A 337,500-nucleotide genomic window follows, 5' to 3' on the forward strand; every position below is an offset into this window, starting at 1 on the left:
TGAGCAAAAGTAGCTGCTGGTGCTGGGTCAGTTAAATCGTCTGCAGGAACGTAAACAGCTTGAACTGATGTAATCGAACCTTTTTTGGTCGATGTAATACGCTCTTGCAGAGCTCCCATTTCAGTCGCAAGCGTTGGCTGATAACCCACCGCAGAAGGGATACGCCCCAAAAGAGCAGAAACTTCTGAACCAGCTTGAGTGAAGCGGAAGATATTATCCACGAAGAACAATACGTCTTGACCTTCTTCATCACGGAAATATTCCGCTAAGGACAAGCCTGTCAGAGCAACACGAGCACGCGCTCCTGGTGGTTCATTCATTTGCCCATAAACAAGAGCAACTTTTGAACCTTCGGTAGAGCCATCTTCCCCAATTTTGATAACGCCAGCATCCTGCATTTCAAAATAAAGGTCATTACCTTCACGGGTACGCTCACCCACACCGGCAAAGACTGATACACCACCGTGCGCTTTAGCAATGTTATTAATCAATTCCTGAATAATAACCGTCTTGCCAACACCTGCTCCACCGAAAAGGCCAATTTTTCCGCCTTTTAAGTATGGGCACAAAAGATCGATCACTTTAATCCCAGTGACCAATATCTCTGTGGCTTCCGCTTGTTCCTCAAATGAAGGAGCCTTACGGTGAATAGGAAAATATTTATCGCTTTTGATAGGCCCGCGCTCATCAATCGCTTCACCGATCACGTTCAAGATACGGCCTAATGTCGCAGGTCCAACAGGAACAGTAATTTGTTTTCCTGTATCACGAACCTCTGCACCACGAATCAAACCATCCGTTGTATCCATTGCAATACAACGAACCTGACGTTCACCAATTTCTTGGGCAACTTCCAAAACCAACGTTTGGCCGTCATTTTGAACGTGCAGAGCGTTCAAAATATGTGGAAGTTCGCCTTCAAACTGCACATCAACAACTGGTCCACGAACTTGCGTGACACGACCAACAAGATTGTTTTCAGCTGAGGCAGAAGGGGTAAGAGTCTCAGACATTTGTTTTATCTCCTGCATGATCTCAAAGGGCTTCTGCGCCAGAGATGATCTCGATCAGTTCATTAGTAATATTAGCTTGACGAGTACGGTTGTATTTCTGCGTCAGACCATCAATTGCCTTACTTGCATTACGACTTGCATTATCCATAGCCGTCATGCGCGCTCCTTGTTCCCCAGCAGCACTTTCTAATAAGGCAGAGAAAATCTGAACCTGCAAATTACGTGGCAACAACTGCGCTAACAGCGTCTCTTCATCAGGCTCAAACTCATATTGAGGAGCATCAGAAAGCACCTCACTTTTGTTGTCATTTTCCGCAATTGGCCAAGGCACTAGCGGGGCTTGCACCACCACTTGGGTCATTGCGTTTACAAAGCGGTTGTAAATTAATGTGCAGCAATCAATCTCTCCTGCTTCAAGCATAGAGATAATTTTTTGCCCCACATACTCCGCTTTATCAAAGCCGACATCTCGTCCGGCAGTCCCAGCAACCTTCTCAACAACAAGGTCTGGGTACTCCCTCGCCAGTATATCTGCGCCTTTTTTGCCAACAGGAAGAATCCGTACGACACGTCCTTCACTCAACAGTTCACGAACTTCTTTTCGTACACTCCGAATGACATTGGCATTAAACCCACCGGCTAACCCTCGATCTGAGGTTAACACAACCAAAAGATGGATCTTTTCTTTCCCTGTCCCAACCAAAAGCTTAGGCAGCGTAGAAGGGTCTGCTGTTCGGCTAGCTTCTGAAAGCTCACTCATCATGCACTTCAGAGCATCCGCATATGGGCGTGCTTCTTCCGCTTGAGCTTGCGCTCGTCGCAGCTTAGAAGCTGCGACCATTTTCATAGCGTTGGTTATTTTTCGTGTCGACTTAACACCCGTAATTCGACCACGCAGTTCCTTCAAAGAAGGCATCGAATATCCTTAGGCTGAAAAGCGTTTACCAAAAGCTTCCAACAGCTCTTTTAGCTTGCTTTCTGTTTCTGGTGTTATTTGACGGTCATTACGAATAGCAGCAAGGATCTCCGATCCTGGGCCACGCATTTCGTTCAGAAGGGCAGCTTCATAAGCAACCACTTTATCAACCGCAATCGGGTCAAGGTAACCGCGAGTTCCCGCAAACAAGACAACAACCTGTTCCTCCACAGGCAAAGGTGCTGTTTCTGGCTGCTTCAGAAGCTCTACCAAACGAGCACCACGTTCTAGCTGCTTACGTGTCGCTGGATCCAAATCAGAAGCAAACTGGGAGAAGGCTGCCATCTCACGATACTGAGCCAATTCCAACTTAATCTTACCTGCAACCTGCTTCATGGCTTTGATCTGTGCAGCGGATCCCACACGAGATACAGACCCACCCACATTCACAGCTGGACGAATTCCCTTATAGAACAAATCAGTCTCTAAGAAGATCTGCCCGTCAGTAATCGAAATAACGTTCGTTGGAATGTAAGCTGCTGTATCACCTGCTTGTGTTTCAATAACAGGCAGAGCTGTTAAAGAGCCACCGCCATTTGCATCGGATAGTTTTGCAGCACGCTCAAGCAAACGAGAATGTAGATAGAAAACATCCCCAGGGAAAGCTTCACGAGCAGGAGGACGACGCAACAGCAGAGACATCTGACGATAAGCAACGGCTTGCTTTGACAAATCATCATAGCACACAAGTGCATGCATTCCGTTATCACGGAAATACTCACCCATTGCAGAGGCCGTATACGGTGCCAAATACTGCATTGGTGCAGCATCTGAAGCTGTTGCGGCAACAACAATGGAATACTCCATTGCACCTTGCTCTGTCAGAGTACGCACCAAGTTTGCAACTGTAGAACGCTTCTGACCGATCGCAACATAAATACAGTAAAGTGATTTCTTAGGATCACCTTCTGCGTTAACAGGCTTCTGAGCAATAATCGTATCAACTAGAATGGATGTTTTTCCAGTCTGACGATCACCAATAATCAACTCACGCTGACCACGCCCAATCGGCACCAAAGCATCAATGGATTTAATGCCTGTTTGCATCGGCTCGCTAACCGATTGACGTGGCATAATACCAGGAGCTTTTACTTCTGCGCGACGATAATCAACATCTGTTAATGGACCACGCCCGTCGATTGGATTACCTAAGCCGTCAACAACACGCCCCAACAATCCCTTCCCAACAGGAACTTCAACAACAGATTTGGTCCGCAGAACGGTATCGCCCTCACGGATTTCATCACCATCCCCAAAAACCACAACACCAACATTGTCGCTCTCAAGGTTCAAGGCCATACCTTTAAGGCCGCTACCTTCAAACTCAACCATTTCGCCGGCCATCACATCGGTTAGGCCGTAAACACGAGCAATACCATCTCCGATTGACAGCACCGTGCCTGTTTCTGAAACAGTTTCAGGTTTGTCAAAAGACGCGATTTGTTGCTTGAGGATGTCCGAAATCTCAGCAGGGCGGATATCCATCACGCGGCTCCCTTCATGGCATTTTCTAAGCGGGCCAAACGCCCGGCAATCGAGGTATCAAACAACACAGAACCAACACGCACAACCAATCCACCAATCAGGCTCGGGTCAGTACGCTCGGTAATGGACACATGACGATAACCAGCTTCAGCCAAACGGCTTTTAAGCTGATCGCGTTGCGCATCATTAAGTGGCTGTACAGAACAGACTTCAGCAACTACTTCCCCACGCACCTGGGCGTCCATTTGTATGAACGCATAAAGAATGTCTGGAAGTATTGAAAGACGGTGATTTCGAGCGACAACGCCGACTAGGCGACGTAAAGAATCCCCAAAACCCAACTGCTTCATTAAAGCTTCTATAATTTTTAATGAGCGTTGTTTATCTAATCGAGAATCGGCCAAAAAAGTGCGCAGTTCATGACTTTGCAGAATTGCCTCATGCAATCCCTGAACCTGCGTCAAAACACTCGGGATATCCCCTTGTTCTGATGCATAATCATAAAGTGCTCGGGCATAACGTTGCGCTACACCTTCCATGGGTCCCATTCGCGGCACCTGTGTCACCGTCACACGCGTGTTCCGTCTTACCTTAAACGCCGCCTTAGCGGCCAGAACCGGCCCATCCGATTCCTTGCGTCTTGTAATATCTGTACAGATCAAGCTTAAACAATCTCAAAAAAGATTGACTAAGCTTCCTTATCTAGGCTGCACAGAGCCTCTAGCACGCACATACACAAAAACGCAACCAAGCGTTATCTATAATTCACTATTATTTATCTTCGTTATAACGCTGATCTTAAATTAAGCGTGCAGATTAAGAGCAAAAAATCATCGCACAAAGACACTTCCTCGAAAGAAGACTTTATATCCTGAATGATATTTAATTTATAAGGAATAGTTGAACCGAATATTTTATAAATAGTGGAGCGGGCGAAGGGAATCGAACCCTCCTCAGAAGCTTGGAAGGCTACTGCATTACCACTATGCTACGCCCGCTCATTCGGTGCCTAGTTCCCTACTACACCCAGCTTTGGCATGCAATAGAAAAAATGACGTTGCCTAATGATTTTATTATCTCTCTTCCCTATTGACTTTTTCTTCAGAACAATATCTTTATGCACCCGTTGTCATGGACACGATCTGATACGTTAGAGTGTGTTTATTGATGTAGGGGTGTAGCTCAATTGGCTAGAGTGCCGGTCTCCAAAACCGGAGGTTGTGGGTTCGAGACCCTCCACCCCTGCCACCCACCCCGCTTGATCGGATTCTCCAATCACCGGGATACAGATTTTCACTTGATTTGAGGACGATAGTGTCGGTCAGTACCCCGAAAGACGAGCCGCGCAAGACTGCGCCTCAGAAGAATGGATCCCCTTTTAATCTCGTTGCATACGTCAAAGATGTGCGCGCAGAAGCAAAACGGGTGACATGGCCTACGCGCCGGAACACTATCATAACCACGGCCGCTGTTCTTGCGATGGTCACTGTGGCCTGTATTTTCTTCTTTATTGTGGACCAAGTTATTGGCCTTGGTGTCCGCGAACTTTTTGGCGTTGGAGGCTAAGTTAGCACCATGGCTAAGCGCTGGTATGTTGTGCACGTTTATTCTGGATTTGAGAAAAAAATAGCTTCTCATATTCAAGAGCAGGCAGCTCAAAAAGGATTATCAGATCACTTTGAACAAGTCCTTGTCCCTTCTGAAGGGGTAACGGAAATGCGTCGTGGCCGAAAGGTCAATGCTGAACGCAAATTTTTCCCTGGCTACGTTCTTGTTAAAATGGAACTGACTGACGAAGCTTGGCATTTGGTTAAAGATACTCCAAAAGTTACAGGCTTTCTTGGTACTCGTAACCGTCCAACTCCTATCAGCTCGGCTGAAGCTGATAGGATCATGAAACAAGCTCAAGAAGGTGTTGAACGCCCACGCTCCACTCTTACATTCGAGGTTGGCGAGCAAATTCGTGTGGCGGACGGCCCATTCACTTCTTTCAACGGCATGATTGAAGAAGTTGATGATGAGCGCCAACGCTTGAAAGTCAGCGTTTCCATCTTTGGACGTTCCACACCAGTAGAACTAGACTATAATCAAGTTGAAAAATTATAATCTACTCCTATTCCCATAAAAAAAGCCTCCATAACGGAGGCTTTTTTTATGGGATAATTACCACTTAAAAGCGAGGTAAACTATTTAATTTTGCCACCGCATGATCTGCTAACACAGACACCCCATCACTGAGTGCTGCCACCAATTTGTCTGAGTTATCCCCAACATATTGTGATGATCTCCACACAAAAGGTTCTGTCGATACAACCGCATTGCTCCCTGAAGCCGCTGAGTGCGCTGAAAGGGCCGCAATAATGATAGGGTATCCAGATGAATCAGATTCAAAATTTCTGATCGTAACTTCTACATATGCAGTAGGCGTTGTCGTTACAGCATCATTCTGAGCGATCACCGTACTCATCGGCATACGTTGCCCAATATCTGCTGCTAGCGTATGCCCTAACATATCTGGAAGAGCTTCACTCCAACTATTACCGCTCGCTAGCTCCGTGCGATACCCTTTGCTTTCCTGAACAATAGTATCTCGATCCAAACGCGCTGGAACAACTGGAGTGCGAACCTCTACAACAGAAGATCCAGAACCTGCCACAGGTACCCCGGCCTTAGGAGCCAGGGTATATAATTGTGGACTACTACTACACGCAGAAAGACCCGCTGCCATCCCGCCTAAAACACAGGTTACAATCGCTAATTGAACACCTGAAAAAACACCTCGTTTTGTCATAAATTAGTTCCTACGACCCGTAATCAAAGCAGATGGATGATGATCGATATAATCCGTTAAGAAGCGCAAGGATCTCATCATTTGTGTCATTTGCAAAACCATACTCTGCAAATTACGATGGAAATCTGTATCTCCACCATAGCTACCCAAGACAGCCTGTGCATTTGTTAATGTAGCTTGCAGAGACTTCATAAGTGCAGGCATATTCTGCTGCGCTTGGTTACTTAAAGCATCCAAATGTCGCAGTGAGTTACGAAACGCAATTAAGGTGTCTGTAACTTGACGACTATTCACCCTCTGATCTGTGTGCGCTATCAAATCGTTAACGTGAACACCGATCTTATCAAGAGGCATTGCAGCTATCTTATCTGTAATCGTCGCAACAGATTGCATAATTCCGTCAACACCACCGGCTTGACTTGGAATGACCGCAAAATCACCCTCATACTGCAAAGGAGCAGACGAACCAGACTTAACAAATTGCAATGCTATAGCAGACTCACCCGTAATAAAACTGACGCTCTGTACAGATGCTGTCATGCCATTCTCAACATACGCTTTGAGATATTCTTGAATTTCTTTAAGCCGATTAATATCCTTTTCTGGAATAATGCGTTCAGGCTCTAACTCCATTTCCACTCGGACACGTGGCCGCTCATTTAAAGATAGCATCTGAAGCTTAACAGACGTGATGGATCCAACTTGCATGCCAAACAACATGACCTGACCACCAGCAGCCAGACCTTGAACCGAACTATCCAGATACGTAACAGCCTTTAAGCGCTTATGGTATTGTGCACTATCCGCATCCGCCTGACTTGCATACAACTTAAAGACAGAATTTTCTGCTGCAAGAGGGGCTTCAACACCTCTTCTACGAGCTGGCAGGCCAAAAGCTACACCACCTGAAAGAAGAGCTTGAAACGATTGCACTTGTACTTTTAGACCACCAGCGCCTAGCCCGACCTGTATGCCAGAAACGTTCCAAAAACGACTATCTGTTCTCAAGTAATGATCATACGGCGCTTTAACAAAGACCTGTACCACAATTGGGCCAGAACCACCTGGTGGCATCGTATACCCCAGAACCTCACCCACTGTGATATCCCGGAAGAAAACAGGTGCCCCTTGTCCCAAAGAACCCAAAGAAGGGGTGACAAGCCAGAACGTTGAACCAGGCTGGTCGGAACGCACACCTGGGGCGGTTTCAAGACCACGGAATTCTGTTTTGTAATGCCCACCGGGAGCCCCCGGATCAATCGCAATATAAGCACCAGACAACAGCGTATCGAGACCCGTTATACTCGCACCATTAATACGCGGCCTTACCACCCAAAAACGCGTATGATCTGTTAATATATGAGCACTACTTCCTGTCATTTGAACAACGACATTCACATGCTGCATATCGTCACTCAGCGTAACGTCTTGCACGGTTCCGAGCGTAACAGCTTTGTTTTTAACCTGCGTCTGACCAGGTGTCAGGCCATCAGCCGTATCAAACGTAATCGTAATTTCTGGCCCACGGGTGGCAAAGTGCTTCCATGCCAACCATCCTGAAATTAAAATAGCTATAATAGGGATCAGCAAAATCAAAGAAAAGCGGGTTCGCTTTACAGGCGCTTCTCTCGGAGAAATTGGTTGCTGTCCACGATCATAATCGTGTCGAGTATCGCTCACGCAGTTTCAGGCTCCATATTGTGATTGAGAGGGAACAGAAGATAAGGCCTTACCCTCTTCCAATGATTTAACATCTTCGTTTTTTATACTCTGGCTTTGCCAAGTATCATTCAACCCTACAACATCCCAAATTTCCCTAGGGTCAAACGCTTCTGCTGCAAAAATAGTTAAAATCACAACAAATGCAAAACAAACCATCCCAGGATCAGCCGTAATATTAGCAATAAATCCAAAATGCACAACAGCACACAGGATCGATATCATAAAAACGTCGATTAGGGACCAACGGCCGATCACTTCAACCATACGATATAACTTGCCTAAGAATGGCAAATTCCAACGGCTTTTTATTTTTATACTCAAAATCATCGTGGCTAAAGATAAGATTTTCAGCACAGGGACAGTAATACTGGCAAATAATACAAGCAAAGAAAGTGGTATCATATTGGCTTTCCACAGTTCTATTACACCACTGATAATAGTACTCGGCATGCCCGTACCAACTCTTGTATAAGTCATAACCGGGAGTATATTCGCTGGGATATAGAAAAAGAAACCTGCCAACAAAAAGCATGTCGCATTTCTGATACTATTCGGTTTGCGCCTACGTACGATCTGATTACAACGCGGGCAGTCACCTATATCCATTTCTTGGGGAACAGAATGATCAAACCCCATAACCAGATGGCATGACCCACAAGAAATCATATTTTTAACTGGAGGCAGTCTGTCCTCTGACGCACTCAAACATTCAACATCCAGAACATTACCTTGATGATCATTTGCTTCATGCTGCAAGGGGCGACGGCGCCAAATCATATCTTCGTCAAATGTTGAATCAACAGCAGCCATAGTTAACATTAATGCACCGAGCAAATAAATTCCCGGTTGCAGAATAACCAAGGCTAAGTCGACTAACTTGGTGTAGGCAACAAGCACACCAAGCACATAAACCTCAACCATTGACCATCCACGTAAGCGATGGTACCAGCTCAATAAACGTGGCGTCCAATCTGGCATTATGGGCCTAGAAGCCCCGTAAAGAATTGTTCCCATTAAGGCAATAACAATCCCAGGCATTATAATAGTCGTTAATGCAACAAGAAACTCTATTTCTCCATAACCCTGTACTCCAAGCTCCAAAGGGCCAGAGAACAACGAAACAGTATTTTCTCGTCCGTAAACGTTCAATACCATTAATGAATTCATCAAAAGAGAAACATAAATAGCAGCTGAGGCGACACAGAAAGCCGCTGGAGCCCCAATAACGGATGTCTTTCTTCTCCGAATTAAAGTGCTGCTACACCGCTCACATTTTACGACAAAACCCGGTTTAACCAAAGGTACTTTCTGGAAAAGACCACATGTTTTGCACTCTCGCATTCCACGAATAACACGCAAAGACGAATGTACATTCTGCGCTCCAGAAAAGCTCGTTGCTTGTTGCCAAAGACGCTTATGGAAACGATCAGACATGTTGCTCCTAACTCAACGCAACCAAGGCAACACGAGCCAGTGTCGCTTTTCCCTAACATAGGGATTAATACATTGTGTGATATCCCGATCAAACGGAATATTGCAAACAACATCCTTCAATATATTGAAAATCTTTTAAAGGAAAATATCTTTTTAACTCCTCAATGGTGCCGGTGAAGAGATTCGAACTCCCGACCCCATCATTACGAATGACGTGCTCTACCAACTGAGCTACACCGGCACTTGCACCATCGAGGTAGATTGCTACCTAGCGAACAACTCAAAAATTTGCAATCCTTATACTTTAAATATTTTTATCAGTTGATTTTTATTATCAAACATAAGGCTTTTTTGCTTATGCCATCCATAAATGGTGCTCTTATTTTACCAGATAAAATTATAAATGGGCAAATCGACTTCCAATCACATATTGAAAAAATCATCGAATTACCTCATACCCTCAATCAATATATCCTTCCCGGCTTTATTGATTGTCACGTACATGGCGGCAATGGATACGACACTATGGATGGTATTACGGCCATAAAACATATGTCTCATTTCCACATGTCTCATGGGACAACCACTCTGCTCCCTACAACGATTACAGCCCCATGGTCAGATATTATCCATGCACTTCACTCAATTAAAGAAGTGATGGAACATAAAACTCTTAACGGCCCGAGAATTCATGGCGCACATTTAGAAGGACCGTTTATCAATCCTCTTAAGCGCGGTGCGCAGCCTCCTTTTTGTATTCTTCCTACACCTAGAAAAATTCAAGAGGCCCTTCAAACCGAGTGTATTAAAATCATTACACTTGCTCCAGAGATCGAACACGCTCAGGAAGCTATGCAAACATTTTCTCAACATGGGATCCGTGTCAGCCTTGGGCATACTCTCGCCAGTTACGAAGAAACAAAGAACGCTATTTGCACTATTTGTTCATCAAGAGGCACTCCTGGAGCGACACACCTTTTTAACGCCATGCCATCCTTAAGCGCTCGAACCCCCGGCCCTATACCTGCTTTTCTATGTGACAGCGTAAGTTATGCAGAGTTAATCTTTGATAATCATCATGTCCACCACGCCAACATGCAACTGGCATTACAAACCATGCAAGACAGATTATTCTTTGTTACAGATTCAATGCGAGGAGCCGGCCAACCTGATGGCTTAAGCACTCTTGGCGGACAGGGCGTCTTTATTAAAGATGGTGTTGCCAGATTAGAAAACGGCACACTTGCAGGCAGTGTCCTAACGCTCGATCAAGCCCTACGTAATGCCATCAAGAAAGGCAAAAACTTATTGGAAGCAGCCAAACTTGTCAGCACAAATGCTGCACATTATCTTGGCTTAAAAGACCGAGGTGAAATAAAAGAAGGACTCTTAGCAGACTTCACTATTCTCAATGAAAAACTTGAAGTCTGCGAAGTTTGGATAAATGGTCAACGTAAAGTTTAAGTGGTTCTTTTAGATAAGAAGAACCACACCACCCTCTCACGTTCTTAGTCAGAAGAATCTGCACTACCAAATAACACACGATACGCGATCAATAGAATAATTGCCCCAACAATGGACGCAATAAAGCCCACGGGCTGGCCGGGCTGATACAAATGAAGGGCGCGTCCCAAATAACCCGCAACAACAGACCCTGCTACACCCAACAAAGCGGTGATAATAAACCCTCCAGGATCACGTCCTGGCATCAAAAGTTTAGCAATTGTGCCAACAACAAGGCCAATTATCGCTGTATAAATAAGATGAAGCATGCGGACTTCCTATTAGAAAGGGTTAGGTCTTTCTCTAAAACGCGACACTCTTATTGTCGTTCCAAAAAGGATAGGATCTTCCCCACCAAGAGAAGACCCTATTACTCCAGCTTAGAAATTTGATTTTTTCATATCAACGACAAAGCGATATTTCACATCACCTTTTTCCAAACGAACAAAAGCGTCGTTAATATCTTCCATTTTAATCATTTCACAGTCGGCTAAAATGTTCTTTCTGCCACAAAAATCAAGCAATTCTTGGGTTTGTTCAATTCCCCCAATCAAAGACCCTGTTAAATGACGGCGTCCAAAAACTAATGGAAGCGTATTAAATCCTGGAGCAGGACCAATCTGTCCCACCATTGCGATCGTTCCGCCAAGATCTAAAAGTGGAAAATATTCGGAAACATCATGCTCTACAGGAATTGTATCAATAATCACATCAAAGCTAGAGGCAGCTTCTTCCATCTGTTTTGCATCAGAAGAAACAAGATATTTGTCCGCTCCCAACTCAAATGCTGTGCTTTCTTTCGACTTTGAGCGACTAATCACTGTAACTTCTGCACCTAGAGCAGAGGCCAATTTGACAGCCATATGGCCAAGACCACCAAGACCGGCGACAGCAACACGACTGCCAGGACCGACACCATAATTCCGAAGCGGTGCATAGGTTGTAATACCCGCACACAAGATAGGAGCTACACGAGCTATATCCAAATTCTCTGGAACAGAAAGAACAAATTGCTCTCTTACAACAATATGCTGTGAATACCCGCCATAGGTTATTTCTTTCGTGATCCGGTCTGGACTATTATATGTGAAAGTAGCCCCTTCCAAACAAAACTGCTCTTCATTTGCACGGCAGTGCTTACATTGCTGACAGCTATCAACCATACATCCGACAGCAACTGTATCACCTTTTTTGAATTTTTTTACGTCAGAGCCAACGTCTACTACTCGGCCAACAATTTCATGCCCAGGAACAACAGGATAAATTGAATTTTTCCAATCATTATGAGCCTGATGCAGGTCACTATGACACACACCACAATACAAAACCTCTATCGCAACATCATTCGGACGAACATCACGTCGTTCAAACGTGAACGGCCGCATAGGAGATTCTGCACTCTCTGCAAAAAAGCCACGTGTTTGCATGGAATATTTCCTCATATAAGTTAATGTTTGAAGTATACTCTATTTTTTGTATCTTTTACAATCATAAAGACACTTTTTAATAGTATCGAATAGTTAATTAAAATATTTCAACATGACTTCTAAAGCCCAACATCCACGCATCCTTCAAATTTACCTGCCCATTAGGGTTATGATAATATTGAATATCTGGCTCAAACGTAATTGCGCCTGTAACAGAAAGCGTATAATTCAATTCTGCTACTTCCTGATGAGATTGAATACCTGTCGCACGATAGGGAAGAGACCTTTTTGCTTGATAGAGCATTCTTTCCGTTCGCTGCACACCCGGTGCTATATGAACATAAGATAAACCTAGGCCAATACTATCTGCAGGCCTCTGCTTCCAGAAGCCTTTCCAAACCAATCCAATATATAACTGTCGATCTCGTAAAGCTGTTTTCCGATCATTAAAAACAGCCCCTCCCAAAAGGAAGACACCACCATTGGGGTTATACGCAGAACCTTTTACGCACTGATCCCCCATAAGCCAGATAGACCACGCTCCACTATGCCGTGCAGCAGTATATCCACTATCTTCATACAGATTCCCCAAAGAGTTATAAAAATTCTCCTGTCGGGCCATTGTCTCTACAGCAACACCTAACTTGTAGTGTCCAGAATATTTATAGCGATGTGATTTCCTCCAAAAGGTTGGCTGCCACCCCACCTCTGTAGGAAAAATCTCTCCTACAATATTAGAGCCATTCAATTTAAATCCTGTTCGATGTTGGGCTGTTGAATAAATACCTTCTTCAGCAAAATATATTCCCGTTTGAATATATATATCCCGGCGCCACGGCCTACCACGAACTCTTAAGGCCCAGACGGAGGCAGGGTAAGAACTATAATATGAACTATCTCCTGCTCCTTTAGGTCTTCCACAAAAGCTATTATTTATAAAAGTACAAAACATTGTCCCTGACGCGAAATCAGATAATTGCGCCATACGCCCCGCCGCGATAGCCAATCTATTATTAAATAGATGCTGCTCCCCGTATGCCATCACCATATGCACAACAACATTTCCACCGCCACCATATGTTTCCTGACTGTGAGCCAGCCAATCCCCAAACATTCGGTTCGCAGTTGTTCCGTAACGCCCTATAAAAATTGCATGCGTCGTAAACCCTTTTAGTCCTACCAAAGAACTCCAATCCGTAAAGACATTGAATGCATACTGACCTGCATTCGATGCTCCTTGCCTATAACCATGCCCCTTCGTGGGAGATGTCACCGCCCCCATAAATTCATTAAGATTATCCAGCTGTGCAATGGTTCCATGGCGTCTCAACCACCCATCCGAAGCGTTCAAAAAAGGGAAAAGAGAGGGTGGTGCGGAAAGCCTCTTCTCCATATTTTCAAACACAGAAGCTTTCGGTAACTGCTCAGCCGCATCAATCAATAATGACGATGCCTCAGTTTCCGCATTCTGCTCGGATGCGGTTGTACCTTCTGAGGGTATTTTTATCTCTTGCGTATAGCCCTCACAAGGCAGGCCTAAAAAACCTCCTAATGCGATTGCAAATCTATAAGAATAAATTCCTGCTATTCTCATCGAATATTTACACAGCCTAGATTAATAAAAAATTCCTCTAACATTAAAGTCTATTTTACCCCTTCAGGTTTAACTAATTTTTGATCTTTTTTTTAGATATTCACATTTAATATCAATAGACGGTTTTAGGCTTCCCATGTTTCGCATTTCTCCAAAAACCGTAAAGTATTTTTCTTTGAGTATCCTATTATCATCAACAGCTGCATGCTCATCACTAGCACAACTCTCTGAAGTTGGCCGCCCTCCACGAATGACGGCTATATCTGACCCAACATTAGCCGCAAGCTACCGCCCCATTACAATGCCTATGCCTCCTCTACGTCCCCCCCCAGAAGAGGAAGCAAGTCTTTGGCAAAGCGGTAGCAAAGCCTTTTTTAAGGATCAAAGAGCATCGCAAGTGGGTGATCTTGTTACAATCATCGTTGATATTACTGATAATGCTGCGTTTAATAATGGAACAACCGCAAATAGAGCCGCAACTGAAAAGTTTGGTATTCCAAACTTCTTCGGAATCAAAGGCAAAATAGTCGATGCTCTTACGGGGGCAAACAGCTTACAAACCAGTAGCAGCAGCAACAACAACGCTACGGGCAAAATTGCGCGAAATGAAACTGTGACACTGCGCTTGGCGGGCACCATTACACAAGTGCTTCCAAACGGCAATTTTGTTGTTATGGGAAAACAGGAAGTCCGCGTAAATAGTGAACTACGCGAGCTTGGGGTGAGTGGTATTGTGCGTCCTCAAGATATTACAGCCGATAATACAGTCACACACGATCGCATGGCCGAAGCGCGCATTGCCTATGGCGGGCGCGGTACCCTATCTCAGCTTCAAACCCCTCGATACGGTCAACAGATTATAGGAAACATCTTACCATTCTAGTAAATAGGTCGAACTCTTTAAGTCCGACCTATCCAATTTTAATGTATTGAACGCTCTAGCAATAAACCCCACAATTCTGCGACATCCTTTGTAGCGCCTTGATCCGAAATCGCATTTAACGTTTTGATTGCTTCTGCTTTATGGCCACCATCCATTTGCGCCATACCGTATTGCAACTGGGCTAAAGCAGGGTAGCGTGGATTTTTTGCAAGCCCTCGACGCATCAAAGCAAGGCCTTGGTCAACTTTACCATTAAGAACCAAGTTATAACCCGCCGTTAGAGGAGCAGCTGCATTCGTTGATGTCCCCGCAGCTTCCACAAGCTGAGGCAATTGAGCACGTTCTGTTGCCGCATGTTGAGCAACAAATGAACGGAACTTTGCATCCGCTTGAGCAGTAGAACCACTACCAAGAACTTTATTCGCATATCCTTGATCAAGTAAGTTCAAGCCCAGCTGAGATAAACCCATTTGCACCGCCCGTTCTCCCATATCCTGATAATCGGATGGGTTTTTCAGAACACCTGTGGCCAACCTCAACCGCTCAACATAAAAAACAAGAGACGGAGAAAGATTAGGGTTCGCGACCAAGTCATGAACCAACACGCTCCAATAGTCCGGCTTGGAGTAGTATTTGGCAAGAAGAACATACACATGCGTTTTCGCATTTGTATCTTTTAAATTGGTGTAAGCTGTGGCCAACATCTGAAGCTGACTTTCTACAGGAATGCGATGAGCTTTCAATGTTGAATCAACAACTTCCTGCGCTACACGTGCTGTATTTTTCCAATCGCTCTGAAGATAATAACTTTGAATCAACATGGTTTGCATACGTGCATCAGACCCATGTTGATTCAAATATTTTTCAATTGCTTTAATGGCAACTGGATAATTCTTTGCATTATAAGCCAAAGAAGCCTCAGCCATCAGCATTTGAGCTTTAGCTTCCTTAGGTGTCCGTGAACTTGCGATTAAGACATCATAAGCTTTAATTGCTGCCTCAACATCACCAGACTGAGCAGCTACTGCTGCACGCATTTGCGCTGTCGTATAGGCTTCATAGTCTGTTTTGCCCTTAACCGCATCGGCCGCATTTACAGCTGACATCGCTTTCGTGTAGTTTTTAGCAGCCAAAGCCGCTTGAGCTTGCTGCAAATCTTTACCGACAACTTGCCCTAATACATCATCTGCGTGTGCAACAGCTCCCGACAAAACTCCCGCACTCACAATTCCTGTAAGCAGTAAAGAGCGAACACTGACATAACGGTTAAGGTACAAAAACACGATTTACTGTCCTTCCATAAATTGATCCGCACCCACAATTCCTAACTGCGTAATGCCTAACCGTTGAGCATCAGCAAGGACATGCGCAACCGTTTTATAATCTGACAAACGATTAGGATGAATGTGCATCTCTGGCTGTTTCGCCTCTGCTGCTGCGGCACGGAAATGCTCCTGCAAAGCAGCTTCTGATGTTATCGGCTCATCATTCCACGTAATACTATTATCATAGCCGATACTTACCGTAACCAAGTGAGGCTGCTCTGTAGAAGGTGGTGGATTACCTTGTGGCAAATCAATAGAAACAGAATGCGTCTGAAGAGGTATAGTGATGATTAACATAATCAATAACACCAACATCACATCAATAAGTGGTGTGGTATTGATATCCACAATACCTTCATCTTCGTGAGTACTATCAGTCCCGATATTCATACCCATAATTCTGGCCTCCCCAGAACAACCTAGTGTGGTTGTTCTGTGATAAAATCAACATGTGCAATACCAGCCTGCTGGCATGCAGTAACAATCTGTCCTACCGCCAAGTATTTCACAGAAGCATCTCCGCGAATTTGTACTTGTGGTTGAGGCCGTTGCTTGGCAGCCTCGGTTAAACGATCAACGAGTTCATGTTGAGACCGTACAGGAATTGTATTCCAATATGTCTGCCCATCAGACGTAACCGCCAAGACGATATTCCCTGGTTTGGTCTGTGTCGGCTGATTAGCATCAACCGGCAACTTGACCTTTACAGTATGAGTGGCCACAGGAATGGTGATCAAAAAAATGATCAACAAAACCAACATAACGTCAACGAGAGGTGTGGTGTTGATTGCCGACACCACCTCGTCGTCACCGCTGCCTCCTCCGACGTTCATTGCCATATTATTAGATCCGATTTGTTGTGGTTATCGTTGTGGGAGCAGCCATTGAGCCTTCTTCTGGAGAAACACCATGACGGAAGCCACCAATCAAAACGGACTGAAGATCAGACGCAAAATTACGAACCCGATCCATAGACGCTTTGTTACGACGGACTAAAAGGTTATACCCCAACACCGCAGGAACAGCCGTTGCAAGGCCAATCGCTGTCATAATGAGAGATTCACCAACAGGGCCTGCCACTTTATCAATTGATGCCTGCCCAGCAATACCGATTGCAGTCAACGCATGGTAAATACCCCATACTGTTCCAAACAATCCAATAAATGGAGAGGTTGATCCTACTGTACCCAAAAAGGCCAATCCACCTTGCAGACGAACATTAATGGTTTCGACCGCACGGGAAATGGACATCGCGGTCCAAGAATTCAAATCAATTGAATCCCGCATTGATCCTTCATGATGCTCTGCAGCAACAATCCCTGTTTCTGCAATATATCGGAAAGGCGAAGACACTTTGAGTGCTTCTGCCCCTTCGTGAACTGTTGGCTTAGACCAAAATACACGTGAAGCTTCTTTAGCAGAACTCAATAAACGGCTCTGCTCAAAAAACTTCAGAACCATGATAATCCATGTTCCCAAGGACATCAGAGCCATAATAATCAAAACGCTACGCGCAATAACATCCCCATTCGCCCAAAGAGCACCTAAACCATAAGGGTTTCCCTGAGGGGCCGCAGCTTCTGGCGTTGCTGTAGCACTCTCTCCTGGAGTGGCTGCCGCTGCTGGCGTCTGAGTAGCAGACGGTGCAACCGATGCCGCCGGAGCAGACGTGTCATTCGCAGCAGAAGAAGAAGCGCCTGCTGCTGAAGATGAGGACGCAGCTGCGGACGCACCCTGAGCAAAAGCTCCACCAGGAAAAGATACGCCTGCTGCCAATACAAGCATCAAAGCCATGGCCGTACGTTTAGAAAGGCGAGCATTCGTCGAAACGACGGTCTCAGAAGATTGGAAAAATCTAGTCATCAACTTCATATCCTTGTTAGCGGTAATCAACGTTAAGCGCTTTTTTCAGGTCAATCATCACCCAGAGTAAAATCAACATGCAAAATATGATGATGCTCTATAACTGGGACACCATTCTGAACAGCCGGCTGGTAGCGTGCACGATGAAGAAATTCGAGAGCACTATCTGAAAACTCCGGCCCACCACTCGATGACACAATGGAACAATTTGCCGTGCGACCGTTCGGCAAAATATCACATGAAGCTGTGACTTTACCTTCACGGCTTTCTTCCTGCGCTTCCTCTGGATAGTCAGGCTTAGCTCCGTTTATAGGATGCGCTCCAGCACTGTGATCGGGTACCGATGGTGCGGGAGGTGCCTTAGGCGCAGCTGCCTGCGTAGGCGCTACCGGAACAGGTGATGGGATAGGATTTTCACTTGGTGGAACCGGGTGTGGCGGTTTGACATGCGTAACACGCTTTATAGCCTTTGGTGGAGGCTGAACGTTAATCCTAGGGGGCGGAATATACGGTGGCGGTGGCGGCACCATCTGTGGTGGTGGTGGCGGTGGAGGGGGAGGTGGCGGCTTAGGCACCTCTGTTATGACCTCAGTTTTGATAGGAGGTCGCTCCTGAGTCATTTTAGTTACTTTTCCACTTATAAGTGCGTACCCCACCGCACCCATAGCCAGTACAGCCACGACGATCGCGACAATATAGTCCGTCGGCTTACGCTGTTGTGCGCCGTAGCTCTTCATGTCGTAACCTTCTTACCTTACTCACCGACAGATATTATATTCTGTTCGGCAACTCTTTTCTGATCAGTCTCAAAACACACCTCATTTATAGCATGCTCGAAACACATATCCGATATGTTATTTGGGCAACGTCAGAACGTTTATGTCAAGTTGATTATGATCAAAAGAATACTAAAAACAAAAATAATTCACTTGCAAACGTTATATAAATGTTTTTTTGCACAAAAAACTATTGTTTATAGTTTTATAAACCAAGCCTAGAGAGCACTTTATTCACACAAAGCCCTCCCTAGTTTTAATGATATCTGAAACTTATTGCGCCGTTGCACTCGCTTCTGATCGTGTAGCACCTACACGCTGTGCCAATGATGCCGACATAAAATCATCCAAAGCACCATCAAGCACCGCATCCGGATTCCCGGTTTCAACACCTGTCCGCAAATCTTTTACAAGCTGGTAAGGTGCCAGCACATACGACCGAATTTGATGCCCCCAACCGATATCCGTTTTAGAAGATTCGGTCTGCGCAGCGGCTGCCTCACGCTTTTGCAGCTCTGCTTCATACAAACGAGCCCTCAACATCTCCATCGCTTTTGCCCGGTTACGATGCTGTGAACGATCCGTCTGGCAAGCAACAACAATCCCTGTAGGAATATGCGTAATACGAATAGCCGAATCTGTTTTATTAACGTGCTGCCCACCTGCGCCAGAAGCGCGGAATGTATCCACCCTTAAGTCGGAATCATTGACCTCAACTTCAATCGAATCATCAACAACAGGATAAACCCATACAGAAGCAAACGACGTTTGACGCCGTGCAGCAGAATCAAATGGTGATATTCTTACCAGCCTATGCACCCCTGCCTCGGTCTTTAACCAGCCATAGGCATTCGCACCACTGATTTGAACGGTAACAGATTTAATACCCGCCTGCTCACCTTCAGTGCTTTCAATGAAAGAGACTTTATACCCTCGTTGCTCCGCCCAGCGCGTATACATCCGGAGTAACATTTCAGCCCAGTCCTGAGCTTCTGTTCCTCCTGCGCCTGAGTTCACCTCAAGATAGCAATCATTACCATCAGCTTCACCAGACAGCAGACTTTCAATTTCTCTTTTATGAACTTCTTCAGCCAACTTCCGGAGCGTTACGACAGCTTCCTGAACGAGATCCGTATCTTCTTCCATCTCTGCAAGCTCTACAAGCTCCAGAGTGCTTTGAACTTCACTCTCAATCTGCTCAACGCCTTCAACTTGGTTCGCTAAAGTCGTCCGTTCGCGCATAATCTTTTGCGCTGCCTCCGCATCATTCCACAGATCAGGATCTTCTACGCGATGATTTAATTCCTCAAGGCGTGTAATCGCGACATCCCAGTTAAAGATGCCTCCTTAGCAGCGCTACCGACTGCTTAATCTGTTCAGAAAGTGCTTCTGTTTCCGCTGACATAATGTTTCCTCCACTCGGCAGGACGATTTAGCGCAATCAGTACAGCCCACCTACACCGATGTCACCCTCTGATGCACTACTTTTCTGAGATTGTGTTCCATTAGCATCAGTAGAGTGTTCACTCTCTGATCCTGATGCAGCACTTCCCATCTCACTCTCAGAATCAGAAATTACAGCGTCTGCTCCCGTATCAGATGCTGTCAGAGCTTCTGTTCCAGCCCCAAACCCATGCAATGCAACAGATGCCCCAGGAACCTGATCCGTCTTAAACCCATCAACAGCCGATATACGCCCAGTATTATAAGACGCTAACGTAATACCGTCTGGAACTCGGAAATCGAGCTTAGGTCGGTTTTCAAAGGCCGCCTTCATGATACGGTTCCAAATAGGTGCAGCAATTCGCCCACCATCTGCATTGCGCCCTAAACTTTCTGGCGTATCAAATCCAACCCAAACGACAGTCACCAAATCTGGAGAAAAACCAGCGAACCATGCATCATGAAAATCCTGACTGGTTCCTGTCTTGCCAGCAATCGGCCGATCAATCCCAACACCCGCTGCACGTCCCGTTCCACGCGCAATTACATCTTTCATCATTTGAATAATCTGGAACGAACTTTCCTCACTCGCCAAAGTCGGACGGTTATCCAAAAGAGAAGGTACATTCACATTATCTGCCGGCACAGGAGCCACAGTCTGTGGTTGATCAGGAGAAGATGGCGCTACCCCTTTAGGCGCTGCTGTCTGATCTGCTGGCACAGCAACGCCCGCAGCAGGCTGCACGGCTGTGCCTAATGTTAAGTTAGAAGCCTGCCAAACCAAATTCCCTTGCCGATCCTGAATATCATCAATGAGAGAAGGTGTTACAATATGGCCGCCATTTGCAATGGTTGCGTATGCTGCTGCCTCTTTAATAATAGTCGTCTCAACCGCACCAAGAGCCGCCGGCAAAACATGCGGCATCTGATCCACTAATCCAGCCTTAATGGCGGTATCTGCAACCGCTTTCATTCCGAGGTGGGCCGCAACACGAATCGTAACAAGGTTACGACTTTCTCTTAACGCATCATGTAAGGTTGTGGGACCCCAGTTATCGTGTTCATAGTTTTGAGGATGCCAATCACCATAGGAAATAGGTGAGTCATCAAATTTCTCTGACGGTGAAATCCCCTTTTCCATCGCGGCTAGATAAACAAATGGTTTAAAAGAGGACCCAGGCTGCCTCATAGCTTGTGTCGTTCTGTTAAACTGGCTTTCATGGAAAGACCAACCACCGACCATCGCCAATACACGGCCTGTGCGCACATCCATAGTAATCGCCGCCCCCTCAACATGAGGGATTTGTCGCAACATCACAGAGCCTGTGCTTTGGGGTTCAATCATGATGATGTCCCCCGCCCGAAGCGCTGCTCTACGCCGCGCCCAAGCCACATCACTACTTGCTAATGTTCCTTTTTTTGAAACGCCATCTTCCAGCCACCCAACTTGTCTGCCTCCGGGAAGAACAATAGCAAGTCGCCATTCACGCAACATCCCCGCTGGAGAAGTCACAGCCTTAAGCGCCTGCTCCCAGCCTACTGAAGAAACATCATCAAGGTGTTTTACCGGGCCGCGCCAACCACTTCTACTTCGATCATAGTTCATCAAGCCTTCGCGCAAAATACGCGTTTCTTTTTTCTGTAAATCAGGTTCAAGGCTGGTATGAACCTCTAATCCACCTTGAAGGGCCTTAACTTCTCCATACTGCGAAATTAATTGACGCCGCACCTCTGCTCCAAACCACTCCGTTTCTGGCAACGGCCCAAAACGTAACTTCTTTTGAGGAACAAGAGGCTCACTCTTATCCTGCTGAGCCTGCTCTTGAGTAATGACACCATTTTCGGCCATCAGCTGCAGAACAAGGTTCCGGCGCATTAAAGCCATTTTCGGGTGTAAAAAAGGATTATAATTTGTAGGCGATTTAGGAAGTGCGGCTAGAGAAGCGGCTTCCGCATCATCTAATTGGTCTATAGGTTTATTAAAATACGTTTGAGCAGCCGCGGCTACTCCGAATGCTCCATTTCCTAAATAAATTCCATTAAGGTATATTTCTAATATTTTATCTTTTGATAAAACCTGCTCCATTTTTTCGGCTAAAAGAGCTTCTTTTATTTTTCGATCAAACGATAAAACATTACTATTAAGCAACATCACCTTGGCAACTTGCTGAGTAATGGTCGATGCGCCTAAGGGACGACGGCCGTGCCGTGCAAAAACATCAGTAACAGCAGCACGTGCGATGGCCAGAACATCAACACCGCCGTGCGTGTAAAAATTATGATCTTCCGTTGCGATAAAAGCTTTTTTGACTTTATCTGGAATCGCATCAATAGGAACAAAAATACGACGTTCATTCGCAAGCTGAGCCATCAACTGATCATCAGACGTATAAATACGACTTACGGTTGGTGGTTGGTATGCACGCAAGCTGTCAATACTTGGCAGATCAGACTGGAACTTGGCGTAGGTGGCCCATATAAGCACACCTCCCCCAGTTACCCCAAGCAAACCAATCCCTGCAAAAACAGCAATGATCTGCCGAAAACGACGAAAACGAGGCCCACGAGGAGAACTTGCTCTGGGAGCCATTGGATTACGAGAACTAGAATAACGTCGCGTCATAGGATCCGCATAGCATTGAAGTATTCCTTTCGTCGCCCCATAAAGACAACAATATTTTTATAGCAGCATCTCTCGGACAGCGATAACCCAAAAACACCATCAAAGTTCGGTTTAATTTCACACAGCGATCTTGCAAGACTAGCTAAACAAACGCCCCATCATCTTAGCCGTATAATCAACAACAGGAACGATGCGCCCATAATTTAAACGTGTTGGCCCGATAACACCTAAAGCCCCCACGATCTTCTGGGCTTCGTTGCGAGCAGGTGCAACAATCATGGACAAACCTGACATACCAAACAACCCACTTTCACGCCCAACATAAATGCGCACCCCTTCAGACTCTTCTGTAAGCTGTAAAAGCTGCAACATCATTTCTTGTGTTTCTAACTGCTCAAAAAGCATTTGTATGGCCGTCAAACGCTCAATTTCTGTAATATCGGATAAGAGATTCCCCTGCCCTCGAACAAATAACGTGCCCGCTTGCGCATCCCATGTGGCCAGACCTCGTTCGATCACATGGGCGGCCAACACATCAATTTCATGACGATTCTCTTCCAACTCACCACCGATCCGCTCCCTCAAAGAGGCTAGCGTCAAATCACCTAAACGCGCATTGAGATAATTCCCCGCCTCTATAAGAGCAGAAGGTGGAACGCCGATAGGCAGTTCAATAATACGATTTTCAACTTGCCCATTTGAGCTAACAAGAATAACCAAACCACGATTAGCCCCCAACAGAACAAACTCAATATGCTTAAGTGTTGCTTCAAACTTGGGGGCCAAAACCAGACCAGCTGCAGATGATAAGCTCGATAATACAGACGAAACCTCAGCAAAAGTCTCCTTATATGACCGTCCATGCACATCTAAGCGTGTATTAATATGTTCTTTGTCTTCTTCTTTTAATGAGCCAAATTGAAGCAACCCATCGACAAAAAGCTTTAATCCTTTTTCCGTCGGCAAACGACCAGCAGACACATGGGGACTAAACAACAGTCCAGCACGCGCCAAATCTGCCATAACGTTCCTTATCGTTGCGGAAGATAATGCTGGTTGCAAACGCTGTGATACGGTCTGACTTCCGACCGGCTCGCCTGTTTCAACATATTCTTCTACTATTTCTCTTAAAATCGCGGCCTCACGTTCCCTTAGCCCACTTAAGAACGATGATTTTTTACCAAAAAAATATGAATCAGATTTATTCATAATTGATCACATTCCTAGCAAAAAACAGCCGTCAAACGAGAGTAGAACATGTTCCACCACAAGATCACATAGCATGCTGCTACAAAATAAAAACCATCATACATTGTAAGATAAGCAGCCGTCATGTTTAATCCTATGAATACATTTCAATTTCTATCTTACTTAAGAGTCACTATGAAACGCTTGAAGCCTGGATCTAAAATCGTTCTTGCTAGCCACAATTCCGGAAAATTACGTGAATTTTCTATGCTATTTGCAGATAAAGATATTCAGGTTATTTCTGCTGCAGAACTCAAGCTTCCTGAACCTGAAGAAACAGAAAATACCTTTGTAGGAAATGCCACTATCAAAGCAAAAGCAGCTGCTGCAGCCTCTGGTTTACCGGCTTTAGCAGATGACTCCGGGTTTTGTGTCGAGGCTTTAAGTGGACAACCCGGTGTTTATTCCGCTCGGTGGGGTGGCCCGACAAAAGATATGAATGTTGCGATGCAACGTGTGCATACCGAGATGGGAAATACAGATAATTATTCGGCTTCTTTTATTGCCGCATTATGTCTTGCATGGCCGGATGGAGAAACCCAATCCGTCGTAGGGGAATGTCATGGCCAAACGGTATGGCCTCCACGTGGCGAGCATGGACATGGCTATGACCCAATTTTTGTTCCAGATGGAGAAACCCGCACTTTTGCAGAAATGCCTGAGCATGAAAAAAATAAAATGAGCCATAGAGCAAAAGCTTTAGAGCTTTTTATGAAAGAATGTGTCGAAAAATAAATAGAACAAATATTCATATAAGGCCTAATTAATAATGATAAATACAAAATATAAAAAGATATCTTCACTCGACTTTGGAGGCGTTCTTAAGAAATCAATCCATATAGTTCTTCTTATTATATTACTAGGTGTGGTAGGATTTTCTGTTAATACGGCTTTAGCAGATTCAACATCTTCCCTTGATACTCCGCTTACTAAACAGGAAGCCCAAAAGCTTCTTACCATTCTTAATGACCCCAAAGAACGAGAAGCTTTTTCTCATACTCTCTCTTTAATGGCGCGCGCTGCTCCCTCGAACAATCATACCGCATTAAAAAACAAAACAGATATCCATAATGGTCTAGAGAGCTTACATGCTCAGTCTTTAAGTTATTTCCATAATTTCTTGGGTCTATTTATCGATCTAAGATTTTTGATGTATGAAATACACGATCAATTCAGCAGTCAAAATGCCCGAAAAATTATTTATACTACAACACTACTCTCTATCATATTTGTTGCACTCGGATTAGGGATTGAACACCTCACCACTTTTATTTTGAAAAACCCGATCCAACGTATTTCTCTGCGGGTCGATGAAAAAGAAAAAACACACGATCGATATATTCAAAAAAAAGAAGAGCAAAACTCTCCACCACCTTCCCCTGAGGACATTTCTGATAAAACAACAGCTACACGCACAACAGATCAAAAAAGGCGCGTAGAGACTTTACGGTTCCTTGCGCGTGTTCCTTATGCATTCATCCTTTTTCTTCTCAAAATATTTCCTGTAGGCGTTTTTTTCTTACTTGTTACATTATCTACTCTTCTTTTTCCCTTTCTATCAGACTCAAAAGCCGGTTCCATTATTATGACACTAGCCAGTTGCTATGCTGGTGCACGGTGTTTATATTTTGCTATTGAAACGATCTTTTCGCCTCACAACCCTAATATTAGACTTATCCCTACGACAAACCTTATTGCAGCACGTTTTACGCGATGGCTGGGCTGCCTTATCCTCGCCCCTACCCTTATTATTTGTTTTATAAATTTAAATACTCAACTGAATATATCCTCCCGTGCTTTAGATGCACTTATTCGGGCGATCGTCCTTATTGAACATATTCTTATCGCTCTCTTCATTTGGCGCATGCGGCACGTTGTAAGTAACGCGTTAACGCCTACTGCTGCAGGTAAATCTAAAAAATTATGGTCCTTTTTTGCCACCATTGCCAAAGCATGGTGGATACCGGCCATGTTTATCGACATCTCTTTATGGATTGTCTGGGCAGCGCACTTATCTGGGGGATATCACTGGATTCTAACAACGACAGGCATTACGGTCGCTATTCTTATCGTTTCACGTATCGTAGCCGTGCTCGCATACGGTCTACAAGACCGCTTTTTCCGACTCAATCCAGCTCTAAACGAACGTTTCCCAGACCTTCAAAAAAGAGCTGACCATTATTACCCTCTTGCACATGCAACACTAACTGGAATTATTGTCTTTCTAACCATTATATCCATTGTTGAGGCATGGGGCTTCCCAATATTTGGCTTTTTCTTAAAGAACTCACTTGGTCAACATATTTCAAATACCGGGGTCATTACAATCGTATCCATTATTATAGCTATATTAATATGGGAAACTATCAACATTATTTTAATAAACCAAATTAATCACTTCCAGAATGCTGGTTTTAGTTCTCGTGCAACACGCCTCAAAACAATCCTCCCTATTATCCGGACTGTTTTTCTCATCATCATTATCGTGACTGTTATCGTAACCATCTTAGCTCAAATCGGCATCAATATTACTCCCCTCCTTACTGGTGCAGGAATTATGGGAGCCGCTATTGCTTTTGGTTCACAAAGCCTTGTTAAAGACTTTATCACAGGCTTTTTCATGCTTGTTGAAGATGCCATACAAGTGGGCGATTGGGTAACGACCGGAGGGGTATCAGGTATTGTTGAAAACCTTTCGATCCGTACTGTCAAAATAAGAGATACAGATGGTGACCTTCACATTATCCCATTTTCTTCAGTCACTTCCATTGCGAATACAGCCCGCGGCTATAATAAAATCATCATCAAACAACAGCTGGATCTTTCAGAAGACTTTAGCCGTGTCGTTTCTATTATGACAAAAGTTGTAAAAGATATGCGCGCCGACGATGTTTTCGGTCCTCTGATCTTGTCAGATTATAATGATCTTGGAGTTGATAAAACCGATAGCAGCGGCGCAACATTACGCGGTGAGATATGGACAACCCCCATGATGAAATGGAAGGTTCAAAGAGAGTTCTACAAAAGAATTGCTAATCTATTCGCTGCCGAGAAAATTAAATTTTACACCGGAACGTCTTATTTCACGACACCACCCGGAAGCCCGATGCAAGTCAAATCAATTCAAATCGCGAATGATGTAACACCAACTACACCACAAGATTCGTAATAACAAACCTTATTAACACTCCTTAATTTATTAGAGGGAGTGTTAATAATATTAAAACAAATTATATTTCTAAATAAACCATTCTTTATTTGAAAATAAACATTAGCATAATAATCCTTATTACATTATAGATTATTATATTATGAGTTCACTCTTCCGTCGCGAAGCTTTAGAAGCGCGCCAAATTAGTTGGTTAGGCAACGTCCAAATTAGCCAGCCATTACCTGTACGTATTGTTTCAGGCTTTTGTATTGTCTTAGTCATTGCCTCAGCCTTGCTCGTTATATTTTGCAACTATACACGACGGGTACACGCCACCGGACAAGTCATGCCTGAAAGTGGCCTTCTAACCATCAGCGCCACTCAACCCGGAACCATTACTGCAATCAAAGCCAAAGAAGGGCAGCATGTCCATCGAGGCGATATACTCTTTATTGAAGATCTCGACATTATTTCTTCTAATGGATCTACACAAAAACAAGTTCTGAACGATTTATTAAGGCAAAAAGAACTCCTACAAAACCAACGTGAGCTCCGGGAAAAATCTGCCCCCCTCGAGAAACAGGCACTTTTAAACCAAGTGCAGTTTCTCAACCAACAACACACGGAGATTAATGCTCAAATTATATCGGATAACAAAGTTCTACCATTAGTCGAGCAAGCCCTGAACAAAATGTATATGGCGCAAAGCAGCCACCTTATTACAGAAGAGCAATTCCAAAGTCAGTTATCAACCTACGCACAGCTTCTCTCAACACATTCTCAAACACTACAGTCCCAAACAACAACTGAAGGTAAACTCTCTGACATTGTTTCCAAAATAACACGCTTTAATTCTGACCTTACTCATGATCTTAATGATCTTGATAAACAAATTGCCTCAGTCGACCAGCAAATAGCCGAGAATGAAGGCCGCCAAAGTAACATTATTCTTGCGCCAGAAGATGGCACTCTCACCAGCCTGCGTGGATATTTAGGGCAGCAAGTGAGTGCTAATACACCCTTAATCACTTTATTACCCAATAATGATAAATTACAGGTAGAGCTTTATGTGAATAGTTCTTCCATTGGTTTTCTAAAAGTCAATCAACCTGTACTTCTTCGCTATGATGCCTTCCCTTACCAAAAATTTGGTTTACAACATGGCCATATTATTGAAATCACCCACGCTCCTGTAACATCAGATACTGTCGCAAATAGAGCAGCCGCGTCTGCGCCCCAAGGAAAGCAAGGGATACCCTCTACGTCTGGTCAGGATATTTACCGCATCCGCGTTCTTCCAGACCGCTCCTATATTCAGACCTATTCCGAAAAACACCCTCTAGAGGCCGGAATGACAGTCTCCGCAGATATTGCAACGGATAGACGCCCCCTCTGGCAATGGATCCTCGATCCAGTCATCAGCATCAAAAACACAATCTCCACAACAACAATTGGCCCATAAGAGCAAAGATAGAAATATGCTTCGCGACCTTCAATTCGGCTTTGGAAAACGCACTCCTGTTATTTTGCAATCAGAATCTTCTGAATGTGGAATGGCATGCCTTGCCATGTCTATGGGCTATTATGGTCATTTTATTGATATTTCTACGTTTCGCCGTCAATACGGTGCATCAACACAAGGCGCCACCCTTAAAGAACTCATCTCCGTTTCAAGTCGTGTGGGGCTCAACTCACGCGCTGTAAGGCTAGAGTTGGATGAACTTGATAAACTAACGCTACCCAGTATTCTCCATTGGGGCCTTAATCACTTTGTCGTTCTGGTTGAACGCCGCTCCAAGAGTGTGATCGTCCACGATCCTGCTATTGGCCGTCGCGAAATCGGTTTGAAAGAACTTTCCCGCGAATTTACAGGGATTGCACTCGAAATTACGCCAACAGAACGGTTTGAACGTAAAGACGAACGTAAAACCTTAACATTACGTGACATGTTTCGTCATGTCTCAGGCCTAAAGCCCGCTCTTGCTTATCTTTTCGCTCTTTCTTTAGGGCTTGAACTTATTGCATTAGCGATGCCCATGGTGAGCCAAGTTATTATTGATGAAGTGATTGTTATTGGTGACCATGATCTTTTAGTCACGATCGCCTGTAGTATGGCCATTCTATTACTATTCCAGCTTTTCATTTCCACTGTGAGAAGCTGGGCTGTCATTATGTTTAGTACCCGTGTCTCTTTAAAATGGAATGGTTCTCTCTTTGACCATCTAACACGCCTTCCTCTTGATTACTTTATTCGTCGTCATATTGGGGACGTTATTTCTCGTTTTGGGTCTCTTGGGAGCATCCAACGTACTATTACAACAGACCTCGTCCAAACTATTCTAGATGGTATTATGGCCATCGGAATGGGAGTAATGTTGTTTTTATACGGTGGATGGCTAGGAGCCATTGCCTGTATTGCAATCGCACTTGACGTCCTTTTACGTCTGGTCACATACGGTACCTACAAGCGAGCCTCTGAAGAAGGGGTTATTCAAGATGCGAAAAGTCAAACCTATTTCATAGAAACGCTACGCAATATTGCTACCGTAAAACTTCTTAATTTACGTGAACGCCGGCAAACTGTTTGGCTAAACAGTGTCATTGATTCAATGAATATTCATTTACGCCTCCAAAGATTTGACCTCATTTTCGGGCGCCTTGGGGATCTAATTTTTAGTTCAGACCGACTAATTATGCTCGTTCTTGGCGCAAAAATGGTCATGAACAACCATATGTCCGTTGGTATGCTCGTGGCTTTCCTCTCTTATAAAGATCAGTTTGCTAGCCGTGTTGGAAATTTAATTAATACAGGCTTCAAACTTAGGATGTTAAGCATTCAAACGGGCCGTTTATCAGATATTGTTATGACCGAACCCGAAGAGCCAGGCCTTCCTCTTCCTCCGCCATCCCCTCAAGAAATGGGACATACAGGCGCCATCACGGTAAGAGATCTTTCTGTGCGTTATAGCCCTGAAAGCCCTTGGATTTTTCGTAATCTTTCTTTCAATATTCCAGCCGGAAAAAATATTGCCATCGTTGGCCCTTCAGGCTGCGGCAAAACGACACTTCTCAAAACTCTTATGGGATTACTTGAACCCACAGAAGGCGATATTGCCTTAGATAATATTTCCATTAAGTCACTTACACTTGACGGCTACCGCTCCCGTATTGCTGGGGTATTACAAGATGATGGACTTTTTTCAGGGTCTTTATCTGATAATATCAGCGGGTTTGCCGAACATATCAACCAACCGCTTGTGGAGGCATGCGCACAATATGCTGCCATCCATGACGATATTCAGCGCCTCCCCATGCGTTATGAAACACTCGTTGGCGATATGGGCTCCAATCTTTCAGGAGGGCAAAAGCAACGCGTTATTCTTGCTCGTGCTCTTTATCGTTCACCGCAAATCCTATTTTTAGATGAAGCAACCAGCAATCTAGATGAAGCGACAGAAGCACGCGTTGCACAAGCCTTAAGAATGCTAAACATCACCCGTGTTATTGTTGCACACCGCCCTGCCACCATCGCTCACGCAGATGTTATATTACACATGACCCCTCAAGGGTTACAAATTGAAACACGCAATATGGAGAAATCCTAACACTTAATAGATAGACCCTTTGAGAAAAACCATTGTATTAAAACAAATTTTTATCTAACAACCACAGATTATAAAAAGTAAACAACGGTTTATTATAAATAAACTTGATTTATGTCAAGTTTATTTATAAGCTTATACAAATATAATACTTACATTATTTCAATACATATTATAGCATATATTTGAATCGATTCGACTTGATTTAAACTTGACTATAAAAGAGACGATGATGCGTGAACTAACCACTCTTGAGCTCAATGAAGTTTCAGGCGGAGCAACCACTCCACAAATTGGAACAGGTACAGCGTCTGATCTTGGAGACGCTCTTTTAGGTGCCCTCGCAGGCGCTGCTATGCTTGGTGCAACCGGAATGACCATCGGCGGAATTCACGGCGGTGACGGTGGCGGAATTCTAGGTTTTGGTTCAATCGGACAAGCTGTTGGCTTGGTTATTCCAACGATTGAAGGAGCTGCTACGGGCTTTGTACTCGGCGGTATATATGGCTTCCATAATTTCCAACCTTGGATCAACCAATTGCTATTAGGGGCCTCCAACGGCACTCTCGGACAAGGCGGCAATGCAGCGGGTATCCGGGTCTAATAGGCTGTAAAGGTCTAAGAAGACATTTCTCAGCATTTTTTATATTAGTGTTGAGAAGTGTCTTTTCCTTATCATTTATAATAATCAAATAACGATCCCGTATACTTGGTTATTATAAATGATCCAGCATCTTAATGTTGCATTATTTATAATACTCCCAAATAAATGGATCGAAAATGGCTATTACATGGAGCAAAGACACCACTTATAGCATAGAAAATGCTAATATTTCTGAAGCAGATGGCAGTGTCCGTATCCCTCCCGCTCTAAACAAGGGCTACCCACCAGGAACCAATCAAACCAATACTGTGTTTGGAACCTATCCTGGCTCTATTTTAGGAATAGCGTCTATCACCATCCCCAAAGGAACAACAATCTCAAGTGTAAACGATGTTGTCCCCGCAACTATCACTTTTAATAGTTTAAATCCTCTTTATGCTAATCAAACTTTCCAAGTTTTATTGAAATATTACGGCTATAATACCTATGCCAAACAAGAAAGCCCATCTGGTACGACCAGACTTGGATTGCCAGCAGGGGGAGCCAGCACCCCTGACTTTAACAACATTCAAGATGCTCTCAATTTTAGCTTCGTGAGGGTTGTCCCCAACTCCCTGACAGGGGGACGAAATTTAGACACAACAACACTCAACAAATTTGCACGAATGAGTGATGTTTCTTTATTACCAACTTATACAACAGGATCTGTTTCTACATATCCAGATGGAACTCTCTATAGAGATATTCCCTCATTGGATATTTGTTTCTTATCTGGAACGGAAATAAAAACATCCTCAGGTTTCAAAAAGGTTGAAGATATTCAAGTTGGAGATTTTATTCTTTCCCCAATAAACGGAATAGAAACTCCTAAAGCGGTAACGTCCATTCAAAGAAATCGGATCGCTTGTCTCTCCAAAAAAGATATGCCCGTCTGCTTTAAACAAAACTCAATTGCAGATGGCGTACCTTACAAAGACCTTTATGTTACAAACGAACATTGCCTTTTCTTCAATAATAAGCTGATCCCCGCAAGAATGCTCGTGAACGGTTTATCTATTATCGTTGATGAGTCATTTTCAGAGTATGATTCTTATCATATTGAATGCGAGGAACACTGCCTTCTCATTGCAAATGGTGCGTATACGGAAAGCTATTTAGATACTACCCATACGTTTGAACACCATCACAATATTATACAGTTTGGTCAAAAAACATGGGAAAAAGATGCGGTATTCCCACTTACAACGAATAGAGGAGAAGTAGAGCCTATATTCGCCTCTTTGCGTTCAAGAGCAACATCTCTTAACTACCCTAATGTTCTAAAAAATAAGCACCTTACCCATGACCCAGATGTAAAACTTTATACATCCAACAACACAGAAATCCTTCCTCTTCGAGTCAACGAAGGCAGGTATATCTTCCATATTCCAGCAAATCACAACTCAATACGTCTATCATCTCGAGCCAGCCAGCCCAGTGAAACAATTGGCCCTTTTGTAGATGATCGTCGTTTTCTGGGAGTCTTGGTTGGCGAGGTTCTCTGTTTCCAAGAAAAAGAAACGTATAAAATTAATGATCATCTTATAGAACCCACCCTATCCGGCTGGCACTCTATAGAGAATAGTCAACATCGGTGGACAAAAGGAGATGCCTTTATTCCATTAAATGAAGTAAAAAATCCCAATAAAGAAAAATTAATTTCAATTCAAATTTCTAATAACAATGCGTATATTTTATAAAAAAATATTCTTATATAGTATTTGAAACTAATCACCTCTTAAAACTTTAATATAATTGGTGATAGAGACTCACTCCCCTCTATCACCAATTAATATAAATCCACAAAAAATTTAGCGCTTAGCAATAACGCAGCTTCAACTTCGGCTAGATTCTGACAAGACTTGACGCATATTCTGCAACTTCTGCGTAAGAGCAGCAACATCTTGCGCGCTAAGGCCTGTGTGAGCAAGAAGCGTTTCATTAATGCACGGAACGACCGATTGAAGCATACGCCCCTTATCCGTAAGACGCACCAATACTTGTCGCTCATCACTACTTTCACGCGTACGCACAACCAAACCACTTTTTTCCAAACGTTTAATCAAAGGAGTAATTGTACTCGGTTCAAGCAAAAGACGGGTAGCAAGCTGACCTATGCGCTGCCCATCCATCTGCCAAAGCAACTGCAAGACAAGATATTGCGGATAGGTGAGGCTGAACGGATCAAGCGCAGCCTTATAGGCACGCGCCATTTCCATAGCAGTACTATAAAGCGCAAAACAAAGTTGCTCTTCGACTGGAGGAAGTTGAATCGGCGGATCGCTCATACCCTCACATATATACATTTTTTCTGATTTTAGCACGAGATTATAAATTGCTTTTGCGAAATTAATTATTGCGATAATATTTATCTCGATATATTTTAGAGCGTCTTATTTCTGGCCGTGCTCGCAAAAGCGTCTTTCCGCCTTTGCTGTCACAGCTGGATACAACCTGTTGAGAACAAAGGAGTGTCAGTCATGGCGCAATATGATGTCATTTGCATTGGTGGTGGACATGCTTCATGGCCCGTAGCGGCTACGCTACAAAAACAAGGTCTACAGACACTTCTAATCGCCAATGACCGTCTCGGAGGCACCTGCACCAGTTGGGGCTGCGACCCGAAGATTTTGCTGGATGCCCCTTTTGAGATCATGGCGGAGGCCGCGCGCTACCGTGATATTGGTCTTGAGGGAAACCTCAAACTAAATTGGGAGGCCTTACAAGCCTATAACAGGAAGGTTATCGCCCCCCTACCCGGTATGCTTCAAAATATGATCGAGCAAAGCGGTGCACAAATTGTGTTTGGGTCTGCTCGTCTGACCAGTCCTCACACGGTTCTGGTCAACGGTAAAGAACACCATGCAAAAAAAATCGTTATTGCCACAGGCCGGCGCGCTGCAACTCTTAATATTCCAGGCGCAGAATATATCCGCAATAGTTCAGATTTTCTTTATACCGAACATTTCCCTGAGCGAATTGTCTTTATTGGCGCCGGAATAATTTCTCTTGAATTCGCCTCAATGGCCGTCCGTATGGCACGTGAGGTCGTCATTATTACGAATGGCAATACCATTTTACCTCAGTATTACGATCGCTATAGCCGTAAACTTCTTGCTCAATTAGAAGCCGAAGGGGTAAAATTCCACTTTGATCAAACTCTATCCTCTGTCGTAAAAAGAGATGAAGAATATCTGGTAAAAACCCAGTCTGGACTTGAGATAAAAACTGATTATGTTTTGGGTGCCAGCGGACGAATCCCAAATGTCGAGGGACTAGGTTTAGAAGAAGCCGGGGTCATTTTCAGCCAACGAGGGATACCCACTGACGAGCAATTTCGTACCAATGTTCCGCATATATATGCCAGTGGAGATATCCGGGATACCTCCATTCCACGCTTAACACCCACGGCTTTTTTCGAGGCAGGCTGTATCGTGCAGCACATTCTAGGCGAGGCAATGCCTATGACTTATCCAGCAGTGCCGAATGTTGTGTTTACTATTCCACGTATTGCTCAAGTAGGGATAAGCCAAAAAGAAGCAAAAAACTCCGATGCTTATCGAAGTGTGGATATTGATTATGGTAAGCAAATGCTCTTCCAAACACGCAATGAAAAAGAAGCGGAAGTTGCTGTAGTTCTGAACAAGGAAGGGTATCTCGTAGGTGCCGATATATATGGAGATTTCAGCGGAGAACTAATCAACTTCCTAACCCTTGTCATCAATTTGAAATTAACAGCTCGTGATCTGCGAGGAATGATTTTTGCTTTTCCAACTCATTCCTTTGGTGCAGTTAAATTCGCTTTGGAAAACCTTTTGAGACAGGAATAGAGGCTCTTTAATCACCACTCTTCCATGTAAAGCTGATACCTTCACTAATCTCTACATAAAGAGAAAAACTTTGATAGTATCAGCTTTACACGCTGTATTTTTATGCAAATCGCTTCATAGCCACTTCCACTCCATTAGGATCAGAAAAGAGGAAACTACGCCCTTCAGAGGAACCCAAAACTGGCTTGTAATAATACCTACTGCCTTACAAATCGCCTCGTAGGTAACGTCACCGTTTTATTCCAAAGCTGGTTATCCCTCCAGAGATTGGAGTTCGAAAAGACGGCGGTAAATTCCGTTTTCTTTCGAGATTAAATCAGAATGTGTTCCGTCTTCTTTCAATTCACCATAACTAAACACCAAAATACGATCCAACTCCATAACGGTTGATAATCGATGAGCAATTACAATCACCGTTCTGTTTTGCATTAACCGCTTCATAGCATCTTGAACCAATGATTCAGATTCAGAATCAAGGCTGGAAGTCGCTTCATCAAAAATCAAAATTGGAGCATCTGCTAAAAAGGCGCGTGCGATTGCGACACGTTGCCGCTCCCCTCCCGAAAGTTTAACCCCTCTTTCCCCCACCATCGTATTATACCCTTGCGGCAAACGTTCTATAAAGGCAGATGCATTTGCCAAACGAGCAGCCTCTTCTATCTCACTTAATGATGCTTCTGGGCGAGCATATGCGATATTTTCTGCTAAACTTCTGTGAAACAAAATTGGCTCTTGAGGAACAATTGCAATATGAGCCCTCAAAGAGGATTGCGTTATTTGGGAAATATCTTGCCCATCAATGACAATATGCCCCTCATTCACATCATATAAACGCTGCAAAAGCTTCGTGAGAGTTGTTTTGCCAGATCCGCTCGGTCCCACTAAAGCCACACGTGATCCAGAGGCAATATGCAGGTTCAGATCCTGATAAAGCGCTTTTTCCTGACCGGGATACTGAAACTTTATGTGTTTAAAATGAATATCTCCATTCGTAAAATGGGCTTCCTGTGCATTCGGACTATCCTGAATGGCAGGCTCTCGACGAAAAACAGCAATCAACTCTTCCATTTCATTAACGGAACGTTGCACTTGACTAACTTGCTGCCCAAGATCACGCAAATATCCCTGAACAAGAAACATCATGGTTAATATATAAGCAACATCACCAGGACCTGCTTTACCCTGCCACCACAGAAAAACAGATAATGCAATCATGAGCATGCGCATAATAAGAGATGCTAATGCTTGCAGGTTTGCGCTGTTCGTCCCCCTCACCCATGTGAGAAGGGTGCGTTCTCGCCACCCTTGAATAACAAGATCTAACCGTTTTTCTTCTCGTACCTCTGCTCCAAAAGCCTTTACGACAGGATTACACGTAACAGAGTCTGCCATTGCTGCGCCCATTTTTGTGTCCCACTCATTCGACGCACGGGCACTCGGTGCTACATATTTGAGCGTCAAAGTAATGGACATCCACGCAAACAAGCAAACTGAAACAGCCAAGACGCTTCCCATAAGCGGAGAACGAAACATTAATACTATTGTCGTTCCACCAAGGACCAATATTTCAGGCGCAATCAGAAGTAATAACGTATCATCAAGCGTATCAAGCGCCCACATACCACGCGTTAAACGCCGGACTGTTGATCCAGCAAATGTATTCGCATGCCAATCTGTTGAAAAACGCTGTATTCGTGCAAAAGCCTGATTGGCAATGCGGTGCATAATCGCAAGTGTTAAATACGAAATACCAAGGAATGATGAACGGCGCCCAAAAAGACCAATCAAGCCGAGAGTAATCAACCCTCCTACCATGAAAAATGCATCATTCCTTAATGCAAGAAGAGTATTTACATCTGGAAAATTTGCTCCTCCTGCGTGTTTAGAAATATCCGAAACCAAGCGCCCCGCTAAAATCGGAGTTAACACATCTGCTAGCGTTGCCAGCACTACTCCAGCCAACGTCCAGGCAAGAAGACGTGGGTGTTGCATCCAGCGGCGAGCAACAAACGAAAGCACCTCTGTAAAAGAAACGTCTATTTTTCGATTTTCTTGTTCTTGACTGTTCATAGACAATGAAGTTTTTTTATCAGACACTAAAAGCTCCGCCTGCATGTTCGTATGAACATCTGCTTGATAACGTGAAATTTTCAAAGATATATTCCATCTTGCCGGATAACCCTATGCCAACGCAACTACCTCACCGGAGCTCTTCATGAAAAAACAAACAAAACGTATGAGCAAAGTTGCGGCAAAAGCATTTATTACGGCCTTAGCCGAAGCGAACCCCAATGCAGAAAGCGAGCTTATTTTTCACAATAATTTTGAGCTACTCGTCAGTGTTGTTCTCTCTGCACAAGCCACCGATAAATCCGTTAACAAAGCAACTGAGCCTCTTTTCAAGGTCGCTCCCGGGCCAAAAGAAATGGCTGAATTAGGAGAAGATGGAATTGCTCATTTCATTAAGACAATTGGCTTATGGCGCGCCAAAGCACGAAATGTAGCACTTCTCTCCAATCAACTCTTACAAAAGCACAATGGCGAAGTTCCTTCCGACCGCACATCCTTAGAAGCGCTGCCAGGAGTTGGACGAAAAACAGCGAATGTCGTCATGAATGTGGCCTTTGGGGCTGACACCATGGCTGTGGATACGCATATTTTTCGGATTGGAAACAGAACAGGATTGGCTCCCGGAAAAACCACTTTACAAGTTGAAGAGGGGCTAATCTCTCAAATCCCCAAAGCAATGCTTCGCCCAGCGCACCATTGGCTTATTCTTCATGGACGTTATGTATGTAAAGCGCGTTCACCAGAATGTTCAAAATGTAATGCAACTCAATGGTGCCTATACCCCGAAAAAAATCTGCCTGAAAAAGAGCTTCATACCAAAAGAAGCTTATCTTAACTCAAGATAAGCTTCTCAAACCTTAATCACCAAAGGCCATGTCTTTTACAATAAGATGAGCGGTAATACCCGGATCATTGACGGAAGATGCCGCGGTTAAGCGGTAAGTTCCAGCAACCACATGCCACTGATTATCTTGCTCTGAAAACTTGGCAATCATCTTAGGGTCGATGTGTATACTGACTTCCGTAGATTGATGCCCCATCAAATCCACTCGTTTCCATCCAACCAAACGTTTTATTAACCTATTCCCATCAGCATAAACCTGAACAACGTCACTTCCTGAACGTTCCCCATCATTTTTAACTCTTACATTAATATCCCAAGGCTCATCTGGCATGACATTTAAATGACTATACGCAAAATGCGTGTAAGAAAGGCCAAAACCAAATGGAAATAAAACAGGTTTGCCTGTTTTTATAAACCACTTGTAACCAACGTTTTCCTCTTCATTAAAAACAAGAGGGAATGTGTGCGGCCGACCATCAAGAGGTAATGGAGGCGCTTTTGGCAGTTCTGGTCGGGGCAATTCTTGTTCAGACAAAGGAAAGGTTAGAGGAAGATGCCCGGATGGATTCACATCCCCAAATAAAATCTGAGCAATTGCCTGGCCGCCAGCTATTCCCGGATACCATGCTTCAACTACAGCACTCACCCGATCTAACCATGGCATCAAAACAGCCCCTTCTGTTTCCAGAACAACGGTTACATGCGGGTTAACGTGTGCCACAGCTTCAATGAGTTGGTTTTGCTCCTCTGTGAGAGACAAATTAGCACGATCTCTCCCTTCCAAAGACCACTGCGGGACAAACACAACAACATCATCAGCCGTCTGTGCCGCCTGAACAGCTTTCTCCTGATCTTGCTCTGAAAAATATGAAATACTAGACGTGGGCGCTAAACGTCGCATTTCTTCTAATGGCGATGATGGGTCCCATATCTGAGTCGCCATAGCATTCTCGCCCGCTATAGGAACCGCATTCCCTCCAAATGGCAAAACAGACGGAGAGCCTCCTCCTGAGAGAACGCCAACATCAGCATGGCCTCCAATCACAACTATTCGTTTTGATTTCTTATCTAAAGGCAAAGTCCTTGAATTATTCTTCAATAAAACAATACCCTGCTGTGCGGCGTGAAGCGCTGTTTGATAGCCTGCCTTTTTATCAACCGGTTTTCTGAGCCTGATTTCATCCACCCCTGTTGAAAACCAACTTGTCAAAATCGGACGTGCCATTCCACGCAATTGATCGTCTGAAACCACACCTTGAAGCTGGGGTGGAGCAAAAAAAGCGTTCCTAAATAATATTCCGTTTGCTTTAGCCGAAGCAATTCTTGTTTGTGTACTAGGCGGCAGATCTACATTTTGTAACATGCCACTTCCGCCTAAGCTCATAGCATAATCAAGCTCTGCCCCTGATTCCTGATTCAACCCAGCTTGGATTGCTTTTCGTGTGCTATGAACAGCCCCCCAATCGGACATAACATATCCGTGGTAATGCCACTGATCACGTAAAATGTCTTGTAATAGAACTTTACTCTCACACGTATAATCTCCCCACACTTGACTATACGCACACATTACTGCACCCGGCTTTCCCAACTTTAAAGCGATATCAAAGGCCAGTAAGTCTGACTCCATCGCCCCTTTTCGAGATATCAATACATTATATTGTGTCCGAGCCGTCTCATAATCATTCAAAGCAAAGTGTTTGACCGTAGCAAGGATATGGTTTGTTTGCGCTCCATGAGTATACCATCCCGCTAAAGTTCCTACCAAAAGTGGATCTTCACCAAGATATTCAAAATTTCTTCCACCTCGCGGATCCCGCGTTAAATTTGTTCCCCCGGAAAGAAGAATATTGAACCCTCGATTGCTCGCATCCCGTCCAACAGAATATCCCAGTTCCTGTAAAAGGGTAGGGTTCCAAGAAGAGGCACTGGCAAGAGCCGCTGGATAAGCCGTACTGGCATAACGTTCATCCATGACACGCGCGCCAATCCCTATCGTCCCGTCCGTCTCTGTAATCTCTGGAATTTGTACATCCGATAATGCAGCAGACCACCCTGCCCCTTGAGCATATCTCCCCGCCACAGATGGATGCTGCATCATAGCTGGCAAATGAGTAACAATCACGGCTTCCAGCTGAGCGCGTGTCATATGTGATAATGTTTTATCTACACGCTCTGACACAGATAGCGATGGATCTGCCAAAACCACATTTGGAAAGAGAAAAAAACTTGTTGTAAGTAAAACTACCTTTAACCGAGAAGACACAGCCCCTCTCCTTTAATTTTCAGGTAATCACTTCTCTATATTTCAGAAGAACAGTCTAAACATTACTCCGTGATATCACACAAACTTTAATACTAACTCATCTTGTGCATTCTGATGTATTTTTGAGATTTTTTAGAAAAAACACTCCCTTGCTTCATAAAGCCGTGTTTCTCATAAAAGCCAATGGCTGTTAAACGCGCATCAAGGACAACCCGAAGAGACGAAATATCTTTTATTTGTTGAAGGATATGCATAAGAAGAAAGCTCCCCGCTCCACGACCTTGCATTTCAGGTAAAATGGCGAATTTACGTATCTGAAAAAAATCATTTTCTACTTTAAAGACCGAAGCACTGCCTACAATACGCTCCGATATATATACACCATAATGACTTCCGTCTTCATCATGTGCAACACGGCATTCATCTATTCCTAAAGATGGCCATAACACCTTTTGACGAATAGGAAGACAATCCTCAAGCGAGATCTCTCTAACACAATAATCCGTCATTTTATCTTATCTCTACTCTGATAAAGCCAAAGGCAAATTCGGCACACCTTTAAAACCAGGTTGCGGGATCCACGAGTGCGCCCCACGATACGTACGATCAGAAAGAATGCGGCTTTTATCTTTATTAACGTAAATGGCAAACGCTCCCTCACGCCACACAGAAAAACGATCGATTACACGCGCATTATGACATTTTCCTTCGATAGGAACAGCACTCACAATAATCTGTTCCTTCAAACACTCCTCTGCGGACGGCGAAAAATCGTCACGCCCCTTTTTGTATAAAACAATCAGCACTCTTTGTTGCGCCCGTGTGATATGACACACACCATCCGTACAGTTCTGAGATAACGTTGCAACAGGCTTGGCAAAAACCTGCACCCAATCTTTTAGCACCGGATTTTCCAGACTATTATGCTCACTCACTAAAAGCTGGCTCTTCTCATTTACCGCGATCAACCCACCATCTGATGAAATTAATATATCTGGAAGCGTAACAAATAAGAATGAAACACTACCGATCAATATTGGTAATATACCCCATAGTCTTTGCTGACCGCGCCATACGCACAACCAACACAAACCCAGAAAATAAATAAATAACCCCCACCCCGGCATTACCGATACAGGTTGGTGTGCCATCGGAAGGGACGAGACGATATAAGCTAAATATTGAACACCACTAATTCCCCACCCCATAATCATCAATGGGAAATATTCTAAGTGAAAGGGCATCAAAACTAATGCCAATATTCCGACTGGCATGATCCACAACGCAGCGATCGGAACAGCTACTAAATTAGCAATCACAAACCATGGCTGAAACGCTCCAAAATAATACATGGATATAGGAAGTGTCGCTAACCCCGCCAGTAAACTGGTTAACAATAATAAAACGCCATGCCTAAAGAGATACCGAAAAAAACTTTGTTCAGCATCCCGTATCTTCTTGAGTGGTTCCTTCAGAGCATCATAGCCCGCAATTAACGCCATCACCGCAGCAAATGACATTTGAAACGAAATACTCAAAACAGAAACAGGAGAAATGAGCAAAATCAACAACGCTACAAAAGCAAGGGACCGCATAGGCATAACATGCCGACGCATTAACAGCGCCATTGTAATAAAGGCTGCCATTCCTAAAGCTCGAACACTTGGGAGATGGCATCCTGTTAATACTACATAGCCCACTCCTACAACAAAACCAATCAAAACGGATATTTCTCGAGAAGGCCAATATAAAGTGATATACTCAGAACGGGCACACAAAAAACGTACCATCATAACAACGGTGGCCATGACAATACCCAAATGCAATCCAGCTACAGCAAGCAGATGCGCTAAGCCAGACGCTGCAAAATCCTGCCTAGTCTTTTGATTGATATTGTGTGTCTCACCAACCAACAATGTTGAAGCGATTGCTCCCTTTTGCCCCGACAAATCTCTTTCAATCTTTTGGGAAATAATGTCCCTTAATTGTTGCCAACCTTGCAGCTTCTGTGAGTGCTCAACATATTCAACGGGCCCAAGCGCATACCCACTCCCCGCAGTACCAGAAAACCAAGCATCTCTTTGAAAATCCTGTCCCAAAGGCCACGATGAGCTTGATGGCGCGTGCACCATCACACGTATGCGAATAATATCACCAGTCTTTACAGGTGTATTATCATCTGGACGCATCTTTATTTTCAATGTGCGTTGAAGGGGAAGCATCCCCATATCAACAGGCGTTTCAAAAACAGCGTTCGATAGAATAAAATGCTGATTAGAAATCTTTTCTTGCAAAGCTGCTTGCGAAAACTCTTCTACACGACCAGTCACAAACGCTGCATGAGATGGAAGCGCAGGCATTGGGTATTGTCGTAAAGTTTGCCATGCAGCGCTGCTAGCACCTGCAAAAAACGCACATATTGCAAGCAACAAAGAACGAAAAACGATTTTTCTCCACTCTATCGCAAGGAGAAGAAATGTAATTGCGCATAATTCCAAAAGAAAAGAAAAACGTAGTTCTATATGTGTTTCAAAATAAACAAGGGCACCCATCCCTATGAAAAAAGGAACCCAGCAAAACAAATATCGGCCTTGTTTCGCCAGAATTCCTTCAATCCACAATGTCCAGACTAGCCTTGTTAATATGTCTTTAAAAAAGAATTGCTCATCAAATTATTTACTCTGCTCCCTATAAGACCTCGAGCCTAAAGATGCAAAGCTTGCTTCAAACCTGCAGCACTTTCTTTTACCTCAAAGCCGTCGCTTCCGGGTTGAAATAAACGGGCCTTATCTAATCCACCAACCAGAACAGGCTCAAAACCCGCAACCGTCACCAGCTGTTCTACTTGATGAACAGCGTGTGCATCATCTCCTGCAACAGGAATCGCCAGTAACGGTGCAGAACGATGCGCTTCCTCTCTTAAGGTAGACATATCAATCGAATTGAATGCTCGCACGACATGAGCTGATGGAAAATAACGCTGTGTTACAACTCCAGCACCTAACTTCAACGCTTCTTGCGCTATTTCACCGTCCCGCCATGGATAAGGATTGCTTGGATCAATCACAATTTTATCCATCAATGTTCGGTTAAGAGCCTGCCCCAGTTCTGGAATCGCTTTGTACGGCACCGCCAGAACAATAATAGACGCTTTATTTGCCACCTCTACTGGGGTGCCAGCAGATGCCAAAGAGCCTAATATCTGCGCTTCTTTCTGTGCATCAGCCTCGTCTCTGGCCGATAAGATCACCTGATATCCAGCTTTAACCCAAAGCTCTGCAAGAGTTGAGCCAACATCACCAACACCAATAATTCCAATAGTGATGGACGGAGCGGCCTCCACTTCAGATAAGCCTGATGCGACATTTATTGCTGCCAAACCAGCCATAGCGGCTAAGAAAGGACGTCTCCTTAAAGGAAATGTAGTCATAAAGTATGCCATTCTCGTGTTAGAGGACCCGTCTTTCCTTGGACCGGATCAATATTGGGAAAAGATAATGTCTGAATGCGCGATAACTGCTCAGGCGTAGGAGAAGACCTTAAAATATCGAATGTTTGCTCTGGCGGATATGCGCCAATAACCGTAAAATCTTCATCTGATCCCAAATTACAATGGCCGGTGCCAGCTGGGAGCAATGCAATATCACCTCCACGCACGGTCACAACATGCCCGTTTTCGCCCCCCAACATCAAACGGGCTGAACCATTAGAAAACCCTAAAACTTCATGCCCCAAGCTATGATAATGATGAAAAGAATACACACCATTGCGCCAACGAGCAGGCCAATCATTCTGATTAAATAACGCCTCGTAAATATCTTCTTTTTCAGGCCCTGATTCTAAAAAATTACGATACACAATAACTGGCAATCGCTCATTATTGGGAACCCAGCCATTTTTTTTCAACATAAAGGTTTCAACACGCGTATCACTAGCCATAGCCTTCCGGATACGCCCATTCCCCAAAGATAGTCCTACCCCAGCGAGAAGAACGTTAAAATCACGCCTGTCCATGTGTCACCTGCTAGCAAACCAAGAACACGATAGAGGGGATCTGGCGCCAATCAAAATCACAGCCGCTTGAAACACAGGATTCGTAAAGGGATGTCACTCACTTGTGAGACAATTCTGGTCCCAATTAATTGACTATATCAATTTCACAACGGCAAAAATATAAAATGATCCAGATATAGCCCCTCTAGCATGAGCATGATATGCAGAACATTATGACCATCCGTACACGCTTTGCTCCATCCCCCACGGGTCTTCTACATATTGGTAATGCCCGGGCTGCCCTTTTTAACTTCCTCTTTGCACGCCATCATGGCGGTCAGTTCCTTCTTAGAATCGAAGACACTGATAAAGAGAGATCCACCCAAAAAGCTGTGGATGTCATCTTTGATGGTCTCGCTTGGATGGGACTAACGCCTGACGAAGAACCTGTCTTCCAGTCCTCACGGCAAGAACGCCATACGGAAATGGCACTCAAGCTTCTTGACCAAGGCATGGCCTATAAGTGCTTCTCCACGCCAGAAGAGCTTACAGCCATGCGTGAAAAAGCAATCGCTGAAAAACGTGCACCACGTTATGATGGAACATGGCGTGACCGTGATCCGTCTGAGGCCCCTGCCGGCGCCCCTTATGTTATTCGCCTCAAAGCCCCTCGTGAGGGAGAGACGGTCATTAAAGACCTCGTTCAAGGTGAAGTCCGCGTTGCGAATGCGGAAATGGACGACCTCATTATTCTACGTTCTGATGGCACACCAACGTATCTACACGCTGTCGTGTGCGATGATCATGACATGAACATCACACATGTCATTCGTGGGGATGATCATCTTACCAACACCTTCCGCCAAGCCATGATTTACCGTGCACTTGGCTGGGAACTACCACAGTTTGCTCATCTCCCTCTTATCCACGGTCCAGATGGTGCCAAACTCTCCAAACGCCACGGCGCACAGTCTGTTGTTGAATTTAGAGACGAAGGCTATCTCCCTGAAGCCCTCAATAACTATCTTCTGCGCTTAGGCTGGGGTCATGGCGATGCAGAAATCCTTTCCCGCGAAGAACAAATACAACTGTTCGATCTTGACGGTGTTGGCCAATCCCCATCTCGTATGGATTATGCGAAATTAACACACCTCAACGGTGTCTGGATGCGCCGTGCCGATGATGAGCGCCTCACCAATGATGTTATGGAGCGGTTGCAAAACCGTGAAGGCATCATCGCGAACGATAAAACACGCGCTCGCATCCTTACCATGATGCCCGGATTAAAAGAACGCGCCAAAACGCTTGTTGAACTTACCGATAGCGCCGCATTTGCTGGCTTTACACTCCCTCTCACATTCACACCAAAAGCAGAAAAGCTTCTGGATGAAAATGGACGTGCAATCCTTGCAGGAATTGGCAAAGACTTAGCCGAACTATCAAGCTTTACCCCTGAAGAAATTGATAAAACACTCCGCGCTTATGCTGAAAAACATGAACTAAAGCTTGGAGCTGTCGCTCAACCTCTTCGTGCGGCCATGACAGGGTCCACCACCTCTCCGGGAATTGACCTTACCCTTTATGCTTTAGGTCGTGACGAGGTTCTCGCACGTATCGCGAGTGTCCTCAGTGCTTGAGCGTTCTTTTCTTCCTCGGCACTTATTAGGCATTGAGGGCCTAACAGCAGATCAGATTGTCCCTTTCCTTGATCTGGCGGAGAGCTATGTCCTTCTAAGCCGCTCGCGTTCAGCCCCGCGCGATGCTTTGCGAGGACAAACGGTCATTAATCTTTTCTTTGAAGATAGTACCCGCACCCGTACAAGTTTCGAACTTGCAGGGAAACGTCTTGGTGCAGATGTTATCAACATGACCGTCGCCACCAGTTCGGTCAATAAAGGTGAAACCCTTCTTGATACGGCCTCCACACTTAACGCCATGCGCTGTGATCTTCTTGTCGTAAGGCATGCTCAGTCAGGAGCGCCAGCCCTTTTATCTCAAAAAGTAGAAGCCAGCGTAATCAACGCTGGCGATGGAACGCATGAACACCCCACCCAAGCTCTTCTCGATGCGCTTACCATCCGACGGCGCCTCGGACGTTTAAATGATCTGACAATTACAATTTGTGGAGATATTGGACACAGCCGTGTAGCACGCTCCAATATTCATCTTCTTTCCACAATGGGCAACTCAATCCGACTGGTCGGGCCACCCACTTTACTTCCCTCAACAATGGCCCAACTAGGGAATGTCTCTCTTTATTCAGATATGGATGAAGCCGTCCGAGGGGCGGATGTTGTCATGTCTCTCCGTCTGCAGAAAGAGCGTATGGGCGCAGGCCTCATTCCTAGCACACGTGAATATTTCCGCTTTTTTGGACTAGATAAACGCCGTCTAGGGCTAGCGGCACCCAATGCTTTGGTTATGCACCCTGGCCCAATGAACCGTGGAGTTGAGATTTCTTCTGACGTTGCTGATTCAGATCAGAGTGTCATTTCAGAACAGGTTGAAATGGGTGTCGCCATTCGTATGGCTGTACTTGATCGTCTTTCACGGGCCCGGATGTCTCCATGACCAATATTTTCTTTGAAAACGTCCGTATTATCGACCCTGCCTCCAAGCGCGATTCGCTAGGCACTCTTACGGTTGAAAACGGCCTTATTCGTGCTCTCGATAGTAAAGAGCCTCCCCCAAACGCCCAGCGCATTGACGGAAAAGGAGCTGTTTTATGCCCTGGCCTCGTGGATATGCGCGTCGCAATTGGTGAGCCTGGTTTTGAATATCGGGAAAGTATTAAATCTGGCGCTTTGGCGGCTGTTGCTGGCGGCATCACAACACTCGCCATATTACCCAACACTTCCCCAGCCATTGATGATCCAGCCCTCGTTCATTTCATTAAAGCGCGCGCTGAAGAAACTGGCATCATTTCTATCCACCCATATGGGGCACTTACCCGCGGATGCAATGGAACAGAAATGGCCGAACTTGGCCTCCTTCATGATGCGGGGGCTGTTGCATTCACAGATGGAACTCGCGCCATCTCTGATGCCAAACAGATGCGAAATTTGCTCGCCTATTCCAGTTTTCTTAACACATTAATTATTCAACACCCGGAAGAACCATCTCTTGCCAAAGGTGCATGTGCAACAGCTGGTGCACGCGCAGTCCGCATGGGCCTTCCTCAAGTTCCAGCCGCCGCTGAAGCTATTATGATAGCTCGTGATATTCGTCTTGCTGAAATGACAAACGCACGCTTGCATTTCGCTCATGTGTCAACAGCTGAAGGGCTGGACCTTATTCGCCAAGCAAAAGCCAAGGGACTGAAAATTACCTGTGATACGGCTCCCCCTTATTTTTCAATGACAGAAGAAGACATTGGGGATTTCAGAACCTACGCAAAGCTCTCTCCTCCTCTACGTAATGAAACAGACCGCTTGGCGGTATGTCAGGCGCTTGCCGATGGCACAATTGATGCCGTCGCGTCTGATCACGCCCCAGCAGATGCAGATGACAAGCGCTTACCCTTTGCTCAGGCGCGTGCTGGCGGCACCGGCTTGGTGACCCTACTCAGTGTGACGCTTGGCGCAGGCTTACCCCTTATTGATGCGCTGCGCCTTATAACCTCAGCCCCAGCGCAACTTCTCAATCTTGAGGCAGGCACTCTTGCCGTTGGGAAAGAAGCCGATCTCTGTTTGTTTGATCCCGAACAAACATGGGTTGTAAAATCAGGGGAACTCCTTGGGCGAGCACAAAATACACCCTTCGATCGTCAGGAACTAAAAGGACGCGTCCTAAAAACCTTCCGTCGTGGAAAAGAAGTTTTCACTGCTCAAGGCATTGCATAATCTATGATCCTCAACATTCCTATCATTAGCGTTATAGCGTATTTTCTCGGCAGCATTCCTTTTGGTCTCATTTTAACCGCCATCAGCGGTGGCGGGGACATCCGAAAAATTGGCTCTGGTAATATTGGTGCCACCAATGTGCTCCGTACCGGAAAAAAAGGGATTGCTGCGGCAACGTTACTACTTGATGCTCTGAAGGGAAGCGTGGCTGTCATCCTTGCAGACTATCTCTCCCATCCAACGCAAACAATTCCAGCTATGGCTTGCGCGGCCTTTATCGTTGTCATTGGTCATTGCTTTCCTATCTGGCTAGGTTTCAAAGGCGGAAAAGGTGTTGCGACCAGCCTTGGAGCCATTTGGATTCTCGCTTGGCCTGTTGGCCTCATTTGTTGCGCCGTATGGCTCTTAACTGCACGAATAACACGCATATCTTCCGCTGGAGCTTTAGTTGCATTTCTTATTGCTCCATTCATCATGCTTTTATTCGCCCCATACCATGCTTTTTTAGATTTTCCGCTGGCAACGCTGTGTATCACCCTCCTCGTCTTAGTCCGACACACGAGCAATATTAAACGCCTGATCCACGGCGAAGAGCCTCAAATTAAAAGCTAAAAAACTCCCGGATCAGTCCACTCATTCCATAAAGGGTTTTTTAAGGAAGTATCTCTAGGTTGGCGAGATGACCACATCGCCAACCCACCACTTTACTCTGTCTGATCAATCCCGACTTGACGCTCTTCGTCTTTCCCGGGTTGCCGGCGTTGGTCCTATCAATTTCTGTAAATTGCTCTGTCAATATGGCAGCCCAGCGAATGCCTTAAAAGCATTACCAGAGCGCATGAAGCGTGCAGGACGCTTAGAAAACCCTACTATCCCCCCACAATCCGATATTGAAAAAGAGATAGAGCAGCTCCATCATTTAGGAGGGCAAATGCTCATCCGAGGGGATGATGACTATCCTCACCTTCTATCTCTTATTCCAGATGCACCGCCAGTCCTCTTTGTTAAAGGCAATCTTTCTAAACTCTCTATGCGGTCAATCGGGATTGTCGGCGCACGGAATGCCTCTGCGGCTGGAATTCGCATTGCTGAAAGCATTTCAGCAGAACTCTCTCATGAAGGGATATGTGTTGTTTCAGGGCTAGCACGAGGAATCGATTCGGCAGCTCATGAAGCAGCGCTTTTTTCTAATCTCACCGTTGCTGCCATCGCGGGTGGGTTAGACACCACATACCCTTTCGAAAATGCCAAACTTCAAGAAAAAATCAGTGAAAATGGATGCCTTATTACCGAAGCGCCCATGGGAACGATCCCTCAAGCACGTCATTTTCCAAGACGGAATCGCTTAATCGCTGGCTTATCGCTCGGTTGCCTTGTAATCGAAGCGACTTTGCACTCTGGAACCCTAATCACAGCAGATCTCGCCGCAAGCTATAATCGTGAACTCTTTTCTGTTCCGGGCTCCCCTTTAGACCCACGATCACGCGGAAGTAATAATTTAATTCGCAACGGAGCAATTTTAACCGAAAGCATACAAGATATTCTGCCATATCTCCCCTCTCAGCTCCCACCTAAAATGGCTGCTCCATGGCAGAATTCTGTTGTTTTTAATAACTCTACCTCTGGTTTTTCGGAGCCTATAATGACTTGGAATTCCATTCAGACTTTTACTCCTGAAGACCCATCACTTATGCTCGAAAATGTGCAATCTTTGCTCTCAATCACACCAGTAACAGTTGACGAGGTGGTGCAGCGCTGTCAGTTCTCCGTTTCGGCAGTCTTATCGATCCTTGCAGAACTCGAGCTCGGCGGGGTTGTTGAATTTGTGCCCGGCGGACGCGTAGCGTTGCTGCCGAATCGAAATTAGTAATGCGAAACCGGAGTGGCAATGACAGACGTTGTGGTAGTCGAAAGCCCAGCTAAAGCTAAGACAATCAACAAATATCTGGGCAGCGGGTACACAGTACTGGCGTCATTTGGCCACGTACGTGACCTCCCCCCCAAAGATGGAAGTGTGCGCCCGGATGAGAATTTTGCCATGTCATGGCAAACAGATGAACGCGGCGCCAAGCAAATTGCAGCCATTGCCAAAGCTCTTAAAGGTGCAAAGAATCTATATCTCGCCACTGACCCGGATCGTGAAGGTGAAGCCATTTCATGGCATGTCCGCAGTGTTCTGGAAGATAAAAAGCTTCTTAAAAATATTAATGTTCATCGTGTTACATTTAATGAAATTACGAAATCCGCGGTCGAAACAGCAATGGCTGGACCACGAAACCTCGACCAGCCCTTAATCGATGCATATCTTGCCCGCCGCGCACTGGATTACCTTGTTGGTTTTACGCTTTCTCCCGTTCTATGGCGTAAACTTCCAGGAAGCCGCAGTGCAGGACGTGTTCAATCCGTTGCATTACGTCTTATATGTGAACGTGAAGCCGAAATTGAGGTCTTTAAAGCCCGTGAATATTGGACTGTCACAGGTAATTTCTCCACTCCGAAAAATGCAAACTTTCAAGCGCGCTTAACACACCTTAATGGACAAAAATTAAGCCAATTCGATTTAAACAATGAATCGCTTGCCTTTGCAGCCCGTGATAAAGTTCAGTCATCTCAATTCACCGTTCAATCGGTTGAAAAAAAACGCGTTAAACGTAATCCTCCTGCACCATTCACGACCTCTACCTTGCAACAAGAAGCTTCCCGTAAGCTCGGTATGAGTGCTCAAGTCACAATGCGTACAGCTCAACAACTTTATGAGGGCGTCGATTTATCGGGGGAAACAGTTGGTCTCATCACCTACATGCGAACTGACGGCGTTACCATGGCTCAAGAAGCAGTCAGTTCTATCCGGTCACATATCCAAAGCACCTTAGGGGCTGAATATGTTCCTCAGCATGCCCGTCTCTATGCAACTAAAGCAAAGAATGCCCAAGAAGCACACGAAGCCATTCGTCCAACATCTGTTCAGTACACTCCAAAAGATGTGGCTCATGCTCTAACCACCGATCAGAAAAAACTATACGACCTGATCTGGAAAAGATCTGTTGCATCACAAATGCAATCGGCTGAGCTTGATCAAGTTGCCATCACATTAGCAGATGCCCAAAAACAAACTCTTTTACGCGCTACGGGCTCTACCATTGCGTTTGAAGGTTTTCTTAAACTTTATATTGAAGGTCGTGACGATAATACCGAAGAAGAAGAAGGCAAGCTTCTTCCCTCTATGACAGAAGGCGATCGCCTTTCAACAGGCGCTGTCTCTGCAGAACAGCACTTTACACAGCCTCCACCTCGTTACTCTGAGGCTTCTCTTGTCAAAAAAATGGAAGAAATTGGGATTGGCCGTCCCTCTACTTATGCATCCATCCTCAGCGTTTTGCGCGATCGTAATTATGTAAAGTTAGAAGCACGTCGCTTTTTACCTGAAGATCGGGGGAGACTGGTCACAGCCTTCTTAACATCCTTCTTTGAACGGTATGTTGATACAGGCTTTACAGCCTCTCTTGAGGAGCAGCTGGATGATATTTCCGGAGGCCGCGCAGATTGGCATGATGTGATGGCAGCCTTCTGGCAAGATTTCTCAAATGCCGTTGAACAGACCAAAGATCTGAAAATTTCAGATGTTATTGATGCTTTAGATGAAGACCTTGGCGAGCATTTCTTTCCGACAAAATCCGATGGAGGTGATCCACGACTATGTACCGCATGTGGGACAGGCCGCTTAGGCCTCCGATTAGGAAAGTTTGGTGCCTTTATTGGGTGCTCTAATTACCCAACGTGCCAATTTACACGCCGGTTAGTTGTGGATGAGGCTGAAGCAGAAGAAGGACTGAACGACGGCCCTAAAATGTTGGGAGAAGATCCTGAAACAGGGGAAAATATTACAATCCGCCGTGGTCCCTATGGGCTATATATTCAAAAAGGCGAGCCCAACCCAGAAGACAAGAAAGCAAAGCCAAAAAGAACAACGATCCCCAAAGGGATAGATGGTAATCATATTACTCTTGAGCAAGCTCTCGGCCTTCTATCTTTACCACGCTTTGTGGGCCTCCACCCAGAAACGGGCGAAAAGATAGAAGCTGGACTAGGACGGTTTGGGCCTTTCGTAAAAATGGGAAGCATTTACGGCGCATTAGACAAAGATGATGATGTTCTCACCCTTGGTCTTAACAGAGCGGTAGACAGCCTTGCCAAAAAACTTGCCTCCATTCGTAATTTAGGAGCTCACCCTAAAGACAAAGAAACCGTTATGGTCCGCAAAGGGCGCTTTGGCCCTTACGTACAACACGGACAAACTATCGCTAACTTACCAAAAGATAGTGATATGGACGCCGTAACACTCGAAGAGGCGATTGATTTACTCGCTGAAAAAGGGAAACCCCTTAAAGGCAAAGTAAAAAAAACCACGTCCAAAACCAAAAAAAGCAAAGAAAAGGCCACTTCAACCAAAGCGACAGACGAGAAAAAAATGCCTACCCCTCGATCAACCAAGAAAAAAAATACACCAACCAAAAAGAAGGTATCTAAAAAAGAAGCGGAATAATTTTTTATGTGTTTTTAATACACTTTAAAAAATAATGTATCAGGGGTCTCTTTACTGATGGCTTCTTTTGTGGCGTGCTGCTCAAACAAAAGGTCAGAATGTTACCCTTATACAATTTGAAAGCTTCATTTTAGAATTATGTTATACGCCTTATGACTATATTTCAGGATAAAGTTCGTAAGGCCACGCATTGTTCTTGGCTTATTGTGACCTTTTTTTGTATCGGTTTATCAGGAATAAGTTCAACCGCTTACGCTCAACTCACGACAACACCTTCGCAGTCGACCTCTTTTTCTGAACCCATGGCACGAGATGTTCTTTTCTCTGCGTTAGGGTTCTTAAAACCACGCACCCTTGAGCCACACTCTATACGGGAGTTCTGCCTATGGGGATTAGACGGTCTAACAGCAATCGATCCATCCATTATTGTTTCAGAGAAGCCCGGCAACAACTCCCCCGATCATCCCCTACCTGAAACTCTCATTATTACCCAAAATCAAAATATTCTCTTCCAACACCCTATCCCTCATAGTGAAGACAAGAAGAGTTGGGCAGAGCTTATTGCCCACGCGATGAAATTAGCATGGGAACATTCCTCGACCATCCGTGACGCAGGAAATGATGCTCTCTTACAAGGATTTTTTGACGAATTATTTAATCATCTTGACCCTTACTCCCGCTACCTTGGCCCAGAAACGGCTTCAACAGACCGCATGAAGCGTACAGGGAACAAGGGGAATATTGGCATCACGCTGGAGAAAAAAAATCGCTCTGTTTTCATCTCTGCCATCAATACAAATGGCCCAGCATGGGAAGCGGGGCTGGATCTTAATCAAAAGGTAATTGCCATTAACGGGCAAGCTACCCGCAATAAACCCTTAGACGTCCTTCAGAATTTACTGGATGGAGACGATCAGACCGACGTCTCAATTACAGTCTCTGTAGCCCCTCACCGCGAACAGACTTTTAAATTAACCCGCTCACAAGTCCCTCCAGAAACTGTTTTCTTTTCTACATTAGGGCCATTTTCAATTTTAACGATCCATTCCTTCTCCACCCAAACTGCTGAAGAAATTAGCCAATATCTCGATCAAATTATTAATACCCCCTCCTCACACAAAAACTCCCCCGCTCCTGGCATTATTCTTGATTTAAGAGGCGATCGAGGCGGTGTTCTTCAACAAGCTGTAACAGCGGCGGCCCTTTTCCTTGACCACGGGATTGCAGTTACTACCCATGGTCGTGATCCTCAGGCTAATCATGTGTGGGCTGTGCAGGGCGGCGACATGACGAATGGGACACCAATTGTTATCCTTGTCGATGGCAGAACAGCCAGTGCTGCCGAAATCCTTGCGGCCGCACTAGCAGACCATCGTCGCGCCGTCATTGTCGGGAGTGAAACCTTTGGTAAAGGCTTGGTGCAGATTATCGGCCAAATGCCCAATGGAGGGGAACTATTTGTTACATGGAGTCGAAATCAAGCTCCTCTTGGATGGCCCATTCAAAGCCTTGGGGTCATGCCCCAAATTTGTACGTCTAATGGAACGGACAACCTCAAGAAACAACTTCACAGCCTTCTATCAGGTATAAACCTTCAACAAGATGCTATTCTTTTAGCACGAAACAGCCGTTATCCGGCCCCGGTCGACAAAATCCTTGCCATTCGCCGTCATTGCCCGGCCGCCCTTGGAAGTGACCTTGATATAGATGCTGCAAAATTTTTATTATCTTCCAAAATTGCTTATAATGCAGCTTTAAACACCATTCCTGATTAAAAGAAGAAATGTTTCAATCCCTTAAAAGTGGCTTATGGGTTCGTGCCCTTATTCGACAAATGGCCAGCTCCAACATCTTTGCTACGATCCTCCATAAGGGAGATGAAGATGCCGGAGCCATATTAATCGTATTGCGGGACCGTGATAGTAATTGTGTAATTCTGAGAGAAAATCAAAACAAGTGGGATCGATCCGACACCCAATCCTTTACAGACACGGATGATTATTTAAAACGCCAAACGAAATATGATCCAGATTTATGGATTTTAGAACTCGATGTTGATAATATTTCATCTGCTATTGAAAAAACGTTTAGTCCACGGCAACTTGGTGAAGATGTATTCGACTAAACTGTGGGAAAGAAGCCACACAGAATAAACTTGTGGTTTATTAACGCTAAAAAATCCGTCTCTAAGGAATAATGCTCGTTGCCATTATCGACACTTTCAGCAAAAAGAATGTTTAATTTGGGTTGGTTGGAGAGAATTGACATGAAGCAGCGATCCGTCTTCAGGACCTGCCTTGCCCGGGCTGGGCTCACTGCAAGCGTATCGATGCTTGCGATCGGCTTTGCGCATGCACAACCTGTTCAAGGGTTGTATATTGCTGGCGAAGGTGGTGCCAACTTCAAGCAAGACCAGACCGTTCGTCTTTCCCCTATTTTTCCAAGTGGTAAAGACCGTTACCACACAGGTGTTACTGGCTTAGGAAGCATCGGTTGGGGCTTCGGAAACGGTTTTCGTGTAGAAGTCGAAGGCAACTACCGTAACAGTCGTTACCAAGGTTTCCGCAGCAGTGGGAATTTATTCTCATCTAATGTGTGGGGACACCAACACAATTACGGTGCAATGGCCAACGCCCTGTTCGATATGGATATCGGTTATTCTTGGGTATATCCATATTTTGGTGGCGGTATTGGTTATGGCCGTCAAAAAACACACACAATGATTGAAGGCACCAACGCTGAGTTTGACCAAATTACGGGCGGCACACGAGGTGGCTTTGCTTATCAAGCCATGTTTGGTCTTGCGTTCCCTGTTCCATGGGTTGTTGGTCTTTCTGCAACAGCTGAATATCGATTCTACTCTCAAGTGGGCACGACTCACCACTCTTCATTTGCCGTTGGTGAGATCGGCGGATGGAACACACGCAGAAATACCACAGAATGGGCATCTGGAAGCCGTGACACACGGACAGACTTTAACCATTCTTTGATGCTTGGCTTGCGTTACGAGTTTAATCCTGCGCCACCTCCACCACCTGTTGTCACCACAACAGCTCCACCTGCTCCATCTGCAAGCAGACAATACCTTGTTTTCTTTGATTGGAGCTCTGCAACACTCAGTGCCCGTGCACGAGCTGTTGTTGCCGCAGCGGCAAAGAGTTCTTCTGCAACACAAGTAACTCACATTTTGGTTAATGGGTATACAGACAGCTCTGCTGCACACCCTGGAGTTCGTGGACAAAACTACAATCTACAACTCTCTGAGCGTCGCGCACAAAGTGTTAAAGCGGAGCTTATCCGTGATGGTGTCTCTGCAGGCCTTATAACAACCAAAGGCTTTGGTGAAAGTAACCCTCTTGTTTCCACAAAGCCTAACACACGTGAGCCTCAAAACAGACGCGTAGAAATTGATTTCCAATAATTTCTTCCATCTGTAGAGACTAATATCTCATAAAAAAGACCGGCATCAGTTTTGATAGCCGGTCTTTTTTTATTCTATTTTTTTAAGGGTTAAGCCACTAAAAAAGCGACTTAACCCGCTTTACACTGATAGAATTAGCGATGCTTAGCCCGTCTGTGTGTTACATGACGTACCGCTCTTTTGCTCCGCGTTGCCTTTGTCGCTGCTGGAGCAACTGCTGGTTTTGCAGCTACAACACCCGTTGCATCAACCGTTATATGGGCAACCAAATGGTCGCGCTTCTTACCTGGACCAGCAACCAATTCAGCCGTAAAGGTATCTGAGCCAGCATACGCTGTTTCTGCCGTGTATGTAAGATAAGTATGGTTATCATAATTATAGAAAAATGCTTTACCATGCTCTGGAGCAGGGTTCACACCAAACGAAGCGTAATTTCCACCACCCGTTTGCTGTAGGGAAAGCGCACAAAGACCATCATCGCTACGAATAGCAATATTTACACTCATCGTGCCATCAGGTGCTGTTGTTACTGGCGAAACGCGGCAAACAGCGGAAAGCTTTTGATATCCAAACGGATTCGGTGGGATAACACGCTGCACAACTGGTTTTTGGACACAACCAGAGAGAAGAAGAGAGGCCGCAAAAACCGACCCCAAAGAAATGGCGGAACCGAACAGACGCACAAGCATCTCCAACGCATTATGATAAAACACATCGCTTTCCCAGCGACGAATGAATTGTGAGATGTAGAACAGGAATACATTCTATGAAAGAAGATTACGAAAGAATATCAGCGTTTTAAGTATTTTTTTTTACTACCCCCATTATGCCCCTTTTCCGCCATCTATTTATGTTTGAACCCCACACCTGATAAATAATGTCTTCACAAGATACATGACCCCTTCTCCAGGGCATGATATCTGGACTATACAACGGCTCGTTCCCAACTTCTTTTCTGCGTTTCGGAGTTTTTAATGCCTTCTCTGTTCCGACGTTCTTCAGCTCGCTTGATTGCTCTTGGTCTTTCATGTGCAGCTTTTGTTTCAACGCAGAGCGTATCTGCAGCAGACTGTAACAATTCCCCCATACATGAAGCATTCGCAGTCGAAGGCTTAAAGTCTGAACTGATGGTTACAGCTTTGTCTTGCAAAACGCAGGATCAATATAATGCTTTTGTCGCAAAATTCCGCCCTCAATTGACAGAAGCAGAGCATAGCATTGATGGATATTTCCGTTCCACTTACGGACGTCGTGCTCAATCCGCTCATGATGATTACATCACCCAGTTGGCAGATATTCAATCTCTTGGTGGCTTAAAATCTGGCACAATCTTTTGCCAACAACGTGAAGCCATGTTTGACGAAATCAATTCTCTCGAAACAGGGGCTGACCTTGCCCATTATGCAGCAGCAAAAGACGTTGCTCAGCCTGCTTCGTTTGAAAGCTGCTCGTCATCATCTTCTGAGCGGCACTCTCGTCACGGCATTGCTCATCGCTCCAGCCGCAAGCGTAGCCATCGTTCATAAGTTTTATATATAAATTGATCAAACTTCATCTAGATCGCTTGACGTTCTCTCATAGGCCAGCGACAACGAATATATGAGCGATCTGTTTGAATCAGACAAAACAAAGAAGTCCAAACGTGCTGACAAACGCAAAAACGTTGTCAGCACCAATTATGATGCCCATGACATTGAAGTTCTGGAAGGCCTTGAACCAGTTCGTCGGCGTCCGGGCATGTATATTGGTGGAACAGACGATAATGCCTACCACCATCTAGCCTCTGAAATCCTCGATAATGCTATGGATGAAGCCGTCGCGGGCCATGCAAGTAGCATTGACGTTTTTCTTGAAAATTCACGAACATTGATGGTGCGGGATAATGGTCGAGGCGTACCAACAGACCCTCACCCCAAATTCCCAGACAAATCGGCTCTTGAAGTAATTTTCACCACTCTCCACGCCGGGGGAAAGTTCTCCAGTAAAGCATACGACACATCTGGCGGATTACATGGGGTTGGTAGTTCTGTCGTCAATGCGCTATCAGAACAACTCATCGTTGAGGTTGCCCGAGATCGCACCCTTTATCGTCAGGTTTTCTCACGCGGAACCCCCAGCGGACCGCTTGAAAATGTCGGTAATGCACCCAACCGACGAGGAACGACGGTACGCTTCACGCCGGATGCAGAAATTTTTGGGAATCACATTTTTTCTGCTGCTCGGCTTTATAAATTATGTGCCTCAAAGGCAGCTCTTTTCCGTGGGGTTACCATCCATTGGAAATGTGAGCCCAACCTGATTAAAACCGGGGATGACAGCACACCTTCAGATAAACTCATCCAGTTTCCCAATGGTCTAGAAGATGCCTTAACAGCAGAATTGGGTGATTCTCCTGCTCTGATTGCTCCTGTATGGGCTGGAGAGGCTGAACTTCCCCTTGCTGCAGACGGACGAACGGGCGGAAAAGTGGAATGGGCAGTTGCTTTCCTTGAGAACAGCATAAGCACCCTCACGTCCTACTGTAATACCATTCCAACCCCTCAAGGGGGTACACACGAAAATGGCTTCCGCTCTGCCCTTGTTAAAGGTTTTCGTGCGTGGGGTGATCAACGAAAAATCAAACGGGCATCTGCCATTACAGCCGAAGATATTTTAGGCACTGTAAGCGCTAAACTATCCGTTTTCATTCGAGACCCCCAGTTTCAGGGGCAGACAAAAGACAAACTCACAACACACGAAGCCGCTCGACTCGTTGAAGGGGCCTTACGTGATAGAATCGATCATTGGTTAGGGGGAAATCCTCAACAGGCAGATAATCTTCTCGCTGTTATGATTGAGCGAGCAGAAGATCGCCTCCGCCGCCGAGAAGTAAAAGAAACGGCTCGTAAAAGTGCGACTCGTAAACTAAGGCTTCCCGGAAAGCTTACGGATTGTACGCGTGAGAATGCTGCTGAGACAGAAATCTTTCTTGTTGAAGGGGAATCGGCCGGTGGGTCCGCACGACAAGCACGGGACCGTGAAACACAAGCGGTTCTTCCCCTCCGTGGTAAAATTCTAAATGTTGCATCCGCAACGGCTGACAAATTACGTGCCAACCAAGAGTTACGAGACCTAACAGAAGCATTAGGCTGCGGTGTAGGCTCTTCTTGTAATGTCAAAAATTTACGTTATGGGCGCGTCATTATCATGACTGATGCTGACGTCGATGGCGCTCATATTGCATCCCTTTTAATGACATTCTTTTATCGGGAAATGGGAGAGCTTGTTCGCAGTGGCCATCTCTACCTTGCTCAACCACCGCTATACCGCCTGACGCATGGCTCTAAGACGGTCTATGCCATGAACGATCAGGATCGTGATCGACGCATCAAATCAGACTTTAAGGCGAACGCTAAAGTGGAAGTATCTCGCTTTAAAGGACTTGGCGAAATGCCTGTAAAAGATCTGAAGCAGACAACAATGGATCCCGCTAAAAGGACTCTTTTACGCGTTGTGGCTCTCCCAGAAGACAGGCTTATGACAAGCGACCGAGTAGAAAGCCTAATGGGACGCAAGCCAGAACTACGTTTCCGTTTTATTCAGGAACATGCTCGTTCTGTTGAAGATTTGGATGTTTAATAACTCATAAAAGGTAAGGACTATGGAAAACCATACCTCATCCATTATTTATTCTTTCCTAATATTCATGTTATAATTGAATATAATGCGGTCTGAGACAACATTCCAAAGAATAATAAGCAACACTGGAATACTTGCTATCAGCAGAATTGTTAATGCTGCCCTAAGTTTTATCTATATTCCACTCAGTATTCAGGCTTTAGGGTTAACCGAATATGGTTACCTTCTAATTATTATCGAATTTGTTACGCTCGTCTCTGATATTACACAATTAAAGTCCTGGCAGACACTTCTTCATTATGGCACGGACTTTTGGAAACATAAAAATATAGCAGCATTCCAACATATTCTTGGTTTAAGTATACGATTTGACCTGATTAGTTCTTTTGCTGGAGCAGGGATCAGCTTCCTGTGTATTCACTATTTTAACCAATACATGCTTTGGCCCAGTTCTTATCAACATCTCGCTGAGCTAGCCACATTCACAATTCTTTTTATGAATACGGGGTGGTCAAATGGCATTTTGCAGCTGGACGAGAAATTTAAAGCAATCTCATTATTTCAGGCCATTAGTTCCTGTATCCAAACAACTGGATGTTTTATCGGATCTTTATTTCACCTCAAAATCGATTATTTTTTAATAATATGGATGGCAACACAAATATCTTTGTTCATTTTTACATCGGCTTATGCAGCTTTTTTAGTCAAAGATAAAATTACTTTTAGAAAGTTTTTATCTCTCCCCTTACAAAAAATCGAATACCCGTCTGGTATTGTCTCTTTCACCATTAAAACAAGTTTAAGCGATATTATTGATGAGGTTTTTCAAAAAGGAAGCTTCCTCTTTATTAGCAAGTTCTTAGGCCCACAAAATGCAGCGATATACAGAGTAACCCGCAAAGTCAGCACCGGAATATCTCACCTCTCTCAACTCATGGTTCCCACGATTTATCCTGTCTTTGTTCAGCTTAGAAACAAAAATGAATGGGCCCTCATAAACAAAAGCCTTTCTAAATTCTTAGCTCTTTTCTCCAAAATATCTTTTGTCTGCTTGGGGATCGCTATCTTTTTCGGAAACTTCATCATGTATAAAATGATGAATATTCAATACTCATTCGAAAAAAACTTTTTGATTCTTTTACTCATCAGCTCACTGATAGATATGTACTTTGTACCAGTAAGGGCAATACTCATTGTCTCGGGCAAAGTGTCTCTCGTTTTACTCATCCGTTCAATCGTTATTACGCTCTATTTTCCCGTAAGCTTCTTTGCCATGAAATACTTCCAGCTCATGGGAACGGCTTATTCAGCCGTTCTCTCATCAGCCATAATTTTTATATACTCATTTGCATATACCAAGGTCTTTTTATCTCAAAAAACAAATGAGCTTTTAAACTCTTAAGCCAATCTCTTCTTTACAAACAACATGCCCAGCACGCCAAAAGCAAGAGTACTTCCCAATGCCAACAACGCATCATATCGGGCAGCATGATTAGCCAACATAATTAGAAAAAACACAACGACCAAAGCACTTGATATAAGTGCGAGTAGATAATGTGGCGTTAAAGCTTCTTTTCTATGCACTTTGATAAAGGCAAAGCACACTAAAAAATACACAATCATTATAACCCCTCCAGACGCCTCCAAAAGAACGGAATAAATATGCGAAGGCGAATAAAGAGCTGATCCAACAATGAGTAACTCTGCCACGGATGTCAGTATGACAGCATAAACAGGCACACTTCCTTCGCTCGATTTTTGTAAGCGCGTTGGAGCACACCCTATTCCTGATAATTCATTAACAACTCTTGAAACAACATACTTAGCTGAGTTCAAGCATGAAATAACGGCTAATAACGTCACCCCCATCGCGATATACTCCGCAATAGGAATCCCTATCTTTTGCATGACATATAAGAATGGAGATTGCCCTGAGATAATACTCGTCCAGGAAACAACTGAAAGAATAACAAGCACAGAACCAAAATAAAAAAGCAAAATTAAAAACGGTAAGCGCTTTACGGCCCGTTTAATGTTCTCTAACGGGTTCATACTATCGGATGCAGCCACAACAGCAATTTCACATCCACTAAATGTCTGCACAATCATGGGGACAACCGTTAAAACACCCCATACTCCCATTGGAGAAAACCCACCTCCATCGTGGAATAAGTGTTGATCCACCAATTGCAGAGATCCAGATGTGGTAAAGAGCCACTCAAACCCAACGCATGCAAAAAGCGCCAAGGCTAATAACTTCAAAATAGAAAGAAAAGCTTCTGCTGACCCATAGGCTTTCACAGGCATAATATTTAAAACCAAGCCTAAAATAATAAAGCCAACAGCACCTATGCTAACGGGTAACCCCATAATAGCTTTAAGAAGTAAACCACCTGCTATTGCTTGTGCGCCAGCCGTGACAACCCACAAAAAGGCATAACTCCATCCCGTAACAAAAGCAGCTTGACGCCCCAAGCTCTCTTCAACCCACGTTATGAATGAACCTTTACGCCTAGATTGACTGGCTAATTTCCCCATTACAAGCATAACAGCCCAAACAAATAATCCTGCCAATATATAGGCAAGCAATACGGCTGGGCCAGCTGATGAAATTGTAGCAGAGGTCCCCACAAAGAGACCCGCTCCCATGATTCCTCCAACAGAAATCATGGTTACTTGCCAAGAGGCAAGACGATTATGCGATGAAATAAGCTCAGTCCTTTCTGTGAAAGGCTCTCAAAGAGCCTTAAGTAATACTCGGCCCTACAGGTTTATCTCCTAAAATAGTTACTCTATGCATGATACGCCGATGTGGGCGGTAGTCGTCAATTGCATAATGCTGCGTAACGCGATTATCCCAAAAGGCCACGTCCCCATCTTGCCAGCGCCAACGCAGGGAAAAATCTGGTTTACTGATATGCTGAAACAAATAATTGAGCAGTGCATCACTTTCATCACGCTCAATTCCACAAATTTCAGTTGTGAAACCTTGGTTCACATATAATGCACGCTCTCCAGTTTCAGGATGAACCCGAATAACCGGATGCTCCACAGGAGGATTTTTACGTCTTGTTTCCTCCCACAACTCACGTTCTTTTTCTGTCCGACCAAACCGAGATAACGGAAAAGAACGTGTAAAGTCATGAATAGCGGTCAAGTGCTCCAAGTGTCTTTTCATTTCTGAAGAAAGAGCACGATAAGCCGCTGTCCCACTCGCCCACAACGTATCTCCTCCACATTGAGGCAATTGACGCGCGGCCAAAACAGCACCCAGCGGAGGAGTTGGTGAAAAGCTTACATCGATATGCCAAAGCGCATTATCTTTAAGGTCGTTCTGCGCCGTATCCAGAATAATCGCTTCTGGCACATCTGGAAGCGACGGATAGACGGGATGAATATGCAATTCACCAAAAGCTCGCGCAAAATCTCGCTGTTTGCTCGGTGCTAAATTCTGATTTCGAAAAAACAACACCTGATATTGCAAGAACAATTCGTTAATCTGCGATAAAACCGTAGAGGTTAAGGGCTGCGACAAATCAAAATTATGGATTATCGCCCCAATAGCAGGAGAAATCGGCTCAACATTTAATGAATGTATATAGTTTGGCTTTTCGCCATGTAACGCCACGTTATTTTCCGACGTATTGAGAACCTTCGTCGTCATACTTTTTGTCCTTGTGGCTGAGATTATATTTATCTCTCATAATTCGGTATTTAAGATATAACCACCACATAGCACCGTAAGTCAAATTAAAAACAAAAAATATGTATGTTTTTTTATAATAACTATTTATTATAGTTTATCTTTTGTGAGGATCAAATGGAAAGGGCTTTGTTACTACGGTATGAAACGTAGTGACAAAGCCCTTATTTCACCATTCTTCGGGTTAGAAAGAAGAACCCTGACGGTTCATTCCCTCTAACGCGAGAGCATCAGAAATCCATTAGGCACTGATGGAAGCAACAGAAGAGACACTCGCATCTTCTTCAAGAACATACGGACCAGCCGCAAGAACCTGAACACTGAAAAGACTGAAGTCTTTGCCTGTCTTCACAGGGACATACGCATTCCCCTGCGTCCAACGGCAAGGGCTGGACTCCTGAACATCCCAACCCGACAGATCAGCCTGCTCAAGATGCGCACCAACCTCATGGCGGCTCTGAGCATTCAGAACAACCATCTCACCAATCAGAACACCCAAGTCACGACGATCATCCACAAACGGACCAACCGCAACCGATGGACGACCAACACGTGAGACCAGACGAATACCATCGGTCTGAGGTGGCAAGCTGAACACAACACGATCATGGCTGTGACGAACGGCCTTCAGAACCTGACCATCCTTCGTCACAAGGTGTAGGTTATGCTCATGCGTCACCTGACGGTCTGCCGTTTGAGCAGCAACACCAGCCTCAATCGCACGGGCCATCAGACGGTGATAGACAGGCTCAACAAACGCACGGCTGACTTCCAATGGAACAGCAGCATCCGAAGCCCAGCTCTTGGCAGAAGCACCAGCCGATAGATCAACAACCTGACCACTTTGTGCAAAGCTACGACGGTTCCCTGTATCCAGATAGCTTTCTGTCGGAGCATTATTCGCCCAGATCACAGAATGCTCTTCTGTTTCAACATGGTAGTAGTCATAGCTTACAAAGCTGCGATCGTAGAAGATGCTCCGGCCATTCACCAGCATACGCACAGGAACAAAGCGTCCCTCGACAAACAGGCTGTGCTCTGCCGTGATCAACAGATCCTGACTTGGAACATTCTCTCCCAACGCATCCTTAAGAACGCGAACAGGATAGCCTGCATCTTCGTCAGAAGCGGTCACATCAACATCAGCATGCTTGTGGCCAACCCAGGTCACTGTTTTGGAAACCATCGTTCCACTGACAGCATCCAGTGTCTGCACAACATCACCGATCTTCATCTCTTCAACTGCGGTTTCACCCGATGGCGTGCGGATCATGGAGCCCGCCAAGAAGCAGACCTCATAAACCAGTGTGCCATCCTGAACACCGGAACGGTTGTGTGAGGAAACCAGTGAGAAGCCCTGTTTCTTCGCATTATCAACATTCAGGTTGATGATGGAGCCATTCTTCAGAGCAATCTGAACATGGTTGTCATCAGGGTAGGTGACGCTCTTAACATCAGCCTGTTTAACACCCGCAAGGACGATACCATCCGAATCCCCTCCAGCAGCCTGGGACAGACCAGAGTTCGAACTTTCAGGTTTCGTGCCGTTAAACCCAGTAACGCGGGTTGTAAATGTACCACCATTTTCAAGACCCGTAATGACAAGACCTGTGTTCTTGTCACCGTTCATGTCAATGATGCCGCCGGCATTCTTATCAACCGTTGCTGAGCCGCCGCTAACCAGCTGAACCGTGCCGTCAATCGTACCGCCGCTCGAAACCGTCAGAACAGCGCCAGATCCAACCGTCGCACCACTGCTGCCGATCTTACCTCCAGAGTTAACGACCATATCGCCGCCAACCATGTAGATATCATCCGACGTACCGCCGCTGTTAACAACGTTATGCCCCTTCGCATTTATGTACGCATGGCGCCAGGTCGCACCAGAGTTCAGAGTAATCGTGTTGTCCTTGTTCAGGCCAACACCACTGCCCGTGCTGTCAACAGGGGGGATCGATGACATGGGCGTGCCATTGTTCCACACTGTATTCTGCAGAATAGCAGAACCACTTGAGCCAACCCACTGCAAGCCATTGGTCGTGCCATTATCATTGGGGCCATTACCAAAGACTTTGACCGTACCACCGGAAATATTGGTCTGATATAACAGACCACCCGATGAAACCGTCAGAAGCCCGCCACTATCAACCTGACCGCTGGAGAATTTTGCACCACTGAGGACCGTGACATTACCGCCACTGGCAATTTCACCTGCGCTATGGACACCGTTACTGGTAATCGTTTCAGAGCCTTTAACAAGACCACCTGAAATCAGACCATCATTTGAAATCACGCCAGACAAAACACCGGCTGAATTCGCAAGGATCTGACCGCCGCTTTGAACAACCGCACTATTAACAGTAGCACCGGATGAAACATTGACCGTTCCAGCAGAGTGAACAAGGTCATTCTCGGTATACGCACCGCTTTGAAGGTTACGCGTGCCGCCATTCGCAACAGAGCCGCTAATCGCAGAACCGCCCGAAAGAATGTTGTCAACACCGTTATTATCAATGCGGCCGTTGCTCACTACCGCACCAGATGAAACATTACGAACAGCACTGTTCGTAACCCACTGGTCAACGGTGCGACCTGTGGAACCCACATTTTCGACTGTACCGCTACCATTTACAACCGTACTTGAAATCGTACCGTTATTTACAATAACCCCACTTAATACGGAGTCTGGAGTACCACTAATTAAACCACCGGAACTTACACTGATTGGGTCAGAAGATGTTCCATTAACATCCGCTCCCGAATAAACATTTAATACAGCACCGGACCAAACGTTAACGCCATTTATTTGGCGCGCACCAGTATAGAGGTTTCGTGTTCCACCCGGACGGATACTCGCACCATCAACAAGACCACCAGATGAAATATAGTCAACGCCTGAGTTCAATACAGAACCAGCGTTAATTACACCTCCTGCTAAAACTGTACGCTTTCCTCCATTACGAACCCACTCATTAAGAGAAGAGCCACCTGGATAAACTGTTTCAGAACCTGTCATCCAGACATAACCAAGAAGGCCGTGGTTCTCAACTTTACCAGTAACAACAGCAGCAGAACTTGATGGTGCATCATTCGGCAGAGGCTTTCCGCTATCACCATCCAAGTGCCCTGCAGGCGCACTTCCTGAGGCTGCTTCTAGCGTGAGGTTTGTAATCGTAACGCCAGCATCTTCGTAAACATACCCGCCAGCCAAAATCGTCATATCAGACTGGTCTTCACCCGAGCTTAGCCGGTAGCTCGAATGCACCTTCTCATTTGGAGGCGTCCCCTTATATTGGCCTGAACTAACAATAAGACCTGAAGTCGTTGTCATAATTTCACTCCCCCTTGAGGTTCTTTTGCCTTAAACGTGCCATCTTTCAAAGATTTTCATTACAAAATGTAAAGAGGAATTTTTTTTATAAAATACAAAAAGGGCTTTGTTACTACGGTATGAAACGTAGTGACAAAGCCCTTATTTCACCATTCTTCGGGTTAGAAAGAAGAACCCTGACGGTTCATTCCCTCTAACGCGAGAGCATCAGAAATCCATTAGGCACTGATGGAAGCAACAGAAGAGACACTCGCATCTTCTTCAAGAACATACGGACCAGCCGCAAGAACCTGAACACTGAAAAGACTGAAGTCTTTGCCTGTCTTCACAGGGACATACGCATTCCCCTGCGTCCAACGGCAAGGGCTGGACTCCTGAACATCCCAACCCGACAGATCAGCCTGCTCAAGATGCGCACCAACCTCATGGCGGCTCTGAGCATTCAGAACAACCATCTCACCAATCAGAACACCCAAGTCACGACGATCATCCACAAACGGACCAACCGCAACCGATGGACGACCAACACGTGAGACCAGACGAATACCATCGGTCTGAGGTGGCAAGCTGAACACAACACGATCATGGCTGTGACGAACGGCCTTCAGAACCTGACCATCCTTCGTCACAAGGTGTAGGTTATGCTCATGCGTCACCTGACGGTCTGCCGTTTGAGCAGCAACACCAGCCTCAATCGCACGGGCCATCAGACGGTGATAGACAGGCTCAACAAACGCACGGCTGACTTCCAATGGAACAGCAGCATCCGAAGCCCAGCTCTTGGCAGAAGCACCAGCCGATAGATCAACAACCTGACCACTTTGTGCAAAGCTACGACGGTTCCCTGTATCCAGATAGCTCTCTGTCGGAGCATTATTCGCCCAGATCACAGAATGCTCTTCTGTTTCAACATGGTAGTAGTCATAGCTTACAAAGCTACGATCGTAGAAGATGCTCCGGCCATTCACCAGCATACGCACAGGAACAAAGCGTCCCTCGACAAACAGGCTGTGCTCTGCCGTGATCAACAGATCCTGACTTGGAACATTCTCTCCCAACGCATCCTTAAGAACGCGAACAGGATAGCCTGCATCTTCGTCAGAAGCGGTCACATCAACATCAGCATGCTTGTGGCCAACCCAGGTCACTGTTTTGGAAACCATCGTTCCACTGACAGCATCCAGTGTCTGCACAACATCACCGATCTTCATCTCTTCAACTGCGGTTTCACCCGATGGCGTGCGGATCATGGAGCCCGCCAAGAAGCAGACCTCATAAACCAGTGTGCCATCCTGAACACCGGAACGGTTGTGTGAGGAAACCAGTGAGAAGCCCTGTTTCTTCGCATTATCAACATTCAGGTTGATGATGGAGCCATTCTTCAGAGCAATCTGAACATGGTTGTCATCAGGGTAGGTGACGCTCTTAACATCAGCCTGTTTAACACCCGCAAGGACGATACCATCCGAATCCCCTCCAGCAGCCTGGGACAGACCAGAGTTCGAACTTTCAGGTTTCGTGCCGTTAAACCCAGTAACGCGGGTTGTAAATGTACCACCATTTTCAAGACCCGTAATGACAAGACCTGTGTTCTTGTCACCGTTCATGTCAATGATGCCGCCGGCATTCTTATCAACCGTTGCTGAGCCGCCGCTAACCAGCTGAACCGTGCCGTCAATCGTACCGCCGCTCGAAACCGTCAGAACGGCGCCAGATCCAACCGTCGCACCACTGCTCCCGATCTTACCTCCAGAGTTAACGACCATATCGCCGCCAACCATGTAGATATCATCCGACGTACCGCCGCTGTTAACAACGTTATGCGCCGTCGCATTCATGTACGCATGGCGCCAGGTCGCACCAGAGTTCAGAATAATCGTGTTGTTCTTGTTCAGGCCATTACCACTGCCCGTGCTGTCAACAGGGGGGATACGTGATGGCAAAGATCCATTATCCCAAAGCGTATTATGCAGAACAGCAGAACCATTCGAGCCAGTCCAGTGTAGGCCGTTGGTGACACCATTTGTTTCTGGGCCACTGCCGTAAATAACAGCCGTACCACCAGAGATATTTGTCGCAGAGATCAGACCTTGAGAAACTGTAACCAGTCCTCCGCTATCAATCTGACCAGAGACAAAGGTACCACCACTGGAAACGGTGACCTGACCACCACTAACGACTTCACCTGCGCTATGACGGCCGCCTGAAACAATCGTTTCAGAACCTTTAACAAGACCGCCTGAAATCAAACCACCATTTGAAATCAAGCCAGAGAAAACACCAGCTGAGTTCGCAAGGATCTGACCGCTCGGCTGGACTAGCCCGCTGTTAACAATCGCTCCAGAAGCAACATTAACTGTTCCGCCTGAACGAACCTGCGGATCAATATTAACAGCACCAGTCTCTAGGTTACGTACGCCTTGTTCAGCGATTGAACCACTGATGGCAACGGCGCCAGAGCGGATATTATCGATACCATTGCTGGAAATTCTGCCGTTGCTTACAACTGCACCAGAAGAAACGTTACGAACGGCACTCATAGCAACAGCTTGGTCAACCGTCGTTGCACCCGCAGACACACGCTCTACTGATCCTGATCCAAGCAGTGCTGTACCAGAGATTGTTCCCGCGTTTATAATCAGACCGCTAAGCGTTGCACCAGTCGTAGCATCTTCCAAGCTGGAAGGACGTGGGCCATTGATCAGACCATTCGATAGAACCGTGTAGCCCTGATCGTTCGATCCGCTAACAACACCGTGGTAATCAACGTTAACCACCGCGCCAGATGCGACCACACCATTCCGTGCAACACCACCTGAGCTGACCTGCATTTTGCCGCCGCTCATGTAGATGTTATCGGCTAAACCACCACCAGAAACAGCGATTTGGCCACCGCTCGTAACAATCCCGGAAGTATGAACTGCACCCGAGAAGATTGTCTCGGAGCCCTTCAGCAGACCACCAGAAACCTGACCACTATTAGCGATATAACCAGACAGAACCGCTGCTGTGTCAGCATTGATCTTACCTGTGCTATCCGTAATAGCAGCGTTGCTAACAACAGCACCTGAAGCAGCAACTAATGTACCAGAGGTACGAATAGCTTGGTCAGACGCAAAACCACCAGATTGGATATACCGTGTTCCAAGTTGTGAAACGGCACCTGCTACAGCGGATCCTCCTGCAAGAACAGTATCTACACCGTTGCTGATCACAACGCCGTTGCTTACCACTGCACCAGAAGAAACTACTCGCGTTGCACCAGCTACCCACTGATCAACAACACGGCCGCCTGATTGAACGCGCTCAACAGAATCGCCACCAACCAGAGCTGTTTTGGAAATTGTACCCGCATTTGAGAACAACCCGCTTAAGATTGAACCAGAAATGCCATTTCCATCTGCATTGGAGGTGTACTGACCTGAAATGAGTCCGCTTGATAAAACATTGAAGCTACTATCGGTCGAGCCACTCAGCATTCCGTCAGAAGCAACATTAATAACGGCTCCAGATGCAACCGTTCCGTTCAGAGCGACACCACCTGAGTTAACGGCCATATCACCGCCAACCATGTAGATATCTTCAGCGATACCACTGTTATTAACAATGCTATGCGCTGTAGCGTTCATATAAGCATGACGCCAGCTACCACCTGAATTCAGGATAATTGTGTTATCCTTGTTCAAGCCGTTACCCGTCCCGGTGCTGTCAACAGGAGGAATAGTAGATGGACGTGCTCCGTTATTCCAAACCGTGTTGTTTAGAACAGCAGAACCATGTGACCCCGTCCAGTGTAGGCCGTTCGTTACACCGTTATCATCAGGGTTTTTACCGTAGATGATGGCTGTGCCACCCGAAATGTTTGTACGGGAGATCAAACCTTGAGAAACAGTGACTAACCCACCGCTATCAATCTGTCCTGATGCAAAGCCACCGCCACTTAATACCGTGACCTGACCACCACTGGCAACTTCACCACCGCTATGAACACCGCCAGAAACAATGGTTTCAGAGCCTTTAACAAGTCCGCCTGAAATCTGACCACTATTCTGAATTGCTCCTGTCAGGATACCAGCAGAATCCGCAACGATACGGCCAGAGGTCTGAACGTTAGCACTATCAACAATAGCACCTGATGAAACATTCAGTACACCGTAGCGAACTTGTGGATCCGTATTAACAGCACCGCTTTGAAGATTACGGGTACCATTTTGAGAAATCGCACCAGAAACAGCAGAACCACCTGCAAGAATGTTATCAACACCCCCGCTGATAATTGTACCGTTGCTGACTACACCGCCAGAAGAAACATTACGGACAGCACTATTCGCAACCCACTGGTCAACGATACGACCCGTGGAACCCACATTTTCGACTGTACCGCTACCATTTACAACCGTACTTGAGATCGTACCGTTATTAACAATAACTCCACTTAATATGGATCCTGAAATACCATTCGTGTTCTGGGTTAAAATACCGCTGATTAAGCCACCAGAACTTACACTGATTGCGTCAGAAGATGTTCCACTGACATCCGCTCCCGAAGCAACATTTAATACAGCGCCCGACCAGACATTAACGCCGCCTATTTGATGACCGCCAGCATAAAGATTTCGTATTCCGCCCGGACGGATACTCGCACCATCAACAACACCGCCAGATGAAACATAGTCAATTCCGCCATTTAAAACAGAACCGCCAACTGCCTTACCACCGGATAAAATCGTGCGGCTACCGCCGTTTCTGACCCATACGGTTGTATCACTACCGCCAGAATAAATTGTTTCAGAACCTGTCATCCAGACATAACCAAGAAGACCGTGGTTCTCAACTTTACCGTTAACAACAGCAGCTGAACTTGAAGGCGCATCATTCGGTAGTAGTTTCCCGCTATCACCATCCAAGTGACCGCCAGGCGCACTTCCTGAGGCTGCTTCTAGCGTAAGGTTTGTAATCGTAACGCCAGCATCTTCGTAAACATACCCGCCAGCCAAAATCGTCATATCAGACTGGTTTTCACCCGAGCTTAGCCGGTAGCTCGATTCAATGCCTGAACGTGGAGGCGTCCCCTTAAATTGACCTGAACTAATTGTAATTGCCATGATTTCACTCCCCCGAAAAATCAATGTTCTTTATTTAGAACATGTTGCAAGCACATGATTTCGAATCTTAGATAAAATAATTTTTGATATTAATCAAATGATAACTTTTTATCTTTTGTGAGGATCAAATGGAAAGGGCTTTGTTACTACGGTATGAAACGTAGTGACAAAGCCCTTATTTCACCATTCTTCGGGTTAGAAAGAAGAACCCTGACGGTTCATTCCCTCTAACGCGAGAGCATCAGAAATCCATTAGGCACTGATGGAAGCAACAGAAGAGACACTCGCATCTTCTTCAAGAACATACGGACCAGCCGCAAGAACCTGAACACTGAAAAGACTGAAGTCTTTGCCTGTCTTCACAGGGACATACGCATTCCCCTGCGTCCAACGGCAAGGGCTGGACTCCTGAACATCCCAACCCGACAGATCAGCCTGCTCAAGATGCGCACCAACCTCATGGCGGCTCTGAGCATTCAGAACAACCATCTCACCAATCAGAACACCCAAGTCACGACGATCATCCACAAACGGACCAACCGCAACCGATGGACGACCAACACGTGAGACCAGACGAATACCATCGGTCTGAGGTGGCAAGCTGAACACAACACGATCATGGCTGTGACGAACGGCCTTCAGAACCTGACCATCCTTCGTCACAAGGTGTAGGTTATGCTCATGCGTCACCTGACGGTCTGCCGTTTGAGCAGCAACACCAGCCTCAATCGCACGGGCCATCAGACGGTGATAGACAGGCTCAACAAACGCACGGCTGACTTCCAATGGAACAGCAGCATCCGAAGCCCAGCTCTTGGCAGAAGCACCAGCCGATAGATCAACAACCTGACCACTTTGTGCAAAGCTACGACGGTTCCCTGTATCCAGATAGCTCTCTGTCGGAGCATTATTCGCCCAGATCACAGAATGCTCTTCTGTTTCAACATGGTAGTAGTCATAGCTTACAAAGCTACGATCGTAGAAGATGCTCCGGCCATTCACCAGCATACGCACAGGAACAAAGCGTCCCTCGACAAACAGGCTGTGCTCTGCCGTGATCAACAGATCCTGACTTGGAACATTCTCTCCCAACGCATCCTTAAGAACGCGAACAGGATAGCCTGCATCTTCGTCAGAAGCGGTCACATCAACATCAGCATGCTTGTGGCCAACCCAGGTCACTGTTTTGGAAACCATCGTTCCACTGACAGCATCCAGTGTCTGCACAACATCACCGATCTTCATCTCTTCAACTGCGGTTTCACCCGATGGCGTGCGGATCATGGAGCCCGCCAAGAAGCAGACCTCATAAACCAGTGTGCCATCCTGAACACCGGAACGGTTGTGTGAGGAAACCAGTGAGAAGCCCTGTTTCTTCGCATTATCAACATTCAGGTTGATGATGGAGCCATTCTTCAGAGCAATCTGAACATGGTTGTCATCAGGGTAGGTGACGCTCTTAACATCAGCCTGTTTAACACCCGCAAGGACGATACCATCCGAATCCCCTCCAGCAGCCTGGGACAGACCAGAGTTCGAACTTTCAGGTTTCGTGCCGTTAAACCCAGTAACGCGGGTTGTAAATGTACCACCATTTTCAAGACCCGTAATGACAAGACCTGTGTTCTTGTCACCGTTCATGTCAATGATGCCGCCGGCATTCTTATCAACCGTTGCTGAGCCGCCGCTAACCAGCTGAACCGTGCCGTCAATCGTACCGCCGCTCGAAACCGTCAGAACAGCGCCAGATCCAACCGTCGCACCACTGCTGCCGATCTTACCTCCAGAGTTAACGACCATATCGCCGCCAACCATGTAGATATCATCCGACGTACCGCCGCTGTTAACAACGTTATGCCCCTTCGCATTTATGTACGCATGGCGCCAGGTCGCACCAGAGTTCAGAGTAATCGTGTTGTCCTTGTTCAGGCCAACACCACTGCCCGTGCTGTCAACAGGGGGGATCGATGACATGGGCGTGCCATTGTTCCACACTGTATTCTGCAGAATAGCAGAACCACTTGAGCCAACCCACTGCAAGCCATTGGTCGTGCCATTATCATTGGGGCCATTACCAAAGACTTTGACCGTACCACCGGAAATATTGGTCTGATATAACAGACCACCCGATGAAACCGTCAGAAGCCCGCCACTATCAACCTGACCGCTGGAGAATTTTGCACCACTGAGGACCGTGACATTACCGCCACTGGCAATTTCACCTGCGCTATGGACACCGTTACTGGTAATCGTTTCAGAGCCTTTAACAAGACCACCTGAAATCAGACCATCATTTGAAATCACGCCAGACAAAACACCGGCTGAATTCGCAAGGATCTGACCGCCGCTTTGAACAACCGCACTATTAACAGTAGCACCGGATGAAACATTGACCGTTCCAGCAGAGTGAACAAGGTCATTCTCGGTATACGCACCGCTTTGAAGGTTACGCGTGCCGCCATTCGCAACAGAGCCGCTAATCGCAGAACCGCCCGAAAGAATGTTGTCAACACCGTTATTATCAATGCGGCCGTTGCTCACTACCGCACCAGATGAAACATTACGAACAGCACTGTTCGTAACCCACTGGTCAATAGCTTTTGCCCCAGCAGAGACCTCTTCTTTAGTACCCGAACCAGAAAGTGCCGTACCAGAAACAATTCCTGAGTTGACGATTAAGCCACTTAATACTGCACCAGACCCGGCAGCTCCGCTGATAAGACCACTTGAATGGATCGTGTAGCCTTTATCGTTCGATCCACTGACAACACCGCCGCTGGCAAGGTTAATAACCGCACCAGAAGCAACATCACCATTGCGAGCAACACCCCCAGAGTTAACGGCCATATCACCGCCAACCATGTAGATATTATCCGCAGTACCACCACTGTTAACAACGCTGCTGCCGGTAGCGTTCTGGTATGCATTTTTCCAGGTCGCACCTGAATTCAAGATGATGGTATTGCCACTGTTTAGACCAACGCCGCTTCCTGTGCTTGCAACAGGCGGAACGGTAGAGGAACGAGGGCCATTATCCCATACGGTATTCGAAAGATTGGCCGATCCTTTAGAGCCAATCCAGCGAAGTCCATTCGTAGAACCGTTATCATTCGGGCCATTACCAGAAACAGTAACAGTACCGCCAGAAATACCAGTTTGATAGAGCAGACCGCCGGGGGTAACAATGATCTGCCCTCCGCTGTCTACCTGACCGCTGGAGAATACACCGCCACTTGAAACGGTAGCAATCGCACCACTTGAAACGTGAACATTGGAAACAGTACCACCGCTTTCGGTCGCTACAGTTCCGCCACTCGCAATGGTGCCGTTCGCAAAAGTACCGCCGTTTTGTACAGCTACTTTAGCACCACTGGCAACTTGGCCATTTACAAAAGAACCACTGCTCTGGATGCTGACTTGACCACCACTGGCAACCTGGCCACCATCATGAACACCACCAGAAGTGATTGATTCCGAGCCTGTTACAATACCGCCTGAAATCAAACCAGTGTTTGAAATCAAACCAGAAAGAACAGCGGCTGAATTAGCTAACACTCGACCTGCGCTATTAACGGTAGCACCGTTCACTGTCGCGCCAGAAGAGACCACAAGCGTACCGGATGAACGCACAAACTGATCGATACCAGTCGCACCGCTCTGAAGGTTACGCGTACCATCTTTCCAGATAGCACCACTTACCGCAGTAGCCCCTGCGGAAATATTATCAACAGCTCCGCCGCTCACCGTTCCTCGGGTAACTGTACCGCCAGAAGATACGTTACGCACGGCACTATCTGCCACCCACTGGTCAACAGCGTTAGCGCCCGAAGAAATCGTTTCAACAGAACTGCCACCGTAAATGACTGTTCCAGAAACAATACCAGCGTTGTTAATAACACCGCTCAACTTGGCCCCAGAACCAAGAAGATCTGGCGCACCGGAAGTATTACCGATCATCGGACCGCTAATCACACCGCCCTGAGCAACATTAACGCCGTTGCCGCCGCCAGTGCGACCACTAAGGAGAGACCCTGATTCAAGATTGATACGACCGCCAGAGGCAATCTTCGTATCAATCTGAGTCGCGCCACCACTTAAAATCCGGGTACCGCCATTCTCCACGTCTGCCGCAGTAATAACGGCGCCAGACAGGATCTTATCCACACCGCCACTACCAACACCACCCCAAGAAACAGTGGTGCCAGAATATACGGTACGCGTTGCACCAGGGCCACTGATCCATTGCACGGTAGCACGGGCACCTGGATAAACAGTTTCACTTCCGGCAATTACAACATTTCGAAGATCACCGTAGTTTTCTATTTTACCCGATATGATCGACTGCTTACTATCATTCAGATAGTTGGTATCACCATCCAAATGCCCCGGGTCTTTTCCACCAGAAGCTGCATCCAGCGTCAAATTGGTTATAGATCCGCCGCCATCCAGATAGACATATCCTCCTGGGAGGATTGTCATATCTGTCGCGCTTTCCCCCGAATTCATTCTGTACCCAGATTGAACGCCTGCTGCTTTTGGCGTCCCTCTATATTGACCAGAACTAATATGCTGACCAGAGCCAACTGAAGCCATAATTCACTCCCCAAATTAAATCATTACTTTATAAAAGTAAGGAATATTCACATGTGTTTACCCAAAATAACCAAATTTGATATAAATCAAAAAAGGACATATTAGATAAACACACACGAATACTTTACTAAATACTATATTTTTTCCGGTTATTTATCAACAAATAATAGATATCTTTCGAAAATGTGATGCAAAATTAAACACCTTGATTTTAATTTTTCGAACCATGAAAGGCCGGAACTCCGAGATTATCACTCCGATACACCGCCATAAAAATTTCACACTTCCATCTCCATACGAAAAATACGCTGGAGTCTTCTCCTCTTTTATCTCACCCCTTGTCTAACAATATATCTTTGAGAAAACTTTCATCGAAATCATCCTAAACAGGAGGTTTTATGGCTCAACTGGAATTTGGGATTGATACGTTTGGCGATGTTACTGCCTCTCCTCAATCAGGAGAAACTCTGTCCCAAGCCCAAGTTATTCGAAATGTCGTTGCTGAGGCTGAACTAGCAGATCAGCTTGGGATTAATTTTTTTGGCATTGGGGAGCACCACCGTCCTGACTTTGCTGTATCAAGCCCTGAAGTTATTTTAGGAGCCATTGCTGCCAAAACCAAAAATATTCGCCTCGGATCTGCTGTCACAGTTTTAAGTTCAGATGACCCTATTCGGGTCTTTCAACGCTTTTCAACCTTAGATGCGATCTCCAACGGACGCGCTGAAGTTATTCTTGGGCGAGGGTCTTTTATCGAATCCTTCCCTCTTTTTGGTTATGACCTTAATAACTACGAAGAGTTATTTGAACAAAAACTCGAACTCTATTCTGAAATTGTTAATCATGACGTCGTAACTTGGAGTGGCAATTGGCGCCCTCCTCTTCATAACCAGAAAATATTCCCTCCCATTGAACATGGACATTTAAAAACATGGATCGGGGTCGGTGGCAGCCCTCAATCCATCGCACGCACGGTTCGTTATGACATGAACCTCATGCTTGCCATTATTGGAGGAAATCCAGAGCGTTTCTTGCCTTATGTAGAACTTTACCGAAAGCTATCCGCCCAATCAAACAAACCAGTACGTGAGATCGGCGTCCACTCCCCTGGCTATATTGCCGAAACAGACACAGAGGCCCGCAAACAACTCTTCCCTTCTTTTAAAAGGATACGAGATAAAATTGGCGCCGAAAGAGGTTGGCCACCCGCGACAGAAGAAGATTTTGTTCATGAAATAGAACATGGTTCTTTATATGCTGGCTCTCCGGAAACCGTGGCCAACAAAATTGTAAAAACCGTAAAAACCCTTGGGCTTTCACGGTTCCAAATGAAGTACTCCAGCGGGAGTAACTCTCATGAGAATATGCTCAAAAGCATTCATTTATACGCCACAAAAGTGATTCCACTTGTTCAGAAACAACTAAACCACTCATAGAGCTTCTCGCGAACACCTTCTAAAAAGGGTGTTCGCGTTATTTCACGCGTCCAAAAAGCTTTTCAATTTCATTGCGTGTCAGTTTCAGCCATGTAGGCCGCCCGTGCGAGCATGTATTGGCGCGAGGCGTACGCTCCATATCTCTTAACAACGCATCCATTTCTTCTGGCTTTAAACGCCGTCCTGCCCGAATACTGCCATGACACGCCATGCGTGCAATAATCGCATCCAGATGATGGGCAAAACTATCTGTATCCTGAGCCGCCAACTCTGGATCATTCGCAAGCTCATCAGCAATATCACGCACCAATGCCTGCACATCTTTCGTGCCCAACAACGCAGGTACTGAGCGCAAAACCAAACTTCCTGCACCAAACTCCTCCAGATCCATCCCAAGTTTGGAGAGGTCATTCTTGCGAGACAAAAGAGCTTGAGCCTCACGTGGAGGCATATCAATCACTTCTGGCAATAAAAGCGCCTGAGATTTTAACTGCCCTGATGCATATTGCTCTTTCAATCGCTCATGCGTCAGTCGTTCGTGAGCAGCATGCTGATCCACTAAAACCAAATCCCCATCAGGGGCGACCGCTATGATATATGTATCAAAAAACTGAGCTATTGACGCCCCAAGAGGAAACTCAGGCCCAATCTCTTCAGGAAGCGTTTGAGGCTTTCGAGCCGATGGTTCAAACCCGACGTCCCGTTCAAAAAACCCCGTTTCTTTCTGTATGGAGCCTTCATGTCCATTCTTTTGCACTTCTTTGCCTGAAAAACTCCTTTCAGGAAGAAAGGCAGATGGAGAAGATGCTCCCCTCTCTCTAACCGGATACGCAATTGATGGGCGGGATGTCCGTGCGGAAAGCTGCGCATAAATCCCACCGCCTCCTTCAGACCCATGCCCTAAAGCACGTCCTAACCCACCAATCACGAGTGACCTTATCTCGGTTTCATCTGCAAACCGTAGTTCTGTCTTTGCTGGATGAACATTCACATCCAAACGTTCTAACGGAACATGCAAATGAAGGGCCACAACAGGAAAGCGCCCACGCTCAATAACAGGACGATACGCTACCCGAATAGCTGTTTTCAGAACTGGGTCCGTCACCGCCCGGTTGTTCACCAAAATAAACTGTCCAGAACCCGTCGCTTTTGTTTTAGCAGGCCCACACACAAAACCGGCCAAACGGACATGCCCTCTTTGCTCATCAAGAGGAATCAGTTCATCAGCAGCAACATCTAGCACAGATGCAGCGCGCGCAAGAGGGCTTTGGGCCGGCACATCTAAAACAAGTTTATCATCAAACGTAACATGCATCGCACAATGAGGCGCACATAGCGCCAAACGACGCATCACAGCTTCCGCATGGCTATTCTCAATGCGTGGTGTTTTTAAAAACTTACGCCGCGCCGGTGTCGCAAAAAACAAATCCGTTACAAGAATACGCGTCCCAATCGGCCCCGCAGCAGGTTGAGGAGAAGTAACGACACCCCCTTCTACGCGTATCCGCCACGCTGTATCTGCATCCGATGTCCGAGACGTAATCGCTAGGCGAGCACTTGCTCCAATTGAAGGAAGAGCCTCCCCCCGGAATCCAAGAGTGCGGATTTGAACCAAACGATCATCTTGAAGCTTTGACGTACAATGACGCTCAACCGCAAGAGCCAACTCCTCTGGTGTCATGCCATAGCCATTATCTATGACATCAATACGGTCAGCTCCACCGGCTTTTAAATTTACTGAAATGCGTGTTGCGCCCGCGTCTATCGCGTTTTCAACCAGCTCTTTAAGGGCAGCCGCTGGTCTTTCTATCACTTCACCAGCAGCAATCAGATCAACCACATGATCTGATAACCGACGAATAACAGGGCGCTGTATCACAAATAAAAAAAGATATTTTAAGGGAAATATTTCACTCCCCTTAAAAATCCGTCCTCTTATTTCTTTACGGTTGGGGTTGCCCCCACGGTTGGATTTCGTCCCAACGCTGAGTTTTCCCGTATTCTGCGATTTTCTGCATCGCCATCAACAACTGAACCTGCTTTGCCGCCCTGCCAGAACATTAAATTATCGACAAAACCTGCATCTGCATTCCCAAGCTCAGCATTATTAGGCGCTGTAGACGCTTGATCAACCTCATTCGCCAGTGCTGCTTGCCCGCTACTATTTTGCGCAGAAGCAGAGTGCAGGGCTGTTTCAGGAGACAATGTCTCAAGCGCTTGCATACGCGGGCTCTCATCAGGACGATGAGCATCCGATGCGCCCGGAAGCTGCATTTTTTCTGACGGGGGCATAGATAACGGTGCACGTGTGGTGACCGTATATTCATCTGGCATCGAACGTTCCATACCAAATGCACGCTCAACATCGCTTCCCGAACATCCGGAAAGCATCAAAGAAACAGAAGCCACCGCTCCTATCTGGACGCCCAAACGAACAACAAAAAGACGACTAAGGTGCATTGATATTATGCCTCGGGAAGCGATTACGATGATGTATAGTCCTACAAGCACTGTTATTGTAGAGCAAGCGCATTAAACAAATCAACGTGTTGTTTCATGGCGCGCCTGACGTTCTGCCAAAAGAGAATCAATCATCCACACAGCAACGCCACACACAATACCAGAATCTGCTACATTAAATACATACCATGACCAACCGAAGGCATGAGCATGTAAAAAATCTACAACAGCCCCGTATCTTAAACGATCAATAACATTTCCTATAGCACCTCCGGCAATGGCCCCAGCTGATGCTGCAATCAAGGTTCGTGGTGTTCTCGCTATAACCCATATTAAAACGAGCACTGCCAAAAGAGAAATAATACAGAAAACCCACGGTCCTTTTGCCCCAAGGCCGCCAAACATCCCAAAAGTTACGGCATGGTTCCACACCATCGTAAAGTTCAAGAATGGCAGAATCTGAACAGACCCTCGCTCTGGCAAATGATAGCTATACAAAATCCAATTTTTGCTGATTTGGTCCAAAACAAGAACCAAAATCAGCAAAGACAGACCCAGAATAACACGCCTTTTCTGGCCTACTGAACGAGACATCAAGCACTTACCACGTTAACGCAACGAAGACACAATGCCGGATGTTCTTTATTTTCACCGACCTCAGGCAAAACCTTCCAGCAACGCGCACATTTATGCCCAGCCGCCCGCTCTACCGTAGGGCCACCATGACGTGTCTCTCCCGGTAGAAGTTCGACCTCGGCATGAGACGTAATCAACAACTCTGCCCAATCGAAACCACCAAGCTTTTCAGCCTCTTCTTGAGAGAAAGGCAAAGTCACGTCAGCTTCTAGGGAAGAGCCAATAATACCTTCTCGACGCGCCGTTTCCAACTCCGTCGTTACAATCCGACGATAGGCACGAATATCTTCCCACAGCTCACCTAATTCTGGCTTATTCCACGCTGCGTCTGGTTCAAAAAATGGTTCAAGATGAACGCTTGTTTCCTCTCCAAACCGGGCTTGCCATGCTTCTTCTGCTGTAAAGACAAGAACAGGAGCAAGCCACGTGCACAGAGCGCGTTGTAAAATATCCAAGACTGTCCGTGCCGCACGGCGCGTCATATCCGAAGGTGCGTCGCAATAAATCGCATCTTTACGAATATCAAAGTAAAAAGCGGACAGATCTGTCGTACAAAAACCGTGCAAAGCTGGATAAACACCGACCCATTCATGGGTTTCCACAGCCTCTGCAATCAATGCACGCAATTCCGTTAAACGATGTAAGATATATTGCTCTAGCGGAGGCATATCTTCATAGGACACAGCTTCTTCTGGCGTATAGCTATCCAACGCACCTAAAAGCCAGCGCAAAGTATTTCTTAAACGTCGGTACAACTCACCTTGCTGTTTAAGGATCTCATGCCCAATACGCAGATCTTCATTCGTATCGGAGTTCAAAACCCACAACCGCAAAATATCCGCACCGAGCTTATCTGTTACATCCGTTGGGGAAATAACGTTTCCTAAAGACTTGGACATTTTTCGTCCTTGCTCATCAAGAACAAAGCCGTTTGTCACAATCGCCTTATAAGGTGCACATCCTTGGGTCCCGACGCTTTCTAATAATGAAGACTGGAACCAACCACGATGTTGATCTGAACCTTCCAGATACAGATCTGCCGGGAAGCTCAACCCTTCTTGACCTAATACGAACTGGTGAGAGGCACCGGATTCAAACCAGACGTCTACAATATCAAAGACCTGTTCATAATCATCTGGATTACGCTCTGGGCCCAAGAAAACAGCTGGATCTGTATTATACCACGCATCCGCACCTTTTTCTTTAAAGGCATCGACCACGCGCTGCATTACATCAGCATCTCTCAGAACTTCACCCGTTCTTTTCTCTACGAAAATGGCGATTGGAACGCCCCATGCACGCTGACGGGAAATGCACCAATCTGGTCTTTGCTCCACCATGGACGTTAAACGACGGCGCGATGATTCAGGAACAAAGGTTACGTCATGCAGCGCATTTAAAGAGGCTTCACGCAGCTCCGTTGCACCATCCATGCCGATGAACCATTGCGGTGTAGCACGGAAAATGATCGGTGCTTTTGAACGCCATGAATGTGGATAAGAGTGGTTTATCTTTCCACGCCCCATCAGACCAATCGCTGGCTCACCTGCAGCCTCTGCTCTTTGACGCGCCTCCGTTAATAAATCACTAACAGGTTCAGCCGCCTTAAAAACATGGAGCCCTTCCAAGTGAGGAACCCAAGGGGCATAACGCCCATCTCCTTGGACCAACTCTGTTACTTCAATGCCATGCTGACGGCATGTTACAAAGTCATCCTGGCCATGAGCAGGAGCCATATGAACTAGGCCCGTACCGACCTCTGTTGTTACGAACTCACCCGGCAGCATTGGAACATCATAATCATAGCCATTTCCACGCAAAGGATGCGCAAAGACAGCCCCCTCTAACGCTTTTCCTGGCAACGTATACAGCACATGAGACCCGCTGATACCGACTTCTTTTGAGAAGGTTTCAACCAAATCTTCTGCTATTAATAAACGCGCACCTTGAGGGACGAGGCTTTCTTCTGTCGTTTCATCTACCCGCAAAACAACATATGTAATATCTGGGCCGTACGCTAAAGCGCGGTTGGCTGGGATGGTCCAAGGTGTTGTCGTCCAGATCACAGCCGAGACACCTTTAAGGGCTTGTCCGGGTGTTGGATCCTTCACGGCTGGAAACGCAACAAACAACGTGGTTGAATCAATATCGTGATATTCAATTTCTGCTTCTGCGAGAGCCGTTTTCTCAACAGGGCTCCACATAACAGGCCTTAGGCCACGATAAAGGCTTCCATCCAGTAGAAAACGACCAATTTCTTCAACAATTTTCGCTTCTGAACTGAAATCCATAGTAACATATCGGTTCTCCCATTCCGCTTGGATCCCGATACGCTTAAAGCCTTCAGCTTGGTTGCCCACCCACTCTGCGGCATATTGCCGGCACTCTTCGCGAAATTGTAAAACAGGAACGGTATCTTTATCTTTCCCGGCTTTCCGATACTGTTCCTCAATCCGCCATTCAATCGGCAGACCATGACAATCCCATCCGGGCAAATATCGCACTTCAAAACCAGACATACGATGTGCACGGTTAATAACGTCTTTCATCACCTTATTAAGAGCATGCCCGATGTGAATATGCCCATTCGCGTATGGAGGGCCGTCATGCAAAGTGAAAACAGGGCGCCCCTTACCTGCTTCACGAATTTTGCCATCCAGATCCATTTCCGCCCAATGCTGCAGAATTTCAGGCTCACGCTTTGGCAAACCTCCTCGCATCGGAAAACTTGTACGGGGAAGAAAAACGGTATCGCGATAACGATCCTGTTGTTCTTTAAAATTCATATCGGACTTATCGGACATGGGGCGACCAACTTTAGACATTCATAAAAGAGTGTTCATATGGAGATGACGGCATCATAAGGTCAAGAGTACAAACGCTTTCTCTTATATTTTATACAAAAATCACGTCTTTTTTTGCTTTCTCCAAAGGCATTATTTTTGACACATTAAAATTATATAAACACATAATCATGTTTTTTATTTCTTACATTTAATAAAATACGCTAAAGAGAAGATAACGGTAATAATTCTTAATTGCAGAATGTCTTTCATAACATGAAAAGTTTTGTCATAAATTTAGAGAGAGACTCTCAAAGACTCGCTCACTTTCACAAGCAAAATGCAGACTGTGACCTAAAGCCTGAGCGTTTCCCTGCGTTTGATGGGAGTACCTTATCTCGCAACGAACTTATTCAAAACGGTATCATAACAGAAGAAAACACATATTCTCCCACTGCTCTAGGCTGCATGATGTCTCATCTCACTCTCTGGAGGCGAGCCATTGAAGAACAAGACTCTATTACCATTTTTGAAGATGACGCTATTCTTCATCAAAACTTTTTATCTCTCGCACAAAATACTTTACGCCAACGCCCAGACTTTGATCTCATTTTTTGGGGATGTAATACTGATTGGCCGTTCCAAATTCAGCTTAATCGTGGTTTTCCTCCAACCACCTTATTTCATGGGACAGAACAAAGCTCTTTTGACCCAACTGAGCCTCTCTCAGGAAACGTTACCCTCGCCTCTCTCACTCAGTGTGCAGGGGCCTGTTCTTACACAATATCTCCTAAAGGCGCGGAGGCTTTATTAAGCCGTTTCCTTCCGAATGGGAATGACCCGGCAACCTTACGTTATTTCCAAAACGGCCTTGGCACTGAACACATTACTATTCCGTGGCACAACCATGGTGTCGATGTTGGAATGTCTCGTATTTTACCCTCGCTTGATGCCTATATTTGCTTGCCCTTCCTCGCAGCATCAAAAAATGATTGGAGTATTTCCAACTTTAAACGTGTTGGGCACAGCTTACATGTCATTGAACCAGAGACTTAATATTAGGCAGTAATGTCCCTCACCCCCCTACCTCCAGCCATTGAAGAAATTCATCAAAAAGCCCTCAAAGGTCATCTGCTTGAAATCGTTCAATGGGGACAAATTCTTCTAAAAAGCGTCCATGTGCCCCCCAATCCATCAGAAGCATTTGCATGGTTTAAAATTGCTTCGGATGCGGGCTTTGGGCCTGGCCAAAACATGCTCGGCCGATGCTTTCAGTTTGGCTGGGGCTGTCATAAAGATCTTCTCCAAGCAGCCTCTCTTTATGAAAAAGCAGCTCAAACCGGGTATGAGTGGGGCCGATATAATTTGGGCATTCTCATTATGAGAGGAATGGGACAACCTCAAAATTTACCAAAAGCGTTTGATCTCTTTCGTATTGCAGCACAAAACGGACATGCAAAATCCATGAACCTCTACGCACGCTTCCTAGAGGAAGGGTGGGGTACCGTTCAAAACACATCAGATGCTTTAATATGGTATCGCAAATCCGCAGAAAACGGAGATTATCGAGGGCAACACAATTATGCTACGGCACTTGTTGATAAAGGGAAGATTGACGAAGCATTGGATTGGTGGCGCAAAGCTATTCTAACTGCAACCTCAGACATTCTCTTAGCCATGCACAGGCAAATTACAGCCCTTCATGACGATAAAGACCCAGATTTACTTGCTCATGTTGAAGAACGCTTAAAAGAAATGGGAATACGCCCTCCCCATCCTCCACCCCCCTAAAATGAAGGTCTTATCGCGCTAAAATCTGACGTGCTTGCTGAGCATCAACCGCAATTTGCTCTTTCAACTCATCCAACCCTGAAAAACGTTTTTCTTCACGCAGCAAGGCAATCAAGGCCACACTCAAAGTCTGGCCATAAAGATCTTCATCAAAATCAAACAAATGAACCTCTAGCCGGCTTTCTTTGCCATCATTAATGGTGGGGCGACGCCCAACATTGGCAACGCCCGGCAGGATACGACCATCCGGTAAAGTAATCCTTACCGCATACGCGCCGCGTGCAGGCTCAAGCTGTTCTCCCAATGGAATGTTAGCTGTAGGAAAACCTAACAGTCTTCCCCTTTGATCCCCTTTGACAACAGGACCAACAATCGACCAAGGGCGGCCCAACTCTTGCATTGCTTTTTCTGGATAACCTTCTTGCAGCCACCGACGAATACGACTGGATGAGATAGGCCCACCCTCATCCATCAAAGGAGACACACATGTCATACCGACCTCATGCCTTGTCAAAAGTTTTTCTAAATAATCCGTATTTCCTACCCGACGATGGCCAAAAGCAAAATCTGCACCACATGCGATATGCACGATACCTAGCCGACGGAGTAAAATATCTTCGACAAACTCTTCAGCACTCAAATGAGAAAACTGTTCATCAAATGGTATTTGAAAAACATGTTTAACACCATTTTCGGCCAGTATTTTTGTTCGAACAGAAGGCAGCATCAAACGAAAATTAGGATCTTGAGGGCGAAACAACTGCCGGGGATGAGGATTAAACGTCACCACCGATAATGGTCGATCCGGCCGTGCTGCTGCCAATGCGCGCAATAAATGCACATGCCCTTGATGCACACCGTCAAAATTGCCTAAGGCCGCCACAGTTCCCCGAGCCGTCTCTGGTATATTTTTCCAATCTGTGTGCAGCTCAATCATGCGTCGAGATCAAACTCTTGAGCAACGTCATACAAATCCAACGCCTGCTTCACACCGCCCAGAGGAACAGTCCCATCCTGAGGACGGACCAACTGACACACTTGAAAACCTGCCTTTTGAGCCGCCTCAAGCTCTGCCCCTATATCAGAAAGAAACAAGATTTCAGCCGGCTTCAACTGAGAAGCTTGAGCAATTTTTGTATAAGATTCCTGTTCTTTTTTTGAACCTGTCGAAAGATCAAAAAAATCATCAAATAAGGATGTAATATCACCTTGTTCTGTATGAGAGTATAATAATTTCTGTGACGCGATTGATCCAGACGAATAAATGGACAACCTCAATCCCGCCTCAGACCATTTTTTCAGAACTGGCACAACATCCGGATACAAACTGGCTCGCAAAGCCCCATCTTCAAAGCCTTTTTTCCAAGCAATACCTTGAAGTGTCTTTAAAGGTGCGGCCTTTTCATCTTTTTCCATCCACTCCTGACAAACCGTTAAAGGATCCTTGTCAGGATATGCCACCACAATATCCGCCCGCGCTCCTACCACCTGCGGATTAGCATGATCCTCAATAACAGCCGGAAGCGCCTTTGCCGCGTATGGAAACATCACATCCCGTACAAACGAAATAGGGAGTGTAGTCCCCTCAATATCAAGCAAAACAAGACGGATCATATGACTCTCTATAAAATATCAAATCAAATTAAGCATTAAAAGTTAGATGCAAAACGATCAGCGATTGTATCGCCAGTATATTGAGCAATCCACCCTGTTTTATCCGTAAAAACACGAAGAGCAACAACATCAGGGGATAACCCTGCGTCAAACCAATGCGGCACCCCTGCTGGCACAGAAATCAAATCACCCGCAGTACACAAAACAGAATATACCCTCCCTCGTAAATGAAGTACGAAGAGGCCCTCCCCATGCACAAAAAAACGAACTTCGTCTTCACTGTGCGTATGCTCTGACAGAAATTTTTTACGTAACTCCGATAAGTTGGGAGTATCTGCGTTGATGCATACAACATCGGCACTCCCGGCGCCTGTTTCTCCCATCAACGTGTCCAGATAAGGCTGGTAGACCCTCAAAACCTCATCTGGTGAAGCATTTTTTTCAGGCGTGACGGGAGAGGACCATCGTTCAAATCGGATATGATAGGGTTTTAAAATTTCAGCAATTTCTCCAGGAGAAGAAACATCTATTAAAACCTGCTCAGGATTATCATCGCGATATACTGTTAAGCGGCTCATTATTAACGCGCCTTTTGTAAACTGGCCAACTGACACGCAAGCAAAAACTCAAGACCTTCCAAACGCGCCAATGCCGTGAACATGTCCTTGCCCCATACATACACACCATGCCCACGAATAAGGTACCCCATTGTCATAGACTCAAGGTGAGGAGCAACCTTTGTTGCAAGGCGCGCAATATCTTGATCATTTTCAAACAAAGGAAGTGTGAGACTCGTTTCGTGCGTGGTCTGCCCTTCAAACACCTTCAGGACTTCATAGCCCTCCAATGTCAGAGCATTTGACTTCTCTTCCATCGACAACACAGTGGCTGCAACAGAATGTCCATGCAAAACAGCCCCAATAGACGCATCATGGGCGTAAAGCTGTGTGTGCAGCAAAGTCTCAGCGCTTGCTTTTGTCCCAGAAACAAGAGGCTCCCCTGATGGGGTTACCTCTATCACATCACGCTCGGTTAAAAAGCCTTTATGGCCGCCTGAGCGCGTAATGGCGATGCGACCATCCTTCAGACGGCAAGAGAGATTTCCAGCAGTTGCTGGAACCCATCCTCTTTGATCCATTCTGTGGCCTGCTCGTACAATATGATGGCAGGCATCAGACCACGCCGCATCTAATTCAGTTTTATACATCAAACCTGAGAGCGATGAGTATCGTTGCTTGAAGAGTTTGTCGTCTGATTATAATTAGGAGACGACTGATTCGGAGGAGAAATATGGCCTGATGGCTGGCTCGAATCATGCGATGACATATTTTCATCATCCGCCATATTCTTCTTGAAAGATTTAATGCCTTTCGCAAAATCTCCCATCAAACCACTGATTTTACCGCCGCCGCCAAACACGACAAGCAGAACAACCGCCAAAATCAACCAGTGAACGGGGCTCATGCTGCCCATAGTGTCATACTCCGAAAACTATCAAGCCTTTCATGTGGCGAGCCTTACCTTTATGTGCAAGCACTTTTAGGTTCGACCACCCTCATTAAAAGCTATTCACTCTATATAACAACTTTATAAACTACTCTCTTCCCTTTAGCCAGAAAAGGTAAGAACAAGCCATTCAATTTATTTTCGAATGGCTTGAAAGGGTTTTAGGCCTCAAAAATGTCACGTAATGTTTTGGTCATCACGTCAGCATCCAACATTTTACCTAGCCAGATATTAACACCTATTCTGCCTTGGTTAACAAGCATACCCAAACCATTTAAGGTCTTACATCCACGCTCTTCCGCTTTACGGAGAAAGTGTGTTTTAGGCGGATTAGGAATAACATCCGCCACAATGACTTCTTTCCTTAGGCTCTCAAAGTCCACAGGTGGCAATGCTTCTGCATCTCCAAACCCAATGGGCGTTGCATTAATCAAAATATCTATATCCTGAGGGATTTTATAATCACCTGACCATTCAAGCCCCTCACTTTCACAGTCCGTATTGTCATTAATAATTTTTGCAATTTCTTTCGCTTTTTCAACTTTACGATTTACGATTGTAATTTTCTTAGCACCAGCAAGAGCTGTTTCAACCGCAATAGCACGCGCAGCTCCACCTGCACCCAAAATAAGAACATTCTTTCCTGACGGGTCTGTCACCGTTTTCAAAGACTCTAAAAAGCCCTTTCCATCCGTATTATGCCCTATCAAACGGCCGTCCTTAATCGCAGTACAATTTACGGCACCAATTAATCGTGCAGATTCAGCCAATTCATCCAAATGCTCAAGAATAGCGACCTTATGAGGAATAGAGCAATTAAACCCCACCCATCCCATAGCGACCGCCCCTTTAATCGCATTGCCAAGACGTTCCGCTGGAACATCACAGTTAATATAACGTGCATTTAAGCCAGTGGCTTTATACCCCGCCTCTATCATCGCAACCGTTGGATTGCCTTTTGAGGGTGAAGAAAAAGATCCTGTTAGAATACTTAGAAAACTACGTTCACTCATGTGAAATATCCTATGTGTAGATTTTAGCTGAATTCTCGGCTTAAAACGAAACCGTAAATTGCCCACCCATGATAAAGGCGTCCTTGAACTTAGTCGTTGCGCCTGGATGTTCAAGATATTGTAAATCACCTTGCAGTGAGGCAGCCTTCATTAAGTGAATACTATAAAACGCTTCATAAACATTTTCCCAGTTCTGAACTCCGTACACAGGCCCCCACTGATTGGATAAAAATGGCTGTCCCAACATCAAGGAAGATTGCTGTTGCAAGGATACACTGCGGCTCATCTGCATATGCTGAAGCATAATCCCCGCCTGATCTCCGGGCCGATGCCAAGGCGTTCCACTTTCAACCATACCAATCCACTCATGATCGCTCATGGCGCTGATCTTACCTGAGGAATATCCCACTCCACCTAATAGAATCAGCCCGTTTGTCAGCCCTTCTCCGTTCCGAATCAACATCTGGTCGAACATAAACCAAGCTGTTTTCATCCCACTCAATTGCTGAGGCTGTAACCCGCTTACCTGATATGAATTTCCTTGCGCATCATGATACAACGACGGATAATGTGAGCTGTCATACCATCCACCAATTTTATAATTTCCACGCAGCTTATGCCGGCCAAATTCTGGCATCCAGCCAATTTCCACTTGTGTCGACATGCGTTTAAGAGACATCCCATCTTGAGCCATCGCCCAACCGGATATTCCACCATTATAGTTATGAGGAGAAACAACGAATGACCCAACTGTAATATAGGTTTGAAGAGTTGGTCGAAACCTTAATACAGCTCCCAAATTCCCTGATGGCCAATCTCTTCCACCTGCATTATATTTACCCGGAGCAAAATTACTGCACATCGATACGTTCATAAAAGAACAAGACAAATAATCGTACGCAAAGAAACTACCGGTCGGAATATCACCGAAAGATAAAATAATCCGATCTTTTAAAAAGGCTTTATCTGCATACAAATCCACTAAGTGAGCAACAACATTTCCACGTGCTCCATAAATCTGCTCTGGGTTCGTAACAGAATCACCCAATGTATGGCTAAAACTCCGGCCGTTTCCATTCACAACCAACATATGCGTCCATAACCCTTGGACACCCGCTAGTTTTTGCCAGTCAACATCGATCTCACCAGCAACTTGTCCGGACGCAACATTGTCGCGCGTACGTCCGCCGGTCAGATTGCCCATGTATTCTTGATTAAATGTTAAATTAACGAAAATACCTCGCTTTTCCAACCAAGGCCTTACCCCTCCCCAGTTTCCAAAAAGATGTGGGCCGCCATATAATGTCGGAATAACCGGACCAACTTGATACTGCCCACTCCCTTGCATAGGAAAAGCATGTGCCTGATAAAGGCGCGGTGTATACAAATCACGTGATATTTCAGCTTGAGCGTACGCCCTATTGGGAATGGTCATGTAAAAAATACACACAACCATCCCTAAAATCGTAACCACCCACTCTCGAACGGGTAGCTTTAAACAAAGCATGCTCAGTCAGCCTTCTGCAAAGACTCGCTTTTTAAAACAGCTTCCACAGAAGCTTGCGCCAGATTTGCATCTGTCTCACCTTCTCCGCCGCTCAAACCAAGCGCGCCAATCATTTTACCATTGACTGTAATCGGGTAACCACCGCCCGCAGGTAACGCATTTGGCAGAGTTGCAATCATGTAATTCCCTTTATTAAGGGCATGCTCCATTTTTACCGTAGGGCGAGCAAAAAACAGCGCTGTCTTCGCTTTACGGATCGCAAGCTCTGTGCTGCCAAGCTGTGTGCCATCCATTCGCTGGAAAGCAACCAGATTGCCCCCCGCATCAACAATAGCAACAGCAATATTTGCATGTGCCGCTACCGCTTCTTTTTTTGCTTGATCAATCAAAACAAGTGCGTTTTTTAAATTCACATCCATCTCCTGAGCCATACTTTTTGTCGCCATAAGGGGTTGAGCCAAAAGGAAAGCTCCAATCGTAGCCGCACTTATAGTTTTTTTATTCAACCAAATTCGTTTCATTCGTTGTTACCCGTTCTTATGATCTGCAAGAATTGCATCACCGGCACGCAGAGATAACGCTGCCATTGTTAACGTCGAGTTGACTGTCCCTGAAGCTGCCATGGCAGCGCCTGTTGCCAAAAACAAATTTGCATGATCGTGCGTCCTCAACCATGAATCCACAACAGAATCACGCGGATCATGCCCCATAATCGTTCCCCCTGTGATATGATTGTTGGGGGTGAAATAAGGTGTCATCTCAATTTCTGTTCCGCCCATTGCCTGCGCGATGTCCATTAGCCTTTTACGAGAAATAACCGCAGATTTTCGTACATATTCCCCAACATCATACGTTACTTCTGGGTGAGGGATTCCCAGCGCATCCTTATGATCTTTGGAAAGAACCAAGCGATTTTCTGGATTAGGAAGAACTTCATGGTTGGCATAAATATCAACGCCATGCGCTGTTCTACGCCGGATTTCTTCATCCAGCTTCTTTCCTACCAACCCCATTGAAAGCGCTTTCATACCAGCGCGTGAGTTTTGTGCTGTATTATTATATCCTATTTGAGTTGCTGCATATTCCGAGCGGAAGTCACCATCCCGAAAGTTCGTAATCGAACTCATCTGAACAGACCCACCACCAGCCCAAACAGGATCTTTAGATTGAAAGCTCATCCCGATCCCAGGATGATCCATCATATTCCGTCCAACCTGATCGGACGAGTTCGCAATTCCATGCGGATTACGATCATTGGCCGCTAGCAATAAAAGTTTAGGGGTTTCAATGCCATTAGCTGCAATTACAAATGTCTTAGCCGTTACACGATAAGAACGTTTCTCTGGGTCATAAAAGCGTAGAGCCGTTACTTTATTATTTCCATCTGTCTCAATTGCATACACCACAGAGTTCGGAATAATCCTCGCCCCATGTTGTTCCGCTTTAACCGCAGCATAAACACCATTATACATAGCCCCAATCGGGCAGATCGGCATGCAATTGTTATTCCCACAGCATTGTGGCCGACCATCATACGGACGGCTGTTTCTCGCTTGCGGTACGGGGGTATTATCAAACCCTAATTTGCGTGCAATCTCTGTAAAGGTACGATCGCCATAGCCATAAGGCATAGATGTCATAGGCCATGGATGTTGCCGAGGAGCAGAAGGAACAATATCCTGCTCATTCGGGCCCATAACACCCATTTCCAGTTCTGCTGCGTAATAATAGGGCTCAAGCTCATTATAACTCAAAGCATAATCACGCCCCACCCCAAACTTGCTATGAAGCTGAAAATCATTCGGCAAATAGCGCCAACTTGAAGCCGCCCAATGCCACGTGGTGCCACCAACGCCTTTTATGATACCTTGTCGATAAGCCGTCTTATCTGGCCCTTTAACAATTAAATATCCATTATCCGGGAAATAGTTTGTATGAGGCGCCCATGGCACACTTGGATAAGGTGTTGCGTAATCATATTGAGATTTATTTTCGGGAGGCATAGCACGCCAGTTCTCAACAATCTGGGCACGGTCCCGACGTGGCCCTGCATCCAGCAGCAATACCGACAAACCATTCCGTGCCAGCTTATGAGCCAACATTGAACCACATATTCCTGCGCCTGCAATAACGACATCGGCTGAAAGATTTTGATCCGTCATAAATAAATATCCCTAATGTCACAGACTACGGCGCGCACGGAAAAGACGACGCACCCCAAAAATAACGAGTATTATTAAAACTATCCCAGCAACGGCCATGCTCATCATCACAGAAGGGCGGCCTAACTGTGCGATGGCAACGGGCTTACCGCCTGTTCGAATTTGATGAACAAACTCTGGTGTCACCAAAGCCCGCGTATTCCCAAAATGACTTAAAACATAGTCCGCAACGCTCGCGACCTGCACATCATTTAATGGCTGCACTAAAGCATGAGCTCCAAAGGCAGGCATGAGAGTTTCATGCGTTGCTACCGTCCGGTCAACGCCATATAAAATACTAGCAACTAAATCTGTCGGATCACTCTGGCCTGTTGTCGTATTTCCAACCAACGAAGGATATTGGCCATCTGGAGTGCCTCTTCCATTACTTTGATGGCAACTGGCACAGCTTTCTTCATACAAAACAGCACCATCCGTTACACCATCAATCGTGCTATTCGCGCGACGATCAAAGGCTGATAGAACAGCATATCCTGAGGGATGACCACCATGATTAAAGTTGGCTGCCGTATCTGCACTACTCCGAATTGGGGGGACGGAACGCAAAAACGTAATCATAGCCGAAATATCTCTATCCGGAAGATATTGCAGACTATGCTGCACAGCTTCTGCCATAGGGCCGGCTGCGCGGGCATGTGCAATTTTTCCTGTTTTTAGATACTCGAACAGATCATCATCGGACCAGCCTCCAATCCCGCTTATCGGATCACTTGTAATATTGGGAGCACGCCAAGACCCTACATCTGATCCTGCCAAATACTGAGATTGTTTTGAAACCAAAAAGAAATTGCGTGGCGTATGACATTCACCACAATGTGCCAATTGATCAACTAAATATCGCCCACGGTTCCAATCATCGCTCTGCGAATGGTCAAAAACGTAGGGTGTGTCACGATTTCTAGCAATCAGCTTCCAAACACCAAGAGATGCCCGAATTGAAAATGGAAATGGCAGTTTGGTTTGTGGTGCCGCCTCATCAACAGCAGGCACTTCATGCATAATATAAGCATAAAGGGACTTAATATCTGCATCTGTTAACTGGCTATATGCATCATAAGGCATGGCAGGATATAAGTTACTGCCATCCGCACGAACGCCCTCCCGCAAAACACGTGTGAATTGTTCTAACGTATAATTCCCAATCCCGTATTTTTTCGATGGGGTTATGTTCGTTGAATAAATATTCCCCATAGGAGAGGCAATGGCGTAACCTCCCGCCAGGAATTGTCCGTCTTTATTATTTGTATGACAAGCCGCACAATCAGCAGCAATGGCCAGATAATGCCCTCGGCTAATCGACGGGTGCTTCGCAGATTCAGGAACAGGCGCCGTCGGTTGTGCATAAGATGAAACTCCCATCATACCACAAGAACCGAGCAGCACCGCCATGAGCCCACGCTTGAATATATATTTCATAACAAACGTTTTCCGTCTTAAAAAATGGGAAGGGCTGAAACAGGATTAGGATCTGCTAGCCAATAATTTGGGCCATTATGCGCATATGTTGGAACCGGAATATTATCGCGCGATACCTGATACATTAATGCTTTTTCAAAGGTATAAACCTGCGCATTCGTTCCGTCTTCTAAAATACCGGCATACCAAGCACGGACAATGCGTAATATAAATGAATGCAATGGATCATCCCGCAAAGCATCTGCCATTGCATCAATATCAGAGTATTTCTCTGTAATGATCCGCTTATTTAAATCCTCAACATGCATGGCAAAATGTGGATCTTGTTTTGACAATCCATTTGCCAACGCAATGCCTGTTTCGTTTTCAAGATGATTATGCCCCGTAACAAACCGAGACAAAGCCATAAAAGACGCAACGGTCTCATCACTAACCGCAATCTCTTCTGGCGTTTGTGCCTGAGCATAACCACTCAAATGGCCTGATACTATGGCCGCACCGGTCATTAAGGCAAAACGACGCCTTGTCATCAAAAAGGAAGGCCTGCCTGCCATTGGGCTTAAATCCTTATAATCAACATCTGTTTTAATAAAAACTGACCAAATATATTTAAAAAATACTTAACCAGCCTTATCTCTAATGCTGGTTTCCTTTGCAAAATCCACCCAAGAGCAAAAGTGACAAAAGCGTGATTTTTATTACACTACACCTTCTTTGATCTACTACCGACTATAAAATGGCTATATTCTTTTACTTTTAATGCTTTATACGATTTTGTGTTTTTATTAATTTATATTTTAAGAACTCCCATCGCCAAAACGAGAAATAAAGCCATATGTCGCATAAGGCCGCCGTCCCATTTTATGAATCGGCGCCCACCAGACACGGACCATCGTCCAGTTATGCGCAGCTGAAATATCCGTTACAGGAACGTTATGGTCTATTCTCCCCGGCTCCCAATTGGCGTGGTCAACCAGAATGGTGTGTTCTCCCACTTGGCGGCGCACAATGGAAACATGCCCACTCGGCACACGTGATGTCGCACGGAAAACAAGCACAGACCCGGGAGTTGGTATTTGTGTCCTCGCATAACGCCCAGCAGCCTGACGCCACCACGTTGCCGCATCACCTCTCAACTTTAACCCCGTATGAGCACGTGCATAAGGAGCGCATTGTATAGGCCCATTAAAACTGGCTCGGCTATACTCATATCGGTTTCCTCCACAAGCTGCCAACCCCAGACACGCCCATAGAACAAAGAGCTTTTTCATAAACGGCTCCGCAACGTGATAATTTTATCTTCTGCTTCTTCACGCCCCATGTGCAAAGCTTCCATAGCAATATTTTGTGAAAACCCATTCCGAGCAAAAATACCTAACGCTTTTTGTTGATCCTCTTCTTTGTCAGGACGACAAAAAGGCCCTAAACGTCGTTTACGCGCCAACGTCAAAGCCGCACCAAGCTCCGCCTCATATGCAGCATCATCCGACTTATGGCCCAGCGCTTCATCCAGAACATGCTGTGTTAAATCTTGGTCAACACCCTTCATCGCCAGATGAGCCTCAACAGCCCGCCGTGATCGTCCTGTGCGTGTTAAATTTTCAGCTTTCGTCCGTGCGAATTGTGTATCATCAATAGCACCCAAACTGACCATATCAGCCACGACCTTGGCTAAACAGGGTTGAAGAGAAGTGAAAACATCCTGAATTTCTTCCGGCAACATGCCTTCCCGTTCGGCTCTTGCACCCCACCGCTTCAGCCGCCGTTCCAACACATGATACAAACCTTTCTCTGTCGCTGAGAAACGCGCAAGATGAGACAGAGCTGCATCGCGCAGATATTGATGATCAGGAATTTTTAAAACATCACGACTCATAGTTTTCTACTATGAGACACGCAAAGCATTTACGACAAGAGCATAAGACGCCATCATCTCAATTATGACCGACTCTTCTCTTATAAGCCGCCTTGAAAATGCCATTTCCTCTTTACCCGACCGTTACCCGGGCCCAGGAGGAGCTGTTGCTATTGTCAAGGATGGGAAAACCCTCATACGGCATACATGGGGTTACGCTAATATAGAAAGACGCATTCCTTTTACTCCAGCGTCCCTCTTTCGCATGTGCTCCATTACTAAACAATTCACATGCGGCGTCATGTTAGATCTGTTTCCTGACCCATCAGAACTGGATCGTGATCTTGATGAGCGTCTTCCTCAACTGGATGAACCTTCTCCAACAATGCTTCATCTCGCTCATAATCAATCTGGCTTGAGAGATTATTGGGCTGTCGCCATGCTTCACGGCTCTCCCATCGAAGGCGCTTTTGGAGACCGGGAAGCTGACCACGTTATTCGTGGAACACGCACTCTTCAATTCCAACCGGGAACCTCTTATTCCTACGTTAATCAAAATTTTCGCCTTATTTCAGATATTCTACAAGACCGTACAGAGCGCCATTTCTCTGAACTTCTTCAAAAATCTATTTTTGAACCCGCCAATATGGAACGCGCCATTTTGGCAGCTGACACACGCGCCATGCCCGACGGCACGACCGGATACGAAGGGACTGTAGAAACAGGGTTCAGAGCAGCTGTTAATAATATTATCTGGACTGGCGATGCAGGTCTTGGCGCATCATTAGATGATATGATTGCGTGGGAAAAATTTATTGATAGCACACACCATAATCCTGATGGACTTTATAACCGTTTAAGCGCCCCTACTTATTTTGATAATGGCTCCCCCGCTTCTTATGGCTTCGGCTTACAAAGAGCTGAAATGTTTGGGCATAAAGTTACTCTCCATGGGGGCGCTTTAAGAGGGTGGCGCTCTCATCGACTGCATGTCGCCTCGCAGCGATTATCAATCGTCGTGATGTTTAATCACATGTCGCCTGCTCATCTTGCAGCATCATCCCTCTTGGCCACCGCGTTAAATATTCCAAAAAACGATACTCCGCCGTCTTCAATCTCTTCCAATCTTTATGGAGCCTACCTCGAAGAAGATACCGGCCTTTCTGTCCGAATCGAACCAGACAATCTTAATGGCATTCGATTACGGTATCTTATGCTCCCCGAAGTCTTAACAAGCATTACTCCTAATCAAGCTGAATCAGCGAGTGTAACCCTTACACGCCATGATGAAAAACGCCTCATTATGGAGCGCCCAGCAGAAAACCGTCGAAGCATCCTAACAGAGTGTACTCCTTTTAACGCAAAAGAAGATCGTGCTGATCTCGAAGGAACATATCGGTGCAATGAACTTGATGAAGCAGAAATCACCATTTCTTTGACGGGAACTACAGTATACGGTGCTTTTTCTGGCATCCTTGGTGATGGGCAGATGGAACCCTTACGCCCCATCGCACAAGATTTATGGGTTCTGCCGTGCCCACGCGCACTCGATCATACCGCCCCCGGCGATTGGACACTATCATTCATCCGCGATGGCTCTGGGATTAAGGCCATCCGTGTTGGATGTTGGCTCGCTCGCGATCTTATTTATGACCGTGTTTAATATTTTATTTTTAAACAAAAATTGACTGAACACGTTCATCCTAACACTATATAAGCTTACAAATTTCTAGCCCTGCCATGGTCTTCCAAGGTGGGGGTTTTTGATTTTGTAATTCTGTTCACTATATCATCTAGGATCACCGATCATCATGATCTCCGCCCTTATGCCAAACTACAAACGCGCCGACCTTGCTTTTGAGCACGGAAATGGCGTCTGGCTAACGGCTTCTGATGGACGACGATATCTTGATTTTGCTGCAGGAATAGCCGTCTCGTCCCTTGGGCACGGTAATCCTAAACTGGTTAAGGCCATCGCTGAGCAAGCAGCAAAAGTGATGCATGTCTCCAACCTGTATCGCATTCCCCAAGCAGAGGAACTGGCAGAGCTTCTTGTAAAAAACAGCTTCGCGGATTCTGTGCTCTTTTGTAATTCTGGAGCAGAAGCTAACGAAGGAATGGTTAAGACCATTCGGCGCGCCCAATATGAAAACGGACATCCTGAACGCACCCGCATCCTGTGCTTTGATGGAGCCTTTCACGGGCGAACCTTAGCTATGATTTCAGCAACAGGAAATCCTGCTTATTTAAAAGGTTTTGGCCCCGTTGTAGACGGCTTTGACCATGCGCCTTTTAACAATACCAATACTCTACGTTCAGCCATCACGCCTGAAACAGCAGGCATTATCGTTGAGCCTATTCAAGGAGAAAGCGGGGTAAAGCCTGCAACAGAAAGCTTTATAAAAGCCCTACGCGCAGCGTGTGATGAATACGGAATTTATCTTGGCTTTGATGAAGTTCAAACAGGAATAGGCCGCACAGGAAAACTTTTTGCCCATGAATGGTTTGATGTTAAGCCTGATATTATATCATCAGCTAAAGGCATTGGTGGAGGTTTCCCCCTTGGCGCTGTCTTAGCGACAGAGGAATTAGCCAAACACTTAACCCCCGGATCCCACGGAACGACCTACGGCGGTAATCCTCTGGCCTGTAATGCAGGTATAATAGTTCTCAATGAAGTTTTAACTCCAGGCTTTATGTCCCATATCCAAGCCGTTGGAGAAGCTTTTGGGAAAATGTTGGATGATATTGTCCAACACTTTCCTCATATTTTTGATAGCGTACGTGGAATGGGCTTAATGCGTGGTTTACATTGTATTCCACCCGCTGGAGACGTTATGGCTGTGGCGCAGCATCATGGCCTCCTGACCGTTAGTGCGGGGGATAATGTCTTACGCCTCGTACCACCGCTCATTGTTACAGAAGAAGAGTGCCGAATGGCATATGATCTTCTCATTACAACAGCCCAAGACCTATCATCTACACAACACCCTCAACAGGAGAAAATATCGTGAGCTTGGCATCTGCCCCTTCAGCACCTTCAAAAGACAAGCATATGCTAAGACATTTTCTTGATATCCGTGACTTTAGCGGTAATACCATTAGGCAAATTATTGACCTATCAGCCAAAGTCAAAAAGCTCCAAAACAATCGCGCCAACCCTATACACCCCGATCGCCCTCTTGAAGGACGCGCTCTCGGACTAATCCTTGCACAGCCCTCAACACGTACACGTGTGTCTTTTGAAGTGGGAATGCGGCAATTAGGGGGAAATGTTTCTGTTCTTTCCCCCAGCGATATGCAGCTAGGTCGCGGGGAAAGTATTGCCGATACAGCTCGTGTTCTGTCTCGTTTTCTGGACGTTATCGTTCTACGGACGGGTCATGATGAAAACTTGAGAGAACTGGCTAAATGGAGCTCTGTTCCTGTTATAAATGGCCTTACTCCCGTTTCTCATCCAATTCAGATCTTAGCTGACATCCTAACATTTGAAGAACATCGCGGCTCTATTACAGGCAAAACAATAGCTTGGGTGGGAGATGGCAATAACGTTGCGACCTCTTTAATGGAAGCGGCCGCCCTTTTAAAATTCAACGTCCGACTTGCAACGCCAGTGCAATTCCCTCCTAGTGAAGACGCTATTTCTTGGGCACGTCAAAATGGTGCATCCATCGAAGTATTCACCGACCCACACGAGGCCGTTAAGGGCGCCGATGCTATCATCACTGACACATGGGTCAGCATGGGGGACGAAAATAAAGAACAACGCCTAAAAGCTTTCCAACCCTATCAGGTTGATCGCGCCCTTCTTGAAAAAGCTAATTCCAACGCCCTGTTTTTACACTGCCTTCCTGCCCATATTGGAGAAGAAGTGACAGCTGAGGTATTTGAAAGCCCAGCGTCCGTCGTCTTTGATGAGGCAGAAAACCGCCTCCACACACAAAAAGGCCTTCTTCTTTGGGCTTTAGGGAGAGAAAACGGGTGATCCACACACCACCATTTCTTGATACAAATCGACCAGATGTTCCTCATACGGTCATTGCTGGGGGAATTGTCCCTTTTCACTTAGAAAAATCCCCTGTTCGAGGCCGTTTAGTCCGCCTTGGCTCTTTAGCCGACGATATTTTGTCACGCCACGACAATCCAGACGTTGTTTCTCTCCTTGGGGGGGAAGCATTATCACTAGTCGCGGCAATGGCTTCAGCCCTGAAATTCCAAGGGTCTTTCTCCTTACAAATTAAAGGAGATGGTCCGGTTTCTATGCTTCTCGCCGATGCAACAGATACCGGAGATCTTCGTTTTTTCGCACGTTTGTCAGAAGATACAAATAAAGCAACTCTCCCTCAAAGTGCAAAAGAGCTTTTGGGCAATGGTTATTTTGCTTTTACGATTGATCAAGGCCCAGAAATGGACCGGCATCAAGGTGTGGTTGAAATAACCGGTGAAACCCTTTCCGAGATGGCTGTTCACTACTTTAAAACAAGTGAGCAGCATGATTGTTGGATTAAGCTTTTCTGCCAAAAAACATCTACTGGCTGGCAAGCAGGCGCTTTAGTTCTTGAGCGTATCGCAAATGAAGGGGGGATAAATCTTTTAGATGACAGCGAAGATACGTGGCAAACAGCCTGCACCTTCGCTGGAACACTTCAAGAAAAAGAAATTTTCGACGAAAATTTAGAAAGTAATATCCTCATTCAAAGGCTTTTTGGATCATTAGACGTGATTCCTGGAGCACCAAGAGCTTTGGCTTTTGGCTGCCGCTGCTCCAGAGCAAAACTCGCCAGTGTATTAGAGCGTTTTAGCTCAGACGATATTGACCATATGCTTGAAGAGGATACCATTACGATGAACTGTGAGTTCTGTAATGTTGGTTTTCACTTCACTCGTGATGAACTAAAGGATACAGCGGAATGATACACCCGCTACTGGAAGACGTTTTACTGGATGCTTCTCCTGTTACGGAGTTATACCCAGATTGGGAGCCAAAATCTCGTCATCCAGTGGTGGATCATTTTGAGGCGATCGTTTTTGAAGAAACCGCCAGCCATCGTCAAGCGTGTTGGTGGTTGGAAAACAACCGATACATAGGCAGTCATATCATTGTACTGCCAAAGGAAACTCAAAACCGCCTTTTAGTCAGTATGGATAAATTCTTCTGGGCTATCGCTGAGGGTATCCTTAAAGGAAATACCAACCCAGAAGAGAAGCGTTTTTTTTCAGATGAAACACCCCAAATTGTATCTCGTGAATTAGCTGCGACATGGTTGCATCGCCATGCACCCCACACTGTTTTTGTCGATATTAAAAACATCGACAATTCAAAATCTTTCACATGTCCAGATGGAAAAGTTTTAGTCGAAGGTCGACTACCAGCGCTCTTTGCTTCCAAACGCTTCTCTCTCGGCAGTAATCTTGTTGTTTCATCGCCCTTTTCAGCGATGCCTCTCCGCTCTCAAATAGAAATGAAATTAGACAGTACAATTACTGCATATCGTTTTTATGATGACATGGAAGATGTGGTTTTCTATCTCCTTTGGGATGAAAGCGAGCCCAATCAGCCGCCTTCTTTCTATTATCCTCAAGGCCCTCTCCTCATTAGTGAACCCGACATCGGGCCGCTACTCCCAGGGTGGATATTAGAGTGGTATAATCGTCATCCTGAGCATGAAAATCTTATCGAAACAGCGAGACCTTTCTTACCGGAGGATTATGGCGTTGGTCGTGCTTCTTCTATGCGCCTCCGCCAGCCAACACCGCAAGAATCAAAACCCAACCATCCACAGGACGCATCAAACTCTTCTGAGCCTCCCCCTCAACCATCAGAGGAGCAACAAGCTTCCCCTATATTCACACACTTTCTAAAATCACATACTATTAATGATTTAACTCAGACCGATAATTCATCTAAAAAAGGACTTATCGGTCGATTTAAGTCTCTTCTTGGAAAGAAGGAATAGTAGAAGTATCATGAAATCTTTCAAATATTCTCTGGCATTAGCTAGTACTATTCTGGTTGCAGCATGCTCATCGGGACATAAGGCTGAAGAAAACTTTTCTCCTCCCGACTATAGTTATCTATCTCCGATTCATTTGAACGTCGCAAATATCAATATCCAAGACAACACCTCTGTCGACTCAGACAATCTAGCCCCTCAAGCGCCAACCCCTCCCAACCAAGCTCTTCAGCAAATGGCGCAGCAACGCCTTATTGCCAATGGAACGAGTGGGAGTGCAGATTTTATTATTAAAAAAACTCAATACACAGCCATAGATCGCCATACTCTTAGCGGGACAATGGATGTTCAACTCGAGCTAACGGCTGAGAATAACCAAAAGAAAAGTTATATCGTTGCACACGTCTCACACCGACAAGAAACTGGGGACTATACAGCGTCATCACGCAAAGCACTCTATGATATGACCAACCAGCTCATGCAGGATATGAATGTTGAGCTTGAATTCCAAATCAATCACAAATTAGTGAGTTGGTTGAATGACGCAGCAGGAAACCCTCTGACAGGAAGTAAAATTCAACAACAAAACCTAGATAGCCCAAACGGCAAAATAGCCCCAGCAAACACAGTTTCAACACCAGTCCTGGCCGCGCCTTCAGCGCCACCTCCTCCTGTGACGGCTCCTGCCAATAATACACCAGATGCTATCTTTCCTACAGGGGGGTAACCTATTCCCTCTTTTTAAGAATTTCGTTAAGGAGGGATTCGTTTTTAACAAAAAGAGTTTATTAACGGGTTAAATACTAAACTAACTAATTCTTCAAAGAGGCTGTCGATCCCTCTTATTTTTCAGCCTCTTTAAACTCCACAATGGACTTGCATGCTTACCGCTTATCTACTCATCTGCCCCCCTCTTTGGAAACAGAAATGCCTCAAACAAATCTAACGTTTCTACGCCCCTTAAGACGTAGCTTTGTTAAAGGCTTATTAAGCTCCACGTCTTTCTTAATATTCGGGAAAGCCTTTCAAGCCGATACGGCACACGCTGCACATTCCCTTAAACACTATCAGCCAAAGTTTTTCTCTCCTGCTGAATATGATTTTTTAATCGCAGCAGCAGAACGTATCTACCCAGAAGACCAATATGGCCCTGGAGCAAAAACACTCGGCGTTCCAGAATTCATAGACCGACAAATGGATACACCATATGGGCACGGTTCTAATTGGTATATGTCTGGTCCTTTCGTTCAAGGTCCAGCCAATTTAGGCTACCAACTCCCGTATAATCCGCGTGATCTTTATCGTATCGGGCTCAAATATTTAAATACCTACGTACACCAAGAACATGGAAAATCCTTTCCTCAACTTACAGGAAAAGAACAAGACAACATACTCATTGCCCTTGAAGGAGGGTCTATTTCATTAGGTGATATTCCAGGACGGATCTTTTTCGAACAGCTTCGTTCCAATATCTTAGAAGGTGTTTTCTCTGATCCTATTTACGGCGGAAACAAAAACCTCGGCGGTTGGGTGACCATTGGTTTTCCTGGCGCACGAGCTGACTTTATGGATTGGGTTGACCAAAACGGTGCACGTTACCCGCTGGGCCCTGTCTCAATATCGGGTGAAACGGCTTAATCAATGTCTAAAAAACATATCGACGCTATTATTGTTGGTGCAGGATGGGCTGGATCTATCCTCGCTAAGGAGCTTATAGAGGCAGGCCTCTCAGTAACGATTTTGGAACGTGGGCCAGAGCGCACAACAGCTGTGGAAGGGGCCTACCCAGAATCAATTGATGAATTAAAAGGCGCCATACGAAAACGTCTCTTTCAAGACCTTTCCAAAAGCACTGTGACAGTCCGTAATACGATTGGCCAAACAGCACTTCCTTATCGTCAACTTGCTGCTTTCTTACCAGGAGAGGGCGTAGGAGGAGCAGGTCTCCATTGGTCAGGAGTCCATTTTCGTGTTCCTCCTGAAGATTTAAGATTACGTAGTGCTGTTATTGAAAAATATGGGGAAAAATTCATCCCCAAAGACATGAACCTGCAGGATTACGGTGTCACCTACAAAGAACTAGAGCCTTTTTTTGATAAAGCTGAAAAGGTTTTTGGTACTTCAGGAGAAGCTTATACCGTCAATGGTAAAGTCGTTGGAAATGGAAATATCTTCGCAGGCGATCGCTCTGACAACTTCCCTCTTCCGCCTATGCAAGATACTTACACCGCTCAGGTTTTTAGAAAAGCTGCTTCGCAAGCGGGTTACCACCCTTATTCTCTACCTGCAGCAAATGCATCTAAACCTTACACCAATACATATGGTTGCCAGATGGGGCCTTGTAACTTCTGCGGATATTGCAGCGGCTATGATTGCTACCTCTATTCAAAGGCCTCTCCGAACGTAAATATTTTACCAGCATTACGGCAGAGTCCTAATTTTTCTCTCATTCCCAACGCACATGTTTTACGGGTTAACCTTGATAAATCACGTACGAAGGCTACAGGTGTTACGTACGTCAATACCCAAACCAATACAGAAACAACCTTATCCGCCGATTTAGTGATCCTCGGAGCATTCCAATTCCATAACGTCCACCTGATGCTCGTTTCAGGAATTGGCAAACCTTACGATCCCGTTAAAAACACAGGAACAATTGGACGTAATTTCGTCTATCAAACCATTACCTCTTCACGCGTTTGGTTGCCTCCATCACAATATACAAATCAGTTTATCGGAGCAGGTGGCGTCGGTGTCGCCATTGATGATTTTAACAGTATGAATTTTGACCATGGGCCTTTAGGTTTTGTTGGAGGGTCTCCAATTTGGGTAAACCAAGCAGGCACAAAACCAATAGCAGCTGCCATTGGAGCGGGAGGCTCTGGTAGCCCTCGCTGGGGTACAAACTACAAAAAAGAACTCATAAATACTTATCAACACTCAATTGGTATTGATGCTCACGGTAGCAATATGGCCTACCGCGATGTCTATCTTGACCTCGATCCAACATGGAAAGATGCATACGGACAACCTCTCCTTCGCATGACTTTCACTTGGAAAGACAATGACATTCGAATGAACCAGTTTGTCGTTGGAAAAATTGATGCTATCGCCAAAGAATTAAACGCGACTAAAGCACATTTAGTCCACCTTAATGCTGGCCAACCATTTGACACACGACATTATCAAACGACCCACCTTGGCGGAGGGGCCATCATGGGAGAAAACCCCGAAACAAGTGCGCTCAACCGCTATTTACAAAGTTGGGACGTTTCGAATGTTTTCGTCATTGGTTCCAACGCTTTCCCTCAAGGAATGGGGTATAATCCAACAGGCTTGGTCGCGGCTCTTGCCTATTGGACAGCCTATCATATCCGAACAACCTATTTAAAATCTCCAGGACCGCTGGTGAAACTATGAAACTCTTTACATTACTTGTCCTGACAATATCGTTTCTATCTTTCTCAGAACACGCTCACGCTCAGACACGTGACGAATTAATCAAAGCGGGAAAATACTTATCTGAGGCGTCTGATTGCGCAGGCTGCCACTTCGCAGCTAATCGGCCCGATTTTGCAGGAGGGCAGCCTTTTGCCTTACCTATCGGCACGCTTTATTCAACCAATATCACGCCTGACCCAACGTATGGTATTGGCAATTACACAGAGCAAGATTTTAGTAACGCTGTTCGCAAAGGCATTCGCAAAGATGGATCATCCCTCTATCCCGCTATGCCCTTCCCTTCTTATGCCCGCCTTACAGACCAAGACATTCATGCCCTCTACACATATTTTCATTATGGTGTAGCGGCAGCACACATTGCACCGCTTAAAAATAAAATTTCTTGGCCTCTTTCAATGCGTTGGCCTCTTTATTTTTGGCGCACATTCTTTTCTTCCTCACCTGAAAAAGCCCAAAAAGCGACCTTTCAAAACTTCTCAGACCCAGAACTTCAACGCGGTGCTTACCTTGTAGAAGGACCTGGTCACTGCGGCGCATGCCACACACCCCGTTCTTTCACGATGGCAGAAAAAGCTCTTACCTATTCTGATGGTAAAAAATACCTATCAGGTGGAGAAAGCATTGACGGCTGGACCCCACCATCCCTACGTCAAGACAACCGCACAGGTCTAGGACGTTGGTCCGAACAAGATATTGTCACGTTTCTGAAAACAGGCAGAAACTCCCATGGGGAAACATTTGGAGCCATGACACCTGCTATTGTTCATGGAACACAATATCTCACAAACGCAGACTTACACGCCATAGCCAAATATCTTAAGTCCCTTTCCCCAGTCGACAAGAATGAAACCCCTTGGACTTATGATGTAAAGGTCACAAAAAAACTACACACAGCCGACCTCAGCCCTCGAGGCGCCCAAATTTATATTAACCGTTGTGCTGCTTGTCACCGAACAGATGGTGCCGGATACCCTGATGTTTTCCCTCCTCTCGCAGGGAACCCAGTCGTCATGGTTGCAGACCCAGCTTCTCTTGTACATATCATCCAAAGTGGTGCCACTTTACCATCAATGAAGACGGCTCCTTCTGCGATTACGATGCCTTCTTTCGCAAGCCAGCTCAGTGATCAAGATATAGCAGATGTTACAACCTTCATCCGGCAATCATGGGGCAACAATGCTAAAGCCATAAGCGCAAAAACCGTAAGCAAACTTAAAAAGGACATGCCTCCCATTAATATGGCGGATGGTCACGTCCCGCTCAATTAATTGATCTACGGCAGGAACCTATACATCACACAGCCACCATAACCCGCTCCACCTTTGGACTGAGTTCCCTCTGTGACTGTCGTATAGGCTCCTCCACCTCCACTACCAAACCGTGTAGCATCTCGCCCTCCATTGGCACCACACCGTCCACCGCCTCCCCACGGTCCGTCTCCTCCATTCCCTGAAAAACAAGCATCTCCAGCTTGCCCATCTCCACCAAAAGTCCCTATCTGATTCCAGATATTTCCTCCTAAAGCCGTACCTCCACTAGCTCCGGCTGACCCTGATGGCGCGTAAAATGACCCGCCTTGACCACCATTAGCTTGCAATAACGTCTGCCCATTATATGTCACAAGAGATGTACCGCCAGCTTGCTCAGTAGTCCCACCATATCCTACTGAAACTTCTAGCAACCCTCCATCCGTTGTATTGACATGATAAATCCCCCATGCGTCTCCGCCTGCTCCTCCACCTGCACCAGAGAAAGATCCCTTCAAAGATATTGAAGACGAGCTTGCTCCACCGCCTCCGCCTCCAATCACCCTTAATTCAACGCGATTAGCCCAAGCTGGTATCGAAACAGAAACTCCCGTTTCAACAAGTTGCATAGGAGTAGAAACTGCTTTTAATAATGTTTGCGTTGCCAGTTCAGGGATAGTCGGCCAGAAAACCTTGCCAGGTTGCCCTTGTATACCCTGCAATGATGTCGCATTACTCGGGATATCCAGAGTATAAAGCGCGACAATAATACTTCCTTCTGGAACCGGCGGTGCTTGTGTGGCCGCAACAAATGTAATCCCAGCGTGCCGGCGGATTGGTAACCCTTCTCCATTATTATTCATTCCGGCTTGTGTCTGCGAAGGGTTTGCCGCATTAAAAAAAGGAAGTACGACAGGATCAACATCCTGTTCAGAACAAATCCCAAACAAGGTATAAGTAGCTCCACTACTAGGAATAGTAACCCTTACCAAGCTTTCATTTTGATACTGACATGTTGTAATTGTTTTATCAGGCTCATATCCACCTCCAATGCCACCGAAAGTATTTACATCCATCACACTCGGAGCCGTAATTGTTCCTGCACCAATCATCACAGATAAGTCTGTCGATGATGGTGTACAAGTTAGACCAGATGCAGCAATACTTCCTGGGCCATACACCATATCGGCCAAAGCACCGATACCCGCTTTTGTATACTTCCCAATGCGTAATAAATCTGTATCCACTGGAATAGCTCCAGGATAAACAATTGCTCGATCCATTTTAATTCTCCACTCGAACCCAGCCGATAACCCCAGCGGCAGATGTTCTCTCAATAATGTCATAAATAACGTGATGATTGGTGTTTTGACCGGAAACTACTTCAATAAAAAACTGTCCACCATCCAAATGCCCATACCGTAAGCCATTACATCCATAACCATAGCCGCCCCCACATTCAGGTGCAGCAAGGGTACCGAACGCATGACAATCTTCCGCATTTGTTGGCTCTATAATAATGGGGTTTGTCTGTGTCATACTTTGCACAGCATTAAAAACAGCTAGGCGTGTATTGTTTTTATTTCGTAATGTTTTGATGATGCGTATTCTGTAATCGTCATCTTTTTCCTGTGCTTGCCTCGGTAAATGATCTTCTCCAAAGAAATCAAGCGCAAATATATCCAAAAACGCCCCTACCATCGTCTTTAAACGTAGTTGCTTTTTTGCTTCTTCCATTAAACTCCAGAGAGCCGAGAAGATTGAGGCAAAACTCTTTAAAAGAGCCACTAATATAGGTGCTTGCTCTTCTTCTAAATCCTTAGGGGGGGCAGGGAACCACCCTGATGGCAATAAGCCACGCAGTCGATTAACAAAATTATCAATAGATCCTAGTGGAAAACCCGTATCAAAAAGAGGTTTTCCATCCGTTGACTGTAAAACAACATTATGAGTATCTCTTAATTTTCCGTCCACCGTTACTCCCCTGCCTGCTCGGGGCTCATCAACGGTATGCGATAATCCTGCCCATTAATGTTAATATGTAAAAATCCACCATCTGGTATGCTCGGTAGTTTTCTGCCATTATTACTTACTGGAGAGGTAATCTGTAATTCACCTCCTTTGCCTGGAAATAATCCTAAATTAGGTGACCCTGTATTTTCATTTAAAATATATATCCCCGCAGCTTGGGGACCTGAAGCCGATTGAACCTGAATATTATTTGTTGGATCTTCTTGGCTTACTATAGAAAAAATCGTTTTCCCGTCTATATTACTAAACAAAACATTCTGGTCGACAAACTCTTGCCTCACCCCTTTATCACGCTGCGTCACGGTCGAACGGATAAAAGCACCAACATTTCCTCCTTTTTGCCCAGAAACCTCTTCAGGGGTATGCCATTCTATCGCATGATTTCGCGCTAAAGAAACAGCCGCACCATATCCTGTATCGTTTCCATTTGTTCCGCTTAAAGAAGTCGATCCAAAGACAATTCCCGTTTGCCATGAATTCGGGTTAGAAACAAAAACAATCCCTGCGGCGGCATCCGATGTTCCAGCTGTCTGTCCGCCCCCCACACCCAGCTGCACACCATATACTCCTCCACCAACATTAGGTTGATAAGGAGTTGAAACGCCTATTGCTAGCCCTCCAAAATTAACGGCCTCGAGCTCCATTCCAAAGGTTGGCTGATAATTAACCCCTGCCAGTCTCCAAGCTTCACCATAATAAGCATAAGCTGTCGTCGTTGTGAGCGTAGATGTATCATCCGCAACGCCCCAAGAAGCCACCCCGATCGAACTTGGTTGATAACCAAGTTGTTCCACTGCGTTTTTAGCATCAGTGGTACGTGATGCCGCGACAAATGCACTATTCCCAAATGCCGCTAAAGAAGCGCTCTGGGCACCTTGCATAGCCCATGGACCAACAGATGTCTTGTTCATCTCTTGTGAAAGCCAATCCTCTTTTTCCAAAAGATCCCTTTCGCTATCCGCTGAACTTTTTGCAGCTCCCCCTATCAAAACACGATCAGAAAAACGACTAATTTTAGCCCCTTTATTCTGATAAAAGTAACCAGTCGCTTCCGAACATGCTGGCGCACCCGCAATTTGCGAAGCCGTTGCGGTGAGCGTTCTACGCCCACTACTATCAGCGATTACAAGAACTTCATCCCCCTGCAACAAAGGAGACTTTTGATACGTATTAAAAATAGACATACTCTAAAAATCCGTTCTATTGGGAAAAATTTAAATATTATTTTTGAATTACATTAATTTGCACGGATCCAACGATTAACGTTTGTTTCCCATTCGGTATAATATCTTTTTGCTCACCATTGAGGCGAACATCCAAAACCGAACTTACATCAACACGCGCCCCAACATATGCCAAATAAGATAATCGACTATACGCGTAGCCATTCCCTACACCATTTGAGCGAATATCTTCTGTAATAACATTCCTAATACTACTCTCAGCCGATAAAACTGATGTAGAAAAAGGAACCACCACTGTCATAGAAACATCGACAACCAAAATGCTTGGACGCAAAACAGAAAATCCCACTCCTAAAGCGCGAACCTCATCTATAGATTTATAAACTCGTGCTAAAATATCATCTGTGGGCACGCCACTGCCATCATCCACCACGACCGTAAAATAACCACCCCGTAGCGCACCTGAAGGGTCAGCGCCTTCTTTTACAAAGTAGGATATTCCTGTTTGTACATTCGAAATAGCGTTACCAACCGCCATTTCACTTGCTGTAGCTCTAGAGGCTAACCATAAAGGAAATCGTTTTCTTAATTGAATATCACTTTCCTGATCCGAGCCATTTAAAAATGCATTTTCATTTGTTACGACATCGATCCCAGCAATTGATGTCCCCATAAGAGCAATTGCACCAGCATCTACGTTCCCTATACTTCCTTTTACCTGACACTCTACAGGGATCAGTATACTCTGAGTTCCTGCCTGACGGATATATCCCCCTATGTCAGGAGACCACGTTGCCAACGCTGTATCTTTTACGACAGAAAAAGAAAGACCTGAAACTGTACGTACAATATCACCAGGCATAATCACTGCTGAAATTTGATCCGAAATAAAGGATGTCATCGTTACAGCGCCAGTTGATGCTTGGCCCGGCAACCGTACCATCCCAAAATCTTCGACAAAACTATCACAATCGACCCCGGAAGACGTGGCTAAACGGGCTTTCAAAAGCATTTGAATAATTAAATGCTGTAACCACAAAGCCATGCTGCCTACACTCTCCACAAGAGCACGGACTGGTGACCCAACAGATATATCAAGCAGCTGATTACATGAAGACTGAGCTATTCTCAAAGCAGTCGTCACAAATGACGAAAGTGAACGTGTTGGAAGTAACATAATGTCCTAATTCAATTTTAATCTTATATTTTATAATATTGGAAAATTTATTTCTTTTTTCTCATTATTTTCATTATCAAAATATGATATTTGACAGTCGCAACCCCCACCTCCACGGTCGGTTATAATCACCTCTACCGGTTTAGAAGAATCTACCCCACTATCTTGTAGAACTTCTGCACGAATAGACGCTTGCATCATACCCGGTCGAAGCACCTGCCCTACCATTTTTCTAACACCAGCCCCATATTTAGGCTGCCATATACAATCCCCAGAATTGGTCAGTAATCGCCTTAATAATCTTTGTTGTACTTCCTCTGCCCCAGAAACGATTTTCAACCGATCTTTGTCAATCGACAAATCCTGCCCATACCAATGGCTTAAACTACTCATCCTATTGGTTGACTCGTTTCTCTATTATTCACCGTATGAATATGATTATTTAATGAGTGTTGATCATTCTTAATATCTCCCCCTGTTACCGTTAACCCATCTGCAGTTAATTCAGCTAAAATATGCCCAACTTTAAAAGTAATCGTATTATCTTTTATATGCAAAACACTATTACCCGCTCCCAAAGCTATCCCTTCGTCACCAACATGACACCAGCCGGACTTCAAAGAAGTTTTCTCTTTCTTGTGTTGAGAACCAAACACAGCGTTCTGACAGCCTGCCTGAAGAAGCCACTCTCCCGGTTGAGCGACTTTCCCACTCATTGGAGACACGGGCGGCATAATTACTGTATCGAAAACAGATCCGATCACCACGTAATGCTCTCCATCGCCTTCGATGGGTAACAACACAACATGCATGCCCAAATCTGCCGGAGATGCAATACGCAACGTTCCTGCTTTGGTAATGCCTGCATCCGGTAGCCAACCCGTCTCTACATTATCAGGCTGGATCTTAACCTTAATCGCATGGTTAACAGGATCGACAGATGAAACAATACCTAAAACCGCATGCGCAGTCCTGTTATTTATGGCAGAGGCAATCGTTTTTATATTATTCATACGGAATATTCCCTCGCGCTCTTAATGCTAACTTCTGCACAAACCCGTCCTCTAATGAAAATATCGTTTTTATTTGATCAATACTTAATTTTTTTTCATTATCATTCATATTAACGGCCAAAATCATCCGTGGAGTTAAACCAACTACACCTGGCATCACCACACTCAGCATCATCTGGTGTGCCATGATCCGATCATACTTCCCTTTCGCAAGTCCTTTTAAATCCTCAAGTCTTTTTCCTGGGACGCGAAACGAATACGTATTTTTCTCCGCTTCTACAGGCGCTTCCCGAAAATAAGACTTGCCATCATAATAAATAGAAATGCCACTTCTTTGCCGTGCATCCCATGATGATACTTGCACAATAATACCTGACGATAATTGCACATCATGTTCTAAATGAGCTTCTAGAATATCTTTTTCTAAATTTAATGTTTTATAGGCTCTTTGATCAGAACTAATGGGCTGACAATACAACGTCTGATCTTTTACATATAAATCACACGAAACATCCCGAGCAATCGCAAAAGCAATATCAGCTGCAGTCTGAAATCGATGCTGACTCAGTAAAGCCACCCGCTTATGCTCCAACTGCCAGAACTGCCCCTGCATTGGATCTGCTACATTATTGGGAAATGAAATATTATTCTTTAATCCAGCCTTCTGAGCAATAAATTTTAAACAATCAGATGCTGTGTAATTCAGCCAAGCTTGCTGAAGTCTTAAATCAGTTAAGCGAGACATCAAATCTCGACATTCAACCTCAATAAGGGATTGTTGAATTAAATATTTTACTCGATCTACCTCTCCTTCAAACAAAGAAGTCCAACCACCTCCCAGAGCTGTGCGTTCTCTTATCCTTAATTCTAAAATAAGTCCTTTTTGAAAAAAATCTTTAAGCTCAAGTCCGCTTTTTTTTATATAAAAAACAAAAAAACCAGTATCACATTCTTCATATCTATTAGAATTTATCTGAAATTCTTTTGTTTCAATATTTAATTCCTCTTTCCCATTAAATAAAATTTTTATATCAATATGCCTTGATATCATACATTTTTATCTCAATTCGATGGTATTTTTATTGGCACAACATTTTCAATCCATGATAAATCAGGATCATCCATCCCATTTATTTGTGCTATTCGAAACCAATCATCAGCTTTTCCTAATTCACGTAGTGCTACATGGAAAAGTGAAACATCCGCAGCATTCACAAAAATAATAGTTCCCATTAAGCATAAACCAAAGGAGTATAAGAGTTACCTCCTCCGTTCTGAGAAACCATTGCCTGAACTCTATTAACAGCCCCTGCCATTTCCATCGCTGTATTTGACATAGATGCATTCACCGCTAGTATTTTCAAATCATCCGCAGATTGAATTTCATTTTTCTCAATAGATTGGCCCGTGAAATGTAATAAAGAAATCAAACCATCTCCTAGCATATTCATTTGCTGCCCCATGCTCGACACAGATGATGGTATCATTGATGCATCTACACCACTTTGTGCCATCACTTGTATTTTTGACAAAGCCTGCTCAATTTTTTGTAAATCACGCGCTCCACCAAAAACCTGTATGGCCGGCAAAACCTGATTTAAAAAACCGCCTATATATTGACTGCCTGTAAATACAATGTCCGATAAATCCCCTATCCCTTGAGAAAAAGAACTCACTACATCTGAAATATTATTCAATATACTATCGTTTCCACTCCCACTTTCTACTTCTTCTCCCAATCCACCAGACGTTCTTTCCAAAATTAATTCATAAGAGCAAATATTACCTTTTGCTTCATATATATATGAAAACTGGGCTATCCAAACTTGAAAAACCATTCCTACAGCCGAAAATAAAATAGGCATCCCAGCGGCACGCATTCTTTCAATCATCTGCGCCCTCATCTGTGCATCCGGCCCCAAAAATCGTCCCTGAAGCTCTAACCGTGCAGGATCATTTCCCAAAACATCAACGACCTTATTTCCCCCTAATAACCGATGCACGGCTAGCATCTGGTTTCCACCAATTTGCATGTGATCAGGAACCTCAATCCCCGTAAGAACCAAATTCCCTAATATAACAGGAGAAACCTCTGATATTCTACCAATAGAACCAATAACTTCTTCTATTTTCTCAAGAGAAGACATTTTTATTACCTTTAGAATATACCCGTATTAAAATTGACAAACTGTCTGTTTTTTATTTCATCAACACCTGAAACTGCATGATATACACTTTCATTTTTTCTAAAATTGTATTTTTTTTCTTTTTTTGTATATAGTTTTTTGTGAATTTTGTTTTCTGCTTCTTCAAATTTATCTTTATTTGTTTGTTTTTCGAAATATTTAGGAACAGGGCTATTTTTATTAATTTCTAATGGTTTTAATTTTTGTTTTTTCAATACTTTAGAAAAAAGAGTTCCTTTCTGAGAGGGGATTGGGGTTATGTTATCTGTAAAAGCTAACATATTCCTCTGCTTCGAAATTATCATCCTTTTCAAGCCAGAGCCACTCGGCAAAGAACGATCGCCCTTCACGCTGGAACCAACCACCAAAGAACGATCGCCCCTCACACTGGAACCAACCACCAAAGAACGATCGCCCCTCACGCTGGAACCAAACGCCAAAGAACGCTCACCCCTCACGCTAGAACCAACCGTCAAAGAGCGATCGCCCCTCACGCTGGAACCAAACGCCAAAGAGCGATCGTCTCTCACGCTGGAACCAACCACCAAAGAACGATCGCCCCTCACGCTGGAACCAAACGCCAAAGAACGCTCACCCCTCACGCTAGAACCAACCGTCAAAGAGCGATCGCCCCTCACGCTGGAGCCAAACGCCAAAGAACGATCGTCTCTCACGCTGGAACCGAACAGCACAGAACGATCACCTTTCATTTGTAGATTTTTATTTCTTTGAAAAATACTTGAAAAATAACCACCTAAGACTCCCCCTTCATGTGGAGGAGTTTTTTCAAATTTTCTTATCTTGTAAAATCTTGGTATAAAACGGGAAAAGGAATCAAATTTAAATATTCTAATTTTTGATGTTATTTTATTCTTTACCATACCGATAATAATTATTCTTCATATCTCATTAAATCCCAGTCAAATTTATGCCCTTCCCTCTCGGCTGTAATGACACACGCAGCAACACGCCTAGGCCGAGACCATGACCGAATAATATCCCATGGCACTCCATACTTCATTAAATATAGTGTCTCTTGAAATACAGAGTGCCTACTTAGTTTTTTGCTATTATTTGATCATCCTCTTCTTGGTCATTATTCACAAATACACCCTGAAGAGCCTTAACCCCATCTTTTCCAATCTTACGAGCAAGATTTTGAATTTCACCCTTCGTTGCAGGCATCTGTACAGGAATACCGTCAATAGCACGCACACTGCAGAGCATCTCAGCATATCCCAACCAAGCCTCTGCGGAAGCACTTGCCAACGCAGATCCTGCCGCCTCAATCAAATCCAACATATCGGCTGGGTCAATTTCTTGTATCGAAAAACGACGACCATCTGTAGTAACTACTTCGTTTGGTATCGTTTTCATGAAATTTTAACCCGCGTTGATGCAAAGAACTGAATTTTCTGATGGATCATATGATCTGCTTGCCACGTATCGTTTTGCAGATTTACAGAAACATTATTATATTCCCAAGTACTCGTCGTTCCATCCGCTTCCGTAATGTATTGGTAAATAATACCACTCCCGATAATACCTGCATTCCAATATGACGTTTCTATCGCAGCAATCAGATTATCTAAAGCAGCATTTGCTCGAGCAATCTGAAATGATCCTCGCCAGCCGTTGGGAACATTAAATTCTAAAGGTGTCCCATTCAAAGGGTTAGCGCGTAAAGCTTGTGTTTCCTGCGATGCAACAAAAGATGTCACATCCCGAATATCAATTCTTTGCCCATTCCACAAAAAAGTAATGCGACAATCTCTGCCAATGCTATACGGTTTAGCCATGATTAAATATTACCTTTTGACGTAAATACACGCACAGAGGATCCCCCCTGTAAATTAATAACGAATTTTTCATTAATCCCTTGGTATCGTACTGCTACATCAGCCTGTACATACCCCAACGCAGTACGCGATTGTGGATTGTTTGATGCATCACAGACAACACTATACGGGAGACTATTATTTTCTATCCCTAAAACCCCTTGGGATAATAAAGCCGATAAAAAACCCAACAATGTCGATCGAATATCAGCAAAAAGTGTATCATTAATAACATGACCAACATACACTCCCATACCGCTTGCTAACGATACAGCCAGATAATTAGTCATTTTAGTATAGTTATCACCATTCACTACAGAATTATCTGAAGTATTATGGCCACACCTTACAGCCCAGTAACTCCCTCCTGGTGCCGGATTACAAATAACATCCATTCCAGACGTAAAAAGTGCTGATAATTCCGCCGAAGAATACACAGAAGTACTTCCCGACAAGCCCGCTTTTTGCGTTCCAATAATCCCTGAAAGAGGTTTATTTAAACTTGATTGCTCAGGAGATAATGTTGCAAGTAAACCACCAACAAACGCTTGGGGACTTAACAAAATAACCCCGAAATCACTGTCGTTATACCAGACCCAATCCCCAAACATGAGTTTCAAAGCTGTACTGCTCAACCCGAGTGCCATTTTAGCCGAAACAGCATGAGACACGGTATCTGCTGAAGGGCCAGAAGCAATCATATAAATATTTTCATTCTGCCCAAATGCGGCTTGATCCGCATAAGATAAGCTATCTGTTAGCCCATGCAGAAACGCCACAGAACAGCCTTGTCCCTTTAAAGCATACATCCCCGTCATCTGAGGGCCATCACTTCCAAGGAATTGACGCGTCGATGGCCTTCCTCCATCTTTCCCCCCAGATAATATCCATTGCCCGGTCGCCAAGCTTGGCACAGTCTCTAACAAGTTGATCGTAATTAATGCCGATAAATCCTGTTGAACCGCCTGCTGAATATCCTCCCAAGTCTTTCCAGAATACACCATGCTCCCCAAGACTAGGTGAGAAACAACCAAATCATATCCTGTCATCGTTTGTTCAACGATAAGCTGAATATTATTCCCCTCTGTACCCGTCCACTTTGCTTGAATATTCACATCATCTGCCATCACAGATGCAACTGTATCCGTCCCATCCGTTACGCGAACAGCACAAAATGATGTTGCCCCTTGCATAGCAGCAACATTCAAAGCAACCCCAACATCCGTGACCACATTTTGCTTTGAACCAAATGCAGCCAAATAATCTGCATTGCTACCCAAAACAACCGGATGGCCCACAGGCCCCCATCCAGCAGTACCCACAATCCCTAGCTTTGATGAATTTCCTCCTGTAATTAAATCCTGAGGCTGTGATATCTGTATATAAACATCAGGAACAGATAAAGCAGTCGTATTTAGTTTTCCAGATTGATAGATTAAGGCCATATTTATTTTCCAAAATTAAAACAATTACTCAACAACAATTCCAAATTGATTGATTTTCATACGTCCATAAAAATCAACAACGTCTTTCTGAACATTGATAGAATGTAAAATATTCAGCGCATTTTTACTTATATTTAAATATTTTTCGTCTAACCTAAGATGGTCTTCCGACTGGTTAAATACATCAGCACCCCACAACACTTCTGCAGACCACTCAATTTTCACAATATCAAAAATCAAATCATATAAATAATCACGCCTAAAAATATGCTGGTTTTGCATGTTATCAACATCTTCAATCCCAACAAATTTTAATTGTGCTTCGCGCCCATCAAGCGTTTTAATCCAATCTTGATCAGCCATTGCGACATCAATATTATTACCTAAATAATCTCGTGTAACAGTATTATTTGTCCACACTGAAACACGATATCGTACTCTTTGTCGCCTCTCCACACATTCTGATTTTCCATATCCAACAACACGTCCTTCTAAATGATGAGAGGGCCAATATAACATTGCCCCATCAGCCGAACTTCCAGGAATTAACCCTGCTAAAACTTTTACGACTGATTGCGCCGTATCTTCAGCATTTACCGCATATACATAAGGTTTTTTACGATCCTCAGAAGCCCAAATACCAATAATCCCAACGGGCTTTTCAGCAAAAGGGAAAACAACTTCAACATATTCCCCTGTAAAATTTAATATCACATTAGGATAAACACGATCCGTCACCTCCCACGACCGATAAAGCGGTGCAGAAACAACTTTATCCGCTCCGCCATCCATAGTTACGGAAACAAAATCAACTTCTTTTTGTTTATCCTGTAAGAGCAACCGATCGTTTGGCGACGGCCACCCCCTACGAATAACCGTTCTTCGCCCTGTGATAGAATCATTTCCTAACCCTTGAGGGTAAATAGCCTTTGCACACATAAAAGCTAAAGCTTGATCTCCTTCTGGAAAATCAGCCATATACGAACCTTTTTAAATTTGTTGAGCAGTCATCAAGCAACGTGTTCCAAATTGAGATTTTTCAACTGTACTAATTGTATATGAAGAGCCGTCCTTCATAATAACCACCATATAGGGCTTCAAAAAATCATTACAAATATGCGGAAAATATCCTAAAAACTGCGTCGGTTTCAGTTCCCCTGGAATACCATTCCCCACACCCTCACCCTTCCCCGTTTCAAAGATCGAAATAGGGCAGTCTGTAATGATACGTTCTCCAAAACCGTCACTTTGTTCTACACAAACCGTTTGGTTACACACCACACACAAGAGAGGTCTATAATCATTAATGGACGCGACAAAAAATGTTTCTTTATCGCAAAGAATAATATCCCCTAATGCGATATCATCCATATGATCCGTCAACATATACTCTGTCACATTCCCCCAAAGAGGAATGCGTGTAAAAGAAAAATCTGGTGTCATATCATGCACCATCATGATTGATGCATACACCTCACCCATCAATGATAATGGCCCTAAAGGACGATATTGAGTCGCTTTCTTTCCCAATTGGCGCGCTATTTTCCTATGCCCATGCGCTATTCGTAAGGCAATGTGATCATTACGCACACCCTCTCCTTTAAATAGAAATTTCCTGTGCCATCTGTAGTTCGCTTCCCCCTGAGACACCCAAAAAGGTACAAAAGCGTTTCCTCCATATCCAAAAGAGTTGCAGTCTATCTGACACTTCATTCTGATTGTGGAACCAACTCGCCGCTCTCTCTGTATCAAGATTATCGGATGAGTGAGCCAAAGCTAATTCCATCGCCTCAAGTTGAGCTATATACCCACGCACTTGTTGACGCTCTGATGATGATAAATGATTCATACGCCATTCAAGAGTTCCTTCCTGCTGAAAGAAACGCCATGATCCTTGCGACGTATCGCAAGAACCAATAACTGGATATCCACAAAAACGCCGAATATCGACCTTTTCACTTTCATTTAACTCATCTGACGATACGGATATGTGTTGTTCCATCTCTTCAGAAAATCATTCCTGATGCATCTGTGCCTAAACTCTCAATCACGACGCCTCGTTTAAGATAACTGTTCGTCGCGGTAGGGATCACATCCGTGCTCGCCGTTACATCCGTCGGGAGGGCAAAACCACCAATCCAATACCAAGATTGCGCAATAATCTGGCGTAATCGATCTAGCGGTTCACGCGTAACCATAGCCACACCATCCACCATTTCAATTAAAGCTCGATCAGCATCAGGAATATCGGAATGCCCTGTCAGAGCACAATCTCCTTCAATCAAAGCACCTTGCCCAAGCAACAAAGCACGATGCACAGGCCCTGCGCCCAGAGATGCTTGCTGAGGCGCCTCAGTCGTTGGAATAAAGCGTACCCCTAAAAGCTCAATCAACTGTCCCGAACGATACTCTTCCGAGCCATACGCACCACGATATAATTGCTTAAAATCATCATCTCTGAAGAGAGATAGCAATTGCAAGTCATCCAAATAACAATGATACGCCCCATTAATCATCGGAACGTTATTACGTCGTAACATGGCCACACCGGCCAATACTTGCTGAATGCCCAGCGTATCAGCCTGCTTGCCTGAAGCAGCTTGCAACCCTGCTGTTGTCAAACGACCATTAGGACGAATAACCATTGGAGCCGTCGCAGCAACAATAGGCGAGCCAAGCTGCCCGTCCTTTACCGCCACGCTGGATGAAAACGTTAATGTGCCAGAAATACCACCCGGAGCTGTAGAAATATTCAGTATATCTCTTGTTACCTGAATAAGGGTATGAACGTTCGTCCCCACCGTCACGAGCATACCGCTACTTGAGCCAACTGGTGTCACACGACCATTAACAATAACCGTCTGAAAACCACGAATATCATCAACCTGGATCGTATCACCTTCCGCCGAAAGCTCTTTAATAATACGCGTATTACCGCCCAAATACCCCCCGACACCATTCTGTGCACCACCAAAAAGTGTATTGCGCGCAATACGATCCAAAGACTGCATCGCCTGAATACCATTGGTATTAGCATTCGCTAGGAATTGCGAAGCAATACCAACTCCACTTGTCACCATATTTAAATCAATCGTATCACCATACTGATTGATCGATAACGTATACTGCTCAACAGACCACCCTGATGGTGTAAGGCCATTATCAAAATTTGTATTCGTCGTCGGATTAAGCGGAACAGTTACCGGTGCCTTCAAGCTTTTTCGCGTCTTTGTTAAAGTCTCACCAATCGCGTTCGGAAAAACCTCTCGATCGGCAACTTCTCGAAAGCCAAGGCGCGATTTCAATCCATTTTCAAACTCACGCGCCAAAAAACCTTGTTGAATAGCAGCCTGTAATTGAAGAGGAAAATTTTCAATACTCATTTTTTATACCTTTATGAAATTTATAATTAAGTTGACTAGAATACTTATTTTTTTGCTAAAAACTGCCACTTTTGAGCTTCATAATCTGCACCAGAAATACGACGCGCATCAAAAGACACAGGCTCACCAGGCTGTGGAGACGGCGCACTTACTGTCGTACCACTTTGCCGCCCACTCCCAGCGTGAGAATTAAACAAATAAGCACGTTCTTTACGCGCCCGCTCTAACACATCCTGAGCACCCATAATTACACCGTTTTCATCACGAGTGAGTGTGCTTTTATCAATCAGCTTTACTACATCTTCCGGGTTATGCGCCCCAAGCTTTATGGCCTGTGTGCGAAGCTCTGCCATAATAGCATCCTGATCACGCGCATGATTAATCTGAGCTAACTTCTCTGTATAAACTCTCTCAGTTTCCTCACGCTGCGCCAACATCTGATTAATTTCAGATTTGCTAACCTCAATCTCATGTTGCGCTTGCTTTAACTGCACACGCAGCTCTTCAACATCTTCGTCCATACCGTCACATTCCTTTTCTTTAACTAAGTCTTGTGGAATACCCATTTCTGAAGCGCATTCCATTCTTTACCGGGGTCAATATTCCCAGAGGCCGTAGCATACATTTTTGTCGCAGTTTCTCGGCTTAAAATACCATTTTCAACCGCAGTCACCAAACTCTGAACGAGAGAGTTCAACTCTGGATCTGTTGAAGCAAACCACGATGGCCATCGCAAAGACATACGGCAAAGAGGTAAGTCTTTTATAAACTGATCTCCCAGCTTCAGCCCTTGCTCCAACACATTCGAAAAACGACATGCCATTCGATAAATTGGCAGCAAACCACTTTCACCATAAGAATGGCGCAAACGATCTACCAGCCAGATTAGAGGCTGGCACATTAACTCCATAGCCTTACCCGACTGAGCCGCAGAAATCCGATCACCATGCGCCCGGTTTCCATGCAACTGCTCCAAAGCAAGCTGTCGTAACTCCCGGTAATGCGCCAAAACTGCCCCTGCCGCATTTCCATTAATTTCCAACAACTTTGCATCCCCTTCTGGTGGAAGCGTCAGCGCAGACGCCACTCCCCCTTGATGAGCAAGTCCATTAGAAACAAAATTACCTGTCTTTAGAACAAGGGTCGGGTCAGACCCATATTTCAAGCCTCTTCCCGCTTGAGATAATAAGTAATCAGCCTCAATTACGGTATCAATTGCACGTTCAAAAGAACACTCCCCGTCAGGAACCCCTTCTCTTGAACTCCCCAGATTTTTAATCCACACGATCGGAACAAAACCTAATCCATGATGCATCGATCGTGAATTATCCTCTCTACCTCCCTCCTCCCCAACTAACCAGGGAGTAGCAATTTGACATTCCATCAAAGTCCACGTTCTTTGCCACCAAAACTGTGCACCAAATAAGTCTTCCGCAATAGAATATCCCTGCCGAACCAGATCACGGCCATAAATAATAAACCGCTCCTCGACCTTAATCAGCTCACCACTATGCTCGTCCCAATAAGGTGTAAGATACGCTGTTTCCAATACAGATAACTTTGGTGCCCCATTAGAAACCTCAAACAAAACAGCGACAGAACCAACCGCTCCCAACGTTGCCGCCTGCATCATCAAGGATGCCAGTTTTGTTTGCTCGGCGAAAATATTCATAGCCTCTGCAACACGCTCATCACTCGCAACCAAATCAGGCCAGTGCGTATCGCCAAAAAGCAATGACACAGAGTCATCGACGACCGTTCGGCATAAATTACACCGTACCGCAGGCCTTCGATTCGATAACGGAATATACTCCCCCGCAGCAGAACGCTCTAAAGAGAAAGGATACGGTAGAACATCATATTGTGTCCCATTCAGTACTCGCTTTAAACTCAACAACCGCAAAGCGCGTGGTGAAACTCCACTGGGCATGGGGTAACGTTGCTGTAAAGACAGCCAGTCCATAAATAATCAACCTATTTTCTTATTGAAGTGATATTTACCGGCTCAATGAAAACGGCGCGTTCCATTGTAGGGGCATGTTTTTTTTGTTGGCCAGCATGAGTTCACTCAAGCCCCATACCATTGCATCAGCTCTATCGGGTGATTTAGAACCTTGATATCCATTCACAGAAAATCGACATAACTGATCCTCCAAAGCATCAAATCGCCCATGGTGCACCACTTTTCCCATCTCGTATAAAGCAGAAACAGGTTCAGCCCGAGCGACCTTCCCTCGCGCCGCTGTCACCAAGCTAAGAGGCGCATAATCACGCACACTACGGATCGTATTTTCTACAAGAGCTCCGCCAAAATTACGCTCTGCAATAATACGCTCTGCCTTCCACTCATCCAAAGCACGAAGCGCACGCGCAGCCCATCTCGCTGGGCTCTCTCTTAAAGAACAATCCTCAAGAACATACCCCACTCCATCTTGATCAATTCCACAAACAATAATCCCAATTTCATCTGAACGAGTATCCTCTGGCCCAGACGCACCAGAAGGATCCACAGAGACAATTATCCGCACCATTGATGCCGCAATATGCTCCCGGTTTAACTCATTTACACTCTCTCCACGTTTGAAATTCTCCACTCGCCATAGAGCACCCTCTACAACACTCTGATATTCACCGTATAAAAAACGGCGTTTTTCACGCTCTGGCAAAATATCCAAAGCATTCAAATAATCTTCACTTAAATTATCTTTATTCGAATGCGGATTTAAAATCATTGTCGCATAAAGGCTTTTATCGAGAACCGGCGCACCGGATTTCGGCTCAATACTTGTTTCAAAAAGAGAATATAACCAATGCCGCGTATCAGGTGGATTTGCATCAATATATTCTTTTACCACCAAAGAATTACGTTCTGCCAAACGCGTTAACAACATATTGCGTGCTGAATAACTAATCTGGCTCGCCTCGTTTAAATAAACAGTCGAAAATTCCAAACCCAAAATTTTTTCTGTGCGATAATCGTCGTCTAAACCACCAAATAAAATACTCGATCCGTTGGAAAAAATAACGCTATTATTCTGAAGATTAATTTTCCACTCGACTTGCGGAAAACACAACCGCATCACAGTCGGAAATGTATCACGCATAACCGTCGCTCTTAAAGCCGTTAATCGATGTCGAAAAATACCATGCTTACTTCCCGCTTCTTTTAATGCTCTAATCACAATCGCTCTAACCAATAGGAACGTCTTCCCAGAGCGTGACCCACCCCGTAAAAAAATATGCCGTGCAGACCCTGCTAATAATTTATTGGCTCTAATTTGTGCTTCATTCAGTTTAAAGGGCACTATCATCCTGTGTAATATTAATTAAAATCGGAGTTTTATGAGCACTCATATAGTCACTTTTAAACCGTGCCGGACGGTGAGCTTTAAGTAAAAACGTCATTAATCCATCACTATATTTCTTCTTTTGCACGGGTAATCCCGTTTGGGGATCACGCACTAACTTTCCTCCATAAATAATGGGCTCATCATATCCTTCTACAGCACGACGCCGCGCCTCTGCCTCCAGAACATCTGTGGCAACCTCCAGTGCATCATCCCAATCTTCCGCAAATGCTTTATCAACCTCACGCCAATGATAAAGGGTGCTTCGTTGAACACCTGATTTTCTCCCTGATTCAGAAACGTTTCCAGACCGAGACAAAAGATCTAAAAATTTCTTTTTCCTGTTAACCCGTCGCCCAGGCAAATAGCGTTTTACTGTTTTTTCCATCTGATATTACTCTTTAAAACGTTCAAATTTTTAAGCATGAAAAACAAATTCTTTTGTTTTCTTAACAATATGACACGGAAATCTCTTTTTCCCTTTCCGTGTATTCAGCATTTCTTGCTCACGCACTTGATGTTCCCGCAAGGCGATTGCTTTAATTGTTTTGACAATTTTTAAATCGATATGACCCACATATTCTAAATCTTTAATCCGGCGCCGCAGAGGTATCGCACGGCATTTAATGTCTAAACGCGCCAACCCTGAATAAACCAAATCATACCATTCAAACTGATAATCTGCTCTATGCTCAGCTTCCACAGCATACACAATAGGGCAAACAAGCGCTTCTCCATAATCATCAACATGTAAAACGATTGCATTTTGCCAACGCGAAAAGACAATATCGCCAACTGAAATTTTATTATTATCCATAAAACCCAATAAACAAAAAAACCCCCAACCGTTAGTTGAGGGTTTTTACAAATTTATCAATGTATTACTTATATACACAATGCGAATTCATATTTCAATACAATTTTTATTATAAATTACTTTTTTGTTTGTTTTTTATAAAAAGATGCCAACTGCTCCAAAATAAGAGCACTCTGAGCTGACACCTTCATTCTTCCCCTCCCGGCTGATATCGCAGGATATAAATAACGAGCCATAGCAGAGAAAGACATTTCACGTGCCAACATCATTTCCAAACGAACGTGCGTACATAACCCAAACTGCTCACGAATATCCGAAATCCTCACTGAGCTTTTTCCACGCCCTAACATCCATGTGTGAATATCTCCTTTTTCCTTAAAACGCCCGTCTGATGGCCTCTGCTCTACAATGCCCGCAGTAGCGAATAAATACTCACGATACCAACGATCTGCCGCATTGACCTCATCATCCCCTATATCACCTGAGTCATACATAGATTGAACCGTATTAACGATACGAATAACGCCATTTACTGTTTTAAAATCACTATGTTGATATCTCTCAGGCGTCGGATAAATAGCACCTTCAACCATAATTTCTTGTACCATCATTTTAATTCACCTCTTCCCACGGCTCACGCTTCCCCATAGAGGACATCGTAGGGAATGTAGGTATACGATCGCCCCCCCATAAAGCATTCCAACTAATTGGATGCCCCGCACGCAATGGTTCCATTAATTCACGCTCACCAGCATGCAATTTATCTTTTGTATCAACAGCAACCATACGCTTTGGTGGTTTAGAACGCACAGCGCTTGGCCGCTTTCGTTCATATCGTTCAGGCTTCCATCCATCGGATGCCAACATCGCTGCAATTGCATTCGCAGAAACACGTTGTATTCTCTGAATATTTTGTGACTGCCGCATAACTCAAACCTTAATCTCATATTAATTTAATTTGGCAAAATGCCATGAACTCTTTGAAAAAAAACTTCTTCTAGATTTGGCAAAGCGCCATTGCTAAAAGACCCTATGGCCAAATATAAGCGCTCGACCTCATTACACGTCCTCCAACGAGCAATCGGAACTCGTATCGCTTGGGCAAGGGAACTCGTCATTCCCAACCAAAGTGAATGCGCCCGCCTCCTTGGAGTTGATGCCTCCACTCTCAATAAAATAGAGCGTGGAGACCGTGCTCCCAGCATTTTCTTGATTACGGCTCTGTCGAACCGACTCCGTGTTTCAACAGACTTCCTCCTAAAAGGCGTCCTAAATGGTCGTACTGATGAGGAGCTTGCCCTGAGACTAGCCGCTCTGCACCCAGAGTTGGTGCTCCAGCGGCAAGACATGGTTCAAGACAAGGACAGAAGCACGTTTTCTGACATACCTGATTTGCCCATGAAACCTGATGAGAAGTGTCACTAGTTTCCTTCTCAACAACGTTCGCACACATTTAACCTTCTCCTCCCTCCATCTTCGCTACAGGATACACCGAAGATGGAGTTTTCACGCAGGAAACAAGTTCAAACTGCAGCGAAACGTAATTCATAAATCAATCCTTTTGCTGCCTCGAAAATCACCCTGTGTGTTTTCGATTAACAATAAATTAATGGCATTATGCCACAACGTCAAGGATGATTTTTAGGCAAATTGCCAATAGTTTATTTTATAATTTATAAATTTTATTTTATACGTAAATCTGCATACTCAAATTAAAAATAGAGTATGTTTTTGATAAAAATCAAAATAACAAAATATTGGCTGAATTACTTATTTTTTGCGCCCTTAAATTTAAAAAGGCGGCCTAAAGCCGCCCCATAATTTAATCATGAATAATATCTAAATCACCAAAACGTGTAAATTCACCTTCAAAATACAACTGCACTGTTCCAGTAGGACCATGCCTTTGCTTCTCTAAAATAAGTTCTGCTTTGTTATGCACAAGAGCCATCTTCCGTTGCCACTCCTCCGTTGCCAGCTGAAATTTTTCATTACTATCGTATGCACTATCCTTCGGCATACGCTGCTGAAGATAATATTCATCTCGATAAACAAACATAACCGCATCCGCATCCTGCTCAATCGAACCCGATTCACGCAAATCAGAAAGCATTGGCCGCTTATCCTCTCGTGATTCTACCTGACGAGAAAGCTGCGATAGAGCAATCACAGGAACCGAAAGTTCTTTTGCAATCGCTTTCAACCCTTGTGTAATCATCGAAATCTCTAGAACACGACTATCTGGCTTCGTACCAATCGCAGGGCGCATAAGTTGTAAATAATCCACCACAACCAAACTTAACCCTTGCGTTCGTGCTAAACGCCGGCAACGTGTCCGCATCGCAGAAAGCGAAATAGCTGGTGTATCATCAATATAAAGCGGTAGTCGTTGCAATTCACGTGACGCACGAACAAACTTGTCAAACTCCTTTTGCCCAATGTCTCCTCTTCTAATTTTCTCGCCCGAAACTTCAGCTTCACTCGACAAAATACGCGTTGCTAATTGCTCGGAAGACATTTCCAAAGAAAATACGGCCACAGAACCACGAAGTTTTTCATTACGATCTTCAGCATCACGCAAAAGAGCCTTTGCAGCCGAAAACGCAATTTTTGTCGCAAGAGCTGTCTTTCCCATTGCAGGACGGCCTGCGAGAATAATTAAATCAGACGGATGCAATCCACCCGTCCGTTTATCCAAATCTCGCAAGCCCGACGTCAGCCCAACCACATCTCCTGTGCGATGAAATGCTTTTTCAGCAACAGAGATTGCACCTGCTAACGCTTTACCAAAAGAAACAAAGCCACCTTCCTGACCTCGCTCTGTTGCCAATTTAAACAGCGCTTCTTCTGACGCCACAATTTGGTCGTTCCCATCAAGATCTGGGCGACCACCATAGGCGTTATTAACGACTGTCTCACCAATATCAATCAGCTGCCGTCGAACCCAGTTATCGTGAATAACGCGTCCATAATCACCCGCATTCACAATCCCGACCATAGCCGTTAACAGCTTTGCCAAGTATGAAGGGCCGCCAGCTGCATCCAAAATGCCTGAGTGCTCAAACTCAGCGCGCATCGTAACAGGATCCGCTAATTGCCCGCGTTCAATACGCCGAGAAATTGCTTCATATACCCGGCCATTGATTTTTTCAGCAAAATGCTCAGGCTCCAAAAAATCTGAAACCCGCTCATATGCTTTATTATTCGTTAAAATAGCACCTAAAAGCGCCTGCTCCGCCGCAATATTCGCTGGAGGAGACCGACGCAAAAGCGCACTTAAAGACCCATCATCTGCCTCTTGGTCAGACACGGGAAAAGACGATTCGGAAATACTCACACCCGTCTTTTACCACTGGTGCGTTTAAGAATCAGCACATTCAACGAGGAGTTTTTAAACGGGAACCCATCCATCTTGCGCCAAAGCAACACCGGCCAAATATAAACTACCACAGATTAACACGCGCGCAGCACTCTCTTTTTTCTTTTCCAAGCGAAAAAGAGCTTCCCGTATGGTTGGGCCTGCAATGGCTTTATCCCCTGAAGCGTCGATCATATCTTCAATAGAAGCCGCCATATGTTGCTCCGGCTCTGCGACTACCTGCACACTCTCCGCGCGTTCAAGCAAAGGCTCTAAAAAGCCCCGTATATCCTTACTTTGTTTTACCCCAGCAATCACATATGTTGGCTTGTCATCCCACTGATCCAACACACGCCCAAGCATTTCTCCTGCATTCGGATTATGCCCACCATCCAGATACAATTCCCAACCCGAAGGAAGTATCTCTGCCAGATGTCCATTCAAACGCTGTAAACGCGCCGGCCACACAGTTTGTGCAATTCCAGCATATGCCTGATCAGGCAATTTCAACCCAGACATTCTTAATGCAGCAATTGCTACACCGGAATTCGATGCCTGATGCTCCCCCTCTAAACGAGGCAGAGGAAGAACTAGTGCCCCTTTAGAATCTTTATAATGAAGTTCTTCACCTTCTCTATAAACCTGAAAAGCATCCCCTAATGCATATACCGGGGCATCCAACTCTTTAGCGCGGGCACGAATAACCTCCAACGCTTCAGGCTGCTGCTGCCCTATAATGACAGGAACGTGACTCTTGATGATGCCTGCTTTTTCACCAGCTATTGCAGCAACACTATCCCCTAAAAAAGCCTGATGATCCAAGCTTACCGGTGTAATAACGCACGCTACAGGCTTGGAAATAACGTTTGTGGCATCAAAACGTCCTCCTAAGCCCACTTCCAAAATCACCACATCGGCTGGAACACGTGAAAACAATAAAAAACCAGCGGCCGTCAGCACCTCAAACACTGTAATTGGAGCACCGGCATTCACACGTTCAATTTCTTCAAACGTCTCGACCAATACATCTTCCGTTACCAACGTTCCCGCCAAACGGAACCGCTCTGTAACACTCACAAGATGCGGACTAGTCATCACATGAGCACGCAAACCTGCCGCCTCAACAATGGCTCTCAGGTTGGCACATGTGCTCCCCTTACCATTCGTGCCCGCAACATGAATAACGGGCGGCAGTTTATGGTGTGGATTCCCCAGTTTCTCCAAAAGCTGCTCAAGACGCCCCAAAGAAAGATCGATCAGCTTTGGAAAAAGCTCCTGCAATCTTTCTAGAACAACACCAGGGCGACCCCGATACTCACTTTTAAGCTGCACCCGTGTATTCTCTCTTTTTTATCGTTATTCAGCAGCTATTGATTCACCATCGGCTTCACGCTTCTGGCAGGTTAGTAGCCCAATTAAACGCCCCAACAACTCAGAAAGCTCTGAACGTTTCGCAACAATATCTACCATTCCGTGCTTTTTTAAATACTCAGAGCGCTGAAAGCCTTCGGGGAGTTTTTCTCTTACGGTATCCTGAATGACACGCGGGCCTGCAAACGCAATCAGTGCATTAGGCTCAGCAATATGGACATCCCCTAACATAGCAAAAGAAGCTGATACGCCCCCCGTTGTCGGGTTTGTAAACACAACAATATACGGCAAGCCAGCTTCGGCTAGCATTTGCACACCAATCGTTGTGCGGGGCATCTGCATTAAGCTAATTGCCCCTTCCTGCATACGCGCCCCACCGGATGCCGTATAAATAACCAAAGGCGCCTTCTGAAGAACGGCCAAGCGACACGCCGCAACAAAAGCTTCTCCTAAAGCCGCTCCCATCGTTCCCAAAAGAAACTCCGGCGCCATAACAGCCACTACGGCCTTCTGCCCTTCGATCAAACCATGCGCAACAACCAAAGCTTCATCTAGGTGAGATTTATTACGCGCATCTTTTAAACGTTCTGTATAGCGCTTCGAATCCTTAAAGTTTAAAGGATCTACAGGCATTTTAGGAAGTTCAATGGTCGTGTACTCACCATGATCAAACGTCCATTCCAAACGCTCTTTCGCTGTTGCACGCATATGGTGCCCGCAATGAGGACAAACTTTCTTGGCACGCTCCAGCTCTTTAACCAGAATCATCTGGCTACAAGAATCACAATTCGTCCAAAGGTTTTCTGGAACATCCCGCTGCAAAAATCCACGTAGCTTGGGGCGTACATAATCCGTCAACCAACTCATATCGTTTCGATACTCTCCAGAAAAACCCTCTAGGACGAAGGTAAAATATCCCAAAAGCCTAACAGGTAGGCATTATATTAATCCTATTTTAGCACTGCCTGAAATTTATACCAGCCTTGTCTCTTTACGAAAGCAGGATAAGAGCCCCTTCACCTCATCCAAAATAATTATCTACTTTTTGAAAATGATCATTTTTATTTTTGCATCTCATAATAATATGAAGCGTCAAACAACCACTTGGTCAAAAAAGAGGTTTTATGTCCAATAGTTTTAACAATGCACTTGCAAGAAAGACTAATCTTTCATCGGGTAGTCTTATTGCATTAGGCGCATTTTTTATTTGCCTCGGGCTCGTCTCCGCCTTTGATATGGTCGGAACAACTTTAGCCAGCATAGTAATCCTTGGCGTGATCCTCATTTTTGGTGGGGTCGCACAGATTCTTTTCTCTCTGTCCTCCAACACGACCAACAAAGTTCTCTCTATTCTTATGGGCTTACTTTATATCATTGCCGGTGGAGCAATGATTGATGAACCGGCTTCTGGCTCTACCTTTTTTACGGCTTTCTTATCCGGTGGGTTAATATTTGCAGGTATAATGCGCGCAATCTGGGCATCGACACATCGTTCTTTTGGAAATTGGCTGCCTGTTCTACTCAGTGGAATCTTTGCTCTGCTTATCGGTATTTTACTTTTTGCTACACTGCCTTGGTCTGGCTTATGGCTCATTGGCTCATTTATTGCTTTTGAGTTAATTTTTGCGGGTGTATCTTTTCTTATGCTCGGCATTTCCTTGCGGAGATAACCATTCTCCGTCACTCCATTCATAGCGATAAACACTATGAATGGAGCTTTTATCAAGACCGTACGGCAGCCGCCAACTGTTCTAGCTGCTTAATAACTGAAGAGACTGTACTTCCCGTCGCATGGCCCTCCGCTGTTAATGTAGAGGCCATTGTTTTTATAAGAGCCGAAGCAACAATCGCAGCATCCCCAATACGAGACGCTGTTTTGGCTTGTTCTGGCGTCGTTATGCCAAAGCCAATCGCTACAGGTAAATCCGTCGCCTGACGCAACCGTGGCAAAGCTTCTTCAAGCTGCTCACGAGAGGCACTACTTGTTCCTGTGATACCTGTAATACTCACATAATAAACAAATCCTGAAGCACCATCCAACACATAGCGCAAACGCTCTCCTGTTGTGGTCGGCGCAACAAGGGTTATAATATCCAAGCCTTCTCTCTTGGCATATGTATCAAGCAGATCAGCTTCTTCACGCGGCATATCCACAACAATAATGCCATCAACTCCAGCCTTTGCCGCATCCACACAAAAACGTTCCGGACCATAGCTATCAATCGGATTGAGATATCCCATCAAAATAATCGGGGTTTCCTGATCCGTTGTGCGAAAATCTTCTACCATTTTCAAAACGCCAGCCAGCGTCGCTCCAGCTTTCAGCCCACGCAAGGCCGCCGCTTGAATTGTGGGACCATCCGCCGAGGGGTCTGAAAATGGAACGCCAATTTCAATGGCATCTGCACCCGCTTTTGGCATTGCCTTTAAAAGGGCGAGCGAGGTCTCATAATCTGGGTCGTATGCTTGTAAATACGGAATTAAAGCTCCACGCCCTTCTTTGCGCAAAGCTGAAAAACGGGCTTGGATACGGCTCACAACTCAACTCCCAAATGACGTGCAACAGTGAAAATGTCTTTATCCCCACGCCCTGACAAGTTCAGAACAATAATCTGATCTTTTTCCATTTTAGGCGCAATCTTCATAACATGTGCCAACCCATGCGCGCATTCCAATGCTGGAATAATACCTTCTGTACGCGTACAAACCTGAAATGCATCCAGCGCTTCCTGATCCGTTACACTGACATATTCTGCACGGCCAATATCATTTAACCAGGAATGCTCAGGCCCAATCCCAGGATAATCCAATCCCGCACTAATGGAATGTGCCTCTTCAATCTGGCCATTCTTATCCTGCAGAAGATACGTTCTGTTGCCATGCAACACCCCTGGACGCCCACGGGAAATAGATGCAGCAGTCTTCCCAGAATCAAGACCAAGGCCTGCCGCCTCCACACCAATGAGCTTCACTTTTTCATCATCTAGAAAGGGATGAAAAATACCCATCGCATTGGAGCCGCCACCAATTGCCGCTACGATTGCATCTGGATAACGCCCTTCAAGCCCCATAATCTGCTCTTTTACTTCAGTACCAATAATCGACTGAAAATCACGCACCATTTCAGGGTAAGGATGTGGGCCCGCAACGGTTCCTACGAGGAAGTAGGTATCTTCCACATTGGCGACCCAATCCCGCATGGCTTCATTCATGGCGTCTTTCAACGTACCCGCACCCGCTGTAACTGGCTTCACTTCTGCACCAAGAAGATTCATACGGAACACATTTGGCTTCTGACGCTCAACATCGGTTGCGCCCATATAAATGGTGCATTTTAAACCAAAGAGAGCACAGACCGTCGCCGTCGCCACGCCGTGTTGCCCAGCGCCCGTCTCCGCAACAATGCGTTTCTTTCCCATACGCCGCGCCACGAGGATCTGCCCCATAACGTTATTCAGCTTATGGGAGCCCGTATGGTTCAGTTCTTCACGCTTAAAATAAACCTTTGCACCACCCAACTCTTCCGTTAGGCGCTGGGCAAACCACAATGGACTGGGCCGCCCCACATAATCCCGATAATAATAATCGAGCTCTTTTCGAAATTCTGGATCAGCTTTCGCCGCCCGATAAGCTTCTTCTAACTCCAGCACCAGAGGCATAAGGGTTTCAGCCACAAAGTGACCACCAAAAATACCAAACCGCCCTCGATCATCGGGGCCCGAACGCAAAGAATTAGGGAGTGAAGATAATTTCGTCATAATATGCTCAACTGCTTCGGCTTTGATAAAGGCTTATCCTAGCGATACCAAGGCAACGCCTGCGCGTCTATCCATCGAATGAAAGACAGTACATATCGCAAAAAGTGAAAACATAACATAGAATGCTATTTTTAAATGAATTGGAGCCTCATCGCTGATGCTACTTGCCCGGCCTGCCCATATTCCTGCCTTTGAGCTCAGCGCAACAACCGATATTTCTAATATTCCTTGGTTTGACCTCATCAATCCCACGAATGATGAAATCACCCTCGCCGAACGTCTTCTCAATATCTACATCCCCAAACGAGAAGAACTTGAAGAGATCGAAAGCTCTTCACGCCATTACGAACGCAATGGAAGCCTCTATCTTTCAACCCCTTTGGTGACTCGTAATGACGAAGGGGCCTCGGCAAAACCCGTGGGGTTAGTTTTTACCAAAACCAAAATCATCACCATTCGCTATCAGGACTATCCTTCTTTTGATGCAATTGGTCGCCGCTTAACGGATTGCCCTATAAATCAAGAGGTACCACCGGCTTCTGAAATCCTCATTGAACTGATTGAAGAAATTATCAATCGTCTCGCAGATACACTGGAGGCCCTTGGCCGTTCACTGGATACAATTTCACGAAGGGTCTTTAAAACAGAGTACAGCAAAAACCGTGCTCATACCGGCAGTATGCTCCGAGAAACTTTAAGGCGGCTTGGCAATGCCGCTGATCTTGCTTCTCTCGTTCGCGATAGTCTTCTTGGGATCGACCGTATTCGTATTTACCTTGATAATTATCTCATACCTGCGGCTCAACCCAATCAGACTTCTTCCTCTGAAACCGCCGCAGCCTCTCCTTTTCACGGCAACCCGACAGAACATTATGCCCTACGTCTGCAAATAGCAGCACGTGACATTGCCTCACTTAATGATTTCGATGCACAAACCGTCAGCAAAGTTCAGTTCTTACTGGATGCCACACTCGGCTTCATCAGCATTGAACAAAATGATGGTATGAAAATCCTGACTGTCGCCAGCTGCATAGGAATCATGCCAACACTCATTGCTGGCATTTATGGCATGAATTTTCATGATATTCCGGAGCTTTCCTGGCGCTACGGATATCCTTATTGCCTCATCCTTATGGCACTCTCCATCATTTTGCCGCTTATCTGGTTTTGGAGAAAAGGCTGGTTCGGCAGGAATTAATCTTCCTGCTTAACCCGCATACTCCGTCCCAAAAACGGCTCCGGCAAAACCGAGCGCTGATAAGCCATGGCATAACGCTCTATTTGTTTTTTCCAAAGCTCAGGATCGCTCCCTTCAGGAAGAACGACGCTATCCACACCACAGCGTTTAAAAAAATCCGCCTGATCTGGCAAAATATGCCCCTCTGCGCGAATTTCTCCAGTGTAATGATGATATTCCCGCAATTCCCGAGCCTGCGTAAAAGCCCGCCCATCCCGAAAAATTGGGAACTGCACCACAACCAACTCAAGCCGATTCAAATAGGGCTTCAAATCAGCCACATCGTCTGTGTTCTCTAAAAGAACTGCACGCGCTTCCCCATTCTCCGCAAGCTCTTGCAAAGAAACCAACGTTTCATGAAATTTGGCAGAGCGCTCGCCCAAATCAAACAGTTTCATATGCAGCCTCCTTAAATGGAGTATCCCCTAGACGATCAAGCGTTTGCAAGAACGTTTCCCCCTGCTTACGCTGCGCTAAATAACAATCCACGATACGCGCAATCGCATCCACCATATCATCCTCCGCCAACGCAGGACCGAGGATCTTACCAATCGCAGCGTTTTCCTCTGCACGTCCGCCCAGCGTAATCTGGAAGAACTCTTCCCCGCGCTTATCAACACCCAGCAAACCAATATGCCCTGCATGGTGATGCCCACACGCATTAATACAGCCGGATATATTGACTCGAAGTTCACCAATCTGCGCTTGTAACTCAGTATCTGCAAAACGTGCACTAAGCTTTTGGGCAATCGGAATAGAACGCGCATTCGCCAAAGAGCAGTAATCCAGCCCCGGGCATGCGACGATATCTCCAATCAAGCCAAAATTCGCAGACGCCAAGTTTACTTCTTTAAGCTTCTTCCAAAGCTCATACAGCTTATCTTGGCGAACATGCCCTAAAACCACGTTTTGAAGATGCGTGACACGCAATTCCCCAAACGAATAGTCATCCGCAAAATCGGCAAGCTTTTCCATCTGCTCAGATGTCGCATCTCCCGGAATTCCACCCGGGGGTTTTACCGACACAACCGCAATAATATATCCCTTCGCACGGTGCGGATGCGTGTTGCTCTTAACCCACAAATTAAACTCAGGATCTGCTTTTTGATGCTCCTGAAGCACTTTCTCCGCATCCGTAAGCGTCTCAAACTTTGGAAGGGCAAACCGCTCCTTAATCACATCCACCATATCCGGCGTTAAACGATAATGGTTTAGATCCATCTGCGCCAGCTCAGCTTCCACCTCTTTTCGATAGGCATCAATACCAAGGGCCTGAACCAGAATCTTAATCCGCGCCTTATAAATATTATCCCGACGGCCATGCGTATTATAAACGCGGATTATCGCTTCAAGCGTCGCTAATAAATGCTCTTCTGGAACTGAATCAAAAATTTCTTGGCCAATAACAGGTGTGCGACCTAATCCACCACCCACAAAAATACGGAAAACAGGGCGATTATTTTCCCCCATCCGCGCCAAAATACCAATATCATGAAACCGTGCCGCCACGCGGTCATGAGGACTACCTGAAATGGCAATTTTAAACTTACGAGGCAAAAACGTAAATTCTGGATGCAAGGTAGACCACTGCCGCAAAACTTCTGCATGCACGCGCGGGTCCATCAGTTCATCCGCAGCCGCCCCAGAAAACTCATCGGCTGTCACGTTACGAATACAATTTCCACTTGTCTGAATGGCGTGCATATCAACGCTAGCCAGCTCTTTTAAAATCGCTGGCGTATCTTCAAGCTTAATCCAATTGAACTGAATATTCTGCCGTGTCGTAAAATGCCCATAATCACGGTCATAGCGCCGGGCAATATGCGCCAACATCCGCATCTGTCGACTGTCTAAAATACCATACGGAATGGCCACCCGCAGCATATAGGCATGCAACTGAAGGTATAACCCATTCATTAATCGCAAAGGCTTAAATTCATCTTCCGTCAGCGTCCCATCAAGACGACGCTGAACCTGCTCGGAAAATTCTTCAATACGCGCATCTAAAAAAGAGCGATCAACCTGATCATACTGATAATGACCAACAGGAGCGTTCACAGCTCATTCTCCACAGCAAATTCTGGATGTACACTTGGCCCATAAGCACGAATGCGTTCCCGCACACTTACAGGCTCAATAGGGGTCTCATCTTTGACCGCCACTTCATAAATCGACACAACACCATCGGCCTGAGCCGTCTTTTGGGCTTTTTCTAATTCACTTTGAGCCGCATCAACATCATACAACGCAGCTTTACGAAAATGATGCTGCCATTTCCCTTGCGCATCACGCCAAACAATCCGACCATCTATCAAGCCGTTTGCCGTTAATACCAGCTTCTCATTCTCAGAAACACGAACAGGACGCTTCACGTCTCTCCTCCTTAGGATACCGCCACGCGTCAACTGAGAACCCGCGACTGAGAAAACTATCTATGGTCGCTTAGGCCATTATCCCCAATAAGACAAATCACCCTTACAGACCTTTATAGTGATCCATTATGGTGGATTTATATAAATCATTCTAGAGATCGGATGATTTTTAATTATACAATTTTTATTCGTTTTATATAGAAAAGGAAATCGGGGAGCGGCTAGGGCGTGACATTCCTGCCTCTTCAGCCGAGCGCAGAAGATTTTCTATAGAGATTTCCTGCATTTTCTCGGCCAAACCTTGATCTGTTTCCTTCCAGAAAGGCTCCAAAACTTTTTCAGTCAACGGGTTAGGTTGATCTTCATTCGTACCACGATCTTCTGTAACCGCTTGCACAATATCGTGAACAGTGATCATTCGTGGGGGACGGCCTAAACGGTACCCGCCTTTTGGCCCCCTCACGCTATCCAACAATCCTTCACGCGATAATGCTTGTAAAACGGGCTCTATCCCCCGACGCAGCATATTCCCACGCTTGGCAATGTCCGCACCACTTACAACGCCTGATCGACCTGCATGAAATGCAACGTCCAACACAATGGCGACAGCAGTAAACACACGGTCCCGGCGAAGATACATAGCTTTTCCAAATTCTACGTTAAAATAGTTAAAAACTATCTATATTGATAGGTTGTTTTAGTATTTGGGTCTTCACTAGCACAGAGTCAATCATTGTAAGATATTGAAAATTTAACCTTTTTTGAACGTAATATAGTTTCTTTCATATCGATGGCCCAAAGACGTCAAAATCTCATACCCAATTGTTCCCGCTGCATCTGCAACATCATCCACACTACGATGAGGACCAATTAAGTCGAGCATCATGTCAAGATTAAGAGAACTTTCTGGCAATTCACTGACATCTACAGCCAGAGAATCCATCGATATCCGACCAACAATGGGAAGTTTTATATTCTCAAACCAAGCACAGCCCTTCCCCGCATTATGCCGTGCAAAACCATCTGCATACCCAACAGCAACAATCGCTATTTTTCTTGGCCGGTCAGGACGGTAAGACATGCCATACCCTACTCCATCCCCGGGCTGAACGTCCCGAATTTGCACCACACGTCCCTGAAGACGAATAACGGGCTTCATTGGGTTAGACGAAACATTATTAGGAGCAAGCCCGTATAAGGCCGCTCCAGGGCGTACAAGATCTAAATAATAATCAGGTCCTAAAAAAATACCAGAAGACGCGGCCAAGCTTTGAGGAGCCTTTGGCAAAAGAGCTGAACGCTCTTTAAATTGCTTTAACTGGTGCTTATTTTCAGCACTGCTGGGATCATCCGCGCAAGCCAAATGACTCATAATTAAAGATGTTTTAACCCCAGTGAATGCCTCTGGATGCTCCGCAAGGTATTCGACATCCTTTTGAGATAAACCAAAGCGGGACATGCCACTATCAACCTGTAAAACAGCATCCAACATCCGTTCTTGACGGGTTGCCGCTTTTTTCCAAAGTTGAATTTGCTCTAAATTATTAAGGACGGGCCTTAACCCGTAAGCAATACATTCTTCGACAGAATCGGGACGAAAACCATGCAAAACTGTTATTTTTGCATTTGAAGATACAATGCTTTTCAGCCGTATCCCTTCATCAACATGAGCGACAAAAAACTCTTCTACCCCTGCTGCCTCCAACACAGGAGCAACTTGCTCCACCCCTAAGCCATAGGCATCTGCTTTAACCACTGCCGCACAGATTGTATTACCCACTTTCTTTTTCAGGAAGCGATAATTATCCGCAAGGGCCGGTAGATCAATTGTTAATGTTGCTCCGGCACGGGAAGCAACCCAAAAAGAAGAACGCGATGAAGTAGTCATAAAAATATTCTATATCATATCGAAACAAATTTCTTGTTCTAAATTCAATTTTTAAATTAACTTTGATGGAGAGAGGACATATTCCCGCAGGAAATTTTATAGCAAAGACATTCTTTATTCAGGCTTACGCTGCCTGAATAATTCTCGATTCGCTCTTCATTAAGGCGCCTAACAACTCAATAAAATCATAATGTTATTTTTTTAATTGCGAACAAATCGCATTTGCATTAATTTTACCCAAGATCCTACTCTAGGAAAACGGTGTCCCGTTTATGATAATTTGCTCATGTAACGCTCTGTCAGATAAAGATATTAAAGCCGCGATACAAAGTGGGGCTTCACGCCCTTCGGAAATTTATACAGCTCGTAAATGCCGCGTCCAATGTGGAAACTGCACTTCTGGAATTGTCTGCCTTCTCAAAGAAGCAATTAGACAAAACTCAACAAACTCAACTCTATGCCCAATTCCAGCAGATTCTCCTGCCCAATTGGGAGTATACCCCCAATAAAAAAGCCCGGGAATTTCCCGGGCTTTTTACTTCATTAAGCTTCTTCGTTCGCTGGCGAAGAGTTCTTCTGAATATAACGCTCAATTCCAACGAGCTTAATCAGATCCAACTGACGATCAATGAAGTCTTCATGATCTTCTTCATCAGTCAGGATTTTCAACATAAGATCACGTGAAACGTAATCTCTTACGCTTTCACAATATGCAATACCATCACGCAAATCCTGCAACGCTTTAACTTCTAACTTAGCGTCACATTCAAGAATTTCCTGTACGTTCTGACCGATAAGAACTTGGTTCAAACGTTGTACATTTGGCAATCCACCCAAGAACAAAATACGTTCAATCAGCCAATCAGCATGACGCATTTCTTCGATAGATTCTTCATATTCTTTCTTCGCAAGCAGCGTTACGCCCCAATGGCGCAGTGTACGGGAATGCAAGAAATACTGATTAATCGCTGTCAGCTCATTCGTGAGCTGTGCGTTTAAAAAATCAATAACTTTTTGATCTTTAACAGGCATAGGTGCTCTCCTTCTTTTCAATTAAAGAAGTAGCACACAGAAAATGCATTATCAACAAAATATATTTGTTCATTTTTATATTAATAAACATTCTCAACTAATGTCAACAAAAAAAATACGCCTCTCAATTAATAATTATTTGCATCCCACCTCCCCTTGCAGCTCACAGCTAAAAAATAAGACATTCGATCACAGCACTGTATGAATCTTCAGACCCAGTGCATCAATATCTTTATAATTTTTCTGTAAATTGGGGCGCCAAATATGCTGGTAATCAGGTTGGATCGACACTCCTGACCACACATGAATGTTATACGTAACTTCAAATGTCATGACATAGCTTTGTGGATAAGTTGCGTTGCCCGATAGACTTTCTATCCCTTTATTATGCTGAATCCATTGAGTCGCTTTTATCTTTTCACTTGCAAAGGTTCGAGACCACTCAATACCAAATGTATCTTTCGGACGGCTTTTAAACATCCCTCGATTCACGATACCAGCATAAATTTGCTCACTATACGGCCCATTTTCACTCTGATTATGCGTCCAACCTGCTAAAGCATACAGCCCGTGTAATGGCCCCCAACCATTACGAATCAGCATTTGGTCCCCTTCAAGCCACATCTGAACTTTTCCACGCGTCCAGCGATAAGGCTCTCCCGTTAACGCCGCAGGCTGGCCGTAAGAATCATAATAAACATCTCGATATGAGGATGAATCATATGCAACGCCAAATTTATAATGTCCTACGAGTTTATGAGGGCCAAAAGACGGGATAAACCCAATTTCATAAGGAATATAAACACCAGTGTACCGATTAACACTCATGTTAAACCCTGTTCGATCATATCGATTAGTATTTAAACCCGGGTTCACCCCGTACAGACCTGCCTGCATGTAAAAACCATGCAACATCCAGTACCGAATACGCGCTCCCCAAGTAGAGCCTGGATACGTTGCATACCCGGCAGCTCCTTTTGTAAGAGACTTGGGTATCCCGCAGTTCGATTTATTCATAAATGTGCAAAAAAGTGGTGAATTTGCAAAGTCGATATTAACCGGCATCTTCCCGGCCGAAATTTGTATCCTTTTATTATATAAATCTTGCGTTCCATAAACATAAACCAAATGAACGCCTACGTTTCCTCCACCTCCAAAAATTTCCTGAAACCCATTCAAAGAATAATCACGAAAATCAGTTGCGAGGTTATGGCCAGCCCTATTCACCATAACTGTATGGGTTTTAAAGCCTTTCCAGCCAATCAGCTTTTCCCAGTCTAAATCAAGCTCAACGCCAATCTGATGCGCATATCCTGCATCACCACTATGGCCGCCATTTAAAGCTAAGGCGCTTTCACTCGTATAATCAACAACAAGTCCAACACCATAACGATTCAATTTTTTATTCAATCGTCCCCAGACCGGGATCATATTTTCAACCGGAGGTGTAAACGGCGTATTGGCATACGCCGTTGGTGTATCCAACGAAAATAATGGTGCTGATTCTGAAATAGGACCACGATATTGGGCCTTCGCCGTTAATGGGTATCCTCCCACAACAACGAATAAATAAATCATATTTTTAACACGACGACGCGTTAGTGACATCGTCGTGATTTTTGAAAAAAGCCGGCTCCGCACAAACGAAACCCTTTCATAACATCAATATATTTTATTTAGCCGGAACAGGCGTCAAGAGTGGCTTTCCTGCAAAATGAGCTGCAAGATTATCTACCACCAGCTTTCCCATCTGTAAGCGCGTTTCTATCGTTGCGCTTGCCCGATGAGGTTGAACCAATACATTTTGCATTCCCAACAACTCATCTGGAATATGAGGTTCGTTTTCAAAGACATCCAGCGCAGCCCAACCTAATTTTTTGGCTTTAAGAGCCTCAATCAGTGCGGCCTCATCAACTACAGTTCCTCGAGAAATATTAACGAGTAGACCTTTCGGGCCAAGCGCTTCCAACACTTCTTGATTCACAAGATGTCGTGTAGCTGGACCACCGGAAACAGAAATCACCAGTATATCACTCTGACGCGCCAACTCTGTTAAAGATGGAACATACGTTACATCCTTAAGGCCTTCATCTTTGCGGCTATTATAAGAAACGCGCATATCAAATCCCTGCGCCCGACGAGCCACAGCACGGCCAATATTGCCCATACCAAAGATACCAAGCTTTTTCCCGCTCATCTTCCGGCTTAAAGGAAGCGTTTCTTTCCCCCATAATTTCTTGTGAGCAAACTCATCGCCCGCCACGATATCACGCAAAGAAGCAAGGATAAGCGCTAATGCAAGATCAGCAACATCATCCGTTAAAACGCCAGCAGTCGTTGTAACAGCAATATTTCGGCGCTGCGTTTCAACCAAATCAATCGCATCTGTTCCTACCCCATTTACCGCTATAATTTCTAACGCGGGGAGTTGATCCATAATCGCACGAGGAACACCTGTACCACCACCTGTTGCAATACCACGAATTTGTGGTGCAAATTTTGCTATATCATCACCTGACTGATAAGGATGCACGACATAAGCATCATATAATTCTTTTTCAATTTCTGACATCATTGGTTCAAGTAATAAAATTTCTGGCTTCATGTTCTTTTTCCTAACTTATATAAGTAATAAATGCTTTTTTACGGAAGCTGTACAGTCAAAACACCGAGAGAACCAAATTCCACACGTACCAAAGTCCCTCCTGGAACAAAGATTGTTCCCATCGTAGACCCCGTGGTTACAACATCTCCAACCTTAAAAGGAAAACCTCTTTCCTGAGCATGATTAGCAAGCCATACCAACATCCTTAGAGGATCTCCGGCAGAATTGCCGCCTTTATGCTCAACGGCCGTTTCCCCATCAAACATGACCTTTACAGACTCTTCTGTAGGGATCAAATTTTGCCAATCTGAATAGGCTTCTCCATAAATCAAGGCGCCATGATTTGCCTGATCAGCCCGATGCACTAAAGGATCTTGTGAATTATAATCACTAAACCGCGTGTCACAGATTTCAATAGCCGGGTGTGCACTCACGATTGTACTCAGAACCTCCTCGCGCGACCACACTTCCTGACCAGGCTTTTTAAACGGAAGTTCTTTGCCAATCGTGTACACAATTTCAGCTTCAACACCGTACAATCGGCAAAAATTCTCTGGGAAATTGATTTTATTTCCCGAAAATAACGTTCCTTGATGAATGGGGGCTGCAAAAGGCTCTGCTTGCGGTGTAGAGGCTCCCACCTTCCAAGCCCGAACGCCGCCTGCCGTTTTCGCCCACGCCTCGACAACGTAGTTTTGAACCGCACAGGCCATTTCCTCTGTGTCCACTTTGTAAGGAAAACCTTGTGCTGGAATAGGGCGTTTCGTTCGCCTTGCCTCTAAAAGTAAATCACCATACGCTTTCAATTGCTCATTTTGATCAAGAGTTTGTTCAAATTTATTTTTTACCAAAGAAGACATAAAAATCCTTTCACAATTTCTTTTAAAGATTGTTCATTAAAAAGCGTCTTTAGGAGATAAAAGATCACGCCCTTTTGTTTCTGGAATATAAAACGTTGCTAAAACAGCCATACTGGAAATACCCACCACATATAAAGCTAAGGGTATCCATGCATAAATTCCTGTAGTGGCATGACCAATATGATAGAAAGCAAATAAACCAATAATATATTGCCCAATCATTGGAGCCACGCCACCAGAAATAACGGCCGAAAATTCACGTGTGAACGAGACCGCTGTATATCGATTTCTGGATCCAAACATTTCAGGCAAAAAGGCTGCCTGCGTCCCGAACATTCCCCACGTGGCAACGCCAAGCGCCAGCGATAGAGAAATCATCGAAAGCACAATATTCCCATAACTAAAAATATACCAAACAGGAATAGCTGTGAGAGCCTGTAAAATCGCAAACGAACGGTACACTTTTACACGCCCATAACGATCACTCAAACGTCCAGCGACAGGGATAGTAATTGCACCAACACACGCGGCACAAATGAGAGATGCCGTTCCCCAAAGAGGAGACATGCCGATTGTATGAACCAGATAACTAATTGCCAGAACCTGATAGAGGGAAGAACCTCCATTCTCAGCAATACGCAGCCCAATTCCTGCAAAAATAGGGTGCCGAGACGACATCAGAACATCACGCAGCGGCTCATGCTCATGATGATCAGCTTCTTCACGGGCTTTCTTAAATGCAGGCGTCTCCTTTAAATGCAAACGCATATAAAGCGCCATGGCCAGCAGTATAATGCTCACAAGGAAAGGCAAACGCCATAACCACGTATGAGCAACATTAGGAATCCATTCCAACATGGCAAAATACAGCGAACTTGCCACGATGGTTCCTAACTGAATTCCCAAAAATGGAAGAGAGGCAAAAAAACCACGTCGGCTAGACGGCGCCATTTCCGTCATCATAACAGCAGCGCCAGCCTGCTCAGCACCTGCGCCCAAGCCTTGAACGATACGCAAAACGATCAACAATAACGGTGCAGCAATCCCGATAGAGGCATAGGTTGGAATTAACCCAATCCCTGCACTGCCAAGCCCCATAAGCGATATCGTTAACAATAGAACCGTTTTACGGCCCAACCGGTCTCCCAATCGGCCAAAGATAATCCCACCAATAGGCCTAACCGCAAAACCTATAAAATACGTTGCAAAACTTGCAACCAAGCCAACTGTTGGAGATGTGCCTGAAAAAAATAAAGGACCAAAAATAAGCGCTGATGCCAAGGAATATAAAGCAAAGTCATAATACTCAATCGCACTTCCCACGGATGCCGCCCACGCCGCCCGTCGCAAATCTTCGATTGTTATTGTAACTTCCTCTTGGCCTGCTCCTTGAGTGACTTTCTTCACGGGCGCTAATGTATCAAGCGCAGGTGAAGAAAAATGATGTGTCATTAACGCCATTGTCACACACCTCCGACTTTATGCCCCAATAATCGTCGGAAACCACAGCCTCCTCCTTTACACTCGAATCTTGAGCGGTAAAGAGTCGCGCTTAGGAAATCACGTGAGATATCCACGAATATGGTCATAAAGTAACTCGTTCAAAAACGACTCTTAAAAGATACAAATTTATTAATAAATCCAAGCTTTTAAGCGTCAATGATAACACTTTATTTCGTCTTGAACTTTAATATACGCCAATAACCGCAAATAAAAAGAACATCATTATCAATGTTTAGTGAATGAAAAAATTAGTCCCTAAATAAATATTAAAATCATAATTTCCATAATGTATTGAGGCGTTTCACGTGAAACGCCTCAATACATTGAATCAAAAAGGAATTTCATCATCTAAATCATTATCTGGCGGTGCATCCCAGCCACCACCACGAGAGCCACTTCCTTGGTTTGAAGAACTACGGCCGCCACCAAAGCCACCACCTTCGTTATTATTATATCCGCCACGGCTTCCACCACCATAAGATGATGAGCCAGAGTTACTTTCGTAACCTCCATTATCATCTCCCCCACGGTTGCTATCCAACAAAACCAACTCGCCACGGAAACGATCAATTGTTACCTCTGTCGTATAACGCTCTTGTCCAGACTGATCTGTCCATTTACGCGTCCGTAATTCCCCTTCCAGATAAACCTTACGTCCTTTGCGCAAAAAGCGTTCTGCGACATCCCCCAAACGTTCATTAAAAATAACGACACGGTGCCATTCTGTTCTCTCACGGCGTTCGCCAGACTGCCGATCATTCCAAGTGTCAGACGTAGCGACTGTTAAATTAACTATTTTTGAACCTGATTGGGTATTTCGAACTTCAGGATCTCGCCCCAAATTCCCAATCAAAATAACCTTATTCACACTACCAGCCATGTTACCCTTACCAATTTCTTGAACTTGTTCTTTGTTAAACGGTTTTCATTCCCTACTTAATGAGGGACAACACGTATCAAGTCGAGATTAAAAGTTATACCCACCCTTCTGCGAAGTTTCGAGGTTTTTGTGAGTTTTCAAGACAATCATACCATTCGTGTCCGTGGCGCCCGTGCACACAACCTGAAAAATATTGATGTCACCATCCCTCGCGATTCCCTTACCATTATCACAGGGCTTTCTGGTTCTGGAAAATCATCCCTTGCCTTTGATACCATCTATGCAGAAGGGCAAAGGCGCTATGTTGAAAGCCTTTCAGCATACGCCCGCCAATTTTTGGAACTCATGGGAAAGCCTGATGTCGACTCAATAGAAGGCCTCTCCCCAGCGATCTCTATCGAACAAAAAACAACATCCAAAAACCCTCGATCCACCGTCGGCACAATCACCGAAATTCATGATTATATGCGGCTATTATGGGCGCGTGCTGGAATTCCATACTCTCCAGCGACAGGTCTTCCCATTGAAGCGCAGACCGTAAGCCAAATGGTTGATCGTCTCATGACCCTTCCTGAAGGGACACGCATGATGCTTTTGGCACCTGTCGTACGTGACCGCAAAGGTGACTGCAAAAAGGAACTGGCTGAACTTACACGCAAAGGCTTCACACGCGCCAAAATTGACGGAACACTTTACGAAATCGCTGAAGCCCCCGAGTTAAATCGTAAAACACGACACAACGTTGAAGTTGTAATCGACCGGATTGTCATTAAAGCAGGCTTAGAAACACGCCTAGCCGATAGCTTCGAAACGGCTCTCAACCTCTCTGACGGCCTCGCATATGCAGAAGAAGTCAAACGAGGGGAAGATACATCCCCCAGCCAACACATCGTTTTTTCATCTCGCTTTGCCTGCCCAGTTTCAGGCTTTACGATCGAAGAAATTGAGCCTCGTCTCTTCTCTTTCAATGCCCCTATGGGCGCATGCCCAACTTGCGATGGCCTTGGAATAGAAACTCATTTTGATGAAAATCTCATTATCCCGGACAACAGCCTATCTCTTGCTGATGGCGCCGTTGCTCCTTGGCGAAATACAGATAAAGACTGGTACATACAAACACTGGCGGCATTGGCCCGACACCAAGATGAAACCCTTCATACCCCTTGGAAAGATTTAAAGTCTGAAACACAAAGTTTGATACTCTATGGTTCAAAAGAACCTATTGCTATCCCCTACAAAGACGGAAGCAAGATTCATACCATCACCAAACCTTTTGAAGGTGTGCTCAAGAACCTCCAGCGTCGTATGAGCCAGACCGATAGTGCTTGGGTTCGAGAAGAACTTGGGCGTTATCAATCAGAAAAGCCATGCCATGTTTGTCACGGCGCACGCCTCAAGCCGGAAGCCTTAAGTGTTAAGGTAAACGATCTCAACATTGCCCAAGCGTCTGACATGCAGATCCGTCAGGCATTAAAATGGTTTTCAAGTGTTGAAGAAACTCTCTCCCCCCAACGTGCAGAAATTGCACGACGTATTTTACGTGAGATTATAGACCGCCTTCATTTCCTTGATGATGTCGGTCTTGATTATCTGACCTTAGCCCGCGGCTCCGCAACACTTTCAGGAGGGGAAAGTCAGCGTATCCGCCTTGCTTCGCAAATCGGGTCGGGATTAACCGGCGTTCTTTATGTCCTAGATGAGCCATCTATTGGCTTACATCAACGCGATAATGAACGCCTGCTTGGCACGCTAGAACGCCTGAAACGCCTCGGAAATACCGTCATTGTTGTTGAGCACGATGAAGATGCCATTCGTGCTGCCGATTATCTTATTGATATGGGACCTGGTGCAGGCACGCTGGGAGGAAACGTCATTGCCACAGGCACTCCTTCTGAAGTTGCCCAAAACCCTGAAAGTTTAACCGGTGCTTATTTATCTGGACGTAAAATCATTCCTGTTCCTAAAGAGCGACGCCAGTCCGATAAAAAACTCACTCTCCATAATGCACAAGGCAATAACCTCAAAGACATCACGGTTGATTTCCCACTTGGAACATTCATAGCCGTTACGGGTGTTTCTGGTGGTGGGAAATCTACTCTGGTTATTGATACCTTATATAAAGCTTTGTCGCGCCAATTAATGAAATCCAGCGCAGCTCCGCTTCCTTATGGTCGCATTGAAGGCATAGAACATCTCGATAAAATTATTGAAATCGACCAATCTCCTATTGGCCGTACACCACGCTCCAACCCCGCTACTTATACAGATCTGTTCACACCCATTCGTGACTGGTTTGCTGAACTCCCTGAATCAAAAGCTCGTGGATATAAACCCGGCCGCTTTTCCTTCAACGTCAAAGGAGGGCGGTGTGAAGCGTGCCAAGGCGATGGGGTTCTCAAAATCGAAATGCATTTCTTGCCAGATGTTTTTGTAACGTGCGACACCTGTAAAGGAGCGCGCTATAATCGTGAAACTCTGGACGTGAAATTCCGTGGAAAATCTATTGCTGATGTCTTATCCATGACCGTAGATGAAGCCTTACCCTTTTTTCAGGCTGTTCCTAAAATTCATGATCGCTTAGCCATCTTACAACGTGTCGGCCTTGGCTATGTCGCTCTTGGCCAGCAAGCAACGACCCTATCTGGCGGGGAGGCTCAACGCGTTAAACTCTCTAAAGAACTTGCTAAACGCGCAACTGGCCGTACCCTATACATTCTTGATGAGCCAACGACGGGCCTACATACGGAAGATGTTCGCAAATTATTAGAAGTGCTTCATGCTCTTGTCGAACAAGGGAATACAATCCTCGTTATCGAACATAATTTGGAGGTCATCAAAACAGCCGACTGGCTTATTGATATCGGCCCAGAAGGTGGTGATGGCGGTGGAACAGTCGTGGCGACAGGCCATCCGGAAGATATTATTCAAAGCAAAAACAGTCATACAGGGCGTTTTTTAGCCCCTTTGTTGAAGGTAAAAAAAACAAAACGACAGGAGAAATAATCTCACCCTCTTTTGACCAAAATCATTCCCTCACGGCGCAAAAGCTTTCAACCTCATTAAGCGACCTGAATTAAAGGTTATCATCTTTTTGGCGCTATGATGGAGGCCACCATGAAAGCTGTTGTTCCTAATGGAAAAGGAAAAGTTGATATTGTTGAAAAACAGATTCGGCCTCTACAGCCGGGTGAAGCTTTATTAAAAATGACATGCTGTGGAGTCTGCCACACAGATTTGCATGTCAAAAATGGAGACTACGGTGACAAAAAGGGCGTCACCCTTGGACATGAAGGCATTGGCGTTGTTACAGCTGTAGCCCCAGATGTAACGGCGCTTAAAGTCGGCGATAGAGCCAGTGTCGCATGGTTTTACGAAGGATGTGGCCGTTGTGAATATTGCACCACCGGCCGTGAAACCTTGTGCCGTGACGTAAAAAATGCAGGTTATACGGTTGACGGTGGCATGGCTGAAGAGTGCATCGTTCCAGCAAACTATGCCGTGAAAGTTCCAGACGGGTTGGCCTCTCCTGAAGCCAGCAGTGTAACGTGTGCTGGGGTAACGACCTATAAAGCTGTTAAAGTTTCTGGGGTAAAGCCCGGCCAATGGATTGCTGTTTATGGCTTAGGTGGGCTTGGTAATTTAGCTGTTCAATATGCTAAAAAAGTCTTCAACGCTAAGGTTGTCGCTGTTGATATTTCTGACGAAAAACTCGCTTTTGCTCAAAAAGTGGGGGCCGACATCATCATCAACTCCAAAAATGAGGATGCCGCAAAAATTATTCAGAATAAAACAGGAGGGGCACACGCCGCTATTGTAACAGCCGTGGCCAGTGTTGCTTTTGAAGCCGCCGTCAACTCGGTTCGTGCGGGGGGACGTGTTGTTGCGATTAGCCTTCCTCCAGGGGCTATGCGCCTTGATATTCCACACCTTGTCTTTAATGGCATTGAAGTGGTTGGCTCTTTAGTTGGCACACGAGAAGACTTAGCGGAAGCCTTTGCCTTTGCAGCCGATGGAACCGTTGTTCCTAAAGTCACTCTACGCTCTATCAAAGATGTGAATGATATTTTTACGGAAATGGAAGAAGGCAAAATTGAGGGCCGTATGGTTATCGATTTTGAACACGATCACCACCATCATGGCAAAAAACACGCACACGCCTAAACGAATATCGTTCTCTTCTTTACTGAACCCGCTAGTTTAGCTAGCGGGTTTTTTATGCTTTATTTTTGACGCTCACCTAAGTGAGGAACGCCTCTTTCTGCCGCAAGAGCCTCCTGACGCTCCCGCTGCTCATAGCGGCTTCTTTGCTTCTCTGTTCTTTCATTATGACAATGCGGGCAAGATACGCCCTGAACAAATAAAGAAGATGCTTTGTCCTTCTCACTAATCGGCCTGCGGCATGCATGGCAGACGTCATATTTACCAATTTCCAGACCATGTTTTACGGAAACACGCTGGTCAAAAACAAAGCACTCACCTTCCCAAAGACTTTCTTCTTCAGGAATCGTTTCCAAATATTTTAGAATCCCACCTTTAAGGTGATAAACTTCTTCTACACCCTCAGATTTTGCAAATGCGGTTGATTTCTCACACCGGATCCCACCCGTGCAAAACATTGCAATTTTAGGTGTCTTACCTTGCGCTTCGATCTCTTTGCGGCGCTTACGAAACCACTCCGGAAACTCCCCAAACGAACGTGTCTTAGGATCTTCCGCTCGTTTAAAAGTCCCAATAGCGACTTCATAATCATTGCGTGTATCAATAACGATCGTTTCTGGATCTGAAATTAACGCATTCCAATCCTTAGGATCTACGTACTGACCCACATTTTTCCGTGGATCAATATTAGGCTGCCCCATCGTAACAATTTCACGCTTCAGACGCACTTTCATCCGCCGAAATGGCACTTCTGGTGCGCGCGCTTCTTTATACTCAAAGTTTTCACATCCCGGTAGAGTACGGATATGTTCAAGAACACGTTCCATTCCCTCGTCCGAACCCGCAATCGTACCGTTAATTCCTTCTGGAGCTAAAAGCAGAATTCCTTTTATGTCTTCACGATCACATAATTTTTGCAAAGGCGCCCGTAAACTCGCAATGTCTTCAAATGGTGTAAAATGATAAAGCGCAACAATACGAATAGGAAGAAGAGCAGTGTCAGACATAAAAGCAAAGATCCAGCATTAACCTAAAAGAGTTTTCTCAAAACGAACGAAGAGCCTTTTCCTCAAAAGGCCCTCCCTTCAGTTCTTGAAAACTCTTTAATTTCTAAACTTGTTTTTCTATCTTACCATTTTTCGAAATAAGTTTCTTATCTTTCATCAATTTTTCAATAATATTTATCACGCTTTTCCCTGTAATCAAACGCGTGCATTCAAACTGACGGTCCGTACCTTTATGTCTGGGGCACCACAAAAAGTCACTATGGTCAAACTGGTGAGCAGGATCATTCCAGCATGAATTACATGTATGCCAGTTGATAACACGATACGGCGTGAAAAACTCATTATTAGGATGTGTAAAACCGGAAATCATCACAACAGGCGTACCGGCAGCATGCGCTAACCATGATAGTCCACTAGAGAGACCAACAAAGAAGCTGGCATGTTTCAACCAACGTGCACGCTCTCCTAATGAGCGGTTACCCGTTTCATCCTCAACGCCAAAAGGGATATGATTGTAAACATATCCGGTTCCATGAAACATTTTTTGGTCGATACAAACGACGCGAAAACCCGAGCGCTTGAGATAATCAACAACTTCATGCCAACCCGCCGGATTATTCCAATATTTACACTGAGTACTCGCCTGAGTCGCTATCACGACATAAGGCTCTTTAATGGGTGGAGTATCTCCATCTGGAATATCTAATGCGGGAGGCGAATCATCCCAAGGATTAATACCTAAAATATATGCTGCGGTTCTATGCAAGCCAACATGCCTAAAATCAGTTGGCTGATAGGTAAATTCTTTATCTTGGAAGAAAAGACCTAACTTATAAGTCGCATAGAAATCATCAGCGAACCCTTTTATCTTGGCCGCTTTATCCTTGCCTACAAACTTAATCTCAGGGTTTGCCTTTTCAACCAACGGCAAAATAACGTCTGCTATTGTACACGTGACATGTGCTTCGTTTTCTTTTGCAAAGCGAATTACCGGCGGCAACCAAGCAAGAGTATCTCCAAGCGTACCAACAGGTAACTGAACGAGAACTCGTTGCCCTTTTAATGATAATTTATGATCGAGAATCTTTTCTTCAGTTCCATCTTTCTTCTGCAGCCAGACTTCTAACTCAAACGGAACAAAGAACTTTTTTGTAGAAGAAGCCATTCCTTGAGGAATATGGGCGTCAAATAAAATATTACCCATAGAATAATCTGATAATCTTACGTGCCACTGCTGATCTTTGTCAGCCAGAGGGGGGACCATCACGCGCGCGCCATCGTTAAAATCAAAACGAATGCCCATTTTGCCTTCTATGGCTGGCGTTTGAGACGGCAGTACATAAGGGCTCTCTTGCTTTTCCTCCTTCGCTGATGACGGAGAAGCAGAAGCTTCACTTGTAACTGCAGAAGGAAGGCCTTCCTTCTCAGTTGTAGTCGATGATAATGAATCTGACTGTTGTTCCGACATCGCCACAAGAGCTCCCAGTGTAAAATCTATCAAAAATCAACGTTTTTCTTAAAACATTTCCTCAAGCTATATAATAAGAAAAAGTATTTTTGGTTTGATTTTTATCACTAAAAAATTTTATAAAATAAATTGTCTAAAACACTAAAAATCTTTTGAAATCAATCTAAAGCGTCACTCCCCCTACACTCAACCATTACTACTCCTGTAACAATTTTTTGCTTCCATTAAACATTCTACTCAAAAGAGCGTTAACTATAAAATTACGACTTCAAGATTAAATACGGGATTTCTCATGTCTTTACGCCATCTTTTTCTTCTTACATCTATCTCAGCTTTTTTATTTACCCCTTTTGCTTTTGCTCAACATCAAACAAAACTTCAAATCATTCCAAATGAAGATGCCCTTACATGGCAAAAAGCACCCTCTACTCTTCCTCGCGGCAGTAAAATAGCTTTTTTATATGGTACAGAAAATACACCTGATCTTTCCGTTATTAGGCTTATGATCCCTGCCGGGTCTGTTATTCCTCTACATTCTCACCCTGCAAGTGAACTTCTAACGGTCATTGCTGGCAGTATACATTTGTATATCGAAAATGATGATACTTCCGAAAAAGAATATGACCTGAAAACAGGAGGTTTCCTGGTCCTCCCTCAAAATGTTCCACATGCGCTCATCGTTGGAAATCAAGGCGCTATTCTACAAGTATCTGGATCAGACGTCTTTAATACTAACTATGTAAACTCCAAAGACGACCCACGGAGTGTGAAAAAATAACCTTCCTACTAATGAATATAATTCTGAATAATACTACTCGTTAATATTTGAGGAAGAACAACTTCTTTCTTATAGGGCGGGTAGTATACGTATAGAGGAACACCACTCCGATTATACTTTTTTAAAAACTCAGAAATATTTTTATCTTGGTTTGTCCAATCCCCCTTCATATAAACCACATGATGGTCTGACAGAAACTGTTGTATTCTTGGTGTATCCAGAACCACCTGTTCATTCACCATGCACGTAATGCACCACGATGCTGTCATATCCACCAAGACAGGAACACCTTGGGCCCGTAAATCTGCCAGTTTGGAAGGTGAAAAGCTTTGTATGTTCCCTTCATTTTTGATGACGTGTTGTTCAAGGGGTTCCATCGCCATTACTCCCTTAACCAACCCAACACAACACAGCACAATACAACCTACAGCAATCAATCTACACATTAAAACAAAGAGGCTTCCTTCACCTCCTCTCATCATCCTTTGCTGCGCCACACCATACAGCCAAGCTGCCAGCCCCAATAAAACCAAACCTCCGGCCGCAACAATCAACACATTTCCACCAGCTTCCATAACAGCAACCCACAATAACCAAACACAGGTTGCCAAAAGAGGGAAAGAAAGCGCCTGCCTTAAAATACCCATCCAAGGCCCAGGCTTAGGCATAAGACGGGCAATGTTCGGAGAGCTCGCAATGGCAATATAAGGCGTTGCCAGTCCGAACCCCATAAAGATGAAAACTAACATTCCGACCAATATTGGACCACTCAATGCACCAGCAATGGCCACCCCCATAAAAGGGGCCGTGCAGGGTGTTGCCACAACTACCGCGAGAGACCCTGTGATCAAATCTCCCAACCGTCCTGTTGCTTGTGGGTTTACGCGCCCTAATGCACCGGAGGTGATTTCAAACACCCCGAGCAGATTCAACGCCATTACAAATAACAGCCAGCATATACTCACAACAAAGCCCGCAGATTGAAACTGAAAGCCCCACCCCGCAGCGGACCCAACAAGTCTTAAACCGATCATAAGAATGCCAAGGATTACAAAAGACCCCACAACACCAAGGGTATAATACAAAGCACTCTTTAACTGTTCATCTCTACCTTTCGAACCTAGGTTGACTAAGGAAAATGCCTTCATGGCTAGAACAGGGAAAACACACGGCATCAAATTCAAAATTAAGCCGCCGATAAAAGCAAAGAGAAATATATGAAACCACTCTTTGCTTGATACTTGCTTTGAAACAGTATCCTGCTTTTCTAGTATATTAGACTGATAGAGTTCTTTATTCTCTACCTCAATATAAAAAGCCGCTTCTACATTTGCTGGATCTTTTAAAACCAGAACACCTTTCAGACTTTTTGGCAGTTTGCTTTCCTTCAACAAACGTAAGTGAAGAGAAAGACTTTTTTCTTTCACGCTAAATTTTTGCGGTGCATTTTGTTCTATAATGCCACCACTTTCTGGCATAAACCATGCATCAGCAACGTTTTTCGAAGATAAACCATTCCCTAAAATATTCAGAACACCATCGCTCGTTATCAAAGCCTGAAAAGGTGAAAAACGCGGCGTCCTCTTATCGGCATCGTTAAATAGAACCTCTTGCCTCCCCAGTTTGGGAGTTCCACGCGCACGAGGTAGTTCTAATATAAAATCTGCATGTTCAGGTATACAAACTTGTGCACAAACCAACCATTCAGCATGCGCTTTTAACGTGACAAGCCCCGCTCCTTGTAACGTTAAGTTTTTAGGCAGCAGAACGTCATTCATATAAACATATGACATTAAGCCACTATCACTCAGCCTATCCGGAGTAGGCCAAATAATGTTCGAACTTTTCTCTATCGTGGCCCCTTGTGCAGCAATATCTAATGTGGGCGCATCACCGGCATCACCCGGATTGATCCAATAAGTATGCCAACCCGGCTTTAATTGCAGCCGAAGCCCCACCTTTAATGATTGATTGGCCCCAACAGTATCATAATCTGTAACTAAAGATGCTTTGTCATGTGTCGACTCAACAACAGCACTTTCGGCTGCACTAGCTTGTTGATTTTCATTCCAGCCAAAAACCATCAAAATTACAAAAAGAACTAAAAAAATTCGACTGCTCGGCAAGGTCATCTCATTTCTTAATTTATACAGATAGAATCTAAATTAAATCACTTTAATCCCATTTTCTGAGATATATCTTTAAAGGGGCATCCTCCCCTCAAGCAGCTTCCCCCCAACCTGATGGTCAGGGGGCCCAAAATAATTAACGCAAAATCCCGGTGTGTCCAACGCTATAACGACCAGGTTGTGGCCATACCGTCAAACCATGAGGTTCAGCGCCTACTGGTATTTTACGCATAGACCCTGTCGTTGTATCAATCGCATAAACAACATCATCGAAACGTCCGGAAAGCCACAGAACTTTCCCATCTGCACTCACATTCCCCATATCTGGGCTTCCCCCACCGGCAATCATCCACGTTTTGACAACTTTATCCGTTGCAAAATCAATCAAAGATACGCCGCCGGGGCCATGACGCCGCCCATGAACCAAATGTGAACCGCGATTAGCGACATACATTAACTTAGCATCCCGACTTGGATACAACCCATGTGTTCCAATACCCGTCGGGATAAAACCAGTTTCTTTAAAACTATCTCCATCTAATACGAAAACACCGTCTGCCATCATATCAGCAACATAAAATTTATGCCCATCTGGAGCTGTTAAAATATCTTGAGGCATCCCACCTTTCGATAGTTTTAACATTCCCAAAAGCTTCAAATTAACAGTATCTACTTTCGCTAAATAGCCACCAAACTCACACGTAAAAATTGCATATTTACCATCAATGGAGAAATCAGCATGGTTCACACCTTTACATTGAGGTGTTTCCACTGACCCTTTTAAAGCCATTGTATGCGGATCACGAAAATCCAACCGCTTATGCGCTTCTGCAACTGTAATGGCGTACTGCCCATCCGGCGTAAAATACATATTATAAGGGTCATCAACCGGTATGCTTTTCCCGGGTTTCCCTGTCGCTGGATCAATCGGTGTTAAAGAACCGTCTGGTGTTCCTTCACTATTATTCGTGACCCACAATGTTCTCAGATCCCAAGAAGGGACAACATGTTGAGGCGAACGCCCTACTCTAAAAGTATCGACAACCTGGTATGTTGCTGGATCAATGACGGAAACGCTATTTCCCCGCAAGTTCGGAACATAAATACGTGCCAAATCATGAGCAATCGCAGGAGAAATATGCGATGGTGTTGTTTCACTATAAATATTATGCGGATCGATGACAGCAGGCATCCCTGTAATCGTCTGAACAGTATCTGAAGGTGAAGACGGTGCTGCCTTTTGATCTACACCTTGCGCATAAGCGACAGAAGTTCCTAACAACGTTAATGCTGTTAAAAAAGATGCCTTTAATGTCATGGATGACTCCTGTTGAAAGACTGAATAGCTGCTACCGCAGTCCTTATCTGCATATCAATACCAATTTGTCCAAGTTCTGCTGTCGCGCGCCGTGGATCTCCACCATATACACCATCTGACGCTGTTGGTTTTGATGCAGATCGTAATTTTTCTAAACGTACTAAAGAAGGATCTGTCGCTAACATCAAGGATGTATCACTTAATTCTGCATGCATACCTACTTCAGATGCATGACCATGGCTGCGTAAATAATCCGCATATTGGCGCGGAATAACCTCATAATAGTCTTTCAAATAGAGAACAAACGCTTGCCCCCTCCAACTATGATTTAACTCTTGTGCGACACGCTCCATATATGATTGATACCCACCATGATCTCCTAAAAATATAATTTTACGAAAGCCCTGAACACGTAAACTCTCAGCGGCACCTTTTAATACCCCCTCAAATACAGCAGGCGGAACAGAAAGTGTTCCTGCAAATTTCATATGAGATGTACGCGGAGATGTTGACCCCTCTGGAACGTATGAAATGACAGGGGCCACAAGAGTATTTCCAACACCGTACGCAATACGATCTGCCAACATTTGAGCCCGAACATTATGTTTCCCGACAGCTATGTAAGGACCACTCTGCTCGGCTCCACCAACAGGAACAATGATTGAATCAAGGCCGGATTGAATTCCACTCTGTATTTCAGTCCATGTCTTACATGAAAACTCTACGCGCCCCCCCTCTCCCTGACAGGTAAGCGCAGTTTGCGCTTTTCCTTGGGGCGCTATGGTCAACATTCCCAGAAAACAAACTGCACCGAAACGATGAAACCGCATATTTTTTAACATATAAGGCCTTTTTATAAGGTCGTTTTGTGATTACCATCAAAGACGTTTTACAAATTACAACATCTTTCAACTTTAAAAGATACCATCTAGAATCTTATGTCTTTCCCTATTTCTTACGAAACGGCCGATGCTGTCGATAGTGCAGCACATCTCATTCAGGTTGCCCTGACACCTGTTTTTATGCTCTCCGGGATCGGGACGTTAATCAACGTCTTTAATACACGCCTTGCCCGCGTTTCAGACCATCTGGAAGATGTCCGCAAACAACTTGTCGCTCCCGCTCCCGACCCTCAAAGCAATACCCGTCCTCTTTATACACAAGATCAACTCCGAACACATGAAACACAATTATGTCGTCGCATTTTTGTTCTTGATGTTGCTATCTTCCTTAATGGTATAGGAGGAGCCTCTACTTGTGCTGCAGCGTTAGCACTCTTTGTCGGCTCCCTAAGAGATGCCAGTACATCCACATGGCTACTTCTCTTTTTTGGAATCGCATTATCCTGCACTGTCGGCGCGCTTTTCTTTTTCCTCGCAGATACGTTACTTAGCTGGCACAGTATACGCCGAGGTTATTTTTTTGTACTTAAATTAAAGAAAACACATAAAAATTGAAATTTTATTCTGAAAAGCCCTCATAAAACCTTAACCGTTAAAGAGCTTAGGCATTTATGCATTTTTTGCAGATCTGCCTCTTAATGATGGCTGTTGTTTTAAAACAATTTCTGGCGCTTGGTGACCACACTTATCTTAATTATCACAAACGGCTCGGCCAACACATCATGCCATCTTTAACTCTTCTGCACTTAATTAATCTGCCTATTCATTTGCTCGTACAATTCTCCATGATTGGCATAATCCCTGTATTAGGGGCCTCTATCATTTCATCAATTGCCTCTCTTGCATCTCGTCGTATCTCTCGACATTAAAAACTACGCAGCATTATTCCAAATAAGATTTGGGATCGAGGCGGCGGCGCCAGATGTCGCTGATTAAACTCCCTACAATCCCCAGCAACATACCAACTGATGTAGCCCCCACCCACTGAGCGGGCATATAAGCCATCAGAACACCAGCCCCTCCAGCAATAACCCAGTTTAAGGTTCCCATTAAAGCGGAAGCAGCTCCTGCTTGATGCCCATGATGGGTTAAGGCCAAAATACCAGCATTAGGCCCCACAAAACCTAAGGCAAAAATAGAACACCATATTAAAAAACATAATATCCACGGATTGTGAGAGCCGACCCAACCCAATTCACACACACAAAACGCAAGACATGAAGATACAAACACCATCATCATTCCTGCTTCCATTACCCTTGTAAATAAATAATATTGCGACAATTTTGCATTAATCTGTGTTCCAATAATAAAACCCATGCCATTCATACTAAATATAATTGCAAATTCTTTCGGCGAAAAATTCAAAATGCCCTCATATAAAGACGGAGCATTCGATAAATAAGCAAACATCGTAAACGTACTAAAACTAACAACTAATGTAGACGAGCAAAATAAAGGCTCTCTCAACAAACCCCAATACCGGGCAGCCACACCGCTGACTGGCAATGTAAACCGTTTTTCAGGCGGTAATGTCTCTGGCAGTAAAAACCACGTCCCGATTAAGAGACAGCAGCCAAAAATTGCACCAGCCCAAAAAATTAAGCGCCAACTCCCCAGCCCAAGTAATAGCCCCCCAATAGATGGGGCCAGCAAAGGGCCTATTCCAAAAATAAGCATCAACTGCGACATAAGACGAACGCCAGCGGCGCCATTTGCAACATCCCGAACCATAGCTCGGGGCGCTACAGATGTAGTGGCTCCCCCCATTGCAGCAATAAATCGCAAAAAACAAAATAAGTAAAAATTTGTCACCACAGCCAGTAATGCAGACGCAATAATATAAACACACAAACCAACTAAAAGAGGTTTTTTACGCCCATATCGATCACACAGCGGGCCTAATGTGAACAAACCAAGCGCTAACCCCAACATCCAGGCTGTCAGAGTGATTTGCGCAGAACCACTTCCATAACCTAAATCTCTTTCCATAACTGGAAAAGCTGGCAGATACATGTCTGTTGAAACAGGACCTAACGCAAAGATTAAACCAACAAGCAATCTCACAACGGGAGTGAAAACAGCGTCAACAGAAAGCGACCGAGCAGGTAAAGACAAAGAAGCACCACATTGAAAATAAATTCATAAAAAAAAGGTATCTCCTTGCATTAAAGAGATACCTTTCTGCGTTTTTCAATCTTTTCTTAGTAAAAATACATTTTAAAAAGTTATTTTGGCCAGTTTTCAACGATCTGTTTCTTCACGCTCTCCGGAAGACCAACGTAATTTAAACGAATATTTTCAGCGTCCCCATGCTCTAAACCCCAAACAAAGAAATCATGCACGGCTTTAGCAGTCTTCTGGTCTTTTATATCTGTCGGCACCAAAGCAAATGTAGCCGTTACAATGGGCCATGCTCCTGCTCCATCCATATCCAACAAACTCACAGCCCCGTGGTCAGCACTACTCCAGTTTGCTGCATTCACGGCTTCTGTGAAACTCTTTAATGTTGGTAAAACAAATGCTCCAAAATGATTTTTTAAACGCGCAATTGTTAAATGGTTCTGAGCGGCATAAGCATACTCAACATATCCAATTCCACCTTCTGTTTGCCTTACCATCGCAGCGACACCATCATTCCCACGCGCGCCAGCACCACCGGGCCATGCAATAGATGTTCCCGCCCCCAATTTTTGTTTCCACTCTGGAGACACCAGAGAAAGATAGGATGTAAACACAAAACTTGTACCGGAACCATCTGCCCGATGGATAGGAGCCACTTCTGTTTCAGGTAATGCAATATCTGGGTTCAAAGCTTTAATACGCGCGTCGTCCCATTCCGTAATTTCACCATCATATAAAGCCGCAATGGTTGAACCATCCAACTTGAGATGGCCTGATGCCACGCCGGGAACATTTACCACAACAACCACGCCACTCATTACGGTTGGGAATTGATAAAGGTGCGTAGCTGCCAAACGCTCACCAGACATTGGTTTATCTGATGCTCCAAAATCAACCGTCTTAGCAATAACCTGATCCTGCCCAGCGCTAGAACCAACACTTTGATAATTCACACGCAGCCCAGATTGCTGTTTTACAGCATCTCCCCACGCTCCATATATAGGAGCCGCAAAGCTTGACCCTGCACCTGTAATATCTTCTGCCTTCACAGAAGATGCAGCAAAAAGCCCCATACAAATCATGACGGTATAACTGAAAAGCGTACGCTTGTTCTTGATCATGTACGATCTCTATTCGCGTAGTTGATTGACCTTCTTTTTCTATCGAGGCCCCTCCCCAGCGAATAGAGGGAAAGATATGATACTTTCATGACACAATCAAAATATGATGCACAAAAAACACAGAAACCTTTTGATATAAATATGAATAACGTTTTTTACATAATCCCTACAGACAATAACCCAAGGTTTTATTAGAAAACTGAACCAGTGTCATAAAAATGCAATGATACCGTCATGAAACCTTCCCATTATTCATGACAAAAAATACGCTAATGCGCGATGTCATAACCCCGCGGCCCGATGATTCAAGGACCCATCGCACCCATGACTTTCTGCTTCCGAAGAACACCTACTCTTCTTGCAACCTCAACACTGATCTCTGCCGGCATCCCATTTGCTCAAGCGCATGGAGCAGACCAAATGGAAATCATGGAACGGCAAATCCGCGCCATGCAAGCCCAGCTCAATGCCATGAAGAAGGAACATGCCGCCGAAGTAAAAAAAGCACGGGCTATTATTGCTCGACAACGAGAAGAAGCAGAAAACAATCCTTACGCCACACGCCGCACCTACCTCGGACCAGCATCTCACTTCGCCACAGGCGGGCAAGGAAGCTGGACCGTTAATCAGCCTATGCTTGCCCCCCCCAGAACAGCAAGCACGCCGTATGGTGAAGTTACAGGTACACCACCTGCACACTCCAGCCTCTATGGTCCTTTACGCCGCGGACAAATCCAAGTTGGCGGGATCCGAATTACATTAGGCGGGTTTGCAGAAGCCGCTGGTATGTGGCGTTCACGTAATACCGCATCTGATATTTCAACGGGATTTAATGCCATCCCTTGGGGTAATGACCCCGCCCACCATATGAACGAGTTCCACCAATCCGAACGCCAAAGCCGCCTCGCAGCACTGGTCGAAGGAAAAATCACTCCCAATTTAGAAGCAGATGGTTACATAGAGACAGACTTCCAAGGAGCGGGATCTTCCTCTAATTCACGCCAGTCCAATTCATACGTGCTACGTACACGCGTCTTTTACGGAGAGCTAAAAGATCGTGCGGATGATCTTCAAGTTTTAGGTGGCCAGAACTGGTCCCTTATCACAATGTTTAACAAAGGCATGTCTGCCCGTGATGAACAAATCCCCCTAACAATCGAAGCGCAATACGTTCCCGGGTTTAACTGGACACGAAACAGCCAGATCCGAATCGTAAAAGGATTTGATAACAGCAAATACCACGCTGGTCTCTCCATCGAGAATCCATCTGCCGTTCCCTCAGGCACTCCCTATGAACCCACAGGTACGACTGTCACCTATAAACAAAACGGAACCAACGTTAATAACCCCAATACATATTACAGCACAGACATAGCCCCGGACGTTGTAGCCAAACTATCGGCTGACCCCGGATGGGGACATTACGAGGTTACAGGCGTTCTGCGCTTCCTACATGACCGAACGAGTAAACTAGGGGGAGGAACAAGCCATACTACCGTGGCCGGAGGCGGTGGCGGTGGGCTGATACTGCCCCTCATTAAAAAGAAACTCTATTTTCAGGCCTCTGGTCTCGTTGGTGTCGGCATTGGTCGATACGGCACGTCTAACATCCCCGATTATGCTTTTAACCAAAATGGGTCTCCCAACCCCCTTCCAGAAGCCAACGCGCTCATTGGCCTTTACGGCAATCCTACCAAAGCATTACGCCTCTATGGCTATGCTGGCGCCGAAGAAGTCACCTCTCGTAAATATTTCAACGCCAATGGCAAATCTTACGGTTACGGAAACCCTCTTTATAACATGTCAGGCTGCAATACCGAGCTAAGCTCTGTCTGCGCTGCCGGAGCGAACGTACATACTGTTGCTCAAGCGACGACTGGTTTTTGGTATGACTACCTAAAGGGCGATTACGGTACGATCCGCATCGGGGGCCAATACTCCTACACCTATGAAAATGCCTTCTCTGCTGTGGGAGGCCGCCCTCATACAGATGATAATATGTTCTTTATGTCACTCCGTTATATGCCGTTTAATTAACGTTTGAACCTTTGCAACTCCCCTGTTGTTCGCACAAAGGGGAGTTTTTTATGCACAAGGTTTGCCCGATCGCCATATGAAGGCTATGCAGTGCACATCAGCAAGAGGCTTTTGTTATGCGTATAGCAATGATCGGTGGTGGGTATGTTGGTCTGGTATCAGGTGCCTGCTTTGCAGAATTTGGAACAGACGTCGCAATTGTGGAGCAAGACCCTCACAAACTAGACGCTCTTTTAAATGGTCGTATCCCTATTTATGAACCTGGGCTCGATGCCATCGTCAGTAAAAATACTGAAACAGGCCGTCTCACTTTTGGAAACGACCTTGCTGCGGCCATCGCAAATGCAGATGCCGTCTTCATCGCTGTTGGCACCCCGACACGGCGCGGAGATGGGCATGCTGATTTAAGTTACGTGTATGCTGCGACACGAGAAATAGCCAAGGCTGCTAAAAACAGTCTTCTTATTGTTACAAAATCAACCGTTCCGGTTGGCACTGGTCGGCAAGTCGCACAAATCTTAAAAGATGAAAGACCAGATATAGAGTTCTCTGTTGCGTCTAACCCTGAGTTCCTCCGAGAAGGCAGCGCCATTGATGACTTTATGCGCCCAGACCGGGTTATCATAGGGATTGATAATACATCTCCTGAGCAAGCCGACCGGGCAACCGAAATTATGCGCGAACTCTATCGGCCATTATACCTCATTGAAGCGCCTATCGTTTTTACAGATCTTGAAACAGCAGAACTAACTAAATACGCGGCCAATGCCTTTCTTGCCATGAAGGTTACGTTCATTAACGAAATGGCTGACCTTTGTGAAAAAGTTGGTGCGAATATCCATGATGTTGCCAAAGGAATGGGATTAGATCGGCGCATCAACCGGCGCTTTCTCCATGCGGGGCCGGGATATGGCGGGTCTTGCTTCCCAAAAGATACGCGCGCTTTAACAGCGATCGCTCAAGATGCGGGCATGCGCTCGCGCTTGGTTGAAACAACGATCGAAATTAACGAAGCACGTAAAAGCCAAATGGCTGAACGCATTATTGCAGCAGCCGGCGGCAGCGTTCATAGCAAGAAAATCGGAGTTCTGGGGCTGACATTCAAGCCTGATACAGATGATATGCGAGAAGCAGCATCTTTGCCTATTTTAACGCGCCTATGCGATGAAGGTGCCCACATACAGGCTTTTGATCCTGAAGGAATGGATGCAGCACGCCCTCTTCTGCCAGAGGTAATCGATTACCGGCAAGATGCTCTTTCCGCGGCAGAAGATGTCGATATTCTCGTCATTCTAACGGAATGGAATGCATTCCGGGCTATTGACCCTAAGCGTTTGCGCGAGACCATGCGTGGCGATATTATCATTGATCTACGCAATATATGGAAACCAGAAAGCTTTAGAGCCGCGGGCTTTAAGTACAGTTCTATTGGGCGTCCATAAAAATTCCCCTCATACTTTTTCTGTATGAGGGGGAATAAACATTAATCTCTATTCACAGGGGCAAAAGTGCCATCCCGCAAATGCTGCTCCAGTTCTTCCAAAGATTGACCTTTTGTTTCTGGAACATAACGCCACACGAACCATATTGAAGCTGCATTAATAAAAGCAAAACTCCAAAAAGTAATGCCGGCACCCAGCATTTGCACCATTGAAAGCGTCGTCAAGGAAATAACCAAGTCTGCTCCCCAGTGAGAAGCCGCCACCAAACTCATCCCCTTACCACGAGCGGACAAAGGATAAACCTCAGCGCCAACAAGCCACACTGCAACTGAAAGACTACCGGTATTAAAGACCGTATACGCAATCAAGGCGGCAACCGTTACCCATGTGCCCCACCCGGTAGAGAGGTGAAAAACAAACATTGCCCCAAGAATAATCAATGCAATGACAGCACCAGGGATCATACGCAACATCAAAGAGCGACGCCCCCAACTATCAACAGCCCATCCACCAAACAACGTTGCACAGACCATCGCAAATCCAACGACAACAGATGTTAGAAGTGCAGAGGATTGACCAAAGCCCGCATCTGAAAATATTGTTGGTGCGTAATATAAAACAGCATTAATTCCGGTTAATTGACACAGCAGAGCAATACCAACAGATGCAACAACAGCAGGCCGCACCCAAGGCTTCTTTAACTCTGACCAAGACCCCTGAGTATCATGATTGCTTAAAATGCTCTTTAGCTCATTTTCTGCGGCAGTATCATTATCTCGTAGTAGTTTTAAAACTTCGAGCGCTTCTTCTTTGTTGCCTTTTAATGCCAACCAACGTGGGCTATTTGGCAAAAAGGCCATCCCTAAAAACAGAATAACAGCAGGAAGCATTCCTATACCAAGCATGATGCGCCAGCTATAGTTCTGTAAGAAATACCCGACTAAAAAAGAAATCGTAACACCCGACACGACCGCTAACTGGAACGCAACAACCAACCGTCCACGCTTATTAGCAGGCGACATTTCTGCAATATAGATCGGGACAATCTGAGATGCCGCACCAATAGCAAGCCCTAGAACTAAGCGGGCAGCAGATAGAACCTCAACATTCGTGGCAAAAGCGGCTACAAATGTTCCCACAATAAACAAAAAGGCCGCCACCATAACAGTGCGTCGACGGCCAAATCGATCCGAAAGTGTGCCAGCCATCAGACACCCCAAAAGGGCACCAAAGATAATAGCCGACGTTACAATTTCAGAGCCGATCGTACTTAGGTGAAACTCTTCTCTAATCTGCAGCAAAGCAGACGAAATAATCCCTGTATCATACCCGAAGAGAAGTCCACCCGTCGCTGCGATCATGGCAACAAAGTTGGTTAACTTTTCTCCTTGTAATTTTCTTCCAATATTATACGCATGCATAGTGATTACCTTTTCTGCTCATGCAGATTGTTTCAACAATCTTTAATGCGTCAGAGACGATAAATCACTTCACAAAACAGATACTTTTTATTTCTGTACTTTATAGAGAAAATATATCTGCCGTAAAAATAAATAATGCTATCAGCTGTTATTTATATACTGATAGCATTACCTCCTTATGAGCGGATATTTTTAACGATGAATTTACTCAATTCATCGACTGTTTCTTTTTCTGTCCTATTCCCTATGAGGCGTAAATCCGCAGAAACAGGTTCCTCGTAGGGAGCTGATACCCCTGTAAATTCAGGAATCTTTCCATCCCTCGCTGCGGCATAGAGCCCTTTAGGATCCCGCTCTTCACACACCGCAAGAGGTGTATCGATAAAGATTTCCTTAAAATCCACTCCCACAATTTGACGTGCGATATCTCGGTCTGCCTGTAACGGGGAAACCAAAGCAACAATCACAACTTGTCCACTATCGGATAAAATTTTTGCGACATGAGCTGCACGCCGAATATTTTCAGTCCGATCTTCTGGAGAGAAGCCGAGATCCCGGCATAAACCGGCACGTAAAGTATCCCCGTCTAAAACCGTGACCTTTACCTGCTTTTCAACAAGAGTCTCTTCAACCGCACGCGCTAGCGTACTTTTACCCGACCCGGGCAATCCAGTTAGCCAGAACACGCCATTTCCATGGCCATGCAAGCGTTTCTGTTGTTCAGCGGTAACACGACTTGCCGTAGGATGAATGGCACGTTCTCCGCTCTCCAACTGAGCGGCTCCCAATAAAGGGGCACCTCCTACAATCCGTTGATGACGGTCCACCAATACACCGCGGCCATCTCCCATTCCTGGGACAAACGAATCAAATAATATGGAATGTGAAGTCGTTAACGTAATTTCTGCAAAGCCATCGGACGGGACTTCATCAGCTTGCTTTAATACGAGATCATCCAGATCAACGACAGCATCAATTGATGCCACTGTCACATCATATTCTGCTGTTGCAATGCGAAGGGTAAAGCTTTCCCCAACACGCAGAGGCTCGCCTCTCAACCAGAACAAACGCGTGCGAATACGAGCTGACCGTTCAGGCGCCTCACCTTCTCGATCCGCATGGAAAAGAAGATCCCCTCGATCAGGGACAAGATCTGGCTCTAATCTTAATGCAATCGATTCTCCTGCCCCCGCCACGGGACACTCTGCCGCATGCCAGCGTGCAACCTCAGCTACCGTTGCAACTTGCCCTTGCACTCCAATAACAAGGCGGTCGCCTTTTCGAACGGTTCCCCGCTCTATGCGACCGGCAACATACCGAACCCCATCAAAGCGATACACGTCCTGAACAGGCATACGAAACGGTAACGCAACACGAGATGTTGGAGGAGGAACGTTGGCTAAAGCCTCTACAAGCGTAGGCCCTTTATACCATGCTGCACGTTCGGATCGTGCGGCAATATTATCACCATCTCGAGCCGAAGCAGGAATAACTGCTTCTACCTCTATTTCCAAACGCCCTAAAAGCTGACGAACATCAATCTCAGATTGAAGAATTTTTGCTTCATCAAAATCAAGCACATCGGCTTTATTTAATAAAACAATGACATGCCGAATCCCGATAAGACGCAAAAGCATAGCATGACGGCGGGTTTGCTCCTGCGCCCCGTCTTTAGCATCCACGACCAACACAGCCGCTTCGGCATCAGCCGCGCCTGTGATCATATTCCGTAAAAACTGACGATGCCCTGGGGCATCAACAATCACAAACTCACGTGTTCCAAGCCGGAAAGGAATACGTGTTGAATCTACCGTAACACCTTGGTCACGCTCAATCTGCAAGGAATCGAGCAAAAAGCTCCACTCCACCGTCAAACCACGTTTGCGACTGCTTTCTACAATTTGCGCAAGCTTACCATCTTGGAGGCTATCAGTATCGTAGAGCAAACGCCCGATGAGTGTGGATTTACCATGATCGACATGCCCCACAATAACAATTGGCGTTGGCGCAGCGCGATGTGCTGCTGGAAAGTTTTTAATTGCGTTAATATCACCCATTTTACAAATACCCTGCTACACGCAAACGCTCAAATGCATCTTCTGATTCATGGTCCATAGCGCGGCCAGCACGCTCAGATGTTTTACTATTTTCAAGTTCAGCAATCACTTCAGCGACCGTTGATGCATTACTTTCAATCGGGCTGGTAATGTCTTGGTCTCCTAAAGAGCGGTACCGCTTGCCTTCTTTTGCAAAGTAAAGATCGACCAGAGGAATGCCTTCACGTTCAATATAACGCCATATATCAATCTCTCTCCACGCCAAAAGCGGATGCACACGAATATGCATCCCATCTTCATAGGGTGTCGCGTATTGATCCCAAAACTCAGGAGGTTGGTTGCGCACGTCCCACCGATGGCCACTCCCTCTGGGGCTGAAAACACGCTCTTTAGCGCGTGTCGCCTGCTCATCTCGGCGAATACCAGCAATAACACCACGCAACTGATGTTTATCGATCAAATTCGCTAACCCAGCGGTTTTACGTGCAGCAGAACGAGCAGCCGGTGGTAATGAGGGATCTATCTCTTCAACAGGGGGGCAATCCCCCAAAAGCAAATCAAGATTCCATTTTTGGTGTATTCATCACGAAACGCATACATTTCTGGAAATTTTTTCCCCGTATCGACATGCATCACAGGAAATGGAATGCGGCCCATAAAAGCTTTACGTGCAAGCCAAACCATCACGTTACTATCTTTTCCCAAAGACCAAAGTAACGATAATGGTTTCAGCTTCCGATAGGCCTCTCGTAAAATAAATATGCTCTGCGCCTCAAGCTGATCCAGATCATCCATTATGCGCGGTTCTGGCTGTGTCATTACTCGCTCCATTTTACGACGGCCGATGAATGCCGCACTCTGTTTTTAACATACCAGACCAACGCCCAGCGCGTCCGTCCTCACCTTCTCCAACCGGACGCGTACAAGGAGCGCACCCAATTGATTTATAATTCCTAGCAACCAAAGGATGACGAGGGAGGTTTCTACGCCTCATCTCGGCTTCGACCTTTTCTGGCCCCCATCCTGCCAGTGGATTAATTTTTACAGTCCCGTCACTCTGCGGGTCTACGACCTGAAGGGCAGCACGCGTCTGAGCTTGACTACGCTTTCTTCCCGTCAACCATAAATCAAATTCTGGTAATACCACATCCAAAGGCTCAACCTTACGTAACGCACAACATGCATCAGGATCAAACATCGCTAGCTGATCTTCCGGATCTCGCTCTGCCAAAGCATGGTGAGACGGCTCTATCGTTCGAACATCTGTTAAGCCTAACACCTCAACCAGTTCATCACGATAAGAAAGTGTTTCTGGGAAGTGACGTTTTGTATCTAAAAAGAACACGGGGGTAGAAACATCACCCTGCGCAACTTCACTCAACAAAACAGCAGACTCTGCTCCAAAGGACGAGATAACCGCAACACGTCCATGAAACGTTTTGAAAATTTCCTCTAAAACTTCCGTCTCTGGTGTTTCTAATAAATGTTGAAGTTCAGATTGGGAGAGAGGCATCTACTGCTTCCATATCATAACCAGATAAACCAAAATGGTTTTCTGCCATGAACACATAAGGATATCCACGCGCACATTCAATGATTTATTTATTTTAACTATTTTTTATAGTTTTATAATCCCCCATTTCCATAATTCCTAAAGGCCTTTATAAGCTTTATGTACAAATCTATTCTTCATATCGTTCTCAATACAGAACGCACAGTAAAGTGAGGCAACCCGATGCTACTACGTTCAATGACTATAGCATTGAAATCACTTTTCTTAGCGTCTGTCGCTGTTTGTAGCTTGTCTGTTAATGCACAGGCGGCTCGTGTATCCATGTCTGGTGAAGACCTCGATCTATCCATTCCATGCACAGGTCAGGTGAAGATTACAGTTGATCCATCCATGAAAGATGGTGCTACTCTTGATAGCACAAACTCAGCGCAGCTTATTATGCGTACTGGTAAAGAAGATGATGAGAGCCGCATTTCCATCACGACAAAAAGCTGTTCTCCCGCGGGAAAAGTATCGATCAGTGTATCGCCCAATACAGGCGTGTCCATCCATGACAGCCACGACACTCATTTTGTAATCGTAGGCAAACTTGCATCCCTTGAAGCGAGCCTCGATTCATCATCTTTGGATGTTTCAAACACTCAATCTCTTGATTTAAGTATGCATGGCTCATCCTCTGCCCATGTTGGATCCGTTGAGAGGGCTGCACAAATTGTTGCTTCTGGTACATCTCAATTTACAGCGGACAGCGCTCAGCTTGCGGCCTTATCCGCTCAATTAACAAACAATGCGTCCTTATCGATCGCTCAAGGGAACATTGATGCACTAACTATTGTCACCAACGATGCCGCTTCAGCCACTATTCTGGGAAATGCTTCAGTTGCTACCGTCACAGCGAATGGAACAGGAACCGTAAATATTGAACGCGTAGCAGGACCTGTAGTCAGAACAGGATCAGGCACAGTGCATGTTGGCGCACCCAATGGTGTTGTTTACCGCCCCACGCCCCCAACACCTCCCGCACCCAGCCAGTCTTCCCCTGTACCCCCACCCCCCAATACACCGCAGCCGAATATGCCAGCCATAGTAACGCCTCCTCCCTCTCCACCTGTCGCTCAGCAACCGACTACATTACCTCACCCACCAATAGCCAACTCTCTTACAACACCAGCAATCAATCCTCCGATGGCCACACCGCCTTCGCCATCGATAGCTACGCCAAGCGTTTCTGCAGAAAACAAGGAAACAAAGACAACACATTAAAAATTATTATTCATCAACAATCATTTAAAGAGTTTCCCGCTTGAAAATATTAATGATAATAAAAACAAACTTTGACGTATTGTTATAAGCAGGCTAGGTGCATAAAGAGTGAATGCTATACTTGATCTCATAGCGGCTCTTGGTCGCGCTTTTCTAAACCTTCTTCGTCAATCTGGCGCTCTGGCCATGTTTGCCGTGGCAGGGCTGTCTCATTTGATACGGCCTCCTTTTTATTGGCGCATTTTCTTTACAAGTCTGATTGAGACAGGGTTCTTCTCTTTACCTGTTGTGGCTTTGACGGCGCTTTTTTCTGGTGCGGTGATTGCTCTTCAATCCTATATCGGGTTTGGGCAATACCATGTGCAAAGTGCCATTGCTGGAATTGTTGTTCTGGCCGTCACACGTGAATTAGGGCCTGTTCTTGCCGGCTTGATGGTAGCAGGGCGCGTTGGGGCTGCAATGTCAGCCGAAATTGGAACGATGCGCGTCACAGATCAAATTGATGCCCTGACGACACTCTCAACCAACCCGATGAAATACCTTGTAACACCTCGCTTGCTTGCAGGAACTTTAGCTCTTCCCTGCCTTGTTGTGGTTGCCGATATTCTGGGAGTTATGGGAGGCTTTACCGTCTCAGTCGCCAAGCTTGGCTTTTCTCCCTCTACATATATAACGGCAACATTTGCCTCCTTAAAAGCCATTGATGTTACTGTTGGGTTAGTAAAAGCGGCTGTTTTTGGCTTTATAATTTCTCTTTTAGGCTGCTATCATGGCTATAATAGCCGCGGAGGAGCTGAAGGCGTAGGAGCAGCAACAACGGCTGCTGTTGTAGGGGCTTCAATTCTTCTGCTTCTCTTTGATTATCTTCTAACGGATCTGTTTTTCTCCCAATGAGCACTGCACCAAAAATTCGCATACGAGGCTTGTGTAAGGCATTCGGCTCGAAAGTCGTGCTCGACGGTGTCGATCTCGATATCGAAAAAGGGACCTCCATGGTGGTTATAGGCGGTTCCGGGACAGGTAAATCCGTTCTGCTCAGATGTATTCTGGGGCTTATTGAACCGGATGCAGGCACAATTGAAATCGATGGTCAAAATATTCTGACCATGTCACGCCTCCAGCAAGAGGCGATACGACGTCAAATTGGAATGCTTTTCCAAAATGCAGCCCTTTTTGATAGCATGAGTGTTGGTGATAACATCGCTTTTGGTTTAATCGCCAAGCAAGATAAAAGCCCCAAAACACGTTTATCGCGCTCTCAAGTTACTGATATGACGGGAGAACTTCTAACACAAGTTGGGATGGACCCTTCTGTTGGTTCTCTTAGTCCCTCTGAACTCTCTGGAGGGATGCAGAAACGCGTAGGGCTTGCTCGCGCTATTGCTGGACAACCTGAAATATTATTTTTCGATGAGCCCACCACTGGGTTAGATCCCATTATGGGCGCGGTTATTGATGGGTTAATTGTTGATTGCGTTCAAAAACTGGGGTCAACCGCATTAACTATCACACACGATATGGCATCAGCCCAACGGATTGGTGATCAAGCTGCCATGCTCTATCGAGGGAAAATTGTCTGGCAAGGAAAAGCCTCGGATCTGATGCATTCTGGCAACCCCTATGTTGATCAGTTCACACACGGACGGCGTGAGGGACCTATTTCTATGGAGCTCCGTAAGTGAGCTCTTTTCAACGCAAACCGATTTTAACAAAAAAAACAATTCAACGTATTTTCCTAACTTATATCATAGCCATTCCTATAATTTTTATCCTCTTACGATCTAACGGAAGCCATTATAGCGTTATCGTTCAAGCTCTTTTCTTCTTTCTGATCGTTACTATTTCCAGAGGAATAGCCCATTATATTATCCGTTCTGACCCATAAACATCAATTCTCCAAGAGGATGTCTTGGCTAAAAAACCGCTAAAACATTATATTTGCCAATCCTGTGGTACGAGTTATTCAAAATGGGCTGGGCGTTGCGAAGCCTGTGGAGAATGGAACTCTCTTGTTGAAGAAACAATCGAACCCACCGCACGCAAAACCGGCAAAATAAGTTCTTCTCGCAGGCTCACAACCGTTCGACTGGATGGTGATGCAACACCTCCCCCTCGAATAAAAACAAGTATTAACGAGCTTGACCGCGTTCTTGGTGGTGGATTGGTTCCAGCTTCTGTTGTTCTAGTCGGAGGCGACCCCGGCATCGGCAAATCAACCCTCATGCTTCAAACTACTTGCGCACTCGCTCAATCCGGGCACAACATATTATATGTCTCGGGCGAAGAGGCTGTTGATCAAATTCGCATCCGAGCTCAGCGTCTTGGTTTGGACAAAAAAGTAAAGCACTCGATACGCTTGATTTAGCAGCTTCGATCAATGTGGGAGATATTGTCAACTCCCTCGAGCATGATCGAAAACATACAGTTGTTGTTATTGATTCTATTCAAACCATGTGGCTTGAAAGTGTCGAAAGTTCACCCGGCTCTGTCGCGCAGGTTCGTGCTAGTGCTTTTGAACTGATCAGACTTGCAAAAACATTAGGCTTCGCTCTCATTTTAATCGGCCATGTTACAAAAGAAGGTTCTTTAGCTGGACCGCGTGTTTTAGAGCACATGGTCGATGCGGTCATGTACTTTGAAGGGGACCGAGGCCACCAATTCCGTATCCTTAGAGCAGCCAAAAACCGTTTTGGAGCCACGGATGAAATCGGGGTCTTTGCTATGACGGATCTTGGCCTTCGAGAGGTTCCTAATCCATCCGCTCTCTTTTTAGCGGAAAGAAGAGGAAATATTGCAGGGTCTGCTGTATTCGCAGGGTTGGAAGGAACACGCCCGGTTCTACTCGAAATTCAAGCCCTTCTTTCCCCAAAATCAGGCGATGGCGCTCCAAGGCGTGCTGTCGTCGGTTGGGATACGGCACGTCTCAATATGCTTCTTGCCGTGCTCGATACACGGTGTGGTCTCAAATTGGCGAATATGGATGTTCATTTAAATATTGCAGGGGGTCTACGCGTCAATGAACCTGCGGCTGACCTTGCTGTTGCAGCAGCGCTCATCTCTGCAGCGACAGACAAACCAACTTCCTCAAAAACAGCTTATTTTGGAGAAGTAGGCTTGTCGGGGGAAATCCGGCAGGTCAATCAAACCGACATCCGTCTTAAAGAAGTTAAAAAGCTTGGGTTTGAAAAAGTTATCTGCCCTCGAAAAATTACGTCTGAATCAACACGAAATAATGCGCCGAATGGACTCACTATTAGTGAGGTTGGTCATTTAACCGATCTTGTTAGTTTATTTAGTTCGTGATTATTTCACAAAAATAACCTTTAGTTTATTTCCAAATAGACGCGATTGGTTATAATTATAAAGGATGTTTCTAATCTCATTCTAGGTCGAAGACTTATTATGGACACAATCATATCCAGCAGTGGATACGTTATAGATTCATCTGGCAATGTAACAGTACCTGCTGGGTCGGTTGTTTCAGGACAGCTTGTTTCCGGGGTAACACAATACGTCGCAGGCAGCGCAAACAGTACAACTGTTATTGGTCGAGCTGTTTTTTCTTTTGTCGATTCGTATGTACCAGATCCTTCTTCTCCTGGATCGTGGGTCCTAGCGCCTGGCTTTAGTTATAGTCAAAAATATGGTGCCATACCGCCAATAGGCGCTCAAATTGTTCAATCTGGCGGGACCGCAACCAATACAACTCTCAACAGCACACCTACCGGAACCGGAAGCTTCGTTGGCGCAGGAATTGGCACTTTCGCCTCACAAACCATCGAGAATGGCGGGAAAGCCATTAATACAACAATCCAAGGAAGTCCATTTACCCCAACACCCGGTGTAGGCGGTTTCTATTCGCTAAATACTTACCCTACAACCCAAACCGTAAACAGCGGTGGCTTGATTTCTGGAACCAATGTTAATCTGCTTGGTGTTTCTGTCATTTCCTCTGGTGGTTATGCAACGAATACAACCGTCTCTGGTGGGGATGGTACTTTTGTCATAGGGGCACTCCAATCTTCTGGATGGTTGGGTCAGCTCCCTTTAATGGCGCAACAGATCGTTTCTGGAACCTCTGAAAACATAAATATCCTTTATGATGGCTATGTTCAGGATTTCGGGAATGTCAGTAATGCAACTCTCTCCAGCGGTGGTATTCTTGAAATCGCTTCAGGGGGATCGGTCTCTAATATTACTGTAAATAGCGGAGGAACTGTTGCAATTGATCAAGGCGCTATTTTAAAAACTTCTCTGACTCTTCAAAGTGGCGCAAGTGTTATTTTCTCTGATATTAATGATTCCAATGGAATGGTCAGTTCTCTTATTACCCCAATGTCACAAGGGGCCAGTCAAGGGCACTTACAAGTTCTTTCTGGAGGAACTGTTCTTAAAGATATACCAGTCCAAGGTGATGTCTCAGACACTCTTAGTAATTCGGAACTGACTTACCTTGTAACCTCGCAACGTCAATACGGTATTGGATACACTGATTACTTTTTTCACCCCCTCTCTGCTGGAGCTCTCGGTACTTTCTTGGGGGTGCAACCATATTTCCCATCTTCTTTCGGCACACCTTGTTTCTGCCCTGGAACACTCATTGCAACAGAACAAGGTGAAACCCCTATTGAAGAGCTTACCATCGGAGATCTCGTTCGGACAGCTTCTGGGGAAATTAGGCCCATCCACTGGATTGGACGCCGCTCTTATGATCCGCTCTTTGCTCATGGCAACCGTGATGTCATGCCCATCCTCATTCGCGCTGATGCGCTTGCTCCCGGTCTGCCTCAGAAAGATCTGACCATCTCTCCTTTACATGCCATGTTTATTGATGGATTTTTAATCCCAGCATTACACTTGGTTAACGATCAATCTATTATACAACTCACTCCCTCCACCGAGATTACCTATATCCATCTTGAACTGGAATCACATGATCTGCTGATCGCTAATGGAGCACCGTCTGAAAGCTTTATCGATGACCGCTCTCGCAACATGTTCCATAATGCACACGAATATCAAACCCTATACCCACAAGCGCAACCTCAACCCGCCCATTACTGCGCTCCACGCCTTGAGGACGGTGTCGAATTGGCTCAAATCCAAACAAGGATTAATCAACGCGCCAAAAACCTATTCCCCCTCCATAAACTTACAGCCTAAATGAACACCCCCATCACACCTATAGAGAGCCTTCTTGGACATGTTCCCAAAGACGGGTCTCTAGCTGGGTTTGGGCCTTCGGGAGGGGCCTAATCCAGCCGCTCTCTATTTAGCGGAAAAGAGAAGAGATATTGCAGGAAGTACTCATGTCAATAACCCGAACCTGAGCTAACCTCGCTGTTGCGGCAGCGTTAATATCTGCCCTCGAAAAATTACGCCTGAATCAACACGGAATAATACCCCGAATAGACTTAATATTAATGAGGTTGGTCATTTAACCAATATTGTTAATTTTTTTAATCGTGACCTTCACCTAAAAAGTAAATTTTAATTGATTTATTAATTATCCCGACTAGTTATACATATTAATATTATTTGTAATCACCTAAATACTCACCGGAGAACTAACATGGATACATCCAGTGGCGGATACATTATAGACTCATCAACCGGCAATATCACCATTCCAAAAGATTCAGTAGTATCCGGGCAGCAGGTTTCCGGAGTAACTCAAAACGTTACAGGAAGTGCAACCGACACAACCGTCATGGGTGGGCCTTCCTTGAGTGCTTCTGGTCCTATAAACAATGCTTATTACCCTCCTGGAATTCAGACTATACAATCGGGTGGGACTGTAACGAACACGACTATTATAGCAGATGGCATTAATGGCTATACTTATGGACAGTTTTTCTCTGCTCTAGCCTCTCAAACCATTGAAAATGGTGGACGAGCGATTAACACAACTCTTCAAGGGAACCTTAAAAATCCCCTTATCGGCACAGGAATAGCTGCCAATTATACTGTCAGTAATTTTTTAGCTTCACAAATTGTGTCCTCTGGAGGACAAGCCTCTGGAACCAATATTACGCCTGATGGACAATCTACTATTCTTTCTGGCGGATATGCAACAAATACCACCCTTCAAGGAGCCCAGAGCAATGTTCAATTGGGCAACTTTATATCTCAAAACGCAACAGTACCTTCACTTGCCCAGCAAATTGTTTATGGTACGTCCGAAAATATAAATATTCTCTCAAACGGCTATGTTAAAAATTTTGGTAACATTAATAACGTAACCGTCTCTAGCGATGGTGTACTGGAAGTAGCCTCCGGTGGAACCGCATCTAACATTACCGTAGCAAGTGGGGGTACCCTCGATATTGATCAAGGCGCTGTTTTTAACACACCGATTACCATTCAAAGTGGTGGGAATATCATTTTTTCCGATATTAATAATTCAAATGGCCTCATCAGCTCTTACATCACACCGCTTTCCGCAGGGGCACAAAAAGGAGAACTACAAGTCCTTTCAAGCGGCGTAACGCTCAAAAATATTCCTGTCCAAGGAGATATTTCAACCCCGCTTAGTAATAGAGCAATTAATTACAGCAATAAATCTTATGACCAATATGGCAATGTTATTTATGATCAAGCAGCCTCTTCTGACCTACGCCCCTTCCCGACAGGAGCTCTAGAAACATCATTGGGCACGCCTTATTTGTTTTCTGCCTTTGGCACACCTTGTTTCTGCCCTGGAACGCTCATTGCAACAGAAGAAGGTGAAACTCCTATTGAAGAACTCACCATCGGCGATCTCGTTCGGACAGCTTCTGGAGAGCTCAGACCCATCCACTGGATTGGACGCCGCTCGTATGATCCGCTCTTTGCTCATGGCAACCGTGATGTCATGCCCATCCTCATTCGCGCTGACGCCCTTGCTCCCGGTCTGCCTCAGAAAGATCTGACCATCTCTCCTTTACATGCCATGTTTATTGATGGATTTTTAATCCCAGCATTACACTTGGTTAACGATCAATCTATTATACAAATCACTCCCTCCACCGAGATTACCTATATCCATCTTGAACTGGAATCTCATGATCTGTTGATCGCTAATGGAGCACCGTCTGAAAGCTTTATCGATGATCGCTCTCGCAACATGTTCCATAATGCACACGAATATCAAACCCTATACCCAGAGGCTCAATCACAACACGCTCATTACTGTGCTCCACGCCTCGAAGAAGGCGCCGAACTGGCTAAAATCCAAACCAGAATTAATCAACGTGCTAAGCATCTCTTCTCTACAGAAAAACTCACAGCCTAAATGAACAAACCCATCACTTCTTTTCTCGGTCACGTGGACGTTTACAACCACAATCATATTGCTGGCTGGGCTCCGCCCCCAGCCATATGATTTTCAGTTTGAGCTAACGATACTCAAAAATATTAAGGCTATCCCTTGTTCTATTTAACCATACAATAAGAGCAAGATTCTTAATTTAATATCATCCTCCATTAGAAGAGTTTACCATAAATATTCAACTAATAAGGTAAATTACTTAAATAAAGTATCACTTTCATTCAAAAAAAATCTCAATAAATATGACACAAACATAACGATTAGTTTAATTTTTATATATCGTTAAAAAATATATAATAAGCCTACTATTAAATAGGATTTTTGGAGATATGTTATGGATACAACATCCAGTGGTGGATACATTATAGACTCATCTACCGGAAATATCACCATTCCAAAAGGTTCGATTATATCAGGGCAAATCGTTTCCGGGGTAACGCAATACGTTAACGGAAGTGCAATCGGTACATTAGTCAATTTTGTCAGTGCAGAAAGATTTCTTCCTCAAGACAACGCCTATCCTCCCAGCATTCAGATCGTACAATCTGGTGGCGTTGTAAGTAATACAACTATTATCTCTTCAGACACTCCTAGTCTAACTAATGGAGACCAGCCTTACACCCTTTTAGCGTCACAAAGCATTGAAAATGGAGGAACAGCAATCAACACAACCCTTCAAGGGGATTTCGCTAATTTCGGCGTCGGCACAGGAGAAAAATACTATGATGGAAGTGGCTATGTAGCTCCACAAATTGTATCCTCAGGCGGGCAAGCCTCCGGAACAAATATCAATTCCCTTGGAAAATCTACCATTTTATCCGGTGGATATGCAACAAATACCACCCTTCAAGGAAGCAGTTATTACGCTGCGCTCGGCGATAACTCCGCACTAATACCTACACTCGCCCAGCAAACTGTATCCGGTACATCCGAAAATATAAATATCCTCTCAAACGGCTATGTTAAAAACTTTGGTAGTGTCAATAACGTCACCGTTTCTAGTAACGGGCTTTTGGAAATAACTTCTGGCGGAATAGCCACAAATATTACTGTAGCAAGCGACGGTACCATCGATATTGATCAAGGCGCTATTTTTAACACACCGATTACCGTTCAAAGTGGTGGTAATATCATTTTTTCCGATATCGATAATTCAAACGCCGTCATCAGCTCTCACATCACACCTCTTTCCGCCGGGGCACAACAAGGGGAGTTACAAATCCTTTCAAGCGGCGTCATTCTCAAAAATATTCCTGTCCAAGGAGATATTTCAACACCAATGAGCAATACAGCAGTAGGTTACAGCAGCACATATTATAACTACTATCATACCCCTGTTTATGACCCCGCAGCTTCCTATTATTTACGTCCAATGAGCAGTGGTTCTCTCGAAACTTCATTCGGAAAACCTTTTGTATTTTCTGCTTTAGGAGGCGGTACAGCTTGTTTTTGCCCAGGTACCCTCATTGCAACAGAACAAGGTGAAACTCCTATTGAAGAGCTTACCATCGGAGATCTTGTTCAAACAGCTTCTGGGGAAATCAGACCCATCCACTGGATCGGACGCCGCTCTTATGATCCGCTCTTTGCGCACGGCAACCGCGATGTTATGCCCATTCTCATTCGCGCTGATGCCCTCGCTCCCGGTCTGCCTCAGAAAGATCTGACCATCTCTCCTTTGCACGCCATGTTTATTGATGGATACTTAATCCCAGCATTACACTTGGTTAACGACCGTTCTATTATACAACTCACTCCATCCACCGAGATTACCTATATCCATCTCGAACTGGAATCTCATGATCTGCTGATCGCTAATGGAGCACCGTCTGAAAGCTTTATCGATGATCGCTCCCGCAACATGTTCCATAATGCACACGAATATCAAACCCTATACCCACAAGCGCAACCTCAACCCGCCCATTACTGCGCTCCACGCCTTGAGGACGGTGTCGAATTGGCTAAAATCCAAGCAATGATTAATCAACGCGCCAAGAACCTTTTCCCCCTCCATAAACTTACGGCCTAAATGAACACACCCATCACACCTATAGAGAGCCTTCTTGGACATGTTGACGTTTGTAACCGTCAACATGTGGCGGGGTGGGTTAACCCCCTCACAGACAACGGAGAACCTGCAACTCTTTGTATTCTCCAAAATGGTGTCCCTCTGGCTCACATTGTTGCAGATCTTTTCCGAGCAGACCTTCAGGCCATCCGTCAGGGCTTTTGTGCTTTTGAGTATATTTTCCCAGAGCGTTTCAATTATGAAGGGGGTGTCATTGAGGTTATCAATGTATCAACCCAAACACCTTTACCGGGCTCCCCCATCTCAGTTGATCCCATTGCGGCTGAGTTACATGGAACCATTGATATTGTAGATAAAAAACATATAGCCGGATGGATCTATGATAAATTATCCCCTGATCGGGTCGTGTGGCTAACACTCTGGATCAATGGAGAGTTCATTGACCATATTGCAGCCAACCAATTCCGCCGTGACCTTCGCGATATCGGCTTAGGCAGCGGCCGTTATGGCTTTGATTATATTTTCAAAGATCCTCTACTACCCAACGCAAGCTACACTCTACAGCTTAAACATGGCACTGAAACGTTTGGCCAACCCCTCCATTTATCTACATCGCAAGAATTAGACCTAGATACACAAGACCATCTCAGCGCCATTTTGCAAAATCTACGTAATCATCAAGCACAGACAGATGCTCTTCTTTTTCTTAATCAAGAAATAAGCAAATTAAAAAGACAAGTCAGTCATTCAACGGTGCAGCACTTTGAACGCACTGTCTCGACACGATTAGGACGGCGTTACGAAGATTTTCCGCCTCCTCCTCCCTGCGTTCTCTTTATTGATGATCGCGCACCCAACCTAAACTTTGATGCAGGGTCTCACGCGCTTCTATCACACATGCAAGCCGCCCAGTCTCTTGGGTATAAATGCCTTTTTATTTCTTCTCGTAAAACAATATCTCACGATGAAATAACCTCTTTAGAAAAACAGGGCTTTGAAGCATTAACTGCTCCGTTCTTTAACACTCCTGAAGAAGCCCTAAAGCTCATTGGTACGGATTTAACCGCCATTTACCTGCATAGGCTTAACAACGCAGAATCTTACTCAAGCTTAATACGGGCTTTTGCTCCAACAGCCACCCTTATCTGGAGTATTGCTGATCTGTCGTCACTTCGCCTCAGGCGCCAAGCAGAGGTTGAAACACGGCCTGAAATTTTACAAACCGTACCTACTCTCGAAGTCCGGGAGAATATGTGTTCCTGGGTGGCGGATATAACAATCACTCATTCCCCCATTGAAACGGAGCGGCTCAAAACTCTTGTTCCCGTTGCCAATATTCACACTATTCCATGGGGCGTTCCCATTCTTAACGCACGCGCATCTTTAAAAAAACAACCTGTTCTTGTTTTTCTTGCTCACTTTGCTCATTCACCCAACATTGATGGGGCAAAATGGTTTGCCTTTAAAATCCTTCCTTTATTAAGAGAAAAACTTCCTAACGTTATTTGTCGCTTCATTGGAAGCGCCATGCCTCACGAGATTCATACGCTCAAACAGCCAGGTCTGGAAATTTTAGGCCATATTCCAAATCTTTCTGAGGCTCTTAAAGGCGCTGCGATGTGTATCGCCCCTTTGCGTTATGGATCCGGCATAAAAGGTAAGGTTCTGGAAAGCTGGTCTTATGGACTCCCTATCGCCATGACACCAACTGCCGCAGAAGGGATTATTAACTCTACCCATCCTTTATGGGATTTATCTGTTGGGGAAACAGAAGAACAATTTGTGAATAAAATTCTTGCCCTTCTTGTTCCTAAAAATGCCAAACTTTGTATCAAAGAAGGCCAAAAACTACTCAAACAATCTTTTTCACAAGAAATAGTTCAAGAAAAAATATCACACTTTCTACCTCCCGTTGAAAATGACACTCTACCTCGTGACAACACCCGACCCTCATAATTTTTAGAACCGAAAAATTAAATTAGATTGGAAATAACTGCCACTCATAGCCCCGGCAGCACGTAATTGCCTACTAGCCATAAAACGAGCCCCATAAACCTGCCATGTCAAATGATGATTAACCTGAAAGAGTAGAGATGCTTGAGGGACAACACCTATGTACCCACCTTTATACATTTTTGGAAATTCATACGGACCAGATGAACTCCAAATCGCACCAGTTCCATTTTCGCGCCACATAAACGGCATCTTAAACTTGATCGAAAATCGGCCTCTGCCCGGCGTTATTCGTATAACCGGAGATACACTTACTAAATTTGATGGAGCGATATAGGTTGTTGTATCCAAATAATTAGTTTGTGGACTAAACGGTGCAGTATACGTCCGTATTGCTCCATCTCTACGATCTGTGCCGCCTGAATAAACATCTGTCTGCACCCCCAAAAAAGGATGCAATGAAGATGCTGTATGCCGATAGCCAACAATTGAATTGACAGCCCACGCACGCACATCCTGCTTTTGATTAGTTCCATAATGCTGAAAATCACCGTGCTGGTACACAGCACCAATAGAATACTCAACGGAGGGCGATGTTCCATACCAACGAAAGCCAATATTCCCTCGAGAAGAATACCCCCTTAAGGGTCTGCTCTGTGTTGGGAGGGAGGACAGTCCGCTTTCGTATCGATATCGGATATAAAATACATCTAAAAATGAATGAACACGCTCCCTTCCAACTGAAAAGTTCGGGATTATACCTGTCATACTCCCGCCGTATAATCGTGTTCCGTAATCTTCTTTATTATGAAACATTAAACGACTATCAATGTTTGTCTGAACAAAATCATACGCATCAAACCGTATTTTCGGCCATAAAGCGTAAATACGCCCCCCGTTCCATGAAAGAGGAACGTTCGGTGTCTCTCTATTATACAAGATATAAGATGGGGCATCTAAAAACTGCTGGCGTCCAAAAATAAACCCCGTTTTTGCACCCATCATTTTAGCCTTCAACTCAACGAAGCCTTGCTGAAGGTCTAATCTTTTACGAAAGGTCGAACCATATCCATAGCCTTTCCACCCGCCAGCATCCCCGTTAATCAACTGGCCGAAAAAGCGAACATGTTCTCCTAAATGTAAATCAGCGCCTAATAGATTACGAACTCCTATCCTTCCGGAATTTGCCTTTCCACTTCGTCCTAAGAAAGGATTTTCTTCATACCAATTTCGTAACCGACTTTCGCCAGATAACGTGAGCCATATCGTTCGTTGGGAGTTTAAGGCTATAAACTTTAAAGGGTCGAAAAAATCTTTCCTATTCCGTTTATCTCTTAAATAACTCCAATCTTCTGCCCACGCCGCAACACCATAGCGTCCTACAGGACCAAATCCTGCAGCTTCTCCATTTCCATAATTAAATTCCCCCCATTCTCCTTGCCGTCCTTGAGGGGCTATATTTTGAGAAGGAATAACACGGCGAGGTTGCGCAACAACACCTGCATGAGGAAAGTCTTCAACCATTGGGCGACTTGAAGAAGAGACATGAATCCACTCTACTTGGTGTGTATTATTCTCTGAATCGGATGCTGCTCTTGCCCCTGATGATCCGCATGTCACAACACCACACATGCACCACTTTGCCAAAGAACTTTTAAACAATGACCTGTCGGCAAAGAAGAGCATATAATTTAACTCTCAAAATTCATATCACTTCTTACCTATCACATATAACTATTTAATAAATGATTATTTTTTTATAACTATTTTAATTAGTTTATTATTCCTGTTGTATATCTATCTGCCCGCGAGTTAAATCACGTAGAAAGTCTGTTATTCTCTCCACATCGACCACAGGAACGGCCACAATTAATTGCACCCCTTCCGCATCAAATTCGCACTTTAATTTATCGGCACACCACTCAATAAATTTAGCTTCCACCTGCGCATACAAAGAAAACGGGCAATGAAAAGAAAGGGTTGTTTTTTCGATATATTCTTTTTTTTCAGCCTGCCTTAAGCACGCGCCTGCTGCTGCACCATAAGCTCGAACCAGGCCACCCGCACCCAGTTTAATACCCCCAAACCAACGGGTTACAACGACCATGACATTATCAAAGTTTTGTCCGTCAATTGCCGATAAAATTGGCCGGCCAGCCGTACCTGATGGCTCTCCATCATCACTAACACGGAATCGCTGACCAACACGAAAAGCCCAGCAGTTATGCGTTGCATCTTGCACCGCAACATCTTCCAAAAAGGCTAAAGCCGCACGTTCATCGGCAACAGGCATCGCTTTTGCTAAAAAAACACTATTGCGAACGACTGTTTCAAATTCTGTAAATCGAGTTAATGTCCATACCATACATTCTATTGTGCAATATCACGAAAGAATTGTCAGTATGGGGTAGGCAATCATACACGTTCTGTTAAGAATATAATATGCTTTCTGATCTGATCGGTCGGCTTAATGCCGCTTGTGCTCGCCGGGCTCCTTTAGTAGCCCTTCTGTTTACACTCATCTGTGTAGGATGTGTTACCCTGAGCATGACGTGTTTGAGCGTCACAACCGATACAGGCAAAATGTTTTCCAGTTCACTGATCTGGAGAAAACAACTCCAAGAAATGAACCGTCTTTTCCCTCAAGACGATAACCAGCTTGTTGCTATTATTGATGGAAGGATCCCAGAGCAAGGCCGTGCGGCAGCAAGGCAGCTCACAGATATTTTAAGCCAGGATCATCACCATTTTAAAATTGTATCCTTACCGGGAGGGGATCCTTTTTATTCAAATCACGCGTTCCTATTCCCAGATAAAAAAAATACTGAAACGCTCCTAAACTCCATTATTACAGCACAACCTTTTTTAGGTACGCTCGCAGGAGACCCTTCTGCACGCGGTTTATTCAACTCCTTGGCTCTGATTGGGGAGGGAATAAAAGCTGGGCAAGGTGTGCCAGATGCCTTTGATAACACGCTGAAGGGATTTAGTAATTCTCTTGCCAACTCAGCCAGTGGCCATCCACAGGACCTTTCTTGGCAGAACCTCCTCACTGGAAACATATCAGACCTTGGAAGCCGCTATCAGTTTGTCGTTACACAACCTGTACTGGATTATAATTCTCTCCAACCAGGTGAAGCCGCAACGACAGCGATGCGCCAAGCCATTAATAGTTTAGATCTTGTCAAATCCGGGCAAGTATCTGGAACGATTACTGGTCAGATAAAACTCAACGATGAAGAGTTTTCAACCGTCGCACATGGAATGGCCTTAGGCCTCGTTATTTCATTAACCCTTGTGTCGCTTTGGTTGGTCCTCGCTGTAAAATCCATCCGTGTTATTCTTCCTATTCTACTGACCTTAATTTCTGGTCTCATTATAACTACGGGTTTTGCTGCGATTGCAGTTCAGGAATTAAACTTAATTTCTATTTCTTTCGCGATACTTTTTGTTGGGATTGCGGTGGATTTTGCTATCCAATATAGCGTGCGTTTTTTAGGACAGGACTTCCCCACAAAAACACATCATCTTTCCTTACAAAAAGCGATTACACAAACCGGACGCGAAAGTGGCGTTCAAATTCTAATTGCGTCTTTAGCCACCGCAGCAGGTTTTCTTGCTTTCACCCCAACAAACTTTATTGGGGTCGCACAGCTTGGTCTAATCGCTGGATTTGGAATGCTCATTGCCTTTGTGTGCACCATGACATTACTACCAGCCTTACTATCGCTGTTCCGTGCAAAACTTGGCGTGCATGAAGCCGGTTTTCCTGCTTTGCTCCCTCTTGACCAGCAAATTCGTCATAAAAGAAAAAAAATTCTTGGCGTTTTTGGTCTATTAGCGATTGTTGGGGCAGCGCTTTTACCCCTTCTTTCATTTGATGCGGACCCTTTACATACAAAAGACCCCAACACAGAAGGCATGAAAGCACTTCATCTTTTAGAAGAAAGCCCTCTTACAACCCCTTACTTTAGTCAGGTTCTTGTTCCAAACTTAACCGAGGCTCAAAAAGAAGCAGATGCCTTTTCAAAACTGCCCAGCGTTCATGATGTTCTCTGGCTAGGCGCACTTGTTCCAGATGATCAAAAAGAAAAAATTGCCCTCATTAAAGATGCGGCATCCATCATCTTACCAACGATTACACTTGATCATGTCGCCTCAGCCCCCACAACAGCAGACATCAGAAGTTCTGCAGAGAAAGCAGCCGCTCAATTAGATTCTGTGCAAGATCGTTTATCGCCAACCCTCAACCAAATTCGTCTAACTTTACATAAACTATCCACCTCCTCTGACGATACTCTTAACAAGACCAATATAGCCTTAACCCGGTTCCTTCCTGAGCAGCTCTCTATGCTACGGGCCGCGCTTAACCCTCAACCGATTACAATCGGTAATATCCCAGCAAGCATTCGAAAAGATTATGTTCTTCCTAATGGGGAAGAACGACTGACCATTCACCCTAAAGGTCAAGCATCCAATACGCAGGTTCTTCACAAATTTGTAAATGAACTACGAACGGTTAACACGAACGTAACAGGGCCTGTTATTGATATTTTTGAAAGCGCACACACCATCGTACATGCTTTTATCGTCGCAGCGATATCAGCTCTAACGATGATCCTGATTATACTCTTTGCAACATTCCGTCGTGTTTTAGACACCTGTCTCGTCATGGCGCCTCTTATATTATCTTCTCTTCTTACCGTTATTCTTATTATTGCCGTCCCAGAGACCTTAAACTATGCCAATATTATTGCTCTCCCTCTTCTTTTAGGGGTTGGCGTCTCTTTTAATGTTTACTTTGTCATGAATTGGCGTGCGGGAATTAGAAACCCTCTTACGTCTTCTACTGCTCGTGCTGTTTTATTCTCAGCTTTGACCACTGCCACGGCATTTGGATCCTTAGCTCTATCGGGCCATCCAGGGACAGCGAGTATGGGGCGGCTACTTCTCATGTCTTTAGGATGCACACTAATCTGCACCCTCCTTTTTGTCCCGGCTCTCCTCCCAAAAAGATCTATCGACAAACTATAAAGCTCATAAAAAAGGCCCTTCAGATTGAAGGGCCTTTTTTAAAACGATTGTTTGAATTCTAAAGGTTTTTAACTTTATGTTTTACCTTTAGGTTGTAGCCTTTTAGCATCCCGTACCAATAAAGACGTGGGAAAAACTCCTTTTTCAAAAACCATGCAAAGCGGCTTGGTTTACGTTGATCATACGGAAAAGTTGGAGCAACTTTTCCACTATATAGGAACTCTGCCAAAACAACCCTTCCATAAGCTACGGTAAGAGGGCAAGCTCCATACCCGTCATAGGCCGCATTCTCAGGACGCCCGTCTAAAGACGCCAAAAGATTTTCGACAACTACTGGTGCCTGCTCTCGTGCTGCAGCAGCTGTTTTAGCATTGCTGGTTCCAACAACATCTCCAGCGCCATAAATATATTCATATCTCACATGACGGAGCGTAGATGAATCTACATCCAGCCAACCACCGGCATTTGCAAGAGGGCTCTTTTTAATAAAATCAGGAGAGCTTTGAGGTGGTACGACATGAAGCATATCAAACTGTCGAACAATCGTTTCCTCTGTTCCTACGATCTGAAATGTTGCCTCTCGTTTATCGCCGTCAACTTTAATTAAATTCTCTTTTTTATGAACATCAACACCATAAAAATCCATTTGTTTTTGCAGGGAAGGCACAAAGTAAGAGACACCAAAAAGAGCGTCTCCCGCCAAAGAGAAATCAACCTGCGTTTTATGCAGCGTCCCTTCTTTTCTCCAATGATCACATGCCAAGTAAACAATCTTTTGAGGAGCACCAGCACACTTAATGGGCATTGGGGGCTGTGTGAAAATAGCTGTCCCCCCATTCAAGTGTTGAATACACTCCCATGTATAAGGAGCAACATCACGAGAATAATTTGATGTTACGCCATTGCGGCCTAATGTTTCTGGCAACCCTTCGATCTTATCCCAATCAAGTTGAAGACCGGGGCATACAACCAACCGCCGATATTTTATGACCTTCTTATTTTCCAAAGTGATACTATTCTCATCAGGATCAAATGTAGCCACTCGATCACGGATCCACTTCACATTGGAAGGAATAAAACTTCCCTCTTGTTTCAATGTTTGGGCCAGTGACATTTCACCTGCACCAACCAATGTCCACCCTGGCTGATAAGCGTGTGTTTTTGATGGCTCAATAATTGCCATAGAAAGATTAGGTCTTTGTCGTCTCAGTTGAGCGGCAATCGTTAACCCTGCAGCCCCCCCACCAACAATAACAACAGAAAATTGTTCCTGAGAATTTTGAGCCGTCATTTTCAATAACTCCAATCTCTCTATGCTCTTTGATTATTAAACTTTATGCACTATCCCTGTCAGAAAGCACTCTCAAAATTATTTACTTACTCACGATGCTTCTGTTTCTTCTTTAAACCAGACTTCAACAGGGCCTTTGATTTTTAACGTCATAGGACGACCGCGCCGATCGAGTGACTTTCCTACTGAAAGACGAACCCAACCTTCACTTACGCAATATTCTTCGACAGTTGTTTTTTCTTCCCCTTTGAAACGAACACCAACCCCACGGGCAAGAATCTCTTCGTTAAAATAAGGGCTGTCTGGGCTCACGCTCAAGCGATCTGGAGGTGTATCACTCATGTTCAAACCTTTCTCTTTCGTTAGAACCTAGGTGTAACCCTGCTTGGCTGATCCTCCAAGATCTATAATCATATTAATTGCTTATTTAGTTTATAGTCCAATATTACACAGGAAACTTTTTTGTTACGATTGAACAAATAACGATACAAAGCGTATCAACTTCGGCTAAATCATCTCTGACAAAACAAAATCTCTGGATTTTCTTCATGAAAAAACATCACGCTGCTGCTGCGTTCCTTCTTGGCTTAAGTTCTTGCGCAAGCATTGCCAACCTTACCGGGAATGACACTCACTCGCTTAACTTACAATCAGCACAAGAATACTCACAATTAGTTCAAAAGGCTAATGCAGAAAACGCTATTGTAAGCAGTGGTCCAGACTACGACCTTGCCTCTAAAGTTTTAACGCGCATGGAACCATACGCGGACCAAATTAACCAAACAGGCGAGCCCTTCCAGTGGCAATTAACTGTTTTCAAAAGCAATGAGATTAACGCTTGGGTTATGCCCGGTGGACGCGTAGGCGTATATACAGGTCTAATTGATCAGCTCCATCTTACCGAACCAGAAATGGCTGCTGTTCTGGGCCATGAAATGACCCACGCCCTTGAAGAACATGCCAAACAACAAGCGGGCGCTCAAATCCTCACAAATATCGCAACAGGTGTGGCCAGCACCTACACGGGAGGTGTGTATGGTGATGCTATTAGTGCTGCTTCACAGCTAGGTGTTGGGTTACCTTATTCCCGCAGTCTAGAAACACGCGCAGACCTTGGAGGCCTAATGCTTATGGCGCGTTCAGGTTATGATCCCAAAGCTGCTTTAAGCTTATGGGATAAAATGGCAAAGTTCAGTGGCTCTGGAAATGCAGGAGGGCTAGCAAAATACTTGTCTGACCACCCTAACAATGCAGAACGGACCGCCGCCATTCAAGAAGCTATGCCCAAAGCGGTAGCTCTCTATAACGAGTTCCTCCAACAACATAAAAACTGAGAATCAAAATATAGAGTGTGTTATTTTTTTATTAACAAGTAACGCGCTCTATATATTTTTCTTCTATTTAAAATCAATAACTTAACAACCTGATTAAAACAAATACTTCCGAGCCGTTATTCGATAAGATATATTTAACAGGCTTTAGAAATGTGGTTGTGGCTGTAACGCCACAACCCTTCACAATATAAAGGTGATGATCATGAGTATTACTTCCAGTGGTAATGTGAGCGCCTCTTCTAATGGAAGCGTCACATACATAAAAAGTGGCGGCAGCGTAACTGTCACAAACGGGTCTGATTTATCCTCTGCAAGAGTTAGTAGTGGCGGTACCTTAATTGCTAAAGACGGTGGCGAACTCTCAACCCCAGCCGTCTATTCAGGAGGAAGCGCTACTATTGGTCTGAGTGCACATGCAGGGGGTGCTCGTGTTTCTGGAGGTAATCTTACCGTTTCCTCTGGTGGTGTGATCGGTAACACATACTCAAGTAGTAACGCCGAAATAGATACTAACCTCCTCGCTAGCGGAGGTACTGTTAACATTACGTCAGGCGGAACTGTTTGGGGAGCACTTCTTTATAGTGGTACCACTGTTAACGTTTCTGGTTCAATCTTCGGTGCATCTCTTTATAGTGGCGCAACCATTAACCTAGCGAGCGGTGGCTCTGCAACAATTTCTGGCGGTTCCGATCTTGGTGGTGTAATCAACCTCCCAAGTGATGATAACCAAGGCCTAACAATCCTCGGACTATCTTCTGGTGGAACATTAAAAACCGTTATTTCTGGCTTCTCCGGAAACAAAACCTTCCCAGAAAGCGGAACATCTGATGGTATCGAAATTGACGGCGTAAAGAAAAGCGACGTTAAAAGCATCACCTATCCATCTGCAGACGAAGTTTCCATCAACCTCAACAATGGGTCAACAATCACCCTTAATGTTGCTGGCGTAAGAGACCTTGGGTTCACTCTAAGTGAAAAGAGCGGCTACCTTCTATACGAAGTATGCTTCCTAAAAGGCAGCATGATTGAAACGCCAAACGGTGCAAAAGCTGTTGAAACAATTTCCGTTGGCGATATGGTTTCAACATACAGCGTTGATGGCAAAAAATCTGAGCAACCTGTTACATGGGTTGGCCATAAAACAGCACATGTTAACACAACGCTTGCTGATGCAGATGCAGGTTACCCTGTTCGCATTATGAAGAATGCTTTTGCTGATAACGTTCCTTCTGAAGATCTGCTGATCACGCCAGAACATAGCGTATTCATCAATGGTCACTTCACACCAGCTCGTATGTTGGTTAATGGAAGCTCAATCATCTATGATCGCTCCATCACACATTACGAATACTTCCACGTTGAGACAGAAAAACACAGCATCATTTCTGCTAATAACACATTAACAGAAAGCTATCTCGACACAGGAAACCGTAGAACTTTCGTATCTGAAACAGGAAAAGTTCTGCCTCTCTTCCCACAAGCTCGTACTTGGGCAGAAGATGCAGCCGCTCCTTTGGTTGTTTCACGTGATGCTATTGAGCCATTGTTCCACGAAATCGCTCAACGTGCTGAGACATTGGGTTACGCTCAAACAACGTCTGCGCCAGAACTAACACAAGATGCAGATCTACATCTTGTAACAGAAAACGGCAGCACCCTTCGTCAGCTTCGTGCAGAGAACGGTAAGGTTGTTTTTGAAATTCCTGCGAACACATCTTCTGTTCGTATCGTTTCACGTGCAAGCCGTCCAAGCGACACAATCGGCCCATTCGTCGATGACCGTCGTTTCCTAGGTGTACTTGTTGGAGAAATCTCAATCTTCTCTGGCAACAAAACACAAGTGATCACTTCTCACATTTCCGATGCAGACCTAGCTGGATGGGATATCGTAGAGCAAGGTCCACATCGTTGGACAAACGGTTATGCGAAATTGAACTTAGACCAAGCTTCTCAAAAAGAAAGCCGTCTCCTTTCAATTCAAATTCTAGCTGCTGGCCCATATCTTCTTGAAGAAGAAGTGGCTCAGAACGACGCTAAAAGAGCATAATAACTCTTAAAACATGTGGCGCTTATTTTAGGCGCCACATGTTTATTCTTTTATATTGAAAACTATTTAATATTTTAATTTACAAACTCTCTTTCAAAAAAAAACGTCTTACCATAGTGATAGAGGAATAAAATTATATCCTAGGTAATATACCTATATGAATTTTTCTCGCCTCTTCATAGATCGCCCTATTGCCACTTCACTTTTATCTATCGCGATCTTTTTTGCAGGCCTTATCTGCTATCCTCTTCTGCCCGTTGCCACAATGCCAGATATGACGGCAAGCGCAATTATGGTTGTTGCTTCTCAACCGGGTGCTGATCCTCAACAAATGACAACATCTGTTACTACGCCCCTTGAGAGGCGTTTAGCGAGTATCGCAGATGTAGAAAGCATTGAGTCGGATACAAGTCAGGGAAGTGCTGATATTTTTGTCGATTTCTCATCTTCACGTAATATAAACGGTGCTCTGCGTGATGTGCAGGCCGCTTTGCGCGCTGCACGTAGTGACTTACCCTCTGGCACAATGGATAGTGATCCACAAGCATTCAAACTCGATGGGAGTAACTTCCCTACATACCTTATTAGCCTCACCACCGCTCAATTATCAAATGCCCAACTTTATGATTTAGCTAATATTCGTGTTAAACCTCTTCTTTCGCAAGTGAAAGGAGTTGGGCGCGTTGAACTCTTTGGTGCGTCAAACCCTGCTGTTCGGGTCGAGCTAAACCCTAACCCACTTTATAAATGGGGGATCGGGTTTGAAGATATTCGCACAGCTCTTGCTTCGGCAAATGCCTTCACTCCTAAAGGCTTTATTGATAGCCATGGCAAAAGACTTATTCTGACAACAAATGATCAATCCATCACAGCAGATCAATATAAAAACCTTATTGTTGGTTATCGAAACAGTTTTTATCCTGTTCACTTACAAGATGTTGCTAAGGTTTATGATAGTGTTCAAGATGATTATCAATTTAGCTCTATCAACAATCATAATGCCATTACCCTTTCTGTCATAGCACAACCCCACTCAAATGCTGTTGAGATTGTCGATGGCATCAACAGCAAGCTTCAACATATAAAAGAAGCACTTCCCAGCAATGTAAATGTTATCGTCGGACTTGATATGTCTCGCCCTGTTCGAGATGCTTTAAGTGATGCTCAACAGACACTTATTATCTCCGTTATTCTTGTTATTTTTGTCATATTACTTTTCTTTCGAAACGCTTCCACAACCATTATTCCCGCCATTACAATTCCCGTTGCTCTTTCAGGCACCCTCGCGGCAATGGCGGCGTTTCACTTCTCTCTCGATATTCTTTCTTTAATGTCTTTAACCATAGCTGTTGGGTTTGTCGTTGATGATGCAATTGTTGTTTTAGAAAACATTGCTCGACACATTGAGAATGGTCTTAACCGTTATGAAGCCAGCGTTATCGGTTCTTCTGAAATTTGCTTTACCGTTATTTCTATAAGCATCTCACTGATTGCGGTTTTTCTTCCCCTTCTTTTTATTCCCGGCTCAGTCGGATCAATCATGTTTGAATTTTGCATGACCATGATTTCGGCAATTCTTATTTCTATGTGGCTATCTCTAACACTCACGCCCATGATGTGTGCTTATATGCTCAATATCCAGCATGCATCCGGACACAAATCTAAGTATATTAGCCGTCTTTCACACGTTACAGAACGCACACTTCAATACCTTCATACAGCTTACGTTCAATCTCTTAAATGGTGTTTAAAACATCCCATCTTAACAGGTTTAACGTTACCTCTTAGCTTCATCATTCTCGTCCTTTTCCTTATTATGATGCCTAAAGAATTTATTCCCGAGCAAGATCTCTCTTTCATTTCAGGACGCCTGCAAGGTGATGCGTCCATGTCTTTTCAAGAGCTCAACACACGCTCTCAAAATATTGCTTCTATCCTTCGGAAAAACCCGTATATCCTAACTGTAACAACAGCTAACGACAGCAAAAATGTCTCTGAGTTCTTTTTAGATCTCAAAGATAAAAAAATACGTCCCCCTCTTCCTAAAATCCTTGATCAAATCCGTCACTCCATTCCTCAGAAACCCGGAGCAGAAGTTATGTTCTGGGGAGTTGGCGGAAGTACTCAAGGAGGCAATGGCCAAAATAATACAGGCAACTATCGCTACATACTCAGAAGCGAGAATGTGTCTGACCTTACTAACTACCTGCCGAAATTTCTAAATGTACTCCGGAAATCTGGTAAGCTTGTTAATATCTCTTCAATGACCGAAAACCAATCTGCAGCCACCTATGTCCACGTTCAACGCGACACAGAAGCACGATATAATATTACCCCCCAGCTCATACAAAATGTTTTATATGATGCGTATGGACAGGCCATTGTCTCTACCATTCATCTCCCTCTGACCACGCACAGGGTTGTAATGGTTCTGGCACCCCAATACCGTACTGACCCTAATATGCTTCATCAAGTTTGGATCTCCACCTCAGCAGGAACAGCGGCAGGTGGAGTAGCTAGTAATTTAATCCGAACTAAAATTACGCAGAATAATAACGATGATAGCGCAGTTTCTCTCGCTCGAACATCGATTCAAAACTCTCTTGCCAACCAAATTTCTGGAAACAAGTCCAGTGGGTCTGCTGTTTCCTCCTCAATAGAAACTATGATCCCGCTTGATCTGGTTGCCACCATACTTAGCAAGCAACAACCTCTCGATATAACTCACCGATCGGGGTATTATTCTGCGGCCATTTCTTTTGATCTATCTCCCAACACGACATATTCAAGCGCTGTCTCCCTTATTCAGGATACCCTCAAAAATACTCATGCCCCCAGCACTGTTCTTGGTGAGTTTACAGGAACATCCGGTGATACAGCCAAAGTTATGATAAATGCACTTTTAGCTTTTGGTGCTGCCATCGCTATTATGTATATTGTTTTAGGTGTACTTTATGAAAGTTTTATTCACCCAATTACAATTTTATCGACTTTGCCTTCAGCAGGAATTGGTGCCGTATTAGGCCTCTGGATTTTTGGTTTACCCTTTAGTGTTATTGCCATTTTAGGAATTATCCTTTTAACGGGTATCGTTAAAAAAAATGCCATTCTGGTTATCGACTTTGCAATTCAAGCTGAGCGAGAGAAAAAAATATCTCCAAAAGAATCTATTCTTCAAGCTTCAGAGGCACGCTTTAGACCCATTATAATGACGTCTATTGCAGCAGCATTAGGCGCTATCCCACTTATACTTGGAAATGGATATGGAAGTGAAATAAGAATCCCTCTAGGAGTTTCTGTTCTAGGCGGAATGATCGTAAGTCAACTCCTTACGCTTTATACAACTCCAATTGTTTACTTATGGATGGATGCAATGGGAAAAATATTTAAAAGAATATTCTCTTATTTTAAGAACACGATAAAAAACCACATCAATGTATGAATATCCCCTATAGAGAAGATCTCTATACTATATAATGCGACGATTGATATTGTCTTCTGGGAATACAAATGATGTCTTTTTAAAGAGAAGGAAGGCGATTCATAGATAGTCTGCGTTCATCTGCAGATAATGGGGTAATACCAGAAATTACTTTTACCTCACTACGACTCATAACGTTTCCTGTTAAAATCATTTTACTCAATGCATTATAAACATGTACTATATCGCCTTTTCCACCCTCATCCAATACAATACCAGATATTGTTACGCGCAAATTTTCTGATGCGAAAAGCAAGACTACTGGGGTTCCACGGCTTACGAGTTGAGGGTGTATCAGTTCAGAAGCCACCATTATATGCCCTGCTGCAATTTTTTTCTTTGCAACCAAACCCACGATATCATTAACAGATAACTCTTTTTCACCATCGATAGAAACATATTTAATTGGTTTCTGTTCAAGATCTTCTGCTAAAATAGATTGTCCTGGATATAAATCGTGACGTGCTACGACGGCTAAAACCTTTTTGATGACCACTCCCTCAAAAGGATATATTTTTAGTTCTCCCTCTTTAGAAAGGGGGATTTTTATCTCCCCTTGAAAGTCTTCGTGTTTATCATCACAAAAATGTACATTAATTTGCTGAGATCCCTTAAATTCGTTAGAAGCAATCTTGATCGGAACAAATTCTTTTAATTCTATTTTAGTGTAGTCATTTTCTTTAAAATTCAATTTTTCTTCTATTACCGGCAATAAATCGCTCTGATTAATCGTATAAGACGCTCTTTCAATAGTCGTTGAAAGTATCGGAGAAGCATCTAACCATTCCACGCCAAACTGCGCTGCAATAGCCGTTAACTGATCTCCACCAATTGTATATCGCGTTCCTAAAGGAGGAGCAGCTCCAATCTTCCTATCCTCAGAAGGCAGAATCCCATCAAATAAATCTGAAAGCAAAACGTAAGGATGGTTTAAAATAACATTAGTCCGAAGCGTTGCGGATTCTGCACTCACACTCGTTATAAAGAATAAACATCCAACTATAACATACAAAAAAACACTTCTTCTCATCAACGAGCGCCTAAATTATTTAAAGTCTGCATCATATCATCAGCAGATGTAATAACTTTACTATTCATTTCATACGCACGTTGTGCTGTAATCAAATCTGTTATTTCACTGACAACATTCACATTTGAGTTTTCTACGTACCCCTGCATGACACTTCCATAGCCCGTAGTGTTAGGGTTCCCTAACATTGCATCTCCAGAAGCCGTGGTCTGAGTAAATAGATTCTGCCCCATTGCGGCTAATCCATTTTCATTTGTAAACGTTGCTAACTGTAATTGACCAACAATTGTTGCGTTATTTTGCCCTGCAATAGCAACGCTCACTTGTCCCGACTGATCAATACTCACACTTTGTGCGTTATTAGGAATCGATATTGTTGGACTAACCTGATAACCATCAGCTGTAACCAAAGAACCATTATTATCCATCGATAAGGTTCCATCTCGAGTATATGCAAGTTGACCTGATGGTAATTGAATCTGAAAATAGCCTCTTCCCTGAACAGCTAAATCTAATGAATTACTGGTCTGCTCTAAGCTTCCCTGATCATTAATTCGATATATTGCAGCTGTTTTTACACCCAAACCTACCTGCGCTCCCGCAGGGACAGTCGTTCCGGTATCAGAAGAACTAGTTCCAACACGCCTAATATTTTGATATATTAGATCCTGAAACTCAGCACGCGAACGTTTGTAACCAGTTGTGCTCATATTCGCTATGTTATTTGATATTGTCTCAACATTCGTCTGTTGAGCCTGCATTCCAGTTCCAGCAATGTCTAAAGCACGCATCAATAAGTTCCTTAAAAATCCAAATTAAGCTGAGACTTGTACAATTTTATCAATGGCATTTTGTTGTCTGGATGCTTCTGCATTTACAAACTGAGCCATAAAATTAAAATTTCTCTGAATATTCATCATCGTCGTAACTTCAGACATCATCTGAACATTACTAGCCTCTACCATTCCTTGCGCAATATTAGGACGATCAATTACATCCGTTGGCTGGTCTGATACCAACAAATGGCTTCCTTCCGCTTTCAGGCTATTATTATCACGAACTTTTACAACAGCTATTTGGCCTACTTGTCCTGTCTCTGTTGTTATAACCCCATCAGAAGCAACTGTAATTTGGTGAGCATTAACAGGTATAGAAATTGGTTCTCCATCTTTTCCCAAAAGAGAATTACCTACTTCATCCACAACCGTTCCATCTGCTTGTTGCTCAAATCTGCCTGCTCGGGTTAGCCGCGTCCCATTGGAAGTTCGAATCTGAAAATACCCGTCCCCACCTAACGCGAGATCCAAAGGATTTCCGGTTTGTTGAAAATCGCCTTGTCCAAAATCACGATATGTCGACCGATCTTGAGTATATGATTGTATCTCAGTGCCTCTCGGCTGTTCAGAGCCCGACTGACGCGACAGGTAATCACTAAAAAGAACGCTTTCTTTCTTATATCCAATTGTAGATGCATTCGCCATATTATCCGCAACAACAGCCATCGCACGTTGCTGTGCATCCATCCGCGAAAGAGCAATATAAGTGCTGTTCTCCATCGGCTACTCCGCCTCCCTTGATAATAGACGAAGTATAGCGCGTTAATACTTGATCAAACGTTAATTTTAGAGCGATTCTTCTTTGTTAGATCGATATGGTGAGTATTCCGCTAAAACCTGTGCTTCCTGTTTTATCAACTCTGCTTCTTGCTCTAAAAAAGCCTTCACTGCTTTTCTTAACTGTGCATCAATAATAGCGTGAGCTGAATAGGTATAACTCGGCAGATACCCTCGCTGTATCTTATGTTCACCTTGCGCTCCAGCTTCTACCTTAGAAAGATTATTCGCGATAGCAAAATCTATTGCGCTATAGTAACATAATTCAAAATGCAAAAAAGGCCATTCCCCGACACTCCCCCAGTTACGCCCAAATAATGTATCCTCCCCCATAAGATTGAGAGCACCCGCAACGGGTTCTCCCTCTTGTTCAGCTAACATTAAAACGACTTTGTTCCCTAACCTTTCTGCCATTAATAAAAAGAAGTCTTGCGTTAAATAAGCACTTCCCCATTTCTTATCGACTGTTCCCAAATAAAATTTATAAAAATACGCCCAATCTCTTGCGGTTATTTCATGACCTTGCTTAACAACAAATGTTAAACCATGCTCATGAGCAATTTTTCGTTCCTTACGAATGTTTTTTCTTTTTCTCGACGATAAATTATTCAAAAAATCATCAAAAGATTGATAACCTTCATTATACCAATGATACTGAACACCAACTCTTTTCAAATAACCCGCTTTTTCAAAAGACTTTAACGAAAAATCATCACAAAAAGTAGCATGCACGGACGATAGACTAAGCTCTTCAGCAGCCCGAACCATACCTGTAGCTAAAGCCACTGCTATTTCTTCTTTATTTTCCACATCTGGTCTAACCAGCAAACGTGGTCCTGGAACCGGAGAAAACGGAACAGCACACTGAAACTTCGGATAATATCGTCCTCCTGCCGCCTCATACGCTTGAGCCCAGCTATGATCAAAAACATACTCTCCCCAAGAGTGTAGTTTTCCATATAACGGGGCCACCGCTAAAATCGGGCCATCTTCATTTCTTAACGCAATATGCCTTACCAACCAGCCATTTTGCTGCGATACGGAGCCACTATCTTCCAGTGCAGATAAAAAACCAAACGAAACAAATGGATTATCGGAGCCCGCACACGCATCCCAAGCCGATATTCCAATATCGTGAATCGATGAATGAAGCGTCACAACCCACTTCTCTTTATCCTGCATATTCCGCTATTCCAAAATGAGAGGTCTCTAATATGTAGGGTGATAAACTCAAGAAAGCATCCTTACATAAAATTCAAATTCTCAAAAATCATTTTAACCATTAACAATGAAGCATTTATGTTTTACACTCTTATTTAACTTTTTATTTTAGTTTTTAGGTGTCCTTATGGCTTTCTCTTCACCTTCCAGCCGTCGGCATTTTCTTACCCTTTTGGGTGGAGGAGTCGTAGGACTATCTCTTATTAAACCAGCTTTTGCTGATACTCCTACCACTCTTAAAATAGGAATTATGTCGGGAGAAGATGAAGACATTTGGAAAGTTGTGAGTCAAAATGCCGCCAAACGCGGTTTAAACTTACAAATCGTCACATTCTCTGATTATAATGCACCTGACGAAGCTTTAGCTGAGCATGAATTAAACGCTAATGCTTTCCAGCACGGCCCTTTCCTTAAAGCTCAGTTGGCAGCGCATAGTAATTTCCACATTGTTCCGGTCGGGAACACCTATGTATCTCCAATCGGTCTTTACTCAAAAAAATGGCATAGTATTAAAGAACTTCCTCAAAATGCAACCATTGGTGTTCCTAATGACCCCAGCAATGAAGGCCGCGCACTCAAACTTCTAGAAACTCTCGGCGTCATAAAAGTATCCCCTGATGCAGGTTTAACGCCAACCGCTCTGGATATTACCGACAACCCCAAAAACATCACGATCCGTGAATTAGATGCAGGCGTCGTTGGCCGCACATTGCCAGATCTTGATGCAGCCATTGTAAATACTGACTGGGCTATTAAATCCGGCATCGACATCAAAAAGGAAAAAATTGCTCAAGAAAGTATGACCAATAACCCATACGCATGCTTTATCTCTGTCAATCAAGAAGATGAACATGCACCTTGGGTTAAACCGCTTGTTGAATCCTACCAACAGCCTAATGTTCGTCAGGCTCTTCTAGACGTTTATCATGGCGCCAATGTTCCGGCATGGCAGTAATGGAGCCGGTTCTTGATGTAAAACACGTTAACCATCGGTTTGGGCACCATGTTGCCCTTACTGATATTAACTTTTCAATTCAGCGTGGTGAAATCGTTGGCATTATCGGTCGATCAGGGGCAGGGAAATCAACCTTATTGCGTTGTTTATGCGGCCTTGAAAAACCAACTCAAGGCCAAATTCTCCTCAATGAGGTCAACCTCGTTACCCAAAGCGAAAGTCAACTGGTGCAATTACGCCGGAAGATCGGCTTAATCTTCCAACATTTCAACCTGCTTGAATCTCGCACTGTTTTCAAAAATATTGTTCTTCCTCTTCAAATTGCTAATTGGCCCAAAAGCAAACAAGCCGAGCGCGTTCACGAACTTATATCTCTCGTTGGCTTAAAAGGGCATGAAAACAAAAAGCCCTCACAGCTATCAGGTGGGCAGAAACAACGTGTTGGGATCGCTCGTGCTTTAGCTGCTAATCCTGACCTACTTTTGTGTGATGAGGCTACGTCAGCTCTTGATCCCGAAAGTACAACTGCAATCTTGGATCTCCTGTCGGAAATCAATCAAAAATTAGGACTAACGATTGTCTTAATTACACATGAGATGGATGTTGTGCGCCATTTCGCACAACGCGTGCTTGTTCTGGATCATGGACGCCTCATTGCTGATGGCTCAATGGGCGAATTGCTTACAACACCTTCAGAGCAATCCATCATTGTAAAACTTCAAGATGAAACGAAACCCAATCTTCCCCAAGAGATTAATGAGAAACTGCATCATGACGATAAAGCAGGAAAAGTCACAGTCGTCCGAATCACTTTCCCAGAGAATGAAGTTTTTAAACCATTCTTGTCTAATATGACAAAAACTTTTGAAACAGATATTACTATCTTTCAGGGTGGGATTACCAGCTTTGGAGACACAACCACTGGTGAAATGATTATTGGCCTTTCTGGGCGAAATATCGCAGCAGCAGAAGCATTTCTAGAAGCTAATATGAAAAAAATTGAAAGACTGGGTTATGTCACGCCTGATTATTAATCTCATTTTCCAATCCACTCTTCAAACTCTTGAAATGGTTTTTGCCTCCGCTGCAATCTCTGTCATCCTTGGGCTTCCTCTTGCTTTGTTCATGACCGCAACTGGCTCTGCCAAGCTTTATAAAGTACCGTTTCTTGGCACGTTCGTTAGCTTAGTCGTGGATGCTATTCGTGCTATTCCCTTCATTATCCTTCTCGTTCTTCTTATTCCCTTTACACGTTTCTTAATTGGGACATCTTTAGGGACTGCAGCAGCTATCGTTCCCCTTTCCATTGCCGCTATCCCATACTACGCGCGCATTGCTGAAGTCTCTTTGCGTGAGGTGGATAAAGGTCTGATTGAAGCCGTAAAAGCGATGGGAGGCACGCGTTTCATGATCATTAAATATGTTTTGATCCCTGAAGCGCTTCCTGGTCTTGTTGCAGGAATAACTGTCACAATCGTCTCTCTCATTGGCGCCTCAGCTATGGCAGGAGCCATTGGTGCAGGAGGTTTAGGAGACTTAGCTATTCGTTATGGCTATCAACGCTTTAATACGACGATCATGCTCAGTGTTGTGGCGGTCTTAATTGCTCTTGTCAGTCTTATTCAGTTTTGCGGTAACTATATTTCTAAAAAATTAAGCTGATAAATAATTAAAGTATTGGACGGGATTCACCCGTCCAATTTTACTTACTCAACTTCAAAAATAGCTTCAACTTCCACAGGGGCATTCATCGGCAAGCTAGGAACCCCAATCGTTGAGCGAGCATGCCGACCAGCATCTCCAAAAACATCAACCGCTAAATCAGACGCACCATTCATAACAACGGCATGTTCGGTAAACTCAGGAACACATGCTATAAAACCACCTAACCGAACGACTCTTTTAATACGTGTTAAATCTCCATCTAAAGCAGATTTTGCTTGAGAAATTACATTAATCAAACATGCTCGCGCACATGCAACACCTGCATGATTAGAAACTTCTGCTCCCAGTTTTCCAACAATGAGTAGCTTTCCATCCACAAGTGGAAGCTGACCTGATACAATCAATTGGTTTCCCGTACGCACTGTTGTAACATAATTTGCAACCGGTGCAGCAGCTTGTGGCAATGTAATATCAAGGGCAGCCAAGCGTTCTTCTGGTGTCTGAGACATTCTATTCTCCTCGGTTTTGATCTTTCAAAACTTTATAGCACACAATAGCAATAATCTCCCTATATGAAGATATGAAGCGGTTCTTTACGACGTCATCAATCAAGGGTAGAATTAAACAAGCAAAAGATACGATAATTTCGGAAGAAAATAATGCTCCTCAATACAATCCAACGTGGCGAAGGGCCCGAAACTGTCGTTTTCCTACATGGCTTATTTGGACGAGCACGAAATCTTGGATTTCTCCAACGAGAAGCAGCATCACAGAACTTTAGAACAATCGCTCTTGACCTCCGCAACCACGGAGATAGCCCTCACGGTCCTGTGACCTACCATAATCTAGCTCAAGATGTTTTTGATACTCTTGAGAGTATGAATATTTCCTCATTCTCTCTTGTGGGTCATTCTATGGGCGGGAAAGTTGCCATGTTAATGGCCTTAATGTCACCTGAAAAAATTTCGAAAATCTTGGTTGGTGATATGGCCCCCATAGCCACCCACCAGGGCCATAAAGAAATGATTGCTCAACTGGCTCAACTGCGCTTCCCGGAACAGCTCACAAAACAACAAGCTTTAGCCCTTTTGGAACCCATTACCGGCAGTCAAGCGGTATCCGAACTTATGTTGCAAAATATTGCGCTTGATATACCCGCAAGGTGGCATATTGGCTTTGATGATATTGCCAACGGAATCGACGAGATTGAAACTTGGCCCAATGTAAAACTGGCTCCCTTTCCAAACGATGCCCTCTTTCTTCGTGGCGCTTTATCCCCCTATGTGCAAGAAAGGGCACATAAACCGATCTATGAATTATTTCCAAAAGCTAAAATTCAATCTATTGAAAATGCTGGACACTGGCTCCATGCAGAAAAGCCCAAAGAATTTTCAGAAATTATGATGTCTTTTTTAATACAAAAGTGATTTCCCTCTTCCACAGAAGAAAGAGAAATGTCATCCTGATATAGGTTTACATTACTCTCGATCGGTTATTCTTTCTGTCTATGCAATATCTTGCTTATTCTACTCAGAATGAATGTTTTATCTTTACACAAGCGGCATGAGTAAAATCGTATCTAAAACAAACCAAAATAAAATAAAAAAAGAACCACGCCTCTTTGCGTTGCCCAAATCCAAACGCACCAAAAAAAAATATATTCGTAACTTACCTCATACACGGCAACCCATTCAAAGCTATGAACCTCACAACACTCCAATAAAACCCGCCATTACCCCTCTAATTAAAAAAGAATATGTCGTTGATCCCAGCTTAACTGCACCTCTATCTATTTCTACAGCAATTCACTTCTGTTTTTTTGCTTTCTTACTTATCCATTCGTCTCCGCCACCGGGAGCTCCCACAGGGGTAGAGGCTCCTACTGTTGAATTTTTAGCAGACCTCCCTCCCGCTAAAAGCGGCATGACACCACCACATTCCAATGATGATGGCGAAAACTCCCCCGCGACCACAGTGCAAAAAAATACTCCCCCCCCATCCGAACAACAACACTCCAATAACCAAGACGAAGCGCCACCGTCACCAGCCGTTAACACGCCCACTTCTCCCTCTGCTCCCCCCATTCAGCAAGCCCCTTCGGCTGAACTTCCTGCTGCTCCTTCAACCCAACCTGTGACACTGGGAGCCTCTCAAGCCAAGAAACACACTCACTCTCGCCATACTTCGTCTCATTCACCTCGACGTAGCGACAACACCAATAAAAATCCTTTTTCTCACCCTATGGATCTAAGCTTTGGCGATAATTCGCCACCTTCACCACACCCACATCACCGTGGGCGTAGAAGTGGTTCAGCGGGCCCTATAGACCTTTCTGTTGGCCCATTAAGCTTAAATGGTGCCATTAATGCGCCATATATGACCCGTAGCACAGTGCATGGAATTAGTAGTGACTACAGCCGTGAGATTGATAACTGGATACGCCATCATATGTACTATCCAGAAGAAGCCAGACGTGCTGGGGAAGAAGGCCCATCTTCTGTCCACGTTGTTCTTGACCGCTTTGGAAAAGTAAAATCCGTTCGTCTAACAGAACAATCTGGATCTTATTCCTTAGATGCGGCAACAACCAGCATATTCCAAGGTGCTCACCTTCCTCCCATTCCACCAGATATGGCTGGAGATCACTTTGATATTGACGTTACAATCTCCTATATTCTTATTCGTCAATAAATTAACGATCAATCAACCACACAACCATCTTTAGCCTTGGGAACTGTAATGCGTCGCTTTTTACCTATCATGTTATGCTTCAGTTTAACGGGGTGCTTCAGCATGCCTCACCCTTTTTCTGACCCGGGCCAACAAGCACGCCAACTCGCCACCGCTAACCTGCCTCCTCCGCGCCTTGCGATACCAACACCTAAAGATGTTTCTTTGCCTCCTAATGCAGCGCAAGCATGGGCAAGTTCTTTGGCACAAGCAATGGTTGCTCAAGCCGTCCCTGCGGTCGCGCAGCCCCAACAGCCTGGGGACTGGTGGGTCAAAATGAGCACCAAAACTCAAAATGGTGCCATTGTGCCCCATTACGTTATCATTATGCCAACAGGGAAAGAACGTGCTGAAAATGATGGACCACCCGTTGATTTAGCAGGATGGAATTCTGGTGATTTATTAGCCTTAAAAGGCGCAGCCGTGCAGGAGGCGCCTGTCCTGGCCAATATGCTTACCGGCATTCAGGCCGCTATGATGCAACAGGACCCACATAGTTTAATGAACCGGCCTGCACATATTTATTTCAAAGGTGTCAAAGGGGCGCCGGGAGATGGAAATCAATCTCTGGCACGCGCTTTTTTCACAGCACTCCCAGATCACTTTAATTCAATTCAAACAACCCCAAAAGGGGCAGATTTTACGGTCATCGGTATCGTCAAAATTTCCAAAGCCCCCAAATATGACCGTCATGCCATGCAACATATAGAAATCTCTTGGCGCGTTTTAAGTGCAGATGGAAAAGAAGCGGGAGCTGCTACTCAATTGCATGATATCGTTGCCCACTCACTCGATAAGGCATGGGGAGATACAGCTATGGCCGCTGGAGAAGAAGCAGCTGGTGGCGTAAGAACGATTATTACCAACTACTCCGGCCGTGAACACAAACCTTTACCACCGACAAATGACGATAAAAAACACAAATAAATCATGATATTGAGTAGGTATCGTTAGTTAAAATAACGTTACCTACATCACCATATCTAAAAACTCTTCCGCAAATTTTTGAACGTTTTGTATCCGATAGTTCATTTGAAAACCGTCACCTGCTCCTAAGGCTTCCAAACCGGGGGACGCGTTTAAATATCTGGCATTGTTCTGGTTTACATCATCAACCAGCACATGATTAACATTCACATTTTCCGTGTATGACAAAGTTACTGTATTTCTTCTCGGAAAGAAGAGGCTTGTATAAAGAGAGGCGCTACTAAAGCCCGCGACAATAGGGTTTGAAGCCCAAAGTTTAATCTGTTCCCTAAAACTCATTTGTTCGGGGAATATAATTCCTACTCCTTTATCTTTTAAAATATTCGTTAGTTCTGCTTCATTGCCAATTCTCGTTTTACCAGCCCTCAAATGCTCTTTTGAAAAATACAACACTCTGCCAGGCTGGGGGTCAACTTTATACGGCAACACATATCGCCCTATTGAATGAACAAAATCTGCATACACTCTATAAATCAATGAAAAATCTTCAAACGCGGCAGATGCTACCTTTATATTCTCAAACCGAGTAGGTGCTTTTATTTGAATGAAGTTTTCTTGTGTTAAGTGTAAGGCCTCCATAATACTTTTAAAGTAATCATATTTAAAAATGTTTTCTATCTCTTCATGATAACTCAGAATAATTCTTAAACGTGTTCTTTCATAAGAGGGAATGGCCCATAGACGACTTAAATTTTCGATGAGAAAATGACCATACTGAAGATTAACCTCCCCAATATACCAATAGTCATACTTATCACTTAATGTTGGAACATCCGGCAGTGCCGGGCAATCCAATGAGCTAAGAGGAGTGTGAAGCTTGGGAAAACCAGTATAATTCAGTGCCTCAGGGACACTCCGACCAGAAGCTTCAAAAAGCCCCCAAAACGGCCCGTCTCCTCTTGGAATAAAAACAGCGTCTTGCGCATGCCGAATAGGAGGGAGATTCTCAAGAATTAATCGACGCCCAGAAAAACTGGTGCATTCTTTTAACAACATTGAAAAACTCCTTAAAATCCAACCACATTAACACGTTTTTTTATAAGCATTTCTGTGTTTTATGTGCATCGCCTTTAGCATCAACACAAGAATAAAAGAAAGTTTCCTTTCTATAAGAGATGACTTTTTAGTGTCACACTGTTAGAAGGCACCCACTTCTTTTCCTCTCGAATACTGGACGAGGCCCTTTCATGAAAATCGTCGCGTGCAACAGCAATCTTCCTTTGGCTCGTGCAGTAGCTAATGAATTGAGACTTCCCCTTTGTAAAACTGTTGTCAAACGATTTGCCGATGGAGAGGTGTTCGTAGAAATTCAAGAGAATGTGCGCGGAGAAGATGTGTTTGTCATTCAAAGCACATCTATGCCCACGAATGACCACTTAATGGAACTCTTGGTCATGCTCGATGCTCTTCGACGAGGATCAGCCCGACGCATTACAGCCGTCATGCCTTATTTTGGATATGCACGTCAGGATCGTAAATCAGGCCCACGTACCCCCATTAGCGCTAAACTTGTTGCTAATCTTTTAACGGAAGCGGGAGCCAACCGCATTCTCACCATGGATTTACACGCTATGCAAATCCAAGGTTTTTTTGATATCCCAACTGATAATTTATACGCAGCCCCTCTTTTTGTCCGTGACATCAAAGCACGTTTACCCGATCGTAATTTATTGGTTGTATCTCCAGATGTTGGAGGGGTTGTTCGCGCACGTCAGCTCGCTCAACGTTTAAATGTGGATCTTGCTATTATTGATAAACGCCGTGAGCGTGCGGGTGTCTCTGAAGTCATGAATGTTATTGGAGATGTTTCAGGCCGTTACTGCGTCCTTGTAGATGATATTATCGATAGTGGTGGCTCTCTTTGCAATGCAGCAAATGCTATTATGAGCCGAGGCGCTGAAGGAGTGGAAGCTTACGTCACTCACGGAGTTCTGACTGGTAATGCTTGTGAGCGTGTGGAAAATAGTCCTCTAAACATGCTGACATTAACAGATAGTATTGCTGCAACTCAAAATTTAATAAACACACCTAACATTCGTCAAATTACCACGGCCAATCTTTTAGCGAGAGCCATGAGCGCCGTCGCAGATGAAAGTTCCGTTTCATCTCTTTTTGACTGACTTTTCTCACTTTTTGGAGTTTCTTTATGTCCGAATTAATCCAACGCCCTTTTTGGTATCTCAGGCATGGAGAAACAGACTGGAACTATCAAGGCTTTTCTCAAGGCCGCACAGATGTTCCTCTTAATACAACCGGTCTCATTCAAGCTACACGAGCTGGGGAGATTTTTGCCAAGCTCTTTGAAAACAATCAGCGTCCGTTTGATCGGATTATAACCTCTCCTCTCTCACGTGCTTTAGTAACAGCCCAATATACACAAGCCGCTATTTTAAACAGCGGAGGCCCTAACCTCCCTCTTACTATTGATCCAGATTTGCAAGAAGTCAGCTTCGGCGTGCAAGAAGGACAACCTATGGGAGAATGGTATGATCCTTGGATCGCCGGAAAGTTCACCCCTGAAGGAGCAGAAAGTTTTGATGATCTCAAAAACCGTTCTATTTCAGCCTTGAATAAAGAACTCATCAAGGGAGGTACACCCCTCTTTGTTGCCCATGGAGGGTTATTCAGAGGCATTCGAGCTGCTATGAACCTCGCCGTAAATGTGCGCCTACCCAATGCTTCTCCTACCTATTTATCTTTCCATGCAGGAGAGTGGTCGGTACAAAATCGTGTCGCATAATAGATTCCATTCTATTCTTTTTTCTCTAAAATTGTTACAGTAAAATCTAGGTGAAATTTGGTATTATCTGAATAGAAATTTATGCGCCCTTCTAAATTGTCTCTCATTGCTCCCTTTTATAATGAGGGTTCTGGCGTTGATTATTTCTTTGAAAAAATTTCTCCCGTTTTACATGACATTCAAAACATTGAATGGGAAATTGTCTGCGTTGATGACGGAAGCTCTGACGACACCCTAGAAAGGTTAATCGCATATTCGCAAAAAGACACCTCTGTAAAAGTTATTGAATTTTCCCGCAATTTTGGAAAAGAAGCGGCTATGACCGCGGGCTTAGACGTCTCTACAGGAGAGGCGGTCATTATTATTGATGCAGATTTACAAGACCCGCCTGAGCTTATTCAGCAAATGATACAAGAATGGCGCAATGGTGCTGAAGTTGTACTTGGCCGGCGAATAGATCGCTCTTCGGATAGTGCTGCGAAACGACTCACAGCCTCTTGGTTTTATAAAGCACACAATAAACTTGCCAAGCCTAAAATCCCAGAGAACGTAGGGGACTTTAGGCTTATGAGCCGTGAAGTGGTGGATGCACTCAAAGAGCTCCCTGAACGTCAACGTTTCATGAAAGGCCTTTACGCGTGGGTCGGCTTTAAAACAGTCACGTTAGACTACGTGCGTGCAAACCGAAACGTTGGAGAAACAAAATTTTCTGGCTTTGCCTTGTGGAACTTTGCCCTTGAAGGCTTCACAAGCTTCTCAACGACCCCTATTCGGGTATGGACATATATTGGCTTTGCCATTGCTGTTATATCGCTCGTTTACGGCGCATTTATCTTCTTAAGAACCCTCATGTATGGCAATCATATCCCTGGTTATGCTTCTATCTTTTTTGCCGTTACCTTCCTTGGGAGCATACAAATTATTAGTATCGGCATGCTCGGTGAATATGTAGGACGTATTTATATGGAAACCAAACACCGTCCTATTTATATTATACGCAAAAAATATAATTAATATTTTATTTTAATTGCTTCCCACACACACTTTAAACCGGAAAGGAAAGACCATGGACTTTATTAATCCCCTTTTATTTAATGACCTTAAAAAGCGATTTTTTATATTTTTTGTACTTTTTTTATTCTTTGTCTATCCCATTATTCAAGAGAATATTTATTATATTGATGACCTTGGACGGTCCGTCTATGGCTACCTCGCTTTAACAGGAAATGGTCGCCCTATCGGAGACTGGATTTGGGAGATTATGAGCTTTTCTCCCAATTATGTATCTAATTTAGCACCATTAACCCAGATTATTTCTGTCTCTTTTCTTGCGATTGCTTTATCATTCTTATCTCGTTCTTGGAGATTTTCTGTATTAAACGGAAGTATTGCACTATCGTTTTTGGTTTGCTCGCCTTTTTTACTAGCAAATTTGTCTTATAGATTTGACTCTATTACAATGACAGCAGCCTTAGCTCTCATTACTATTCCATTTTCTCTTCCTCAAAATATTTCTAATGCTAAAAGAATAGTTCTAACCAGCTTGGTTATTCTGATTACTTCTAATGTATATCAAGCCGCACTTAATGCTTTTTTGGTTCTTTTATGTCTGAATAGCACTCTACAAATTATAGACTACAGCAATAAACAATCCATCTCTCGTTTTATACAAGGAATAATAGCCTTCATCACAGGGCTGGTTTTGTATAAAATTGAAATCGCTGTCACGAATATTACAAACTATGATCCCTATACACGCGCCCACTTAGGGATGGTTCATGATGTTCATTCCTTTTTAGGAAACATCAAAAACTGTATTCGTCTTGCTTTTAATGAGTTCCGACATGGCAACCTCGAGCGCTTCCTTGGCGCCTGCATGATTCTGGGAATAATAGCAACTTTTACCCGCGTTTTTATCGGCGTTCGTAATCGCAACAAAAACGAAATTACTCTTTCATTATTCCTAACCTTTTTGTTTCTCGGCTTATCCGTCTTATCAATCGCCGGTCTTCTTAGCCTTCTAAAATTCCCGGTTATTGTACCTCGGACCATGATGAGTGTCGGAGCAGTCTGTGCTTTTGCTGTAACCTTTATTATCGGTCGTAGCTCTCCTAAAAATATCTACCAATGCGTTCCAATGGCTCTTGGTATGTTAATGCTTTTCGGACAATTCGTCTTTGCATATGCTTGGGGAAATGCTGAGGGTTCACAGTCACATCTTGATCATCAACTGGCGCGTCAAATTGATGAAGATCTCTTTACACTCTCTGGCAGACAAACAACCTATGTGCGCATTCTAGGAGATCAAACACCGACCTCCGCTTACACGCAGCTCATTTTAAACCAGCATCCTATTTTCCGGTTTGATCTTGCTCGCGCCTTGGACGGATGGGCTTGGGGAAATACGCTTTTAAAAACCTACAATCTCCCCAATAATATAAGTGTTACGACAAACGAATCCCCAGACACAAAGCCTACAATGAAAGCAGCCTTAGAAATTCGTAATACATGTCATTTTGATAAAATAATTTCACGGGTGAATTATAACCTATATAAATTAAACGATAACATCGTTATCGACTTCACCCATGCCTGCTCCCAATAGCACTCTATTTTTGAAAGGGATTTATTCCCTTTCAAAAAACTACCAAGGCCATAAAGACTTTCCTAATTTTTCTTGATCTTTAGGTGACATTCCTAAATCATTGCGGTTCCACCAACCACCACCCAGTGATTGAAACAACGCCACACTATCCGAAAAACGAGCCGACTGCGCTTGTACGAGAGAAAGACGTGCCTGAGCGTATGCCTGTTGGGCTTGAAGAACAGTCAGCTCACTAACATCCCCCAACCTGAGCTGCCCTTTCACAATTTTTAAGCTTCGCCCGGCAGCATCATAATTCGTCTGATTAGCTTCCAAAGTATCAGCGTCATATTTTAAGGCATAAAGTGTATCGGCAACATCCTGAATAGCGCTGATCACAGTCGCTTCATAATTATCTTTTGCCTGTAACAAATTATCCTTAGCTTGCCGCTCAGCATGCAAAAGAGACCCACCTTGGAAAATAGGCTGCATCAAAGTAGCGGATAACGTCCAGTTCCCATAACCCGGTCTAAAAAAGTCATGCATCTTATCCATGACTTCACCCGGTGTCGCACTCAACTGAAGATTTGGTAGTCGATTTGCTATTGCAACGCCAACCTGAGCACTCGCCGATTTGATTTGAGCCTGAGCAGCTCGCACATCTGGTCTTTGCTCCAGCAAGGCAGAAGGGAAAGATACAGGTAACTCATTCGGTAGTTTATACTGCTCTAAATAAAATTCCGGTAAAGGCGAATTTGGAGCAACACCGGCAAGAACAGCCAACTGATCCCGTGTTTGAGCTAATTGCTGCCGCAATGGAGGCAAGGTCGCCTCCAACTGCGCCACGGATGCGAGTTGGGTTACAACATCCTGAAGAGATGCATCTCCTAATCTCTGACGAGCCTTAAGAGTATTAAGGGTCTCTTTTTGGCTCGCAATCAGATCTTCTGTTGCACTGATTTGAGCGCGTATAGACGCTTCATTAATCGTTGTGCTCACAATGTTAGAAATCAACGTTATCGCTGTTGCTTCCAGCTGAAAACGTTGAATTTCAGCTTGTGCACTCGCTGCCTCAATAGCCCGTCGCACACCGCCCCATAGGTCTGGCACATAACCGATATTTAACTGTGCGGTATGCATTGAATAGAGCCACAAATTACTGTTGGGAACAGGAGAAAGGGCTTTTGATGTCTTATTTCGGGTTGGGTTGAACGATGCAGAAACAGTTGGATACAACCCTGCCCCTTCAATACGTCTTTGCTCCCATGCAGATTTTAACCCAGCCTGCATACCCGCTAATGACTGGTTATGCGCTAAAGCCTGTTCAACAAATGAATTCAGTACAGGGTTTTGAAAGAGCTCCCACCATTTCCCCGGAACGTCTACTCCCGTTTGAAAGTGCTGTGACACGTCAAAAGCATTTGTCCCCCGCCCAGACGTATTCGTCAAAGGAGTTGACTGATAATCCATTCCTTTTGGCAAGTCTGGCCGCTTATAATCTGGGCCGACTTTACACCCCGCCAAATAAGAGGTCGCAATAATAGCTGTTGTATAACGAAGAAACCGTTTCATCTGTTTAGGCTCCCTCTCTATGCGCTGATTGAGTTTTTTTCTTATTTCGACGCTCAACCCACATTTCTAACTCACTAAAATATACAGGCAATGCAAAAAGCGTCAGCAATGTCGCAATACCTAAACCACCCACGACAACAGTAGCTAACCCTCTTTGAACGTCTGTTCCAACACCGGTAGCCATAGCTGCGGGCAACATACCAGCACTCGCCACAGTTGCTGTCATAAGGACAGGACGAAAACGCTCTCCCGCACCGATAATGGTTGCTTCTCGAACGGAACGGCCTTCTTCACGATACCGGTTAATACTTGATATCATGATAATTCCATTTTGAACGGCCACACCAAAGAGCGCAATAAAACCGACAGCGGTTGCGATGTTCAGTGTTTCCCCACGAATATGCAGCGCAATTAATCCGCCCATTGTGGCGAGAGGCACAACACTTAAAATCAGCAAGGCCTGCCGAATTTTTCCAAACTCGACAAACAGCAACACCAACATCATCGCGAACATAATTGCTAAAGCGACACTCAAACGTTTTTGAGCGCGCTGCTGCTGCTGAAATGTTCCAGCCCATTCCAAAGAATTTTTCTTTTGATCAAAGTGAACGGACTGATCAATACGCGCCTGAGCATCAGCAAGATACTGAGAAAGCGGCCTTTGGCCATTATCAACCCTGATGGTAATCTGACGATGGTTCATTTCATGAGCAATATTACTCTCACCCATTTTCAAACCAATATGCGCCACTTGTGATAATGGAATATACGACCCTTGCGACGTCAGAACAGGGAACTGCCTGAGAACTTGCAGATCCTGAATGTCATGCCGTGGTATTCTTAACGTTGCATTATAATAGCGGTCGTTCTCATAAACTGTGGATATAGACCCATCACCAATAGCAAATGATACAACATCTGAAATATCAGAAACATTGATTCCATACCGTGCTGCTGACAATCTGTCTGCATCTACGCCTATTTGAGGAATACGTGGCTCTTGAAAGATCGAAGCATCAACTGTTCCAGGAACTTTCTTCAATATGGAAACAATTTCGTCTCCGATGCGGCGCATTTCTTCAAAATCATTGCCATAAACACGCAGCACCAAAGGACTATGCGCACCACCGACCAAGTCACTCATATTATCTTGAATTGGCTGACTTATACCAAAATCAATACCGGGTATTTTCAACAAACGCGCACGCAAACGCTTCACAAACTGTTGTTTGGTTTCACCAGAAGGCCATTGATCGTAAGGCTTCAAGCCAACAGGCATCTCAATATGAGATGGTGTCCAAGGGTCTGTTCCATCATCCGAACGGCCAAGTTGTGTAATCGCATAAGAGGTTTCAGGAAACTCGTTGACAGCCTTTCTAATCTCATTAGCAATCTGCTCACCTTTTTCCAGAGAAATCCCTGTCGGCATCTGAACCTGTACCCAAAGCGCTCCTTCATCAAGGTTCGGCAAGAATTCGCGACCAATCGACGACCCCAAGAAAACGACAGCGACAAGCGCTCCAATACCACCAATATAAGCAACGAACGGACGATCAATAAAATGACCTAGCCAATGACTATATCGTTCATGCAGCCATTCTAATGGCTTATTATGCCATACGTGCTGCGGTTTTCTTAATGCCAAGAAGCTTAAAGCCGGAATTAATGTCAGCGCGCATAATAACGCTCCAAGCAGAGCGAAACTAACGGTGAAAGCCATTGGGCGGAAAAGCTTGCCCTCGCTTCCCTCAAAAGCAAATAAAGGGCTATAGGCCAGAATAATAACCAATGTTGATGAAAAAATTGCATGGCCGGCACGTTTCGCAACGGTTAAAACCTTACCCGCCTGTAACGGCTGATCAGGATCATCTTCCCTCAAGCGCAAGATCGTTTCTGTAATAACGATCGCACCATCGACGATCACCCCGAAGTCAATCGCACCGAGAGAGAACAAATTAGCGGCCATCCCAAAAGCCTGCATCAACACAAACACAAAGGACAAGGCCAACGGAATGGTAATAGCCGTTACAACCGCACTTCTTGGACTGCCTAAGAAAAGGGTTAAAATAACAAGAACCAGCAAAATCCCTTCGACCATCGTATCCATGACTTTATGCGTCGTAGATTGTACGAGGTTATCCCGGTCAATATACGGGACGATACGGATATGTTGCGGTGCCAATTGCTTTTGAAGCTTTGCAACGGTCTCGTGCAGATTATCCAATACCTGTGAGGGGTTCTTACCACTTAACATGGTAACGACACCCTCAATCGTATCTGGATTATTATTCTTTCCTAAAATACCTTCCCGAACTTGGTGCCCAAACTGCACCACGCCTAAATCATGGATAAAGATTGGAACACCATTCCGTTGGGTAACAGCAATATTTCCCATATCTTGTAAGGTATGGATCATTCCAACCCCACGAATGATATAAGACTGCTCACCACGAGAAACGCGGCCACCACCAGCATTCACATTATTATTACGAATAGCACCTAAAACATCTTCCAGACCGATATTATATCGCATCAGAGAAGATGGATTTAAAACCAACTGGTATTCGCGTGTATATCCACCAAAATTATCAACATTAACAACTCCAGGAACATGCATCAGGGCAGGGATGACAACCCATTTTTGCACATCTGAGAGTTGCATCAGATTTTTATCATCTGACTCTAATGTATAGCGATAAATTTCTCCACCTGGGCCTGTAATTGGCCCTAAAGTTGGCTGAGCTCCATTAGGTAATGGATTACTCGCTAATATGGTTTCGACCTGTTGACGAGCCCAAAAGACATTTGTTCCATCACGAAAAATAAGCGTGACCAGCGATAAGCCAAACGTACTGGATGAACGACTATCTACAACCTCAGGAACAGTTGATAAAACCCGCTCTAACGGAACGGTAACTTGCTGCTCCATTTCTTCTGCGGCCAGCCCGGGCTGCTGTGTCGTGATTTGAACATTCACAGCCCCCAAGTCTGGGTATGCTTCTACAGGAAGGTAACGCCAAGCGACACTTCCCAGCACTGCGAGCAAAACAGCTGCAAAAAAAACGATGTTACGGCGCCCAAAACACCATGAAATAAAACGTTCTATCATTTAAGGCTGGCCTACCCGGTCAGTCATCGTTCAACAATATGGCACCACTTGTTACAATGCGCTCTCCAGCCTTCAGGCCAGAAATCACTTTAACATTGTCGCCATCGTCATAAGAGATTGCTACATCTCTTCGTTGAAACGTACGAGGAGCTGTTTCTATAAAAACTGATGTCCGGTCGTTATTCATCAGCAAAGCTGATTTAGGAAGTAAAACGACTTGATCTTCTGGAATATCAAGTGTCGCTGTTGCATACATTCCTGGACGCAAAACACCTTCCGAATTGGGGCATACGACATAAACATTCAGTCTGCGAGTATCTGCTTTTAATGTTGGATCCCGAGAAGCAATAGGGCCGGTACACCGCTGCCTTGGCAGGGCTGGGAAAGTCGCTTCTACCATTGTAGCAGAAGCAAGAGCCGTTACACGATTTTCTGGAACGGCAGCTGCGACCCATACAGCCGACAAGTCCATCAGCGTCATTTGAACTGCTGTCGCATCTGTAATGTTTTGACCTGGAGCCATGGTCGTTGTGGAAACGACACCATCAACAGGAGAAACCAGAGGAACTTGCCCACGCGCAGCATATTGCGATTGAGATCCTAAAACCTGTAAACGATGGCTGGTTCGTTGAGCTTCTGCTTCTGCTTGCAGCAAGTCATTATGAGCCGATTCCAGATCTTTAACGGCATTTCCACCAATGCCTTGTACATCACGTGATCGGTTATAGGCACGCTTTGCAAAATCAAGTGCAGCACGGGCACGACGGTCATCCGCCCACGCCTGATCCAGATCTCCCGCAGCAATAATCGCGAGAACCTGACCTTTTGAAACATGCTGACCCAACTTCACCAAAACGCTCAAAATGCGGCCGGTTACAGGTGCCAACACATTTACTTGATGGTCTGGCAAAGCCATAACCTGAGCAGGAACCTGTACGCCCATCACGTGAGGAGCAACAACGACAGGCGCCACTTCCAGTCGTTTCTGTAAAGGGGTATTTTCCTTCACCACGATACTCCCATTCTCATGGGAAAACATTGGCTGCTCTGGCGACGTCAACTGAACAGGGGATTTAAAGCACCCTTTCAGGAAAAAGCCTAAAATAAGGACGACGCCAACAAGACCTAAGGTCAAAGCGCCAACGCGCGCAAAACGCATACTCTTTGAATACCCCAAAAATTTACAGAAAACACATGTCACGAAAAATTGACACGCGCACAACACCAACTAACACATAAACGTTATTGTTTCAGTCCCATGTGTTGGTTTTTCGCCCCATGTTGCTGATTACTCTCTGAAACTTAAAGTATGATTTTGACAAGAGGTTCCGAACAAAAGAACCAAAATTTCTTGGAATTGTAACAAAAAACCCTTACCGATCTCTATTTTTCAATAGAAACAGATAAGGGATAATTAAAAATTAATTTTTTTAATAGATAATTAGAACCGGTATTCTACACCAAAAGCTACCGTTGTAGGATCAAGAGAATCGTGAGCGCGTAAATAATTTTCCCCGGCTACACCTCGGTCATTTGTCCACGCATGAACACGCATGAACATCTCTTTCACGTCAAAATTAACGAACCAATTGCCAACTACCTGATAATCAACACCAGCATTAATGGTTGGACCACCTGTTACGCCTATATTCAGCTTCTGAGCCAACGGACCACCAGCCGGTGAAACGTTATGGAACCAAGCCAACGTGGCACCCACACCTAAATATGGGTTAAACCGTTTGTGCGGCATGAAATGCCAAGCAAAAGTGACTGTTGGCGGAAGAACCCATGCACTTCCAACGTCAACCTTTCCAACAGGAGTGCCTTCACCTGCAATTTCGTGACGTGTGCTTGCTGCAATTAAATCAACCGATAAATTATCCGTGAAAAAATATTCAAATGTCAGTTCAGGCATCACTTGATTGGTCGTTTTAACATGCCCGGGCAAAGGACTGCCATTAAGCCAAATGCGGCTACTATGATCGTTTGGTAATACACCTAAAGCCGACAACCGAATGATAAAGTCACCTTTTCCTAGTCCAATTTTTGTATTTGCACATGTCTGAAAAAGGCCACAATGTCCTGATGCAATAGGTGCATGGATATTTATTTGAGGCATAGGCGCTGCTACATTGGATGTGACCGGCTCTGCGAAGGCATGAGTAGAAAGAGAAGCTACTGCCAATGCAGTGCTCAGTGTGACAGCCACAATCTTCATCGCTTGAGTCCTAAATCAATATACATCTACGACTGAAAAGGCACCGTTTCTTTCTTTCAAACCTTGACTAATATCAATTTATTACAAATATATAATTTTAATATTATAGCTGTGATAAATAAGACATAGACTCAATTATAGGGTCTGGGAAATCATCTCTATGGCATCCGTAATTAATCCAGACGATATCATTGATAAATGCATTAACTGCGTTGGTCGAAAATACAGCATTTGTAATGCGATTGAGGATTGCGATCTCGCTACATTAGCAAGAGAGTCTTCCCGTATGTCTGTTTCGGATGGGCGATCTATTTTAGAAGAAGGCGCTCCAGCACACGACTTTTTTGTGCTTACGAATGGGCGCGTTAAACTCTTTACGCTGCTTCCTGATGGTCGTCGTCAAATAACGGCATTTGCTGAAGAAGGTTATTTCCTTGGACTAGCCGCAGTGAAAACCTATTCTTTTAGCGCCGAAGCTTTAGGGGACGTTCATTTGTGCCGTTTCCCTCATGCTTCTATGCAGCGCCTTGTGGAACGTTTCCCCAACCTGGAACATCGGCTAAGAGAAGAAGCATCTCGTGAACTCTCTTTAATGCAAGCCCGCATGACCCTTTTAGGGCGAAAAACAGCACGCGAACGGTTGGCAACATTTCTGGTTGAGCGCGGCAAGCTCCTGACACAAAAAGGAAATACAGGTTTCCAAGAGATCAACCTTCCTATGCCTCGCACGGATATTGCAGATTATTTAGGCCTCACAATTGAAACAATCAGTCGTGTTTTTAGTGCCTTCAAAAAGGATGGATTGATTAAAATTCAAGGTGTTACGCATGTAAAGGTCTTACACCCTGAAAAAATGTTAATGATTTCAGAGGGATTAGAATAAAGCTTCCACGAATCAGCCATATTCCTGCCATGAAGAGTTGTTCTGCTCAAACTCTTCATTGAACAGGAGACTTCATGAAAATCCGTCTTTCCATTCATTCTCTTCTTGCTCTTGGTCTTTTAGCGAGTTCTGTTCCTGCGGTTTCTTTTGCACAAACCAGTTCTCCAGCACCAATACCACAAAATGCTGATCAGAATGATCTCATCGGGAAGCTTGCTCAAAAAGAAGACCGGATGAATCAGAAGCTTCAAAACTATCAAAACAAGTCTGCAGAAGCTCAGAAAGCTCGGCAAGAGAAAATCCAAGCTCTTAAAGACAAATATGCCAATGCCCCAGAAAGACAAAAAGCACGCATTCAAAAGCAGATTGACGAGCAACAAAATAAGCTCAACTCTATGCGTGACCAACAAACCAAAAAATTAACGGATATGCGCGATCAGCAATTAAATAAAATTAATAAATTGCGCGACGAAAAACAGTCACAGCTTAATGCCCAGCGCGATAAACTCAACCAATTCCGTGACCAACAGAATTCACGTCTGCAACAACTGCAAAATGCACCACAGCAACAGCAACAACGCTTAAACGACCTTGGCAATAAAGCGCGTGGGGATGTTTCTAACCTTCTTAACGGCGGCCTCTAATACGAACTTATCCCTCTCATGAAAGCTACTCTTCTTTTGAGAGGGATAACTTTCAATGATAGGCTATTATTGATTGCGGTGTGGTGTGGTAATTTTACTATAATTCACTCTGTAACAATTTTTTGACCGCATTTAAGGTTAGACTTTTTTTCTGTCTTCCTTCTATAATGTCAAGTTTACACGCTCTTTAACATAGGAGTTTTTCATCATGAAGAAATCAATCGTTCGCGTTGCTCTTTCCCTAACACTTCTTGCTGGTGCATCTGCAGCTCTTTCTGCTTGCAACACTATCAGCGGTGCAGGCAAAGACGTAAGCTCAGCTGGTCATGGCGTTTCTCGTGGCGCTGATGATACAAAAGCAGCTATCCACAAAAACCTCTAATTTTTTAAAATTAGTAGAGTTGAAAAAGCCAAAGAGATAGCTCTCTTTGGCTTTTTTTGTCTCTATTGCTAAGGCTTTTCTTTTTTACCCCTTGCCTTTCTAGGCTAAACACCCCCATATTCATTTTAAATATGTTCTCGGGGCGGGGTGAAACTCCCCACCGGCGGTAAGGATACGTTTTATCTAAGCCCGCGAGCGCCTTTTGTCTTTCATGATAAAAGGGTCAAGCAGATCCGGTGTGATTCCGGAGCCGACGGTTATAGTCCGGATGTGAGAGGACAAGACTTCCCTTTTGTAAGGTGAAGAGTACGTTTGTGTATTCTGATCTTTAGCAAAGGGAAAGCTCAAGTACGTGCCCTGCGAATATCTTATACTATAGGTTTAGAGATCGCAGCTGTGTTTGAACATTCTTCCCTTTCTGAAAATATCAATATTGATATGATCCGTCATGGGTTTCGTGCAGCGATCAACAAAGCAACAGATACATTAGGAGCAACAGCACCTAATCCTTCCGTTGGCTGTACTTTACTCGATAAGGCCGGGAATATTCTTGCTGTTGGAGCACATCCAAAAGCAGGAGAACCTCATGCTGAAATCATGGCGCTCTCCCAAGCTGAGAAAGACGGTCTGCTTCATAAGGCGCATACGGCTCTTGTTACGTTAGAGCCATGCAATCACTCAGGACGTACGCCTCCTTGTAGTGAAGCCCTTCGAAACAGCCCTGTAAAACACGTCTGGATCGGCGCTCCGGATCTTAACCCTCAAGCCGCAGGCGGAGCAAAACGGCTAGCGGAAGAGCCCAATGGCCGCTCTGTCTTCTTTTTGAAAGATTTTCCAGAAATGGAAGATCTCTCAAAAGATTGCCAAGCCCTGATCGCACCTTTTTCACATCGTGTTCTAAAGCAACGCCCTTGGATCAGTGTAAAGCAAGCTCTTGATGAAAATAGGTCTATGATCCCACCAAAAGGGCATAAAACCTTTACATCTCAAAGCTCCTTAACACTTGCCCACACCCTTCGACGCGCAACTGATGCCATCATTACAGGGATCGGTACGGTTTTAGCGGATAGGCCTCGTTTTACAGTTCGTCATGTGAAAGAGCACCTAAACCGCAAGCCAAGACTTCTGGTTGTAGCCGATCGGCATGGACGCACGCCCCTTGATTGGCAAAAAGAAGTCGAGCAAGCCGGCTTCGAGGTGATCATTACCAAAGATATCATTAAGGCTCCGGCAGAACTGGCACAACGCGGCGTCAACTGGGCGATGGTTGAAGCTGGTCCTTCCCTTTTGAAAACATTCCAAGATGCAGATCTATGGGATGACTGGCTCACAATCGAAAAACGTGGCGCTCATGATTTTATTCAACTCAATTCACGTGGGGAAAGTCCACTTAGACTCTTAAGGGAAACGCTATGTTCTCAGGTATTATAGAAAAATTGGGAACGGTTAAAACAGCCTCCCTTCGTGACAAAGCTATGGATTTGACCCTTGAAACCCAATTTCCTGATTTGGAACTGGGCGAAAGTGTTGCCGTCAATGGTGTCTGCCTAACGGTTGAGAGCTGTACCCCTGATGGAGTGGCGACCTTCCACCTCAGTGGAGAGACTCTTTCCCGCACTCCGTTAGAACAACTCAAAGCGGGGTCTCGCATCAATCTGGAACGCGCAGTATCAGCAAATACCCGCCTTTCTGGGCATATCGTGCAAGGGCACGTCGATAATGTCGCGACCCTTATATATGCTGAGCGTGAGGGAGATTCTTATGCACTCCGTGTTTTTGTTCCACAAAGCCTCAGGCAATATGTGGTCGAAAAAGGATCGATTACCTTTGATGGCATCAGTCTCACCGTTAACGCGCTACATGAAGGCGTGACCTATCATAACCAAGCAGGTTTTGAAGTTGGTCTGACCATTATTCCACACACATGGGAGCACACCAATCTTTCTACGCTTTCTGTTGGGGATCGGATCAGTGTCGAAGTGGATGTTTTTTCTAAATATGTTGAAAACCTTTTGCGGTTCTCTCCCAACTTAGGAAAGGCTACACCATGAAGCCTGCTCTAAAAGCGGCGATTGATGCTATTCGTAATGGCCGAATAATTGTCATGGTCGATGATGAAAACAGGGAGAATGAAGGGGATTTGGTGATGGCCGCGCAATATGCCACACCACAAACAATCAACTTCATGGCGCGTGAAGGGCGGGGGTTGATTTGCCTTTCCTTGGAAGACGCACAAATAAAGCGCCTGGGCCTTCAGCCGATGGTTCATCAGAACCAAGACCCAAGAAAGACTGCTTTCACCGTTTCTATTGAGGCCGCTACTGGCGTAACAACAGGGATATCAGCCGCTGATCGCGCTCATACCATTCTTGTTGCGGCCAACCCTGCTGCAACATCGGATGATATTATTTCTCCTGGGCATATGTTCCCTTTACGGGCGCATCCAGAAGGGGTTTTAAAACGAAACGGTCATACCGAAGGTGCTGTTGATATCGCTCGATTGGCAGGGTTAGAGCCCGCTGGTGTGATTTGTGAGATTATGGCTGATGATGGCAGCATGATGCGTTTGCCAGAATTGAAACGCTATGCGGCAAAACATAATCTCCCGCTGATTAGTATTGCTGACCTGCAAGAATGGTGCCAAGAGCACGGACGAAATCCTGTGTCTGAAGAACAGACCACCAATCCAACAGCACCTATTGCAGGTGAGGTTGTTGCGGCCTCTGCCCTGCCCAGTATTTTTGGTGGGCATGACCTTAAAATCAAAGCCTTCCGTGCAGCAGACGGCGTTGAACATGTGGCCCTCATTAAAGGAGATCCAACAAAAGGTGTCCCTCTCGTTCGCTTACACTCTGAATGTGTCACAGGGGATGCTTTAGGATCCCTGCGCTGTGATTGTGGAGCACAACTCCGAGAAGCACTTGAGCGGATTTCAGCTTCAGAGTCTGGTGTTCTGCTTTATGTCCGCGGGCATGAAGGACGAGGGATAGGCCTTGCTAACAAGATCCGCGCCTATGAGCTTCAGGACCAAGGGCTCGATACCGTTGAAGCCAATGAGGCACTCGGGTTGCCGGCTGATGCACGGGATTGGTCTTCAGCGGCTGACTTCCTAAAGCAGCTTGGTGTTTCCTCTTTACGCTTACTCACCAATAATCCTGATAAGGAAACACACCTTATTCAATATGGGTTTGACGTTCAGTCCCGCGAACAATTGGAAATCGAAGCTAACCCATTTAACCGCGCCTATCTTTCAACAAAACGCACCCGCATGGGGCACTTTCTTCAGGAACAATCATCATGAGCAAACATATTGCTGTTTCCCCAGACCTCAAACTTTCTCCTACACCGAAGGTCGCAATCATTGTCAGTCGGTTTAACACAGATATTACCAATGGCCTCAAATCAGGTGCGATTGAATGGCTAGAAGAACGTCATATTACAGACGTTGATGTTTATGATGCGCCGGGCGCATTTGAGCTTCCTCTTCTTGCTCAAAAGCTTGCTAAAACAAGCACATATGAAGGTGTCATTTGTTTAGGATGCGTTATTAAAGGGGATACCGCTCATTTTGAATTTATTTCTTTAGGAGCAACGATGGGGATCATGCAGGCGCAATTAGCTACTGAAACTCCCATTTCTTTTGGTATTTTAACAACCTATACAGAAGAACAAGCCATAAAGCGCTCACGCACAGATGCTGAGAATAAAGGTCGAGAAGCTGCGGCAGCTTGTGTCGAAAGCATCGCCTTTTTGCGGAATGTTTCTTAATCCCGCAGTTTTCTTAAAAACGACGGTAAATTAACTCTCTATCGCCCTGTTCTTCAGTCGCTTTTTCTACCACGTTATGAAAAGGCGACTGAACACACACAGGGTCCATATTTTTGGCCGACCCTGTAAGAGCAAGTGCCTGACAGCGACATCCACCCCAATCTATTTCCTTACGTTCGCATGATCGGCAAGCCTCAGGCATCCAATCTGTGCCACGGAACATATTAAAGAGCTCTGACTCATTCCAGATGGACGCCAGGCTCTGATCTTTCACATTGGGAAATGTAACATCCGGTATTATTTCAGCCGCATGACACGGTAGAACTTTCCCCGCTGGCGTTATGTTAACAAATTTTTGCCCCCAACCACCCATGCATGGTTTAGGAACATCTGCATAATAATCAGGTGTTACATAATCAATTTGGAACCTGTTCTTTTTACGCTCAAGCTCAACGCTCTGCGTTGCCTGCTCCAACTGTGCGCGGGTCGGAAGAAGTTTATCCCGATTTTTGAGGCCCCAACCGTAATATTGAGTATGCGCGATTTCCACACGCCCAGCGTTTAACTCCGCTGCCAAGTCAAACATTTGAGGAATGCGTTCTATATTCTCTCTCTGAATAACAAAATTCAATGTCAGAGGAATGCCTGAAGCCTTTATTAAACGAGCGGCTTCAAGCTTCTTTGCTTGAGCTCCTTTTAATCCGCCAATCCTTTCTGCGCCTTCAACAGTCACATCTTGGAAAGACAGCTGAATATGATCTAACCCTGCTTCATCCAATATTTTTAATTTTCTCTCATCAAGAAAAACACCAGATGTGATCAAATTCGTATATAAGTTTAACTTCCGCGCTACGGAGATCAACTCAGGTAAGTCTGGTCGAGCCATAGGCTCTCCACCAGAAAAATGCACTTGCAGAACCCCCATATCCGCCGCCTGTTTTAAAACAGATATCCATTCCTCTTTGCTCAACTCCATTGCTTTTTTGTCTAACTCAAGCGGATTAGAGCAATAAGGGCAGGACAGGGGACACCTGTGAGTCAATTCAGCCAAAAGGCTCATAGGAGGCTGGATATGACCTGTCATGCGTATAAAACCCCTTTTTCTGCTAAGTCTGACAAAAGGGCATAAACATCACGGGAAATGACATCTGAAGGGGCAGAGAAATCTTCCGATAATTTCTTGACGATGCTCTCTATATCCCTTTCTCCATCAATAAGGTGAAGAATATGAGGAGCAGCCCCTTCCACAATAAAGGCTTTTTCTGGCGCTTGTATCAACCAAATATCACGCACACGATCATGTTGTAACCGATGACCGCGCTTGAACTTTAAAATACTCTTGCTTGATAGACTCATGGAACAAACGCACCGGGTGGAATTTTTCCATCCACATACGCGTAATCAAGAGCATCCAACATCGACCAAAGCACTGAGCACTTAAACTCCAATGCGCTTAAGACTTCCTGTTGTTGTTCTGGTGTGCGAGCATGCTCACGCACGTAAGCTAAGGCAAAGTCAGAATCTCTTGGGGCCTGTGTCAAACGTGGCGTAAAATAAGCCAATGTTTCTTCCGAAATAAAATCATAGTGGCGCAGCATTCCAGAAACACGCTCACTAATGATCTTGGGTGAAAATAATTCTGTTAAAGAAGAAGCAATCGCTGCCAAAATGGAGCGGTCTCTTACAAAATGTACATATGCATCTACCGCAAAGCGTGTTCCGGGCAACAACCCCTCTGTGCTCTGCACATAATCCCGATCAAGCCCCAAGCCATCTGTTAAAACCAACCAACGCTCAACACCTCCTGTGCCGGGGCCTGTTCCGTCATGATCTTCAATCCGCCGGCGCCATTCACGGCGCAGGTCTGTTGTCGGTAATCGGGCAAGGAGAGTTGCATCTTTGGCTGGAATTGAAGCCTGATAATAATATCGATTTAATGCCCACGCTTGAACTTGCTGCTTCGTTAAAAGACCATCATGCAATTTCCGATGGAATGGATGCCGATTATGATACCGTTCGGCACCAATCTGGCGCAAACGTTCTTCAAGCTGATCTGGTGTTAGAAGCGTCATATACTTTACCCTAAATTAAAACTCATTCCATCTTCAGATACGACCCAACCCGCCTTCTCGACAGTTTTTCGCTCCGGACTTTCCTCCAGCAAAATGGGGTTAGAGTTGTTGATATGTATCAAGACTTTACGCGGTTTTTTGCAGTCCGCAAACTTCATCATTGGGCCATCTGCATCATGAACAGAAACATGCCCCATGCGCTGGCCTGTTTTCGGACTTAGCCCAGCGCGAATCATTTCATCATCCTGCCAGAGCGTGCCATCAAAGAACAGCAAATCTGCCTCTCTGGCACGCTCGACCAAGTCTGGCTTTATTTCAGCACATCCCGGAACAAATAAAACCGTTTTTGTCCCATCTGTGAATGAAAGACCTAAAGTTTCGTCTGGGTTTGATCCTTCAGCCTCAGCATACAGAGGTGCTTTGCCAGGAACAGCAAAAGCTTCCATTTTTAAGCCAGAATCACTGCCATCTTTATGTTTTAAGGCAATAGTCTCATTTAACTTTAATGCAACACGCGGAACAATCTCTGGATTTACGGCCGTAAATATTGGATTTTCCGCTAATTGAGCCAATGTCGAATCGCTACCCATTAACGTAAACGGCTCACGCTCACGTAATGTCAGAAGCCCTGTAATGGCATCAATTTCACCATTCGTTAAAATAACACTCTGAATAGGTGTCCCTCGCAAACTCCCGGTATGGTGTAAGGCCGGGGTTTGAAGAATCTGCTGCCGCAAATCAGGAGCAGCATTTAAAATGAACCACCTTTTTCCACCATCTCCGCTAATCGCAACTGATGCTTGTGTCCGGGCATGCGCTCCTCGTCCAGAACGAGCGGCTAAACAACCCGCCGCGGCTGAGTTCCACTGCGGAAAGCCACCACCAGCGGCAGATCCCAACACAATAACATCAATCATTTATCTCAAAACCACTTTATGTATTCTACCACGAAAAACGGCCGCCCTAAACAAGGCGGCCGTTTCTTCTTCTACCATAAAAAGAAGATTACTTCTTTTCACCGCAGACATAAGAGTTAATTTCAGCCCCTAGAGGGATTTCTGTAACCTTAGGTGTGTTCCAAGCCATAACAGCCTCCTACTCATAAAACTGGATGAGGTATTCCTCTTCCAAAGTTACAGTTATTGTGTGCTTTCTTATTGTTAGATTTCAAGTCTTTTTTTATAAAACACTTAACTGTGTTTTATAAAAGGAGCTCTTCAGCATGCTACACCCATCCCGACGTGGTGTCTGTCTGGTTATTTCTGCTCCTTCGGGCGCAGGAAAATCTACAATCGCCAATGCTCTGCGAGCATCTGAACCTGCTCTAAAAAACTCTATTTCTGTAACAACACGTAACCCTCGCCCCGGTGAAGTGGACGGTGTTCATTATCACTTCCGAAGCATGGAAGCGTTTCGCACGATGGCAAACAATGGGGAGCTTCTAGAGTGGGCCGAAGTTTTTGGGCGTGGATATGGTACGCCACGCGCTCCGGTAGAAGAAGCGTTGACCCAAGGCTATGACATGGTCTTCGATATCGACTGGCAAGGCCATCGCTTATTAAAAAAAGCGCTTCCATCCGACGTCGTCAGTATATTTGTTTTACCCCCTTCCATCGAAGAGCTAGAGCGCCGCTTATGCAACAGAAACTCTGACGACCAAGCCGAAATCGCAAAACGTATGCAAGCTGCATTCGATGAAATTTCTCACTGGCATGAATTTGACCACACGGTCATTAATTCAGACCTTGATACAGCCATATCCCAAGCCAAATCCATACTAACCGCGGCTCGTTTGTCGACTGCACGGCAAAAAAACCTCTTCCATTTTATAGATTCCTTTAAAAAGTAAATCCCTTTCTTCGTTCTTTCCAAATTAGACATTTGGGAGGATCATCTCTTCATGATATGCAATTCTATTCACGCCTATGATTGCGGACAGCAAGGATCAATACCGTCATGACAGCGCCTCAGAATGATATGGATAATACATCATCTCCTCTCATTCTTGCCCTTCCGAAAGGTCGTATTCTTAAAGCGCTCATTCCTGTTCTAAAGCGCACAGGAATAGAACCAGATCCTGACTGTCTTGATGAAAGCAGCCGTCGGCTAAGATTTAAAACATCCCACCCCAACTTAGATGTAGTTCGTGTTCGTTCCTTCGATGTGGCAACCTTTGTGGCCTATGGAGGCGCACATATTGGAGTCTGTGGTGCCGATGTCCTTATGGAGTTTGACTATCCTGATATTTACGCTCCGTTAGACCTTGGAATTGGTGCATGTCGTATTTCTGTCGCACGCCCCAAAGATGAAAAAGAAGACCCGGCAAAAGCACAATCCAGAATACGAGTTGCCACAAAATACCCAACCATCGCCCGGAAGCACTTCGCCTCTCAGGCCATTAATGCTGAGATCGTCCATCTTCATGGTGCCATGGAACTTGCACCAACTTTAGATCTTGCCAGCGTCATTGTTGATCTTGTCGATACAGGTTCAACACTCCGGGCCAATGGCTTGATGGAAACGGAAACCATTGCTGAAATCACCAGTCGTCTCATCGTCAATCGTGTCGCTTTAAAAACACGTTCAGAAGAAATCAGCGCATTAATTGAACGCTTTCGAGCATCTTTATCTGAGGAAAACATTTCCTTATGAAACGATTATCTACTTCCGACTCTCACTTCAAAACACAATTCGCCTCACTCCTTGCCAACAGAGGAAATGATGAGCGGCGCGTTGTAGAACCCGTCCGAAACATTCTGGACGATGTAAGGACAAGAGGCGATGTAGCCCTTTGTGATTATACAGCGCGCTTTGATCGACTAACGCTTACCCCTGAACAGTTACGTATTAGCGCGGAAGAAATCCGCTCAGAAGCGGCCCGTGTCTCTTCTGAGTTAATGGATGCTCTTAAACTTGCAGCCAAGCGTATCGAGGCATTTCATAAAGCTCAAATACCTCAAGATATCGATTTTACAGACGATCAAGGAATTCGTCTGGGAATGCGCTGGACAGCTCTTGATGCTGTTGGCCTTTACGTTCCGGGAGGGAAAGCCGCTTATCCTTCCTCTGTGCTCATGAATGCTCTGCCAGCAAAAGTCGCTGGTGTTAAGCGGATCGCAATGTGCGTTCCAACACCTGATGGTGTCTTAAACCCGCTCGTCTTAGCCGCTGCACATTTATGTGGTGTGGATGAAATATATCGCGTTGGGGGAGCGCAAGCCGTCGGAGCTATGGCTTATGGCACTCATCAGATTGCTCCGGTTGATCGCATTGTTGGGCCAGGCAATGCATTTGTCGCCGAAGCAAAAAGACAGGTTTTTGGTCATGTCGGCATTGATAGCATCGCTGGGCCATCTGAGGTCGTCGTTGTAGCAGATGAAAATAACGACCCACGCCTTGTCGCTATTGATCTTCTGGCTCAGGCTGAACATGACGAACAGGCACAATCTATTCTTATTACAACACACTCGGCCTTCGCGGAGGCTGTTGGAAATGCCGTTCTGAACGAATTAAAAACTCTCCCTCGCAGCAAAATTGCCTCCCAAAGCTGGGAAAATCATGGAGCGATTATTGTTGTTAAAAACCTTGATGAAGCAGCTGATATCGTCAATCAACTTGCACCTGAACATCTAGAAATTCTTCTTGATGAGCCACGCCTCTTCAGTGAGAATATTCGTCACGCTGGTGCGATTTTTATGGGCCGTTATTGCCCTGAAGCCTTAGGCGATTATGTTGGTGGCCCGAACCACGTTCTACCAACGAGCCGTACAGCCCGCTTTGCTTCTGGGCTTTCTGTGTTTGACTTTATCAAAAGAACAACAAGCATCGAGACTAACCGCAATGGCTTAAAAGCTATTGGCCCAGCAGGTGTCTCTTTGGCAAAAGCTGAGGGATTAGACGCACATGCGCTTAGTCTCTCACTACGGCTTGATAATTAAAAATAACCAAGATGATCGTCTTTTCCCTCCAATAAGACTACCATCTTGGTCTCTCATACTTGCTTTTTGGAGCTTTTTGAGAAACAAAGACCGTTCAATAGCTTGACGTTTGCCATAAGAATCCGCACATAGCTGAACTGTTTTCTGGCTCTCGCCGGGGCCTATGTTATAAATTGAGTCTTATTATCCGTCTTTGAAGCAAGGATTTCTATGTCAAAAGAAGACCTCATCGAATTTACTGGTACTGTTACCGAACTTCTCCCTAACGCCATGTTTCGTGTTACTCTGGATAACGAACACACCATTCTTGCCCACACGAGTGGGAAAATGCGCAAAAACCGTATTCGTGTTTTAGCAGGTGACCGCGTTAACGTTGAAATGACACCTTACGACCTAACCAAAGGCCGGATTACATTCCGCTTCAAATAAGACGCCTCATGGCACCCTCCCAGTCTTCGCTTTCTGATGTAGAGCCAATGGATCGCCCCGAGCTCATTTTAGCTTCTGCTTCTCCGCGACGGCTTACTCTTTTGAAGCAAATTGGCATTACTCCTGATCATATCATCAGCGCAGATCTGGATGAGGAGCCGCGCCCCGGTGAACTCCCTCGTGAATTGGCACGACGTCTTGCCAAAGCAAAAGCAGAAGCAATTGCTCAGACGCAGGCACATCGCAAAGCATTGATCATCGGTGCAGATACCGTTGTTTCATTGGGCCGTCGTATTCTTCCAAAAGCTGAGAACGAAGAAACGGCTCGTGCGTGTTTGCGTCTTTTATCCGGTCGAAAACACAAAGTTATTACGTCTGTCTTTCTATGCCCTACCTCAGCGTGGCCTGATGGTCTTTCCAACGAACGAGTTGTTGAAACAGCCGTCACGTTCAATCGCCTTACCCATCAACAAATTGACCATTTAATTGCTTTGGGTGATTGGGAAGGGAAGGCTGGTGGTTATGCTATACAAGGCGCTGCTGCCTCACATATTAGGCAAATTGGGGGCAGTTACTCTGCTGTTGTTGGACTGCCTCTCTTTGAAACAGCTCAACTTCTTCGCTCTCAACCTCGACATCAAACAACGTGGACCGTGTGATTGAGATTCGTGCTGCTTGCTCCCCAGGCGAATTACGCATTGCTGCAATTGAGAATGACACTTTTCTCTATGCAGGGCTTTGGCGCCTAGGGCAGCCAGATGGATTTGATGATTGGCATATTGTCCGGATCCAAACGATAGCACCAGCCTTAGGGGGTGCCTTTGTCACACTTTTTAATGGGCAAAGTGGCTTTCTATCTTCACGAAAGCTTATGACAGAAGGGGCCCTTGTTAGTGCTCGCGTTACTCGATCAGCTCAGAATGGAAAGGGGTTACGCCTTAGGCCTGCTGAAGATCCACCTTCATCTTTTCATGAACCAGCCTTAATTCAGCATGGAATGTCTCCTCTTGAAGAGGTGGCAAACCGTTTTCAAGACGCAACTATTTTTGTTGATGATGCGGCCATAGCAGCCCGACTTCCTTTACATCTCAGACCTCGTATAAAAACTTGTCTTAATGCTTTCGATTCAACCATTGAGACTGAATTTGATGAGCTCGGGTCAAATACGGTTGACCTAGGCTTAATGACAGCCAGTATTTTCCCAACACCCGCTCTTGTTGCCATCGATCTCGACAGCCATAAAAACCCAGATTTTAAAAGTAATGTTTCTTCCTTTGCGCCGCTGTCACGCCAAATAGCTTTAAGAAATTTGTCTGGTACACTCTTAATTGATCCTGCTGGTGTCAAAACACGTAAACGCTCAGCTCTTGTAAGTTTTTTACAAGACGCCATGAAAGATGACCCTCTTAAACCAAACGTTTTAGGAGTAACGCCCTCTGGTCTTCTTGAAATAACCCGTCCACGAAAACGCCCGCCTCTTCATGAACTTTTAACTTCGCCTCACGGGCAAGCACTTAATATCTTACGACACATTCTTCGAGAAAATCGTTCTGGAACAAAGTTAACAGCTTCTATTCCTCTTATTACAGCCCTAGAAAACGATCCGCTTGCACTAAAAGACTTTATCTCGCGTCGTGCAAGCCCTATTGAGCTTGCTATAAATCCGAATGCTGCTCCAACAGAATGGAGGCTATCATGAATTCTCGATGCCCGATTTGCCATCAACAGACCGAACCAAAGTTTCGACCTTTCTGCTCCCAACATTGCGCCAATGTTGACCTCGGTCGGTGGTTTAATGGAAATTACCGTGTCCCTTCATTCAGACAGGATAATGAAGAAGAAACTGAAGATTATAACGAAAGATAGGGTTGATCATTCTTTTAATATAAGCTAAACGCTTCTCACAACAGCAGGTTATACGCCTTCTTTGAGATGTGCCCAAGTAGCTCAGTTGGTAGAGCATGCGACTGAAAATCGCAGTGTCGGTGGTTCGATCCCGCCCTTGGGCACCATTCTATCTCCCGTATTTTTTGTATTTTCAGCAGTTAATTATTGCTTAATTGCTGTTTCTTTTCTCCCCTGACATAACTAATTTGATTATTAAATCTTATTACGTTTCAGGATTTCGTTAATGAAAAAGCGTCCACTGGGTCTCACAGATATCTTAGTCAGTGAAATCTGCTTAGGTACCATGACTTTCGGCCAACAAAACACAGAAGCTGAAGGGCATGAGCAACTGGATTTTGCTCTTGATCATGGTATCAACTTTATTGATACCGCTGAGCTTTATTCTATTCCCCCAAAAGCGGAAACCTATGGTTCAACAGAAACGATTATCGGCTCTTGGCTAAAAAAACGCGGCAATCGTGACAAGCTAATTATCGCAAGTAAGGTTGTTGGAAGGAGCAAATCTCCTTGGTTTCGTCCAAATGGGGAAGAAGCTCGTCTAACACCTTCTCAGATTCGTTATGCTCTAGAAAACTCCCTAAAACGACTACAGACTGATTATATTGACCTTTACCAGCTTCATTGGCCGGATCGAAATATTGGCTTATTTGGGGAAGGTGGAACCACCTTTTATGATATTCCACATGATAAAAACGAGGTTCCTATTGAAGAAACTTTAGGCGCCTTAGGCGACCTTGTTCAAGAAGGAAAAATACGCCATGTTGGATTATCAAATGAAACAGCGTGGGGAACATCGCAGTTTTTAGAGAACTCCAAAACAAAAAATCTTCCTCGAGTAGTTTCAATCCAAAACGCTTATAATCTTATCAACCGCACCTTTGAGATCGGGCTTGCGGAAATGTCTCTTCGTGAAAAGGTTGGATTATTGGCCTATTCACCTCTCGCTCAAGGCTATCTGACTGGGAAGTACTTGAATGGCGCTCGCCCTGCAGGGGCTCGAACCACCTTATTTGATCGTGGACAACGCTACCAAAAGCCCAGCGTGGATGAGGCAATTAAAGCATATCACCAACTTGCGCTCGCAGAAAATATTGACCCTGTCCAACTTGCTATTGCTTTTGTAACGTCTCGTCCGTTTGTTACATCAAATATCATTGGAGCGACGAGTATTGAACAATTAAAGGTCATTTTAGGAGCAAGTTCTGTAAAAATAACCCCCGAACTAGAAGAGAAAATAAACGCAATCCATCAGGTTTATTCTAATCCAGCGCCTTAAAGGGTGCTGGCACGTTCAGTTCACCGTGTTAAACGGCGCGGATGAACAAGCCCACAGTACGTTACAAATGGCATCGCTTTCCACGTGAGTTAATTGCGCACGCAGTGTGGCTGTATTTCCGTTTTCCATTGAGCTTTCGCTTGATTGAAGAAATGGCTCGAACGTGGGATTGTGGTGTCATTTGTAACGATCCGTCGGCTGCAGCCTGAAATTTGGTATGGCTTATGCACGTCGTTTAAAACGCAAAGTCGCCAAACCTGGAGATGTATGGCATCTCGACGAAGTGAGGATCGTAAGTAAAGGAAAGCCTCATTGGCTATGACGTGCTGTAGACCAAGACGGCTATATCCTTGATGAAATCTTACAGACACGGCGCAATACCAAAGCCGCTAACGTCTATGCTCTCATACGACACAGTCATCGTATCCAAGCCTTAGCTCAGTGGAATACTGCAACTTCTCTCACAGCATAAAGTCACTCAAATCCACACACACTCAAACCAAAAAACTTGATGTAACAGCACCGTCAGTAAACGCTGAGCAGCTTTAGTATTGCGCCGTGTCTGTAAGATTTCATCAAGGATATAACCGTCTTGGTCTACAGCTTCCCATCAAGCTTAAAGATATACCACCCCCCTCTATGAGCAGCTTCATAATGATCAATGGAGTAATGATGAAGGTGAGCCCACAGTATAAGTAAAGGAGAATGCAAAACTGGAAAGACTATCATCCAAAGAATAGAAAAAATAAAAAGGAAACTTTCCACAGGCTGTGATTTTTTATTATTTCTAATTACCGCTATAATCATAGCTAAATCCAAAAAAACAAAACCATATCCTCCTAATAATCCAGTTTCTACACTAGATTCTTTTACAAAATTATTTTTTCCATCCAATTTTAACAAATCTGGAATTGTTAGGTATTTATTTATCAAAATTGATAAAATAGAAAACAAAGAAAGAACGCTTATTGCCATAATTACTTTAAAGACACTAGGCCTTGGCGTTGTAAATAAAACCCATCCCTTTATTTTTTTCATGGCCTCATCCTAGTAGGAGAAATACACACCTGGATAAGAAATCAAACTTTTACATTCAGATCCAATACTATGTGCATATTCTTTAATATTTTTTGCATAATATTTCGTCATATCTTTTCCTACAGACTCAAACGCCTCTCCTGTAGATTTAATGGCCTGTTCTGTAACCGTAATCGCATTATCAATGTATGTACCTTCTATTTGTTTTGCAAGAGCAATAGCTTTATCTGTTAAATGATAGCTATTATCTAAAGCAGTAATACCCATACTAGCAATTAAGGATACCCCGGCTACTACGCAAAAGGTGGCCACCACAGGCATAGCACTTCCAACAACCAGCCCTACCACTGTTCCAATTGCCGTCGCAGCCAAAGCCTGAACTACATCGCTTAAAATTGTAACCTCTAAGCGGGTCATATCAAATTTATCTTGAAGACATTCATGTACAATGTCCCAAGCTACCACACAAACTATTGCTATTTTCGTTCCTTTACCCGCTTCTTTTAACATTTCTGCTTTTCCAACCACTAGGCCCATTTCTTTAATGATTGGATTTTCTTTTAAATATGTTGTCCCTGAGAGTTTCGCCCGCAATCCAGGGCGACCTTTAAACACTACTATCTCTTTCCCTGAGCGGCTTATTTTAAGATAAGCAGACCCTTTTATTCCTAGAATAGTAATTTGTTTAATAGCGCTTCTTCCATTGTTATAGGCATCATGTAAACCAAACATATCAATATAGTAATTATCTTTTAAATATGAATTAGCACTATCTATAACAGCAAAAGGATTTGGTGGGCGACGATCCCAATCACTAACCCAATTATCAGCCATCTTTGAAGGAGATTTCGAGGTTGGGATCTGAGAACGTAAAGAAGCTAGATTCGTTGGGCACATTGCCTTGTGATCCTCAGCGAGCAATACGTTAAATTGCTGAAGCGTCATAATAAAGATTTCGCTATCTTCGTGTGGTACTGTGCTCATATAGCCTCTTTAATCAATTTTTTCAAAGTGTTATTTAATTTAAAACAATAAATCCAAAAGTTTTGAAATTTATTATAAATAAATAAGCACTACTTCCTTCATTTTAGTAAATGAGTTTATTTCAAATTTAATTTCACAAGGCAATATATTTATTTTGGTCCTTTTAAAAATTTTAGGTATCATCTTGATGCCCCTGTTGGAAACCGCTGCCGGTGTTAGCGTAGGGCTTGGCAGATGAGTGATTTCAAGGATCGTCATTTTCGTGGTGAAGTGATCTTATGGGCGGTGCGTTGGTATTGCTGTTATGGGATCAGCTATCGCGACCTTGAAACGATGCTCTGTGAGCGCGGTGTCCACGTTGATCACTAACGATCTACTGTTGGGTTCAGCGCTATGCGCCTGAGATGGAAAAGCGGCTTTGGGGGTATTGGAAACGTCCGTCCTTTTCCCGTAGCTGGCGGGTGGATGAGACCTAATATCAAGGTCAAAGAGAAAAGGGCGTATCTCTATTTGGCGCTCGATAAAAACGGCGAGACGATTGATTGTTCCTATCGCCGACCCGAAGGTGCTGTCTCGTTAACTCTGTCGTGTTAGACGGTATGCATGACTGCGTCTCCAGTAAGTTACAAACGGCATCGTTTTCCGCGTGAGCTGGTAGCCCATGCGGTGTGGCTGTATTTTCGTTTCCTTTAAGCTTTCGCTTGATTGAGGAAATGCTGCTCGAACGTGGGATTATGGTGTCGTATGAGACCATTCGTCTCTGGATCCTGAAATTCGGCGCAACTTATGCTCGTCGCTTAAAGCACAAAACCGCCAAGTCTGGGAATATATGGCATCTCGACGAGGTAAGGATCGTCATCGGTGGCAAGGCGCACTGGCTATGCCGTGTGCCGTCGATCAGGACGGCTATATCCTTGATGAAATCTTACAGACACGGCTTAACACCAACGCTCTCATACGACACAGTCATCGCATACAAGCCTTCGCTCAATGGAAGAGCGCAGCCTCTCTCCCTGCATGCATTAACCCAAAAAGCGCTTATATCACAACCGTCATAAGTTAACGTGATAGCACCTCTTAAAATTACACATTGGGTAATGGCCCTTATGCCATTACCAATTACAACTATGGGGCCCAAGCTTTTTTATGACACGGAAAGCCGTTAATGCGGCTAATGTCCCAAACAGAACAACACCAAGAGCTTGTCCAACCAAAACCCCGATAGGACCATAATAATGCCCAATCCAAACAAATGGTATCGTTCCTAATGTTGCACGCCCCCAATTAAAGCCTGTTGAATAAAAAGGGTGGCCTAAATTATTAAACGCTGTATTTGATACAAATAATAAACCGACAAACATGTAACTCATAACAAGCCAAGAACAAAAAATCTTTACTATCCCAACGCCTTCACCATGAATATTAAACAAACTTACAATTATATTTTGTCCTGCGGCTAACACTAGCCAAGTTATTCCAACACATAAGCCAGTTAATTTTAAGGCAGCCATCAACGTTTCTTTTACACGGTCAAACTGGTGTGCTCCAAGGTTTTGAGCCATAATAGGACCAACAGATCCTGTAAGAGCAAAAACCAAAGCAAATGCAACAGGGACAATACGATCTATCGTTGCCTGTCCAGAAACCGCATTAAGCCCAAATTGAGCCATGGCATGTGTGACAAATAATCCCCCGACAGGGGTCGCCAAATTGGTTGCTATCGCAGGCAATGCTATTCGACCAATATATTTTATAGACGGAATGAAATCCTCTTTTTGAGGCCACTCCAACATTCTATGCCCTTTTAAATTCAGAAATCCACTCGTCACCACTGCACAACGGGCAAGAACAGTACTTATTGCAGCCCCTTCAAGCCCTAAATGCAACAAAAAAATCATAATCGGATCAAGCGTTGCTGAAACAAAAGCACCAGTTAGCGTAACTCGCATAGCTCGCTTTGCATCACCTACAGCTCTTAAAAGAGCTGATAAGGCCATTCCTAAACACATCAAAGGTAAGGCGGGCGATATAATTGAGAAAAAATATACCGCATTTTGTAAAGCCTCCCCTTGTGCACCAAGAAGAGCTAAAATTTTTCGTGAAAAAATAGCCGTTGTTATTCCAACTAAACCAGCCAGACTAACCATCACAATAATAAAAGCCGACCCTAACCGACGCGCCTTTGCATGCTGCCTTGCACCAATCAGACGTCCTGTACAGGCACCTAGCCCAATCGTCATCCCAATCGAAATTGCTATTTGCACATAATTAATTGATGCAGAAAAAGCGATTGCAGCCGTTAAGGCAGGGTTATGCAAATATGATATATAAAAATAATTCAATAAATCGACAGCAAAAACAGCCATTAAACCAATGGCGCCCATACCTGCCATCGTTATGACATGCCTCATAATACTACCATGCACAAACCGCGCCGGCTTTATAGACTCATCTGGAATTTCTGGCTTCTCTGAATTTTCCGATGATTTTTGCATACCTTAATCTTTTATCTCATCTTTCATCAAAGAAAGCATATTCTTCGAATACGTTAGGATAATTAATCAAAAATCAAACGATTATAAGGAATTTATTAACCTAGCTTATGGAATCCTCAAAAAACATACTTTTAAACGTCGCTCCTTAACGAAATGTCAGGATTCCTCTAATGTCCATATTTAACTCGCTCAATACGGCCGTCAGTGGTTTAAACGCTCAATCACATGCCTTTAGTGACTTATCGAATAACATAGCAAATAGTCAGACTGTAGGATATAAGGCAACAACAACAAGTTTTGAAAACTATGTCACGAATAATTCCCAATCAACGTCTGGGCAAAATACAAGTGATGATGTCATCGCTTCAACACAACAACATAACGACAATCAAGGAATGGTTGTCTCTTCATCAGACAGCTTAGCATTAGCGATTTCGGGAAATGGCTTTTTCAATGTCGCGCAGCCCAGTATGCAGGCAGGGTCAAACCCAACTTCACAATTTTATACTCGGAATGGCGATTTTACCCAAAATAATAAAGGATTTTTAGTTAACTCGTCCGGATACTATCTGGAAGGGTATCAAAATGATAGTAATGGAGTGTTGCAATCTAACCTTGCTCCTATTCAAATTCCTTTAAATATTCCATTTAAGCCTACCCAAACAACAACCGTTTCTATTTCTTCTCCCATTGGCAGTACCAACACCACAGGAGCAAGCAATACATCTCAAACCACTGTTTACGATAGTGCCGGACAGCCTCATCAAGTTGCCTTAAACTGGAAACAGTCTTCACAAAATCCACTCTCATGGACGGTGAGTAATGCTTCTAATCCATCTAATTTTACAACTTTACAGTTTAACAGCGATGGATCTTTAGCCTCTGTTAATGGACAAAACCAATCTGCAGGATCGGAGGGAACCTTTAATTATCAAGGATCTCCGCAGAATATAGCAATTAACCTCGGCATGATTGGTAGCACGACAGGTGCCAGTTTAGCCGTAGGGAATAACGCCTTCTCTCATACTATTTCATCATCCAGCGATAGCATCACGAGCGGTCAATTTATCGGTATTTCGATGCAATCCAATGGAGATGTTACTGCTAATTTTGATAATGGCCTTTCACAACAATTTGCAAAAATACCTCTGGCTACCTTCTCAGATCCTAATGCCCTCGCTTTACAAAACGGACAAGCTTACACAGCAACAGAAAATTCAGGCTCAGCCTCAATAAAAGCAGTTAATACTAATGGAGCAGGGCAGCTCGTTACATCTTCTCTAGAGGGGTCAACAACAGATCTAACTAAAGACCTCACAAGACTTATTGTCGCACAGCAGGCCTATGGTGCGAATACTAAAGTTGTAACAACTGCTAATCAATTACTTCAAACAACATTAGCTATGATTCAATAATTACCTCTTCTCCAGTGAGTATTCATTATGAACCTTGAAAATTCTCTCTCGATTGCTTCTTCTGGATTAAATGTCATTCAATATGGCATGTCCACGGCTTCTCAAAATATAGCCAATGCTGAGACGGAAGGGTATATTAAAGAAGATACAAACGTCGAAACGACATCATTAAACGGGATAGGAGCAGGTGTTAGAGCTGTTCCTGATAGCCTTTCAACCAATATCCAAATTCAAAAAGCTTTATATAAACAAAATGCGAATGTTTCTGAATATAATACAATCAATAATGCTCTTTCTCCTATTATTAGTATGCAAGGTTCTGTTTCGGCTGACCCGGGGGAAACTGGAACATTAACGGACCAACTTGGAAATATACAATCTTCTTTAATCCAATTAACGTCTTCTGAAGACAACTATACTTTGCAAAATACTGTTCTTGCGCGCGCAAATGATTTTGCTCAATCTGTTAATAATATTGCAAACGTTATCCAATCCCAAAGACAGAATGCTCAAAACGAAATTAATAACAATATATCCAGCATTAATTATAATTTAACAAGCATTGGTAACCTTTCATCACAAATAATGGTCATGAAAAATCAAGGATTAGATACTACAAGTCTTGAAAACGAACGCTTTTCAGCCCTTTCTTCTTTATCAAATACTCTACAAATTTCTTGGAATATCTCCTCAAATGGGGATATGACAATTTCAACTAAAGATGGTTTAACATTACCTACTCACCGTTCTGATAATTCTATTTCTAACAAATGGCCCCTTTCAATCTCTTTAACCAATCTCTCTGTTGATTCTTTTTACGAAAAAAACTCCCTAACGACTTCTATTCCTGGGATAATGTTACAAGGGAAAGACGCAACATCTCATTTAAGTGGAGGATCGTTAGGAGCAAATATAACACTCCGAGATTCTATATTACCTAAAATGCAAGCTCAGCTAGATTCTCTCTCTTACACTGTTGCTAATCGTTTCAGTTCTCAAGGAATGAATTTATTCACAAACTCTGATAAAAACTCATCTAATAATGTTAATGGAAATGAACCGAGCAGTATCTTAGGATTTTCTCAAAATTTTCAAGTATCCAGTATATATATTCAAAACTCCTCTTTTCTTTCTTCTAAATATAAAGATGTCATACAAAATATATTACAAAATACCTTCTCCACAAACACACCGAAAGCACCAAATATAAATTATGGAAGTAATAATATTTCTACAGGATATAGCGGGGAGCAAGATATTTTATCTCTCGCGACTAGCTTAACATCCAGTCAAGCAACAACAGCCAATAACATTCAAAATCGTTTATCTCTTTCAGAAAACACTCAAAAAAACCTTTCATCTACCCTATCAAAAACCTCGGGTGTCTCTATAGATAAGGAAATGACAAATATTGTTACTCTACAAAATGCTTACTCAGCAAATGCCAAAGTAATATCAATGGTTCAATCAATGTTTACAACCCTTATGAATGCTATTGGAAATTAGTATGTCTGAAATTATTTCATCATTTGGCAACTCTAATTTCTCTAATTTCCAAACTTTTGATCTTAATAGCTTGGAAAATAAAAAAAATAACCTTCAAGAAGAAGTCTCTTCCGGTGTTTTATCTGGCAATTACACAAACCTTGGAAGCAATCGTATTGAAAATTTAAACTTGCAGCCAACAATAACAAAAATAAATGCTCTCAATAATAATATAAAAATATCACAAACAGACCTCTCAATCCGACAAAACTATGTAGGTTCTTTAATAAAAATATCAAATAATTTTAATCTTTTAATAAACTCGTTCTCAAATAATGTGTCACAGAAAAACATCTCTGATTTACAAAACCAAGCAAAGGTTTATATTTCAGATATTACAAATCTAATTAATTCACAAAAGGGAAACAAATATATATTTTCAGATATAAATGATAATATTCCCCCTATATCTGAAGATATAAATACATCCTCCCTTAACAAGGAAATTAAATCAATTGTTAACAATTATTCTGGAAAAAACTCAAATAGCATATTGTCTTTAGCACAACAGGCTGTTCAAAATAGCCCAAAAAACAAACCGTTCTCTTCTTCTGTTATGAGCTTTCCAAATGCTAATATAAAAATGCCGTCCAATTCGGAAAGCATCATAAAAAATCTCTTTAGCAATTTAATGATCGTATCCTCAGTTAACGTAGGAAAATTAAAAGAAAACTATAATCCCTTACTGAAAGAAGTTTTATCTTCTAATAGCAAAGTAATTCAAGGATTAGAAAATATTAATGGATCAATGGGGATAGAGCAAAACAATTTACAGCATCAATCTTCTCTTTTATCTCAAAATAAAGATATATTAACGTCTCAACTTAATTCTACACGTGATGCAGATCTCGCCACAGTTTCTGTTCAACTTAATGACATAAATAACCAACTCCAGGCATCTTATTCTCTTATTGCTAAAATGTCTGATTTTTCACTCACACGGTATCTCTAAAGAATATTGAAAACCAAAGACTAATTTACATATTATATTAGAAATTAGTCTTCATAAAGGTTTTAAAAATGAATGATAAACAAGGACAAACTGAAAACCATCAATTTAATGCTGAAGTCGGGCGCCTGCTTGATTTAGTCGTTCACTCCTTATACTCAGACCGTGAAATTTTTCTACGAGAACTCGTCGCCAACTCTGCAGATGCGAGTGATAAACGTCGATTTGAAGCACTTACAGACGCGTCTTTAGCTCTTCCAGAAAACTCAAATATTCAAATTACACCGAATAAATCAGAAAAAAAGCTTACAATCTCTGATGATGGCATCGGAATGTCACATGATGAGTTAGCTCAAAACCTCGGAACCATAGCTCGTTCTGGAACGCGTGCTTTTGGTGAAAAATTAAGCTCCGCAAAACCAGAAGAACGCCCTAGTCTGATTGGGCAATTTGGTGTTGGTTTTTACGCTGCTTTTATGGTCGCAGATCAGGTTGATGTTACATCCAAAAAAGCTGGCTCCGACGAAGCTTGGACATGGTCTTCTAATGGAAAAGGATCTTTTACTTTAACACCTGCTTCTCGTTCTCATGCAGGAACAGATATTATCCTTCACATGAAGGAAGACGCAGAAGAATTTCTTGATAACTGGCGTTTACGATCTGTTATTCGCAAATGGGCAGACCATATTTCTTGGCCAATTACATTACGTGAAACAAAAGAAGATGGTTCTCATGAAGACATAACAATTAATCAAGGAACAGCTTTATGGAAAAAAAATAAATCAGACATAACCTCTGAGCAATATACAGAATTTTACCGCCATATTTCACATGCCTTCGATGAGCCTTACGTTACCATGCATTGGCACGCAGAAGGAACCACGGAGTTTACCTCTCTCCTCTTCTTACCAAGTGAGCGGCCTTTTGACTTCATGGAGCAACAAACTCGTGAAAGTCACATCCATCTCCACGTGAGACGTATGTTTATCACGGACAATGCAGAATTAGTGCCAAACTGGATGCGTTTTGTTCAAGGTGTTGTCGATACAGAAGACCTTCCTTTGAATGTTTCACGTGAAATGCTGCAAACCACACCTGTTCTTGCTCGTATTCGTAAAGCCGTCACCAAAAAGGTTTTAGCCGAAATAAAGAACAAAGCTAAAACTGCAGATGAAAAATTCAATTCTTTCTGGGAAAATTTTGGAGCCGTCATCAAAGAAGGCCTTTGGGAAGATAGTGAGTATAAACAAGAAATCGCTAGTTTTGCACGTTTTCACAGTACTCATAGTGATGATCTAACAACATTAGATGACTACATTTCCCGAATGAAAGAAGGCCAAGACGCAATATACTTTCTCACAGGTGATAATTTAGCTTCCTTGAAGTCTTCCCCTCAACTTGAAGGCTTTCGTAGTCGGGGAATAGAAGTTCTGCTTTTATCTGATCCTGTTGATGCTTTTTGGCCAGAACGCCTTAACTCTTACAATGATAAGGTCTTACGTTCTGTCATAAACTCTCACAGTGATTTAGATAAATTTGAAGATAAAGATGCGGATCAAACCGAACCTGCCAATCTTGATACACTCTTACCCATTTTAAAAGATGCTCTTGGAGATAACGTCAAAGATGTCCGCAATACAGAACGGTTGAAAGGAAGCGCTGTCGTTTTAACCTCTGAAGGAGGGCCGGATCTCACTATGCAACGTTTAATGCGTCGTTCTGGGCAATCTCTTCCTGAAGTCCCACCAATTCTTGAAATTAATGCTCGTCACCCATTGATCAAAAACCTTAGCGAAAAGGTAGCCGAAGGAAAAAATATTCACGACTATGCTCTGGTTTTACTAAATTTAGCAAAGTTACAAGAGGGAGAATCACTGAAAAACCCAAATGAGTTTTCACAATTACTTTTAAACCTACTTGTTAATAAGTAATATCTCTTATCCTAAGGGTTGGGTTATCTAATCCAACCCTTTTTTAAGGTTATCTATAATCTCTGACTATATTTTCTTGCTAATATCGTACAAACAAAGAGTTGTATCTGATGGTATATGATAAGAGGAATAACAATAATACCCACCTCATGATGCGGAAAAATAATACTTGCCATTGGTATCCCAGAAGCTAATGATTTTTTTGAACCACAAAACTGTAAAGAAATACTATTTTCAAGAGATTGCTTTTCTTTTTTCGCAAGGTAATAAGAAAAATATAAAACAACAGCCAACATTAAAAAATCAATAAAAAACACTTCTGCAATATGTAATGCAGATACTTTTCTCCAAATACCTTCTAAGACAGCAGAGCTAAAAGCACTATATACAACAAATAAAATAGATCCCCTATCTGTAAATGATATTAATATTTTATTCTTTTTAATAATTCTATATAACCACTTTTGACAGATTTGCCCTAAAATAAATGGTATTAAAAGTTCTTTCACTATATCAATAATTGTATTATATGATGCCAAATTTCCATTACTACTACCAATTAAAATACTAAATAAAAATGGTGTTATAAATATTCCTAAAATATTGGATGTTGTTGATGCGCAAATAGAAGCAGGAATATTACCCCTTGCTATAGATGTTAAAGCGATTGATGACTGCACCGTCGACGGTAAACAACACAAAAACAAAATGCCTTGCCATAGGCCTATCTCAAAAAACGACTCTTTTAAAACTTCATTGCAAACAAAATAAAAAAATACTCCCATAAAAGGGAAAAATATAAATGTGAAAAATAATACTGAGAGCTGCAAAGTCCAATTTTTTAAGCTCTCTAGAAGAAATTTTCTTTCCAGCCTTACACCTTGAAAGAAAAACATCATAGAAATTAAAAAATAAGTTAACCTCTCTAGTACTTTTTGCGTTCCTCCTGAAGCAGGAAAAATTGATGCCAAAATAATGGCAACCACCAAAGACATGAGAAAGGGGTCTAAACGTTTCATGTTTTTATAAAATCTTAATCACGAAAAATCTGCAACTCCTTCTTTCTCCATTCTTACTTTCTGAGGTCGTATGACTGATAAAAAAGATAAACTCGCACTTGGCAGACGCGGTACTCTCGCTTCAATCATTGCACTCGGTGCAATGGCCGGAAGTCGTCAGGTTGCAAATGCTGCTGATAAAAAAAATAGCGATAATACGAATCAAAACAGCTCTCACCCTGAACCAGGGAACCAACCAGGCGTAGCCAACCGACCTGTTGTTAAAACACAAAGCGACTATTTATATCGCCCAACCATTCATTTTTCTCCTCTAACAGGATTTATGAATGACCCGAATGGTTTGATCTTTGATGGAAAACTTTTCCATTTATACTATCAATATGACCCTTTCGCTCCATATGCAGGTCAAGTTCATTGGGGGCATGCAACAAGTACAGATCTATACACGTGGGAAGATCAACCCATTGCTATCGACCAAACATCTGCAGGAGAAGCTTACACCGGATGTGTGATCTTAGATAAAGACAATGTCTCCGGGCTTTTCCCGGCAAAACAGCCCATCACACAAACTGAAAATAAATCAGCTGCATTGCCAGCTCAAACAGCAACTGAAGCGGCTACACAAGCTCTTGCCGGAAAATTAAATAAAAGCGCCTCTGACGCACCATTATCACCTGATAATGTTAAAGTGCTTGGCCCTAATACAAACGCACCGTTTGGCGAGATTTACGCCCCTTCATCAACAGTTAATGGAAAAGAAGAAGCAGCGAGTACGCCTAGCAGCACACTCCCTCCCATGGCTGGTGGGCTCGTCGCTATTTACACACGTTCAACACCAAAACTGGAAACCCAATATATTGCCTGGAGCCCGGATGGTGGAAAACGCTTTATTGATTCCGAACATAACCCAATCCTTGACATAGGCTCAAACTCTTTCCGTGACCCAAAAGTTTTTTGGCATGCAGAAAGCCAAAAATGGGTCATGGTCATTGTAAAATCACGTGCCCATGAGGTTTCTTTTTATGGTTCAATTGATCTTAAAAATTGGATGCATTTAAGTGATTTTGGCCCCTCTGGGCTTTTTGGTGTTGATTACGAATGTCCTAATCTTATTGAACTTCCCATTGAAGAGAATGGAAAATCTGGGACACGTTGGGTTCTTTTTGTTTCTGTAAATCCTGGCGGTCCCCAAGGAGGAAGTGTTACCCAATATTTCGTAGGAGACTTCGATGGGGAACGCTTTATTCCAGATAATACCGTTGTAGGTATAACAGATTTTGCAAAAGATAGTTATGCTATGCAGGTATATGATAATATGCCTAATAATGAAGGTGTATATTTTGCTTGGTTTGGTAACTGGCAATACTGTGAAGAAGTGCCAAACAGAAGCTGGCGTGGATTAATGACACTTCCTCGCAAAATGTCTCTGCGTCGAGATGAAATGAATTGGCTGAGGCTCGTTCAACGCCCTTATGGACTAGAAAAATTCCGGCAAGAGAAAATTCCTTTCCATGTAACGAGAATTCCTGAGAAAAGTGGCGTTCAGGTTTCTGTTCCTACAGGGCAAGCCATCGAACTCAATATTGATGTCACACTTGATGAACGCAAAAATGCTCTACCAGATATAGATGGTGGAAAAGCAGGCCGTTTTTCAATCATCTTCTCAAATGACCAAGGGGAAAATCTTTCAATTGGATTTGACGCTTTCTCAGCTCAACTCTGGCTTGATAGAGGAAACCTACGTGGTCTATCCCAACCTTTCTTCACAGGAAGATTTTCAACTCCTTTGACCACGAATAGTAGAAGCTTCTCACTGCAACTTGTTCTAGATGCATGTGCTCTAGAAATATTTGCAAATGATGGCTTATCCGTTGGAACGGCTCTTATTTATCCAACCAGTCCACTTGATACACTGAGCCTGCAGGCAACAAATGCAGGGGCAACCATAAGATCTCTTAGCCTGTATACTCTACGTAAAACCATGGACAGACCAACTATGTCATAAAAAACACTATAGCGTCGTTTTTTCAAATGAGATAACGACGCTATAGCATTCATTCTGTTTTAAAGACTAAAATATGCATTTTATTAAAACTTTTGATCTTCATTCTTTTACAGATACTTTTTTAAGTTACCTTTCTGCCTTTATATTCGGAACTCTTATTGGAGCAGAACGACAGTTCCGCCAAAGAACCGCTGGGCTTAGAACAAATGCTCTGGTTGCTTTAGGTGCTTCAGCTTTTGTAGATCTCGCCCAGCGTATTGATGGTAATACTTCTGCTACCCGTGTCATTTCTTATGTTGTATCGGGTGTCGGCTTTCTTGGGGCAGGTGTTATCATGAAGGATGGCGCCAATATTCGGGGGCTTAACACTGCCGCAACACTATGGTGTTCAGCTGCGATTGGCGCTTGTGCTGGAAGTGATATGATTGCTGAAGCAGCATTACTTACTTTTTTTATTCTATTTGCGAATACTATTTTACGTGTTTTTGTGAAATGGATTGATAAAAGACTTCCTGAAAAAACATCTTCTATCGACCAAGAATAAATATAGAGTGTTTAAAAACACTCTATATGTTTACCTATTATTTAAATACACTTTGGTAAAAATTTAACTCTCTCACTAGAGCATCCTCAATAACTTCCTTTTCCCTAAATCCATGGCCTTCTTCAGGGTAAATATGTAAAGAAGAATCTTTTAACTTCTCTTTCATAAGCTCTGCTTGAGATAGAGGAACAACTTTGTCGTTGCCTCCATGTAAGAACAAGACAGGAACATTTATTTTATCCGCTTGAGTTAAAGGAGAACGTTTTACGTACACTTGTTCTTTTTCAGGATAAGGACCGATTAAACTATCTAAATAACGAGCCTCAAATTTATGCGTTTCAGCAACCAATGCTCGCAAATCTGTTACGCCATATAAAGATGTTCCCGCTACAAATACGGAAGACTGGGCTAATGCAGACAATACCGTTAAACCGCCGGCGCTACTTCCTCGGATAACACATCGTTTTGGATCAACCCATCCTTGGTCAATAACAGCTTGGGCTCCTGCTATACAATCTTCAACATCAGCAACACCCCACTCGCCATCGAGCAATTCTCTGTATTTTCGTCCAAAGCCGGTAGAACCACGATAGTTTACATCTAAAACAGCGAACCCTCTGGATGTCCACCATTGAACTTTAAACGCAAAACCTGGATTAGAACGACCTGTTGGTCCTCCATGTACGATAACAACAAGTGGGGGTTTTTCATTTTCTATCAATGAATATTTACTACTCGTCGGTGCATAAAATAACGCATATGCTTCTATGCCGCCTTTCGTCGTAAATGTTATCGGTTTTGGTATAGATATATCATCTGGCATAATGCCGTCTGGCAAACGAACACTGACCTTAAAACGATCAAATTTTCCTGTTTCTAAGTCTCCCAATGCGAGAGCAGGTGGAGCATTTTCAGGCGTGTCAATCCATGCGAACATTCCATTCTCTAGCGGTTCTGGAACGTTAAAAGGCGCTCCTAAATTTATTTTTTTCCATTCTTTCCCACAATAAAGAAACGTTTTATTCAAACCATTTTCTATACCCAGTGCAATAATTTTCGAATCTGTTAACGGAACATATGTTCTTTGGCCAAACACCCAGTGAGGAAGGCCTATTTCTGCACCAGCATCAGGTAAATTATCCTTTACCCACTCTTCATTCTGATGAGTAAATCTGACTGGTGTCCATCTACCATTTTCATCTGACGTAGCGTAAAGTGTTTTTTCATCGGCCCATCTTGGTTCAATAATACTACACGTCTTACCAAAATTAAGACAAATGGCAGATCCTAATGTTTTCTTTTCTGAACTGAATGATGCCACATACAACTGAGTAACTGTCCATGGCATTTCAGGATTATTCCACGTAAACCATGCTAAATACTTCCCGTCAGGAGAAAGACGAGGGGCTGCATAAAAATCATTCCCTTTGTCTAAAACAGTTTCCTGACCTTCTAAGCTAATATAAAAAATTGTAGACTCAACTATATTCTCTTTATGTAATTCTTTTATACAAAAAAAACCTTTTCCAACATTATCCCATTTTAAATCAGCATATCTTTTTTCATTTTTATCTTCATTTTTTATAATATTTTTTGTTTTATTATCAAAAGAAAGCCAAACCCCACCTTCTTTACTATCACTATAAATAACTTCTGGAATATTATTTTTTAATCGAACATCCCAAGCCCCTCCACCATATTCATGCACTCGGGTGCCAACTTTTCGCTCTGGAGGTGTTAAATCAAACATATTCCCTTCAGGAGAGCGGCCGACCACGACTGATCTTCCATTTTCTTCAGGTCTTCCTTCTAACCAAAAAACCCAATTTTGAACTGTTTTTATCTCTGAAAAAGAAATGTTTTTCCCTGCCACTAATTCGGGAGTTACCCAAGAAGGCCAATGTCCTGTTGAGAAAAGTTTTTTTTGATTGACCATTTTCCAACCTTCTTGTGATGTCCTAAGATAACAAAATCTGTAATATATCTTTTAACATTCTAACTTAAGGATACGAAACTGTTTCATCTCACTCACATTCTTGCGCATCTTTTACAGCAATATGGTTACAGCGTTATTGGCTTAACTGTAATGTTTGAAAGTATGGGCCTACCTTTACCTGCTGAAAGCTTGATTATTGCTTCTGCACTATATGCAGGAAGCACTCATCAGATGCAGATCCAATGGATTGCGCTTGCTGCTATCATTGGCGCCATTATGGGAGATAACTTTGGTTATCTTATTGGCCATCATTTTGGTTACAATCTTCTACAAAAGCACGGTAAAAAAATAGGTCTTACCGATGAACGCCTTCTTTTAGGACGGTATTTATTCAAAAAACACGGTGGAATTGTTGTTTTTTCTGGCCGTTTTCTAGCACTTCTACGTGTCTTTGTTGCTCTCCTTGCTGGTGCAACACGCATGCCATGGCATTCTTTTTTATTCTACAATGCTCTTGGAGGTATTTGCTGGGCCGGCGGATATTCCTTTATTACATATGAACTCGGCAAACAAATTGAAAAACTTTCTGGTCCAGTTGGCATAACATTGGGTATTATTGGCGTCACTTGTATTATTCTTATTTTTCTTTTCCTAAAGAAAAATGAAAAACGCCTCACAGATGAAGCATTAAGAGAAGCTAAAAAAGACGAAAACTCCTTTAAACCCCAATCTTAAATAGGATCTTTTGATGAAGCACTCTTCGAAAAAAATCTGGTCTGTTAATGAGTTAAATAGACTAGATGGGAAAACAGCTATCATCACTGGAGCCACAAGTGGACTGGGTTTTGAAATAGCCTGTGGCCTTGCAACTTGCGGGGCAAACATTATCCTTACCGGTCGAAATAACGATAAAGGTTATCAAGCTCTCGATCATCTTTATCGTCGTGTCCCAAGTGCACGAGCTTTATTCGAAAACCTTGATTTAGCTTCTCTTTCTTCAATTGCTTCTTTTGCTCATAAGCTTAAAGAAAGAAATAAACCTATACATCTTCTTGCAAATAATGCAGGCCTCTTTGGACCTCCTCATAGATTAGAAACAGAAGATGGTTTCGAAATACAATTTGGAACAAATCATTTAGGACATTTTGCACTAACTGGTCGTCTTCTACCTTTATTGGCTTCTGGGAATGCAACAATTATGACTGTTTCTTCCTTGGCTGCACTGAAAGGACAATTACCTTTTGGTGATTTAAACGCTCGTCATTACTACAGTGCTCGCGCTCGTTATCGACAAAGTAAACTTGCAAACCTTCTTTTTTCTCTTGAGCTCAACAGACGTGCTCAAAAAGCACCATGGCCTATTCACTCAAGAGCAGCCCATCCAGGTTGGGCTGCAAGCAATATTTTTTCAAATAATACTTTAAATCAAAAAAAATCAGTATCTGGTCTTCTTATAAAACATCTAGTTAAGCCAGTTTTCAATCATATGAGCCAAACCGTAGAAGAGGGTGCTTGGCCACTTCTTTATTCTCTTGCTTCTCCTTATGCAGAAGATGGAGAATATTACGGCCCTCAAGATAAAAAAGAACGTCTAGGCAACCCTGGATTGGCCCAAGTTCCTATACTTGCCCAAGATCAAAAGATAGCTAAACGATTATGGAATATTTCTGAAAATATGACAGGAGTTAAATACGGATTATTATAAATCCGTTACCTTCTTTCAAAATATATTTATGGTCTTACAACAATCATAATAACTAAAATAATCATCAAAACCGTTGGAACTTCATTCATCATTCGATAGAATTTTTCTGAATGATTATTTTCATTTTTATAAAATAATTTTCTCCATTTTGAGCACGCTCCATGAAAAGACACTAAACCAAAAACACATATTAATTTTACCCACCACCACATGCTGTACCAATCAATAACATCTGGTATAGAAGCCATAATGACACCAACCATCACTGTTACAATCATAGCTGGTGTCATTATTTGTTTGAGCAGCTTACGTTCCATCACTTTAAAGCGCTCATCTTCTGCTGTACCCGCAATAACTTGGGTATGGTACACATATAATCGAGGTAAATAAAACATTCCTGCCATCCAAGCTGTGAAGGCCATAATATGCAATGCAAGCAACCAGCTTAAATGAATGGCAAAAAAATTTATCATTGACTTTGCTGTTCCTCTAACACCTTTCCTAATAACGGCGCTAACTCTGATAAATGATTAATTTGAACGAAGCCTTTTACAGGCCAAAAAGGAGGTAACGCTTCTTCTTTAGAACGAAGAAGAATACAACTCATTCCAGCACGTCTTGCTGCTTCTGCTCCTGTGTCACTGTCTTCAATAACAACACAGTTTTCTGGCATTACTCCTTCAGCTTGAGATGCGTACAGATACACCTCAGGAGAAGGTTTTGGAGCTCCCATATCATTTGCTGAATGTATTCTATTTTCCTCAAAAAACTGCGAAATTCCAGAAATTTTAAACTTCACTTCCATTTCTTTTAATGAAGAATTTGAACCCACACGAAATGGCATTCGTAAAGACACAATATCAGCAAGCATTTCTGGCGATCCATCAATAGGAACAGCCATTTTTTCCATAACTTGTACAATTTTTTTTCGCAAATTAAGTGCCGAATTTTCTGGTAAAGAACGTCCTAAATCATCTTCTAATTCTTTTATGACCTGAGGAATGGCTTTCCCCGCAAAACGACGAAACGCCTCTTCATCTGAAATATTCAAGCCTTGAGATCGTGCAAATTCTGCTGTTGCATGATTGGATGGACGTTCACTATCAACTAAAACACCATCACAATCAAAAATAACAAGCTTTAACTTACCGTTAGCATCAAGAGCTGTTGTCATAAACCACGCACCGTTTTTACAAGTTCTGCAACATTTTCAGGGGGTGTATGCTGCATAACACCATGACCTAAGTTAAAAACATGAGGTTTTCCACGCAGTTTATCTCGTATGGATAAAGCTTCTTTGCGAAGATTTTCTCCCCCTGAAAACAAAATCATAGGATCCAGATTACCCTGAAGGGTGACATTAGGGACTAATTCAGAAACTTTGGCAGGATCAGCAACTGTATCCAACGCTAATGTTTTTACACCAGTCTTTTCAACATATTCCTTAACCATTACCCCTCCAAGACGAGGGAAACCAATGATTGGAATTAAAGGATAACGCTTCTGAATATGAGCAACAATTTGTCGTGTAGGTTCAATAACATACTTCCTAAAAGCTGAAGGTGGCAAAATTCCAGCCCAAGAATCAAATAACATAACAGTTTCTGCACCTGCTTCGATCTGACCACAAAGCATTTCTGCTGTACCAATCGTTAATTTTTCTATTAATTTATCAAAAAGAACAGGTTCTGTTTGCATCATTTTGCGAGTAACCGCAAAATCTTTTGAACCACCTCCTTCAACCATATAACACGAAACCGTAAATGGGCTTCCTGCAAAACCTAATAAAGTTGTCATTTGAGGAAGTGATTTTCTTAAACGTGACAACGTTTCCCGGACAGGTGCGGTAATGTCTGGAACACGCGAAAGGCTAAGTTTTTCAAGATCTGAATAAGATTTTATTGCGTTTAAAACGGGTCCACGCCCTTCAATAAATTCTAAAGATTGGCCCATAGCCCAAGGCAAAATCAAAATATCTGAAAATAAAATAGCCCCATCCATCGCGTAGCGACGAATAGGCTGTAACGTTAATTCTTCAGCCATATCAGGCGTCATACAACGTGTTAAAAAGTCTGCCTTTTCACGCATTGCTCGAAATTCAGGAAGATAACGCCCAGCTTGACGCATAAGCCATATAGGTGGCGGCCAAACTGCTTCCCCATTTAAAGCTTTCAAAAGTGGTTTTTGTGATGGAGCTAAAGAGCTTTGTTCAGAATTCATACGACCATTAACCATAAATAAAAAAAGAAAGAAATTCTGAAGTGTTATATGATCCTTGTGGATATCGGGGTACCCGGCTTTCTAAAAATGTACCCCAACTTATTCACACTGTGTACAACTTTATAGCTTAATGTTTTCTAAGGCTCTAGAAATTTGTCCCGAATTACCCACAGAAGCTCTGTGTACAACCCACAAAAATTAGAAGCGTACCAAATAATCCACGGTACTCGGTACTGTTTTTTCTCTCCTTAGTACTATCCCCATGTACCCCAGTACTGACACAATCATTCTACCTTTTTATTGCTGAATTTTTTATATCTGATTCTTCATAACTTCTGGATTCGTTAAAATGACTGCTACGAATATTTCTTTATATCTAGCAAGTGGCTCTCAGATTCGGCGTGCTTTGCTCGAAGAGAGCGGTTTATCTTTTTACACGAAGCCTGTTGATCTTGATGAAGAAGCCGTGAAAGAAAAATGTATGGCAGCAGGTTTTTCATTAGCAGAGACAGCTTTAGAGCTTGCTCGCAGAAAAGCTTTATTAGCTGCTCATTATTCTCCAGCAGGATCTTATATTATAGGAGCTGATCAAATCTTAGATTTAGACGGTGAGATTTTTTCAAAACCACGCAATATGAAAGAAGCGCGTGACCATTTAATCAAATTAAGAGGAAAAACACATTTTTTGCATACAGCAGTGGTTTTATATCAGGGGAAGAAAAAAATTTGGGAACATATAGAAAAACCAAAGTTGAAAATGAGAAGGTTCACAGATAATTTTTTAGATACTTATCTTGATGTGGAAAAAGAAAAAATTCTTTCTTCTGTAGGAGCCTATCGACTTGAAGGTCCAGGGATACAGCTCTTTTCCTCAATAGAAGGGCATTATGATTCTATACTCGGTCTTCCTAGGATGGGGCTTTTTGAAGTTTTAAGAAAAGAAAAAATCTTAATATCATAAGATTAACTCTTGTAAGTCAGAAGGCATCCTTATATAGGCTTGTTATCTGTTCTTCTGAACAGGTCAAAGTGGGGCCATAGCTCAGTTGGTAGAGCGCTTGAATGGCATTCAAGAGGTCGTCGGTTCGATCCCGATTGGCTCCACCAGAGATTAATATTTAAGATGTTATTTTATGAAATTCTCTTGAATAGCATTCGTTACGATTACTGCATCATTAGAGTTTATTTCCAATAAAAATCCTTGTTTCCCTCCATTGATAATAAGAGGGGAGCCGCCCATAATGCTTTTTTCAAAAGCCGTAGGAACAGATCTTTTTTGTCCAAAAGGGCTAACACCACCAATTTGATAGCCTGTTAATTTTTGGACATCTTCACGCTGCATCATTTTGGCTTTTTTCCCACCAAAAATTTGTGCGACACGTTTAAAATCAACTTCTTTATTTGCTGGTAAAACAACACAGGCTGGATGTTGATCTACTTTTATCATCAGAGTTTTAAGAACATGGTCAGGAGAATGATTTAGAGCAGCTGCAGCTGCTATTCCTAATTTCTCGACAGAGGGATTATACTCATAGACATGAGTTTTATAGGGAATATTGAGAGCATCAAGTAATAATGTTGCGGATGTTTCTATTGTCATATCAATAAAGTTTCATTTTATGTAAAAAATAATCAGAGTAGAAGATATTATAACGGTATGTTATTTAATAAGGAATAGATTTTTTAAAATAAGCGCAGGTGAGTGTGGCCTCTAATATTATGGCCTGTATGTTGGCTGCTTCCATACATTATCATATTCCGCCGGGAGTTCTTCCTGCTATTCAAAAGGTAGAGGGCGGACAAATGGGGCATGTTAGTCATAATAGTGATGGGTCTGTTGATATTGGTTTAATGCAAATTAATTCGAGGTGGATTCTTCCTATATCAGCTCAATTACATGCGTATCCTGCACAAATTGCAACGCAATTAGCTCTTAATCCGTGTTTTAATATTGAAACAGCTGCTATGATTTTAAGAATGGCTTTAAAAAGAGAGCATGGTAATTTATTAAAAGCGATAGGGGACTATCATTCGCAGACCCCAATTTTAAATATTTTATACCAAAGAAAAGTTATAGCTGCAGCTGCACAAAGTTATGTGCGTTCTCGAGGCAAAAGAGGATAGCCAGAGTATAATTGTTATTTTATAACATCTTTTTTTATTAAAGAAGGGGACATTCATGCGCTATTTCCAGATCTTTGTTTTGACTGGATTGCTTGCTTTGAGTGTTCAGCCTGCTTGGGCAAAGCCTCTTTCGGTTGTGTGTGTTGAGGCTGCATGGTGTGATATTGTAAAGCAGATAGGAGGAGAGGAGGTAGAAACGAGGTCTTTAATTTCTTCCCCTACTATTGATCCTCATGAAATAATTCCTACTCCATCCATGATACGTGAAATATCATCTGCTTCTGTGTTCATTATAAATGGGGCAGCTTACGATGATTGGGTTAAGGGATTTTCCTCTGAATCACGTGTAGTTAGAGTTGCAGATATAGTGGGATGGAAACCTCAAGATAATCAGCATTTGTTTTTAAATATAGATAATGTGAGAAAATTCTCATTTTATATAAAAGATAAATTTTTTAAAAATGAGGAAAATAAAGAATATAATTTATTTTTGTTAAGTTTAGATAAAATTGATCAAAAAATAAAAGAAATAAAAAAAATATCTTCTGGAAAAAAAATAGCGATGATAGAGCCTATAGGGTCTGATTTACTAGAAAATTTAAGGTTTAATATTATTGATAAAGAGTTTTCTTTATCAACTCTTTCTCATAGAGAACCCTCTCCCAAAGAAATAGCTGAAATGGAAAAATCTTTTGATAAAAGAGATATAAAATTTCTTGTTGTTAATCCATCGATCCAATCAACTGAAATTACAAGAATAACTTCTTATGCACAAAATAGATCTATTCCTTTTATTGAAATAGGAGAGACTTTACCAAAGGGTTTATCCTGGCAAGAATGGGTATTTTCTATACTAGAATCGATACAGAAAGTAATGAATGAGCATGCCTGAAGTTTTATCATTTCAGTCTGTTTCTTTATATAGAGGGAATAAAGTGATCTTGAAAGATACGTCTTTGGATCTCCCCTTATCAGGAATAATACTTCTATCAGGAGAAAATGGCGCGGGTAAATCAACTATTTTAAGGGCGTGTTTAGGTTTAACCTCGTTACAAAAAGGGAATATATTATTTGCAGGTAATAACCCAAAGGATAGTAGAAAATCCGTAGGATATATGCCTCAAAGTTTGAATGATGATGCTTTGATGATTCCTGCTATTAACCATGTTGCTTCAGGAATTGATGGAACTAAATGGGGGTTTCCTATTAACTTTAAAAGTAAAAGAAAAAAAGCAGAGCATTTTTTGCATATGACTAATTCATTAGGTTTTGCAAAACGTCCTCTTGGTTTTTTGTCAGGAGGGGAAAGGCAAAGAGTAGGTTTAGCTTTGGCGCTTACAGGAGAACCTAAGTGGTTAATTTTGGATGAACCATTCTCTGGGTTAGACCATAAATCTCAAGATGAGATAGTTTTGTTATTATTGAAATTGGTAAAAAAATTATCGTTATCCATTTTAATGACCTCTCATGAAACAAGAAGTCTAGATGGAATAGTAGATCATGTAGTTGAGTTAGAAAAAGGACAATTACATGTTCGAATATGAATTTATGCGGCATGCTTTTATAGGGTGTGCGCTTGTTTCAATAATATCGGGTCCAGTAGGTTGGTTTTTATCACTTAGACGGCAAACGTTTGCTGCTCACGCTTTGTCGCATGTTGGCTTCAGTGGCGCTGCTGCTGCTGTTTGGATGAGTATATCTCCTTTTTATGGGATGATTATTTTTACGTTAATTGCTGGTTTAGCAATGGGTGTAGAAAGTAAAAGTGATAGAAGAATACCGGTGCAAAGGGATAATGCTATTGGACTGGTATTAGCTGCCAGTCTAGGGGTAGGAACGTGGTTTCTTCATGCGGCTAATAGTTCATCATCTATAGCTACAGCATTACTTTTTGGGGATATACTAGGAATTGATACCCAAACGCTTTTTCTATTAATGATGGTAATGATTATATGTCTTTTAAGTCTTTTATTTTTAGCAAGGCCTTTATTATTTTTAAGCCTTTCTCCTCAGGTGGCTTTAGCGCGAGGAGTTCCTGTTAATTATGCCTCTCTTGGCTTTATGTGCATTACAGCTTTGGCGTGTGCTGCATGCTCAGAAATAGCAGGAATGTTATTGGCATTTAGTTTGATGATTGGACCTTCTGCTACTGCATTACGGTTAAATCTAGCCCCCCTGGCAGGGATAATATTTTCTATAATACTTTCTTTAGTTCTATCTTGGAGTGGTTTAATTCTGTCCTGGATAACAGATATACCTAGTTCCTTTTGGATAGGAATAGGTGCTGTTATATTTTATTGTTTTGCTATGGCTTGGAATAAGATTTTTAATGGTTCATCGTAGAAATAGTCCACGAGATAAAAGCAATAAATAAAGCCATTAATAGGTTCATTATGATTAATGCTTTCAAAGTAATGACAGGCACGTCTTTAGTTGTTGCTAAAATAGCTTCATCTTGTTCCATAAAACCTCCAGAATTTACGAAGCATTATATAGAATGTTTTTAGGATATAAAAGGGAAATATAGTGATATTATTTTTTTGATAATAAAAACCAAATAAAAAATATTATATTTTCATAAATTGTTTGTCGTCTTAATTCATTGTTTTTTAACAAAATAATTATTTTTTGAAAAAAACTATTTGATGAGTGAATACTATAAAGTATTTTTTTGTTTTTGATAGGAGTGTTTAAGCCAGAGAATAACAGGACATGAATATTTTTATTAAAAATATTCATGAATATTTTTGGTCCTCTCTGTAAAGCTTTTATACCTCTTTGTAAGATAGAACTTCTTGCACCGATTGCATTATTATTATGTTGTCTATAGTGACTAACAAATTTATCATCGAAAATGATATTTCCATCAAAGTAGGAAACAAGAATATAACTCCACCAATCATGTAAAACAGAAGGAGGAGAGGGGAGTAAGTTAATAATATCACGCGCTGTAGTATTAATAACGATCGTATGACCTGTTGCTATATTTTGTGTTAAAGATGCAGAAAAAGAAGGTTTCTTTTTTAAAGAAAAAGAAAGAGAAATTATATCTAGATTACTATTAGTTAAATACTGCCGAGCGCAATATAATGTTGGTTTTTTTGAATGAAGAGATTTTATTTTTGTAATAGCCCACTCGAGCTTTTGTGGGTGCCAAACATCATCTTGATCACAAAAAGCAATAAATGGTGTAGATGGAATTGCCTTTAAAAGATGTAGATATGAATTAGCAACGCCAAGCCGGTCTTTTATATCGCTAATTTCAATACATTTATCTTTACCATATTTCTTAGAAAAAGATTCTATAATAAATTTAGACTGGTCTGTAGATTGATCGTCTCGCCAAAAAATTACCCAATTTTGATAGGTTTGATTTACAATACTATTTAACTGTTCATGTAGATATTTTTCACCATTATATAATGATAAAAGTATAGCTACTTTTTCTGACAAAAAATCAGTTTCTTCCCCTTTCTGTGTATGATGAGCCCAGCGTTTGCTGCTGGATGGGGAAGAAAACATAACGGCCTTAAACTAAAAACAACTCTTTCTATTACGAAAAGAGAGATTGAACAGTCTTTTCTACACTTTCATGCCAATTTGGTAAACGGACATTGAACGTTTTTTCTAGTTTACTGTTATCAAGGCGTGAGTCTTTAGGGCGTTTAGCTGGAGTAGGCCAGTCTTCTGTTTTAATAGCGGTAATTTCTGGTAAAGCTTGTCCATGTTTTTCCGCTTCTTTTAAAGCTTTTACAGCAAGTTCATACCAAGTGGCATCTCCGCTACCTGTTGCATGGTAAATGCCTTTATAATTGTCTTTCCAACCCTCTTTGCTAATTTTGTTTAAAATATCCAAAATAGCTTTAGCAAGATCATCTGAACTGGTTGGGTTTCCACTTTGATCCCCAACAACTTTTAAAGCAGGGTTTTTTGCACCTGCATTAATCATTGTTTTTACAAAGTTTTTACCATGAGCAGAGTAAACCCAAGCTGTCCGTAAAATGATACTTTTATTATGTTGAGCTAGAACAGCCTGCTCTCCAGTTGCCTTGGTGCTACCATAGACTGTTTGCGGAGATGTAGGATCTGTCTCAGTATAAGGAGAACCTTTATCACCAGAAAAAACGTAATCTGTTGAAACATGGATAAAAGGGATATCTAGTTCTGCTGATATTTTTGCCAGAAGGGTAGGGCCCGTATTATTGGCTCTATCGGCTCCTTCTTTCTCTGTTTCTGCTAAATCAACCGCAGTCCAAGCTGCTGCATTTACAATAGCATCTGGATTATATTTTTTGACAACATCAGAGATGGTTTCAGGCTTATCAAAATCAAATTCAGGACGGCCGACACGGATAATATGATCGCCACCTAAGTGTGCAAGTGATAAAGCAAGCTGGCCATTTCCACCCGTAACGAGAATACGTTTTATTTCTTTAGACATGATAATTCTCTCTTATTTATATTAAAACCAGCCTTTAGCTTCAGAGAAATGAGGAGCAACTTTATCCTTATCGGATAAAACAGCTTCACTCTCAGAAATAGGCCAATCAATCTTCAGTTCAGGAGAATTCCAAATAACGGCTCGTTCAGAGGCTTTGTTATAAAGAGATGTGCATTTATATTGAACTTCTGTGTCTTCTTCTAAGGTGACGAAGCCATGCAAGAAGCCAGGAGGAACCCATAATTGAGACCAATTTTCAGCAGAAAGTTCGGCCGCAACCCATTTACCATAAGTTGGTGAGCCTGTTCGTGCATCGACAGCAACATCCCATATGGCTCCACGGGTAACACGGACCAGTTTTCCTTGTTCATAAGGGGCTAGTTGGCAATGTAATCCACGGACAACGCCTTTTTGACGGGAAAGGCTTTGATTATCTTGCACGAAAGGCAGTTTGATACCTGCTTCTGACATGGCATCAAAATTATATGTTTCAGAAAAAAAACCACGATTATCAGAAAAACGGGGAGGCGTAACAAGGATTACATCTGGAATTGCGAGGCGTTCAGCTTTCATGTTGAGTTCTCTCTTTTGTGATAGGGTTTAGCTAAAAGGATTAGTTTCGGCTGCCTTTAGACTCCATGATCTGCAAGCTCGAGTAAAAGACGACCCAGTTCAGTTTTCGCCATTTTTTTAGCATGCTGACGAAGCTGGTCTGCTGTAATGAATTTATTACGGAAAGCAACTTCAGCTGGAGAGCCAACTAGCATACCTTGACGGGATTGAATGGTTTGAACAAAGCTACTGGCTTGCATCAAGCTATCAGGCATACCTGCGTCCAACCATGCACATCCTCGGCTCAGACGATCAACGTGCAATGTTTGTTCTTGAAGATACATCTGGTTGAGGTCGGTAATTTCAAGCTCTCCACGAGGGCTAGGCTTTACTTTTTTTGCAAACTCAACAACTCGATGATCGTAGAAATAAAGGCCAGTTACCGCCCAGTTTGATTGTGGGTTTTCTGGCTTTTCAATAATTTCAAGAGCTTTGCCGCTTTCATCAAAAGAAACAACGCCATAACGCTCAGGATCACGAACCTGATAAGCGAAAACCGTCGCTCCTTCAGGGCGGTTTGCTGCTGCACGCAGTAATACCCCAAGGTGATCAGAGAAAATCAGGTTATCACCCAAGGCAAGAGCGCAAGGAGAATTATCAAGCCAATCTTCAGCGATAAGGAAGGCTTGTGCTAACCCATCAGGAGAGGGCTGAATACGATATTCGAATGTGACGCCGAATTGTGACCCATCCCCTAAGAGCCTTTGGAATTGGGGCATATCATGAGGGGTTGTGATGATCATAATGTCCTTAATTCCCGCTAACATAAGCGTGGAAAGAGGATAATAGATCATTGGTTTATCATAGACAGGCAACAGTTGCTTTGATGAAGCAAGCGTCATGGGGTAAAGGCGTGTGCCTGAACCCCCTGCTAAAATGATGCCTTTCATTGGCTTGGTTTCAATTGTGCTCATGCCTTTGTTCCTAATCTTTGTCCTGTATAACGTTTGGATCGGATGCCTTCCCACCATGAGCGATTATCAAGATACCATTGAACGGTTTTTCTGATGCCATCCTCAAAGTTGTGTTTTGCTTTCCAATCTAATTCTTTTTCAGCATGTGAAGGGTCAATTTCATATCTGAAGTCGTGACCTGGGCGGTCGTTTACAAAACGTATGAGACGTTCACGAGATCCAGCAGGGTCTGGTGATAACTCATCAAGAACGGCACAAATTTTCTTAACAACCTCAAGGTTGGTGCGAGGTTGGCGTGCACCAATGGCATATGTTTCGCCTGGTTTTCCAACTTCTACTGCTTTTACGAGTGCCTCGGCATGGTCCTCAACGAAGAGCCAGTCGCGAATATTCTCTCCCTTACCGTAAACAGGAAGTTCTTTTCCTTCGATGGCATTGATCGTGACAAGAGGGATTAGCTTTTCAGGAAAGTGCCATATACCGTAGTTGTTTGTGGTGTTTGTTACGAATGAAGGGAAACCATAGGTATGGTACCAAGCTCTTACCAGATGGTCGGATGATGCTTTGGAGGCAGAATAAGGACTGCGAGGATCGTAAGGAGTTGTTTCTGTGAAGGGAGGGTCATTAGGCTCAAGATGACCAAAAACTTCATCCGTAGAAATATGGTGGAAACGGAAAGCTTGCTTTTCTTCAGGTTTCAGAGTGTTCCAATATTTACGAGCCGCTTCGAGAAGGGAATAGGTTCCAACGATATTTGTTTGAATGAAAATGCCGGGACCATCAATCGAACGGTCAACATGGCTTTCTGCAGCAAGATGCATAACAGCATCAGGTTTAAACTCTTCAAATAAGCGCTGCATTTCAACGCCGTTTACAATATTGGCTCTTACATGGGAGTATCGAGGGTCAGAACTGACTTCTGCGACGGTATCTTCAGAAGCAGCATATGTCATGCAATCAACATTGAGAACAGAATGTTCAGTGTTTTTGATGATATGACGGACAACAGCTGAACCTATGAAGCCACATCCACCCGTTAATAATATTTTCACTTTAACTCCCCTATCGATAACGCGAACGAAACCTGAACTACTATAATCGTAAAAAGAGTTTATAGAGTTGCGTAGGGGATGCAAAGAATCTTTAAATTTCACATAATGTTGAGAGTGGCTGAATTATAGAAAATCAAAGAAGAAGCTATTTATAAAAAATTTGATAAGTAATTGTTTTTATAAACAATTTATATATCGTAAAAAAATGACGAGAAAAAATAAAAATATTCCCCATGTTCATTTTCTTGATGACCCTCAACTTCCTGATAATGTAACACGGTTTTGGTTGATCAGGCATGCTGTTGTTGAAGAGAATGCTCGTAAAACAATGTATGGTGCTCTTGATGTTGCGCTTTGTGAAAAAGCAATTCTCAAACAGAAAAATGGTTATATGTCTTTGGCGCAAAGACTGCCTAAAAAAGGAACTTGGTATAGTTCACCCTTAAAAAGAGCGATAAGAACGGCAGAAGAAATCCAAAAGGAAGGAGATTTTTTAAATAAGAAAGAAATTAAGATTGATTCTCGGTTTATTGAGCAATCTATTGGAGATTGGCACGGAACACCACATGATCAATTCACGGCTTTATTGAAACGTTCTCCTCATCCATTTTGGTCATTATCGGCTTCTGAAAAACCTCCGCGAGGGGAGAGTATATTGGATGTATATGCCCGTGTAGGACATGCTTTAGAGGATCTTGCTGACGAGAATGAAAGGCAGGATACCATTATAGTTTCTCATGGGGGAGCAATTCGGGCAGCTTTGGCGCATGCTCTGTCAATTCATCCTGAAAATGCATTAAGATTTACAATTCAGAATTTGTCTCTTTCAATTATAGAAAGAATAAATGGAGCATGGAGAGTAATAGCTGTAAATGAGCTGCCAAAATTTAACTGATTTTATGGAATAAAAACATGGTGGGCACACAAGGGCTCGAACCTTGGACCCGCTGATTAAGAGTCAGCTGCTCTACCAACTGAGCTATGTGCCCATGTTTTTAACAAACGTCTTATACCTAAAGAAAGATGTTATATGCAAGCAATTTGGTTGATTTTTCTCAAAAAACTTAATTTTTTTGGAGAAGGCGCATTAAGCTTTCAAATTGTTCGAGTGATTTATAGTCGATTTTGAGAGAGCCTCCCTTCTTCCCATTATAAGAAATTTTAACATTTAAGCCCAAGCGCGAAGATAAATCGGCTTCAAGTTGTATAATTTCGTTGTCACGAGTGGTTTTTTTAGGAGATTTTTCTTTAGTTGTGGCTGCAACAAGGGCCTCTGTTTGACGAACGTTTAGCTCTCGTTCAATCACAACTTTAGAGGCGGAAATCGGATCAGGATGCGCAAGAAGTGCACGTGCATGTCCTGCTGTTAATGTGCCTTGTCGTAAATGTGTTCTTATTTCTGAAGGAAGGTTTAAAAGTCTCATTGTATTCGCAATGTGGGGACGGGATTTCCCGACAGCTCCTGCGAGTTCTTCTTGCGTAAGTGTATAATCTGTCGCTAAGCGTTGTAGACCTTCTGCCTCTTCAATCGGGTTAAGGTCAGAGCGTTGTAAATTTTCGACGAGTGCTGCTGCCATAGCATCGGTATCATCGAATGCACGAATATGTACGGGCACGCTATGCAGCCCAGCTAATTGAGCGGCGCGCCAACGTCTTTCCCCAGCAATAATTTGATAACGTTCTTTATTGTGAGGATCTGGGCGGACCAAAAGAGGCTGTAAGATGCCGCGTGAGCGAATCGAAGTTGCAAGTTCTTCTAAGCGTTCTGGATTTATATCTTTACGAGGTTGAAAAGGACTTGGTTCAAGGACGTCAATGCCTAAAGAACTAATATGTTGAGAAGAATTTGTTTGAGCGCGCGTTGCTTTTGCAAGTTGAGGCGCTTGATCTCCAAGTAGAGCAGCAAGACCACGACCGAGGCGAGGGGAGGAGTCTTTTTTGGCCATGTCTGCTAACCTTTTGATTTTTCTATGTTTCTTTTGGTGAGTTCTTCTGCAAGAGCAATATAGGCTGTTGCTCCAGTAGATCGTGGATCATAGTTTAAAACAGGACTACCATGGCTTTGAGCCTCAGAAATCCGGATATTTCTAGGGATAAGAGTACTGAAGACCTGATCACCAAAAAAGCCACGAGCATCTTGAGCAACAAGTTCTGAAAGATTGTTCCGCCTATCATACATAGTCAAGACAATTCCTTCGAGATGAAGGTCTGCATTAAAAGCGCGTCGAACCCGGTCAATCGTTTTAACGAGTTGGCTGATGCCTTCGAGAGCAAAGAATTCACATTGCAGAGGAACGAGAACGCTATCTGCGGCAACGAGAGCGTTTAAGGTCAATAGGCCAAGGCTCGGAGGGCAGTCGATTAGAATAATATCGTATTCGCCCTCTAATGCTCGAAGAGCGTCTCTTAGACGGTACTCTCTTCGTTCGTCTGTAATCATTTCCAGTTCAGCACCAGCTAATTCATTATTAGCAGTGATGATGGATAAATTATCAAACTCTGTCTCAGTCGCGAGAGATTGAGGTTCAGCTTCCTGCATTAAAGCGGTATATGTACCAATATTACGCTGATCATATTCAATACCAAGGCCTGTGGATGCATTTCCTTGAGGATCTAAATCAACAAGAAGAACACGTTGTTTTAGGGCCAGCGCAGCAGCAAGATTAATGGTAGTTGTCGTTTTTCCAACGCCACCCTTTTGGTTTGTGATTGCAATAATTCGTGTAGTGGAGAGGGGAGCAGTATTAGACGACACGCGTAAAATCACTAACCTTAATAATGGAACCACCAGAGCCTGTGCGGCTAGGAAGAATTGTAGATGTCATGTGCCAGTTATTTCTGGCGTCGGTCAACTCATCTTGTGCCTTTACCCCCTTTAAAAACAAACAAAATCCATTTTTTTTCACTAGAGGCTCTGCCCAGAAAAGAAGCTTATCGAGAGGGGCTAGGGCGCGCGCTGTAATAATATCAGCTTCAGGAAGAGAGGCAGTTTCGATTCTTTTTGGGACAACGGTTACTTTCACTTCACAAAGACGCGCAGCTTCACGCAGGAAAGCGCATTTACGTTGATCTGATTCAACCAATGTTACCGGGTTTTTTGTCGCTATAGCAAGAATAAGCCCCGGGAAACCACCGCCAGAACCTAAGTCTGTTATTGTTGCACCCTCTGGAATAAGATCAGAAAGTTGGAAACTGTCTTCAATATGACGAGTCCATAGATGCTCCATATCTTTTGGACTAATCAAATTGATTTTAGTGTTCCACTCTTGGATAAGTGTAGAAAAAATTTCTAGCTTTTCCTGTGTTTCACGTGAAACAGATTTCATCATAAGGTTCTCACGTGTGCAAGTAAGGCAACTAGCGCGGCCGGTGTGACACCACGTACACGCTGAGCTGCAGCAAAGCTTGGTGGCTTTGCTTGAGCTAGACGCTCGCGCATTTCACTGCTTAGACCTCCAATGGAGGCATAGTCCAAATTGGCAGGGATTGTAATCGCCGTTTCAGAGGCGAGTTGTTTAATCTCTCTGTTTTGACGGTTTAAATAGCCGCCATATCGTGCTTCTGTCTCAACATGACGTCGAACACGCAGAGGAAGCTCTCCAAACCAAGGCGCTAACGCGCTGATTTGTGAGTGATCTCCATTGCTGGCCAGAACGTCCATAATACTGCGTCTGCGCCCATCGAGAGAAACTTCGAACCCAACATCCCGAAGTTTTTGTGGAAGAAATGTTGTTGTAGCCGAGCGATCAAGGGCAGCATCAATTTCAGCTTTTAGCAGATTGAATGAAGTTGCCCGCTCTGAAAGAACACATCCTGCATCAATGCCTTTCGGCGTTAAACGTAAATCACCATTATCTGCGCGCAGACTGAGGCGGTACTCTGCTCGGGAGGTAAACATGCGGTAAGGCTCACTAATACCATGCAGAGTGAGGTCATCAATCATGACGCCAATATAAGCCTCACTTCTATCAAGAATAAGAGGTGCATTGCCTGCAGTAGATCGAGCAGCATTTAATCCTGCGACTAAACCTTGTGCACCAGCTTCTTCGTATCCTGTTGTTCCGTTTATTTGCCCGGCAAGATAAAGACCGGGTAATTTGCGGAGTTCTAAAGAGGGGAGTAGCTCTCTTGGATCAACATAATCATATTCTACAGCATAGCCAGCTGTAACAATACGTGCATGTTCTAAGCCCGGCATAGAAGCAATCATGGCTTTTTGAACGTCGAGAGGTAAGCTTGTGCTAATGCCGTTAGGGTAAATTAAATCACTTCCTGGATTTCCCGGAAGAGCTTCTGGCTCCAAGAAAATCTGGTGAGATTTTCGGTCTGCAAACCTTACAATTTTATCTTCAATTGAAGGGCAGTAGCGTGGGCCGCGCCCAGCGATAGATCCACCATACATGGCAGAAAGATGGAGATTATCGTTGATGATGTGATGTGTTTCTTCGGTGGTATGCGTAACACGACACGATATTTGTTTGTTTTGGATATTTGCGGTCAAAGGGCTGAAGGGTTCAGGATGTGTATCCCCACGGTCTTCAGGAAGATTTTCCCAATCGAGACTGTCTTTTGCTAATCGCGGTGGCGTTCCTGTTTTGAGGCGACCCATTTGAAGATGACGTGCTTCAAGACGTTCCCCGAGTTTTGTAGACGGTTGATCTCCTATCCGTCCGGCTTTCTCTTGTTGATGACCAAAATGGATAACTCCTCGCAGGAACGTACCTGTCGTTAAGACAACAGCACCTGATCGGAATGTTTGACCATCTTCGCAAATAACACCACACACGCGCCCATCTTCTTCAATGAGATCACCCGCAGCGCCGGCTTTAATCGTAAGGTTTTTGGTTTCGGCAAGAAGGTTTTGTATTGCTGCTTTATATAAAGACCGATCGGCTTGGCAACGGGGACCATGAACAGCTGGGCCTTTAGATCGATTAAGAAGCTTAAAGTGAATTCCTGCTTGATCCGCAGCTTTCCCCATTAGTCCATCTAAGGCATCAATCTCACGCACTAAATGCCCTTTTCCAATCCCCCCGATGGCAGGATTACAGGACATAACTCCGATGGTATCGAGTTTATGTGTGAGTAATAATGTTTTTGCTCCAAAGCGTGCGGAGGCCGCAGCTGCTTCTGCCCCGGCATGGCCGCCCCCGATGACAATGACATCAAAATCGATCAAAGTTTATTTCCCGATACAAAACTGCCCGAAAATAGCATCGAGCAAAGATTCAACATCAACATGACCTGTTAGGCGACCTAAAGCATGCATAGATAAACGCAGTTCTTCGCCTCGTAGTTCTGGCCAAGTGGCTTTTTGAGCACGTTCTAAATGGACCACTGATTCTTGGATACCAGCACGGTGTCGGGCGCGGGTAAGAGGAGGGGTGCCGGATCCTGCCATAAGAGAGGAGATTTTTTCTTTGAGGAGATTACGTAACTCTTTTAAACCGAGGCCTGTTTCTGTGCTGATGCCTAACATATTTTCAGGGGCAGGTGAAAGATCGATTTTTGTTCTGATCGCTACTTCTTCGCTGGATAGGGAGGTTAGTTCTTCATCCGGTCCAATGAGATGGAGAACAATATCGGCTTGTTTCACGTGAAACAACGCACGACGAATTCCTTCAGCCTCGATTTCATCTTCTGTTTCACGTAGGCCGGCGGTATCAATGAGGCGTACACGAACACCCTCTAACACCCAATCGACAGCAATAGCATCGCGCGTTGTTCCTGCACGATGCGTAACAATAGCAGCATCGTAACCAGAAAGAGAGTTCAAAAGGCTTGATTTTCCGACATTGGGAGAGCCTGCAATGACGACAGTTAAACCTTGCCGCATGAGTTCTCCGCGTTGATCCGTAAGATGTTCAGACATTTCATGATGTAACGCATCAATCTCAGCACGGAGGGCATCTTCAACTTCTGGAGGTAAATCTTCGTCAGGGAAATCAATTAAAGCTTCTTGGTTTGCTAAAACTAAACGCAAACGTTCTGCCCAACTATTGTATAAATTGCTGAGGGCGCCATTGGCTTGTTCGAGAGCTTGTTTGCGCTGACTTTCTGTTTCAGAATCAACTAAATCTGCAATGGCTTCGGCTTGTATAAGGTCCATGCGTCCTTTTTGAACAGCACGTTTGGTGAACTCTCCTGGTTCTGCAGGACGAGCGCCCAAGTCTGTTAAGGCATCCGCAACACGCGCAATGATAGCGGGGCCTGCATGAAGATGAAGTTCAAATCCATCCTCGCCTGTATAGGAATTGGGGCCAGGGAGCCATAAAACAACAGCATGATCAAGAACTTCATCGTGATGGATTATTTTTTTTAAACTTGCGCGTTTTGGGGTGAGTGATCCGCGAATAAGAGTTTTAAGAATTTGCCCACTTTCGGCGCCACTTACACGGATAATAGCAATTGCTGCCCGGCCTGCTCCCGTAGCAAGAGCGAAGATAGTTTGAGATGAAGATGCTGTGATCATGTGTCTTTTATTTACAGGATGAGATTTGAAAGAATCTTGAGGAGGTGAAAGCAGATATATGCTAGGATTATTATAGAGTAATTTAAGAAAATATAAGGCTAAACTTCGATGCCCCAATTATCATTCCATTCCCCACTTGGGGCTTTAACTGTTAGCGAAGAAGATGGAAAGATTGTTGCCCTGGACTGGGGGTGGGGGCGTGATCAGGAAGAGACACCGCTTTTGATAGCGGTACGGGATGTTCTGGAAAAATATTTTGATGGTAAGGAAGTTGATTTTTCGCAGTTACTCTTTGCCCCTTTTGGAACACCCTATAGAGAGAAAATTTGGGACGCTCTTTTGAAGATCCCTTATGGGGAGACGCGAACATATCAAGAGATTGCAAAGCAAGTTGGTGGGTCTGCTCGTTCTGTTGGAGGAGCTGTTGGTGCTAATCCTATCCCGATATTAATTCCCTGCCATCGTGTTGTTGGGAAGCAAGGGTTGGGAGGATATTCTGGATTAAACGGGATTGTTGATAAGCAATATTTATTGACTCTTGAAAGAGGCGATAAAGAATAAAAAAGAGGGAGGTTACCCTCCCTCACGGTGCTCTAGTTATTCATTGCTTCAAAGAAATCTTGGTTGGATTTGCTGTATTTGAGCTTATCCAATAAGAAATCCATCGCATCCATTGGACCCATTGGAGCAAGAATACGGCGGAGAACCCACATTTTTGATAGTTCTGCACGGTCAACAAGAAGTTCTTCTTTTCGTGTACCAGACTTGGTGATGTCAATTGCAGGGAAGGTACGCTTATCGGAGAGCTTCCGGTCAAGGATAAGTTCCGCGTTACCTGTACCTTTGAACTCTTCAAAGATCACTTCATCCATGCGAGAGCCCGTATCGATCAACGCTGTCGCTATAATGGTGAGTGAGCCACCCTCTTCAATATTACGAGCGGCACCAAAGAAGCGTTTTGGGCGTTGAAGAGCGTTGGCATCCACACCACCTGTTAAAACTTTTCCAGATGATGGAACAACCGTGTTATAGGCACGGGCCAGACGTGTGATGGAGTCAAGCAGGATGACAACATCGCGTTTATGTTCAACGAGACGCTTCGCTTTTTCAAGCACCATTTCCGTGACTTGAACGTGGCGTGTTGCTGGCTCATCAAAGGTTGAAGAAACAACTTCACCACGTACGGAACGAGCCATATCCGTAACTTCTTCTGGGCGCTCATCAATGAGAAGAACGATCAGAAAAACATCTGGGTGATTGGCAGAAATGGATGCTGCGATGCTTTGCAGCATTACCGTTTTACCCGTGCGGGGAGGAGCTACGATAAGAGCACGCTGTCCCATACCAACAGGTGTTACAAGGTCGATAACACGAGATGTAAAGTCGCGTTGGTCTTTCTTGCCTTTTCCTTTTGGCTCAGCAGGTTGTTCTGCTTGTTCAACCTCCATTTTGAGGCGACGTTCAGGGTAAAGAGGGGTTAGGTTGTCAAAATTAATACGTGTTTTGACGACTTCAGGGTCTTCAAAATTAATAGAATTAACTTTTAAAAGAGAAAAATAACGTTCTCCATCGCGAGGAGCACGAATTTGACCTTCTACGGTATCACCTGGACGTAATCCAAACCGGCGAACCTGTGTGGGAGAGATATAAATATCATCTGGACCAGGAAGGTAATTCGCTTCGGGGCTTCGTAAAAAACCAAATCCATCAGGAAGGATTTCGAGAGTTCCCTCGCCATAAATGGCCTGATCGCGGTCTGCGAGAGTTTTAAGAATGGCGAACATAATGTCCTGCTTGCGCATGGACGAAACATTCTCAATCTCCAGTTCTTCAGCATAAGCAAGAAGATCAGCGGGAGATTTCTTTTTCAATTCGGCGAGATGCATGAAAGTCGCGCTTTAATATTGCCTATGAGGCAGAGCTGAAAAGGGAAGGATGTGTGTCTGTCTAAAAGGTATGGTCTAATCTAATAAAAAGATTTTGGTGCGTAAAAGCCATTTGAATGACTTAAAAACACAACAGACAGACAACATCCGGTTAGGAAGATTGTATTAGCTGAGGTGGTAGCTAATGGTTGCACTGGTTAGACATGGATGCGCAATATGTCAAGTGAAATGGCGGCTAACCGTCATTTTGATATACGTCAACCTTTCAGAATGGCATCTGCTGTTCTTAAGGACAGAGCCATGATTGTTAACGCAGGGTTGGCTGCTGTTGCGCTGGGGAAGGTTGAATGATCGCTGATCCACAAATTATCAATGTCAAAACTCTTGCCATAGGGATCAACAACATTTTGGGATCCATCTGCCCCCATGCGGCAGGTACCGCTCATATGAGCCGCTCGATCAACGACACGGATTTCTTGAGCTCCTGCGGATTGCCAAATGTGAGAAAGTAATTTGGCTGCATGATTATGCATGGCGTGTTCATTGGGGCCATAAGAGTGTTCAATCAACGGTTTGGGAATTCCAAAGGTATCTTTTTCTTCTGAGAGTGTAACGCGGTTTTTGGCGCTAGGAAGGCATTCTCCGTTAATACCAATTCCGGCACTACGATTGTAATTGAGAAGCGTTTTAGCCAGTTCGTTTCCTTTTTGATTTGTGCCTCGTGCGAGGTTGGTGGCCCATGTTATGGGCATAGCCCCCAAAGATTGAATAAGGTAACCGCCTACAAAGTCAGCATCCTTAGGGCGGACCATATCTTCTGTAATGGTTAGAGACGGGTAGCCACGGTTCGGTCTCATATCATCATCAAAAACGCCCCATACCTGCGTGGAAACATGGGTCATATAGTTTTTACCAACTTGGCCGGAGCTATTGGCAATATCGTTATGTAAAAGCAAGCGAGGTGTCTCGACGGCTCCTGCTGATAGGACAAGATGTGCGCAATTTTGACGATAATCCTTTCCGTCTTTGCGATAAACGACGCTACTCACACGCCCTTGCGTGTCACGTTCAATTGTATGCACAAAACAATTTGGACGGAGTTCTGCTTCATGGGCTACGGCGTAAGGGAGCCATGTATTATCTGCACCTGATTTAGCGCTGTTTCGACATCCTTGATGGCAAGCGCCACAATTAACGCACGCATTCCTTGTGCCAAAATGAGGTTGTTGAATGGTCTTGGTAATAAGGGCCGCTGGGCCATCAGCATGGCGAAGGCCCAGCGCATCACATCCTTCTCTCATTTTCAAAGCAGCTGAATTGGCGGGAGGAGGTGGATAAGCGTAACGACGCTGTTCGTCCCACGGATAATGAGAGGGGCCGGATACACCAATGAAATGTTCAACCTGTTCGATATAGGGGAGAAGCGTTTCCATCCCAAAAGGCCAATCCACACCTTTTCCGGTTTCACGGTGAAGGAAGAAATCTCTTGGATCTATCCGAGGCATGAAAGCACCGTAATGCAGCAAAGACCCACCAATACCTGTGCCACTGTTATTCCCGCCAAAGGCTTGTGGGTTTTCGCCGCCTGAAAGACGTTCATTTAGCCAGTAGAGTTCACGTGCTGCGATTTCGTCAGGCGTATGGTTGGAGGCAGAGAAAAGAGGACCAGCTTCCAGAACAACAACAGTCTTACCGTGCTGTGCGAGTTTTGCGGCAAGGGGAGCACCTCCTGCGCCACTACCAATAACAACGACATCAACCACATCTTGATTGGAATAAGTTTTCATAAAGAAGAATTCTTTTTTGGGAGAGGGCTTTGTGGAGAAACGGGTTCAAAGGCTTCACGCGTGTTGGGTGTCACAGACACAAACCCCTGAAAAACATCATCACCTCCCGTGAGAGAAGACGATATTCCTAGAGCGTCTTGGACGTGAGCGTGAGAAAGGAAGCACTCAAGAGTTTCGGCTCTGAAGTCACTATACCATTTTTGCATTTGCTGAGCATTAAAACGGTGAGGCGCGACAACACCGATTGTACCTGCATAGAGCTTATCAAAAAGAGAGTGTATTTCGTTAATAGAAAGGGATGCAGTGTTTTTTTTATAATTGGAGAGGCTTATGTCTTCTAGGGTTAATAAGGCCTGCTCCCATGCTTCTATGTCAGATGGAAGTTCAGCAAAGCGCCACCCATCTCGTGAGCCAGAGAGTGCTTGATCAATCTGTGCTGCTAACTCAACGAGATCATTTTTTAAAATATTTTCTTGTGGAAGGAGAGCCGGAATAATTGAGGAAAGAACAGAAAAAGCAAGAGATGAAAGATTCCGCGAGTGTAGTGGTTCAGGTGTTAAAGATCGTGTTTCAAGAATCTTTCGCGTGCGTGTGGAGATATGGTTCGATTCCATAAATGGAGGTGATATAGAGGAGGGCATCGTGTTTTCTTCTCTTTCCGATAATTCTACAATATAGAGTTAAGACATAGGTAATGAGTTGATTAGTTGATATGAAGCCCCCCATATCTTGGGAAATAGTTTGTTGAAGTTTAGAGGAGAGGTCATGGCGGTCGATATTCGGGTTCCTGCGCTTGGTGAAAGTTTAACGACCGCAACTGTCGCTCGTTGGTTGAAGCATGAGGGTGATTATGTTCAACATAATGAAACGATCCTTGAGTTAGAGACGGATAAGGTAAGTGTTGAGGTTGTGGCCCCCTCAGCAGGGCAATTGGGAAAGTGTTTACCAGAGGGCACTGAAGTTGAAATAGGAGGTGTGCTGGGAGAGGTTGATGAAACCGCTCAAGCGCCGGAACCTTCCGAGGAGCTTCAACACGAAGAACCGCAGTCCTCCGAACCAGATCAAGCCACACCAAAAAAAGAGAAGAAAGAAGATGAGGAGATAGCAGCTCCTCAACCTCAAAAAGCAGTAGAGCGCGAAGATGATAAAGACATTCTTTTTGCTTCTGCAAAAAAAATGACGAGCCTCACGCGGGGAAGTGACGTGCGTGAAAAACGTGTCCCTATGTCGCGTTTAAGGCAAACGATTGCACGTAATCTAAAGGCAGCACAAAATACAGCGGCGATCCTTACAACATTTAATGAAATCGATATGTCTGCTGCTAAGCAGTTGCGAGCAGAATATAAGGAAGAGTTTGAAAAAAAACATGGCGGTGCCCGATTAGGGTTCATGTCTTTTTTTGCACGAGCTGTCATTGGAGCTTTGAGGGATTATCCTGCTTTAAACTCTCAAATAGATGGTGATGAAATTATACAAAGAGATTTTGTAAATTTAGGAATTGCCGTGGGAACAGAAAGAGGGCTAGTCGTTCCCGTCCTTCATGATGCAGACCAGATGAGTTTTGCTGAGCTTGAGCGTCGCATAGCCGATTATGGCAAACGTGCAAAAGCTGGAGCATTGAAGCTTGAGGAATTATCTCACGGAACATTCTCAATTACGAATGGGGGTATTTTTGGATCGTTGCTTTCGACCCCGATTTTAAACACTCCCCAATCCGGTATTTTGGGCATGCATGCTATTCAAGACCGTCCTGTTGTTAAAGATGGACAGATTGTTATAAGACCGATGATGTATGTTGCCCTTTCTTACGATCATCGAATTGTGGATGGACGGGAAGCTGTTAGCTTTTTAGTGCGTATAAAGCAGTTGGTCGAAGACCCTCGCAGGTTGCTATTGGATCTTTGATTGGTAGGGTAAGAGTATAACGTTTAATCGTTAACTATTAGCTGAACGCTGAGAAACGGTAATATGTATCCTCGCGTTCATAGTAAAGCTTTGAACCGAGGTAGTTAATTTATGCAGTTTCTATATGGCAAAAGTTATTCATCTAAGGCGTTGCTTTCGACAACTCTTCTTAGCCTTGGTGCTTTGTCGTTAACAGCGTGTGCTCACGCTCAGCAAACGGAGCCTGTTGTTTCACATGAAACACCAGCAGATGCTTCAACGGCTGTATCTCCGCCACCTCCTGCTGTGAATATTCCAACGGATACGCAACCTGTAACACCTCCGGTGAATATACCGCCGTTACCCGATCTAAAAGAAGCAGATGCGAAGAAAGAAGCAATTCGGCTTCAAAGCTTGATGGTAAAATCGATTAAACGATTTACAAAATATACCCCAGAGAGGCGCGAGAAGTTTATTAATTTGGCACAAGAAGAAATCAAAAGTGCTAACATTACAATTTCAAGACCACAACTTGTTATGGTTGTGGATAGGAACGAGCGTGTTCAGCATCTTGATTATGTGTTGGCTTTACCGGATGCGACATGGGTTTCTCTTGGGGGAACACCTGTATCGACTGGGTCTACCGGTAGGAAATATTATTATATAACACCTACGGGTGTTTTTCAGAATACGATTGACCGTTTAGGTTATCGGGCTGAAGGCACTAAAAATAAGTACGGTATTCGTGGGATAGGGGCTAAAGGTTCTCGAGTGTGGGATATGGGATGGCAAACAGCTATGAAAGGCTGGTTGCCGAAGCATGAAACAGGCCAGATTCGTTTGGAAATTCATGCAACCGATCCCCAATTCTTGGAAGGAAGATTAGGGCATCCCGCATCAGAAGGATGTATTCGTATTCCTGCGACAATGAATCATTTTATGGATCATTACGGCTTAATTGACGTTCTGTATGAGCAAGCCGCCAGCTATGATCGTCGCTTTTCGGCCCTTTTACCGAAAGATCGACAGCCGACACCAATCGCGGGTGATTTAGTTGTTGTGATAGATTCAGGCCCTTTAACAGAGCCTAAAATAGATCCAATCGCTAATAAAAGGCCATTACCATAAGAAATTAATGTAAGTGAAAGAATATAGCTCTGCTTGGTAATAAGCAGGGCTATATTTTTAAGTATGTAGATAAAAGATATTTAGAGATTATAACATATGCATATAGTTTATATTGTAAGCAGTTTTGAAGGGGGCGGAGCGGAGTTTGCTATCCCTGATATTGTTAAAGCCTTGCAGGGGTGTGGCCATCAGGTAAGTGTTGTAGGGTGCACACTCGGTGATGGAATGGCTTGTTCTCGCCTGGATGCTGCTGGAATAGCCTATAAGGTTTTAGGGCAGCCTAATACGAATAGATGGAAAAGAGTTTTAAATCTGCTTTCGTATGTGAAAGCAAAAAAGCCTGACTTGATATGGACATCTTTGCCAAAGGCGACGCTTGATGGGCAGATTATAGGGAAGCTGTTAAAGATACCTGTAATTAGCTGGCAACATAGTGCCTTCACAAAGAGATACAAAGAATGGGCTATGCCTTTTTTGCAGAGGCTTAGTCATTATTGGATTTCAGATTCAGCGAGTGTTTCTCAGTATTTGAAAGCACGGATGAAGGTTAAGCCTTCTCGAATTATTGAGTGGCCTATATTTATTGCGCACTCTGATTGGCCTCAATCTCAACTTTGGGATGGGCAAACACCATTGCGGATTGGTAGCTTAGGGCGATTACATTACCATAAAGATTATCCCACTTTGTTACGTGCGTATGCACATTTACGTAATATTGCTCCTGATCTTTATAAAAAGAGTGTTTTGATAATTGCTGGCGCTGGGCCTGATAAGGAAGCATTACAAAAACTTGCTGTTGAGCTCGGAATAGAAAATCAGTTGGAGTTAGTTGGCCACCTTGAGGATCCATCTCAGTTTTTGGCTAGTCTGCATGTCTATGTGCAGCCATTCAAGAATGGAAGGGATGTGTATTGCCGCACACGAAGCGATGGTGGCTGGCGTGCCTGTTCTTTCAACCCTTGTTGGGGAGTTGGTCTATAGCGTTCTGGATGGAAAAACAGGCTATCACGTGCAGCATGGGGACTATAAAGGAATAGCCATACGGATAGAAGAGTTGGCACGGCGTCCTATAGACATGCACAGGATGGGTTCTCAAGCGCGTTTATTTGTTTTGAAACGTTTTTCAAAAGAAAGTTTTTTGACAAGAATACAGGTGATTATGGATCAACTAGAACTGCAGTATGTGAAACGGATTTAATTTTCCAAAAGAGGAGTAAGACTAACGCTAGGGCGGTTGTTGTCGCTGCGGTGATGGAGTAGAGACCAATACCTTGGAGGCCAATCCATGTGAGGCATAGAGGTAATAAGGGCAGCAGTAGCAGGCGGCACGATATATTGGCGCTGAGAGACAGCCCAGGCGATCCTAGAGCAACAAGAGCTGCACTGGTTGGGGGCACAATAAGCAGAATAACTTGTGCGAGAATAAGCCACAGCATTAGTGGAGCGGCAGCATTGAATTTATGGCCACCTAAGAGAGACGCAATTGGTTTGCCAATAAAGGCTGCCAGTAGAACAAGAGGGATGCTGGCCCCAATAGCGATGCCAATCGCGCGAAATAATGTTCTTTTAAGGAGAGGTGTATCTCCAGTTGTTACAATTTGTGCAAACTCGGCATAGGCGGTTCGACCGAAGAGCTCTGCTGGCTGTGCAATGAAAACAGTTGCTCTTTGGGCTAAGTTGAAAAGGGCAACCGTTGTTGAACCACTCCACCAACCAATAACTTGAGGGACAAGGCGGTCGGCTAAATCACCAAAAGTTGTATCTGCATTGGCGCCGAGCATAAAAGCAAAAAGACGCTCATTTTCTTTTAGAACTCCGCGTGTAGGGCCCCATATACGTTTGATTCCGATATGTTTATGAAGCTCAAAAAGAGCCATCAGCCACATGGAACTCCACTCTACAAGAGCAGCAGCAAGCCATGCCCAGAGGAACCCGCGCAAACCTGCTCCCGTGGTTGCGGCTAAAACTGCTCCTATCGTACGAACAATGGGTTGTAGTGTTGCGTGAAAAGCAATCAGATCGTAGCGGTCATAGAGTTGGAGATAAGCGGTTGGAACAGATCGTATAGAGGCAAGTGCTGCAAACCCGAATGGTATGGCAAAATTAATAGCATCTTGCGACCATCCAAGAGATTTACCTAAAAATGTCCCTAGTAAACCAACGGATAAAACAGCAATTACACCTCCAATGGCTTCGATGAAAGTTGTGAAGCGGAGGAGGCGGAGAAGGCGGTCTTGATTATTGTTTGCAAGAGCATCCGAGCCATATCTTAAAATGGCATGCCATGATGGGAATTCTGCAATTCCGCCAATCATTGTCGTAAAGCCACTTACAAGAATGAGGACGCCAAATTTATCTGGACCTAGAGTTCTTGTCGAAATACCAAGATGAATAATCCCAATAATCCCTGCTGCAACTTTGCCAGTAAGAAGGCGACCAAGCTTGCTATAAATTCGTTGAACGGCAGTGGTTTGAGACATACCTTTAGGGTTAACGACACAATGGTTTTAAAGTCTAGTCCTAACGAGGGCTTGTTTTATAAAAAATAAAATAATAAGAATAGCTGGGAGCACGAGGCACCCAGCTATTATGGAAATTAGTGAGCCCAGCCGGCTGGGATCTTACCACCATTTTTTTCTAGTTCAGCATAGACTTGTTTAATAAGCCATACGTTCATCGCTGCTGAATCTTCTGTATTACCTGTATAGTGAAGTTCTTGAGCGAGTTCTTTACGAGCTGTAAGAGAACTATCCAAACCAAGAAGCTTCAATAGGTCAACAATCGATGTTTGATAGTTGAGAGGTTGGCCTGCTTTTGATGCCATTTCAGCTAAAACAGCATCAACGTCAACTGGAGCTTGTGCTGGCGCTGAACCAGCATCAGAAGAAGTTGGGGCTTGTGCCGGGCTGTCAGATGCTGGTGTTGCAGCTTGTGCACTACCAAAAATCTTGGACATAATTGAACTAAAAAGACCCATAAGAAGTCTCCTGATGTTTAAAATACGATAAAGATGGAGAACGAAAATTCTCCATCCATGATGTATTCCGATCAGTAACGATATTCTTCGTGTTTGAACGGACCTTTAACAGGAACGCCGATGTAGTCTGCTTGTTTCTGTGACATTGTTGAAAGTTTTGCTCCAACCTTTGCAAGGTGAAGAGCAGCCACTTTCTCGTCCAGTGCTTTTGGAAGAGTATAGACCTTGATTTCATATTGGCCTGGCTTTGCATTCCAGAGCTCAATTTGCGCCAGTGTCTGGTTGGTAAAGGATGCAGACATCACAAAGGATGGGTGTCCTGTTGCATTGCCAAGGTTAACCAGACGGCCTTCTGAAAGAAGGATGATACGACGGTCCGCCGCAAGTTCAATTTCATCAACTTGAGGCTTAATGTTGTTCCAGCGGTAGTTTCTTAACGCTTCGACCTGAATTTCGCTATCAAAGTGACCGATATTACATACGATTGCGCGGTCTTTCATTTTGCGCATGTGGTCAATGGTAATGATATCGACGTTACCTGTGCATGTTACGAAGATATCACCACGAGGTGCTGCTTCATCCATCGTGACAACTTCATAGCCTTCCATAGCCGCTTGAAGAGCACAGATTGGATCGACTTCAGTCACAAGAACGCGGCAACCAGCACTGCGTAGAGAAGCAGCAGAGCCTTTTCCTACGTCACCATATCCAGCAACAACAGCAACTTTACCAGCCATCATTACATCCGTACCGCGACGGATGGCATCAACAAGGCTTTCACGGCAACCATAAAGGTTATCAAACTTTGATTTTGTGACGCTATCATTCACGTTAATGGCAGGCACTTTGAGTGAGCCGTCTTTCTGCATGGCCCATAGGCGATGAACGCCTGTTGTTGTCTCTTCAGACAAGCCTTTGACGTGCTCAAGAAGTTCTGGGAACTTGTCGTGCATCATAACCGTCAGATCCCCACCATCATCAAGGATCATATTTGGGGTCCAGCCATCTGGGCCTTTAATGGTCTGTTCAATGCACCAATTAAATTCGTCCTCTGTGAGGCCTTTCCAAGCGAAGACAGGAATATTAGCGGCTGCAATGGCAGCAGCTGCATGGTCTTGCGTGGAGAAAATATTGCAAGAAGACCAACGAACTGTTGCACCAAGTGCGATTAATGTTTCAATCAGAACAGCCGTCTGGATGGTCATGTGTAGACAGCCAGCGATGCGTGCGCCTTTAAGAGGTTGACGTTCTTTATATTCTTCGCGAAGAGCCATAAGGCCTGGCATTTCGCCTTCAGCGATGGAAATTTCTTTACGTCCCCAGTCTGCGAGAGAAATATCACGGACTTTATAATCTTGAAATGACATGAATTGGCCCTTATTGCCCATATATTGAGTGAGGCAAGATATAGAGGTTTGAGGCGCTCAAGCAAAGAGCAAGAGTGAGGATTAAGTTGTTTTATAAAGTGACAGGCGTTTGGATGAGGAGAGAAAATTCTCTTTAATCGTTTAAAACATTAAATTAATTTCTAAAAAATGAAATATAGTTATGGTTGTTGTATTGCGTTGGTAATTATACCGTGTAAGAGAACCACACGTTCATTTTGTTGATACCTGTTACCCAATGTATCCGGTTCAGAAACTCCCCTGAGAAGCCAGGAGGATACCGTGTCCGACAATCCAAATTATACATTTCCATTCACGGTGATTGATCCTGCTCATAAGGATTCAGATAAACCGTCCTTTGCTAATGGGCTGGTGTGGGCCGTGCATGCTGTTCCCGGGCAGGAGTTGCGTTCATTAGAAGCCGCCGAAGTAGAAGAATTCCTTGAAAAGGGCGCTCTGCATGCCAATGAAGGATGGTTTTGGCTGCACTTTGATACGATACATAGCTCGGCCCGGTCTTTGGTGGCTCATCTTCCAAGGCTTCCTGAAGATGTGTGTGGTATTCTGGCAGAAACAGAATATGGGATCGCATTAGAAGCGCAGGGCAATCTGGTTTGGGGGTCTTTGCCAGCATTTGATGATGCTTTGTCAGAGGAAGACCGGGAAATTAGGGCATGGCGTTTTGTTATGCGGCCTGATTTGTTGATAACAACACGTAGAAACCCTGTGCCTGTATTAGGAACTGTATATCGCTCGTTAAAACCGGATCAAACGCCAAGAACCCCGGCGGGGGTTATTGATCGTGCGCTAAGAGAGTTTACAGGAGTGGTTAGACGTCAGCTTGGGCAGCTCGATGATGAATTGGATCGGGCTGAGGATGTGTTGTTGTTAATTGAACGCCGTTCGGACTTAGGGCATCTGGGTGGTATTGTGGGCAAGGTTCGACGCCGAGTGACTGAGTTGCGGCGAGTGGTTATGCCGATAGACCGCGTCTTTCATGAGGAAGATCTGGACCTTCCTGTTTGGGCTGAGGATGAGCTTCGAGACCGTGCTGAGCGGCAAGTGCATGCAGCATTGGATGATTTGATCGCTCTTCAGGACCGCTCTCGTTCGCTCCAAGATGAATTATCATCTAATCAGGCAGAAGAAACGAATAGACGGCTTTATATCGTGTCTGTTGGAACAACATTGATGTTGCCAGCAACATTTGTAACTGGATTCTTCGGAATGAATACGGGGGGAATGTTTTTGGCAAATGGCCAGTGGGGTACGGTAGAAGCTGGTGTTGTGTGCTTTGTTTTTATGGCCGTAACATTCTTATTTATGAAGTTGGCCCAGCTTTTATAGAAAATTTGTAGACCTCCCCCATAAAAGGGGAGGTCTACAAATAGGACTTAGTTTACTTTTGGTTTGCGTGAGTTGGTTGCAGCAACACGTTTGCCCCATTCGACAAGGGCTTCTGTGCAATCTTCACGATCGAGTTTGCACTCAATCAATGTTGGCCCACGGGTGTTCTTTTTGGCTTTTTCAATAGCTTCTGCAAGCTCAGCGCCTGTTGTTGCTTTAAGGCCAAGACCATGTCCGCCGCCTTCGCCGCCAACGCCACCATTGAAGTTTTGAACAAGCCCGGCGTAATCCCAGTTTTGGATATAGTTGTAAGGCCCGTCATGGATTTTGATTTCGATGACGTAGCCGTAGTTGTTTACAAGGAAGATGATGACAGGCAGTTCATAACGAACCATCTGTGCAACTTCTTGTGCCGTAAGCTGGAATGAACCATCACCGACCATAACAACATGACGGCGCTCTGGAGCAGCAAGGGCGTTACCGACGATGGATGGCACGCTCCAACCGATATGACCCCACTGCATTTCGCTTTCAACTTTAGCGCCTTTTGGTAGGTTCATGCGTGCAGCATTGAACCAAGAGTCACCCGTTTCTGCGAAGAGCGTGGTTTTCTCATCAACCAGATCATTGATCTGACGTGTCATTTCGTCGTTGGTTAATGGAGCTGCTGGGTCAGCTTTTGGTAATGTAACTGGCTTATAGTTCTCTGTAAGAGATGCTGGTTTGCTTGGTGCACGTTCTGTAAGGGCTTTTACGAACTCTTTGAGGCGGAAGCCCTCGAACGTACGATCATTTACTGTTACGCGGTCAGGGTTAACCTCAAGAACATTGTTGCCTTGGATCAGGTTACGCCAGCCAACAGAAGAATAGTCGTTCCAAACGGGTGCAAGAGTAATAACACCATCAGCTTCTTCAACGAGCTTTTGAGCACCTGGGCTGCTGACTTCGCCCCAATATACTCCACGGAAGCCAGGGTGTGTCTCTGGGAAGAAGCTTTTTGACGCAGCCATGACTGTAACAGCGCAACCAAGCTTGTCAGCGAGCGCCACAGTTTCTTCTAAAGCTTCAGCAGCACGTAGCTTACTGCCGACTAGAATAACGACTTTATTGCGTTTTTCTAAAAAGCTCAGACTTTCTTTGAGAGCAGCGTTTAAGCTTTCTTGGTCTGGAATAGGGTGAGAAAGTAAAGAAGAAACTGGGCCCGGACGTGCGCAAGGAAGGTTCGCAACGTTACAAGCAATTTCTAGGTATGCAGGCTTTTTTTCGCGCAGTGCGGTACGAATAACGTGATCAATTTGCGCAGGGGCTGTTTCTGCTGAAACAATGCTTTCGGCTGCAACCGTGATCTGTTTTGCCATTTCCATTTGGTAGTTATAGTTTGTTGTACCAATGGTATGATGCAGAACATGGCCTGAGCCATAGTCGTTTGTATTCGGAGCGCCAGAAATTAAAATGACAGGAAGATTTTCTGCATAAGCTCCTCCGATGCCGTTCATTGCAGAAATAGCACCAACACTGAAGGTGATAATCGCTGCAGCTGCACCATTTTCACGAGCATAACCTTCTGCAGAAAAGCTACAGTTTAGTTCGTTGCAGCTATAAATCTGCTTTGTGCCGCCATGCTCTAGAAGTTGATCAAGGAGGATGAGGTTATAATCACCAGCAACAGCAAAATGGTGCTTCAGTCCAATTTGCGTTAGACGTTCGGCAAGATAATGTCCAACGGTAAAAGTCATATTTCAGTACCTCAGAGGCCATGTATTCGATAGAACCTGATAATGGTGTCACATTATGCGCAACACTAAAATGTTTCTAATCAAAAACAGGCAATTTCCGTTTTTAGACTGGTCTTAAAAGACCAGTGGGTAACGCGCTCTATGTGAAGGGTGTTGGGGGTGTTTGTCAAAGGCATAAAAGTAAAAAAAAGGATATGAGAATGAAAAAGGAAAAGATGAAAATCTACCTCTCTGATTAAGAGGAAAAAGAAGAGAAGTAGCTTTTTAAATGTTAATGAAAAATTGAGATATCACGCTAATGGGCGCGAAATGTTAAGTATCCAAGGTTCATGGCTCTGGTGTTTTAGAAATGTGATTTCTGTGCTGGAGCCAGCGGGTAGGGATCCTATTTTTTCTAAGGCCTCTAGGTTTTCATTAAGAGCAAAAGATGTTTCAGAAAGCTGCCCTATAAAACCGTCATGTATTTTCAATGTAGAAAGAACAGATTGGCTTGCTGAATCTACTATGGTTAAGGCGGACGGAACCAACAAGGAGCTTATGCCTCTTAGAAGGTTTTCGGACAGAGGTAAGAAATATTCCCATCCTGCGCAATTTGGTGAGTCTAAAGTGATTTCACGACTTTTTTCATGAGGAGAGCTGCTCATATATGTGTTGGTTTTTTCATTCTTGAAAAAAACCAAATTTTCTCCAGCATCGCCCATTGTTAAAAGAGGAAAAGCACGTGGCATGGAGATCTGTTTTTTAAATGTGACTTCTGTAGGTAATGTAAAGTCAGACGGAACAATAATGGATAATCCGGGATAAGAGCCAGGTTGGAATGGGTGTCGAGAGAAAAAGTCTCTTGCTAGATTGTGGTCTAAAACCCAACCATGCCAGTCCATAAACCATAAGCGCTTTGTTGTTGTATCTGTCATTGTTTTTCCACATCCACGCCAACCAGAGTGAAACATTTTTGAATGACACCTGGTAAAGCTGCTGTCTCTAAAGGTCGGAACGCACCAAAAACAGGATCGATCAAAGTGTTACTTCTTTCTGGTACGTTTGTCACATACACATCGATTAAAAGAGTAAAATGAGAAAATATATGTGTGATTTTTCCAGAAAACGTCCATGAGGAAAGGAAGGGAGCATTTTTTAAAGCTTCTGTCTGTTCCCACGTTTCTGTACGCCACTCTGTACCAGGCGGTTCATCCATACATGCAAGCAGACCTTTTGGAGGGCGCTGCCTTAATAAGAAAGTATCGTTTGCTCTTTGAGCAATAAAATAAACACCGTAGCGGATAGGTTTTGGCTTTTTTGCCGTTTTCTTGGGAAGGCTGGCCGCAATTCCTTGTTTGTGCCCTTGGCAGGAGGATTGCCATGGACACATCAGGCAAGATGGATTTTTCGGGGTGCAGATTGTTGCACCAAGGTCAAAGAGCGCTTGAGAGAAATCAGAGGGGTGTTTTCTGGCAGGATCAGAATTATTAAGCGAGGAAGCTTTTTCGGCAATATGAGAGCGTGATTGAGGAAGAGGGGCGGTAATAGCAAAAACCCGTGATGTAATGCGCTCAACGTTTCCATCAACAGGAACAACAGGAACACCAAAAGCAATCGAGGCGATAGCATTTGCCGTGTATTTCCCGATTCCGGGGAGCTTGATGAGTTCAGTTACAGAGGAAGGAAAACTCCCCAATTCGGAAACAACTTTTGCACACGCATGAAGGTTTCTGGCTCTGGCATAATAACCTAAACCTGCCCAAAGTTGGAGAATATCTTCAAGAGGCGCTGCGGCAAGTTCGTGTATGGAGGGATATTTTTTTAGAAAGCGTTTATAGTAAGCTTCAACAGTTTTGACCGTTGTCTGTTGGAGCATAATTTCGCTAAGCCACACATGGTAGGGATCAGGCTTTTCTCCCGGCAGGAAGCGCCAAGGGAGAGAGCGTCGGTGTTGATCATACCAATGGAGTAAATCAGAAGAACTGTGTGTCACCGGAGTTGATATGATGAAAGAAAAGAGGTTAAGCAAGGCTTCTTATCAAAACAAAGATAATTTCGTTGAGAAAACATGGATCCCCAAAAGGGGTGGAACAAAACAAATAGGGGTTTTCGTCTCTGAAATTACAGAGCCTGCTTTTAAAAGGAAATCCTCACTTTTTGTGAGAATGGCCATGGACTGGACTGATTTTGTGGGGGCACGATTGGCTCAGCAAACACAGCCTAAGCGTATTACGGGCACGACATTAACAATTGGATGCTCAGGTCCCGTTGCGATGGAATTGCAGCATATGGCACCGCAGATGATTGATCGGATTAATACGACAGCAGGTCTGGTAGGAGAGCGTGCGCTAACAAAGATAAAAATAGTTCAAGATATGAGCATAGTCGAAGAGACTAAACGGCTTAGACCTAAGCCAGCTCAAGTAGAAGTGACGCATATTGAAGATGAGGAGTTAAGGGCTGCGCTGGAGCGACTAGGAGGGCATATAAAAGTTAAAAAAAAGCGTTTTTAAGGAATATTTCCACGAGCATCTAGGATTCATTTTTCATTTATATGTTTTGATTAAAATGGACCGCAGCAGCGACTAAGTGTTTCACGTGAAACAAACGTCTTCGGGAAGCTGTATCAGAAAATGGAAATAGAATGCTTTTCAAAAAGAAAAATATTTTCATCGTTCTGGGGGTGCTTTGCCTTCAGAATAATCCTGTAGCAAAAGCTTTGCCGTATAATATGAAGTATGGGCTTCTCCCCAAGAGACAAGATATGGGGGAAGGGAACTCAACCAAAGATATGGATAAGACTTTATTGCAGGGTTTCATGTTTGATCAAATGATCAGGAACGATTGGGGGATGAGGATATTACTTCCTCCCACATGCGTGAGTGTGGATAATATGGTGATGGGGTGCAACACCACGTTAAAAACAACACTTCCGTTAGAAGATAAAAGCCACACCTCTCTCGATCGTTCCCCACCACTTTCGTATTAAATTAATCTACGACGAAATCAGATGCTTTGTATCCTTGTATGAAAAGATGCGCGCGGAGATCGGCAAAGTTTACTTGACGTGAGATAAGCTGTTTCACTTTTGGTTTGGCATGGAAAGCGATGCCTAAACCTGCATGCGAGAGCATAGGAATGTCGTTAGCGCCATCACCTGTTGTAAGAGCCGCTTTTAGCTGGACGCCTCGTTCTTGGGTAATTGTTTGGAGGTATGTTAATTTTGCATCTGGATCTAAAATAGGCCCGGCTAACTCTCCGGTTATTTTTCCATCTTTTATATCAAGAATATTACCATAATGTTCGTCAAATCCGCAGAGCTTTGCAACACGTTCTGTAAACCATGTAAAACCACCAGAAACTAACGCTGTACGAGCATTGTTTTTATGCATCGTACGGACAAGTTCCAGTGCTCCGTCAGTAAGCTTTGTGTCTTTCCAGACGCTCTCTAACACAGCAGAGGACTGGCCTTTAAGAAGAGAAACTCGTTTCTTTAAAGATGCGTCGAAATCAAGCTCCCCAGCCATGGAAGCGCGTGTAATTTCAGCCACTTTTTCGCCAAAGCCAAGAAGAGCCGCAATTTCGTCAAGTGTTTCGCTGGTTACAATTGTGCTGTCCATATCTGCAATGAGAACAGCTTTGCGACGGCCGCGTGTTTTGGTAAGAACAGCATCCACTTTGTAGGGAGCTAGAGCGGCTCGAATTGTTGTTTCAGTTGCTGCGCCGGGCGCTGGTGTTGGGCATGGAATATCAACAGCTTCTCCGTCTGATAAAATGACAGGTGCACTGCCTTTGACGAGAGACCGTGCAATATCAATAGCTTCAGAGGGGAGAGATCCTGACTTGCGGTTGATAATCAGGGTCAAAACAGAAGGGAGGGACATAAACTCTCGCAATGCTTCTGCACGTATGGCAGAATCTAAAAATGAATACTTCGAATGTAGCGGTGATTGTGGCTGGCCCAACGTGCTCAGGCAAGTCTGCTTTAGCAATTGATTTGGCAAAAAACTTTAATGGAACAGTGATAAATGCTGATTCCATGCAAGTTTATCAGGATCTTCGTATTTTAACAGCACGTCCGAGTGAAGAGGATGAAAGAGAAGTTCCGCATACATTATATGGTGTGCTGGATGCTTCCATTGCTGGAAGTGTTGCTTGGTGGAGGCAACAAGCCTTAACGGAAATGCAGCAGGCATGGAAGAATAACCGCATACCGATTTTGTGTGGTGGTACAGGGATGTATTTGCGTGCCTTAACAGATGGACTGGTAGAGGTGCCTGACCCGGGCGAGGACGCGCGGAATGAAGCGCGGTCTTTTGTAAAAATGCACGGTTCTGCCGCTCTTTATGATGATTTAATGCGCGTGGACCCAGAAACGGCTCAGCGCCTCACACAGAACGATTCTCAGCGTATTTCACGTGCTTGGGAGGTCTGGAAAGGAACCGGGAAGGGGTTGTCGTGGTGGCGTTCTCAACCAGGCATTCCCGCTGCTCCGTGTCGTTTTCTATCGATACAGTTGGACCCACCTCGTGAGGAGTTGAGAGAGGCGATTGATAAGCGATTTTCTCATATGCTTGCTCAAGGTGCACAGGCGGAGGTCCGTAAACTTTTAGAGAGAAATTTGCCTACCTCTTTACCGGTTATGCGTGCACATGGTGTGCCAGAGTTGATTGCGGCTGAAGAGGGGCGGATCTCGCTAGAGGAAGCTCAAAAAACGGCTGTTTTAATGAGTGGCCGGTATACTCGCAGGCAAGCGACGTGGTTTAGACATCACAAACTGGGGAAAGGGCAAGACGCTATGATTTCATTGCGTAGATATGTAGGTTTTGAGAAAGAATTGGAAAGCGAACATATAAAAATAAAAAATTTTATATCCCAACGAGTTGACGCATATCATATCTCTCTTTAAACCACATGATCCATACTTTTGGAGGATAAAGTGACTTCTTCTGCTGAAAGAGACGCAAAAATGAGCAAAGACGTGCTAACGGGCGCTGAGGTGCTTTTGCGTGTTCTTGATGAACTTGGTGTGGAAGTCATTTTTGGTTATCCAGGTGGTGCTGTCCTCCCTATTTATGATGCTTTGTTTAAGCAGGAACGAATACGCCATATCCTTGTTCGGCATGAGCAGGCCGCTGTGCATGCGGCAGAAGCTTATGCGCGCTCGACAGGGAAAACGGGTGTAGTTCTTGTGACATCAGGGCCGGGAGCAACCAATGCTGTTACCGGGTTGGTTGATGCATTGCTGGATTCGATTCCTGTCGTTTGTCTGGCAGGGCAAGTCCCAACGAAGCTGATTGGAAATGATGCTTTTCAGGAGGCTGATACAACGGGCATAACCCGTCCAGCCACAAAGCATAATTATCTTGTGCGTGATGCTGGGTCTTTGGCCCCCATCATTCGAGAAGCTTTTTATGTGGCGCAGTCAGGTCGTCCGGGGCCAGTTCTTGTTGATTTGCCGAAAGACATAACGGTTGGTTCAGCACCATTAACACCAGCTACAGCATCACGCTTAAAATCTTCTCGTTTTAAAGGCAAAGCCTCTTCCGAGGGGATTAAACGTACAATAGAGGCCATGAAATCCGCCAAAAAGCCTTTGTTTTATACAGGCGGTGGAATAATTAACTCAGGTCCTGAAGCATCCACGCTTTTGCGTACTCTTGCACGTAAGACTGGCTTCCCCGTGACATCAACTTTGATGGGGTTAGGGGCTTTTCCATCTCCCGACCCGCAGTTTCTGGGAATGCTAGGGATGCATGGCTCTGTGGAGGCCAATATGGCTACGCATGGGTGTGATTTATTGATCGCTTTAGGAACGCGGTTTGATGATCGCGTAACAGGGCGTGTCGATGCATTTTCTCCTGATTCTTTTAAGGTTCATGCAGACATAGATCCGAGTCAGATCGATAAGATCATTTCAGTGGATGTCCGTTTGGAAGGCGATGTTGGAGAGACACTTTCCGCCTTATTAGAGGCATGGGGGGACACCCCAGCACCAGACCTGACAATGTGGTGGAAGCAAATTGCGTCGTGGCGCAGTGTCGATGGGTTTGGGTTTACCCAAGACATGACGCCTTCGGCTGTTATTCGTCCGCAATACGCTATCAAGCGTCTGTATGAGTTGGTGCAGGAGCGTGGGCGCGATACGTTTGTTTCAACGGAAGTAGGGCAGCATCAGATGTGGGCCGCTCAGCACTTTCAGTTTGATAAGCCGAACCGGTGGCTGACTTCCGGTGGCTTAGGCACAATGGGGTATGGACTGCCTGCTGCCGTAGGGGCGCAGGTCGCTCATCCAGATGCTTTGGTGATTGATATTGCGGGTGAAGCCTCAACATTGATGAATATTCAAGAGTTGGGAACGATCGCGCAATATCGCTTGCCGGTGAAAGTTTTTATTCTGAATAACCACTATATGGGAATGGTGCGGCAGTGGCAGGAGTTGCTGCATGGATCGCGTTATTCTCAGTCCTATAGTGAGGCTTTGCCTGATTTTGTGAAATTGGCTGAAGCCTTCCATGGAACAGGCTTACGCGCAACGACTGTAGGTGAGCTGGATAACGTTATTCATGCGATGTTAGATCATGATGGGCCTGTGATCGCGGATATTTGTGTAGCCGAAAATGAAAATTGCTACCCTATGATTCCATCGGGTGCGGCTCATAATCAAATTCTGCTTGGCCCTGATCAGGATACGGCAGCAGCGGGTTTAACCGAAGAAGGGAAGATGTTGGTCTAATGTCAGAAACAATCCAACAATCAGTAATCTCAATTCTTATTGAGAACGAAAGCGGCGCTTTAGCACGTGTCGTTGGGCTGTTTTCTGGCCGTGGTTATAATATTGAAAGCTTAACGGTTGCTTTGATTGATGCACAACGTGGACTTTCAAGAATAACTATTCTGACATCTGGAACCCCTATGGTTATCCAGCAGATCAAGGCGCAGATTAAGCGTTTGATCCCCGTGCATGCTGTCTGTGGGTTAACCGAAGAGGGGCCTTATGTTGGGCGTGAGCTTGCCTTGGTGAAGATCGTCTCACACGGGGAAGATCGAACTGAAGGGTTGCGTATAGCAGAAGCTTTTAGAGCTCGCCCCATTGACATGACGGTAGAAAGCTTTGTCTTTGAGTTAACAGGATCACCAACCAAGATAGATGCCTTTATTGATTTAATGCGTCCTCTTGGCTTGGCCGAAGTTTCACGAACAGGTATTGCGGCCATTGGGCGTGGACCTAAAACTTTTTATATGAATGAGGAGCCTGTCTAATGCGGGTTTATTATGATCGCGATGCTGATTTAAACCTTATTAAAGGGAAGAAAGTTGCCATTATTGGGTATGGCAGCCAAGGCCATGCACACGCGAATAACTTAAAAGATAGTGGTGTTTCTGACATTGTTATTGGCCTGCGCCCAACATCCACTGCGGTAAAAAAAGCAGAAGCTGCCGGGTTTAAGGTTATGGAACCCGGTGAAGCAGCAGCTTGGGCTGATGTCGTCATGGTTCTAACGCCAGATGAAGGCCAAGGTGCCCTTTACAAAGACTCTTTGGAAAAGAACATGAAAGAAGGCGCTGCTTTGGCGTTTGCTCATGGACTTGCTATTCATTTCCGGATTATTGAAGCACGCCCTGACTTGGATGTGTTCTTGATTGCTCCAAAAGGCCCTGGCCACACAGTTCGTTCTGAATATCAGCGTGGTGGTGGGGTTCCATCGCTTGTTGCTGTTGCGCAGAATGCATCAGGTAAGGCGCTTGATATCGCTCTTTCATACGCTTCTGCCAATGGTGGTGGTCGCGCGGGTATTATTGAGACCACATTTAAAGAAGAAGTCGAGACCGATCTCTTTGGTGAGCAAGCTGTTCTGTGTGGTGGTACAGTTGAGTTGGTTCGTGCAGGCTTTGAGACACTGGTTGAAGCCGGTTATGCTCCAGAGATGGCTTATTTTGAGTGCTTGCACGAGTTAAAGTTGATTGTTGACCTTCTGTATGAAGGCGGCATCTCCAACATGAACTATTCGATTTCCAATACTGCTGAGTATGGGGAATACGTAACGGGGCCTCGTATTATTACGCCAGAAACAAAAGCTGAAATGAAGCGTGTTCTGACGGATATTCAGGATGGTACGTTTGTTCGTAACTTCATTCTGGAGAATCAGTCTGGTGGCGTTGGTTTCAAAGCTATCCGCGCACGCAATGATGCTCATCAGATTGAAAAAACAGGTGAGAAACTGCGTTCAATGATGCCTTGGATTGCCAAGGGTAAGTTGGTTGATAAAACACGCAACTAATGAGTTAATAAGGCTAAATTATTAGCAGAATCAGAAAAAAGCTCTGTTGGTAATTTAGCCTATACGGTGTCACATAACGTATTAGCCTGTAAGTTATGTGACATATTCAAGAAAATCGTAAAAAACTCTTGCATATATCGACCAAGGGTTTTATCAGTCGGCCTTCCTGGCCCAAGGGGGCGTTTTCGCCCAACAGGCTGTCTACTGGTTTGGGGGTACGTGATGAACGCACTTGCTCAACTGGGGATGGTATCGGGACTCCCGAGAGATATCCAGAACAGCGAAGTTCATTCTGTTGAGGATGAACGTAAAGATTATTTCATTGAACGTGATGGCGAGCGTTATGCTGGCAATCATTTGCTGATCGATTTTTGGGATGCCCAAAATCTTGATGATCCGCAGCGTATTGATGAAACACTTCGTGAATCTGCTCTAGCAGCAGGGGCTACTATTCTGCATAGCCACTTTCACCATTTCACACCAAATGGTGGAGTCTCTGGTGTGATCGTTTTGGCTGAAAGCCATATTTCTATTCATACGTGGCCTGAGCGTAATTTTGCAGCGGTTGACGTATTTATGTGTGGCGTGTGTGATCCTAACTTATCGATCCCAGTCATGCAGCGTTTATTTCAAGCCGGTCGCATAGAGGTTGATTCAATGCGTCGTGGTCGTGTGCAAAAGAGAGAAGCAGACGTAGCTTAAATCTTACTTGAATGAGGAGGCTTTCCCTCCTCATTTTTTCTTTAAAATTCGATAAAGGAATTAATGACCATGGCTGAAACATGGCTAAACGAGACTTTGTACCCAAATTGGGGACAGCGTTTTCTCGTTACGCGTGAACTCGCACGTGTAAAGTCAGACTTTCAAGATGTTGTTGTTTTTGAAAGTTCTAGTCATGGTCGGGTTCTCGTTTTGGATGGCGTTATCCAGATAACAGAACGAGATGAATTCGTTTATCAGGAAATGTTAACGCATGTTCCTATGCTTGCTCATCCCCATGCGAAGCGTGTTCTGATTATTGGCGCAGGGGATGGTGGTGTTTTGCGGCGTGTTTTACAGCATGACACCGTAGAAAAAGCCGTCATGGTTGAGATTGACGGTGCTGTTATTGAGCTTTCCAAGAAGCATCTCCCTAATATTGCGGGAGATGCATGGAATGACCCTCGTGCAGAGGTCATTGTTGGTGATGGAATAGATTACGTCGCCAAGGCAAAAGACGCATCGTTTGATGTGATTATCGTTGATAGTACGGACCCAATCGGAGTGGGTGAAGTATTATTTACGGATGAGTTTTATCGTGATTGTGCACGGATTCTGTCAGATGAAGGGATTATCGTTAATCAGTGCGGTGTGCCCTTTATGCAAGCTGATGAATTACGTGAGACAAGTTTGCGTAGAGCAAAGTTTTTCCCACACGTAACAGCTTATGTCGCGGCGGTTCCAACGTATGTTGGTGGCTTTATGACATTGGGTATGGCGTCTAAAGGACAATCTCCTAACGTTCAAACCGTTGAACAAATTCGTGAGCGTGCTGAAAAAGCCAAAATTATTGGAACAACACGGTATTGGACACCAGAGATTCACGTTGGATCTTTTAACCTGCCACCTTATATCAATGAGCAGCTTCCTAGGAAATGACTTTAATAAACCTCTTCCTCTTGAGCAGAGGAAGAGGTTTAGTCGATTCGTTTCAATTAAAGAATTTCTTTTGTAAGAGTACGAACATTTTTTTCAATGACATTATAGTCTTTTAATGCCTGCGCAAACTTCTCAAAATGGGGCATTTTTAAATGAAGATCAAAAGCCTCTTGGTTTTCATAGGACTCAATTAAAATAATAAGATTGGGGTCACTTGTAAGAGAGTTTACTTCAAATGAATAACACCCCGGTTCATCTTGAACTGAACGTTCTTTATCGTAAGCGCATACTTTAAGGAAAGCGGCTCTATATTTCGTTTCGACATAAAATTCAGCGATAACGATAAATGTTCCAGACATAAAATATATTCCTAAATTGATTGCCCTTCCAAGATCAAAAGAAGGGGCCTTATTTTATTCAGGTGACATGATGGCAGGAATTGCATTAAGCTGACAAATGTTAAAAATCGATGACGGGAGAGACCATTCTTCGAGAGTGGCGCCGAAGGAGCAACCGCCCCGGAAACTCTCAGGCAGAAGGACCGAATCGAGTGTAAATTCTGGAGAGAGGCACATGAAAGTGTGTCCGCCGATGGGATAATGATCTCAGGCAAAAGGACAGGAGGGGTGACGTTTCTTTACCAAAAGCGGCGTCTGCCTTTTTGTACTTAGGGCTGGATCTACCCTCTTATGAATACTCCTTTGATGCGCACGCCTTTATATGATCTTCACCTTCAGCACGGCGCTAAAATGGTCCCTTTTGCTGAATATGAAATGCCGCTGCAGTATACAGCCGGGGTAATGGCTGAGCATCTTCACACGCGGTCAAAAGCTGGTTTATTTGACGTGTCCCATATGGGGCAAATTAAAATTTCTCCCAAAAGCGGACATATAAAAGATGCTGCTTTGGCGCTGGAGCAATTAATTCCCATTGATATTGTTAATTTACCGGAAGGTAAGCAGCGTTATGGATTTTTAACAAACGATATTGGCGGAATTTTAGATGATATAATGCTTGCTCATTTCGGTGAGTATTTTCTGCTTGTTGTAAATGCGGCGACTAAAAAGCAAGACTTAATTCAATTAGAGTCAAAAATTTTTGACCAATGCATCATTACCCCACTGTTTGATCGTGCATTGTTGGCGTTGCAAGGTCCTTTGTCGGAAGAAATTATAAAGTCTTTTTGTCCCAGTGCTCAAAAAATGCGCTTCATGGATGTGTTGGAAACTCATTTTATGAAGATACCAATTACCTTGTCCCGCTCTGGATATACAGGAGAAGATGGATATGAGATTGGTTGTTCTTCAGAAGATGCCGTAGAGGTTGCTCAATCTCTCCTCGCCGTTGCAGATGTGTTGCCGGTAGGCTTAGGGGCGCGTGATTCGTTGCGTTTAGAGGCCGGGTTGTGTCTCTATGGCAATGATATTGATACCGAAACAACTCCAGTGGAAGCTTCCTTGAGTTGGGCAATTCAAAAGACACGTCGAGAGGGTGGAGAAAGAGCTGGCAATTATCCGGGCGCACCTATTATCGCTCAACAGTTGCAAAAAGGCGTCTTAAAGAAGCGTGTAGGCTTACTTCCAGAAGGCAAGGCGCCTATTCGCTCAGGTGCACTACTCTATGCCGATATAAACGGCTCTCAATGTGTTGGGAAGGTGACGTCTGGAGCGTTCGGCCCCACTCTGAAAGCTCCTGTAGCAATGGGATATGTTGCAACGGAATACTCTGCGGAAGGAGCATTGCTGTACGCTGAATTACGCGGAAGATTTGTTCCGGTTAAGGTACAAAAAATGCCTTTTGTCCCTGCGGCCTTTAAACGATAAAAGAAAAGGAAATAAATTATGACACTCTATTATACATCATCTCATGAATGGATCCGTCATGAAGAGGGGCAGGATGCTGTTGTCGGTATTACAGCTCACGCCTCGGAGGAGTTAGGAGAGCTTGTTTTTGTAGAGGCAAAAGAAGACGGAACAGAACTTGCCGCTGGGGATGTTGCCGCTGTTGTAGAGTCTGTCAAAGCAGCGTCTGATATTTATGCCCCTGTATCTGGAACAATTGTTGAGTTTAATACGAAACTTTCAGAAGACCCGACATTGATTGGTAGTGCTCCAGAGGGAGAGGGGTGGATTTTTAAAATCAAGCTCTCCAAGCCTGAAGAGTTAAAAAGCCTGTTGAGCTTGGAACAATATAAAGCACTTTAAAAAATATGAGGCTATCCCTCGGAGAGGGAGCCTCTTCATACTGCACTTATTCAGAGCGAGAATATTCCTGTGACAAACTTATGGCCCGAAGTAAATGAGCGTTTCAGTTCTCGTCATGTAGGTCCTCGGACCTCTGAAATTGCAGAGATGCTGTCTGTTGTGGGTGCAAGCAGTTTAGATGATCTAATAGATCGAACCATACCCAGAACTATTCTAGATAAAAATGATTATGGTATTGGCGCGCCTTTAACAGAGCAGGAAGCCTTGGCGCGGCTAAAAAAAATTGCTTCTCGCAATCAGGTTTTCACCTCCATGATAGGGCAAGGATATTACGATACGATCCTGCCGACTGTCATTCAACGTAATATCCTTGAAAATCCGGCATGGTATACCGCGTATACGCCTTACCAGCCTGAAATCAGTCAAGGCCGACTGGAAGCTTTGTTGAACTTTCAAACCCTTGTGTCTGATTTAACGGGGTTAGACATTGCGAATGCCTCTTTATTAGATGAAGGAACAGCCTGCGCAGAAGCCATGGCTTTGGCAAAGCGAGTAGGCAAGTCAAAATCCAATATATTTTTTGTGGATCAGGATACTCACCCACAAACTATATCTGTGTTAAAAACACGAGCAGAGCCTTTGGGATGGGATATCAAGGTTGGCGACCCTAAGAGTGATCTTTTAGAAGAAGATGTTTTTGGTGTTTTGCTGTCTTACCCTGGATCATCAGGTAAGGTTTGGGATCCTAAAGAACTTATAGAAAAATTACATACCAAGAATGTAATTGTAACGCTGACATGTGACCCCCTCGCTCTTGTTTTGCTCGATAGCCCTGGGAATTTAGGGGCTGATATAGCGGTAGGGTCAATGCAGCGTTATGGAGTTCCAATGGGAGCTGGCGGCCCGCATGCTGCTTTCATGGCCACGCGTGAAGTTTATAAACGTAGTATTCCCGGCCGGCTAGTTGGTATTTCCCGTGATCGGAGTGGGAAACAAGCTTACAGATTGGCGCTTCAAACCCGGGAACAGCATATTCGTCGTGAAAAAGCGACATCGAATATTTGTACAGCACAGGTTTTGCTTGCCATTATTGCATCCATGTACGCTGTATATCATGGCCCACAGGGGCTGAGAGCAATTGCTCAACGCGTCAATCGGTTGAGTTCTATTTTGGCCGCGGGCTTGAGAGATTTGGGTTTCCAAATTGGCTCGGATAACTTTTTTGATACGATTACGATCAATGCAGGTTCGTTAGCCCAGCAGATCAAGAAGAAGACCTTAGAGGCAAAAATAAATATCCGTGAATTAGAGCATGGATATTTTGCGATTTCCTGTGACGAAACAACAGAGCCAGAGACTATTCGTACGTTGTGGCGTTGTTTTGGTGCTACGGAAGAACAGATCAAAAAATTTGAACAGAGTTTATCTATCGTGGAGAGCTTGCCTTCTGATTTGCTTCGAAAAGGTGATTTTTTAAATCACTCTGTTTTTCACGAGCATCATTCAGAAACGGATCTTTTGCGTTATATGCGTGCGTTGTCCGATAAGGATTTGGCTCTTGATCGGACGATGATCCCACTTGGATCGTGCACCATGAAGTTGAATGCTACGACGGAAATGATGCCAATTACATGGCCTGAGTTCGGTCGTATCCATCCGTTTGCCCCAGAAGAACAAAAAGAGGGTTATTCAGAGCTTTTTGCGTATCTTGAAGACGCATTGTGTAAAATTTCAGGGTATGATGCTGTCTCCCTTCAGCCAAATTCAGGTGCTCAAGGTGAGTTTGCAGGGCTTATCGCTATTCGTGAATATTATGCTGCGAAGGGTGATGTGCAGCGCGATGTCTGTTTAATTCCTGCATCTGCTCATGGAACAAACCCTGCATCTGCGCATATGGCAGGGATGCGTGTTGTCGTTGTTGCATGTGATGATAATGGGAATGTGGATGTGGCGGATTTGAGAGAAAAAATCTCTCAGAATGAAGGCCGGATAGCCGCCATTATGATTACCTACCCTTCGACACATGGCGTTTTTGAAGAACGTATTGTTGAGATTTGTGACCTTGTTCATGAAGCTGGAGGGCAGGTTTACCTCGATGGTGCGAATTTGAATGCACAAGTCGGTTTTGCTCGGCCAGGACAGTATGGGGCAGACGTTTCACATTTCAATCTGCACAAAACTTTTTGTATTCCACACGGCGGTGGTGGCCCAGGAATGGGACCAATAGGTGTTCGGCAGCATTTAGCGCCTTATTTACCACGTGAGGGGGGGGGTACTATTTCGTCAGCTCCTTATGGTTCAGCTTCTATTTTGCCGATATCGGTAGCTTATATAATGATGATGGGCGATGAGGGGCTGCGTCAGGCAACAGCCGTTGCTGTTTTAAATGCGAATTATATCGCCGCTCGTTTAGACGGAGCGTACTCTGTTCTTTATCGGGGAGAGAACGGGTTTACAGCGCATGAATGCATTATTGATTTACGGCCTTTGAAAGATAAAGCAGGAGTATCCGTCGATGATATTGCAAAGCGTTTGATAGACCATGGATTTCATGCACCGACCGTCAGTTTTCCTGTTGCTGGAACATTTATGATTGAACCAACGGAATCCGAGGGTAAAAAAGAACTCGATCGTTTTTGTGAAGCTATGATTTCTATTCGTCATGAAATAACAGAAATTGAAAAAGGCGAAATGGCGCTAGATGAAAGTCCATTACATTTTGCACCACATACGATAGCGGATATAGCTGGTGAATGGGCGCGCGCTTATCCCCGTGAAAAAGGTGCTTTTCCACAAGGTGTTGAAGTCATTAAATATTGGCCTCCTGTTGGACGGCTTGATAATGCGTGGGGGGATAGAAATTTAATCTGTTCTTGCCCAGATATATCGCAATATATGGAAGAGTAAGGTTTAATAATCGCAGGATAAAAGGAGAAATGGGTATGAACGATTCAATTATAATAAAGGTTGACGGGATGTCCTGCACAGGATGCTCAAACAAGTTACAAGACGCTTTGAGTAAAGTCGTAGGGGTATCTCAAGCAAGTGTAACGTTAGAGGACGGCTTGGCGCGCATCCACTATGATCCTCAAACTGTTTCGGTTAAACAGCTTAAAGAAACTGTTGAAGATGTGGGGTTTGATGTTGTTGCTTGAGTGAGTGCAACTACGCACTCATCTTTGATAGTGAGGAAGACCGAGCCCTTTCCATAGTGCAAGGGCGCGCAACCCAAAGCCTGCTAGAACAGCGATTGCGGTGGCAACATAAATATTGCAGCCAAGTTCATATAATAAAGCATAACTTCCCGAAGAAAGCGCAACAGCTGTTACATAGAGCTCCGGGCGAACAACAATTGAGGGAACACCCGCAAGCATGTCACGGAATATACCTCCCATGCATGTACTGACAATTCCCATAATAATAGAAGGCAATAAAGGAACGCCATATGCGATAGCTTTTGCTGTTCCAAAAACGCTGTAGGCGGCAATTCCTAAACCATCGAACCAATCGATGGCTTTTGCTGGCCATATTCGGCTTGGTGTGAACCAAATAATAAGACCACAAACAACACAAACGGCAAGGGGGGTTGAGTTATGCATCCAGATAACGGGTGCACCGATAAGCAGATCTCGGACTGTGCCGCCGCCTACACCTGTAATTGCTGCGAAAAAAATAAAAGTAACGATGTTAAGATTTTCACGCGCGGCCGCAAGTGCGCCAGAAATAGCAAAAACAGCTGTCCCCGCTATATCAAGTAAGGGGAGTAAAGAATGAGAGAGAGAAGAGGAAAACATAACATTTCGCTAGTTAGCGCAACGCGACAGAAAAGGGAAATGTTATAACGTGTTTGAGAAGCAGTTGGTTTTGTGCCCAGCTATAAAAGCTGAGCACAAAATTCAAGGTTAAACAGAGTAGTACATTTCGAACTCAACCGGGTGAGGTGTGTGCTCGAATTTGTAAACTTCTGGCCATTTAATCGCGATGTAGCTTTCGATTTGATCTTTTGTGAAAACACCACCTTCAAGAAGGAAGGCATGATCCGCTTCGAGAGCTTCGAGAGCTTCGCGCAGAGAACCGCAAACAGTAGGAATTTGTGCGAGTTCATCTTTAGGAAGTTCGTATAGATCCTTGTCCATAGCATCGCCCGGATGGATCTTGTTACGAATACCATCAAGCCCTGCCATTAGCATTGCGGAGAATGCGAGATATGGATTGGCTGTAGGATCAGGGAAGCGAACTTCAACACGCTTTGCTTTAGGGCTTGTCGCATGAGGAATACGACACGAAGCAGAGCGGTTCGCTGCTGAGTAAGCCAGAAGCACAGGAGCTTCAAAGCCTGGGATTAAACGTTTGTAGGAGTTGGTGGAAGGGTTTGTGAAAGCGTTAAGGGCCTTCGCATGTTTAATGATTCCACCAATGTAGTAGAGCGCTTCTTCTGAAAGGCCTACATATTTGTCGCCTGCAAAAGCTGGTTTACCATCTCTCCAAATGGATTGATGCACATGCATGCCCGAACCGTTATCGCCCGAGATTGGTTTTGGCATAAATGTTGCTGTTTTGCCGTAGGAGTGAGCAACGTTGTGAACGCAATATTTGTAGATCTGCATGAAGTCAGCAGATTTCACGAGTGTTGCAAACTTCGTACCAAGTTCGTGCTGGGATTGAGCAACTTCATGGTGGTGCTTTTCAATAGGAAGCCCCATTTCGCCCATGGTTGAGAGCATTTCAGCGCGAAGGTCATTTTCGCTATCCACTGGTGGAACAGGGAAATATCCCCCTTTGATCGTAGGGCGGTGTCCCATATTCCCTTCTGGGAACTCTTTCATGGAAGAGCCAGGGCCTTCAATGCTATCGAGCTGGTAAAGACCGTAGTTTTGGCCTGTGCCAAAGCGTACATTATCAAAGATGAAGAATTCAGCTTCTGGACCAAAGAAAGCTGTGTCACCAAAACCAGCTTCTTTTAAATAAGCTTCTGCAAGTTTTGCTGTAGAGCGTGGGTCACGGTTATAAAAATGACCTGTTTTTGGATCTACAATGTCACAAATAAGGATAAGCTGTGGCTTTGCAGAGAAGGGATCCATAACAGCTGTTTCTGGATCAGGAAGAAGAACCATGTCTGATTCATTAATGGCTTTCCAACCTTGGATTGAAGAGCCATCAAACATGAAGCCTTCAACGAAGGTATCATCTTCGATTGTGGAAACAGTTTGTGTGGTATGGTGCCACTTGCCTTTGGGATCTGTGAAGCGAAGATCGACAAATTCAGCTGCATGTTCCTGAATCATTTCGAAAACGCGTGCTACCGCTTCAGGATTAGGAGTATGAGGTTTACCTACAATAGGATTTTGTTTTGTTTTAGACTTTGAGGAAGAGGAAGTAGAAGATTTTTTTGCCATCGATCTGTCGCCTTGCATCTTGTAAACGGCTACAAAACGATTACGGGACAATTGCCTCTCTGTCGAGTATGAAGGTTGAGATATTTTATGGGATTTTTCTCGTCTAACGCATTGAATTATTGGGATTGCTACTAAATCAGGTTATTTTTTAAACCTGAAAAAAAATATAAACTTTTCGTATAGTTGTTAGTTAACGGCCATTTTTTGCAAAAAAAATCTTTGTCGGGGTAGGTAAGAGATATAAGACGGAGTATCTTACATTAAGGGCGTCATGGATCGAACCGAATCTGGAACGTTTCGAATTGTGATATAATAGAGGTCATGAATACGGTACGAGGTATTATATTTATATGAAGCATTTTAATTCATATCTTACAGAATTACCGACAACAATTTTTACATTAATGTCACAGCTGGCCGTTAAACATCAGGCCATCAATTTAGGGCAAGGCTTTCCAGACACAGAAGGTCCGTCTGATATTATTGATGTTGCTGCCGAAGCTTTAAAAGATCACAAAAATCAATACGCCCCCTTGGTCGGCCTTCCGGAGTTACGAGAGGCGATAGCGCGTTCAAATCAACGGTTTTACGGATTGGAGATTGATCCGCTGACGGAAGTTATGGTCACATCGGGGGCGACAGAAGCACTGGCGGCCTGCTTTATGGCTTTGATCGAGCCGGGTGATGAAGTGGTTCTTATTGAACCTTTATATGATACATATTTACCAATGCTGAAGATGGTCGGGGCTATTCCGAAATGTGTTCGGTTAAATCCTCCAGATTGGAAACTGTCTGAGGAAGAGTTGCGCAAGGCTTTTAGTTCCAAAACAAAAGCCATGATTTTAAACTCTCCAATGAACCCATCCGGGAAGGTTTTTTCTTACGAAGAGTTGGAGGTGATCTCAAGGCTGGTCCGTGAGTATGATGCCTTTGTGGTGTGTGACGAGGTTTATGAGCACCTTACGTTCCACGTGAAACATATTCCCTTAATGACGCTTCCTGAAATGCGTGACAGGTGCGTGAGGATTGGGAGTGCAGGGAAAAGCTTTTCCTTAACGGGATGGAAAGTTGGTTATATTACAGCATCTTCTGCATTGATTTCAGTTATTGCTAAAGCCCATCAGGTCTTGGTTTTTTCAACCGCCCCGAACTTGCAGCGTGCTGTAGCATATGCTCTGAATAAAGATGATGCGTATTATCAAGACCTCTCAACGGAGCTTGAAAAACGGCGTGATTTTTTAAGGAATGGCCTTCATCGTTTGGGTTTCCAAACCTTGCCTTCTGATGGAAGTTACTTTCTGGTGGCAGACATTTCGGCGCACGCAGGCCAGAAGTCGGACGTAGAGTTTGCGCAATGGCTTGTTGAGCATGCGGGTGTAGCTGTCATTCCAGTGTCTGCTTTCTATGATGCACATGAGCGGCAGCCGCCACAAAATATGATCCGGTTTGCATTCTGCAAAAAAATGGAAGTGTTAGAAAAAGCCCTAAAACAAATGGAAAAAGCTTTGATGTGATTGCGCCCTTTTATTTTAATAAAGTAAGATTATCTTAGAAAGACTTAAACATTATAGCCCCCGGAGAAGAAAAGACATGGTTACAGCGATAGATACGCTCGGGGCTTTGGCAACGACAGACGCGTTGTTTTTTGAGCGTCCTGATTCTCATTTGACACGGGATGATGCCGAAAAACTGGTGACTGAGGCGCTGACAGGGGTCGATGATGGGGAGTTGTTTTTAGAATATCGTGAGAATGAAGGCATCGCCCTTGATGACGGAACCATTCGTTCTGCAAATTTCACAACATCATCTGGGTTTGGTTTGCGGGCAGTTTTAGGCGCTGAAACAGCTTTTGCTCATTCTGATGATATGAGTAAGGCTGCTTTGCAAAGAGCCGTTAAAACGGTGAGCGCAGTAAGACAGGGGCGAAGTGGGGTTATGTCGCCTGCGCCAAACCCCACAAACCGGCAATTATATGCTGATACACGCCCTCTTGAGGGAAGTGATTTTGCTCAACGTGCCGCTGTTTTGAGTGAAATTGATGCCTATGCGCGAGGAAAAGATCAGCGTGTCGTACAGGTGAGTGCAAGTATTTCATCTGAGTGGCAGGCCGTTCAAATTATGCGCCGGGCAGACTCTGGGGATCGTATTGCTGATTTGCGTCCATTGGTCCGGTTGAATGTTTCGGTTGTTGTGGAGAAGAATGGCCGGCGTGAAAGTGGGAGTTATGGCCAAGGCGGTCGTTATGCGTTGGATCGTTTGTTAACTCCAGATGTGTGGAAATCTGCTGTCGACGAATCATTAAGACAGGCTTTGCTAAACCTTGAAGCTGCCCCTGCACCGGCTGGAGAAATGGATGTTGTGCTTGGTGCTGGCTGGCCTGGTATTCTCTTGCATGAAGCTGTGGGCCACGGTTTGGAAGGGGACTTTAACCGAAAGGGAACGTCCTCCTTTACTGGAATGGTCGGAAAGAGAGTGGCCTCTCCGGGTGTGACGGTTATTGATGACGGAACGCTGCCAGAAAGACGTGGCTCCCTCAGTGTGGATGATGAAGGTACACCTACGGGCCGAACTGTTTTGATTGAAGATGGCATTCTACAAGGATACTTGCAGGATCGGCAAAATGCTCGATTAATGAACGTCGCCCCAACAGGGAATGGTCGACGGGAATCATATCAACATACTCCCATGCCACGTATGACGAATACCTTAATGTTAGAAGGGCAGCATACAACAGAAGAAATGATCCGTTCGACGAAGCGTGGATTGTTCGCCGTTAATTTCGGTGGCGGACAAGTTGATATTACATCTGGAAAGTTTGTTTTTGCTGCGTCTGAAGCATACTTAATTGAGGACGGAAAAGTGACGCGCCCCGTGAAAGGCGCAACTTTGATCGGAAATGGTTCTGATGCGATGAATCAGATATCCATGATTGGAACTAATGTTGAGCTTGATCCAGGGATAGGAACATGTGGCAAAGCTGGCCAAGGAGTTCCTGTTGGCGTCGGGCAACCGACACTAAAGCTATCAAGCTTAACGGTAGGGGGAACAGCTTAGTGCTGTTTCTCTGATTTTTGTTTTTAAAGTTATAAAATAAATTTATTAATATTATGGTTAACTCTTGTTAATGAGGGAAAATTACGTAATAGTAATATTGATCGCAATATTCCACTCAACAACAATGGTGTAAGACGATTAGCACATTATTTTCCCTTTCCTTTAGTCGCAGAGTTGCTCCTTTAGTAGGGGGCATTGGGCTTGCATGGGCTGCTTTTTCCTCTGCAAATGCTGCAACGCAACATGTGCCAACTGTGTGGTACACAGGATCGCTTTATGCTCCGTCGCCTGCTTATCCACAAGGTTCATTATCTCTAGAGCCATATGTTCAGGTGACTGACCCATGGCAGCGCTTTGATTCTAAAGGGAGAATAAGCCCTGCGCCAGGTCAGAAAACGTTAGTTCAATATTCTGTTGTTAAGTATGGGATAACAGATAGATTAGCACTTAATTCTCTGCCAACGTTGACTAAAAGCTGGGGACATGGACAACAGGCAACGGGAGATCAATTTAATGATTTACCGTTGGAGTTGCAGTATAATTTAATAAAAGCCAACCCAACACATTATAAACCGTCGTTTACAGTTTACTTAGGCTTTATCGCTCCAACAGGTGCGTATAGAGGTTTAGCTAAACCACAAAGTGGTGTCGGAACAGGCGCATGGTTTATGCGGTTTGGTTTACAGAGCCAGTCTCTTTATAATGTATTCGGCCATGGTGCTCGTTTGCGTGTTTGGGTTCAGGAACGTCAACCTGTTTCGTCCCCACATCTGCATGATATTACGAGCTATGGTACGACGACGGGCTTTGAAGGAACAGCTCATCCAGGTGCTTTCGGAAATGAAGGATTCTCTTTGGAGTTTGGATTCACAAAACGTTTAGTTGCAGCTTTAGATCTATATGGAACTTGGTCTGGATCGAACCGCGTTGATGGGGTCTATGCTAAAACCAATAGTCGAATTTCGACGCATTCAGGTTGGTCGACATCCTATAACATTGGTCCAGCCTTAGAATATAGCTGGACTCCTAATATGGGCATATTGTCAGGTATTATTATTCCTTTTAGTGGACATAATACTTCAAGGAGTTTGATGCCGCAGGTTGCTTTGAACTTGTTTTTCTAAAAGAGTTTTACCTTAAGAGGATATAACGATGGCTCATAACTACGCCAAGCCTCTGACAGAACAGGTTCGGATAGAAAGAGTATTAAGTCGTATCCCTCAAGACTGGGGAATTCGTGTTGAGCGAGTTCCTTCCCAAGGATGGAAAGCTTATCTTCACCCTCCTGAGTATGATGAGCAGGAGGGGATGTTTTTTGAGACTTTAGCCGAAGCTCTTGAAGATATCTGGCGGAAAATGCGTCGTTAAAGATGCTTGGACTTTACCCTAATAGAGCTAGAAAAAAATGCTCTAAAATGGGAATGATTACAAACTGAATCAGAAGCACTAAAACCATAGGCGAAAAATCCATCCCTCCCATATTGGGAAGGATGTTGCGAATGGGTGTGAGAACGGGCTCTATGATGGAGGCTAATGCATTATAGAGAGCATAAAAAAATCGATTGTTCGGGTTTAAAACACGGAAACCAAGGAGCATTGAAAGAATGCAATATCCGAACAAAATCCAAATAAAAACTTGAATAAGCATCATCAGAATTTTGAAAATCTCGACAAGTGTGCCCGGATTAGTCATTCTAAAAAGCCTATTGAAAGTTTGGTATTATTAACGTTGCCTTATACTCGTTCAGAAAGCTATTTGAAATAGAAGAATGTAAGATCGAGATGGTGGCCGTTTGAATAATTTACCCCTTTAATCGATCCATAAGTGGTTTTGGTTAAATTAGATTTTTCCATATATGCGTTGAATTTTGATATGTCTTTTTTGTCAATTAAAAGCAAACTGCATTTTGGGTTTTGTTGAATATAATGGGCAGAATCTTCGATATTGAGAAGTTTGGTCTTTTCGCCAGCGAGGAAAACAAGGCTTGGTTCAGAGTATGATGGAGAGACGAGTATGCTTTCTGGGCATGGCTTGATGGTTTCAAATGCTTGGGCCACTCTTGGCGATAAATTGACGGCTTCAAGATGAGGAATAACCCCTAAAAACAAGCCTGCTTGCGCAATGATAGCTGTTCCAATAGCACAGAACGCTGCTTGTAAATGCTTCTTCCGATAAATGAGAAGAATAGCCCCAATCATAAGAGGCGTTGCCCCGATGACCGCGAGGCCCTCTGTTAGCGAAAAACTATGCTCAAATGTGTAAAGAAGTATAGAGCCGGCAAAACAGAAGGATAAACCAAGACTAATCCAGATCAGACCATACAGAGAGAATAAAAACTTTGCCCAACGTGGGAGGGGCATTTGCTTCCATACTGTAAGGGATGCCGCGGTTAATATGGCAATAGCAGGATAAGTGGGGAGTACATAATGAGGGAGTTTTGTGGCGATGGCTTCAAAAACGAGCCAATGAGGAATAATCCAGCTGATAAGAAATTTAACACTCGTGAGATTACGATTCTTCCAGATTTTAGGAAGAGCTAAGGCGGTAAAAAAAGACCCCGGCCAAAAGGCCAAAGCAAATACGGCTAAATGAAACCCCGGAGGCAGGCCATGTGCCTCTTGTCCATGGGCCACTTTTCCTAAAAAGTTTCGACCAATAGATTTGGAGAAGAAATCACCGTGGCTTACAATTTCGATTGCGATACACCATGGCAAAACGATTGCAAACATAACGAGCCAGCCCCATTGAGGGCGAAACCCTTTGAGCCAGCGATAATTTTTTTCAAGAAAAGATAAGCATATAGGTGTTGCGAGCCCTGGGATTAAAACGACCGGGCCTTTTAGCATGAGGCCTAATCCCATCGTCACCCAGTAACCGATAGCGATAGGTAATGGGGTAGGAGTATTTCTTTTTTCTGATTTAAAGGTGAGGAAAATTAAGATTTCTGTCGATAAAATATCAAGAAGCAAAACAGTATCGATAGTTGCCATGTGACTTTCGGCAACAAATAACGTTGATGTCATTAACAGACCTGCTGCGAGCAGTCCTGTTATGCCATCGAAAAGCAGACATCCCAGCCAAGCTGTTAGAGGAATGATAAGCGCTGCTGCAATAAGGCTTGGAATACGATAAGGCCATGTTTGTCGCAGGACTTGAGGTCCCAAAATATGCTGAGAAATTTTTGTAGAAGCGACCTCTAGCCAGTAGATTCCTGCTGGTTGGAGATATCGAGGCTTATCCTGAAAACGAACGTCAATGTAATTACCTGACGTTATCATTTGCTCTGAGGCTTCCATATATCGTGGTTCATCACGATCAAGGGGAGGCAAAGTTGTGCGCCCAGCAAGAGCTAATAGGAAAGCAACAATTCCAAGAAGAGCATAGTGCCGGAATGTTAGTTTCATTAAGAAGCTCCGCCCCGAGTGAAGAAGAACATCGGAGAATTTAAGGTTTTTCTTTAGTGTTTTTTTATTGTCTTAGGGAGTTTGGTACGGTTTTGAAGCCACATTACTCCCAGAAGATCACGGATACCGACCAAAGCACGGTTAAAGTTTGTATATTTGGAGGAGCCATGTAAGCGCGCACGATGCTTGACTTCATGACAAATTAAAGTTGCACCATAGTGCCCTAATAAGGCCGGTAAAAAACGATGTACGCCTTCAAATTGAGGGATCTGTAGAAAAAGCTCTCGTGGAAAAAGCTTTAAAGGCGCACCTGTATCTGGGCAGCCGTCCTGAAGAAGTTTTTGACGAAGACCGTTGGCAAAACGTGTGGCGAAACGTCTTGATAAACGGTCACTTCGCTTTTTACGAACCCCGACAACCAAGGGGTGTGTAAAGTTGGACTGGCTTGCAAGCTTAAACATAGTAACGATTGCCGAAGGGTCATCTTGCCCGTCTCCGTCAATCGTTGCAATCCAATCACCAGAAGCAGCCGTAATACCTGTTCGAAGTGAGGCCGATTTACCTAATCGGGAAGGGTGACTGATAATCTTTAGGTTGGGAATAAAGTTTTCGCGAACGTAAAGCAGTTTGTTGATAGTGTCGTCTGTGCTGCCGTCATTAACGGCTATAATCTCTGTATGATCTGGTAAAGAAGGAAGAACGTTTTGGATTTCTCGAAAAACTGGGATGATATTATCTGCCTCATTTAAAACGGCCGTAACAATAGACAGTGTCTTGGGCGTGTTTAATTCAGAGGCAGACATGATAGCACTCAAGCGGCTGAACGACGCAAAGCTTCTGGTAGAGCTTGAAGACTTTTATCAACAAGTTGAGTTGAGACTTCAGATTGTTGAGAAAGATGCTCTGTAATAACTTCTTTTGATGCAGATAGAGCAATTTTCATAGCGTAATCTTTTACATCCCGAATAGCTGCGCGTTCTGCAGCTTGGATTCGATCACGAGCCATTTTCTCGAAACGAGCAGCAGTTTCTTCTGCGTCGCGACGTGCTTTTTCTGCAAGAGCTGCGGCTTCTTGCTCAGAGCGGGTTAAAAGCTCTTTAGCTTCGGCAAGCGTTTTTTCACGTTCACGCGTTGCATCTTCAAGCATTTGTTCTGCTTCACGACGTAACTTAGCAGCTTCATCCAGATCCTTACGTATACCTTCAGCGCGTGCGTCTAAATGATAGGAAAGTGCTGCCCACAGTTTACGGCCAAAAAGGAGAAAAAAAACGACAAATGCTGTCGCCGTCCAGAACCGAGGATCATGAAACATTTTTATCCCCTTTAAATGCTATTGCGTTTGACAGCATCAGAAATAGCTGTGTCATCTTTATGACCGATAAGACGTTCAACAAGATTTTTAGCTGTCTCGGACGCAATTTCAGGCAGCTCTGCGAGAGCTTTTTCGCGAGATTGATTGATGGTTAACTCAGCATTCTTGATTTCAGCTTCAAGGCGCTTATTCGCTTCCGCCGTATAGGCTTCAGCACTTTGACGAGCTTCATTTTGAATGCGCTCTATATTTGCTTTCGCTTGAGCGGAAGCTTCATATTGAGTTTTAAAGAGCTCAGCACTTGCACGATCTGCTTCGTCTTTTGCATGACGCGCAATATTAAGATCATTCTCAATGCGTGAGCGCCGGTTGGCGATTACATTTTCGATTTTTGGAAGAGCCGAACGGCTGAGGATAATGTAAAAACCGGCAAAAATGACGCCCCCCCAAACGACTTGGCCGATAACAAGAGGGTCATGAAAGTTCAATTGAGGCATGCCCGCAGCCACAGCTTGGCCCGGCACGGCCGCCAAAGGAACGGCGAACTGGAAAAAACGTGGCATGCGGCGCATGAATGACCTCAGGAGAACAAAATTAGGAAAGCGATAAGAAGGGCAAAAAGAGCAATCGCTTCAGTAAGAGCAAAGCCAAGCATACCAAGGCCAAACACGTGTGGGCGAGCAGCTGGATTACGAGCGATTGACCCTACAAGAGTAGAGAAAATGTTACCCAGACCGATACCTACGCCAGCGAGTGCGATAACAGCAATGCCAGCGCCAATTTCACGAGCAGCTTGAACGTCCATTAATCAGGTTCCTTAGAAGAGGTCGAAACAGTTAAAGAGTTAGACTTGACGTCGCTCAGTGAGCGATCGCCTCGCGGAGATAGATGCAGGTGAGGATAGCAAAAACGTATGCTTGAAGAGCACCCACCAGCAGCTCAAGAGCCGTCAACGCAACATTGATCGCAATTGGAGCAACAGCCAGAACATGGCCGATAAATCCAAAACTTGCGAGCATAATTGTGAAGCCGGCAAACACCTCTAACAGCACGTGACCGGCGACCATATTGGCAAATAAGCGGATCGACAAGCTGACAGGGCGAGAAAGGAAAGAAAGAATCTCGATAGGAACAAGCAGAGGAGCCAACCAGACTGGTGCACCTGCTGGCATGAAATGCTTAAAAAAGCCGAGACCTTGGAAGCGAAGAGACGCAAGTATCGAGATTACGAATACCGTAAGAGCCAAAGCAAGAGTAACAGCGATATGGCTGGTAAAAGTAAACGAAAATGGCAATAAGCCGAGATAGTTACCTGCGAGAATAAAAAAGAAAAGGGCAAATATGAACGGGAAGAAAGTGGCCCCTTTTTCGCCCATGGTGTCAATTGCAAGCTTGTGCACTGAATCATAACAGATTTCAGCCGCGGCTTGTAAACGACCTGGAACAACTGCACCTGGACGCATCCCAATGAACAGGAATGCGAGAACAAGGGTTACAGCAATTAACATAAAAAGAGGGGATTGAGAGAAGCGTAGGGCTTCCCCTAACGATCCTAGAACAGGGTGGAGCTCGAATTGCCCGAGCGCATCAATCGTTGATCCGGCTGCCACGCTGGCTTCTCCCGTCTTCTTTTGGCGCAGACATCATGCCTGGCCCATTCACAACTCGCCAGACATTTAACATGCCGGCACTACAACCCAGTAGGGCAAAGATAATCAGAAATAAAGCTCGATAACCTAGCCAACGGTCTAAGAAGTATCCAATAAGAACACCGACCGCCAAACCGGCAATAAGCTCAGTCCCGACACGGAGTGCAATTCCAAACGAAGATGTTGTCGTTCCATCATCGGATGATTCCGCGGAGGACTTTTTCAAGCGAGGATTTAATTTATGATCGGCAGCCTGAAGGCGCTTGTCAAAATTATGTCCATCACCAGAACTGTTTTGTTCCACGCGATTGCAATCCTTAACCCTGCGCAATCCTTCTCCAAAGAGCAAACTATGGATAAGAATTAATTTACAACGCAGGCGCTAGCTAGCGGGACGCATGCTTACTGTCAATCTTTCTCTCGCTTTAATATAAAAATCGACCATGAAAAATTGTCAGCTTACCAGTTTCAGACGGCTATTTCGGTGAGGAGGCTTTGGAGCACCGTCAAAAGGCAGCATAGGAGATTGGTCGGTTAAATATTTTTCTTGCTGAGGTGCATCCGGCATGTGCACGCCAAGATAAGCTTCAGATAAAGTTCGGAAAGCATAATCGACAATAGAAGAAGCATATGCAGATTTAGGATCTCCTTCCACCGTGCCAGCTGGACCAAACCGGGTGTAAGCGAATCGTTCAACAAAAGCTTCTAGTGGTGCGCCGAATTGCAGACCAATACTGACAGCATGACCGAGGCAGTCCATTAAACCTTTTGCCATAGGGCTTTCTTTGGGAGGGGTAATGCTAATTTCTCCCAAGGTTCCATCTTCGAACTCACTCGTACGCATAAATAAACTATGGCCGCCAACGGATGTTTTTTGCGTAAATCCACTCTGTCGGAGCGGGAGAGGGCGCCTAATGCCACGTGCAAGTTTGGCTTTTTGATCGACCAAGTCTGGCTCAGGTAATTCTGGCATAAAGTCCACATAACCAGAGAGGGCTTGCTGCATGTCATGATGGGCATGTGGGTTGGTGGGGGGGAGTGGGTTTTCCCCCGAAATAGCCATAGCTAAAGCAGTTTCAACCGTAAGCCCTTTATGGGATAAGCGCGCAAGAGTCGACGCTCGGAGATGCCCGTTTTCCTGTAGTGGAGAGAAAATGGGGGCTAACCCGCACGCTTCTACCCCTAAGATTGCGTCGATCGGGCCTGAAGAGGAAAATCCAGTTTCAATGATGGCGAGGTTCTTGTCAGGGAAAGCTTGGTTCGTGGCTTGTGTTATCTTTTCCAAGTCAGGAATATCTGAAGTGGGAATTTTAACAGCAGGTAGCCGCGTCCCTGCGCGAGCAATACTTGTCGCAACAGCAGAAACAGCGCGAGCGACCTGACGGCCTGCGTTACTATCGTAGTCCAATCCCATATTGGCAAGGCATGCATCGAGGTCTGAGAGCAGGATTAGCCCTGCTGTTTCACAGGCAGGGACAGTTGGGACATCAAATAAAGGAAGCTCTCCACTACGTTCTGCACGAGTTGCAGAATGTAAACGCCGCAGAGCGCTGCATGCAAGTTTGATGCACGCGATATAATGTTCGGAAGCAAAACATCCATCCTGAACAAAACTGGAGAGTTTAACCACAAACCCTGGAGTTTCATCAGGGCGGTTTTGCCAGAGAGCAATATTAGGAGCAATTTGTCTCATCAATAAGAGATAAGACAAGCTTCTCCCTAAATTGATAGGGGCTGCTTCACCTTCGCCTTCGCCTTCACTGGCATCTGGCGCTGGAAGGGCATCTAACATGTCCACCCATCGTGCTGCTTCGGTTGCCAGACGTATGGGACCTTCATGCGGGGTGAGTTGCGCAATGGCTTGCGCCGCATCATCATCCCATACGGTCGGAAAGATGACAGAACGTGGGAGGCTGTCATCAGGGTCGGTGGTGACCGTTAGCGTCCTCATGCGAACGCCGGTCCAGTGAAGTCGAGCTGTCATAAGGAAGAATCTAAGCTCTTCATGACGTGTCGGGAAGATGGAAAAACCCTTTTAAAAGGGCAATAATGGATTGGAATACGTGGATATAGGGGATAAAATTCAGAAGGAGATTTTATGATAGGATTGAGAGAGTGTTGGACGAGTGCATAAGAGTTCGCTAAATCTTTAAGGAATAGTCTGAATAAAGGGAATGTCATGAGTGTTGCTACTGCATCAACGCGTCCTACCGCCCGTCATGATCGGTTGGAATTGTTAGCTGGTCTTGTTGTGTTGGCTTTGTTGGGAGGACTGTTGGTGCTGGCGATGGTGGGACACCACCGTGGAAGTGATGGTGGCTATCCTGTGAAAGCCTCCTTTAGCCAGATCGATGGACTAACGGTTGGGTCAGACGTTCGGTTGGCTGGGATTACAGTTGGTCATGTTGATTCTGAAAAGGTCGACCCTAAAACATTCCAGGCACAAGTGACTTTTACATTGAATCCAAGTGTAAAACTTCCGACTGATTCTGCGGCTATTATCACATCAGATAGTTTGTTGGGTGGAAAATACATCGCTCTTTCTCCTGGCGGGGCGGATGCGACTGTGAAATCAGGGGGTGTGATTACCGAAACGCAGGGGTCGATTAGTCTCGAACAGCTTTTGAGTAAGTTTATTTTCTCTGTCACAGATTCATTACAGAAATCTCAAAAAGCAAAAGCCAACTCTGAGACGAACGGGCAGTGAAACCAATTCATACATATTGGGTAGATCAAGAAGGATCACCTGTTTCGTGTGTGGAAAAATTGCGTGTTTTACGGGAAAATGAAGACGAGATACGTCAAGTTTTACAGGATGCGTTTGAAGACGGTGTTTTGATGGGGGTTACCCCAGAAGGTATGCGGCGTTCATTTGAAGCGATGTTGAATGATCTGAAAGATCCAACACATAAAGGTTAGCACTCAGTTATGGCAGCGTTTTTTCGTTCTTCTTGCTTGTTGTTGGGTTTTGTTGGATTGAGTTCAGTTGCATACGGAGGCACGGGCATTGCTCCGCCTGTTATGTATCCGGCCAATACATGGCAGGGGCATACTCAGGCTGTGGTACGTGTCTTGGATCGGTTGGATTTTCATTTAGAAGAGCTAACAGTTCCTGTAGGAGGTAGTGCTTCTTATAAAACGTTATCGGTTCAGGTTGAGACGTGTCTTTCCCGCCCCGAAACGTTGCCTGAGGATACGGCCGTTCTGTTGCATTTGCATGATCAAGGAGATGCATCCAGAAAACCGTTTGATGGGTGGATGTTCAAGAACGAGCCTTCCTTGGCTTCTTACGGGAGCCCACTTTATGATGTTCGAGTAGTGGGATGTTCTGGAGGGACAACAGCCCCTCAAGCAGGGCCGTTACCGGAAGTTAAAGCGCCTTCAATTACTAATCATGCAGTCACCAATGATGAGGGGGGAGATAATAATGCTTCTTCTTCAGCATCAGCTTCGGCTCCAGCTAGAAATAACGAAGAACAAGTTATTCCTCTGGCACCTGAAACTCATGCTCCAATATCATTGGCTCCGACAACCAATAGTTCTCCAGCGCCTGAAAAACCTCAGAATGATAGTTTGCCGCCTCCAGAAGCGGACCCGGGATTACAATAAAACATTTAAGAGACATGTATGAAATTACATCTTGATACAAAAAAATTTATAGGAATTTGGTATATTTTAGCGAGTATTTTTGCGCTGGGGATTGTGTATTGGGCCGAACATTACTTGCATTTGGCTCCGTGTGAGTTGTGTCTTTGGGAAAGATGGCCTTGGAGAGTATTAATTCTTCTCGGTGTGGTTTCGTTCATAGCGCCAAGGAAATACGCTAAATATCCTGTTGCTCTAGGACTGGTCTGCTTACTGGTGAGTGTAGGGTTAGCGATTTTGCATGCAGGAGTGGAACATAAATTATGGGCTAGCCCTGCGTCAGAATGCCGTGCCCCAGTTTTTAAAGGGGGATCTTTTAAAGACTGGATGGCGGCGATGCCGGCTCGTCCTAATAAACCGTGTGATTCGCCGGATTATTTATTCGGCCTTCCTATTTCAATGACAGAAACAGGAGGCCTGTATGCTTGTTTTGTGTTTGTGATCGCTTTTCTAAAGAGCAAAAAACTCTTTAGAAATTAAAGTTTAGGCTGCCCGCGTTTGAATATGAGGCTGATCACAAAGAGAATGACGAATATGAAGAAGAGAATTTTTCCGATATAAGCAAAGTCAGAAGAAATTCCTGTAAAACCGAGCAATCCAGCTAGTAAAGCAAGAATTAGGAAAACAACAGTCCAGCGTAGTAGATCCATGACATTTACCCTATAGTCTAGAAATTGTTAGTTTATGTAAGAGAAATTTCTGTGAGATAGGAAGTCTGAACGGTGTAGTTCTCTAAAAGTTTATCACAAAGAATATTTCTTTAAGCGATGTGTTCTTGAGAGAGGGGCTAGGTCATTACAATGAGCAATTTTTTTTCCTTATATCATCAGGGATTCTCTCGAATTGCTGCCTGTACATTACCTGTCGTTTTGGCAGATCCTTACAAAAATGCAGATTCTATTATTAGCGTATTAGAAGAATGTCATAACGAGGGTGTTGCAGCCGTTGCTTTTCCAGAGCTGGGTTTAACGGGTTATACTTTGGATGATATAAGGTTTCAGGATGTCTTGCTCGAAAGCTCCTTGGAGGCCTTGAAGAAAGTAAGAGATGCCACAACAGAAATAATGAGTGTGGTTGCTCTCGGTCTTCCATTATACCGGAATAACTTACTTTATAATTGTGCCGTCATTATACATCGGGGGCGTATACTTGGAGTGGTGCCCAAGACGTTTTTACCGCGTTATCGAGAGTTTTATGAACCGCGGCAGTTTTCGTCAGGTCAAGATACGACGGGATATATTAAGCTTTATGGTGAAAATATTCCGTTTGGAACAGATTTGCTTTTTCAGGCACACGATTATCCAGATTTAACGATCGGCGTTGAGATTTGTGAGGATTTGTGGGTTGCATGCCCTCCCAGTAGTAAGCTGGCTCCCGCAGGGGCAACGGTCATCTTAAATTTATCGGCTTCTCCCGTGACGATTGGCCGCACGGATGACCGGTCGTTACTTTGCCAGTCTCAGTCGATGCGGACATTATCAGCTTATGTGTATGCTGCCGCAGGCGAAGGTGAATCCACGACTGATCTTGCATGGGATGGACAAACCTCAATTCACGAGGCTGGTCAGCTGCTGGCGCAATCTGACCGTTTTCCTGATGGCAAACGCCTCATTATCGCAGATGTTGACCTGTCTTTACTGAGGCAAGATCGTTTAAGAACTGGGCAATTCGGACAAGGGACCGAGGCTTATAGAACGATTGAGTTTAAATTAGACCCTCCTCTTCAAGATTTGGGATTAAAACGTAATATTGCGCGTTTTCCTTTTGTGCCAACAAATGAAGAAAAACTGGCACGAGACTGCTATGAGGCGTGGACTATCCAAGTCAGCGCTTTGAGAAGGCGTTTAATAGCAAGTCATACTCAGCGTATGGTGATCGGTGTTTCTGGCGGCCTCGATAGTACGTTAGCGTTACTTGTGGCTGTTCGAGCCGCGGATGAACTTGGTTGGCCGCGTGATAGGGTTCTGGCTTATACGATGCCCGGCTTCGCAACGGGGCAGAAGAGCAAAAATCTAGCCTATGATTTGATGAAATCCTTAGGAATAGAAGCACATGAATTGGATATAAAACCTGCGGCAGGTGTGATGTTGGAGGGGATAGGCCATCCGTTTGCGCATGGAGAGCCTGTGCACGACATTACCTTTGAGAACGTTCAAGCGGGGTTAAGGACGGATTTTCTTTTCAGGCTGGCAAATTTTCATAATGGGATTGTTGTCGGCACAGGGGATTTGTCAGAGTTGGCCTTGGGGTGGTGTACATATGGCGTCGGCGATCAGATGTCACATTACAATGTGAATGCAGGCATGCCAAAAACATTGATCCAGCACGTTATTCGGTGGATATCTAAAAAGGGCGGTGTGAGTAGCCAGACGGCGCAGGTTTTAGATAAAATTGTTAGTGCAGAAATATCGCCTGAGTTAGTGCCAGACACGGGAAGTGGCATCCAAAGCACGGAGCAGATTATTGGTCCGTATGCTTTGCAGGACTTTAATTTGTTTTATGTTTTAAGATATGGTTTCACCCCCTCTCGTGTTGCCTTTTTGGCGTATCATGCTTGGAATGATGAGCGGCAGGGACATTGGCCGGCCCATTATCCTGAAGATAAGAAAATAGCATATACATTACCTGAAATAGGACATTGGTTGCGGGTGTTTTTGCATCGGTTTTTTGCAACGAGCCAGTTTAAGCGTTCGGCTATGCCTAATGGGCCCAAAGTGGTGGCTGGAGGGTCTTTATCACCGCGAGGAGATTGGCGTGCTCCCTCGGATGGAAATGCTCATATTTGGATAAAAGATTTAGAGGATAATGTTCCGGGAGTTTAAAGTAGAACACTAACCTTAGAAAAAGCCTCCAGAAGAGTTCTGGAGGCTCGGTTATATTAATGGCGAGGTTGTGCTGCTTTTGCGGTGAGATTGATCCAAGGGTGACGGTTTTGAACAAACTCAACAACACGCGCTTTGTGGAGTGCGCGCTCCGTGGAGGCATTGGTCATGGAAGATTCGTGTTGTCGATAGTCGGCTAGAATGCTTGGAACATGTTTTCCGGGAAGACCAAGCTCTGCGAGAGAGCACCATAAATCGAAATCTTCCCAGCCCATTGCTTCACGTGAAACATAATATCCACCAGCAGCAGCCCAGGCCCACTTGGCAATCATAGCCATAGCATCAATACGGTTTCCTGAAATTAAAGAGAGTGGGTGGTAGGGAAGATCTCCTAAGAGCGCTTGTGCCTCTGGGGGTTTTTGTACGTCTGGGTCATGCTCAGGTTGTACTAGCCCGTCTTCATTGAAGCGTTGAATAAGGGGGTAGGCGTAAGCTATGCCGAAGGTCATTGATTGGAGAAGCTCTTCACAGGCAGAGGGGCGTAGCTTGTTATCAGCATCGAGTTGCATGATGTAAGGAGTTTCAGCCGCATCAACTCCAATATTACGCGCGCCACCTAATCCAGCATTTTGTATCGATCTTTTTAAGATTAAACGATTGAAGCGGTGTGTGTTTCTTCCCATCCACGTTTTGAGAAGAGAAATCGATTGGTCATGAGAGCCGTCATCGACAACAATTAAATCCAAGTTTTGAAGAGTTTGTTCAAAGACGGATTGAAGGGCATCCAATAGGTACGGTTCATAATTATAGGATGTGATGACGACAGTAACGTCTGATGTATTTAGATTATCATGATAGTAAATGGTTTCACTATCAGGGATGTCAGGCAGGGAGCGTGAAGATAGATTCTGTCGTGCTAGAAGAGTTTCTCCTGCTTGGGCGGCTTGAATACTTCCATCAAAAGAAGAAAGAGCAAGATGCATGCGCTGGGCCTGCGCTTCCGGACTAAAGGGCCACAGAACGCTATAGTAAGCGTTTCGTGCCATGATTTTTCGCTCTTTCGGATGATCGATTAGAAAGAGAAGAGCATTTTCCCATTCTTCAGATGTTTGAGCGAAGAAGCCCGTTTCGCCATGTTTAATGACGCGGGAGAAAGGGCCTGTAGGGGAAACAATGGATGTGCTTCCTGCAAGTGATGCTTCTAGGAATTTAATTTCGCTTTTGGCTTCACAAAAAACATTACCAACTTCAACGGGAGCGATAGAGATATCAAACCGTGCGAATTCATGGGCGAGTTCGTTTAGAGGAACCATATCGCGCCATTCTATTTGAGATATTACATCCTGAAGTTGTGGAAACTCTTCTATGAGTAGGACAGGCTTTTTATTATCTTTTTCCCGGAAGAGGACCACTCGTGCGTGAGGGCATTTTTTTAAAACGCTCACGAGAGCGGAGCATGCGATGGAGAAATCTTTTTGGTGAGTGCGTGAACCTGTGGCGTAACCAATCAGAACAAGGGGTTGGTCCGTTGTGTCATCCAATTGTTTTTTAAGACGAAAGCCTAGCCGGGATTTTTTTAAGACATCCGAACTATACGTGTTCGGGAGTAAGTGAACCACGGGCTGAAGCTCATGCATAGCCAGCATAAGCTCAGATGTGGTGGTAGAGCCTTGGTCGCATTGTAGAAGGGTGCGGCGCATGTCAGCAAACGAACGCTCGATACGACTTTCGGTGGCGCCAATTGAACGAATACCATCAATCAGATCTATCCGAGCGTAATGTGGGACGAAGACAATATCATCCGTATCGAAGATTGTTCGGGTGTTTTGCTGACGAGCCAGATCTAAAATGGTGCTTACATGGCCGCTATACTCGACGCGCCATAAAAACATGACATCAGCCCAAGCAATGTCATCAAATCCGACATCGGCACAGGCTTTGATTTGAGTATTAAACCCTGCATTCTGAGCGGCCGCAGCATTGCGGACACAACGATATTCTACGCCAGGTGTGTTGGGCTCTCCGGAGATAAAGAGAATATTCTTTGTGTTTTTTTGCGAAAAATACTCAGGATTCCCAGAGGCTTTGTGAGACGTTTGTGATTGAAGAAGTTCAATATTTTCAGGAGGGGTGGGTAAATGAGGGATGAAAGGAGCTTTGAAAGATTTGAGAATACGCTTCCAACGTGGAGTAGGGGTTAATAAAAACTGTTTAAGTGTGGTATATTCTTCCCGAAAATCAGAAATTGTTTTGTTTAGGTGAGTAATATTTTTAATGTTTTGGTTATACAATTCATTGTTGATCGATATTTTTTTTGAATTCTCATAGTTTACGAGAGAATTAATGTGGTTTTTTTCTTGAAGTTGAGAGTTCTTTTTTTCAATTTGAAAGAGTTTCGCTCGGTTTATTTTGTTATTTAGGTCGCTTTCTGTGATTTGAGTCAGGTCATATTTAAACTGATGCAGAGAAAGAAGCGGGGATGTTAAAAATGATAGGGTATTGCCTTCGGGGCAGCTGAAAAAAACTTTATGTGAAAGTGCTAAAATATTTGGATTGAAGATTGGGGCTTCGTCAGAGTAATTCAAAACCAGAGAAGGAATGTCGGATCTCGCAAAAGAGACGTCTTCACTTTGGTGGCATATTAGAAATGGCGAAGGGTGATCTTTACTCTCGAATGTACGGCTTAGTATAATTTTAAATTTGTGATTAATATTTTTTTGTAAGTCATTTAATTTATCAGATATTAATAAATATATTTTTTTCGAGGTATAAACAGGGATATAGTTTTCTTTATTATGATTATAATAAATAGAAGCAAGCCAGACTATTAAACGAACATAGTGAGAGGCAAGAGCCTCGTCCTTAGAGGTATATATTTTTTCTGGTTTGTCTGAGAGGCAGAGGGCCAAATCGGCAATGAGTTGTTTTTGTATAAAAGAATTTGGCGATTCGATGTTCGTCACGTTAGAAAATTAACCCCTTGGAGAAGATGGAGAAGCCTAACATTTTTCTAAAAAAAAGTATATTTTTAGAAAAATAACAACATTTTTAAGTTTGGTTCGTTATCAAATTGTGTCTAAGTACAATCCACGAACGACTCAAACGTTGCTGACATTTAAGAGGTGCTCTTTTTTGGGAAAGCTCCAGTTTGTTCGTTAGTATGGAGTTTAGAGATACTCACACTTGCAAAAGGTTTTTATCTACTCAAAAGATGAAGTGATTGATTTTCTTGGCTATTAAAGATATGAAAAGTTAATTGATTTTCTTTTCTTTTCATTTAGTATAGTAGAGAATCAATACTCGATCATTTGGGTGGTCTGAAGGCCGCCAGTGCGAGGCAACCTTAATTTGGGAGTGCAAAGTAATGGCAGTCACTACAGTGGTTGGCGCCTCTGGCCATATTTTGGCAGTAACGGTAGACGGAGCTCAAGCAGAAGCTCTGGCTAAGCAATATTCATCTGCAGTAACGGCAGCGAAGTCACGCCTAACAAGCTACGACTTGGTTCCTGGTAGTAACAATAGCATTTCTTCGCCAACAGGTGTTGCGCAAGGGATCATTACTCAGGGCGGAAGCTACAACATTAATGGTGATGTGGCCTACATCGCAGCTGGTAGCTATGGCCCACTGGATTCACCATATGGTCCTAAGAGAGGGAATGTTAACCCTCAAGACACCCTAAGAGGTGCTGCAACCATTAACACATCTGGCGACACTGCTAAGAGCATCAACATTCTTGCAGGTGACTGGGATGGCGTTACAGTTAATATCGCGAACAACCAGAATGGTAAATTTGTTGGCGGTGTTGGTGACAACGTATTTAATGGTAAGGGCCTAACAGGTAGCTGGAATATTGCTACAGGTTCTGGAAACGATACTATTAACGGTACAAACGGCAACAACACGATTGCAGGTGGTACTGGTAATAACGCAATCTATCTTGGACAAGGACGAAATATTGTTCTTTCCGAAGGTCAGGACACAGTTACAGGTGTAGCCGGTAGTAGGGATACTGTTACCCTTCTTGGCGGTAGTTCTCTTGTTAATATACGTGAAAACGCAACTGTTTTTGATGCTGCAGATCATAACCAAGTTACGGTTGGCACAAACAGCTTTATCACGGGTGGAAGCTCAAGTAACTACTCGATCAACGGTGGCACAGGTACTGTTTTCGGTGGTCAAAGCGATACCATTTCTGCTGCAGGAGATATGCAGCAGGTTCGCGGTGATAGCAATAACCTAAGTGTTGCAGGTAGCCTGCAGTTCTTGAATGGTACTGGCAATACAGCGATCACTGCTGGTCAGGCAACGATGTTCGGTGCAAGCGGTCTGCACCTAACGTTTGATGCTACGAATACAGATGGTCAAGAAAATCTCTTCGTCGGCAACGATGGAGATGAATATATTTCTGCAGCATCTTCCCATGGTACTTTGCACGCGTTTGCAGGCACAGGGGATACAACAATTATCGGTGGTACTGCTTCTGATACGTTGGTTGGTGGAACAGGTAAGTCTACTCTTCAGGGTGGTTCTGGCGACTCTAACCTATTTGCTATTACGAAAGGTCATGCTGGTAGCGAGTACACCATCCAAGACTTTGGTAGTGCAGCAGGTAACTTGATGGCTCTGTATCAATATGGCCTTCAAAACAACGGTGGTCTGCAGAATGTTCTAAGTCATGCAACGGTTGCTGGTGGTAACTCAACAATCGCATTGGATGATGGTTCAAAGATTACATTTGTTGGTGTAACACAGCTATCAACTAAGAACTTCACATTGAGCTAATATTTAGTTCTGTTGTGTTAGAAGAAAGCCGGGCTTATTGCCCGGCTTTTTTTATGCTTTATAAAGCTGATAAATAAAACGGTATTGAGCGAGTAAAATGTTTTTTTCATCAAAAAAGAATGTGGAGCCTTCATCTGAAGAAAACTATCGCTCTTTGCTGGAAAGCTATCGGACGTCGTCTCGTTTAAATGTTTTGCAAATTTCTGATTTACAAAATGAAAATGAAAAACTTGAAAAAAGATTATTAGAACTGGAAACATCGCTTTCGTGGAAAGTCACGTATCCATTACGGGTGATCCGTGCTTTCTCATTCGGTCGTTTACCATCAGGCCGTCCTATCGGTTATATTTCCCATCGAACGAAAGAGATTATTACGAAAGAAGGAAAAAAAGTTTTCTTTCTACGTGTCTGGAAGAGAGTTAGCTTAGCGGGAAAAATTTTTGTTAAGAAAAAAAGGCTGATAGGAAAACAATCATCTCAGAATGTAAAAATATATACTGAAAATGTCCCAAAAGAATCTAAGAACACACTATCAAACCAGATATTAATTATTGCAGAATTATCTTTGCGGCAGTGTGCAAAGTATCGAGTATGGCAAAAGAAAGAACTACTTCAAAATTTAGGATGGAACGTTAAAGTTGTAGATTGGCGAGATATTGCGTTGGCAAAGTCTGCGCTGCAAGTTTGTAAGCATGTTATTTTTTATCGTGTTCCAGGTTTTGATGATGTTATCAGACTGGTTGAAGAAGCGCATCGCCTACAACTAGATCCTATTTGGGAAGTTGATGATTTAATCTTTGATGCAGAAGAATATCGACAAAACGGAAATATTGATACTCTATCAGTTGAAGAACGTGATCTTATTTTGTCAGGTGTAGCGTTATTTCGGCGTTGCATGCTTGCTTGTGGACGAGGGCTTGCCTCTACAAGGGCTCTTGCTGATGAAATGAAGAAAGCAGGCTTACAAAATGTTTTTGTATTAGAAAATGCCTTAGACGATGAAACATGTCACCTCGTGGAGGAATTTCTGCCGTCTGAACATATAGATAAAGAGGAAATATGGGTTTCTTACGGTTCGGGCACAAATACGCATGATATAGACTTTAAACAGGCCGAAAAAGGTCTTTTCTCTGCGATGGAGGAAGAGAAAAGATTATGCCTTTGTGTGATTGGGCAGCTTAACCTTTCTGAAAAATTTAAAAAATTTGGGAAGCGCGTTAAGTATATTCAAGAGCTAACATTTAAAGACTATCTTAAAACAATTTCTCAAACAGATATTGCTATAGCGCCTTTAGAGAGTACAACATTCAATGCATGTAAGAGTAATATTAAATATTTAGAGGCGTCTATATTAAAAGTAGCGTCAATTTGCTCCCCACGAGATGCATTTAAAGTTATTCTTAGAGATGGAGAAAATGGTTTCTTTGCAGAAACTCCTGATGATTGGAAAAATGCTTTTTTAAAGTTGGCGCGTGATAACCAATTAAGAAGACGATTGGCTGAGCAGGCTTGGAAAGATGTTACGTCTTATTATAATTTAACAAGAATGGCCCATACAGAAGGCCAGAAGATTTTTGGATTACCTCAAAAATCAGATCGAGAAAAAATTAAAGTATTACTCGCGAATATTTATTTTGCTCCGCGTTCTTTTGGTGGTGCAACGATTGTTGCAGAAGAAATGGCGTATCAGTTAAAAAAACGTGACATAGATGTCAGTGTTTTTACATCGAAAGGAAAAACAGACGATAAATTCACAAGTAATGTTCGGTACTCATTTAATGGGATAGATGTTTTTGCTGTTCCTATTCTAGATGAATATAATAAAATAGGGTCATTAGATAATCCTTACATTGCAGAGCAATTTGCAACATGGCTTGACGCTTATCAACCCGATGTTGTGCATGTTCATGCAGCGCAAGGATTAGGCGTTTCTATGTTGCGTATGTGCCAAGAGCGTGGAATTCCTTATGTATTGACGCTACATGACGCATGGTGGTTGTGTGATCGTCAATTTATGGTTCAGGAAAATGGTCGTTATTGTTTTCAGACGAAGATAGATCTTAAAACCTGCCAGTTTTGCCAGCAAAGAGCATCATATTTAGAAGATCGTCAAAGTATGATGCACTATGCCTTAAAAGGGGCAGCCTTACTTTTGAGTCCATCAGAAGCGCATCGGCAGCTATACTTAGCAAATGGTGTTGAACCTGAACGTATAGTGGTTAATCGCAATGGTTTTCAGTGGCCTAGTCGTCCTCGGAAGAAAAGAATAGCCGGTGCCCCCGTTCGTTTTGGTTTTGTTGGAGGGACGGAAGTTGTTAAAGGGTATGAACTATTAAAGGAATGTGTCGAGAGTTTATCGAGAAGTGATTGGAAACTGATCTTAGTAGATAATAAAATTAATCTAGGATTTCAGTCTATATTTCCAGATATTTGGAATGTCCGTGGAACGTTGGAAATTATACCAGCATTTAATCAAAATGGATTAGATGATTTTTTTGACCAGATAGATGTGTTGTTGTTTCCCTCTCAATGGAAAGAAAGTTACGGTTTAACGGTAAGAGAGGCGCTGGCACGGGATGTATGGGTTATTACAACCTCTCCTGGGGGGCAGTCAGAAGATGTGATTCATGGGATTAATGGAACGCATATTCCGTTGAGTGGAGATCCGTCCTTTTTAGCTCAGGCTATGGAAGATATTCTTCAACACCCAGAGTTTTTGTCGGATTATGTTAATCCTCTTAAGGCAGATCTCGCTTCTTATGAAACGCAAGCAGCAGAGTTGGAAGAGCATTTAAGAAAAGTTGTTAGAGACAATTAGTGCTTAAAGAATAAATGGAAAAGAGAAGCAAGGCGGTCTTCACTCGCTAAGGCCTGTACGCATCGGGCACGAAAGCCTGCTTTCTTTTTAACGGCCCGGGGTGGGTTTTTAAGGAGGTACTCTTCAATCCAAAGAGGGTTGAAGAAGGCAGTGTCAGGGATTTCTTTTTTCCAAAAACGTGTTGAGGCAATTCCACTTGGGTTATCGCGTAGAAGCTCTGTTTTAATAAAAGGAGCTTTCCCGGAGTGAAGAACTGTCGTCCAGTCCGTATGCATGGGGTTTAGGGATAGAAGGCGTGCTAACCCTCTGTTGCTCGCCCAAGACGCGGTTAGATCAAAATTGGCGGCTTGCATCGCTAAACCTAAGCCAAGCTCTCCATGCAAAACAATTTCATCTTTGCTCATAGAATGAAAAGGCTGTTGGAATACTGCTTGTATTTTAGGATGAAATAATGCCTCTCGTTTCATAACAAGAAACCAAGATTGTAAATGCTGGGTAATGGCTTCTGAGCGAACCATCCCCCACACATGCGGGTTAAGGGCACTCATACGATCTACGATTGGTTTTAAAGGCGTAAGAGGACCGAACACGCTGTCATTTGCAAAAAGAATTTCTTCAGCTTGAGACGCGATATTCAACTGTAGGAGATCGCGCCAAGCGCCAAAGTCCAACCCTTGGTTAGCGCGAGGGTACAATTGAGCATGTATAGGGGTAGAAGCACTTAGGAAGCTCTTGTGTAAAGAATTTAGTTTATCATTTTCATGGGGTAGAATGCCCGAAAGAGCGATATGTAACTCATACCCACAAGAGGATATTTGTTGAAGCAAGTGCCGTGTATGGGGCGCAAGAAGAAGGTCGTTACTATGGTAAGCGAATAAGCAAACACGATTAGCCATAGTCAGAACATCTAAAAATGATGAAAGAAAATATTTGGGGAATGGTGGCTGGGGTGGGAGGATTCGAACCTCCGCATGGCGGAATCAAAATCCGCTGCCTTACCACTTGGCTACACCCCAATTTTTCCCTCTCTCGTGGAGAGGGTGTGTTGGGCTTTTAATCTGAAATGGGGGGATTAGTAAACCCCATATCTACGATTCAAGCTCTAAATTATGATTTGGCGTGCCGGTATGGCTTATGGCGTCTTGCATTTTGCGACGAGAGGATGGCTTTAAAACCCCATAACGCTCTGCTTTTTCTAAAGACTTTTCAAGTGCGGCCATGGTTATTCCAAGGTCTTGGCTTTCGTCTTTTTCCCATGCACGCAAAGCCGTTCCCCATATGGCGGCAAGACCATTGATTCGGCAGATTCCCCCTAAGCCTGAACAATCAATTCCAGCCGCATCGGCAATCCACCGCATCGAATCGAGAGTGGCTCCGGCAAGGAATGCTGTTAAAGCAGGATCGCGTGGGAGGGTGTGTAAAACAGAACGAATACCTTCACGATATTCTTGGAAGAGATCAAAGCGGCGCATGATTAAGTCAAACAAGTGCTCTCGTAGAGAACTTCCTTGTCCTTCATCCCGCAAAGCACTTTCGTCCGCCATTTTTCCAAGTCTAAGCAATAAAAGGGACTTAAGAGGGTAGCGAGACCGCACAGCATCGATAGGCAAGCCCGCTTCTTTTGCAGCTTCAACCATTGAAAAATGATGCCAGCCTTCTAAACTTGCAAGATTCATAGCGGCTTGTAAAAGCGCAATATCAAAAGCGTCTTTATCTAAATCTGCAGTATCTTCTGAGAAAACGTTGTTTTCATTCATAGCAGATTGATGCTGTACGGACATGCCGATCTCCTAGCATTGAACCATGGTTCTAGAGATTGTTTTGGTGTTGGTTGTCTTAATCAGTTAACTCGCGAGTTCATCAGATCTTTTACGGGCAGCTTGAACAGCCTCAGGAACATTCTTTGGCCAAGCATTTTCTTCCATAAGAACGCTCAATGCGGCTGCTGTTGTTCCATTCGGGCTGGTCACATTTTTGCGAAGAGTTTCAGCATCTTCGGGCAGGGTCTGTAGCATGCGGCCAGCGCCGTAGATGGTTGCCCGTGCTAAGCGGCGTGCAGAATCCGCCGGAAGGCCATATTTAACCGCTGCTTTTTCAAGTAATTCTGCAAGAAGGAAAACGTAGGCTGGCCCAGAGCCTGATATACCCGTCACGGTCGCAAGGTCTTCTTCTTTGTCCACAGTTACAACTTCACCAATGGCAAGCATAAGATCATGGCAGATTTGCGCTTGTGTCTTAGAAGCTTCGGGTGAGGCAAAGAAACCACTCATTCCCGCACCAACAGAGGTAGGGGTGTTTGGCATAGCACGCAAAACAGGCATAGCTTGTCCCGCATTTTTAGCCATTTCAGCTAAAGAAAGACAGGTTTTTCCAGCAAGAACGGAAAGAATAGCACAAGAAGAAGCTCTGCTACCAAGTGCTTTTACCAATGATGTAATGGCTGTTTCTGCTGCAGCAGGTTTAACCGCAAGCACGATGATGTCAGGTGTAAAAGATGATGGAATTTCTTCCGCTGTTTTTACAACAGAGAAACGTGCATCATCGTTCGCTTTATGCCGATCCATTACGAAGATTTTGGGCGGTGTTTTGGATGCAAGCCATCCATCAAGCATTGCGCCACCCATTTTACCGCTACCGACGAGAAGAATAGAAGGATGAGAAGAAGCCAAGGTTCTGTGTCTCCAAATGGTTTCAGATATTAAGAAGAATGATGTTGTTTGGAGCCCGTAGAACCTTCTAAGTCTTTCAGACGCGATTCGAGGCTATTGAGGCGGGATTCTGCTTCTTCCTGAGATGCACGAGCGCGGGCTGCCATTTCAAGAACCGCTTCAAATTCATCGCGGCGAACAAGGTCAAGTGAGTTCAATATTTCGTCAACACGTGTGCGTACGATAGAATGGACCTCTTCTCGAGCACCAGCAAATGCAGAGAAAGCGTTTCCAGCTAATCCAGCAATGTCATCAAAAAACCGTGGCCTGTCAGCCATGTGAAATCTCCTTAAAAATAATTAAGACAACATAACATAGTACGATCCTGCTTGGATCATTTTTCTAGGCGGATTATACAGGAAGAATGATTATCGTCACCGGTGGAGCCGGATTTATTGGATCGTGTCTTCATGCCGCCTTGCGTCGCCGCGGTTTGAGAACTGTTATTGTGGATCGTTTGCGGGAGGGGGTAAAATGGCGCAATCTTTTATCTCACGCCCCTGATCGGATTGTATCTCCAGAAGAATTGCCTGAGTTTCTTGAGGACGCTCCAGAGATTCAGGCTGTATTCCATATGGGTGCAATCAGTTCAACGACGGCCCGAGATGGGGACCTTGTTTGGCATTCGAATGTCACACTTTCCCAATTTCTGTGGCGTTGGTGTGCACGACACCATGTTCCGATGATCTATGCCTCATCGGCGGCTACCTATGGGGCAGCGGATAAACCTGAGATGTTTTTAGACGGTGTCGACAACATTTCTCATCTTAAACCTTTAAATTTATATGGCTGGTCAAAGCAATCATTTGATGTGTGGGTTAAGCGTGAACTGCAGTCAGGCAATGCAGCACCTCCCCAGTGGGCTGGACTGAAGTTTTTTAATGTTTATGGCCCGAATGAGTATCATAAAGGCTCAATGATATCGGTTGTGAAGGTTAAGTATGATGACCTTCAAAAAGGCTTTGCACCAAAGTTATTCCGATCCGATGTGCCGAGTATTCCAGACGGTCAGCAAATGCGGGACTTTATCTGGGTCGGAGATGTCGTTGATGTGATGATGTGGCTCTTTGACCATCCTAAAGTCAGTGGGCTGTTTAACTGTGGGACAGGTGTCGCCCGGAGCTACTTGGATTTGGCATATGCCGTGTGTGATGCGGCACAGCGTGAACGAGCTGTTGAGTTTGTTGATATGCCTGAGAAGTTAAAGGGGCAATATCAGTCATATACATGCGCAAATATGCAACGGTTGAGAGACGCCGGGTATGAAAATTCATTTACCTCTCTCGAAGATGGTATTCATCAATATGTACGGGAATATTTAATGAAACCGGAGCCTAATCTTTGACACACCCACTCATGTTTCCGGATATTAGCCCGGTCGCATTTCACATCGGGCCCTTTGCAATCCGGTGGTATGCTTTGGCTTATATGGTTTCTTTTATTATTGCCTTGCCAATAGCGAAGAGGCTTTGCCGTTTAGCACCGGCTGTTGCAACGACAGAACAAGTTGATGACTTTCTGTTTTATGCGATTCTTGGTGTGCTATTGGGCGGGAGGCTAGGATATGTCTTATTTTATCGCCCAATGGATTATTTAGCGCATCCCATTGATATTTTTAAAACATGGGAAGGAGGGATGTCCTTCCATGGTGGAGCGCTGGGCGTCATTCTCGCTTTAGCTTTTTTCTCGTGGAAGAATCGAATTAATTTCCTATCCTTTTCAGACCGTATTGTACCGGTTGTCCCCATCGGGTTGGGATTGGGTCGATGCGCGAATTTTATAAATGGAGAGTTATGGGGGCGCCCCGCTTCACCTGATCTCCCATGGGCTATGGTATTTCCCACCGGGGGGCCGGTTCCAAGGCATCCGTCTCAGTTGTATGAGGCTCTTACAGAAGGCTTATTGCTTTTTTGTGTGATGATGATTGCTTCGAGCCGTATAAAAATCCGTGAACATGCTGGATTTTTATCGGGGTTATTTTTGTTTGGTTATGCCTTGGCACGAAGCTTTTGCGAGTTTTTTCGTCAGCCGGATGCCAATATTGGTTTCTTGGCGGGAGGCGTCACGATGGGGCAAATTCTGTGCATTCCAATGGCATTAGCCGGGATGGGATTGATGTTTTATGCCCTCAAATCCTCACCGATACAGGAAAATATGAGTGTCTGAAGATGTATTAAAAAGTGCATTGCTTCCAATGCCACACGGTTTTTTCACGAGACGTGGGGGTGTTTCGCCAGCACCGTATGACAGCTTGAACTGTTCTTTTTCGTCTCAGGACGAATGGGATAATATTGTCGAAAATCGTGCACGTGTTGCTCAATCCTTACAGATAGAACCGACCCATTTAATGGGGTTAAAGCAAACGCATAGTAATATCGTTGTTGCTATAACCTCCCAAACGGATCTGTGGCCTTTAGGGAAAGGCCAAGAAGGAGATGCGCTGGTCACTAATCGTCCAGATGTTGGGGTAAGTGTAATAACGGCTGACTGTGGACCAATTTTATTACGCTCTGATGATGGCCGAATCGTTGGAGCAGCTCACGCAGGGTGGCGAGGGGCTGTGGGTGGGGTTTTAGAGGCTACAATTTCAAAAATGCATCAACTTGGTGCGCAAAATATTGTTGCGGCTATTGGTCCTTGCATTGGTTCTTCCAGTTATGAAGTCGCAGAGGATATGCGTAATACGGTGTTAGCGGCTCCTTTCGATGGAGAGAGGTTTTTCACTAAAACAGATAAAAAGGGGCATTATTTATTTGATTTAGCAGGGTATTGTGCTGCGCGGTTGAAAAATGCAGGAGCACATCAGATTGATGTACTTTCTGTTGATACCTTGCATGACCAAAGATTTTTTAGCCATAGGCGTCGAACCCTTGCAGGAGGCGGAAATATAGGACACCAGATTTCGGCTATAAGACCGAGAGGGTGAAACTGAATTAATATTGTATTTTGCTAACTTTTCGGCTAATTCGCAAGCAGCACAGACACCCCTGGAGGTTTGTGTGGTTGTAATTTTTTAATACGCAGGAGCGTAAAAGTGGCAAAATTAACATCACTTAAAGTCTCTAAGCGCGCGAAGGCTGGTAAGGGGGCAGCGCGCGCTACGAGACGTGAGGGTCTAGTCCCCGCAGTCATTTATGGTGGCAAAAAAGAACCAGCCATCATCGCGATTGACCCTCGTTTGATCATTAAAGAGTTTCATCGCGGTGGTTGGGCTTCTCGCGTATATAATCTGAAAATTGAAGGTGGAGACAGAGCTTCTGTTCTGATCCGCGATGTTCAGTTCCACCCAGTGTCAGATGCACCGCTTCACATTGACTTCCAACGTGTTTCTGCTGGTGAAAAAGTTCACGTTCAGGTTTCTGTTGTCTTCGAAGGTGAAGATGCAGCTCCTGGTATCAAACGCGGTGGCGTGCTTAACATTGTACAGCATGCTGTAGAAGTTGAAGCAGATCCATCCAACATTCCTGAGCACTTTGTTGCAGATCTTACCGGACTTGATATTCACGATACTATTCGTTGGGCAGATCTGTCTGGAACAGAGCATGTTGAGCTGCTGGGAAATCAAGCAGAAGAAGATGCGGATATCGTGATTGCTTCTATCGCTCCACCAACCATTGAAGAAGAGCCAGAAGAAGGCGAAGATGGTGAAGAAGGCGAAGAGAATAAAGATAAAGAAGAAAAGAAATAACTTATGAAGCTCTGGACCGGACTCGGCAATCCCGAGCCCGGGATGAGTCGACATAGGCATAACATTGGTTTTATGGCAGTTGATGAAATTGCCAAGCGTCATGGCTTTTCTCCATGGCGGAAGCGCTTTAAGGGGGAAACCTCTGAAGGTGTTTTAGGGGGGCAGAAAATTCTGCTCCTCAAACCAATGACATATATGAATCTGTCTGGAGACAGTGTTCAACAAGCAGCACAATTTTTTAAAATTGGCATGGAAGATATAGTCTCTTTCCATGATGAGCTTGATTTAGCATTCGGAAAAATTCGTATAAAACGAGGTGGTGGCGCGGCTGGACATAACGGTTTGCGTTCGATGGATCGTTGCTTGGCTACGCCAGAATATTGGCGTGTACGAATGGGGATTGGCCATCCTGGTCATAAAGACAGAGTTCATGGGCACGTGCTCGGTAATTTTTCGAAAGAGGAAGCAGTTTTCCTTGAGCGCTGGTTAGAAGCTCTGGCTGATGCTTCTCCCTTGTTAGCGAAAGGGGAGCATGAAGCCTTTATGACAAAGGTGGCTTTATTATTGACGTGAATGGTGGATAATCACTTCACGTCTGAATTCTTTTGTTTAAATAGAATAACATCGTTTTTGAATATCAGGCTGATCGGCCTCAGCTGAGAAATGGAGAGCATAATGGGTTTTAATTGTGGCATCGTTGGTTTGCCGAATGTTGGTAAGTCCACGCTGTTCAATGCTCTAACGGAGACGGCAGCGGCTCAAGCCGCAAACTACCCATTTTGTACGATCGAACCGAATACGGGGCGTGTAGCTGTTCCTGATCCTCGCCTCGATAAGCTCAGTGAGATTGGAAAGTCAGAACGCACAGTTCCTACCAGCTTAGAGTTTGTTGATATTGCAGGCCTAGTGCGTGGCGCTTCAAAAGGCGAGGGGTTAGGCAATCAGTTCTTGGCGAATATCCGAGAAGTAGATGCGATTATTCACGTCCTGCGCTGTTTTGAAGATGATGATATCACGCACGTTGAAGGCGGCGTCGACCCTGTTCGGGATGCTGATATTATTGAAACCGAATTAATGCTCGCTGATTTGGAAAGTCTTGAGAAGCGGCAAGTTAATTTACAAAAACGGGCACGTGGAAATGACCGTGAGGCGCAAGCACAGCTTGAGTTGATGGAGCCTTTGCTTGCTGTTTTGCGTGATGGAAAACCTGCGCGAACCGGCGTGCCAGCAGGTCAGGAAAAAGAGGCTGAACGCCTTCAGCTGTTAACAACGAAACCTGTTTTGTATGTATGCAATGTTGAAGAAGCATCAGCATCGACAGGAAATGCGCATTCTGAAGCGGTTCGTAAAAGAGCAGAGGCCGAAGGGGCAGGAATTGTTGTTGTTTCTGCGGCGATTGAAGCAGAAGTTAGCCAGTTACCACAAGAAGATCGGGAAGAGTTTCTTGAAGGGCTTGGGCTAACGAATAGTGGGTTAGACCGTGTAATTGCGGCCGGGTATCAGCTGTTGGGTTTAAGAACTTACTTTACCGTAGGCCCGAAAGAAGCCAGAGCATGGACCATTACAGCAGGAACCAAAGCGCCTAAAGCCGCTGCTGTTATTCATAATGACTTTGAACGCGGCTTTATTGCATGTGAAACAGTCGCTTTTGATGATTATATTACGTATCGTGGTGAAGCCGGCGCGAAAGACGCAGGGAAGTTAAGAATAGAAGGCAAGGAATATGTCGTCCAAGATGGCGATGTCTTGTTGTTCCGGTTTAATGTCTGAGCCACGCGAAGAATTAAAAAGCCTTACGGATAAGGCGCGAGTTGCGGCACAAAGCTTAGCGCGTTCTGATGAAAAAGAACGCAATGCGGCTTTGAAAGCCATGGCGCGTGCTTTGAGGTTGAATAGTATAAAAATTATTGAGGCGAATCGAAAAGACCTTGAGGCTTTATCAGAGGAAAGAACAGCTTCTTTTCGTGACCGTCTTACCATAACGCCTGAGCGTCTTGAGCAAATGGCAAAAGGGTTGGAGGATATTGCGTTATTATCCGATCCATTGAACCGTATTTTGGCGGAGTGGAAGCAGCCTAATGGACTAGTGTTCCGGCGGGTGTCAGTTTCCCTTGGCGTTATTGGAATGATTTATGAAAGCCGACCCAATGTCGGTGCGGATGCTGCTGGTTTATGCATCAAGTCTGGCAATGCAGTGATTTTACGTGGTGGTGCCGAGGGAATAAATTCAGCGCAAGCGATTCAAACAGCTTTAACCCAAGGGATCCGTGAAACGAATTTGGACCCAGCTGTTATTCAAATGATTCCATCGGCTGACCGTGCTTTTGTTGGTGAGATGCTTCTGGCTTCTGGGGGAATAGATTTAATTATACCCCGCGGAGGGAAGTCTCTAGTTGAACGTGTACAACGGGAAGCGCGCGTCCCTGTTTTAGCACACGCGGAGGGGTTGAATCATACCTATATCCACAAAAGTGCTAGGCCAGACATGGCACGCAAAGTCATCTTGGATGCAAAAATGCGCCGTACTGGGGTATGTGGTGCAACAGAAACGTTATTAATTGATGCTGAAATTGCTCCGTCTTTGCTTCCCCTTATTATTGAGGATTTGGAACAAAGAGGGTGTACATTCCGTGCAGATGAGCGAGCACGTCAGATTCTGCCAATCCTTCCTAAGGCATCTCAGAAAGATTTTGATACGGAATGGCTTGATGCCATTTTATCAGTCGTTGTGGTTGATAACGTTGAGGAAGCATTGCGTCATATCGCCGTCCACGGGTCTGGACATACAGAAGCAATTATTGCGGAAGATGAGCAGATTGCGGATTTGTTTTTGAAAAATACAGACAGTGCCGTTGTGCTCTGGAATGCATCGACGCAATTTTGTGATGGAGGTGAGTTCGGTTTTGGAGCAGAAATAGGAATTGCAACAGGGCGTATGCATGCAAGAGGGCCTGTTGGCTTAGAACAACTGACATGTTATCGTTATGAGGTTAGGGGTACAGGACAGGTGCGCGGCTGAGTACTATTCCAACATATGGTGACAAACGGCGAACACGTGTGGGTTTGCTTGGGGGGTCTTTTAATCCTGCCCACAGCGGTCATTTGCATATTGCGCAAGAGGCATTACGTTTTTTAAGGCTTAATCAGGTTTGGCTTATGGTTTCTCCTGGGAATCCATTAAAGTCTAAAAAAAACATGGCTCCGTTTTTTCAGCGCTTGGAGAGTGCAGAAAAAATTGCAGATGGGAAACGTATTGTTGCGACGGATATAGAATATCGTTTGAGACAGCGTTTTACCGTTAAAACAATAGCAGAATTAATCAGGCGCTTTCCTAATGTTGAGTTTGTTTGGTTGATGGGCGCGGATGGTTTAGCTAATTTTACCCGATGGAAACATTGGCGAAAGATAGTTCGTCTTATTCCCATTGCTGTTTTTCCTCGGCCAGAGAATGTGATACCAGCGTTGCATAGTGCAGCGGCTTCAGCCTTGAAGAAATATTATAGACCATCAAGAGAAGCTTACATTCTTGCTCGTCAGAAGCCGCCAGCATGGACATTTCTCGTTTCTCCTCAAATGAAGATATCCTCCACTCAAATAAGAGAGGCAGGAGGCTTTTGTTTTGAAGGGAGCGAGAGGAAAAGAATTCCTCCACCTAGGCGGTAGAGGATAATTTATTGAAATGAGATGGTTAAATATCTCATATTAGAGTTCTAAATCGAGAAAGAAGAATCAATGACAACGGTTAAAACACCAAGAAAAAAAACAATTATAGCAGGCCCAAAGACAAGCAAAACATCTCGCAAGCCTGTTCCTACAGATGTTTTGGAGAAAATGGTTAGTGTTATTATTGATAGTTTAGAAGAAGATAAAGCTGAAGATATTCGTGTATTGGATTTGATCGGAAGAGCTAATTTTGCAGATCGTATGGTCATAGCGACGGGTCTTGTGGACCGTCAGATTGCTGCAATGGCACATCATATTGAGAAAAAACTGGCAGAAGCAGGCTTTAAGCATCTTCTTATCGAAGGTGATAACGGAAGCGATTGGGTTCTCTTAGACGCTGGGGATGTCGTTGTTCATTTATTTAAGCCAGAGAGCCGCGAGCTTTATGGACTTGAGAAGATGTGGGGCGATGATTTGGATGTGGAGGAAGCAGAGGAAATTGCTATAGGAGAAGTAGAGAAATAATAAGTAAAGATGAAACTGATTGCGATAGGACGCTTAAAATCCGGGCCAGAAAAAGAACTTTTTGAGCGGTATTCTAAGCGCCTTCGACCTAGCCTCTCTGTTGTAGAAATTAGCCCGAGCAAGGGCTCTGTTTATGAGCAGAAGCGCAGAGATGCACTTTCGTTACTTGAGCACTGTCCGGACAATGCCATTGTTGTGGTGCTTGATGAAGGCGGGAAAAGTGTTGGTAGCGTTCAGTTTGCTGAAAATATAAGAGGCTGGCAAGAAAGTGGACGTCCAATTTGTTTCATTATTGGCGGAGCAGAAGGCTTAGACAAAATAGTTTTAGAGCGAGCTGATAGAGTTATTTCTTTTGGAGTTATGACGTGGCCACATATGTTGGTTCGAGTTATGTTGGCAGAACAGATCTTTCGAGCACAAGCTATTAATTTAAATCATCCGTATCATAAAGAAACAAGACCGGATTGAGATATAAAAAAAGGCCTTTCAAAAGGCCTTTTTTTATATCGTAATAACTTATTAAGTTTTAACGAATGGAGCGGTTTGGAGCGTCAACAGGGAATGTATTGTCATCTGGAGCTTCTGCAACTTCAGATGTGTTGAAAGAAGGCAATACGGCATGATGTCTAAACCGTGTAGCATGCGAGCGTGCAATAACGACATGCGAAGGGTTTCTTCCATCATCACCACGCGCATAGATGAAGCCATAGGTTGGATAGATGCTTCCTAAGCGGCTGCCACCACTATTATTAAGTGCAACACGTACGGCACTCCAATCATTATTCGGCGAAACATCAATAACACGGACATTACGAGAAATGCCGTTAGAAGCCCAATGGGACTGATCAATGTAAATAGTACGGCTATTGGCAACAGACCGAACAATAGCAACATGCCCAAGAGGCATGCGGCGAATTCCTCTAAAATTAAGAACAGACCCTACTTCAGGAGCAGATCCGCGAGCATAAACGCCAGCAGCGTTATACCACCAGTCGCGTGCATTCCCATGGAGAATAACGTTGGATTCTTGTTTTGCAAAAGCGACGCACTGAAGAACCCGAGCATAAGAAAAAGACCGATGACGAAAACCACCGAAAAAACGGTGTGCATGTTTTGAAGAGCGGTGGTTATGAGAACCCCGGAAATGCCGTGCTTGAGCTGAGGATGAGAAAAACACAACCAAAGATAGTATCAAGGTAGCAAAAAAGGATTTTCTATAACTACTATTCGGCACGATATTTTTAATCCTAGATTCAGGTGTGTCTTAATAGGATGAACGCAGCTAGCAATGTTATAGCTGGTCTGGCAAGAGCAGAATGCACATCTAAAGGTTAATTTTTTGTTTCAAGCAAAAATCTTTTTTTAGAGCGCATTTTGCCTTTTTTCTGCCTAATTTGGTCTTTTTGTTATTTGGTCGTCACAAGCATAATTTCTACAAGCATATTTGGATCGGCCATTTCAGCTTGTACGCATGCTCGAGCAGGAGATTGGCCTTGTGGGATCCATGCAGACCATAGCGTATTAAGGGCTTCTCTGTCTTTAATATTTTTTAACCAAATTTGTGCTTGAAGAATTCGGGTGTTGTCTGTTCCGTGTTCTTCCAGAATTACATCAAGCTGTTTTAGGACACTTTTTACTTGCTGATCGATCGGCTGAGATAGGTCTTCTGCCGTTACGCCTTGAGTAAAGATGAAGCCATGATATTCGACAGCTTTTGACAAAATAGCATTGGGTTCGGTGCGAATGATATGGCTCACGTTAACTCCATTAGTTTAATACTATAATGAATAAGAATATCAGAATGAGATGATTTGTGCTCGCAGTCAAATAGTCAAATGTCTTGTCAGTATAAAAAACGCAAGGTATCGCATAAAGGATAAGACAGGGGAAACGATATGAGTGGATTAAATATAAAGAGAGTTCCCGTAACACCTTTGCGACAAAACTGTACCATTATTTTCAATTCTGAAGACCATGCTGTGGTGGTCGACCCCGGTGGAGATGTAGACACCATTATTTCTCAACTTGATGGAATGACGGTGGATATGATCCTTTTAACGCATGGTCATTTTGATCATGCTGGCGGGGCTGCTGAACTTTCTGAAAAGCTTACAAAAAAGCAAGGTCGTAAAGTAGAAGTGTGGGGGCCTGACGAGAAAGATCTTTTCTTGTTGAAAGCTATTTCTGCTCAAGGAAACGCTTTAGGGTTGATGGGGCTGCAAGATATAATTCCTGATCGTTTTTTGACAGATGGTGAAGAGTTAGATTTGTTGGGATATCGTTTTGAAGTGCGCCATGTGCCCGGGCACACTCCTGGCCATGTTGTTTTTATAGATGAAGCGAACGGAAGAGCTATTGTTGGAGATACTCTTTTTCGAGGAACAGTAGGGCGAACAGATTTTCCGTATGGTGATTTTGACGCCCTTATTTCAGGGATCAAAAAAAATCTAATGAACTTACCGGATGAAACGATTGTTTTGTGTGGACATGGTTTGCCAACAACGATTGGTGAAGAAAGAAAAAATAATCCGATTTTAGCGCGGTATTAAGCGAGGAAGAGAATATGAATTTCAAAAAATATTCCTTTGGGAAAGCGATTCTATGCATAGC

305 protein-coding genes, 7 tRNA genes, 6 pseudogenes and 3 riboswitches (2 of these 321 only partly in view) are annotated in these 337,500 nt (G+C 44.2%); of the genes and pseudogenes, 145 read left to right on the top strand and 173 right to left on the bottom strand.

The features are described from left to right. The 5 genes from atpD to E3D00_RS03315 form a co-directional block, all read right to left on the bottom strand. Positions 1–1,013: the 5' portion of a F0F1 ATP synthase subunit beta gene (atpD, locus tag E3D00_RS03295; RefSeq protein WP_141459916.1), read on the bottom strand. The gene continues 451 nt to the left of window position 1, outside the view; the window shows 1,013 of its 1,464 coding nt (coding positions 1–1,013); it begins with the start codon at positions 1,011–1,013; its stop codon lies beyond the left edge, outside the window. Between the two features lie 22 nt (positions 1,014–1,035). Continuing rightward, complete coding sequence (locus E3D00_RS03300) at positions 1,036–1,929, bottom strand: F0F1 ATP synthase subunit gamma (RefSeq protein WP_141459918.1); 894 nt, start codon at positions 1,927–1,929, stop codon at positions 1,036–1,038. 9 nt (positions 1,930–1,938) lie between these two features. Continuing rightward, positions 1,939–3,474, bottom strand: a complete 1,536-nt coding sequence (atpA, locus tag E3D00_RS03305; protein ID WP_141462347.1) for a F0F1 ATP synthase subunit alpha — start codon at positions 3,472–3,474, stop codon at positions 1,939–1,941. Next, positions 3,474–4,136 (bottom strand): F0F1 ATP synthase subunit delta, encoded by a 663-nt coding sequence (locus tag E3D00_RS03310; protein WP_246091485.1) that lies wholly within the window; start codon positions 4,134–4,136, stop codon positions 3,474–3,476. The genes atpA and E3D00_RS03310 overlap by 1 nt, the downstream gene beginning before the upstream one ends. 262 nt (positions 4,137–4,398) lie before the next feature. Next, positions 4,399–4,472, bottom strand: a tRNA-Gly gene (locus E3D00_RS03315). Between the two features lie 173 nt (positions 4,473–4,645). Between E3D00_RS03315 and E3D00_RS03320 the strand changes: the two genes are divergently transcribed. From E3D00_RS03320 to nusG, 3 genes are all read left to right on the top strand, one after another. Beyond that, positions 4,646–4,722: transfer RNA gene (locus tag E3D00_RS03320), tRNA-Trp, on the top strand. Positions 4,723–4,785: 63 nt separating this feature from the next. After that, positions 4,786–5,040 carry a preprotein translocase subunit SecE gene (gene secE, locus E3D00_RS03325; RefSeq protein ID WP_141462349.1) on the top strand — a complete coding sequence of 85 codons (255 nt, stop codon included), beginning with the start codon at positions 4,786–4,788 and terminating at the stop codon, positions 5,038–5,040. A gap of 9 nt (positions 5,041–5,049) precedes the next feature. Further along, complete coding sequence (gene nusG, locus E3D00_RS03330) at positions 5,050–5,580, top strand: transcription termination/antitermination protein NusG (protein ID WP_141459920.1); 531 nt, start codon at positions 5,050–5,052, stop codon at positions 5,578–5,580. Between the two features lie 64 nt (positions 5,581–5,644). Here nusG and E3D00_RS03335 read toward each other — a convergent pair whose 3' ends face one another. From E3D00_RS03335 to E3D00_RS03350, 4 genes are all read right to left on the bottom strand, one after another. Continuing rightward, positions 5,645–6,265 carry a PqiC family protein gene (locus E3D00_RS03335; protein WP_181441988.1) on the bottom strand — a complete coding sequence of 207 codons (621 nt, stop codon included), beginning with the start codon at positions 6,263–6,265 and terminating at the stop codon, positions 5,645–5,647. Between the two features lie 3 nt (positions 6,266–6,268). Beyond that, positions 6,269–7,945, bottom strand: coding sequence for a PqiB family protein (locus tag E3D00_RS03340; protein WP_141459922.1), 1,677 nt, complete (start codon positions 7,943–7,945; stop codon positions 6,269–6,271). A 6-nt stretch (positions 7,946–7,951) separates the two neighbouring features. After that, a complete protein-coding gene (locus E3D00_RS03345; protein WP_141459924.1) occupies positions 7,952–9,421 on the bottom strand; it encodes a paraquat-inducible protein A in 1,470 nt (489 codons plus the stop codon). A 165-nt stretch (positions 9,422–9,586) separates the two neighbouring features. Continuing rightward, positions 9,587–9,662 (bottom strand) — tRNA-Thr (locus E3D00_RS03350). A 116-nt stretch (positions 9,663–9,778) separates the two neighbouring features. Here E3D00_RS03350 and nagA point away from each other — a divergent pair. Next, a complete protein-coding gene (gene nagA / locus E3D00_RS03355) occupies positions 9,779–10,885 on the top strand; it encodes an N-acetylglucosamine-6-phosphate deacetylase (RefSeq protein ID WP_141459926.1) in 1,107 nt (368 codons plus the stop codon). A 44-nt stretch (positions 10,886–10,929) separates the two neighbouring features. Here the strand turns inward: nagA and E3D00_RS03360 are convergent, their stop codons facing one another. From E3D00_RS03360 to E3D00_RS03370, 3 genes are all read right to left on the bottom strand, one after another. Beyond that, complete coding sequence (locus tag E3D00_RS03360) at positions 10,930–11,193, bottom strand: GlsB/YeaQ/YmgE family stress response membrane protein (protein ID WP_141459928.1); 264 nt, start codon at positions 11,191–11,193, stop codon at positions 10,930–10,932. A 111-nt stretch (positions 11,194–11,304) separates the two neighbouring features. After that, positions 11,305–12,351, bottom strand: a complete 1,047-nt coding sequence (locus E3D00_RS03365; RefSeq protein WP_141459930.1) for an NAD(P)-dependent alcohol dehydrogenase — start codon at positions 12,349–12,351, stop codon at positions 11,305–11,307. Positions 12,352–12,448: 97 nt separating this feature from the next. Next, positions 12,449–13,945: a carbohydrate porin gene (locus E3D00_RS03370; protein ID WP_141459932.1), complete on the bottom strand. Its 1,497-nt coding sequence runs from the start codon at positions 13,943–13,945 to the stop codon at positions 12,449–12,451. Positions 13,946–14,081: 136 nt separating this feature from the next. Between E3D00_RS03370 and flgH the strand changes: the two genes are divergently transcribed. Continuing rightward, positions 14,082–14,828: a flagellar basal body L-ring protein FlgH gene (gene flgH, locus E3D00_RS03375; protein ID WP_141459934.1), complete on the top strand. Its 747-nt coding sequence runs from the start codon at positions 14,082–14,084 to the stop codon at positions 14,826–14,828. 38 nt (positions 14,829–14,866) lie between these two features. On the opposite strand, the gene E3D00_RS03380 is transcribed toward flgH, so the two are convergent. The 8 genes from E3D00_RS03380 to hrcA all read right to left on the bottom strand — a co-directional run bounded on the left by E3D00_RS03380 (position 14,867) and on the right by hrcA (position 24,067). After that, positions 14,867–16,111, bottom strand: a complete 1,245-nt coding sequence (locus E3D00_RS03380; RefSeq protein WP_141459936.1) for a tetratricopeptide repeat protein — start codon at positions 16,109–16,111, stop codon at positions 14,867–14,869. Positions 16,112–16,114: 3 nt separating this feature from the next. After that, complete coding sequence (locus E3D00_RS03385) at positions 16,115–16,549, bottom strand: ExbD/TolR family protein (RefSeq protein ID WP_141459938.1); 435 nt, start codon at positions 16,547–16,549, stop codon at positions 16,115–16,117. A 23-nt stretch (positions 16,550–16,572) separates the two neighbouring features. After that, positions 16,573–16,992 (bottom strand): ExbD/TolR family protein, encoded by a 420-nt coding sequence (locus E3D00_RS03390; protein ID WP_141459940.1) that lies wholly within the window; start codon positions 16,990–16,992, stop codon positions 16,573–16,575. A 4-nt stretch (positions 16,993–16,996) separates the two neighbouring features. Next, the gene (locus E3D00_RS03395; RefSeq protein ID WP_141459942.1) at positions 16,997–18,016 is read right to left on the bottom strand and encodes a MotA/TolQ/ExbB proton channel family protein; all 1,020 of its coding nucleotides are present in this window, start codon (positions 18,014–18,016) and stop codon (positions 16,997–16,999) included. A gap of 50 nt (positions 18,017–18,066) precedes the next feature. Next, entirely contained in the window at positions 18,067–18,753 is a 687-nt protein-coding gene (locus E3D00_RS03400) for an energy transducer TonB (RefSeq protein WP_141459944.1), read from the bottom strand. 312 nt (positions 18,754–19,065) lie between these two features. Then, positions 19,066–20,197, bottom strand: a protein-coding gene (gene prfB / locus E3D00_RS03405; RefSeq protein ID WP_141459946.1) for a peptide chain release factor 2 whose coding sequence is annotated in 2 segments (ribosomal slippage) — positions 19,066–20,127 and positions 20,129–20,197 — 1,131 coding nt in all. Because the reading frame shifts where the segments join, the coding sequence is not laid out codon by codon here. Positions 20,198–20,233: 36 nt separating this feature from the next. Next, a complete protein-coding gene (locus E3D00_RS03410) occupies positions 20,234–22,858 on the bottom strand; it encodes a penicillin-binding protein 1A (RefSeq protein ID WP_141459948.1) in 2,625 nt (874 codons plus the stop codon). Positions 22,859–22,996: 138 nt separating this feature from the next. After that, positions 22,997–24,067, bottom strand: coding sequence for a heat-inducible transcriptional repressor HrcA (hrcA, locus tag E3D00_RS03415; RefSeq protein ID WP_141459950.1), 1,071 nt, complete (start codon positions 24,065–24,067; stop codon positions 22,997–22,999). Between the two features lie 174 nt (positions 24,068–24,241). Between hrcA and rdgB the strand changes: the two genes are divergently transcribed. The 6 genes from rdgB (at position 24,242) to E3D00_RS03445 (ending at position 33,202) form a co-directional block, all read left to right on the top strand. Continuing rightward, complete coding sequence (gene rdgB, locus E3D00_RS03420) at positions 24,242–24,841, top strand: RdgB/HAM1 family non-canonical purine NTP pyrophosphatase (protein ID WP_141459952.1); 600 nt, start codon at positions 24,242–24,244, stop codon at positions 24,839–24,841. Between the two features lie 34 nt (positions 24,842–24,875). Next, positions 24,876–27,275 (top strand): mechanosensitive ion channel domain-containing protein, encoded by a 2,400-nt coding sequence (locus E3D00_RS03425; RefSeq protein ID WP_141459954.1) that lies wholly within the window; start codon positions 24,876–24,878, stop codon positions 27,273–27,275. Positions 27,276–27,417: 142 nt separating this feature from the next. Beyond that, positions 27,418–28,719, top strand: a complete 1,302-nt coding sequence (locus tag E3D00_RS03430; RefSeq protein WP_141459956.1) for an HlyD family secretion protein — start codon at positions 27,418–27,420, stop codon at positions 28,717–28,719. Positions 28,720–28,735: 16 nt separating this feature from the next. Next, positions 28,736–30,862, top strand: a complete 2,127-nt coding sequence (locus E3D00_RS03435) for a peptidase domain-containing ABC transporter (RefSeq protein ID WP_141459958.1) — start codon at positions 28,736–28,738, stop codon at positions 30,860–30,862. 226 nt (positions 30,863–31,088) lie between these two features. Then, entirely contained in the window at positions 31,089–31,463 is a 375-nt protein-coding gene (locus E3D00_RS03440; protein ID WP_141459960.1) for a hypothetical protein, read from the top strand. A 176-nt stretch (positions 31,464–31,639) separates the two neighbouring features. Further along, positions 31,640–33,202, top strand: coding sequence for a Hint domain-containing protein (locus E3D00_RS03445; protein ID WP_141459962.1), 1,563 nt, complete (start codon positions 31,640–31,642; stop codon positions 33,200–33,202). 135 nt (positions 33,203–33,337) lie between these two features. Here E3D00_RS03445 and E3D00_RS03450 read toward each other — a convergent pair whose 3' ends face one another. Beyond that, positions 33,338–33,790 carry a MarR family winged helix-turn-helix transcriptional regulator gene (locus tag E3D00_RS03450; protein ID WP_141459964.1) on the bottom strand — a complete coding sequence of 151 codons (453 nt, stop codon included), beginning with the start codon at positions 33,788–33,790 and terminating at the stop codon, positions 33,338–33,340. Between the two features lie 192 nt (positions 33,791–33,982). On the opposite strand from E3D00_RS03450, the gene E3D00_RS03455 reads away from it, so the two are divergent. Continuing rightward, entirely contained in the window at positions 33,983–35,332 is a 1,350-nt protein-coding gene (locus E3D00_RS03455; protein ID WP_141459966.1) for a dihydrolipoyl dehydrogenase family protein, read from the top strand. Positions 35,333–35,584: 252 nt separating this feature from the next. On the opposite strand, the gene E3D00_RS03460 is transcribed toward E3D00_RS03455, so the two are convergent. Further along, a complete protein-coding gene (locus tag E3D00_RS03460) occupies positions 35,585–37,402 on the bottom strand; it encodes an ABC transporter ATP-binding protein (RefSeq protein ID WP_408909360.1) in 1,818 nt (605 codons plus the stop codon). A 145-nt stretch (positions 37,403–37,547) separates the two neighbouring features. Between E3D00_RS03460 and nth the strand changes: the two genes are divergently transcribed. Then, a complete protein-coding gene (nth, locus tag E3D00_RS03465; protein ID WP_246091486.1) occupies positions 37,548–38,237 on the top strand; it encodes an endonuclease III in 690 nt (229 codons plus the stop codon). Between the two features lie 22 nt (positions 38,238–38,259). Here nth and E3D00_RS03470 read toward each other — a convergent pair whose 3' ends face one another. The 5 genes from E3D00_RS03470 to E3D00_RS03490 form a co-directional block, all read right to left on the bottom strand. Further along, a complete protein-coding gene (locus E3D00_RS03470; protein WP_141459968.1) occupies positions 38,260–40,512 on the bottom strand; it encodes a beta-glucosidase family protein in 2,253 nt (750 codons plus the stop codon). 92 nt (positions 40,513–40,604) lie between these two features. Beyond that, a complete protein-coding gene (locus tag E3D00_RS03475) occupies positions 40,605–41,021 on the bottom strand; it encodes a GNAT family N-acetyltransferase (RefSeq protein ID WP_141459970.1) in 417 nt (138 codons plus the stop codon). 12 nt (positions 41,022–41,033) lie between these two features. Next, positions 41,034–43,064 (bottom strand): ComEC/Rec2 family competence protein, encoded by a 2,031-nt coding sequence (locus tag E3D00_RS03480; RefSeq protein WP_246091487.1) that lies wholly within the window; start codon positions 43,062–43,064, stop codon positions 41,034–41,036. 152 nt (positions 43,065–43,216) lie between these two features. After that, positions 43,217–43,942, bottom strand: coding sequence for an NADPH-dependent F420 reductase (locus E3D00_RS03485; protein ID WP_141459972.1), 726 nt, complete (start codon positions 43,940–43,942; stop codon positions 43,217–43,219). Then, entirely contained in the window at positions 43,939–44,526 is a 588-nt protein-coding gene (locus tag E3D00_RS03490) for a cupin (RefSeq protein WP_141459974.1), read from the bottom strand. Before E3D00_RS03490 ends, E3D00_RS03485 begins: the two co-directional genes overlap by 4 nt. A 212-nt stretch (positions 44,527–44,738) precedes the next feature. Between E3D00_RS03490 and gltX the strand changes: the two genes are divergently transcribed. From gltX to E3D00_RS03535, 9 genes are all read left to right on the top strand, one after another. Next, the gene (gene gltX / locus E3D00_RS03495) at positions 44,739–46,142 is read left to right on the top strand and encodes a glutamate--tRNA ligase (RefSeq protein ID WP_141462354.1); all 1,404 of its coding nucleotides are present in this window, start codon (positions 44,739–44,741) and stop codon (positions 46,140–46,142) included. Continuing rightward, positions 46,135–47,076, top strand: a complete 942-nt coding sequence (locus E3D00_RS03500; RefSeq protein ID WP_141459976.1) for an aspartate carbamoyltransferase catalytic subunit — start codon at positions 46,135–46,137, stop codon at positions 47,074–47,076. Before gltX ends, E3D00_RS03500 begins: the two co-directional genes overlap by 8 nt. Then, positions 47,073–48,347, top strand: coding sequence for a dihydroorotase (locus E3D00_RS03505; protein ID WP_141459979.1), 1,275 nt, complete (start codon positions 47,073–47,075; stop codon positions 48,345–48,347). The genes E3D00_RS03500 and E3D00_RS03505 overlap by 4 nt, the downstream gene beginning before the upstream one ends. Before the next feature lie 3 nt (positions 48,348–48,350). After that, entirely contained in the window at positions 48,351–48,959 is a 609-nt protein-coding gene (gene plsY, locus E3D00_RS03510; RefSeq protein WP_141459981.1) for a glycerol-3-phosphate 1-O-acyltransferase PlsY, read from the top strand. 67 nt (positions 48,960–49,026) lie between these two features. Next, positions 49,027–50,214 (top strand): DNA-processing protein DprA, encoded by a 1,188-nt coding sequence (gene dprA / locus E3D00_RS03515; protein WP_141459983.1) that lies wholly within the window; start codon positions 49,027–49,029, stop codon positions 50,212–50,214. A 21-nt stretch (positions 50,215–50,235) separates the two neighbouring features. Then, positions 50,236–52,890, top strand: coding sequence for a type I DNA topoisomerase (gene topA, locus E3D00_RS03520; RefSeq protein WP_141459985.1), 2,655 nt, complete (start codon positions 50,236–50,238; stop codon positions 52,888–52,890). Between the two features lie 152 nt (positions 52,891–53,042). Next, on the top strand, positions 53,043–54,665 hold the full coding sequence (locus E3D00_RS03525) for a S41 family peptidase (RefSeq protein ID WP_141459987.1): 1,623 nt from the start codon (positions 53,043–53,045) through the stop codon (positions 54,663–54,665). 8 nt (positions 54,666–54,673) lie between these two features. Further along, on the top strand, positions 54,674–55,015 hold the full coding sequence (locus tag E3D00_RS03530) for a DUF1491 family protein (RefSeq protein WP_141459989.1): 342 nt from the start codon (positions 54,674–54,676) through the stop codon (positions 55,013–55,015). Between the two features lie 141 nt (positions 55,016–55,156). Then, complete coding sequence (locus E3D00_RS03535; protein WP_141459991.1) at positions 55,157–56,311, top strand: OmpA family protein; 1,155 nt, start codon at positions 55,157–55,159, stop codon at positions 56,309–56,311. Positions 56,312–56,445: 134 nt separating this feature from the next. On the opposite strand, the gene E3D00_RS03540 is transcribed toward E3D00_RS03535, so the two are convergent. After that, the gene (locus E3D00_RS03540) at positions 56,446–57,024 is read right to left on the bottom strand and encodes a hypothetical protein (protein WP_246091488.1); all 579 of its coding nucleotides are present in this window, start codon (positions 57,022–57,024) and stop codon (positions 56,446–56,448) included. A 261-nt stretch (positions 57,025–57,285) separates the two neighbouring features. On the opposite strand from E3D00_RS03540, the gene E3D00_RS03545 reads away from it, so the two are divergent. The 3 genes from E3D00_RS03545 (at position 57,286) to E3D00_RS03555 (ending at position 61,331) form a co-directional block, all read left to right on the top strand. Beyond that, a complete protein-coding gene (locus E3D00_RS03545; RefSeq protein WP_141459993.1) occupies positions 57,286–57,837 on the top strand; it encodes a hypothetical protein in 552 nt (183 codons plus the stop codon). Between the two features lie 73 nt (positions 57,838–57,910). After that, positions 57,911–59,929 (top strand): DNA topoisomerase IV subunit B, encoded by a 2,019-nt coding sequence (parE, locus tag E3D00_RS03550; RefSeq protein ID WP_141459995.1) that lies wholly within the window; start codon positions 57,911–57,913, stop codon positions 59,927–59,929. 85 nt (positions 59,930–60,014) lie between these two features. After that, the gene (locus E3D00_RS03555) at positions 60,015–61,331 is read left to right on the top strand and encodes a lipopolysaccharide biosynthesis protein (protein ID WP_141459997.1); all 1,317 of its coding nucleotides are present in this window, start codon (positions 60,015–60,017) and stop codon (positions 61,329–61,331) included. Here E3D00_RS03555 and E3D00_RS03560 read toward each other — a convergent pair. The 5 genes from E3D00_RS03560 to E3D00_RS03580 form a co-directional block, all read right to left on the bottom strand. Then, a complete protein-coding gene (locus E3D00_RS03560) occupies positions 61,328–62,599 on the bottom strand; it encodes an amino acid permease (RefSeq protein ID WP_141459999.1) in 1,272 nt (423 codons plus the stop codon). The two genes, E3D00_RS03555 and E3D00_RS03560, sit on opposite strands and share 4 nt — an antisense overlap. A 76-nt stretch (positions 62,600–62,675) precedes the next feature. Continuing rightward, positions 62,676–63,593 carry a taurine dioxygenase gene (gene tauD, locus E3D00_RS03565; protein ID WP_141460001.1) on the bottom strand — a complete coding sequence of 306 codons (918 nt, stop codon included), beginning with the start codon at positions 63,591–63,593 and terminating at the stop codon, positions 62,676–62,678. A gap of 280 nt (positions 63,594–63,873) precedes the next feature. Continuing rightward, entirely contained in the window at positions 63,874–66,963 is a 3,090-nt protein-coding gene (locus E3D00_RS03570; protein WP_141460003.1) for a Hint domain-containing protein, read from the bottom strand. Positions 66,964–67,181: 218 nt separating this feature from the next. Further along, the gene (locus tag E3D00_RS03575) at positions 67,182–72,068 is read right to left on the bottom strand and encodes a Hint domain-containing protein (RefSeq protein ID WP_141460005.1); all 4,887 of its coding nucleotides are present in this window, start codon (positions 72,066–72,068) and stop codon (positions 67,182–67,184) included. 252 nt (positions 72,069–72,320) lie between these two features. Next, positions 72,321–76,661, bottom strand: a complete 4,341-nt coding sequence (locus E3D00_RS03580) for a Hint domain-containing protein (RefSeq protein ID WP_141460007.1) — start codon at positions 76,659–76,661, stop codon at positions 72,321–72,323. A 398-nt stretch (positions 76,662–77,059) separates the two neighbouring features. On the opposite strand from E3D00_RS03580, the gene E3D00_RS03585 reads away from it, so the two are divergent. Continuing rightward, entirely contained in the window at positions 77,060–78,097 is a 1,038-nt protein-coding gene (locus E3D00_RS03585; RefSeq protein WP_141460009.1) for an LLM class flavin-dependent oxidoreductase, read from the top strand. A 37-nt stretch (positions 78,098–78,134) separates the two neighbouring features. Here E3D00_RS03585 and mutL read toward each other — a convergent pair whose 3' ends face one another. The 4 genes from mutL to ileS all read right to left on the bottom strand — a co-directional run bounded on the left by mutL (position 78,135) and on the right by ileS (position 83,997). Beyond that, on the bottom strand, positions 78,135–79,976 hold the full coding sequence (gene mutL, locus E3D00_RS03590) for a DNA mismatch repair endonuclease MutL (protein ID WP_141460011.1): 1,842 nt from the start codon (positions 79,974–79,976) through the stop codon (positions 78,135–78,137). A gap of 56 nt (positions 79,977–80,032) precedes the next feature. Continuing rightward, on the bottom strand, positions 80,033–80,557 hold the full coding sequence (locus E3D00_RS03595) for a DUF3035 domain-containing protein (RefSeq protein ID WP_141460013.1): 525 nt from the start codon (positions 80,555–80,557) through the stop codon (positions 80,033–80,035). 81 nt (positions 80,558–80,638) lie between these two features. Further along, positions 80,639–81,151, bottom strand: a complete 513-nt coding sequence (gene lspA, locus E3D00_RS03600; RefSeq protein ID WP_141460015.1) for a signal peptidase II — start codon at positions 81,149–81,151, stop codon at positions 80,639–80,641. Next, positions 81,151–83,997 (bottom strand): isoleucine--tRNA ligase, encoded by a 2,847-nt coding sequence (gene ileS / locus E3D00_RS03605; protein WP_141460017.1) that lies wholly within the window; start codon positions 83,995–83,997, stop codon positions 81,151–81,153. The genes lspA and ileS overlap by 1 nt, the downstream gene beginning before the upstream one ends. A gap of 255 nt (positions 83,998–84,252) precedes the next feature. Here ileS and E3D00_RS03610 point away from each other — a divergent pair, with 255 nt between their 5' ends. Both E3D00_RS03610 and E3D00_RS03615 read left to right on the top strand, forming a co-directional pair. Next, entirely contained in the window at positions 84,253–85,032 is a 780-nt protein-coding gene (locus tag E3D00_RS03610; protein ID WP_141460019.1) for a glycosyltransferase family 25 protein, read from the top strand. A 12-nt stretch (positions 85,033–85,044) separates the two neighbouring features. Beyond that, complete coding sequence (locus E3D00_RS03615) at positions 85,045–85,767, top strand: tetratricopeptide repeat protein (protein WP_141460021.1); 723 nt, start codon at positions 85,045–85,047, stop codon at positions 85,765–85,767. A 10-nt stretch (positions 85,768–85,777) separates the two neighbouring features. On the opposite strand, the gene E3D00_RS03620 is transcribed toward E3D00_RS03615, so the two are convergent. The 13 genes from E3D00_RS03620 to E3D00_RS03680 form a co-directional block, all read right to left on the bottom strand. Continuing rightward, positions 85,778–86,704: a bifunctional riboflavin kinase/FAD synthetase gene (locus tag E3D00_RS03620; protein ID WP_408909354.1), complete on the bottom strand. Its 927-nt coding sequence runs from the start codon at positions 86,702–86,704 to the stop codon at positions 85,778–85,780. Continuing rightward, positions 86,701–87,381, bottom strand: coding sequence for an acireductone synthase (gene mtnC / locus E3D00_RS03625; RefSeq protein ID WP_141460023.1), 681 nt, complete (start codon positions 87,379–87,381; stop codon positions 86,701–86,703). The genes E3D00_RS03620 and mtnC overlap by 4 nt, the downstream gene beginning before the upstream one ends. Positions 87,382–87,416: 35 nt before the next feature. Continuing rightward, complete coding sequence (locus E3D00_RS03630; RefSeq protein WP_141460025.1) at positions 87,417–87,959, bottom strand: 1,2-dihydroxy-3-keto-5-methylthiopentene dioxygenase; 543 nt, start codon at positions 87,957–87,959, stop codon at positions 87,417–87,419. Between the two features lie 2 nt (positions 87,960–87,961). Beyond that, the gene (locus E3D00_RS03635; RefSeq protein WP_141460027.1) at positions 87,962–88,588 is read right to left on the bottom strand and encodes a methylthioribulose 1-phosphate dehydratase; all 627 of its coding nucleotides are present in this window, start codon (positions 88,586–88,588) and stop codon (positions 87,962–87,964) included. Continuing rightward, positions 88,588–88,854 carry a twin-arginine translocase TatA/TatE family subunit gene (locus tag E3D00_RS03640; protein WP_141460029.1) on the bottom strand — a complete coding sequence of 89 codons (267 nt, stop codon included), beginning with the start codon at positions 88,852–88,854 and terminating at the stop codon, positions 88,588–88,590. Before E3D00_RS03640 ends, E3D00_RS03635 begins: the two co-directional genes overlap by 1 nt. A gap of 194 nt (positions 88,855–89,048) precedes the next feature. After that, complete coding sequence (aroE, locus tag E3D00_RS03645) at positions 89,049–89,900, bottom strand: shikimate dehydrogenase (RefSeq protein WP_141460031.1); 852 nt, start codon at positions 89,898–89,900, stop codon at positions 89,049–89,051. Between the two features lie 40 nt (positions 89,901–89,940). Further along, positions 89,941–91,407 carry a carbohydrate porin gene (locus E3D00_RS03650; RefSeq protein WP_141460033.1) on the bottom strand — a complete coding sequence of 489 codons (1,467 nt, stop codon included), beginning with the start codon at positions 91,405–91,407 and terminating at the stop codon, positions 89,941–89,943. 2 nt (positions 91,408–91,409) lie between these two features. Further along, complete coding sequence (locus E3D00_RS03655) at positions 91,410–91,868, bottom strand: GlcG/HbpS family heme-binding protein (protein WP_246091489.1); 459 nt, start codon at positions 91,866–91,868, stop codon at positions 91,410–91,412. Positions 91,869–91,934: 66 nt separating this feature from the next. Then, positions 91,935–93,569: a GMC family oxidoreductase gene (locus E3D00_RS03660; RefSeq protein WP_141460035.1), complete on the bottom strand. Its 1,635-nt coding sequence runs from the start codon at positions 93,567–93,569 to the stop codon at positions 91,935–91,937. An 18-nt stretch (positions 93,570–93,587) separates the two neighbouring features. After that, positions 93,588–95,045 carry a c-type cytochrome gene (locus E3D00_RS03665; RefSeq protein ID WP_141460037.1) on the bottom strand — a complete coding sequence of 486 codons (1,458 nt, stop codon included), beginning with the start codon at positions 95,043–95,045 and terminating at the stop codon, positions 93,588–93,590. 17 nt (positions 95,046–95,062) lie between these two features. Then, positions 95,063–95,599 (bottom strand): sugar dehydrogenase complex small subunit, encoded by a 537-nt coding sequence (locus E3D00_RS03670; protein ID WP_141460039.1) that lies wholly within the window; start codon positions 95,597–95,599, stop codon positions 95,063–95,065. Positions 95,600–95,842: 243 nt separating this feature from the next. Next, positions 95,843–96,316: a CHAP domain-containing protein gene (locus E3D00_RS03675; RefSeq protein WP_141460041.1), complete on the bottom strand. Its 474-nt coding sequence runs from the start codon at positions 96,314–96,316 to the stop codon at positions 95,843–95,845. Then, on the bottom strand, positions 96,313–96,921 hold the full coding sequence (locus tag E3D00_RS03680) for a regulatory protein RecX (protein ID WP_141460043.1): 609 nt from the start codon (positions 96,919–96,921) through the stop codon (positions 96,313–96,315). Before E3D00_RS03680 ends, E3D00_RS03675 begins: the two co-directional genes overlap by 4 nt. Positions 96,922–96,985: 64 nt before the next feature. Here E3D00_RS03680 and E3D00_RS03685 point away from each other — a divergent pair, with 64 nt between their 5' ends. The 9 genes from E3D00_RS03685 (at position 96,986) to E3D00_RS03725 (ending at position 107,584) form a co-directional block, all read left to right on the top strand. Beyond that, complete coding sequence (locus tag E3D00_RS03685) at positions 96,986–98,563, top strand: D-aminopeptidase (protein WP_141460045.1); 1,578 nt, start codon at positions 96,986–96,988, stop codon at positions 98,561–98,563. 148 nt (positions 98,564–98,711) lie between these two features. Beyond that, the gene (locus tag E3D00_RS03690; protein WP_141460047.1) at positions 98,712–99,914 is read left to right on the top strand and encodes an aspartate aminotransferase family protein; all 1,203 of its coding nucleotides are present in this window, start codon (positions 98,712–98,714) and stop codon (positions 99,912–99,914) included. Between the two features lie 41 nt (positions 99,915–99,955). After that, positions 99,956–100,885, top strand: a complete 930-nt coding sequence (gene argF / locus E3D00_RS03695; protein WP_141462358.1) for an ornithine carbamoyltransferase — start codon at positions 99,956–99,958, stop codon at positions 100,883–100,885. Next, positions 100,885–101,814 carry an Hsp33 family molecular chaperone HslO gene (gene hslO, locus E3D00_RS03700; RefSeq protein ID WP_181442008.1) on the top strand — a complete coding sequence of 310 codons (930 nt, stop codon included), beginning with the start codon at positions 100,885–100,887 and terminating at the stop codon, positions 101,812–101,814. The genes argF and hslO overlap by 1 nt, the downstream gene beginning before the upstream one ends. Next, positions 101,811–102,857 carry a hypothetical protein gene (locus tag E3D00_RS03705; RefSeq protein WP_141460051.1) on the top strand — a complete coding sequence of 349 codons (1,047 nt, stop codon included), beginning with the start codon at positions 101,811–101,813 and terminating at the stop codon, positions 102,855–102,857. Before hslO ends, E3D00_RS03705 begins: the two co-directional genes overlap by 4 nt. A 10-nt stretch (positions 102,858–102,867) precedes the next feature. Next, positions 102,868–103,581 carry a hypothetical protein gene (locus E3D00_RS03710; protein WP_141460053.1) on the top strand — a complete coding sequence of 238 codons (714 nt, stop codon included), beginning with the start codon at positions 102,868–102,870 and terminating at the stop codon, positions 103,579–103,581. Between the two features lie 200 nt (positions 103,582–103,781). Then, positions 103,782–104,492 (top strand): gluconate 2-dehydrogenase subunit 3 family protein, encoded by a 711-nt coding sequence (locus E3D00_RS03715; RefSeq protein WP_141460055.1) that lies wholly within the window; start codon positions 103,782–103,784, stop codon positions 104,490–104,492. Positions 104,493–104,495: 3 nt separating this feature from the next. Continuing rightward, complete coding sequence (locus tag E3D00_RS03720; RefSeq protein ID WP_141460057.1) at positions 104,496–106,274, top strand: GMC family oxidoreductase; 1,779 nt, start codon at positions 104,496–104,498, stop codon at positions 106,272–106,274. Beyond that, complete coding sequence (locus E3D00_RS03725) at positions 106,271–107,584, top strand: c-type cytochrome (protein WP_141460059.1); 1,314 nt, start codon at positions 106,271–106,273, stop codon at positions 107,582–107,584. The genes E3D00_RS03720 and E3D00_RS03725 overlap by 4 nt, the downstream gene beginning before the upstream one ends. 5 nt (positions 107,585–107,589) lie before the next feature. Here E3D00_RS03725 and E3D00_RS03730 read toward each other — a convergent pair whose 3' ends face one another. The 25 genes from E3D00_RS03730 to E3D00_RS03840 all read right to left on the bottom strand — a co-directional run bounded on the left by E3D00_RS03730 (position 107,590) and on the right by E3D00_RS03840 (position 126,911). After that, positions 107,590–108,846, bottom strand: coding sequence for a glycine-rich domain-containing protein (locus tag E3D00_RS03730; RefSeq protein ID WP_141460061.1), 1,257 nt, complete (start codon positions 108,844–108,846; stop codon positions 107,590–107,592). 1 nt (position 108,847) lies between these two features. Then, positions 108,848–109,537 carry a hypothetical protein gene (locus E3D00_RS03735; RefSeq protein ID WP_141460063.1) on the bottom strand — a complete coding sequence of 230 codons (690 nt, stop codon included), beginning with the start codon at positions 109,535–109,537 and terminating at the stop codon, positions 108,848–108,850. Positions 109,538–109,539: 2 nt separating this feature from the next. Further along, on the bottom strand, positions 109,540–110,778 hold the full coding sequence (locus E3D00_RS03740) for a hypothetical protein (protein WP_141460065.1): 1,239 nt from the start codon (positions 110,776–110,778) through the stop codon (positions 109,540–109,542). A gap of 37 nt (positions 110,779–110,815) precedes the next feature. Then, positions 110,816–111,955 (bottom strand): baseplate J/gp47 family protein, encoded by a 1,140-nt coding sequence (locus tag E3D00_RS03745; protein WP_141460067.1) that lies wholly within the window; start codon positions 111,953–111,955, stop codon positions 110,816–110,818. 30 nt (positions 111,956–111,985) lie between these two features. Further along, complete coding sequence (locus E3D00_RS03750) at positions 111,986–112,348, bottom strand: phage tail protein (RefSeq protein WP_141460069.1); 363 nt, start codon at positions 112,346–112,348, stop codon at positions 111,986–111,988. Further along, positions 112,345–112,968 carry a phage baseplate assembly protein V gene (locus tag E3D00_RS03755; RefSeq protein WP_141460071.1) on the bottom strand — a complete coding sequence of 208 codons (624 nt, stop codon included), beginning with the start codon at positions 112,966–112,968 and terminating at the stop codon, positions 112,345–112,347. The genes E3D00_RS03750 and E3D00_RS03755 overlap by 4 nt, the downstream gene beginning before the upstream one ends. Next, on the bottom strand, positions 112,961–114,019 hold the full coding sequence (locus E3D00_RS03760) for a hypothetical protein (RefSeq protein WP_141460073.1): 1,059 nt from the start codon (positions 114,017–114,019) through the stop codon (positions 112,961–112,963). The genes E3D00_RS03755 and E3D00_RS03760 overlap by 8 nt, the downstream gene beginning before the upstream one ends. Before the next feature lie 11 nt (positions 114,020–114,030). Further along, positions 114,031–114,201: a hypothetical protein gene (locus tag E3D00_RS10510; protein ID WP_181441989.1), complete on the bottom strand. Its 171-nt coding sequence runs from the start codon at positions 114,199–114,201 to the stop codon at positions 114,031–114,033. Continuing rightward, on the bottom strand, positions 114,201–115,115 hold the full coding sequence (locus E3D00_RS03765; RefSeq protein WP_141460075.1) for a hypothetical protein: 915 nt from the start codon (positions 115,113–115,115) through the stop codon (positions 114,201–114,203). Before E3D00_RS03765 ends, E3D00_RS10510 begins: the two co-directional genes overlap by 1 nt. A gap of 11 nt (positions 115,116–115,126) precedes the next feature. After that, on the bottom strand, positions 115,127–116,035 hold the full coding sequence (locus tag E3D00_RS03770; protein WP_141460077.1) for a hypothetical protein: 909 nt from the start codon (positions 116,033–116,035) through the stop codon (positions 115,127–115,129). Positions 116,036–116,046: 11 nt separating this feature from the next. Further along, a complete protein-coding gene (locus E3D00_RS10670; RefSeq protein WP_281279653.1) occupies positions 116,047–116,175 on the bottom strand; it encodes a hypothetical protein in 129 nt (42 codons plus the stop codon). A gap of 35 nt (positions 116,176–116,210) precedes the next feature. Then, entirely contained in the window at positions 116,211–116,531 is a 321-nt protein-coding gene (locus E3D00_RS03775) for a hypothetical protein (RefSeq protein WP_141460079.1), read from the bottom strand. Then, the gene (locus tag E3D00_RS03780) at positions 116,528–116,953 is read right to left on the bottom strand and encodes a hypothetical protein (protein ID WP_141460081.1); all 426 of its coding nucleotides are present in this window, start codon (positions 116,951–116,953) and stop codon (positions 116,528–116,530) included. Before E3D00_RS03780 ends, E3D00_RS03775 begins: the two co-directional genes overlap by 4 nt. Before the next feature lie 2 nt (positions 116,954–116,955). After that, positions 116,956–118,437, bottom strand: coding sequence for a phage tail protein (locus tag E3D00_RS03785; RefSeq protein ID WP_141460083.1), 1,482 nt, complete (start codon positions 118,435–118,437; stop codon positions 116,956–116,958). 24 nt (positions 118,438–118,461) lie between these two features. After that, the gene (locus E3D00_RS03790; RefSeq protein WP_141460085.1) at positions 118,462–119,415 is read right to left on the bottom strand and encodes a hypothetical protein; all 954 of its coding nucleotides are present in this window, start codon (positions 119,413–119,415) and stop codon (positions 118,462–118,464) included. 12 nt (positions 119,416–119,427) lie between these two features. After that, positions 119,428–120,027, bottom strand: a complete 600-nt coding sequence (locus E3D00_RS03795; protein WP_141460087.1) for a hypothetical protein — start codon at positions 120,025–120,027, stop codon at positions 119,428–119,430. Positions 120,028–120,037: 10 nt separating this feature from the next. Continuing rightward, positions 120,038–120,439, bottom strand: a complete 402-nt coding sequence (locus E3D00_RS03800; protein WP_141460089.1) for a hypothetical protein — start codon at positions 120,437–120,439, stop codon at positions 120,038–120,040. 4 nt (positions 120,440–120,443) lie between these two features. Then, positions 120,444–121,820 (bottom strand): DUF4043 domain-containing protein, encoded by a 1,377-nt coding sequence (locus E3D00_RS03805; RefSeq protein WP_141460091.1) that lies wholly within the window; start codon positions 121,818–121,820, stop codon positions 120,444–120,446. Between the two features lie 44 nt (positions 121,821–121,864). Next, positions 121,865–122,386: a phage scaffolding protein gene (locus E3D00_RS03810; protein WP_246091490.1), complete on the bottom strand. Its 522-nt coding sequence runs from the start codon at positions 122,384–122,386 to the stop codon at positions 121,865–121,867. Next, on the bottom strand, positions 122,365–123,783 hold the full coding sequence (locus E3D00_RS03815; RefSeq protein ID WP_141460096.1) for a phage portal protein: 1,419 nt from the start codon (positions 123,781–123,783) through the stop codon (positions 122,365–122,367). Before E3D00_RS03815 ends, E3D00_RS03810 begins: the two co-directional genes overlap by 22 nt. A 34-nt stretch (positions 123,784–123,817) precedes the next feature. Then, positions 123,818–125,131: a phage terminase large subunit gene (locus E3D00_RS03820; protein ID WP_181441991.1), complete on the bottom strand. Its 1,314-nt coding sequence runs from the start codon at positions 125,129–125,131 to the stop codon at positions 123,818–123,820. Then, the gene (locus E3D00_RS03825) at positions 125,115–125,555 is read right to left on the bottom strand and encodes a hypothetical protein (protein WP_141460098.1); all 441 of its coding nucleotides are present in this window, start codon (positions 125,553–125,555) and stop codon (positions 125,115–125,117) included. The genes E3D00_RS03820 and E3D00_RS03825 overlap by 17 nt, the downstream gene beginning before the upstream one ends. Positions 125,556–125,585: 30 nt before the next feature. Continuing rightward, positions 125,586–125,984, bottom strand: coding sequence for a hypothetical protein (locus E3D00_RS03830; RefSeq protein WP_141460100.1), 399 nt, complete (start codon positions 125,982–125,984; stop codon positions 125,586–125,588). Positions 125,985–126,100: 116 nt separating this feature from the next. Then, a complete protein-coding gene (locus E3D00_RS03835) occupies positions 126,101–126,595 on the bottom strand; it encodes a hypothetical protein (protein ID WP_141460102.1) in 495 nt (164 codons plus the stop codon). 1 nt (position 126,596) lies between these two features. Next, entirely contained in the window at positions 126,597–126,911 is a 315-nt protein-coding gene (locus E3D00_RS03840) for a transcriptional regulator (protein WP_141460104.1), read from the bottom strand. 105 nt (positions 126,912–127,016) lie between these two features. Here E3D00_RS03840 and E3D00_RS03845 point away from each other — a divergent pair, with 105 nt between their 5' ends. Continuing rightward, entirely contained in the window at positions 127,017–127,409 is a 393-nt protein-coding gene (locus tag E3D00_RS03845) for a helix-turn-helix domain-containing protein (RefSeq protein ID WP_141460106.1), read from the top strand. 397 nt (positions 127,410–127,806) lie between these two features. On the opposite strand, the gene E3D00_RS03850 is transcribed toward E3D00_RS03845, so the two are convergent. The 3 genes from E3D00_RS03850 to accD form a co-directional block, all read right to left on the bottom strand. After that, the gene (locus E3D00_RS03850; protein WP_408909361.1) at positions 127,807–129,294 is read right to left on the bottom strand and encodes a replicative DNA helicase; all 1,488 of its coding nucleotides are present in this window, start codon (positions 129,292–129,294) and stop codon (positions 127,807–127,809) included. Positions 129,295–129,375: 81 nt separating this feature from the next. After that, entirely contained in the window at positions 129,376–130,674 is a 1,299-nt protein-coding gene (locus E3D00_RS03855) for a bifunctional folylpolyglutamate synthase/dihydrofolate synthase (RefSeq protein WP_141460108.1), read from the bottom strand. Between the two features lie 24 nt (positions 130,675–130,698). Next, entirely contained in the window at positions 130,699–131,580 is an 882-nt protein-coding gene (gene accD, locus E3D00_RS03860) for an acetyl-CoA carboxylase, carboxyltransferase subunit beta (RefSeq protein WP_141460110.1), read from the bottom strand. 257 nt (positions 131,581–131,837) lie between these two features. Between accD and E3D00_RS03865 the strand changes: the two genes are divergently transcribed. Continuing rightward, complete coding sequence (locus E3D00_RS03865) at positions 131,838–132,383, top strand: HdeD family acid-resistance protein (RefSeq protein ID WP_141460112.1); 546 nt, start codon at positions 131,838–131,840, stop codon at positions 132,381–132,383. A gap of 52 nt (positions 132,384–132,435) precedes the next feature. On the opposite strand, the gene trpA is transcribed toward E3D00_RS03865, so the two are convergent. Further along, positions 132,436–133,251 carry a tryptophan synthase subunit alpha gene (trpA, locus tag E3D00_RS03870; protein ID WP_141460114.1) on the bottom strand — a complete coding sequence of 272 codons (816 nt, stop codon included), beginning with the start codon at positions 133,249–133,251 and terminating at the stop codon, positions 132,436–132,438. After that, a complete protein-coding gene (gene trpB / locus E3D00_RS03875) occupies positions 133,248–134,471 on the bottom strand; it encodes a tryptophan synthase subunit beta (protein WP_141460116.1) in 1,224 nt (407 codons plus the stop codon). The genes trpA and trpB overlap by 4 nt, the downstream gene beginning before the upstream one ends. A gap of 157 nt (positions 134,472–134,628) precedes the next feature. Here trpB and E3D00_RS03880 point away from each other — a divergent pair, with 157 nt between their 5' ends. Then, entirely contained in the window at positions 134,629–135,669 is a 1,041-nt protein-coding gene (locus tag E3D00_RS03880) for a CorA family divalent cation transporter (RefSeq protein WP_141460118.1), read from the top strand. Here E3D00_RS03880 and E3D00_RS03885 read toward each other — a convergent pair. From E3D00_RS03885 to alr, 5 genes are all read right to left on the bottom strand, one after another. Beyond that, positions 135,666–136,106, bottom strand: a complete 441-nt coding sequence (locus E3D00_RS03885; protein WP_141460121.1) for a DUF934 domain-containing protein — start codon at positions 136,104–136,106, stop codon at positions 135,666–135,668. The genes E3D00_RS03880 and E3D00_RS03885 overlap by 4 nt on opposite strands. Then, positions 136,093–137,766, bottom strand: a complete 1,674-nt coding sequence (locus E3D00_RS03890; RefSeq protein ID WP_141460123.1) for a nitrite/sulfite reductase — start codon at positions 137,764–137,766, stop codon at positions 136,093–136,095. The genes E3D00_RS03885 and E3D00_RS03890 overlap by 14 nt, the downstream gene beginning before the upstream one ends. Next, a complete protein-coding gene (locus E3D00_RS03895) occupies positions 137,763–138,080 on the bottom strand; it encodes a DUF2849 domain-containing protein (RefSeq protein ID WP_141460125.1) in 318 nt (105 codons plus the stop codon). The genes E3D00_RS03890 and E3D00_RS03895 overlap by 4 nt, the downstream gene beginning before the upstream one ends. A 193-nt stretch (positions 138,081–138,273) precedes the next feature. Further along, entirely contained in the window at positions 138,274–138,720 is a 447-nt protein-coding gene (locus E3D00_RS03900; RefSeq protein ID WP_141460127.1) for an RrF2 family transcriptional regulator, read from the bottom strand. A gap of 111 nt (positions 138,721–138,831) precedes the next feature. Next, positions 138,832–139,968: an alanine racemase gene (alr, locus tag E3D00_RS03905; RefSeq protein ID WP_141460129.1), complete on the bottom strand. Its 1,137-nt coding sequence runs from the start codon at positions 139,966–139,968 to the stop codon at positions 138,832–138,834. Between the two features lie 272 nt (positions 139,969–140,240). Between alr and E3D00_RS03910 the strand changes: the two genes are divergently transcribed. Further along, the gene (locus E3D00_RS03910; RefSeq protein WP_141460132.1) at positions 140,241–140,477 is read left to right on the top strand and encodes a (2Fe-2S)-binding protein; all 237 of its coding nucleotides are present in this window, start codon (positions 140,241–140,243) and stop codon (positions 140,475–140,477) included. A gap of 34 nt (positions 140,478–140,511) precedes the next feature. Here E3D00_RS03910 and bfr read toward each other — a convergent pair whose 3' ends face one another. The 6 genes from bfr to ssb all read right to left on the bottom strand — a co-directional run bounded on the left by bfr (position 140,512) and on the right by ssb (position 146,848). After that, on the bottom strand, positions 140,512–141,000 hold the full coding sequence (bfr, locus tag E3D00_RS03915; RefSeq protein WP_141460135.1) for a bacterioferritin: 489 nt from the start codon (positions 140,998–141,000) through the stop codon (positions 140,512–140,514). Positions 141,001–141,189: 189 nt separating this feature from the next. Further along, positions 141,190–142,608: a carbohydrate porin gene (locus E3D00_RS03920; protein WP_246091491.1), complete on the bottom strand. Its 1,419-nt coding sequence runs from the start codon at positions 142,606–142,608 to the stop codon at positions 141,190–141,192. 64 nt (positions 142,609–142,672) lie between these two features. Continuing rightward, a complete protein-coding gene (locus E3D00_RS03925; protein WP_141460137.1) occupies positions 142,673–143,605 on the bottom strand; it encodes a 2-hydroxyacid dehydrogenase in 933 nt (310 codons plus the stop codon). Between the two features lie 38 nt (positions 143,606–143,643). Next, positions 143,644–144,465 (bottom strand): 2-keto-4-pentenoate hydratase, encoded by an 822-nt coding sequence (locus tag E3D00_RS03930; RefSeq protein WP_141460139.1) that lies wholly within the window; start codon positions 144,463–144,465, stop codon positions 143,644–143,646. Positions 144,466–144,501: 36 nt separating this feature from the next. Then, positions 144,502–145,926 (bottom strand): MFS transporter, encoded by a 1,425-nt coding sequence (locus E3D00_RS03935; protein ID WP_246091492.1) that lies wholly within the window; start codon positions 145,924–145,926, stop codon positions 144,502–144,504. A gap of 370 nt (positions 145,927–146,296) precedes the next feature. Further along, on the bottom strand, positions 146,297–146,848 hold the full coding sequence (gene ssb, locus E3D00_RS03940) for a single-stranded DNA-binding protein (RefSeq protein WP_141460141.1): 552 nt from the start codon (positions 146,846–146,848) through the stop codon (positions 146,297–146,299). 129 nt (positions 146,849–146,977) lie between these two features. Between ssb and uvrA the strand changes: the two genes are divergently transcribed. Together uvrA and adhP are read left to right on the top strand one after the other, a co-directional pair. After that, positions 146,978–149,851 (top strand): excinuclease ABC subunit UvrA, encoded by a 2,874-nt coding sequence (gene uvrA / locus E3D00_RS03945; protein WP_141460143.1) that lies wholly within the window; start codon positions 146,978–146,980, stop codon positions 149,849–149,851. Positions 149,852–149,962: 111 nt separating this feature from the next. Next, on the top strand, positions 149,963–151,009 hold the full coding sequence (gene adhP, locus E3D00_RS03950) for an alcohol dehydrogenase AdhP (protein ID WP_141460144.1): 1,047 nt from the start codon (positions 149,963–149,965) through the stop codon (positions 151,007–151,009). Positions 151,010–151,068: 59 nt separating this feature from the next. Here the strand turns inward: adhP and trhO are convergent, their stop codons facing one another. Next, positions 151,069–152,013: an oxygen-dependent tRNA uridine(34) hydroxylase TrhO gene (gene trhO / locus E3D00_RS03955; RefSeq protein WP_181441992.1), complete on the bottom strand. Its 945-nt coding sequence runs from the start codon at positions 152,011–152,013 to the stop codon at positions 151,069–151,071. A 103-nt stretch (positions 152,014–152,116) separates the two neighbouring features. Further along, complete coding sequence (locus E3D00_RS03960; protein ID WP_141460148.1) at positions 152,117–153,481, bottom strand: autotransporter strand-loop-strand O-heptosyltransferase; 1,365 nt, start codon at positions 153,479–153,481, stop codon at positions 152,117–152,119. A gap of 292 nt (positions 153,482–153,773) precedes the next feature. Here E3D00_RS03960 and E3D00_RS03965 point away from each other — a divergent pair, with 292 nt between their 5' ends. Continuing rightward, the gene (locus E3D00_RS03965) at positions 153,774–154,259 is read left to right on the top strand and encodes a cupin domain-containing protein (RefSeq protein ID WP_141460150.1); all 486 of its coding nucleotides are present in this window, start codon (positions 153,774–153,776) and stop codon (positions 154,257–154,259) included. Between the two features lie 8 nt (positions 154,260–154,267). On the opposite strand, the gene E3D00_RS03970 is transcribed toward E3D00_RS03965, so the two are convergent. The 3 genes from E3D00_RS03970 to E3D00_RS03980 all read right to left on the bottom strand — a co-directional run bounded on the left by E3D00_RS03970 (position 154,268) and on the right by E3D00_RS03980 (position 158,497). After that, positions 154,268–156,391, bottom strand: coding sequence for a protein-disulfide reductase DsbD family protein (locus E3D00_RS03970; RefSeq protein WP_246091493.1), 2,124 nt, complete (start codon positions 156,389–156,391; stop codon positions 154,268–154,270). Positions 156,392–156,524: 133 nt separating this feature from the next. Then, positions 156,525–157,706, bottom strand: coding sequence for a YVTN family beta-propeller repeat protein (locus tag E3D00_RS03975; protein WP_141460152.1), 1,182 nt, complete (start codon positions 157,704–157,706; stop codon positions 156,525–156,527). Continuing rightward, complete coding sequence (locus E3D00_RS03980) at positions 157,703–158,497, bottom strand: creatininase family protein (RefSeq protein WP_408909362.1); 795 nt, start codon at positions 158,495–158,497, stop codon at positions 157,703–157,705. The genes E3D00_RS03975 and E3D00_RS03980 overlap by 4 nt, the downstream gene beginning before the upstream one ends. A 147-nt stretch (positions 158,498–158,644) precedes the next feature. Between E3D00_RS03980 and E3D00_RS03985 the strand changes: the two genes are divergently transcribed. Further along, positions 158,645–159,163, top strand: a complete 519-nt coding sequence (locus E3D00_RS03985; protein WP_141460156.1) for a DUF2721 domain-containing protein — start codon at positions 158,645–158,647, stop codon at positions 159,161–159,163. A gap of 56 nt (positions 159,164–159,219) precedes the next feature. Beyond that, positions 159,220–159,477, top strand: coding sequence for a hypothetical protein (locus E3D00_RS03990; RefSeq protein ID WP_141460158.1), 258 nt, complete (start codon positions 159,220–159,222; stop codon positions 159,475–159,477). A 13-nt stretch (positions 159,478–159,490) separates the two neighbouring features. Here E3D00_RS03990 and E3D00_RS03995 read toward each other — a convergent pair whose 3' ends face one another. Together E3D00_RS03995 and pstS are read right to left on the bottom strand one after the other, a co-directional pair. Continuing rightward, on the bottom strand, positions 159,491–160,726 hold the full coding sequence (locus tag E3D00_RS03995; RefSeq protein ID WP_246091495.1) for a multidrug effflux MFS transporter: 1,236 nt from the start codon (positions 160,724–160,726) through the stop codon (positions 159,491–159,493). A gap of 110 nt (positions 160,727–160,836) precedes the next feature. Next, positions 160,837–161,853 (bottom strand): phosphate ABC transporter substrate-binding protein PstS, encoded by a 1,017-nt coding sequence (pstS, locus tag E3D00_RS04000; RefSeq protein WP_141460160.1) that lies wholly within the window; start codon positions 161,851–161,853, stop codon positions 160,837–160,839. Between the two features lie 324 nt (positions 161,854–162,177). Between pstS and E3D00_RS04005 the strand changes: the two genes are divergently transcribed. Both E3D00_RS04005 and E3D00_RS04010 read left to right on the top strand, forming a co-directional pair. Next, on the top strand, positions 162,178–163,890 hold the full coding sequence (locus tag E3D00_RS04005; RefSeq protein ID WP_141460162.1) for a hypothetical protein: 1,713 nt from the start codon (positions 162,178–162,180) through the stop codon (positions 163,888–163,890). A 116-nt stretch (positions 163,891–164,006) separates the two neighbouring features. Beyond that, positions 164,007–165,332, top strand: coding sequence for a UDP-glucose dehydrogenase family protein (locus E3D00_RS04010; RefSeq protein WP_220093258.1), 1,326 nt, complete (start codon positions 164,007–164,009; stop codon positions 165,330–165,332). Positions 165,333–165,373: 41 nt separating this feature from the next. Here E3D00_RS04010 and E3D00_RS04015 read toward each other — a convergent pair whose 3' ends face one another. From E3D00_RS04015 to E3D00_RS04030, 4 genes and pseudogenes are all read right to left on the bottom strand, one after another. Further along, positions 165,374–166,753 carry a sugar porter family MFS transporter gene (locus tag E3D00_RS04015; protein WP_141460164.1) on the bottom strand — a complete coding sequence of 460 codons (1,380 nt, stop codon included), beginning with the start codon at positions 166,751–166,753 and terminating at the stop codon, positions 165,374–165,376. 176 nt (positions 166,754–166,929) lie between these two features. Then, positions 166,930–168,810 carry an adenylyl-sulfate kinase gene (gene cysC / locus E3D00_RS04020; protein WP_141460166.1) on the bottom strand — a complete coding sequence of 627 codons (1,881 nt, stop codon included), beginning with the start codon at positions 168,808–168,810 and terminating at the stop codon, positions 166,930–166,932. A 1-nt stretch (position 168,811) separates the two neighbouring features. Then, positions 168,812–169,605 (bottom strand): annotated as a pseudogene (cysD, locus tag E3D00_RS04025) (sulfate adenylyltransferase subunit CysD). Positions 169,606–169,642: 37 nt separating this feature from the next. Beyond that, on the bottom strand, positions 169,643–170,323 hold the full coding sequence (locus tag E3D00_RS04030; protein ID WP_141460168.1) for a phosphoadenylyl-sulfate reductase: 681 nt from the start codon (positions 170,321–170,323) through the stop codon (positions 169,643–169,645). Between the two features lie 222 nt (positions 170,324–170,545). Here E3D00_RS04030 and E3D00_RS04035 point away from each other — a divergent pair, with 222 nt between their 5' ends. The 8 genes and pseudogenes from E3D00_RS04035 (at position 170,546) to E3D00_RS04070 (ending at position 182,880) form a co-directional block, all read left to right on the top strand. After that, positions 170,546–171,586, top strand: a complete 1,041-nt coding sequence (locus E3D00_RS04035; protein WP_141460170.1) for a hypothetical protein — start codon at positions 170,546–170,548, stop codon at positions 171,584–171,586. Between the two features lie 108 nt (positions 171,587–171,694). Further along, positions 171,695–172,480 (top strand): MlaE family ABC transporter permease, encoded by a 786-nt coding sequence (locus tag E3D00_RS04040; protein ID WP_141460172.1) that lies wholly within the window; start codon positions 171,695–171,697, stop codon positions 172,478–172,480. After that, positions 172,477–173,268 carry an ABC transporter ATP-binding protein gene (locus tag E3D00_RS04045; RefSeq protein ID WP_141460174.1) on the top strand — a complete coding sequence of 264 codons (792 nt, stop codon included), beginning with the start codon at positions 172,477–172,479 and terminating at the stop codon, positions 173,266–173,268. Before E3D00_RS04040 ends, E3D00_RS04045 begins: the two co-directional genes overlap by 4 nt. Positions 173,269–173,495: 227 nt before the next feature. Next, positions 173,496–174,889, top strand: a pseudogene (radA, locus tag E3D00_RS04050) (DNA repair protein RadA). Between the two features lie 99 nt (positions 174,890–174,988). Beyond that, positions 174,989–176,749 (top strand): Hint domain-containing protein, encoded by a 1,761-nt coding sequence (locus E3D00_RS04055; protein WP_246091496.1) that lies wholly within the window; start codon positions 174,989–174,991, stop codon positions 176,747–176,749. 409 nt (positions 176,750–177,158) lie between these two features. Continuing rightward, complete coding sequence (locus E3D00_RS04060; RefSeq protein ID WP_141460176.1) at positions 177,159–178,859, top strand: Hint domain-containing protein; 1,701 nt, start codon at positions 177,159–177,161, stop codon at positions 178,857–178,859. Positions 178,860–179,229: 370 nt separating this feature from the next. Then, entirely contained in the window at positions 179,230–180,924 is a 1,695-nt protein-coding gene (locus tag E3D00_RS04065; protein ID WP_141460178.1) for a Hint domain-containing protein, read from the top strand. Beyond that, a complete protein-coding gene (locus E3D00_RS04070) occupies positions 180,925–182,880 on the top strand; it encodes a glycosyltransferase (protein WP_141460180.1) in 1,956 nt (651 codons plus the stop codon). It begins immediately after the preceding gene. Between the two features lie 3 nt (positions 182,881–182,883). On the opposite strand, the gene E3D00_RS04075 is transcribed toward E3D00_RS04070, so the two are convergent. Together E3D00_RS04075 and E3D00_RS04080 are read right to left on the bottom strand one after the other, a co-directional pair. Then, positions 182,884–184,563, bottom strand: coding sequence for an alginate export family protein (locus tag E3D00_RS04075; protein WP_141460183.1), 1,680 nt, complete (start codon positions 184,561–184,563; stop codon positions 182,884–182,886). Positions 184,564–184,657: 94 nt separating this feature from the next. Next, a complete protein-coding gene (locus E3D00_RS04080) occupies positions 184,658–185,251 on the bottom strand; it encodes an IMPACT family protein (RefSeq protein ID WP_141460185.1) in 594 nt (197 codons plus the stop codon). Between the two features lie 68 nt (positions 185,252–185,319). On the opposite strand from E3D00_RS04080, the gene E3D00_RS04085 reads away from it, so the two are divergent. Next, positions 185,320–187,911, top strand: coding sequence for an MMPL family transporter (locus E3D00_RS04085; RefSeq protein ID WP_141460187.1), 2,592 nt, complete (start codon positions 185,320–185,322; stop codon positions 187,909–187,911). 58 nt (positions 187,912–187,969) lie between these two features. Here the strand turns inward: E3D00_RS04085 and E3D00_RS04090 are convergent, their stop codons facing one another. Further along, positions 187,970–189,202, bottom strand: coding sequence for an NAD(P)/FAD-dependent oxidoreductase (locus tag E3D00_RS04090; protein ID WP_141460189.1), 1,233 nt, complete (start codon positions 189,200–189,202; stop codon positions 187,970–187,972). A gap of 90 nt (positions 189,203–189,292) precedes the next feature. Continuing rightward, positions 189,293–189,544 (bottom strand): DUF3297 family protein, encoded by a 252-nt coding sequence (locus E3D00_RS04095; RefSeq protein ID WP_141460191.1) that lies wholly within the window; start codon positions 189,542–189,544, stop codon positions 189,293–189,295. Positions 189,545–189,750: 206 nt separating this feature from the next. On the opposite strand from E3D00_RS04095, the gene E3D00_RS04100 reads away from it, so the two are divergent. The 3 genes from E3D00_RS04100 to E3D00_RS04110 all read left to right on the top strand — a co-directional run bounded on the left by E3D00_RS04100 (position 189,751) and on the right by E3D00_RS04110 (position 196,025). Continuing rightward, a complete protein-coding gene (locus E3D00_RS04100; RefSeq protein ID WP_141460193.1) occupies positions 189,751–190,536 on the top strand; it encodes a M48 family metallopeptidase in 786 nt (261 codons plus the stop codon). Positions 190,537–190,738: 202 nt separating this feature from the next. Continuing rightward, positions 190,739–192,583 carry a Hint domain-containing protein gene (locus E3D00_RS04105; RefSeq protein ID WP_181441994.1) on the top strand — a complete coding sequence of 615 codons (1,845 nt, stop codon included), beginning with the start codon at positions 190,739–190,741 and terminating at the stop codon, positions 192,581–192,583. Positions 192,584–192,740: 157 nt separating this feature from the next. After that, positions 192,741–196,025 (top strand): efflux RND transporter permease subunit, encoded by a 3,285-nt coding sequence (locus E3D00_RS04110; protein ID WP_141460197.1) that lies wholly within the window; start codon positions 192,741–192,743, stop codon positions 196,023–196,025. A 79-nt stretch (positions 196,026–196,104) separates the two neighbouring features. Here E3D00_RS04110 and flgA read toward each other — a convergent pair whose 3' ends face one another. The 4 genes from flgA to E3D00_RS04130 all read right to left on the bottom strand — a co-directional run bounded on the left by flgA (position 196,105) and on the right by E3D00_RS04130 (position 199,889). Next, positions 196,105–197,037 carry a flagellar basal body P-ring formation chaperone FlgA gene (gene flgA / locus E3D00_RS04115; protein ID WP_220093259.1) on the bottom strand — a complete coding sequence of 311 codons (933 nt, stop codon included), beginning with the start codon at positions 197,035–197,037 and terminating at the stop codon, positions 196,105–196,107. A 56-nt stretch (positions 197,038–197,093) separates the two neighbouring features. Beyond that, a complete protein-coding gene (gene flgG, locus E3D00_RS04120) occupies positions 197,094–197,885 on the bottom strand; it encodes a flagellar basal-body rod protein FlgG (RefSeq protein ID WP_141460201.1) in 792 nt (263 codons plus the stop codon). A gap of 24 nt (positions 197,886–197,909) precedes the next feature. Continuing rightward, positions 197,910–198,650 carry a flagellar basal-body rod protein FlgF gene (flgF, locus tag E3D00_RS04125; protein WP_141460203.1) on the bottom strand — a complete coding sequence of 247 codons (741 nt, stop codon included), beginning with the start codon at positions 198,648–198,650 and terminating at the stop codon, positions 197,910–197,912. A gap of 66 nt (positions 198,651–198,716) precedes the next feature. Then, on the bottom strand, positions 198,717–199,889 hold the full coding sequence (locus E3D00_RS04130; protein WP_141460205.1) for a GNAT family N-acetyltransferase: 1,173 nt from the start codon (positions 199,887–199,889) through the stop codon (positions 198,717–198,719). Between the two features lie 166 nt (positions 199,890–200,055). Between E3D00_RS04130 and E3D00_RS04135 the strand changes: the two genes are divergently transcribed. The 3 genes from E3D00_RS04135 to E3D00_RS04145 are packed head-to-tail and all read left to right on the top strand — an operon-like array spanning position 200,056 to position 202,545. Then, positions 200,056–200,883, top strand: coding sequence for a MetQ/NlpA family ABC transporter substrate-binding protein (locus tag E3D00_RS04135; RefSeq protein WP_141460207.1), 828 nt, complete (start codon positions 200,056–200,058; stop codon positions 200,881–200,883). After that, entirely contained in the window at positions 200,874–201,917 is a 1,044-nt protein-coding gene (locus E3D00_RS04140) for a methionine ABC transporter ATP-binding protein (RefSeq protein ID WP_141460209.1), read from the top strand. The genes E3D00_RS04135 and E3D00_RS04140 overlap by 10 nt, the downstream gene beginning before the upstream one ends. Then, the gene (locus tag E3D00_RS04145; RefSeq protein WP_141460211.1) at positions 201,898–202,545 is read left to right on the top strand and encodes a methionine ABC transporter permease; all 648 of its coding nucleotides are present in this window, start codon (positions 201,898–201,900) and stop codon (positions 202,543–202,545) included. The genes E3D00_RS04140 and E3D00_RS04145 overlap by 20 nt, the downstream gene beginning before the upstream one ends. A gap of 44 nt (positions 202,546–202,589) precedes the next feature. Here E3D00_RS04145 and E3D00_RS04150 read toward each other — a convergent pair whose 3' ends face one another. After that, positions 202,590–203,057, bottom strand: a complete 468-nt coding sequence (locus E3D00_RS04150; RefSeq protein ID WP_141460213.1) for a RidA family protein — start codon at positions 203,055–203,057, stop codon at positions 202,590–202,592. Between the two features lie 150 nt (positions 203,058–203,207). On the opposite strand from E3D00_RS04150, the gene E3D00_RS04155 reads away from it, so the two are divergent. From E3D00_RS04155 to E3D00_RS04165, 3 genes are all read left to right on the top strand, one after another. Then, entirely contained in the window at positions 203,208–203,975 is a 768-nt protein-coding gene (locus E3D00_RS04155; RefSeq protein WP_141460215.1) for an alpha/beta fold hydrolase, read from the top strand. A gap of 136 nt (positions 203,976–204,111) precedes the next feature. Then, on the top strand, positions 204,112–205,239 hold the full coding sequence (locus tag E3D00_RS04160) for an energy transducer TonB (protein WP_246091497.1): 1,128 nt from the start codon (positions 204,112–204,114) through the stop codon (positions 205,237–205,239). 48 nt (positions 205,240–205,287) lie between these two features. After that, complete coding sequence (locus E3D00_RS04165; protein WP_141460218.1) at positions 205,288–206,205, top strand: hypothetical protein; 918 nt, start codon at positions 205,288–205,290, stop codon at positions 206,203–206,205. 42 nt (positions 206,206–206,247) lie between these two features. On the opposite strand, the gene E3D00_RS04170 is transcribed toward E3D00_RS04165, so the two are convergent. Further along, positions 206,248–207,261, bottom strand: a complete 1,014-nt coding sequence (locus E3D00_RS04170; RefSeq protein WP_141460220.1) for a glycosyltransferase family 61 protein — start codon at positions 207,259–207,261, stop codon at positions 206,248–206,250. 191 nt (positions 207,262–207,452) lie between these two features. Here E3D00_RS04170 and E3D00_RS04175 point away from each other — a divergent pair, with 191 nt between their 5' ends. The 4 genes from E3D00_RS04175 (at position 207,453) to E3D00_RS04190 (ending at position 211,610) form a co-directional block, all read left to right on the top strand. Next, the gene (locus E3D00_RS04175) at positions 207,453–208,385 is read left to right on the top strand and encodes a ribose-phosphate pyrophosphokinase (protein WP_141460222.1); all 933 of its coding nucleotides are present in this window, start codon (positions 207,453–207,455) and stop codon (positions 208,383–208,385) included. A 26-nt stretch (positions 208,386–208,411) separates the two neighbouring features. Beyond that, entirely contained in the window at positions 208,412–209,005 is a 594-nt protein-coding gene (locus E3D00_RS04180) for a histidine phosphatase family protein (protein ID WP_141460224.1), read from the top strand. An 81-nt stretch (positions 209,006–209,086) separates the two neighbouring features. Further along, positions 209,087–210,019 (top strand): glycosyltransferase family 2 protein, encoded by a 933-nt coding sequence (locus E3D00_RS04185; protein ID WP_141460226.1) that lies wholly within the window; start codon positions 209,087–209,089, stop codon positions 210,017–210,019. Positions 210,020–210,071: 52 nt separating this feature from the next. Next, positions 210,072–211,610 (top strand): glucosyltransferase domain-containing protein, encoded by a 1,539-nt coding sequence (locus E3D00_RS04190; protein WP_141460228.1) that lies wholly within the window; start codon positions 210,072–210,074, stop codon positions 211,608–211,610. 39 nt (positions 211,611–211,649) lie between these two features. On the opposite strand, the gene E3D00_RS04195 is transcribed toward E3D00_RS04190, so the two are convergent. From E3D00_RS04195 to E3D00_RS04210, 4 genes are all read right to left on the bottom strand, one after another. Next, positions 211,650–213,161 carry an efflux transporter outer membrane subunit gene (locus E3D00_RS04195; RefSeq protein ID WP_141460230.1) on the bottom strand — a complete coding sequence of 504 codons (1,512 nt, stop codon included), beginning with the start codon at positions 213,159–213,161 and terminating at the stop codon, positions 211,650–211,652. A gap of 4 nt (positions 213,162–213,165) precedes the next feature. After that, entirely contained in the window at positions 213,166–216,270 is a 3,105-nt protein-coding gene (locus E3D00_RS04200; protein WP_141460232.1) for an efflux RND transporter permease subunit, read from the bottom strand. A 19-nt stretch (positions 216,271–216,289) separates the two neighbouring features. Next, on the bottom strand, positions 216,290–217,429 hold the full coding sequence (locus tag E3D00_RS04205; RefSeq protein WP_141460234.1) for an efflux RND transporter periplasmic adaptor subunit: 1,140 nt from the start codon (positions 217,427–217,429) through the stop codon (positions 216,290–216,292). Between the two features lie 282 nt (positions 217,430–217,711). Continuing rightward, a complete protein-coding gene (locus E3D00_RS04210) occupies positions 217,712–218,488 on the bottom strand; it encodes an OmpW/AlkL family protein (RefSeq protein ID WP_141460236.1) in 777 nt (258 codons plus the stop codon). A 160-nt stretch (positions 218,489–218,648) separates the two neighbouring features. Between E3D00_RS04210 and E3D00_RS04215 the strand changes: the two genes are divergently transcribed. From E3D00_RS04215 to ribH, 7 genes are all read left to right on the top strand, one after another. Then, the gene (locus E3D00_RS04215; protein WP_246091498.1) at positions 218,649–219,371 is read left to right on the top strand and encodes a Crp/Fnr family transcriptional regulator; all 723 of its coding nucleotides are present in this window, start codon (positions 218,649–218,651) and stop codon (positions 219,369–219,371) included. Positions 219,372–219,445: 74 nt separating this feature from the next. After that, positions 219,446–220,015: a hypothetical protein gene (locus E3D00_RS04220; protein ID WP_181441995.1), complete on the top strand. Its 570-nt coding sequence runs from the start codon at positions 219,446–219,448 to the stop codon at positions 220,013–220,015. A gap of 208 nt (positions 220,016–220,223) precedes the next feature. Next, positions 220,224–220,397, top strand: a complete 174-nt coding sequence (locus E3D00_RS04225) for an entericidin A/B family lipoprotein (RefSeq protein ID WP_181441996.1) — start codon at positions 220,224–220,226, stop codon at positions 220,395–220,397. 129 nt (positions 220,398–220,526) lie between these two features. Beyond that, a riboswitch (FMN riboswitch) is annotated at positions 220,527–220,681 on the top strand. A gap of 154 nt (positions 220,682–220,835) precedes the next feature. Next, positions 220,836–221,828, top strand: a complete 993-nt coding sequence (gene ribD, locus E3D00_RS04230; protein WP_141462369.1) for a bifunctional diaminohydroxyphosphoribosylaminopyrimidine deaminase/5-amino-6-(5-phosphoribosylamino)uracil reductase RibD — start codon at positions 220,836–220,838, stop codon at positions 221,826–221,828. Further along, complete coding sequence (locus tag E3D00_RS04235) at positions 221,810–222,448, top strand: riboflavin synthase (protein WP_141460240.1); 639 nt, start codon at positions 221,810–221,812, stop codon at positions 222,446–222,448. The genes ribD and E3D00_RS04235 overlap by 19 nt, the downstream gene beginning before the upstream one ends. After that, positions 222,445–223,698: a 3,4-dihydroxy-2-butanone-4-phosphate synthase gene (ribB, locus tag E3D00_RS04240; RefSeq protein WP_141460242.1), complete on the top strand. Its 1,254-nt coding sequence runs from the start codon at positions 222,445–222,447 to the stop codon at positions 223,696–223,698. The genes E3D00_RS04235 and ribB overlap by 4 nt, the downstream gene beginning before the upstream one ends. Next, entirely contained in the window at positions 223,695–224,165 is a 471-nt protein-coding gene (ribH, locus tag E3D00_RS04245) for a 6,7-dimethyl-8-ribityllumazine synthase (protein ID WP_141460244.1), read from the top strand. Before ribB ends, ribH begins: the two co-directional genes overlap by 4 nt. Positions 224,166–224,178: 13 nt before the next feature. On the opposite strand, the gene pqqE is transcribed toward ribH, so the two are convergent. From pqqE to pqqA, 5 genes are all read right to left on the bottom strand, one after another. Continuing rightward, positions 224,179–225,249, bottom strand: a complete 1,071-nt coding sequence (pqqE, locus tag E3D00_RS04250) for a pyrroloquinoline quinone biosynthesis protein PqqE (protein ID WP_141460246.1) — start codon at positions 225,247–225,249, stop codon at positions 224,179–224,181. Beyond that, positions 225,246–225,521: a pyrroloquinoline quinone biosynthesis peptide chaperone PqqD gene (gene pqqD / locus E3D00_RS04255; RefSeq protein WP_141460248.1), complete on the bottom strand. Its 276-nt coding sequence runs from the start codon at positions 225,519–225,521 to the stop codon at positions 225,246–225,248. The genes pqqE and pqqD overlap by 4 nt, the downstream gene beginning before the upstream one ends. Further along, entirely contained in the window at positions 225,518–226,237 is a 720-nt protein-coding gene (pqqC, locus tag E3D00_RS04260; RefSeq protein WP_141460250.1) for a pyrroloquinoline-quinone synthase PqqC, read from the bottom strand. The genes pqqD and pqqC overlap by 4 nt, the downstream gene beginning before the upstream one ends. Before the next feature lie 5 nt (positions 226,238–226,242). Next, positions 226,243–227,154, bottom strand: coding sequence for a pyrroloquinoline quinone biosynthesis protein PqqB (pqqB, locus tag E3D00_RS04265; protein WP_141460252.1), 912 nt, complete (start codon positions 227,152–227,154; stop codon positions 226,243–226,245). Between the two features lie 88 nt (positions 227,155–227,242). Then, a complete protein-coding gene (gene pqqA / locus E3D00_RS04270; RefSeq protein WP_010502998.1) occupies positions 227,243–227,323 on the bottom strand; it encodes a pyrroloquinoline quinone precursor peptide PqqA in 81 nt (26 codons plus the stop codon). Between the two features lie 136 nt (positions 227,324–227,459). On the opposite strand from pqqA, the gene gmk reads away from it, so the two are divergent. From gmk to E3D00_RS10610, 10 genes and pseudogenes are all read left to right on the top strand, one after another. Continuing rightward, positions 227,460–228,086 (top strand): guanylate kinase, encoded by a 627-nt coding sequence (gmk, locus tag E3D00_RS04275; RefSeq protein WP_141460254.1) that lies wholly within the window; start codon positions 227,460–227,462, stop codon positions 228,084–228,086. A gap of 107 nt (positions 228,087–228,193) precedes the next feature. Further along, positions 228,194–228,889 carry an ATP phosphoribosyltransferase gene (gene hisG / locus E3D00_RS04280; protein ID WP_141460256.1) on the top strand — a complete coding sequence of 232 codons (696 nt, stop codon included), beginning with the start codon at positions 228,194–228,196 and terminating at the stop codon, positions 228,887–228,889. Then, entirely contained in the window at positions 228,886–230,175 is a 1,290-nt protein-coding gene (gene hisD / locus E3D00_RS04285) for a histidinol dehydrogenase (RefSeq protein WP_141460258.1), read from the top strand. Before hisG ends, hisD begins: the two co-directional genes overlap by 4 nt. A 210-nt stretch (positions 230,176–230,385) precedes the next feature. Continuing rightward, entirely contained in the window at positions 230,386–230,604 is a 219-nt protein-coding gene (gene infA / locus E3D00_RS04290; protein WP_008852017.1) for a translation initiation factor IF-1, read from the top strand. 8 nt (positions 230,605–230,612) lie between these two features. Then, positions 230,613–231,263, top strand: a complete 651-nt coding sequence (locus E3D00_RS04295) for a Maf family protein (protein ID WP_141460260.1) — start codon at positions 230,613–230,615, stop codon at positions 231,261–231,263. Continuing rightward, entirely contained in the window at positions 231,260–232,303 is a 1,044-nt protein-coding gene (locus E3D00_RS04300; protein ID WP_141460262.1) for a ribonuclease E/G, read from the top strand. Before E3D00_RS04295 ends, E3D00_RS04300 begins: the two co-directional genes overlap by 4 nt. Then, positions 232,300–232,470 (top strand): DNA gyrase inhibitor YacG, encoded by a 171-nt coding sequence (locus E3D00_RS04305; protein WP_141460264.1) that lies wholly within the window; start codon positions 232,300–232,302, stop codon positions 232,468–232,470. The genes E3D00_RS04300 and E3D00_RS04305 overlap by 4 nt, the downstream gene beginning before the upstream one ends. Positions 232,471–232,540: 70 nt before the next feature. Next, positions 232,541–232,616, top strand: a tRNA-Phe gene (locus E3D00_RS04310). 119 nt (positions 232,617–232,735) lie between these two features. Next, a complete protein-coding gene (locus E3D00_RS04315; protein WP_141460266.1) occupies positions 232,736–233,788 on the top strand; it encodes an aldo/keto reductase in 1,053 nt (350 codons plus the stop codon). Beyond that, positions 233,769–234,179 (top strand): annotated as a pseudogene (locus tag E3D00_RS10610) (IS6 family transposase); the annotation flags it as partial. The gene E3D00_RS04315 and the pseudogene E3D00_RS10610, both read left to right, overlap by 20 nt. Positions 234,180–234,302: 123 nt before the next feature. On the opposite strand, the pseudogene E3D00_RS04325 reads toward E3D00_RS10610, so the two are convergent. The 3 genes and pseudogenes from E3D00_RS04325 to E3D00_RS04335 all read right to left on the bottom strand — a co-directional run. After that, positions 234,303–234,398, bottom strand: a pseudogene (locus tag E3D00_RS04325) (IS6 family transposase); the annotation flags it as partial. After that, positions 234,386–234,826 (bottom strand): hypothetical protein, encoded by a 441-nt coding sequence (locus E3D00_RS04330; RefSeq protein WP_141460268.1) that lies wholly within the window; start codon positions 234,824–234,826, stop codon positions 234,386–234,388. The gene E3D00_RS04330 and the pseudogene E3D00_RS04325, both read right to left, overlap by 13 nt. A gap of 9 nt (positions 234,827–234,835) precedes the next feature. After that, on the bottom strand, positions 234,836–235,810 hold the full coding sequence (locus E3D00_RS04335) for a hypothetical protein (protein ID WP_141460270.1): 975 nt from the start codon (positions 235,808–235,810) through the stop codon (positions 234,836–234,838). Positions 235,811–236,044: 234 nt separating this feature from the next. Between E3D00_RS04335 and E3D00_RS10615 the strand changes: the two are divergent. Next, positions 236,045–236,353 (top strand): annotated as a pseudogene (locus E3D00_RS10615) (IS6 family transposase); the annotation flags it as partial. Between the two features lie 96 nt (positions 236,354–236,449). After that, positions 236,450–236,771 (top strand): annotated as a pseudogene (locus E3D00_RS10620) (IS6 family transposase); the annotation flags it as partial. A 151-nt stretch (positions 236,772–236,922) separates the two neighbouring features. Here the strand turns inward: E3D00_RS10620 and E3D00_RS04350 are convergent. Then, positions 236,923–238,236, bottom strand: a complete 1,314-nt coding sequence (locus tag E3D00_RS04350; RefSeq protein ID WP_141462370.1) for an MATE family efflux transporter — start codon at positions 238,234–238,236, stop codon at positions 236,923–236,925. A gap of 239 nt (positions 238,237–238,475) precedes the next feature. On the opposite strand from E3D00_RS04350, the gene flgE reads away from it, so the two are divergent. From flgE to htpG, 4 genes are all read left to right on the top strand, one after another. Continuing rightward, the gene (gene flgE, locus E3D00_RS04355; RefSeq protein WP_141460272.1) at positions 238,476–239,720 is read left to right on the top strand and encodes a flagellar hook protein FlgE; all 1,245 of its coding nucleotides are present in this window, start codon (positions 238,476–238,478) and stop codon (positions 239,718–239,720) included. A 27-nt stretch (positions 239,721–239,747) separates the two neighbouring features. Further along, a complete protein-coding gene (gene flgK / locus E3D00_RS04360; protein WP_141460275.1) occupies positions 239,748–241,226 on the top strand; it encodes a flagellar hook-associated protein FlgK in 1,479 nt (492 codons plus the stop codon). A gap of 1 nt (position 241,227) precedes the next feature. Continuing rightward, on the top strand, positions 241,228–242,217 hold the full coding sequence (locus E3D00_RS04365) for a flagellin (RefSeq protein ID WP_181442000.1): 990 nt from the start codon (positions 241,228–241,230) through the stop codon (positions 242,215–242,217). 68 nt (positions 242,218–242,285) lie between these two features. Then, positions 242,286–244,145 (top strand): molecular chaperone HtpG, encoded by a 1,860-nt coding sequence (gene htpG / locus E3D00_RS04370; protein ID WP_141460279.1) that lies wholly within the window; start codon positions 242,286–242,288, stop codon positions 244,143–244,145. 53 nt (positions 244,146–244,198) lie between these two features. Here the strand turns inward: htpG and E3D00_RS04375 are convergent, their stop codons facing one another. Beyond that, positions 244,199–245,164 carry a bile acid:sodium symporter family protein gene (locus E3D00_RS04375; protein WP_141460281.1) on the bottom strand — a complete coding sequence of 322 codons (966 nt, stop codon included), beginning with the start codon at positions 245,162–245,164 and terminating at the stop codon, positions 244,199–244,201. A gap of 70 nt (positions 245,165–245,234) precedes the next feature. On the opposite strand from E3D00_RS04375, the gene E3D00_RS04380 reads away from it, so the two are divergent. After that, complete coding sequence (locus E3D00_RS04380) at positions 245,235–247,169, top strand: glycoside hydrolase family 32 protein (protein ID WP_141460283.1); 1,935 nt, start codon at positions 245,235–245,237, stop codon at positions 247,167–247,169. A gap of 73 nt (positions 247,170–247,242) precedes the next feature. Continuing rightward, positions 247,243–247,713, top strand: a complete 471-nt coding sequence (locus tag E3D00_RS04385; protein WP_141460285.1) for an MgtC/SapB family protein — start codon at positions 247,243–247,245, stop codon at positions 247,711–247,713. Between the two features lie 37 nt (positions 247,714–247,750). Here E3D00_RS04385 and E3D00_RS04390 read toward each other — a convergent pair whose 3' ends face one another. Further along, positions 247,751–249,649 carry a S9 family peptidase gene (locus E3D00_RS04390; RefSeq protein WP_141460287.1) on the bottom strand — a complete coding sequence of 633 codons (1,899 nt, stop codon included), beginning with the start codon at positions 249,647–249,649 and terminating at the stop codon, positions 247,751–247,753. A gap of 150 nt (positions 249,650–249,799) precedes the next feature. Between E3D00_RS04390 and E3D00_RS04395 the strand changes: the two genes are divergently transcribed. Beyond that, positions 249,800–250,384: a DedA family protein gene (locus E3D00_RS04395; RefSeq protein WP_141460289.1), complete on the top strand. Its 585-nt coding sequence runs from the start codon at positions 249,800–249,802 to the stop codon at positions 250,382–250,384. Positions 250,385–250,397: 13 nt separating this feature from the next. Then, positions 250,398–251,354 carry an SDR family oxidoreductase gene (locus tag E3D00_RS04400; protein WP_141460291.1) on the top strand — a complete coding sequence of 319 codons (957 nt, stop codon included), beginning with the start codon at positions 250,398–250,400 and terminating at the stop codon, positions 251,352–251,354. Positions 251,355–251,380: 26 nt separating this feature from the next. On the opposite strand, the gene hemJ is transcribed toward E3D00_RS04400, so the two are convergent. The 3 genes from hemJ to hemE are packed head-to-tail and all read right to left on the bottom strand — an operon-like array spanning position 251,381 to position 253,574. Next, positions 251,381–251,827 (bottom strand): protoporphyrinogen oxidase HemJ, encoded by a 447-nt coding sequence (gene hemJ / locus E3D00_RS04405; RefSeq protein ID WP_141460294.1) that lies wholly within the window; start codon positions 251,825–251,827, stop codon positions 251,381–251,383. Further along, positions 251,824–252,528 (bottom strand): HAD family hydrolase, encoded by a 705-nt coding sequence (locus tag E3D00_RS04410; protein WP_141460297.1) that lies wholly within the window; start codon positions 252,526–252,528, stop codon positions 251,824–251,826. The genes hemJ and E3D00_RS04410 overlap by 4 nt, the downstream gene beginning before the upstream one ends. After that, positions 252,525–253,574, bottom strand: a complete 1,050-nt coding sequence (gene hemE / locus E3D00_RS04415; protein WP_141460299.1) for a uroporphyrinogen decarboxylase — start codon at positions 253,572–253,574, stop codon at positions 252,525–252,527. Before hemE ends, E3D00_RS04410 begins: the two co-directional genes overlap by 4 nt. A gap of 349 nt (positions 253,575–253,923) precedes the next feature. On the opposite strand from hemE, the gene E3D00_RS04420 reads away from it, so the two are divergent. After that, positions 253,924–254,535: a Maf family protein gene (locus tag E3D00_RS04420; protein WP_141460301.1), complete on the top strand. Its 612-nt coding sequence runs from the start codon at positions 253,924–253,926 to the stop codon at positions 254,533–254,535. A 70-nt stretch (positions 254,536–254,605) separates the two neighbouring features. Beyond that, positions 254,606–254,681 (top strand) — tRNA-Ala (locus E3D00_RS04425). Positions 254,682–254,700: 19 nt separating this feature from the next. Here the strand turns inward: E3D00_RS04425 and E3D00_RS04430 are convergent. Continuing rightward, positions 254,701–255,174, bottom strand: a complete 474-nt coding sequence (locus E3D00_RS04430) for an aminoacyl-tRNA deacylase (protein WP_141460303.1) — start codon at positions 255,172–255,174, stop codon at positions 254,701–254,703. 104 nt (positions 255,175–255,278) lie between these two features. On the opposite strand from E3D00_RS04430, the gene E3D00_RS04435 reads away from it, so the two are divergent. The 4 genes from E3D00_RS04435 to E3D00_RS04450 are packed head-to-tail and all read left to right on the top strand — an operon-like array spanning position 255,279 to position 258,041. Further along, complete coding sequence (locus E3D00_RS04435; protein ID WP_246091499.1) at positions 255,279–255,698, top strand: lytic transglycosylase domain-containing protein; 420 nt, start codon at positions 255,279–255,281, stop codon at positions 255,696–255,698. A 55-nt stretch (positions 255,699–255,753) separates the two neighbouring features. Further along, the gene (locus E3D00_RS04440) at positions 255,754–256,590 is read left to right on the top strand and encodes a metal ABC transporter solute-binding protein, Zn/Mn family (protein WP_141460305.1); all 837 of its coding nucleotides are present in this window, start codon (positions 255,754–255,756) and stop codon (positions 256,588–256,590) included. Continuing rightward, positions 256,583–257,242, top strand: a complete 660-nt coding sequence (locus tag E3D00_RS04445) for an ATP-binding cassette domain-containing protein (protein WP_246091500.1) — start codon at positions 256,583–256,585, stop codon at positions 257,240–257,242. Before E3D00_RS04440 ends, E3D00_RS04445 begins: the two co-directional genes overlap by 8 nt. Continuing rightward, positions 257,229–258,041, top strand: a complete 813-nt coding sequence (locus tag E3D00_RS04450; RefSeq protein ID WP_141460309.1) for a metal ABC transporter permease — start codon at positions 257,229–257,231, stop codon at positions 258,039–258,041. The genes E3D00_RS04445 and E3D00_RS04450 overlap by 14 nt, the downstream gene beginning before the upstream one ends. Before the next feature lie 189 nt (positions 258,042–258,230). Here the strand turns inward: E3D00_RS04450 and E3D00_RS04455 are convergent, their stop codons facing one another. From E3D00_RS04455 to rfbB, 5 genes are read right to left on the bottom strand one after another with little or no spacing between them, the layout of a single operon-like run. Further along, positions 258,231–259,220: a glycosyltransferase family 2 protein gene (locus E3D00_RS04455; protein WP_141460311.1), complete on the bottom strand. Its 990-nt coding sequence runs from the start codon at positions 259,218–259,220 to the stop codon at positions 258,231–258,233. A 31-nt stretch (positions 259,221–259,251) separates the two neighbouring features. After that, positions 259,252–260,139 carry a dTDP-4-dehydrorhamnose reductase gene (rfbD, locus tag E3D00_RS04460; RefSeq protein WP_141460313.1) on the bottom strand — a complete coding sequence of 296 codons (888 nt, stop codon included), beginning with the start codon at positions 260,137–260,139 and terminating at the stop codon, positions 259,252–259,254. A gap of 21 nt (positions 260,140–260,160) precedes the next feature. Next, entirely contained in the window at positions 260,161–260,712 is a 552-nt protein-coding gene (gene rfbC, locus E3D00_RS04465) for a dTDP-4-dehydrorhamnose 3,5-epimerase (RefSeq protein WP_141460315.1), read from the bottom strand. Positions 260,713–260,768: 56 nt separating this feature from the next. After that, positions 260,769–261,641 carry a glucose-1-phosphate thymidylyltransferase RfbA gene (rfbA, locus tag E3D00_RS04470; protein WP_181442009.1) on the bottom strand — a complete coding sequence of 291 codons (873 nt, stop codon included), beginning with the start codon at positions 261,639–261,641 and terminating at the stop codon, positions 260,769–260,771. A 20-nt stretch (positions 261,642–261,661) separates the two neighbouring features. Beyond that, positions 261,662–262,717: a dTDP-glucose 4,6-dehydratase gene (gene rfbB / locus E3D00_RS04475; RefSeq protein ID WP_141460319.1), complete on the bottom strand. Its 1,056-nt coding sequence runs from the start codon at positions 262,715–262,717 to the stop codon at positions 261,662–261,664. A 205-nt stretch (positions 262,718–262,922) separates the two neighbouring features. Here rfbB and E3D00_RS04480 point away from each other — a divergent pair, with 205 nt between their 5' ends. Further along, positions 262,923–263,612, top strand: a complete 690-nt coding sequence (locus tag E3D00_RS04480; protein ID WP_141460321.1) for a histidine phosphatase family protein — start codon at positions 262,923–262,925, stop codon at positions 263,610–263,612. A gap of 18 nt (positions 263,613–263,630) precedes the next feature. Here E3D00_RS04480 and E3D00_RS04485 read toward each other — a convergent pair. From E3D00_RS04485 to mnmE, 6 genes are all read right to left on the bottom strand, one after another. Continuing rightward, positions 263,631–263,706: transfer RNA gene (locus E3D00_RS04485), tRNA-Lys, on the bottom strand. A gap of 75 nt (positions 263,707–263,781) precedes the next feature. Further along, entirely contained in the window at positions 263,782–264,663 is an 882-nt protein-coding gene (locus E3D00_RS04490) for a ParB/RepB/Spo0J family partition protein (RefSeq protein WP_141460323.1), read from the bottom strand. Between the two features lie 5 nt (positions 264,664–264,668). Next, positions 264,669–265,472 (bottom strand): ParA family protein, encoded by an 804-nt coding sequence (locus tag E3D00_RS04495; RefSeq protein WP_141460325.1) that lies wholly within the window; start codon positions 265,470–265,472, stop codon positions 264,669–264,671. Beyond that, a complete protein-coding gene (gene rsmG, locus E3D00_RS04500; RefSeq protein ID WP_141462372.1) occupies positions 265,462–266,043 on the bottom strand; it encodes a 16S rRNA (guanine(527)-N(7))-methyltransferase RsmG in 582 nt (193 codons plus the stop codon). Before rsmG ends, E3D00_RS04495 begins: the two co-directional genes overlap by 11 nt. Continuing rightward, positions 266,043–267,896 (bottom strand): tRNA uridine-5-carboxymethylaminomethyl(34) synthesis enzyme MnmG, encoded by a 1,854-nt coding sequence (gene mnmG / locus E3D00_RS04505; protein WP_141460327.1) that lies wholly within the window; start codon positions 267,894–267,896, stop codon positions 266,043–266,045. The genes rsmG and mnmG overlap by 1 nt, the downstream gene beginning before the upstream one ends. Before the next feature lie 3 nt (positions 267,897–267,899). Beyond that, positions 267,900–269,189, bottom strand: coding sequence for a tRNA uridine-5-carboxymethylaminomethyl(34) synthesis GTPase MnmE (gene mnmE / locus E3D00_RS04510; RefSeq protein WP_141460329.1), 1,290 nt, complete (start codon positions 269,187–269,189; stop codon positions 267,900–267,902). Between the two features lie 108 nt (positions 269,190–269,297). Between mnmE and E3D00_RS04515 the strand changes: the two genes are divergently transcribed. Beyond that, positions 269,298–269,750 (top strand): methylated-DNA--[protein]-cysteine S-methyltransferase, encoded by a 453-nt coding sequence (locus E3D00_RS04515; protein WP_141460330.1) that lies wholly within the window; start codon positions 269,298–269,300, stop codon positions 269,748–269,750. Between the two features lie 32 nt (positions 269,751–269,782). Here E3D00_RS04515 and rho read toward each other — a convergent pair whose 3' ends face one another. The 3 genes from rho to E3D00_RS04530 form a co-directional block, all read right to left on the bottom strand. After that, on the bottom strand, positions 269,783–271,075 hold the full coding sequence (gene rho / locus E3D00_RS04520; RefSeq protein WP_141460332.1) for a transcription termination factor Rho: 1,293 nt from the start codon (positions 271,073–271,075) through the stop codon (positions 269,783–269,785). A gap of 257 nt (positions 271,076–271,332) precedes the next feature. Further along, positions 271,333–272,862: a GMC family oxidoreductase gene (locus E3D00_RS04525; protein WP_141460334.1), complete on the bottom strand. Its 1,530-nt coding sequence runs from the start codon at positions 272,860–272,862 to the stop codon at positions 271,333–271,335. Further along, positions 272,859–273,503 (bottom strand): gluconate 2-dehydrogenase subunit 3 family protein, encoded by a 645-nt coding sequence (locus tag E3D00_RS04530; RefSeq protein ID WP_141460336.1) that lies wholly within the window; start codon positions 273,501–273,503, stop codon positions 272,859–272,861. Before E3D00_RS04530 ends, E3D00_RS04525 begins: the two co-directional genes overlap by 4 nt. 124 nt (positions 273,504–273,627) lie before the next feature. Here E3D00_RS04530 and sucB point away from each other — a divergent pair, with 124 nt between their 5' ends. The 4 genes from sucB (at position 273,628) to E3D00_RS10710 (ending at position 277,072) form a co-directional block, all read left to right on the top strand. Further along, positions 273,628–274,767: a dihydrolipoyllysine-residue succinyltransferase gene (sucB, locus tag E3D00_RS04535; protein ID WP_141460338.1), complete on the top strand. Its 1,140-nt coding sequence runs from the start codon at positions 273,628–273,630 to the stop codon at positions 274,765–274,767. Between the two features lie 111 nt (positions 274,768–274,878). Next, on the top strand, positions 274,879–275,874 hold the full coding sequence (locus E3D00_RS04540) for a L,D-transpeptidase (RefSeq protein ID WP_141460340.1): 996 nt from the start codon (positions 274,879–274,881) through the stop codon (positions 275,872–275,874). Positions 275,875–275,970: 96 nt separating this feature from the next. Next, positions 275,971–276,855, top strand: coding sequence for a glycosyltransferase (locus tag E3D00_RS04545; RefSeq protein WP_141460342.1), 885 nt, complete (start codon positions 275,971–275,973; stop codon positions 276,853–276,855). Continuing rightward, complete coding sequence (locus E3D00_RS10710) at positions 276,803–277,072, top strand: glycosyltransferase (RefSeq protein ID WP_408909363.1); 270 nt, start codon at positions 276,803–276,805, stop codon at positions 277,070–277,072. The genes E3D00_RS04545 and E3D00_RS10710 overlap by 53 nt, the downstream gene beginning before the upstream one ends. Here the strand turns inward: E3D00_RS10710 and E3D00_RS04555 are convergent. From E3D00_RS04555 to ahcY, 3 genes are all read right to left on the bottom strand, one after another. Then, positions 277,032–278,354: a lipopolysaccharide biosynthesis protein gene (locus tag E3D00_RS04555; RefSeq protein WP_141460346.1), complete on the bottom strand. Its 1,323-nt coding sequence runs from the start codon at positions 278,352–278,354 to the stop codon at positions 277,032–277,034. The two genes, E3D00_RS10710 and E3D00_RS04555, sit on opposite strands and share 41 nt — an antisense overlap. 116 nt (positions 278,355–278,470) lie before the next feature. Next, complete coding sequence (locus E3D00_RS04560) at positions 278,471–278,851, bottom strand: DUF3597 domain-containing protein (RefSeq protein ID WP_141460348.1); 381 nt, start codon at positions 278,849–278,851, stop codon at positions 278,471–278,473. A 71-nt stretch (positions 278,852–278,922) separates the two neighbouring features. Then, positions 278,923–280,218 (bottom strand): adenosylhomocysteinase, encoded by a 1,296-nt coding sequence (ahcY, locus tag E3D00_RS04565; RefSeq protein WP_141460350.1) that lies wholly within the window; start codon positions 280,216–280,218, stop codon positions 278,923–278,925. Between the two features lie 300 nt (positions 280,219–280,518). Here ahcY and E3D00_RS04570 point away from each other — a divergent pair, with 300 nt between their 5' ends. Continuing rightward, positions 280,519–281,583 (top strand): transporter, encoded by a 1,065-nt coding sequence (locus tag E3D00_RS04570; protein WP_141460352.1) that lies wholly within the window; start codon positions 280,519–280,521, stop codon positions 281,581–281,583. A gap of 47 nt (positions 281,584–281,630) precedes the next feature. On the opposite strand, the gene E3D00_RS04575 is transcribed toward E3D00_RS04570, so the two are convergent. The 3 genes from E3D00_RS04575 to E3D00_RS04585 all read right to left on the bottom strand — a co-directional run bounded on the left by E3D00_RS04575 (position 281,631) and on the right by E3D00_RS04585 (position 285,291). Further along, positions 281,631–283,319: an alpha-keto acid decarboxylase family protein gene (locus tag E3D00_RS04575; protein ID WP_141460354.1), complete on the bottom strand. Its 1,689-nt coding sequence runs from the start codon at positions 283,317–283,319 to the stop codon at positions 281,631–281,633. A 290-nt stretch (positions 283,320–283,609) separates the two neighbouring features. After that, positions 283,610–284,233, bottom strand: coding sequence for a hypothetical protein (locus E3D00_RS04580; protein ID WP_141460356.1), 624 nt, complete (start codon positions 284,231–284,233; stop codon positions 283,610–283,612). Beyond that, positions 284,230–285,291 (bottom strand): A/G-specific adenine glycosylase, encoded by a 1,062-nt coding sequence (locus tag E3D00_RS04585; protein ID WP_141460358.1) that lies wholly within the window; start codon positions 285,289–285,291, stop codon positions 284,230–284,232. The genes E3D00_RS04580 and E3D00_RS04585 overlap by 4 nt, the downstream gene beginning before the upstream one ends. A gap of 10 nt (positions 285,292–285,301) precedes the next feature. On the opposite strand from E3D00_RS04585, the gene E3D00_RS04590 reads away from it, so the two are divergent. Both E3D00_RS04590 and E3D00_RS04595 read left to right on the top strand, forming a co-directional pair. Continuing rightward, entirely contained in the window at positions 285,302–285,811 is a 510-nt protein-coding gene (locus E3D00_RS04590) for a DUF721 domain-containing protein (RefSeq protein WP_141460360.1), read from the top strand. Positions 285,812–285,942: 131 nt separating this feature from the next. Next, the gene (locus tag E3D00_RS04595; protein WP_141460362.1) at positions 285,943–286,287 is read left to right on the top strand and encodes a hypothetical protein; all 345 of its coding nucleotides are present in this window, start codon (positions 285,943–285,945) and stop codon (positions 286,285–286,287) included. A gap of 1 nt (position 286,288) precedes the next feature. Here E3D00_RS04595 and serB read toward each other — a convergent pair whose 3' ends face one another. Beyond that, positions 286,289–287,182: a phosphoserine phosphatase SerB gene (gene serB / locus E3D00_RS04600; protein ID WP_141460364.1), complete on the bottom strand. Its 894-nt coding sequence runs from the start codon at positions 287,180–287,182 to the stop codon at positions 286,289–286,291. A gap of 41 nt (positions 287,183–287,223) precedes the next feature. Here serB and miaA point away from each other — a divergent pair, with 41 nt between their 5' ends. The 6 genes from miaA to speE all read left to right on the top strand — a co-directional run bounded on the left by miaA (position 287,224) and on the right by speE (position 293,218). Further along, positions 287,224–288,207 (top strand): tRNA (adenosine(37)-N6)-dimethylallyltransferase MiaA, encoded by a 984-nt coding sequence (gene miaA / locus E3D00_RS04605; RefSeq protein ID WP_141460366.1) that lies wholly within the window; start codon positions 287,224–287,226, stop codon positions 288,205–288,207. A gap of 60 nt (positions 288,208–288,267) precedes the next feature. After that, a complete protein-coding gene (gene ilvB, locus E3D00_RS04610; protein WP_141462373.1) occupies positions 288,268–290,034 on the top strand; it encodes a biosynthetic-type acetolactate synthase large subunit in 1,767 nt (588 codons plus the stop codon). Continuing rightward, positions 290,034–290,561 carry an acetolactate synthase small subunit gene (ilvN, locus tag E3D00_RS04615; protein ID WP_141460368.1) on the top strand — a complete coding sequence of 176 codons (528 nt, stop codon included), beginning with the start codon at positions 290,034–290,036 and terminating at the stop codon, positions 290,559–290,561. Before ilvB ends, ilvN begins: the two co-directional genes overlap by 1 nt. Next, positions 290,561–291,580 carry a ketol-acid reductoisomerase gene (gene ilvC / locus E3D00_RS04620; protein WP_141460370.1) on the top strand — a complete coding sequence of 340 codons (1,020 nt, stop codon included), beginning with the start codon at positions 290,561–290,563 and terminating at the stop codon, positions 291,578–291,580. Before ilvN ends, ilvC begins: the two co-directional genes overlap by 1 nt. A gap of 222 nt (positions 291,581–291,802) precedes the next feature. Next, positions 291,803–292,282: an adenosylmethionine decarboxylase gene (gene speD / locus E3D00_RS04625; protein WP_141460372.1), complete on the top strand. Its 480-nt coding sequence runs from the start codon at positions 291,803–291,805 to the stop codon at positions 292,280–292,282. 69 nt (positions 292,283–292,351) lie between these two features. After that, positions 292,352–293,218 carry a polyamine aminopropyltransferase gene (gene speE, locus E3D00_RS04630; protein WP_141460374.1) on the top strand — a complete coding sequence of 289 codons (867 nt, stop codon included), beginning with the start codon at positions 292,352–292,354 and terminating at the stop codon, positions 293,216–293,218. Positions 293,219–293,274: 56 nt separating this feature from the next. On the opposite strand, the gene E3D00_RS04635 is transcribed toward speE, so the two are convergent. Next, positions 293,275–293,577, bottom strand: coding sequence for a putative quinol monooxygenase (locus E3D00_RS04635; protein ID WP_141460376.1), 303 nt, complete (start codon positions 293,575–293,577; stop codon positions 293,275–293,277). 103 nt (positions 293,578–293,680) lie between these two features. Continuing rightward, positions 293,681–293,772: riboswitch (glycine riboswitch) on the top strand. A gap of 3 nt (positions 293,773–293,775) precedes the next feature. Continuing rightward, positions 293,776–293,841: riboswitch (glycine riboswitch) on the top strand. Positions 293,842–293,907: 66 nt separating this feature from the next. On the opposite strand from E3D00_RS04635, the gene gcvT reads away from it, so the two are divergent. The 4 genes from gcvT to E3D00_RS04655 all read left to right on the top strand — a co-directional run bounded on the left by gcvT (position 293,908) and on the right by E3D00_RS04655 (position 298,577). Then, the gene (gene gcvT / locus E3D00_RS04640) at positions 293,908–295,041 is read left to right on the top strand and encodes a glycine cleavage system aminomethyltransferase GcvT (RefSeq protein WP_141460378.1); all 1,134 of its coding nucleotides are present in this window, start codon (positions 293,908–293,910) and stop codon (positions 295,039–295,041) included. Positions 295,042–295,059: 18 nt separating this feature from the next. Then, positions 295,060–295,422, top strand: coding sequence for a glycine cleavage system protein GcvH (gcvH, locus tag E3D00_RS04645; protein WP_141460379.1), 363 nt, complete (start codon positions 295,060–295,062; stop codon positions 295,420–295,422). Positions 295,423–295,491: 69 nt separating this feature from the next. Beyond that, on the top strand, positions 295,492–298,329 hold the full coding sequence (gene gcvP, locus E3D00_RS04650; RefSeq protein ID WP_141460381.1) for an aminomethyl-transferring glycine dehydrogenase: 2,838 nt from the start codon (positions 295,492–295,494) through the stop codon (positions 298,327–298,329). A gap of 35 nt (positions 298,330–298,364) precedes the next feature. Continuing rightward, a complete protein-coding gene (locus tag E3D00_RS04655) occupies positions 298,365–298,577 on the top strand; it encodes a heavy-metal-associated domain-containing protein (protein ID WP_141460383.1) in 213 nt (70 codons plus the stop codon). An 18-nt stretch (positions 298,578–298,595) separates the two neighbouring features. Here E3D00_RS04655 and E3D00_RS04660 read toward each other — a convergent pair whose 3' ends face one another. Beyond that, positions 298,596–299,216: a trimeric intracellular cation channel family protein gene (locus E3D00_RS04660; RefSeq protein WP_141460385.1), complete on the bottom strand. Its 621-nt coding sequence runs from the start codon at positions 299,214–299,216 to the stop codon at positions 298,596–298,598. A gap of 108 nt (positions 299,217–299,324) precedes the next feature. Next, the gene (gene glnA, locus E3D00_RS04665) at positions 299,325–300,707 is read right to left on the bottom strand and encodes a type I glutamate--ammonia ligase (RefSeq protein ID WP_408909364.1); all 1,383 of its coding nucleotides are present in this window, start codon (positions 300,705–300,707) and stop codon (positions 299,325–299,327) included. A gap of 461 nt (positions 300,708–301,168) precedes the next feature. Between glnA and E3D00_RS04670 the strand changes: the two genes are divergently transcribed. The 4 genes from E3D00_RS04670 to E3D00_RS04685 all read left to right on the top strand — a co-directional run bounded on the left by E3D00_RS04670 (position 301,169) and on the right by E3D00_RS04685 (position 305,240). Next, complete coding sequence (locus E3D00_RS04670) at positions 301,169–302,332, top strand: aminotransferase (protein ID WP_141460389.1); 1,164 nt, start codon at positions 301,169–301,171, stop codon at positions 302,330–302,332. A gap of 76 nt (positions 302,333–302,408) precedes the next feature. Next, positions 302,409–303,872, top strand: coding sequence for a metalloprotease TldD (gene tldD, locus E3D00_RS04675; protein WP_141460391.1), 1,464 nt, complete (start codon positions 302,409–302,411; stop codon positions 303,870–303,872). Between the two features lie 245 nt (positions 303,873–304,117). Beyond that, a complete protein-coding gene (locus tag E3D00_RS04680) occupies positions 304,118–304,996 on the top strand; it encodes a hypothetical protein (protein WP_246091501.1) in 879 nt (292 codons plus the stop codon). Between the two features lie 28 nt (positions 304,997–305,024). After that, positions 305,025–305,240 carry a hypothetical protein gene (locus tag E3D00_RS04685; RefSeq protein WP_141460393.1) on the top strand — a complete coding sequence of 72 codons (216 nt, stop codon included), beginning with the start codon at positions 305,025–305,027 and terminating at the stop codon, positions 305,238–305,240. Between the two features lie 13 nt (positions 305,241–305,253). On the opposite strand, the gene E3D00_RS04690 is transcribed toward E3D00_RS04685, so the two are convergent. The 9 genes from E3D00_RS04690 to E3D00_RS04730 form a co-directional block, all read right to left on the bottom strand. Then, positions 305,254–305,565, bottom strand: coding sequence for a YggT family protein (locus tag E3D00_RS04690; RefSeq protein WP_141460395.1), 312 nt, complete (start codon positions 305,563–305,565; stop codon positions 305,254–305,256). Positions 305,566–305,624: 59 nt separating this feature from the next. After that, positions 305,625–307,277, bottom strand: a complete 1,653-nt coding sequence (locus E3D00_RS04695; protein ID WP_141460397.1) for an ArnT family glycosyltransferase — start codon at positions 307,275–307,277, stop codon at positions 305,625–305,627. A gap of 53 nt (positions 307,278–307,330) precedes the next feature. Then, entirely contained in the window at positions 307,331–308,080 is a 750-nt protein-coding gene (locus E3D00_RS04700; RefSeq protein ID WP_141460399.1) for a glycosyltransferase, read from the bottom strand. 8 nt (positions 308,081–308,088) lie between these two features. After that, on the bottom strand, positions 308,089–308,589 hold the full coding sequence (locus E3D00_RS04705) for a F0F1 ATP synthase subunit B family protein (protein ID WP_141460401.1): 501 nt from the start codon (positions 308,587–308,589) through the stop codon (positions 308,089–308,091). Positions 308,590–308,600: 11 nt separating this feature from the next. Beyond that, on the bottom strand, positions 308,601–309,161 hold the full coding sequence (locus E3D00_RS04710; RefSeq protein WP_141460403.1) for a F0F1 ATP synthase subunit B family protein: 561 nt from the start codon (positions 309,159–309,161) through the stop codon (positions 308,601–308,603). 8 nt (positions 309,162–309,169) lie between these two features. Beyond that, a complete protein-coding gene (locus E3D00_RS04715; RefSeq protein ID WP_141460405.1) occupies positions 309,170–309,394 on the bottom strand; it encodes an ATP synthase subunit C family protein in 225 nt (74 codons plus the stop codon). A gap of 55 nt (positions 309,395–309,449) precedes the next feature. After that, complete coding sequence (locus E3D00_RS04720; protein WP_141460407.1) at positions 309,450–310,199, bottom strand: F0F1 ATP synthase subunit A; 750 nt, start codon at positions 310,197–310,199, stop codon at positions 309,450–309,452. Beyond that, on the bottom strand, positions 310,177–310,542 hold the full coding sequence (locus tag E3D00_RS04725; RefSeq protein ID WP_141460409.1) for an AtpZ/AtpI family protein: 366 nt from the start codon (positions 310,540–310,542) through the stop codon (positions 310,177–310,179). Before E3D00_RS04725 ends, E3D00_RS04720 begins: the two co-directional genes overlap by 23 nt. A 150-nt stretch (positions 310,543–310,692) precedes the next feature. Then, positions 310,693–312,222 carry a TSCPD domain-containing protein gene (locus E3D00_RS04730; protein WP_141460411.1) on the bottom strand — a complete coding sequence of 510 codons (1,530 nt, stop codon included), beginning with the start codon at positions 312,220–312,222 and terminating at the stop codon, positions 310,693–310,695. Positions 312,223–312,417: 195 nt separating this feature from the next. On the opposite strand from E3D00_RS04730, the gene mlaD reads away from it, so the two are divergent. From mlaD to E3D00_RS04750, 4 genes are read left to right on the top strand one after another with little or no spacing between them, the layout of a single operon-like run. Next, positions 312,418–312,945: an outer membrane lipid asymmetry maintenance protein MlaD gene (gene mlaD / locus E3D00_RS04735; protein WP_141460413.1), complete on the top strand. Its 528-nt coding sequence runs from the start codon at positions 312,418–312,420 to the stop codon at positions 312,943–312,945. After that, the gene (locus E3D00_RS04740) at positions 312,942–313,157 is read left to right on the top strand and encodes a hypothetical protein (protein WP_141460415.1); all 216 of its coding nucleotides are present in this window, start codon (positions 312,942–312,944) and stop codon (positions 313,155–313,157) included. The genes mlaD and E3D00_RS04740 overlap by 4 nt, the downstream gene beginning before the upstream one ends. Before the next feature lie 9 nt (positions 313,158–313,166). Then, complete coding sequence (locus E3D00_RS04745) at positions 313,167–313,847, top strand: DUF2155 domain-containing protein (RefSeq protein WP_141460417.1); 681 nt, start codon at positions 313,167–313,169, stop codon at positions 313,845–313,847. Between the two features lie 18 nt (positions 313,848–313,865). Continuing rightward, entirely contained in the window at positions 313,866–314,363 is a 498-nt protein-coding gene (locus E3D00_RS04750) for a disulfide bond formation protein B (protein WP_141460419.1), read from the top strand. On the opposite strand, the gene E3D00_RS04755 is transcribed toward E3D00_RS04750, so the two are convergent. Then, the gene (locus tag E3D00_RS04755; RefSeq protein ID WP_141460421.1) at positions 314,360–314,533 is read right to left on the bottom strand and encodes a DUF1328 domain-containing protein; all 174 of its coding nucleotides are present in this window, start codon (positions 314,531–314,533) and stop codon (positions 314,360–314,362) included. The two genes, E3D00_RS04750 and E3D00_RS04755, sit on opposite strands and share 4 nt — an antisense overlap. 150 nt (positions 314,534–314,683) lie before the next feature. On the opposite strand from E3D00_RS04755, the gene E3D00_RS04760 reads away from it, so the two are divergent. Further along, positions 314,684–316,705, top strand: a complete 2,022-nt coding sequence (locus E3D00_RS04760) for an NAD(+) synthase (RefSeq protein WP_141460423.1) — start codon at positions 314,684–314,686, stop codon at positions 316,703–316,705. 56 nt (positions 316,706–316,761) lie between these two features. On the opposite strand, the gene E3D00_RS04765 is transcribed toward E3D00_RS04760, so the two are convergent. Beyond that, positions 316,762–318,996 (bottom strand): glycosyltransferase, encoded by a 2,235-nt coding sequence (locus E3D00_RS04765; RefSeq protein WP_246091502.1) that lies wholly within the window; start codon positions 318,994–318,996, stop codon positions 316,762–316,764. A 1,073-nt stretch (positions 318,997–320,069) separates the two neighbouring features. Here E3D00_RS04765 and E3D00_RS04770 point away from each other — a divergent pair. Together E3D00_RS04770 and E3D00_RS04775 are read left to right on the top strand one after the other, a co-directional pair. Continuing rightward, on the top strand, positions 320,070–321,488 hold the full coding sequence (locus E3D00_RS04770; RefSeq protein WP_141460425.1) for a calcium-binding protein: 1,419 nt from the start codon (positions 320,070–320,072) through the stop codon (positions 321,486–321,488). Between the two features lie 97 nt (positions 321,489–321,585). Further along, positions 321,586–324,306, top strand: coding sequence for a glycosyltransferase (locus E3D00_RS04775; RefSeq protein WP_141460427.1), 2,721 nt, complete (start codon positions 321,586–321,588; stop codon positions 324,304–324,306). On the opposite strand, the gene E3D00_RS04780 is transcribed toward E3D00_RS04775, so the two are convergent. The 5 genes from E3D00_RS04780 to E3D00_RS04800 form a co-directional block, all read right to left on the bottom strand. Further along, the gene (locus E3D00_RS04780) at positions 324,303–325,202 is read right to left on the bottom strand and encodes a rhamnan synthesis F family protein (protein WP_141460429.1); all 900 of its coding nucleotides are present in this window, start codon (positions 325,200–325,202) and stop codon (positions 324,303–324,305) included. The two genes, E3D00_RS04775 and E3D00_RS04780, sit on opposite strands and share 4 nt — an antisense overlap. 45 nt (positions 325,203–325,247) lie before the next feature. Next, positions 325,248–325,322: transfer RNA gene (locus tag E3D00_RS04785), tRNA-Gln, on the bottom strand. A 72-nt stretch (positions 325,323–325,394) separates the two neighbouring features. Further along, complete coding sequence (locus E3D00_RS04790) at positions 325,395–326,087, bottom strand: TetR family transcriptional regulator (protein WP_246091503.1); 693 nt, start codon at positions 326,085–326,087, stop codon at positions 325,395–325,397. A 63-nt stretch (positions 326,088–326,150) separates the two neighbouring features. Then, entirely contained in the window at positions 326,151–326,930 is a 780-nt protein-coding gene (proC, locus tag E3D00_RS04795; RefSeq protein ID WP_246091518.1) for a pyrroline-5-carboxylate reductase, read from the bottom strand. Between the two features lie 74 nt (positions 326,931–327,004). Next, positions 327,005–327,292, bottom strand: coding sequence for an accessory factor UbiK family protein (locus tag E3D00_RS04800; RefSeq protein ID WP_141460433.1), 288 nt, complete (start codon positions 327,290–327,292; stop codon positions 327,005–327,007). Positions 327,293–327,378: 86 nt separating this feature from the next. On the opposite strand from E3D00_RS04800, the gene rfaD reads away from it, so the two are divergent. From rfaD to E3D00_RS04850, 10 genes are all read left to right on the top strand, one after another. Next, a complete protein-coding gene (gene rfaD, locus E3D00_RS04805) occupies positions 327,379–328,359 on the top strand; it encodes an ADP-glyceromanno-heptose 6-epimerase (protein WP_141460435.1) in 981 nt (326 codons plus the stop codon). Positions 328,360–328,370: 11 nt separating this feature from the next. Beyond that, entirely contained in the window at positions 328,371–329,180 is an 810-nt protein-coding gene (lgt, locus tag E3D00_RS04810; protein WP_141462377.1) for a prolipoprotein diacylglyceryl transferase, read from the top strand. Next, a complete protein-coding gene (pgeF, locus tag E3D00_RS04815; protein ID WP_141460437.1) occupies positions 329,173–329,940 on the top strand; it encodes a peptidoglycan editing factor PgeF in 768 nt (255 codons plus the stop codon). The genes lgt and pgeF overlap by 8 nt, the downstream gene beginning before the upstream one ends. 108 nt (positions 329,941–330,048) lie before the next feature. Beyond that, positions 330,049–330,702: a 50S ribosomal protein L25/general stress protein Ctc gene (locus E3D00_RS04820; protein ID WP_141460439.1), complete on the top strand. Its 654-nt coding sequence runs from the start codon at positions 330,049–330,051 to the stop codon at positions 330,700–330,702. Positions 330,703–330,705: 3 nt separating this feature from the next. Next, positions 330,706–331,275 carry an aminoacyl-tRNA hydrolase gene (pth, locus tag E3D00_RS04825; protein ID WP_141460441.1) on the top strand — a complete coding sequence of 190 codons (570 nt, stop codon included), beginning with the start codon at positions 330,706–330,708 and terminating at the stop codon, positions 331,273–331,275. Between the two features lie 102 nt (positions 331,276–331,377). Further along, positions 331,378–332,472, top strand: a complete 1,095-nt coding sequence (gene ychF / locus E3D00_RS04830) for a redox-regulated ATPase YchF (RefSeq protein ID WP_141460443.1) — start codon at positions 331,378–331,380, stop codon at positions 332,470–332,472. Further along, a complete protein-coding gene (locus tag E3D00_RS04835; protein WP_408909365.1) occupies positions 332,438–333,721 on the top strand; it encodes a glutamate-5-semialdehyde dehydrogenase in 1,284 nt (427 codons plus the stop codon). Before ychF ends, E3D00_RS04835 begins: the two co-directional genes overlap by 35 nt. 38 nt (positions 333,722–333,759) lie before the next feature. Next, complete coding sequence (locus tag E3D00_RS04840; protein WP_408909355.1) at positions 333,760–334,365, top strand: nicotinate-nucleotide adenylyltransferase; 606 nt, start codon at positions 333,760–333,762, stop codon at positions 334,363–334,365. Between the two features lie 69 nt (positions 334,366–334,434). Further along, entirely contained in the window at positions 334,435–334,890 is a 456-nt protein-coding gene (rsfS, locus tag E3D00_RS04845) for a ribosome silencing factor (protein WP_141460447.1), read from the top strand. Positions 334,891–334,899: 9 nt separating this feature from the next. Beyond that, a complete protein-coding gene (locus tag E3D00_RS04850; RefSeq protein ID WP_141460449.1) occupies positions 334,900–335,358 on the top strand; it encodes a 23S rRNA (pseudouridine(1915)-N(3))-methyltransferase RlmH in 459 nt (152 codons plus the stop codon). 58 nt (positions 335,359–335,416) lie between these two features. On the opposite strand, the gene E3D00_RS04855 is transcribed toward E3D00_RS04850, so the two are convergent. Continuing rightward, on the bottom strand, positions 335,417–336,124 hold the full coding sequence (locus E3D00_RS04855; RefSeq protein ID WP_141460451.1) for a CHAP domain-containing protein: 708 nt from the start codon (positions 336,122–336,124) through the stop codon (positions 335,417–335,419). 172 nt (positions 336,125–336,296) lie between these two features. Continuing rightward, on the bottom strand, positions 336,297–336,647 hold the full coding sequence (locus tag E3D00_RS04860; RefSeq protein WP_141460452.1) for a RidA family protein: 351 nt from the start codon (positions 336,645–336,647) through the stop codon (positions 336,297–336,299). 138 nt (positions 336,648–336,785) lie between these two features. Here E3D00_RS04860 and E3D00_RS04865 point away from each other — a divergent pair, with 138 nt between their 5' ends. Both E3D00_RS04865 and E3D00_RS04870 read left to right on the top strand, forming a co-directional pair. Further along, the gene (locus E3D00_RS04865; RefSeq protein WP_141460454.1) at positions 336,786–337,439 is read left to right on the top strand and encodes an MBL fold metallo-hydrolase; all 654 of its coding nucleotides are present in this window, start codon (positions 336,786–336,788) and stop codon (positions 337,437–337,439) included. 14 nt (positions 337,440–337,453) lie between these two features. Beyond that, positions 337,454–337,500, top strand: the beginning of a protein-coding gene (locus E3D00_RS04870; RefSeq protein WP_181442002.1) for a DUF192 domain-containing protein. 448 nt of this gene lie beyond the right edge of the window; only the first 47 of its 495 coding nucleotides appear in the window; it begins with the start codon at positions 337,454–337,456; its stop codon lies beyond the right edge, outside the window.

It is taken from the genome of Swingsia samuiensis, assembly GCF_006542355.1.
GTDB lineage: Bacteria > Pseudomonadota > Alphaproteobacteria > Acetobacterales > Acetobacteraceae > Gluconobacter > Gluconobacter samuiensis.

Coding starts and splice junctions, on each gene's coding strand:
- E3D00_RS03300 (WP_141459918.1), bottom strand. CDS start 1,929: ATGCCTTCTTTGAAGGAACTGCGTGGTCGAATTACGGGTGTTAAGTCG.
- atpA (WP_141462347.1), bottom strand. CDS start 3,474: ATGGATATCCGCCCTGCTGAGATTTCGGACATCCTCAAGCAACAAATC.
- nusG (WP_141459920.1), top strand. CDS start 5,050: ATGGCTAAGCGCTGGTATGTTGTGCACGTTTATTCTGGATTTGAGAAA.
- E3D00_RS03335 (WP_181441988.1), bottom strand. CDS start 6,265: ATGACAAAACGAGGTGTTTTTTCAGGTGTTCAATTAGCGATTGTAACC.
- E3D00_RS03345 (WP_141459924.1), bottom strand. CDS start 9,421: ATGTCTGATCGTTTCCATAAGCGTCTTTGGCAACAAGCAACGAGCTTT.
- nagA (WP_141459926.1), top strand. CDS start 9,779: ATGCCATCCATAAATGGTGCTCTTATTTTACCAGATAAAATTATAAAT.
- E3D00_RS03360 (WP_141459928.1), bottom strand. CDS start 11,193: ATGCTTCATCTTATTTATACAGCGATAATTGGCCTTGTTGTTGGCACA.
- E3D00_RS03365 (WP_141459930.1), bottom strand. CDS start 12,351: ATGCAAACACGTGGCTTTTTTGCAGAGAGTGCAGAATCTCCTATGCGG.
- E3D00_RS03370 (WP_141459932.1), bottom strand. CDS start 13,945: ATGAGAATAGCAGGAATTTATTCTTATAGATTTGCAATCGCATTAGGA.
- flgH (WP_141459934.1), top strand. CDS start 14,082: ATGTTTCGCATTTCTCCAAAAACCGTAAAGTATTTTTCTTTGAGTATC.
- E3D00_RS03385 (WP_141459938.1), bottom strand. CDS start 16,549: ATGGGTATGAATATCGGGACTGATAGTACTCACGAAGATGAAGGTATT.
- E3D00_RS03390 (WP_141459940.1), bottom strand. CDS start 16,992: ATGGCAATGAACGTCGGAGGAGGCAGCGGTGACGACGAGGTGGTGTCG.
- E3D00_RS03395 (WP_141459942.1), bottom strand. CDS start 18,016: ATGACTAGATTTTTCCAATCTTCTGAGACCGTCGTTTCGACGAATGCT.
- E3D00_RS03400 (WP_141459944.1), bottom strand. CDS start 18,753: ATGAAGAGCTACGGCGCACAACAGCGTAAGCCGACGGACTATATTGTC.
- E3D00_RS03410 (WP_141459948.1), bottom strand. CDS start 22,858: ATGACGCGACGTTATTCTAGTTCTCGTAATCCAATGGCTCCCAGAGCA.
- hrcA (WP_141459950.1), bottom strand. CDS start 24,067: ATGAATAAATCTGATTCATATTTTTTTGGTAAAAAATCATCGTTCTTA.
- rdgB (WP_141459952.1), top strand. CDS start 24,242: ATGAAACGCTTGAAGCCTGGATCTAAAATCGTTCTTGCTAGCCACAAT.
- E3D00_RS03425 (WP_141459954.1), top strand. CDS start 24,876: ATGATAAATACAAAATATAAAAAGATATCTTCACTCGACTTTGGAGGC.
- E3D00_RS03430 (WP_141459956.1), top strand. CDS start 27,418: ATGAGTTCACTCTTCCGTCGCGAAGCTTTAGAAGCGCGCCAAATTAGT.
- E3D00_RS03435 (WP_141459958.1), top strand. CDS start 28,736: ATGCTTCGCGACCTTCAATTCGGCTTTGGAAAACGCACTCCTGTTATT.
- E3D00_RS03440 (WP_141459960.1), top strand. CDS start 31,089: ATGATGCGTGAACTAACCACTCTTGAGCTCAATGAAGTTTCAGGCGGA.
- E3D00_RS03445 (WP_141459962.1), top strand. CDS start 31,640: ATGGCTATTACATGGAGCAAAGACACCACTTATAGCATAGAAAATGCT.
- E3D00_RS03450 (WP_141459964.1), bottom strand. CDS start 33,790: ATGAGCGATCCGCCGATTCAACTTCCTCCAGTCGAAGAGCAACTTTGT.
- E3D00_RS03455 (WP_141459966.1), top strand. CDS start 33,983: ATGGCGCAATATGATGTCATTTGCATTGGTGGTGGACATGCTTCATGG.
- E3D00_RS03460 (WP_408909360.1), bottom strand. CDS start 37,402: ATGAACAGTCAAGAACAAGAAAATCGAAAAATAGACGTTTCTTTTACA.
- nth (WP_246091486.1), top strand. CDS start 37,548: ATGAAAAAACAAACAAAACGTATGAGCAAAGTTGCGGCAAAAGCATTT.
- E3D00_RS03475 (WP_141459970.1), bottom strand. CDS start 41,021: ATGACGGATTATTGTGTTAGAGAGATCTCGCTTGAGGATTGTCTTCCT.
- E3D00_RS03480 (WP_246091487.1), bottom strand. CDS start 43,064: ATGGGTGCCCTTGTTTATTTTGAAACACATATAGAACTACGTTTTTCT.
- E3D00_RS03485 (WP_141459972.1), bottom strand. CDS start 43,942: ATGACTACATTTCCTTTAAGGAGACGTCCTTTCTTAGCCGCTATGGCT.
- E3D00_RS03490 (WP_141459974.1), bottom strand. CDS start 44,526: ATGGACAGGCGTGATTTTAACGTTCTTCTCGCTGGGGTAGGACTATCT.
- gltX (WP_141462354.1), top strand. CDS start 44,739: ATGACCATCCGTACACGCTTTGCTCCATCCCCCACGGGTCTTCTACAT.
- E3D00_RS03505 (WP_141459979.1), top strand. CDS start 47,073: ATGACCAATATTTTCTTTGAAAACGTCCGTATTATCGACCCTGCCTCC.
- plsY (WP_141459981.1), top strand. CDS start 48,351: ATGATCCTCAACATTCCTATCATTAGCGTTATAGCGTATTTTCTCGGC.
- dprA (WP_141459983.1), top strand. CDS start 49,027: ATGACCACATCGCCAACCCACCACTTTACTCTGTCTGATCAATCCCGA.
- topA (WP_141459985.1), top strand. CDS start 50,236: ATGACAGACGTTGTGGTAGTCGAAAGCCCAGCTAAAGCTAAGACAATC.
- E3D00_RS03525 (WP_141459987.1), top strand. CDS start 53,043: ATGACTATATTTCAGGATAAAGTTCGTAAGGCCACGCATTGTTCTTGG.
- E3D00_RS03530 (WP_141459989.1), top strand. CDS start 54,674: ATGTTTCAATCCCTTAAAAGTGGCTTATGGGTTCGTGCCCTTATTCGA.
- E3D00_RS03535 (WP_141459991.1), top strand. CDS start 55,157: ATGAAGCAGCGATCCGTCTTCAGGACCTGCCTTGCCCGGGCTGGGCTC.
- E3D00_RS03545 (WP_141459993.1), top strand. CDS start 57,286: ATGCCTTCTCTGTTCCGACGTTCTTCAGCTCGCTTGATTGCTCTTGGT.
- parE (WP_141459995.1), top strand. CDS start 57,911: ATGAGCGATCTGTTTGAATCAGACAAAACAAAGAAGTCCAAACGTGCT.
- E3D00_RS03555 (WP_141459997.1), top strand. CDS start 60,015: ATGCGGTCTGAGACAACATTCCAAAGAATAATAAGCAACACTGGAATA.
- E3D00_RS03560 (WP_141459999.1), bottom strand. CDS start 62,599: ATGATTTCTGTTGGAGGAATCATGGGAGCGGGTCTCTTTGTGGGGACC.
- tauD (WP_141460001.1), bottom strand. CDS start 63,593: ATGACGACGAAGGTTCTCAATACGTCGGAAAATAACGTGGCGTTACAT.
- E3D00_RS03570 (WP_141460003.1), bottom strand. CDS start 66,963: ATGACAACGACTTCAGGTCTTATTGTTAGTTCAGGCCAATATAAGGGG.
- E3D00_RS03575 (WP_141460005.1), bottom strand. CDS start 72,068: ATGGCAATTACAATTAGTTCAGGTCAATTTAAGGGGACGCCTCCACGT.
- E3D00_RS03580 (WP_141460007.1), bottom strand. CDS start 76,661: ATGGCTTCAGTTGGCTCTGGTCAGCATATTAGTTCTGGTCAATATAGA.
- E3D00_RS03585 (WP_141460009.1), top strand. CDS start 77,060: ATGGCTCAACTGGAATTTGGGATTGATACGTTTGGCGATGTTACTGCC.
- E3D00_RS03595 (WP_141460013.1), bottom strand. CDS start 80,557: ATGCACCTTAGTCGTCTTTTTGTTGTTCGTTTGGGCGTCCAGATAGGA.
- lspA (WP_141460015.1), bottom strand. CDS start 81,151: ATGTCTCGTTCAGTAGGCCAGAAAAGGCGTGTTATTCTGGGTCTGTCT.
- ileS (WP_141460017.1), bottom strand. CDS start 83,997: ATGTCCGATAAGTCCGATATGAATTTTAAAGAACAACAGGATCGTTAT.
- E3D00_RS03610 (WP_141460019.1), top strand. CDS start 84,253: ATGAAAAGTTTTGTCATAAATTTAGAGAGAGACTCTCAAAGACTCGCT.
- E3D00_RS03615 (WP_141460021.1), top strand. CDS start 85,045: ATGTCCCTCACCCCCCTACCTCCAGCCATTGAAGAAATTCATCAAAAA.
- E3D00_RS03620 (WP_408909354.1), bottom strand. CDS start 86,704: ATGATTGAGCTGCACACAGATTGGAAAAATATACCAGAGACGGCTCGG.
- mtnC (WP_141460023.1), bottom strand. CDS start 87,381: ATGATCCGTCTTGTTTTGCTTGATATTGAGGGGACTACACTCCCTATT.
- E3D00_RS03630 (WP_141460025.1), bottom strand. CDS start 87,959: ATGAGCCGCTTAACAGTATATCGCGATGATAATCCTGAGCAGGTTTTA.
- E3D00_RS03635 (WP_141460027.1), bottom strand. CDS start 88,588: ATGTATAAAACTGAATTAGATGCGGCGTGGTCTGATGCCTGCCATCAT.
- E3D00_RS03640 (WP_141460029.1), bottom strand. CDS start 88,854: ATGGGCAGCATGAGCCCCGTTCACTGGTTGATTTTGGCGGTTGTTCTG.
- aroE (WP_141460031.1), bottom strand. CDS start 89,900: ATGAGTGAACGTAGTTTTCTAAGTATTCTAACAGGATCTTTTTCTTCA.
- E3D00_RS03650 (WP_141460033.1), bottom strand. CDS start 91,407: ATGCTTTGTTTAAAGCTACCCGTTCGAGAGTGGGTGGTTACGATTTTA.
- E3D00_RS03660 (WP_141460035.1), bottom strand. CDS start 93,569: ATGACGGATCAAAATCTTTCAGCCGATGTCGTTATTGCAGGCGCAGGA.
- E3D00_RS03665 (WP_141460037.1), bottom strand. CDS start 95,045: ATGAAATATATATTCAAGCGTGGGCTCATGGCGGTGCTGCTCGGTTCT.
- E3D00_RS03670 (WP_141460039.1), bottom strand. CDS start 95,599: ATGGCAGGCAGGCCTTCCTTTTTGATGACAAGGCGTCGTTTTGCCTTA.
- E3D00_RS03675 (WP_141460041.1), bottom strand. CDS start 96,316: ATGAAAAAGCTCTTTGTTCTATGGGCGTGTCTGGGGTTGGCAGCTTGT.
- E3D00_RS03680 (WP_141460043.1), bottom strand. CDS start 96,921: ATGAGTCGTGATGTTTTAAAAATTCCTGATCATCAATATCTGCGCGAT.
- E3D00_RS03685 (WP_141460045.1), top strand. CDS start 96,986: ATGACCGACTCTTCTCTTATAAGCCGCCTTGAAAATGCCATTTCCTCT.
- E3D00_RS03690 (WP_141460047.1), top strand. CDS start 98,712: ATGATCTCCGCCCTTATGCCAAACTACAAACGCGCCGACCTTGCTTTT.
- argF (WP_141462358.1), top strand. CDS start 99,956: ATGCTAAGACATTTTCTTGATATCCGTGACTTTAGCGGTAATACCATT.
- E3D00_RS03705 (WP_141460051.1), top strand. CDS start 101,811: ATGATACACCCGCTACTGGAAGACGTTTTACTGGATGCTTCTCCTGTT.
- E3D00_RS03710 (WP_141460053.1), top strand. CDS start 102,868: ATGAAATCTTTCAAATATTCTCTGGCATTAGCTAGTACTATTCTGGTT.
- E3D00_RS03715 (WP_141460055.1), top strand. CDS start 103,782: ATGCCTCAAACAAATCTAACGTTTCTACGCCCCTTAAGACGTAGCTTT.
- E3D00_RS03720 (WP_141460057.1), top strand. CDS start 104,496: ATGTCTAAAAAACATATCGACGCTATTATTGTTGGTGCAGGATGGGCT.
- E3D00_RS03725 (WP_141460059.1), top strand. CDS start 106,271: ATGAAACTCTTTACATTACTTGTCCTGACAATATCGTTTCTATCTTTC.
- E3D00_RS03730 (WP_141460061.1), bottom strand. CDS start 108,846: ATGGATCGAGCAATTGTTTATCCTGGAGCTATTCCAGTGGATACAGAT.
- E3D00_RS03740 (WP_141460065.1), bottom strand. CDS start 110,778: ATGTCTATTTTTAATACGTATCAAAAGTCTCCTTTGTTGCAGGGGGAT.
- E3D00_RS03745 (WP_141460067.1), bottom strand. CDS start 111,955: ATGTTACTTCCAACACGTTCACTTTCGTCATTTGTGACGACTGCTTTG.
- E3D00_RS03750 (WP_141460069.1), bottom strand. CDS start 112,348: ATGAGTAGTTTAAGCCATTGGTATGGGCAGGATTTGTCGATTGACAAA.
- E3D00_RS03755 (WP_141460071.1), bottom strand. CDS start 112,968: ATGAATAATATAAAAACGATTGCCTCTGCCATAAATAACAGGACTGCG.
- E3D00_RS03760 (WP_141460073.1), bottom strand. CDS start 114,019: ATGATATCAAGGCATATTGATATAAAAATTTTATTTAATGGGAAAGAG.
- E3D00_RS10510 (WP_181441989.1), bottom strand. CDS start 114,201: ATGGGAACTATTATTTTTGTGAATGCTGCGGATGTTTCACTTTTCCAT.
- E3D00_RS03765 (WP_141460075.1), bottom strand. CDS start 115,115: ATGTCTTCTCTTGAGAAAATAGAAGAAGTTATTGGTTCTATTGGTAGA.
- E3D00_RS03770 (WP_141460077.1), bottom strand. CDS start 116,035: ATGGTAAAGAATAAAATAACATCAAAAATTAGAATATTTAAATTTGAT.
- E3D00_RS10670 (WP_281279653.1), bottom strand. CDS start 116,175: ATGAAGTATGGAGTGCCATGGGATATTATTCGGTCATGGTCTCGGCCT.
- E3D00_RS03775 (WP_141460079.1), bottom strand. CDS start 116,531: ATGAAAACGATACCAAACGAAGTAGTTACTACAGATGGTCGTCGTTTT.
- E3D00_RS03780 (WP_141460081.1), bottom strand. CDS start 116,953: ATGGCTAAACCGTATAGCATTGGCAGAGATTGTCGCATTACTTTTTTG.
- E3D00_RS03785 (WP_141460083.1), bottom strand. CDS start 118,437: ATGGCCTTAATCTATCAATCTGGAAAACTAAATACGACTGCTTTATCT.
- E3D00_RS03790 (WP_141460085.1), bottom strand. CDS start 119,415: ATGGCTGATTTTCCAGAAGGAGATCAAGCTTTAGCTTTTATGTGTGCA.
- E3D00_RS03800 (WP_141460089.1), bottom strand. CDS start 120,439: ATGGAACAACACATATCCGTATCGTCAGATGAGTTAAATGAAAGTGAA.
- E3D00_RS03805 (WP_141460091.1), bottom strand. CDS start 121,820: ATGAGTATTGAAAATTTTCCTCTTCAATTACAGGCTGCTATTCAACAA.
- E3D00_RS03810 (WP_246091490.1), bottom strand. CDS start 122,386: ATGGGTATTCCACAAGACTTAGTTAAAGAAAAGGAATGTGACGGTATG.
- E3D00_RS03815 (WP_141460096.1), bottom strand. CDS start 123,783: ATGGACTGGCTGTCTTTACAGCAACGTTACCCCATGCCCAGTGGAGTT.
- E3D00_RS03820 (WP_181441991.1), bottom strand. CDS start 125,131: ATGATAGTGCCCTTTAAACTGAATGAAGCACAAATTAGAGCCAATAAA.
- E3D00_RS03825 (WP_141460098.1), bottom strand. CDS start 125,555: ATGGAAAAAACAGTAAAACGCTATTTGCCTGGGCGACGGGTTAACAGG.
- E3D00_RS03830 (WP_141460100.1), bottom strand. CDS start 125,984: ATGGATAATAATAAAATTTCAGTTGGCGATATTGTCTTTTCGCGTTGG.
- E3D00_RS03835 (WP_141460102.1), bottom strand. CDS start 126,595: ATGATGGTACAAGAAATTATGGTTGAAGGTGCTATTTATCCGACGCCT.
- E3D00_RS03840 (WP_141460104.1), bottom strand. CDS start 126,911: ATGCGGCAGTCACAAAATATTCAGAGAATACAACGTGTTTCTGCGAAT.
- E3D00_RS03845 (WP_141460106.1), top strand. CDS start 127,017: ATGGCCAAATATAAGCGCTCGACCTCATTACACGTCCTCCAACGAGCA.
- accD (WP_141460110.1), bottom strand. CDS start 131,580: ATGAGTTGGTTGACGGATTATGTACGCCCCAAGCTACGTGGATTTTTG.
- E3D00_RS03865 (WP_141460112.1), top strand. CDS start 131,838: ATGTCCAATAGTTTTAACAATGCACTTGCAAGAAAGACTAATCTTTCA.
- trpB (WP_141460116.1), bottom strand. CDS start 134,471: ATGACGAAATTATCTTCACTCCCTAATTCTTTGCGTTCGGGCCCCGAT.
- E3D00_RS03880 (WP_141460118.1), top strand. CDS start 134,629: ATGCTACTTGCCCGGCCTGCCCATATTCCTGCCTTTGAGCTCAGCGCA.
- E3D00_RS03885 (WP_141460121.1), bottom strand. CDS start 136,106: ATGAAACTGTTTGATTTGGGCGAGCGCTCTGCCAAATTTCATGAAACG.
- E3D00_RS03900 (WP_141460127.1), bottom strand. CDS start 138,720: ATGTATCTTCGCCGGGACCGTGTGTTTACTGCTGTCGCCATTGTGTTG.
- alr (WP_141460129.1), bottom strand. CDS start 139,968: ATGACTACTTCATCGCGTTCTTCTTTTTGGGTTGCTTCCCGTGCCGGA.
- E3D00_RS03910 (WP_141460132.1), top strand. CDS start 140,241: ATGATAATTTGCTCATGTAACGCTCTGTCAGATAAAGATATTAAAGCC.
- bfr (WP_141460135.1), bottom strand. CDS start 141,000: ATGCCTGTTAAAGATCAAAAAGTTATTGATTTTTTAAACGCACAGCTC.
- E3D00_RS03920 (WP_246091491.1), bottom strand. CDS start 142,608: ATGTCACTAACGCGTCGTCGTGTTAAAAATATGATTTATTTATTCGTT.
- E3D00_RS03925 (WP_141460137.1), bottom strand. CDS start 143,605: ATGAAGCCAGAAATTTTATTACTTGAACCAATGATGTCAGAAATTGAA.
- E3D00_RS03930 (WP_141460139.1), bottom strand. CDS start 144,465: ATGTCTTCTTTGGTAAAAAATAAATTTGAACAAACTCTTGATCAAAAT.
- E3D00_RS03935 (WP_246091492.1), bottom strand. CDS start 145,926: ATGGCGTTAATGACACATCATTTTTCTTCACCTGCGCTTGATACATTA.
- ssb (WP_141460141.1), bottom strand. CDS start 146,848: ATGGCTGGTAGTGTGAATAAGGTTATTTTGATTGGGAATTTGGGGCGA.
- adhP (WP_141460144.1), top strand. CDS start 149,963: ATGAAAGCTGTTGTTCCTAATGGAAAAGGAAAAGTTGATATTGTTGAA.
- trhO (WP_181441992.1), bottom strand. CDS start 152,013: ATGTCTGACACTGCTCTTCTTCCTATTCGTATTGTTGCGCTTTATCAT.
- E3D00_RS03960 (WP_141460148.1), bottom strand. CDS start 153,481: ATGTCGGAACAACAGTCAGATTCATTATCATCGACTACAACTGAGAAG.
- E3D00_RS03965 (WP_141460150.1), top strand. CDS start 153,774: ATGTCTTTACGCCATCTTTTTCTTCTTACATCTATCTCAGCTTTTTTA.
- E3D00_RS03970 (WP_246091493.1), bottom strand. CDS start 156,391: ATGACCTTGCCGAGCAGTCGAATTTTTTTAGTTCTTTTTGTAATTTTG.
- E3D00_RS03975 (WP_141460152.1), bottom strand. CDS start 157,706: ATGACATTAAAGGCATCTTTTTTAACAGCATTAACGTTGTTAGGAACT.
- E3D00_RS03980 (WP_408909362.1), bottom strand. CDS start 158,497: ATGTTGACCATAGCGCCCCAAGGAAAAGCGCAAACTGCGCTTACCTGT.
- E3D00_RS03985 (WP_141460156.1), top strand. CDS start 158,645: ATGTCTTTCCCTATTTCTTACGAAACGGCCGATGCTGTCGATAGTGCA.
- E3D00_RS03990 (WP_141460158.1), top strand. CDS start 159,220: ATGCATTTTTTGCAGATCTGCCTCTTAATGATGGCTGTTGTTTTAAAA.
- pstS (WP_141460160.1), bottom strand. CDS start 161,853: ATGATCAAGAACAAGCGTACGCTTTTCAGTTATACCGTCATGATTTGT.
- E3D00_RS04005 (WP_141460162.1), top strand. CDS start 162,178: ATGACTTTCTGCTTCCGAAGAACACCTACTCTTCTTGCAACCTCAACA.
- E3D00_RS04010 (WP_220093258.1), top strand. CDS start 164,007: ATGCGTATAGCAATGATCGGTGGTGGGTATGTTGGTCTGGTATCAGGT.
- E3D00_RS04015 (WP_141460164.1), bottom strand. CDS start 166,753: ATGCATGCGTATAATATTGGAAGAAAATTACAAGGAGAAAAGTTAACC.
- cysC (WP_141460166.1), bottom strand. CDS start 168,810: ATGGGTGATATTAACGCAATTAAAAACTTTCCAGCAGCACATCGCGCT.
- E3D00_RS04030 (WP_141460168.1), bottom strand. CDS start 170,323: ATGCCTCTCTCCCAATCTGAACTTCAACATTTATTAGAAACACCAGAG.
- E3D00_RS04035 (WP_141460170.1), top strand. CDS start 170,546: ATGCTACTACGTTCAATGACTATAGCATTGAAATCACTTTTCTTAGCG.
- E3D00_RS04045 (WP_141460174.1), top strand. CDS start 172,477: ATGAGCACTGCACCAAAAATTCGCATACGAGGCTTGTGTAAGGCATTC.
- E3D00_RS04055 (WP_246091496.1), top strand. CDS start 174,989: ATGGACACAATCATATCCAGCAGTGGATACGTTATAGATTCATCTGGC.
- E3D00_RS04060 (WP_141460176.1), top strand. CDS start 177,159: ATGGATACATCCAGTGGCGGATACATTATAGACTCATCAACCGGCAAT.
- E3D00_RS04065 (WP_141460178.1), top strand. CDS start 179,230: ATGGATACAACATCCAGTGGTGGATACATTATAGACTCATCTACCGGA.
- E3D00_RS04070 (WP_141460180.1), top strand. CDS start 180,925: ATGAACACACCCATCACACCTATAGAGAGCCTTCTTGGACATGTTGAC.
- E3D00_RS04075 (WP_141460183.1), bottom strand. CDS start 184,563: ATGCTCTTCTTTGCCGACAGGTCATTGTTTAAAAGTTCTTTGGCAAAG.
- E3D00_RS04085 (WP_141460187.1), top strand. CDS start 185,320: ATGCTTTCTGATCTGATCGGTCGGCTTAATGCCGCTTGTGCTCGCCGG.
- E3D00_RS04090 (WP_141460189.1), bottom strand. CDS start 189,202: ATGACGGCTCAAAATTCTCAGGAACAATTTTCTGTTGTTATTGTTGGT.
- E3D00_RS04095 (WP_141460191.1), bottom strand. CDS start 189,544: ATGAGTGATACACCTCCAGATCGCTTGAGCGTGAGCCCAGACAGCCCT.
- E3D00_RS04100 (WP_141460193.1), top strand. CDS start 189,751: ATGAAAAAACATCACGCTGCTGCTGCGTTCCTTCTTGGCTTAAGTTCT.
- E3D00_RS04105 (WP_181441994.1), top strand. CDS start 190,739: ATGAGTATTACTTCCAGTGGTAATGTGAGCGCCTCTTCTAATGGAAGC.
- E3D00_RS04110 (WP_141460197.1), top strand. CDS start 192,741: ATGAATTTTTCTCGCCTCTTCATAGATCGCCCTATTGCCACTTCACTT.
- flgG (WP_141460201.1), bottom strand. CDS start 197,885: ATGCGTGCTTTAGACATTGCTGGAACTGGAATGCAGGCTCAACAGACG.
- flgF (WP_141460203.1), bottom strand. CDS start 198,650: ATGGAGAACAGCACTTATATTGCTCTTTCGCGGATGGATGCACAGCAA.
- E3D00_RS04130 (WP_141460205.1), bottom strand. CDS start 199,889: ATGCAGGATAAAGAGAAGTGGGTTGTGACGCTTCATTCATCGATTCAC.
- E3D00_RS04135 (WP_141460207.1), top strand. CDS start 200,056: ATGGCTTTCTCTTCACCTTCCAGCCGTCGGCATTTTCTTACCCTTTTG.
- E3D00_RS04140 (WP_141460209.1), top strand. CDS start 200,874: ATGGCAGTAATGGAGCCGGTTCTTGATGTAAAACACGTTAACCATCGG.
- E3D00_RS04145 (WP_141460211.1), top strand. CDS start 201,898: ATGTCACGCCTGATTATTAATCTCATTTTCCAATCCACTCTTCAAACT.
- E3D00_RS04150 (WP_141460213.1), bottom strand. CDS start 203,057: ATGTCTCAGACACCAGAAGAACGCTTGGCTGCCCTTGATATTACATTG.
- E3D00_RS04155 (WP_141460215.1), top strand. CDS start 203,208: ATGCTCCTCAATACAATCCAACGTGGCGAAGGGCCCGAAACTGTCGTT.
- E3D00_RS04160 (WP_246091497.1), top strand. CDS start 204,112: ATGAGTAAAATCGTATCTAAAACAAACCAAAATAAAATAAAAAAAGAA.
- E3D00_RS04165 (WP_141460218.1), top strand. CDS start 205,288: ATGCGTCGCTTTTTACCTATCATGTTATGCTTCAGTTTAACGGGGTGC.
- E3D00_RS04170 (WP_141460220.1), bottom strand. CDS start 207,261: ATGTTGTTAAAAGAATGCACCAGTTTTTCTGGGCGTCGATTAATTCTT.
- E3D00_RS04175 (WP_141460222.1), top strand. CDS start 207,453: ATGAAAATCGTCGCGTGCAACAGCAATCTTCCTTTGGCTCGTGCAGTA.
- E3D00_RS04180 (WP_141460224.1), top strand. CDS start 208,412: ATGTCCGAATTAATCCAACGCCCTTTTTGGTATCTCAGGCATGGAGAA.
- E3D00_RS04185 (WP_141460226.1), top strand. CDS start 209,087: ATGCGCCCTTCTAAATTGTCTCTCATTGCTCCCTTTTATAATGAGGGT.
- E3D00_RS04190 (WP_141460228.1), top strand. CDS start 210,072: ATGGACTTTATTAATCCCCTTTTATTTAATGACCTTAAAAAGCGATTT.
- E3D00_RS04195 (WP_141460230.1), bottom strand. CDS start 213,161: ATGAAACGGTTTCTTCGTTATACAACAGCTATTATTGCGACCTCTTAT.
- E3D00_RS04200 (WP_141460232.1), bottom strand. CDS start 216,270: ATGATAGAACGTTTTATTTCATGGTGTTTTGGGCGCCGTAACATCGTT.
- E3D00_RS04205 (WP_141460234.1), bottom strand. CDS start 217,429: ATGCGTTTTGCGCGCGTTGGCGCTTTGACCTTAGGTCTTGTTGGCGTC.
- E3D00_RS04210 (WP_141460236.1), bottom strand. CDS start 218,488: ATGAAGATTGTGGCTGTCACACTGAGCACTGCATTGGCAGTAGCTTCT.
- E3D00_RS04215 (WP_246091498.1), top strand. CDS start 218,649: ATGGCATCCGTAATTAATCCAGACGATATCATTGATAAATGCATTAAC.
- E3D00_RS04220 (WP_181441995.1), top strand. CDS start 219,446: ATGAAAATCCGTCTTTCCATTCATTCTCTTCTTGCTCTTGGTCTTTTA.
- E3D00_RS04225 (WP_181441996.1), top strand. CDS start 220,224: ATGAAGAAATCAATCGTTCGCGTTGCTCTTTCCCTAACACTTCTTGCT.
- ribD (WP_141462369.1), top strand. CDS start 220,836: ATGATCCGTCATGGGTTTCGTGCAGCGATCAACAAAGCAACAGATACA.
- E3D00_RS04235 (WP_141460240.1), top strand. CDS start 221,810: ATGTTCTCAGGTATTATAGAAAAATTGGGAACGGTTAAAACAGCCTCC.
- ribB (WP_141460242.1), top strand. CDS start 222,445: ATGAAGCCTGCTCTAAAAGCGGCGATTGATGCTATTCGTAATGGCCGA.
- ribH (WP_141460244.1), top strand. CDS start 223,695: ATGAGCAAACATATTGCTGTTTCCCCAGACCTCAAACTTTCTCCTACA.
- pqqE (WP_141460246.1), bottom strand. CDS start 225,249: ATGACAGGTCATATCCAGCCTCCTATGAGCCTTTTGGCTGAATTGACT.
- pqqD (WP_141460248.1), bottom strand. CDS start 225,521: ATGAGTCTATCAAGCAAGAGTATTTTAAAGTTCAAGCGCGGTCATCGG.
- pqqC (WP_141460250.1), bottom strand. CDS start 226,237: ATGACGCTTCTAACACCAGATCAGCTTGAAGAACGTTTGCGCCAGATT.
- pqqB (WP_141460252.1), bottom strand. CDS start 227,154: ATGATTGATGTTATTGTGTTGGGATCTGCCGCTGGTGGTGGCTTTCCG.
- pqqA (WP_010502998.1), bottom strand. CDS start 227,323: ATGGCTTGGAACACACCTAAGGTTACAGAAATCCCTCTAGGGGCTGAA.
- gmk (WP_141460254.1), top strand. CDS start 227,460: ATGCTACACCCATCCCGACGTGGTGTCTGTCTGGTTATTTCTGCTCCT.
- hisG (WP_141460256.1), top strand. CDS start 228,194: ATGACAGCGCCTCAGAATGATATGGATAATACATCATCTCCTCTCATT.
- hisD (WP_141460258.1), top strand. CDS start 228,886: ATGAAACGATTATCTACTTCCGACTCTCACTTCAAAACACAATTCGCC.
- infA (WP_008852017.1), top strand. CDS start 230,386: ATGTCAAAAGAAGACCTCATCGAATTTACTGGTACTGTTACCGAACTT.
- E3D00_RS04295 (WP_141460260.1), top strand. CDS start 230,613: ATGGCACCCTCCCAGTCTTCGCTTTCTGATGTAGAGCCAATGGATCGC.
- E3D00_RS04305 (WP_141460264.1), top strand. CDS start 232,300: ATGAATTCTCGATGCCCGATTTGCCATCAACAGACCGAACCAAAGTTT.
- E3D00_RS04315 (WP_141460266.1), top strand. CDS start 232,736: ATGAAAAAGCGTCCACTGGGTCTCACAGATATCTTAGTCAGTGAAATC.
- E3D00_RS04330 (WP_141460268.1), bottom strand. CDS start 234,826: ATGAAAAAAATAAAGGGATGGGTTTTATTTACAACGCCAAGGCCTAGT.
- E3D00_RS04335 (WP_141460270.1), bottom strand. CDS start 235,810: ATGAGCACAGTACCACACGAAGATAGCGAAATCTTTATTATGACGCTT.
- flgE (WP_141460272.1), top strand. CDS start 238,476: ATGTCCATATTTAACTCGCTCAATACGGCCGTCAGTGGTTTAAACGCT.
- flgK (WP_141460275.1), top strand. CDS start 239,748: ATGAACCTTGAAAATTCTCTCTCGATTGCTTCTTCTGGATTAAATGTC.
- E3D00_RS04365 (WP_181442000.1), top strand. CDS start 241,228: ATGTCTGAAATTATTTCATCATTTGGCAACTCTAATTTCTCTAATTTC.
- htpG (WP_141460279.1), top strand. CDS start 242,286: ATGAATGATAAACAAGGACAAACTGAAAACCATCAATTTAATGCTGAA.
- E3D00_RS04375 (WP_141460281.1), bottom strand. CDS start 245,164: ATGAAACGTTTAGACCCCTTTCTCATGTCTTTGGTGGTTGCCATTATT.
- E3D00_RS04380 (WP_141460283.1), top strand. CDS start 245,235: ATGACTGATAAAAAAGATAAACTCGCACTTGGCAGACGCGGTACTCTC.
- E3D00_RS04385 (WP_141460285.1), top strand. CDS start 247,243: ATGCATTTTATTAAAACTTTTGATCTTCATTCTTTTACAGATACTTTT.
- E3D00_RS04390 (WP_141460287.1), bottom strand. CDS start 249,649: ATGGTCAATCAAAAAAAACTTTTCTCAACAGGACATTGGCCTTCTTGG.
- E3D00_RS04395 (WP_141460289.1), top strand. CDS start 249,800: ATGTTTGAAAGTATGGGCCTACCTTTACCTGCTGAAAGCTTGATTATT.
- E3D00_RS04400 (WP_141460291.1), top strand. CDS start 250,398: ATGAAGCACTCTTCGAAAAAAATCTGGTCTGTTAATGAGTTAAATAGA.
- hemJ (WP_141460294.1), bottom strand. CDS start 251,827: ATGATAAATTTTTTTGCCATTCATTTAAGCTGGTTGCTTGCATTGCAT.
- E3D00_RS04410 (WP_141460297.1), bottom strand. CDS start 252,528: ATGACAACAGCTCTTGATGCTAACGGTAAGTTAAAGCTTGTTATTTTT.
- hemE (WP_141460299.1), bottom strand. CDS start 253,574: ATGAATTCTGAACAAAGCTCTTTAGCTCCATCACAAAAACCACTTTTG.
- E3D00_RS04420 (WP_141460301.1), top strand. CDS start 253,924: ATGACTGCTACGAATATTTCTTTATATCTAGCAAGTGGCTCTCAGATT.
- E3D00_RS04430 (WP_141460303.1), bottom strand. CDS start 255,174: ATGACAATAGAAACATCCGCAACATTATTACTTGATGCTCTCAATATT.
- E3D00_RS04440 (WP_141460305.1), top strand. CDS start 255,754: ATGCGCTATTTCCAGATCTTTGTTTTGACTGGATTGCTTGCTTTGAGT.
- E3D00_RS04445 (WP_246091500.1), top strand. CDS start 256,583: ATGCCTGAAGTTTTATCATTTCAGTCTGTTTCTTTATATAGAGGGAAT.
- E3D00_RS04450 (WP_141460309.1), top strand. CDS start 257,229: ATGTTCGAATATGAATTTATGCGGCATGCTTTTATAGGGTGTGCGCTT.
- E3D00_RS04455 (WP_141460311.1), bottom strand. CDS start 259,220: ATGTTTTCTTCCCCATCCAGCAGCAAACGCTGGGCTCATCATACACAG.
- rfbD (WP_141460313.1), bottom strand. CDS start 260,139: ATGTCTAAAGAAATAAAACGTATTCTCGTTACGGGTGGAAATGGCCAG.
- rfbC (WP_141460315.1), bottom strand. CDS start 260,712: ATGAAAGCTGAACGCCTCGCAATTCCAGATGTAATCCTTGTTACGCCT.
- rfbA (WP_181442009.1), bottom strand. CDS start 261,641: ATGAAAGGCATCATTTTAGCAGGGGGTTCAGGCACACGCCTTTACCCC.
- E3D00_RS04480 (WP_141460321.1), top strand. CDS start 262,923: ATGACGAGAAAAAATAAAAATATTCCCCATGTTCATTTTCTTGATGAC.
- E3D00_RS04490 (WP_141460323.1), bottom strand. CDS start 264,663: ATGGCCAAAAAAGACTCCTCCCCTCGCCTCGGTCGTGGTCTTGCTGCT.
- rsmG (WP_141462372.1), bottom strand. CDS start 266,043: ATGAAATCTGTTTCACGTGAAACACAGGAAAAGCTAGAAATTTTTTCT.
- mnmE (WP_141460329.1), bottom strand. CDS start 269,189: ATGATCACAGCATCTTCATCTCAAACTATCTTCGCTCTTGCTACGGGA.
- E3D00_RS04515 (WP_141460330.1), top strand. CDS start 269,298: ATGCCCCAATTATCATTCCATTCCCCACTTGGGGCTTTAACTGTTAGC.
- rho (WP_141460332.1), bottom strand. CDS start 271,075: ATGCATCTCGCCGAATTGAAAAAGAAATCTCCCGCTGATCTTCTTGCT.
- E3D00_RS04525 (WP_141460334.1), bottom strand. CDS start 272,862: ATGAAAACTTATTCCAATCAAGATGTGGTTGATGTCGTTGTTATTGGT.
- E3D00_RS04530 (WP_141460336.1), bottom strand. CDS start 273,503: ATGCCCTCCTCTATATCACCTCCATTTATGGAATCGAACCATATCTCC.
- sucB (WP_141460338.1), top strand. CDS start 273,628: ATGGCGGTCGATATTCGGGTTCCTGCGCTTGGTGAAAGTTTAACGACC.
- E3D00_RS04540 (WP_141460340.1), top strand. CDS start 274,879: ATGCAGTTTCTATATGGCAAAAGTTATTCATCTAAGGCGTTGCTTTCG.
- E3D00_RS04545 (WP_141460342.1), top strand. CDS start 275,971: ATGCATATAGTTTATATTGTAAGCAGTTTTGAAGGGGGCGGAGCGGAG.
- E3D00_RS10710 (WP_408909363.1), top strand. CDS start 276,803: ATGGTGGCTGGCGTGCCTGTTCTTTCAACCCTTGTTGGGGAGTTGGTC.
- E3D00_RS04555 (WP_141460346.1), bottom strand. CDS start 278,354: ATGTCTCAAACCACTGCCGTTCAACGAATTTATAGCAAGCTTGGTCGC.
- E3D00_RS04560 (WP_141460348.1), bottom strand. CDS start 278,851: ATGGGTCTTTTTAGTTCAATTATGTCCAAGATTTTTGGTAGTGCACAA.
- ahcY (WP_141460350.1), bottom strand. CDS start 280,218: ATGTCATTTCAAGATTATAAAGTCCGTGATATTTCTCTCGCAGACTGG.
- E3D00_RS04575 (WP_141460354.1), bottom strand. CDS start 283,319: ATGACTTTTACCGTTGGACATTATCTTGCCGAACGTCTAACGCAAATT.
- E3D00_RS04580 (WP_141460356.1), bottom strand. CDS start 284,233: ATGACAGATACAACAACAAAGCGCTTATGGTTTATGGACTGGCATGGT.
- E3D00_RS04590 (WP_141460360.1), top strand. CDS start 285,302: ATGATGAAAGAAAAGAGGTTAAGCAAGGCTTCTTATCAAAACAAAGAT.
- E3D00_RS04595 (WP_141460362.1), top strand. CDS start 285,943: ATGCTTTTCAAAAAGAAAAATATTTTCATCGTTCTGGGGGTGCTTTGC.
- serB (WP_141460364.1), bottom strand. CDS start 287,182: ATGTCCCTCCCTTCTGTTTTGACCCTGATTATCAACCGCAAGTCAGGA.
- miaA (WP_141460366.1), top strand. CDS start 287,224: ATGAATACTTCGAATGTAGCGGTGATTGTGGCTGGCCCAACGTGCTCA.
- ilvB (WP_141462373.1), top strand. CDS start 288,268: ATGAGCAAAGACGTGCTAACGGGCGCTGAGGTGCTTTTGCGTGTTCTT.
- ilvN (WP_141460368.1), top strand. CDS start 290,034: ATGTCAGAAACAATCCAACAATCAGTAATCTCAATTCTTATTGAGAAC.
- ilvC (WP_141460370.1), top strand. CDS start 290,561: ATGCGGGTTTATTATGATCGCGATGCTGATTTAAACCTTATTAAAGGG.
- speD (WP_141460372.1), top strand. CDS start 291,803: ATGAACGCACTTGCTCAACTGGGGATGGTATCGGGACTCCCGAGAGAT.
- speE (WP_141460374.1), top strand. CDS start 292,352: ATGGCTGAAACATGGCTAAACGAGACTTTGTACCCAAATTGGGGACAG.
- E3D00_RS04635 (WP_141460376.1), bottom strand. CDS start 293,577: ATGTCTGGAACATTTATCGTTATCGCTGAATTTTATGTCGAAACGAAA.
- gcvT (WP_141460378.1), top strand. CDS start 293,908: ATGAATACTCCTTTGATGCGCACGCCTTTATATGATCTTCACCTTCAG.
- gcvH (WP_141460379.1), top strand. CDS start 295,060: ATGACACTCTATTATACATCATCTCATGAATGGATCCGTCATGAAGAG.
- E3D00_RS04655 (WP_141460383.1), top strand. CDS start 298,365: ATGAACGATTCAATTATAATAAAGGTTGACGGGATGTCCTGCACAGGA.
- E3D00_RS04660 (WP_141460385.1), bottom strand. CDS start 299,216: ATGTTTTCCTCTTCTCTCTCTCATTCTTTACTCCCCTTACTTGATATA.
- glnA (WP_408909364.1), bottom strand. CDS start 300,707: ATGATTCAGGAACATGCAGCTGAATTTGTCGATCTTCGCTTCACAGAT.
- E3D00_RS04670 (WP_141460389.1), top strand. CDS start 301,169: ATGAAGCATTTTAATTCATATCTTACAGAATTACCGACAACAATTTTT.
- tldD (WP_141460391.1), top strand. CDS start 302,409: ATGGTTACAGCGATAGATACGCTCGGGGCTTTGGCAACGACAGACGCG.
- E3D00_RS04685 (WP_141460393.1), top strand. CDS start 305,025: ATGGCTCATAACTACGCCAAGCCTCTGACAGAACAGGTTCGGATAGAA.
- E3D00_RS04690 (WP_141460395.1), bottom strand. CDS start 305,565: ATGACTAATCCGGGCACACTTGTCGAGATTTTCAAAATTCTGATGATG.
- E3D00_RS04695 (WP_141460397.1), bottom strand. CDS start 307,277: ATGAAACTAACATTCCGGCACTATGCTCTTCTTGGAATTGTTGCTTTC.
- E3D00_RS04700 (WP_141460399.1), bottom strand. CDS start 308,080: ATGTCTGCCTCTGAATTAAACACGCCCAAGACACTGTCTATTGTTACG.
- E3D00_RS04705 (WP_141460401.1), bottom strand. CDS start 308,589: ATGTTTCATGATCCTCGGTTCTGGACGGCGACAGCATTTGTCGTTTTT.
- E3D00_RS04710 (WP_141460403.1), bottom strand. CDS start 309,161: ATGCGCCGCATGCCACGTTTTTTCCAGTTCGCCGTTCCTTTGGCGGCC.
- E3D00_RS04715 (WP_141460405.1), bottom strand. CDS start 309,394: ATGGACGTTCAAGCTGCTCGTGAAATTGGCGCTGGCATTGCTGTTATC.
- E3D00_RS04730 (WP_141460411.1), bottom strand. CDS start 312,222: ATGACAGCTCGACTTCACTGGACCGGCGTTCGCATGAGGACGCTAACG.
- mlaD (WP_141460413.1), top strand. CDS start 312,418: ATGAGTGTTGCTACTGCATCAACGCGTCCTACCGCCCGTCATGATCGG.
- E3D00_RS04745 (WP_141460417.1), top strand. CDS start 313,167: ATGGCAGCGTTTTTTCGTTCTTCTTGCTTGTTGTTGGGTTTTGTTGGA.
- E3D00_RS04750 (WP_141460419.1), top strand. CDS start 313,866: ATGAAATTACATCTTGATACAAAAAAATTTATAGGAATTTGGTATATT.
- E3D00_RS04755 (WP_141460421.1), bottom strand. CDS start 314,533: ATGGATCTACTACGCTGGACTGTTGTTTTCCTAATTCTTGCTTTACTA.
- E3D00_RS04760 (WP_141460423.1), top strand. CDS start 314,684: ATGAGCAATTTTTTTTCCTTATATCATCAGGGATTCTCTCGAATTGCT.
- E3D00_RS04770 (WP_141460425.1), top strand. CDS start 320,070: ATGGCAGTCACTACAGTGGTTGGCGCCTCTGGCCATATTTTGGCAGTA.
- E3D00_RS04775 (WP_141460427.1), top strand. CDS start 321,586: ATGTTTTTTTCATCAAAAAAGAATGTGGAGCCTTCATCTGAAGAAAAC.
- E3D00_RS04780 (WP_141460429.1), bottom strand. CDS start 325,202: ATGGCTAATCGTGTTTGCTTATTCGCTTACCATAGTAACGACCTTCTT.
- E3D00_RS04790 (WP_246091503.1), bottom strand. CDS start 326,087: ATGTCCGTACAGCATCAATCTGCTATGAATGAAAACAACGTTTTCTCA.
- proC (WP_246091518.1), bottom strand. CDS start 326,930: ATGGGTGGCGCAATGCTTGATGGATGGCTTGCATCCAAAACACCGCCC.
- E3D00_RS04800 (WP_141460433.1), bottom strand. CDS start 327,292: ATGGCTGACAGGCCACGGTTTTTTGATGACATTGCTGGATTAGCTGGA.
- rfaD (WP_141460435.1), top strand. CDS start 327,379: ATGATTATCGTCACCGGTGGAGCCGGATTTATTGGATCGTGTCTTCAT.
- lgt (WP_141462377.1), top strand. CDS start 328,371: ATGTTTCCGGATATTAGCCCGGTCGCATTTCACATCGGGCCCTTTGCA.
- pth (WP_141460441.1), top strand. CDS start 330,706: ATGAAGCTCTGGACCGGACTCGGCAATCCCGAGCCCGGGATGAGTCGA.
- ychF (WP_141460443.1), top strand. CDS start 331,378: ATGGGTTTTAATTGTGGCATCGTTGGTTTGCCGAATGTTGGTAAGTCC.
- E3D00_RS04835 (WP_408909365.1), top strand. CDS start 332,438: ATGGCGATGTCTTGTTGTTCCGGTTTAATGTCTGAGCCACGCGAAGAA.
- rsfS (WP_141460447.1), top strand. CDS start 334,435: ATGACAACGGTTAAAACACCAAGAAAAAAAACAATTATAGCAGGCCCA.
- E3D00_RS04850 (WP_141460449.1), top strand. CDS start 334,900: ATGAAACTGATTGCGATAGGACGCTTAAAATCCGGGCCAGAAAAAGAA.
- E3D00_RS04865 (WP_141460454.1), top strand. CDS start 336,786: ATGAGTGGATTAAATATAAAGAGAGTTCCCGTAACACCTTTGCGACAA.